The following is a 418472-nucleotide window of genomic DNA, read 5'->3' as shown; positions in this document are numbered from 1 at the left end:
TCTACGATGCAAGCTCGATGGCTTCAGGAGCGGCTCGGGCGTCCCACCCTCCCCCGATGATCGGTCGGGGACAGTGCCCCTTCATCGGGGCGCTGTCGAGATACAAGGAGCGGCTTCAGCCGCGACCAGCGTCGCCTGGGAGTGCGGCCCGGTCGCGGCTGAAGCCGCTCCTACAGAGGGAATGTCTTTGTGGGAGCGGCTTCAGCCGCGACGGAGGTTTGCATCGGCGCGGAGGCGCAGTCGGGGCTGAAGCCCCTCCCACAGGGCCTCGAAGCGCGCCCCGGCCACGGCTGAAGCCACTCCTGCACGAGGATGATTCCGGGGCGTTCACGGCGCGGACCACGTGGCGTCGCGAGACTCCGGGTGCTGCGCGCCGGCGCAGCTGTCGTCGCGAGAAGAGGTCGATGCGTGGATGAGCCGCTGATCCTGTCCCTGGGCAGCATCAATGCCGATTTTCAGGTGCGCGTGGAAGCGGCGCTGGAGCCGGGGCAGACCCTGCTCGCCTCGGACTTCCTGCGGCTGAGCGGCGGCAAGGCGGCCAACCGCGCCTTCATCGCACGCCGGCTCGGTGTCGCGGCGCAGCTGGTCGGGCGCGTCGGCGACGACGACCTGGCCGCGCAGGCGCTCGATCCGCTGCGCACGGCCGGCGTGGACGTCGACGGGGTGTCGGTGGCCGTTGGCAGCGCCACCGCGGTATCGATGATCGCGGTGCCGCCGGATGGCGAGAAGAACATCGTGCTCGCGCTCAACGCCAACGATCGCTGGGACGATGCGGCGGTGCGCGACCTGCTCGACCGGATCGCGCGGGCGCCGCGCGGCTCGGTGCTGGCGCTCGACTGCGAGATTCCGCAGGAGGTCGTGGCGCAGGCGCTCGACGCCGCGCACGAGGCCGGCCTGCGCGTGGTGCTCGACCCGTCCTCGGCGACGCGCGTCGACACGGCGCTGCTCGACCGGGTGTACGCGATCACCGCCAATCCCGGCGAAGCCGGGGTGGTCACCGGCATCGCGGTCGAGAGCGACGCGGATGCCGTGCGCGCGGCGCGCACGCTGGCCGACGCCGGCGTGCGCCTGGCCTGCGTCAAGCGCACCGACGGTGGCTGCGTGTTCGTTTGCGGCGGACGCGTGCATGCGGTCGGGTCGCCGGGGGTGGAGACGGTCGACAGCACCGGCGCCGGCGACGCCTTCGCCGGCGCCCTGGCGGTGGCCCTGCTCGAAGGGCGCGAGGATGCCGAGGCGGTCGTGTTCGCGGTGGCGGCGGCGGCGCTGGCGGCCACCGCCTACGGCTCGCAGCCCTCGTATCCCGACCGCGACCGCATCGGCGCGCTGCTTCCGCGACTCGACGTGCGCACGCATGCCGCAGATTCCTCCGCCTGAGCCCGCCGCCAGCGCGCCGCTGGAGCTGGCGTTCGACCGCTACGAGCCCGCCGACCAGCGCCGCCGCGAGTCGCTGTTCGCGCTGGGCAACGGCATGCTGCTGGTGCGCGGGAGCCCGGCCGAGGGCAGCGGCGCTGCGCACTATCCCGGCACCTATCACGCCGGCGCCTACGCACGCCTGCGGGGCGAGGCCGCGGGCGAGGCGATAGACATCGAGTCGCTCGCGCGCCTGCCCGACTGGACCCAGGTGCGCCTGCGCATCGCCGGGGCCGAGCGGCCGCTGTGCGCGGAGCACGCCCAGGTGCGCGACTACCGCCAGGCGCTCGACGTGCGCGCGGGCGTGGTGCGGCGCTCGCTGGTGCTGGTCGACGCGGAGGGTCGGCGCACCCGGCTGCAGGAGACGCGCCTGGTCAGCCTGGCGCAGGTCGAGATCGCCGCACTGTGCCTGGAGGTGACGCCGCTGGACTGGAGCGGCGAGCTCGAGGTCGAGGTCGGCATGGACGCGGGCGTGGCCAACACCCTGGTCGCGCGCGACGACGGCTACGATCCCCGCGCCTTCGAGCTGCTGGCCCTGGAGCCGCATGCCGGCGCCCAGCTCGCGCACCTGCGCACCCGCGGGATCGGGATGGAGGTGGCCATCGTCGTGCGCAGCCTGCTCGACGGCGGGGAGCTCCCGGCGGACGCCGGGCGCGACGGCGACCTGCTGCGGCAATGCCTGCGCGTGCCCGCCGGCGCCGGCCGCGGCATCACGATCGCCAGGACCGCCGCGGTCGTCGCCGCGTCGCGTGGCACGGCAACGGTGGTGGATGCGGCCTGTGCGGCACTGCGGCGCGCGCCGGACTTCGGCCGGCTGTGCAGCGCGCACGCGGCGGCCTGGACGCGGCTGTGGGACCAGGTCCGGATCGACGTCGACGGCGCGCTGCGGTGCCCGATCGCCATCGCGCAGTCGCACCTGCTGCAGACCGCGCCGCCGCGGGCGCACGGCTGCGATGCCGGCGTGCCGGCGCGCGGTTGGCAGGAGGCCTACCACGGCCAGATCTTCTGGGACGCGACGCTGTCGCTGCGCGGCCTCGGCCTACAGGCGCCGGAGGTGGTGCGCGGCGGACTGGCCTATCGCCATCGGCGCTTGGACGCCGCGCGCGACGCGGCGCGCGCGGCCGGGCATGCGGGCGCGATGTTCCCCTGGCGCAGCGCCCACGGCGGCCGCGAGGTCACCCCGCGCTTCCAGCGCAACCCCGTCAACGGACGCTGGATGCCCGACCGCACCTGCCTGCAGCGCCACGTCAACGCGGCGATCGCCTACGACGCCTGGCACGACGTGCTGGCCACCGGCGACCTCGCCTGGCTCGCCGACGAGGGCGCGGAGCTGCTGGTGGAGATCGCCCGCTTCTGGGCCTCGATCGCGGAGCACGACGCAGCCGACGACCGCTACGACATCCGCGGCGTGGTCGGGCCCGACGAGTACCACACGCTGCACCCGGTCACGCGCCGGGCGGGCGTCGACAACAACAGCTACACCAACGTCATGGCCGCCTGGACGCTGCGCCGCGCCGGCGACGCCCTCGACATGCTGGCGCCGCCGGCGCGCGCCGCGCTCGCCCGCCGCATCGGCCTCGGCGCGGACGAGCCCGCGCGCTGGGCGCGCATCGCGCGGCGGCTGCGCCTGGTGTTCCTGGACGACGGGGTGCTGGCGCCGTTCGCGGGCTTCGACCGCCTCGAACGGATGCAGATCGAGGCATTCGAGCGCGAGTGCGGTGGCCAGCGCATCGACCACGTGCTCGATGCGCGGGGTGGCGACATCAACGACTTCCAGGTGCTCAAGCAGGCCGACACGGCGATGCTGGCCTACCTGCTGCCGGAGGCCGAGCTGCTCGAACTGGTCGCCGACATGGGCTACGGCCTGACCCGCGCCCAGCTGCGGGCGACGCTGCGCCACGACTTCGAGCGCACCCTGCACGATTCCAGCCTCTCCGACCTGGTCTACGCCGGCGCCTTCACCCGCCTGGACCCGGCGCTGTCGGCGCGCCTGTTCAGGCAGGCGTTGCATCCCGACGGGAAGGCCGGCAACCACGGCACCGAGAAGGGCCTGCACCTGGGCGCCAAGGGCGCCCTGCTCGACATCCTGCAGCGGCACTACCTGGGCATCCGTGCCGAACGCGCCGGGCTGTGCGTCGAACCGGCGCCGCCACTGGACCTGGGGCGCGTGTCGGTGCCGGTGGCCTACCGCGGCTGCCGGCTGCGGATCACGTACGAGGACGGCGACCTCGAGATCGCCGCCGCGGCCGACAACCGCAGCGCCGTGCCGCTGTCCTGCCCCGGCGGGCGCGGCCCGCTGGCGCCGGGCGGGGTGCGCCGCGTGGCGTCCGCAGCGGAGCCGACGGTGCGGGCGCGCTAGGCGCGGGCCGCGCCCGCATCAGGCCCCGTCTGCGGCGTTCCCGTCGTCCGCCGGCCGCAGGTTGGTGTAGCTGGCGTTGCCGAGCCCGGTGCCGATGGTCAGCACGCCCCAGCGCCGCAGCCGCCGCATCCGCGCGCGCTCGCTCAGGCCCTGGACCACCGCGTCGTTGTGCATGACGACCTGGACGTCGCTCCCGTCGATGCGGTCGAGGCGCTCGCGCAGCGCGCGCGGCAGGTTGAAGCCGTCGGCCTCCCAGTCGCCCGGCAGGTTCTGGCCGCCGCGCGCGATGCCGCCGTCGGCGCGGATCGCGCCGGGGCAGGCGATGCCGACGAAGGGCGCGAGGCGGATGCCGGTGGTGCGCGCCTGCGCGACCAGGCCGTTGAGCATGCCGGCCAGCTCCATCACCGCCTCGTCGCGCACCGGGCGGTCCTCGGCATGGCGCCAGCCGTTGCGCCACATGACCTCGGCGTGCCGGCGGTCCGGCGTCGCATCGCGACGGTGGGCGACGATGCCGCAGCGGATGTTGGTGCCGCCGATGTCGACCGCGAGGAAGGCCTCGCCCGCCCGGAGCGTCGCCTCCGGCGCGAGCTGCGCCCAGCCGAGCAGGCCGCCGTCGTCGGGATCGTGGCGCAGCGTGCTGTAGTCGATGTCGATGCCCGCCTCGCGCGAGAGCCGCTGCGCGCGCGCGATGGCCAGGCGGCCGGCGGCGCCTTCCTGCATGCCGCCGCCGAACACGATGTGCTGCACGCCGCGCCATGGCGCGCTGTCGAGGAACTGCCGCACCACCCCGACCAGTCGCCTGGCGTAATCCTCGACCGCGCCGTGCACGAGATGGGCGGCGTGCTCGTCGCTGCTGCGCAGGACCTCGTCGATGGTCTTCTTCGACAGCTTCGCCGAGGGCGTGTCGCCGAAGGGATCGGCATCGCCGGTGCGCTGGTGGCGCCTGCGTTCCTCGAGCAGCTCGCGGAACGCGCTCTGGCTGGCGCGATCGCCGACGAACGCGTCGCCGTCGCAGAGTTCGAGGTTGTAGCTGTCGATGCTCAGCCCCGGCAGCCGGGCCGCGGCGTGGCTGCCGCGGTCGTCGGAAGGGGCGTCGGAGGAGGAGCCTGCCATGCCTGCATGCGCGTCCGGGCGGGGGCGCCACGATCCCTGCGCGCGGCGGAATGCGACGTGAGGGTTCGACGGCAACGGCGCGCGCCTGGCCCCGGTCCGTCGGTGCGCTACTCGATGTCGAGCTTCTTCAGCTTGTAGCGCAGCGCACGGAAGGTGATGCCGAGCTTGGCCGCGGCCTTGGTCTTGTTGTAGCGGCATTCCTCGAGCGCCTTGAGGATGGCCTCGCGCTCGATCTGCTCGAGCGCCAGCGGCAGCGCGCTCTCGGCGGTGACGCGGTTCGGATCGCGCAGCGCCGGGGCGGGGGCCGGGCGCGCTTCGGGCGGCAGCGGGGCCGCGTCGGACGCCTCGCGCGCGACCGGTAGCTGCAGGTCCTCGGCGGTGATGAGGTTGCCCTCGCACAGCGCCACCGCACGCTCGAGGACGTTCTCCAGCTCGCGCACGTTGCCCGGGAACGGATAGCGCTGCAGCGCGGCGACCGCGTCCGCCGCCAGCGTCGCGACCGGGGCGCCGTCGCCGGCCAGGCGCAGGAGCACGGCGTTGGCGATCTGCGGCACGTCCTCGCGGCGCGCGCGCAGCGGCGGCACCTTCAGCTCGATCACGTTGATGCGGTAGTAGAGGTCGTGGCGGAAGCGGCCGTCCTCGACCAGCTGCGCGAGGTCCTTGTGCGTGGCCGAGAGGATGCGCACGTCCACCGGCGCCTCCGCGGCGGCGCCGACCGGGCGCACGGACTTCTCCTGGATCGCGCGCAGCAGCTTGACCTGCATGTGCAGCGGCAGCTCGGCGACCTCGTCGAGGAACAGGGTGCCGCCGTGCGCGGTCTGGAACAGCCCGGCCTTGTCCGCGTGCGCGCCGGTGAAGCTGCCCTTCTTGTGGCCGAAGAACTCGCTCTCCATCAGCTCGGCCGGGATCGCGCCGCAGTTGACCGGGACGAAGGCGTTGCCGGCGCGCGGGCCCTGGTCGTGGATCAGGCGCGCGACCAGCTCCTTGCCGACGCCGGACTCGCCGCTGATGTAGACCGGCGCCTGGCTGCGCGCGAGCTTGCCGATGGTCGCGCGCAGGCGCTGCATCGCCTCGGATTCGCCGAGCAGGCGGTTGCCCGGCGGCGGTGCGGGACGGCGTTCGTCCTTGAGCTCGAGCGCGTGCTGGACCAGGCCGCGCAGCACGCCGAGGTCGACCGGCTTGCTGACGAAATCGAAGGCGCCCGCCTTGAGCGCCTGCACCGCGGCGTCGACGTTGCCGTGCGCGGTGATCATCGCCACCGGCAGGTCGGGATGGCGCTGCGCGATGTGCTCGACCAGGCCCAGGCCGTTGCCGTCGGGCAGGCGCATGTCGGTCAGGCAGAGGTCGTAGCGGTTGGCGCCGAGATGCGCGCGCGCGGCGGCCAGGTCGGCGGCGGTGTCGACGCGCAGGCCCATGCGGCTGAGGGTGAGCACCAGCAGTTCGCGGATGTCGTGTTCGTCGTCGACCACCAGTGCGCTGCGCACGCGTCCCGCTCCGTTCGTTAAGCCCCTGCGAAGGCCGCCACCTTAGTCCAAACGCCCATTTGCGGCCAGTTCCGACGCTGTGCGTCAGCGCGCGGTCCGGGCGTGGGATGGGGTGGCGGTGGTGGGGCGGGAACGGGGGAAGCAGGACCGATTGCTCTTGTAGGAGCGGCTTCAGCCGCGACCGCTGCGGTGCCGGTCTGTCGGGGCTGAAGCCCCTCCCACACGAGCCGGTCGCGGCTGAAGCCGCTCCTACGGAGGGCTTCGTCGCCTCAGGCCAGCAGCGCGCGGTGCCTGGGCAGCTGGATGCGGAAGCAGCTGCCGCCGCCGGCGACGGCCTCGTAGTCGAGCTGGCACTGGTTGGCCTCGCACAGCTCGCGCGCGAGATAGAGGCCGAGACCGGTGCCATGCTCGCTGGTGGTGTAGAAGGGTTCGAACAGGCGCTGGACCACGGCGATGGCGATGCCGGGGCCGCGGTCGATCACCTCCAGCAGGGGCGTGCCGGCGGCGTCCGCCCGCACCGCCACCGTCACCCGTGGTGCCTCGCCCGGCAGGTGGCCGTAGGTCACGGCGTTGGACACCAGCGAGGTCACCGCCTGTTCGAGCTGGCGCGGATCGGCCTGCGCATCGAGGTGGCCGACCTCGCTGCGCGCCTGCAGGAACGCCGCCTCCTGCGGATGCGCCGCGCGGTAGTCGGCGACGAAGCGCTGCACGAACGCCACCAGGTCGATCTGCTCCGGCTGCGCGCGCTCGCGGCGGGCCAGGCCGAGCACGTTGCTGACGATGCCGTTGAGGCGCTGGCACTGCTTGTAGACGATCTCCAGCAGGCGCCGGTCGGCCTCGACCATGTTCTCGGATTCCTCCAGCAGCTGCGTCGCATAGCTGATCGAGGCCAGCGGGTTGCGGATCTCGTGGGCGATGCTGGCCGAGAGCCGGCCCAGCGCGCGCAGGGTCATCTCCTCGGCCCGCCGCGACAGCAGCGAGGCGTCGTCGAGGAACACCAGGAACAGGTCCTCGCCCTCGAGCCGCAGGTGGGCGAAGCGCGGGATCACCTCGGGCGCGTCGTCGGCCAGCACCACCGCGCCGTCGCCGGTCTTCTTCTGGTTGCGCCAGTGCCACAGGCGCCGCGACAGCTCGGGGGCGATCTCGCCGAGCCCGCGCTCGCCCGCGGGCGGATGCCCCAGCGCCGACCACCCGGCCTCGTTGGCGACCCGCACCAGGTGCGCGGCGTCGACCACCAGCACGCCGGTGCGCATGCGCCGGAGGATCAGCTCGTTGATCTCGGCGAGGTTGGCGACGTCCTCGCCGCGGCGGCGCGCCAGCGCCTCGGCCTCGCGCATCTGCCCGCCGAGCAGGCGGCAGAACACCGCGATCGCCAGGTACATGACGGTGAACATCACCGTCTCGATCAGCGGGCGGTCGAATTCGGGATTGGTGGCGAAGCCGTAGACGTACTGGCCGGCCACCGCCAGCGCGGCGACGAGCGCGAACACCAGCCCCGCGCGCAGCGGCATCAGCAGCGCGCCGGCGCCGACGTTGAGCATCAGCATCAGCGCCGCGGCGCTCTCCAGGCCGCCCATGGTGTGGATCGCGGCGGCGATCGCGAGGATGTCGAAGGCCAGCCCGAGCCCGGCCTGCCGCGCCAGGTGCACGCGCTCGCCGCGGCTCGCCAGGACCAGCCAGGCCGCGACCGCGAGGTAGATGGCGGAGGCCACGTGCGCCAGCCACGGCGTACGGAGGGTGCCGACCAGGCTCCAGGCCAGCGGGCTGTAGGCGAGGAACACGAACAGGCCCGCCTCGAGCACGCGGTAGAGCGTCGAGAAGTACAGCTCCCGGCGCAGCCGGCTCTCGCCGGGTTCGATGGCCTGTCTGGAAAGGGCTGTCTCGGCCACGCCGGGCTCCATCTCGGGAGGACGAGTATAGGCAGTGCCCGCGTCGGCACCGGAGCCGTGCCCGGCGATGATGCGCCGCAGCGCTTTGCGTTGCCCCGGCCGAAGGGCGAGAATATCCGGCGCTCTACCGGGGCCGCGCGCCGCGCCCGCCCCGTGTCACGCCGCGGCCTGAGGCCGCACTCCCCATTCGCTGTCAACTGGTGACGCATGAACTTCCACGAGTATCAGGCCAAGGAACTCTTCGCCGAGTACGGCATCCCTGTCCCCGCCGGGCGCGTCGCGCGCTCGCCCGAAGAAGCCGTCGCCGCCGCCAAGGCGCTGGGCGGGAACTTCTGGGTGGTGAAGGCGCAGATCCACGCCGGCGGCCGCGGCAAGGCCGGCGGCGTCAAGCTGTGCAAGACGCTGGATGCGGTGCAGGACGCGGCCAAGGCCCTGCTCGGGACCACCATGGAGACCTACCAGTCCGCCGGCCGCAAGCTGCCGATCGACGTGGTGCTGGTGACCGAGGCCTCCGACATCGCCAAGGAGCTGTACCTGTCGATGCTGGTCGACCGCGCCACCAGGTCGGTCAGCTTCATCGCCTCGGCCGAGGGCGGCGTCGAGATCGAGGAGGTCGCGCGCACCAATCCGGACGCGATCCAGCACCTCGACGTGAACTACGTGCAGGGCCTGCAGCCCTACCAGTGCCGCAAGCTCGGCTTCGCGCTCGGCCTCAACGCCAAGCAGACCGGCCAGCTGACCAAGCTGATGCTGGGTCTGTTCAAGCTGTTCAACGAGCGCGACCTCGCCCTGGTCGAGCTCAACCCGCTGGCCATCGACACCGCCGGCAACCTGGTCGTCCTCGACGGCAAGGTCAACTCCGACGACAACGCCGACTTCCGCCAGCCCAAGCTGGTGGCGCTGCGCGACGTCCGCCAGGAGGACGAGGCCGAGGTGCTGGCCACGCAGTACAACCTCAACTACGTGACCATGGACGGCAACATCGGCTGCATGGTCAACGGCGCGGGCCTGGCCATGGCCACCATGGACGTCATCAAGCTGGAAGGCGGCGAGCCGGCCAACTTCCTCGATGTCGGCGGCGGCGCCACCAAGGAGCGCGTCACCGAGGCCTTCAAGCTCATCCTGTCGAGCGACAAGGTCAAGGCGATCTTCGTCAACATCTTCGGCGGCATCGTCCGCTGCGACATGATCGCCGAGGGCATCATCGCGGCGGTCAAGGAGGTGGGCGTCAAGATCCCGGTGATCGTGCGCCTCGAAGGCACCAACGTGGAGAAGGGCAAGGAGATCCTCGCCAGCTCCGGCCTCGCCATCCAGCCGGCCGACGACATCAACGACGGCGCCAGGAAGGCCGTCGCCGCCGCCGCCTGATCACCCATTCCCCCCGTCGCGCGCCGCCTGCACGGCGCGCGCGACGGCGCGACAAGCACGAGAGGATCCGTTCTCCATGAGCGTTCTGGTCAACAAAGACACCAAGGTCATCGTCCAGGGCTTCACCGGCCAGCAGGGCACCTTCCACGCCGAGCAGATGATCGAGTACGGCACCAAGGTCGTCGGTGGCGTCACCCCGGGCAAGGGCGGCAGCGAGCACATCGGCCTGCCGGTCTTCGACACCGTGCAGGACGCGGTCGACGAGACCGGCGCCGACGCTTCGGTCATCTACGTCCCGCCGCCGTTCGCCGCCGACGCCATCCTCGAGGCGGCCGACGCCGGCATCACCGTGATCGTCTGCATCACCGAGGGCATCCCGGTGCTCGACATGATGCGGGTCAAGCACACCCTCGACACCAGCTATCCGGACACCGTCCTGATCGGGCCGAACTGCCCCGGCGTGATCACCCCGGGCGAGTGCAAGATCGGCATCATGCCGGGCCACATCCACCAGCCCGGCAGGATCGGCATCGTGTCGCGCTCCGGCACCCTGACCTACGAGGCCGTCAAGCAGACCACCGACGCCGGCCTCGGCCAGTCGACCTGCATCGGCATCGGCGGCGACCCGATCCAGGGCATGAACTTCATCGATGCCCTGCAGCTGTTCCAGGACGACCCGCAGACCGAGGGCATCATCATGGTCGGCGAGATCGGCGGCAGCGCCGAGGAAGAGGCCGCGGAGTTCATCTCCGAGTACGTGACCAAGCCGGTGGTCGGCTTCATCGCGGGCGCCTCGGCCCCGGCCGGCAAGCGCATGGGCCACGCCGGCGCGATCGCCTCGGGCGGGCAGGGCACCGCGGCCGGCAAGTTCGCCGCGCTGGAGAAGGCGGGCGTGACCACGGTCAAGTCGCCCGGCGACCTCGGCCAGGCCATCGCCAAGCGCCTCGCCAGGTAAGCGCCGGCGTCATCGCTGCACCGGAAGGGCCGCCTCGTGCGGCCCTTTCCGCGTCTGCGGCGCAGGCAGTCCGCGCCGACCTCGTCTTCGCGTGCCTGCGCGACAATCCACCGATCGCCGCATGCGCGGCACGGCACACGAGGGTGAGGTGTGAGCGAATCGCAGGGCAAGACGCTGCGCGTGGCGCTGGCGCAGTTCGATTTTCCCGTCGGCGCGGTGGCTCGCAACGCGCAGCGCATCGGCGAGTTCATCGCGCAGGCGCGCGACACGCACGGGGCGGACGTGGTGGTGTTCCCCGAGCTCGCGCTGTCGGGCTATCCGCCGGAGGACCTGCTGACGCGGCCGCGCTTCCTCGCCGACTGCGCCGAGGCGCTGCAGGCCATCGCCGCGGGCGTGCACGGCATCGTCGCCGTGGTCGGCTGGCCGGAATCGGTCGGCAGCGCGCTCTACAACGCCGCCAGCGTGCTGCGCGACGGCCGCATCGAGGCGACCTACCGCAAGCGCGAGCTGCCGAACTACGCCGTGTTCGACGAGAAGCGCCATTTCGCCTGCGGCAGCGACACCTGTCTCTTCGACGTCGCCGGCGTGCGCGTGGGCCTGCTGGTGTGCGAGGACCTGTGGTACGGCGAGCACGCCTCCGAGACCGTCGCCGACGGCGCCCAGCTGCTGCTGGTGCCCAATGCCTCGCCCTACGAGCGGGGCAAGCACCGCCGCCGCACCGAGGTGGTCTGCAACCGCACCCGCGAGTCCGGCGTGCCGATGGCCTACCTCAACCTCGTCGGCGGGCAGGACGAGCTGATGTTCGACGGAGGCTCGATGCTGGTCGACCACGACGGCCGCCTGCACCCGGTCGCGCGCGCCTTCGAGGACCACTGGCTGGTCGCCGACCTCGACTGCGACGCGCGCCGCTTCACGCCGGTGGCGTGGCCGGAGGAGGACGACGACAGCGCCGAGAGCCTGGCCTATCGCGCCATCGTGCGCGGCACCCGCGACTACCTCGGCAAGAACGGCTTCAAGCGTGCCCTGCTGGGGCTCTCCGGCGGCATCGACTCCTCGCTGGTGCTGGCCATCGCTGCCGATGCGATCGGTGGCGGGAACGTCACCGCGGTGCGGCTGCCGTCGCGCTACACCGCCGAACTCAGCAACCAGCTCGCCGACGAGCAGGCCGCGGCGCTGGGCGTGCGCATGCTGACGATCCCGATCGAGGCGCCGCACCAGGGCTTCCTGGATGCGCTGGCCGGGGTCTTCGCCGGCACCGAGGCCGACGTCACCGAGGAGAACCTGCAGTCGCGCACGCGCGGCGCGATCCTGATGGCGCTGGCCAACAAGTTCGGCGGACTGCTGCTGACCACCGGCAACAAGAGCGAGTACGCGGTCGGCTACGCCACCATCTACGGCGACATGTGCGGCGGCTACGCGCCGATCAAGGACCTGTACAAGACCGAGGTATTCGCGCTGTGCCGCTGGCGCAACGCCAAGAGCGAGGTGGATGCGATCCCGCAGGCGGTGATCGACCGGCCGCCGACCGCGGAGCTGCGCGAGGGCCAGCTCGACCAGGACTCGCTGCCGCCCTACGCCGACCTCGACGCGATCCTCGGCGCGCACGTGGACGAGGCGCTGGCGCGCGAGGAGATCATCGCCCAGGGCTTCGATGCCGAGGTCGTCGACCGGGTGATCGCGCTGGTGCGGATCAGCGAATGGAAACGGCGGCAGTCGGCGCCGGGGCCGAAGATCTCGCGCCGCGCCTTCGGCCGCGAGCGGCGCTATCCGATCACCAACGCCTGGCGCGAGGACTGAGCGCGCCGCCGACGGGGAAAACGACGACGGCGCCCGCGGGCGCCGTCGTCGGTTCGCTGCCGGTGGCCGGACTCAGTCGTCCTCGTCCTCGAGCGCGCTGGTGCGGACCTCGCGTTCGCCGGAGAAGGGCACCAGCGAGCGCCACACGCTCTCGCCGCGCGGCCAGTCGCCACGCAGCCAGGGATGGCCGGGGTGGTTCAGCTCCAGCACCCGGCGCGCGTCGGCCGCCAGCGTCTCCTCGCCCAGCCGGACATAGGACTCGCCCATCAGCGCGATGGCGTCGCCGTCGAGTTCGCTGTTGGGATAGTCCTGGAGCAGGGCCTTGCCGCGGTTGGCGGCGGCCACGTAGGCGCCGCGGTCGAGGTAGTACAGGCCGACGTTGAGGTCGTGGCGCGCGAGCTCGTTGCGCAGGTAGACCATGCGCTGGCGCGCGTCCGCGGCGTAGCGGCTGTTCGGGTAGCGCTGGATCAGCAGCAGGAAGTCGTTGAAGCTCTGCCGCGGCGATTCCTGGTCGCGCTGGCTCATGTCCAGCCGCGCCACGCGCTCGAGGAAGGTGTTCTCGCGGTTGAAGTTGACCAGGCCGCGCAGGTAGTAGGCGTAGTCGATGTGCCGGTGCGCCGGATAGGTGCGGATGAAGCGGTCGATGGTCGAGGTCGCGTTCTCGTAGTTGCCGGCCTTGAACTGCGCGTAGGCCAGGTCGAGCTGCGCCTGCTCGGTGTACTCGCCGTAGGGGAAGCGCGCGATCAGTCGCGTGTAGTAGTTGGACGCGCGCGACCAGTTGCCGTTGCGCAGCGACTGGTTGGCTTCCTGGTAGAGCTGGTCGACCGGCAGGGTCTCGGTTTCCGGCTCCTTCTTGCCGAAGCGGCTGCAGCCGGCACCGAGGGCGAGAACGAACGCCATGACCAGGAGCAGCGCGAGGCGGGCGAATCCGGGAGTGCGGGTCATCGAGATGCGGAGACGGCGCCGAAAGACGGCAAGAGCGGGCGATAATAGCGCGCGCCGTCGAGGCCGCTCCACACGGATCCGGCAGTCGTGCCCGATCGGCCCGGCCCGCTCGCTCCGGGCCGCAGCGGGCCAGGCGGTGAGAGCCACGGCCGAAACCGCTTCCGCATCAGCGGTTTGCGACGCCGGCCGGGCGTCGGCGCCGCTTCCTTCTCCTGCAGCCAGGGCAACCCCGCATGAATACCGCCGCCACGCCGCCGACCGAAGTCCTCGAAGCCGAGGTGCCGCTGGCCCTCGCCGGGCGGCGCTTCGACCAGGTGCTGGCCGAGCTGTTCCCCGACTTCTCGCGCTCGCGCCTGAGCGAATGGATCAAGTCCGGCGACGCCACCCTCGACGGCCGCGAGGTCAGGCCGCGCGAGGCGGTGCGCGGGGGCGAGCGGGTCCGCGTGCGCGCCGAGCTGACGATCGAGACCCGCTCCGAGCCGGAGGCGATCGCGCTGGCCGTGCTGCACGAGGATCCCGAGGTCTTCGTCATCGACAAGCCGGCGGGGCTCGTCGTGCATCCCGGCGCGGGGAATCCGCAGGGCACCCTGGTCAATGCCCTGCTGCACCGCGACCCGGCGCTGGCGACGCTGCCGCGCGCCGGCATCGTCCACCGCCTGGACAAGGACACCTCGGGGCTGATGGTGGTCGCGCGCACCCTGCGCGCGCACACGGCCCTGGTCGAGCAGCTGTCGGCGCGCGCGGTGCATCGCCAGTACCTGGCGGTGGTGGTCGGGTCGATGATCGCCGGCGGCAAGGTCGACGCGCCGATCGGCCGGCACCCGACCGACCGCATCCGCCGCGCGGTGCTGGCCGAGGGCCAGGCCGACGCGCGCGAGGCGGTGACGCACTACCGCGTGCGCGAGCGCTTCCGCGCGCACACCGTGGTCGAGTGCCGGCTCGAGACCGGCCGCACCCACCAGATCCGCGTGCACATGGCCCACGTCCGCCACCCGATCGTCGGCGACCCGCTCTACGGCGGCGCCCTGCGCCTGCCCAAGGCGGCGACGCCGGAGCTGGTCGACAGCCTGCGCGGCTTCAAGCGCCAGGCCCTGCACGCCGAGACGCTGGAGTTCACCCACCCCGCCAGCGGCGAACCGCTGCGCGTGCAGGCCGCGCCCCCGGCGGATTTCGAGGCGTTGTGCGGGGCGCTGCGGCGGGATACGGCGGAGGTGGGGTGAGGCGGGCGGAATGAGGCGGTGGGAATGAAGCGGGGAGGGTGGAGCGGGAATCGGGAGTGGGGAAGGGTGAGGTCCGCGCTGATCCCGCTGGCGTAGCCTTGCGATTTCCGATTTCCGATTTCCGATTTCCGATTTCCGATTCCCGGCCCCAACCATGCACCCCGCCCTCCTTCCCGTCTCCTGGCCCGCATCGCCGCGGGTGCGCGCCGTCGCCACCCTGCGCCACGGTGCGGGCTGCAGCGCGGCGCCGTTCGATACCTTCAATCTCGGCGGGCGGCTGGGGCCGGACGGAGACTTCGCCGATGCGGTCGACGCCAACCGCGCACAGCTGGCGAGCCTGCTGGCGCTGCCGTCGGAGCCGTGCTGGCTGCGCCAGGTGCACGGCAGCGACGTGCTGCGCTTCGACGCGCCGCCCACCGCGGCGCCGGAGGCGGATGCCGCGGTGACCGACGTGCCCGGCGTGGTGCTGGCGATCCTCACCGCCGACTGCCTGCCGGTGCTGTTCTGCGCCGACGACGGCAGCGAGATCGGCGCGGCGCATGCCGGATGGCGCGGGCTGGCCGCGGGCGTGCTCGAGCGCACGCTGGCGACGCTGGGCACGCCGCCGGGGCGCGTCGTCGCCTGGCTCGGGCCGAGCGCCGGGGCGACGCACTACGAGGTCGGTGTCGAGGTCCGCGATGCGATGCTGGCGGCCGATCCCGGCGCCGGCGAGGCCTTCGCGGCGACGCGCCCGGGGCACTGGCTGTGCGACCTCGACGCGCTGGCCCGGCGCCGGCTGGCGCGCGCGGGCGTCACCCGCGTGCACGGCGGCGGGCTGTCGACCATCGGCGACCCGCAACGTTTCTTCTCGCACCGGCGCGACGGTCGCAGCGGACGCATGGCCAGCCTGGTGTGGCTCGCGCCATAGCGTCGCACCGTGGCTTGGATCGGCGCCTGGGCGCCCGCATCTGATGCTGTCCAGCCACCACCAAGGACCGCGCATGAGCAGCTTCGACCAGACCCCAGGCGTCTCCCCGCGCGAGGCGGCGACGCAGGGCTTCGTGTTCAACCACACCATGCTGCGGGTGAAGGACATCCGCGCCTCGCTCGACTTCTACACGCGCGTGCTCGGCTTCAGCCTGATCGACCGCCGCGACCACGACGAGGCGAAGTTCAGCCTCTACTTCCTCGCCTACCTCGACGACGGCGAGCGCGTGCCGGAAGAGGCCGATGCCCGTCGCGAGTGGCTGGCGCGGCGCCGGGGCGTGCTCGAACTGACCCACAACCACGGCAGCGAAACCGACGGCACCGTCTACCACGACGGCAACAGCGATCCGCGCGGCTTCGGCCACATCTGCGTCGCCGTGCCCGACATCCGCGCCGCCTGCGCCCGCTTCGAGGACCTCGGCGTCGCCTTCCAGAAGCGCCTCACCGACGGCCGCATGAAGTCGATCGCCTTCATCAAGGACCCGGACGGGTACTGGGTGGAGATCATCCAGCCGACCGGGCTGAACTGAGGGATTCGGTGGCGACGGCGCGGGCCGGGGCGGGAAGGGGGAATCGGGAAACGGGAACGGTCAGCGTGTTCCGGCCCGGGCGCTGCGCTCGGGCGGGCGCGTGAAGCGGGAAGGGACTCGGCAACAACCTTGTTGGGCCCGGCGCACTTGGCGGTCACGGTGACACGTCACGTGCCGGCTCGCCGGGAGCCTGCCGGTCCCGATTCCCGATTCCCGACTCCCGACCCTCAAGCCTTCGCCAGCGCCGCCAGGAAGCTCTTCCGCCAGTGCGTGATGTCGTAGCGGCGCAGGGTGCGCATCATGGCGTCCCATCGTTCCTGGCGTTCGTCCAGCGGCATGCTCGCGGCGGCGGCGATGGCGTCGGCGACGCCGTCGAGGTCGTAGGGGTTCACCAGCAGGGCCTCGCGCATCTCGCTGGCGGCGCCGGCGAAGCGCGAGAGGATCAGCACGCCCGGATCGTCGGGGTCCTGCGCGGCGATGAACTCCTTGGCGACCAGGTTCATGCCGTCGCGCAGCGGCGTCACCAGCGCCACCTGGGCCAGGCGGTAGAAGCCCATCAGCACCGAATGCGGGAAGTTGCGGTTGACGTAGCGCACCGGCGTCCAGTCCGGCTCGGCGTGCGCGCCGTTGATGTGGCCGGACAGGCCGTCGAGCTCGCGCCGCAGCGCCTGGTATTCGGCGACGTCGCCGCGGCTGGGCGGCGCGATCTGCAGGAAGGTGAGGCTGCCGCGCTGCTCCGGATGGCGCTCCAGATAGCGCTCGAACGCGCGGAAGCGGTCGGGCAGGCCCTTGGAATAGTCGAGCCGGTCCACGCCGATGGCCAGCTTCGAGCGGTGCAGGCTCGCGTGCAGGCGCGCCAGTGCCGGCTTGTGCACCGCCTCGCGCGCCTGCTCGGCGAGGCGTTCGGTCTCGATGCTGATCGGGAAGGCGCCGGCACGGAAGCGGTTGCCGTTCTCGGTCTCCAGCACGCCCGGCGAGACCACGCGGCCGCCGCCGAACAGGCGCACGTAGTCCTGGAAGCGTTCGAGGTCGCGATGGGTCTGGAAGCCGACCAGGTCGTAGCAGGCCAGCGCCTCGAACAGCTCCGCATGTTCGGGCAGCGCGGCCATCAGGTCCGAGGAGGGCATCGGCACGTGCAGGAAGAAGCCGATCTTGCAGCGTGCGCCGCGCGCGCGCATGAACCTGGCGAGCGGGATCAGGTGGTAGTCGTGGATCCAGACGGTGTCGTCCGGCTCGATCTCCTCCATGAGGAGCTTGGCGAACAGCTCGTTGACCCGGCGGTAGCCGGCCCAGGTCTCGCGCGAGTAGTCGACGAGGTCGAGGCGGAAATGCAGCAGCGGCCACAGCGTGCCGTTGGCGAAGCCGGTGTAGTAGGCGTCGTAGTCGGCGCGCGAGAGGTCGACGGTGAGATAGCGGATGTTGCCGTCGGACTGCTCGTGGACCTGCCCGGACTCGCCCATCGCGCGCTTGCCGCTCCAGCCGAACCACAGGCCGCCCTGCTCGCGCAGCGCGGCCAGCAGGGCGACCGCGAGCCCGCCGGGGCGCGACTCGCTGGGGAGTGCGACACGATTCGAAACGACGACCAGCCGGCCCATGCGTCAATCCTGTTGAGGTACGGCGCCGCCCCCTGGCGACGCTCCCGCGAACGGGTCCTCAACTATCTGAACGATTCCGCGATGGCGGCGTGGACGTTGCCGGCGCTCAACCCGTCCTGAGCGCGTGCGGCCGCGCCAGCAGGCGGTCGACGTAGGCATCGATGCGCGCGCCGTCGGAGTCGCCGCCGAACATCCGCTTCCAGATGAAGATCGAGCCGATGAGGATGTCGGCCGCGGTGAACTGGTCGCCGAACAGCCACGGCCCGTCGCCGAGTTCGCGCTCGATCACGCCGCGCGCGGTGGCGTAGTCGGTCCAGCCCCGGGACGACGAGGTCTCGGCGCCGAGCAGGGCATCGCCCATGGCGGGCTCGAGCTGGGCGGTGGCATAGACCACCAGCGAGAGATAGCGGCCGCGGTCGGGCGAGTCGGGCGCCGGCGCCAGGTTCGCGGCCGGATGGCGGTCGGCGATGTAGAGCGCGATCGCCGCGCTCTCGAACAGGCGCTGCCCGCCGTCGACCAGGGCCGGCAGCTTGCCCGCCGGATTGATCGCGAGGAACTCGGGCGTCTTGTGCTGGCGGGTCTCGAAATCGACCGGCACCAGGGTGTAGTCCGCTCCGGCTTCGTCGAGCAGCCACTTGCTGATCGTGGCGCGACTGCGGGGATTGAAGTAGAGCTCCATGGCTGCGGTCCAGGTCGGGTGGTGGCCGCGATTGTGGAGCGGGTTCGAGGTCTGGAACCGTCCTCGACGAGGCCTCGCTCAGGCCCCCGAGGCGAGCCAGGCGTAGACCGCCCGCGGGTCGGCCAGCGCGTGCGTGGCGACGGTGTCGGCGCGGTCGCCGACCAGGATGCTCATGCCCTCCTGTGCGTTGACCACGACGAAGCCATGCTCGTCGGTCAGGTCGTCGCCGGCGAACACCGGCCGACGGCCCGCGAACGGCGCCTCCTGCAGGAAGGCGCTGATGGCCGTGCCCTTGTCGCTGCCGCCCGGCCGCAGCTCGAGCACGTGGTCGCCAGGCTGCAGCCGATAGCCCGGCAGGCGTTCCAGCGCGGCCTCGGCGAAGCCGCGCAGCGCGTCGGCGGCCGCGGGCGCGCGGCGCCAGTGCAGGCCGATGTTGACGCCCTTGTCCTCGATCACCGCGCCGGGATAGGCCGCGGCCACGGCGCGGGCCTCGTCGAGCAGGCCGTCGAAGCCGGGTGGCGGCTCGGGCGCACGCACCTCGCCATCGTGGCCTCGGCGCTCGAGGCCGTGCAGGCCCGAGGCGGTCAGCCGCAGCGGGGCGAAGATGGTGTCCAGCGACTTCAGTCCGCGCCCGCTGACCAGGGCCAGCGCGCCGCCCAGGCGTTCGCGCAGGCGTTCGAGGATGGCGGGCAGGCCCTCGGGGACGACCACGGCGTCCGGGGTGTCGGCGAATTCCAGGAGGCAGCCGTCGACGTCGAGGAACAGCGCCCAGTCGTCGGCGGGCGCGGGCGGGAGCGGGAGGATCGGATGCGGAGACATCCGCCGAGTCTGCGCGAGGGGCGTGTCTGCGGCGAGTCGAGGCGCCGGCCGCTGCCGCAGCATGCTGCGGTGACCGCGGGGTTAAGGAAATGTTGCTTTGCAGCGACGACCTGTCACCATGCGCCCCGATGCCGGACGGATCCGGCGCGCCGGCCCCCGGGGCCGCCTCTTCCCGCCAGATCCGCCCGCCGACGCCATGCCGATCCGTGTCGCTGTGCCGTTGCTGTGCCTCGTGCTCGCCAGCCTCGCGGCGGCGACCGGATGTGCGCTGCCGCGCGACGCCGCGGCGACCCGCCCGGACGCGGCGACGGGCTGGCTGCGGACCGAGCTCTACTTCGGCCTCGGCGCCGTCGATGCGCCCGCCGATGCCGCGCGCTGGCGCCGCTTCCTCGATACGGAGGTCACGCCGCGCTTCCCGGACGACTTCACCGTCCTCGATGCCTACGGCCAGTGGCGCGAGCCCGGTGCGGCCATGCCCGAGCGACTGCGCTCCAGGCTGGTGGTGATCCTGCATCCCGACACGCCGGCGCGCCGCGCCGACATCGACGCCATCCGCGCCGCATGGACCGCCCTCACCGGCGACACCTCGGTGCTGCGCGCGACGCAGCCGGCCGAGGTCGCGTTCTGAGCCGTCTTCTCCCTCCAGCCACCGCCACCCGAGGATCAGCCATGTCCGCGCTCCGTCTCCGTCCGCGCCCGGCGCCCCTGGCCGCCGCCATCGCCCTGCTGCTGCCCGCCCTCGCCGCCGCGCAGGAGCCCGCCGCGCCGCCGGTCACCGCGACCCGGCTCGACGCCGTCACCGTCACCGCCGAGCGCCGCGAGGAGAACGCGCAGGACGTGCCGGCCTCGCTGACGACCCTCGACGGCGAGAAGCTCGACGTGCTCGCCTCCGGCGGCAACGACATCCGCTTCCTCGCCGCGCGCGTGCCCAGCCTCAACATCGAGTCGTCGTTCGGCCGCTCGTTCCCGCGCTTCTACGTCCGCGGCTACGGCAACAGCGACTTCGACCTCAACGCCTCGCAGCCGGTGTCCCTCGTCTACGACGACATCGTCCTGGAGAACCCGATGCTCAAGGGCTTCCCGGTGTTCGACCTCGACCGCATCGAGGTCCTCCGCGGTCCGCAGGGCACCCTGTTCGGGCGCAACACGCCGGCGGGCGTGGTCAAGTTCGAGTCGGTGAAGCCCAGCCAGGTCGCCGACGGCTACCTCCGCCTCGGGTACGGCAGCTACGGCACCGCGACCTTCGAGGGCGCCTTCGGCGGCGCGCTGACCGAGAGCTGGTCGGCGCGCATCTCCGGGCTCTACCAGCACCGCGACGACTACGTCGACAACACCTTCAGCGGCGAGGACGACGCCTACGAGGGCTACGACGATTCGGCCCTGCGCGCGCAGTTCCTGTTCGATCCCGGCACCGGCTTCAGCGCGCTGTTCAACGTGCACGCCCGCCACTACAACGGCACTGCGCGCCTGTTCCGCGCCAACATCATCGAGCCGGGCACCAACGACCTGGTCGACGGCTTCGAGCGCGACGAGGTCGCCTACGACGGGCGCAACGAATCCACCCTCGACACCGAGGGCGCCAGCGCGCGCCTGACCTGGGACCTCGGCCGCGTCAGCCTGTACTCGGTCACCGGCTACGAGAGCGCCGAGACCTACAACCGCGGCGACATCGACGGCGGCTACGGCGCCGTGTTCGCGCCCCCGTCGGGGCCCGGCCTGATCCCGTTCCCGTCCGAGTCCGCCGACGGCCTGCCGTTCCACCGCCAGCTGAGCCAGGAGTTCCGCCTGGCCTCCAACGAGTGGGGCCGCTTCGACTGGCAGGCCGGCGTGTTCTGGTTCGACGAGGCGATCAAGATCGACAGCTTCGACTACGCCACCCTCGCCGGCGGCGTGCAGGACGGCTACGCCCAGCAGAAGCAGGACAACACCGCCTGGGCGGTGTTCGCCTCGGCCGAGTACGACCTCACCGACCGGCTCGAACTCGCCGGCGGCCTGCGCTACACCCGCGACGAGAAGGACTTCAGCGTGGTCCGCACGCAGTCGCCGACCGGTGCCGGCCCGCTCAGCCTGTCGACCTCGCCCGACGCCACCGACACCAGCGGCGATGCCAGCCTCACCTATGCGGTGACCGACGACCTCAACGTCTACGGCCGCATCGCCCGCGGCTTCCGCGCGCCCAGCATCCAGGGCCGGGTGCTGTTCGGCGACAGCATCTCGGTGGCCGACGCGGAGACGGTCTGGTCCTACGAGCTGGGCACCAAGGCGAGCTTCTGGGACAACCGCGCCCGCGCCGGTTTCGCGGTCTACCGCTACACCGTCGACGACCAGCAGCTCACCGCGGTCGGCGGCAGCGCCAACTTCAACCAGCTGATCAACGCCGAGGAGACGGTCGGGCAGGGCGCCGAGCTCGATTTCGAGGCCTACCTCACCGACAGCCTGCTGGTGACCGTGGGCGCCAGCTACAACGACACCGAGATCCGCGACGCCGGCCTCAACATCGCGCCCTGCGGCGGCGGCTGCACGGTCACCGATCCGGCGGCGCCGGTGCCGGGCCTGGTCTCGATCGACGGCAACCCGCTGCCGCAGGCGCCGCGCTGGGTCGGCAACCTCACCGCGCGCTGGTCGCTGCCGGTCGGCGCGGACGAGTTCTTCGTCTACACCGACTGGGCCTACCGCTCCGAGGTCAACTTCTTCCTCTACGACTCGGTGGAGTTCACCGGCAAGCCGCTGCTCGAAGGTGGCCTGCGCCTGGGCTACCTGTGGGACAACGGCCGCTACGAGGCGGCGGTGTATGGCCGCAACATCACCGACCGCGAGGTCGTGGTCGGCGGCATCGACTTCAACAACCTCACCGGCTTCCTCAACGAGCCACGCACCGTGGGCGTGGAGTTCACCGCGCGCTACTGACCGCGCAGGGCGCGGACGGCGGTGGTCGCCGTCCGCGGAAGTTCGACGGGCCCGGCCGATGCGGCCGGGCGGATGGGGACGGCATGGCCAACGGCACGCGGCGCGGCTTCGGCGCCGGCGACATCAACGGATTCCTCGGCCTGGTGGTGGACAACCTGTCCATCCTGGCCTTCATGGCCGGCGCCCTGACCGGGCTGTACGGCGTGCCGGCGGAGATCGTGTTCGGGCGCATGTTCCCAGGCACCGCACTCGGCGTGCTGCTCGGCAACCTCGCCTACACCTGGATGGCGAGACGCCTGGCCGAACGCGAGGGCCGCGACGACGTCACCGCCATGCCGCTGGGCCTGGACACGCCGACCAGCTTCGGCATGACCCTGCTGGTGCTCGGCCCCGCGTTCACCGCGTGGCGCCAGTCCGGCATGGACGCGGAGGCCGCCGGCCTCCTCACCTGGCAGCTCGGCATGGCCTCGCTGGTGGTGATCGGCCTGCTCAAGCTGGCGCTGTCGTTCGCCGGCGAGTGGGTGCGCCGGACCGTGCCGCGCGCGGGCCTGCTCGGCTCGATCGGCGGCACCGCACTGGTGCTGATGGGCTTCCTGCCGCTGCTGGAGATCCTGCGCGTGCCGGTGGTCGGACTGGTGGGCCTGGGCATCGTGCTGTACGCGCTGGTCGCGAGGGGGCCGATGCCGTTCCGGTTGCCGGGGGTGCTGGTGGCCTTCCTCGCCGCCGCCGTCCTCTACTACGCACTCGGCGCGGCCGGCCTGGCCGGCCCGGGCTTCGCCTTCCCGCAGGCGCCGACGCTGCGCATCGGCCTGCCGTGGCCGAACCTCGGCTTCGTCGACGGCCTCGGGGCGAGCATGCGCTACCTGCCGCTGCTGATCCCGTTCGCGATCCTGATGATCGTGGGCGGCATCAACGTCACCGAGAGCGCGCACGCCGCCGGCGACCGCTACCGCACGCGCGACATCCTGCTGGTCGAGGCGCTGGCCACCCTGGTCGCCGGGGTCTGCGGCGGCGTCGCCCAGACCACGCCCTACATCGGCCAGCCCGGCTTCAAGGCGATGGGCGCGCGCCGCGGCTACACGCTGCTGACCGGGCTGTTCGTCGGCCTGGGCGGCGTCTTCGGCTACCTCGCCAACCTGGTGGAACTGCTGCCCCTGGCCGTGCTGGCGCCGATCCTGGTGTTCGTGGCGATCAGCATCGCCACCCAGGCCTTCGAGGCGACCGAGGCGAAGTACCACGCGGCGGTGGTGATCGCCTTCTTCCCGGCGCTGGCGCAGATGCTGCTGATCCGGCTGGGCGATCCGGCGGTGGTGCCGCCGGCGCATTTCGCGGCGCTGTTCGCGACGGTCGACCACGGCCTTCCGGCGCTGGCGGTGGTCGTGCTGCTGGGCAATGGCTTCATCATCACGTCGATGCTGTGGGCGGGGATGCTGGTGGCGCTGATCGACGCGCGCCCGCTGCGCGCCTGCCGCTGGCTTCTCGCCGCGGCGGCGCTGACCCTGTTCGGCGTCATCCATTCCGCCGTGCCCGGCGGCGGCCTCTATCTCCCGTGGACCCTCGCCGGTCTGCCGCGGACGCTGGCCTTCCAGTTCGCCGGCGCCTACTGCGCCCTGGCGGTCGTGTTCGCGCTGCTGGCGCTGCAGCGTCGCGATCCCGGGCCCGGCGCGGGCGCGGCGCACTGAACGCGCGCGCCACGGCACCCGGCCCGCGTCGCAGCGGCGCTTGAAACGCGGCGCCACAGCCGCATCTCAGGTGCCATCGCGGCGCCCGGTCGTGTCGGATGCCGCCTCTATCTCGAGGAGTCACCGATGCGGATGGACAAGCTCACCTCGCGCTTCCAGCAGGCCCTGGCCGACGCGCAGTCGCTGGCGGTCGGGCGCGACCACAACTTCATCGAACCGGCGCACGTGCTCGTCGCGCTGGTCGACCAGCAGGGCGGATCGACCCGGCCGCTGCTGGCGCAGGCCGGGGTCAACGTGCCCGCGCTGCGCGAGCGCCTGGGCGAGGTGCTCGACGGCATGCCGAAGGTCTCGGGGCAGGAGGGCAACCTCTCGATCTCCAACGACCTCTCGCGCCTGCTCAACGTCGCCGACAAGCTCGCCCAGCAGCGCGGCGACGCCTACATCGCCAGCGAGCTGTTCGTGCTCGCCGCGCTCGACGACAAGGGCGAGGCCGGCAAGGCGCTGAAGGCGGCGGGCGTCGAGCGCGCGCGCGTCGAGGCGGCGATCGAGCGGATCCGCGGCGGCGAGAAGGTGCAGTCGGAGAACGCCGAGGACCAGCGCCAGGCGCTGGAGAAGTTCACCGTCGACCTCACCGCCCGCGCCGAGGGCGGCAAGCTCGATCCGGTGATCGGCCGCGACGAGGAGATCCGCCGCACCATCCAGGTGCTGCAGCGCCGGACCAAGAACAACCCGGTGCTGATCGGCGAGCCCGGCGTGGGCAAGACCGCCATCGTCGAGGGGCTGGCCCAGCGGATCGTCAACGGCGAGGTGCCGGAGGGCCTGCGCGGCAAGCGCGTGCTCTCGCTGGACATGGGCGCGCTGATCGCCGGCGCCAAGTTCCGCGGCGAGTTCGAGGAGCGGCTCAAGGGCGTGCTCAACGACCTCGCCAAGCAGGAAGGGCAGGTGATCCTGTTCATCGACGAGCTGCACACCATGGTCGGCGCCGGCAAGGCCGAAGGGTCGATGGACGCCGGCAACATGCTCAAGCCCGCGCTCGCCCGCGGCGAGCTGCACTGCATCGGCGCGACCACGCTCGACGAGTACCGCAAGTACGTGGAGAAGGACGCCGCGCTGGAGCGCCGCTTCCAGAAGGTCTTCGTCGGCGAGCCCAGCGTCGAGGACACCATCGCCATCCTGCGCGGCCTCAAGGAGCGCTACGCGGTGCACCACGGCGTGGAGATCACCGACCCGGCCATCGTCGCCGCGGCGACGCTCTCCAACCGCTACATCGCCGACCGCCAGCTGCCCGACAAGGCCATCGACCTGATGGACGAGGCGGCCAGCCGCATCCGCATGGAGATCGACTCCAAGCCCGAGGAGATGGACCGCAAGGAGCGGCGCCTGATCCAGCTCAAGATCCAGCGCGAGGCGCTGAAGAAGGAGAAGGACGCGGAATCGCGGCAGCGCCTGGCCGACCTCGAGGCCGAGATCGGCATGCTCGAGCGCGAGTACAACGACCTCGAGGAGGTCTGGAAGGCCGAGAAGGCGACCCTGCAGGGGGCGACGAAGATCAAGGAGCGCATCGAGCAGGTCCGGCTCGAGCTCGAGGCCGCGCAGCGGCGGCAGGACTATGCGCGCATGAGCGAGCTGCAGTACGGCCAGCTGCCCGAGCTCGAGAAGCAGCTCAAGGCCGCGCAGGAGGCCGAGACGCAGGGCTTCAGGCTGCTGCAGGACCGGGTCACCGCCGAGGAGATCGCCGAGGTCGTGGCGCGCTGGACCGGCATCCCCGTGTCGAAGATGCTCGAGGGCGAACGCGAGAAGCTGCTGAAGATGGAGGACGCGCTGCACGCGCGCGTGGTCGGCCAGGACGAGGCGGTGCGCGCGGTGTCGGACGCCATCCGCCGCTCGCGCGCCGGCCTGTCGGACCCGAACCGGCCCAACGGCTCGTTCCTGTTCCTCGGCCCCACCGGCGTCGGCAAGACCGAGCTGTGCAAGGCGCTGGCGTCCTTCCTCTTCGACACCGAGGAGGCGATGGTGCGCATCGACATGTCCGAGTTCATGGAGAAGCACTCCGTGGCGCGGCTGATCGGCGCCCCTCCGGGCTACGTCGGCTACGAGGAGGGCGGCTACCTGACCGAGGCCGTGCGCCGCCGGCCCTACAGCGTGATCCTGCTCGACGAGGTCGAGAAGGCGCACCCGGACGTGTTCAACATCCTGCTGCAGGTGCTCGACGACGGCCGCCTCACCGACGGCCAGGGACGCACGGTCGACTTCCGCAACGCGGTGATCGTGATGACCTCCAACCTCGGCAGCCAGCTGATCCAGGAGCAGGCCGGCGACGATTCGCCGGAGGCCTACACCCAGATGAAGGCCTCGGTGATGGGCGTGGTGCAGGCCCACTTCCGGCCGGAGTTCATCAACCGGCTGGACGAGATCGTGGTGTTCCACCCGCTGGCCAAGAGCCAGATCCGCGAGATCGCGCGCTTCCAGACCCAGTACCTGGCCAGGCGCCTGGCCGAGCGGCAGATCCGGTTCGAGATCGACGACAGCGCCCTGCAGCTGCTGGGCAACGTCGGCTTCGACCCGGTCTACGGCGCCCGCCCGCTCAAGCGCGCCATCCAGCAGCAGCTGGAGAACCCGCTGGCGCAGAAGATCCTGGCCGGCGAGTTCGTCAGCGGCGACAGCCTACGCGTGCGTGCGGAGGGCGGCGGGCTGGTGTTCGCGAAGGCCTGATGCCCGGTGCCGCCGCGCTCCCGTGCCACGGGTTCGCGGCGGCCCGGGTCAGCCGCCGCTCGCCGGCGCCAGCGAGCCGGTGCGGTAGGGCGGGGAGGCCATGATCATCTCGGCCATGCTGTAGGCCAGCTCGCGCTCGGCCATGACCGCGCCGTCGGCGCCGTGCTCGAGCAGGTGCCTGACTTCGGCGTCGCTGTGGGCGCGGGCGAAGATGGTCAGCCCGGGATTGGCCTCGCGCAGCCGCGCGATGATCTCGCCGGCCTCGAAGGCGCGCGGGATGGCGATGATCGCCATCGCCGCCTCCGCCGGGCGCGCCTCGGCCATGACCCGTTCGGAGGCCGCGTTGCCGCGGATCGCGGGGATGCCGGCGGCGTGCGCGCGCTCGACCAGCTCGGGGTTGTCGTCGATCACCAGCAGCGGCACGCCGCGGCTCTTGAGCAGCGGCGCGAGCTGGCTGCCGACGCGGCCGTAGCCGACCACGATGGCGTGGTCGGGGCCGTCCAGCGGCGGGCCGGGCGCCGGCTCCGGTTCCGGCGTCGGCGCGCCCGCGGCGGACTCGGCCGCCTCGATCCGTGCCTGTCGCCGCTCGACCCAGGCGAACAGCAGCGGGTTGACCACGATCGACAGCAGCGCGCCGGCGAGCACCAGGTCGCGTCCGCTCGCGGGAAGGATCTCCAGCGAGACGCCGAGACCGGCGAGGATGAAGGAGAACTCGCCGATCTGCGCCAGGCTGGCGGAGATCGTCAGCGCCGTCGACGAGGGATGGCCGAAGGCGCGCACGATGGCGAAGGCCGCCAGCGACTTGCCGCCCACGATGATCGCCAGCGTGCCCAGCACCAGCAGCGGCTGTTCGATCAGGATGCGCCAGTCGAACAGCATGCCGACCGAGACGAAGAACAGCACCGCGAAGGCGTCGCGCAGCGGCAGCGAGTCGTTGGCCGCCTTGTGGCTGAGCTCGGATTCGTTGAGCAGCATCCCGGCGAAGAACGCACCGAGGGCGAAGGACACCCCGAACAGCAGCGCCGAGCCGAAGGCCACGCCCAGTGCGATGCCCAGCACCGCGAGCGTGAACAGCTCCCGCGAGCCGGTGCCCGCGACCATCTCCAGCGCCCAGGGAATCAGCCTGCGGCCGACCAGCAGCATCACCGCGACGAAGGCGCCGACCTTGACCAGGGTGACGCCGACGGTCACCAGCATCGCCTCGATCGCGCCCTTGTCCGATCCGCTTGGTTCGCCGCCGGCCTCCGCCATCCCCGCCAGCGCCGGCAGCAGGACCAGGGCGAGCACCATCACCAGGTCCTCGACGATGAGCCAGCCCACCGCGATGCGCCCGCGCGCGGTGTCGAGCAGCCGGTGCTGCTCCATCGTGCGCAGCAGGACGACCGTGGAGGCCACCGACAGCGCGAGCCCGAACACCACGCCCTGCATCACGGTCCAGCCGAGTCCCCAGGCCAGCAGCCAGCCCAGGCCCGTCGCCACCGCGATCTGCGCGATCGCGCCGGGGATGGCGATGTTCCTGACCTCGAGCAGGTCGTCGAGCGAGAAGTGCAGCCCCACGCCGAACATCAGCAGCATCACGCCGATCTCGGACAGCTGGTTGGCGAGCTCGGCGTCGGCGACGAAGCCGGGGGTGAAGGGCCCGCACACCACGCCGGCCAGCAGGTAGCCGATCAGCGGCGACAGCCTGAGCTTGTTGGCGATCGTGCCGAAGATGAAGGCGAGGAACAGCCCGACCGCGATGATGTCGATCAGGTCGGTGTCGTGGGGCATCGGCAGTCCTGCGCCAGTGGGGATCTGGCAGTTTGGGCGGCGCCGGCGGCACCGGCAAACGCCGCGGGCCGGCAGCATCCTGCCGGCCCGCGTGTGGGCGCCCGGTGTGGGAACCGGGCGCTACCAGCGATAGCCGACCTTGCCGTAGACGAAGGCGCCGTTGAAGCCGAACGGCGCGTTGTTGCTCCAGGGCAGCTGGCCGCTGTTGGAGTTGGCGAAGATCACCTCGTCGGGATAGGCATCGGTCACGTTGTCGGCGCCCAGCGTGTAGGCCCAGCCGCCGACGGTGTAGGTGCCGGAGACGTCGAGCACCCACTCCGCGCCGAAGGTCTGGTCGCGCGCGGGGTCGGCGTTGAGCACCTCGAAGCTGCCGTAGCGGGTGAGCCCGGCGCGCAGCGCCAGCGGCCCGCTGGTCCAGGTGGCGTCCAGGGTGACCTTGTCCTCGGGCGCGCCCACCGTGACCCGGCCCTGCTCGACGCGGCCGATGCGCTCGAGGTCGAGCCCGCCGGTCTCGAGTTCCGGCGGGTTGGCGGCGACGCGGGTGATGTCGGTCTCGTTGTGGTTGTAGCCGAAGGTGAGCGCGAGGTCGCCGGCGGCCAGCGTCCAGTCGTAGCTGCCGACCAGGTCGACGCCGCGGGTGCGGGTGTCGATGGCGTTGGTGAAGTAGCGGCCGCCGGTCACGCCCGGGAATCCTGCCGCGGTGAGGAAGGCGGCAACGGCCTCGCCGGTGAGGTTCTCCGACAGGATGATGCGGTCGTCGATCTCGATCTGGTAGGCGTCGACGGTGACGTAGAGCCGGTCCGCCGGCTGCAGCACCAGGCCCAGGCTGTAGCTGGTCGATTCCTCGGGCTCCAGCGGTTCGGCGCCGAGGGCGATCGCGGCCGGGTCGTCCACGGCGAAGGTCCGCACCTCGAACGGGACGCCGCCGATGAAGTTGGTCGCCGTGGACTGGAAGTACTGCTGCTGCAGGGAAGGCGCGCGGAAGCCGGTGGCGACGGTGCCGCGCAGCGCCACCGCGTCGCTGAAGGCGAAACGCGTGGACAGCTTGCCGGCCGTGGTGCTGCCGAAGTCGCTGTAGTCCTCGTAGCGTCCGGCGATCCCGGCCGACCAGCGCTCGGTGAGGTCGGCCTCGAAGTCGACGTAGGCGGAGCTGTTGTCGCGGTCGAAATGCCCGGCGTCGCCGGGCCGGAAGCCGGGGAACACCTGGGCGCCCGGGGCGCCAGGGTACGGCCCGGCGACCCAGGAGGCGGGTTCGCCCGGGGAGATGTTGAACTTCTCCTCGCGGTGCTCGAGCCCGAAGGCCAGCGTCGCCGGATAGGCCAGGCCGATGTCGAGGCTGCGGCTGAGGTCGAGGTTGACCAGGTTCTGGGTCACCTCCAGCGAGCCGGAGTAGAAGGAGGTCTGGGAGGTCGGGCCTAGGGTGCGGTTGAGGCTGTTGTCGACGCGGAAGTCGAGCTGGTTGTAGCCGTAGTTGTAGCTCAGGTCCCAGTCCCACTCGCCCGCGGCGCCGCGCAGGCCGGCGACCAGGGAGCGGTCCCTGGCGTCGTTGACGATCCGCGGCAGGAAGCCCTGCGGATAGATCTCCGGGATGTTGCGGCTGTCGCCGGCGGGCCGGAAGTAGCCGCTGGAGGTCGCCTCGCGGTTGCTGGCCATGCCGAAGGCGTAGAAGGTCGTGGCCTCGCCGAAGCCATACTCGAGGTTGGCCGACACCGCGCCCTGGTCGATCTCGGGATCGCCCTGGCGGATGGTGACCTCGCCCAGCGGCGCCGAGGTGGGCGAGGGCGTGCCCTGGAACGGCCCGGCGCGGTCGGTCCAGCCGTTGTGCAGCGCCTGCCCGGCCAGGTGCAGGACGCCGTTGTCGCCGAGTGCGATGCCGCCGTCGCCGGTGAGCTGGACCTGCTCGCCGTCGCCGGCGCTGTAGCCGCCGTAGCGGGCGTCGATGCTGCCGCTGCCGGCATCGCCCTTCAGGACCACGTTGATCACGCCGGCGATCGCGTCCGACCCGTACTGCGCCGAGGCGCCGTCGCGCAGCACCTCGACCCGTTCGATCGCCGCGATGGGGATCGCGTTGAGGTCGACCGGCGACGCGCCCCGGCCCTGGCTGCCGTTGAGGTTGACCAGGGCGGTGGTGTGGCGGCGCTTGCCGTTGACCAGGACCAGCACCTGGTCGGGCGCCAGCCCGCGCAGCTGGGCGGGGCGGACCGCATCGGTGCCGTCGGTGATCGCCGGCCGCGGGAAGTTGAGCGAGGGCAGCACGCGCGCCAGCGCGGTGGCGAGCTCGCTGGTGCCGGAGGCTTGCAACGCCTCGGGGGTGATGATGTCGATGGGCGAGATCGATTCGGCGACGGTGCGGTCGCTGACCCTCGTGCCGGTGACGATGACGCGGTCGAGCGCCGTGGGCGCGGCCGGGGCGTCCTGGGCGGGCGCGGACGTCGGCAAGGCGCCCGCCAGCGCGAGGGCGGCGACGGAGTAGGGGGCGAGTCGGGTCATGGGTCGGCTCCGGGGGGCGAGGCGAGGGCTGCTGCGACGCAGCATTAACCGTTCTGTAATACGTTCCGGCACGGACCACAAGCCGGCGGGGTCCGGCGCGGCGCGCGGAAGGAGTGAAATCGGCGTGATAGGCGCCGCCGTCTTTCTCCGGTTGAGGGGATGAGAGGCGCCCCGCTCGGGGCGGTACCGCCGGGGGACGGTCCCGATGTCGATGGTTCATCTGCTTGCCGAAGGCGCGCTGGTCGCCGCGCCCGGCCACGCGCGCGCACGACCGTTCGCCTACCGCAAGGGCTGGGCGCTGCTGGGCTACCTGGCCATGGCGCCGCAGCGGCGCCACGCCCGCGGCGAGCTCGCCTGCCTGCTGTGGCCCGACCTGGCCGAGACGTCCGCACGCACCAACCTGCGCCAGGTGCTGGCCGACCTCAACCTGTCGCTGGCGGGCGTCGGCCTCGGTGGGCTGGTCCGGGCGGACAAGCAGTGGATCGGCCTCGATGCCGACCTCGCGCACCGCGCGGTCGACGTGCTCATGCTGGATGCCGCGCACGCCGCCCAGGGCCCGGTCGACGACGCCCTGCGCCGCGCCGGCTGGGTTGCGGGCGATCTCCTGCAGGGCATGGCCCTGCCCGGCTGCGACGACTACGAGGACTGGCTGCGTGCGGCTCGCGAGCTGGTGCGGGTGCGCGCCGGCGCCTACCTCGCCTGCCTGCGCGACCGCCTCGCCCGCGAGGCGCGGCGGCCGGAGGCGATCGATGTCGCCCGCCGGCTGGCGGCCCTGGACGACTGGAACGAAAGCCACCTGCGTGCGCTGATGAGCCTGCTGGCCGAGGACGGCCGCCGGCGCGAGGCACTGCGCTGCTACGCGCGGCTGCGCGACGGGCTGCGCGACGAGCTCGGGGCGGCGCCGGAAGCCGCCACCATCGCCCTGCATGCGCGCATCGCGGCGGATCTCGATGCGGAGGCGGCGCAGGCGTCCGCACCCGTGCCGCGTCCGGCAGCCGGACCCGCCGCCGCGGTCGCGCGGGCGGACGACGGCAGCCGGCGCTTCGTCGCCCTGGTCTATTGCGACCTGCGCAATGCGAAGCCGGACGCTGTCGAGGCGCGGTGCCTGGAGCAGGCGGCCGCGGCCCTGCGCGGCGCCGGCGCGGCGGTGCTGACCGCCGGCGGCCGGACCCTGCTCGGCTGCTTCGGGCTCGGTCCCGGCGGTCACGCCGATCCGGCCGTGGCGGCGGCCGATGCCGCGCTCGCGGTGCGGCAGGCGCTGGGCGACGGCGTCGCGCAGGCCATCGAGTGCGGGCTCGTCGCCTCCGGTTTCCAGGGCGACTACGAGGCCCGCCATGGCGGGCTCGCCGCCCGCACCACCACGCTGTGCATGCGGGCCCGCGCCGGCGAGATCGTCCTCGGCCGTGTGGCGGCGGGCTGCGTCGCCGCCCGCCGCAACCTGCTGCCGCTGGGCCAGGAGGGCGACGCGGAACCGTCGCTGTGGCGACTGGTTCCCGGGGTCCCGGCGGAGGCTCCGCTGCTGCCCTTCGTGGGACGTCGCGAGGCCCTGCGCATGCTCGCCGACTGCCTGGCGCGCGCGCGCGCTGGCGCACGCATCTCGCTGCGGATCGAAGGTGGCGAGGGCAGCGGACGCCGTCGCCTGCTGCGGGAGTTCATCGACGGCATCGCCGCCGACCCCGCGCTGCGCGTGCGCGCGCCGCACCTGCCGGAGCCGGCGTCGATGCCGGACGGCCCGCTCGCCGAGGTGATCGTGGTCGACGACGGTGCGGACGCTGCCGCCGACGCGCCGGCTCCCGTCGCGGCCGCCGGCCTGCTGCAGTTGCTCGTCGAGGCGCCGTCGGCGGAGCCCGTGCCTGCGGGAACGCAGCGCCTCCGCCTCGGGCCGCTGTCGGCGGAGGAGACACGGGCCTTCGCGGGCATGCTCGTGCTGGTCCGCGGCATCGATCCGCAGCGGGTGCAGGCGGCCTGCGCGCGCGGAGGCGGCTATCCGGCGGACATCGAGGCGCTCGCGGCCGTCCCGCCCAGCGTCGGCGAGGTGCCTGCGTCGCGGATGGGCGCGCTGCAGCGCGAGATCGACCGCTGCGGGCGCGACGCCCAGGTCCTGCGCACGATCGCGCTGCTCGACGGCGACGCCACTCGCAGCCGGCTCGCCGCCCTCCTCGAGGAAGGCACCGACGTCGGCGCGGCGGTGGCGCGCCTGTGGGAGCGGGACCTGCTCGAGGACCACGACGGTCGCCTGCGCATCCAGCGGCCCCTGCTGCGTGCGGTGGCGGTGGCGACCGGCAATCCGGCCTGGCGCAAGCGCATGCACCGCGACATCGCGGCGCTGCTGTCGGTGCAGTCGGCCGACGCCGCGACGCTCGCGGTGCATACCGAGGGCGCCGGCGACGAACTGGCGGCCATGCTGTGGTGGCGCGAGGCGGCGCGCGGCGCACGCGCCCGCGGTGCGCTCGGCGACGCGGTGCAGGCGCTGCGCCAGGCCGCGCGCGTGCACGCCGCCGCGCATGGCGACGCGGCCACGGCGGTCGCCATCGCGCTCGAACTGGCGACGGCCCTCGCGCTGTTCGAGGGCGCAGGCGCGCCCGCCTGCGGCGCGGTGCTCGACGAGGCGCTCGAGCGGGCGCGCGACGCGCATCCGGAGGCCCTGCGTGCGGTGCGTGCGCTGCGCGCGCTGCTGGGCCTTCTCGCGCGCCCGCGCGGTCGTGCGGCGCGGGAGATCGAGGCGCTCGAGGCTTCCGCCGCCGGCGGACGGGACTGGGTGAGGGCGTGCGCGGAGGCCGCGCTCGCGCTGCGGCGGCGCCGTGCCGATGCGCCGCTGGATGCGGTGCCGGCGGACGCCGGCGAGGCTCCGGCCCTGGCGTTGCTGCCGGAACCGCGGGTGTGCGCGCTGCTGGTGGAGGCGTGGCGGGCATCCGCCCGCGGCGACACCACGGCCGCGCGCGCCCATGCGGAGCACGCCGCGGCCCTGGCCTGCGCGCTCGATCCCGCCGCGCGCTGCCTGACCCTGCTCGAGGCGGCGCAGGTGCTGCGGGCTGCGGGATGTCTGCAGACGGCGCTGACGCTGCTGGACCGGCTCCGGTCCGAGTCGCGTCGCAACGGCTTCGCGGCCGTGGAGCGCGCCGGCGAGCTGGTGGCGCTGTCGATCCGGATCCGCACGGGGGATGCCGCGGACGCGCATGCGCTGCTGGCCGCCTGCGCGCAGGACGGGGTCCGTCGGGATCCGCGCCTGCGGGCGCTGGCGCGGGCGGCGTTGCGGTCCTGTGGCGAAAGCGGGCCCCGGCCGTCGCGACGCCGCCTGTCGCTGCGGGGCGATACCAGCCTGCAGCGCTGATCCGCGGCAGGCGCCGACCGGCGCACCTTGCCGCGAGCGGAACGCCGCCGGCGCGGCGGCGGCCGCCGCGCCCGGCAGCTCAGCGGCTCATGCGCAGGTAGGCCTGCAGCGGCACGACCTGGGCGTCGCCGCTGTTGGCGTCGGGATCGTCGTCGTCGTCCGGCCCGTCCCAGGTCAGCGTCTCGTCGGAGCTCCACAGGCTCGCCGCAGCCGTGGGCGAGGAGGTGTCGGCGTGCGCGCCGATCTCCCGCAGTCGACCGAAGCGTGCATCCGTACGGCCGTCGATACGGACGTCAAGCATCCCGGCGAGCTCCGGCGTCAGTCCGGTCAGGCGCATCACGTTGCGCGGCCGCGCGATGTAGCTGCCGCCGGCGGCGGCGTCGGCCCAGTCGGCCACGCTCATGAAGCACACCTCGATCTCCTGCGGATTGCCGCGGCTGTCCTGATAGACGTAGCGCGTCTCCAGACCTTCGCTGCGGCCCTGGGGCAGGGCGATGCCGCGGGTGAGCATCGCGTCGCGCAGGGCGTCGCCGCACAGCGGGTCGCCGCCGTGGGCGACGCGGCCGTTGGGATCGGTGAGGCTGTCGCCCGGCACCACGCCCACCCGCTCGACGTAGTGCTCGTAGGCCAGCATCCAGCCCTGCACGAACTCGCTGGAGATGCGCTCTGCCACCGCGCCGCGGTAGACGTCGCGGCCGACGGTGACCGCGCCGATGACGATGGCGATGACCACCAGCACCACCGACATCTCGATCAGGGTGAAGCCGCGGGCGCGGCGCGCGGGGACGGAGCGGGTCATCACTGTTCCTCGTAGGTGCCGGCCGCGTAGGCGGCCTCGGCGTTGGTCCGGATCCGGGTCTCCAGCGCGCGGGCGTCGTCGACCAGGGGTTCGAGCGCGTCGACGTCCGCCTGCGCCTGGGCCGCCGCGATGGCGGCCTGGACCTGGGCCGCGACGGCGGCCGCCTCGGCTGCGGCCGCGGCGGCGACGCTGGCCGTGGCCAGTGGCACCAGCCATGCCTTGGCGCCCGTGCTCGCGGCGGCTTCGGCCTGGGCATCGACCAGGTCCGCCGCCGCCGCCGAGATCGCTGCGGCACCCGCGACGATGCCGGCGGCAGCCATGACCGCTTCGGCGTCCGCCAGGCGCTTGCGCAGCTTCATCTGCACCAGGTATTCCTCGGCGCCGTAGCGCATCACGGCCGCGGCGAGCGCCACGTTGAAGTGCGCGTGGCCCGCAGCGGCGACGACATCCCCGCAGCGCAGCCGTTGCCAGGCCTCGGCCATGCCGACGACGCGGGTGCGGTCGCTGTAGGTGTCGCTGCGCGGCCGGCGTGGCGAGTCGAAGCCGGCCGCATCCAGACCCTGGGTCCCGGTGAAGGCACCATCGTTCTCGCTGACGGCGAGCGCATAGGCGACGTTGCCGGCGACAGCCTCGGAGTCGTCGGCGCGGCGCACGTGCAGGAACGTCGGGTCGGACGGGAGCGTCATCGCGGTACGCAGGCCCTGGCAGAAGTCCAGCCCGTTGTCCGCGGCCCCGGCGCCCGGCAGCACCTCGGTGGCGCCGGCTGCACCCAGCACCAGGGCCCGGAAGCGCGGACGCGCCCGGCTGAGGTCGGCATCCGCCTCGACGTCCACCGCGCCACGGCGCAGCACGCCGTAGCGCAGCCGTCCGCCGCGCGCGTCGGGCAGCTGCAGCGTGCGCCAGGGCAGGCGCCCGACCTGGGCGCTCGTCCCGCAGTCCTCGTCGCCGGCGCTGTCGACGGCCGGGCACGGCAGGCGATCGTGCGCGGCGGCGAAGGCGATGATGGCGTCGTCGGCACGTTCCAGAAGGTCGCGACGCGCGTGTTCCTCGCGCATGCGGCCGTGGCGCGTGGCGACGTTCGCGACGAGCACCGTCAGGACGCCGAGCACCACGATCACGATGGCGATCTCGAGCAGCGACGCGCCGCGCTGGGCGCGCCCTGGGGGAAGGAGGCGGCCGTTCATGGATCGAGTCCTCCGGCGTCGAGCGCCGATGCCCGTGCATACGCCGCCTCGGCACGCGTCTCCGCCTCCAGCAGGTAGGCGTCCGCGGCCGCGAGCTGGCGCTGCGCGTCGTCGCGCTCCTCGGGCGCCTCCGCCATGTCGGCCGAGGCCGAGGCGAGGTCGTAGCTCGCCGTCGCCATCGCGCCTGCGGTGGCGATCATCGACACGATCGCCACCGGCAGCCCGACCGGGACCGGCCAGCCCTCGGCCATCGTGAAGCTGTCCGCGCTGGTCTGGTAGAGCCCGAGGGCGAAGTTCATCGAGGCCATGGTCAGCGAGAGCGCCGCCATTTCGACCGAGGTCTGGTTCGACTGGTAGGCGACCGCGCGGATGTCGCGGAAGAGTTCCGCGAACGCGACCATGTCGCTGGCGGCATAGGCGCTGCGGGCGGCCGCCGTCGTGCGCACGACCCGATCGAGGCAGCTGATGCGGACTGCGAGTTCGCCCGGCCCCACCGCGAGCGTACGCTGGCCGACGGCGTCCTCGGACCCCGGCAGTGCGGCGACGATGTCCGGAGTGAAGTCGTCGCCGGCACCGCCGGTGTCGGTCAGGGCATAGGCCACCGGGACGCCGTCCAGCTCGGCGCTGCCGGATCCGGTCTGCAGCGCCTTCAGCACCATGCAGGTGTCGAGCCCGGTCAGGGCCGCCGCATGGCCGTCGGTGTCGTCGGGCGCGTCCGGGAGCAGCGGTGAGAAGCGATCCGCGGCGGGGGCGCTGCTCAGCGATGCGGAGACGGCATAGCGCACGCGCAGGTCGGCCGGAAGGCCAAGTGTCCGCACCGGCAGCCAGCCGCTGCGGTTGCCCGGATCCTCCAGCCCGTCGCGCGCGGCGTCGTCCGCCGCAGGAAGCCTCTGGTGCGCGAGCAGGAAACCGATCAGTGCGGCGTCGGCGTCCGCCAGCTGCGCGTCGCGGTCCTGCTCGCGGGCGACGCTGCCGCCGAGGTCGCCCAGGCGCACGGCCAGGATGCCGACCAGCGCCAGCACCACCAGGACGACCGCCATCTCCACCAGCGACCAGCCCGCCTGCACGCGGCGTGTGTATCGGGGATCCACGCGCTAGTCCTCCGTCGTCTCGTGCGGGGCCGGGCCCACCGCACCCTTGTGGTCGGCCCGGCGCAGGACGCCCTCCGCGCCGCTCCAGAGCTCGATCGCGGTGCCCTCGAGCGGAATGCTGCCGCCGGTGGAGAACTGTGCGCAGTTCTCCGCGGCCTCGGTGGCCTGCTCGCGTGCGCTCGCGGCCGCGGCCTCCAGCGCCTGGGCATCGCGTTCCAGGGCGACGGTGCCGTCCGCGCCGAGCATGGTCGCGGGGTCGAAGTTCTTCTCCGGGTCGTCGCTGGGCGATGCCGGCGTCTCCGGGGCATACCCCATCACGTCGCGATAGGTGGCTCTCACCCGGAGTGCATTGACATCGCAGGCCAGCCCATCGAGCAGCTTGCCTTCTCCGTCGTAGCGCTCGCTGCAGTAGTCGCTGGTCACGAACCACTGGTTCTCGGACCCGGACAAACCGATCCCCGTGACGTCGATCGACGGACAGTCGAGGGTGTTCAGCAACGTGGGGGTGCAGACCTCCTCGACCCGCGGCAGTACCGCGGCCGCCCTCGCATGGGCCTGCTCCGCGCCGGCGATGTCCTCGAGTGCGTCCTCGCGTGCGGCGGTGGCCGTGGCGATGGCCTCCCTGGCTTCCGCGGCCATCGTCTCGATCTCGGTCACCGTGTCGCAGGCGATCTCCATCTTCAGCTCGTTCTCGATGCTCGGATCGGCGCGCCACGCCGCCGTCGCCGCCACGCAGCGCTGCGCCGCCGCGCCGTCGACGCCGGCGGGGAGTTCGCAGGCGTCCGCGGGGATGCCCTGTGCCGCGCATAGCTTCAGCTTCTCCTCGAGCCATTCGCCGGTCGGCGGATGCGATTCGTCCACGTTCAGCGCGGTGAGCTGGTCCTGTGCATTGCGCAGCGCGCCGCTCGCGTCCATCGCGTCCTGCTTGGCCGCGGCCCACTGGTCGAGGGCGGTGGTCAGCGCCGTGATCCTCTCGGCCTTGACGGCGTCGCTGTCGTCCGTGCCGCCGCCCACCAGGGCGGCGACGTCCGCCTCCAGGACCGCACGCTTCTGGTCGGCCTTGCTTCGTGCGGCTGCGGCGTCCGCCTCGTAGCCGTCGGCGTTCGCATCGAGCTGGGTCGCCGCGGTGCAGATCGCCTCTCCGTGCGTGCTCAGGTCGATCTCGCTCACCAGTTCGTCGGCGTCGACGCCTGCCTCGATGGCGACGGCGGCGAACATGGCGATGGCGGCGATCTGGCCGACCATCGCGCCGGCGGTCGCGGCCAGCGCCACGCCCTGCAGCGCGACCGCCGTGCCTTCCAGCGTCAGCGCGCCGGCGTAGACCGGGATCAGGGCGCACTGCACCCACGGCGGAAGGGCGCACGCGGCGATCGCCGCCGACAGCTGCGCGCTGATCACGCCGGTGTTGGTGCCGGCGACGACGATGTCGGCGGTGGTGGTGGCGATGCCGGTGCCCAGGAGGATCAGCTGTACGGCGCCGACGGAGGCGCCGAGCACACCGTCCTCGTAGTTGTTCTCCTGCAGCCCCGACGCTTCGTCGACGATGTTGACGCCGCGCGCCAGGGCGCCGATGGACGCCATGGCGACGTCGCACTGCATGCGCTGGGCCAGCGCATCGAAGCCCATGGTGCGCACGCGGTCGTCGTAGGCGGCCGAGGTGGTGCGGAACGGCGATTCCATCCGCGCCGCGGCGGTCGCGTTCTCGCCGTCGAACAGGCTTCCGCCGGCGCCGGGGGTGGGGCCGGGCGCCGCCAGCGCGTAGGCGACGTTGCGGGTGGCGCCGTCGGCATCGGGCACCCAGGCGCTGGCAGTGGAGGGGGCGGCCGCGGCGGCGGTAGCGAGCGCCGCGCAGAAGTCGAGGCCGTTGACCGCGCCGAAACCGTAGTCGTCGCTGCCGAAGGTGTAGCCGTCGGCGTCGCTGTTGTCTGCATCCCAGGTCGGCGGCTCGTAGTGCGAGGCGGCCACGGCGAGGTCGGAGGCCGTCGCGCGGTGCACCAGGTAGCGCATCGGACCGCCGGCGATGCCGCTGCCGTCGTGGTCGAGGCGGGTGCCGACGCTGGCCTCCAGCGTGCCGCGCGGCAGCCAGCCCTTCGCCAGCGTGCAGTCCTCCACGCCGTCGGCGGACGCGGCCGGGCAGGGCAGGCGCGCATAGGCGGCGGCATAGGCGGCGATGGCGGTGTCGGCCGACGCGAGCGCGCGCTCCTGCGCCTGCGCGGCATCGGTCGGTGCCGAGGCGCGCAGCAGCACCGCGCCGACCGAGACGGCGGCGCCGACCAGCACCAGCACCAGCATCGCCTGCAGGAGGCCGAAGCCCCGCGCCGCGCGCGGGGGCGAGTCCATGAGGTGGGGCATGACGGTTCCGGCTCCCTCCGGCGACTAGAAGCGCGACCCGCCCATCGCCTGCTTGACCAGGTCGTAGACCGGCAGCAGCAGGGCGACGATGAGCAGGATGAACATGCCGCCGGCCAGCAGCACGACGACCGGCTTGATGACTTCCGAGAGGTTCGCGATCAGCCGCTGCAGGCGCAGGCTGTACTCCTCGGACAGGCGCGAGAACTGTCCGTCGAGCGTGCCGGTGTCCTCGCCGACGCCGATCATGCGCACCATCATCGAAGGGAAGCCGCCGACCTGGCGCATCGCCGAGGACATGCGGTCGCCGCGCTCGAGCACCTGGCGGATGGCGATGATGCGGTCGCGGTAGTACTCGTCGCGCATCGCGCGTTCCATGACCTGCAGGCTGGAGACCATGTCGACGCCGGCGCGGATCAGCAGCGCCATGTACTCGGTCAGGAACGCCAGGCCCGAGGAGAACATGATGGTCCTGGCGATCGGCAGCCGGTGCAGGGTGTAGTGCGTGGTACGCCGGAACGCGCGGCTGTTGCGCCAGGTCACCCACAGCGCGAAGGCGCCGAGCACCATGCCGACCAGGATGGTGCCGATGTGCCCGGTCAGCCACTCGGAGAACGCCATCACCGCGATGGTCAGCGGCGGCAGCTTCGCGTTCATCTGGGTGAAGAGCTCGGCCAGGTTCGGGATCACGTAGTAGATCCAGAAGCCGCCGGCGGCGAAGATCGCCGAGAACACGAAGGCCGGGTAGATCAGCGCCTGGCGGGTGTCGGCGGTCATGCGCGAGACGCGCTCGACGTGGTCGGCCGACTCCGCGAGCATCCGGTCCATGGTGCCGGTCTCGTCGCCGATCATGACCAGGTTGCGCACGGTCTCGGGGAAGGCGTCGGGGTAGCGGGCGAAGGCGTCGCTCATCGACGCGCCGGCATCGAGTTCGTCGAGCAGGCGCCGCGCCAGGCGCGCCGCGTTCGAGGCGCGCCCGGTGCCGACCTCGTTGGCCACCGCGCGCAGCGCCTCCAGCACCGGGATGCCGGAGGCGGTCATCACCGCCAGGTCGCGCAGCATGCCCGACAGCTCCGCCGGGCGGATCGTCGGCCGGAACAGCTTGGCCAGCGATCGCTGGGTCTCGGCGAGCCAGCCGGGCAGGCGGTGCAGGGCCAGCACGGTGGCGTCGAAGTTCTTCTCCAGCCAGATCCGCGCCGAGCTGTCGCGTTCGACCGACAGCTGCGCGATGCCGGTCTTCACCCGGTTGCCGGACAGCAGGATGCGGTAGTAGTAGACGTTCACGGCGCCGGTCCCACGCCGGCCACGCGCAGCACCTCTTCCGGGGTGGTCTGGCCCTTGATCACGCGGGCCTTGGCGATGTCCTCGATGCCGCGGAAGCCCGCCTGCTGCGCGAGCGAGCGGATGCCTTCGCGGCCGATGTCGTCGGCGATGCCGTTGGCCAGCGCCTCGTCGACGATGAGCACATCGTAGATCGGCAGGCGGCCGTAGTAGCCGCTGCCGCGGCAGCGCTCGCAGCCCTGGCCGCGCCGGCCCGTGGCCCCGCTGGGCAGGCCGAGCCAGCGGCATTCGGGCTCGGTGAACGGCACCTCGACGCTGCAGTGCGGGCAGTTCTGCCGGGCCAGGCGCTGGTTGACCACGGCCAGCAGGTTGTCGGCGATGACCTGCGCCTGCAGGCCCAGCGGGCGCAGGCGCGGGACCACGCCGAACACGCTGGTCACGTGCAGGGTCGACAGCACCAGGTGGCCGGTCGCCGCCGCCTCGACCGCGGCCTGCGCGGTCTCGGCGTCGCGCATCTCGCCCAGCAGGATCACGTCCGGGTCGTGGCGCAGGAAGTGGCGCAGCGCCGAGCCGAACTCGTAGCCGGCGCGGCGGTTGACCTCGGTCTGGCCGGCGCCGGGCACGCGGTATTCGATCGGGTCCTCGACGGTCAGCACGTTGCGCTGGATCAGCGACTGCATGCGCAGTGCCGCGTGCAGGGAGGAGCTCTTGCCCGACCCGGTCGGGCCGGTGATCAGCACCAGGCCGGCGGGCTTGGCGAACAGGCGCTCGAGGGCGGCGACGTCTTCCGGGAAGAAGCCGAGTTCGGCGAGGCCGGCGAGCTCGGTGTGCTCGGGCAGCAGACGCATGACCGTGCGCTCGCCGGCGTCGGTGATGATGGTCGACACGCGCACCGTCACCGGCGAGTCCAGCACCACCGCGCGGAAGCTGCCGTCCTGCGGGCGGCGCTGTTCGGAGATGTCCATCTCCGCGGCGAGCTTGATGAAGCCGAGCAGGCGCGAGAGCGACGAGGGCATCGCGAACATCGGCCGCAGCACGCCGTCGACGCGGAACAGCACGTGCAGCGAGCCCTCCGACGGCGCGATGTGGATGTCGGTGGTGCGCTCGCGCACCGCCAGGTGCAGCAGGTAGTCGAGCAGCTTCTCGGGGCTGAAGGCGTGGTCGGCGTCGGCCGACAGGCGCTTCATCTCCTTGGTCAGCAGGCTCTCGACCGGGTTCTGCGCGAAGTAGTAGGTGTGCCGGATCAGCCGCGCGACCTTGCCGTACTCGCCCTGCACGAAGCGGCAGCGCAGGCCGCAGCGCTGCAGCACGAGCTGGGCGACGACCTCGCGGTCGGCATCGCCCAGGAGCACCTCGAGCGCGTCCTGGGCGCGGCGCAGCGGCAGGAACTGGCGCAGCTGGCAGAGCTCGCGGTTGAACATCGCCAGCACCTGCGGATCGGCCTCGGGCAGGGTCTCGACCTGCACGAAGTCGATGCCCTGCAGCTCGGCCTGCACCTGGACGATGTCCGACTCGCTGGCCAGGCCGTGCTTGATCAGCACGCGGCCCAGGCGCTGCTGTTCGACCTCGTTCTTCTGCAGCGCGTACTGCAGCTGGGCGTCGTCGATCAGCCCGCGCTCGCGCAGGATCTCGCCGAGGCGGTTGCCGGCGCTGGGGGCCGGCGGCGCCGGGCGGGTGGGGTCAACCGTTGCCATCTGGGATCTCCGCGACCGTGGCGCCGCGCGTGGCTGCGGCGCTCTCGATCAGGAACAGGGTCATGGGGTCGGGCCGGCCGGTCGCGGCGAGCCCGTTGTCGGCCTGGAAGCGGGCCAGCGCCTGCCGGGTGCGCGGGCCGACGATGCCGTCGACCGCGCCGGTGTCGAGGCCCAGCCCGGCCAGCGCGTCCTGCAGGATGCGCACGCCCTGGCCCTCGCCGGCGGCGACCTGCTCGAGCGGGAGCCGGGTGCGCCAGGCGACGGTGGCGTGGGCGGGATCGAAGCAGACGTCGCTGCGGCCGGCGAATGCGGCCGCCGCCGATGACGGTGCGCGCGCCAGCTGCAGGGCGGTGGCCTCGATGTCGGGCGTGCGCGCCAGTCCCGACACGCAGTGCGCCCAGTCGATGCTGCTGGGTGTGGGTGTGGGTGTGGGCGCGGGCGTCGCGGCGGCGGCGGTGAGGGCGGGAGGCGCCTGCACGGGCGGCGTCGCGGTGGGCGAGGTCGCGGCCGGCGCGGCCGGCGTCGCGCGCAGGCCGAAGGCCCCGCCGGCGGCCAGCAGCGCGACGGCGGCGGCCGCGGCGACGGGACGCAGGCGGGAGGCCAGCGGCGCCGGCGTGCGTGCCTCGAGCGCGCCGGCCTCGCGGCCGGCCGCGCGCACCAGCGCGGCGTCGACCTCGCGTGCGCCGCTGGCGACCAGGCCGTACAGGCAGCGGTCCATCAGCAGGTGGATGCGGCGGGGATTGCCGCCGCTGCGCCGGTACAGGGCGCGACCGCCGCTGCGGCTCAGGCCGATGCGCCCGGCGCCGCCGGCCACCGCCAGGCGGAAGTCGACGTAGCGCAGGGTGTCGTCGGCATCGAGCGCGTCCAGCCGCACGTGCTTGACGATGCGGCTGGTGAGCTGGCGGATCTCGGCGCGCGCCAGGCTGTCGCGCAGCTCGGGCTGGCCGGCCAGGACGATCTGCAGCAGCTTCTCCTGCCCGGTTTCCATGTTCGAAAGCAGGCGCAGCAGCTCGAGGCTTTCCAGCGACAGGTTCTGCGCGTCGTCGATGGCGAGCACGCAGGTCACGCCGGCCTTCCACTGCTTCACCAGGAAGGCGTTGAAGCGCTCGATGTTGGTGGCCGGGTCGTCGACCGGGCGCACGCCGAAGTCGCGCAGGATCGCGTTGAGCAGGTCGCCGCCCTGCAGGAAGGTGTTGAACACCAGGCAGGCCGCGGTGCCGGAGGGCTCCAGCGCCTGCAGCAGGCGGCGCAGGAAGGTGCTCTTGCCCATGCCGACCTCGCCGGTCAGCAGCACGAAGCCCTTGCGCGCCTCCAGGCAGTGCGTGGCCTCGGCCAGCTCGCGCTCGAGCCCGCCGGCGTGGAAGTAGCAGGCCGCGTCCGGCGTCGGCGGGAACGGCGGCCGGGTGAGGCCCAGGCTGCGCAGGTAGGCGCCGCTGTCGCTCATGGCCGCACGCCCTCGACCATGGCCAGCGCGCGCGCGAGTTCGCGCGAGCCGGCGTTGCGGCCCTGCAGGCGCATCAGCCGCGTGCGCGCGCGTTCGATCTCGCCGGCGCGCGCGTCGAGCAGGGCGACGTTGATGCCGGCGTTGAGGTCGTCGGGCACGCGCGCGACCACGTCGCGGTAGTAGCGGGCGGCGGCGTCGAAGTCGCCGCCCGAGTAGGCCGCCCAGGCGCGCATGCGCAGCAGGGTCAGGCTCTCGGCCGGCAGCACCTGGGCCAGTGCGTCGATGGCCGCGTGCGCCGCGGCGGCGTCGCCGGATTCGACGGCCGCGGTCGCGGCAGCGACCCGGCGCTGGATCTCGGGCTCGTCCGGATCCAGGGCCGGCTCGCGTGCCGCGGCATGGCGTACCACCCCGGTGCGGGCGGCCGCGCCGGCCGCCGGCGCGGCATCGCTGACGGAGATGCGGATGGCGTCGGCGGCGCTGTCGGGGGCGTCGGCGGCGGGTGCGGCCACCGCCGCGTCGACCTCCGCCGGCGGTGCCGGGACGGACGCCTGCGCGGTCGGCGCGAGGGCCGGCGCGGGCGCGGCGAGCGGCTGCGGTGCCGGCGTCGGGACGGGCGCCGCTGTCGCCGGCGCGCCCGCCGCCACGGAAGCGGGCTCCGCGGCCGGCTGCGCCACGGCGGGCGCAGGCTCCGTGGCCGCGTCCACGGTCGGCGTCGGCGGTGCCTGCGGCGCGGTCGCCGCGAGGCCCGCGCCGGCGGCGATTGCCGGCTCCGCCTCCGCGGCATCGGTCGTACGCGCGGGCCACAGCCAGGCTCCCCCGGCGGCCAGCAGCGCCGCGGCCACGCCGGCGGCCAGCGCCAGCGGGAGCAGGCGCCGGGACTCGATCCGCGGCCGCGGCGGCGAGCCCGCCGCCGCGGGGTCCGCGCGCTCGGCCTCGATCTGGCGCAGGGCGTCGAAGATCAGGCTCATATCACGTGCACGCGCAGGACCAGGACGAGCTCGCGGGTGAACTGGCTCTTGCTGCGCGAGCCGAACAGGCGGCCGAGGCCGGGCACGTCGGACAGCCCCGGTATGCCGCTGTCGGAGGTCGTCTGCTGCTGGTCGATCAGGCCGCCCAGCATCACCGTGTCGCCGTCGCGCAGGTTGAGCGTGGTCGAGATGCCCTTGACGTTGATCACCGGCAGGCTGACCGCGTTGCCGTTCTCGAACTGCACCAGCTCCAGGCTGCCCGGCTCGACCTCGGTCTGCATCGGATGCACGAGCAGCTCGACGTTGCCGTTGTCGTGGATGAAGGGCGCCACGCCCACCACCACGCCGGAGAACAGCGAGTCGGTCTGGATGTCGGACTGCTGGTTGAAGGCGTCCGCGCCGGCGGCCGAGAAGCTGGTCGTCGACTTGGTGATGTAGCGGATGTTGGCGCCCACGCTGAGGTAGGCGGGGCTGCCGTTGCGCACCCGCACGCTCGGGTTGGAGAGCACCTTCACGTCGCCGAAGCTGCGCAGCACGTTCAGCGCCGCGGCGAAGGTGTCGCCGACGTAGCCGATGCCGAGCCCGCGGCCGCCGGTGCTGCCCAGCGTCTGCGCCGGGAAGATCAGCTGCCGCGGCGAGAGCGTGTCGTGCTCGGTGGCGGCGGGGAAGTCGCGCTGGAAGGTCGGGATGTTGATCGGGTTGTCGCCGTAGATGCCGGCGACGCGGTTGCGCAGCAGGGTCCAGTCGACGCCGAACTGCGAGCCGTCGTTGAGGCTGACGTCGAGGATCTGCGCCTCGACCAGCACCTGCCGGCCCAGCATCCTGCGGTTGTGCTCGATCAGCGACTCGATCGCGCCCACCTGCGACGGCCGCGCGCGCACGAACAGCGAGCCGGTGGACGGGTCGAGGTTGTAGCGCGAGGCCTCGCGCGGCGGCGGCGCGTCGGGATCGTTGCCCCGCTGGGTCTCGTCCTCGGCGAGGATGGCGGCGACCGCGGCGTCGAGCTGCTTGTAGGGGTCGTTGGACTTGCCGACGCTGCCGTCGAGGGTGATGGTGCCGCGCAGCGACTGGCCGCCGCCGCCGTCGGCGCCCTGCAGGCCGGCGCCGAACACGTCGCCGCCGGTGGACAGGTTGATCGAGGAGACCGCGTTGAGCATCTCCACGTTGAAGATGCGCTCCTCCATCTGCGACACCACCAGCGCGCCGCCGCGCAGCCCGCCGTGCAGGTCGAAGGCGCCGAGGATGTGGTCGAACACCTCGCGCGCGGTCACGTTGCGCAGCTGCAGGGTGGCGCGCTGCCGCAGCGCGAGCACGTCCGGGTCGACGATCAGGTTCATGCCGAGCTGGTCGGCCAGCGCCCACAGCAGGCGGCCGACGTCGGCGTCGTACATGCTGATCGAGACGACGCGGTTCTCGAGCGGGTCGTAGACCGGGGCGACGGCGGCGATCGCCGGGCCGGCGGCGTCGTTGCGCTCGAGCTGCGCGCGGCGCGCGTCGATGTGCGCGGCGAACGCGGCCGACTCCTCGACGATGGCGTCGCCGGTCTTCTGCAGCAGGGTGTCGTCGGGGGACTTCATGTCCCAGGTGCTGCGCGGCGGCAGGCTGGAGCACGCGCCCAGCAGCAGCGTGGCGCAGGCCGAGGCGAGCAGCAGCCGGGCCTGCGCGCGGCGGTGTCGGGGCGGGGTGGCGGTTGCGGTCATGGGTGGATCCCGGATGGGTGATGCGGAAAAGGGTCAGCGGGTACTGGCGGCGATGAAGCCGAGCAGGGTGGTGGCGCCCTCGGCGACGACGACGTCGTCGTAGCCGGCGTCCGGCGCGCGCGAGGGCGGCGCCGTGCACAGCCCGGCGCCACGGGCGAAGGCGCGGTTGGGGCCGTCGAAGCCGGCGGGCGCGTCGGTACTGGCGTCGCGGTCGTCCACCGGGGCCACCAGCACGAACGCCGGGTTGGCGACCGCCGGGCCGCCGCAGGCGGTCGCGCCGGCGGTGCCGTCGTCGGCGCCGAAGTAGGGATGGCCGACGCCCGCCGCCGCGGTGCCGGCCTCGCCCAGCGCGGCGCGGAGGCCGCCGAGGCGTCCGGCGCCGGGGCCGTCGAAGGCGGTCGGCGTCGGCGCGACGAGGTCGGAGCTGCCGTCGCGGCGCACGCCGTAGCGCAGCCGCGCGGCCGGTTCGGGCAACGGCAGGTCCAGGGCGAGGTAGGGCAGCCAGCCGACCTGGACGTCGTCCGGACAGGCGCCGCCGCCGCCTTCGAGACCCGCATCGCCGGCGGCGCTGGTGTCGGGGCAGGGCAGGCGCAGCTCGCGCAGGGCGAAGGTGCGCAGGGCCTCGCGCGCGACCTCGGCATCGGCGAGCGCCCGCGCGCGGCGCGCCTGCTCGCCCGCGCCGGAGAAGGCCTGGCTCATGGCCACCGCGACCACCCCCATCACCGTCAGGCAGACGGCGAGCTCGAGGCTGCTGAAGCCGCGGGCGCGTCGCCGGATCATGCCGCCGGCTCCGCCGCGGCCGCGCGCAGCGCCGCCGCGGCGCGGGTGGCCTCCTGCAGCTCGCGCTGCAGGGCGCGCATGCGCGCGAGGCGCTCGCGGATCGCGCGGGTCCGCTCCGGGCTCGCCGGGGCCAGCGTCAGCGGCCGGAGCTCCCGCGCGAGGCGCTGCATCTCCTCGGCGAGGTCGAGGTTGCGGCGCAGCGCCTGCACGTCGATGCGCGGGTCCAGGTCCTCGCTGGCCTCGAGCCGTGCCAGCGCCTCGCGCGCCAGGCCCAGGCCGTCGGCGCCGTCCACGGCGCCCGGATCGGGCGGCAGCGGTGCGTCCGTATCCGCGGCGGCATCGTCCTGCTCCCACGGCAGCGGGTCGGCGGACGCGCCGGTGGCGGCCGCCGCAGCCGGCGGCTGCGCGGGCGGCGACGCCTGCGCGGCGGCGCGCGGCGCGGGCGGCGTCGGTGCCAGGGCGCGTTGCGCGACCAGCACCCCCAGCGCGCCGAGCAGCATCGCTGCGGCCGCCACCGCGATGACGCTGCGCAGGCCCATCGCTCAGCCCTCGTCCGCCGGAAAGGCCGGCTGCACGTGCAGGTCGCGGCGGCCGCTGGCGTCCTCGATGCGGACGCTGTCGAGGCCGATGGCGACCACGCGCGCGCCGCCGGGCAGGCGGCTGCCGACGGTGACGTCGTTGCCGTCGACCACGGCGTGGCGGCCGCTGCCGGCGGCCACGATCAGTTCGAGGCGGTGGACGAAGTCGCCCTGCGGCGCCGCGGGGTCGAGCGGCTGGCCGTCGGCATCCGTGCGCCGCTCCGGCGCGAGCGCGATCACCGGGCCGGAGCCGGCGTCGGCGCCGAGGCTGCGCATCCCGCCCAGCGCCGCCTGGGCCCGGGCGTTGCGCGCGGTGGCGTTGCGCAGCTCGGCCATCGCCGAGGTCTCGTCGGCCGACTCGTTCAGGCGCAGCACCGCGGGCTTGGCCACGACCATCGTCCCGGTCCAGGCCACGACGGCCAGCCATACGGCCACGGCGATGGCGGCAGCGAACTTGGGTTTCATCAGGCGCTCCCGTCGGCGCGGGCCTGCGGCGCGCGCTTGAGCAGGTAGGAGAAGAAGCCGCCGTTGGCGCGGGCGGCGACGCCGCTGCTGCCGGGATCCACGGCGACCGGATCGAAGCCGGCAGCGCGCAGGCGCTCGACGAAACGCGCGACCTGCATGCCGCCGTCCTGGGCATCGACGGTGCCGTCGACGCGCACGGTATGGACGTCGACGGCATCCGCCGGGCGCGGCTGGTTGCGGGCCCCGGGCGCCGTCGGCGCTTCCACGCGCACGCGGAGGATGCGCACGCCGTCGCCCGCCGCCTCGCGGATGGTGTCGAGGCTGGCGATCGGATCGACGCCCGCCTCGAGCGCGGCGGCGCGCTCGACGAAGCCCAGGGTCGCGCCGAATTCGTCCGGCAGCTGCTGTGCGGGCCGCAGCGCGGCGATGCCGGCGTCGATCGTGTCGATCTCCTGCCGCATCGCATCCGCGCGCGCCAGCGCCTCGTTGGCGGCCAGGGTCCAGCGCCCGCCGAGGGTGGCGAGTGCGAAGGCGAACAGCAGCGACGCCGCGCTCGCCCACGGCAGCACACGCTCGGCGATCCAGGCCGCGCGGCTGGCCGGCGGATTGACCGCGATCAGCGGCGAGGCGGCCTTCTCGATCCAGGCGATGCCGCTGCGGCAGGCGCGGCCCTCGGCGTCGTGGACCAGGCGGGTCGGGCACAGCTCGACCTTCAGCCCGCTGCGTTCGGAGAACAGTTCGCGCAGCGCCTCGTCCGGCCATGGCATCTCGCCGCTGGGGCGGGTGGAGAGCACCGGGCACCACTGCATCGTCAGCGCCTCGAGCGCGTCGTCGCCCTGCGCGAGGTCCTGGGCGAAGCCGTCGGCCAGCGCGCCGACGGTCATCGCCAGGTCGTCGGGGTCGTTGCTGTAGGCCAGCGCGGAGCGGTAGACGATGTCGTGCTTGAGCGCCGCGATCGCGATCACCTGGCGGCCGGACTGCAGCACCACGCCGCTGCCGGTCCGCAGCGCGCCCCACAGCAGCGAGGTGGCCGGGATCAGCAGGCAGTGGTCGGGCTGGGCCTCGGCCCAGGCGAAGGTCTGCTGCCAGCGTTCCAGCGGGACCGCGGTGAACAGCGCCTGGTAGCCGGCGCCCACGGTGCGGGTCTTGTGCAGCAGGATCTTGCTTTCGGAATCGATCAGGCCGTCGGCGCGCAGGCGCTTCTGGATCAGCGCGACCGCATGCGCGGCGCTGCCCTCGAAGGCGCTGACCGCGCTGACCGCGCCCTCGAAGTCGGCGACCACCACCGCGGCGCGGTCGAGCTTGGGACGGTTGAACTCGCGGCGCACGCGATCGCCGTCGAAGACCAGCCAGCTGGTCTCCTGCTGGATGATGTGGAGGAGGCTCACGGCAGCTCCGGGATCGAGGGCGACGCGGCACGCGCGTCCTGGGTGCGGAACAGGAGCGTCCCGCGCAGGGTCAGGTGCACCGGCACCGGCCGCGCATCCGCGGCGGGCGGATCGAACAGGCCCTCCTCCGGCTTGGTCACCGCCAGTTCGAAGGCCTCGGCGCCGAAGATGCGGGCGTCGGTGCGGGCGATGCTGGCGAGCAGGTCGGCGGCGTCGGCGCGCATGAGCTGGCTCTGGCGGACGTTGATCAGGCGCTCGCCCCAGGCCCGGGGCGCGAGCCCCAGGGCCTCGGCCTCGGCGGTCAGCGCCCGCGCCGAGCGGGCGTAGTCGACGCGCAGCCGCGCCTCCTGCTCGCGCACCCGCGCCTCGGCCAGCGCCTGGCGGGCGTTGCCGGCCGTGGCGTAGGCCTGGGCGAGGCCGGCACGGGCGCTGGTGAACCAGCCCGCGGCCACCACCAGGGCGGCCAGGGCGATGCCGAACGCCAGCAGCGCGGTGCGGCGCGACTGCCAGAGACGGGCGAGGGGGAGGACGCGGGCCATGGCGATGCCCTTACTGGTTCATCTTGTAGTGGGCGACCAGGGTCATCACCTGCTCGGTGTCGGTGTTGCCGCCGTCGGTGAGCGCCTCGCCGGTGCTGCCGGCGTTGATGTCCTGGGTGTTGTTGCCCAGCCACTCCACGCCCGGGCTGGTGGCGTCGCCGGTGGTCCGCGAGTTGAGGCCTTCCTGGCGGAAGGCGCCGTTCTGCGCGTCCGGCTTGCCGTCGACCATCTGGTCAAGCGCGCGGGCGAGGTCCGGGGTCAGGCCGGAGATCACCATGACGTTGCCCGAGCCCGACACCGTGCCCGGCGGGTTCCACTGGAAGCAGACCTGGATTTCCTGCGGGTTGCCGTTGGTGTCGAGGTAGACGTAACGGTCCTCGAAGCCGTCGCCGCGGCCCGGCGGCATGGTGATGCCGGCGCGGCGCATCATGTCGCGCAGGTCGAACTGCTCACCGCCCTGCATGTCGCGGAGCATGTTGCGGGCCTTCTGGCCGCGGCAGATCGCGCTCGGCGCGCTGGCGCCGCTCATGTCGCCGCCGGACAGGACGTTGCCGTCGCCGTCGTAGTTGGCGCCGTTGACCATCAGGCGCGGCGCGCTCTGGTCGTCGCCCACCGGCGCGCCCAGGCGCTGGTTGTAGGTGTTGTAGGCGACCACCCACTGGTCCATGAACTTCTGCTTGATGCGGGTGTATTCCGCGTTGCGCTGCACGTCGCGGCCGATCATCACCGCGCCCAGGATGACGCCGATGATCACCAGCACCACCGCCATTTCCACCAGGGTGAAACCGCCCTGGCCCCGCTTCCTAAGAACTCGCATGGTCGTCCCCGCTGTCGTTGATGTATCCGCCCGCAGGTCGGCGGGCAGGAGTCGGCGCGGACGGTAGGGGGCGACCGTAAGAGGACCGTAAGAGCGCGTGAAGACGGCCGCGGCGCGGGAGCGGCGCCGGGGGACGGGTGCGCGGCGGCGGCGCCCGCTACACTGTGCGGCTCCATGATCGCCTTCCGAAACTTCGCGCTGCGCCGCGGCGAGCGCCTGCTCCTGTCCGATGTCGACCTGGCCCTGCACGCGGGCTACCGGGTCGGCGTGGTCGGCCGCAACGGCACCGGCAAGTCCAGCCTGTTCGCCGCCCTGAAGGGCGAACTCGAGCCCGACCGCGGCAGCGTCGACCTGCCGGGACGGGTGCGCATGGCCAGCGTGGCGCAGGAGACGCCGTCGCTGCCGGACCCGGCGCTCGACTTCGTCATCTCCGGCGATGCCGAGGTGCACGCAGCCATCGTCGCCGAGCAGCGCGCGACCGCGGCCGAGGACTGGGACGCGGTCGCCGCCGCGCACCAGCGCCTGGCCGAACTCAACGGCTACGACGCCGGCGCCCGCGCCGGGCGGCTGCTGCACGGCCTCGGTTTCAAGCCGGAGACCCACGGCAAGCCGGTGTCGGACTTCTCCGGCGGCTGGCGCGTGCGGCTCAACCTCGCGCGCGCGCTGATGACGCCGTCGGACCTGCTGCTGCTCGACGAGCCGACCAACCACCTCGACCTCGATGCGGTGCTCTGGCTCGAGCAGTGGCTGCTGCGCTACCCCGGCACGCTGCTGCTGATCTCGCACGACCGCGAGTTCCTCGACGGCGTCGCCACCCACACCCTGCACCTGCACGGCGGCGGAGCGAAGCTCTACGTCGGCGGCTACACCGCCTTCGAGCGCCAGCGCGCCGAGCAGCTCCGCCAGCAGCAGATCGCGCACGAGAAGGAGCAGGCCGAGCGCGCCCACCTGCAGAGCTTCATCGACCGCTTCAAGGCCAAGGCCAGCAAGGCCAAGCAGGCGCAGAGCCGGATGAAGCGGCTGGAGAAGCTGGCCGGCACCGAGGCGGTGCGCGCCGAGCGCGAGATCCGCATCGGCTTCCCCGAACCGGCGAGGATGCCGACCACCCTCATCGGCCTGCGCGACGTGGTCGCCGGCTACGCGGGCGCGCAGCCCGACGGCGGCGACGCGCGGATCCTGGAGGCGGTCGGCTTCGGCCTCGAGTCCGGCGACCGGGTGGCCCTGCTCGGGCCCAACGGCGCCGGCAAGTCGACCCTGGTCAAGACCCTGGTCGGCGAGCTGCCGCCGCTGTCGGGCGAGCGCTCAGCGCACCCGGACCTGGTGATCGGCTACTTCGCCCAGCACACGGTGGAATCGCTGCACGAGGGGCAGTCGCCGATCGACCACCTGCGCGAGATCGCCCCGGACGCCGCGACGCAGGGTTTCCGTGACTTCCTCGGCCGCTGGAACTTCGCCGGCGACCGCGCCTTCGAGCCCATCGACGGTTTCTCCGGCGGCGAACGCGCGCGCCTGGCGCTGGCCCTGATCGCCTGGCGCCAGCCCAACGTGCTGCTGCTCGACGAGCCGACCAACCACCTCGACCTGGAGATGCGCGAGGCGCTCGCCGATGCGCTCGGCGACTTCCCCGGCGCCATCGTGATGGTGTCGCACGACCGCCACCTGATCGGCCTGACCTGCGACACCTTCTGGCGGGTGGCCGACGGCGAGGTGGCGCCCTTCGACGGCGACCTCGACGAGTACGCGGCGTGGCTGCGCTCGCGCGGCAGCGAGCCGAAGGAGAAGAAGCCGGAACCCGCGAAACCCGCACCGGCACCCACGCCCGCCCCCAGGGCCGCGGCCCGGCCGGCGAGCGACGGCGACCGGCGCCGTTTCAGGCGGGTGGAGGAACTCCTCGCGCGGCTGGACGGCGAGGCCGGCGAGATCGAGGGACGGCTCGCCGATCCCGCGCTGTACGCGGGCGACGGCAGCGCCGCCGCCGACCTCGCCCGCCGCCAGGCGGAACTGGCGCGCGAGCGCGAGACGCTCGAGGCCGAGTGGATGCAGCTCTACGAGCGCATCGGCGCCTGAGCGCCGGGTTCAGCGCGCCGGTGCGGTCTCCTCGTGCCGCGCGCTGTCCTCGTCCGGCGTGATCAGGCCCAGCGCCTCGTGCGAGGTGCGCAGCATCGGCTGGAAGTGCGGTTCGCTGGCGCGGGTGCGGGCGAAGGCGCGGTAGCGGTAGAGCGCGTACAGCGCGATCGCGCCCAGGGTCGCGGCGAACCACATGAACAGGCTCGACGGCCCGATGGCGGTCATCAGCCCGCCGGCGACCAGCGGGCCGACGATGGAGCCGGCGCCGTTGAGCAGCAGCACGCTGCTGCTGGCGCCGAGGATCTCCTCCGGCGGCAGGTGGTCGAGCAGGTGCGCGACCACGATCGGGTAGATCGAGAACGACATCCCGCCGAACAGGAAGGCGACCACGTAGGCCGCGCCGGGAATGGCCGCGGTCAGCGGTGCGACGAAGGCCACCGCACAGGCCGCCGCGCACACCAGGGCCAGGGCCAGGCGGCGGTCGCGGCGGTCGGACAGGCGCCCGAGCGGCAGCTGCAGGGCGGCGCCGCCGAGGATGGCCATGCTCATGTAGGTGGCGATCTGGCCGGTGCTCATGCCGACCTGGGTGCCCCACACCGGGCTCAGGCCCCAGAACGCGCCCATGCACAGGCCCGACAGCAGGGCGCCGGCTCCGGCGCTGGGCGCGGCCGCGAACAGCCGGCGCAGGGCCAGGCGCGGTACCGGCTGCAGGACCGGCTGCGCCATCCGCGTGGCCAGCACCGGCAGGGTCGAGGCACAGACCAGCAGCGCGGCGAGCACCATCGGCACGTAGGGCAGGTCGGCGCCCACCCGGACCAGCTGCTGCGACACCGCCAGCGCCCCGAGGTTGACCATCATGTACAGGGCGAACACGGTGCTGCGCTGGTGCTCGGGCGCCTGCGCGGTGAGCCAGCTCTCGATCACCGAGTACAGGCCGACCAGGGCCATGCCGACCAGCAGGCGCAGGACCAGCCACGCCAGCGCGCTCTCCACCAGCACGTGCAGGAGCACGCCGCAGGCGCAGCTCGCGGCGTAGAAGCCGAACGCGCGGATGTGGCCGATCCGGCGCACCAGCGCCGGCGACAGGAAGGTGCCGGCGAGGAAGCCGACGAAGTAGGCCGAGGTCAGCCCGCCCAGCAGGGTCGGCGAGTAGCCGATCTCGGCGCCGCGCAGCTGCAGCTGGATGCCGAGGACGCCGGTCCCGCACAGCAGGAAGGCGACGCCGAGGAGCAGGGAGGTGATCGGACGCAGGGTCTGGATCATCGGGGCGCGTCGATGGCGGACGAGGCCTTGGGATGCTAGCAGCCGGATGTCGCCGCGCCGTGTCCGCACGGAGGAAGATGATGTTGAAAAGGTGCGGAAGGCCCCCACAATGCGCGCCACGCGGCGCGCGTCGCCGTCCTGCAAGAGTCGCCCGAACGATGCCGATCTACGCCTTCCGCTGCTCCAGCTGCGGCCACAGCTTCGACCGCCTGCAGAAGCTGTCCGACCCCGATCCCGAGACCTGCCCCGCCTGCGGCGCCGCCAGCGTCGGCCGCCAGGTCACCGCGCCGTCCTTCCGCCTCGCCGGCTCCGGCTGGTACGAGACGGACTTCAAGAAGGACGGCGACACCCGCCGCAATCTGGCCGGGGACGGCAAGGGCGGGGCCGCGGGTGGCGAGGCCAAGCCCGCCGCGGAGGCCAAGCCCGCCGAAGCGGCGAAGCCGGCGAAGGACGCGCCCGCACCGGCACCCGCGGCGGGCAAGCCCGCCGCATCCTGAGCCCCTGCGCGCGGCGGCGGTCAGCCGTTGGCCGCGCTCCGCCCGGCGTTCTCGTCGACCGCGTCGCCGTCCTCGTTGCGCGGGACCTGCGACAGGTCGTCGCGGCGCACCGCGTCAAGGAACTCCCGGCCCCAGCGCGCGATGTCGTGGTGGCGGACGATGTCGACCAGGCCGCGGATGCGGTTGCGGCGCTCCTCGCGCGGCATGCGGATGGCCTGCAGGCAGCCGGCGACGAGGTCGGCGGTGTCGTGCGGGTTGGTCAGGACTGCGCCCTTCAGCTCGGCGGCGGCGCCGGCGAACTCCGACAGCACCAGCACGCCGTCGCCGCGGGTCAGGCCCTGGGTCGCGACGTACTCCTTGCACACCAGGTTGAGGCCGTCGCGCAGCGGCGTGATCCACATCACGTCGGCCTCGGCGTAGTAGGCCACGACCTCCTCGAACGGGAAGGCGCGGAAGAAGAACTGCACCGGCGTCCAGCCGACCCGCGAGAAACGCCCGTTGATGCGCCCGACCGCCTGCTCGATCTGGTGCTGCAGCTCGTCGTAGACGGTCATCTCGCGCGCGGCCGGCACGCAGATGGTCAGCAGCGACACCTTCCCGTGCAGCTCCGGCTCGTTGGCCAGCATGTGCTCGAAGGCCTGCAGCTTCTCCAGCGTGCCCTTGGTGTAGTCCAGGCGCTCGACCGAGAGGATCAGCTTGCGCTCGCCGAACGCGGCCTCGAGCTCGGCGCGGCGCTTGCGCACCACGTCGCTGCGCAGCGCGTTGCGTACGCGATCGAGGTCGAGGCCGACCGGATGCGCGCCCAGGCGCACGACGCGGCCGTGGGTGCGCAGCGCCGTGGTCATGCGCTCGATGCCGACCGCGCAGCCGTAGGTGAGATAGCGCGGCGCGCACGGCTCGCGCTCGAGCACGGTCACCGGCTGCACCCCGCGCACCACGTCGACGAAGTTCTCGACCTGGCGCGGGATGTGGAAGCCGACGTAGTCGCACTGCAGCAGGCTGCCGAGGATCTCGCGCCGCCACGGCACCACGTTGAAGATGTCGGCCGAGGGGAAGTAGGTGTGGTGGAAGAATGCGATCCTCACGTCCGGCCGCAGTTCGCGCAGGTAGGCCGGCACCAGCCACAGGTTGTAGTCGTGGATCCACACCGTCGCGCCCGGCGCGGCCTCGGCCGCGGTGCGCTCGGCGAAGGCGCGGTTGACGCGCTGGAACACCTTCCAGTGATCCTCGCGGAAGCGCGCGCGCTCCCAGAAGGTGTGCAGCAGCGGCCAGAACGCCTCCTTGGAGAAGCGCTTGTAGAAGATGTCGACCTCGGTCTTGGTCAGCACCACGCGCGAGGCGGTGAGGCCCGGGTAGCGCTCCGGCTCGACCGGCACGTTGGGCTCGAAGTCCTCGCTCTTGCCGTGCTGGGTCCAGGCCACCCACGACCCCTTCTGTCCCTGCGCGAAGAAGCTCAGCAGGGTCGGGATGATGCCGTTGGGCGAGGCGTGGTTGCGGCGCCGGACCTCGCCGTCCTGGATGTACTCCTCGTAGGGCAGGCGGTGGTAGACGATGACCAGCTCCGAGCTGCCGGCGTTGGCGGCGGCGCCGCGGGCGCGCTCGGGGGCGTCGTGCAGGCCGAACTGGGCCAGCGCCTCGAGGATGCCGCCGCAGCCGGCCTCGTCGGCGTGGTGGACGTGGTCGAGCGACTCGGTCGCGGTCAGCAGGCCGATCTCCGATTCGCCGACGCACACGCCGCGGAAGCCGTGCTGGTACATCGACAGGTCGTTGAGGGTGTCGCCGGCGACGACCACCAGGTCCTTGGGCACGCCCAGGTGCTCGGCCAGCGCGACCAGGCTGGCGCCCTTGCTGACCCCGCGCGGCAGCACGTCGAGATAGCGCTCGCCGGAATAGAGCATGTCCAGGCCGAGCTCCTCGACGCGGCGGCGCAGCTCGTCGCTGATCGCGCCCGGTTCGCAGAAGTAGGCGACGCGGCGGTCCTGCGGCTGGTCCTGGCGCTCCAGCCCCGGCCAGTCGCCCAGCGCCTCGATCACGGTGCGCTCGCCCGGCCAGCGCGCCTCGATCCCGGCCTGCAGCGGGTGCACCGGATGCAGGGTGCGACCGTCGACGACGGTGCCGCCGACGTCGCAGACGATGTAGTCCGGGCGCGGCAGCGACGGATCGCTCAGCAGCGGCATGACCGCCTCCAGCCCGCGGCCGGTGACGTAGACCAGGCGCAGGTCGTCGCGCCCGGCCAGCAGCTGGTACAGCTCGTGGCGGCGCTCGGGCGAGCCGGCGAGGAAGGTGCCGTCGAGATCGGTGGCCAGCAGCCAGGGGCGTGGCCGGGCGACCTCGGGACGGGCGACGGAGGGTTGCGTGTCGGACTGGGTCAAGACGGGTCCCCTTCTTGTTCGATACGGCGTGGCGATGGACCTTCCCCGGGCGCGACGGCGTGCAGCGGGGGAGGCGGGCGGCGGCGGCCGCGGAGGCGCGACCGGCACGGGGCGCGCGATCGTCGGGAGGATCGCAGGGCGACCGAAAAGGCAGCGTGGCGACGCGCGTGACGCGCTCCGGCCGCCGTTGCTGCAGCGCGCAATCCTATCACGCGCCCGCCGTCAACCCCAGCCGCGGCCTGCACCGCAGTGCGCCGTGGCGCTGTTTACCGCCCCGGCGGGCGCGGCCTACCATTGCCGGCTCGCTTCTCCTCCGGCCTTCCACCCCATGCGCACCCACTTCTGCGGCCTCGTCGACGAGAGCCTGATCGGCCAGACCGTCACCCTCTGCGGCTGGGCCGACGTCGCCCGCAACCTCGGCGGGGTCTGCTTCATCGACCTGCGCGACCACGAGGGCGTGGTGCAGGTGGTGGCCGAGCCCGACGACCGGCCGGTGTTCGATGCCGCCGCCGACGTCGGCTACGAGGACTGCCTGCGGATCACCGGCACCGTGCGCGCCCGCCACAGCGTCAACGCCAGGATCCGCACCGGGCGGGTCGAGATCGTGGCGTCGCGCATCGAGGTGCTGAACAAGGCCGAGACGCTGCCGTTCTACCTGCACGAGACCCCGGGCGAGGAGGCGCGCCTGACCTGGCGCTACCTCGACCTCCGCCGCCCCGAGATGCAGCGCATGATGCGCACCCGCATCCGCCTGGTGCAGGCGCTGCGCCGCTGGCTGGACGCGCGCGGCTTCCAGGACATCGAGACGCCGATCCTGACCAAGGCCACGCCCGAGGGCGCGCGCGACTTCCTGGTACCGGCGCGCATGCATCCGGGCGAGTTCTACGCGCTGCCGCAGTCGCCGCAGCTGTTCAAGCAGATCCTCATGGTCGCCGGCTTCGACCGCTACTACCAGATCGCGCGCTGCTTCCGCGACGAGGCCCTGCGCGCCGACCGCCAGCTCGAGTTCACCCAGCTCGACATGGAGTTCGCCTGGGTGTCCGAGCGCGACGTGCAGGACGCGACCGAGGAGATGATCCGCACGGTGTTCCGCGAGGTGGTCGAGGTCGAGCTCGATGCCGCCTTCCCGCGCATGACCTACGCCGAGGCGATGCGCCGCTACGGTTCGGACAAGCCGGACCTGCGCATCGACCTGGAGCTGGTCGACGTCGCGCCCCTGGTCGCGCACTGCGAGTTCAAGGTCTTCACCGACTGGGCCGCGAATCCCGACGGCCGCGTCGCCGCGCTGCGCGTGCCCGAGGGCGCGGCGCTGTCGCGCAAGCAGATCGACGAGCTCGGCGCGCATGCGGCGAAGTTCGGGGCCAAGGGCCTGGCCTGGATAAAAGTCGAGGACGCGGCCCGGGGCCGCGACGGCGTCAGCTCGCCGATCGCCAAGTTCCTCGACGACGCCACCCTCGCCGCGGTGCTCGGCGCGACCGGTGCGCAGTCCGGCGACCTGCTGCTGTTCGGCGCCGGTGCCTGGAAGGTGGTCTGCGACTTCATGGGCGCAGTACGGCTCAAGGTCGGCCGCGACCTGGGCCGCGTCGCCGCCGGCTGGAAGCCGCTGTGGGTCACCGACTTCCCGATGTTCGAATGGGACGAGGAGGAGGGCCGCTACGTCGCGCTCCACCATCCCTTCACCGCGCCGGCCGTGGACGACGAGGCCGACCTGCGCGCCAACGCGAAGACGGCCGTCTCGCGCGGCTACGACATGGTGCTCAACGGCAACGAGATCGGCGGCGGCTCGATCCGCATCCATCGCTCCTCGATGCAGTCGGCGGTGTTCGAGCTGCTGGGCATCGGCGCGGAGGAGGCGAAGGCCAAGTTCGGGTTCCTGCTCGACGCGCTGCGCTTCGGTGCGCCGCCGCACGGCGGCATCGCCTTCGGCATCGACCGCATCGCCGCGCTGATGGCGGGCACCGAGTCGATCCGCGACGTGATCGCCTTCCCCAAGACCACCACCGCGCAGGACCTGATGACCGACGCGCCGTCGCCGATCCCGGACGCGCAGCTGGCCGAGGTCCACGTGCAGGTGCGCGCCAGGGACTGAGGCGGCCGCGGCCGTTGCGCCGCAACATGACACTTCGATGACGGCGCACTAGCGTGCCGCGTCCGCGCACGGCCTCCGGCCGCGCGCGCCGCACCCATCGTCGTCGTCGTCGTCCGCAGCCATCGCGGGCGCGCAAGGAGTCATGCGCATGCTTCGTCCCCGTTCCCTCTCCGCCGCGATCGCCGCGGCGGTCCTGGCCGCACCCGGCCTCCACGCCCAGGAGTTCGACGCGGTGGTCAGCTTCGGCGACAGCCTCAGCGACGTCGGCAACATCGCCGCCGTGCAGGGCCTGCCGCCGGGCAGCAGCTTCACCACCAATCCCGACCCGGTGCACGCCGAGCTCCTCGCGGAGGCCTTCGGCCTCAGCCAGGCGCCGTCGCTGGCCGGCGGCAGCAACTACGCCTGGGGCGGGGCCTGCGTGACCGCGCTGTGCCTGAACCAGGTGCCGAGCGTGCCGGGCCAGATCGACGCCTACCTCGCCGCCAACGGCGGCCAGGCGCAGGCGGGCGCGCTGCACACGGTGTGGGGCGGCGCCAACGACGTGTTCGCCACCCTGGCGCTGGATCCGGCGAATGCGGTCGCCAACACCCAGGCAGCCGCCGCCGCGCTCGGTGGCCAGGTCCTGCGCCTGCAGCAGGCCGGCGCCGAGATGATCGTGGTCTACAACCTGCCCGACCTCGGCGCCACGCCGCAGTTCGCCGCGCTCAACGGCGACGGCGCGATCACCCAGGTGGCGACGTTCTACAACGCCAGCCTCGACGGCGTCCTGGCGCAGGCGGGCGAGGGTATCGTGCCGATCGACACCTTCGGCCTGATCCGCGAGCTGGCCGCCGACCCGGCGCGCTACGGCCTCAGCAACGTCACCGACGCCGCGTGCGCGCCGGCCAACGCCGTGGCCTGCGGTCCGGAGGGCTCCGGCTACCCCGCCACCTATCCCGAGGGTGCCGGCGACACCTACCTGTTCGCCGACGGCGTGCACCCGAGCGGCGCCGCGCACCGCATGCTGGCGAACGTGGTGCTGGCCACGCTCGCCGCCCCGCAGCAGGTCGCACTGGCCGGCGAGGCGCCGCTGCGGGTCTACGACGACCACAGTCGCGTGCTCGCGACGCGCTTCACCGGCGCCATGGGCGGCCTGCGCGCGCCGGGCACGGTGGAAAGCTTCGCCAGCGTCGCCGGAGGGCGCTGGGACCTGGATGCCGGGGTGGGCAATCCGGAACTCGACGGCCGCAGCACCACCCTGACCGTCGGTGCGCAGATGCAGGCCGGCGAGGCCGTCGCCGTCGGCGTCGCGGCGAGCCTGGCGCGGGTCGATGCCGACTTCGCGCACGGGGCGAGCAACGAATCCCGCGAGGCCCTGCTGTCGCTGTACGGCGTGTGGAACCGCGGCGGCCTGTGGGCGGCCGGCGCCCTGAGCGGCGGCAAGGCCGACCACGAGATCGAGCGCGCCATCGTCATGGGCCCGTCGATCCGCCACGACAGCGGCGACACCCAGGGCGCGCACCGGGCCTTCGAGGCCAGCGCCGGCTACCTGTTCGACGTCGGCGCCGCCCTGCGCACCGGCCCGTTCGTGAGCCTGACCTGGCAGCAGGTCGATGTCGACGGCTACCGCGAGGACGGCACCAGCGCCACCGCGCTGGTGTTCGACGGCTACGAGCGCGAGTCCAGCGTCGGCCGCCTGGGCTGGGAACTCACCGGCGCCGCGCGTGCCGGGTTGCAGGGCTTCCGGCCCTATGCCCGCGTCGCCTATGCCCGCGAGAACGAGGACGACGCGGCGCGCGTGGTGGCCGGCTCCAAGAGCATGAACGGCCGCTTCGGCCGCGACGGCTACCGGCCCGCCGAGGACTGGTGGAGCGCGGATGTCGGCTTCAGCTGGGGCTGGTCCGGGACCGCGAGCCTGTTCGCCGGCTACAGCGGGCGCTTCGGCGACGACAACGAGGACCGCGACGGCCTCAACCTCGGCGTGAACCTCGCGTTCTGAGGCGGCGCATGCGCGGCGGCGGTCGCTAGACTGCCCCGATGCCCGCGCCTTCCCGCGTCATCCTGGTCCACGGGCTGTGGACCTGGCCGCTGTCCATGGAGCCCCTGGCGCGACGCCTGCGCGCCGGGGGCTTCGTCGTCGGGCACTTCGGCTACCGGACCGTGCGCGAGGACGGTGCCGGCGCGGTGGCGCGCCTGGTCGAACGGATCGACCGCGACGGCCCGGTCGCCCTGGTCGGCCATTCCATGGGCGGCCTGCTGGCCCTGCGCGCGGCAGCCGAGCGCTGCGCGACGGTCCCGCGCATCGTCTGCCTGGCCTCGCCGCTGCACGGCAGCCCGACCGCGGCGGCGCTGGCCCGGCTGCCGGGCGGCGTGCGCCTGCTGGGGCATGCGGCGGAGAACCTGGCGCGCACGGCCGCCGCGCCCGGGCGCTGCGAGGTGGGCATGGTCGCCGGCTGCAGCGGACGCGGCCTGGGCCGCGTCCTGCGCCGCTTCGACGGAGTCCACGACGGCACCGTGGCGCTGGAGGAGACGCGCGCGGAGTGGCTTGCCGACCACTGCGTGGTCGCCGCCTCGCACTCGGGAATCCTGTTCTCCCGCGAGGCCGCCGCGTGCTGCGCGGCGTTCCTGCGGCACGGGCGCTTCGGCAGCGCCTGAGCCGACGCGGAACCGGCGCCACGTGCGCGGCCAGGCGCGCACCGTAGAATCGAGGGTTCCGTTTCGGCTTCGGGGACAGGCGATGAAGGACGAGGCGACCGCCCTGCTGCACGCCTGGCGGGGTGGCGACGAGGCCTCGCGCGACCAGCTCGTGGAGATGGTCTACGACACCCTGCGCGGCATCGCCGCCGCCCAGTTGCGCGGCCGCGGCGGCGAGGACCCGCTGCGCCCGACCGTGCTGGTGCACGAGGCACTGCTGCGCATGCTCGGGCGCGAGGTCGCCTTCGCCGACCGCGCGCACTTCTGCGCCGTGGCCGCGCTGAAGATGCGCGCGGTGCTGATCGACCACGCGCGCGCGCTGGCCGCGGCCAAGCGCGACGGTGGCGAGGCGCTGACCCTGACCAGCGTCGCCGGCGACGGCGGTGCCGAGGCGGCGGTCGACGTGCTGGCCCTGCACCAGGCGCTCGAGCGCCTGGCCGAGGAGGAGCCGCGCGCCGCCCGCGCGATCGAGATGAGCTACTTCGGCGGCATGGAGCGCGCCGAGATCGCCGAGGTGCTGCAGGTCTCGGTGCCGACCGTCGACCGCGACCTGCGCTTCGGCCGCGCCTGGCTCAACCGCGCGCTGCGCTGAGGCCGACCCGGCGCGCCGGGGCCGCTATAATCCGCGCCCCTGCGACGGCGGCCGTCGCCGCCGCACCGCGAACACACGAGCACAGGATCGACATGGCCGGTCATTCCAAGTGGGCCAACATCCAGCACCGCAAGGGCGCGCAGGACGCCAAGCGGGGCAAGGTCTTCACCAAGATCATCCGCGAGATCGCGGTGGCCGCGCGCTCCGGCGGCGGCGACCCGGCGGCGAACCCGCGCCTGCGCCTGGCGGTGGACAAGGCGCTCGGCGCCAACATGGCCAAGGACAACATCGAGCGCGCGATCAAGAAGGCGACCGGGGAGCTGGAAGGGGTCGACTACGAGGAGATCCGCTTCGAGGGCTACGCCCCCGGCGGCGTGGCGGTGATCGTCGACACCCTCACCGACAACCGCAACCGCACCGTGGCCGACGTGCGCCATGCCTTCAACAAGTTCGGCGGCAACCTCGGCACCGACGGCTCGGTGGCCTTCATGTTCCGCAAGCTCGGGGTGATCGCCTTCGCGCCCGGCGCCGACGAGGACCGCATCACCGAGATCGCGATCGAGGCCGGCGCCGAGGACATCCGCAGCTACGACGACGGCGCCATCGACGTGCTCGCCGCGCCGGAGGACTACGAGGCGGTGCGCCGCGCGGTGCTGGACGCGGGGCTCGAACCGGCCGAGGCCGAGGTGACCTTCCGCGCCGACAACGACACCGCGGTCGACGGCGAGACCGGGCAGCAGGTGGTCAAGCTGCTGGACTGGCTCGAGGACATGGACGACGTGCAGAACGTCTACCACAACGGCGAACTCGGCGAGGACGCCTACGCCTGAGCGGCCGCGCCGGGACCGCCGGCGCCGCCGCTCGTGCACACTGCGGTTCCGCGCCGGGCGCGGGACACGGGGGCCGATCCACGCAATGGCAGCCATCGCCACCAGCTCCAGCCGCCCCGCGGGCAGCGTGCGCGTGCTCGGGATCGACCCCGGCTCGGTCCGCACCGGCGTGGGCATCGTCGACGCCGACGCGCTCGGGCGGCCGCTGCACGTCTTCCACTGCGCGCTCGCGGTCGGCGGCGAGGACGACTTCCCCGCGCGGCTGCGCGCGATCTTCGACGGCGTCAATGCGCTGATCGACGCGCATGCCCCGGACGAGGTGGCGATCGAGCGGGTGTTCGTCTCCCGCAATCCCGATTCCGCGCTGAAGCTCGGCCAGGCGCGCGGCGCGGCGATCGTCGCCGCGGCCAGCCGCGGCCTCAAGGTGCACGAGTACGCGCCGATGCAGATCAAGAACGCCGTGGTCGGCCGCGGCGCGGCGGAGAAGGCGCAGGTGCAGCACATGGTCGGCGTGCTCCTCGGCGTCGACGGACGGCTGCAGGCCGACGCCGCCGACGCCCTGGCCGTGGCCATCACCCACGCGCACTCGCGCCTCCTCGCCGAGCGCACCGGCGTCCTCGCCTCGGCGCTGCTGCGCCGGCGCGGCCGCCGCTGACCCATCGCCTTCGCTTGTGGATACACGATGATCGGACGACTCAAGGGCATCCTCGCGCACAAGCAGCCGCCGTGGCTGGTGGTCGACGTGCACGGCGTGGGCTACGAGCTCGAGGCGCCGATGAGCACCATCTACGACCTGCCCGAGGTCGGCCGCGAGGTGGTCCTGTTCACCCACTACGCGCAGAAGGAGGACTCGGTCTCGCTGTACGGCTTCCTGCGCGAGGGCGAGCGCCGGCTGTTCCGCGACGTGCAGAAGGTCACCGGCATCGGCGCCAAGATCGCGCTGGCGATCCTGTCCGGCGTGAGCGTGGAGGAGTTCGCCAGGCTGCTGCAGGCCGGCGACGTCGCCGCGCTGACCCGCATCCCCGGCATCGGCAAGAAGACCGCCGAGCGCATGGTGGTCGAGCTGCGCGAGCGCGCCGCCGACCTGGGGCAGGGCGCGCCGTCGGCGGTACGCGCGAATACGCCTGTCGATGCGAAAAGTGAAGCGGTTGTTGCCCTGCAGCAACTCGGGTACAAGCCCGCCGAAGCGCAGCGGATGGCCGACAAGGTCGCCGAGGACGGGGACTCCGCCGAGGCCGTGATCCGCAAGGCGCTCAAGTCCGCCCTGAAGGTCTGATCCGATGTCACATCAACCCCAGGCGCAAACGCCGGCCGAGCTGCGCACGCTCGTGCTCGGCGCGATCGGCGTGGTCTTCGGCGATATCGGCACGAGCCCGCTGTATGCGCTGAAGGACGCGTTCTCGCCGCACTACGGCCTGACCCCCGACCACCCGACGGTGCTGGGCATCCTGTCGATGATCTTCTGGTCGCTGATCCTGGTGGTCAGCGTGAAGTACCTGATGATCATCATGCGCGCCGACAACAAGGGCGAGGGCGGGATCATGGCGCTGATGGCGCTCGCCCAGCGCGCGCTCAAGCCGGGCTCGCGGCAGCGCTACCTGGTCGGCCTGCTCGGCGTGTTCGGCGCGGCGCTGTTCTTCGGCGACAGCGTCTTGACCCCGGCGGTGTCGGTGCTGTCGGCGATCGAGGGCCTGGAGGTCGCGGCGCCCACGCTGCACAACCTGATCGTGCCGCTGGCGATCGTGGTGCTGCTGGGCCTGTTCATGTTCCAGAAACACGGCACCGAGCGCGTCGGCAGGGTCTTCGGCCCGGTGACCGCGCTGTGGTTCCTGTGCCTGGCCATCATCGGCATCTGGCACATCGCGCGCACGCCGGAGGTGCTGGCGGCGCTGAATCCCTACTGGGCCTACTACTTCTTCGCCCACCACGAGGCCTCGGGCTTCCTGATCCTGGGCGCGGTGGTGCTGGTGGTGACCGGCGGCGAAGCGCTGTACGCCGACATGGGCCACTTCGGGCGGCGGCCGATCCGGCTGGCGTGGTTCGGCTTCGTGCTGCCGGCGCTGGTGCTGAACTACTTCGGCCAGGGCGCGCTGGTGTTCTCCAACCCGGCGGCGGTGCAGAACCCGTTCTACCACGCGGTCCCGGGCTGGGCGCTCTACCCGATGATCGGGCTGGCCACCGCCGCGACGGTGGTCGCCTCGCAGGCGGTGATCTCCGGCGCCTTCTCCGTCTCGCGCCAGGCGATGCAGCTGGGCTACATCCCGCGCCTGGTGGTGCGCCATACCTCCGAGAGCGAGGAGGGGCAGATCTACGTGCCGGCCATCAACCGCATGCTGCTGGTGCTGGTGATCGCCCTGGTCCTGGCCTTCCGCTCGTCCGAGGGGCTCACCGCCGCCTACGGCGTGTCGGTGACCGGGACCATGCTCATCGACGTGCTGCTGCTGATGGTGGTCGCCTACAACGTGTGGACGAAGGCGCGGCGCTGGGTGCTGCCGGTCGCGGTGGTCCTGCTGCTGGTCGACCTGGCCTTCTTCGCCTCCAACGCCACCAAGTTCTTCGACGGCGCCTGGGTGCCGGTGATGATCAGCGTCGCCGCCTTCATCGCCATGCGCAGCTGGCGCCGCGGCAAGCTGCTGGTCAGCGAGAACCTCAACGCCCAGCAGATCAACCGCGAGGTGTTCCTGCAGGCGCTGGCCATCGCGCCGCCGCACCGGGTCGACGGCACCGCGGTCTTCCTCAGCGCCGGCTCGCCGGGCGTGCCGGCGGCGCTGATGCACAACCTCAAGCACAACAAGGTCCTGCACGAGCGCAACATCCTGCTGACGGTGAAGACGCTGGACGAGCCCTACGCCGAGCCGGGCGAGCGCGCAGAACTGCGCGAGCTGAGCTGCGGCTTCAAGGAGGTGACCCTGCGCTACGGCTTCGCCGAGGAACCCGACGTGCCGCGGGCGCTGGCGCGCGGGGCGGTGCCGGGACTGGCCTTCGACCTCATGGAGACCACCTTCTTCTCCAGCCGCGAGACGGTGGTCGCCGCGCCGCAGGTCGGCATGGCGCTGTGGCGCGACAAGCTGTTCGCCTTCATGGCCCGCAACGCGAGCCCGGCGACGGACTTCTTCCGCATCCCCGGCAACCGCCTGGTCGAGCTCGGCACCCAGGTCACCATCTGATCGCCGCGCCCGCGCCTGTCGCGGGCGCCGGAAATCCGTACACTGCGGCGCTGCCACCAGCCCGCGCCGCGGGCGCCCGGAGCCGCGTTCCCTCCATGACCGACCGCGTCATCGCCAGCGACGCCACCCGCGAGGACGACGCGCTGGAGAACAGCATCCGGCCGAAGCGGCTGGACGACTACCTCGGCCAGCAGGCCGTGCGCGACCAGCTCCGCATCTACATCGAGGCCGCCAAGGGCCGCGGCGAGGCGCTCGACCACGTCCTGATCTTCGGTCCGCCGGGCCTGGGCAAGACCACGCTGTCGCACGTGATCGCCAACGAGATGGGCGTCGGCCTGCGGCAGACCTCGGGCCCGGTCATCGAGCGCGCCGGCGACCTCGCCGCGCTGCTGACCAACCTGCAGCCGCACGACGTGCTGTTCATCGACGAGATCCACCGCATGCAGCCGGTGATCGAGGAGGTGCTGTACCCGGCGATGGAGGACTTCCAGATCGACATCATGATCGGCGAGGGCCCTGCCGCGCGTTCGATCAAGCTCGACCTGCCGCCCTTCACCCTGATCGGCGCGACCACCCGCGCCGGCCTGCTCACCGCGCCACTGCGCGACCGCTTCGGCATCGTCCAGCGCCTGGAGTTCTACACCCCGGAGGAGCTGACCCGCATCGTGCGCCGCTCGGCGCAGATCATGGGCATCGCCTGCGACGCCGAGGGCGCGGCCGAGATCGCGCGCCGCGCCCGCGGCACGCCCCGCATCGCCAATCGCCTGCTGCGCCGGGTGCGCGACTATGCCCAGGTCATGGCCGGCGGCGCGATCACCCGCGACGCCGCCGAGGCCGCGATGCGCATGCTCAAGGTCGACCCCGAGGGCTTCGACGACCTCGACCGCCGCCTGTTGCGCACCCTCATCGACAGCTTCGACGGCGGCCCGGTCGGCGTGGAGTCGCTCGCCGCGGCGCTGTCGGAGGAACGCGGCACCATCGAGGACGTGATCGAGCCCTACCTGATCCAGCAGGGCTTCCTGGTGCGCACCGCGCGCGGTCGCATGGCCAGCGCGCGCGCCTACCGCCACTTCGGCCTGCCGACATCGAAGGCGCCGCCCGCCGACCTGTTCGCCGGCGACGGCGACGGCGAGCCCCTCTGAGGGTCCGGAAATGTTCAGCTTTCCGACAAGGGTCTACTGGGAAGATACCGACGCCGGCGGTGTCGTCTATCACGCCAGCTACGTCCGCTTCTTCGAGCGTGCGCGCACCGAATGGCTGCGCGGGCTCGGATTCGGCCAGCGCGAGCTGGGCGAGCGCGAGGACCTGCTGCTGGTGGTGCGCGGGATGCGGCTCGAATTCCTGCGGCCGGCGCGGCTGGACGATCTTCTCGAGGTCAGCGTGCTGCCGGTGTCGCGTCGCGGTGCCAGCCTGGTGATCCGACAGGAGATCCGTCGGGGCGAGGAACGCCTCACCGAGGCCGAGGTGCGCGTGGCGAGCATCAACCGCAATTTCCGCCCGCGCGCCCTGCCGGACTGGCTGGTCGCGCAGATCGATTCCCCTGGAGCCACTGGATGAGCCTGATCCCCGTCATCGCCGCCGCCGCGGCGACGCCGATTCCCGAGAGCGCCCCCGCCACGGCCGACGCCTTCCCCGAGGTCGCCTCCGCCGCCGCCGCGGGAGGGTCGGGCGGTCTCGATTACCTGAGCCTGATCCTGCACGCCAGCATCCCCGTGCAGATCGTGATGCTGATCCTGCTGCTGGCCTCGATCGCGTCCTGGGTGATCATCTTCCGCAAGCGCCGCGTGTTCGCGAACGCCTTCGACGAGGCCGACGAGTTCGAGGACAAGTTCTGGTCGGGCGTCGACCTGGGCCAGCTCTACCGCGGCGCCACCGAGCGCAACCGCGACGTCAGCGGGATGGAGGCCATCTTCGAGGCCGGCTTCCGCGAGTTCGGGCGCCTGTCGAAGAAGCGTGCGGTCGACGCGCGGACACAGCTCGAGGGCGCACAGCGCGCGATGCGCGCGCAGCTGGCGCGCGAGATCGACGGGCTGGAGCGCAACGTGGAGCTGCTGGCCTCGATCGGCTCGGTGAGCCCCTACGTCGGCCTGTTCGGCACGGTGTGGGGCATCATGATCAGCTTCCACGGCCTGGCCAACGTACGCGAGGCGACCATCGCCACGGTCGCGCCGGGCATCTCCGAGGCGCTCATCGCCACCGCGATGGGCCTGTTCGCCGCGATTCCCGCGGTGGTGGCCTACAACCGCTTCGCGACCAAGGTCGAGCGCATCAACGTGCGCTACGAGGCCTTCGCCGAGGAATTCTCCTCGATCCTGCAGCGCCAGGCCCACCTCGACGACGAATGATCCGCGCCCCGCGCGCGGGCGACCGCGCGCGGAGGATCGACCGATCCGGAGCCTGCCATGTCCACTGCATTCTCGGGGCGCCGCGCGCGCCGCAAGCTCAAGAACGAGATCAACGTCGTGCCCTACATCGACGTGATGCTCGTGCTGCTGATCATCTTCATGGTGACCGCGCCGCTGCTGAACCTCGGCGTCGAGGTCGACCTGCCGCAGTCCAATGCCCGCGGCATCAACAGCGAAAGCGAGCCGGTCCTGCTGGAGGTGACCCAGGACGGGCGCTACTTCCTCAAGCTCGCCGACGCCGAGCGCGAGGAGCTCGACGAGGCGGCGCTGATGGCGAAGATGGGCGCCTTCGTGCGCGCGAACCCGAACGTACCGGTCTATGTGGCCGGCGACCGCCGCGTCGAGTACGGCGTGCTGATGCAGGGCATGGCGCTGATGCAGCAGGCGGGCGTCAACAAGGTGCTGCTGATGTCGACCCCGGCGGCGGAGACGCGCTGACCCGATGGAGACCCGCGCCGACCAAGTCCGCGCCTTCGTCTACGCGATCGGCCTGCACCTCCTGATCGGGGTGCTGATGGTCGTGGGCCTGTTCTGGACGCGCTCCAGCACGCCGGTGTCGGTGGCCGGGCCGCCGATCGAGGCCACGCTGGTGATCGATCCGAACGCGACGGTGGTCCCGACCGAGCGCCCGCGTGCGCCCGAACCCGCGCCGCAGCCGGAGCCCGCGCCCGCGCCGCCCCCGCCGCCCGAACCCGAGCCGCCGGCAGCCCCGCCGCCGCAGCCCGAACCCGAGCCGCGTCCGCAGGAGGCCGAGGAGCCGCCGCAGACCGCGCCGCAGGAGCAGCTTCCGGATCCGGACGTGGTCGAGCAGGAACGCATCGACGAACTCGCCGCCGAGCGCGCCGAGCAGCAGCGGATCCAGGAGGAGAAGCGCCGCCAGGAGCAGGCCGAACTCGAGCGCCAGGCCCAGCAGGAGGCCGAGGAGCGCGAGCGCCGCCGCCGCCAGCAGGAGGAACGCGAGAAACAGCTCGCCGAGATCCGGCGCCTGCGCGCCGAGGCCGAGGCCCAGCGCAAGAAGGAGGAGCAGCGCCTGGCCCAGCTCGACCGCCAGGCGCGCGAGCGCGCGACCGAGCGGGCCGACACGCCGGCGCCCAGCGCGAGCCCGCCGCCCGGCAACAACGGCACCGATTCCTCGCTGCAGGCGCAGTACTCGCTCGCCATCCAGGAGGCGATCCTGCGCCACTGGCGGCGCCCGGAGACGGTGCCGCTGGGCACGCCCTGCGAGCTGCGGATCATCCAGATCCCGGGCGGCGAGGTGATCAACGCCGACGTGGTCGGCAACTGTCCGTTCGATGCGGTCGGCAAGCGCTCGATCGAGGCCGCGGTGCTCAATGCCTCGCCGCTGCCCTACGCCGGCTTCGAGTCCGTCTTCAACCGCCAGCTCAACCTGAAGTTCACCGCGCAGGACCGATGACGCCGTTTGATCCCATGTTCATGAACCGGCTGTTATCTACCTGCGCCCATTCGCCACCGCACCCGGGAACGCCCGCCGCATGAAACGCATCGTCGTCCTCCTCGCCATGCTCTGCCTGCCCTGGATGGCGGCGTCCCGCGTCGAGGCGCAGGGTCTGGACATCGACATCGTCGGCGGCACCGCCTCCGCGCTGCCGATCGCCATCGTGCCGATGCAGTACCAGGGCGGCACCGCGGCCCCGGACACCGACATCGCCTCGGTGATCAGCGCGGACCTCAACCGCTCCGGGCAGTTCCGCACCCTGGGCGACCGCGACATGGTCGAGCGGCCCACCCGCGGTGCCGAGATCAACTTCGCGACCTGGCGCCTGCTCAAGCAGGACTACGTCGCGGTCGGACGCATCCTCGACAGTCCCGACGGCGGCTACCGGGTCGAGTACGAACTCTACGACGTGGCCCGCCAGGAGCGGCTGGAAGGCGTCGCCCTGGGCGGCCGCCCGAGCGGCATGCGCGACGTCGCCCACCAGATCGCCGACCGCATCTACGAGAAGATCCTCGGGGTGCGCGGCGCGTTCTGGACCCGGATCGCCTACATCACCGCGAGCGGCACCGGCCAGAACATCAACTACGCGCTCGTGGTCGCCGACTCCGACGGCTACAACCCGCAGACGGTCGTGCGCTCGCGCGAGCCGCTGCTGTCGCCCTCGTGGAGCCCGGACGGCAAGCGCCTGGCCTACGTCAGCTTCGAGCGCGGCAACTCCTCGATCTACATCCAGGACATCACCACCGGCGCCCGCGAGGTGCTGGCCAGCTACCGCGGCATCAACGGCGCACCGTCCTTCTCGCCGGACGGCAACCGCCTGGCGCTGACCCTGTCGCGCACCGGCAATCCCGAGATCTACGTCATGGACCTCGGCAGCCGCTCGCTGACCCAGCTCACCAACCACTGGTCGATCGACACCGAGCCGACCTGGTCGCCGGACGGCCGCGCGGTCTATTTCACCTCCGACCGGGGCGGCAAGCCGCAGATCTACCAGGTCCCGGCCGGCGGCGGCGACGCGTCCCGCGTGACCTTCGAGGGCAGCTACAACGCCGATGCCACGGTCTCGTTCGACGGCGCCAAAATCGCTGTGGCGCAGGGCTCGGGCAACGTTTATCGTATTGCGCTGATGGATCGCAGTGGCGGTGGTCAGGGGCGCTGGCAGACCCTCTCTCCGGGGAATCTGGACGAATCGCCGAGCTTCGCTCCGAACGCAAGCATGATTCTGTACGCGGCCCGGGATCAGGGTCGTGGAGTGTTGTATGCCGTATCCGCCGACGGGCGCGTGCGGCAGCGTCTGGTTCTTGCCGATGGCGATGTCCGGGAGCCCGCCTGGTCGCCGTTTAGGCAGCGCTGACGGACCGGTCACGGCCGTTGTCGCACGGTTGTTTAGGACGGGCCACCACAAAATCTAGAACTGCATCCGATCACCCGAGGAACCACAATGAACACCACCACCCGCGTTCTGCTCGCCGCAGCGGTCGTCATGTCGCTCGGCGCCTGTGCCAAGAAGGTCCGTGAGGAAGCGCCGACCGAGACCGTCGCTCCGCCGCCGACCGCCACGGCTCCCGCGACCTCCGGCGTCTACACCCCCGCCGACCTGGACACCGACGCCTGCCTGCGCCAGCGCGTGGTCTACTTCGACCTCGACCAGGACACCCTGCGTCCCGAGTTCCAGCAGATCATGAACTGCCACGCCAAGTACCTGCGTGACCGTCCGCAGTCCCGCGTCACCCTCGAGGGCAACGCCGACGAGCGCGGCAGCCGCGAGTACAACCTGGGTCTCGGCGAGCGCCGTGGCAACGCCGTCGGCTCGGCCCTGCAGGGTGCGGGCGGTTCGGCCGCGCAGCTCAACGTCGTCAGCTACGGCGAAGAGCGTCCGGTCTGCACCGAGTCGAGCGAGTCCTGCTGGCAGCAGAACCGTCGCGTCGAGATCGTCTACACCGCGCGCTGATCCGGCCGCGTCGAAGAAAGAGCGTCATGCACGTCAAACACCTGCAAGTCGCGATCGTGGCGGCGGCCTTCATGGCCGCCGCTCCGGTTTCCGCACAGCGCGCCAGCCTCGCCGACCGCGTCGCCCGTCTCGAACAGCAGCAGGCGGGAGGCCAGTCCTCGGTCGAGCAGGTCAACCGCATCATGACGCTGCAGTCGGAAGTGCAGTCGCTGCGCGGCCAGGTCGAGGAGCTGCGCAACCAGATCGAGCAGATGCAGACGCGCGGCCGCCAGCAGTATCTCGATCTGGACAGCCGCATCGGCCGCCTCGAGGGCGGTGCGGGTGCCGCGTCGGCGGATCCAGCCGCAGGGAGCGCGGGTGCATCCGGCCCGGCTGCGGCCGGCGAGTCCGAGCCGGTGGGCGAGCTGCGTCGGATCGGCGAGTCGGTCATTCCGGGTTCTGCGCTGGGCGGCGGCGACGCCGGAGCGCTGCCTGTGGATCCCGCGGCCGAGCGCGCCGATTACCAGGTCGCGTTCAACGCGCTCAAGGAGGGGCAGTACGCGGACGCGGCGACGCGCTTCCGCGAGTTCATCGAGCGCCATCCGCAGAGCGAGCTCATCGACAACGCCAACTACTGGCTCGGCGAGTCGTATTACGTCACCCAGAACTACGAGCTCGCGCTGCAGGCGTTCCAGACCCTGGTGACGAGCTATCCGGAGTCGCCCAAGGCGCCCGGCGCGCTGCTGAAGACGGGCTACTGCCAGCTCGAACTCGGTCGTTACGATGCCGGCGAGGCGACCCTGCGCGAGGTCATCCGCGAATATCCCGGCACGCCCGAATCCTCGCTCGCCGACGGACGCCTCCGCGGCCTGGTGCTGGACCGCCAGGGCGGCTGATCCGCGGCCTCGCCGCCGGCTGCCGCGCGGCTGGCCGGCCACGGGGGCGCACCGCGCGAGCCGCAGCACGGACCGATCATGAACACCATCACGGCACCCGCGACTGCCTCTTCCGCAGGCCGGTCCGCCGCGCCCGCGCCGGAAGAGCGGCTGAAGATCACCGAGATCTTCCTGTCGCTGCAGGGCGAGGCGCTCGACAGCGGCAGGCCGACGGTCTTCGTCCGCCTGACCGGCTGCCCGCTGCGCTGCCAGTACTGCGACACGGCCTACGCCTTCCACGGCGGGCAGTGGTGGTCGATCGACGCCGTCCTCGCCGAGGTGGCGCGGCACGGCGTGCGCCACGTCTGCGTCACCGGTGGCGAACCACTGGCGCAGAAGCGTTGCCTGGCGCTGCTGCGCTGCCTGTGCGACGCCGGCCACCGCGTCTCCCTGGAGACGTCGGGCGCACTGGACATCGGCGCGGTGGATCCACGCGTATCGCGGGTGGTCGACCTGAAGACGCCGCATTCCGGGGAGATGGACCGCAACCGCCTCGAGAACCTGCGCCTGCTCGCCCCGCACGACCAGGTCAAGTTCGTCCTCTGCAGCCGCGAGGACTACGAATGGGCACGCGCGATGCTGCGCAAGCATGATCTGGCCTCGCGCTGCGAGGTGCTGATGTCGGTGAGTTTCGGGCAGCTGGCGCCGGTCGACGTCGCCGACTGGATCGTCGCCGACCGCCTCGACGTGCGCTTCCAGATGCAGCTCCACAAGCTCCTGTGGAACGACGCGCAGGGCAGGTGAATGCGGTCGGCGGGCGCTAGACTGTAGGGTCCGCGTCCCGAGCTCCGCCGCAATGTCCGCTTCCCGCAACGCCGTCGTCCTCGTCTCCGGGGGCATGGATTCCGCAGTGACGCTGGCGATCGCCCGCGAGCAGGGTTTCACCTGCCACGCGCTGAGCGTCGCCTACGGCCAGCGTCATACCTCCGAACTGGCGGCCGCCGGGCGGGTGGCGCGGATGCTGGGCGCTGCCGCGCACAAGACGGTCTCCATCGACCTGCGCGCGATCGGCGGCTCGGCGCTGACCGACGACATCGAGGTGCCGGCGCACGGCGCGCCGGGCATCCCGGTGACCTACGTGCCCGCGCGCAACACGATCATGCTGTCGCTGGCGCTGGGCTGGGCCGAGGTGCTGGCCGCGGGCGACATCTACTGTGGGGTCAACGCGGTCGACTACTCCGGCTATCCCGACTGTCGCCCCGAATTCGTCGCCGCCTACGAGCGCCTGGCCAATCTGGCCACCAAGGCCGGCGTCGAGGGCAACGCGCTGCACGTGCGCGCGCCGTTGATCGCGATGACCAAGGCCGAGATCGTGCGCGAGGGCCTGCGCCTGGGCGTGGACTTCGCCGAGACGGTGTCGTGCTACCGCGCCGATGCCGAAGGCCGCGCCTGCGGCCGGTGCGACGCCTGCCACCTGCGCGCGGAGGGCTTCGCGGCCGCCGGCGTGGCCGATCCGACCCGCTACGCCTGATCCGGGCCTGCGCCGCGCGCGGCGCATGCGGTAGAATCCCCGGCCCCGCGCGCCGCGGGCGCTGCAGCACCTGGGTCGTTAGCTCAGTCGGTAGAGCATCGGACTTTTAATCCGCTGGTCCCGAGTTCGAATCTCGGACGACCCACCATAAATCAACGGGTTGCGCTGCTCTAGGTGCCTTTTCCCGAAAATTCTCCCGAAATTTCGAGGCCCTTCGGGGCGTCGTACACCTGCAGCTCGTGGTCGTAGCGCTGCCGCATGGCTTCCGTCCAATGGCCGCCGGCGCGCTTGTCGGCGCTGTCGGTGATGGCGGGATGCTTGATGCCGTGCAGGCTGAAGCGCTCGTCCGCAGCGATCACGCCTTCCTGCATTGCAAGGCGCATGAAGCGCCGGAAGGCGGTGTCGAGGCTCGACTTCGGCAACGGGTTGCCGTCCTGGCCGACCACGATCGCTCGGGCCGCCGGCTGCAGCGGCACCGGGCGCGCGTGCCGCTGCATCGTTGCGGCGCGCATAACGACGAGCGCGTCCCGCGTCTGGCGCAGCTCCTGCGTCCACTCGGTGACGTTGTCCGCGCTGCCCTTGCGGCGATTGCTGTCGATGCGATCGGCGGTCGCGTTGGCGCCTGTCAGCGTGGCCGCCTCCATGCCGCGCAGGGGCCGGCACCTTCCGGGATGACACCGGCGAGAACCACGCTTCGGCGGGGTTTTCTCGTTCAGGCGCTACGGGCGACCGGCGCGGGTTCGGCGGTCAGCTTCACTCCCAGCGCCGCCAGGACACGCTGCACGGTGTCGAAGCGTGGGTGCGCGTCGGGGCGGAGCGCCTTGTAGAGGCTCTCCCGACCGAGGCCGGACGCCTTGGCGACCTCTGTCATGCCGCGCGCGCGGGCGGCAGTCTGCAACGCGGTCTGGAACACTTCAGCGCTGCCGGATTCCAGCGCGTCCTGCAGGTACGCCGCGACCGCCTCGTCAGTGTCGAGGAACTCGGCGGCATCGAAAGGACGGGTTTCGGTCTTGGTCATGGTGGGAGCCTCACAGGTGCGCGGCGAGCGTCTTAGCCGCCGCGATGTCGCGCCGCTGCGACGACTTGTCGCCGCCGCACAGCAGGATGACGATTTCGGAGCCGCGGCGGGTGAAGTAGACGCGGAAGCCGGGGCCGTGATCGACGCGCAGTTCGCTGACGCCGTCGCCGACCGACTTCACATCCCCCAGCAGGCCGTGGCGCACGCGCTCGATCCGGCCGAGGAGATCGCGCGAGCCTTGCGGTCACGCAGGCTGCCGAGCCAGTCGGTGAAGGTGGTGGTCGTCTGCACGTCGATCATGCGGCCAGTGTATCCTAATGGATACGTTGCGCAAGCCCAGCGGATGCCGAAGGCTCCCGAAATCGCGTATGCGGGTTCTGGCGAGACAGTGACTTAGCCGGGGTCGCTCACAAATGGCCGCAGATCTGACCGTCTGAACCGTCAGCAAAGTTCGACGACCCTTTAATCCGCTGGTCCCGAGTTCGAATCTCGGACGACCCACCATCGCTCGCTGGCCGGCGCGGCCCGGCCGCACGGCTGGCCGGACGTCGCCGTCGCGTGAGGACGTCGATCACGGCGGGTGTGCGACAAGGCGCGATGGGTGCACCTCCGGCAACCGCGCAGACCGCGATCGAGACCGTCCTCGGCGCCGTCGTCGTGGTCACCGCGGTGCCGGCCGCTTCCCGGTGCTGGAAGGTGTTCTATTCGATCCATCCGCCGAGCGCAGCGGCGCACCCGCTGACGCACCCGGTCGTGCTCCGGTTCGACGATGCGCGCAGCGCCATGCACTGGGCCTTCGTCGAGGCCGCCCGCGAGCTGGCATCGGGCGGCGGGCGCCGCGCCTGATCGCATGGATCCCGTCGGTGCACGGCCGGCGGCGGATGTGCCCGTCCCGTGCGGTCGTGAGTCCGACCTTTCACGACGATTTGAGCCGGACGCCCTCAGTTTCGCCCCGCCGACGCGGACGCGTCATCCGGCTCGGTCTGCAACCCGGTCCCACGCGGAGGAGCGCCATGCATCCCAGTCCCATCCCCTACGATTCGGAATCGCACGACGGCTACACCATCGAGGTGCTGGCGGAGCCTGCGTCGAATGCCCCCAGCGCCTGGCGCGTCACCGCGCAGGTCGACTTCGCCGACACCGGGGCACGGCTGACGCATACCGAGCCCGACGTGCCGGTGGAGAGCGAGGGGCTCGCCATCGCCTACGGCATGGGCGTGGGCCGCAGGATGGCCCGCGGGCTGGTATAGCGGCTAGGAGGGGTCCGGCTCGACGAGGGCGTCGAGCACCGCCTGTCCGTAGCGCTGCAGCTTGCTGCTGCCGACGCCGTCGATGCCGGCCAGCTCGCTCAGCCGGGCCGGACGCGAGAAGGCGATGGCGCGCAAGGTGGCGTCGTGGAAGATCACGTAGGCGGGGACGTTCTGCTCCTTGGCCAGCCGTCCGCGCAGCGCCCGCAGCCGCTCGAACACCGCGGTGTCGGCGGGATCCAGTCGCGGCCCGCTGTCGACGCGTGCGGCGCGGCTGCGGTCGCGGGTACGCACGATGTCGCGCCGCAGGGACAGCGTCGTCTCGCCGCGCAGCACCGGCCGCGCCGCCTCGGTCAGGTGCAGCGCGCCATGGCCTTCGGCATCCACGCTGAGGCAGCCGGCCGCCACCAGCTGCCGGAATACGCTGCGCCACTGGTTGGCATCGAGGTCCTCGCCGATGCCGTAGGTGCTGAGCCGGTCGTGGCCGAACTGTCGGATGCGTTCGGTGTCGGCACCCCGCAGCACGTCGATGAGATGCGTGGCGCCAAAGCGCTGGCCGCTGCGGTACACGCAGGACAGCGCCTTCTGCGCGGCGACGGTGGCGTCCCAGGTCTCCGGCGGATCCAGGCAGTTGTCGCAGTTGCCGCAGGGCTGCGGGTAGGTTTCGCCGAACGCGGCCAACAGCGTCTGCCGGCGGCAGCCGGTGCTCTCGCAGTAGCCCAGCAGGGCGTCGAGCTTGCCGCGCTCCACGCGCTTGCGATCCTCGCCGGCGTCTCCGGATTCGATCATCTGCTTGAGCAGGACCACGTCGCTGAGGCCGTAGCACAGCCAGGCCTGGGCCGGCTGGCCGTCGCGGCCGGCACGCCCGGTCTCCTGGTAGTAGCCCTCCAGCGACTTGGGCAGGTCCATGTGCGCGACGAAGCGGACGTCGGGCTTGTCGATGCCCATGCCGAAGGCGATGGTCGCCACCACCACCACGCCTTCGTCCTGCAGGAAGCGGCGCTGGTTGGCGGCGCGGACGCCGGAATCGAGCCCGGCGTGGTAGGCCAGGGCGTGGTAGCCCTGCTCGCGCAGCAGCTGCGCGGTCTCCTCGACCTTGCGGCGCGACAGGCAGTAGACGATCCCGGCCTCGCCGCGGTGGTCCTCGAGGAAGCCCAGCAGCTGGCGGCGCGCGCTGGCCTTCTGCACAACGCGGTAGCGGATGTTGGGACGGTCGAAGGAGCTGACGAAGTGGCGCGCCTCGACAAGGTCCAGGCGCTCGGCGATCTCGCGCTGGGTCGGCGGGTCGGCGGTGGCGGTCAGCGCGATCCGCGGCACCTCCGGCCAGCGTTCGTGCAGGATGTTGAGGCTGCGGTACTCGGGGCGGAAGTCGTGGCCCCACTGCGAGACGCAGTGCGCTTCGTCGATCGCGAACAGCGCGATCGCGATCCGGTCGAGCAGGGCCAGGAACCGGCCGGTCAGCAGACGCTCGGGCGCCACGTACAGCAGGTCGAGCTCGCCGGCCAGGAGCCGCGCCTCGACCTCCGCGGCGCGCCCGGCCTCGAGCGAGGAGTTCAGGTAGGCCGCGGCCACGCCCACCTGCTCCAGCGCCTCGACCTGGTCCTGCATCAGCGCGATCAGCGGCGAGACGACGATGCCGGTGCCGTAGCGGGCGAGCGCGGGGATCTGGTAGCACAGCGACTTGCCGCCACCGGTCGGCATCAGCACCAGGGCGTCGTGCCCCGCGACCACGTGTTCGACCACGTCGGCCTGCTGGCCGCGGAAGGCGTCGTAGCCGAAGACGCCGCGGAGGATCTCGTGGGGGGTGTCCTGCATCCTGACTAGGGTACCAGCGGCATGTCCACGGCCGCCGCGGCCGCGCGGCGTCGCGCGCAAGAAAAAGCCCCGGCATGGCCGGGGCTTTTCGCGTGGGGATTCGCCGCTGGCTCAGTCGATGGTCGCGCGGAACGTCGCCCTGGCGAACGCGCGCTCGCCGACCACCTTGAAGTACCAGGTGCCTGCGGCCGGCGACGAGATGGTGATGATCTCGTTGTTGCCCGGGCGCATCGACGCATGGTCGTAGTCGTCCGGCGTCGGCTCCTCGCCCGCCGCCGCGTACAGCGAGAGATCGCCGCTGCCGCCGGAGGTCATGACCCGCAGCCGCGACGCGCCGGCCGGCACCTCCACCGTATAGACCAGCTCGTCCCCGGCGGCGCCGGAGAGGTCGCGGACCAGCTCGCCGTCCTCGACCGGGATCGGATCGCCGGGCTCCAGGTAGCGCGCCACCAGGCTCACGCCGCTGAACGCGGTGTAGGCGGTGACGTCGACATAGTAGGTGCCGGCTTCCGGCGCCTCGAAGCTGCAGACCTCGTTGTTGCCGCCGAGATAGGGCCGGCAGTCCCACAAGGTCGCGGTCGGCTCGTCGCCGAAGCGGACGTACAGGTCCGCATCGCCGGTGCCGCCCGACATCACGATCTCGAGGTCCGAGGCATCGACCGGCACTTCCACGTAGAAGCCCAGCGTCTCGCCGGTGGCCGCGGACAGGCCGGTGACCGGCACGTTCTTCTCGAGCTCGGTGCGGTCGGTGGGCTCCGGATCCGGATCGGGATCCGGGCCCGGATCGCCCGGGTCGGTCTGCAACTGCTCGAGCGCCGCGGGCAGGTCGATCAGGCCGTGGCCGAACTGGTCGTCGCGCCCGGGCTCGCCGAGGTCCTCGGCGGTCTGCTCCAGCGCGCGGCGGACCTGGTAGTTGGTCCACTCCGGATTGGCGCTCATCAGCACCGCGGCCGCGCCGGCGACGTGCGGCGTCGCCATCGACGTGCCCGACAGGTAGGCCAGGGCATCGTTGCTGATCTCGGGAATGGTCGAGACGGTGGCGGTCTGGCCGAGGTAGTTGGCGACCAGCGTCTGCCCGTCCTGCTGGCTCATGTCGAGCACGGGGATCGGGCTGCTGCCGTTGAGCGTCGCGCCGATGGCGCCGGGGACGTTGTTGTAGATGATCGTGGCGATGCCGCCGGCGGCGACCACGGCGTTGTTCTTCTCGGCGAAGCTGATGTCGCCGCGCTCGCACAGCACGATCATCCCGGACCAGCTGCTGTCGGAGGCGGTACAGCGCCCGCCGTCGACGAGCGTCCCGGTGGCGGTGCCTTCGAAGGTGCCGTCCACGGCCTGGGCGAAGAAGGTGTTGCCGTCGACGCTCAGCTCGGCTTCCTTGACGTAGTAGGTGCTCATCACCGACACCGCCGGCGCCGAGACGTCGACCTCGTCGTTGCGCTGCGAGCTGGTGTAGGCCGCCTTGTTGGCGTCGACACCGCCGACCGAGACCACGATCGGATAGGAGGCCGGATAGCTGTAGGCGGTGTTGGCGTCGTTGCCGGCGGCGGCGACGCTCAGGATCCCCTCGTCGGCCAGGTCCTGGAAGGCCTGCTCCTCGATCGGCTCCGGGAAATCGCCGCCCAGGCTCATGTTGACCACGTCCGCGCCGGCATCGGCGCAGCGGTAGGCGGCGTCGGCGAGGTCGGAGGCATAGCTCCACACGCAGTTGGCGATCGTCTCGTCGCCGAAGACCTTGACGATGAACAGCGACGCGTCGCCCGGGCTGACGCCGACCACGCCGGTGTCGTTGAGGGCCGCGGTGATGGTGCCGGCGACGTGGGTGCCGTGGCCGCAGACGTCGGTGTTCCAGTTGTCGGGATAGCCGCCCAGCAGCTCGACTCCCTCGAAGTCGACATGGTCGGCGACGATGCCCGAGTCGATGACGCAGACCGTGGAGCCGTCACCGGTGGGCGCGCCGGCGTCGATCTGGCCGTCGCGGTCGGCGTCCCAGACGTCGCGCGCGCCGATCAGGTCGATGCCGTAGGGAACGGTGTCGGCCAGCGGGTAGCGCTTCGGGTCGGTACGTACCGACTCGACGTCCGCGCGCTGCCGCAGGCGCTCCACGGCGGAGGCGGGGACGGTCACGGCCATGGCGTTCAGGCGGTCGAGGCTGCGGTTGACCGTCGCCCGCTCGCGGGCGAGGGCGTAGGTCACCGCCGGCTTGGCGCCGGCCTTGAACTGCACGATCACGCGCTCGGCGGGATCGGCGGCGGCAGGGCGGGCGGTCTGGGCAGCGGCTCCGCCGATGCCCGCGCCCATGGCGAGGCCGATGGCCAGCGCCTGCGCAAGTCGTGTCTGCTTCATGAGGGTCTCCGCGAGGGACGGCGGAAGGGGCCGCCGTTGCTGAGCCCTGAACTTGGCATGAAGCACCCGCTCCGGGCAGGCTTTCGCCGGCGCATCGCGGCTGCGTGGCACGGGTTGAACACCATCGACACCGGATGACAAAAAACGAAAACGCCCGGCCGGAGCCGGGCGTTTCGGGCGGCAGGAACGGGCGCCTACTGGAGCATCGAGCGCAGCATCCAGGCGGTCTTCTCATGGGCGGTCATGCGCACGGTGACCAGGTCGGCGGTCGGCTGGTCGTTGGCGTCGTCGGCGGCCGCGAACACCGCCCGGGCGCTGCGCGACGCGGCCTCGTGGCCCTCGACGAGCTGGGTGAGCATGCCCTTCCAGTCGGGAATGCCGGTCTCCTCGTCGATCGACGACAGCTCGGAGAACTGCTTGCCGGAGCCCGGCACGAACACGCCCAGCGCCCGGATGCGCTCGGCGATCTCGTCGGTGGCCGTCCACAGCTCGTTGTACTGCTCCTCGAGCATGTTGTGCAGCGAGCTGAAATGCGGCCCGGTGACGTTCCAGTGGAAGTTGTGGGTCTTCAGGTACAGCGTGTAGGTATCGGCGAGGAACCGGGTCAGCAGATCGGCGATCTGCGTGCGCGCCTGCTCGTCGATCCCGATGTGGATCTGCGGCGTCGGCTTCTCGAGCTTGGAAACGACTTTCTTCTGCGGGTTCGCCATGGGGATCTCCGGAGGTGGGGGCAACCTTAGAATTATGGGCCGGGCGCGTTCATGCCAAATGAATTCGGCCGATCGCCACCATCGGACATGTCTATCGTGAATTCCGCTAGCAGCTCCGTGCGCGCCGCCGCCGACGACCTCGACGCCACGCTCAGCCGCGACCGCGGCCGCCTGCTCAGGCTGCGCGGCGCCAGCCGCAAGGCGCGCGACGACGCGCGTGCGCGCGAACGCTTCGAGCAGGCGCTGGCCGCCTCGCGCGCCGCCTATGCCGCGCGCGCGGGCCAGGTGCCCGCGCCGACGTTCCCGGAGGATCTTCCGGTCGCCCGCGAGGCCGCGCGCATCGTCGAGCTGATCCGCCGCCACCAGGTGGTGGTGGTCGCCGGCGAGACCGGCTCCGGCAAGACCACCCAGCTGCCGAAGCTGTGCCTGGCCGCCGGGCGCGGCGTGGCCGGGATGATCGGCTGCACGCAGCCGCGCCGCATCGCCGCGCGCGCCGTGGCGCGACGCGTCGCCGAGGAGCTCCAGACCGAGATCGGCGGTGCCGTCGGCTTCCAGGTGCGCTTCACCGACAACGTGTCCGAGCGCACCCACGTCAAGTTCATGACCGACGGCATCCTGCTGGCGGAGATCGCCTCGGATCGCTGGCTGTCGGCCTACGACACGATCATCGTCGACGAGGCCCACGAGCGCAGCCTCAACATCGACTTCCTGCTGGGCTTCCTGAAGACGCTGCTCGCGCGCCGGCCCGACCTCAAGCTGATCGTGACTTCCGCCACGATCGACACCGCGCGCTTCGCGAAGCATTTCGACGACGCGCCGGTAGTCGACGTTGCCGGCCGCAGCTATCCGGTCGAGGTGCGCTGGCGCGGGCCGGAGGAGGCGGCGGGCGAGGACGAGGACGGCGGCACCGAGCCGCGCTCGATGGCCGAGGCCATCGTCCAGGCGATGGACGAGATCAGCCGCGAAGACCCGCGCGGCGACACCCTGGTGTTCCTGCCGGGCGAGCGCGAGATCCGCGAGGCACACCAGGCGCTGGAGCGGCGCAAGTACCGCGAGACCGAGGTCCTGCCGCTGTATGCACGGCTGTCGGCGCGTGACCAGGACCGCGTGTTCAACCCGGGGCCGAAGCGGCGCATCGTGCTGGCGACCAACGTCGCCGAGACCTCGCTGACGGTGCCGCGCATCCGCTACGTGATCGACCCGGGCGTGGCGCGGGTCAAGCGCTACAGCCCGCGCCAGAAGCTCGACCGCCTGCACATCGAGAAGATCAGCCAGGCCAGTGCCAACCAGCGCGCCGGACGCTGCGGACGCATCGCCGCGGGCGTGTGCTACCGGCTCTACGGCGAGGCCGATTTCCTCTCGCGCAGCGCGTTCACCGATCCGGAGATCCTGCGCGCCTCGCTCGCCGGCGTGATCCTGCGCATGCTCGAGCTGCGCCTGGGACGGATCGAGGACTTCCCCTTCCTGGAGGCGCCGGACCCGCGCGCCGTCGCCGACGGCTGGCAGCAGCTGGCGGAACTCGGTGCGGTCGACGACGGGCGCCGGCTCACCGACATCGGCCGGACCATGGCGCGGATGCCGGTCGATCCCAAGCTGGCGCGCATCCTGGTCGCCGCGCGCGCCCACGGCTGCCTGCGCGAGGCGCTGGTGATCTGCGCCTTCCTCGGCATCCAGGACCCGCGCGAGCGCCCGGCCGACGCGCGTCAGGCGGCCGATCAGGCGCACGCGCAGTTCAACGACCCCCGCAGCGAGTTCGTCGGCGTGCTCAATCTCTGGGCCGCCTACCGCGAGGCGCACGAGGAACTGACCCAGTCGCGCCTGCGCGACTGGTGCGGCAAGCGCTTCCTCGGCTTCCTGCGCATGCGCGAATGGCGCGAGCTGCATCGCCAGCTGCACCTGCTGGTGGACGAGCTGGGCTGGAGCGAGAACGCGGAGCCGGCGAAGTATCCCGAGCTGCACCGGGCGCTGATTGCCGGCCTGCCCACCCAGATCGGCCATCGCGCCGACAAGAGCCTCTACGAAGGCCCGCGCGGCCGGCGCTACCAAGTGTTTCCCGGATCGTCGCTGGCCTCGAAGCCGCCGCCGTGGATGCTCTCGGCGGTGCTGCTCGACACCCAGCGCGTCTGGGGCCTGATGAACGCGACGATCGAACCGGACTGGGCGATCGCCGAGCTCGACCATCTCCTGCAGCGCCGCCATCACGATCCGCACTGGTCGCGCGCGCAGGGGCGGGTGGTCGGCAGCGAGCAGGTCTCGCTGTTCGGCCTGGTGCTGGCGCCGAAGCGGCCGGTGCACTACGGCAGCCTGTACCCGGCCGAGGCGCGCGAGATCTTCGTGCGCGAGGCCCTGGTCAGCGGCGAGATCAATGCCCGCGCCGCCTTCCTCGAGCGCAACCTGAAGACGCTCGCGATGGCGCGCGAGGAAGAAGCCAAGCTGCGCCGCGTCGGCCTGGTCGCCGACGAGGACTGGCAGGCGCGCTGGTACCTCGACCGCATCCCCGCCGAGATGAACACGGCCGCGGCGCTCGACGCCTGGTACAAGCGCCTGGACGCCGCGCAGAAGGCGTCGCTGCAGTGGTCGCTTGCGGAACTGCTGCCCGGCGAAGGCAGCGAGGCCGATCGCTACCCGAAGTTCCTCGCGCTGGGCGACGTGCGGCTGGCGCTGCACTACGTGTTCGAGCCGGGGCGCGAGGACGACGGCGTGACCCTCGACGTGCCCCTGCACCTGCTCAACGCGCTCGACGACGCGCGCCTGACCTGGCTGGCGCCCGGCTTCGTGCCGGAGCTGGCCACCGCGCTGATCCGCGGCCTGCCGAAGGCGCAGCGGCGCAGCTTCGTGCCGGCGCCGGATTTCGCCCGCGCCTTCGCCGAGGCCTATCCGCAGCCGACCGCCGACAGCCTGCAGGGCGAGCTCGCGCGTTTCCTCGCGCGCGCCACCGGTGCCGCGATCGCGCCGAGCGACTTCGACCTCGCCGCGGTGGAGCCGCACCTGCGCATGAACATCCGCCTGCTCGACCGCAGCGGCAGGAAGAAACTCGCCGAGTCGCGTGACCTGGACGCGCTGCGCGCGCGCTTCGCCGCCGACGCCGAGCGGGCCTTCGCCGCGCACGCGGCGCAGGGCATGGCGAAGGAGGGGCTGGTGGCGTTCCCGGAGCAGCCGATCCCGGTCTCGATCCCGGGCGATGCCGGCGTGCCTGCGTTCCCGGCGCTGGTGGACACCGGCGACGCGGCGGCGCTGCGGGTGTTCGCCGACCGCGCCGTCGCCGAGGCCGCGCATCCCGGCGGCGTGCGGCGCCTGCTCGCCCTGGCCCTCGACGACCGCATCCGGCAGGCGCGCAAGCAGCTGCCGGTATCGCCCAAGACCGGGCTGCTGTACGCGACCATCGAATCGGCAGACCAGCTGCGCGCGGACATCGTCGAGGCGGCGCTGTCGGCGGTGCTGGGCGGCGACCTCGGCGGCATCCGCGATGCACAGGCCTTCGAGGCGCGGCGCGAACAGGCGGGCAAGGCCCTGTTCCCGGAGGCGATCCGGCGGCTGGAGCTGGCCGAGAGCATCCTCAGGGCGGTGGGCGAACTGCGCCCGGCCCTGGAGGCGCCGCTGATGGGCTGGGCGAAGGGCAACCTCGACGACCTGCGCGCCCAGCTCGACGCGCTGGTGCATCCCGGCTTCCTGCGCGAGACGCCGGCCGAGGCGCTGACCGAGTTCCCGCGCTACCTGCAGGCGATGCTGCTGCGTACCGAGCGGGCGAAGCGCGACCCGGCGCGCGATCAGCAGCGGATGCTCGAGATCGCGCCGTTCGTGGAGGCGCTCGACGCCGCGCGCGCGGCGGGCAAGGCCGGCAGCGCCGACTGGCAGGGGCTGCGTTGGGACATCGAGGAACTGCGGGTCTCGCTGTTCGCCCAGGAACTCGGCACCCGCGGTGCGGTGTCGGCCAAGCGCCTGGCGCGACGGGTCGAGGCGCTGCGGGCGGCCTGAGGCCGCCCGCGTGCGGTCACTCGACGCGGCGGACCTTGAAGGTGGTGCCGTAGTCCTCGACCTGCAGGTACCAGCCGCTGATCATGCCGGGCTTGATCGTGACCCTGGGGTTCTCGATCGGTCGGACCGTCAGCGTTTCGCTGCCGGTACGCTCCCACACCTGACCATTCTCCAGATGGAAGAAGCCCGGCCCGCGCACGCCGGTGAACGTACCCGGCAGGCTGCTTTCGATCGGCTCGCGGCTGTCGCGCTCGAACAGGCCGCGCCGCTCCTCCTTGTCCTGCGCCAGCGCCTCCTCGCGGACCTGCTCCTCGCGCAGTCCGAATTCCCTGCGCAGCCAGGCGTCGAGGCTGGCGCGTTCCTGCGGGGACAGCTTGTCGAGTCCGGCGGCGGCGAACTCGTCGGACGACATCTCGCCCTCGAGCGTGAACTGCTGGGCGCCGGCGGCACCGGCGGCGAACGCGAACGACAGGGCCAGGGAAACGGAAAGCAGGCGGCGCATTGGCGGCGGTTCCACTCGGTGACGGATGTTCTAGTGTAGTCGCCGCCCGAGCCCGCGAAACGTCTTCCGCCCCGATGCCACCCTCCGCGCCAGCTTCCTCGCCGTTCGCCGCCTGGCGCGCACAGGCCGCCGCGGACGCGCTGCCGCCGACGCTGGCGGCGCGTCTCGATGCGGCGCCGGCGGCCGCGCCGGATGCGGAGACGGAACTGGCGACTACGCTCGACCTGCTGCAGCAGCTCGCCGCGGATCGCGAGGTGCTGGCCGCGGCGATCCTGCACGCGCGGCCGGAGCTCCAGGACACGATCCCTGCGCTCGTCGCGGACATGCCGGCGCTGCCGGCCCTGCTCGAAGGCCAGCGCGCCGCGGGCCGGGTCTGGGACCTGCATGCCGAGCACGCCGAGTCGGGCGCGGAAGGCCTGCGCCGGCTGCTGATGGCGATCGTGCGCGACCTGCGCGTGCTGCCGATCCTGCTCGCGCGCCAGCTCGCGCGCATGCGCGCGGCCGCCGCGCTGCCCGAGGAGGCGCGCACGGCGCTCGCCCGGCTCACCGCCGACATCCACGCCCCGTTGGCCAACCGCCTCGGCATCTGGCAGCTCAAGTGGGAGCTCGAGGACCTCGCCTTCCGCTACCTGCAGCCGGAGACCTACCGCAACATCGCCCGCCTGCTCGACGAGAAGCGCGCCGCCCGCGAGACCTGGATCGAGGACGTCAAGCAGCGCCTGCGCGAGGCGCTGGCCGAGCAGGGCGTGCGTGCGGACGTCGCCGGACGGCCGAAGCACATCTTCAGCATCTGGAAGAAGATGCAGAAGAAGAACCGGCCGTTCGGCGAGCTCTACGACATCCGCGCGGTGCGCGTGCTGGTCGATGACCTCGGTGCCTGCTACACCGCGCTCGGCGTGGTGCACGCGACCTGGGTGCCGATCCCCAGCGAGTTCGACGACTACATCGCCAAGCCGAAGGGCAACGACTACCGGTCCCTGCACACCGCCGTGGTCGGGCCGGAGGGCAAGACCCTCGAGGTGCAGATCCGCACCCACGAGATGCACGCCCAGGCCGAGCTCGGCGTCGCCGCGCACTGGCGCTACAAGGAGGGCGGCGGGCGCGGCAGCCGCGCGGCGGAGTTCGAGCGCAAGGTCGCCTGGATGCGGCGGCTGCTCGACCCCAGCGACCAGGAGGCCACCGCGACCGGCGACGACGGCGCGCTCTTGGCCGGGCTGTCGACCGAGCTGGTCGAGGACCGGACCTACCTGCTCACGCCCAAGGGCGAGGTCATCGATCTGCCGCGCGGCGGCACCGTGCTCGACTTCGCCTACCACGTGCATACCGAGGTCGGGCATCGCTGCATCGGCGCCAAGGTCAACGGCCGCATCGTGCCGCTGGACTTCGCCCCGGCCAGCGGCGACCGGGTCGAGATCATGACCGGCAAGGTGTCCTCGCCGCGCCGCGACTGGCTGGTCGCCGCCAACGGCTACCTGGTCAGCGCGCGCTCGCGCGACAAGGTCCGCGCCTGGTTCCACAAGCTCGACCGCGCGCGCAACGTCGCCGCCGGGCGCGACCTCCTGGATCGCGAGCTGCGCCGCCTGGCCCTGCTGGGCGCGGACCTGGCGCCGGTGCTGCCGCGGTTCCATGCGGACTCGGTGGACGACCTGCTGGTGCTGGTCGCGCTCGGCGACGTCGGTCCGAGCCAGATCGGACGTGCCCTGCACGAGCATGCGCAGGAGCAGGCCGCGGCCGCGAAGGGCGAGGCCGCGAGGGCGGAGACGGGATTGCCCGAGCGTCGGGTGCGGCCGCCGCGGCCTTCGGACCGTTTCACCGTCGAGGGCGTCGGCAACCTCCTGACCCAGCTGGCGCGATGCTGCCAGCCGGTGGCCGGCGATCCGATCGTGGGCTACCTCACCCGCGGACGCGGAGTCAGCATCCACCGCGAGAACTGCCCGGCGCTGCTGCGGCTGGCGGCGCGCCATCCGGAGCGGGTCCTGCCTGTCGACTGGGGGCTTCGTGGCATGTCGAGCTACAGCGCCGACGTGCTGGTCCGCGCCGTCGACCGCAAATGGCTGCTCAAGGACCTGTCCAACCTGATCGCGCAGGAGGGCGCCCACGTGCTCGGCGTCAACACGCGCGTGGACGACGGCCGCGGCCGCGCCGAACTGCGCTTCACCCTGAAGGTGAGCGACTACGACCAGCTCGGCCGCCTGCTCGGCAAGCTCGCCTCCGTGCCGGGCGTCACCGAGGCGCGCCGCAGCGTCGAGACCCGCTGAGGTCGGAGCATGGTGAAGCCGTATTCATGGCGCGCGGCTATGCTCGACGGGATGCAGCCCCGCCTCCTGCCCGCAGTGCCGTGAACGAACGCCGCGAACCGCGCATCGGACGCCATCCGGCCTCCGAGGACTTCGACGATCTCCACCGCCGCCCGCGCGCCGCCGGCGGCGGGCGCCAGGTCCGCCGCCGGCAGCGCGCGGGCGGAGGGCCGTGGCTTGCGCTCGCGGCGGTCGTCCTGGTGGCCGGGGCGAGCACCCTCTATCTCTGGCGCGAGCCGATCTCGGCGCGGCTGTTTCCCGAGCCGCAGCAGAACCGGTTGCTGGGCCAGGCCGATGCGGCCCTCGCCGAGGGTCGGCTGAGCGCGCCCGATGGGCGTGGCGCGCGCGAGCTCTACACCGCCGTGCTCGCCCTGCAGCCCGACCACCGCGAGGCGCGGGACGGCCTGCGCCGGGTCGGCGAGGCGGCGCTGGTGCGCGCCCGCGAGGCCCTGGCCCGCGACGACGTAGATGCCGCGCGCGATGCGCTCGCCCTGGCACGCTCGCTGGCCCTGCCCGCCGCCGAGCTGCAGCCGCTCGACGAGGAACTGCGCCGACGCGATGCGCAGGGGCAGGATACGGCGGCGAGCCTGGAGGCGGCACGCGACGCCCAGCGCGCCGGACATCTGGCCGGTGGCGACGACAGCGCGCTGGCGCTGTACGAGGACGCGCTGCAGGACGATGGCGCCAGCGCGGTCGCGGCCGCCGGGCGCAACGAGGTCCTTGCCGGTCTGCTGCAACAGGCGGAGACCGAGATGGCGGCCGGCGACCTGCCGGCGGCCGAGGCGCTCGTGGAGCGGGTGGCGGAGGCCGACCCGGCCCATGTCGGCCTGCCGGCGGCGCGCGCGCGTCTGGCGGAGCTGCAGCAGGCCCAGAACCGCGAAGGCACGCGTTACTTCCGCAGCGCCGACCAGGCCCTGCAGGCCGGCCACCTCGATCGCGCACGCGCCGGCTACGAGAACGCCCGCGATGCCGGCGGCGATGCCCGGCGCGCCGCCCGCGGGCTGGCGCGGGTGGCGGCGGCCTATGCCGCGCGCGCCGAACGTGCGGCCGCCGACTTCCGCTTCGACCTGGCCGAGGCCGAGCTCGCCGCCGCGCGCGAACTGGCGCCGGACCTGCCGCGCCTGCGCGAGGCCGAGCAGCGGGTGCTGCGTTCCCGCGCGCGGGGCGAGGACGCGGCCGCCGTCGCCGGCGCCGATCCGCGCCGGGTCGACGACCTGCTCGAGGACGCGCGGCGGGCGATGCGCAACGGCGATCTCGTCGACCCGCCCGGCGACAGCGCGTTCGACAAGCTGCGCGCCGCGCAGGCCGCAGCGCCGGACGACCCGCGCGTGGCGCGTGCGCTGGCGGACCTGCGCCCCGCGGCGATCCGCTGCTACGAGAACGAACTCACCGCCAACAGCCTCGGCCGCGCCGCCGCCTGCCTCGATGCCCTAGTGACCCTGGATCCGGGCGATCCGCGACTGCCCGGCTGGCGCGACCGCCTCGCCGCGCGCTACCGGGCGGTGGCCGAGGAACGGCTCGGCGCGGGCGAACTCGGCGCGGCGCGGCGCGCGGCCGACGCCGCGCGCCAGCTCGATCCCGACAGCAGCGCGCTTCCCGCGCTGTACGCGCGGCTCGAACAGGCCGCGCCGCTGCCCGGGCGCTGACCGCCCGCGCGTCTCAGTCCAGCGCAGCGCCCAGCGCGCGCCGCGCGGCGTCGAACGAGAAGTGGCGCTCCACGTTCGCCAGCGCGCCCGTGGCCAGGTGCGTCCACTGTGCGGGATCGCGGTACAGCTCGACCACGGCGGCGGCGAAGGCCTCGGCGTCGTCGGCGATGCGCACGTCGACGCCGTCGGTGAGATGCATGCCCTCGGCCGCGCAGGAGGTGGCGACCACCGGCTGCCCGTGCGCCATGGCCAGGTTGACCTTGCCCTTGACCCCGGCACCGAAGCGCAGCGGGGCCAGGCCGATCCGGCAGTCGTCCATGAAGGGCACGATGTCCTCGACGAAGCCATGGACGCGGATGCCGTGGCGGCCATCCAGTGCGCGCACGGGTTCCGGCGGTTCGGCGCCGATCAGGTGCAGGCACACCCCCGGCAGCGCCGCATGCACGCGCGGCATGATCTCGTCGCCGAGCCAGAGCGCCGCGTCGATGTTCGGCGGGTGGCGGAAGCCGCCGACGAAGACCAGGTCGCGGCGTTCTCCGTACCCGGGGCCGGCGCCGGCGACCGCGTGCACGTTGGACAGGATCTCCACGCGCGCGTCCGGCAGCTCGCGCGCGAGCAGCGCGCGCTCGATGTCGCTGACCACCCAGGTCAGGTCGGCCCGGCGCACCAGCTCGAGTTCGCGCCGGCGCGTCGCCTCGGCCGCGCGCAGGGCGGCGGCGTCGCCCGCGATCTCGGCGCCGCGGCGCTCGCGCAGGTAGTGCAGGTCGACGGTGTCGAAGATGAAGCGCGCATCGGGCGCGTATCGGCGGGTGAGCGGCAGCAGGCTCTCGGCGACGTAGTGCCGGCAGGCGATCACCGCGTCCAGGTGCCGGCCGTGGCGCCGGAACCACGCAGGTACGCCCTCCAGCCATGGTTCGCTCCAGACCTGCACGCCGAGATCCTCCAGCGCGCGCGCGTAGTCGCCGCCGTTCCAGCCGTTGGCGGCGAAGAAGGTCACCGCGTCGCCGCGCTCGCGCAGCAGGCGCATCAGGTTGACCAGGCGCAGCGATCCCGAGTCGCGGTCGGGCTGCGGCGTCGCGGCGTCCACGACGAGCACGCGGCGGTGCGCGCGCCAGTCGGCGGCGACTTCGGGTTCGGTCCCGGCGGGGGCGTGCCGCGCCGCGAGCACATCGCGCCAGCGCGCGTGGAAGCGCTCCTGGTTCACGACCTGGTAGGCCTTCATCCCGTGCTCGAGCGAGGTGCCGGCGCTCGCACCCTCGAAATGCACGACGGTCGCCCGCGGCTGGTAGAGCACCCGCCGGCCCGCGGCGCGCACGCGCATGGCGAGGTCCGAATCCTCGTAGTAGGCCGGCGCATAGCGGACGTCGAAGCCGCCCAGCTCGACGAAGAGCGCGGCGGGGATCGCCAGCGCCGCGCCCGAGACGTAGTCGGTATCGCGCAGGTGCGTGTAGGGCGGAGCGTCGGGTGAATCGAAGCGCCCGAAGTTCCAGCCCTGCCCGTTGGCGAACAGGATCCCGCCCGCCTCCTGCAGGCGCCCGTCCGGATACACCAGCCGCGCGCCCGCGATGCCCGCGCCGGGGACGGTGTCGAGGGTGTCCACCAGCGCATCCAGCCAGCCCGGTTGCGGTGCGGTGTCGTTGTTGAGGAACACCAGCACGCGGCCGCGCGCCAGTGCCGCACCGGCGTTGCAGGCGCCGATGAAGCCCTGGTTCTCGGCCAGCGCGTGCAGGCGCAGGTGTGCGGTGCCGGCCAGCGTCGCCCGCGTCGCGTCCGGCGAGGCGTCGTCGACCACGATGACCTCGAACCGCGTCCGCGCCGGCGCCGACAGCGCACGCAGGCAGCGCAGGGTGTGGTCGAGCTGGCCGTGCACGGGGACGACGATGCTCGCCAGCGGCGCCGCGCCCGGGTCGGGCAGGGCGATCGGCGCATCGCTGGCGGGCAGCCACAGCGCCGCCGGCACGACCTTCGCCGGCGGCCGGAACTCGCGGACGATGCGCGCCAGGGTGCCGCGCAGGCCGCGCGCGCGCAGGCTGCCGCGGGTCCGGTGCCAGGCCGAGCGCATGCGCGCGCGCAGGTAGAGCAGGCCGCTGCCGATCCGGTTCATCGCGCGCCAATGCCCACTGAACCGCGGTCGCGGACACAGGCGCCGACGGCGCGGGGTGGGCTGCTAGACTCGCGCGGGTTCAAGACGTCTCCGGTCGTGCTGTTCGGGATCGCCGCGCGCAAGGCGGAGTTCGTGGGGGCGCCGGAGCCCGACGCCGCTTGCCGACCCCAATCGATCCGCTAGTTTCGCATCCCGTGCCCAAGAAAACCGCATCCGCGCCCGCACCGGGCGCTCCCGCCTGGAGACGGTGGGCGGTGTACGCCGTCCTCGCCGCAGCCGGCCTCGTGCTGGGCGCGCTGGTCCCCTACGTTTCGCATCTCGACGCCCAGGTGCGCGCGCGCTTCGACGCGCTGACCTGGCAGGTGCCGACCCGCGTGTACGCGCGGCCGCTGGTGCTGGCGCCGGGGCTGGCGATGGACGCGGAGACGCTGGAGCTGGAGCTCGGCGCCTCCGCCTATCGCGCCGAGGCCGGCGCCGCCTCGCGCGGCAGCTATGCGCGCGAGGGCGGACGCTTCCGCATCGCAAGCCGCGGCTACGTCGATGTCGACGGCCGCGTTCCCGCGCGCGGCATCGTGATCACGCTCGCCGACGGCCGCGTCGCCTCGCTGGAGGACGCCGACAGCGGCGAGGCGCTGCGTGCCGCGCGCCTGGATCCGGCCCGCATCGCCACGCTCTACGGGCAGAAGCAGGAGGAGCGGCGCCTGGTGCGGCTCGAGGACGTGCCGGAGCTCATGATCACCGGCCTGCAGGCGGTCGAGGACCGCGACTTCAGGACCCACCACGGCATCGACCTCGGCGGTATCGCCCGCGCCATGCTCGCCAACATCCGCTCCGGCGACGTGGTCCAGGGCGGCAGCACGATCACCCAGCTGCTGGCGCGCAGCGGCCTGCTCGGCATCGGCCGCGAGCAGACCCTGACCCGCAAGTTCAACGAGGTGCTCTACGCGATCCTGATCGAGGCGCGCTACGACAAGCGCACCATCCTCGAGGCCTTCCTCAACCAGGTCTATCTCGGCCAATCCGGCGGGCAGTCGATCCACGGCATCGCCGCGGCCTCGGAGTTCTGGTTCGGGCGCCAGCCTGATGCGCTGCGGCCGCAGGAGGTCGCCCTGCTGATCGGGATGATCAAGGGGCCGTCCTACTACGATCCGCGCCGGCATCCCGAGCGCGCGCGCGGGCGCCGCGACATCGCGCTGCGGATGATGGCCGAGACCGGCCTGCTCTCCGCCGACGAACTCGAGCGCGCGCTGGCGGCACCCCTGGGCATCACCGCGCGGCCCGGCGTGGCGGCGGCCAACCGGTATCCGGCCTTCGTCGACCTGGTCCGCCGCCAGCTCGCCGACGACTACCCGGCCGATGCGCTGCGCGGCGCCGGCCTGTCGGTCATGACCGCGCTCGCGCCGTCCGCCCAGGCCTATGCCGAGCGCGCGGTCGACGAGGTACTGCCGACGGTCGAGCGCAAGGACGGCCCGGCGCTGCAGACCGGCATGGTCGTCACCGACACCCACTCCGGCATGGTGGTCGCCGCGGTCGGCAACCGCCACGTTGACGAGCCCGGCTTCAACCGCGCCATCGACGCCAGGCGCCAGGTGGGCTCGCTGCTCAAGCCCTTCGTCTACCTGCTCGGCCTGGTGCAGCCGGGACGCTATTCGCTGGCGACCATCGTCGACGATGCGCCGATCGACCTGCGCCTGCCCAACGGCAGGCTGTGGTCGCCGGCGAATTCGGACAACCGCAGCCACGGCCGCGTCCGCCTGATCGACGCGCTCGCCCACTCCTACAACCAGGCCACGGTGCGGGTCGGCCTCGACGTCGGCGCCGAAGGACTGGCGGTCCTGCTGCAGCGCCTGGCCGGCGCCGATGCGACCGCGAACCCGTCGCTGATCCTCGGCGCGGTCGACCTGAGCCCCTACGCGATGGCCCAGCTCTACCAGTTCCTCGCCTCCGGCGGCGAGGTGCAGACGCTGAAGGTCGTGCGCGGCGTCCTCGATGCCGAAGGCCAGGCGCTGACCCGCTACGACACCGCGCCGGCGCCGGCGACCGAAGGCGACGCCATCGCCGCGCGCCTGGTGACGGTGGCGCTGCAGACCGCCGTCACCAGCGGTACCGGGCGGCGACTCGTCGCCGACGGCCTCGGCCGCCTGCAGCCCGCGGGCAAGACCGGCACCTCTAACGACGGCCGCGACAGCTGGTTCGCCGGCTGGACCGGGGACCATCTCGCGGTGATCTGGGTCGGCAACGACCAGAACCAGGCCGCCGGGCTGTACGGTTCCACCGGCGCGATGCGCCTGTGGTCGGCGCTGTTCTCGGAGCTGCCGAGTACGCCGCTGACCGTCGGCGGCGAGGGCATCGAATGGGCCTGGGTCGCCGAGGGCGAAGAGGCCACCACCGAGCAGGACTGCCCGGGCGCGCGGCGCCTGCCCTTCGTCGCCGGCTGGACCCCGGAACGCCATCACGGATGCGGCCTCGACCGCGTGCGCGACTGGTTCGGCATGGGCGAGGATGGCGACGACGGCTTCGACCCCAGCGCCTGGCAGCGGCAATGACCACGATCCTCCCGGAGCGACGCATGACCGGCTACCGCATCTCTTCCTGCTTCCTGCTCGCCGGCCTGCTGGCCGCCTGCGGCCAGACCGCGCAGGGTCCGGCCGCCCCCGCCGCCGAGCGCCCCGCGGTCGCCCCGCAGGCGCTGCTGGCGGAGGTCAGGACGGCGGGCAGCGGCGCGGTGGACGCGTTCGACGTGCAGCCGCTGCGCGATCCGCAGGTCGAGGACCTGCTGCAGTCGGCCTCGCGGCTGGAGGAGCAGGGCGATGCCGCCGGCGCCGCGGCGCGTATCGACCAGGCGCTGGCGATCGCCGGGCACGATCCCGAGATCCTGCAGCGGCGCGCCGAATATGCGCTGCTGCTCGGCGACTGGAGCCTCGCGCAGCAGTACGCCGCGCGCAGCTACGAGACCGGGCCGCGGCTCGGCCCGCTGTGCCGGCGCAACTGGACCACCATGCGCCTGGTCTACGAGCACGCGCAGGATCCGGCCGCGGCCGCGATCGCGCGCGACAAGGTGGGCGAGTGCACGGTGGAGCCGCCGGTCCGGATGTAGCCGGCGCCTTGCGTGTGCCCATGCCCGGTGCGGCTCCGGTGAACACCGGTCACGCGGCGCACCGCCGATGAACCTGGCCCGCGATGTCGATGCCGCGCTGGCGGACGGGGGCGCGCTGGCGCAGGGGATCGTGGGCTACGCGCCGCGCGCCGCCCAGCAGCGGCTGGCCGCGACCATCGCCGCCACCATGGAGGCGCGCGCCGAGCTCGTGGCGGAGGCCGGCACCGGCACCGGCAAGACCTACGCCTATCTGGTGCCGGCCCTGCTGTCGGGACGCCGCACCATCGTCTCCACCGGCACGCGTGCGCTGCAGGACCAGCTCTTCCACCGCGATCTCCCGCGCGTGCGCGCCGCCCTCGGCAGCGGGGTGCGCGCCGCGCTGCTCAAGGGCCGCGCCAACTACTACTGCCACTACCGCGCCCAGCGTGCGCGCGGCGAGCGTTCCGCGACGCGCGAGGCCGGCGCCCTGCTGGGCCGGGTGATCGCCTGGGCCGGCGGCAGTCGCAGCGGCGACCTGTCGGAGTTCGACGCCCTGCCGGAGGATTCGCCGCTGTGGGGCCAGGTCACCTCCACCGCCGAGAACTGCCTCGGCGGCGAGTGCCCGTTCTGGGCCGACTGCTTCGTGGTCAAGGCGCGCGCCGAGGCGCAGGCGGCGGACCTGGTGGTCGTCAACCACCACCTGCTGCTGGCCGACCTCGCCCTGCGCCAGGAGGGCTTCGGCGAGATCCTGCCCGGGGCCGAGGCCTTCGTCCTCGACGAGGCGCACCAGTTGCCCGAGCTGGCGGCGCAGTTCTTCGGCGAGGGCGTGAGCGCGCGCCAGCTGAGCGGCCTCGCCCGCGACGCCACGGCCGAATGCGCCGAGGTGCCGTCCGCGCTGGCCCTCGTGCAGGCGCCGGCACGCGCGCTCGAACAGCGCGTGCGTGAGCTGCGGCTCGCCCTGGATCCGCTGCCGCCGCGCGGCACCGCCGCCCGCGCGCTGGCGCAGCCCGATGCCGCGCCGGCCTTCGACGCCCTGCTCGAGGCGCTGGCCGCGCTCGAGGCGGCGCTGACCGGCCTGCGCGACGCATCCCCGGGTTTCGCGGGCTGCGCCGCGCGCGGCAAGGACCTGCGCCGCCGCCTGTTGCGCTGGACCGGCCGCGAGGAGACCGCGGACGCGGAGATGCCCAATCCGGAGGCGCCGGTCGCCGCGGCGGCGGGCCCGGTGCCCGACGTGCGCTGGTACGAGCTGTCGCGGCACGGGCTGCTGCTGCAGCGCACCCCGCTCGATGTCGCCGCGCCGCTGCGCGCGTTCCGGGCCAGGACCCATGCCGCGTGGATCTTCACCTCGGCCACGCTCTCGGTCGCCGGCGGCTTCGAGCACATCAGCCGCCGGCTCGGGCTGGATGCGCCGCGCACGCTGCTGGAGGCCAGTCCCTTCGACTGGCCGCGGCAGGCGCTGTGCTACCTGCCGCGCGGCCTGCCCGACCCCGGCCAGCGCGGCTTCACCCACGCCATGGTGGCGGCGGTGCGGCCGGTGCTCGAGGCCTCCGGCGGGCGCGCGTTCCTGCTGTTCACCTCGCACCGCGCGCTGCGCGAGGCGGCGGCGCTGCTCGAGCACGCGCCGTGGCCGCTGTTCGTGCAGGGCAGGGCGCCGCGCCACGTGCTGCTCGACGGTTTCCGCCAGTCCGGCAACGGCGTGCTGCTCGGGGCGGCGAGCTTCTGGGAGGGCGTCGACGTCGCCGGCGACGCCCTGGTGGTGGTGGCGATCGATCGCCTGCCGTTCGCGGCCCCGGACGACCCGGTGCTGGAGGCGCGCCTGGAGGCGGTCCGCCGCGAGGGCGGCAATCCCTTCTTCGACGAGCAGCTGCCGAACGCCGTGATCGCGCTCAAGCAGGGCGCCGGCCGCCTGATCCGCACGCATGCCGACGCCGGCGTGCTGGTGCTGTGCGACCCGCGGCTGAGCGCGCGCGGCTACGGCCGCACCTTCCTCGACAGCCTGCCGCCGCTGCCGCGCACGCGCGACCTCGACGCGGTGCGCGGCTTCCTCGCCGAGCGTGCGCCGCCGCCGGAGGTGGAGGACCCGGTCCTGCGCTTCTGGAGCAGCTTCGAGCCCGAGGCCTGACCGCGCCGCACGCCTGCGCGCCGGAAGACGGGGCGAGGTGCCGGTAGACTTCGCGCTCGTCCGCTGCCCCCGCGTGCCCATGAAGCTCCTCGCCATCGAGACCGCAACCGAAGCCTGCTCGGTCGCCGTGGCCGTGGACGGCGAGGTGGTCGAGCGCTTCGAAATCGCGCCGCGGCGGCATGCGGAGCTGGTGCTGCCCTGGGCCGATGCGCTGCTGGCGGAGACCGGCCTGCGCCGCCGCGACCTCGATGCCATCGCCGTCGGCCGCGGGCCCGGCGCCTTCACCGGCGTGCGTCTGGCGATCTCCCTGGCGCAGGGCATCGCGCTGGCGCTGGACCGCCCGGTGGTGGCGGTATCGACGCTCGCGACGCTGGCGATGCGCGCTCCGGCGCCGGCGGCGGGACCGGTGCTCGCGGCGATCGACGCGCGCATGGGCGAGGTCTACGTCGCCGCGTTCGCGCGCGACGGCGAAGGCCTGCCGCAGGCGCTCGGGCCGGAACGGCTCGGCGCACCCGGCAGCGTGCCGCTGGAAGACCTGCCGTGGGCCGCCGCCGTCGGCTCCGGCCTCGCCGCGGGCGAAGGCGCGCTCGCAGCGCGCCTGCGCGCGGTCGCCTTCGACCCCACGGCCATGCCGCATGCCGCGGACCTGGCGCGGCTCGCGGCCGCCGCCTGGGCGCGCGGCGAGGCGCTCGCACCCGAGCGGGTGGAGCCGGCCTACCTCCGCGACAAGGTCGCCCTGACCCAGGCCGAGCAGCGGGCGCGGCGCGGCTAGTCGGGCTTGAGGGCCGGCGTGCCGTTGAGCGGGAGCGCGCGGCCCGTGCGCGCGTTGCGGCTCAGCAGCAGCGGGTAGGTGAGCGCCTTGAGCGCGAGATCCCGCGTCGCCGGATCCACGGCGGGACCTGCCGGAACCGCAGTCGGGGCGGACGCCCCGGCGTCCGCTACGGTCAGTCGATCCAGCTGCGCCGCCCGGGACGCGGCGGGAGCCGGCGGCGTCTGGCTGGTCTGCGGCGCACTCGCGCAGCCGGTCACCGCGCCGCTGCAGATGATGGCGAGTGCGGTCGTGATGGTGAGGGCCTGCATGGCGTGCGCTCCTTGCGGTGACGGTTGCAGCCTACCGGTGGGCCGCTGCCGGTTCTACGGGACCGAAGCGTGCAGGCGCTGCGCGAACAGCCATGCCCACAGCTCCGGTGTCGCATAGGCCGGATCCCAGGCGTTGTGGTTGGCATCGGGGAACTCGGTATAGCGCACGTCTGCGCCGGCGGCGCGCAGCGCGTCGGCCATCCGCCGCGACTGCGCCGGGGGGACCACGTCGTCCTGCGCGCCATGGAAGATCCAGCTGGGAATGCCGCGCAGGCGCGACGCCGCGGCGGCGAAGGGGTCGGGCGCCCCGGCGACGGCCTCGACGGCGAGGTCGTCGCGCCCCGGCGGATTCGTGAGCCCGCCGCAGACCGGCGCCAGCGCCGCGAAGCGCTGCGGATGGTCGAGGGCGAGCGCCCAGGTGCCGTAGCCGCCGCGCGACATTCCGGTGAGATAGGTGCGCGCCGCGTCCCCGCCGAACTCGCGCGAGGCCGCGTCCAGCGCCGCCAGCGCAACGCGCGCGACGTCGCCGTCCCACGAGCGGCCCCGCGGCGACTGCGGGAACACCACCAGCGCGGGGAACGCGTCCGCGTGCGCACGCAGGTAGGGGCCGAGGCCCGCTTCGGTCTGCGCACGGTTGTCGTCGCCGCGCTCGCCGGAGCCGTGCAGGAACAGGACCACCGGCAGCGGTTCCCGGCGCTGGCCCGGCACGAAGACCTGGTAGGCGTGGTCGACGCCGTCCACCTCGACGCTCCGCGTCACGAAGCCTGCCGCGGGTTCCGGCCTCACCGCCGGAGCACAGCCGGACAGGGCGGCGGCGAGCAGCAGGAGCGGGACGAGCAGGAGGCGATGCATGGGCGGCAATCCGGTCGATCAGAGGGCAGGCGGGCGCGGTTCACTTCAGCAGCAGCACGGTGCCGAGCCCGAGGAAGGCGAAGAAGCCCAGCGCGTCGGTCACCAGGGTGACCACGATGCTGCCGGCGATGGCGGGATCGATGTTGAGGCGGCGCATGACGACCGGGATCGACACGCCGGCCGCGGCCGCGCAGGCGAGGTTGATCACCATGGCGCTGGCGATGGCCAGCGCCAGCATGCTGCTGTGGAACCACAGCCCGGCGACCACGGCCACCACCAGGGCCCACAGCACGCCGTTGAGCAGGCCGACCGTGATCTCCTTGACGAGCAGGGTGCGCACGTTGCCGCCGCCGAGCTGGCCGAGGGCGAGGCCGCGTACGGTCAGCGTCATCGCCTGCAGGCCGGCGTTGCCGCCCATGCTGGCCACGATCGGCATCAGCACCGCCAGCGCCACGACCTGCTCGAGCGTCGACTCGAACAGGCCGATGATCGAGGCCACCACGAAGGCCAGGGTCAGGTTGATGCCCAGCCACAGCGCGCGCCGGCGCATCGCGCGCAGCGGCGAGGCGAACAGGTCCTCGTCCTCGTCGAGGCCCGCGGCGCCCAGCGCGCGGTGCTCGGCCTGCTCGCGGATGATGTCGACCACGTCGTCGATGGTGATGCGGCCGAGCAGGACGTTGTTGCCGTCGACCACCGGCGCCGAGATCCAGTCGTGGTCGGAGAAGGCATTGGCGACGTCGTTGGCCGAGGTGTGCACCGCGATCGCCGGCTGGTCCTCGTCGAGCAGGGTGTTGACCGGCGTCGACGGCTCGCGCGTGAGCAGGGCCGAGAGCGCGACCTGGCCCAGGTACTGGCGGCGGCGGTTGGCCACGTACAGGCGGTCGGTGTGTTCGGGCAGCTCGCCGCGCAGGCGCAGGTAGCGCAGGACCACGTCGACGGTGGCATCGGCGCGCACGGTGACCACGTCCGGGTTCATCAGGCGGCCCGCGGTGTCCTCGGGATAGGCCAGCGCCTGCTCGAGTCGCTCCCGGTTCTCGCGGTCCATCGAGCGCAGGACCTCCTCGGTCACCGCCTCGGGCAGGTCGTCCATCAGCTCGACGAGGTCGTCGATGTCGAGGTCCTCGAGCGCGGCGACGATCTCCTCCGGATCCATCTCCGCGATGAGGCTCTCGCGCACGTCGTCGCCGACGTGCAGCAGCACCTCGCCGTCGTCCTCGGTGTCGACCAGGCCCCAGACCACGTTGCGGCGGGTCGGCGGCAGCGACTCCAGCAGGTTGCCGATCTCGGCCGGGGAGAGCGTGTTCACCAGCCGTCGGACCGGGCCGAGGCGACCGCTGTCGAGCGCATCCGAGAGCATGCGCAGCTGGTGCGCGGTGCGGGTCTGGCGGGTGGTCTCGGCCATGGGCTCTCCAGTGATGCGGGCATTATCCGGGAGCGCCGCCCGCGCGCGAAGTGACGAAGGCGGCCGCCGGCCATGCCGTATGGGCGTGGCGCGTCGTCCCGCGCCGCCCTATCCTCCGCGCCGATGACGATGCTCGCCCGGATCCGCCGCCACCGCACCGCCCTCGCTGCGGCGCTCTGCCTGCTCGGCGTCGCCGCCTGCAAGCCCGACACCACACCGCCGGACGCGGTCTTCGCCCAGCCCGGCGTGGTGTTCACCCTCTCGCCGCCGCAGGCGCCGGACTGCCGCCCGGAGTCGCTCTACCAGGGCACGATCAGCTGGTCGCTCAGCGGCCGCGGCCCCACGCGTCTGGAGATCCGCGTCGACAGCCGCGGCGGCCCGGAGTTCCTGAGTACCTCGGATCCCGAAGGCAGCCAGGACACCGGCGAGTGGATCCGCCCGGGCATGTGGTTCCTGCTGGTCGACAGCGCGAGCGACACGGTGCTGGCGACGCTGCGTGCGGGGCCGAAGCCCTGTCCGGCGGCCGGCGCGTCGGCAGACGCCGCGACCTGAAGGACGCCGAGCGGCTCAGGCGGCGTTGACCGCGGCCAGCCAGCGCAGGATGGCGCTGCGCTCGCGGCCCCGCAGCAGCGCCGGCGCGCGCCGCCGCAGTGCGGCCAGGTCGGTAGCGCGGACCACCTGGCGGACCTCGAGCAGGGTGTTCGGATGCAGGCTGAAGGCCTCCAGGCCGAGCGCCAGCAGCAGGCGCGTATAGCGGGGATCGGCGGCCATCTCACCGCAGACCGAGACCTCGACCCCGCGGCGGCGGCCGACCGCGATCACCTCGCGCAGCACGCGCAGGATCGCCGGGTGCAGCGGCGAGTACAGGTCGCCCAGCGCCTCGTTGTCGCGATCGGTGGCGAGCAGGTATTGGGTGAGGTCGTTGGTGCCGACGGAGACGAAATCGAGCAGGTCGGCGAAGCCGGGGAAGGCCAGCGCCGCCGAGGGCACCTCGATCATCGCGCCCACCGGCAGCCGCGGACGGAAGGCGTGACCTTCCTCGCGCAGGCGCTCGGCCTGCCGGCTCAGCAGCATGCGCACCGCGGCGATTTCCTCGCGCGCGGTCACCATCGGGATCAGCACGCGCACCGGGCCGTAGCCCGAAGCGCGCAGGATGGCGCGCAGCTGGGTGCCGAACACGGTCGGATGCGACAGCGACAGGCGCACGCCGCGCACGCCGAGCGCGGGGTTGGGCTCGCCGCTCATGACCAGGCCGGTCTCGTCGGCCTTGTCGGCGCCGAGGTCGAGCGTGCGGATGGTCACCGGGCGCCCGTTCATGCCGAGCACGAGGTCGCGGTAGGCGAGGAACTGCTCCTCCTCGTCCGGCAGCTCCCTGCGGCCCAGGAACAGGAATTCGGTGCGGTACAGGCCGACGCCGTCGGCGCCCAGCGCATGCGCCTCGGTCACGTCCTCGTGCGACTGCGCGTTGGCGTAGAGCAGGATGTCGGCGCCGTCGCGGGTGCGCGAGGCGGCCGTGCGCAGGCGGTCCAGCGCGCGCCGCTCGCGCGCCAGCGCCTTGCGCCGCTTGTGATAGGCGCGCAGGTCGGCGGCGTCCGGCTCGACCACCACCTCGCCGGCCTCGCCGTCGACCAGCATGGCGTCGCCTTCGTTGATCCGCAGCAGCGCCTCGTGGGCGCCGACGATCAGCGGCAGGTGCAGGCTGCGGGCGAGGATCGCGGCGTGCGAGTGTTCGCTGCCGCCGGCGGTCACCACCGCGACCACGCCGCGCGCCTGCAGCTGCGCGAGCTCGGCCGGGGCGACCAGGTTGGTCACCAGGATCTCGCCGGCCAGTCCCTGCGCCGCGTCGTCCGGCGATTCGTGGAGTGCGGCATGGACGCGGCCGATGACGTGGTCGAGGTCCTCGACGCGGCTGCGCAGGTAGTGGTCGTCCATGCGCTCGAACACCGCGGCGACGCGGTCGCGGTGCACGCGCAGCGCGTAGTCGGCGGAGCAGCGGTCGTCGCGGATCAGGGCGTCGAGATGCGGCAGCAGGTCGGGATCGTTGAGCAGCATCGCGTGGAGGTCGAGGAACTCGCCGACCTCGCTCGCGTAATCGCCGTCGAGCCGCTGGCGGACGGAGATCAGCTCGTCGCGCGCCTGCGCGACCGCCGCGTGCAGGCGCGCGGTCTCGTCCTCGACCCGGTCGGCCTCGATGCGTGCGTCGGAGATCTCGAGCGCGTGCGGCTCGCGGACGCGGGCGCGACCGAGGACCAGCCCGCGGGAGACGCCGTGGCCCGCGAACGCGCTACGCATCGGCACCCCGGGCCCGCAGCATCAGGATTCCTCGTCGAAACCGCGCGCGAACAGGTCGGCGGCGGCGTCCATGGCCGCGGCTTCGTCCTCGCCATCCAGGCGCAGGGTCACGGTGCTGCCTTGGCCGGCGGCCAGCAGCATCACGCCCATGATGCTCTTGCCGTTGACCGTGCGGCCCTTGGCGGTGATCGCGGCGTCGGCCTTGAAGCCCGACAGCAGCTGGACCAGTCGCGCGGCGGCGCGCGCGTGCAGGCCGAGCCGGTTGACGACGGCGACGTTCTTCTCGATCACGGGCGACCCCCGGCGGTGCGAGGGTGGGCGGGGACGGGATCAGGCGTCATCGAGGATCACTCCGGTGCGGGCGCCCGCCGCGGCGATGCGGGCCAGTTCGTCGAGCTCGGTCTCGGGATAGTTGAGCGTGCGCAGCAGCATCGGCAGGCCGAGCCCGGCGATGCGGTGCGCCGGGGTGCCGAGCCGCGCGAGCTGCGCCGCGAGACGGCTGGGCGTGGCGCCGTAGACGTCGTTGAGGATGAGCACGCCGTCGCCGCTGTCGACCCGGCGCAGCGCACCGCTGGCCTGCGGCAGGCTGCTGTCGGCATCGGCGTCGAAGGGCACCTCGAACGCCTCGACCCGCAGCGGAAGCTTGCCCAGCAGGCGTTCGGCGACCGCCAGCAGCGCGCCGCCGATGCCTTCGTGCGTGACCAGGAGGATGCCGACTGCCATGCCGGCAAGGGTAGCAGGTGGATCATGTCGCGACGGCGTCGAAGTCGCCGTCGCGATGCCGACGGGCGCTACTCCAGCTCGCGGTGGAAGGTCACCACGTCCTCGCGTCCCTGTTCGCGCAACCAGCGCGCCATCGCCTCGGCGAGGTAGACCGAGCGGTGCCGGCCGCCGGTGCAGCCGAAGGCGATCGTGAGGTAGCTGCGGGTCTCGTTCTCGAAGCGCGGCAGCCAGGCACCGACGAAGGCCTGGACCTGGCCGAGGTAGTCGCAGGCCGCGGTCTCCTGCTCCAGATACTCGCGCACCGCCGCGTCGCGGCCGGTGAGCGGGCGCAGGCGTGGGTCCCAGTGCGGGTTCGGCAGGCAGCGCGCGTCGAAGACGAAGTCCGCGTCCGCCGGCACGCCGTGGCGGTAGGCGAAGGATTCGAACATCAGCGACAGGCCGGGGCGGCGGCGCATGCTGACCTCGGTGAGCACGCGCCGGCGCAGCTGGTGCACGTTGAGGTCGCTGGTGTCGACGATCTCGTCGGCGATCGCGCGCAGCGGCCGCAGCAGCTCGCGCTCGGCGGCGATCGCATCGGCCAGCGCCAGGCCGCCGTGGCTCAGCGGGTGCCGGCGCCGGGTATCGGAGTAACGCTTGAGCAGGGCCTCGTCGGAGGCCTCGAAGAACACCAAGCGGTGGTCGAAGCCGGCCGCGCCGAGGGCGCTCAGGATCGCGCCGACCGCGTGCAGGTCGTCGCTGCCGCTGCGCGCGTCGATGCCGACCGCCAAGCCGTCCTGTGCGCGTTCCTCGCCGGCGACGCTGGCCACGTACTGTCCGAGCAGGGCCAGCGGCAGGTTGTCGGCGCAGTACAGGCCGACGTCCTCCAGGGTGTTGAGCGCCACCGACTTGCCGGCGCCGGACAGGCCGCTGACGACGATGAGGGTGGGGCGCGATGCCGCCTCGCTCTCGATGGGGTGGCTCACGAACCGCTCCGCTGCAGGAAATGGGTGTGGCGCGCCATGAACGCCGCCGCCGGATCGATGCCCTTGCTGCGCAGCAGGTGCACGCGCACCGCCGCCTCGGTCAGCACCGACAGGTTGCGGCCGGCCATGACCGGCAGGGTGATCAGCGGCACGTCGAGGTCGAGCACGCGGCGCGTGCTGCTGTCGCCGGTCAGGCGCTCGATGCCGTCGGCCGAGGCGTCGATGGGCTTGCCCAGGTGCACCATCAGGCGCAGGTACTTGTTCCGCTTGACCGCGGTGTCGCCGAACATCTCGCGGATGTTGAGCACGCCCAGGCCGCGGACCTCGAGCAGGTCCTGCAGCAGGTCGGGGCAGGTGCCGTCGAGCACGTCCGGCGCGATCTGGGTGAACTCGGGCGCATCGTCGGCGACCAGGCGGTGCCCGCGCGTGACCAGCTCCAGCGCGAGCTCGCTCTTGCCGGAGCCGGAGTCCCCGGTGATCAGCACGCCGATGGAATAGATCTCCATGAACACGCCATGCAGCGTGACCCGCGGCGCGAGCGTGCGCGCGAGGTGGTACTGGATGTGGTTGAGCAGTTCGTGGCCGCGTCGCGGCGACAGCCACAGCGGCGTGTCGGATTCCTCGGCGGCCACCTGCAGGTCGGAGGGACAGGCCTGGTTCTTGCTGATCACGATCGCCAGCGGACGGAACTGGAAGATCTTCTCGATCGTCTCCCAGCGCTGCCGCGCGTCGAGCGCATCCAGCCAGGTCAGCTCCTCGCTGCCGAGGATCTGGACCTTGTTCGGATAGATGACGTTGAGGTAGCCCGACAGCGACGGGCGCCGCGAGACGGTCTCCGCCGCCTCGAGCACGCGGGTCTCGCCGCGCTGGCCGGCGACCCAGCGCAGCATGAGGCGTTCGCGCAGCTGGTCGAACAGTTCGAGTGCGGTGATGCGGGCACCGGCCATCGCTCAGGCCACCGTCCCGGCGAGCGGCCGGGCGTGCAGCAGCGCGATGGTCGTGGCCGCGTCCGGCGCCTGGCGCAGGCGCGCGCGCAGGTCGGCGTCGCCCAGCCGCTCGGTCACCTCGGCCAGCAGTTCGAGGTGCTCGCGGCAGTGCCGCGGCAGGTTAAGGGCCAGGATCAGGTCCACCGGCTCGCCGTCGGGCGCGCCGAAGGGCAGCGGCTGCTGCAGGCGCAGGAAGGCGGCGGCCGGGCGGCAGTCCTCGCCCAGGTCCAGCCGCGCGTGCGGCACCGCGACGCCGTGGCCGAGCCCGGTGCTGCCGACCTCCTCGCGGGCGCGCAGGGCGTCGAGGACGAGCGGGCGGCGCCCGGGATCGTCCTCGAGCAGGTCGGCCACGCGGGCCAGCGCGGCGTCCTTGTCGGCCGCCGCGGCACATGCCACGCGGGACGGAGTGAGCAGTTCGACGAGTGGCATGCGCGTCGCCGTGGGAATGTCAGCCGAAGTCCGCCGAGCGTGCCGGCGACTCTCCGCGATGGTGGTCGGTGATCTTTTCCTTGTGCTTCATCAGCACGCGGTCGAGCTTGTCGATGAGGACGTCGATGGCGGCGTACATGTCCTGGCCCGCGGCCTCGGCGTGGAGCTGGCGCCCGGCCACCATCAGCGTCGCCTCGGCCTTCTGGTCCACACCCTCCAGCCCGAGCACGACGCGTGCCTCCAGGTGCTGGTCGTAGTGCCGGGCGAGCCGGTCGATCTTCTTCTCCACGTAGTCGCGCAGCGGCGCGCTCAGTTCGATCTGGTGGCCAGTGAGATCGATCCGCATGGCGTGTCTCCTTCTCTTCGGGAACGGGTCGGGGCGGGCGTCGAGTGGTCGCAGATCCGCGGTCGAGGCGCGATGAGCACCGCGGCGTCAGTCGAGGCGCTGGCGCTCGTTGGAGGAGGGAATGTGGATGGCCTCACGGTACTTCGCGACCGTGCGCCGCGCCACCGGCACGCCGGCGGCCTTGAGCGCGTCGGCGAGCCGCGCGTCGGAGAGCGGCTTGCGCGGGTCCTCGGCCTCGACCAGCTTGCGGATCATCGCCTGGATCGCCGTGGCCGAGGCCGCGCCGCCGGTGTCGGTGGCGATGCCCGACGAGAAGAAGTGCTTGAATTCGAAGGTCCCGCGCGGGGTCAGCAGGTACTTGCGCGAGGTCGCGCGGGAGACGGTGGATTCGTGCAGGCCGACTTCCTCGGCCACCTCGCGCAGGGTCAGCGGCCGCATCGCCTCGTCGCCATGGTCGAGGAAGGCGGCCTGCTGGTGGACGATGCAGCGCGCCACCCGCAGCAGGGTGTCGGCGCGCGTCTCCAGGCTCTTGATCAGCCAGCGCGCCTCCTGCAGCTGGCCGCGCAGGTAGCTGGCGTCCTCGCGGGTGCTCTTGGCGATGAGCTGCTCGTAGTGGCGGTTGATGCCGAGCGTCGGCTGCTGGCCCGGCGCCAGCGCCACCCGCCACAGCCCGTTCTGCCGATAGGCCATGCAGTCCGGCGCGATGTACTCGGTCGCCGCGGCGCTGACCTGCGCACCCGGGCGCGGATCGAGGCTGCGCAGCAGGGCGATGGCGGTGGCCATCTCCGCCGGGTTGGCCCTGAGCTGCACCGCCAGGCGCTCGGCGCCGAGCTTGGCCAGCGCCTCGAGGTGCTCGCGCGCGAGCGTGCGGGCGAGGGCGAGGCCCGGCGTCTCCGGCGCGAGCACGCCGAGCTGGATGCACAGGCATTCGGCGAGGTCGCGCGCGCCGACGCCGACCGGGTCCAGGTGCTGGACGACCGACAGCACCGCGCCGATCTCGTCCAGGCCGGCGTCGATAGCCGGCCGCAAGCCCTCCTGCAGCGCTTCCAGCGGTTCGCCGAGATAGCCGTCGTCGCCGATGGCCTCGATCAGCGCGGCGCCGATGGCGCGGTCGCGCGGCGACAGCGATGACAGGTGCAGCTGCCAGAGGAGGTGGTCGTGCAGGCTGTCGGGCTCGATGGTGCCGGCACCGTAGTCCTCGCCGTCCTCGCGGCTGCCGCGCGGGCCCTCGCTGGTCTCGCCCCAGTCGGGCTCGTAGTCGAGCGGCGGTTCGGCCTCGGACTCGGCTTCGGCTTCCGGGGGGGAGGCCACGGCCTCGCTGCCGTCGGTGCCGGGCACCTGCGGCTCGGGCTCGGGCTCGGGCTCGGCGTCCTCGGGACGCTCCAGCAGCGGATTGCTCTCCAGCGCGGCGGTGAGCTCGAGTTCGAGCTCGACCGCGGAGAGCTGCAGCAGGCGGATGGCCTGCCGCAGCTGGGGCGTCAGCGTGAGTTGTTGCCCCAGCCGGGTCTGGAGACTGACTTTCATCGCCGTCCAAGGATAGCCATAACCGGTGACCGGGCGGTCAGCGCGTGGCGGCCCTGGCCCTCACAGCTGGAAGGTGTCGCCGAGGTAGACCCGGCGCACGTCCGGGTTCGCGAGCACCGTCTCCGGCGGCCCTTCGGCGAGGACGCCTCCGGCGTTGAGGATGTAGGCGCGGTCGCAGATGCCCAGGGTCTCGCGCACGTTGTGGTCGGTGATCAGCACGCCGATGCCGCGCGACTTCAGGTGGCGCACGATCTTCTGGATCTCGCCGACCGAGATCGGGTCGACGCCGGCGAAGGGTTCGTCGAGCAGCATCAGCCGCGGGCGTGCCGCCAGCGCGCGCGCGATCTCCACGCGGCGACGCTCGCCGCCGGACAGGCTGGCCCCGGTCTGGTCGGCGACGTGGCCGATCTGCAGCTCGTCGAGCAGGCCCTCGAGTTCGCGCTCGCGCGCGGCGCGGGTGAGGTCGCGCAGTTCCAGCACCGCGCGGATGTTGTCGGCCACCGACAGGCGCCGGAACACCGAAGGTTCCTGCGGCAGGTAGCCCACGCCGCGGGTGGCGCGCGCGTGCATCGGCAGCGCGGTGATGTCCTCGCCGTCGAGCACGATCGCGCCGGCGTCGGCCGCGACCAGGCCGACGATCATGTAGAAGCAGGTGGTCTTGCCGGCGCCGTTGGGACCGAGCAGGCCGACCACCTCGCCGGCGTCGAGGGTCAGCCCGAACTCGCGGACGACCTCGCGCTGCCTGTAGCGCTTGCGCAGGCCCGAGGCGACGAGCATCAGCTGTCCTGGCCCGACTTCGGCTGGATCACCATGCGCACGCGGCCGCCTTCCTGGCCCGCGCGCACGCGGCCGGTGGCGATGTCGTAGACCACGCGCTCGCCGCGCAGGTTGCCGCGCGGCTGCTCGATCTCGACGTCGCCGGTGAGCACCGCGGTGTCGGTGGCCAGGTCGTAGTCGATGCGCGCGGCGCGCGCGTCCATCGGCTGGCCCTGGTCGTCCTCCTGCTGCAGGCGCGCGGGCGCGCCGGTCAGTACCACGCGCACGATCTCGCCGTCGCGCAGGGTGCCGACGGCATCGTCGGCGCGGACCCTGAGGGTGCCCTGGTCCATGCGCACGTCGCCGGAGAAGGTCACGGTGCCGTTGTCGGTCAGCTCGCCCTCGGTGCTGGCGGCGTCGATGATCATGTCCTGCTCGCGGTCGCTGGAGCGGGCCAGCGCGCTGCCGGCGGCGGCGAGGAGGACGGCGGCGGCGAGCAGGCTAGCGGCGGGGCGGGACATAGCGGGTCCGGGTCTGGGCGAGGAGGTTGACGCGGCGGGCGGCGAGGTCGGCGCGCATGCCGCGGCCGGTCATGGTAGAGCCACGGTCGGTGATGGTCACCAGCGTTTCGCTGGTGGCGAGATCGTCGCGCGGGAACACCGTCATCTGCTCCGACTCGATCCGCATGCGCGACCGGTCGGGCCGCGCCGCGCCGAGCACCTCGACGTCGCGGGTGAGCCGCACCTCGCCGCCGTCGGCGCTGATCCAGGCGTCCTCGGACCGCGCCTCCCATTCGCCGCCCGCCGACTGCGGGAAGCTGAAGAAGGGCTTGTCGAGGGTGAAGGTCTCGGTGAGCGGATCGCGGTCGAGCTGGGGTCCGGTGACCGAGAACTGCTCCTTGCCGGTCTCGTCCAGCGCCACCAGGCTGTAGTTGCCCAGGGTGTAGTCCGAGCGCATCGGGCCGATGAAGGCGTCGTCCACCGGCTGCGGGCGCAGCAGCCAGGCGGCGATGCCGGTGACTACGGCCAGCGCCATCAGCACGCCGGTGGCGATGCGGCGGGCGGTGGGATTCATGCCGGCGCGGCGTCCGCGCGCAGCGCCAGCAGCAGGTCGGAGACCTCCCGCGCCGCGCCGTTGCCGCCGCCGAGGCGGGTGACCAGGTGCGCCTGCACGAGCACGTCCGGGTGCGCGTTGGCCGGCGCCACCGCGAGCCCGGCCACGGCCATGGCCGGCAGGTCGGCGAGGTCGTCGCCCATGAACAGCATCGCCGACGGCGCCACGCCGGCCTCCGCGCACAGCGCGTCGATGACCTTCCGCTTGTCGCCGACGCCCTGGTGCACGTGGGCGATGCCGAGATCGCGCGCGCGCGCCTCGACCGCCGGCACCCGGCGCGCGCTGCACAGCGCGACGTCGATGCCGTGCTGCATCAGCCGCTTCAGGCCGAGGCCGTCGTGGACGTGGAACACCTTGAGCTCGCTGCCGTCGGGCGCGTAGTAGAGGCGGCCGTCGGTCAGGGTGCCGTCGACGTCGAACACGGCGAGGCGGATCCCCGCGGCGCGCGCGCGCAGGCTGTCGTCCAGGTCGTGGGGCTGCAGGCGGGACATGCGGGATCTCGCGTGACGGGAGAGGAGCCGAAGGCCGGCTCAGACCACGCGCGCGCGCAGCAGGTCGTGGACGTTGAGCGCGCCGTGGACGCGGCCGGCGTCGTCGAGCACCACCAGCGCGGTGATCTTGTGCTCCTCCATCAGCCGCGCGGCCTCGACCGCGAGCTGGTCGGCGCCGATCGTGCGCGGGTTGCGCGTCATCGCGCTCGCCACCGGCGTGGTGCGCAGGTCGACCGAAGCGTTCTTGAGCAGGCGGCGCAGGTCGCCGTCGGTGAAGATGCCGAGCAGGCGACGCTCCGCGTCGACCACGGCGGTCATGCCGAGGCGGCCGCGGCTCATCTCGGCGATGACGTCGCCCAGGGTGGCGTCGGCGGCGACGGTCGGCACCTCTTCGCCGGCGTGCATGACGTCGGCGATCTTGAGCAGCAGCCGGCGCCCGAGCGCGCCGGCCGGGTGCGAGCGCGCGAAGTCGTCGGCGGTGAAGCCGCGCGCTTCCAGCAGCGCGACCGCCAGCGCGTCGCCGAGCACCAGCGCCGCGGTGGTGCTGGCGGTGGGCGCGAGGTTCAGCGGGCAGGCCTCCTCGGGCACGCTGGCGTCCAGGTGCACGTCGGCCAGGCGCGCCAGGCTCGACTGCGGGCGCCCGGTCATCGCGATCAGCGCATTGCCCTGGCGCTTGATCAGCGGCACGACCATGAGCAGTTCCTCGGTCTCGCCGGAATTGGACAGGGCCAGGACCACGTCGCCGTCGGCAATCATGCCGAGATCGCCGTGGCTGGCCTCGCCCGCGTGCACGAAGAAGGCGGGCGTGCCGGTGGAGGCGAAGGTCGCCGCGATCTTGCGGCCGACGTGGCCGGACTTGCCCATGCCCATCACCACCACGCGCGCGGCCGAGCCCAGCAGCAGCCGGCAGGCGGCGGCGAAGTCGGCGTCGATCCGCGCCTCCAGCGCGTCCAGCGCCCGCGACTCCACCTCGATCACGCGCCGCGCGCTCTGCACGAAGCGCTCGTCGGACGGCATGGCGACCGGGGCGACCGGCGCGGCGAGGGGGGCGGTGATGGTGTCGGGCATTCCGGTGCCGGGGCGTTCGCGCTACTCTGTGGGGCCGCAATTCTAGCCGAGCGCGCCCGCGCGCCGCGGCGCGACGCACGCTCCCAGATGAACGCCGACACCATCCGCCAGATGATCGAAGCCGGCCTGCCCGGCGCCCGCGCCCAGGTGCAGGGCGAGGACGGCGTGCATTTCGAGGCCGTGGTGGTGTCCGAGGCCTTCGCCGGCAAGCTGCCGCTGGCCCGCCACCGGCTGGTCTACGCCACCCTGGGGACGCAGATGGGCACGGACATCCACGCCCTGGCGCTGCGTACGCTGACCCCGGAAGAGGCGTCCCGCACCGGCTGAAGGCCGGCGTCCCGTCACACCAGGCCGCGGCGCCGCACGTCCGCGCCGAAGGAACCCGATGGCCAAGATCCAGATCACCGGTGGCGTCCCGCTCGATGGCGAGGTGCAGATCTCCGGTGCGAAGAACGCCGTGCTGCCGATCCTGGCGGCGACCCTGCTCGCCGACGGCACGATGGAGATCGGCAACGTCCCGAACCTCTACGACGTCACCACCACGATCCAGCTGCTCGGCCGCATGGGCGCGCACCTGACCGTCGGCGACCAGCTGCGCATCACCGTCGATCCGCGCAAGGTCGACAGCTGCGTGGCGCCCTACGACCTGGTCAAGACCATGCGCGCCTCGATCCTGGTGCTGGGGCCGCTGGTGGCGCGCTTCGGCGAGGCGGAGGTGTCGCTGCCCGGCGGCTGCGCAATCGGGTCGCGGCCGGTCGACCAGCACATCCGCGGGCTGCAGGCGCTGGGTGCGGAGATCAGCGTGGAGAGCGGCTTCATCAAGGCGCGCGCCAGGCGCCTGCGCGGGGCACGCTTCGTGTTCGACATGGTCACCGTCACCGGTACCGAGAACGTGATGATGGCCGCCGCGCTCGCGCAGGGCACCACGGTGCTGGAGAACTGCGCGATGGAGCCGGAGGTCGTCGACCTCGCCGACTGCCTCAACGCGATGGGCGCCAAGGTCTCCGGCGCGGGCAGCAACCGCATCGTGATCGAGGGCGTCGAGCGCCTGGCCGGCGGTCGCTACGACGTGCTGCCCGACCGCATCGAGACCGGCACCTTCCTGGTCGCCGGGGCCATGACCGGCGGCCGCGTCACCGCGCGCCGGACCCGCGCCGATACGCTCGACGCGGTGCTGCTCAAGCTCGAGGAGGCCGGCGCCCACATCGACACCGGCGCCGACAGCATCACCGTGGACATGCAGGGCCGGCGGCCGAAGGCCGTCAGCCTGACCACGGCGCCGTACCCGGCGTTCCCGACCGACATGCAGGCGCAGTTCATGGCGCTCAACACGGTGGCCGAGGGCGTGGGCGTGATCACCGAGACGGTGTTCGAGAACCGCTACATGCACGTCCACGAGCTGCAGCGGCTGGGCGCGGACATCCAGGTCGAGGGCAACACCGCGATCGTGCGCGGCGTCGAGCGCATGAGCGGCGCACCGCTGATGGCCACCGACCTGCGCGCCTCCGCGTCGCTGGTGCTCGCCGGCCTCGTCGCCCAGGGCGATACGGAGGTCGACCGCGTCTACCACATCGACCGCGGCTACGAGAACATCGAGGAGAAGCTCGGCGCGCTGGGGGCGAAGGTGCGGCGATTGGTGAGGTGATGCGCTGGGTGGAGCGGGTGAAGCGGGGCGTGGGGCGGATGAGGCGGGAACAGGGAACCTGGAGCCGGGAACGGGGAACAGGGAACGGGGACCTGGAGCTCGATTCGGGTACGAGCGTTCCGCGCTGAACCAGCAGGTGGAGGCAGCGTTACGCTTCCCTGCTCCCGCTTCCCGCTTCCCGCTTCCCGCTTCCCGCTTCCCGCTTCCCGCTTCCCGCTTCCCGCTTCCCGATTCCCGATTCCCGATTCCCGATTCCCCGTTCCCCGTTCCCCGTTCCCCGTTCCCCGCCTCGCCCCGCCTCACCTCCACGGCTTCATCCCGCCGGCTCCACCCCCACCAGCCGCATCTCGATCGTCTCGCCGTCCTTTTCCCTCTGCACCGTGCGCACGGGCAGGTAGTCGCGGGCGGGGTCGAGCCAGATCGTGGTGGTGCGGCCGGAATCGCCCTCGCGGATGCGCTCCACCCTGGCCGCGTCGATGCGGCCGTCGGGAACCTGCACGCTCTCGGTCCCGGCGAGGCGGTAGCGCTGCGGCTCCACCGCCCTGCGCTCGGCGACCTGGTATTCGACCTCGCGCTTGCCCGCGGCCAGGTCCTGCGCCAGCGCCAGCGCGACGAGCTGGCGGTCGAGCACGCCGGGCGTCCACGTCAGGGTCCGGCTGTCCTTGCGGTCGCGGCTGACGATCTGGCCCTTCGCGGCATCGACCTCGAGGCTGCGCTTGCGGGTGTTGAACGCGGTCTTCTGCTCGTAACGGTAGCCGGTGGTCTCGGGCCGGCCGTCGCGCCAGCGCAGGGTCGAGCGCTCGCGGATGTCGGCGCCGGCCAGGGCGGCCAGGCCTTCGGTGCCGCGGGTGTGCGAGGTGAGGGTCCAGGCGTCGCCGTCGCGGGCGAGCTCGACCTCGGCGCGGCCGAGGACGCTGCCGTTGCGCAGCACCTCGTAGTCGGCGCGGTAGGGGCCGGGCGGGGCGGCGAGGGCGAGCATCGGCGCGAGCAGCGCGGCGAGCGCCAGGGTGAGGCGTCGGGTCATGGGCAGTCTCCGTGCGTTCGGGCGCGGCGGATGGCGCCGCGGATCAGGCTGCGGGGGTCAGGCGATCGTCGCTGTCGAGCTGCAGCGGGCGCGTGAGAGGAGCGCCGTCGAGCACGACGCGGCCGCCGTCGTAGCGCAGCCGGCCGCCGGCGATCAGGGCGACGCAGGCCGGCAGCAGCACGTGCTCGCGGGCCAGCACGCGCTCGCCGAGCGAGTCGGGCGTGTCGCCCGCACGGACGTCCACCGCCGCCTGCGCCAGCACCGGGCCGGCGTCGACCGCGGGAATGACGTAGTGCACGCTCGCGCCGTGGCGGCGCACGCCGTCCTCGAGCGCGCGCCGGTGCGTGTGCAGGCCCGGGTGCGCGGGCAGCAGCGAGGGATGGATGTTGATCATGCGGTCTGCGAAGCGGACGACGTGGCGTTCGCCGATGAGGCGCATGTATCCGGCACAGACGATGAGATCGGGCTGAACCGCGGCGACGGCGTCGAAGAATGCGTCGTCGAAGGCCGCGCGGTCGGCGAAGTCGACCGGGCGCAGCGCCTGCCGCGGAATGCCGGCGCCCGCCGCCCGTTGCAGCGCGACGGCGTCGGGGCGGTCCGAGAACACGCCGGCGAACTCGGCATCGAACACGCCCGCCGCGCGGGCGTCGATCAGTGCCTGCAGGTTGCTGCCGCGTCCGGACGCGAGCACCGCGATGCGCAGTCGGCTCATGCGCCGGCGCGCCCTTCGATGCGCGGCATCGTCAGCCGATGCGCACGCGGGCGTCGGCCCCGGCGCGCGCGATGCGCCCGATCCGGAAGGTCTCGAGCCCGGCGACGCGGACGTCGGTGGCGACGGCATCGGCCAGCTCGCGCGGCACCACCAGCACGAAGCCGACGCCGCAGTTGAAGGTGCGCCACATCTCGGCCTGGGCCACGTTGCCCTCGCGCCGCAGCCAGTCGAACACCGCGGGCGTCGGCAGCGCCGATGCGTCGATCTCGACGCCGAGCCCCTCCGGCACCACGCGGACAATGTTCTCGGTGAGGCCGCCGCCGGTGATGTGGGCCATGGCGTGGATCTCGTGGCGGCGCAGCAGGTCGAGCACCGGGCTGACGTAGATCGTGGTCGGCGCCATCAGCGCGTCGGCGAGCGAGGTGCCGCCGAGGTCGAGCTCGAGCGGGCTGCCGGCGCGCTCGAGGATGCGCCGGACCAGCGAGTAGCCGTTGGAGTGCGGGCCGCTGGAGGCGATGCCGATCAGTTCGTCGCCCTCGCGTACCGTGGCGCCGTCGAGGAGCTTCGCCTTCTCCACCGCACCGACGGTGAAGCCGGCGAGGTCGTACTCGCCCGGCGCGTACATGTCCGGCATCTCCGCGGTCTCGCCGCCGATCAGCGCGCAGCCGGCGAGCTCGCAGCCGCGGGCGATGCCGCCGACCACGCGCGCGGCGGTGTCGACGTCGAGCTTGCCGGTGGCGAAGTAGTCGAGGAAGAAAAGCGGCTCGGCGCCCTGCACCAGCACGTCGTTGACGCACATGCCGACCAGGTCGATGCCGATGGTGTCGTGGCGGCCGAGCGTCTGCGCGAGCTTGAGCTTGGTGCCGACGCCGTCGGTGCCCGACACCAGCACCGGCTCGCGGTAGCGCCCGCCGAGGTCGAAGAGGCCGCCGAAGCCGCCGAGCCCGCCCATCACCCCGGGGCGGAAGGTCTTCTTCACCATCGGCTTGATGCGTTCGACCAGGGCATTGCCCGCGTCGATGTCGACGCCGGCGTCGCGGTAGCTCAGGGAGGTCGGGGGCTGGCTCACGCGGGCGGCACCGTGGGGAAAGCCGGCGATTCTAGCAGCGCCGCCCGCGCGGCCGGAGCCTGCGCGGCTGTCACGCCGGCGCCGCCACACTCGCCGCGCTGCGGCCCGCCGGCGTCCGTTGGACGCCCGTCGAGCGCTGCGGCACCATGCGCGCCGCGCTCGCTTCCGCCCGAGAGACTCCGTCCGATGCCCCAGTCCGCGCTTCGTTCCCTGATGTTCCTGTGCCTGTGGGCGCTGGCCGTGGCGGCGCACGCGCAGGGGCTCAACGACGGCATGGGCGGGCTCTACAGCGGCGAGGTCCCGGTCAACGGCCAGGGCTCGGGCGAGCGCGAGGCCGGCATGCGGGCGGCGCTGGCGCAGGTGGTGGTCAAGCTCACCGGCGACGAGGGCGCGCCCAGGCATCCGCTGGTCGCGCGCCAGCTGCGGTCCGCCGACACCCTGGCCACCGGCTATTCCTACCGGCAGGACACCGAGCGCGGTCCGGGCGGTGCCCCGGTGTACCGGCAGACGCTGGTGGTCGAGTTCGACCGCGCCGCTATCGACGCCCTCGTCGCCGCCGCCGGCCTCCCGCTGTGGCCGGTGCCGCGGCCGCCGGTGGCCCTGCTGCTGGCGATCGACGACGGCCGCGGCGCGCGCCTGGTCAACGCCCAGCAGACCAGCGTGGTGCGCTCGCTCACCGAGCGCGCGCAGGCGCGCGGCCTCGAGCTCCGGCTGCCGGCCGCCGGCGCCGGCGACGTGGACGCGGTGTGGGCGCTGGATCCGGCCGCCGCCCGCGGCCGCGAGCAGGCGCTGCTGGGCAAGCTCTACCGCCAGGGCGGCGGCTGGGCCGCGGACTGGAGCCTGGTCATCGACGGGGTCGAGGCCGAGCGCTGGAGCAGCGGCGATGGCGACGCGCGCCGGGCCATGGCCGGCGGCGCCGACCCGGCGGCCACCGCGCTCGCCGCGCGCTTCGCCGAGGTGGTCGAGCTCGGGCCGCCGGAGATCGTCAGCGTCGGCATCGAGGGCGTGCGCAGCAGCGAGGACTACCTGCGGCTGATGGGCTACCTGCAGGGACTCGCGGTGGTGCGTGGCGTGGTTCCGGAGACCGATGGCCGCGGCGCGCTGCGCCTGCAGCTCGATCTCGCCAGCGGCTACGGCGCCTTCGAACAGCTGGTCGGCAGCGGCGACGTGCTGGCGCCGGTGCCGGGCGCGGCCGGGTTGCCGGTCCTCCTGCTGCGACCGTGACCGCAGCGGCGCGGCCGGTTCCCGCGCAGGCTGCCGCACGCGATCGACCCGGCGCGGCGCGTCCCGCACCGGTCGCCGGGCCGGGCCGGGCCGGGCGGTCGCGGCCGGCGCGGATTACGTCGTACGCTGCCGGCGCAGGGCGCTGGCCGCCTCCAGGGAAGACTGATCCATGGTGAACACCCATACGCGCGCGTGGCAGATGCTTGCCATCGGCGTCGTCATCTGCGTGCTGATCTGGCTGCTGGGCCCGGTGCTCACGCCCTTCATCGTCGCCGCGCTGCTGGCCTGGCTGGGCGATCCGCTGGTGGACCGGCTCGAGGCCGTGGGCCGCTCGCGCACGACCTCGGTGGTGATCGTCTACACGCTGATGATCCTGATCCTGGTGCTGATCGTCCTGCTGCTGGTGCCGCTGCTCGAGCGCGAGATCGTGCGCCTGGTGCAGAGCTGGCCGCGCTACCAGGCCTGGTTCGTCGACGTGGCCGTGCCGTGGGTGGAGGACCGCCTCAACCTGGAATTCAGCGACTACGTCGACCCGACCTACCTCTTCGAGCTGGTCCAGTCGCACTGGCAGCAGGCCGGCGGCGTCGCCGCGACCATCCTCGGCACCGTCTCGCGCTCCGGCATGGCGGTGGTGCTGTGGGCGGTGAACCTGGTGCTGATCCCGATCGTGACCTTCTACTTCCTGCGCGACTGGGACGTCATGGTGGCGCGGGTGCGCGAGATGCTGCCGCGCTCGATCGAGCCCACCGTGGTGCGCCTGGCCCGGGAGTCGGACGCGGTCCTCGGCGGCTTCATCCGCGGCCAGGTCGCGGTGATGTTCGCGCTCGGTGCGCTGTATGCGATCGGGCTGTGGCTGATCGGGATCGACATGGCCCTGATCATCGGCGTCGTCACCGGCCTGACCAGCTTCGTGCCCTACCTCGGCGCCACGCTGGGCCTGGTGATGGGCGCGGTGGCGGCGCTGGTCCAGCACGGGGACTGGACGCACCTGCTGCTGGTGGGCGTGGTCTACACCGTGGTGCAGCTGGCGGAGAGCTACGTCCTGACCCCGCGCCTGGTCGGCGACCGCATCGGCCTGCATCCGGTCGCGGTGATCTTCGCGGTGATGGCCTTCGGCCAGCTGTTCGGCTTCATCGGCGTGCTGGTGGCGCTGCCGGTGGCGGCGGTGACCATGGTGCTGCTGCGCTTCGGCTACGAGCGCTATACCGCCAGCGAGCTCTACGGCGGCGGCATGCTGATCCGGCGGCCGGGCGAGGTCGACGTGGTCGAGGCCGACACCGTGATCGTGGTCGACAAGGGCGACGGGAAGACGCCGGATTGAGCACGCCGCAGCTCCCGCTCTCGCTGCGGTTTCCGCCCGACCAGCGCCTCGCCGCCTTCCACGACCCGGATGCGCGCGCGCTGCCGCTGGTGGCGGCGGTGGCGGACGGCGCCGCCGCCGACTGGCTCTACCTCGACGGCGCGGCCGGCAGCGGCAAGACCCACCTGCTGCTCGCGGCCTGCGCGCAGGCCGATGCGCGCGGCCGCCGGGCCGTCTACCTGCCGCTGGCGACGCTCGGCGCGCACGCCGCCGAGGCCCTGGCGGGCAACGAGGCGGCGGACCTGGTCGCGATCGACGGGCTCGATGCGATCTGCGGCGACCGCGGAGCCGAGGTCGCGCTGTTCGACTTCCACAATGCCGCGCGCGCGGCCGGCGCGGCCGTGCTCTACGCCGCCCGCGGCGCGCCCGCCGCGCTGCCGCTGGAGCTTCCCGACCTGCGCTCGCGCCTGGCGCAATGCACGCGCATCGCATTGCAGCCGCTGGACGACGCCGGACGCCGCGCGGTGCTGCGCATGCGCGGCGCGGCGCGGGGCCTGCAGCTCGACGACGCGGTGATCGACTGGCTGCTGGTCCACGTCGAGCGCGACCTCGCCTCGCTCGGGGCCGTGCTCGACCGCCTCGATCGCGCCTCGCTCGCCGCGCGCCGGCGGCCCACCGTGCCGTTCCTGAGGCAGCTGCTCAGGGAGTGAGGGCGGGCGCTGCGGGCCCGGCGCGCAGTCGCGCGTCCAGCTCGTGCAGCCGCTCGGGGGTGCCGACGTCGGTCCAGCGCCCGCGGTGATGGACGCCGTCGACCCGGCCGGCGCGCATTGCCGCGCGCAGCAGCGGGGCGAGCCTGAAGCGCGGCGGATCCAGCCCGGCGCCGGGTTCCGCGCCGATCGTCCCGCGCCAGCCCTCGAGGAGTTGCGGACGGTAGACGCCGATGCCGGCGAAGGTCAGGCGCGGCGCGCCGGCGGCGTCGACGCGCCCGTCGGCGGCGAGCGCGAAGTCGCCGTCCGGGTGGTGCGCGGGGTTGTCGACCAGCACCAGGTGGGCGTCGCCGCGTGGCGCCCGCGGCAACCGTGCGAAGTCGAAGTCGCTCCAGATGTCGCCGTTGACCGCGATGAAGGGGCCGTCGCCCAGTAGCGGGCGCGCGTGCAGGAAGGCACCGCCGGTCTCCAGCGGCTCGGCGCCCTCGTGCGCCCAGGCGATGCGCAGCGACCAGCGCGCGCCGTCGCCGAGCGCCTCGACCAGGCGCGGCGCCAGCCAGGCGGTGTTGACGACCACCTCGCGCACGCCGAGCGCGGCGAGCCTCTCCAGGTGCCAGACGATCAGCGGCTTGCCGCCCACCTCGAGCAGGGGCTTGGGCGTGTGCGCGGTCAGCGGTCGCATGCGCTCGCCCTTGCCGGCGGCCAGGATCAGCGCCTTCATGCCGCGGCGTCCGCCGCCGCGATACGCGGCAGCACGCGGGTGTCCAGCAGGGCGCCGAGCGGAGCGAGCTCGGGATGGCGCGCGATCGCGTCGAGCAGGTAGCGCAGGAAGCGCGGCGCATCGACGAGGTACTTCGGCTTGCCGTCGCGGTGGTGCAGGCGGGCGAAGATGCCGAGGATCTTGAGGTGGCGCTGCGCGCCGGCGAGGTCGGCGTCGCGCGCGAAGCGCGGCCACGGCGGCACCGGCAGCCCGGCGGCGGCCGCCGCCTCGTGGTAGCGGCGCAGCCAGCCCTCGACCCGCGCCTGCGGCCAGCTGACGAAGGCGTCGCGGAACAGGCTGGCCGGGTCGTAGGCGATCGGGCCGACCACCGCATCCTGGAAGTCGAGGACGCCGGGATTGGGCGCGCAGTGCATGAGGTTGCGCGGCATCCAGTCGCGATGGGTCAGCACCTGCGGCTGGGCGAGGTTGCTCGCGATCAGGATGTCGCCGATGGCCTTCCACGCCTCGCGCTCCCGGGCGTCCAGCGTCACCCCGAGGTGGCGATGCAGGAACCACTCCTCGAAGATCCCGAGCTCGCGTTCGAAGAAGGCGCGGTCGTAGCGCCCGAGCGCGGGCGGCGGCGGGATCCGCTGCAGGACGACGAGGGCGGCGATGGCGTCGGCGAACAGCGCGTCGGCATTGCCGGCGTCGAGCACGTCGATGTAGCCGCGCGTGCCCAGGTCCTCGATCAGCAGGAAGCCGCGCGCCACGTCCTCGGCCAGCACCGCCGGCACGTGCAGGCCGGCCCCGGCCAGCACCCGCCCCATCGCCAGCCACGGGCGCACGTCGTCGGTGGCCGGCGGCGCATCCATCACGATCGCCTGCGCGTCGGCGCCGCGGACCCGCCAGTAGCTGCGGAAGCCGGCGTCGAAGGAGGCGCGTTCGAGGACGAGGGTCGGGCAGGCGAGGGCGCCGCGGGCCCAGGCGAGGCGCTCGCGATCGCGGGCGGAGGAAGTAGCGTCGGAGGCGTCGCGCACGGAGCGGAGGGGGCGGCGGATGGGAGCGACAGAGTAAACTCGACGGCTTTCCGCGCCCATCGGTTGATCCATGCCGCAGCCGCCCTGTCTGCTTCAAGAACGATGCCCTGGGGCGAGCGCGAGCCCGTCCTCGCGCGCCGCCCGCGGGACCACGCAGCGATGAGCGGGCCGGCCGCCATGGATCACCTCGACCAGCTCGAGGCGGAGAGCATCCACATCCTGCGCGAGGTCGCCGCCTGCTTCCGGCGTCCGCTGCTGCTTTATTCGATCGGCAAGGATTCCTCGGTCCTGCTGCACCTGCTGCTGAAGGCCTTCCATCCGGCGCCGCCGCCGATTCCCCTGCTGCACGTGGACACCGGCTGGAAGTTCCGCGAGATGATCGCCTTCCGCGACCGCCGCGCCGCCGAGGCCGGCGTGCGCCTGCACGTGCACGTGAACCCGCAGGGCGCGGCCGAAGGCATCTCGCCGCTGGTGCACGGCGCCGCGCTGCACACCGAGATCATGAAGACCGTCGGCCTCAAGCAGGCGCTGGCGGAGCTCGGGACCGATGCCGCCATCGGCGGCGCGCGGCGCGACGAGGAGGCCTCGCGCGCCAAGGAACGGGTGTTCTCCTTCCGCGATGCGCACCAGCGCTGGAATCCGCGGGCCCAGCGCCCGGAGCTGTGGCGCCTGTTCAACACCCGTCTCGGGCCCGGCGAGAGCGTGCGCGCGTTCCCGCTGTCGAACTGGACCGAGCTCGACGTGTGGCACTACATCCGCCGCGAGGCGATCCCGATCGTGCCGCTGTACTTCGCCGCCGAGCGGCCGGTGATCCGCCGCGACGGCGCCTGGCTCATGCAGGACGACGCGCGCCTGCAGCCGCGCGCCGGCGAACGGGTGGAGATGCGCCGGGTGCGCTTCCGCACCCTCGGCTGCTATCCGCTGACCGCGGCGGTGGAGTCGGAGGCCGACACGCTCGATGCGGTCATCGCCGAGCTCGAGGCCGCGAGGACCTCCGAGCGGCAGGGGCGGGTGATCGACCACGATCCCTCCGCCTCGATGGAGCGCAAGAAGCGCGAGGGCTATTTCTGATGGATGCACCCGACCAGCTGCGCGTGATCGCCTGCGGCAGCGTCGACGACGGCAAGAGCAGCCTGCTCGGCCGCCTCCTGTTCGAATCCGGCAACGTCCCCGACGACCAGCTCGAGACGCTGGCGCGGGTCAGCGCGCGCCATGGCACCACCGGCGGCGTCGACTACGCGCTGCTGCTCGACGGCCTCGAGGCCGAGCGCGAGCAGGGCATCACCATCGACGTCGCCTGGCGCTACTTCCGGACCCCGCGGCGGCGCTTCATCCTCGGCGACTGCCCGGGCCACGAGCAATACACGCGCAACATGGCCACCGCGGCCTCGACTGCCGATGCCGCCATCGTGCTGGTCGACGCGCGCAAGGGGCTGCTGCCGCAGACCCACCGCCACGCGCGCATCTGCGCGATGTTCGGCGTGCGCCGTGTGCTGCTGGCGGTGAACAAGATCGACCTGGTGACCGACGCCCGCGGCACCTTCGAGGCCATCGCCGCCGCCTTCGACGCGCTCGCCGCCGGTCTCGGCTTCGACGCGGTGACCGCGGTGCCGCTGTCGGCGTTGCGCGGCGACAACCTCACCGCGCGCGCGGCGGCCACCCCGTGGTACCCCGGCCCGACCCTGCTGGAGTGGCTGGAGGCCTGCCCGGTGCCGCCGCCGCGCCAGGGCGCGCTGCGCCTGCCGGTGCAGTGGATCAACCGGCCCGACGCGGGCTTCCGCGGCATCGTCGGCACGATCGCCGCAGGCACGCTGCGCCAGGGGGAGGAGCTGGTGGTGTTTCCGTCCGGCGCGCGCAGCCGCGTCGCGCGCCTGCTCCGCGGCTTCGACGAGGCGCAGGCGGCCGGTGTCGGCGAGGCGGTGACCGTGGTCCTGGCCGACGAGATCGACGTGGCCCGCGGCGACGTGCTCGCCGCCGCCGCGACGCCGCCGCAGGCGGCCGACCAGTTCGCCGCGCACCTGCTGTGGATGGACGCGTCCGACCTGCTGCCGGGCCGCTCCTACCTGATGCAGATCGGCACCGCGCTGGTGCCCGCGCAGGTGACCGCGCTGCGCCATCGCGTCGACATCGAGAGCGGCCAGCCGCTGTCCGCGCGCCGGCTGGGCATGAACGAGCTCGGCTTCTGCCATCTCGCGCTCGAGGCGCCGGTGGCGTTCGAGCCCTACGCGCAGGCGCCGGCGCTGGGCGGCTTCACCCTCATCGATCGCCGCAGCAACGCCACCGCCGGCGTCGGCACCATCGACCACGCGCTGCACCGCGCCGCCAACCTGCACTGGCAGGCGCTGGAGGTGGACAAGGCGGCGCGCGCCACCGCCAAGGGCCAGGCGCCGGCCTGCCTGTGGTTCACCGGCCTGTCGGGCTCGGGCAAGTCGACCATCGCCGACAGCGTCGAGCGCCAGCTGCACGCCCGCGGCTACCACACCTACCTCCTCGACGGCGACAACGTCCGCCACGGGCTCAACCGCGATCTCGGCTTCACCGACGCCGACCGCGTGGAGAACGTCCGCCGCGTGGCCGAGGTCGCGCGGCTGATGGTCGATGCCGGGCTGATCGTGCTGGTGAGCTTCATCTCGCCCTTCGCGAGCGAGCGCAGGAGCGCACGGACGCTGTTCGCGCCGGGCGAGTTCCTGGAGGTGTTCGTCGACACGCCGCTGGAGCTCTGCGAGGCGCGCGATCCCAAGGGCCTCTACGCCAAGGCCCGCGCCGGTGGCATCCCCAACTTCACCGGTATCGATTCGCCCTACGAGCGACCCGAGCAGGCCGAGCTGGTGCTCGACACGCGCCGCGCGGACCCCGACGCGCTGGCGCGCCAGGTGATCGCGCACCTGCTCGGCGAGGATGCGGCGCCGCGCTGAGGCGGCGCCGCCTGCGCGTTTTAGCGCTTCTTCTTCGAGAACATGCCCCACAGCGCGAGCAGCACGATCGCGCCGATCACCGCGCCGATGAAGCCGGCGGCCTCGTTCGGGTCGTACCAGCCGACGGCGCGGCCGATGAAGGTCGCCAGCAGCGCCCCGGCGATGCCGAGGACGATGGTGAGGATCCAGCCCATCGCGTCCTTGCCCGGCTTGAGCGCGCGCGCGACCAGGCCGGCGATGAAGCCGATCAGGATGATCCAGAGGATGCCGCCGCCACCGAAGATGCCCTGCATGGATGTGCTCCGTCGCGCCGGCCGTCCCGGCGGCGCGCATGCTGGGCGCCGCCGTGCCGCGACCGGGTGAAGGCGCCCGGCCGCGGCGACGCCGGGTCAGCAGCAGCCGTGGTCGCCGAACTGCGCGTTGTTCTCCGACGCGCCGACGCCCGTGGTCAGGCCGGCGCGGCTGGCCTCGAAGTGGCGGGCCAGCACCAGGGCGACGCTGGCGGTGACGCGCTTGCCGGTCGGGATGTGCAGGAACTCGTTCGGCCCGTGCGCATTGGAGTGGGGGCCGAGCACGCCGGTGATCATGAACTGCGCGCCGGGGAACTTCTCGCCGAGCATGCCCATGAAGGGGATGCTGCCGCCTTCCCCCATGTACATCGCCGGCCGGCCGAAGGTGGCCTCGGAGGCGGCGGCGATCGCATCGGACAGCCACGCTGACATCGCCGGCGCGTTCCAGCCGGTGGAGGCCTTCTCCAGGTCGAGCGTGACCTCGGCGCCGTAGGGCGGATTCTCGGTCAGCACCTGGCGCACGATCTCGCCGGCCCTGACCCCGTCGAGGGTCGGCGGCAGGCGCAGGCTGATCTTCACCGCGGTGTGCGGACGCAGCACGTTGCCCGCCGACGACAGCGCAGGCATGCCGTCGACGCCGGTCACCGACAGCGCGGGGCGCCAGGTGCGGTTGAGGATCAGCTCCTTGAGGTCGTCCGCCATCGGCGTCATGCCGTCGAGCAGCGGGAACTTGCCGTAGATCTCGTCGCCGAGGGTGTCGGCGGCCGCCTGCGCCTGCTCCAGGCGCTCGGCCGGGACCTCCACGTGCAGGGCATCGACGACGATGCGGCCGGTGGCTTCGTCCTCCAGTCGCGACAGCAGGCTGCGCAGGATGCGGAAGCTCGACGGCACCACGCCGGAGGCGTCGCCGGAGTGCACGCCTTCGTGCAGCACCTGCACGCGCAGGTTGCCGCCGGCCATGCCGCGCAGCGAGGTGGTGCACCAGAGCTGGTCGTAGTTGCCGCAGCCGGAGTCCAGGCAGACCACCAGCGACGGCCTGCCGATGCGCTCGGCGAGGTGGTCGACATAGTGCGGCAGGTCGTAGCTGCCGGATTCCTCGCAGGCCTCGATCAGCACCACGCAGCGGTTGTGCGGCAGGCCCTGCTCGCGCAGCGCCATGATCGCGGTCAGCGAGCCGTAGATGGCGTAGCCGTCGTCGGCACCGCCGCGGCCATAGAGCCTGTCGCCGCGCAGCACCGGGTTCCACGGGCCGAGGTCGGCGTCCCAGCCGGTCATCTCCGGCTGCTTGTCGAGGTGGCCGTAGAGCAGGACGCTGTCCTCGCCGGCCTCGCCCGACGCCGGGATCTCCATGTAGATCAGGGGCGTGCGCCCCTCCAGGCGCACCACCTCGATGGCGATGCCCTCGATCGCCTGCGCGCGCGCCCAGCCCTCCATGAGCGCCACCGCACGCTCCATGTGGCCGTTGGCGACCCAGTCCGCGTCGAACATCGGCGACTTGTTCGGGATGCGGATGTACTCGATCAGCTGCGGCACCACCTCGTCGTCCCACTTGCGGGCGACGAAGTCGTTGATGCGGGCGGTGTCCGGGGACGTGGCTGCCATGGCTGGCCCTCGTGAGGAGAAAGACTGCGATTCTAGCGCCCGCTCGGTGAGGCGCCCCTGAGCTGCCGCGGCATCGGCAGGGAGAACTCCTACCCGCGCCGCCGCGCTTGTCCGAGCGGGGCGGCGGTGCATGGCGCTGGGCCTCGGGGTCGGCCGCCGCCGAGACTGCGCGGCACCGGCAGCGGACGCCGGCCACCCAACGCATCCAAGGAGAAGGTCATGCACAAGCTCGCTCTTGCCCTGAAGGCGCTGGCGCTCGCCGCGCTGCTGTCGCTGCCGGCGTTCGCGGCCACCACGGTCGACATCAACACGGCGGATGCCGCCGCCATCGCCGAAGGCCTGGTCGGCGTGGGCGAGGCCAAGGCGAAGGCCATCGTCGCCTATCGCGAGGCCAACGGCCCGTTCAAGAGCGCCGACCAGCTCGCCAACGTCAAGGGCATCGGCCTGGCCACGATCGAGAAGAACCGCGACCGCATCGCCGTCGGCGGCACCCGCGCCCCGGCCACGGGCGCCGCCGCCGGCGACTGACGCGCCGCTTCCGCTCCTCGCCGTCCGGCGTCGCACACGGAAGTGCGGCCGGGCGGCACCTGCGGCTGCGGGTCGCGCCGCCGGCTAAACTGCGCGGCCCGCAACCGCAACCGCCGCCGCCGCGCATGATCAAGCCCCGCTACCGCATCGCCTCCTCGCGCATCGCGGGTGCCGGGCAGGGGCTCTACCTCGACGAGGCGGTCACCGCCGGCAGCGTCGTCATCGCGCCCGATGCCATCGACCGCACCTGGTCCTTCGCGGACGTGCTGGCGCGCACCGATGCCGCCGATGCGCTGGCGGCCTGCGTGCGCTGGTTCGAGGACCGCTTCACGGTCAGCCTCGACTGGCCGGACGAGTGCTACGTCAACCACTCCTTCGCGCCCAGCGGGCTGTGGCACCTGGGTTTCGTGTTCGCCGCCCGCGACCTCGCGGCCGGGACCGAGGTCACCGTGGACTACCGCCACCTGCTCGCCGAGGGCCAGGTCGAGGACTTCGCCGACGCCGAGAGCGGCCGGCCCATCGTCGGCCTTTCCTGGGCCGAGTCGCTGCGCGAGACGACGCTGGCGCTCGCCGCGCTCGTGCGATGACGCCGTGGCGCGTCGTGCGCGCGACCGGGCTCGTCGCCGCGCCCTGGCGCAACGGCGGCGGCCTGACCCGCGAGATCCTGCGCGGCGGGGGCGATCCGCCACCGTGGCGGCTGTCGCTGGCCGACATCGGGGGCGACGGCGGCTTCTCGCATTTTCCCGGCATGCACCGCTGGCAGCGCCTCGTGCGGGGTGCGGGCTTCGTCCTGCGCTGGGCGGACGGCAGCGAACACGCGCTGTCGCCGGCGGCGCCCGAGGCCAGCTACGCCGGCGCACCGGGACCGCAGTGCCGCCTGCTCGCCGGACCGGTCCAGGCGCTCAACCTGATCTGGTCGCCAGGCCAGGTGCGGCCGCGCATTGCGACCCGGCAGGTGGAGGGCGGCCTTGCCGGTGGCGAGGTGCCGTGCCTGGTCTACGTGCTCGACGGCATCGTGCGCGCCGGCGACGCACGCCTCGCCGCGGGCGACACGCTGTGGCTGCCGCCCGCCGCCGACGGCCTCGAAGCGCATGCGGAGCTGGTGTCGATCGCCCTCGAGCCCGCCTGAGCGCGGCTGCGCCTTGATCGAGATCAAGGCGTCCGGCGACCGTCGTCGCGAGACTGCGCGCCGATCCATGATCGAGGAATGCGGGATGCCGACGGTGCTGTACGAGGAAGGGGACCATCGCTGCGTCGTGTTCAGCGACCTGGTGCGCGGCGACGACGGCGTCCAGGCCAACCAGTTCCTGATCCAGCATGGCGCGGAGTCGGCGCTGCTCGATCCGGGCGGCGCGCTGCTGTACACGCCGCTGTCGCTGGCGATGACGCGCTACGTGCAACCGACCGATCTCACCTGGGTGCTGGCCTCGCACCAGGATCCGGACATCATCGGCGCGGTCGACCGCTGGCTGCTGTACACGCAGGCGCGGGTGGTGTGCTCGAAGCTGTGGGGGCGCTTCGTCCCGCACAGCGTCCCGCACTACCAGAAGAACACCGGCCGCGACCGTTACCTGCTGCTGGAGGACGAGGGCGGGACGGTTCCCTTCGGCAGCGCCGGCCTGATCGCGCTGCCCGCGCACTTCCTGCACTCGGTCGGCAACTTCAGCTTCTACGATCCGCTCAGCCGCATCCTGTTCTCGGGCGACGTCGGCGCCTCCATGGTTCCCGCCGGCACCGCCTACGAGCCGGTCGAGGACTTCGCCCCGCACGCCGCGCGCATGGAGGGCTTCCATCGCCGCTACATGGCCAGTCGCCACGTGGCCGCACTGTGGGCGGACATGGTCGCGGAGCTCGCCCCGGCGCTGATCGTGCCGCAACACGGGCTGCCGCTGGCCGGCGCGGCGATCGATGCCTTCCTCGACTGGCTGCGTGGGCTGCGCTGCGGCGTCGACCTGCTCGGGCCGCAGGACTACCGGGTGCCGCCGGAGGCGCGTCAGCGGTCGTCGCGGGTCCAGACCGCGCCGTCGGCCACCTTCACCGGGAACGTCGGCACCGGCGTATAGGCGGGCGCGCACAGGGCGCGGCCGTCGCGGAGGTCGAAGCGCGCGCCGTGCAGCATGCATTCGATGCTGCCCTCGGCCGGGTCGAGGCTGCCGGTGGACAGCTCGACGTCCTCATGGCTGCAGCGGTCCTCCAGCGCGTAGTACTCGCCGTCGAGGTTGACCACCACGATCGGCGTGGCGCCGTCCCACACCTGGCGCATCTCGCCCGGCAGCAGCTCGCCGGTGGCGCAGACCCGGATCCAGTCCGTCATCGCGCCGGCGCCGCGAGCGACTTGCGCAGGACCTCGAAGCGCAGGTCCTCGCGCCGTGGCGTGCCGAAGCGCAGGTCGCCGTAGGGGAACGGCTTGACGACACCGGTGCGCGCATAGCCGCGGCGCTCGTACCAGGCGATCAGTTCGTGGCGTACGTCGATCACGGTCATCGCCATCGCCGGCAGGCGCCAGTCCTCGCGCGCCACGCGCTCGGCCTCGGCCAGCACGCGCCGGCCGATGCCGGCGTTCTGCAGGTCGGGCCGCACCGCGAACATGCCGAAGTAGCCCATTCCGTCCTGGTCGGCGACGTGGGCGCAGGCCAGCAGTTCGGCCGGGCGTCCGGCGCGCGGGCGCTCCAGCAGCAGGATGCGGCTGCGCGCGCGGAGGATGTCGGCGCGCAGGATGTCGGCATCGATGCGCGCGCCGTCGAGGAGATCGGCCTCGGTGGTCCAGCCGGCGCGGCTGCTCTCGCCGCGATAGGCGCCGGTGACCAGGGCGACCAGTGCGGGGATGTCGTCGAGCGCCGCGTCGCGCAGCCGCGCGTCGCGCGCGGGATCGGCGGCGCCGTGCGCCGCATAGGCCTGCGCCGCGCGCGCGCCGGGATGCGTCTCCGGCGCGAGTGGTTCCTTCGCACTCACGCCAGCAGCCCGCGGACCTTGTGCACGGCGGCGGCGAAGCGCTCGATCTCCGCGTGCGTGTTGTAGAAGGCCAACGACATGCGGCAGGTCGCCGCCACGCCGAAGCGCTTCATCAGCGGGTGCGCGCAGTGGTGGCCGGAGCGCACGGCGACGCCCTCGAGGTCGAGCAGGGTCGCCAGATCGTGCGCATGCGCGCCCTCGACCAGGAAGCTGATCACCGCCGCGGCCTCCGGCGCGCGGCCGAGCACGCGCAGCCCGTCGATGCCGTCGAGCGCCTCGACCGCGTGCGCGCGCAGCTCGGCCTCGCGCGCCTCGACGTGGTCCATGCCCAGCCCGGACAGGTAGTCGACCGCGGCGCCGAGGCCGATGTGGCCGGCGATGTTCGGCGTGCCGGCTTCGAACTTGTGCGGCGGGTCGTTGAACACGGTCTGCTCGAAGGCGACCTCGCGGATCATCTCGCCGCCGCCGAAGAACGGCGGCATCGCCTCGAGGTGCTCGCGCCGGGCCCACAGCGCGCCGGTGCCGGTCGGCCCGCACATCTTGTGCCCGGTGAAGGCGTAGAAGTCGCAGCCGAGCGCGGCGATGTCGACCTGCCGGTGCGGCAGCGCCTGCGAGCCGTCGACCAGGGTCACGATGCCGCGCCTGGCCGCCTCGCGGCACAGCGCGCGCACCGGGTTGACCGTGCCGAGCACGTTGGAGACGTGGGTGAAGGCGAACAGCTTCACCTCGGGCGTCAGCGCCGCGCGTGCGGCGTCGAGGTCGAGCTCGCCGCTGTCGGTCACCTCCAGCGCGCGCACCGTGGCGCCGGTGCGCTGGGCGACGAGCTGCCACGGCACGATGTTGGCGTGGTGCTCCATGTGCGTGACCAGGACGACGTCGCCGGGCCCGAGCCGCGGCAGCGCCCACGAATAGGCCACCAGGTTGATCGCCATGGTGGTGCCGCTGGTGAGCACGAGGTCGTCCGGGCGCACATTGACGAAGCGCGCGAGCTTCGCGCGGGCGCCCTCGTAGGCCTCGGTCGCCTCGGTGCCGAGGGTGTGCACGGCGCGGCTGACGTTGGCGTTGTGGCGGCGGAAGAAGGCATCGACCGTATCGATCACCGCGCGCGGCTTCTGCCCGGTGTTGGCGGAATCGAGGTAGACCAGCGGCTTGCCGTGGACCTCGCGCTCGAGCACCGGAAAGTCGGTACGGACCGCGGCCCAGTCCGGCGCGCCCGCGGCGATGTCGGCACGCGCGCTCACGGTGCGGGCAGCCGCTCGAGGGCGGCGTCCAGGCGCGCGGTGGCGAGCTCGCGCAGCGCCTCGTTCGCGATCACCGCCAGCGTCTCGCGGCAGAACGCGGCGGTCAGGATCGCCCGCGCCTGCGCCGCGGGCACGCCGCGCGCGCGCAGGTAGAACAGCGCCTGCGGGTCGAGCTGGCCGACGGTGGTGCCGTGCGCGGCCTTGACCTCGTCGGCGTGGATCTCGAGCACCGGCTGCGAATCGACCTCGGCGCCCTCCGACAGCAGCAGGTTCTTGTTCGACAGGTTGGCGTCGGTGCGGTCGGCGCCGGCACGGATCAGGATGCCGCCGTGGAACACCGCGCGTCCGCGCTCGGCGCCGATGCCGCGCCAGGTGAGTTCGCAGCGGGTGTCCGGCACGGCGTGGTCGACGGCGAGGCGGGTGTCGTTGTGGCGACGCCCGGCCGCCAGCTGCACCCCGTTGGCGTGCACGGCGGCGTCGGCGCCGCGCAGCGCGACGTTGAACTCGTGGCGGCCGAGCCCGGCACCGAGCTCGAGGTCGAGGCGGCGCAGCACGGCGTCGCCGGCCAGCGCGGCCTCGGTGCGCTGGATCAGGCTGGCGCCGGCGCCCTCGTCCTGGATGCGGACGTGGTCCAGGCGGCTGCCGGCGGCGAGCTTCACCTGCATCACGGTGTTGGCCAGGTGCGCGTGCTCGCCGGCGGTGAGGATGTGCTCGCACAGGGTCAGGCGGGCCTGCTCGCGGAGTTCGACCATGTGCCGCAGGTTCCAGGCGCGGTCGCCGTCGGCCGGCGCGCCGACGAAGACCACGTGCACCGGCTCGGCGCCGTCGGACTCCTCGGTCGCGCGCAGCATCACGCCGTCCACGGCGAGGGCGGAGTTGACGCGCGGGAACAGCTCCTCGGTGCCGTCGAAGCGGCGCGCCATGAAGGCGCATTCGCGCGGGTCGCAGTCGTGCAGGGCCTGCGACAGGGCGATCAGGTGCACGCCGCGCGGCAGGCGCTGGATGCGCGACAGGCCGGCGTCGAAGTGGCCGTTGACGAACACCAGGCGCGGCGCGGGGATTTCGGCCAGCAGGGCCGGATCGACGGCGACGCGCTCCTGCGGCGCCGGCACGAAGCTGCGCCGCTCCAGGGCGCGCAGCGAGGTGTACTTCCAGGCTTCGCTGCGCGGCCCGGGCAGGCCGTCGCGCAGCGCCGCGGCCAGCGCGTAGCGGCGCGCGTCGCGCAGGTGCGCGCCCTCGAGATCGGCCGGCGGCGCGGCGTCGAACTCGGCGCGGAAGGAATCGAGCAGGGGCGGCAGCTGGGCGTTCATGCGGCGTCCGTCGCGTCCGGGACGCGACGCTCCCTGATCCAGGCGTAGCCGTGCTCCTCGAGCTGCTCGGCGAGCTCAGGCCCGCCGGTCTCGACGATGCGCCCGTCGGCGAGGACGTGCACGACGTCGGGGCGGATGTACTCGAGCAGGCGCTGGTAGTGGGTGATCACCAGGAAGCTGCGGCCGGCGTCGCGCAGCGTGTTGACGCCGTCGGCGACCAGGCGCAGGGCATCGATGTCGAGGCCGGAATCGGTCTCGTCCAGGATCGCCAGCGCCGGCTCCAGCACCGCGAGCTGGAAGATCTCGTTGCGCTTCTTCTCGCCGCCGGAGAAGCCCTCGTTGACCCCACGCTGCAGCAGCGTGTCGGAGAACTTCAGCTGGGCGAGCTTCTCGCGCACCCGCTTCAGGAACTGCATCGAGTCCAGCTCGGACTCGCCGCGCGCCTTGCGCTGCGCGTTGAGCGCGGCACGCAGGAAGTAGGTGTTGTTCACCCCCGGGATCTCGACCGGGTACTGGAAGGCCAGGAACACGCCGGCGGCGGCGCGTTCCTCCGGCTCCAGGGCCAGCAGGTCCTGGCCGTCGAAGCTGACCGAACCGGCGGTGATGTCGTAGCCCTCGCGGCCGGCGAGCACGTTGCCGAGCGTGGACTTGCCGGCGCCGTTCGGCCCCATGATCGCGTGGACCCGGCCCGGCTCGAGCTCGAGCGACAGGCCCTTGAGGATCTCGCGCTCACCGACGCGGACGTGGAGGTTTTCGATCTTGAGCATGGTGGTCTTGGGGTAAAGCGGGAATGGGGAAGGGGGAATCGGGAATGGAAGGCTGCAGGTGCGTGGGACGAAGCGGATCGGGCGGGGGAACGAGACGTTCAGGTCCCGACTCCCGATTCCCGATTCGCCCTTCCCGCTTCACCCGTCACCCCACCGCCCCCTCCAGCGAGACCTCGAGCAGCTTCTTGGCCTCGACCGCGAACTCCATCGGCAGCTCGCGGAAGACCTGCTTGCAGAAGCCGTCGACGATCATCGAGACCGCGTCCTCCTCGCCGATGCCGCGGGCGCGGCAGTAGAAGAGCTGGTCCTCGGAAATCTTAGAGGTCGTGGCCTCGTGCTCGACGGTGGCGTCGGGGTGGCGCACCTCGATGTAGGGGAAGGTGTGCGCGCCGCACTGCTTGCCGATCAGGAGCGAGTCGCACTGGGTATGGTTGCGCGCGCCGGACGCCGAGCGCTCCACCCGCACCTGCCCGCGATAGGTGTTCTGGCCGCGGCCGGCGGAGATGCCCTTGGAGACGATCTTCGACTTCGTGTTGCGGCCGATGTGGATCATCTTGGTGCCGGTGTCGGCCTGCTGGCGGTGGTGGGTCAGCGCGACCGAGTGGAACTCGCCCGAGGAATCGTTGCCCTTGAGCACGCAGGACGGGTACTTCCAGGTGATCGCCGAGCCGGTCTCGACCTGGGTCCAGGTGATCTTGGAGCGGTCGCCGCGGCACTCGCCGCGCTTGGTCACGAAGTTGTAGATGCCGCCGCGGCCTTCCTCGTCGCCCGGGTACCAGTTCTGCACCGTGGAGTACTTGATCTCCGCGTCCTCGAGCGCGACCAGCTCGACCACCGCGGCGTGCAGCTGGTTCTCGTCGCGCATCGGCGCGGTGCAGCCTTCGAGGTAGGACACATAGGCCTTGTCCTCGCACACGATGAGCGTGCGCTCGAACTGCCCGGTGTGGCCGGCGTTGATGCGGAAGTAGGTGCTGAGCTCCATCGGGCAGCGCACGCCCCTGGGAATGAACACGAAGCTGCCGTCGGAGAACACCGCGGTGTTGAGCGCGGCGAAGTAGTTGTCGGACGCCGGCACCACCGAGCCCAGGTACCGGCGCACCAGCTCCGGATGCTCGCGCACCGCTTCCGACATCGAGCAGAAGACGATGCCCTTCTCGGCCAGCTCCTTCTTGAAGGTGGTGCCGACCGAGACCGAGTCGAACACCGCGTCGACCGCCACGCCGGCCAGGCGCGCGCGCTCGTGCAGGGGCACGCCGAGCTTGTCGTAGGTCTCCAGCAGCTTGGGGTCGACCTCGTCCAGGCTCTTGTACTTGGCCTTGGGCGCCGAGTAGTAGCTGATCGCCTGGAAGTCGATCTCGGCGATCTGCAGCTTGGCCCAGTTCGGCGCGGTCATCTTCAGCCACTGGCGGTAGCCGCGCAGGCGCCATTCCGTCATCCACTCCGGCTCCTCCTTCTTGGCGGAGATGAAGCGGATCACGTCCTCGTTGAGGCCGGGCGGCAGCGAGTCCGCCTCGATGTCGGTGACGAAGCCGGCGCTGTAGCGACGCGACAGGGCGTCGAGGAGTTCCTGGGATTGGGTGGCCATGCTGGCTGCCTATCGAGAAGTCATGCGGTGGCGACGCGGAGCGGGATGTCGCGGCGTCGCGGCGGTACGGGGTCGAGCATGTCGGCCAGCGACATGCCGCGGAGCGTCTCGGCGAGCACGTCGTTGATCCGCCGCCAGCTCGCGCGGGCGCCGCAGCGCTCGGCGATGTCGCAGCGGCCGCCGTGCTCGGCGCATTCGGTGATCGCCAGCGGCCCTTCGACCGCCTCGACGATCTCGATCAGGCTGATCGCCGTCGCCGGGCGCGCCAGGCGGTAGCCGCCGGCGGCGCCGCGGATGCCGGTGACCAGGCCGGCCTGCGACAGCGGCCGCAGGACCTTGGCGACCGTGGTCGCCTCCAGCCCCGCGTGCTCGGCGAGTTCGCCGGCGCTGTGCACCGCGTCCGGGCGCGCGGCCAGGACGGTCAGGACGACGGTCGCGTAGTCGGTGAGCTTGGTGACGCGCAGCACGGTACGGGATCGGGACGCTGAAACAGGACGGAAATGGTACGGATTTCCGTCCTCCGCCTCAAGGAGCCGATGGTGCTTCCATGGCGCTGCGCCGGCGCCGGTTCACGTTCGGGAGCGGCTCAGGGCGCATGCGCGCCCTCCTCGGCGCGCGCGATCGCATGCAGGTGCTCCGCGAACTCGGCCACCCGGACCGCGTAGCCGCTGGCCGCGGGCAGCGCGGCGTCGCCCTCCGCCGCCAGCCGGTCGATCAGCATGCGGCCCGCGTCGATCACCGGATGCGAACCCAGCGTCTGCAGGGCGCCGACGGCGCGGTGCAGCCACTGCCGGGTGCCGTCGGCGTCGCGCGTTTCGAGGCACTGGTACAGGGCCGGCAGGTCCTGCAGGGTGACGTCGGCCATCGAGCGCAGCACCGCGACCACGTCCTCGGCCGCCAGCGCCTCGCGCAGGGTGGCGAGGTCGGGTCCATGGCGGCCGCCGGGCGGTTCCGCAGCGACGGCATCGTCGCCGCCCAGCCAGCGCGCCAGCATGTCATCGAGGCGACGCAGGCGCACCGGCTTGCCCAGGTGGTCGTCCATGCCCACCGCCAGGCAGCGGGTGATCTCGCTCGGCAGCGCGTTGGCGGTCATGGCGATCACCGGCAGGTGGCGCCCGCTGCCGGCTTCCTGTGTCCGGAGCTGGCGGGTGAGCTCGTAGCCGTCCATGCCGGGCATGTGGCAGTCGGTGATCAGCAGCGCGTAGTCGCCGTCCTGCAGGCGCTGGAGCGCTTCCCTGCCGTCGCCGACGACGTCGCAGTCGTAGCCCAGGCGGTCGAGCTGGCGCCGCACCAGCGCCTGGTTGGTCGGATGGTCCTCGGCCACCAGGATGCGCTGCGGGGCGCGCGCCGGCGGCGCCGCTTCGCCCTGGCCGGCGGCGTGTTCGGTGGAGGCCGGCAATCCGAGCGCCTCGCGGCAGGCCGGCAGCACCGCACGCCATTCGAGCGGATTGGTGCCGAGCAGGACCGCGCCGTCGTCGACGCCATAGCCGAGCGGGAACTGCCGGTCGACCAGTTGGATCCGTCGCGGCCGGTCGCCTCCGTCGCCGGTGCCGGGCCCGGTGCAGCTGAGTTCCACCGATGGCCGCGCACCGTCCGCGCTGCGCCTGAAGTCCGAGTTCACCGCGATGCCGAGCGCGCGCAGGTGCTGGCCCAGGCTCGAGACCAGGGCCGGATCGGCGTCGCGGACATGGGCGGTGCAGCCGCGCAGGAGGTCGTCGTTGGCGGCGTCGCGGCGGCGGACGTCGAGGGTCAGGGCGATGGTGATGCGAGTGCCCTCGCCCGGAGCGCTCTCGAGACGGATGCTGCCCTGCATGAGGTCGACGAGGCTGCGGCAGATCGCCAGGCCGAGGCCGGCGCCCTCGCGGCGGCGGTCGGCCGCGTCGGCGGCCTGCACGAAGGGCTCGAACAGCGTCGCCTGCTGTTCGGACGGGATCCCGCTGCCGGTGTCGGCGACCATCAGCTCGATCCGCTGCCGGCCGGCGTCGCCGTCGGACTCGCCGACCATCCGCAGGGCGACCCGGATCCGTCCGGAGTCGGTGAACTTGATCGCGTTGCCGAGCAGGTTGAGCAGGATCTGGCGCAGCCGCCAGGCGTCGCCGACGAGGATGCCCGCGATGCGGTGGTCGACCTCGGCGTAGATCCGCAGCCCCTTGCGGCGCACCCCGGGCGCGACGATGCCCACGACGTGGTCGACCAGCTCGCGCGGCGAGAACGGCGCCGGGTCGAGGACGAACTTGCCGGCTTCGATTCGCGAGAAGTCGAGCACGTCGTCCAGGATCCGCAGCAGGGCCTCGGCCGAGGCATCCACGGTGCGGACCATGTACCGCTGTTCGGGGTCGAGCGTGGTGCCGTCGAGCAGCTCGATCATGCCCATGATCGCGTTGACCGGCGTCCGGATCTCGTGGCTCATCATCGCCAGGAAGCCCGACTTCGCCGCCGCCGCCGCTTCCGCCGCCTCCTGCGCCGCCTGCATGGCGGCGTTCTGCTCATGGCGGACGGTCACGTCGGCCCAGTAGCCGGCGAGGCGGACCTTGCCGGTGAGGCTGCGATAGGGCGTGGAATGCACCTCGACCCAGCGCACGCCGTCGCGGTGGGGAATCCTGAACTCGCGGCGCAGCTCCTGCGGTTGCTCCGCCAGCATGTCTGCGGCGTCGCGGATGTCGGCGCAGGCCTCCGGCGGCAGGTGCGCGTAGACCGAATCGAGGCCGTTCCGCATCATCGTCTCGGCGTCGACGCCGAACAGCGCCGAGGTATCGCCGGCGATGTGCGGGAAGCCTCGCGCATGCGGGTCGTAGGTGAAGACCGCGATCGGCAGGTTGCCGAGGATATCGTCGAGCCGGCGCTGGCTCTCGAACTGCTCGACCCGTTCGCGCTGCTGCAGGTGGGCGGCGTAGGCGCACAGGGCGGTGTTGACCAGCAGCAGGAACCAGGCCGCCACGCCGTGCCGCTGCGATGAGGCGTCCTCGATGGAGACCATGCGGGCCAGCAGGTCGAACGCCAGGAACGCGATCACCGTCCCCAGCGTGCTGCGCAGCTTCAGGCCGAACGGCGCGAGCAGGACGCCGGTGATGAGCAGCAGTGGCGCGAATGCGAGGCGCAGCTCGTCGACATCCGCGTGATGGCGGAGCACCACGTCGATCGCCGAGGTGGAGCACAGCGCCGCCAGCAGGATGAGCGGAAGCAGGCGATCCACCAACGGCCGGCGGCTGCCGTCGCGCATCGACAGCACGCCCGCGAGCGCGAGCAGCAGCAATGCGGGGACGTGCATCGCGAGCAGCAACAGCGCCGCGAAGCCACCCGCCGCCAGCCCCGGCGGGGGCAGCAGGCTCACGTCGTAGGCAGTCAGCAGCAGCCAGCCGATCACGCAGGCCAGCAGCACCTTCCTGCGCGAGGTCAGGGCGCCGCGACTGAAGAAGTCGGAGGCGCTGTCGGAACGGCCGGCAGTGCGACCAAGGTTCATTGCGCGGCTGCGTTCTGCGGTGCCATCGTCACGCTCCGTTGTCGCGGCAGGGGATGAACGTCGCCACAATGGCGGTGCAGGTCGTATGAAGGAGAGGGGGATGGAGGGAGCGGAGCTGCGCCTGGTGCTGGCCGACGACCACCCGGTCGTGCTGATGGGATTGCGCGCGACGCTCGAGCGCGAGAGCAGCGCGTGGAGGGTGGTCGGGGAGGCCGAGCGCGGCGAGCAGCTGATGGAACTGCTGTCGACCTGCGACTGCGACGTGCTGGTGACCGACTTCGCGATGCCCTACGCCGGCCCACGCGGCGAGCGCACCGGCCTGGACCTGCTGCGCGACATCCGCGCGCGGCACCCCGGGCTGCCCGTGGTGGTGCAGACGATGATCGAGAATCCGGCGCTGCTGCGGGCGATGCTGGACACCGGCATCCTCGGTCTGCTCGACAAGGGGTCCGCCCTCGGCGAGCTGGCGAATGCGGTGCATGCGGTCAGGTCGAGGCGCCGCTATCTCTCCTGCCGGCTGCGCGAGCGGCTCGAGGAAACATCGCGACTGCCGGGCGCGCGGTTGTCGCCCAAGGAGCAGGAGGTCGTGCGCCTGTTCGCGCAGGGGCTGAGCGTGACCGAGATCGCCGAACGCCTGCACCGCAGCGTCAAGACCATCAGTCGGCAGAAGATCGATGCGATGGGCAAGCTCGGCGTGAGCAGTCCCGCCCAGCTCTACGACTGCGCCCGCGAGATCGGGCTGATTCCCTGAGGCAGGGCGACCGCGGTGCCTGCGCCGCGCGCTATGCGCGGCGCGTCCGCCCACGTCACAATGCCCGGCCAGCCACAGTCGTGACCGCCGATGCCACGCAAGATCGCCGCCCGCCGCTCGCCCATCCACGGTACGGGCGTGTTCGCCCTCGTCGACCTGCCCAAGGGCACCCGCGTCATCGAATACAAGGGCCGCCTGCTGACGCACCGGCAGGCCGACCGGCTCTATGCCGACGACGGCGAGACCGGCCACACCTTCCTGTTCACGCTCAACGACAGGTACATCGTCGACGGCAACGTCGACGGCAACGTCGCGCGCTGGATCAACCACGGCTGCGATCCGAGCTGCGAGACGGTGATCGAGGAGGACGAGGGCGGCGACCGCCGCAGGGACCGCATCTTCGTCGAGACGGTGCGCGACGTCGCCGCGGGCGAGGAGCTGACCTACGACTACCACATCACGCTCGAGGTCCCGCACACCGCGCGCCTGAAGAAGATCTGGACCTGCCGCTGCGGTGCGGCCAACTGCACCGGCACGATGCTCGCGCCGAAGCGGGGCCGGCGGAAGGCCTGACCACCGCGCCGGACGGACACGAAGAAGCCGCGCATTGCGCGGCTTCTTCGTTTTCCGCTTCTGCGTCAGAGGATGCCGAGCACCAGCAGCACGATGACGATGATCAGCAGCAGGCCGATGCCGCCGGAGGGACCGTAACCCCAGCTGCGGCTGTAGCCCCAGCTCGGCAGCGCGCCGATGAGGATCAGGAGCAGGATGATGAGCAGGATGGTGCCGAGACTCATGGGGAACTCCAGGTGGGTGGTGGGCGCGCCGGAGCGTTCGTCGCGCCACGTGGGGCCGGTGTGAAATTCAGTCCGCGCGCCCCCGCGGCGGCCAGCGCCACCAGCTCCCCACGACCACCACGGCGAACGCGCTGTAGGCGACGACGAAGGCCCAGGCCGGCGCCTCGAAGAAGATCAGGCGGCCGACCCAGTGCTCGATCAGACCGGCCTCGTGCACGGGCTGCCCTGCCTGCGCGCGCAGCTGCTGCTCGAAGGTGGTGAGCGGGCAGACCCGGCCCAGCCAGGCCTGCAGCGCGACGAAGACCACCAGGGCCAGGTGCGCGGCGCGGAAGGCGCGACTGCGGATCCAGCGCCACCCGCGCAGGCCGCCGGCGACCACCAGCAGCTGGCCGAGCACGGCGAAGGCGACGATGCCCGCGTGCAGCAGCAGGACCGCATCGGCGAGGCGCGCCGCCTGCGTCGGGGAGAGGGCGTCCATGCCGCGGCAGTGTGCGCGCGGCGCGTGCAGGCGCCGTCAGCCGCAGGACGGCTTGAGGCGCGCGCGCAGGGCGTCGAGCGCGGGGCGCAGTTCGGCGAATGTGTCGTCGCCGCATTCGGCGGCGGCGCGCTCCAGCAGGCGCAGTCCCACGCAGACGCCGGTGCGGCTGTCGGCGCACAGGCCGGGCAGGCGCTGCGCGGCTTCCAGGGTGCGCACCCAGTCCTCGTCGTCGACGTGGTCGAACTCCACGGCGGCGACATGGCGCGTCGTCGGGGTGATGGTGATGCGGTAGCGGTGTCTGGGCATGGCGGTCCTCCGGGGCGCGCCAGCATGCGCAGTGCGCGCGTCGGCTGCGCACCCATGGCGAAGACGCTACGTTGCGTCCGCGCGCGCCGCCGCGGCGTGCCTCTGGGCAGCATGGAAACCGAACCTGGTGATGCAGTCGGAACGCTCCGTCCGCCGCGCATCGATGGCGCCCCGCGACCGCCGCGACCCGCGCCGAAGGAGGAGGTGATGGAGGATCGGAGCCACATCGTCCTCGTACACGGTGCGGGAGGCGGGCCCTGGGAATGGGACATCTGGGCGCGCGTGCTCGAGGCCGCGGGCATCCGCGTGCACCGGCCCGGGCTGCAGCCGGCCGCGCCGGGGCTCGCTGCGACCCGGCTCGACGACTACCGGCAGCAGCTCGCCGCGGCGATCGCGCGGGCCGGGCCGGCGCCGGTGCTCGTCGGCGCCAGCCTCGGCGGGCGCCTTGCCGCGGAATGCGCGGAGCGTGCCGCTGCGCTGGTGCTGGTCAATCCGCTGCTGCCGGAGCGGCCTGCCGCAGGCCCCGGGGCCGCGGCGATCCGTGCCTGGCGCGGGCGTGCCGCGCTCGCCGGCACCCGGCGCGCGCTGCCCGATGCCGACGCCGCCGCCGCCCTCCACGCCTTCCGCCGCTGGCGCGACGAATCGGCCGCGGTGCTCGAGGAGGCGCGGGCGACGCCGTTCCCGCCCCGGCCGGCGTGCCCCTGCCTGCTGGTGCTGTCCGAGGCGGATCGCGACGTCGCACCTGCGGCCACGCGCGCGCTCGCGGCCGACTGGGCGGTGGAAACGATCGCGCTCGCCGGTGCGAGCCACGTCGGCCCCCTGCTCGGACGCGAGGCCGCGGCCGTCGCCGCACGGGTGCTCGCCTGGCTCGATCGGGGCTGGACGCCGGCCGTGGGCTAGGGTGCACTGCCGGCAGCCTGCCGGAACAACGCCATGCGAAGCCTTCCCGTCCTCGCTCTCTCGCTGGTTCTCGCGACGACCGCATCCGCCGCGGCCGCCGCCCGTCCTCACGACCACCGCGACCACCGCGACCGGCTCCGGCCGGTCGAGCCGGTGGTGGTCGTCGATCCCTACGCCAGCGGCTTCGACGACTGCTGGCCCGCGCCGCAGGCCGGCACGGTCGTGCGCGAACCTGCGGACCGGGAACGCGGCGGCGTGCTGGCGGTGAGCGTGGGCGGTGCCGCGGGAGCGGTCACCAGCGGCCGCGGCGTGCGCGAGGTGTCCACCGCTCCACGCGATCCCGGGGCCGCTCCGGGCGACGCCGGCGCACTGGCGCCGGTGCCGTGCGGAGCGCCGCCTGCCCCGCTGCGCTAGCGGTCAGCCGAGCGCGATGCGTCCCTCGATGCGGGTGGTCGCGCCGCCGCCGATCCAGACCCGGTCGTCGGCGTCGATCCGAACCGCGACGCGGCCGTCGCGGCCGCACTCGCGGCCCTGGCTGGATGTCCATGCGCCATCGCCGGCCGCACCGGCGGCATGCAGCCAGGCGCCGACCGCGGCGTTGCCGCTGCCGCAGACCGGATCCTCGTCGATGCCGTCGGCCGGGCAGAACGAGCGCACCGCGTAGCGGTCGGGCGCGTCGTCGGGCTCGGCGCCGAACACGGTGATGCCGACCGCGCCGGTGGCGTCGCTGAGGGCGGCCAGGGCCGCGAGATCGGGCTCGAGTGCGCGCACCCGCGCCGCGTCGCCGAGCTGCAGCACCAGCCAGACCGGACCCACGTCCACCGCCGCCGGCCGCGCGGTGACGGCGGCACCGGCGTCCGCGCCGAGCGCGGCGAGGAGGAGGCCGGCGTCGGGTTCCGGCAGCGGCGCGAGCCGGGCCGCGGGCGCGCGGACCAGGATCCGGCGCTGCGGCGCGTCCTCCTCCACGCGCACCGGCAGCAGGCCGGCGGCGCACTCCTGCACCAGCGCACCGTCGACCGCCTCGGCCAGTCCCGCCTCCAGCACGGCGTGCGCGGTGCCGACGCTGGGGTGACCGGCGAAGGGCAGCTCGCGGCGCGGGGTGAAGATGCGCACGCGGTAGCTGGCCGCGGGCGTCGTCGCCGGCAGCACGAAGGTCGTCTCCGACAGGTTGGTCCAGCGCGCGATCGCCTGCATGGCGCAGCCGTCCAGGCCGCTGCCGTCGAGGATCACCGCGACCGGATTGCCGCCGAACGCGACCTGCGGGAAGACATCGACCTGCTTGAACGCGACCTCGCGCATCGCGCGGCTCCTTCGGGCGTGACGGGCCGCGCAGGATAAACAACACCACCCTCCGCCCGCGGCCTCCGGCGCGCGGCGGCTGACTTATCATCGTCGGTCTTTGCCTTGTCCCCGCCCCGGAACCCGCCGCAGATGCCCGCAGCCGCCCCCGCACCCTGGATCGTCCTGAAGTTCGGCGGGACCAGCGTGTCGAAACGCAGCCGCTGGGACACCATCGGCCGGCTCATGCGCGAGACCGCCGGGCGCGACGGCGCCCGCGTGCTGACGGTCGTCTCGGCGCTCTCGGGGGTGACCAATGCGCTGCAGGCGCTGATCGACGGCCACGCCGACGCCGGTGCGACCGCCGCCGCCGCCGAGGCGCTGGTCGAGCGCCACGAGCGCTTCTGTGCCGACGAACTCGGCCTCGACCCGCAGGCGGTGCTCGGCGCACGCATGCAGGCGCTGCGCGCGCTGGCGGCCGATCCGCGCCGCGCCGCCGCCGCGCTCGACTGGCAGGCCGAGGTGCTGGCACAGGGCGAGCTGTGCTCGTCGACGCTCGGCGCGGCCTATCTCCGGGCGCAGGGTCTGGACATCGGCTGGACCGATGCCCGCGACTGGCTGCGCACGGTGTCGATCCCGAACCAGGGCGAGTGGGCGCGGCGGCTGTCGGTGTCCTGCTCCACGGCATCCGACGACGCGCTGCGCGCACGCTTCGCCGCGCAGCCGCACGCGCTGCTGCTGAGCCAGGGCTTCATCGCCCGCGCCGACGACGGCGGCACCGCGATCCTCGGCCGCGGTGGCTCGGACACCTCGGCCGCCTACTTCGGGGCGCTCGTCGGCGCGCGCCGGGTCGAGATCTGGACCGACGTGCCCGGCATGTTCAGCGCCAACCCGCGCCAGGTGCCGGACGCGCGCCTGCTCACCCGGCTGGACTACGAGGAGGCGCAGGAGATCGCCACCACCGGCGCCAAGGTGCTGCACCCGCGCTGCATCCAGCCCTGCCGCGACGCCGGCGTGCCGCTGTGGATCCGCGACACCGACCGTCCCGAGCTGCCGGGCACCGAGATCTGCGGCAGCGCCGCGCCGGTGCCGGGGGTCAAGGCGCTGAGTTCGCGCCGCGGCATCGTGCTGGTATCGATGGAGTCGATCGGCATGTGGCAGCAGGTCGGCTTCACCGCGGACGTGTTCGAGCGCTTCAAGCGCCACGGGCTGTCGATCGACCTGATCGGCACCTCGCAGACCAACATCACCGTGTCCCTGGATCCGTCCGAGAACCTGGTCAGTTCCAACGTGCTCGAGGCGCTGTGCGCGGATCTCGCCCACGTGTGCCGGGTCAAGGTGATCGCGCCGTGCGCGGCGATCACGCTGGTCGGCCGTGGCATCCGCGGGCTGCTGCACCGGCTCACCGAGGTGTGGAGCGAGTTCGGCCGCGAGCGCGTGCACCTGATCTCGCAGTCGTCCAACGACCTCAACCTCACCTTCGTCGTCGACGAGGAACTGGCCGACGGGATCATGCCGCGCCTGCACGGCCTGCTGATCGCCTCGGGCGCCATGCCGGTCGACGAGACCGCGGTGTTCGGCCCGAGCTGGCGCCGCCTCGGCCTGCCCGAGGGCGCGCGCCGGGAGGCCTGGTGGATGGCGCGCCGCGACGACCTCCTGGATCGCGCCGCCGCCGGCACGCCGCGCTACGTCTACGATCTCGACACCGTGCGCGCCCGCGCGCGCGGCCTGGCGGGGATCGCCGCGGTCGACCGCCGCTTCTTCGCGATCAAGGCCAATCCGCACCCCGCCATCCTGCGCGTGCTGGCGGAGGAGGGCAGCGGGCTGGAGTGCGTCTCCGCCGGGGAGCTGGCGCACGTGTTCGCGGTGCTGCCGGATCTCGACCCCGGCCGCGTCCTGTTCACCCCGAGCTTCGCCCCGCGCGCCGAGTACGCCGACGCGCTGGCGCGTGGCGTGCACGTGACCGTCGATTCGGTCGCGCCGCTGCGCGACTGGCCGGAGCTGTTCGCGGGGCGCGAGATCACGCTGCGCATCGATCCGGGCTTCGGCAGCGGTCACCACGAGAAGGTCCGCACCGGCGGCAAGGGCGCCAAGTTCGGACTCGCCGTGGACGCGGTACCCGCCGTCGTCGCCGCAGCCGCGGCCGCCGGCGCCCGCATCGTCGGCCTGCACGCGCACATCGGCAGCGGCATCCACGACACCGCGCACTGGCGCGAGGTGCACGCGGTGCTGGCGTCGACCGCCGACGAGATCGGCACCGTCGCCTTCCTCGACATCGGTGGCGGGCTGGGCATCGCCTACGACCCGGACGCCGAGGCCTTCGACCTCGCCGCCTACGCCCGCGAACTGGTCGAGATGAAGGCGGCGCGTCCGGAGTACGCGCTGTGGATCGAACCCGGGCGCTGGCTGGTGGCCGAGGCCGGCGTGCTGCTGCTGACCGCCACCCAGGTGGTCGACAAGCAGGGCGTGCGCCGGGTCGGCGCCGACGCCGGCATGAACGCGCTGCTGCGCCCGGCGCTGTACGGCGCCTTCCACGAGATCGTCAACCTGAGCCGGCTCGATGCGCCGCCGGGCACGCCGGTGGACGTGGTCGGCCCGATCTGCGAGAGCGGCGACGTGCTCGGCCGGCGTCGGCGCCTGCCGGACGCCACCCGCGAGGGCGACGTGCTGCTGGTGGCCGACGCCGGCGCCTACGGCATGGTCATGGCCAATACCTACAACCAGCGCGCACTGCCCGTGGAGGAGGCCCTGGCATGAACACCGTGTTCGACCGCGGCGCGATCCGCGCCTTCCGCTTCGTTCGCCGCGAGTTCCACGCCAAGACCGGCGAGGCGCGCCTGGTCTACGCCTTCGACGACGGCCCCGAGCTGATCGAGGTGGTGCGCATCCCCGGCGCGCCGTTCGAGCTCGACCCGGACCGCGCGGCGGCCGTGGACCGCGCCCTGCGCCTGCTGCACCTGGTCGCCGGGGTGAGCTACTACAAGGCCGCGGTGCCGCCGGCGATCGTGGTCGAGGGCGAGCCGCTGGATGCCGCCACCGCGGCGCTGGCGACGCTGGTGTACGAGAACGGCCTGGGCGAGTTCGCCTATCGCAACGGGCTCGAACTGCGCGGCCGCATCGTGTTTCCCCACGTCGGCACCGAGCCCGCGCCGGCGCCGGTGCTCGGGCTGGCGCCGCACGCGCTGACCGCGGTCGGCGGCGGCAAGGATTCGCTGGTCTCGGTGGAGGCCCTGCGCGCGGCCGGCGTGGCGCAGAGTGCGGTGTGGATCGGCGGCTCGCAGCTGATCCACGCCTGCGCCGCGCGCACCGGCCTGCCGCTGGTCAACATCACCCGTTCGCTGGCGCCGGAGCTGTTCGACTACAACCGCCACGGCGCGCTCAACGGCCACATCCCGGTGACCGCGGTGAACTCGGCGATCCTGGTGCTGGCGGCGTTGCTGCGCGGCGTCGACCAGGTGGTGTTCTCCAACGAACGCTCGGCGAGCTACGGCAGCCTGATCGAGGGCACCGGCGAGGTGAACCACCAGTGGTCGAAGGGCTGGGCGTTCGAGCAGGCCTTCGGCGCCTACGTCGCCGGCCGCATCGCCGCGGACCTGAAGTACTACTCGCTGCTGCGCCCGTTCTCCGAACTGGCGGTGGCGCGCCAGTTCGCCCGCACCGACCGCTACGACGCGCACTTTTCCAGCTGCAACCGCAACTTCCACATCCTCGGCGCGCGCCCCACCAGTCGCTGGTGCGGGCAGTGCCCGAAGTGCCACTTCGTGTTCCTGGCGCTGGCGCCGTTCATGCCCAAGCCGCGGCTGATGTCGATCTTCGGCCGCAACCTGCTGGACGAGCCGAACCAGGCGGCGGGCTTCGACGCGCTGATCGAGTACCGCGACCACAAGCCCTTCGAATGCGTCGGCGAGGCACGCGAGTCGCGCGCCGCCTTCGCCGCCCTGAGCTGGTCGCCGGCCTGGCGCGAGGACGCCCTGGTCGAGCGCTTCGCGCGCGAGATCCGGCCGCAGCTCGGCCGCGAAGAGCTGGCCGTCGAGCCGCTGCTCGAACCGGTCGACGAGCACCGCATCCCGCCGGCGCTGTGGGAGTCGCTGCGTGCATCCTTCGCGGCTTGAGGGCCGCCGCGTCGCGGTCTGGGGCTGGGGGCGCGAAGGCCGCGCGACCGCCGCCTGGCTGCGGCGACGCTTTCCGGCGCAGCCGCTGGCGGTGTTCTGCGCGGCGGCCGAAGTGGCGCAGGTGGCGGCGCTGGGCGACCCGCTGCTGAGCGCCCGTGCCGAGGTCGACCCGCAGGCGCTGGCCGACTTCGACGTGGTGGTGAAGTCGCCCGGCATCAGCCCCTACGCACCGCCGGCCGGCGAGGCGACGCTCCTCGGCGCGCGGTTCGTCGGTGCCAGCGCCCTGTGGTTCGCCACGCACCCGGACGCCCGCACCGTCTGCGTCACCGGGACCAAGGGCAAGAGCACCACCACCGCGCTCGTCGCCCACCTGCTGCGCGCCGCCGGGCAGCGCACCGCGCTGGCCGGCAACATCGGCCTGCCGCTGATCGAGCTGATGGACGTGACGCCGGCACTGGCGTTCTGGGCGATCGAGCTGTCGAGCTACCAGACCCGCGACGCCTTCCTCGACCATGCCACCCGGCCCGAGGTCGGCGTGGTGCTCAACCTGTTCCCCGAGCATCTCGACTGGCATGGCGGCGAGGCCCGCTACGTCGAGGACAAGCTCGCCCTCGTCACCCGCGGACGGCCGCGCACGCTGGTGCTCAACGCGGCCGATGCGCGGCTGGCGGCCCTCGACCCCGAGGCAACGGCCGAGGCGCACCTGGTGTGGTTCAACCGCGCCGACGGCTGGCACGTCGGCGACGGGCACGTGTGCCGCGGCGGGCGGCCGGTGTTCGACCTGCGCCGCCTGCACGCGCCCGGCCAGCACAACGGCGGCAACCTGTGCGCGGCGCTCGCGGCGGTGGAAGCGCTGGGCCTGGATGCGGTCGCCCTGGCCGCCGCCGCCGAATCGTTCCGGCCCCTGCCGCATCGCCTGCAGCCGCTCGGGGCGGTCGCCGGCGTCGAGTACGTCGACGACTCGATCAGCACCACCCCGCACGCCAGCCTCGCCGCGCTCGACTGCTTCCGCGGCCGGCGGGTGGCGATCCTGGTCGGCGGCCACGACCGCGGCCTCGACTGGGGGCACTTCGCCGAGCGCATCGCCCGCGAGCCGCCGGTGGCGGTGGTGGCGATGGGCGCCAACGGACCACGCATCCATGCCGCGTTGGCGCCGCATGCGCACGGCGGGCGCTTCCGCCTGCTGCAGGCGGCGGACATGGCCGCGGCGGTGCAGGCGGCGGCCGCGGTGCTCGACCACACCGGCGTGGTGCTGCTGTCGCCCGGCGCGCCCAGCTTCGATGCCTACCGCGACTATGCGGAACGCGGACGCCATTTCGCCGCGATCGCCGGTTTCGACACGGCCGACGTCGGCGCCATCGGCGGGCTCGGCGTGGCCTGAGGGCAGCCGCGGTGGGCGGCGGGCGCGCGGATAGACTGGGCGGATCCGCCCGCCGTCGAGGAGTCGTGCCGTGATCCGCAGCCTGTCCCTGCTCCTGTTCGCCGCCTGCATCGCCCCCGCCGCGGCGGCGATGCGCGCCGAGCCGCTCCGCTGGTCCCTGGACGGGGCCGATTTCGAGGGCGTGCTGGTCTACGACGACGCCGACCAGGGCCGCCGGCCGGGCGTGCTCATGGTGCCCAACTGGATGGGCGTGACCGAGGCTGCGGTGGAGGAGGCGCGCGAGGTCGCCGCCGGGGGCTACGTGGTGCTGGTCGCGGACGTGTACGGCAAGGAGGTGCGCCCGGCCGATGCCCAGGCCGCGCGCCGCCAGGTCGAGCGCATGTACGCCGACCGTGGCCTGCTGCGCGCACGGGCGGCGCGTGCGCTCGATGCCCTGCAGGCGCAGGCCGATGCGGCGCCGCTCGACCCGCAGCGGCTGGCCGGCATGGGCTTCTGCTTCGGTGGCAGCACGATTCTCGAACTCGCCCGCAGCGGCGAGGAGCGGCTCGCCGGCGTGGTCAGCCTGCACGGCGGCCTCGCCACCGACCGGCCCGCGCGCGGCGACCTGCCCGCGGCCGTACTCGTGCTCAACGGCGCTGCCGACACCTCGGTCAGCGATGCCGACATCGCCGCATTCCAGGCCGAGATGGACGCGGTCGACGCGGACTGGCAGCTGGTCGAGTTCGGCGGCGCGCGCCACTGCTTCGCCGAGGAAGCGGCCGGCGACGGCCCCGGCAACTGCCGCTACGACGCCCGTGCCGCGCGCCGGGCGGAGCGGCTGGTCGAAGCATTCTTCGAGGAAATCCTCTGATGTCAGCGATACGCAACAGTCAGAGATTCTGACTAACGCTGGTCCGGTTCCGCTTAGCGGATCAATCTGGGCCCGCTGACGATAGGCGATTGCGGGGATGCGTCAGCGATACTGTCTTCACCTGACCTTGCCGCGGGCGACGCCCGCGTCTAACGTCCGTTCCGTCGCCGCCCGGCGGCATGGGGATCACCAACCGGCCACAGGGAAGTGGCAGCCCCGACCTTCCGAGCCCCCCCGCACCCTCGAGGACGACCGGCACACAGGCCGGCCGCGACCATGTCCTGGTGCGCGCAACCCGGCTCGAGCGATGTCCGGAATCGGCCGGGCCAGGAGCCGCGGCCCTCACCATGGCGCAGGCGCACCCGCCGGCAGCTCAGTGCACCCGCGCCACCGCATAGCGGGCGAGGCCACGCAGCGCCGCTCCCCATTCGTTGTCCGCCAGCCCCTCGAGCGCGGCGATCGCCGCGTCCGCGTGGCGCATCGCGACCGCGCGGCTGTACTCCAGCCCGCCGCTCGCCTCGATCGCCGCGATCACCTCGGGCAGGGCGGCGCTGTCGCCGTTCTCGATGATCCTGGCCAGCCGCTCGCGCGCGGCGGGCTGCGCATGCGCCATGGCATGGATCAACGGCAGGGTTGCCTTGCCCTCGGCGAGATCGTCGCCCAGGTTCTTGCCGAGCGCGGCGGCATCGCCGGCGTAGTCGAGGACGTCGTCGGCGATCTGGAAGGCGTAACCAAGCTGCAGCCCGAAGGCGTGCATGCGCTCGGCGGTGGCGGCGTCGGCACCGGCGAGCATCGCGCCCAGTCGCGTCGCGGCGGCGAACAGGACCGCGGTCTTGCGCTCGATGACGCGCAGGTAGGCGGCCTCGTCGGTGTCGGGGTTGTGGACGTGCAGCAGTTGCAGCACCTCGCCCTCGGCGATGGCGTTGGTGGTGTCGGCGAGCACGCGCATGACCGGCATCGAGTCGAGCTCGACCATCAGCTGGAAGCTGCGCGAGTACAGGAAGTCGCCGACCAGCACGCTCGGCGCGTTGCCCCACAGCGCATTGGCGGTGCGCCGGCCGCGGCGGAGATCGGACTCGTCGACCACGTCGTCGTGCAGCAGGGTCGAGGTGTGGATGAACTCGACGATCGCCGCCAGCGTGTGCGCCGCGGTGCCGCCGCCGCCGAGGGCGCGGGCGGCGAGCACTACCAGCATCGGCCGCAGCCGCTTGCCGCCCGCGGCCACGATGTGCTCAGCGACCTGGTTGATCAGCACCACGTCGGAGGCCAGCCGCGCCCGGATCAGCGTGTCGACCGCCTGCATGTCCGCGGCCGCCAGCCGCTGGATGTCGGGGAGGTCGAGCGAATCGGGGAGCGTTGCGGACATGGCGTGGGGCACTGCGGACCGACCGCGAAGTATACGTGCCGGCGGCGTGACGCCGGGTTGTGCGGCACCTCGCGGGCGGCGATTTCCTACCGCGCAGCCCGGCGCCGCGGCAGGCGACGCCGCCGCCGGGTGCGGCGTATCATCGCCGCCCCGTCGTCCGCATCCGCGGACCGCTTTGCTAAGGAAATCCGATCTATGGCGCGCGGCATCAACAAGGTCATCCTCGTCGGCAACCTGGGTGCCGACCCCGAGACCCGCTACACCCAGAGCGGGTCGGCCATCACCAACATCCGCCTGGCGACGTCGGAACAGTGGCGCGACAAGCAGTCCGGCGAGAACCAGGAGCGCACGGAATGGCACCGCGTGGTGCTGTTCGGCAAGCTGGGCGAGATCGCGGGCGAGTACCTGAAGAAGGGACGCCAGGTCTACATCGAGGGCTCGCTGCGCACCAACAAGTACACCGACAAGGACGGCATCGAGCGCTACACCACCGACATCGTCGCCAACGAGATGCAGATGCTCGGCGGCCAGGGTGGTGGCGGTGGTGGCGGCGAGGGCGGCTACGCGCGCGGCGGCGGTGGCGGCTACGACCGCGGTGGCGGTGGCGGTGGCGGTGGCGGTGGTGGTGGTGGTGGGTACGGCGGCGGTGGCGGCGGTGGTTACGGCGGTCGCGGCGGTGGCCGCGGCAACGACGCGCCGCGGCAGGCGCCGCCGCCCCAGCGCGAGGATCCGTTCCCGGACGACGACATCCCGTTCTGATCGTTCCACCCACGAAGGCCCATCGCGAGATGGGCCTTCGCGTTTCCCGCGCCGCGGCGCGGCCGGCTCACTTCTCGCCGTGCATCCAGCGCCGCAGCAGCGGGGTCAGGATCAGGAACAGCACGCCGCTGCCGATGCCGATCCACAGCATGCTCTGGAACAGATCACCGTAGGTGCCGGCGGCCTGGGCCATGTCGATGACCCCGTCCTCCGGGATCTCGATCGCGGCCAGCTTGCCGAACTGGGCGGCCAGGACCTCGGAATAGGCGGTGCCGAGCCAGAACGCACCCATCATCAGGCCCACCACGCGGGCCACCGAAAGCTGGGTCACCGCCGCCAGGCCGATCGGCGACAGGCACATCTCGCCGAGTTCGAGCACGAAGTAGGCCAGCACCAGCCACCACACGCTCGCCAGCGCGCCGCCCGCCGCGTCGCTTGCGGCCAGCATCAGCGGCAGGAAGGCGAGGCCGGCCAGCACCAGCCCGACCGCCATCTTCGCCGGCTTGCTCGGGTTGAGCCCGCGGCGCTCCAGCCACGGCCACAGCCACGAGAAGACGGGCGCCAGCACCACGATGAAGAACGCGCCGATGAAGGTCAGCGAGCCCGCCGTCTGCGGCACCAGGATCACGTCGTGCGCCAGCGCAAGCGCCAGGCCGATCGCCATCAGCACGACGGCACCCCTGGCCAGCCCGGCGCGACCGCGATCGGCGGCCATCAGCGCCGCGACCATGAGCAGCGGGCTCGCGCCGAGCGCGAAGATCGCCCAGGGCAGGGCGGCGGTGTAGCCGCCGAGGTCCAGCCGGAACAGGTCCTTGGTCAGCAGGCGGTCGGTGAAGGCGACCCAGGAGCCGTAGGTCTGCTCGTACAGCGCGAAGAAGATCAGCACGCCGAAGATCAGCACCACCAGGGTGACCATCTGCTCGCGCTGCACGCGCGTGCAGTGGCGGGCCAGGAACCACACGAACCAGGCGGCGAACGCCGCCGCGATCACGTGCATCGCGCCGTGCACGGTCCAGGTCCGCTGAATCAGCTGCCAGACCAGCAGCACCCCGGCGAAGCTGCCGAGGTAGATCAGCCACTCGCGCGAGAGCGGGCCGACCCGTTCGCGCAGGCGCGCCGGATCCGGCGGCTCGGCCAGGCCGCGCAGGTACTTCTGGCCCCACAGGAATACCACCAGGCCGGCTCCCATGCCGATGCCGGCCGCGCCGAAGCCGTACTTCCAGCCATAGGTCTCGCCGAGGAAGGCGCAGACCAGGCTCGCGAACAGCGCGCCGACGTTGATGCCGGCGTAGAACACGGTGAAGCCGGATTCGCGGCGCGGGTCGTTCTTCGGATAGAGCTGGCCGACGATGGTCGAGATGTTGGGCTTGAGGAAGCCGACGCCCATGATGATCAGCGCCAGCGACAGGTAGAACACCTGCAGCGCGCCGTCGTCGCGCACCACCACGCCGTCGACCAGCCGCGCCTGCTCGCCCTCGACGGCCATGCCCAGGTGGCCCAGCACCAGCAGCACGCCGCCCAGCACCACCGCCTTGCGCATGCCGAGGAAGCGGTCGGCGAGCAGGCCGCCGATCACCGGCACCGCATAGACCAGGCCGCCGTAGGCGCCGAGAAGGTCGTAGCTCGGCGCATCGCCGAACAGGTGGTACTTGGTGAGGTAGAGGAACAGCAGCGCCTTCATCCCGTAGAAGGAGAAGCGCTCCCACAGCTCGGTGAAGAAGCAGACGAACAGGCCCTTGGGATGCCCGAGGAAGTCGTCGTGGACGGCGCGCTGCGGCGCGGCCGGAAGATCGGTCATGGCGGAGCCCGGCGGAAGCAGCGGCCGAGTATGCCAGCGGTGGTCCGCCGCCGTGGCCTGGCCCATTGGTCATGCTTTGCCCGCCTGCGCCGCTCGCCTACCATCGACGGTCTTTGCCGCTGCCCGGGGTGTCGCCGATGTCCGTCCGTCCGCTTCCGCTCGCACTCGCCGCCGCCTGCGCCGGCCTGTTCTCCATGTCCCAGGCCGACGCGCGCGGCTTCGAGGTGCGCGACCTGGTCGAGCTCGACCGCGTCTCCGGGCCGGCGCTGTCCCCGGATGGCGGCACCGTCGTGTTCCAGGTGCGCGAATACGACTACGAGGCGGACGAGGCCAGCACCGGGCTGCGCGTGCGCAACCTGCGGACCCGCGACCTGGCGCCGCCGCGGCCGCTGACGCCGGCCGGCATGGATGCGCACGACGCGGCGTTCGCGCCCGATGGCCGCAGCGTCTACTTTCTGTCGTCGAAGTCGGAGTCGAGTCAGGTGTGGATGCAGCCGCTCGACGGCGGCGAGCCGGTCCAGGTGACCGACTACCCGCTCGACGTCGGCACCTTCAAGGTCTCTCCGGACGGCCGCCGCCTGGCGCTGACCTTCGACGTGTTCCCCGCCTGCCAGGCCGATCTCGCCTGCACCCAGAAGAAGCTCGACGACGAGGAGGCGCGTACCGCCACCGGCGTGGTCTACGACCAGCTCTTCGTGCGGCACTGGGACACCTGGAACGACGGCCGCCGCAGCCAGCTGTTCACCGCGCCGCTTTCCGACGGCAAGGCCGGCGCGCCGGTGCTGGTGAGCCGCGGCATCGACGGCGACATCCCGTCCAAGCCCTTCGGCGGCGCCGACGACTACGCCTGGGCGCCGGACGGCGCCTCGCTCGCCTTCAGCGTGCGCATCGCCGGGCGCAGCGAGCCGTGGTCGACCAACTTCGACATCTTCACCGCGCCGGCCGACGGCTCCGTCGCGCCGCGGAACCGGACGGAGGCGAACCGGGCCTGGGACGCGGCGCCGGCCTTCTCGCCCGACGGTGGGACCCTGTACTACACCGCGATGGAGCGGCCCGGGTTCGAGGCCGACCGCATGGTGGTGATGGCGATGGACCTGGCCAACGGCCGCACGCGCGCGATCACCGCGGACTGGGACCGGTCGGCGGGCGGCGTGACCGTCGCCGACGACGGGCGCACGCTCTACACCACGGCCGACGACGTGGGCACGCACCCGCTGTTCGCGATCGACGCGGAGAGCGGTGCGGTGACTCCGGTCATCGGGGATGGCAGCGTCGGCGAGTTCGACGTTGCGGCCGGCACGCTCGCCTACACGCGCACCACCCTGGCTTCGCCGGCGCGCCTGTTCGTCGCGCAGGCCGACGGCGGCGGCGAGCGCCGGATCGACGCGACCAACGACGACAGGCTGGCCGCGGTCGACTTCGGCGGGTACGAGCAGTTCGAGTTCGCCGGCTGGAACGGCGAGACCGTGCACGGCTACGTGGTCAAGCCGTGGAACTACCGGGAGGGCGAGCGCTACCCCGTCGCCTTCCTGATCCACGGCGGCCCGCAGGGCTCCTTCGGCGACGGCTGGAGCTATCGCTGGAACCCGCAGACCTACGCCGGGCAGGGCTATGCGGTGGTGATGATCGACTTCCACGGCTCCACCGGCTACGGCCAGGCCTTCACCGACTCGATCTCGCAGGACTGGGGCGGCAAGCCGCTGGAGGACCTGCAGAAGGGCTGGGCCGCGGCGCAGGAGAAGTACGCCTTCCTCGATGGCGAGCGCGCCTGTGCGCTCGGCGCCAGTTACGGCGGCTACATGATCAACTGGATCGCCGGCAACTGGAACGCGCCCTGGCAGTGCCTGGTCAACCACGACGGCGTCTTCGACACCCGCTCGATGGGCTATGTCACCGAGGAGCTGTGGTTCACCGAATGGGAGAACGGCGGCACGCCGTACGAGGCGCCGGAGAATTACGAGCGCTTCAATCCGGTCGCCCACGTCGCCGACTGGCGCGTGCCGATGCTGGTGGTGCAGGGCGAGAAGGACTTCCGCGTGCCGGTCGACCAGGGCCTGTCGGCGTTCACGGCGCTGCAGCGCAAGGGCATCGAGTCGAAGCTGCTGTACTTCCCCGACGAGAACCATTGGGTGCTCAAGCCGCACAACAGCGTGCTCTGGCACGACACCGTCAACGCCTGGCTGAAGCAGCACATCGGGCAGTAAGCCGACGCCGCGCGCGCTTCCGGCTGGCGTGCCGGGAAGCGCATCCCGCGCCCGCGCGCGCGGCGCCCGACCACGAACCGAGACCGCCGGATGGCCGCACCCGCAAACACCGCCCTGATCACCGCCGACCCCGTCGTCCTCGGCCTGCTCGCGGTCACCCTCGGCCTGGTGTTCTGGACCTCGTCGCGCCCGCAGGGATTCTGGAAGCGCTTCTACACCTACGTGCCGGCGCTGCTGCTGTGCTACTTCATCCCGGCGCTGTTCAACTCGGTCGGCCTGATCGACGGCAACGCCTCCGGCCTGTACCCGATGGCGCGCGACTACCTGCTGCCGGCCGCGCTGGTGCTGCTGACCATCGCGATCGACTTCCAGGCCATCGTCCGCCTCGGGCCCAAGGCGGTGGTGATGTTCCTGGTCGGCACGCTCGGCGTGATGCTCGGCGGCGTGCTGTCCTTCCTCGCGATGCGCCTGCTGCTGCCGGAGTCGGTGGCCGGCGACGTCTGGCGCGGCATGACCACGGTCGCCGGCAGCTGGATCGGCGGCGGTGCCAACCAGGCGGCGATGCGCGAGGTGTTCGAGGTGCCGGGCGACCTGTTCGGGCAGTTCGTCGCGGTCGACGTGCTGGTGGCCAACGTGTGGATGGCGGTACTGCTGTTCCTCGCCGCGCGCGGGCCGATGTTCGACCGCTGGACCGGGGCGGACACCAGCGCCATCGAGGATCTCAAGCGCCGCATCGAAACCTACCAGGCGCAGCACGCGCGCATCCCCAGCCTGGCCGACCTGATGCTGGTGCTTGCCGTCGGCCTGGGTGCGATGGGCCTGTCGCATGCGCTGGCGGCCCCGCTCGCCGGCTGGATCGCCGCGCTGCCGGCGGAATGGAACCTCGACGACTACAGCCTGACCTCGAGCTTCTTCTGGCTGGTGGTGATCGCGACCACGCTCGGCCTGGCCCTGAGCTTCAGTCGTGCGCGCCTGCTCGAGGGCGCCGGCGCCTCGCGCGTCGGCTCGGCGATGATCTACGTGCTGGTCGCCACGATCGGCATGCACATGGACCTGCGCGCGCTGGCCGATCGTCCGGAGCTGTTCCTGCTCGGGCTGATCTGGATCACGGTGCACGCGCTGCTGATGCTGGGCGTGGCCAAGCTGATCCGGGCGCCGCTGTTCTTCATGGCGGTCGGCTCCCAGGCCAACGTCGGCGGCGCGGCCAGTGCGCCGGTGGTGGCGTCGGCGTTCCATCCGGCGCTGGCGCCGGTGGGCGTGCTGCTCGCGGTGCTGGGGTATGCGCTCGGCACCTACTGCGCCTACCTCACCGGCATCGCCCTGCAGGCGCTGGCGACCGGCTGAGCGGGGACGGACCGACCTCGACTTTAGTCGAACTTGCCGCGGCGCCGCGGGCATCTTCCTTCCAAATCCACGCGATCCCGATCATCCTCCGGGGGACGATGCTGTCCCGACGGGACCGGAGGGGAGACGATGAACTCCATCGTGCTGATGGTGGTGGGCCTGGTGGCGATGTCGCTGGGCTACCTGCTGTACTCGAAGTACATCGCGCAGAGGATCTACCGGCTCGACGCCGGCTTCAGGACGCCCGCGCACGAGTTCAGCGACGGCATCGACCACGTGCCGACCAACAAGTTCGTGCTCTGGGGTCACCACTTCACCTCCGTCGCCGGCGCCGCCCCCATCGTCGGGCCGGCCATCGCCGTCATCTGGGGCTGGCTGCCGGCCTTCCTCTGGGTCACCCTCGGCACCATTTTCTTCGCCGGCATTCACGATTTCGGCGCGCTGTGGGCCAGCGTGCGCAACAAGGGCAAGTCGATCGGCATCCTCACCGGCAGCGTGATCGGCGCGCGCGCGCGCAACCTGTTCCTGGTGGTGATCTTCCTGCTGCTGCTGATGGTCAACGCCGCCTTCGCGGTGGTGATCTCCAACCTGCTGGTGTCGACCCCGACCTCGGTGATCCCGACCTGGGGCGCGATCGTGGTGGCGCTGGTGATCGGCCAGCTGTTCTACCGCTTCAAGGTCGGGCTGCTGTGGCCGTCGGTCATCGGCGTGATCGTGCTCTACGCGCTGATCGTGCTCGGCAGCTGGTACCCGATCACCCTGCCCGACAGCCTGTTCGGGCTGTCGCCGCGCTCGGTTTGGATCCTGCTCCTGTTCGCCTACGCGGGCATCGCCTCGATGCTGCCGGTGTGGATGCTCCTGCAGCCGCGCGACTACATCAACGGCCTGCAGCTCTTCGTCGGCCTGGGGCTGCTCTACGTGGCGGTGCTGGTCTCGGCGCCGGACGTGGTCGCGCCGATGATGAACACCGCACTGCCGCCGGAGACGCCGGGCATCGTGCCGCTGCTGTTCGTCACCGTGGCCTGCGGCGCGATCTCGGGCTTCCACGGCCTGGTCGCCTCGGGCACCTCGTCCAAGCAGATCGACAAGGAGACCGATGAACGCTTCGTCGGCTACTTCGGCGCGGTGGGCGAGGGCATGCTGGCGCTGGCGGCGATCATCTGCTGCACGGCCGGCTTCGCCACCCTCGTCGACTGGCAGGCGGTCTACACCAAGTTCGGCGCGGGCGGGGTCAACGCCTTCGTCGCCGGCGGCGACAGCATCCTGAGCGAGGGCCTGGGCCTGCCGGGCGACCTCGGCGCGACGATCCTGGCGACGATGGCGATCCTGTTCGCGGCCACGACCATGGACACCGGCCTGCGCCTGCAGCGCTACGTGGTGCAGGAGGCCGCGGAACTGGCCGGCGTCAAGTTGAACGGGGCGGTCGGCACGCTGATCGCGCTGGCGGTGTGCCTGGCGCTGGCCTTCGGCGTCGGCGAGGGCGGCTCCGGTGGCATGATCATCTGGCCGCTGTTCGGCACCACCAACCAGCTGCTGGCCGGCCTCACCCTGTCCATCATCTCGGTGATCCTGATCAAGCTGCGGCGCCCGGTGTGGATGGTGGTGGTCCCGCTGGCCTTCCTGCTGGTCATGTCGATCTACGCGCTGATCGTGCAGCTGGGCCAGTTCTACGCCGCCGGCAACTGGCTGCTGCTGGGCATGGACATCGTGATCCTGGTTGCCGCGCTGTGGGTCGGGCTCGAGGCGGTGCTGGCGATGGCCCGCGGCCCCGGCAAGGACGGCGAGCCGCTGACGGAGCAGTCGGGCCGCTGAACCATGACCGAGGAGCGTCCGGTCATTGGCTGGCTGTCGCGGCTGTCGGAGGGGCTCGGCGAGTTCTACCGGGTGCCCTACCGACGCGCGTTCGCCCGCGCGCGCCGCGACGAGGACGACCTGTTCATGCTGCTGGTCTTCTCCGAGGCGCTGGGCGTGCCGAACCCGGCCAGTTATTACACCCTCGAACTGATGCCGCTGATGTACGAGCGCTTCCACGACTGGCATCGGCGCATGGGCATGGAGCGGTCGCCGCTGGACCACATCGGATGCTGCTGAGCCTGGCCGCGTCGCGCCGGGTGCTGTTCCTCGGCGGCAAGGGCGGCGTCGGCAAGACCACGGTCGCGACGGCGACCGCGCTGGCCGCGGCCGATGCCGGGCGCCGCGTGCTGCTGGTCTCCACCGATCCCGCGCACAACCTCGGCCACATCTGGAACCGGCCGATCGGCCCGCGGGCGGTGCGCCTGGCGGCGGATCTCGATGCGCTGGAGATCGACCCCGAGGCCAGCGTGCGCGCGCACCTCGACGAGGTCGAGGGCGCGCTGCGCCAGCTGATGCCGCGCGAGATGGGCGGCGAGATCGCCAGGCACATGCGCCTGTCGCAGGACGCGCCCGGCATGCACGAGGCGGCGCTCCTCGAACGCATCGCGGCGACGGTGGAGCAGGGGCTGCGCGACTACGACCTGATCGTCTTCGACACCGCCCCGTCGGGCCACACCGCGCGCCTGATGGCGCTGCCGGAACTGATCCAGGCATGGACCGAGGGCATGCTCCACCGGCAGGAGCGAAGCGGCCGCTTCGACACCGCGCTGGCGAACTTCGGGCGCGACGAGGGGCTTGGCGACCGCATCGTCGGCAGCGCGGAACGTGCGCCGGCGGAGGGCGAGCGCCGGGTCGAGCGGATCCGCGACATCCTGCACCGGCGCCGGCACCGCTTCGCCGGGCTGCGCGAGGTGCTGCGGGACGCGCAGCGCGCGGCCTTCGTGATCGTGCTCACGGCCGAGCGCCTGCCGGTGCTGGAGACGGTCGAGTTCGAGGCGCAGCTGCGCGGCTCCGGCGTGCAGGTCGGCGGTCTGGTGGTGAACCGGCGCTCGCCGGGCGATGCCGGGGAGTTCCTCGCCGCCCGGCGCGCGCGCGAGGAGGACCACCTGGCCGCGCTCGCCGCCGCGCTGCCGGACCTGCCGAGGATCGAGCTGCCGCTGCAGGCCGGCGAGATCGTGGGCATCGACGCGTTGCGCGGTTTCGCGACGCAGCTCGCCTGACCGTCAGACCCAGCGCGCCCGGCGCAGGACCGCGAACAACGCTGTGCACGCCGTCGCGGTGACGCCGATGACCACGGCATAGCCGTGGGACGCCTGCAGCTCCGGCATGGAGGCGAAGTTCATCCCGTACCAGCTCGCGACCAGGGTCGGCACCGCGGCCAGCGCTGCCCAGCCGGCGAGGCGCTTGACGATCTCGCCCTGCGCCACGGTGACCAGCGACAGGTTGACGCTCATCGCCGCGGTCAGCATCTCGCGCAGCACGTCGATGGTGTCGCTGACGCGGATGGCGTGGTCGTGCACGTCGCGGAAGTAGGGCGCGATCTCCCGGGGAATCATGCCGCCCTGCGAGCGCGCCAGCGCCGCGACGATGTCCATCAGCGGCGCCACCGCCATGCGCGTGCGGGTCAGCTCGCGCTTGAGCCGGTACAGGTGCTTGATGGTCTCGCTGCGGTAGCGCTCGGCGAAGATCGACTTCTCGAGCTCGTCCAGGTCCTGCTGGTAGTCCTGCACGATCGGCTGGAAGTTGTCGACGATGTAGTCGAGCACCGCGTACAGCGCGTAGGCGGGGCCCATGCCCATCAGCCGCGCGTCGCGCTCGCAGCGGCCGCGCACCGGGACGTAGGAGAGCGAGGCGCCGTGGCGCACGGTGATCAGGAAACGGGGGCCGACGAAGAGCTGGGTCTCGCCGAAGCGCACCTCGCCGTCGACCCGCTGCGCCGTGTGCACCGCGATGAAGAAGGTCTCGCCGTAGGCCTCGATCTTGGGGCGCTGGTGGGCCTTGTGCGCGTCCTCGATCGCCAGCTCGTGCAGGCCGAACTCCTCCTGCAGGCATTCCAGCAGCGCCACCTCCGGCTCGTAGAGCCCCAGCCAGACGAAGCTGCCGTCGTCGGCGGCGAGCACGTCGCTGATCGCGTCGATGCCGATGTCGGTGCGGCGGCCGTCGCGCGCGTAGACCGCGCAGGTGACGACGCCAGTGGGAAGTAAGGTCGTATCCATGCCGGCATGATCGCGCCGGCTCGGCGGCGCGCCAAGTTCAGCGCGGGCGGCGCAGGGCGACGTCGAAGGCGAGCTGCACCGGCAGCAGCAGGGCGATCCAGTCCACGTTGTCCTGCACGCCCCACGGCGTCGCCGCGAGCACCGCTGCGGCCACCGCCATGAGCGTCACCAGTGCCAGCGCGGTGGCGAACGCCGCGCCCGCCGCGCGGCCGCGGGCACGGACCAGCGCCCCCGGCACCAGCGCCAGGGCGAGCGGGCTGGCCAGCAGCAGGTTGGCGTTGGACCAGCCGGCGACGTGGTCGGTCAGGCCCCACAGCGCGGCCAGCCAGAGCCCGGCGAGGCCCGCAACCGCCCAGTAGGCCGCCGCTGCCGCGGCGATCGCGCGCGGGGCGCGTGCGCGCAGCAGCAGGATCAGCGCCGCGACGACCAGTCCCACGCCGAGGAAGCGCCACAGCCACTGCGGGGGCGCGGCGGGTTCGGGAGCGATCCGGTGCGGGACCAGTTCGACCTCCTCCAGCACCAGCGGAGTGCCGCGCGGGGTGGTCGCCTCGCGTAGCGCATCGTGCAGGCGCGAGGGCACGAAGCTCTCGTCCCAGCGAGTGAGCGGGCGGTCCGCGTACGGACCCAGGCCGAAGTGCATGCCCAGCGCCAGCCACGCGGTCGGCTGGCCCAGGCGCAGGGCTTCGCTGCGATAGGTGGTGGTGCGCGGGGCGTCGTCGAGCCGGGCCTCGAGCAGGCCGCCGAGGGCGCGGTCGATGGCGTCGCGGACCTTCGTCGAGCAGTTGTCGGTGAAGTAGTCGTAGCGGTAGCGCGCGTTCTCCGGCTGCGCGTTCCAGGCAAGGAACTGCGCCAGCCCGGCCGCCGCTTCGGGCTCGATGTCGAGCCACTGCAGGCGCACGCCGCGCCCCTCGTAGGCGTAGTTCAGCAGGTCCTCCTCGGCCGGCAGCGCGACCAGGAGGTACTCCATCTTTCCCTTGAGGAAATTGACCAGGAAACCCGGCTCCTCGAAGTCGAAGAAGCCGTAGTTGTACATGAGCGGCCCCCCGGCGGACGGGTCGTCGACCACCACCGCGTTGTGGCCGAAGCGCGACCAGTACTCCTCGCCCGGCGCCATCGTCGCCACGCCGATGCGGACCCGCGCCTGCGCCAGCGATGCGGCCAGGCAGAGCAGGACGAGGAGAACGATGCGAAGCGCCGGGCGGATCCTGGGCATCGGACAGGTCAGGCCGTGGCCTGGGGGCTCACCAGGAAGGCTTGGACCCGACGCCCGTCCGCGCGCGCGACGCGGAAGTGGAAGCGGTCCAGCACCAGCTCCTCGCCGGCCTCGGGGAGATGTCCCATGGCCGCGGTGACCAGGCCGCCGACGGTGTCGTACTCGTCGTCCGAGAAGTCGGCGCCGAACAGCCGGTTGAAGTCGGGGATCGGGGTCAGCGCATCGACGACGAACTGGCCGTCGGCCTGCGCCGCGACCAGCGCCGCGGCATCGGCGTCGTCGTGCTCGTCGTCGATCTCGCCGACGATCTGCTCGAGCACATCCTCGATCGTCACCAGGCCGGCGACGCCGCCGTACTCGTCGACCACGATGGCCATGTGGTTGCGCGACTGGCGGAACTCGTTGAGCAGCACGTTGAGTCGCTTCGACTCGGGGATCAGTACCGCCGGGCGCAGGAGCTCGCGGATCGTCGCCGGACCGGCGTCGATGGCGATGCCGCGCAGCAGGTCCTTGGCCAGCAGGATGCCGAGGATCTCGTCCTTGTCGTCGCCATGCACCGGGAAGCGCGAATGACCGGACTCCACGACCTGCTTCACCGTCTCCAGGAACGGCGCGTCCACCGCCAGCGAGACCATCTGGCCGCGCGGGATCATCACGTCGCCCACCGACAGTTCGGAGACCCCGAGGGCGCCCTCCATCATCTTCAGCGTGTCGGCGGCGAACAGGCCCTTGGCCTGGGACTCGCGCAGCTGCTCGATCAGTTCCTCGCGGCTGTGCAGCTCGCCGGAGAGGGCCTGGCTCAGGCGCTCGAACCAGGAGCGGCGCTCGGGCGCGGCGGGGGACGGTCGACTCGAAGGATCCTCGGACATGCTGCGGACAGGCTGCGGAAACGGAAGGGGAGTCTAACGGAAGCGCGTGAAGCGCCCGCGCGGGGCGCTCAGGCGTCGGGGTAGGGATCGGCGATGCCGAGCTCGGCGAGGATGCGGCGCTCCAGCGCCTCCATCGCTTCGGCCTCGCGCGGGTCCTCGTGGTCCATGCCGAGCAGGTGCAGCACGCCGTGCACGGTCAGGTGCGCGTAATGGGCATTGCGCGGCTTGCCCTGCTCCCGCGCCTCGCGCGCCACGACCGGCGCGCAGATCACGATGTCGCCCAGGATCGGCAGGTCCACGCCCTCCGGCAGCTCGGCCGGGAAGCTCAGCACGTTGGTGGCGTAGTCGCGGCCGCGGTAGTGGCGGTTCATCGCCAGCCCCTCGCGCTCGTCGACCAGGCGGATGGCGAGGTCGGCGCGCCTGACCCGGTTGCCCAGCGCCGCGTGCGCCCAGCGCCGGAAGCTCGCCGCCGCCGGCACGCCGGCGCGTGGCAGGCCGTAGCTGATGCAGACGTCGTACTCGTGTCCGGAGCGGCTCATCGCAGTGCGTCCTGCCGCGGCCGGAGCGCGGCGCTGTCGTGTCGGCGCAAGTGTAGGGCCGCGGCCATCCGCTGCGTCACTCGCGGCCGGCGTCATCGCGGGCCTCGTAGGCCCGCACGATCCGCGCCACCAGCGGGTGGCGGACCACGTCGCGCGCGTTGAACAGGGTGAAGGAGATCCCGTCCACGCCCTGCAGCACCTCGAGCGCGTCGCGCAGGCCCGACTTCACGTGGCGCGGCAGGTCGGTCTGGCTGAGGTCGCCGGTCACGACGGCCGTGGTGCCGAAGCCGATGCGGGTCAGGAACATCTTCATCTGCTCGATGGTGGTGTTCTGCGCCTCGTCGAGGATCACGTAGGCGTCGTTGAGCGTGCGTCCGCGCATGTAGGCCAGGGGCGCGATCTCGATCACCGACTTCTCGATCAGCCGCGCGACCTTCTCCACGCCGAGCATCTCGTAGAGCGCGTCGTAGAGCGGGCGCAGGTAGGGATCGACCTTCTGCGAGAGGTCGCCGGGCAGGAAACCGAGCTTCTCGCCGGCCTCGACCGCGGGGCGCACCAGCACGATGCGCTGCACGCGGGACGTGTTCAGCGCCTCGACCGCGCTGGCCACCGCCAGGAAGGTCTTGCCGGTGCCGGCCGGGCCGATGCCGAAGTTGATGTCGTGGGTGGCGATCGCGTGCAGGTACTTCGCCTGGTTGGCGCCGCGGCCCTTGACCGTGCCGCGCTTGACCTTGATCGCCACCTCCTGCGCCTGCGCCGCGGTCTCGGCGGCGAGCTGGTCGAGGTTGGCCTCACCGAGACGGGCGTCGATCTCGTGCGGGGTCAGGGTCTGCTCGCCGGCATCGACATAGAGCTGGCGCAGCAGGCGCTCCCCGGCGAGGGCGGCGTCGGGCTCGCCGATCACCCGGAACACGTTGCCGCGGTTGGCGATCTCGATGCCCATGCGCAGCTCGATCTGGCGCAGGTGCGCGTCGAAGGCGCCGGCGAGGTTGGCGAGGCGCTCGGCGTCGTCGGGCTCGAGCAGGAAATCGCGATGGCTCAGGGATGCGGTCATGGGTCCGCAGATGGGGGCGCGCGCGGCGCTTTTCTACCGATGCCTGCGCAGGACGTGGGCGGCGGCCGCGATCCCGGCGAACAGCAGCAGCTTGCCGACGACCAGCGCCGTCCAGGCCGGCGCGGACGACGCCAGCCGTGTCTCCTGCATGCTCAGCGGCCACACCGCGGCGAGGCAGCAGAGCCCGGCCAGCGCCAGCAGCGCGGCGATCGTCAGGATCCTCGCCCGACGCCATGGCGGGCGTGCCGTGTCCCTCATGCCGCGTCGGCTTCCGGATCGTCGGCAAGACCGACCAGGCGCCCGCGCAGCGAATTGCTCATCACCTCGGTCACCAGCACGTCGACGAAGCGCCCGACCAGCCGCGGATGGCCCGGGAAGTTCACATAGCGCATGTTCTCGGTGCGGCCGCTGATCTCCTCGGCGCGCTTGGGCGAGACCTTCTCCACCAGCACGCGCTGGACCGTGCCCAGCATCGCGTCCGAGATGCGCCGCGCGCTCGCGGTCACCGCCTCCTGCAGGCGGCTCAGCCGCGCGCTCTTCTCGCTCGCCGGGGTGTCGTCGGCCAGAGTGGCCGCAGGCGTGCCGGGACGGGCGGAGAAGATGAAGGAGAACGACTGGTCGAAGCCGATGTCCTCGATCAGCTTCATGGTCCGGTCGAAATCGGCGGCGCTTTCGCCGGGGAAGCCGACGATGAAGTCCGAGGAGATCGAGATGTCAGGGCGCACCGCCCGCAGCCTGCGGATCTTCTGCTTGAACTCCAGCGCCGTGTAGCCGCGCTTCATCGCCGCGAGGATGCGGTCGGAGCCGGCCTGCACCGGCAGGTGCAGGTAATTGGCCAGCTGCGGCACGTCGCGGTAGGCCTCGATCAGCGAGTCGGAGAACTCCAGCGGATGCGAGGTGGTGAAGCGGATGCGGCCGATGCCGGGGATCTGCGCGATCGCCCGGATCAGCAGGCCCAGGTCGGCCGTCTCCTCGGACTCGAACATCGGGCCGCGATAGGCATTGACGTTCTGGCCGAGCAGGTTGACCTCGCGCACGCCCTGCTCGGCGAGGCGGGCGACCTCGGCCAGCACGTCGTCGAACGGCCGGCTGATCTCCTCGCCGCGGGTGTAGGGCACCACGCAGTAGCTGCAGTACTTGCTGCAGCCCTCCATGATCGAGACGAAGGCCGTCGGTCCCTCCGCACGGGGCTCCGGCAGGCGGTCGAACTTCTCGATCTCGGGGAAGGAGATGTCGACCTGCGGCCGTCCGGTCGCGCGCCGCGCGGCGATCAGCTCGGGCAGGCGGTGCAGGGTCTGCGGGCCGAACACCAGGTCCACGAACGGCGCGCGCTTGATGATCGCCTCGCCCTCCTGGCTGGCGACGCAGCCGCCGACGCCGATCAGCACCGGCCGGCCGTCGGCCTTGTACTGCTTCCAGCGGCCGAGCTGCGAGAACACCTTCTCCTGCGCCTTCTCGCGGATCGAGCAGGTGTTGACCAGGATGACGTCGGCCTCGGCCTCGTCCTGGGTCAGTTCCAGGCCGTGGGCGTCGGCGAGGACGTCGGCCATCTTGGCCGAGTCGTACTCGTTCATCTGGCAGCCGTGGGTCTTGACGAAGAGCTTGCCGGCCATGGGGCGTCGCGGGCTCGTGAAGGCGGCCGGATAGTGTAGTGGGACCGTGATCGGCGTCCAAATCCTTCACGCCAAAGGACTTTGCAGCGCGTTGGGGTGCGGTTTACGCTTCGCCGCATGGGGATTCGCGTCGTACTCACGTTGGGCCTGCTCGCCGCGGCCGCGCCGTCCGGCGCCGGTACCCTGTACCGATGCGTCGGCGCCGACGGCGTCAACAACTACAGCAGCAGCCGCATCGCAGGTGCGCAGTGTGCGGTCGTGGCCACCTATTCGCCCGAGCGGTCCGCAGCCGCGGCGCCAGCGGCGGCGCCGGCCGCGAGCGCAAAGCGGGTCGAGTTCCGCACCGCCGACGCGGGGAGCGCCATCCCGGCCGCCCCGGCCTCGACGCCGCCGGGAACCCGGGTCAGCCGCGGCGCCGTCTACCGCTACGAGCGCGACGGCGTCACCCACTACACCAACGTCAAGCCGGCCGGCGTCAGCAGCGCGAGGATGCTGTTCTCCTACGTGGAGACCTGCTTCGCCTGTGCGGCACGGCCGAGCGTCGACTTCGGCAACGTCAGGCTCAACACCACCGCCTTCGCCAGCGAGATCGCAGCGGCCGCGCGCGCCTACGGCGTCGACGAGTCGCTGGTGCGCGCGGTCATCCACGCCGAATCGGCGTTCAATCCGAACGCGCTCTCGCACAAGGGCGCCCAGGGCCTGATGCAGCTGATGCCGCCGACCGCCTCGCGCTTCGGCGTGGTCGATGCCTTCACCCCCGGCGACAACATCCGCGGCGGCGTGCAGTACCTGGCGTGGCTGCTGAAGCGCTTCGACGGCAACATCCGCCTCGCCGCCGCCGGCTACAACGCCGGCGAGGGTGCGGTCGACCGCTACGGCGGCGTCCCGCCCTACGCCGAGACGCAGCGCTACGTCGAGCGCGTCGCCGTGCTGGAGGAGCGCTATCGCCGCAGCGGCGCACCGGCGCCGCTGGCCGCCGGCGCCGTCAGCGCCTCCCTCTGAAGACGGCGCAAGCTCGCCGGCCCGTCGGCCGCCACGCCGCGGGCGGCGACGACCCGCGCGCACCTCACGCTGCCGGCGCGTTGTCGCACGGTTCACGCTTCCGCTAAACTTGCCGGTCTTTGCGGTCGGTCCCCTGCGGAACGTCCGCGGCAGCTAACCAGCCACCTAAGAAAGTCGTTTGCGGAGAGCCGGATGGCACATCCTGGGGTCAACAACGGCCGACGCCGGTTCCTTACTGCCTCCACTGCCGTGGTCGGTGCAGTGGGGGCGGGTTTCGTCGCCACACCGTTCATCAAGTCCTGGCTGCCCAGCGCCAGAACCGAGCTGGCCGGCGCGCCGGCCGACGTGGACATCGGCAAGATCGACAACGAGCCGGGCATGCTGATCCGCGCCGAGTGGCGTGGCCAGCCGATCTTCGTGTTCAAGCGTTCGCAGCAGCAGATCGACGAACTGCCGCAACTGGACGGGCGCCTGGTCGACCCGAACTCGGACAACGCCGACCAGACGCCGGAGTTCGCCAAGAACCCCACGCGCTCGATCCGGCCCGAGATCGGCGTGCTCGTCGGCATCTGCACCCACCTGGGCTGCGTGCCGCTGCACCGTCCGGAAGTGCAGCCGCAGCCGTGGGACGCGAACTGGCAGGGCGGCTTCTTCTGCCCGTGCCACAGCTCGTTCTACGACCTCGCCGGCCGCGTCTACCAGGGCGTGCCGGCTCCGGCGAACCTGCGGGTTCCGCCGTATCGCTTCGAAGGCAACACCAGCGTCGTGATCGGCGAAGCACCTGAAGGAGCCGCGTGATGGCCAAGACCACGCTCAGCAACTACGACGTGCCCAAGGGCGCGAAGGCGCCGGCCGGCTCCGGCATCGTCAGCGCGGTCGGCGAGTGGTTCAACCAGCGCACGCCGGGCCTCGGGCCGTTCTACAAGAAGCACATGTCGGAGTACTACGCTCCGAAGAACTTCAACTTCTGGTACTACTTCGGTTCGCTGGCGCTGCTGGTGCTGGTCAACCAGATCGTGACCGGCATCTTCCTCACGATGCACTACAAGCCCAGCGCCGCCGAGGCGTTCGGTTCCGTCGAGTACATCATGCGCGACGTGCCGTGGGGCTGGCTGATCCGCTACATGCACTCGACCGGCGCGTCGATGTTCTTCGTGGTGGTGTACCTGCACATGTTCCGCGGCCTGATCTACGGCTCGGGCAAGAAGCCGCGCGAGCTGGTGTGGCTGATCGGCATGCTGATCTTCCTGGCGCTGATGGCCGAGGCGTTCTTCGGCTACATCCTGCCGTGGGGCAACATGAGCTATCACGGCGCGCAGGTGATCATCAACCTGTTCGGCTCGATCCCGTTCGGCATCGGCGAGCCGCTGACCGAGTTCATCCGCGGCGACTTCGTCGTCGGCGACGCAACCCTCAACCGCTTCTTCGCGCTGCACGTCATCGCCCTGCCGCTGGTGCTGCTGCTGCTGGTGGTGCTGCACCTGGGCGCGCTGCACGAGGTGGGTTCGAACAATCCCGACGGCATCGACATCAAGAAGGTGAAGGACGAGCAGGGCCGGCCGCGCGATGGCATCCCGTTCCACCCGTACTACACGGTCAAGGACATGTTCGGGGTGGCGTTCTTCCTCACCCTGTGCGCCTTCGTGATCTTCTACGCGCCGACGATGGGCGGGCTGTTCCTCGAGCCGCCGAACTTCAGCGCCGCCAATCCGCTGGTGACGCCGGACCACATCGCGCCGGTGTGGTACTTCACGCCCTTCTACGCGATGCTCCGCGCGGTTCCGTCCTTCTTCGGCACCGCCATCTGGGGCGTGCTGGTGATGGGTGCGGCGGTGATCATCCTGTTCTTCGTGCCGTGGCTGGACCGCAGCACCGTCCGCTCGATCCGCTACCGCGGCCTGCTGTCGAAGGTGCTGATCGGGCTGTTCGTGGTGTCCTTCGGCGTGCTCGGCTACCTCGGCATGGTCACCGGTTCGGACCTGCGCACGCTCACCGCGCGCATCCTCACCGTGTACTACTTCGCCTTTTTCCTCTCGATGCCGTTCTGGTCGGCGATCGATCGCACCAAGCCGGTTCCGGAGCGAGTCCCCGAGCATGACTAAGCCCAGCATCTTCGCCAGGCGCCTGTTCGCCGCCGCCGTCCTCCTCGTCGCCATCCCGTTCGCGCAGGCAGCGGACGAGCATGGCGTGCACTTCGAGGCGGCCGGCACCGACATCAACAACCAGGCTTCGCTGCAGCGCGGCGCCGCCCTGTTCATGAACTACTGCTCGGGCTGCCATTCGCTCAAGTACCAGCGCTACTCGCGGCTGGCCGAAGACCTCGGGCTGTCGGAGGAGCAGGTCGAGCAGAACCTGAACTTTGCCGGCGTGCAGCTGGGCGAGGTGATCAACACCGGCGTCGCCGTCGACCAGGGCAACGCCTGGTTCGGCAAGGCACCGCCGGACCTGTCGCTGAGCGCGCGCGAGCGCGGGGTCGACTGGATCTACGCCTACCTGAAGTCCTTCTACATCGACGAGACGCGGCCAGTCGGCTGGAACAACTCGGTGTTCCCGGGGGCATCGATGCCGAACCCGCTGTGGGAGCTGCAGGGCGTCCAGCGCGCGCACATGAACGAGGAAGGCCATGTCGAAGGCCTGGAGCTGGTCCAGGAAGGTCGCCTCAGCGAGCGCGAGTTCAACCAGGTTGCCCGCGACATCACCGCGTTCCTGGAGTACGTCGGCGAGCCGGCGGCGCTGAAGCGCTCCTCGCTGGGGTTGTGGGTGCTGTTCTTCCTGCTGGTCCTGACCGGGCTGACCTACCTGCTCAAGAAAGAGTTCTGGAAGGACGTGCATTGAGGCCGTCCCCGGCCGCACCGGCGGGCGCGCGTCTCGACGACGCGCCTGCAGTGCGCCGGCAGGCGGGGCGCCGATCGCGTTCCGTGCTTCATCACGCCCGGGCCGGCTTGACGTCGCCCGGGCGTTTTTTTCACCCTTGCGCGACTGTCACGACCGCAGGCACCGGGCCTGCGGCGATCTGTGTCCGGGTCGGGCCCGGCGGAGCTGATGATGATGGCCACGAGTCCGCGACTGCGTAATTCGCTCACCCTGTTCTCCGGTCGCGACTGCGTCGTCAGCCACCGCGTGCGGATGGTGCTGGCGGCCAAGGGCGTGACCTGCGACATCGTGCTGGTGGATCCGTCGCATCCGCCGGAGGACCTGGTCGAGCTCAACCCCTACCAGTCGGTGCCGACCCTGGTCGAGCGCGACCTGGTGCTGTACGCCGCATCGGTCGTGACCGAATACCTGGACGAGCGCTATCCGCATCCGCCGCTCATGCCGATCGACCCGCTGGCGCGCGCCCGCATCCGGCTGACCACGCTGCGCCAGGAGCACGACTGGGTGCCCCACGTGCAGGCGATCCAGCACGGCAACAGACAGCAGGCGGAGTTCGCCCGCAAGCGCCTGCGCGAGCTCCTGCTCGACGCGCTGCCCGTGTTCAAGATGTCCAAGTTCTTCCTCAACGCCGAGATGAGCCTGGCCGACTGCGCGGTGGCGCCGATCATCTGGCGGCTCGAGGCGCTCGGCATCGCGCTGCCGAAGGAGGCCAAGGCGATCGAGGATTACGGGCAGCGGATCTTCCGCAGCCCGGGTTTCGCGCGCAGCCTGACCGCCGAGGAACGCGCGCTGCGCGAGCTGCCGACGTGAGCGCGCCGCGGATGACGTCCAACCGTCCCTACCTGCTGCGTGCGCTGTACGAGTGGATCGTCGACAACGACATGACCCCCTACCTGCTCGTCGATGCGACGCGTGAGGGTGTGCAGGTGCCGCCGTCGGCGATCAAGGACGAGCGGGTCGTGCTCAACATCGCGCCGCGCGCGGTCGGCCACTTGGAGCTCGGCGACGCCGAGGTGTCGTTCATGGCCCGCTTCGGAGGGGTGAGCCAGCCGGTGCGGGCGCCGGTGGCGGCGGTCGTGGCCATCTACGCGCAGGAGACGGGGCAGGGCATGGTGCTGCCCGAGGATGCCAACGCCGCCGAGTCGGCGCCGGTGGCGGAGCCCGCGGACGCCGCGCTGCGCAGGCGCCCCGAGCTGGCGGTGGCATCGCGCTCGGAGGAGCCCGACGCTGCGGACGGCGACGCGGACGCAGAAGGGCGCGATGAAGACGGCGATGGCGACGACACGCCGCCGCCGCGTCGCGGCGCCCACCTCAGGATCGTGAAATAGCGCCCCAGGTCCCGGTGCGGGCGGTCGGGTGCAGTATGTTGCCGCCGCCTTCGTCGTCGCGCGGCGCGGGTCCGGCCAGTTCCTGGAGCTCGGTGCCGAGCAGCACGATGCGGCCGCGCCGGCGATCCTCGCCGTCGCGCGAATAGTCGAAGTGGTAGCGGCGCTCGACGCGGAGCCAGCCGTTGCCGCCGCGGCGCAGCCGGAGCCCGGCGAACTGGACGGTCTGGTCCAGCCACTGCACGTCGGCGGCGGCGCAGGCGTTGCGGCCGAAGCCGATCGCCGCCTCCGCGGCTGCGCGGTGCGCCGACCAGAATCCGGCGACGGCGGCGAAGATCAGCAGGACGGCGAGGGTGGTGGCCATCGCGCGAGTGTGGGGACGACGGCGCGGCCGCACAAGCGCGACGCGATCGGCTCGCCCGCCCTCAGTCGCGCACCAGCTTCAGCGACAGGTCGACCGCGCGCACGTGTTTGGTCAGCGCGCCGACCGAGATGAAATCGACGCCGGTCTCGGCGATGGCGCGGACCGTTTCCAGCGAGACGCTGCCCGAGACCTCGAGCGGGATCCGGCCCGCGGCGCGACGGACCGCCTCGCGCATGTCCGCGAGCGCGAAGTCGTCGAGCAGGATGCGCTCGCAGCCCACCGCCAGCGCCTCGTCCAGCTCGTCGAGCGTCTCCACCTCCACGATCAGCGGCAGCCCGGGTGCATGCGCGCGCGCCGCGCCCGCCGCGGCGGCGATGGAGCCGGCGGCGTGCACGTGGTTCTCCTTGAGCATGAAGGCGTCGAACAGACCGATGCGGTGGTTGTGGCCGCCGCCCGCGCGGACCGCGTACTTCTGCGCCAGGCGCAGGCCCGGCAGGGTCTTGCGGGTGTCGAGGATGCGCGCGCGGGTGCCGGCGACGGCGTCGACGTAGCGCGCCGCGGCGGTCGCGGTGCCGCTCAGGGTCTGCAGGAAATTGAGCGCGCTGCGCTCGGCGCTGAGCAGGGCGCGGGTGCGGCCGTGGACGAGTGCGACCACGGTGCCGGCCTCGATCCGGTCGCCATCCTCCTGCCGCCACTCGAACCGCGCCTCCGGGTCCAGCGCGCGGATGCAGCCCTCGAACCAGGGCCGCCCGGCGAGCACCGCCGATTCCTTGCACAGCAGGCGCGCCCTGGCGGCGACGTCGGCGACCAGGCCGGCGGTGACGTCGCCCGTGCCGATGTCCTCGGCCAAGGCGCGCTCGACATCGCGCGCCACCATGGCGGCATCGACCGTCTGCAGCACGCGCGCGACCCTAGCGCAGGCCGTCGATCTGGGTCGCGGCGATGCCCTCGTCGGCAAGCAGCACCGGGATGCCGTCGTCGACGCGGTAGAGGATCTTGCGGTCGCGGGTGATCAGGCCTTCCCGCAGCGGCGCGGCCTGCGCCTCGCCGTCGACGCGGCGCACGCCGCCGGCGGCGATCGCGCGGTTGACGGCCCCCAGATCCTCGGCGCCCAGCGGCGCCAGGGGCTGCCGGGTCTGCGGGCAGCACAGCAGGTCGAGAAGGCGGCGATCCATCGTGCGAGAAGCCTTGGGTCTGTCGAAACCCCGCTAGAATACGCTTTTGCGTCTCGGCCTCGCCAATGGGCAACAGCGATACATCCAAGCCGCTGGTCGGCGTCGTCATGGGCTCGCGCAGCGACTGGGACACCATGTCGCACGCCGTGTCCCGCCTGGAAACCCTCGGTGTCGCGCACGAAGTGCAGGTGGTTTCCGCGCACCGTACCCCCGACCTCCTGTTCGACTACGCGGCCTCCGCGCGCGACCGCGGGCTGCGCGCGATCATCGCCGGGGCCGGCGGCGCCGCGCACCTGCCGGGCATGCTCGCCGCGAAGACCCCGCTGCCGGTGCTCGGCGTCCCGGTGAAGAGCCGCGCGCTCAATGGCCTGGATTCGCTGCTGTCGATCGTGCAGATGCCGGCGGGGATCCCGGTGGCGACCTTCGCCATCGGCGACGCAGGCGCGGCGAACGCGGCGCTGTTCGCCGCGTCCCTGCTGGCGGCGGACCATCCCGCGATCGCGCAGGCGCTGGACGCGTTCCGCGCGCGCCAGACCGAGGACGTGCTGGCGCAGCCCGATCCACGCCCGGGCGCGCTGCCGTGAGCCGCATCGGCATCCTCGGCGGTGGGCAGCTTGCGCGCATGCTGGTGCTTGCCGGCGCTCCGCTGGGCCTGCGCTTCCTGGTGCTCGATGCCGCCGAGGGCGCCTGCGCGGCCGAGCTCGCACCGCAGCTGAAGGCGGATTACCGGGACGAGGAGGCGCTCGCGCGCTTCGCCGGGGAGGTCGACGTCGCCACTTTCGACTTCGAGAACGTGCCCGCGGACTCGGCCGAATGGCTGGCGACACGGGTGCCGGTGCATCCGGCGCCGCGGGCGCTCGCGGTCGCGCAGGACCGGATGGCCGAGAAGACGCTTTTCAGCGAGCTGGGCATCCCGGTGCCGCCGTTCGCGCCGGTCGATTCGCGGCGGTCGCTCGACGCGGCGCTGGCGCATGTGGGCGTTCCGGCGATCCTGAAGACGCGTCGCTTCGGCTACGACGGTAAGGGCCAGTTCCGCCTGCGTTCCGGCGCCGATGCGGACGCCGCCTGGGCGGCGCTCGGGGCGGCGCAGGGCGGATTGATCCTGGAAGGCTTCGTGCCCTTCGACCGCGAGATCTCGGTGGTGGCGGTGCGCGGTCGCGACGGCGCCTTCCGCGCCTGGCCGATCGGCGAGAACTGGCACGTCGACGGCGTCCTCTCGGCCACGCTCGCGCCCGCCGTCGTGGATGCGGCGCTGGCGCGGCGGGCGCTCGACCATGCGCGCCGGGTGGCGGAGGCGGTCGACTACGTCGGCGTCTTCGCGCTCGAGCTGTTCGTGCGCGATGGCGAAGTCCTCGCCAACGAGATGGCCCCGCGGGTCCACAACTCCGGGCACTGGACGATCGAGGGCGCGGAGACCTCGCAGTTCGAGAACCACCTGCGCGCGGTCCTCGGCCTGCCGCTGGGCGCGGTCGACGCGCGCGGCTGGAGCTGCATGCTGAACTGGATCGGTGCGATGCCGACGCGCGATGCCGTGCTGGCGGAGCCCGGCGGGCACTGGCACGACTACGGCAAGACTCCTCGCGTCGGGCGCAAGGTCGGGCACGCCACGCTGCGTGCGGAGACGCCGGAAGCCCTGGCGGCCGTGCTCGAGCGCGTAGGCCGGGCGCTGGCGCGCGAGGCGCAGGTCGCGCCGGTCCTGGCGCGGCTGCGCAGCTAGGTCGGATCCTCGAAACGGGCGCTGGCGAAGCGCCAGTTCGCCCGCGCCCAGAACGCGGCGAGCCAGCCGGCGCGGTCGCCATGATGGTCGAGGTAGTGGGCGTGCTCCCACAGGTCGCAGGCCAGCAGCGGCCAGTCGGCTCCGGTCAGCGGTGTCGCCGCGTTCGCGGTGACCAGGACGCCGAGGCGGCCGTCGGGCCGCCGCACCAGCCACAGCCAGCCGCCGCCGAACAGGGCCGCATTGCGCTGGACGAAGGTCTCGCGCAGCGCCTCGAGGCCGCCGAAGTCGCGATCGATGGCGGCGCGCAGCGCGCCCTCGGGCTCGCTGCGCTGCGGAGACAGGCACTTCCAGAAGAATTCGTGGTGCCAGACTTCCGCGGCGAGCTGCTGGATCCGTCCCTGGCGGCCGCGGACCAGGTCAATCAGCTCCTCCGGCCCGGCCTCGTCGTCCGCGGACTCCGCCGGCGTCGCCGTCAGCTGGGCATTGAGCTGCGCGACCAGGTCGCGATAGTGCTCGCCGTGGTGCGCCTCGAGCGCGGGCACCGAGATCTGCGGCTGGAGGGCGTCGGTGGCGTAGGGCAGCGGCTTGGCGGTGAAGGACATGCGGGAAGTGCCGGAGGCGACATGGGGCGTGGCGCTACAATGATGCCTTTCCGCGGCCGCCCCCGGCGATCCTGCGCGCACGCGCAGCCGGAACGGCGGCGCATCCCCCGAGTTCACATGCGGCATCGTCGCCTCGCGGCGGCCGCTCGTCGAGGAGACGAAAGCCAATGAGCGTCATCGAGCGAATCCAGGGCGAGGTGCAGTCGCACCCGATCGTGCTGTTCATGAAGGGGACGCCGCAGTTCCCGATGTGCGGGTTCTCCAGCCGTACGGTGCAGGCGCTGAAGGCAGCCGGCGCCAAGGGCTTCCACTCGGTCAACGTGCTCGAGGATCCCGAGATCCGCGCCAGCCTGCCGCGCTTCTCCAACTGGCCGACCTTTCCCCAGCTCTTCATCAACGGCGAGCTGATCGGTGGCTGCGACATCACGCTGGAGCTGCACGACAGCGGCGAGCTGGCGCGCATGGTCGCCGACGCGCAGGGCGACTGAGGATGTCGGAGGCTGCAACGGGCCGGGGCGCAGGCGTCCTCGCCGACCGCGTGGTGCTGGTCACCGGGGCGAACGGCGGGCTCGGCGAGGCGGCCGCGCGCGCCTGCGCGCAGGCAGGCGCGACCGTGGTGCTCCTCGGCCGCCGCGTCCCCAGGCTCAACAAGCTCTACGACATCCTGGCGACGCTCGGGCCCGAGCCGGCTGCCTATCCGCTCGACATGGAGGGCGCCGGGCCAGAGGACTACGCCCAGCTCGCGACCTCGCTCGAGTCGCAGCTCGGCCGGCTCGACGGCATCCTGCATGCCGCGCTGGCGTTCAAGGGGCTGACGCCTCTCGCCAACACCGATCCGCTGGAGTTCGCGCGCGAGATCCACGTCAACCTGACCGCGCCGATGCTCCTGACCCAGGCCTGCCTGCCGCTGCTCCGGCGTGCGCCGGACGCGGCCGTGGTGTTCGTGCTCGACGATCTGGAGCGGATCGGTCGCGCCTACTGGGGCGGCTATGCCGTCGCCAAGCACGGCCTGCTGGGCCTGATGCGCGTGCTCCACGACGAGACCGAGCAGGGCGGTGTGCGCGTATCGGCGCTGGAGCCGGGCCCCATGCGCAGCGGCTTCCGGGCGAAAGCCTTCATGGAGAGCGCGCTGCGCGACATCCCGGCGCCGACCGCCTACGCGGCGGCCTGCGTCGAGCTGCTGTCCCCGGCGGGGGCGAGCCATCGCGGCGCCGTGCACCGGGTGCGCGCGGACGCCTGAGCGTCCGTCGCCGGCCGGGCATGGTCGGTGTAAAGGAATTGTAACGAGCCCCCGTTACAGTGTTAAAATCTGATTAACCACACGCGCCGCAACAGCACCGCCGTGTGGCAGGGATTTCGCTGCGTCTCCGGGATGACCGCGCTGGTCATCGGTCGCCAGTGGCTGCGCATTGCCACACCGCCATCTCGTTTCACCACTCCCACGGGGCTTCACCAATGATGAATCGCAAGCAGGTACGTCTCTCGCGCCTGTCACTCGGTCTGCTCGCCGCTCTCGCGGCCGCGCCGTCCTTCGCACAGCAGACCTCCGCCGGCCTCGGCGGCGTCGTCACCGACGGCACCGGCGCGCCGGTCAGCAATGCCCAGGTCACCATCCTGCACGCGCCGTCGGGCACCACCAGCAACGCGACGACGGACGCCAGCGGCCGCTACTCCGCGCGCGGCCTGCGCGTCGGCGGTCCCTACACGGTCACCATCGTCAAGAACGGCCAGACCGAGATCCGCGAGAACGTCTACCTGAACATCGGCGACATCGCCAACGTCAGCGCCCAGATCGGCGCGGCGCAGACGCTGGACGCCATCACCGTCGTCGGCACCTCGGTCGGTTCCGAAGTGTTCTCGCCGGACAAGATGGGCACCGGCACCGACGTCAACCGCGAGACGATCGAGACGCTGCCTTCGGCGAACGCCAACATCCAGGACTACATGCGCCTCGACCCGCGCGTGGCCTTCATCGACCGCGCCTCGGGCAGCATCAGCGCCGGCGGCCAGAACCCGCGTTACAACGCGATCCGCATCGACGGCGTCTCCGCCAGCGACACCTTCGGCCTGGAAGGCAACAACATGCCGACCCGCCGCCAGCCGGTCGCCATGGAAGCCATCGAGGCGATCAACGTCGACCTCGCCAACTACGACGTTACCATCACCGGCGCCACCGGCGCGGTCGTCGACGCCGTCACCAAGTCGGGCACCAACGAGTTCCACGGCTCGGTCTACGGGACCTATCGCGATGGCGACTGGTTCGGCAGCGACCCGGACGGCGATGAGTTCAACGGCTTCACCGAGGAAGAGAACTACGGCGTGACCCTCGGCGGCCCGCTGGTCAAGGACCGCCTGTTCTTCTTCGCCAACTATGACAAGTTCACCCAGTCGGCGCCGGGCGTCGACCTCAACGGCACCGCGCTGGGCCAGTCCGACTCCGACTTCACCCTGGATGACGTCGCCGAGGCGCAGCAGATCGCCCAGGAGTACGGCTTCGACGCCGGTACGCTCGAGAGCGACAGCGACACCGACCTCGAGGAATACGCGCTGAAGCTGGACTGGAACATCAGCGACAACCATCGCGCCAGCCTGCGCTACAGCAACCTCGAGCAGAGCAAGCTGCGCATCAACGGCACCGGCACCAGCACGGCCTCGCTGAGCTCCTACTGGTACCAGCACGACAAGACCGTCGAGAGCTACGTCGGCCAGCTCTTCAGCGACTGGACCGACACCTTCTCGACCGAGTTCAAGGCGTCCTACCGCGACTACTCGGCAGTCCGCGTCATCCCGACCAATGCGCCGAGCGTGCGCATCTACTTCGGCGGCACCGAGGACGCGCCGAGCGGCGACTCGCTGTACCTCGGCACCGAGACGAATTCGCAGGCCAACGTGCTGCAGACCGAGACCTGGGACTTCTTCGGCGCCGGCACGCTCACGCTGGGCGACCACGACGTCAAGTTCGGTGCGGACTACAGCAGCAACGACATCTACAACCTGTACGGGCCGCAGGTGTTCGGCGTGTACACGTTCTACGGCCTGGACAACTTCCGCAACGGCATCTGGGACACCTACAACCTGCGCACCCCGCAGGCCGGCGAGTCGCTGGATTCCATCGCGGCGGTCTACAAGTACGAGAAGCTCGGCCTGTTCGTGCAGGACCAGTGGTACGTCAACAACAACCTGACCCTGACCTTCGGCCTGCGCGCCGACCGTCCGGAGGTCGCCGACGACCCGCAGTACAACGACGAGGCCTACGAGGCCTTCGGCTACGACAACAGCGAGATCCTTTCGGGCGATTTCCTGATCCAGCCGCGCTTCGGCTTCAACTACATGTTCGACACCGAGCGCCCGACCCAGCTGCGCGGCGGTTTCGGTCTGTTCCAGGGTGAGTCGCCGCAGGTGTGGCTGAGCAACAGCTTCAGCACCACCGGCTACAACTACATCCAGTACCAGGAGTTCGACTACGACCCGAGCCTGGCGTTCGATCCCGACGGCGGCAGCCAGCCCGTCCCGGCGGACCCGGCCTCGCAGCTGATGAACGTCAACTTCACCACGACCGACCTCGACCTGCCGTCGGTGTGGAAGGCGAATCTCGCGTTCGATCACGAGCTGCCGTGGAACGGTGTTGTCGCGTCGGCGGAGCTGCTCGTCACCGAGGTGAAGGACGGCCTGTACTACCGCAGCCTCAACCTGGGCGACAGCACGATCACCGGCCAGGACGGGCGCGACCTGTTCTGGAACCCGGAAACCGCGGGTCGCTACGGCTCGGGCGATGCCCGCTACCTCCGCAACCGCGAGTTCGGCGATGTCTACCTCCTCGACAACACCGACGAGGGCAGCACCCGCCAGATGACGGTGTCGCTGAGCAAGCCGGCGTCGGCGGAGAGCGACTGGTCGTGGACGCTGGGCTACACCTACACCGATGCGGAAGAGGTCGGCACCCTGACCAGCTCCACCGCGGGCTCGGGCTGGGGCTACCAGTACGCCTTCAACGCCAACGATCCGACCGTCAACACGGCCCGCTACGAGATCAAGGATCGTCTCAGCGGTTCGCTGAGCTGGAAGCACGCCTTCTTCGGTGACTACGAGACCAGCGTCGGCCTGTTCTACGAAGGCCGCAGCGGGCGCCCCTACAGCTTCGTGTACGGCAACGACATGAACGGCGACGGCCGCAGCGGCAACGACCTGTTCTACGTCCCCGCCGGCCCGGGCGACGTGCTGTTCGGCAGCTTCGACACCAGCGGCGCGTTCGTGGCGGACCCGGAGATGGAGGCGGAGTTCTTCGAGTGGCTCAACAACAATCCTGATCTGGCGCGCTATGCTGGCCGGGCCGCACCCGCCAACTCGGCCCGCGCCGACTGGGTGAACCTGTTCGACGTGCGCATCAGCCAGGAGCTGCCGGGCTTCTTCGCCGGGCACAAGTCGGAGATCTGGCTCGACATCCAGAACGTCGGCAACCTGATCAACTCCGACTGGGGCCACGTCTACGACTACGGCTTCTACGCCAACAACCGCGTCGCCGACATGATCGGCATCGTCGACGGCAAGTACGTCTACGACTTCGACGGCGCGGACGATCCGAGCGTCGCCAACAGCGATGCGGACGGCTTCGACACCGGCGTGTCGCAGTGGTCGGCCCAGATCGGTTTCCGCTACCGCTTCTGATCGACAGCCTCGGCAGTACCCGAAGGGCCGGCGTTTGCCGGCCCTTCGTCTTTCCGGCGCACGATGTGGCGCCTCGTCGTGCGGTGCTAAAGTTGCCGGCTCGCTCGACTCCGGCTCCATCGATGACCGTCAACGCCTCCGGCCTTCCCACCGTCAGCACCCGCGTCTACCCGCGCGGAGGACTTGACGTGCTCTCCCGCCACGAGGTCGCGCGCCTGCGCGACGTCTCCAGCGGCGGCCTGCACGAACTGCTGCGGCGCTGCGCGCTGGCGGTGCTGACCAGCGGCAGCCAGTCCGACGACCCGCGCGCCGCGCAGGAGCTGTATCCGGACTTCGACATCGAGGTGCAGCAGCAGGAGCGCGGCATCAAGTTGATGCTGGAGAACGCGCCGGCGATGGCCTTCGTCGACGGCCGCGTGATCGAGGGTGTCGCCGAGCTGCTGTTCGCGGTGGTGCGCGACATCGCCTATACCTCGAGCGAGGTCGAGGACAGCGGCCGCTTCGACCTCAGCGATTCCGAGGGCATCACCAGCGCCGTGTTCGAGATCCTGCGCAACGCGCGCATCCTCGTCGCCCACCAGGACCCGAACCTCGTGGTGTGCTGGGGCGGCCACTCGATCAACCGCGAGGAGTACGAGTACACCAAGTCGGTCGGCTACCAGCTCGGCCTGCGCGGGCTCGACATCGCCACCGGCTGCGGCCCCGGCGCCATGAAGGGGCCGATGAAGGGCGCCAACATCGCCCATGCCAAGCAGCGCCGGGTCAACAACCGCTACATCGGCATCACCGAGCCCGGGATCATCGCCGCCGAGTCGCCGAACCCGATCGTCAACGAGCTGGTGATCCTGCCGGACATCGAGAAGCGCCTGGAGACCTTCGTGCGCGTCGGGCACGGGATCATCGTGTTCCCGGGCGGCGTCGGCACCGCCGAAGAGATCCTGTACCTGCTCGGCATCCTGCTGCACCCGAACAACGCGGAGCTGCCGTTCCCGCTGGTGTTCACCGGGCCGCGCTCGGCGGCGCCGTACTTCGAGCAGATCGACCGCTTCCTCAGGCTCACGCTGGGCGATGCGGCCACCTCGCGCTACCGGATCATCATCGCCGACCCGGCCGAGGTCGCCCGCGAGATGGTGCAGGGCGTGCGTCGGGTGCGCCAGCACCGGCTGGAGACGCGCGACGCGTTCTTCTTCAACTGGACGCTGCACATCCCGTTCGAGTTCCAGCAGCCGTTCGCCCCGACCCACGAGGCCATGCGTGCGCTGGACCTGCACCGCGAACGCCCGGTGCACCTCCTTGCCGCCGATCTGCGCCGCGCGTTCTCGGGCATCGTCGCCGGCAACGTCAAGGAGGACGGCATGCGCCGGATCGAGCAGTACGGCCCGTTCGAGATCCACGGCGACCACGAATTCATGCAGCACCTCGACGCGCTCCTGCGGGCCTTCGTCGAGCAGCGGCGCATGAAGATCGCCGGCGACTACCGACCCTGCTACCGGGTCGTGGCCTGAGCGACCGGCGGCGGCCGCGCGCTCGTCGCTCCGCGGCCACCGCCTGTCGCGCTCCGATGGGCGTCGGCGGTCCGCTCCCCTAGCATCGCGCGGCGTCTGTCAGGGGAGTCGGGCTGATGCCCAAGGCACGGGGTTTCACGTTGGTGGAGCTGATGATCACTGTCGCCGTGCTGGCGGTGGTGGCGGCGATCGCATTGCCGAATTTCAAGGGCACGATGCAGCGCAACCAGTTGGCGACGGCAGCGAACGAGGTGCTCGCGGCCGTCGCCCTCGCACGGACGGAGGCGCTTCGCAGCCCCCGTACGGTGTCGGTCTGCGCCAGCGACGACGGCGCCTCCTGTGGGGGTGAGTGGAGCAACGGCTGGCTGGTCTGGATCGACGAGGATGCCAGCGGCGGCGCCTGCGACGTCGGCAGCGGAGACCGGGTGCTGCGTTACGTCGAGACGAACCGCAACCTGTCGATCGCGGCCGAGTCCGAGAGCGGCGGCTCCGCCGAGTGCTTCCAGTTCGACCGCCAGGGGCGCGTGCAGGACCGGGGGAGGCGCGCGCTGACGATCACGGTCGACGACGCGCCCGACGATGCGAGTCTCGTGCGCGAGATCAGGATCTCCGCGACCGGACAGACGCGGATCTGCCAGGGAGCCTGCGCATGAATCGGGGACGCGGCAGGCAGTCACGGCGGCTCGGGGCCGGCGGCTTCTCGCTCATCGAGGTACTGATCGCGCTGCTGGTGCTGGCGTTCGGTCTGCTCGGGTTCGCCCTGCTGCAGACGACCGGCCTGCGGTTCACGCAGAGCGCGAACTACCGGACGCAGGCGACCAACCTCGCCTACGACCTTCTCGACCAGATGCGGTCGAACCGGTTCCAGGCGGCCTGGTACGCGGGAAGCGCGGGCGCCGGCTTCAACGCTGGAGAAGTGACCGACACGGCGTGCTCCAGGGACACCGGCACGGTGAGCCTCGCGCAGAACGTGGCCCGATGGCAGTGCCAGGTCGCCCGTGCGCTGGGCGAGGACGCCAGCGCCGAGGTCAACTACGTCAACGGGCTGGTGACGGTGACGCTGAGCTGGAGCGAGCGCATCGCGGATGACCCGCAGTCGGAGGTGACGGTGAGGACGCAGCTATGACGGGCGGTCGGACCAAGGTGCGCGGCGTGTCGCTGATCGAGCTGATGATCGCGCTCCTCATCGGCAGCCTGCTGCTGCTGGGCCTGGTGCAGATCTTCTCCGCATCCCGGACCTCCTACCAGATGTCGGAAGGCGTCGCGCGCGTGCAGGAGAATGCGCGCTTCGCCATCGATTTCCTGCAGCGCGACATCCGCATGGCCGGCCACTTCGGCTGCGTCAACGACCAGGCGCACTGGGTGAAGGGGGAGGGCGATCCGGCGCTGCATCTGGGTGCATCGCTCCCGCTCGCGCATCCGCTCAATTTCGCCGTCTCCGTCCAGGGCTACGAGGCGAGCGGCACGGCGCCCGGCAACAGCGTCCAGATCGGCGCGGCGGCCGGAGGCTGGTCGCCCGGGCTCCCGACCACCATCAGCGGGCTGTCGCCGGCCGCAGGCAGCGACATCATCGTGCTGCGCTTCCTCGGCAGCCGCGCGGTGCCGGTGACGGCGATCGCGGGTTCGGCGGGGGCCGAGACGCTGACGATCCCGACGTCGACGGGAATCGAGTCGCTGCGGGAAGAGGGCGTGGGCGAACCGGACCTCTTCGGAGTCGCCGACTGCTCGCATGCCGACGTGTTCCCGGGAGCCGCCGCCGATGGCGCGGTCACCGTCGGGGCAGCGGTGCCGGACACCGAGCTGACGGGGCGGTATACGGCGCATCCCGCAGGCCAGACGGCGGTCTATCGCGCGCACTCGATCGTGTACTACGTCGCGCCCGGCGCTTCCGGCGAACCGGCGCTGTGGCGGGCATGGGCGAATGCCGCAGGAGCGTATCCGCCGGGCAACCGCGAGGAGCTGGTGGAAGGCGTCGAGAGCCTGCAGCTCCTGTTCGGCCGGGACGAGGAGCCGGTGCTCGATTCCAGTTCTCCGCCGCGGGGCAACATCACCGTGCAGGGCACGGCAGCGGCCGTGGTCGCGGGCGCGTCCACCGATGCCGAGGTCGCCAACGAGTGGCGGCGCGTCGGCCAGGTCCAGATCGGCCTGCTCGCCCGCAGTCCCGCGCGTGCCGCGGCGATGGCGGCGACCGAGGGTGCCAGTCCGCGGGTGCTGGGCGTCGTCTACACGCCGGCCGAAAACAACGATGCCAGGGTGCGGATCGCGTACGAGACCACGGTCGCGCTCCGCAACCGGCTGTTCGGGAACTGAGCAACGATGCGCAACGACCTTCACCCATCGGTCTTCATCCCGCCCCGTGCGCAGCGCGGCGCGGTGCTGTACGTCGCGCTGATCATGTTGATCCTGCTCGCGCTCATCGGTATCACCGCGATGCAGGTCGCGGGCCTGCAGGAGCGGATGTCCTCGAACTACAGGGCCGTGAACCTCGCATTCCAGAATGCCGAGGCGCTGGCGCGGACCGCGGAATGCAACATCGAGGACATGGAAAACCGGGTGGCGATGCGCTGCGAACAGGTCGTGACCGCGGCCGACATCTCCGAGACCTGCGGAGTGGACGCCGGAGCCTGGGTCGATCAGCAGGATTTCCCGGCCGTGCCGACTCCCAACGTCCGCAAGATCGACCAGTGCATCGCCGGTGAATCGAACATCGCGATGGGAGTGGGGCCGGTCGGCGAGGTCTCGCCGATCAGCATCTACCAGATCACCGCATACCAGACCGACATGCCCGGAGACGGCGAGACGCCGACCTCGGCAGCCGCGATCGACTCCGTCTTCAAGCTCTAGAGGAACATCCATGGCATCGCACAAGAGCGGCCCGATCGTGGCCTCGGTGGCGGCCTGCCTCGGCGTGCTGGCCGCAGGCTATGCCGGCTATGCCGCGTATGCGGCACAGGCCAGGCCGGGCGCCGTACTCGCGCAGGCGCCGTTGAATGTCGAGGTGCAGGTTCCTCCCGCCTTCATCATGGCGCTCGACGATTCGGGGTCGATGAACTGGGAAACGATGAACAACACGCGCGACGGCGCCTTTACCTGGGCCCGCGCGACGAACAACTCCAGCGTCATCCGTAGCTTCTTCGATACGAACGGCGTTCCCTTCGGCTATTCCGGCGGCTACTCCAGGACCACCAACTACCTTTTCGTCTTCCCGTATCCGGGAAGGAACAACGACCAGAACGCGATTCCGCCGACCACGAACTTCGGTTTTGCCCGGAGCCATGAGTTCAATCCCGCCTACTTCAACCCTGGCACGACGTACGAGCCGTGGAAGAACGCGGACGGGTCCGTCTATGCGAATGTCGACCCTGCCAACGCTCCGGTTGACCCTCGGCCTGCAGGAGTCAACAACAAGATCAACTATCGGGTCGATCTGACAGCGCCGCTGGAAGAAACCGATGGTGGTTGGCTGTTCCAGATGCGCACGGACATGGTGCTGCCTGCGGGTACCCGTCACTGGTTGAACGGCTGCGGAGGCTCGCGGCCGGGCCCGAACAGGACCTGGTACACGCATGGCTCGGATGTGAGGTTTTCCAGCGACTGCGACATCGCCATTTCCTTCTATCCGGCGACCTATTACCTGACCGTGCCGAACTCGCCTGACGGCTATAGCGGTACGCCGCTGCCTGTCGTGAATCCGGTCGGCGGTCCCCCTGATACCACCCTGTACCGGTATGAGATCAGGCGGTCCAACTATCCGAGCCAGGAGCTTTATGCGCGGGCGATCCAGAACTTCGCCAACTGGTTCACCTACTACCGGACGCGGCGCGAGGCGCTCATCTCCGGCCTGACCAATTCGCTGCTCGACGTACAGAACATGCGGGTCGGCTGGTTCCTCATGAACGTGCGCGACAACGTGACCATGTACGACCTGACCGATCCGGACGAGAAGGAGGATCTGTTCGAGGGACTGTACAAGATCCCTGCGAGCGGCAATACACCGAGCCGTCGCGCGGTGGATCATCTGGGGAAGCAGTTCCAGCGCTCCGGCAACAACGCCCCGGTGCAGCTGACCTGCCAGCGCAACGCCGGCATGCTCTTCACCGACGGCTACATCAACGACACCAGCAGCCCCTCCTCGACGCTTCAGGACGACGGCCTCGGCGCGCCTTTCGAGGATAAGGTCCCCAACACGATGGCAGACATCGTGCTGCCCTATTATCTGGAAAGCCTGCGTCCGGGAGGATTCGACACGAACAACGTGCCGGTTCCGAGCGGATGCTCCGCCGACAATCCGGACCCTCGCCTGGATTGCCAGACCAACCTGCACATGAACTTCTACGGGATCACCCTGGGAACCCTCGGCAACCTCTACGGCGACGAATATCAGCAGGATCCCGAGCAGCCATGGGTGGTGAACCCCAGTCCGTTCGACCAACCGCCGAGCTGGCACACCTCGCGTGTCGACCTCAGCCCGCATGCCGTCGACGAGATGTGGCACGCGACGATCAACGCGCGCGGCGAGATGATCAACGCGAGCACGCCGGAAGCGATCACCCTGGCCATGCGCCGCATCCTCGCATCCGTGCCGGGAGCCGCGACGCCGTCGGGCACCCTGGCCATGAGCGGCGCGCGCGTCGGAGCCGGCTCGCTCTCCGTCAGCCCGACCTATGAGGCCCGCGACGAGGGCACCGACTGGTTCAGCACCCTGACGGCGCAGCGCGTCCGCACCAATACGGCCGGGACGGCGACCGAGTTCCAGTACCTCTGGGAAGCGGCTGCAGCGATGCCTGCGGCCGCTAGCCGCGACGTTTACGCCACCAAGGGCGGCACCGTCGTCCGCTTCAATGCCGCCAACATCAGCCTCGATGACGTCTGCACGAAGCCGGACGGCCTCTATCCCGGCATGGTGCGCTGCACGTCGGGCGAAATCGCCGCACTCGGCGTGGATAGGACGCAGGCCGTCAACTATCTCCTCGGCGACCGCACGCTGGAGCGCTCGGGCGACACCGGCAAGCTGCGCAAGCGCTCGTCGCGCCTGGGCGACATCGTCAACTCCACTCCCGTGATCAGCTCGCCCGACGACGACTACGGCTACGGTTCGCTGCCGGCCCCGTATGGGACGAGCTACCGTACCTATCTCAACACCACCAAGCAGTCGCGCCGCTACATGGTCTACGCCGGCGCCAACGACGGCATGCTGCACGCGTTCGACGGCGGGATGGACGCGGACAACCAGGTGGGCGGAAGCGGGGGGCGCGAGGAGTTCGCCTATGTTCCCGCAACCGCGCTGGGGCACATGGGCAACCTGCTGTTTCCCTACGAGCCCGATAACCGCAGCGACCAGAAGTTCAGCCACCGGTACTACGTCGACGGCCCCGTCACCGTGTCCGACGCCTACGTAGGCAACGCGTGGGAAACGGTGCTCGTCGGCACGGCTGGCGCTGGCGGGCGTGGGGTCTTCGCCCTCAACGTGTCGGACCCCGCCAACTTCGATCCCGCGGACCGGCTGTGGGAGATCAGCGACCTCGACGCTTCGCTCAGCGACGCCGTGCGCGCGAACATCGGCCATGTGCTCGGTCGCCCGGTCATCGTCCCGGTGAAGAGCGACGGGGTGGTGCGCTGGAAGGCGATCTTCGGCAATGGCTACAACAGCGCCAGCGGCAAGGCGGTGCTGTTCGTCGTGGACATCGCCTCGGGCGCGCCGTCGATCACGATGATCGAAGCGGTGGAGGCAGGTGCCGGCGTGCCTGCCGGCAGCAATGGCCTGGGCAACATCGTGGTGGTCGATCGCTGGGGACCGGACGGCGCCAATCAGCTCAACGGCATCGTCCGCGACGGCTTCGCCGATACCGTGTACGCAGCCGACCAGAAGGGCGCGCTGTGGAAGTTCGATCTGCGCAGTTCCGCTCCGGCGACGGTGACGACGCCTGTCTTCACCACGCGGTCCTTTGTCGAAGGCGGGCAGACCTACCGGCAGCCCATCATCGGTGGCATGACCGCGGCGGCAGGCCCCAATGCCGGCGTGATGCTGTACTTCGGAAGCGGAAGCTTCTCCTTCCAGGGCGATCCGGACGATCGTTCGGTGCAGTCGCTGTATGCCGTGAACGACACCGTGCGGGGCAGCGTCACCAGCTCGTTGAGCCGCGGCAACCTCCAGGGTTATTCCGTGGGCGGCGGCGCCACCGAGCGCAGCATCTCGATGACGGGCAGCGGTCCGAGCTTCGCCTCTGGCTGGTACGTGGACCTGCCTGCTGGAGAGCGCTTCGTCGGCTATCCGCGCATCGCATCGGGCATCGTGTTCATGCCGACCTATGCGCCGCAGGACGGCAGTGCCGGGTGCAGCACGAACGGATCGAACTGGCTGTTCGGATTGAACGCGAGCTCCGGCGCCGCGGCGCTGTCGAACGCGCGCTACGGATCGCCGAGCGGCAACAATCCGAGCGAGGGAACCGCGAGCGTGATCCTCAATACCGGCGGTACCGCACCGGTCAAGGACGTCGGCGTCAACGTGCTGCCGCGGCTGCAGCCGGGCGCTCCGGACGACCTCAGTGCCCCCGGGGCGCCGCCGTCGACGCCCGAGCAGGGCTGTTGGATGACGGTCACGACTGCAGGGCTCGTCGAGCCGCTCTATCTTCCCTACCCGTGTGGACGCCAATCGTGGAGGCAGGTCGAATGACGAGGAGCAGCCTGAGGGGTGCGATGCATGCATGGCACAGGGCGGCGCGCGAGGGTCGCGCCGGGGGCTTCACGCTGATCGAGTTGATGATCGTCGTCGCGATCGTCGCCATTCTCGCGGCGATCGCCTATCCCTCCTACCAGGAGCACGTGCGCAAGTCGCGCCGCGGGCAGGCGAAGGCCGACCTGGTCGAGTTCGCGCAGCTGGCGGAGCGCTACCACACCGTCAACAACACCTACGCCGGCTTCACTCTTCCGGCGACGCAGTCCCCGCGCGACGGGACCGGGTTCTATGACCTCGCGTTCGTGGGGACCCCCAGCCAGTCCACCTTCACCGTGCGCGCTGCCCCCAGGAGCGGTACGCCGCAGGCGCAGGATCGCTGCGGCACGCTGACGATCAACCACGCAGGCGTGAAGACCCACTCGGCCGGAACCGACGCGGAGTGCCAGTTCGGCCGTACCCCCTGATCCGTCAGCGGCCTCTACGCCTTCGGGAGGCCGCGGGCTACCGGTGAGGCCGTGGCCGGCCATCGCTGGTGCCCCGGGCGCAGGCGGGTCGACAGGGTCTCGCGACACGCGTGGGAATGCGGATCGAGGAGATGCCGAGGCGGCTCGCACCTGATGGCGGTGGATAGGACCGACGCTCGTACCGCCGAGCGTCGGGTCGCCGCCGGGAGCAAGCGCGGCAGGCAGACGGCGGGAGCCGCGGTGGATGTCGTCCCGCGAGAGCGGTGCCGCGATCCGCGGCCATCGTCCTGTCGCTGCCGCCCGTCCCCACCAACAAGAAAGGCCCTGCTTGCGCAGGGCCTCTTCTACGATCTGGCGCCCGAAGTTGGACTCGAACCAACGACCCCCTGATTAACAGTCAAGTGCTCTAACCGGCTGAGCTATTCGGGCGGGGTCGACAATTGTAGCCGACCGGGACAGGCGGTCAAGCGGCCGTCCGCTCATCAGACGGTCGCCGCTCAGCCGGCGCCGCCGGGCGCGAACGGACAGGGGGTGGGGGCGGTCGGGCGCTCGCTGCGGGTGCGGCCGCTGATGTTCAGGATGACCCTGCCCAGCAGGCGCGGCTCGGCGTCCTCGGAGCACAGGCTGAGGCTGAGGTTGCTGCCGCCGCTGCGGCCGTCGCGCTGGACGCGGATGCGCGTGCGCCCGGCGCTGGAGCGGATCGCGATGCGTCCGGAGGTCTGGACGTGGCGGACGAGGTCGGCGTCGGTGTCGGGCCGGTCGTTGCCGTCCGCATCCACGAACACCAGCCAGCCCGCGCTCCAGTCGGGCTCGTCCACGCAGGCGCCTGCGGCGTCCGCCGGGCACAGCGCCAACGGGCGTCGATGCTGGATTGCGGCCAAGCGTGCGCTGGCGATGCTGGCGGTCAGCTGGTGCATCGCCGTCTGCGCGCGCGTGCGTTGCAGCACGTCGCCGAAGGCCGGCAGCCCGACGGTGGTGACGATCGCGAGGATCGCCACCACGACGAGGAGTTCCAGCAGCGTGAGTCCGTTCCTGCGGCTGCGCATCGGCCTGCCTTTCTGGTGGGTGGACGCACAGCATCCGCGGCGAAGACTTCCCGCGCCGCCGCCGTCGGGCGCGCGGCGCCCTCGGAAATCTCCTCGTCCGGGCCTCCCACCATTCAGGCTTCCGCTTTAGGTTCACGTGCCGCGACCCCACACTGGCGGTCATGAGCGATCGTTTCGAGCTGGTTTCTCCCTACACCCCCTCCGGCGACCAGCCGCAGGCGATCAGGCGCCTCATCGAGGGCTTCGACGCGGGCCTCGCGCACCAGACCCTGCTCGGCGTCACCGGATCGGGCAAGACCTTCACCATCGCCAACATGATCCAGGCGGTCCAGCGGCCGACCCTGGTCATGGCGCCGAACAAGACCCTCGCGGCCCAGCTCTACGGCGAGTTCAAGTCGTTCTTCCCGAAGAACGCGGTGGAGTACTTCGTCAGCTACTACGACTACTACCAGCCGGAGGCCTACGTGCCGGCCTCGGACACCTTCATCGAGAAGGACAGCTCGATCAACGACCACATCGAGCAGATGCGCCTGGCTGCGACCAAGGCGCTGCTGTCGCGACCGGACGCGCTGATCGTCGCCACGGTGTCGGCGATCTACGGCCTCGGCGACCCCGAGGACTACCTGTCGCTGCGCCTGATCCTGGCCAAGGGCGAGCACATCGACCAGCGCCAGCTGATCCGCCAGCTGACCGAACTGCAGTACACGCGCAACGACGTCGAGCTGCGCCGCGGTACCTATCGCGTGAGGGGCGAGGTGGTGGACGTGTTCCCGGCCGAATCCGACGCGGAGGCCGTGCGCATCGAGCTGTTCGACGGCGAGATCGAGGGCATGAGCCTGTTCGATCCGCTCACCGGCGAAGTGCTGCGCAGGATCCCGCGCTACACGATCTATCCCAAGACCCACTACGCCAGCACGCGCCAGAGCGTCCTCAACGCGGTCGAGACGATCAAGGTCGAGCTGCGCGAGCGGCTCGACTGGCTCTACAGGAACAACAAGTTGCTGGAGGCCCAGCGTCTCGAGCAGCGGACCAAGTTCGACCTGGAGATGATGGCCGAGGTCGGCTTCTGCCAGGGCATCGAGAACTACTCGCGGCACATGACCCGGCGCGAGGCGGGCGAGCCGCCACCGACCCTGTTCGACTACCTGCCGCCGGATGCGCTGCTGGTGCTCGACGAATCCCACGTCACCGTGCCGCAGATCGGCGGCATGTACCGCGGCGACCGGGCGCGCAAGGAGACGCTGGTGGAGTTCGGCTTCCGCCTGCCCTCGGCGATGGACAACCGCCCGCTGCGCTTCGAGGAGTGGGAGCTGCGCGCGCCGCGGATGGTCTTCGTGTCCGCGACGCCGGGCAAGTATGAGCTGGAGAAGTCCGACAACAATGTCATCGAGCTGGTGGTGCGGCCGACCGGGTTGATCGACCCGGAGGTCGAGATCCGGCCGGTGGCGACCCAGGTCGACGACGTGCTGGGCGAGATCCACCAGCGCGTGGCGATGGGCGACCGCGTGCTGATCACCACCCTGACCAAGCGCATGGCGGAGAACCTCACCGAATACCTCGCCGAGCACGAGATCAAGGTCCGCTACCTGCACTCCGACATCGATACCGTCGAGCGCGTGGAGATCATCCGCGACCTGCGCCTGGGCAAGTTCGACGTGCTGGTCGGCATCAACCTTCTGCGCGAGGGCCTGGACATGCCCGAGGTCTCGCTGGTCGCCATCCTCGACGCCGACAAGGAGGGCTTCCTGCGCTCGTCGGGCTCGCTGATCCAGACCATCGGCCGCGCCGCGCGCAACGTGCGCGGCAAGGCGATCCTGTACGCCGACTCGGTGACGCGCTCGATGCAGGCCGCGCTCGACGAGACCGACCGGCGCCGCAACCGCCAGATCGAATACAACGCCGAGCACGGCATCACCCCGCAGTCGGTGCGCCGCGCGATCATGGACGTCATGGAAGGCGCGCGCGCCGAACCGGAGATGGAGAAGGTCGGCGGCAAGGGGCGCGGGCGCAAGAAGGGCGCGGCGGTGGCCGAGGAGCGCGAGGATTACGCCGCGCTCTCGCCGGCCCAGCTCGCCGGGCGCATCAAGCAGCTCGAGCAGCGCATGTACAAGCACGCCCAGGACCTCGAGTTCGAGGACGCCGCCCGCGTCCGCGACCAGATCCAGAAGATCAAGGCGGCGACGCTGAAGGCCTGACTGCGTACGCGTCGATCCCTACGCTTCGTTCATGCACTCGAAGCGGTAGTCGTGCGTGCGGATCAGGTCCGCATCGCGTTCGGCGACCAGATCCCGCAGGTCAGCATCGTAGTACCTGCTGTAGTGGGCGTGTCGGCTCGTGTTTGCCGGCGGAGCGGCTTCGAGTCGCTCGCGCTGAAGCTCGGTGAGCGGAATGCCGTTCGCGACGAGGAACCGCGCCAGCCCGGCACGCAGGTCGTCGGTCCCGAGGAGGCTGAGGTTCGTGCATCCTGCATACATGCGGCGATAGAGGAAGCTGTAGAAGCCAACACCGGTGTCCTGCCAGCTTGTGACGCATTCCCTCGTGAGATTGAGCCCGCGCCCGGGGAAGCGCTCTGGCAGGACAGCGCGGAGCCGACGGATGCCTTCGCTGCTTTCCAAGGCAAGCAGGTCGCGGAGCGTCTGAGCGAAATCGCGGCGCCCCTCGTCGCTGACCAAACGGAACAGGGGATTCGGCGTCGGCATCGCCGACTGGAAGGCGTACCAGGAGACGTAGTAGGCCCACGGATTGCGCACCGTCCCCAGAACCGGAAGGGCATGCGCTGCGGCGGGGGCATGGCTGTAGGGCAGGTGGTAGCCCACCTGCCGGATGCCAGGAATGGTTGCGGCGAGGAACCTGTTGACGAAGGTGCCGCGGACTTGTGCAGGTGCAGGAAGACGAAGGTCGGCGCGACGAGCAGGTCAGGCCTGGTGCGGCGCACGGACGCGATCGTCCAGCTCGTGCGCGGTCCTGCCGAGGTCGCGTTCACCGCGCCCGAGTAGATCCAGTAGCGCCGGATCCGGCAGGAAATCGCAGATCAGATGCGTGCGCGGCTGGTCCCAATCGTTGAGAACGGCATGTAGGTTCGAATTGTTCAGCGCCCAGACTTCCCCCGGACGCATCGTGTAGGCGTGGCCGCGGGCGTACATGATCACGCTCGGGTCTGTCTGAACCGGGAAGTGCACCCGGATCGTGGCGCGGAAGTAGTTGCCCCGATCCATATGCAGCGGGATCCGGGCACCTGCGTGAAGCTTTGCCAGCAGGCAGCGCTGCGCACGAGCTGGCACGACTTCCTTGATCAGATGGCGGATGTACGGCGTGTGCTCGAGAGCAGGGCGGTCCTCGATCGGCTTGTCGCCTTCGGCGGGCGCGTAGCCGCGTAGGAACACCGCCTCGGCAGCGCGATGGACCCCGACGCGGCCGCCCCGGCTCCCCCAGAAGTCCGTGGGGAGCGCTTGCACCTCGGCGATCAATCGCAAGTAATCGATCAGGATCGGAAGGCGATTGCAGCCGCCGATCAGGATGTCCTTGTCGAGGGAGGGTGTGGATAGTGACATCGATCGTGGATGGTGGCGGGCGTATGCGGGAGCTTGCGGGCGACGCGGAAGCATATCGCGCTGGCGAAGCGCCGCACGGCTGCATTCGGGTGATTGTCGGCTGCTGCAGCGTGGTGCTAGACTGCGCGGCCCGCATGGCACTGCGGGACAAGCGGGCGGTTAGCTCAGCGGTAGAGCACTACCTTGACATGGTAGGGGTCACAGGTTCGAACCCTGTACCGCCCACCACCTCCGGCCGAGGGCCGAAGGTGATCGCGAACAGCCCGGCCGCGCGCCGGGTTTTTCGTTTCCGCCGTGGCGTTGACACTGCGCCGGGCGGCCCATAGGTTTTCGCGACCTGCGCGGCATGCCGCCGCGCGCGAAGGAGAGGTGGCCCGAGGGCGATCCCGGGTCGAGCGTGCGACATGAGCACTACCGCCATCCAGCGCTGAATCCTCCCGCGCCGCCGCACGGTCGGCGCGTCCTCGCTCGCCCCATCCGCTCCCCGATGCGCGCCACGCTGCGGCGCGTCGTCCACGCAAGGTCCCCATGATCACGATCACGCTTCCCGACGGCAGCCGCCGCGAGTTCGACCATCCTGTCTCGGTGCTGGATGTCGCCCAGTCCATCGGCCCCGGCCTGGCCAAGGCCACGGTCGCCGGCCGCGTCGACGGGCGCCTGGTCGACGCCGTCGACCGCATCGACCACGACGCCAGCCTGCAGATCATCACGCCCAAGGACGAGGCCGGGCTCGAGATCATCCGCCACTCCTGCGCGCACCTAGTCGGCCACGCCGTCAAGCAGCTGTATCCGACGGCGAAGATGGTCATCGGCCCGGTGATCGAGGAGGGCTTCTACTACGACATCTGGTACGAGCGTCCGTTCACGCCCGAGGACCTGGCCGCGATCGAGGCGCGCATGGCGGAGCTGATCGAGAAGGACTACGACGTCATCAAGAAGATGACGCCGCGGGCCGAGGTCATCGAGGTGTTCCGGGCGCGCGGCGAGGACTACAAGCTGCGCCTGATCGAGGACATGCCCGACGAGACGCAGATGGGCCTGTACTACCACGAGGAATACGTGGACATGTGCCGCGGCCCGCACGTGCCGAACACGCGCTTCCTGAAGTCGTTCAAGCTCACCCGCATCTCCGGCGCCTACTGGCGCGGCGACGCCAAGAACGAGCAGCTGCAGCGCATCTACGGCACGGCCTGGGCGGACAAGAAGCAGCTCGCCGCCTACATCCAGCGGATCGAGGAGGCCGAGAAGCGCGACCACCGCCGCATCGGCAAGCAGCAGGACCTGTTCCACCTGCAGGAGGAAGGCCCGGGCCTGATCTTCTGGCATCCCAGGGGCTGGGCGATCTGGCAGGTGGTCGAGCAGTACATGCGCGGCGTCTACCGTGACTCCGGCTACCAGGAGGTGCGCTGCCCGCAGGTGCTCGACGTCTCGCTGTGGAAGCAGTCCGGGCACTGGGACAACTACAAGGAGAACATGTTCTTCACCGAGTCGGAGAAGCGCACCTATGCGCTGAAGCCGATGAACTGCCCGGGCCACGTGCAGGTGTTCAATGCCGGCCTGCACAGCTACCGCGACCTGCCGATCCGCTACGGCGAGTTCGGCGCCTGCCATCGCAACGAGCCCTCCGGCGCGCTGCACGGCATCCTGCGCGTGCGCGGCTTCACCCAGGACGACGGGCATGTGTTCTGCACCGAGGAGCAGATCGAGGCCGAGGTGACCGCCTTCCATCGGCAGGCGCTCAAGGTCTACTCGGACTTCGGCTTCTCCGACATCCAGGTCAAGATCGCGCTGCGCCCGGACTCGCGCCTCGGCGACGACGCGACCTGGGACAAGGCCGAGTCCGCGCTGCGTTCGGCGCTGGGCACCTGCGGCGTCGAGTGGCAGGAACTGCCGGGCGAGGGCGCGTTCTACGGCCCGAAGATCGAGTACCACCTGCGCGACGCCATCGGCCGCACCTGGCAGCTCGGCACGATGCAGGTGGACTTCATGATGCCGGGCCGACTCGGCGCGGAGTACGTCGACGAGCATTCGCAGCGCCGGCATCCAGTCATGCTGCACCGGGCGATCGTGGGCTCGATGGAGCGCTTCATCGGCATCCTGATCGAGCATCACGCCGGGCAGTTCCCGGCCTGGCTCGCGCCGGTGCAGGCGGTGGTCCTCAACATCACCGACGCCCAGGCGGAGGCGGTCGAGGCGGCTCGGAAAAGCCTTGCAAATCAAGGATTCCGGGTTGAGGCCGATTTGCGGAACGAGAAGATCGGCTATAAGATCCGCGCCCATACGCTGCAGCGCGTCCCCTATCTGCTGGTGATCGGGGACCGTGAGCGCGAGAACGGCACCGTCGCGGTGCGCACGCGGGCGGGAGAGGATCTGGGCAGCATGCCCATTGACGCATTCTCCGCACGCCTGCGCGCAGAGTCGGCGCCGCAGCCGGTCCCCTGATGATGTAGATGCCGGGCGCCTCGGGGGCGCCCGTCCTGACACCCCAAGAGGATTCACGAATCAGTACCGAGAAGCAGAACCGCAAGAACCTGGAGATCCGCGTGCCGCGCGTGCGCGTGATCGGGGCGGACGGCGAGATGGTCGGCGTGCTTTCGCGCGACGATGCGCTGCGCCTGGCCGAGGAGGACGGGCTCGACCTCGTCGAGATCCAGCCCAACGCCGATCCGCCGGTCTGCCGGATCATGGACTACGGCAAGTTCAAGTTCGAGGCGCAGAAGAAGGCGTCCGCGGCCAAGAAGAAGCAGAAGCAGGTCGAGCTCAAGGAGCTCAAGTTCCGGCCGACGACCGACTCCGGCGACTACGACATCAAGCTGCGCAACCTGCGCCGCTTCATCGAGGAAGGCGACAAGGTCAAGGTCAACATCCGCTTCCGCGGCCGCGAGATGGCGCACCAGGAGCTGGGTCTGGCCATGGCGCAGAAGATCGAGGCCGACCTCGGCGAAGAGGTGGTCATCGAGCAGCGCCCGCGCCTGGAAGGGCGGCAGATGGTGATGATGATCGCGCCGAAGAAGAAGACCTGAGGCGCCGCCGGCCCGACGGCCGGCCCCCTCGCGAATTGCGCCGGGCCATGCTGCCCGGCATAATGCGCGGCCCGGTCTCGACCGGGTCGTTCGTTTATGGACCCGCCGTGCGCGTCGCGCATGGCCTACAAGCCGGCATGGGCAGGACGGAAAGCGTGGCCCCGCGCCACCGCCCCTCGCCAGTCACGAAGAACACGTCAGGACACGACAATGCCCAAGATCAAGACCAACCGGGCGGCGGCCAAGCGTTTCCGGAAGACCGCTTCCGGGAAGTACAAGGCCGGCCACGCCTTCAAGAGCCACATCCTCACCAAGAAGAGCACCAAGCGGAAGCGCAACCTGCGCGGGACGAACCACGTCCGCGCCGAGGACGCCGGCCGTCTGGACCGCATGCTTCCGTATCTCTGAGTCGAGGATCTAAGTCATGGCACGAGTCAAGCGTGGCGTCACCGCACGTCGCCGCCACAAGAAGGTCATCAAGTCCGCGCGCGGCTACTACAACGCCCGTCGCAAGGTCTTCCGCGTCGCCAAGCAGGCGGTCACCAAGGCGCTGCAGTACGCCTACATCGGCCGCAAGCAGAAGAAGCGCAACTTTCGCAGCCTGTGGATCACCCGCATCAATGCGGCGGCCCGCCTGCACGGCCTGAGCTACAGCCGCTTCATGAACGGCCTGTCCAAGGCCGGCATCGGCCTCGACCGCAAGGTGCTGGCCGACATCGCGGTGCACGACGCGGCCGGCTTCGGCCAGCTCGCGGAGAAGGCGAAGAGCGCACTCGCGGCGTAATGCGGAGGTCCCCGTGGCGGCAGGCCCTCGAGCCTTCCGTGCGGCGACATCCGGGACGCGCAGGCGTCCGACGCATGGGGAAGGGCGCAAGCTCTTCCCCATGTTCGTTTCCGGCACCCCATCGCGCACGAGGCGCGACACGAAGGCGGCTTGCATGAGCGACATCGACACCCTGACCCGCGGCGCCCTGGACGACATCGCCACGGCCAAGGACCTCCAGGCCCTCGACGCGCTGCGCGTCGGCCTGCTCGGCAAGCAGGGCACGATCACCGCCCAGCTCAAGACCCTCGGCGGCCTTCCGCCCGAGGCGCGCAAGGCCGCCGGCGAGGCGGTCAACCGCGCGCGCGACGCGGTCGGTGCCGCGATCGCTGAGCGCCGCACCGCGCTCGAGCAGGCGGCGCTGGATGCGCGCCTGGCGGCCGAGCGCATCGACGTGACCCTGCCCGGGCGCGACGCCGGCACCGGCGGCATCCATCCGGTATCGCGCACGATCGAGCGCATGGCCGACATCTTCGCCAGGCTCGGCTACGAGCGCGCCGACGGCCCGGAGATCGAGGACGACTGGCACAACTTCGAGGCGCTGAACTTCCCGCCGCACCACCCGGCGCGGGCGATGCACGATACCTTCTACTTTCCCGACGGGCGCCTGCTGCGCACCCACACCTCGCCGGTGCAGGTGCGCTACCTGCAGCGGCACGCGCCGCCGGTGCGCATGATCGCGATCGGCAAGGTCTACCGCTCCGACTCCGACCAGACCCACACGCCGATGTTCCACCAGTGCGAGGGCCTGCTGGTCGACGAGACCTCGAGCATGGCCGACCTCAAGGGCACGCTGGCGGAGTTCGTGCGCGCCTTCTTCGAGCGCGATTTCGAGATGCGCTTCCGGCCGAGCTACTTCCCCTTCACCGAGCCTTCGGCCGAGGTCGACATCGCCTGGCAGCAGCCGGACGGCTCCACCCGCTGGCTGGAGGTGCTCGGCTGCGGCATGGTGCACCCCAACGTGCTGCGCGCCTGCGGCGTCGACCCCGAGCGCTACACCGGCTTCGCCTTCGGCATGGGCGTCGAGCGCTTCGCGATGCTGCGCTACGGCGTCAACGACCTCCGCGCGTTCTTCGAGAACGACACGCGGTTCCTGCGGCAGTTCGCCTGAGCGCGAAACTGCGGGAAGAGGGAATGGGGAATCGGGACCTCGAGGTTGTGACGAGGCGCGGCGCCCCAAGCGGGGCCTGCCAGCGTGAGCGGCCTCCAATTCCCGATTCCCGATTCCCGCTCCTCCTTTCCCGCTTTCCCGGCCTCCCACCATGAAATTCCCCGAATCCTGGCTCCGCGAACACATCCCCACCGACGCGCCGCGCGAGCGCCTGCTCGAGGCGCTGACCGCGATCGGGCTGGAGGTGGAGGAGGCGACCGAGCTGGGCGCCGGGCTGGAGGGCGTGGTCGTGGCCGAGCTGGTCGAGTGCCGGCCGCACCCGGAGGCCGACCGCCTGCAGGTCTGCAGCGTGGCCGCCGGCGACGAGACGCTCACCATCGTCTGCGGCGCGCCCAACGCACGGCCCGGGCTGAAGGCGCCGCTGGCCAGGATCGGCGCGGTGCTGCCGGGCGGCGTGGAGATCCGCGCGGCGAAACTGCGCGGCGTCGAGTCCAGCGGCATGCTCTGCTCGGCGCGTGAGCTCGGCCTCGACCAGGACGCCGCCGGGCTGATGGAACTGCCGGCCGACGCGCCGGTCGGCACGGCCCTGGCCGACTATCTCGGCCTGCCCGACTGCGTGGTCGAGCTCAAGCTGACGCCGAACCGCGCCGACTGCTTCTCGCTGCGCGGCATCGCCCACGACGCGGCCGCCGCGCTCGGCGGCCAGGTGCGTGCGCTCGACATCGAGCCGGTGCCGGCGACGATCGACGCCGCGCCCGAGGTGCGGCTGGAGGCCGGCGCCGACTGCCCGCGCTACGTCGGCCGCATCGTCCACGGCATCGACCCCGCCGCGCGCACACCGCTGTGGATGGCCGAGCGCCTGCGCCGCTCCGGCATCCGTCCGGTGTCGCTGCTGGTCGACGTCACCCAGTACGTCATGCTCGAACTCGGCCAGCCGATGCACGCCTTCGACGCCGACGCCATCGACGGCCCGGTGGGCGCGCGCCACGCGCGCGAGGGCGAGACGGTCAAGCTGCTCGACGAGCGCACGGTGGCGCCGCAGCCGCAGGACCTCCTGATCGCCGACGCGCGCGGGCCGCTCGCCCTGGCCGGCGTCATGGGCGGCTGGGACTCGCGCGTCACCGGCGCCAGCCGCAACGTGCTGCTGGAGGCCGCGCATTTCGCACCGGCCGCGATCATCGGCCGCGCCCGCCGCTTCGGCATGCACACCGACGCGGCGCACCGCTTCGAGCGCGGCGTCGATCCGGCGCTGCCGCGGCTGGCGATCGAGCGCGCCACGCGCCTGGTCCTGGAGCTGGCCGGCGGCGAGGCCGGGCCGGTGGTCGAGGCCGAGCGCGCGCAGGACCTGCCGCGTCCGGTGCCGGTGACCCTGCGCCGCGCGCGCCTGGCGCGCGTGCTCGGGCTCGGGGTGGCGGATGCCGAGGTCGAGCGCATCCTGCGCGCCCTCGGCATGCGGGTCGAGGCGAGCGACGCCGGCTGGGCCGTGCTGGCGCCGAGCAGCCGCTTCGACATCGCCATCGAGGAGGACTTCATCGAGGAGATCGCCCGCATCCACGGCTACGGCGCGATCCCGACCCGGATCCCCGCCGGCGAGATCCGGCTGGCCGCGCCCAGCGAGGCGCGCCTGCCGGAGTCCGACCTGCGCCGCCAGCTCGTGGCCCGCGACTACCTCGAGGCGATCGACTACGCCTTCCTCGACGCCGCGGTGCTGGCGACGTGGGGCATGGACCGCGACACCGTCGCCCTCGCCAACCCGCTCACCGCCGAGCTGGGCGTGATGCGCCCGGCGCTGCTGCCGGGCCTGGTCGAATCGCTGCGTGCCAACCGCGCGCGGCAGCAGGCGCGCGTGCGCCTGTTCGAGATCGGCCGCGTGTTCGCGCCGGGCGCCGAGTCCGGTGCCGCGCCGGTCGAGACCCCGCGCCTGGCGGCGGTGGCGACGGGATCCGCCCGCCGCGAACAGTGGGCCGGGCAGGCGCGCGAGGTCGACTTCTACGATGTCCGCGGCGACCTGGAGACGCTGCTGGCGCTGGGCGCGGCGCGGCCGGTCGAGTTCCGCCCGGCACAGGTCGAATGGCTGCATCCCGGCCGGTCGGCGGAGATCCTGCGCGACGGCACGCCGATCGGCTGGATCGGCCACCTGCATCCGCGGCTGCTGCATGCGCTCGACCTGGATGGCGAGGTCGTGGCCTTCGAGATCGACCTGGACGCCGTCGCGCCGCGTCGCCTGCCGGCTGCGCAGGCGCTGTCGCGTTTCCCCTCGGTCCGTCGCGACCTGGCCGTGGTGGCGCCGGACGACCTGCCCTGGGCGGCGGTCGAGGCCACCCTGCGCGAGGCGGTGGGACCGGTCCTGCGCGAGGTCGTCCTGTTCGACCGCTACGTCGGCAAGGGCGTCGAGACCGGTTGCAAGAGCCTCGCTATGGGCTTGATTCTGCAAGACGTTTCGCGCACTCTGACCGATCGCGAGATCGACTCGGCGGTGGCGTCGGCGGTGGCTGCACTGGCCGACCGCCACGGCGCGACGATCCGCGGCTGAGCAACAGGGGGCGCGGCATGGCACTGACCAAGGCGGAGATGGCCGAACGACTCTTCGAGGAAGTCGGCCTCAACAAGCGCGAGGCGAAGGAATTCGTCGACGCATTCTTCAACGCGCTGCGCGAGTCGCTCGAGCGCGGGCAGCAGATCAAGCTGTCGGGCTTCGGCAACTTCGACCTGCGCCGCAAGAACGAACGCCCGGGCCGCAACCCCAAGACCGGCGAGGAGATCCCGATCTCCGCGCGCACCGTGGTGACGTTCCGGCCGGGACAGAAACTGAAGGAGCGGGTGGAAGCCTATGCTGGATCCGGGCAGTAATCGCGAGCTTCCGCCGATCCCGGCCAAGCGCTACTTCACCATCGGTGAGGTCAGCGAGCTATGCGACGTCAAGCCGCACGTGCTGCGCTACTGGGAGACCGAGTTCCCCAGCCTCAAGCCGGCCAAGCGCCGCGGCAACCGGCGCTACTACCAGCGCCACGACGTGCTGATGATCCGCCAGATCCGCGGCCTGCTCTACGAGGAGGGCTACACCATCGGCGGCGCCCGCCAGCGCCTCGAGGGCGAGGCCGGGCGCAGCGAGTCGGCGATGTCGGCGCAGATCGTCCACCAGGTCCGCCTGGAACTCGAGGAAGTGCTGCACCTGCTGCGGCGCTGAGCGGCGCAGCAGCGCCGAAGGTGCGGAACGACGGCGCTTCGCCCCCACAGGCGCGCTTCGCCCCGCACACAGCGCGAAGAACGGCTCCGCGACGCCGCATCGGCGGGAATGGGCGATTCCTCCTCCTCATGCCGCGCTCGGGCCTGTATACTCCCGCCTCCGCGTTCCCCACGCGGGAAGCGAGTCTTGCGATCGGGGCGTAGCGCAGTCTGGTAGCGCATCTGCCTGGGGGGCAGAGGGTCGTCGGTTCGAATCCGGCCGTCCCGACCATCTTCGAGACTCGACGATCCCATGGATCGACAGGAAGCCCGCCTCGGCGGGCTTTTTGCGTTGTGTGGCCGGCGTCCCGGTCGACCGCAAGCGATGCGCTCGCGCCGGATCGGCGAATGGGCGACACTCGGCGCCACGGCGGACGGCGCGGCGCGATGCCGCGCAACGACAGGGAGTCGGTATGGCGCACGGAAGGCGAGCCGATGCAGCAGCTGCGGAGGCGCACACGGGCCTCGCCGCGGAATCGGCGGCCGCCAGCGACGTGGGGATCGCCGGGTGCCGGATGGGCAGATGGCGGTGCGGGTGCGCACGGCGGACACCGCGGCCAGCAGAGCTGCGTCTTCGGGAAAGCCCTGCGCTGGCAGCGGCGGTGCGGGGCGGACGAGTTCATCCGAGGCCACCGGGGATCGCTGTCGAGCCGGCCTGCCGCGGCAGGCATGGGAGCGGTGCGCAGGCCAGCCGGTTCCCCCTTTGTCCGGTCGCGCTCCTCGGCGCGCGCAGCGCCCGCGGCGCGTGCGGATGCGCCCAATCGCATTATCGTCATTGCCATTCCCTCGTGCACCCGTGTGGCGTCGGGAAGGCGTCCCGGGATGTCGACCCGCTGCGACCGACGTCTCCCGTCCACGTGATCATGGAGGTCACCTTGAAGATCATGCTTGCTGCGGCCCCGCCGCTCATCCTGCTGCTGGCAGGCGCCTGTTCGGGATCCGTAGGTGCGACATCTGCCGGCACCGAGCCGGTGTCGATGGCGTCGCCAGGCGCCGAACATCCCGCTCGGGAAGGCCTGCAGATCGAGTGTGGAGGCGTGCACTACAGGCTGGACACCCGAGGCGCGGACGTGCGTGCGATGCGAGGCGACGGCGCGGTTCCCGCTGTGCTGCCGAGGCCCGAGGGAATGGATCTGTACGTGCCGGTCGGTATGGGATGTGCCGCTGCCGACAATGGTGACCAGTACCTGGTCGTGGAGTACGGCGAATCTCCCATTGGCTGCAAGGTGTGCGAATGGATGTTCGTCTATGGCTCCTCGGGAGCGCCGTTGAACAAGAGCGTGCCTCCGCACCTTGGAACCGGGGCGGAGTTGCGTCCGAATAATGAGGAGTACGATCGGCTGCTCGGCGAACGCGGATTGGAGCACCCGAGGATCGACTATCCAGGTGCGCCAGGACGCCTGCTTCATCGAAATACCCGAAAGGACGAGGTCGAATCCGAGCTCTAGATGCAGCCGGTCCGGTCCGATCGCCGGGGTGCCATGGATGAGGTTCCGCTTCAAGTGTCGAAGGGAGTGCAGGGATGCAAGATGAGATCTACGCGGACTTGATCCAGCGGAAGGGGGGCGCCTATCGGGCGGAGCAGGTCGCGCAGGACAGCCACTATCTGGATCCGATCGAGCGCCGGGAAGGCCGCCTCGCAGGCAACTCGCGCATCTGGGGCGATGCCAGCGCAGAGGTACAGTCGCGAGTGATCGATCATCTGCTCGATGCATCGCGCGACGCGGGTCTGGGTGCCAGGGATACGGCCCATGTACTCGCCATCGCTCGGATCGAGTCGGGGTTCAACCCCGACGCAGCTGCCGGTACAACCTCAGCGTCTGGTCTCGGGCAGTTCGTGCGTGACACCGGGATTGCCTATGGCCTGACCGATCAGAATCGCTTCGATGTCCAGAGCCAGGCGCGGGCGCTCGTTGCCCACTACCTCGACAATCGCGAGCTGGCGACGCGGCGCGGCCAGGACGAGGCCTACATCTACAAGTATCACCATGACGGTCCGAGCCTGGACTTCGGCGGCCTCGCCCTGTCCGAGGACAAGGTCATGCCGTTGCTCGACGGCTACACGCGCTTCGTCGAAGCGCGCTTCGTCCTGGAACAAGGCGGAGATCGCGCGCCGGATCACGGCGGTGGCGTACCAGGCGCGGTTGCCGAAACCTTCGACGACGTGATCCAGGCCGAGCTGCCGCGGCAGTCGGACGTCGTGCGCCATGCCGACGGCGAGCACGGCGAACAGCGCCGCATGGGCACGCACGATCTGGCGCCCGCGCAGTCGACCGCCGCGCATGGGCACCTCCGTGAGAACGACCGGGGCGAAGATGTCCGCGCGCTGCAGTCGACGCTGATCGAACTCGGCTTCGGCGACGCACACGGCGTGCCCTTGCAGAGCGACGGCGTGTTCGGGCCCCGCACCGGAGAGGCCGTCCGCGCCCTCCAGCGTGCGCACGGGCTGGAGGCGGACGGCATCGTCGGCCCCGACACCCGCGCTGCCATGGATCGCGCCCTCCCGCTCGAGCGCGCGGCATCGCTCGCCGGCGAGGGTGTCGACGGCTCCCCGGCCGCTCCGCTCGAAGCACTGCTCGCCGCTGCCCGGACCGGGGACCAGGCGGCGCTTCGCGAGGCATTGAGCGACCTCTCGAAGAGCGCGATCGGCCAGGTTTTCCACGCTGCGGCCAGCGCCCCGCCGACGCGGGAAGAGCGGGCCCTGGCGGCGCCGCTCCAGCAGGACGGAATGCAGCGCTGAGCAGCAGGCCCTGTCTGGGCCGGAGGATGCCTCGGAGCCCAAGCCACCAGCCCCCTCACCACCGGCGGCGACGCCATCCTCGGCGCCGGGCGCGACCTCAGCCTCGCCGTCGGCAAGGTGGATGTCGGCACGGTCCGTAAGCTCTCCCGTAAGCTCTCCCACCTGGCAGACACCTCGGAAGTAGAACTCTCTGGCATGTGACGTCTCCCTGCATTGGGCCCGGGCAGGTTGACGATCCTCCGCCCTCCGTCGCCATGGCCGCACACGGCGGCCATGGCTCGGGCTCGCTATCGGATCAGCTGCTGCAGCACGTGAGCCGGGCTTGGTAGACGGCGCGCTCTTCGCGCACCCGGCCCTGTGGGGGTGTGGCCGGGGCGGCGCGCTGCGCTTCGATCCGGTCGAGGATGTCGCGCACCGCCTGCGCGCTGTCGAAGATCGTCTCGCCCAGTGCCGGAAGCGTCGCGTCGGCCAGCTCGGTGCTGCCGCTGGCTGCCACGGCGTCGCCGAGGGCGGAGATCGTCTGGATCAGGCGGTTCAGTTCGTCGATCTGGTCCAGGGTGATGCCGGGGGGCGGGCCTGCGGGGGCATCCGTCGCGGCTGCGGCTTCATCTGCCGCCTCCTGGCTCGGGCCGGATCCGGATCCGGGGGCGTCCCCGTCCTCGCCCCGGAACGCCGGCCACGTCACCTCGGCCAGTACCAGTTCGGCCTGTTCGGCCAGCAGTTCCAGGCAGACGGCCAGTTCATCCAGCCGGATCCCGGGCGCGTATTCGCTGTCCTCGTCGAAGGTGCGCGGTTGCGCCAGATGCGAGAGGAACACCATGTGGTCGCGCAGTTTCTTCAGCCGGAACTGGCCGGCCTCCGGAAGGAAGTAGCCCGGCATCTGCAGATCGTTCGGTTCGCGGTTCGCCATCGTCCCATCCTCATTCCATGAAGTGGCCGCCCGCCGGGCACGGCGGACGGGAAGTCGGGAGGTTCGAAACCGCACAGAGCCGGCGGGCGTATTTCCCCGGAGGGTGTTGTATTAGCCGCCCTCCCGACGCAGGCATCGCGTCGGTCTGCGCCCGCAGGAAAACCACGGGCACAAAAAACCCACCGGTTTGACGGAGGTGGGGACCGCTCTGTGAGGAGTTTCGACGCTCCTTGCCACCGAGTCTCCACCCGGCGCGGCGGATGCGTCAAGCGCGATCCGTGGACGTTTCCGCCTCCCGCAGGGGCATGCCGGCCAGCGCCGGCTGCAGCCTGCGGACAGGCAAGTGCCGGCGTCGGACGCGGCGGCCCCGGCCTGGCGTCAGTACAGGATCCGCGTCCGCAGCGTGCCCTCGATCGCGGCCAGGTCCGCGCGCAGGGCCTGGGCGCGTTCGGCGTCGGCGGAGACGTCGATGACCACGTAGCCGACCTCGCCGCGGGTCTGCAGGTACTGGCCGTCGATGTTGACGCCGTTCGCCGAGAAGGCCTCGTTGATGCGGGTCAGCATGCCGGGCACGTTGCGGTGGATGTGCAGCAGGCGGCGGCTGCCGGCGTGCTCGGGCAGGGAGACCTCGGGGAAGTTCACCGCCGACAGGGTCGAGCCGTTGTCGCTGTAGCGCAGCAGCTTGGCCGCGACCTCCAGGCCGATGTTCTCCTGCGCCTCGCCGGTGCTGCCGCCGACGTGCGGGGTGAGGATCACGTTGTCCATCCCGATCAGCGGCGAGACGAAGGGCTCGTTGTTGGCGGTGGGCTCGACCGGGAACACGTCGATCGCCGCGCCGGCCAGGTGCTCCGCGCGCAGCGCCGCGGCGAGCGCGTCGATGTCGACCACGGTGCCGCGCGAAGCGTTGACGAGGCGCGCGCCGGGCTTCATCAGGCGCAGCTGCTCCGCGCCGATCATGCCGTGGGTGGCCGCGGTCTCGGGCACGTGCAGGGTGACGATGTCGGCGCGGGCGAGGAGGTCGTCGAGCCCGGCCGCCGCGCGCGCGTTGCCGAGCGCGAGCTTGGTCTCGATGTCGTGGAAGATCACGCGCATGCCGAGGCTCTCGGCGAGCACGCCGACCTGGGTGCCGATGTGGCCATAGCCGACGATGCCCAGCACCTTGTCGCGCACCTCGTAGCTGCCGGCGGCGGACTTGGACCAGCCGCCGCGGTGGCACTGCGCGTTCTTCTCCGGGATCCGGCGCATCAGCATGATCGCCTCGGCGATCACCAGCTCGGCCACGCTGCGGGTGTTGGAGTAGGGCGCGTTGAATACCGGGATGCCGGCGCGCTGGGCGTGGCCGAGGTCCACCTGGTTGGTGCCGATGCAGAAGCAGCCGATCGCCATCAGCCGCGGCGCGGCGTCGAGCACCGCGGCGGTGAGGTGGGTGCGCGAGCGGATGCCGACGATGTGCGCGTCGGCCAGCGCCGCGGTCAGCGCGTCCTCGGCCAGCGCCTTGGGGTGGTGCTCCACACGCGTGTAGCCGGCCTGCCGGAACGCCTCGACCGCGCTGGCGCTGACGCCCTCCAGCAGCAGGACCTTGATCTCGGACTTCGGAAACGACGTACGCAGCATGGCGGAGGGCGGGAAACGAGGGGCCGGCCACTATGCCAGAGGCGGTCTGCCGCTCCGTGGAGGCGGCGCTAGACTGGGCGGATGCCGAACACCGACCTCGCCCCCGCCGCGCTGGACGCGCTCCGCGCCTGCACCGACGCCGCCCGCGTCCTCACCGACCCCGCAGACCTCGAACACTACGGCCGCGACTGGACCCGGCAGGTGGCGCCGGCGCCGTCGGCCATCGTGCTGCCGGCGAGCGTGGCCGAGGTGCAGGCCGTGGTGCGCTGGGCGATCGAGCACCGCGTGGCGCTGGTGCCCTCCGGCGGGCGCACCGGCCTGTCGGGCGGCGCGGTGGCGCCGGGCGGCGAGGTCGTGGTCGCGCTGGACCGCATGAACCGCCTGCTCGCCTTCGACCCCATCGACCGCACGCTCACCGTGCAGGCCGGCATGGTCACCGAGGCGGTGCAGAACGCGGCGCGCGAGCGCGGCCTGTTCTATCCGGTCGATTTCGCCAGCAAGGGCTCGAGCCAGATCGGCGGCAACGTCGGCACCAACGCCGGCGGCATCAAGGTGCTGCGCTACGGCATGACCCGCGACTGGGTCGCCGGGCTCAAGGTCGTGACCGGCACCGGCGAGGTGCTCGAGCTCAACCGCGGCCTGGTCAAGAACGCCACCGGCTACGACCTGCGCCACCTGTTCATCGGCGCCGAGGGCACGCTCGGCATCGTCGTCGAGGCGACGCTGGTGCTGACCGAGCCGCCGGCCGATCCCAAGGTGATGGTGCTGGCGCTGCCGGACGCCGCGGCGATCATGCGCGTGTTCGCCGCGTTCCGCGCGCAGGTGGCGCTGAGCGCGTTCGAGTTCTTCACCGACCGCGCGCTGGCGCACGTGCTCGCGCACGGCGCGCAGCGGCCGTTCGAGACCGAGGCGCCGTTCTACGTGGTGTGCGAGTTCGATGCCGTCGGCGCGGCCGAGACCGACGCGCTGGCCGCGTTCGAGGCCTGCGCGGAGGAGGGCCTGCTGCTGGATGGCGTGATCGGCCAGAGCCAGGCGCAGAACGCCGACCTTTGGAAACTGCGGGAGGGCATCTCCGAGAGCCTGGCGCCGCACCTGCCGTACAAGAACGACGTCTCGGTGCGGATCTCGGCGGTGCCGGCCTTCATGGCCGAGGCGCAGGCGCTGATCGCGCGCGAATACCCGGACTTCGAGGTGGTGTGGTTCGGCCATATCGGCGACGGCAACCTGCACATCAACATCCTCAAGCCCGAGGGGCTGGCGCACCCGGCCTTCGTCGAGGAATGTGGCCGGGTGACCGCGCTGCTCGGCGAGGTGATCGAGCGCCACGGCGGCAGCATCTCGGCCGAGCACGGCGTCGGCCTGCTCAAGAAGCCCTACCTCCACCACACCCGCGGCGCGGCGGAGATCGCGCTGATGCAGGGCATCCGCGCGGTGTTCGACCCGCACCGCATCCTCAACCCCGGGAAGCTGGTCGACTGACGCGCGTCGGCGCCGACGTTTCCCGACACCAGGAGCTCCGATGAGCGACGTGCTGTACCCCGAGATCGAACCCTTCGACAGCGGCCGCCTGCAGGTCGATGCGCGGAACACGCTGGCCTACGAGCAGTGCGGCAACCCGGACGGCAAGCCGGTGGTGATCCTGCACGGCGGGCCGGGCGGCGGCTGCAGCCCGAAGATGCGCCGCTTCCACGACCCGAAGGTCTACCGCATCGTGCTGTTCGACCAGCGCGGCGCCGGCGCCTCCACGCCGCACGCCGACCTCGTCGACAACACCACCTGGGACCTGGTCGCCGACATCGAGCGCCTGCGCGCGCACCTGGGCATCGAGCGCTGGCAGGTGTTCGGCGGCAGCTGGGGCTCGACCCTGTCGCTGGCCTACGCCGAGACGCATCCGGAGCGGGTCACCGAGCTCGTCGTGCGCGGCATCTTCATGCTGCGGCGCTGGGAGCTGGAGTGGTTCTACCAGGAAGGCGCCTCGCGCCTGTTCCCGGACGCCTGGGACGAGTACCTCAAGCCGATCCCGTCGGTGGAGCGCCACGACCTCATCTCCGCCTACCACCGCCGGCTGACCTCGGACGACGAGGCCACGCGCCTGGCCGCGGCGCGGAGCTGGTCGGTGTGGGAGGCGGCGACCAGCCATCTGCACCAGGACCCGGACTTCATGGCCTCGCACGAGGACGCGCGGTTCGCGCTGGCGTTCGCGCGGATCGAGTGCCACTACTTCGTCAACGGCGGCTTCTTCGAAGTCGAGGACCAGCTCCTGCGCGACGCGCACCGGCTCGCCGACATTCCCGGCACCATCGTCCACGGCCGCTACGACGTGGTCTGCCCCGTCGCCAACGCCTGGGACCTGCACAAGGCCTGGCCGCAGGCGAGGCTCGAGATCTGCCCGGCCTCGGGGCATTCGGCCTTCGAGCCGGAGATCACCGCGGCGCTGGTGCGGGCGACGGATTCGTACCGCTGAGCGGAATGTCCGGGCGCACGGACTGCTGATATCGCTGCCGCGTGCTGCGACCGGCTCCTTCCCCCCTTGCGGGGGAGGGCTGGGTGAGGGGCGCGGCGCAGCCGCGGCTGTTGCTTGATCGGCGGCGCCGTGGCGCTGCGCGCTTCCCCCCATCCCAACCTTCCCCCGCAAGGGGGGAAGGGGCTGAAAGCGAAGCGAGCGGCTGCTTCCGACACCGCGAGCAGCCCGGCGCGACCGGCTCCCTCCCCCCTTGCGGGGGAGGGCCGGGGTGAGGGGTGCGGCGCAGCCGCGGCTGTTGCTTGATCGGCGTCGCCGTGGCGCTGCGCGCCTCCCCCCATCCCAGCCTTCCCCCGCAAGGGGGGAAGGGGCGGAAAGCAAGCGCGTGGGTACTTCCGACACCGCGATCAGCCCGGCGCGACCGGCTCCCTCCCCCCTTGCGGGGGAGGGCTGGGGTGAGGGGGGCGGCGCAGCCGCGGCTGTTGCTCGTTGGAGTGGGCGGTGGCGCCTGCGTCAGCCGCCCAGGCCGTGCTCGATCAGCCAGAGTCCGCTCCACACCTTGACGTCGAGCGAGTACCCCTCCGCCAGCTTGGACGCGAGCCAGGCGCCGGCCTCGGCGCGGGGGATGGCGTGGACGGTGATGTCCTCGCTGGCGTCGCCGCCGCCGGCGTGGATGCGGGTGAGGCCGGTGGCGCGGACGAAGGCGACGCGTTCGCTCGAGAGGCCGGCGGTGCTCGGGGCGACCAGCAGCACCTCGCAGTGCGCGGGGCGCCAGCCGGTCTCTTCCTCGAGCTCGCGCTCGGCGGCGAGTTCCAGCGACTCGTCGCCGTGGATGTCGCCGACCAGACCGGCCGGCAGCTCGATCGTCCGGCCGTCGATCGGCACCCGGTACTGTTCGACGAAGAGCACCTCGTCGTCGGGGGTCACCGCCAGCAGCACCACCGCCATGCCGTTGGGCGTGGTGCGTTCGACGTATTCCCAGGTGCCGCGGCGCTTGATCCGCAGGTAGTCGCCCTGCCAGAGGGTCTTGGTCTCGCTCATCGCTCGCCCGTGGTGGTGGGGGAAGGTCAGCCGGCGGCGGCCTCGCGCAGCCGGCGCCGGCTCATCGGGCCGAAGCGCAGGCCCTCGCAGAGGCCCTCGAGTGCATCCATGTTGGCCGCGCGACGCTCGGCGCGGCCGAAGTCGGCCGGCAGCGGCGCGTCCAGGGCCAGTGTCGCCAGCGCGCGTGACAGCAGCGCGCTCTCGCGGTGCTCGCGCAGCCGCTGCGCGCAGGTCGCCGCGCCGCGCAGGCGGAGGTAGGGCACCTCGTCCACGCGCGCGAGCAGGGCGTCGAGGCTGCCGAAGTGGGCGAGGAGCACGGCCGCGGTCTTGGCGCCGATGCCGGGCACGCCGGGGATGTTGTCGATGGCGTCGCCGCAGAGGCCCAGGAAATCGGCGATCTGGTGCGCGTGCACGCCGTAGCGTGCCTTCACCTCGTGGGCGCGCCAGCGCAGGTTGCGGCCGTAGTCCCACTGCTCGTCGTCGCCGAGCAGGAGCTGGGAGAGGTCCTTGTCGGCGGAGACGATGATCCCGTGCGGGATGTCGGTGCGCAGGCGGGTGAGCGCGCTGGCGATGAGGTCGTCGCCCTCGTAGCGCGCATCGGCCAGCACCGTCAGCCCGAGCGCGTGGCCGAGCGCCTGGCAGTGTGCGAACTGGCGGCGCAGGTCCTCCGGCGCCGGCGGCCGGTTCGCCTTGTAGGCCGGGTACAGGGTGTGGCGGAAGCCGGTGCGCAGCGCCTCGTCGAAGGCCAGCAGGATGCGCTGCGGACGCTGCCGTTCCAGGAACTCGAGGAGGAAACGCGCGAAGCCGTGCACGGCGCCGGCGGGGCGGCCGTCGGTGTCGACGGCGTCGAGGTCGCCCGCGTGCCAGGCGCGGAACACGTAGAGGCTGGCGTCGACCAGGTACAGCGGTTGGGTCATGCCGCTCAGTCCGGGGTCCAGGCGCGGGTCAGCGCGGCGGCGTCGGGACGCTCGCGCTCGTCAGGTGTGTCCGTGGGCGTGCCGATGTGGATGAAGCCGGCCAGTTCCTCGTGCTCGCCCAGGCCCAGGCGGGCGAGGAAGGGGCGGTCGTAGGCCGACCAGCCGGTCAGCCACTGCGCACCGTAGCCGGCGCCCCGTGCGGCCTGCAGCAGGGCGAAGCAGACGCAGCCGGCGGTCATCCGCTGTTCGCACTCCGGCACCTTGTGGTCCGGCGTCAGCCGGGCGACGACCGCGACCACCAGCGGCGCGAAGCTGAAGCGCCGCCGCGCCTTGTCGACGACCGCCTCGGCGGCCTGCGGATCGCGCTCGCGCGCCCGCGCCGCGAGTGCCTCGCCGAGGGCAAGGCGGGCGTCGCCGCGGAGGGTGACGAAACGCCAGGGCACCAGCGCACCGTGGTCGGGCACCCGCGAGGCGAGCTGCAGCAGCTCGGCGAGGTGGGCCTCGTCGGGCGCCGGCTCGGCCAGCAGACGGGACGGTACGGAGCGGCGCTCGGCCAGCGCGCGGAGGGTCGGTTGATCGGGTCCGGGCATCCGGGCACTCTAGCAGCGCGGTGCCCGACGCAGGGACTGTGATCCTCTTCTCATGGCCGGTTAAGAGCAGCCGGCTATCTTGTCCTACACGCGCGTCTCCCCCCAGACCGCTTCTGGCTCATCCTCCTATGGAACACGCACCGCGCAACGAGAACGTGGTGGATTTCGCCGGCCGCCGTGCCGGCGGTCCGGTGGTGCGTGCGGCCCTGAACCAGGTCGCCGAGATCGCGCAGTCGCGGCTGGTCGCGCTGCTGGGCGAGGCGCTGGGCCAGGTCGACGACACCCTGTTCGACTTCCTGCAGGCCGGCAACGCCGGCGGCCACGGCCGCCACCAGCAGTACTTCGACGCGATGCGCGAGCTGCGCCTGAAGCGCGAGCACGTGCTGGGCGCCTACGGCGACCACTTCCGCGCCGGCTTCACCGCGCTCGAGCGCGGCGAGCCGCGGGCGGCACCGCGCCTGGCCGACGGGCAGACCGCGGGCCAGGGCGAGCTGCGCCTGGTGGCGGAGGACGATCTCGAGGAACAGCTCGCGGTCGACATGCTCGCGCAGACCCTGCAGCGCCGGCTCGGCCGCAGCCTGCAGGCGCTGGACAGGCGCATCGGCGTCGCCGCCGGCGTGGGCGAGATCGATCCCGCCCAGAATCCCGCCGGCGCGCCCTATGTCGCCGCCGGCCTGAGCGTCGCCCTGCGCGGGCTGGAGATCGGCATCCCGGTCAAGCTGGTGCTGTTCAAGCTGTACGAGCGCGCGCTCGGCGGCCGCATCGACGCGCTGTGCCTGGACCTCAACCAGCGCCTCACCGAGGCCGGCGTGCTGCCGACCCTGCCGGATCCGGCGGTGCCGGCGCGGCCCAACGAGCCGGTGCAGCGGGGCTCGACCGCCGCCGAGGTCGTGGCCAACGTGCGCGACGCGCTGCGCGAGACCCAGCGCCGCGGGCCGCGTCCGGCGGCGGCAGGCGAGGCGACCCCCGAGGCCGGCGGGCGCAGCGACGCCCAGGACGAACTGCTGTACGAAGCCGTGTCCGAGCTCCTCCAGGCGTATCGCGAGCAGCGCGCCACGGGCGCCGGCCCGGCGGGCGCCGCGGCGGACCCGGAGGCGCCGGCGGCGGGCGGCGGTGCCGCGACCACCATCGGCGGCGGCGCCGCGCGCGCGCTGAGTTCGCGCGAGATGCTGTCGATCCTGTCGCTGCTGCAGGCGCATCCGCCGCTCAACGTGCAGGCGGCGATCGAGGATCCCGAGCAGTCGGTCACCGGCCTGCTCAAGAACGAACTGCTCAAGAACGCCGAGCGCCTCGGCCTCAACCCGAGCGAGACGCGGGTCGATCCGACCGACGAGGACGCGATCGACCTGGTCGGCATGCTGTTCGACGTCCTGCTCGACGAGCGCGACCTGCCGACCGGCGCGCGTCCCTTGCTCGGGCGCCTGCTGGTGCCCTACGTCAAGGTCGCCCTGCTCGACCGCCGCATGTTCCTGCGCAAGACGCATCCCGCGCGGCGGCTGCTGAACTCGCTGTCGGAGGCGCTGGCGGTGCTCGGCGGCGAGCCCGACCGCGACCGCGAGCTGCTCGACCACGTCGAGCACGCGGTGGACCGGCTGACCCACGAGTTCAACGAGGACATCGCGATCTTCGAGGCGGTCGAGCAGGACTTCAACGAGTTCGTCGAACGCTACCGCCGCCGCGTCAGCCTGGCCGAGAAGCGCGCCGCCGAGGCGCAGCAGGGGCGCGAGCGCCTCGACCGCGCCCGTGCCCGCGCGCTCGGCGACCTCGATGCCGCGCTCGACGGGCGCGACCCGCCGACCTCGGTGCGCCTGCTGCTGGGCAACGCCTGGCTGCACCACCTGACCATGATCATCCTGCGCGGCGGCATCGGCGCCTCCGCCTATCGCGAGGCGCTGGCGCTGGGCGACCAGGTGCTGACGCTGGCGGCGAACTGGCCGGCGGCTCCGGCGGCGCGAGAACAGGCGCGCGAAGTGCTGCAGGCCGCCATCGGCACCATGCTGTCCACCGCCGGCGGCGACGCCGTGGCGGCAGCGGCGCAGGCCGATGCGATCGCGGCGGAACTTTCCGGCACCACGGCGCAGCCGGCGGTCGAGGCGCTCGTGGTGCCGATGCCGCTGGTCGACACGCCCCCGGTCGCCGAGGAGGAGCCGGCTCCGTCCGCGGAAAGCCATCCGGAGGAGATGGAGCGGCTGCGCGCGCTGAAGGTCGGCACCTGGATCGAGCTGCGCGACGCCGACGGCGAGATGAAGCCGGCCAAGCTGTCCTGGATCAGCCCGATCTCCAGCAAGCGCCTGTTCGTCAACCGGCGCGGCCTGCGCGTGTGCGTGGCCTCGCTGGAGGAACTGGCGGCGCAGCTGCACGACGGCTCGCTGGTGATCCGCGAGGGCGACTCCGCCTTCGAGCAGGCGATGCACCAGGTCCTGGGCAAGCTCGGCGCCGCGGTCGGGCGCGCACCCGCAGACGGCACCGACTGATCCTTCCGCGCTCCGCCGCGGCGGAGCGTTTCCCGGCCCTGGATCGGCGCGCGGAGGTGCGTGCTAGCATCGCTCCGCCATCTCTGGGAGGGGACGCATGGCGGTCGAGATCCTGGTGCTGCGGGAAACCGCTGCCGGCGAGCGGCGGGTCGCCGCGACGCCGGAGACGTGCAGGAAGATGAGCGCTGCCGGTGCCCGGGTCGGGCTGCAGCAGGATGCCGGCGCGCGCGCCTTCCTTCCCGATGCCGCCTATGTCGAAGCCGTCATCGTCGACGACGCGGCGCTGGCCGATGCCGCGGCCACGGCCGACGTGGTGTTGTGCGTGCAGCCGCCCGCGGCGGGCGTCCTGCAGCGCCTGAAGCCCGGCGCGATCGTCATCGGCCTGCTTGCGCCGCACGCGGATCCGGAGCGCGCGGCGCTGTATGTGTCGCGTTCGCTCACCGCCTTCCCGCTGGAGCGCCTGCCGCGCACGACGCGGGCGCAGGCGATGGATGTGCTCAGCTCGCAGGCCGGCATGGCCGGCTACAAGGCGGCGCTGATCGCCGCCGAGCGCGCGCCGCGCTTCTTCCCGATGCTGACCACCGCCGCCGGCACGATCCGCCCCTCGAAGGTGCTGGTGATCGGCGCCGGCGTCGCCGGCCTGCAGGCGATCGCCACCGCACGGCGCCTGGGCGCGCAGGTGGAGGGCTTCGACGTACGCCCCGAGACGCGCGAGCAGATCGAGTCGCTGGGCGCCAGGTTCCTCGACCTCGGCGTCAGCGCGGCGGGCGAGGGCGGCTACGCGCGCGAGTTGAGCGCCGAGGAGCGCGCCGAGCAGCAGCGGCGGCTGGCCGAGCACCTGAAGGGCGTCGACGCGGTGATCTGTACCGCCGCGGTACCCGGGCGGCCGGCGCCGCGGATCGTCAGCCGCGCGATGGTCGAGGGCATGAGGCCCGGCAGCCTGATCGTCGACCTCGCCGCCGAGACCGGCGGCAACTGCGAGGCCACGCGGCCCGGCGAGACCGTGGAGATCGGCGGTGTCAGCGTCATCGGCCCGCTGGGCCTCGCCAGCTCCGGCGCCCTGCACGCCAGCGAGATGTATGCGCGCAACGTCTGGAACTTCCTCGCGCTGATGCTCGGCGAGGGCGCGCTGAGGGCAGACTTCGACGACGAACTGATCGCCCGCACCGCCTTCTCGCATCAGGGCCAGCAGCGCGGCTGACGACACCGACTCACGCGGCACCGCGCCGCAGCCGAACGGGGAGGCAAGCGATGATCGATGGATTCGTGGCGCTCTACATCTTCATGCTCGCGGCGATCGCCGGACACGTGATCATCTCGCGCGTGCCGGTGATCCTGCATACGCCGCTGATGTCGGGCTCGAACTTCATCCACGGCATCGTCCTGGTCGGCGCGATGATCGTGCTCGGCCACGCCGACACCACGCTGGAGAAGGCGATCGGCTTCTTCGCAGTGGCGCTGGGCGCCGGCAACGCCGCCGGCGGCTACGTCGTCACCGAGCGCATGCTGGAGATGTTCCGCACCTCGAAGAAGCCGGAGCGCGACGCATGAGCGCGGCGCTCGCGTTCCTGGTCAAGGCCAGCTACTTCGTCGCGGCGACCCTGTTCCTGCTCGGCCTGCAGCGCATGGCCTCGCCGCGCACCGCGCGCAGCGGCATCCACTGGGCCGGCGTCGGCATGCTGCTGGCGGTGGTGGCCACCTTCCTCCTGCCCGGCCTGCACAACCTCGGCCTGATCCTCGTCGCCCTGCTGCTGGGCGCCACGCTGGCCTGGGTGTCGGGCAGGAAGGTCGCGATCACCGACATGCCGCAGATGGTCGCGCTCTACAACGGCATGGGCGGTGGCGCGGCGGCGGCGATCGGCGCGGTCGAGCTGCTGCGCATGCTCGCGCCGGTGGCGGACCCCGCCAGCGTCGGCGGCATGACGCTGCTGCAGATCCCGCATCCGCAGGTCGACCTCGCCCTGCTGGGCGGCCTGATCGGCGCCATCGCGCTGTCGGGTTCGGTGGTGGCCTGGGCCAAGCTGGACGGGCGCCTCGAGCGACGCCTCGCGCTGCCCGGGCACAACCTCGTCAACGTCGTCCTGCTGCTGGTGGCGGTGGCGATCGCGCTGCTGTTCGCGGGTTACGGCTTCGCGTTCGGCATCGGGACGGCGCCGGCGGTATGGATGGTGGTCGCCTTCTTCCTGATCGCGCTGGCGCTCGGCGTGCTGGCGACGCTGCCGATCGGCGGCGCCGACATGCCGGTCGTGATCTCGCTCTACAACGCGCTGACCGGCCTCGCCGTCGCCTTCGAGGGCTACGTGCTGCAGAACGAGGCGCTGATCATCGCCGGGACCATGGTCGGGGCGGCCGGCCTGCTGCTGACGCGGCTGATGGCAAAGGCGATGAACCGCAAGGTGTCGAAGGTGCTGTTCGCCAGCTTCGGCGCGAGCGGCCAGGCGCAGGCGATCGAGGGTGCGCAGAAGCCGATCGAGGCCGGCGACGTCGCCGCGATGATGGCCTTCGCCGAGCGGGTGGTGATCGTGCCCGGCTATGGACTCGCGGTCGCCCAGGCGCAGCACAAGATCTGGGAGCTCTCGCAGAAGCTGATCGAGCGCGGGGTCAAGGTGCGCTTCGCGATCCATCCGGTCGCCGGGCGCATGCCGGGGCACATGAACGTGCTGCTCGCCGAGGCGGGCGTGCCCTACGACCTCATCGCCGACATGGACGAGATCAACCCCGAGTTCCCCGCCACCGACGTCGCCCTGGTGATCGGCGCGAACGACGTGGTCAATCCGGTGGCCAAGACCGATCCCGCCTCGCCGATCTACGGCATGCCGGTCCTGGACGTGGCGGCCGCGCGCAACGTGGTGGTGATCAAGCGCGGCCGCGGCACCGGCTTCGCCGGCATCGAGAACGCGCTGTTCTACGCCGACAACGCGCGCATGCTGTACGGCGACGGCGCCGACATGGCCGCGCAACTGGTGGCCGAGGTCAAGGCGCTGGACGGCGGCCACTGAGCCGCCGGCGCTCCGGCTTCAGCGCGCCAGCCATGCCGCGAGGGGCAGCGACAGGCCCATCCACAGCCAGTCCAGCGCGCCGTTGCCGTGCACGGCGAAGACCCATGCAGTGTCGGCACCGAGGCGGCTGACGGCTTCGAGGGGGCGCAGGCCCAGGGCCCGGCCGAGGTCGACCGCGACGATGAACCAGTTCGCCAGCAGCAGCGTGGCGGCGGTGCCGGCGACCGCCGCCCACGCCCGCGCACCGTGGCCGCGCACGCCGGCCAGGCGCAGCAGGATCGCGGCGTCGACGGCAGCGACGAGCGCCATCCAGCCCGACATGCCGCCGAGCGCCAGCGCCAGCACCGTCCACAGGGCAGCCACGCCGAGCGCGCCGGCGACCAGTCCGAAGCAGGCGAGGATCCAGGTCCAGGGGCTTGTCGCAGGCACGCGCCGGCACCACGTTGGTGGGGCGCCGTACCATAGCGGCATTTCCCGAAGGCGGACATCTTCCGTGAGCTATTCCCGCACCAGTGAACCGGTGAAGTTCGAGCGCGACTGCGAGGTCGTGCTGGTCCCGCAGGGCGACCGCGTGACCATGCCGGCCGGCACCGTCGGCTACGTGACCCAGGCGCTGGGCGGAAGCTTCACCGTGTTCGTCGAGGGCAACCTGGTGCGGGTGGCGGGCGTCGACGCCGACGCCATCGGCAAGGAGCCGACGCTTCCGCCGGAGCTGCCCCCGGAAGCCACCGACGACGACGTCGAGCGCCTGGTGTGGACGCAGCTGCGCACCTGCTTCGACCCCGAGATCCCGGTGAACATCGTCGACCTCGGGCTGATCTACGAGTGCGAGCTGATGCCGGCCGGCGATGGCCAGCGCCGCGTCGACGTGCGCATGACCCTGACCGCGCCGGGCTGCGGGATGGGCGACATCCTGGTCGACGACGTGCGCAGCAAGCTCGAGCTGGTGCCCACCATCGTCGAGGCCGACGTCGAGCTGGTGTTCGACCCGCCATGGAACCAGATGATGATGTCCGAGGCGGCCCGGCTCGAGACCGGCATGCTCTGAAGGGGGCGCGAAGGCCGGCGCCGCCGGACGCGCGTCGCGAGCGCGACCCGTCCTCATTTTTCAGAAAAATCTCATGCCTTAATTGCAGATGAACTGTGATCGAGGTCGAGGTTTCACCTGTCATCTTTTCCGCAGGATCGATCCAGGCCACCCGCAGACGGTGGCGACCACGCCCGGTACGGCGTGGACAGGGGGCAGTACCGCGACCGCCGCAACCCGGCCCGCAGCGCGCGGCCGGAAGCAGGGCGAAACGCCACCCAATCCGAGGGAACCCTCCGTGATGTCCATCCATTCCGCAGTTCGCGCCGGCCTCCTGGCCGCCGCGGTGTCGTCCGCTTTCGCCTACTCCGCCGCGCAGGCAGCGGACGTCGACCTCACCGCCCTGACCGAGCAGGGCCGCTACGACCGCTTCATCGTCAAGTTCAGCGACGGCACGGCCGAGGCGGCCGCACCGGATCGAGTCGCCGCGACGCTCCGCGGCGCCGCCGAGCGGGCCGCGCCGCTGCTGGCCTCGCGCGCCGGACTCCGCCTCGACCACATGCGCCGGCTGTCGGTCGGCGCCGATCTCGTCCGCGTCGATCGGCGCCTGGACCGCGCCGGTGCCGAGGCGCTGATGCGCGAGCTGGCCGAGGTGCCGGGGGTCGAGTACGTCGAGGTCGACCAGATCATGGTCCCGCTGCTGACCCCGAACGACAGCCGCTACTCGGAACAGTGGGGCTACTTCGACAACGCCGCCGGCATCAGCATGCCGCCGGCCTGGGACATCACCAACGGCAGCGGCACCGTGGTCGCGGTGATCGACACCGGCATCACCAGTCACGGCGACCTCAACGCCAACATCATCGGCGGCTACGACTTCATCAGCGACTCCGCCACCGCACGCGACGGCAACGGTCGCGATTCCAACGCAGCGGACGAGGGCGACTGGTACGGCGCCAACGAGTGCGGGGCCGGCTATCCCGCCGCATCGTCCAGCTGGCACGGCACCCACGTCGCCGGCACCGTCGCCGCCGTCACCAACAACGGCAACGGCGTGGCGGGCGTGGCCTACGGCGCCAAGGTGGTGCCGGCGCGCGTGCTCGGCAAGTGCGGCGGCTATACCTCGGACATCGTCGACGCCATTACCTGGGCATCGGGCGGCAGCGTCTCCGGCGTGCCGTCGAACCCGAACCCGGCCGAGGTCATCAACATGAGTCTCGGCGGCGGCGGCAGCTGCTCGTCGAGCTACCAGACCGCGATCAACGGCGCGGTGGGTCGCGGCACCACGGTCGTGGTCGCCGCCGGCAACAGCAACACCAACGTGTCCTCGGCGGTGCCGGCCAACTGCGGCAACGTCGTCGCCGTGGCCGCGACCACCTCGACCGGCTCGCGGGCCAGCTTCTCGAACTACGGCGCCGGCATCGACGTGTCCGCGCCCGGCCAGGGCATCCTGTCGACCCTCAACACCGGCAGCACCACCCCGGGCAGCGCCAGCTACGCGTCCTACAACGGCACCTCGATGGCGGCGCCGCACGTGGCCGGCGTGGTCGCGCTGATGCAGGCGGTGGCGCCGACGCCGCTCACTCCGGCGCAGGTCGAAAGCATCCTCAAGAGCACCGCCAAGCCGCTGCCGGGCTCGTGCTCGGGCGGCTGCGGCGCCGGCATCGTCGACGCCCACGCCGCGGTGCTGGCGGCCTCGGGCGGCGGCGGCGGGGATCCGGAGCCGCCGGTGGGCGGCACGCTCGCCAACGGCACGCCGGTGACCGGCCTGTCCGGCAGTGCCGGCACCGAGCTGCGCTTCACCATGACCGTCCCGGCCGGGGCCAGCGGGCTGAAGTTCGTGCAGTCCGGCGGCAGCGGCGACGCCGACCTCTACGTGCGGTTCGGTTCGGCGCCGACCACCTCCAGCTACGACTGCCGGCCCTACCAGAGCGGCAACAACGAGACCTGCACCATCGCCACCGCGCAGGCGGGCACCTACCACGTGCTGGTGCGCGGCTACTCCTCGTTCTCCGGGGTGAGCCTGACCGGCTCCTACACCGCGAGCAGCGGCGGCGGTGGCGACGTGCTGCAGGACGGCGTGCCGGTGACCGGCATCTCCGGGGCGTCGGGCAGCACCCGCACCTGGACCGTGCAGGTGCCGGCGGGGACCAGCAGCCTGAGCATCGCGGCTTCAGGTGGTTCCGGCGACGCCGACCTGTATGTGCGTCGCGGCAGCGCGCCGACGACCTCGGCCTACGACTGCCGTCCCTACCGCACCGGCAACAACGAGACCTGCACGTTCTCGTCGCCCGGTTCGGGCACCTGGTACGTCACCCTGCGCGGCTACAGCACCTATTCGGGGGTGAGCCTGGTCGCGAACTACTGACGCATCGCGCGTCGGTGATGGCGGGGGCGCGCCGCGGCGCGCCCCCGTCGCATCCGCCTCAATCCACCGCCTCGAAGCGGTTGGCGGCGACGTTCTTGCGCACCTGCTCGGGTTTCCAGATGCGGCCGTTCATGGCGATGTAGACCCCGGGCGGCAGGCTCTGCACCGCGCCGACCGCGCAGCCGATGTTGAACTCGGCATCCGAGCCGCGGAAGCGCGCCGGGTTCAGCGCGCCGGTCAGCACCATCGTCTTGTCCGGGATCGAGGCCAGCACCTTGGCGGTGTCGACCATGGTGTCGGTGCCGTGGGTGATCAGCACGTGGCGCGCGGTGTCGGCGGCGACCGCCGCGCGGATCGTCTCGCGGTCACCGGCGGTGATGTGCAGGCTGTCCTTGCGCACCAGCGGCAGCACCCGGAACGGGAATGCCACGCCCAGCTCCTGCAGGATGCGGCCGATCTGCGGCTCGCCGACCTGGTAGTCCGACTTGTCGTCGAAGTAGATCTTGTCGATGGTGCCGCCGGTGGTGACGACGCACAGCTCTTCCATCTCGGGTTTCCGGGTCGTTGGCAAGCGGGCGCGCATTCTAGCGAATGCCGGCGCAGTGCCGGCGCGGATCCCGCGGCGTCTCAGGCCCTGTCGCGCCGCTTCGCGAAGCGCGCGCGCATGCCGTCCCAGCTCGCCGCGACGATCAGGAGCACCGACAGCGCGATCTCGACCGCCGCCAGCACGCGGGCTTCCGGGCCGCCCCATGCCTCGGTGATGCCGTGGCAGAAGTAGAGCAGCGCGGCGACCGCGCCCCAGAACGCCGTGCGCCGGTGGCCGACCACTCCCAGCGCCAGCGCCGGCAGGATCGGCAGCGAGAACAGCAGCGCGGCCAGCACCGGATCGGCCGTGCGCGGCGGCGAAAGCCAGGCGTGCCAGACCGGCTGCAGCACGGCGAGCGCGAGGATGCAGGCGAGGGCGAGCCGCTGCGCGCTCACGCGCCGAGCCTCCGCGCGACCTCGGCCACGCGGCGCCCGAGCGCGCGCGCCAGGCGCTGCTCCTCCTCGGTCGGGGCGGGGTCGTCGTCCGGCCCGGCGACGTGGCTGGCGCCGTAGGGCGTGCCGCCGGAACGGGTGCGGTTGAGGTCGGGTTCGGCGTAGGGCAGGCCCACCACCAGCATCCCGTGGTGCAGCAGCGGCAGCAGCATGCTCAGCAGGGTCGCCTCCTGGCCGCCGTGCATCGAGGCGGTGGAGGTGAAGGCCGCGGCGGGCCTGCCGACCAGGGTGCCGGAGGCCCACTGCGTGCCGAGGCCGTCGATGAAGTGCTTCAGCGGCGCGGCCATGTTGCCGAAGCGCGTGGGGCTGCCGAGGATCAGGCCGGCGCATTCCTCGACGTCGCGATGCTCGACGTAGGGCGCGCCGTCCTCGGGCACCGGTGGCCGCGCCGTCTCCGTCACCGGGGCCACCGGCGGCACGCTGCGCAGGCGCGCGCGCATGCCCTCGACCTCCTCCACGCCGCGCGCGACCAGCCGCGCCAGGCGCGCCACGGCGCCGGTGCGGCTGTAGTAGACGACGAGGATCTCGCTCATGGCAGGGGCCGGCGGAAAGGGCGGGACAGCCTACCGGACGATACGCACGTACGGCAGGCACCGGCCGCCTCGACACGGCTCGACGCCGCCGTTCGGGTATCTTCGCCGCCATGCGGGTGATCGAGATCGCGAAGGACTGGGCCGGGCGCATCGAACGCGAGCGTGCGCAGGCCTTCCTGGTGTTCCTGTGGCGGCACTTCCGCGACGACCGCTGCCTCGACGTCGCCGGCGCGCTGTCCTACACGACGGTGTTCGCGCTGGTGCCGCTGGCCACCGCGGTGTTCGGCATCCTGTCGGCGTTCCCCGTGTTCGACGAACTCAGCGACTCGCTGATGCACTTCGTGTTCGAGAACTTCGTGCCCGGTTCGGCGCGGGCGGTGGAGAACTACCTGCTGGAGTTCGCCGAGGCCGCCAGCCGGCTGACCATGCTCGGCGTGATCACCCTGCTGGTCATCGCGCTGTGGACCATGGCCAGCATCGAGTCGACCTTCAACCAGATCTGGCGGGTGCGCACCGCGCGTCCGGCGGTGATGCGCTTCCTCGTCTACTGGACGGTGCTGACCCTGGGCGCGCTGATGGCGGTGGCGGTGCTGGCGGCGACCTCCTACGTGTTCGGCCTGGCCACCGGCGAGCAGGGGCTGGCCGACTGGTTCCTGCGTGCGGTGCCCTGGGGCGTGGAACTGGTCGCCTTCTCGCTCGCCTACATCGTCATCCCCAACCGCACCGTGGCCAAGCGCCATGCGCTGGCCGGCGGGGCGCTGGCGACGCTGCTGTTCGAGGCGGCGAAGTGGGGTTTCGCGCTGTACCTGCGCAACGCCACCTACCAGCAGATCTACGGCGCCCTGGCGGTGCTGCCGATCTTCCTGTTCTGGCTCTACCTGAGCTGGCTGGTGGTGCTGCTGGGCGCCACCTTCGCCGCCGCGCTGTCGGCGTTCCGCTACCAGCCGGCCTCGATGCGGCTGCCGGCCGGCTACGAGCTGTTCGGCATGCTGCGCCTGCTCGGCCGCCTGCAGCAGGCGCGCCGGCGCGGACGTGGCCTGCACACCGACATGCTGCACCTGCTCGAGCCCTGCCTCACCGACGACATGCTCCAGCGCATGCTCGGCGAGCTGGTCGCGATCGGGGTCGTCTCGCGCAGCGAGCACGGCGAATGGCTGCTCGCCCGCGACCTCGAGGCGCTGACCCTCGGCGAGCTCTACGAGGCCGGCAACCTGCGCATCCCCGTCGCCGAGGCGCGCCTGCCGTGCCGCAGCGACGCCCTCGGCCGCGCCGCCGCGGGTGCCCTCGACCAGCTGCGCCTGCCGTTGCGCGACCAGTTGCGCCGCAGCGTGGCCAGCATGCTCCCCGATCACGAGGATCCATCGCCACATGTCCCGAGCTGAGCGCATCGCGCCCTTCCTCCTCGCCGCGCTGGCGCTTGCGGCCTGCGGCGACGAGACGCCGCCCGCGGCCTCCGCACCGGAGTCGGCGGCCGTCGCGCCGGCGCCCGCCGGCGACGTGCCGGCCCCGGCACCGCTGGCGCTGTCGGTGGAGACGCTCGACCACGGCCGCTTCGACCTCGCCTCCGAGCGTGGGCGGTGGGTGGTGCTGAACTACTGGGCGACCTGGTGCGCGCCCTGCCTGAAGGAGATGCCGGACCTGGACGCCTTCGCCAGCGCGCGCGAGGACGTGCGCGTGCTCGGCCTGGCCTACGAGGAGATCGCGGCCGACGACATGCGCGGCTTCCTGCAGGAGCACCCGGTCGGCTATCCGATCGCCATCGTCGACGTCTACGCGCCGCCGCCGCCGGGCCTGGAGGCGCCGCGCGGGCTGCCGATGACCCACCTGGTGGGCCCCGACGGCGCGATCGTGCGCAGCTTCCTGGGCCCGGTCACCGGTGCGGACCTGGAGGCCGAGATCGCCGCGGCCGCCAGCGAGGCCGGTACATGAACGCCGCGCGCTTCTTCGTCTCCGGCTACGTGCAGGGCGTGTTCTTCCGCGCCAGCACGCGCGACGAGGCCGAGCGCCTCGAGCTGCGCGGCTATGCGCGCAACCTCGAGGATGGCCGCGTCGAGGTGCTGGCGATCGGCGAGGCGGCGGCGCTGGCCGCGCTCGAGCGCTGGCTGTGGCAGGGCCCGACGCAGGCGCGGGTCGACGCGGTGCGGCGCGAGGACGTCGAGCTCGACGTCGCCGCCGGCGGCGGCTTCCAGACCTACTGAAGGCGGCCGCGGCGCGCGCCGCTCACCACTTGAACAGCACCAGGCTGATCGCCAGCGCGCCCATCCCGGTGACCAGGCCGTAGACCGTCTCGTGGCCCTTGCCGTAGCGCTTGGCGGTGGGCAGCAGTTCGTCCAGCGCCAGGAACACCATCACTCCCGCGATCACCCCGAACACGCCGCCGAACACCGCCTGCGACAGCACCGGCGAGAGCACCAGGTAGCCCAGCGCCGCGCCGACCGGCTCGGCCAGGCCCGACAGCATGCACGCCACCATGGCATAGGCCTTGTTGTTGGTCGCGTAGTAGACCGGGATGGCGATGGCGATGCCTTCGGGCACGTTGTGGATCGCGATCGCGAAGGCCAGCGGCAGGCCCACGCTCGGGCTCTCCAGCATGGCGAAGAAGGTGGCGAGACCTTCCGGGAAGTTGTGCGCGGTGATCGCCACCGCGGTCAGCAGCCCCACGCGCTTGAGGTATTCCCGGTTGTGCTCGCGGAAGTAGGGATCGTCCGCCTCGAGCCGCTCGTGCGGGTTCGGGATCAGGTGGTCGATGGCCACGATCAGCAGCACGCCGGCGAGGAAGGCGAGGGTGCCGTAGGTGAAGCCGAGGCGGTCGCCGAAGGCCTGGCCGAAGGCCAGCACCGACTTGCCGAAGATCTCGGTCAGCGACACGTACACCATGGCGCCGCCGGCGAAGGCCAGGCCGAAGGACAGCAGGCGCGGATTCGGCGTCTTCGAGGCGAACACCAGGAGGCCACCGAAGCTGGTGGCGAGGCCGGCGGCGGTGGTGACCGCGAGCGCGATCAGGAGCGTCGTGGTCGGAACGTCGGGCATCAAGGCGGGTGGTCCTCGAAGGCGGCCGCGCGCCCAGCGGCGCGCGTCGGTGGAAGGATGGGAAGGAGTCTCCGCCGAAGTGTCATTCGCGCAGGCGTGGACGCAGCGTGGCGAGGTTGCAGGGGCGCGTGCGGGCGTCCAGCTGCGCGGAGATCAGCTTCTCCCAGGCGGTGCGGCAGGCCGAGGTCGAGCCCGGCACGCAGAACACGAAGGTTCCGTTGGCGAGGCCGGCGAAGGCGCGCGACTGCAGCGAACTGGTGCCGATCTCCTCGAAGCTCACGGCGCGGAACAGCTCGCCGAAGCCGTCCATGACCTTGTCCAGGAGCGGCATCAGCGCCTCGGGCGTTGAGTCGCGGCCGGTGAAGCCGGTGCCGCCGGTGACCAGGATGCCGTCGACGCGCTCGTCGGCGATCCATGCCGAGACCGTCGCGCGCAGGCGGTAGCGGTCGTCCGGCAGCAGGGCGCGCTCGACGATGCGGTGGCCGGCGCCGGTCGCCGCCTCGACCAGATAGTCGCCCGAACTGTCGTTGTCGGCGCTGCGTGTGTCGGAGACGGTGAGCACGCACAGGGCGAGCGGGATGAAGTCGCGTTCGGCGCTCATGCGATGGTTCCTGGCGGAGGCGGCGAGGAGGGTGGCAGGTCGAGGTCGGTCTGCGCCAGCCCGGCGCGGCTGCGCGCGACCATGCCGCGTACCGCGGCTGCGAAGTCCCGCGCGAAGGCGGCCATGTCGAACAGCGGCGTCGCGGCCCGCGCCTGCGCGAGCCGGTCGCGCAGCGCGGCGCGTGCGGCGGCGTCGCCGGCCAGCGCCGTCGCGCGCGCGACATAGTCGTCCGCATCGCGGGCGACCAGCGCCGCGTCGAGGCCCAGCGTCGCCAGCAGCGAGGCGCCGACGCGCGAGGCGAACGACCGGCCGGGCAGGGTCAGCAGCGGGCAGCCGGCCCACAGCGCGTCGCTGGCGGTGGTGTGCGCGCCGTAGGGCCAGGTGTCGAGGAACAGGTCGGCGTGGCGGTAGAGCGCCAGGTACTCCGGATGCGGGCGCCGGTGCGCGAACACCAGCCGGGCCGGATCGATCCCGGCGGCCTGCGCCGCCGCGCGCAGGTTGGCGTCGGTGCGCGCGTGCTTGCCGGCGAGCAGCCACAGCACCGTGTCCGGCGCGACGGCGAGCACGCGCATCCAGCAGGCGAAGACGGCGGGCGTGATCTTGTAGGGATTGTTGAAGCTCGCCAGCACCACCGCGCGCTCCGGCAGGCCCAGCGCGGCGCGCGGCGGCGGCGTGCCCACCGCGCGGCTGGTATCGGAGGGCTGGAAGCAGTGCGGCAGGCGCACGACGGGCTCGCTGAAGCCGTCGCGGTTGCCGGCATCGACGGTGGTGCGGTCGGCGAGCAGCACGTCGATGAAGCCGGCGCCGGAGGTCCCCGGATACGCCAGCCAGTTCACCTGCACCGGCGCCACGCGCAGGGCGAAGACTTCGCTCACCGCGCCGTCGCCGTAGCCGCGCAGGTCGAAGCAGGCGTCCAGGCGCGCATCGCGCAGGCGCGCGGCCATGGCCGTGGGTGCCAGTCCGGACACGTCCGCGAAGGCATGGCAGGCGGCTGCCAGTCGCCGCCGCAGCGGGCGCCCGTCGTCCGCCCGCGTGGCGAAGCCATGGACCTCGATGCCGGTGCCGCGCAGACGCTCGACCAGGTCGACCACCAGCAGTGCGGTCGGGTGGTCGTTGAAGCCGGAGGACACCAGGCCGATGCGCAGCGGACCTTCGCCATCGGCCGGTCGCGGAGGCGCAGGCGGCGGCAGCCGCGCGCGCAGCGGCGCGACGGCCGCCTCGATCCCGCGCGCCCAGGTCGTGGCGCAGCGGCGCTGGCGCCGCGGGTCGTCCGTCTCGGCGAGGAAGGAGAAGGGCGTGACGCCTTCCGCACCGGCGTCGACCGCCTCCTGCAGCGCGCGCGCCATCGCCTCGAGGCCGCGCCAGTCGCACAGCTCGCGCCTGACCCACAGCGCCTGCGCCAGGCTCGCCGCCTGGGCCGGCGCCAGCGCGTGCGCGTGCTCGAACGCGGCCAGCGCGCCGGGCTTGTCGCCGGCGGCGTCGCGGGCCAGGCCGAGGTTGTGCCAGGCCTGCGCGTGGCGCGGCGCCAGCGCCGTGCAGCGGAGGTAGGCGGCGGTGGCCTCGCCGGCGTCGCCCGCGGCCAGCGCCGCCTCGGCCAGCAGGAACCAGGCGTCCGGGCTGGCCGGCGCCAGCGCGGTCGCCGCGTGCGCCGCCGCGCGCGCGGATGCGACCTCGCCGCGCTGCAGGCGCAGGTGCGAAAGATGCAGCCGCGCCGGCAGGTCCTCGCCGCAGGCCAGGGCGCGTTCGAGCAGGGGCAGGGCGTCGTCGGCCTGGCCGAGCGCGAGGTAGAACAGCGCGAGTTCGCGCCAGGCGGCGGGATCGCCCGGCTGCGCCCGGGTGGCGGCGACGAGGCGCTCGAAGCGGCGGCGCGGCTCCTGCGCGCTCATGCGCGCGGCTCCGCGTGCGGGATCACCCGGCCTCCGTCAGCAGGCGCAGTTCGTCCGCCTGGTGCTCGCGGGTCAGCCGCTCCACCAGCTCGTCGAGGTCGCCCTGGACGATCTCGGGCAGCTTGTAGAGCGTCAGGCCCTCGACGCGGTGGTCGGTGATGCGGCCCTGGGGGAAGTTGTAGGTGCGGATGCGCTGGCTGCGGTCGCCGGAGCCGACCTGCAGGCGCCGCGACTCGGCCTGCACGGCGTTCTGCCTGGCGCGTTCCTCGTCGAGCAGGCGCGCCTTGAGCAGGCCGAGCGCGCGGGCGCGGTTCTTGTGCTGGCTGCGCTCGTCCTGGCACTCGACCACGATGCCGGTCGGGATGTGGGTGATGCGGATCGCCGAGTCGGTCTTGTTGACGTGCTGGCCGCCGGCGCCCGAGGCGCGGAAGGTGTCGGTGCGCAGGTCGGCCGGGTTGAGCTCGATCTCGTCGACCTCGTCGAGCTCCGGCAGGATCGCCACCGTCGCCGCCGACGTGTGGATGCGGCCCTGCGACTCGGTCGCCGGCACCCGCTGCACGCGGTGCGTGCCGGACTCGAACTTCAGCCGCGAATAGGCGCCGCGGCCCTCGATGCGGGCGACGATCTCCTTGTAGCCGCCGTGCTCGCCCGGGCTCTCCGACAGGATCTCGACGTTCCAGCGCCGCGCCTCGGCGTAGCGCGCGTACATGCGGAACAGGTCGCCGGCGAACAGTGCCGCCTCGTCGCCGCCGGTGCCGGCGCGGATCTCCAGGAACAGGTTGGCCTCGTCGCGCGGGTCGGCCGGGACCAGCAGGCGGCCGAGTTCGTCCTCGAGCGCGGCGATGCGCGCCTGCGCCGCCGGGATCTCCTCCTCGGCCAGGTCGCGCAGCTCCGGATCCGCGCGCATGGCCTCGGCCTCGGCGAGATCGTGCAGCGCGCGCGCGCGCGCGGCCATCGCCTCGGCCAGCGGTTCGAGCTGGGCGTATTCGCGCGCGAGCTCGCGGAAGCGCGCGGCGTCGGCCATGACCTCCGGCTCGGCCAGCAGGCGACCGACTTCCTCGCGGCGTTCGCCCAGGGCCTCGAGCTTACGCAGCAGGCCGGGCGTCATCGTCGTCCTTGTCGTCCAGGTCGTAGAGGCGCTCGGCCGCGCGCAGCAGGTCGGTGTCGCCGCGCAGCGCGGCATCGCGCAGCGCCGCGCTCGGCGCGTGCAGCAGGCGGGAGGTCAGGCGGTGGGCCAGCCATTCCATCACCGCCTGCGGGTCCTGGCCCTGGGCCATGCGATCGCGGGCGACGGCCAGCGCCTCGACGCGCTGCGCCTCGCCCTGCGCGCGCAGGCGCTTGAGCGCGTCGTTGCGGTCGCGCGCCTGCCACCACGCCATGTAGTGGCCGACCTGCAGCTCGATGATGGCTTCGGCCTGGTCGGCGGCCTCGCGCCGCGAGCGGCGGTTGTCCTCGATGACCCGGTCGAGGTCGTCGACCGTGTACAGGTAGACGTCGTCGAGTGCGGCGACGCCGGTCTCGATGTCGCGCGGGACGGCGAGGTCGAGCAGGAACATCGGCCGCCGCCGGCGGGCCGCCAGCGCCTGCCCGACCTGGGCCGAGGTGAGCACCGGATCGCGGCTGGCGGTGGCGGAAATGACGATGTCCGCCTCGGCCAGGTGGCGGTCGAGATCCGCCAGCGGCAGCGCATAGCCGCCGAAGCGCTGGGCGAGAGTCTGCGCGTGCTCGAGGGTGCGGTTGGCGACCAGCAGGCGCCTGACCCGGGCATCGACCAGGTGCCGGGCGGCGAGTTCGATGGTGTCGCCGGCGCCGACCAGCAGCACCGTCGCCTGGTCCAGGCGCGCGAACACCTGCTGCGCCAGGCGCACCGCGGCATAGGCCACCGACACCGGGTGCGCGCCGATGCGGGTGTCGGTCCGCACCCGCTTGGACACGGTGAAGCACTGCTGGAACAGGCGGTCGAGCGGGGTCTTGAGCGCGTGCGCATCGCGCGCGGCGGCCCAGGCCTGCTTCACCTGGCCCAGGATCTGCGGCTCGCCCAGCACCAGCGAATCCAGCCCGGTCGCGACCCGGAACAGGTGGCGTACCGCGGCGGCATCGTGGTGGCGATAGAGGTAGGGCTCGAGCCGGTGCGCGTCGACGCCATGGTGCTCGGCCAGCCAGCGGCCGACGGTGTCGTCGGCGACGTCCGCCACCCGCGCATAGATCTCGGTGCGGTTGCAGGTCGACAGCACCGCGGCTTCCTCGACGCCGGGCATCGCCCGCAGCGCGGCCAGCGCGCGGCCGAGGTCGGCGTCGGCGACGGCCACGCGCTCGCGCAGCGCCACCGGCGCGGTCTGGTGGTTGAGCCCGAGGGCGAGCAACGGCATGGAGGCGGCTTGCGATAAGCTGGCGGGAAACCGCGGAATTGTACCGCCACACCGCACGCGTCGCCCTCCATGTCCCCACGCCCCCTCCTGTGCGCCCTGCTGTCGGCGCTCCTCGCCGTCGCCGCCGCCCGGGCGCAGACCGTGCCGGAGCTGCCGCCCCTCGACGCCGCGGGATTGCCCCCGGCGGCGCTGGAGGCGGCGCTGGCCGGCGAGTTCGCGCTGCAGGAGGGCGATCTCGGCGGCGCCGCCGCCTACTACATCGACGCCGCCAAGGCGGTCGAGGACGCCGGCCTGGCGGAGCGTGCGACGCGGATCGCGCTGCTGGCCCAGGACGAGCCGAACGCCCGCGCCGCCCTGGCGCGCTGGCGCACGCTGGCCCCCGACGCTCCGGGCGTGCTGGCCGCGGCCGCGGCGCTGGCGCTGCGCGGGGGCGACCTCGATGCCTCGCGCGAGGACCTGCTGAAGCTCATGGCGCAGCCGGGCGAGGACGGCTGGCGGCGCGTGCTGGGCACCCTGGCCGGGCACCAGGACCGCGAGCAGGTCGCCGCGCTGCTGGCCGACATCGTCGACCGCGACGCGCTGCCGGACGACGACTTCCAGGCCTGGCTGGCGTTCGGCGGCCTGGCCCAGCAGCTCGGCCGCGCCGACCTCGCCGGGCGCATCGTGGAGGGCGCGATCGCGCACTTCCCCGACGAGCCGCGCGCCTGGCTGCTGCAGGCCGGCCGCTTCCGCATGCAGGGCGATCCGGAGCGGGCGCGCGAGGCGATCGAGCGCGCCCTGGCTGGGGCCGCCGACGACCCGGCGCTGCGCCTGGCGGCGGCCGGCGAGTACGACGCGCTCGGCGACGGCCGCGCCGCCGCCGCCACGCTCGCCCGCGGCGCGCAGGACGACGCCAGCTACGCCGCGCGCGCCAGCCTGCTGGCCCGCGCGCAGGACGACGTCGGCCTGGTCGAGCTCTACCACGAGATCAAGGCCGACAGCGCCGCCGGCGCGGCCATGGATCCGGAGCGGCGCCTGCTGCTCGGGCAGCTCGCCGAGGTGCTGGACCTGCCGAACGAGGCGCTGACCTGGTACCAGGGCATGCCCGGCGGTCCCGAACGCGGCCAGGCGCAGCTGCGCTCGGCGGTGGTGCTGGAGGACATGGACCGCCTCGACGAGGCGCGCGGCGTCCTGCACGCGCTGCAGGAGGACGAGGACCTGGACGGCGAGCTGCGCCGCGCCGCCTGGCTGCTGGAGGCCGAACTGCTGGCGGAGCGCGGCCTCGGCACCGAGGCCATCGCGGTCTACGGGCGTGCGCTGGCGGTGTTCGAGGACGATCCCGAGCTGCTCTACGCGCGCGCCCTGGCCTACGAGCGCGCCGACCGCATCGACCTGGCCGAGTCCGACTTCCGCCGGATCCTCGCCCTCGACCCGGACAACGCCGACGTGCTCAACGCGCTCGGCTACACCCTCGCCGACCGCACCGAACGCTACCGCGAGGCCCTGCGCTACATCCGCCGTGCCGACGCCCTCAGGCCCGGGCAGCCGGCGATCATCGACAGCCTCGGCTGGGTCCTGCACCGCATGGGCCGCAACGAAGAGGCGGTGACCCACCTGCGGCGGGCCTTCGAGCTGCAGCCCGACGCCGAGATCGCCGCGCACCTCGGCCAGGTGCTGTGGGCGCTGGGCGATCACGACGCCGCGCGCCTGGTGTGGGAGAAGGGCATGGCGATCGATCCCGACAACCGCGCGCTGCAGCGCGCGATGGAGACGCACCTGCCATGAGGCCGCCGTTCCGCCTGGCCACTGCGGCCCTGCTGCTGGGCCTGGCCGCCTGCGCCACCGCGCCCAGGCAGATCGACACCCGCCCGGCCGATGCCGCGCTCCTGGCGGCGCAAAGCGCGCGCGAGGCGGCGCTGGCGGCGCAGCCGGACTGGAGCTTCGTCGGCCGCATCGCGGTCAGCGCCGGCGACGACGGCGGCAGCGGCCGGATCGAGTGGCGCCAGCACGGCGACGACGTGGCCATCCGCCTGGCGGCGCCGGTGACCCGGCGCAGCTGGAGCCTCATCCGCGAGGGCGGCGAGGTGCGGCTCGAGGGCCTCGACGGCGGCACCCGCTACGGCCGCGATCCGCAGGTGCTGCTGTACGAGGCGACCGGCTGGCTGATCCCGTTCGACGCGCTCGGCGCCTGGGTCCGCGGCGCGCGCGCCGGCGCGGACGCGCGCATCGAGTTCGGCCCGCAGGGACGGCCCGCCACGCTGCACGAGGGCGGCTGGACCGTGGACTACCGCGAGTGGGACGCGGCCACCCCGGCGCGGCCGCTGCGGGTATTCGCCGAACGCGACGATGCGCGCGTGCGGCTCGCGATCGAGCGCTGGGACGCCGCCACGCCCACGCCCTGATGCCGACGTTCCCGCCCGCCGACGGCTGGAGCGCCTGGCCGGCCCCGGCCAAGCTCAACCTGTTCCTGCGCATCGTCGGCCGCCGCGGCGACGGCTACCACCTGCTGCAGACGGTGTTCCGCATCCTGGAGTGGGGCGACCGCGTTCACCTGCGCGTGCGCGACGACGGCCGCATCGAGCGCCACGCCGGCCTGCCCGGGCTCGCCGCCGAGGACGACCTCGTGGTGCGCGCCGCGCGCCTGCTGCAGGCCGAGAGCGGATGCGTCCTCGGTGCCGACGTCGCCGTCGACAAGCGCATTCCCGCCGGCGGCGGCTTCGGCGGCGGCTCGTCGGATGCGGCCACCGTCCTCGTCGTGCTCGACCGGCTCTGGGGCACGCGGCTCGGCATCGAGCGGCTGGCCGCGCTCGGACTGCGCCTGGGCGCCGACGTGCCGGCGTTCGTGCGCGGCGGGGACGCCTGGGCCGAGGGCGTCGGCGAGCGCCTGGTGCAGGTGGCGCTGGCGCCGCGCTGGTACCTGGTCGCCGATCCCGGGGTCGGCGCGCCGACCGCGGCGCTGTTCGCGGATCCCGAATTGACCCGTAACGCCCCCCCGGCGACACTATCCGACTTCGTGTCCGGCACCGTCCTCGACAATGCGTTCGAGCCGGTGCTGCGTCGCCGCGAACCGGCCGTGGATGCCGCCCTGACCGCGCTGTCGCGCTTCGGGACGGCGCGCCTGACCGGGACCGGCGCGGGCTGCTTCGTCGAGTTCGACACGGAGGCCGCCGCGACCGCGGCACAGCGCGCCCTCGCCGGCACGCTGCGCACCGTGGTCACGCGCGCGGCCGAGGGTTCTCCGCTGCATCGCCGCCTGGCGATGCACACGGGCCTGGAGGCGAGAGGCGAGACGCAAGCGATCCGGCACCCCGAGGGCACCTGAGCGTTTGCTTCTGGCTTCTTGCCGCTTCATCGCTGGGGCGTCGCCAAGTGGTAAGGCACCGGGTTTTGATCCCGGCATTCGCAGGTTCGAATCCTGCCGCCCCAGCCAGTTTCGGTGATCCAGGTTCTCCTTCAGGCTCTAGCGGACCCCAAGGCACATGGCGATCGACAGCAATCTTCTGGTCTTCACCGGCAACGCGAACCGCCCCCTGGCGCACGCGGTCTGCCGCGAACTGGGCGTGCGCCCCGGCAAGGCGGTGGTCAGCCGCTTCTCCGACGGCGAGGTCCAGGTCGAGATCGAGGAGAGCGTCCGCCGGCAGGAGGTCTACGTGATCCAGCCGACCTGCGCGCCGACCGCCGAGAACTTCATGGAACTGCTGGTGCTGATCGACGCGCTCAAGCGCGCCTCGGTCGCCAGCGTCACCGCGGTGGTGCCCTACTTCGGCTACGCCCGCCAGGACCGCCGTCCGCGCTCCTCGCGGGTGGCCATCACCGCCAAGGTCGCGGCCAAGATGTTCGGCGCGGTCGGCACCGACCGCGTGCTCACCGTCGACCTGCATGCCGACCAGATCCAGGGCTTCTTCGACCTTCCGGTCGACAACGTCTACGCCTCGCCGCTGCTGCTGGCCGACATCTGGCACGCCCAGGGCACCGACAACATCATCGTGGTCTCGCCCGACGTCGGCGGCGTGGTCCGCGCCCGCGCGCTGGCCAAGCGCCTGGACGATGCGGACCTGGCGATCATCGACAAGCGCCGCCCGCGCGCCAACGTCGCCACGGTGATGAACATCATCGGCGACGTCGCCGGCAAGTGCTGCGTGCTGGTCGACGACATCGTCGACACCGCCGGCACGCTCTGCGCGGCCGCGGCGGCGCTCAAGGAGCAGGGCGCGCGCAAGGTCGTGGCCTACTGCACCCACGCCGTGCTCTCCGGCCCGGCGGTGAAGAACATCGAGGGCTCGCAGCTCGACGAGCTGGTGGTCACCGACACCATCCCCCTCTCCGAAGCCGCCCGCGCCTGCGGCCGCATCCGTCAGCTGAGCGTCGCCGAACTCCTGGCCGAGACCATCCGCCGCATCGCGTACGGGGAGTCGGTGAGTTCGCTGTACGTGGATTGAGGGGGTGGGGCGGGAACAGGGAACAGGGAACAGGGAACAGGGAACAGGGAACAGGGAACAGGGAACAGGGAACAGGGAACAGGGAACGGATGCCGCGGTGGATTCCTGGAGTCGGCGCCCCTGCGGGGGAGGCGACTCAGTGGCGGGCGGCCGCGATCGGGACCGGCTCCACTCCGGGCATCCCGCCCCGTTCTCCGTTCCCCGTTCCCTGTTCCCTGTTCCCGCTCCACCCTTCCCGCCTCGCCAAACCCGCTATACTCCCCGGTTTGCCATCCCGGCTCCCCTGGTCGCGGGGGAGTCACATCGCCGCCGCGAGGCGGTTCTTCACTAGCGAGCAATACGTCATGTCCGAACACACCATCACCGCGGTCGGCCGCGTGGACGCAGGGAAGGGTGCGAGCCGCCGCCTGCGCCGCGCTGGCCAGATCCCGGCCGTCGTCTACGGCGGCAGCGCCGAGCCGGTCAGCATCCAGCTGGCCCACGAGAAGACCTGGGTCGCCAGCCAGAACGAGTGGTTCTACTCCTCGATCCTGAACCTCGAGATCGACGGCAAGGCCGAGAAGGTCCTGCTGCGCGACATGCAGCGCCACCCGTACAAGCAGGTGATCATGCACCTGGACTTCATGCGCGTGGACGAGAACGCCGCCATCCGTGTCAACGTGCCGCTGCACTTCCTCAACCAGGACACCTCGCCGGCCGGCAAGGCCTCGGGCGTGGTGGTCAGCCACAACCTCAACGAGATCGGCGTGTCCTGCCTGCCGAAGGACCTGCCGGAGTTCATCGAGGTCGACCTGGCCGGCCTGAACCCGGGCGACATCGTCCACCTGTCGGAGCTGAAGCTGCCGGCCGGCGTCGAGATCCCCGAGCTGAAGCTCGGCAAGGAGCACGACGTCGCGGTGGTCACGGCCTCCTACGTCCAGGCCGAGCCGGAGCCGGAAGGCGAGGGCGCCGAGGGCGAGGGCGCCTGATGCCCGGCACCCGTCGTCGTGCCGTGCGCGGCGCACGGCGGGTGCATGCCTGCGGTATCGCGCGAACGGGCGCCGCCGCCGCATGAAGGCCGGCGTGCGCCTGATCGTGGGCCTGGGCAATCCCGGGCCCGAATACGCCATGACCCGGCACAACGCCGGGTTCTGGTTCGCCGACATCCTGGCCGACCGCCTGGGTGCGCGCTTCTCCCTCGACGGCAAGCTGCACGGCGAGTCGACGCGGGTCGACATCGGCGGCGAGCCGGTGCGGCTGCTCAAGCCGGCGACGTTCATGAACCTCAGCGGCCGCGCGGTCAACGCCGCGCTGAAGTTCTGGAAGTTCGAGCCGGAATCGGCGCTGCTGGTGCACGACGAGCTGGACCTGCCCGCCGGCACGGTGCGGCTGAAGTTCGATGGCGGCCACGGCGGCCAGAACGGCCTGCGCGACACCATGCAGCACCTCGGCCACGGCCGCTTCTGGCGCCTGCGCATCGGCATCGGCCATCCCGGCCAGCGCGACAAGGTCACCCCCTGGGTGCTGAGCCGCCCCGGCAAGGACGACGAGGCGGCGATGCTGCGCGGCATCGACGAGGCCATCGACGTGCTGCCGCAGCTGGTCGCCGGCGACGGCGAGGCGGCGATGAAGCGGCTGCATACGGTGGGGTGAAGCGGGAAGCGGTGGTGGTGGAGCGGGAACGGGGAAGCGGAGGTCGTCTTTTCCCGGTCCGTCGGTATCCTTCCGCGCATCGTGCTTGGTCCGCTGCGTCGGTCCGGTGCGGTTCTCGTCGGCTTCGTCTCGGCGTTGTCGGAACCTGAAGACGCACCAGCCGAAGCGCCGCGCTGCCCGCATTCCGCAACCTCCAGTTCCCGGTTCCCGCTTCATCCTTCCCCTTTCCCGCTTCTCCAAGAACAGCCATGGCCATCAAATGCGGCATCGTCGGCCTGCCCAACGTGGGCAAGTCGACCCTCTTCAACGCGCTGACCAAGGCGGGCATCGCCGCGGCGAACTTCCCCTTCTGCACGATCGAGCCGAACGTCGGCGTGGTGCCGGTGCCGGATCCGCGGCTCAACGCGCTGGCCGCGATCGTCAAGCCGCAGAAGGTGGTGCCGACCTCGGTCGAGTTCGTCGACATCGCCGGTCTGGTCGCAGGCGCATCCAAGGGCGAGGGCCTGGGCAACAAGTTCCTCGCGCACATCCGCGAGGTCGACGCGGTCGCGCACGTGGTGCGCTGCTTCGAGCACGGCGACATCGTCCACGTCGCCGGCAAGGTCGACCCGATCGCCGACATCGAGACCATCGACACCGAGCTGGCGCTGGCCGATCTCGATTCCGTCGAGAAGGCGCTGGTGCGCGCCGAGAAGGCGTCCAAGGCGGGCGACAAGGAGGCGATCGCGCGCAGGGAGCTCCTGGCCCGCGTGCGCGCCGGCCTCGACGAGGGCCGGCCGGTCCGGGCGCTGGGGCTCGACGAGGACGAGCGCGCGGCGATCCGCGACCTGTTCCTGCTGACCATGAAGCCGGTGATGTACGTCGCCAACGTCCGCGAGGACGGCTTCGAGAACAACCCGCACCTCGACCGCGTGCGCGAGCGCGCGGCCGGCGAGGGCGCCGAGGTCGTGCCGGTGTGCGCGTCGATCGAGGAGGAGATGAGCCAGCTCGAGGACGCCGACCGCGACGAGTTCCTGAAGGACCTCGGCCTCGACGAGCCGGGCCTCAACCGCGTGATCCGCGCCGGCTACAGGCTGCTCGGCCTGCAGACCTACTTCACCGCGGGCGAGAAGGAAGTCCGTGCGTGGCAGGTGCGCAGGGGCGCCACCGCGCCGAAGGCGGCGGCGGTGATCCACAACGATTTCGAGAAGGGCTTCATCCGCGCCGAGACGATCGCCTTCGACGACTACGTCCGCCTCGGCGGCGAGGCTGGCGCCAAGGAAGCCGGGCGCCTGCGCCTGGAGGGCAAGGAGTACGTGGTGCAGGACGGCGACGTGCTGCACTTCCGCTTCAACGTCTGAGGCGGGGCTGCCTGCAGGCAGGCGCAGGCAGCGCTCAGAGCGTGATCAGCCCGTTGCGCAGCGCGATCAGGGTCAGTTCCGCCTGGTTGGATGCGCCCAGCTTCTGCTTGATGTTGTAGAGGTGGGTGCCGACGGTGTTCGGCGAGAGCTTCAGGGTCTCGGCGATGGCGGCCACCGAGGCGCCGTGGGCGAGCTTGAGGAACACCGCGAACTCGCGCTCCGAGAGCGCCTCGACGGTGCCCGCGCCGCCGTGCTCGGCCAGCGCCAGACGGCGCGCGGTGGCGGCCTCCAGATAGCTGCCGCCGGCGGCGACGGTGCGCACCGCGTCGAGCAGTTCCTCCGGCGCGCTGCGCTTGCACAGGTAGCCGGCCGCGCCGGCGCGCAGGGCGCGTCGCGGGTGGACCACGTCCTCGTGCGCGGAGAGGACCAGCACCCGCACCGCCGGATCGCGCGCGCGCATCCGCGCCAGCGCCTCGATGCCGCCGATGCCGGCCATGGCGATGTCCATCACCACCACGTCCGCGCCGAGTTCGCCCTGCATCCGGTAGCCGGCCTCGCCGCTGTCGGCTTCGCCGACGATGACGATCTCCTCGGCCGCCTCGAGCAGCATGCGGAAGCCCATCCGCACCATCGCGTGGTCGTCGACCAGCAGCAGGCGCACCGACGCGCTCACGGCCGCGCCTGCAGCGGCAGCCGCGCACGCACGCGGACGCCTCGGTGGCCGGATTCGATCTCGACGCCGCCGCCCAGCGCCTCGGCGCGTTCGCGCATGCCGCGGATGCCGTAGTGGCCGGGGCGGTGCCAGTCCGCGGGGAGGCCGCGGCCGTCGTCGACGATCTCCACCAGCAGCGCCGCGTCCTCCACCGTCACCCGAAGCGCGATGCGCCGCGCGCCGGCATGGCGCAGCGCGTTGATCGCGGCCTCCTGGACGATGCGGTGCGCGGCCAGGGCGCGCTCCGCGGGCAGGTCCGCGGCGGAACCCTCCTCGACGCACAGCTCGAACACCGTCTCCGGGTACTGCTGCCGCCAGAGGGCGACCTGCTCGTCGAGCGCGTCGGCCAGGCTGGTGCCGTCGAAGTCGGTCGACTGCAGGCGCGGGATCAGCGCATGCACCGCGGCATGCAGGCCGGCGGCGCTGTCGGCGATCAGCTGCGCCCGGCGCGCCTGCTCCGGGTCGCCGCCGCGCCGGGCGAGGGCCAGCGACATGCTGCGGATCGCGGTGAGGCCCTGGCTGGTCTCGTCGTGCAGCTCGCGCGCGATCTGCCGGCGTTCGTCCTCCAGCCGCGCCTGCACGACCGTCGCCGTCTCGCGGCTCTGGCGCAGGCGCAGGGTGGCGGCGATGGCCTCCTCGCGCGCACCGAGGTTCTCCTGCACGGCCGCGCCCATGCGGTTGAAGGCGCGCGCGATCAGGTCGGCTTCCGCATTGCCGAACATCGGCAGGCGCGTTTCCCAGGCGCCGCGCTCGAATTGCTCCAGGCCCCCCACGATCTGTCGCAGCGGCGCGGTCGCGCGGCGCAGCAGCAGGACCATCAGCGCGATGCCGAGGGCGAGGAAGCCGGCGCCGACCGTGGCCAGCTCCACGGCCTGGTCCCAGCCGTCGAGGATGGAGCGGCTGGCGTCGGCGCTGACCTCGAGCACGCCGTCGGGCAGCAGGAAGCGCTCGTGCATCGCCTCGGGCATGACCAGGCGCGCGTACCAGGCCGGCGCGTCGCGGCCGGCCTTGTAGGGCGAGGGCGGCGAGGCGTAGAGGACTCCGCCGGAGGCGTCGAGCACGCGCGCCTCGGTCGAGCGGATGCGGCCTGCGGCTTCGAGGAAGCGCACCAGGTCGTCGATGTCGCGGCCCACCCGGGTGGCCGCCACCACGGTCTCCAGCAGCTGGGTGGCGATGCGGTTGCTGGCGCGGATCTCCTCGCCGACCGCGCGGCGGGTCTCGGCGACGTGCATCCACAGCACCACCATGATGAGCGCCGCGATCCACGCCGCGAACAGCAGGTTGACCTTGAGGTGCAGGCTCATGCGCCCGCGCCCCGGCGGCGCAGGTCGGGCGGGATCGGAAGCGGGGCGCGCGGCGGTGGGCATGCCGCAGCGATGCTAGCCGAGGCTCCGCGTGCGGCGTCGGTGCCGGCGCCGAATACAGAAAATCGTGAGCCCAGGTTGGTGATCCGGGCGAGGCGTGGGCGCAGGCGACGGGCGCAGAGTCGGGCGGCGCACCCCGTGCGCCGTCGCGGCCGCCCGGTCGCGCAACGCCGACAGCCAGGAGACAGCTCATGAAGTGGGAAACCCCGAAGGCCATCGATCGCCGCTTCGGCTTCGAGATCACGATGTACATCGCCAACCGCTGAGGCAGCGATGGGACGCCTCGACGACACCGCCCGCGGCGCGTCGACGCGTCCGCAGCCGGACCCGCAGCGTGCCACCACGCTGCGGGTCCGCGTCCTCGGCTCGGCCGCCGGCGGCGGCTTTCCGCAGTGGAACTGCAACTGCCGCACCTGCCGCGGCGTGCGCGACGGCAGCCTCCGCGCGACCGCGCGCACCCAGTCGTCGATCGCGCTCACCGGCGACGACGCGAACTGGCTCCTGTGCAACGCCTCGCCCGACATCCTCGCCCAGCTGCAGGCCAACCCGGTGCTGCAGCCGGCGCGTGCGCTGCGCGACACGGCGATCGCCGCGATCTGCCTCCTCGACGCCCAGGTCGACCACACCACCGGGCTGTACATGCTGCGCGAGCACCGCGCCCGCCACCGGGTCTGGACCACCGCGCCGGTGCGCGAGGACCTCACCCGCGGCAATCCGATCCTGCCGCTGCTCGAGCACTACTGCGGCGTGGACTGGCAGGAGATCGGCCTCGACGGCGCGACGTTCGCGATGCCGGAGATCCCCGGCCTGCGCTTCACCGCGCTGCCGCTGACCAGCAACGCGCCGCCGTACTCGCCGCACCGCGACGCGCCCGTGCCCGGCGACACCATCGGGCTGCTGGTCGAGGCCGAACGCAGCGGTCGGCGCCTGTTCTACGCACCAGGCCTGGGCGAGATGGAGCCTCACGTGTGGGCGGCGATGCGCGCCGCCGACTGCGTGCTGGTCGACGGCACCTGCTGGACCGACGACGAGATGGAGCGCCAGGGCGTCGGCCGCAAGCGCGCCCGCGCCATGGGCCACCTGCCGCAGTCGGGCCCCGGCGGCATGCTGGAGTGGCTGGCGAAGCTGCCGGCGTCGACCCGCAAGGTGCTGATCCACATCAACAACACCAACCCGATCCTGGACGAGGACGGTCCCGAGCGCGCCGCGCTCGCGGCGGCCGGCATCGAGGTCGCCCACGACGGCATGGAGATCGCGCTGTGAATGCAGCCCTCGCATCCACCACTGTCGCCGCCGGCTTCGAGGCGCGCCTGCGCGACGCCGGCCGCGCCTACCACATCCACCATCCGTTCAACCGCATGTTGAACGAGGGCCGCGCCAGCCGGGAGCAGATCCGCGGCTGGGTCGCGAACCGCTACTACTACCAGATCACCATCCCGCGGAAGGACGCGGCGATCCTCGCCAACTGTCCGGACCGCGAGCTCCGCCGGCAGTGGATGCAGCGCATCCTCGACCACGACGGTCACGGCGAGGACGCCGGCGGGATCGAGGCCTGGCTGCGGCTGGGCGAGGCGGTGGGGCTGGCGCGCGCGGAGATCGTCGACCTGCGCCACGTCATCCCCGGCCTGCGCTTCGCGGTCGACGCCTACCTCGACTTCGCCCGCCGCGCGCCCTGGCAGGAAGGCATGTGCTCCTCGCTGACCGAGCTGTTCGCGCCGAAGATTCACAAGGAGCGGCTGGCGACCTGGCCGCAGCACTACCCGTGGATCGAGAGCGACGGCCTGCAGTACTTCCGCAACCGCGTGTCGCAGGCGCGCATCGACGTCGACCTCGCCCTCGCCGTCACCCTCGGGCACTTCGTCACCGCCGAGCAGCAGGAGCGGGCGCTGTCGATCCTGCGCTTCAAGCTCGACATCCTGTGGACGATGAACGATGCGATGGCGCTGAAGTACGGCGTCGCGGAGGCGGCGTGAGCACGGCCGCCGCCAGCGTCTCCGCAGCCAGCGTGCCGAGCATCGGCCGCGGGTTCCGGCTGCAGTTCGAGCCGGTGCAGGACGCCCACGTGCTGCTGTATCCGGAGGGCATGGTCACGCTCAACCGCAGCGCCGGCGAGATCCTCGCCCGTTGCGACGGCAGCGCCACCGTCGCCGACATCGTCGCCGACCTCGAACGCAGCTTCGACGCGCAGGGGCTCGACGACGAGGTGCGGGCGTTCCTGGAGATCGCGCTGGCGCAGCGCTGGGTGGCGCTGGCATGAACGCGCAGCGCGCGCCGGCGCCGCACCCGGAGACCGGGCCGCCGTTCTGGCTGCTCGCGGAGCTGACCTACCAGTGCCCGCTGCACTGCGCCTTCTGCTACAACCCGGTCGACTTCGCCCGGGTCGAGGACGAACTGTCCACCGAGGACTGGCTGCGCGTGCTGCGCCAGGGCCGCGAGCTCGGCGCGGTGCAGTGCGGCTTCTCCGGCGGCGAGCCGCTGCAGCGCAGGGACCTGGAGACCCTGGTCGCCGAGGCCCACCGGCTGGGCTACTACACCAACCTCATCACCTCCGGCATCGGCCTCAACGAACGCCGCATCGCCGACCTCAAGGCCGCCGGGCTCGACCACATCCAGCTGTCGTTCCAGGACTCGACCCGCGAGGTCAACGACTTCCTGTCCTCGACCCGCACCTTCGACCTCAAGCGCAAGGCCGCCGCGCTGATCAAGCAGCACGGCTACGAGATGGTGCTCAACTGCGTCATCCACCGGCTCAACATCGACCACGTCGAGGCCATCATCGAGATGGCGGTGGCGATGGAGGCCGACTACCTCGAGCTCGCCAACACCCAGTACTACGCCTGGGCGCACGTCAACCGTGAGCACCTGCTGCCGACCCGCGAGCAGCTGGCGCGCGCCGAGGCGGTCACCGTGCGCTGGCGCGAGCGCCTGGAAGGCCGCACCAGGCTGATCTTCGTCGTCCCCGACTACTACGAGACGCGCCCCAAGAAGTGCATGAACGGCTGGGGCAACGTGTTCCTGACCATCGCCCCCGACGGCGCGGCACTGCCCTGCCACACCGCGCGCATGCTGCCCGGGCTCGCCTTCCCCAACGTGCGCGACCTGGACCTGCGTGCGATCTGGTACGACTCGGAAGGCTTCAACCGCTTCCGCGGCACCGACTGGATGCAGGAGCCCTGTCGCAGCTGCCCCGAGAAGGAGAAGGACCTCGGCGGCTGCCGCTGCCAGGCCTGGATGCTGGCGCAGGATCCGGCCGCGGCCGACCCGGTCTGCGCGAAGTCGCCGCGCCACGGCGAGCTGCGCGCGGTGGTCGAGCGCGCGCAGGCGCCGCAGGCGGGCGTGCCCGCCCAGCCGCTGGTGTTCCGTGGCCGCCGCGAATCGAAGGCGCTCGGCCGTCCGTTCTGAGGCGGACGCCGCGACCGCCTCCGGCCCGGCGCCGTTCGGGACGCCGGTGGCGCCGGTGCGGCTCGATCCCGCCGAGCTCGACCCAGGGCGCGACCCGGCCCGCGATCTCGACGCCCATGTCAACGCGCGCTGGCGCGAGGCGACCGTGCGCCCGGCCGACCGCGCCGCCTGGGACAGCTTCTCGATCCTGCAGGCGCACACCGAGCAGGTGCTGGCCGGGCTGGCGCAGGCGGCGTCGGAGGACCGGGACGCCGTCGGCGCGGCGCGGGCGGTCGGCAGGGTCTGGCGCGCCGGCCTCGACCTGGACGCGCGCGAACGCGCAGGCCTCGCGCCGCTGCGGCCGCGGCTCGAGGCGATTGCCGCGCTGCGCACGCCGGACGAGGTCGCGGCCTTCATCGACGACGCCCACGCGGCCGGCGAGGACCTGCTGTGGCGGCCCGCGGTGGCGCCCGACCCCGAGGCGCCGGCGCGGCCGCTGCTGGGCCTGCATCCGGCGCGGCTGACGCTGCCGGACCGCGACGACCTGCTCGATCCCGCTCGCCGCGGCCAGCGCCGGCGCCGCCTGGCACGGGCCCACCTGCGCGGACTGCTCCTGCGCGCCGGCCTCTGCCGCGACCAGGCCCGCGCGCAGGCGGCTGCGGCGCTGGACCTGGATGTCGCGCTCGCCGCGGCGCTGCCGTCGCCGCGTGAGCGCGACGTCGCCGCCTTCCATCAGCCGCTGTCGTGGACGGACGCCGCACGCCGCCTGGCGCCCTGGCGGCTCGCACCCTGCCTCGCCGCGGCCGGTGTCGCCCCGCCCGCGCGGCTGTCGCTGGCGGTGCCGGGCTTCCACGCGCGCGCCGCCGGCCTGCTGCGGGAGCGGCCGGTCGAGGCCTGGCGCGCATGGCTGCGCGCGCGGCTGCTGGACCTGCACGCCCGCCACCTCGACGCCGACCTGCGTGCGCGCTACCAGCGGTTCCACGGCCGCGCCCTGCGCGGGCGGGCGCGGCCGCCGGAGTGGCGGCAGGTTCTGGAGGATCTGGACCTCGACCTGGGCGACGCGCTGTCCGAGCTGTACGTGGCGCGCGCCGTGGACGGCGGCCTGCGGCCGCGGATGCAGGCCGTGTTCGACGGGTTGCGGACGGCCTTCCTGGCCCGCATCGACGCCGCCCGCTGGCTCGGCGAGCGCGGCCGTCGGCACGCCCGGGCGAAGATCGCCGGCATGCGCGCGGCGCTGGTGGCGCCGGAGTGCTGGCCCGACTGGCACGGGTTCGACACGGGGAACGACGGCTATGCCGGACTCCTCGCCGAGGCGCGGCGGCGCGCACGCACGCGCCTGCTGCAGCGCCTCGCGGCGGGTGTCGGCGCGGCCTGGGACATGCCCGCGCACCGGGTCAACGCACGCTACGACCCGGCGCGCAACCGCATCGTCGTCCCTGCGGCGCTGCTGCAGCCGCCCTTCCTCGACGGCGTCGATCCGGCCGCGCTGTACGGCGGCATCGGTGCGGTGATGGCGCACGAGATGACCCATGCGCTCGACGACCAGGGGCGCCGCTTCGATGCCGCCGGCCGGCTCGCCGAAGACGCCTGGGACGCCTCCGACCGCGCGGCGTTCGATGCGCGGCTCGCGGCGCTGCGGGCGGCGTTCGAGGGCCGCGGGCTCGGCGACGGGCTGCGCCTGGATGGCGCCCTGATCGCTGGCGAACTCGTCGCCGATTTCGGCGGCCTCGCCATCGCCCACGACGCCCTCCGCGCCGTCCTGCGCGCAGGCGGCGCCGGCGATGCGGAGCGCGCCGCCGCCGACCGCCGCTTCTTCATCGCCTGGGCCGTGCTCTGGCGGCAGTGCCTCAGCGTCGAGGAGCGGCGCCTGCGTGCGAGCGTGGACCCGCATCCCCCGGCCGCGCTGCGCGCCGACGCGCCTGCGCGCGCGCTGCCTGCGTTCGCCGCCGCCTTCGGTGGCGATGCGGGAACCGGCGCCGGCCTCGGCGTGTGGTGAGGCAGCGCCCGGCGCGCCGCCGTGCTCAGTGCAGCAGGAAGGCGCCGTCGGGGCGCGCGGCGGCGTGCCAGCGGCGCAGTTCGTCCAGGCCGACGCAGGGCGCGCCCGCGCCGTCGCCGAGCGCATCGACGACCGCCAGCGCGCCTTCGAAGACGTGGTCGTGCGTGTAGGGATTGCGGGTGACGACCGTCGGCACGCCCGCCGCGCGCGCCGCGGCCAGGCCCGGCCCGGAATCCTCCAGCGCCAGGCACTGCCCGGCCGCCAGGCCGAGCGCGCGCAGCACGCAGGCATAGACGCCCGGATCGGGCTTCTTCGCCGGCGCGTCCTCGCCGCAGGCGATCGCCGCGAACCAGTCCACGGCCTGCGGCCCGAGGGTGTGCGCCAGCAGCGCCTCGACATTGGCGCGCGAGGTGGTGGTGGCGATCGCCAGCCGCAGGCCGGCGGTCCGCGCCTCCTCGACCAGGCGCGCGATGCCCGGCCGCAGGGCCACGCATCCGCGCGCGACCAGCTCGACGTAGTGCCGGGTCTTGGCCGCGTGCAGCTGGCGCGCGACGTCCTCGCGCGCGGCGCCATCCAGGAGGTCGTCCGGCAGGATCCGCCGCATCCAGTGCAGCAGGCGCTCGCGCCCGCCCGCCACCCGCAGCAGCTCGCCGTACAGCACCTCGTCCCAGCGCCAGTCGAGCCCCGCCTCGCGGAAGGCCAGGTTGAAGGCCACGCGATGGCCGTCGCGCTCGGTGTCGGCGAAGGTGCCGTCGATGTCGAAGATGAGGGCGTGCATGGGTGGGGTGGGGCGGGAATCGGGAAGCGGGAATCGGGAAGTGGACCTGGGACCTGGCTCGACTTCGGGGCTCTGGGCGGGGGCGTGGCCTCGGGTTGGGTGGCCTGCGTCCCGTGCCCGCCTGGGGCGTCCACGTCGCAGGCCCTCGCACCGCACCCGTTTTCGCTTCCCGATCCCCCTCCCCGTCCGTCCGCCCACTACCCATACCTGCCCGCCATCGCCTCCATCGGCACCGGCCGGATCGAGGCGGCGCGGCCGGCGCTGCCGAAGGCCTCGAACCGCGCTTCGCACACCGAGCGGGCCGCGGCGGTGGCGGCCTTCAGCGCCTTGCGCGGGTCGAAGTCGGCGCGGTCGGTGGCGAGGCTGCGGCGCATGGCGGCGGTCATCGCCAGGCGGATGTCGGTGTCGATGTTGACCTTGCGCACGCCGTTGGCGATGCCGCGCCGGATCTCCTCGACCGGCACCCCATAGGTCTCGGGGATCTCGCCGCCGTACTCGCGGATCACCGCCAGCCATTCCTGCGGCACCGAGCTGGAGCCGTGCATGACCAGGTGGGTGTCGGGGATGACGGCGTGGATCGCACGGATGCGGTCGATGTCGAGGATGTCGCCGGTCGGCTCGCGGCTGAACTTGTAGGCGCCGTGCGAGGTGCCGATGGCGATGGCCAGGGCGTCGACGCCGGTGCGCTCGACGAAGTCCTTCGCCTGCCGCGGGTCGGTCAGCAGCATCTCGTGCGACAGCGCGCCGGCAGCGCCCACGCCGTCCTCCTCGCCCGCCTGCCCGGTCTCCAGCGAGCCCAGGCAGCCCAGCTCGCCCTCGACCGAGACGCCGACCGCATGCGCCATGTCGACCACGCGGCGGGTGACCCAGACGTTGTAGTCGTAGCTCGCCGGGGTCTTCTGGTCGGGCTCCAGCGAGCCGTCCATCATCACCGAACTGAAGCCGGAGCGGATCGACTGCTGGCAGACGGCGGGCGAGGCGCCGTGGTCCTGGTGCAGCACCACCGGAATCTGCGGGTGCGACTCGACCGCCGCCAGCACCATGTGCCGCAGGTAGGGCTCGCCGGCGTACTTCCGCGCGCCGGCGGAGGCCTGCAGGATCACCGGGCTGTCGAGCGCCTCGGCACCCTGCATGATCGCGTGGATCTGCTCGAGGTTGTTGACGTTGAAGGCGGGTACGCCGTAGCCGTGCTCGGCGGCGTGGTCGAGGAGCTGGCGGAGCGAGATCAGGGCCACGATGCGGGGTCTCCAGGTGGGTGCCTCGGGTCGCGCCGCGGGGTGCGGGTCGGCGCTCAGGTGGGCATGGCCGCGGCCACCGGCCGCGCATCGATCCACGCGGGCAGGGCGGCGAGGGTGTCGATCAGGGGCGTGCCGAGCGTCTCGGGCGCGCGGCCCTCGTTGTAGCCGTGGGTGACGCAGACGATGTCGCAGCCGGCGGCGCGCGCGGCCTCGGCGTCGTTGACCGAATCGCCCACCATCAGCGTGCGCGCCGGCGTGGTGCCCAGCTCGCGGCAGGCGAACTGCAGCGGCTCCGGACGCGGCTTGCGCTGCGGCAGGCGGTCGCCGCCGACCACGACATCGGCGTAGTCCGCGATCCGGTGCTGCGCGAGCGCGGTCTCCACGAAGCGCTGGTACTTGTTGGTGACGATGCCGATCGCGTAGCCGCGCGCGGCCAGCGTCGCCAGGCAGTCGCGGGCGCCCTCGAACAGCACGCCGCGTTCGCCGATGTGCGCGGCGTAGGCCTGCATGTAGCCGGCGAGCACGCGCTCGGCCAGCGCCGGGTCGCCGCCGCGCCCCTGCGCCGCGAGCGCGCGCTCGACCAGCACCGGCGTGCCCTTGCCGATGAAGCTCACGATGCGGTCGCTGGCGAGGGCGTCGAGGCCGTTGGCGACGAGGCTGGCGTTGATCGCGTTCACGATGTCGGGGGCGCTGTGCAGGAGGGTGCCGTCGAGGTCGAAGAGGACGGCGTCGTAGGGGCGGGTCATGGGTGCGCGGGAGCGGCCTCGGGGCGGGTGAGTCTGCGCGCCGCGGCGGCAACGTCGCGTGCGGTCAGGCCGAAGGCCTCGAACAGCGCCTCGGCCGGTCCCGAGGCGCCGAAGCGGTCGATGCCGAGCACCTGTCCGCCCGCGCCCGCCAGCCGCCACCAGCCGCCGGTCGCACCGGCCTCGACCACCAGCCGCGGCACGCCCGGCGGCAGCACCGCGGCGCGCCAGGCCTGCGGCTGCGCGTCGAACAGCTCCACGCAGGGCATCGAGACCACGCGCACGGCCAGGCCCTCGGCAGCCAGGGCATCGCGCGCCGCCATGGCCAGGGCCACTTCGGAGCCGGTGGCGACGATCGCCACCTCCGGCCGGTCGCCCGCGGCCTCGGCCAGCACGTAGCCGCCGCGCGCGATCGCGGCCAGCTGGCCGGCGTCGCGCGCCTGCGCCGGCAGGGTCTGCCGCGACAGCACCAGGCAGCTCGGGCCGTCGGCGCGGCGCACCGCGGCGCCCCAGGCGGCGAGCGTCTCCACCGCGTCGCAGGGGCGGTGCACGTGCACGCCGGGGACGAGGCGCAGGCTGGCCAGGTGTTCCACCGGCTGGTGCGTCGGCCCGTCCTCGCCCAGGCCGATCGAATCGTGGGTGAGCACGAACACGCTGCGCACGCCCATCAGCGCGGCCATGCGGATGGCGTTGCGGCTGTAGTCGGAGAAGGTCAGGAAGGTGCCGCCGTAGGGCAGGTGGCCGCCGTGCAGGGCGAGGCCGTTCAGCACCGCGCCCATGCCGAACTCGCGCACGCCGTAGTTCACGTGGCGTCCGGCCTCGGCGAAGCCGCGGCGCACCGGGCGCACGCCGCTGAACGCGGTGAGGTTGGAGCCGGTGAGGTCGGCCGAGCCGCCGAGCAGTTCCGGCAGGCGCGGCGCGATCAGGTCCAGCGCCTGCTGCGAGGCCTTGCGCGAGGCGACCGCCGGCGCCTCGGCCTGCAGCGCCGTCAGCGCCGCGGCGAACCAGGTGTCGAACCCGGCCGGCAGTGCGCCGCGGCTGCGGCGGGCGAACTCGGCGGCGGCCTCCGGATACGCCGCGGCGTAGGCGTCCATCCGCGCCTGCCAGGCGGCGCGGCGGGCGGCGCCGAGGTCGCCCGCGTTCCAGTCGCGGTAGCTCGACTCCGGCACCTCGAACGGCGCCGCGGTCCAGCCCAGCGCGCTGCGCATCGCCTGCAGCGTCTCCGCGCCCAGCGGCGCGCCGTGCACGTCGTGGCCGCCGGCCTTGCCCGGGGCGCCGTGGCCGATCTCGGTGCGGCAGCAGATGAGGCTCGGCGCGTCGCCGCGCGCCTTCGCCGCGGCGATCGCGCGGTCGACCGCATCCACGTCGTGGCCGTCGACGTCGGCGACCACGTGCCAGCCGTAGGCGGCGAAGCGTCGCGGCGTGTCGTCGGCGAACCAGGGGCCGACCTCGCCATCGATGGAGATGCCGTTGTCGTCGTACAGGCAGATCAGCTTGCCGAGGCCGAGCGCGCCGGCCAGCGAGCAGGCCTCGTGGCTGATGCCCTCCATGAGGCAGCCGTCGCCGAGGAACACGTAGGTGTGGTGGTCCACGATCACGTGGCCGTCGCGGTTGAACTCGCGCGCCAGCAGCGCCTCGCCCAGCGCCATGCCCACCGCATTGCCCAGGCCCTGGCCGAGCGGCCCGGTGGTGGTCTCCACCCCCGGGGTATGGCCGACCTCGGGATGGCCGGGCGTGCGGCTGCCGAGCTGGCGGAAGCGGCGCAGTTCGTCCAGCGGCAGGTCGTAGCCGCTCAGGTGCAGCAGGGCGTAGAGCAGCATCGAGGCGTGCCCGTTGGAGAGCACGAAGCGGTCGCGGTCCGGCCAGTCCGGCGCGGCGGGGTCGTGGCGCAGGTGGCGGTGCCACAGCGCCACCGCCATCTCGGCCATGCCCAGCGGCGCGCCGGGATGACCGGAATTGGCCGCCTGCACCGCGTCGGCGGCGAGGAAGCGCAGGACGTCGGCGCGGCGGTCGCGCGCGGGAACGGTGCGCGGGGCGGCGGGCAGGGGCGTGGTCGCGTTCACTTGGAGCTCCGGCGGCGGGCGGATCAGGCGGCGGTGGCGGCGACCGGGGACAGCCCGGTGACGCGCGGCGTGGCGCGCCGCTTGCGGTCCATGAGCTGCAGGATCATCGGCGTGAAGATCAGCTCCATCGCCAGGCCCATCTTTCCGCCCGGCGCGACGATGGTGTTGGGGCGGCTCATGAAGCTGTCGCGCAGCATCGCCAGCAGGTAGGGGAAGTCGATGCCGCTGGCGCGCGCGAAGCGGATCACCACGAAGCTCTCGTCCGCGGTCGGGATGTCGCGGGCGATGAAGGGATTGGACGTATCCACCGTCGGCACCCGCTGGAAGTTGACGTGGGTGCGCGAGAACTGCGGGACGATGTGGGTCACGTAGTCCGGCATCCGGCGCAGGATGGTGTCGACCACCGCCTCCTGCGAATAGCCGCGCATGCGCTGGTCGCGGTGCAGCTTCTGGATCCATTCGAGGTTGATGATCGGGACCACGCCCACGCGCAGGTCGGCGTGGCGGGCGACGTCGATCTCGCCGTCGGTGACCGCGCCGTGCAGGCCCTCGTAGAACAGCAGGTCGGAGCCCGGCCGCAGATCCGTCCATGCGGTGAAGGTGCCCGGCGGCTGTGCGAACGGCGCGGCCTCGGCCTCGTCGTGCAGGTACCTGCGCACGCGTCCGCCGCCGGTCTCGCCGTAGTCGCGGAACAGCGCCTCCAGCTCGGCGAAGAGGTTGTTCTCCGGGCCGAAGTGGCTGAAGGTGCGGTCGCCGTCGGCCTCGGCCTGGCGCAGCTTCTCGCGCATGGCGGCGCGGTCGAACCGGTGGAAGGCGTCGCCTTCCACCAGGGCGGCGTCGATGCCCTCGCGGCGGAAGATGTGCTGGAAGCTCTGCATCACCGTGGTGGTGCCGGCGCCGGAGGAGCCGGTGACGGCGATGACCGGATGCTGGACGGACATGACGCTCTCCCGGAGCGGGTGGGGCGCGGCGCTCAGGCCTGGGCTTCGGGCCGGAACAGCGAGCGCGCGTTGAACAGCGGGGAGACGAAGGGCAGGTCGGCGCCCTCGTCGTGGTCGCGGTGGTAGTCCTCGATGCGGGCGACCTCCTCGCGCGAACCGAGGATCACCGGGATGCGCTGGTGCAGCGTTCCGGGAACGACCTCGAGCAGGCGCTCGCGTCCGGTGGAGGCCATGCCGCCGGCCTGCTCGACCACCATCGCCATGGGGCTGGCCTCGTAGAGCAGGCGCAGGCGGCCGGGGCGCGCCGGGTCCCTGCTGTCGCGCGGATACATGAAGACGCCGCCGCGCATCAGGATGCGGTGCACCTCGGCGACCATCGAGGCGATCCAGCGCATGTTGAAGTCGCGCCCGCGCACGCCGCTGGCCCCGGCCTTGCATTCGGCCACGTAGCGCAGCACCGGCGGTTCCCAGAAGCGCTCGTTGGAGGTGTTGATGGCGAACTCGGAGGTCTGCTCCGGGATCCGCAGGTGCGGGTGGGTGAGGATGAAGTTGCCGATCTCGCGGTCGAGGGTGAAGCCGTGGGTGCCGGCGCCCACGGTCAGCACCAGCACGGTGGACGGTCCGTAGATCGCGTAGCCGGCGGCCACCTGGCGCACGCCCGGCTGCAGGAAGTCGGCCTCCTCCGGTGGCGCGTCGCGTCCGTGGCGCAGCACCGAGAAGATGGTGCCCACCGCCACGTTGAGGTCGATGTTGCCGGAGCCGTCGAGCGGGTCGAACGCCAGCAGGTGGCGGCCGCGGCGCATCGGCCCGGGAACCGCGCGCACGCGTTCCATCTCCTCCGAGGCGGTGCCGGCGAGATGCCCGCCCCATTCGCAGTACTGCAGCACGGTGTCGTTGGTGACCACGTCCAGCGCCTTCTGCGTCTCGCCCTGCACGTTGCGGCTGTCGAGTTCGCCGAGCTGGCCGCCGAGCTCGCCCTTGCGCAGCAGCGCGGAGATCGCCTTGATGCTGGCGCCGACGTCGATGAGCAGGGCGGCGAGGTCGCTGCCCCCGGGCGTCGCGTGGAGCTGCTCGATGACGAACTTCGACAGCGTGGTGCGTCCGTAGAGCATGGCGGTGCCTCCGGTGGGAGCGCTGCGGGGTCAGTCGGCTGCGGCGCCGGGCGCCGCGTCGCCGGCGGCGTCGGCCAGGACGCGGCTGGCGCGGATGTCGTCGGCGGCGATGCGGGTGAGGGCGTCGCGGTCGGGATCGGGCGCGCCCGCGAGCGCGTCTTCGAACAGGCGCGTCGCCTGGCGCAGGCGCGCCCGGTCGAGCGCGTTGCGGATCGAGCGGGCGTTGGCGAAGTGCGGCTGGCGCCTGCGGCGCGCGACGTACTCGCGCATCGCCGCCTCGGCGTCGGCGTCGAGGCGGTAGTCCATGCGCCGGGCGAGCAGGCGCGCGATCGCCAGCAGCTCGTCCTCGCCGTAGTCGGGGAAGTCGATGTGGTGGGCGACGCGCGAGGCCATTCCGGGATTGCTGCGGAAGAAGGTGTCCATGCGTCCGGCGTAGCCGGCGAGGATCACCACCAGGTCGTCGCGCTGGTTCTCCATCACCTGCAGCAGGATCTCGATCGCCTCCTGGCCGTAGTCGCGCTCGTTCTCCGGCCGGTACAGGTAGTAGGCCTCGTCGATGAACAGCACGCCGCCCATCGCCTTGCGCAGTACTTCGCGGGTCTTCGGCGCGGTGTGGCCGATGTACTGGCCGACGAGGTCGTCGCGGGTCACCGAGACCAGCTGGTCGCGGCGCACGTAGCCGAGCCGGTGCAGGATCTCGGCCATGCGCAGCGCCACCGTCGTCTTGCCGGTGCCCGGGTTGCCGGTGAAGCACATGTGCAGGCTCGGCGCGGTGGTGCCGAGCCCGTGCGCGCGGCGCGCGGTGTCGACCAGCAGCAGGGCGGCGATGTCGCGGATGCGCTGCTTGACCGGCGCAAGCCCGACCAGCTCGCGGTCGAGGGTGTCGAGCACCGCCCCGATTCCGCTTTCGCGGAACAGGTGGGCGAGGTCCGCGACCGCCGGCTGCGCGTCCGCGGACGCCGCCGGCGGCGCCGGTTCGGGGGCGAGGGAGGCGTTCATGGCCGGGGTCAGTAGCGCTCGCCTTCGGGGCGGTCGGCGGCGTAGGCGGTGATCGCGTAGCGCTGGGCGCGGCCGTCGGCGTCCTGGCGGGTCAGCCGGAAACCCGGCTCCTCCGCAGGGCGGTTGACGATGTAGGACATCCGCGGCGACTCCACGCCGCGGGTGCTGTCGAACGCGGTGACGCGGATGTAGTGGCGGGGGAAGGTTGCCCGCGCCTGGTTGATCTCGGCGAGGATGCCGGTGGCATCGTCGAGGTCGAACAGCGGATTGCCGTACATCTCCCAGTAGGTGTTCCGCGGATGCGGGTCGTCGGTGTACTCGATGCCGACCGCCCAGCCCTTGCCCAGCGCGTAGTCGATCTGGCGGGTGATCTGCGCGTCGGTGAGGTCGGGCAGGAACGAGAACTGGCCCTGGGTCAGGCGGTTGCCGTAGTTGCTCAGCATGGTCGTGCTCCGGGTCGCGAGGTTCAGGCCGTCTCGGTGGCGGCGGCGACGAAGTCGGCGGTGTCGGTGGAGGCGTAGTCGAAGGTGACGTCCTTCCAGGTGTCGAGCGCCTGGCGCAGCGGCATGCAATCGCGGGCGGCGGCGTCGAGGATCTCCGGCCCCTCGTTCCAGATGTCGCGGCCCTCGTTGCGCGCCAGGACCATCGCCTCCAGCGCGACCCGGTTGGCGGTGGCGCCGGCCTGGATGCCCTGCGGGTGGCCGATCGTGCCGCCGCCGAACTGCAGCACCACGTCCTCGCCCAGGTAGGTCAGGAGCTGGTGCATCTGCCCGGCGTGGATGCCGCCGGAAGCCACCGGCATGACCTTGTTGAGCGAGGCCCAGTCCTGGTCGAAGAACAGGCCGTGCTCCAGGTTCGCCGGCGTGCGCGTCTCGCGCAGGGTGTCGTAGAACCCGCGGATCATCAGCGGGTCGCCCTCCAGCTTGCCGACCACGGTGCCGGCGTGGATGTGGTCGACCCCGGCCATCCGCATCCACTTGCAGATGACACGGAAGTTCATGCCGTGGTTCTTCTGCCGCGAGTAGGTCGAGTTGCCCGCCCGGTGCAGGTGCAGGATGGTGTCGTTGCGCCGCGCCCACTTCGCCATCGACTGGATCGCGGAGTAGCCCACGACCAGGTCGATCATCACGATGACGCTGCCGAGCGACCTGGCGAACTCCGCCCGCTCGATCATCTCCTCGACGGTGCCGGCGGTGACGTTGAGGTAGTGGCCCTTGACCTCGCCGGTGGCGGCGGAGGCGCGGGCGACCGCCTCCATGCAGTAGAGGAAGCGGTCGCGCCAGTGCATGAAGGGCTGCGAGTTGATGTTCTCGTCGTCCTTCATGAAGTCCAGCCCGCCCTTGAGGCCCTCGTAGACCACGCGCCCGTAGTTGCGGCCGGACAGGCCGAGCTTGGGCTTGGTGGTGGCGCCGAGCAGCGGGCGGCCGAACTTGTCCAGGCGCTCGCGCTCCACGACGATCCCGGTCGCCGGCCCCTGGAAGGTCTTCAGGTAGGCGACCGGCAGGCGCATGTCCTCCAGCCGCAGCGCCCGGAGCGCCTTGAAGCCGAACACGTTGCCGATGATCGAAGCGGTCAGGTTGGCGATCGAGCCGGGCTCGAACAGGTCCAGGTCGTAGGCGATCCAGGCGAAGTACTGCTGCTCGGTGCGGGTGCCGGGCCCGGTGCCCGGCACCGGATCGACCCGGTAGGCCTTCGCCCGGTAGAGCTCGCAGGCGGTCAGGCGGTCGGTCCACACCACGGTCCAGGTGGCGGTCGAGGACTCGCCGGCGACCGCGGCGGCGGCTTCCTCGGCGTCCACGCCCTCCTGCGGCGTGATCCGGAACAGGGCGACGACGTCGGTGTCCAGCGGCCGGTAGTCGGGCTGCCAGTAGCCCATCTGCCGGTACTTCAGCACCCCGGCGGCGTAGCGCTTGCGGGCATCGGTGACCGGGGCGTCGGCGGGGGCTGAGGCGTCGGTGCGGGGCGCGGGGGCAACGGCGTTCATCGCAGGTCCTCGGAGGGGCCGCCCGACGACGTCGGGCCTTGGCAAGCGACGCTAGATGGCGTGTCCGATCAGGTAAAATCACGATTACTTCGTGGCAGATCATGAATACCTGATGCTTCTGCGCGTGACCCTCCGCCAGCTGCAGATCTTCCAGGCGGTCGCGCACGCCCGCAGTTTCGTCCGCGCCGGCGAGCTGCTGCACCTGAGCCAGCCCGGCGTCTCCATGCAGATCAGACAGTTGGAGGAGGCCGTGGGGTTGCCGCTGCTCGACCGCATCGGCCGTCGGGTGGTGCTGACCGAGGCCGGGCAGCGCTTCCTCGACCATGCCGCGCGCATCCTCGGCGAGGTCCAGGACGCCGCCGCCGACCTGGACGGCCTCAAGGGGCTGCAGCGCGGGCGCGTCGTGATCGGCATGGTCAGCACCGCCAAGTACTTCCTGCCGCGGCTGCTGGCGCGCTTCACCGCCGCCCACCCGGAGCTGGACCTGCGGATCTACTCCGGCAACCGCGACGAGCTGATCGGCACCCTCGGCCGCAACGAGATCGACCTCGCGGTGATGGGGCGCCCGCCGGCGCGGCTGGAGCTGGAATCCGAGCTGTTCGCGCCGCATCCGTTCGTGGTGATCGCCCCGGGCGGGCACCGGCTCGCCGCGGCGCCGTCCCTGGACCTGTTCGACCTGCGCGACGACACGGTGCTGCTGCGCGAGCGCGGCTCGGGAACCCGCCTGCTGATGGACGACTGGTTCCGCAAGGCGCTGTTCGCGCCGCGGCGGCAGATCGAGATGGGCGGCAACGAGACGGTGAAGCAGGGCGTGCTGGCCGGGCTCGGCGTCTCCATCCTGTCGCGGCACACGCTGACCCTGGAGCTCGCCCACGGCGCGATCGCGATCCTGCCGGTCGACGGGACGCCGGTCATGCGCGGCTGGTACGTCGCGCACCGCGCCGGCAAGCGCCTGTCGCCCGCCGCGCTGGCCCTGCGGCGCTTCGTGCTGGAGGAGGGCGGCGGATTCCTCGGCGAGGCGTTCGGCGCAGGCCCGGCGGATGCAGCGACCGCCCGGCAGGGCGCGCGCCCGCGGCGGTCGTCCGTCGGGCAGTCAACGGAGCGTTGACAGCGGTCCCGGGTGCAGCGAGAATGAGCGGCTCCTTGCAGCATCCAGGATCCGGAGGGATACCCAAGCGGCCAACGGGGGCAGACTGTAAATCTGCTGGCTTACGCCTTCGGTGGTTCGAATCCACCTCCCTCCACCAGTTCGGCGCGTTGCGGGAGTAGTTCAACGGTAGAACCTCAGCCTTCCAAGCTGATGGTGCGGGTTCGATTCCCGTCTCCCGCTCCACCGTTGGACTGGCCCGTACGTCACAACTTCGCTCACGTAGCTCAGTCGGTAGAGCACCTCCTTGGTAAGGAGGAGGTCGCTGGTTCGATTCCAGTCGTGAGCACCATATCCGACGCCGCCCCGTACGCCGGGGCGGCGTTCGCTTCGAAGATCGTTTTCCAACCAGCACACCAACGGATCACTACGAGCCATGGCCAAGGGAAAGTTCGAGCGCACCAAGCCCCACGTGAACGTGGGCACGATCGGTCACGTTGACCACGGCAAGACGACGCTGACGGCGGCGCTGACGAAGATCGGCGCAGAGCGTTTCGGCGGCGAGTTCAAGGACTACTCCGCGATCGACGCGGCGCCGGAAGAGAAGGCGCGCGGCATCACGATCTCGACGGCGCACGTGGAGTACGAGTCGCAGACCCGTCACTACGCGCACGTGGACTGCCCGGGTCACGCCGACTACGTGAAGAACATGATCACCGGCGCGGCGCAGATGGACGGCGCGATCCTGGTGTGCTCGGCCGCGGACGGCCCGATGCCGCAGACGCGCGAGCACATCCTGCTGTCGCGCCAGGTCGGCGTGCCGTACATCGTCGTGTTCCTGAACAAGGCCGACATGGTCGACGACGCCGAGCTGCTCGAGCTGGTCGAGATGGAAGTGCGCGAGCTGCTGTCGAAGTACGACTTCCCGGGCGACGACACCCCGATCATCAAGGGCTCGGCGCTGAAGGCGCTGGAAGGCGACCAGTCCGAGATCGGCGTGCCGGCGATCATCCAGCTGGTGGACGCGCTCGACAGCTACATCCCGGAGCCGCAGCGCGACGTCGACAAGACGTTCCTGATGCCGGTCGAGGACGTGTTCTCGATCTCGGGCCGCGGCACGGTGGTGACCGGTCGTATCGAGCGCGGCGTCATCAAGGTCGGCGACGAGATCGAGATCGTGGGTATCCGCCCGACGGTCAAGACCACGGTCACCGGCGTGGAGATGTTCCGCAAGCTGCTCGACCAGGGCCAGGCGGGCGACAACGCGGGCCTGCTGCTGCGCGGCACCAAGCGTGACGACGTGGAGCGCGGCCAGGTGCTGGCGAAGCCGGGCACGATCAAGCCGCACACCAAGTTCGAGGCCGAGGTGTACGTGCTGTCGAAGGACGAGGGCGGCCGCCACACGCCGTTCTTCAAGGGCTACCGCCCGCAGTTCTACTTCCGCACCACCGACGTGACCGGCGCCTGCGAGCTGCCGGAGGGTGTGGAGATGGTGATGCCGGGCGACAACGTGAAGATGGCGGTGACCCTGATCGCGCCGATCGCGATGGACGAGGGCCTGCGCTTCGCGATCCGCGAGGGTGGCCGCACCGTCGGCGCCGGCGTCGTCGCCAAGGTCACCGAGTAACGGTCTTCCGCACGTCGTCCGTGCTCCGGCCCGGATGACGGATGGAGGAAGGGCGAAAGGCGAGCGGGGTCCCGCTCGCTTCTCGCGTTTGGAAGCAAGGTTCGTACGCCAGTAGCTCAATTGGCAGAGCAGCGGTCTCCAAAACCGCAGGTTGGGGGTTCGAGTCCCTCCTGGCGTGCCATAAATCGAAGGGCGCAGCGCCGGCGCGCCGGAGCGGGACCAGTCCCGTCCGTCGCAGGCGACCAGTCATGAACAGCAAAGCCGAACAATCCGCGGGCGCGACCACGGGCGCAGACATCGCGAAGTACGCCGTCTCGGCACTGCTGATCATCGCGGCCATCGTCATCGGTACCTTCGATCCCTTCGGCCTGGCGGCCCCGCTGCCGACGGTGATCGGGCTGGTCGGCGCGATCGCCGGCGTGGCGCTGCTGCTGCCGACGACGCTCGGTCGCCGCGCGAGCGGCTACCTCGGCGAGGCGCGCTTCGAGCTGCGCAAGGTGGTCTGGCCGACGCGCCAGGAGACCACGCGCATGACGCTGGTCGTCGCGGTGGTGGTCGTGATCCTGACCATCCTGGTCGGAATCATCGACTTCCTGATCTCGGGCGGAATGCGCCTGCTGCTCGGCAACTGAAGGAGCCTCCGACTGTGAGCAAACGCTGGTACGTGGTCCACGCCTACTCCGGGTTCGAGAACCAGGTGTCGCGCACGCTCAAGGAGCGGATCGCGCGCGCCGAGATGGAGGAGCGGTTCGGCGAGATCCTCGTGCCGACCGAGGAAGTGGTGGAGATGCGCGGCGGGCAGAAGCGCAAGTCCGAGCGCAAGTTCTTCCCCGGCTACGTGCTGGTGCAGATCCAGACCAGCGACGACGGCGGCATCCCGCGCATCGACGACGAGAGCTGGCACCTCATCAAGGAGACGCCGAAGGTTCTCGGCTTCATCGGCGGCACCGCCGACCGGCCGCTGCCGATCCGCGACGAGGAGGCCGACGTCATCCTGCAGCGCGTGCAGGCCGGCGCGGAGAAGCCGCGGCCGAAGATCCTGTTCGAGCCGGGCGAGATGGTCCGCGTGGTCGATGGTCCGTTCAACGACTTCAACGGCACCGTCGAGCAGGTCAATTACGAGAAGAGCACCGTCCGCGTCGCGGTCCTGGTGTTCGGACGCTCCACCCCGGTGGAGTTCGATTTCGGTCAGGTCGAGAAGGCCTGACCGCGAGGACGGGGCCGGCGAGGGTCGGTTCCGAGTACACCTGAGACGGGGAGTCCCGCAGCGCCTCGCGCGCGTGCAGACGCTGGAACCCGAGGAGAATCCACATGGCAAAGAAAGTCATCGGCTACATCAAGCTGCAGGTCAAGGCCGGTCAGGCCAACCCCAGCCCGCCGGTCGGTCCCGCGCTGGGTCAGCGCGGCCTGAACATCATGGAGTTCTGCAAGGCGTTCAACGCCGCGACGCAGAAGATGGAGCCGGGTCTGCCGATCCCGGTGGTCATCACCGCCTACTCCGATCGCACCTTCACCTTCGTCACCAAGTCCCCGCCGGCGTCGATCCTTCTGAAGAAGGCCGCGAACATCAAGTCCGGTTCCAAGCGTCCGAACACCGACAAGGTCGGCAAGGTCACCCGGGCGCAGCTCGAGGAGATCGTGAAGACCAAGGAGCCGGATCTGACCGCGGCGGATCTGGATGCGGCCGTGCGCACCATCGCCGGCAGCGCGCGCAGCATGGGCCTGGTGGTGGAGGGTTGATCGATGGCTAAGATGACGAAGCGTTTCAAGGCGATGCAGGCCCTGGTCCAGCCGGGCAAGGCCTACGGCATCGACGAGGCCCTGGAGATCGTACAGGGCAACAGCAAGCTGAAGTTCGTCGAGTCCGTCGACGTCGCCGTGCGCCTGGGCGTTGATGCGCGCAAGTCGGACCAGCAGGTCCGCGGCTCGACCGTGCTGCCGAAGGGCACCGGCAAGTCGGTGCGCGTGGCGGTGTTCGTTCCGGCCGGCGCCAAGGCCGACGAGGCGCTGGCGGCCGGTGCCGACGTGGTCGGCATGGACGACCTCGCCGAGAAGATGCAGGGCGGCGACCTCAACTACGACGTCGTGATCGCGACGCCGGACGCGATGCGCGTGGTCGGCAAGCTCGGCCAGGTGCTCGGCCCGCGCGGCCTGATGCCGAACCCCAAGGTCGGCACCGTGAGCCCGAACCCGGCCGAAGCCGTGCGCAACGCCAAGGCGGGCCAGGTGCGCTACCGCACCGACAAGGCCGGCATCATCCACTGCACGATCGGCAAGGCCAACTTCGACGCGGACGCGCTCAAGACCAACCTGACCGCGCTGCTGGCCGACCTGATCAAGGCCAAGCCGGCCGCGGCCAAGGGCCAGTACCTGCAGAAGATCTCGCTCAGCTCGACCATGGGCGTGGGCGTCACCGTCGACCAGTCGACCCTGGCGCTGAAGTAATCACGATGCCGCGCGGCGGGCGCAGCCCGTCGCGACGGCCATCGATTTTGGGGGCGAAGGCGCGGTCACGACCACGCCGGAGCCGTCAAAGACCGCAGGTGTGCTGCGGGACGTGTCGGCGTCGGGCATGGACGCACGAGAGGCAGGGAATCGCCGCCGCCACGCGACGCAGCGCTTAAATCCACCGGTTCGCCGGTCGGGCCTGCGCAGATGGTGTCGCCCTTCCAGATTCGAGTTGTTCTGGAAACGGCCACCGAAACGGACGCATGCGCGTCCCGATGCCGAAGGATCGGCATCGAACCGGACCGCCGCCGGGATGGATCCGGCGTCGGAAGCAACAGCAGTTCGGAGAAGTGCAATGGCTCTCAATCTGTCCCAGAAGCAGGAAGTCGTTGCCGAACTGGCGGACGTGGCCTCCTCGGCGCACTCCCTGGTCGTCTCGGAATACGCGGGTCTCACCGTCGGTCAGCTGACCGACATGCGCAAGAAGGCGCGCAGCGAAGGTGTCTACCTCAAGGTAGCCAAGAACACCCTCGTGTCGCGCGCGGTGCAGGGCACCGACTACCAGTGCGTCGCCGACGCGCTGACCGGTCCGCTCGTGTACGCCTTCTCGAAGGAAGACCCGGGTGCCGCAGGCCGACTCATCAAGGAGTTCGTCAAGGGCAACGACAAGCTCAAGCCCAAGCTGGTCTCGATCGGCGGTCAGATGTACCCGGCGTCCCACGTGGACGTGCTGGCGTCGCTGCCGACCCGCGAGCAGGCCCTGGGCATGCTCGTCAATGTCCTGGCCCAGCCGGCCACCATGCTGGCCCGCGTCCTGGCCGAGCCCGCTTCGCAGGTCGCCCGCGTGGTCGCCCGCGTCGGCGAGCAGAAGGAAGCGGCGTAAGCCCGTCCCAGTTCGGTTGCGTCACCGCAATCAACCGTATCCAGATCAACATCCAAAGGTAGAACCATCATGTCCCTGACCAACGATCAGATCATCGAAGCGATCGCCAGCAAGTCCCTCGTCGAGGTGATGGAGCTGGTCCGCGCCCTTGAAGACAAGTTCGGCGTCTCCGCCGCCGCCCCGGTCGCCATGGCCGCCGGCCCGGCCGCCGCCGCCGCCGCTCCGGCCGAGGAGCAGACCGAGTTCACCGTCGTGCTGAAGGCCGCCGGCGACAAGAAGGTCGAGGTCATCAAGGTCGTCCGCGCCATCACCGGTCTGGGCCTCAAGGAAGCCAAGGACCTCGTCGAGGGCGCCCCGAAGGACGTCAAGGAAGGCGTGTCCAAGGACGACGCCGCCAAGCTCAAGAAGGACCTCGAGGCCGCCGGCGCCACGGTCGAAGTCAAGTAAGCGACGCATTGCGTCGACTTGCCGCTTCGGCACTCCGAGGCCGGGGGCGAAAGCCTCCGGCCTTTGGGCGTTCCGGAATCCCGGCGGGATCCGCGGCGCCCGTCATGCAGGACCCGATGTAGCAGTGCAGTGCGAGTTGGTAGTTGGAAGTAGCGGGAGAGGGCGTGCTGGTGCCGGCAATACCAGCGACTTCCAACTGACGGCTTGATGTTTCCCTTGGACCGCGCCGGGCGCGGTCCTCCAGCGAAGGTGAAAACCCCCATGACCTCCTATTCGTTCACCGAAAAGAAGCGCATCCGCAAGGACTTCGGCAAGCGCGGCGCGATCCTCGACGTGCCGTTCCTGCTTGCCATCCAGGTCGACTCCTACCGGCAGTTCCTGCAGGAGAACACGCCCGCGGCCAAGCGCGAGGACCGCGGCCTGCATGCCGCGCTGAAGTCGGTGTTCCCGATCACCAGCTACAACGGCTACGCCTCGCTGGAGTACGTCGGCTACAAGCTCGGCGAGCCGGCGTTCGACGAGCGCGAGTGCCGCAACCGCGGCCTGTCGTTCGGCGCGCCGCTGCGCACGACCGTGCGCCTGGTGATCTACGACCGCGAGTCGTCCTCGAAGGCCGTGAAGTACGTGAAGGAGCAGGAGGTCTACATGGGCGAGATCCCGCTCATGACCGACAACGGCACCTTCATCATCAACGGCACCGAGCGCGTCATCGTCTCCCAGCTGCACCGCTCGCCGGGCGTGTTCTTCGACCACGACCGCGGCAAGACCCACAGCTCGGGCAAGCTGCTGTACTCCGCGCGCATCATTCCCTACCGCGGCTCGTGGCTCGACTTCGAGTTCGACCCGAAGGACGCGCTGTTCACCCGTATCGACCGCCGCCGCAAGCTGCCGGTGTCGGTGCTGCTGCGCGCGCTGGGCTACTCCAACGAGGAGATGCTCCAGATGTTCTTCGAGATCAACACGTTCCACCTCCTGAAGGAGGGCGTGGAACTGGATCTCGTGCCCGAGCGCCTGCGCGGCGAGACCCTGGGCTTCGACCTCACCGTCGGCGGCAACGTCATCGTCGAGGCCGGCAAGCGCATCACCGCGCGCAACGTCAAGCAGCTCGAGAAGGAGGGCGTCTCCAGCCTCGAGGTGCCGGACGACTACCTGACCGGCCGCATCCTGGCCCACGACGTGGTCGACCCGTCGACCGGCGAGCTGCTGGCCGCCGCCAACGACGAGCTCAACGACGAGCAGCTCGCCGCCTTCCGCAAGGCCGGCATCGAGCAGCTCGGCACCCTGTGGGTGAACGACCTCGACCGCGGTCCCTACCTGTCCAACACCCTGCGCATCGACTCGACCAAGACCCAGCTCGAGGCGCTGGTCGAGATCTACCGGATGATGCGTCCGGGCGAGCCGCCGACCAAGGACGCCGCGCAGAACCTGTTCCACAACCTGTTCTTCACCTTCGAGCGCTACGACCTCTCGGGCGTGGGCCGGATGAAGTTCAATCGCCGCGTGGGCCGCAAGGAGACCACCGGCGCCTCGGTCCTGTACGACTACAAGTACCTGTCCTCGCGCAACGACGAGGAGTCCAAGCGCCTGGTGTCCGAGATGGGCGCCGAGTCGCCGTCGGACATCATCGAGGTCATCAAGACCCTGACCGAGATCCGCAACGGCCGCGGCACCGTGGACGACATCGACCACCTCGGCAACCGTCGCGTGCGTTCGGTTGGCGAGATGGCGGAGAACACCTTCCGCGTGGGCCTGGTCCGCGTCGAGCGCGCCGTGCGCGAGCGCCTGACCCTGGCCGAGGCCGAGGGCCTGACCCCGCAGGAGCTGATCAACGCCAAGCCCGTCGCCGCGGCGATCAAGGAGTTCTTCGGCTCCTCGCAGCTGTCGCAGTTCATGGACCAGAACAACCCGCTGTCGGAGGTCACGCACAAGCGCCGCGTGTCCGCCCTCGGCCCGGGCGGCCTGACCCGCGAGCGCGCCGGCTTCGAGGTGCGCGACGTGCACCCGACCCACTACGGCCGCGTGTGCACCATCGAGACGCCGGAAGGCCCGAACATCGGCCTGATCAACTCGCTGGCGGTCTACGCCCGCACCAACCGCTACGGCTTCCTTGAGACGCCGTACCGCAAGGTCGTGGACGGCGTGGTCACCGACCAGGTCGACTACCTGTCGGCGATCGAGGAGAACGACTACGTCATCGCCCAGGCCAACGCCGAGCTCGACAAGAAGGGGGCGTTCAGCGCTGACTTCGTGACCTGCCGCTTCCAGGGCGAGACCCTGCTCAAGCCGCCGGCCGAGATCCACTACATGGACGTCTCGCCGATGCAGTCGGTGTCGGTGGCGGCCGCGCTGGTGCCGTTCCTCGAGCACGACGACGCCAACCGCGCGCTGATGGGCGCCAACATGCAGCGCCAGGCGGTGCCGACGCTGCGCGCCGAGAAGCCGCTGGTGGGTACCGGCATCGAGCGTGCGGTGGCGCGCGACTCGGGCGTGACCGTCAACGCGCTGCGCGGCGGCGTGATCGACCAGGTCGACGCGGCGCGCATCGTGGTCCGCGCGCACGAGGAGGAGATCGGCGAGAACGACGCCGGCGTCGACATCTACAACCTGGTGAAGTACACCCGTTCCAACCAGAACACCTGCATCAACCAGCGTCCGCTGGTCTCGGTCGGTGACGTGGTGGCGCGCGGCGACGTGCTGGCCGACGGTCCCTCGACCGACATCGGCGAGCTGGCCCTGGGCCAGAACATGCTGGTCGCCTTCATGCCCTGGAACGGCTACAACTTCGAGGACTCGATCCTGCTCTCCGAGCGGGTCGTGCAGGAGGACCGGTACACCACGATCCACATCGAGGAGCTGACCTGCGTCGCCCGCGACACCAAGCTCGGGCCGGAGGAGATCACCGCCGACATCCCGAACGTGTCCGAGCAGGCGCTCGGCCGCCTCGACGAGTCCGGCGTGGTCTACATCGGCGCCGAGGTCCGCGCCGGCGACATCATGGTCGGCAAGGTCACGCCGAAGGGCGAGAGCCAGCTGACGCCGGAAGAGAAGCTGCTGCGCGCGATCTTCGGCGAGAAGGCGTCCGACGTGAAGGACAGCTCGCTGCGCGTGCCGCCGGGCATGGACGGCACCGTGGTCGACGTCCACGTGTTCACCCGCGACGGCATCGAGAAGGACAAGCGCGCCCGCCAGATCGAGGAGTCCGAGATCCGCCGGGTCAAGAAGGACTTCGACGACCAGTTCCGCATCCTGGAGGGCGCGATCTACGCCCGCCTGCGGCAGCAGATCGTCGGCCGCGTCGCCAATGGTGGCCCGAACGGCCTGAAGAAGGGCGCGGAGATCTCCGACGCCTACCTCGACGGGCTGAAGAAGGACGACTGGTTCTCGATCCGGATGAAGGACGAGGACGCGGCCGAGGCCGTGGAGCGCGCCAGCAAGCAGATCGAGTCGCACAAGGCCGAGTTCGACAAGCGTTTCGTCGACAAGCGCGCCAAGATCACCCAGGGCGACGACCTCGCCCCGGGCGTGCTGAAGATGGTCAAGGTCTACCTGGCGGTGAAGCGTCGCATCCAGCCGGGCGACAAGATGGCCGGCCGCCACGGCAACAAGGGTGTGGTCTCCACGATCGTTCCGGTCGAGGACATGCCGCATACCGCCGAGGGCGAGACCGTCGACATCGTGCTGAACCCGCTGGGCGTGCCCTCGCGCATGAACATCGGCCAGATCCTGGAGGTGCACCTGGGCTGGGCCGCCAAGGGCCTGGGTCGCAAGATCCAGCGCATGCTGGAGGCACAGCAGGCGGTGGCCGACCTGCGCAAGTTCCTCGGCGAGATCTACAACCACGACACCCGTCCCACGGGTGACCGGGTCGATCTCTCGCAGTTCTCCGACGAGGAGCTGATCGGGCTGGCAAAAAACCTGACCGGCGGCGTGCCGATGGCGACGCCGGTGTTCGACGGCGCCGAGGAGGCCGAGATCAAGGCCATGCTCAAGCTCGCCGACCTGCCGACCTCCGGCCAGACCACGCTCTACGACGGTCGCACCGGCGAGGCGTTCGACCGCGAGGTGACGATCGGCTACATGCACATGCTGAAGCTGAACCACCTGGTCGACGACAAGATGCACGCACGTTCGACGGGTCCGTACTCGCTCGTCACCCAGCAGCCGCTGGGCGGCAAGGCGCAGTTCGGCGGCCAGCGCTTCGGCGAGATGGAAGTCTGGGCACTGGAAGCCTACGGCGCGGCCTACACCCTGCAGGAAATGCTGACGGTGAAGTCCGACGACGTGCAGGGCCGCAACCAGATGTACAAGAACATCGTCGACGGCGAACACGAGATGGTTGCGGGCATGCCCGAGTCCTTCAACGTGCTGGTCAAGGAAATCCGCTCGCTGGGCATCAACATCGAGCTCGAGGAGCACTGATGCGCTGAAGAGGCGGGAACAGGGAACAGGGAAGGGGAATGGCAGCGCGTCGCGCCCTCTCCCCTCCCGGATTCCGGGCCCGCCTCTTCTTCCCGCTCCAGCTGCCCCCTTCGACGACTTACTCCTCCCCGGAGAATCCAAATGAAAGACCTGCTCAATCTCTTCAACCAGCAGCGCCAGACCCTCGATTTCGACGGCATCAAGATCGCGCTGGCGTCGCCGGACCTGATCCGCTCGTGGTCGTTCGGCGAGGTGAAGAAGCCCGAGACCATCAACTACCGCACCTTCAAGCCGGAGCGTGACGGCCTGTTCTGCGCGGCCATCTTCGGGCCGATCAAGGACTACGAGTGCCTGTGCGGCAAGTACAAGCGCATGAAGCACCGCGGCGTGGTCTGCGAGAAGTGCGGTACCGAGGTCACCCTGGCCAAGGTGCGTCGCGAGCGCATGGGCCACATCGAGCTCGCCAGCCCGACCGCGCACATCTGGTTCCTGAAGTCGCTGCCCTCGCGCATCGGCCTGATGCTCGACATGACGCTGCGCGACATCGAGCGCATCCTCTACTTCGAGGCCTACGTGGTCACCGAGCCGGGCCTGACCGCGCTCGAGCGCGGCCAGCTGCTCTCCGAGGAGCAGATGATGCAGGCGCGCCAGGAGCACGGCGACGACTTCGAGGCCGCGATGGGCGCCGAGGCCGTGTACGACCTGCTCAAGACGATCGACCTGCAGTCGGAGACGATCCGCCTGAAGGAGGAGATCGCCGCGACCAACTCCGAGACCAAGCTCAAGCGTCTGTCCAAGCGCATCAAGCTCATGGAGGCCTTCCTCGAGTCCGGCAACAAGCCGGAGTGGATGGTCCTGACCGTGCTGCCGGTGCTGCCGCCCGACCTGCGTCCGCTGGTCCCGCTGGACGGCGGCCGCTTCGCGACCTCCGACCTCAACGACCTGTACCGCCGCGTCATCAACCGCAACAACCGTCTCAAGCGCCTGCTCGAGCTCAACGCGCCCGACATCATCGTGCGCAACGAGAAGCGCATGCTGCAGGAGTCGGTTGATGCGCTGCTCGACAACGGCCGCCGCGGCCGCGCGATCACCGGCACCAACAAGCGCCCGCTGAAGTCGCTGGCCGACATGATCAAGGGCAAGCAGGGCCGCTTCCGCCAGAACCTGCTCGGCAAGCGCGTCGACTACTCGGGCCGTTCGGTCATCGTGGTCGGCCCGTACCTGAAGCTGCACCAGTGCGGCCTGCCGAAGAAGATGGCGCTCGAGCTGTTCAAGCCCTTCATCTTCTCCAAGCTGCAGCGCCGCGGCCTGGCGACCACGATCAAGGCCGCCAAGAAGCTGGTCGAGCGCGAGTCGGCCGAGGTCTGGGACATCCTCGAGGAGGTCATCCGCGAGCACCCGGTCCTGCTCAACCGCGCGCCGACCCTGCACCGCCTGGGCATCCAGGCGTTCGAGCCGGTGCTGGTCGAGGGCAAGGCGATCCAGCTGCATCCGCTGGTCTGCACCGCGTTCAACGCCGACTTCGACGGCGACCAGATGGCCGTGCACGTCCCGCTGAGCCTCGAGGCCCAGCTGGAGGCGCGCGCGCTGATGATGGCGTCGAACAACATCCTGTCGCCGGCCAACGGCGAGCCGATCATCGTGCCGTCGCAGGACGTCGTGCTCGGCCTGTACTACATGACCCGCGCGCTGGAGAACAAGGCGGGCGAGGGCATGGTGTTCGCCAACGTCGCCGAGGTGAAGCGCGCCTACGACAACCGCATCGTGCAGCTGCACGCCAAGGTCAGGGTGCGCATCCGCCAGATCGAGATCGACGAGCAGAAGAACCGCACCGAGTCGACCTCCATCGTCGACACCACGGTCGGCCGTGCGCTGCTGGCCGAGATCCTGCCGGAAGGCCTGCCGTTCGAGCTGGTCAACACGGAGCTGACCAAGAAGAACATCAGCCGCCTGATCAACTCGTCGTACCGCCAGCTGGGCCTGAAGGAGACCGTGGTCTTCGCCGACCAGCTGATGTACACCGGCTTCGCCTACGCCACCCGCGCCGGCGTGTCGATCGGCATCGACGACATGACCATCCCGGACGAGAAGAAGCCGATCCTGGGCGAGGCCGAGGCCGAGGTCCTGGAGATCCAGGAGCAGTACCAGTCGGGCCTGGTCACCGCCGGCGAGCGCTACAACAAGGTGGTCGACATCTGGTCGCGCACCAACGAGCGCGTGGCCAAGGCGATGATGGATGCGATCGGCACCGACACCGTGACCAACGCCAAGGGCGAGCAGGTCGCGCAGAAGTCGATGAACTCGATCTACATCATGGCCGACTCCGGCGCGCGTGGTTCGCAGGCGCAGATCCGCCAGCTGGCGGGCATGCGCGGCCTGATGGCGCGTCCGGACGGCTCGATCATCGAGACCCCGATCACCGCGAACTTCCGCGAGGGCCTCAACGTCCTGCAGTACTTCATCTCGACCCACGGCGCCCGCAAGGGCCTCGCGGACACCGCGCTGAAGACCGCGAACTCCGGCTACCTGACCCGTCGCCTGGTCGACGTGGCGCAGGACGTGGTGATCACCGAGGTCGACTGCGGCACCAAGAACGGCCTGACCATGACCCCGATCGTGGAAGGCGGCGACGTGGTCGAGCCGCTGCGCGACCGCGTGCTCGGCCGCATGGTGGCCGAGGATGTGTTCCTGCCGGGCAACGACGAGGACCCGATCGTCACCCGCAACACCCTGCTCGACGAGCAGTGGGTGCAGCGGCTCGAGGAGGCCGGCGTGCAGGCGATCAAGGTCCGCTCGACCATCACCTGCGAATCGACCTTCGGCGTCTGCGGCAACTGCTACGGCCGCGACCTGGCGCGTGGCCACATGGTCAACATCGGCGAGGCCGTGGGCGTCATCGCGGCGCAGTCGATCGGCGAGCCGGGCACGCAGCTGACCATGCGTACCTTCCACATCGGCGGCGCGGCTTCGCGTGCGGCGGCGGTGGACAAGGTCTCGGTCCGCACCAACGGCACGATCAAGTTCAACAACATCAAGACGGTCAAGCAGGACAACGGCAACCTGGTCGCGGTCTCGCGCTCGGGCGAGCTGTCGGTGCTCGACAACGCCGGCCGCGTGCGCGAGAGCTACAAGGTGCCCTACGGCGCCGTGATCTCGGCCAAGGACGGCGATGCGGTCAAGGCCGGCGAGACCATCGCCAACTGGGATCCGCACAACCATCCGGTCGTGGCGGAGGCCTTCGGCCGCGTCGAGTTCGTCGACTTCTACGAGGGCATCACCTTCCAGAAGAAGCGCGACGAGCTGACCGGCCTGGAGTCGACGGAGATCATCGATCCCAAGCGCATCGCCGGCGACAAGGAGCGCGAGGTCGAACTGCGCACCCCCACGGGCGAGAAGCTCGGCCGGCGCAAGCTCAAGGACGTGCAGGGCGCGCGTCCGGCGGTCCGCCTGGTCGACGCCGACGGCAACGAGGTCCTGCTGCCGGGCAACAAGCAGCCGGCGATCTACTACGTGCCGCCGCGCGCGATCGTCTCGCTGGAGGCGGGCGCAGAGGTCGGCATCGGTGACGCGGTCGCCAAGATCCCGCAGGAAGCGTCCAAGACCCGCGACATCACCGGCGGTCTGCCGCGCGTGGTGGACCTGGTCGAGGCGCGCGTGCCGAAGGATGCGGCGATCCTGGCGGAGCAGTCGGGCGTCATCTCGTTCGGCAAGGAGACGAAGGGCAAGCAGCGCCTGATCATCACCGACGCCGACGCGGGCACCGAGTTCGAGGTCCTGATCCCGAAGCATCGCCAGATCAACGTGTTCGAGGGCGAGCACGTCGAGAAGGGCGAGACCATCGTGGACGGCGAGCCGAATCCGCAGGACATCCTGCGCCTGCTCGGCGTCGAGCCGCTGGCCGCCTACTTGGTCAAGGAGATCCAGGACGTGTACCGGCTGCAGGGCGTGAAGATCAACGACAAGCACATCGAGACGATCATTCGCCAGATGCTGCGCAAGGTCGAGATCACCGACCCGGGCGACAGCCGCTACCTGGCGGGCGAGCAGGTCGAGCGCGTGCGCCTGGTCGAGGAGAACGCCCGCGCCGACTCGCGCGGCGAGATCGTGGCCGGCTACCACCCGGTGCTGCTGGGCATCACCAAGGCCTCGCTGGCGACCGAGTCGTTCATCTCGGCGGCCTCCTTCCAGGAGACCACCCGCGTCCTTACCGAGGCGGCGGTCCGAGGGACCCGCGATACCTTGCGGGGCCTGAAGGAGAATGTTATCGTTGGCCGCTTGATTCCGGCCGGTACCGGTCTCGCCTACCACAGCGACCGCCGCCGTACCGCCGAAGATCTCGCGGACTCGGAGTTCGATGCCCTGCGTACCGCCGCCGTGACGGCGGACGCGGCACCCGACGAGGCCGGCCCGCAGGAGTAATGCGGGCCGGTGCCACCGCCGGATCCAACGACATATCGAAATGAGGCGCAGGATGCGCCTCGTGTTCGGCCCAGGAAGGGCGGGTCTGCCTGTCGCGACGCCGTTGACGCTGCGGGCGGGATGGAAGTACACTTCCGCTTCTCGGCAGGTCGGGTTTCCCGGCCTGCCTTTGTTTTCGCAAAAGGTTCTCAGGAATGGCGACGATCAATCAGCTGGTCCGCAAGCCGCGGCAGGCGCCCACCTACAAGAGCCAGTCGCCTGCGCTGGCCGACTGCCCGCAGCGCCGTGGCGTGTGCACCCGCGTCTACACCACCACCCCGAAGAAGCCGAACTCGGCGCTTCGCAAGGTGGCCAAGGTGCGCCTCACCAACGGGTTCGAGGTCATCTCGTACATCGGCGGCGAAGGCCACAACCTGCAGGAGCACTCGGTGGTCCTGATCCGCGGCGGTCGCGTGAAGGACCTGCCGGGCGTGCGCTACCACACCGTGCGTGGTTCGCTGGATGCCTCGGGCGTGGCCAAGCGCAAGCAGGCGCGTTCGAAGTACGGCGCGAAGAAGCCCAAGGCCTGACGTTCCAAAGTAAAGGCGCGCCCGGCTGGCTCCGGGTGTCGAAGCTCTTTTTCCAATCTAGGCACGCAACATGTCCCGTAAAGGTTCTCCCGGTACCCGCTCGGTCCTGCCCGACCCGAAGCACAGCAGCGAGCTCGTCGCCCGCTTCATCAACATGGTGATGTTCAGCGGCAAGAAGTCCGTCGCCGAGAAGATCGTCTATGGCGCGATGGACGTCATCGGCGAGAAGAACGCGAACTCCCTGGAGCTGGTCGAGAAGGCGCTGAACAACGTCGCGCCGGCCGTCGAGGTCAAGTCCCGCCGCGTCGGCGGTGCGACCTACCAGGTCCCGGTCGAGGTGCGTGCCTCCCGTCGTACCGCCCTGGCCATGCGCTGGGTGATCGACTCCGCGCGCAAGCGCGGCGAGAACTCCATGCCGCGCAAGCTGGCTGCCGAACTGCTCGACGCGTCCGAGAATCGCGGCGGTGCCGTGAAGAAGCGCGAAGAAACCCATCGCATGGCGGAGGCGAACAAGGCGTTCGCCCACTACCGCTGGTAATCCGAGGTATTTGATCGTGGCCCGTACCACACCCATCGAGCGCTACCGCAACTTCGGCATCATGGCCCACATCGATGCCGGCAAGACGACCACGTCCGAGCGCATCCTGTTCTACACCGGCGTCAGCCACAAGATCGGCGAAGTGCACGAAGGTGCCGCGACGATGGACTGGATGGAGCAGGAGCAGGAGCGCGGCATCACCATCACGTCCGCGGCGACCACCGCGTTCTGGAGCGGCATGGACCGCTCGATGCCGCAGCACCGCCTGAACATCATCGATACCCCGGGCCACGTCGACTTCACCATCGAGGTCGAGCGTTCGCTGCGCGTGCTCGACGGCGCGGTGTTCGTGCTGTGCGCGGTCGGCGGCGTGCAGCCGCAGTCCGAGACGGTGTGGCGCCAGGCCAACAAGTACGCCGTGCCGCGCCTCGCGTTCGTCAACAAGATGGACCGCACCGGCGCCAACTTCGACAAGGTCGTCGAGCAGCTGAAGTCGCGCCTGGGTGCCTACCCGGTGCCGCTGCAGGTGCCGATCGGCGCCGAGGACGGGTTCGAAGGCGTGGTCGACCTCATCAAGATGAAGGCGATCTACTGGGACGTGGCCTCGCAGGGCACCACCTTCGAGTACCGCGACATCCCGGCCGAGCTCGCCGACCGCTGCGCCGAGGCGCGCAACTTCCTGGTCGAGGCCGCGGCCGAGACCAGCGAAGAGCTGATGAACAAGTACCTCGAGGAGGGCGACCTCGCCGAGGCCGACATTCTCGCCGGCCTGCGCGCGGGCACGCTCGCCACGTCGCTGATCCCGGTGATGTGCGGTACCGCGTTCAAGAACAAGGGCGTCCAGGCGATGCTCGACAAGGTCGTCGAGCTGCTGCCGTCGCCGGCCGACCGTCCGCCGGTCAAGGGCATCGACGAGAACGAGCAGGAAGATTCGCGCCGGGCCTCCGACAGCGAGCCGTTCTCGGCGCTGGCGTTCAAGATCATGACGGATCCGTACGTGGGTTCGCTGACGTTCTTCCGCGTCTACTCGGGCACGCTCAACTCCGGCGACCAGGTCTACAACCCGGTCAAGTCGAAGAAGGAGCGCATCGGCCGCATCCTGCAGATGCACGCCAACAACCGCGAGGAGATCAAGGAAGTCCGCGCCGGCGACATCGCCGCGGCGGTCGGCCTGAAGGACGTCACCACCGGTGACACCCTGTGCGCGGGCGACAAGATCATCACCCTGGAGCGCATGGTGTTCCCGGAGCCGGTGATCGCGATGGCGGTGGAGCCGAAGACCAAGTCCGACCAGGAGAAGATGGGCCTGGCGCTGGGCCGCCTGGCGCAGGAGGATCCGTCCTTCCGCGTCAATACCGACGAAGAGTCCGGCCAGACCATCATCCGCGGCATGGGCGAGCTGCACCTCGAGATCCTCGTCGACCGCATGAAGCGCGAGTTCAACGTCGAGGCCAACGTCGGCAAGCCGCAGGTCGCCTACCGCGAGACCATCCGCAAGCCGGTCCGCGTCGAAGGCAAGTTCGTGCGCCAGTCGGGCGGCAAGGGCCAGTACGGCCACGTCTGGCTCGAGCTCGAGCCGCAGGAGCGCGGCAAGGGCTACGAGTTCGAGAACCTGATCGTCGGTGGTGTGGTTCCGAAGGAATACATCCCGGCCGTCGACAAGGGCATCCAGGAAGCCGTCGCCAATGGCGTGATGGCCGGGTTCCCGATCGTCGACGTCAAGGTCAAGCTGGTCGACGGCTCCTACCACGACGTCGACTCCTCGGAAATGGCGTTCAAGATCGCCGGCTCCATGGGCTTCAAGGAAGGCTTCAACAAGGCCAACCCGGTCCTGCTCGAGCCGATGATGAAGGTCGAGATCGTCACTCCCGAGGATTACCTCGGCGACGTGATGGGCGACGTGAGCCGCCGCCGCGGCATCCTCTCGGGCCAGGACGACACGCCCTCGGGCAAGGTCATCAACGCGATGGTTCCGCTGGGCGAGATGTTCGGCTATGCGACCACGCTGCGCTCGATGACCCAGGGTCGCGCGACGTTCTCGATGGAGTTCGACCACTACGCGGAAGCGCCGGCGAATGTCGCCGAGGCCGTGGTCAAGAAGTCCTGATTTCCAAGTTCAAAGATTCCAGAGGTGATTTGAGATGGCCAAGGGTAAGTTCGAGCGCACCAAGCCCCACGTGAACGTGGGCACGATCGGTCACGTTGACCACGGCAAGACGACGCTGACGGCGGCGCTGACGAAGATCGGCGCAGAGCGTTTTGGCGGCGAGTTCAAGGACTACTCCGCGATCGACGCGGCGCCGGAAGAGAAGGCGCGCGGCATCACGATCTCGACGGCGCACGTGGAGTACGAGTCGCAGACCCGTCACTACGCGCACGTGGACTGCCCGGGTCACGCCGACTACGTCAAGAACATGATCACCGGCGCGGCGCAGATGGACGGCGCGATCCTGGTGTGCTCGGCCGCGGACGGCCCGATGCCGCAGACGCGCGAGCACATCCTGCTGTCGCGCCAGGTCGGCGTGCCGTACATCGTCGTGTTCCTGAACAAGGCCGACATGGTCGACGACGCCGAGCTGCTCGAGCTGGTCGAGATGGAGGTGCGCGAGCTGCTGTCGAAGTACGACTTCCCGGGCGACGACACCCCGATCATCAAGGGTTCGGCGCTGAAGGCGCTGGAAGGCGATCAGTCCGAGATCGGCGTGCCGGCGATCATCCAGCTGGTGGACGCGCTCGACAGCTACATCCCGGAGCCGCAGCGCGACGTCGACAAGACGTTCCTGATGCCGGTCGAGGACGTGTTCTCGATCTCGGGCCGCGGCACGGTGGTGACCGGTCGTATCGAGCGCGGCGTCATCAAGGTCGGCGACGAGATCGAGATCGTGGGTATCCGCCCGACGGTCAAGACCACGGTCACCGGCGTGGAGATGTTCCGCAAGCTGCTCGACCAGGGCCAGGCGGGCGACAACGCGGGCCTGCTGCTGCGCGGCACCAAGCGTGATGACGTGGAGCGCGGCCAGGTGCTGGCGAAGCCGGGCACGATCAAGCCGCACACCAAGTTCGAGGCCGAGGTGTACGTGCTGTCGAAGGACGAGGGCGGCCGCCACACGCCGTTCTTCAAGGGCTACCGCCCGCAGTTCTACTTCCGCACCACCGACGTGACCGGCGCCTGCGAGCTGCCGGAGGGCGTGGAGATGGTGATGCCGGGCGACAACGTGAAGATGGCGGTGACCCTGATCGCGCCGATCGCGATGGACGAGGGCCTGCGCTTCGCGATCCGCGAGGGCGGCCGCACCGTCGGTGCCGGCGTCGTCGCCAAGGTCACCGAGTAACACCGCAGCATCGAAGTACGGCGCGCCGGAACGCGGCGCGCCGATTCACACCGCTCTTTAGGAAAACACGGCAATGGCGGACCAGAAGATTCGGATTCGGCTCAAGGCGTTCGATCATCGTTTGATCGACCGTTCGGCGAGCGAGATCGTGGAGACGGCGAAGCGGACCGGCGCGCAGGTGCGCGGCCCGATCCCGCTGCCCACCAAGATCGAGCGCTACACCATCCTGGTGTCCCCGCACGTCGACAAGGACGCGCGCGACCAGTACGAGACCCGTACCCACAAGCGCGTGCTCGACATCGTCGACCCGAACGACAAGACCGTCGACGCGCTGATGAAGCTCGAGCTCGCTGCGGGCGTCGACGTCCAGATCAAGCTGACCTGAGGCGACGACCATGAGCAAGAAAGTAATCGGAATCGTGGGCCGCAAGGCCGGCATGAGCCGCCTGTTCACCGACGAGGGCGTGTCCATCCCGGTCACCCTCATCGAGGCGAGCCCGAACCGCATCACCCAGATCAAGACCGTCGAGAGCGACGGCTACTCCGCCATCCAGGTCACGGCCGGCAGCAAGCGCAGCGCGCTGGTGAACAAGCCGCAGACCGGGCACTTCGCCAAGGCGAAGGTCGAGGCGGGCCGTGGTCTGTGGGAGTTCCGCGTCGCCGACGACGCCGTCTCCGGCTTCGAGGTCGGTGGCGAGATCAAGGCGGACATCTTCGCCGAGGGCCAGGTGGTCGACGTCTCCGGCGTCACCAAGGGCAAGGGCTTCCAGGGCACCATCAAGCGCCACAACTTCCGCATGGGCGACGCGACGCACGGTAACTCGCTGTCGCACCGCTCCCCCGGTTCGATCGGCCAGCGCCAGACGCCGGGCCGTGTGTTCCCGGGCAAGAAGATGTCGGGGCACATGGGTGCGGAGAATCAGACCGCCGTCAACGTGACCGTGGTCAAGGTGGACATCGAGCGCGGCCTGATCGCGGTCAAGGGTTCGGTGCCGGGCGCTCCGGGTGGCGACGTGATCGTGCGTCCCGCGAGCAAGGCGTAAGGAGTAGATAATGGATCTCGCCGTCATCGGTAGTGGCCAGACGCTGTCGGTTTCCGACGCCGTCTTCGGTCGCGAATTCAGCGAGGACCTGGTGCACCAGGTGGTGGTTGCGTATCGCAACGCCGGCCGTGCGGGCACCAAGGCGCAGAAGTCGCGGTCGGACATGTCCGGCACCACCAAGAAGTTCAAGAAGCAGAAGGGCGGCGGTGCCCGTCACGGTGACTATCGCGCGCCGATCTTCGTCGGCGGTGGCGTCACGTTCGCCGCGCGGCCGCGCAGCTTCGCGCAGAAGGTCAACCGCAAGATGTACCGCGCCGCCATCTCCGCGATCCTGTCGGAACTGGCGCGCCAGGACCGCCTCAAGATCGTCGACGCGTTCGTGGTCGACGAGCCCAGGACCAAGGCGTTCGTCGCGAAGCTGGCGGATCTCGGCGTGAGCCGTCCGCTGATCGTCACCGAGGACGCGAGCGAGTCGCTGTACCTGGCGGCGCGCAACGTGCCCTACGCCGAGGTGCGCGACGTGCAGGGTCTCGACCCGGTCGCCCTGGTCGGCGCCGAGTACGTGGTGATCACCACGGACGCCGTCAAGAAGATCGAGGAGTGGCTGGCATGAGCAACATCAAGCTTCTCAGCGTGATCCGTGCGCCGCGCGTGTCCGAGAAGACCGCCCGCCTGCAGGAGCTGAGCAATCAGTACGCCTTCGAGGTCGCGACCACCGCGACCAAGGGCGACATCAAGCAGGCGATCGAGTCGCTGTTCAACGTGAAGGTCGAGGCCGTCAACGTGGTGAACGTCAAGGGCAAGAGCAAGTCCTTCCGTTTCCGCGAAGGCCGCCGCGCCGACACCCGCAAGGCTTACGTGCGCCTGGCCGAAGGCCAGAGCATCGACGTGATGGCCAAGGCCTGAGGTAGAGACCCATGCCACTGATGACATTCAAGCCGACCTCGGCAGGGCGCCGCTCCGCAGTGCGCGTCGTCACCCCGGGGCTGCACAAGGGGCGGCCGCACGAAGCGCTGGTCGAGAAGCAGAGCCGTTCGGGTGGTCGCAACCACCACGGCCGGATCACCACCCGCCACGTCGGCGGCGGCCACAAGCAGCACTACCGCCTGATCGACTTCAAGCGCGACAAGGAAGGCATTCCGGCGCGCGTCGAGCGGATCGAGTACGACCCGAACCGCACCGCGCACATCGCGCTGCTGTGCTACGTCGACGGCGAGCGCCGCTACATCATCGCGCCGCGCGGCCTGTCGCAGGGCGACCAGGTGATCGCGGGGCAGGGCGCGCCGATCAAGGTCGGCAATGCGCTGCCGCTGCGCAACATCCCGGTCGGTTCCACGGTGCACTGCATCGAGATGAAGCCGGGCAAGGGCGCGCAGCTCGCACGTGCGGCCGGCGCCTCGGTGCAGCTGGTCGCCCGCGACCAGGGCTACGCCACGCTGCGCCTGCGTTCGGGCGAGATGCGTCGCGTCCCGGTCGAGTGCACCGCCACCATCGGCGAGGTCAGCAACTCCGAGCACAGCCTGGAGAAGCTCGGCAAGGCCGGTGCCAAGCGCTGGCGCGGCGTGCGTCCGACCGTCCGCGGTGCGGCCATGAACCCGGTCGACCATCCGCACGGCGGTGGTGAGGCCAAGGCCGGCCAGGGCAACCCGCATCCGGTCACCCCCTGGGGTGTCCCGACCAAGGGTTACAAGACGCGCAAGAACAAGCGCACCGACAAGTTCATCGTGCGCGACCGTAGGGGCTGATAGACCATGGCACGTTCTCTCAAGAAGGGTCCCTTCGTGGACCACCACCTCCAGAAGAAGGTGGAGGCGGCCATGTCCGCCAACAGCAAGAAGCCGATCAAGACCTGGTCGCGCCGCTCGATGATCCTGCCGGAGATGGTCGGCCTCACGATCGCCATCCACAACGGCCGGGCCCACGTGCCGGTGCTGGTCAACGAGAACATGGTCGGCCACAAGCTCGGCGAGTTCGCGGTGACCCGTACGTTCAAGGGTCATGGCGGCGACCGGAAGAGCAGGTAAGGAGCCGATCATGACGATTGCAGCCAAAGAAAGGGCCGACGCCCGCAAGGCGGCGCGCGAGCAGCGCAAGGCGGACCGCAAGGAAATCACCAAGCGGATGAGCTCGCTGCGCACCGCGCGCATCTCGCCGCAGAAGGCGCGTCTGGTCGCCGACCAGGTCCGCGGCCTGCCGGTGGCGCGTGCGCTCGACCTGCTGAAGTTCAGCGACAAGAAGGCCGCCCACCTGATCTACAAGGTCGTGTGGTCGGCGGTCTCCAATGCCGAGGCGAATGCCGGCGACGATGCCGACGAGCTGAAGGTCGCGACCATCACCGTCGACGAGGGCCCGGTCCTCAAGCGGTTCATGGCGCGTGCCAAGGGCCGCGGTACCCGGATCCTGAAGCGCACCAGCCACATCACCGTGGTCGTGGGCGCGGGTCGCTAAGCCGAGGAAGGAAGACACATGGGTCACAAAGTCAATCCTGTTGGAATCCGCCTCGGCATCGCCAGGGACTGGAATTCCAAGTGGTACGCCAACAAGCGGGAGTTCTCGAACTTCCTCGCCGCCGACCTGAAGGTCCGCGAGATGCTGCGCAAGAAGCTGGCCCAGGCCGGTATCTCGCGCATCATGATCGAGCGCCCCGCCAACAACGCCCGCGTCACGATCCACACCGCCCGTCCGGGCGTGGTGATCGGCAAGCGCGGCGAGGACATCGAGAAGCTGCGCAAGGAAGTCTCGGCGCTGATGGGGGTCCCGGCCCACATCAACGTCGCCGAGGTCCGCAAGCCTGAACTGGACGCGCAGCTCGTGGCCGAATCGATCGCACAGCAGCTCGAGCGGCGTATCATGTTCCGCCGCGCGATGAAGCGCGCGGTCGGCAACGCGATGCGTCTCGGCGCGCTGGGCATCAAGATCAACGTGTCCGGCCGCCTCAACGGCGCCGAGATCGCGCGGTCGGAGTGGTACCGCGAGGGTCGCGTTCCGCTGCACACGCTGCGCGCGGACATCGACTACGGCTTCGCCGAGGCGTCGACGACCTACGGAATCATCGGCATCAAGACCTGGATCTACAAGGGCGAGATCTTCGACTACGCCCAGGTCGGCCAGGAGAAGGCGGAAGAGCGCAGCGAGCGTGCGCCGCGTGGACCGCGCGCGCCGCGCGAGGCGAGGGACTAAGTCATGCTGCAACCCAAGCGAACCAAGTACCGCAAGGTCTTCAAGGGCCGTAACGAGGGCCTAAGCTGGAACGGCGCTGCCGTCAGCTTCGGCGAGTTCGGCCTGAAGGCGACCGAGCACGGCGCGCTGACCGCGCGCCAGATCGAGGCGGCGCGCCGCACGATCAGCCGCCACGTCAAGCGCGGCGGCAAGCTGTGGATCCGGGTGTTCCCGGACAAGCCGATCACCAAGAAGCCGATCGAAGTCCGCATGGGCTCGGGTAAGGGCAACGTCGAGTACTGGGTCGCGCCGATCCAGCCCGGCCGCGTCATCTACGAGATGGAAGGCGTTTCCGAGGACGTGGCGCGCGAAGCGTTCCGCCTGGCCGCCGCCAAGCTCTCGGTCAAGACCACGTTTGTGACCCGCACGGTGCGCTGATGGAACTCAACGAACTCCGCAAGAAGTCGCAGAGCGAACTCGAAGGCCACCTGCTGGACCTGCACCGGGAGCAGTTCTCCCTGCGCATGCAGAAGGCCACCGGCCAGCTCGCGAAGACCCACGACATCCGCCGGGTGCGCCGCGAGATCGCGCGCGTCAACACCCTGCTGGGCGAGAAGAAGTAAGGACCCGCCATGACCGACAACAATACAGAGAAGGCGTTGCGCACGGTCGAAGGACGCGTGGTCAGCAACAAGATGGACAAGACCGTGACCGTCCTGGTGGAGCGCCAGGTCAAGCACGCGCTGTACGGCAAGTACATCCGTCGCTCGACCAAGCTGCACGCCCACGATGCCGACAACAGCTGCAACGAGGGCGATGTGGTCCGCGTGACCGAGATCGCCCCGATGTCCAAGACCAAGAACTGGCGGGTGGTGGAAGTCGTCACCCGCGCGGCGGAATAAGGAGGACTGACCCATGATCCAGATGCAGTCCTACCTGCAGGCCGCCGACAACTCCGGTGCGCGCGAGCTGATGTGCATCAAGGTGCTGGGCGGCTCCAAGCGCCGCTACGCCCACATCGGCGACATCATCAAGGTGACCGTCAAGGACGCGATCCCGCGCGGCAAGGTCAAGAAGGGCGAGGTCTACGACGCCGTCGTGGTGCGCACCCGCAAGGGCGTGCGTCGCGCCGACGGCTCGCTGATCCGTTTCGACGGCAATGCGGCGGTGATCCTGAACAACAAGCACGAGCCGATCGGCACGCGCATCTTCGGACCGGTGACGCGCGAGCTGCGTTCCGAGAAGTTCATGAAGATCGTGTCGCTCGCTCCCGAAGTGCTCTGAGCGGAGGAAGCAAGCAATGAATCGTATCCGCAAGGGTGATCAGGTCATCGTCATCGCCGGCGCCGACAAGGGCAAGACCGGCGAGGTCGTGCGCGTCATCGGCGACCGCGTGGTCGTCCAGAACGTGCGCGTGGTCAAGCGCCACACGCGGGCGAACCCCCAGCTCAACCAGCCGGGTGGCATCGTCGAGCGCGAGGCACCGATCCACGCATCCAACGTGATGCTGCTCAACCCGGCCACCGGCAAGGGCGAGCGCGTCGGCTACAAGGTGCTCGAGGATGGACGCAAAGTGCGTGTGTTCCGCTCGAGCGGTGAGGCCATCGAGGGCTGATCCCAGCCCTCCTGAGGAAATGTCGCAATGACACGGTTTGAAAAGATCTACCGGGAAGAAGTGGTACCGAAGCTCACCGAGAAGTTCGGCTACGCCAACCCGATGCAGGTGCCGCGCCTGACCAAGATCACGCTCAACATGGGCGTGGGCGAGGCGGTGGGCAACAAGAAGGTGCTGGAGAACGCGGTGGCCGACATGGCCAAGATCGCGGGCCAGAAGCCGATCGTGACCCACGCCCGGGTGTCGGTCGCGAGCTTCAAGATCCGCGACGGCTGGCCGATCGGCTGCAAGGTCACGCTGCGTCGTGCCCACATGTACGAGTTCCTGGATCGCCTGATCAGCGTGGCGCTGCCGCGCGTGCGCGACTTCCGCGGCATCTCGGCGCGCTCGTTCGACGGACGCGGCAACTTCAACATGGGCGTCAAGGAACAGATCATCTTCCCGGAGATCGATTTCGACCAGATCGACGCCGTCCGCGGCATGGACATCGCCATCGGCACCACGGCCAAGACCGATGCCGAGGGGCGCGCCCTGCTGGAAGCCTTCCGCTTCCCCTTCCGCAACTGATACGCGAGGACGATCATGGCCAAGACTTCGATGGTGAATCGCGAGAAGAAGCGCGAGAAGCTCGTCAAGCAGCACGCCGACAAGCGCGTTGCCCTGAAGAAGATCATCTCCAGCGAGACCGCCTCGTACGAGGAGAAGATGGATGCGTCGGTGAAGCTGCAGAAGCTGCCCCGCGACTCCAGCCCCTCGCGCCAGCGCAACCGCTGCGAGCTGTCCGGTCGCCCGCGCGGCGTCTACCGCAAGTTCGGCCTCGGCCGCAACATGCTGCGCAAGGCGACGATGAACGGCGACGTGCCTGGCCTTCGCAAGGCCAGCTGGTAACTGCTATAGTGCGCGGCTGCCCGTGAGAGCGGGCGCCGTGCTGCAACACCCACAACTTAGAGTTCGCGGAATTTTCTGCGGATATCGGTGCTACGAGGACGTTCCATGAGCATGACTGATCCCATCGCCGACATGCTGGTCCGCATCAAGAATGCGGCCGCGGTCGGCAAGCCCAGCGTCAAGATGCCTGCCTCCAAGGTCAAGGCCGCGATCGCCGACGTGCTGAAGGCCGAAGGCTACATCGCCGACGCCCGCACCACCCAGGTCGACGGCAAGCCCGAGCTTCAGATCGTGCTGAAGTACTACGAGGGCAAGCCCGTCATCGAGCGCCTGCAGCGCTTCTCCCGTTCCGGCCTGCGCCAGTACCGCGGCAAGGCGGAGCTGCCGCGCGTGCTCAACGGCCTCGGCGTGGCCATCATCTCGACCTCCAAGGGCATCATGACCGATGCCCAGGCTCGCGCCGCCGGCGTGGGTGGCGAAGTTCTCTGCCTCGTGGCGTAAGGAGTCCATCAATGTCTCGAGTCGCAAAGAAGCCGATCACCCTGCCCAAGGGCGTCGACGTCACGATCAATGCCGCTGACGTGGTGGCGAAGGGCTCCAAGGGCACGCTGTCCATCAAGCGCCCCTCCGGCGTCGAGTTCAACCTCGACAACGGCGTGGTCACGCTGCAGCCGAAGTCCGACGAGCATGTGGCCATCACCGGCACCATGCGCGCCGTGCTGGCCAACATGGTCACCGGCGTGTCCGAGGGCTTCACCCGCAAGCTCGAACTCGTGGGCGTCGGCTATCGCGCCGCCATGCAGGGTTCGGACCTGAACCTGTCGCTGGGCTTCTCGCACCCGGTCGTGTTCAAGGCGCCGGAGGGCATCACGCTCACCACGCCGAGCCAGACCGAGGTGCTGGTGTCCGGCGCCGACAAGCAGCGCGTCGGCGAGGTCGCTGCGAAGATCCGCGGGTTCCGTCCGCCGGAGCCCTACAAGGGCAAGGGCGTGCGCTACAGCGGCGAGAACATCATCCGTAAGGAAGCCAAGAAGGCGTAAGGCGGTTCTCCGCCGGAGCCCCGTCCGCCACGGCCGCGGTTCCGACCGGTTCCAACCCACCTTCAGCTTCCGGAGCACAAGACATGCAGAAGAAGATTGCCCGCCTGCGCCGCGCCAAGTCGACGCGCTCGCACATCCGTGTCCTCGGCGTGCCGCGCCTGTCGGTGCTGCGCACCGGTCAGCATCTGTACGCGCAGCTGTTCACCGCCGACGGTTCCAAGGTCCTGGCGTCCGCGTCCACCGTCCAGAAGGACGTGGCCGATGGGCTCAAGAGCCGCAAGAACGTCGAGGCGGCGGCCAAGATCGGTCGCACCATCGCCGAGAAGGCCAAGGCCGCGGGTATCGAGCGCATCGCGTTCGACCGCTCCGGCTACCGCTACCACGGCCGCATCAAGGCGCTCGCCGATGCGGCGCGCGAAGGCGGTCTGCAGTTCTGATCCCCGGTGCGCGGCGGATGCGCCGCGCCCGGTCATTCGATGCACCCACAACGATAAGCGGCGCCACGCCGTAAATTTCCAGGAACGATGCAAATGGCAAACGAACGCGAATCGCGCGGCCGTGACCGCGATCGCAACAACGAAGTCGACGACGGCTTCGTCGAGAAGCTGGTCGCCGTCAACCGCGTCTCCAAGACGGTCAAGGGTGGCCGCCAGTTCACCTTCACCGCGCTGACGGTGGTCGGCGATGGCGCCGGCAAGGTCGGCTTCGGCTACGGCAAGGCCCGCGAAGTGCCGGTCGCCATCCAGAAGTCGATGGAGATCGCCCGCCGCAACATGGGTGCGGTCGAGCTCAACAACGGCACCCTCTGGCACCCGGTCAAGGCCGGCCACGGCGCGGCGCGCGTGTACATGCAGCCGGCGTCGGAAGGTACCGGCGTCATCGCCGGTGGCGCGATGCGCGCGGTGCTCGAGGCGGTCGGCGTGAAGAACGTGCTGGCCAAGGCGGTCGGCTCGCGCAACCCGATCAACCTGGTCCGTGCCACGGTGAAGGGCCTCCAGGCGATGCATTCGCCGGAGAAGATCGCAGCCAAGCGCGGCAAGAGCGTCGGGGAGATCCTCCATGGCTAAGTCCAAGACCGAGTCGGCCGGCACTGTCAAGGTGCGCCTGGTCAAGGGCCTGCGCGGCACGCAGGCGCGTCACCGCCTCTCGGTGAAGGCGCTGGGCCTGAACAAGCTCAACGACGTCCGCGAGATCAAGGATTCCCCGCAGGTGCGCGGCCTGATCAACAAGGTGTACTACCTTGTCCAGGTCGAGCAGTAAGGGCAGGAGAGAAATCATGCGTCTCAACACTCTGAAGCCCGCCGAGGGCGCCCGCGAGGACGCCCGCCGCGTCGGTCGCGGCATCGGTTCCGGGCTGGGCAAGACCTGCGGCCGCGGCCACAAGGGTTCGTTCGCGCGCGCCGGCAAGGGCAAGATCAAGCCGGGCTTCGAGGGCGGCCAGATGCCGCTGCAGCGTCGCCTGCCTAAGGTCGGCTTCCGCTCCAAGCTGAAGGCGGATACGGCCGAGGTGCTGCTGTACAAGCTCGCGCTGATCGAGGGCGACACCATCGACTTCGCGGCGCTGCGTGCCGCCAAGCTGGTGCCGTCGACCGCCAAGCGCGCCAAGGTCGTGAACAAGGGCGAGCTGTCGCGCAAGATCACGCTGAAGGGCATCGCCGCCACGGCCGGCGCCAAGGCCGCGATCGAGGCCGCCGGCGGAAGCGTGGAGTAACCGTGGCGAACGCACCCTCCGCCGCCGGCATGATGGGCGGGCTCGGCAAGTTCACCGAGCTCCGCCAGCGCCTGATGTTCGTCCTCGGGGCGCTCATCGTGTACCGCCTGGGCACCTATATCCCGGTGCCCGGCGTGGACCCGGCGGCGATGGTCGCCCTGATGCAGCAGCAGCAGGGCATCGTGCAGATGTTCAACATGTTCTCGGGCGGCGCGCTGTCGCGCCTGAGCGTGTTCGCGCTGAACGTGATGCCCTACATCTCGGCATCCATCATCGTGCAGCTGTGCTCGCACATCTTCCCGAGCCTGCAGGCGCTGAGGAAGGAAGGCGAGAGCGGACGGCGCAAGATCACCCAGTACACCCGCTACGGCACGGTGCTGCTCGCGGTGTTCCAGGCGATCGGCATCTCGACCGCGCTGCAGGGCCAGCAGGGCCCGGCGGGTCCGGTGGTCTACAGCCCCGGCATGGGTTTCGTGCTGACCGCGGTGGTCGCGCTGACGGCGGGCACGCTGTTCCTGATGTGGCTGGGCGAGCAGGTGACCGAGCGCGGCGTCGGCAACGGCATCTCGCTGATCATCTTCGCCGGCATCGTCGCGGGCCTCCCGGGTGCGGTGGTCGGCACGCTGCAGCAGGTCCAGAACGGCGAGATCGGCGGCTTCGCCGTCATCGTGATCGTGGCGCTGATCGCGGCGGTGACCTATTTCGTGGTGTTCGTCGAGCGCGGGCAGCGTCGGATCACGGTGAACTATGCCCGGCGCCAGGGCGGCCGCCAGGCCTACATGAACCAGTCCTCGCACCTGCCGCTCAAGCTCAACATGGCAGGCGTGATCCCGGCGATCTTCGCCTCGAGCCTGATCATGTTCCCGGCGACGGTCGCGACCTGGTTCGGCCAGGGCACCCAGGCCGGCTGGCTGCAGGACCTGGCGCTGACGCTGGGCCCGGGGCAGCCGCTGCACATGATCCTGTACGGCGCGCTGATCATCGGCTTCGCGTTCTTCTACACGGCGCTGGTGTTCAACTCGCAGGAAACCGCGGACAACCTGAAGAAGTCCGGTGCACTGATTCCGGGCATCCGACCGGGCCGCGCGACCGCCGACTACATCGACGGCGTGCTCACCCGGCTCACGGCCTGGGGCGCGCTCTACCTGGTGGCGGTCTGCCTGCTGCCGGAGTTCATGCGGCTGTGGTGGAACGTCCCGTTCTACTTCGGCGGTACCTCGCTGCTGATCTGCGTCGTGGTGGTGATGGACTTCATCGCCCAGATCCAGGCGCACCTGATGTCGCACCAGTACGACAGCCTTCTGAAGAAGGCCAACCTGAAGGGCGGTTCGCGCGGCGGCTTCGCGCGCGGATAGATCCGGAGTAGTTCCTGCGCTGGAGTAGCGCGGGCCGGCGGGGCAGGGCATCGCTCCGACCGGTAGTCCGGATTGTCGCCGGAGCACGGGCACACTCCCCGTGCCGGAGTCCCGCGGGCCCGCTCGGCCGCGGGGCTTCTAAATAACACGAAGCCTTGCTATCATTTCGAGTTCACTGCGCCGGCGCGACCGGCGAATCAGCGTTGGAGATCGCGTAATGGCGCGTATTGCGGGTGTCAATCTCCCCGTCCAGAAGCATGTCTGGGTGGGGCTTCAGAGCATTTACGGCATTGGCCGTACCCGGTCCAAGAAGGTCTGCGAAGCCGCCGAGGTCAACACCTCGACCAAGATCCGCGACCTGACCGAGGCGGAAGTCGAGCGCCTGCGCGCCGAGATCGCCAAGTTCATCGTCGAGGGCGACCTGCGACGCGAGGTCGGCATGTCGATCAAGCGCCTGATGGACCTGAGCTGCTATCGCGGCCTGCGCCATCGTCGCGGCCTGCCGCTGCGTGGCCAGCGGACCCGCACCAACGCCCGTACCCGCAAGGGTCCGCGTCGCCCGATCAAGAAATAAGGGTTTGATCCATGGCTAAGCCGACTGCTGGCAAGACCAAGAAGAAGATCAAGCGCGTCGTCACCGACGGTATCGCGCACGTCCAGGCTTCTTTCAACAACACCATCGTCACCATCACCGACCGCCAGGGCAATGCGCTGTCGTGGGCGACCTCGGGCGGCGCGGGTTTCCGCGGCTCGCGCAAGTCGACCCCGTTCGCTGCCCAGGTGGCGGCCGAGCGTGCGGGGCGCGCGGCGCTCGACTACGGGCTGAAGACGCTCGAAGTGCGGATCAAGGGCCCCGGCCCGGGCCGCGAATCGGCGGTCCGCTCGCTGAACAACGTCGGTTACAAGGTGATCAACATCATCGACGTGACCCCGATCCCGCACAACGGCTGCCGGCCGCCCAAGAAGCGCCGCGTCTGAGGAGCTGACAAAACATGGCTCGTTATATTGGTCCCACCTGTAAGCTCGCCCGCCGCGAGGGCTACGACCTCGGTCTGAAGAACCCGGCGCGCGCGATCGACTCGAAGTGCAAGCTCGAGCAGAAGCCCGGCCAGCACGGCCCGAACGTGCGCCGCGGCAAGCTGTCCGACTACGCCACCCAGCTGCGCGAGAAGCAGAAGGTCAAGCGTATCTACGGTCTGCTGGAGCGTCAGTTCCGCAACTACTACAAGAAGGCGTCGTCCAAGAAGGGCAACACCGGCGAGTCGCTGCTGCAGCTGCTCGAGACCCGCCTCGACAACGTCATCTACCGCATGGGCTTCGCCGTAACCCGGCCGCAGGCGCGCCAGCTGGTCTCGCACCGCGGCGTCCAGGTGAACGGCAAGGCCGTGAACCTGCCGTCCTACCAGGTCAAGGCCGGCGACCAGATCGCGCTCACCGAGCGTGCGCAGCGCCAGCTGCGGGTCAAGGAATCCCTGACCGTCGCCCAGCAGATGGACCTGGTCCCGAGCTGGATCGAGGTCGACGGCGGCAAGTTCAGCGGCGTGTTCAAGTCGGTCCCGGAGCGTTCGGATCTGCCGGCGGACATCAACGAGGCGCTCATCGTCGAGCTGTACTCGAAGTAATCCGGTTGTTCGAGCTCGGCCTCCCGGGCTCCCCGGGTCGATTCATTCAGGAGATACGCTGACCATGTCGGTATCCGCTAATCAGGTCCTGCGTCCGCGCGGACCCCAGATCGAACGCACCGCGCCGAACCGCGCCAAGGTCGTGATCGAGCCGCTGGAGCGCGGCTACGGTCACACCCTGGGCAACGCGCTGCGCCGCGTTCTGCTGTCGTCGATCCCCGGCTTCGCGATCACCGAGGTCGAGATCGACGGCGTGCTGCACGAGTACACCACGGTCGAAGGCCTGCAGGAAGACGTCATCGAGGTGCTGCTGAACCTCAAGGACGTGGCGATCCGCATGCACAACGTCGAGCAGTCGACGCTGACCCTGACCAAGCAGGGCCCGGGCACCGTCACCGCCGGCGACATCAAGACCGACCACAACGTCGAGATCCTCAATCCCGACCACGTGATCTGCCACCTCACCAAGGACACGGCGCTGAACATGCGCCTGAAGATCGAGCGCGGCTTCGGCTATCAGCCGGCCACCGTGCGCCGCGTCCCGGACGAGGAGACCCGTGCGATCGGCCGCCTGATGCTGGACGCCAGCTTCTCGCCGGTGCGCCGCGTGGCCTACGCGGTGGAAGCCGCGCGCGTCGAGCAGCGTACCGACCTCGACAAGCTGGTCATCGACATCGAGACCAACGGCACGATCGACGCCGAGGAAGCCGTGCGCACCGCCGCCGACATCCTCACCGACCAGCTCTCGGTGTTCGGCGACTTCACCCAGCGCGACCGTGGCGCGGCCAAGCCGCAGACCGCGGGCGTGGATCCGGTGCTGCTGCGCCCGATCGACGATCTCGAGCTGACGGTGCGTTCGGCCAACTGCCTCAAGGCCGAGAACATCTACTACATCGGCGACCTGATCCAGAAGACCGAGGTCGAGCTGCTCAAGACCCCGAATCTCGGCAAGAAGTCGCTCACCGAGATCAAGGAAGTGCTTGCCCAGCGCGGTCTGTCGCTCGGAATGCGCCTGGAGAACTGGCCGCCGGCCGGTCTGCAGCAGGGCATGCTGGGTTAAGCCGGAACACGAAACCTTAGGGATCCAAGACCATGCGTCACCAGAAAGCCGGCCGTAAGTTCAGCCGCACCAGCGCGCACCGCGAGGCGATGTTCCGCAACATGGCGGCATCGCTGTTCAAGCACGAACTGATCAAGACCACCCTGCCCAAGGCGAAGGAACTGCGCCGCGTGGCGGAGCCGCTGATCACCATCTCCAAGGTGGACGGCGTTGCCAATCGCCGCCTCGCCTTCGCGCGCCTGCGCGACAAGGAAGCGGTGGGCAAGCTCTTCGTCGAGCTGGGCCCGCGCTACCAGGGCCGCCCGGGCGGTTACCTGCGCGTGCTGAAGTGCGGTTTCCGCAACGGCGACAACGCACCGATGGCCTACGTCGAGCTCGTCGACCGGCCGCAGGTCGCCGAGGCGGTCGAGGCCGAGTAAGCCTCGCCGCAGGTGTGGGATGTATCGAAGCGCCCCGGTCCGCCGGGGCGTTTTCGTATATGAGCGCCGGCGTTTCCGGAACCAATGGCATGCGCCGCCGGTCGCAGTCGGCCGATGTTCCACGCGCCGGCCCGGCGCGGCATCGTTGGGGAGGTGGTGAATGAAGGCGAACCCGCTGGCCTGGCCGTTCCGGCTGCAGTGCGCGCTCGGCGCGCTGGTGTGCGTGGCGCTGCTGGCCTACGCGCTCTACCTGCAGTACGTCGAGTACCTGGATCCGTGCCCGCTGTGCATCTTCCAGCGGGTCGCGTTCATCGGCATGGCGGCGGTGTTCGCGCTCGGCGCGCTGCACGGTCCGCGCTCGCGTGGCGGGCGGATGGCCTATGGCGCGCTCGCCGCGCTCTGCGCCGCGGTGGGCATCGCGGTCGCCGGACGGCATGTCTGGCTGCAGTCGCTTCCCGCCGACGAGGTGCCGAGCTGCTCGAGCATGGGGCTGGATTACATGCTCGACACCTTTCCGGTCGGCGAGGTGGTGGCCAAGGTCTTCACCGGCTCCGGCGAATGCGCGGCCGTGGACTGGAGCTTCCTCGGCCTCGGCATGCCGGCGTGGACGCTGCTGTGGTACGTGCTGCTCGCCGGCTGGGCGCTGTGGATCGCCGCTCGTCGTCGCTGACGCACGACACGGCGTCGCCGCGGGAGGCTGTGGCATGATCGGATGATGCGACGCACGATGATCCTTCCCACGCAGCAGGCGGAGCGCCCGGTGGGCGCGGTGGCCCTTCCCGAGAACTGGATGCCGGATTCCTGGCGCGGGCGCGAGGCCCTGCAGCAGCCGAGCTATCCGGATCTCACCGCGTTGCAGGCGGCCCTGGACGAGCTGCAAAGGTTGCCGCCGCTGGTCACCTCCTGGGAGATCCTCGCGCTGCGCCGCCAGATCGCGGATGCGCAGGAGGGACGCGCGTTCCTGCTGCAGGGCGGCGACTGCGCCGAGAGCTTCGCCGACTGCGAGTCGGGCACCATTTCCAGCCGCCTCAAGGTGCTGCTGCAGATGAGCGTGGTGCTCGTGCACGGCCTGCGGCGCCCTGTCGTGCGCGTCGGCCGGTTCGCGGGGCAGTACGCCAAGCCGCGTTCCGCCGATACCGAGACGCGCGACGGCGTGACCCTGCCGACCTACCGCGGCGACTTCATCAACGCGCCCGAGTTCGAGGCGGCCGCACGCATTCCCGATCCGCGGCGCATGGTCCGCGGCCACGCGCGCTCGGCGATGACGATGAACTTCATCCGCGCGCTGATCGACGGCGGCTTCGCCGACCTGCATCACCCCGAGTACTGGGACCTGGGCTGGGTCGGCCATTCGCCGCTGGCCGAGGAGTACCAGCGCGTGGTGACCGGGATCGGCGACGCGCTGCGCTTCATGGAGACGCTGTCCGGCACCGATGTCCACAACATCGACCGCGTGGACTTCTACACCTCGCACGAAGCCCTGCTGCTGCCCTACGAGGAGGCGCTGACGCGCCAGGTGCCGCGGCACTGGGGCTGGTTCAACCTGTCCACGCACTTCCCGTGGATCGGGGTGCGCACGGCGGCGCTCGACGGCGCGCACGTCGAGTACATGCGCGGGCTGCGCAACCCGATCGGGGTCAAGGTCGGCCCGACGACGAAGCCGGACGAGCTGCTGCGCCTGATCGACATCCTCGATCCGAACCAGGAGCCGGGACGGCTCACCCTGATCCACCGCATGGGCGCGGCGCAGATCGCCGACAGGCTTCCGCCGCTGCTGCAGGCGGTCGCCCGCGAGGGCCGCCGCGTGCTGTGGGTCTGCGACCCCATGCACGGCAACACCGAGAGCACCGCGTCCGGCCTCAAGACCCGCCGCTTTGGCAACATCCGCAGCGAGCTCGAGCAGGCCTTCGACGCGCACCAGGCCGCCGGCACCCGGCTGGGTGGCGTGCACCTGGAGCTGACCGGCGACGACGTCACCGAATGCACCGGCGGCGCCCGCGACCTCACCGACGCCGACCTCGCGCGCGCCTACCGGTCGCAGGTCGATCCGCGGCTGAACTACGAGCAGTCGCTCGAGATCGCGATGCTGATCGTGCGCAAGCACCAGCAGCTGAGCTCGCAACACAGCCTGTAGGGACGCAGCGCGTCCGCCCGGGGCGGTCGACCGCATCTCGACATGACGCTGCGCACCATGCGCGCATTCCGGTAGGAGGTGCCCGAATGCCCGAGCGATGGTCGTCGCTGGACTGGTCCGCGATCGCGGCGAATGGCTGGCCGCTGCTCGCGGCCGTGATCATGGGCCTGCTGGTACGACGGCTCCTGCTGGCCGTCGAGCGCCGCGCGCGCCGCGGCGAGCACCTGCGCGCGCGCATCGCGCGGGTCATCGCCGTCCCCGCCGCCGTCGCCCTGCCGTTGCTGTTCCTGAGCATGGCGGTGGAGGCCACGCCGCTGCCGGAGGCCTGGGTGGATCGCATCCAGCACCTGCTCGGCATCGGCGGCGGCCTGTGCCTGATATGGCTCGCCGTGCGCGTGATCAGCGCGATCGAGCAGCGGATCCGCCGGCGCAATCCGCTGGAATCCGACGACAACCTGCATGCGCGCGCGGTCCAGACCCAGGCGCGCGTGCTCAGCCGCGTCGCCCAGGGCGGGGTGATCATCATCGGCGTCGCGATCGTGCTGATGACCTTTCCCTCGATCCGCCAGATCGGGGCCACGCTGCTGGCGTCGGCGGGCATCGTCGGGCTGGTCGCCGGCATCGCCGCCAAGCCCGTCTTCGGCAATCTCATCGCCGGCCTGCAGATCGCGCTGACCCAGCCGATCCGGCTCGACGACGTGGTGATCGTCGAGGGCGAGTGGGGCCGCATCGACGAGATCACCAGCGCCTACGTCGTGGTCCGGATCTGGGACGAACGACGGCTGGTGGTGCCGCTGCAGTGGTTCATCGAGAACCCGTTCCAGAACTGGACACGCAACAGCGCGCAGCTCCTCGGCACCGCATTCCTGTGGCTCGACTACCGCACGCCGATGGGCGAGGTGCGCGACGAGCTGCAGCGCATCTGCGAGAGCGACGAGCGCTGGGACGGGCGCGTCTGCGTGGCCCAGGTCACCGAGACCGACCGCCACGTCATCCAGGTCCGCCTGCTGGTCAGCGCGCGCAACTCCGGCGACGCCTTCGACCTGCGCTGCGCCGTCCGCGAGCGGATGATCGACTTCCTCAACCGCGAGCATCCGCAGGCGCTGCCGCGCATGCGCGCCGACCTGGTGACGTTCGAGGACCAGCGGCATCCGGACGAGGCGCGGCGCCAGGCCGCCGCCGCAACGCCGCGTGCGCCTACGCCCGACGAGACGAGCTCGCCGCACGCCGAGGACATGGATCCGGCGCACGCCGGTCAGGACGCCCCCGGGCGCGTCCCTGCGGATCTGCATCCCGGCCGCTGACCCGCGCGCACCACGGCTGCCGGAAACGAAACGGGCCGGCATCGCTGCCGGCCCGTCGCGTGCTTCGCCGCGGCTCGCGGATCAGGCCGCGCGCGCGGCCCGCTTGCGGTCGTTCTCGGTGCGGAACTTCTTGCGCAGGCGGATCTGCAGCGGGGTGATCTCGACCAGCTCGTCGTCGTCGATGAACTCCAGCGCCTGCTCCAGCGACATCTTGATCGGCGGGATCAGGCCCTCGTCCGCGTCCTTGCCGGCGGCGCGGAAGTTGGTGAGCTGCTTGGCGCGCAGGGCGTTGACGGTGAGGTCGTTGTCCTTGGAGTGGATGCCGACGATCTGGCCCTCGTAGATCTCCTCGCCCGGATCGATCATCAGGCGGCCGCGCTCCTGCATGGCCATCTGCGCATAGGCGGGGGAGGGGCCGGTTCCGTTGGAGATCAGCACGCCGTTCTGGCGCTGGCCGATCGCGCCCTCGGTCTTCGGACCGTAGTGGTCGAAGACGTGGAACAGCAGGCCCGTGCCGGCGGTGAGCGTACGGAACTCGGTCTGGAAGCCGATCAGGCCGCGCGCCGGGATGATGAAGTCCAGGCGCACGCGGCCCTTGCCGTCGGGCTCCATGTTCTGCAGCAGCGCGCGGCGCTCGCCCAGGCGCTGCATCACGCCGCCCTGGAACTGCTCCTCGAGGTCGACCACCAGCGATTCGAACGGCTCCATCTGCTGGCCGTCGATCTCCTTGATGATGACCTCCGGACGCGACACCGCCAGCTCATAGCCCTCGCGGCGCATGGTCTCGATCAGGATCGACAGGTGCAGCTCGCCGCGGCCGGAGACCTTGAACTTGTCGGCGTCGTCGGTGTCCTCGACCTTCAGCGCGACGTTGTGCTGGGTCTCGCGGACCAGGCGGTCGCGCAGCTGGCGCGAGGTCAGGAACTTGCCGCCCGAGCGGTCCTTGACCCCGGCGAACGGCGAGTCGTTGACCTGGAAGGTCATCGAGATCGTCGGCTCGTCGACCGTGAGCACCGGCAGCTGCTCGACCGCGGACGGATCGCACAGCGTCTCGGAGATGCCCAGCTTCTCCACGCCGGAGATGGCGATGATGTCGCCGGCCTGGGCCTCGGCCACCTCGTGGCGCTCCAGGCCGTGGAAGCCCAGCACCTGCAGCACCTTGCCGTTGCGGGTCTTGCCGTCGCGGTCGATGACCGTGACCTGCTGGTTCGGCTTGATGCGCCCGCGCTGCACGCGGCCCACGCCGATGATGCCGACGTAGTTGTTGTAGTCCAGCGAGGTCACGCGCATCTGGAACGGGCCGTCCAGGTCGACCGGCGGCGGCGCCACCTTGTCGACGATGGTCTGGAACAGCGGGGTCATGTCGCCCTCGCGCACGCTGGAGTCGAGGCCGGCGTAGCCGTGCAGGGCGGAGGCGTAGACGACGTCGAAGTCGAGCTGCTCGTCGGTGGCGCCGAGGCGGTCGAACAGGTCGAAGGTCTGGTCCAGGACCCAGTCGGGACGGGCGCCGGGACGGTCGACCTTGTTGACCACCACGATCGGCTTGAAGCCCATCGCGAAGGCCTTCTGCGTCACGAAGCGGGTCTGCGGCATCGGGCCGTCCATGGCGTCGACCAGGATCAGCACCGAGTCGACCATCGACAGCACGCGCTCGACCTCGCCGCCGAAGTCGGCGTGGCCCGGGGTGTCGACGATGTTGATGCGGTATTCCTGGCCGTCGGGCGCGGTCCAGCGGATCGCGGTGTTCTTGGACAGGATCGTGATGCCACGCTCCTTTTCCAGGTCGTTCGAATCCATGACGCGGTCGGACACGACGGCGCGCTCGGCGAAGGTGCCCGACTGCTTCAGCAGCTGGTCGACGAGGGTGGTCTTGCCGTGGTCGACGTGGGCGACGATGGCGATGTTGCGAAGGTTCTGGACGGACATGACGGCCATGCTCAAGGCGCACCGGGCTTGATGCGGCGCGCGGACTGGGAAGGGAACCGCAGAATTATAAAGGAAATACGGCCGCGGGGCGCGGCAGTGGCGTGGCGGCGACGGCCGGCGCGCCGGGCGGACGTTGTGAGCCCCGCCGATCGTCCCCATGTGCCCCCGACCCACACCCCATCCATCGCGAGACCACCCATGACCGACCTGATCGCCACCTTCGCCACCGAGCGCGGCCCCATCCGCGTCCGCCTCTTTCCGGAGCAGGCGCCGCTGACCGTCGCCAACTTCGTCAATCTCGTGCGCCGCGGCTTCTACGACGGCCTGAAGTTCCACCGCGTCATCCCCGACTTCATGATCCAGGGCGGCTGCCCGGAGGGCTCGGGCCGCGGCGGTCCCGGCTACCGCTTCGAGGACGAGGCCAACAACGGCCTGAAGCACGACGGCAGCGGCGTGCTGTCGATGGCCAACGCCGGCCCCAACACCAACGGCAGCCAGTTCTTCATCACCCACGTGGCCACGCCGTGGCTGGACGGCAAGCACACCGTGTTCGGCAAGGTGATCGACGCGTCCGACCAGAAGGTCGTCGACGCGATCAGGGGCGACGACCTGATCGACAAGGTCACGATCGAGGGCGATGCCGACGCCGTGCTCGCCGCCAAGGCCGACCGCGTCGCCGACTGGAACAAGACGCTCGACGCCTGATCGCGTCGGTGCAGTCCCGGCGCCTGGCTCCGGGACTGCGCCAGCAGCCGTGCCCCCCGGAGGTGGCGCACGGCGCGTGCTACCATTCCGCGGCTTTTCGCCGCGTTCTTCCCTTCAGCCGCACGAGGTCTTCGATGCCGCAGCTCGCCCAGCGTATGGGTCGCGCCAAGCCCAGCGCGATCATGATGGTTGCCGAAAAGGCGAAGCAGCTCAAAGCCGAAGGCCGCGACATCATCAGCTTCTCGATCGGCGTGCCGAACTTCCTGCCCGGCGACCACGTCTACGCCGCGGTGCGCGAGGCGCTGGCGACCGATTCCGGCCAGTACGGCAGCAACCGCGGCGATCCGGCGGTGCTCGATGCCTTCCTCAGGCACGTCGAGCCGCTCGGCCTCACCGGCTACGGCCGCGAGAACGTGGTGGTCAACGTCGGTGCCAAGCACTCGCTCTACAGCCTGGCGGAGGCGCTGCTGGACGAGGGCGACGAGATCGTCTTTCCGACGCCCTACTGGACCAGCTACCTCGACATCGCCGACATCGTCGGCGCCAAGGTCACGACCCTGCCGTGTCCGCCCGAGCAGGACTACAAGCTCACCCCGGCCCAGCTCGACGCCGCGCTGCAGTCCAAGCCGCGCGTGTTCCTGTTCAACAACCCGTCGAATCCGACCGGCATGGTCTATTCGCGCGAGGAGATCGAGGCGCTCGCCGACGTGCTGGTGAAGTACCCGGACACCTGGGTGATCACCGACGACATCTACAACCGCATGGTCTTCGACGGCCTCGGCTACCACAACTTCGTGCACGCGCGCCCCGAGCTCCGCGAGCGGGTGGTCTTCGCCGACTCGCTGTCCAAGACCTACGGCATGCCGGGCTGGCGCGTCGGCTTCCTGCTCGGTCCGGCCGAGGTGATCAAGGCGGTGGTGACGTTGAATTCCAACGCCATCACCAGCGTGCCGGAGATCGTCAACGCGGCCGCCGTGGCCGCGCTCAGCGGGCCGCAGGACGTGCCCAACGCCAAGTGCGTCGAGTTCCAGGACAAGCGCGACCAGGTGATGGCGGTGCTGGAATCGATCCCGGGCGTCGTGTGTCCGCGGCCGCAGGGCGCGTTCTACGTCTTCCCGGACATCTCCTGCGCCTTCGGCAAGTCCCACGGCGCGATGCGGATCGAGAACGACATCGACTTCTGCAACGCGCTGCTCGAGGCCAAGGGCGTGGCCTGCGTCCCCGGTTCCGCCTTCGGCGAGCCGCGCGCGCTGCGCATCAGCTACACCTGCCCGACGGCGCAGCTGGCGCCGGGCATGGAGCGCATCCGCGAGTTCTTCGCGGAGCTGACCTGACGCCGATGCCGATCCTGCGCATCCTCGCCGCCGCCCTCGTCGCCGCCGCGCTCGCCTGGGGCGGCTGCGGCGCCGCGTCCGCGCACGTCGAGGACGCCGCAGGCCTGGACGCGGACGATCCCCGCGTCGGCCTGCACGACGACGAGATCGTGCTGATCGCCGCCGACTGGTGCGGCTTCTGCCAGCGCCAGGTGCAGGACTTCGAGCGTGGCGGCGTGCGCTACCGGCTGCTCGACTACGACACCGCGGCGGGGCGCAACGCGGCCCGCGCGCTGGGACTGCGCGGCGTGCCGATCACGGTGATCGGCCGCGACGTGGTCCAGGGTTACCGCCCCGACCAGCTCGGGCCACGGCTCGCGCCGCTCGGCTACGACATCTACTGATCCGCCAGACGAGGACCCCCACATGAAGACCCCCGTTCGTGTTGCCGTGACCGGCGCTGCCGGCCAGATCGGCTATTCGCTGCTGTTCCGGATCGCCTCCGGCGAGATGCTGGGCAAGGACCAGCCGGTCATCCTGCAGCTGCTCGAGCTGCCGATGGAGAAGGCCCAGGCCGCGCTGAAGGGCGTGATCATGGAGCTGGAGGACTGCGCGTTCCCGCTGCTGGCCGGCGTCGTCGGCACCGACGATGCCGAGGTCGCGTTCAAGGACGCCGACATCGCGCTGCTGGTCGGCGCGCGTCCGCGCGGCCCGGGCATGGAGCGCAAGGACCTGCTGCTGGAGAACGCCAAGATCTTCACCGCGCAGGGCGCGGCGCTGAACAAGGTCGCCTCGCGCGAGGTCAAGGTGCTGGTGGTCGGCAATCCGGCCAACACCAACGCCTACATCGCGATGAAGTCGGCGCCGGACCTGCCGTCGAAGAACTTCACCGCGATGCTGCGCCTCGACCACAACCGCGCGCTCAGCCAGCTCGCCGAGAAGGCCGGCGTGGCGGTCGGCGACATCGAGGGCCTGGTCGTGTGGGGCAACCACAGCCCGACGATGTATCCCGACTACCGCTTCGCCACCGCCGGCGGCAAGAAGCTCAAGGACCTGGTCAACGACGAGAGCTGGAACCGCGAGACCTTCATCCCGAAGGTGGGCAAGCGCGGCGCCGCGATCATCGAGGCGCGTGGCCTCTCGTCGGCGGCCTCCGCCGCGAACGCCGCGATCGACCACATCCGCGACTGGGCGCTCGGCTCGAACGGCAAGTGGGTCACCATGGGCGTGCCCTCCGACGGCAGCTACGGCGTGCCGGAAGGCGTGATCTGCGGCGTGCCGGTGACCACGCAGAACGGCGAGTACACGGTGGTCAAGGACGTCGAGATCGACGACTACAGCCGCCAGATGATGGACAAGACCCTGGCCGAGCTCGAGGAAGAGCGCAGCGGCGTGGCGCATCTGCTGGGCTGAACGGCGGCAACGCCTGCGTACGTGGAAGGGCGGCCTCGGCCGCCCTTTTTCGTGCACGGTCGGGGACGGTGCTGGACGCCGGCGGTCGCGCCGGCTTCACCTCGCGTGCGCGTTTCGACCAAGGTCGAAAATCCTTCGCCGGCGCGGCGTCCTAGCCTAGGCGCATCGCAGGAGCAGGGCGTTGCGCATGAGCCAGCACGGCAGCAGCTACGAGGAGGTTTACCGCTGGTCGATCGAACAGCCGGAGGCGTTCTGGGCCGAGCAGGCGAAGGCGATCGACTGGCAGCGGGCGCCGGAGCGGATCCTCGACGACTCGCACCCGCCGTTCCGGCGCTGGTTCGTCGGCGGCACCACCAACCTCTGCCACAACGCGGTCGACCGGCACCTGGAGGCGCGCGGCGACCAGCTCGCGCTCGTGGCGGTCTCGACCGAGACCGACCTGACCCGCGAGCTGACCTACCGGCAGCTGCACCGCGAGGTCTCCGCCGCCGCGGCGGTCCTGCAGTCGCTGGATGTCGGCGTCGGCGACCGGGTGGTGATCTACATGCCCAACATCGCCGAGGCGGTGGTGGCGATGCTCGCCTGCGCGCGGATCGGTGCGATCCATTCCGTCGTCTTCGGCGGCTTCGCCGCGCACAACCTGGCGCTGCGCATCGACGATGCCCGGCCCAAGCTCCTGATCTGCGCCGACGCCGGCATGCGCGGCGGCAAGCTGGTGCGCTACAAGCCGCTGGTCGACGCGGCGCTCGCCGAGGCCGCGCACGCGCCGCCGAAGGTGCTGATCGTCGACCGCGGCCTGGATCCCGGGCTGGAGCGGGTGGCGGGGCGCGACCTCGACTACGCGGAACTCGTCGCGCGCCATGCCGATGCCGAGGTGCCGGTCGCCTGGCTGGAATCGAATGCACCGAGCTACCTGCTCTATACCTCCGGCACCACCGGCCGACCCAAGGGCGTGCAGCGCGACGTCGGCGGGCACGCGGTCGCGATGGCGCTGTCGATGCGCACGGTGTACGACGTGGGGCCCGGGCAGGTGATGTTCTCGACGTCCGACGTCGGCTGGGCGGTCGGACACAGCTACAACGTCTACGGCCCGCTGATCGTCGGTGCGACCTCGCTGCTCTACGAGGGGCTGCCGACGAGCCCCGATGCCGGCATCTGGTGGTCGCTGTGCGCGAAGTACCGCGTGCGCACCATGTTCTCCTCGCCGACCGGCATCCGCGTGCTGAAGAAGCACGACGCCGCGTGGCTCCGGAAGTACGACCTGTCGGCGCTGCGCTGGCTGTTCCTGGCCGGCGAGCCGCTCGACGAGCCGACCGCGCGCTGGATCAACGACGGCCTCGGCAAGCCGGTGATCGACAACTACTGGCAGACCGAGACCGGCTGGCCGGTGCTGTGCCTGCTGCCGGGCCTGGACCTCAAGCCGGCGAAGTTCGGATCGCCGGGCCTGCCCAACCTCGGCTTCAACCTGCGCGTCATCGACGAGGCGACCGGCCGCGACGCCGGACCCAACGAGAAGGGCGTGCTGGTGATCCAGCCGCCGCTGCCGCCGGGCTGCCTGTCGACGGTGTGGAACGACGACAAGCGTTTCCTCTCCAGCTACTTCAGCCACTTCAAGGAGCTGCTCTACAGCTCGCTGGACTGGGCGGTGCGCGATGGCGACGGCTACACCTACATCCTCGGCCGCACCGACGACGTCATCAACGTCGCCGGGCATCGCCTGGGCACGCGCGAGATCGAGGAGATCGTCTCCGGCCATGCGGCCGTCGCCGAGGCGGCCGTGGTCGGCACCACCGACGAACTCAAGGGCCAGGTGCCGGTGGTGTTCGCGACGCTGCGCGCGGCGGGCGACGAGGCCGCGCGCGACGCCGCCGCCCGCGGCATGGCCGAGCGCGTCACCGCGCAGCTCGGTGCGGTCGCGCGACCGGCCCGCATCTACATCGTCGACGCGCTGCCGAAGACCCGCTCCGGCAAGCTGCTGCGGCGTTCGCTGGCGGCGATCAGCGAGCATCGTGATCCGGGCGACCTGTCGACCCTGGACGATCCGAATGCGCTGGAGGAGATCAAGCGCGCGCTCGCGCGCGGACCGGACTACGGCGGCTGACGCCGTCGCTCCCGTCGCGCTTCGCCGCCGCGTAACGCGCTGCGGCGCAAGATGGGACGTTCCCGCCGCGCGGCTAGAATGGCGGGCTTTCCATCACGGAGGTGGCATGAGCCAGACGCTCTCCGCCGGCGCGCGTTTCCGCGCCGCGCTGCAAGAAGAATCGCCGCTGCAGGTCATCGGCGCGATCAACGCCAACCACGCCCTGCTGGCCAGGCGCGCCGGCTACCGGGCGATCTACCTGTCCGGGGGCGGCGTCGCCGCCGGTTCGCTCGGGCTGCCCGACCTCGGCATCAACACGATGGAGGACGTGCTGATCGACGTCCGCCGCATCACCGATGTCTGCGACCTGCCGCTGCTGGTCGACGTCGACACCGGCTTCGGCCCGAGCGCGTTCAACATCGCGCGCACGATCAAGTCGCTGATCAAGGCCGGCGCCGGCGCCTGCCACATCGAGGACCAGGTCGGCGCCAAGCGCTGCGGCCATCGTCCCGGCAAGGAGATCGTGAGCGCGGACGAGATGGTGGACCGGGTCAGGGCCGCGGTCGATGCGCGCACCGATCCGGACTTCTTCGTCATCGCCCGCACCGACGCCATCGCGGTCGACGGCGTGGACGCCGCGCTCGAGCGCGCGCAGAAGTGCGTGGAGGCCGGCGCCGACGGCATCTTCGCCGAGGCCGCCTACGACCTCGAGACCTACAGGCGCTTCGTCGACGCGCTCGATGTGCCGGTGCTGGCCAACATCACCGAGTTCGGCAAGACCCCGCTGTTCACCCGCGACGAGCTGGCTTCGGTCGGCGTCGGCATCCAGCTGTACCCGCTGTCGGCGTTCCGCGCGATGAACAAGGCCGCCGAGGACGTCTACACCGCCATCCGCCGCGATGGCCACCAGAAGAACGTCGTCGACCGGATGCAGACGCGCGAGGAGCTGTACGAGCGCATCGGCTACCACGCCTTCGAGCAGCATCTCGACGCGCTCTACGCGAAGAAGCACGGCTGAGTCGCCGCCATGACGCCGCGGCCGACGCGCCGCGGCCGCCCCGCATCATTCCAGGAGACAGTCCATGTCCGAGACTCCGAACCCGACCTTCAAGCCGAAGAAGTCGGTCGCGCTCAGCGGCACCGCCGCCGGCAATACCGCGCTGTGCACCGTCGGGCGCAGCGGCAACGACCTGCACTACCGCGGCTACGACATCCTCGACCTCGCCACCACCAGCGAGTTCGAGGAGATCGCCTACCTGCTGGTGCACGGCAAGCTGCCGACCGCGGCCGAGCTGCGCGGCTACAAGGCCAAGCTGAAGTCGCTGCGCGGCGTGCCCGCGGCGGTGCGCGTCGCCCTCGAACAGCTGCCGCCCTCGGCGCATCCGATGGACGTGATGCGCACGGGCGTGTCGGTGCTGGGCTGCATCGCGCCGGAGAAGGACGACCACAACCATCCGGGCGCGCGCGACATCGCCGACAGGCTGATGGCCTCGCTGGGCTCGATGCTGCTGTACTGGTACCACTACAGCCACAACGGCGTGCGCATCGAGATCGACACCGACGACGACTCGATCGGCGGCCATTTCCTGCACCTGCTGCACGGCAGCGCGCCGCGCGAGTCGTGGGTGCGGGCGATGCACACCAGCCTGATCCTCTACGCCGAGCACGAGTTCAACGCCTCGACCTTCGCCTCGCGCGTGGTCGCCGGTACCGGCAGCGACATGTACTCGGCCGTCGCCGCCGGCATCGGCGCGCTGCGCGGCCCGAAGCACGGTGGCGCCAACGAGGTCGCCTTCGAGGTGCAGAAGCGCTACGACACGCCGGACGAGGCGGAGGCCGACATTCGCGCGCGCGTGGAGCGCAAGGAAGTGGTCATCGGCTTCGGCCACCCCGTGTACACGGTGAGCGACCCGCGCAACAAGGTGATCAAGCAGGTCGCGCAGGAGCTCTCGCAGGAGCAGGGCAGCATGAAGATGTACGACATCGCCGAGCGGCTGGAGTCGGTGATGTGGGACATCAAGAAGATGTTCCCCAACCTCGACTGGTTCAGTGCCGTCAGCTACCACATGATGGGTGTGCCCACGGCGATGTTCACGCCGCTGTTCGTCATCGCCCGCACCGCCGGCTGGAGCGCGCACATCATCGAGCAGCGGATCGACGGCAAGATCATCCGCCCGAGCGCCAACTACACCGGGCCCGAGGACCGTCAGTTCGTGCCGATCGCCGAGCGCACGGTCTGAGAGGCTTCCGACGCAAGGCAGCGAAAAGGCCCCGCGATGCGGGGCCTTTTAGGTGCTGCCGGTGGCGTGCGGCCGCCGGCCGCCGCTGCTGCGGTCAGAGGCGCAGCACCCGATAGAAGGCGTGGTCGCCGATGGTCGCGACCTTGTGCGAGGAGCGCCAGGAGGGAGTCGCATAGAGCGCGGCGAAGTGGCTCGCGCCCGGGACGACTTCCTTGCGCTGCTCCGGCGGGAGCGACCACTGGTGCTCGGCATCGAGCGCGATCGCGGCCGAAGCGGTCCAGGCCTCCAGGTTCTTGAGGCGGTGCCCGGGATGCACGAGCGAGGGCGCAAACTGGCCGCGCGCTGTGACCACCTCGCAGACGCTGTCGCCCCAGAGGCCGCTCTCCAGGCGCCGCATGGCGACTTCGGCCACGGCACGCTGGCCGACCACCGACTGGTTGCGCGCTTCAAGGTAGACCGTGGTGGTCAGGCACAGCGGGTCGGCGACCGGCTGCGGAAGCAACTGCGCGAGCCACAGGATCAGGCTCAACTTCATGGCGTTCTCCTTGCTCCGTTGCGCGGCCTTCCGCGCCCGTGCAGCGAGCTGCAAGGACGCGACAACGGAAGGACCTGCCTGGCGTGATGGGGACGCACGGCTTGAAGCCGTTTCGCTGCCCGGTGAAGCCAACGCATCGCGTCACCGGCTCACAAAAAACCCGCGGGGCCACAGGCCGCGGGTCTGCAATGGCGCGCACGGTATCCACGCAAATCACAACGAAGGGTGAACCCGCTCTTCACGGTTCGACGACGCGTTGTGGTAGTGCGCGGGAGCCGACGTGACCTTCGGAGGTGCCCGCGCAATGCAACCTGGGGCCCGTGCACGCGCGCTGCGCGGGTCGGCTGCCTGTGACTGTCGACCCGCTCTGGCAGAATGCGCGACCTCGTCCGAACCAGCAGGAAAGCCATGAGTCACCACGACATCCGTTCCGCCGTGCGTCCGGAGTTCGATGCGCCGATCGCCGCGGTCGCCGACTACGTCGCCGACTACCGCGTCGAGTCGCAGGAGGTCATCGACACGGCGCGCTACATGCTCCTCGACTCGCTGGCGTGCGCGATGCTGGCGATGAAGTTCCCGGACTGCACCAAGCATCTCGGCCCGCTGGTGCCGGGCGCCACGCTCGCCGGCGGCGCGCGCGTGCCCGGAACGGACTACGAGCTCGACCCGGTGCAGGCCGCCTTCAACATCGGCACCCAGGTCCGCTGGCTCGACTTCAACGACACCTGGCTGGCGGCCGAATGGGGCCATCCTTCCGACAACCTCGGCGCCATCCTCGCCGTCGCCGACTGGCAGGGGCGGCAGGCGGAGAAGGAGGGCAGGGCGGCACCGACCGTCGGCGACGTCCTCGGCTGGGCGGTCAAGGCCCACGAGATCCAGGGTGTGTACGCGCTGCAGAACAGCTTCAACCGCGTCGGCCTGGACCACGTCATCCTGGTGCGGCTGGCGTCGACGGCGGTAAGCGCCGCCATGCTCGGCGGCAGCAAGGAGCAGATCCGCAACGCCGTCTCGCACAGCTGGATCGACAACGGCGTGCTGCGCACCTACCGCCATGCTCCGAACACCGGTCCGCGCAAGAGCTGGGCTGCCGGCGATGCCTGCCGTCGCGCCGTCACCCATGCGCTCAACGCCGTGCACAAGAACGTCGTCGGCTACCCGAGCGCCCTGTCGGCCAAGACCTGGGGCTTCTACGACATCGCCTTCAACGGCAAGCCGTTCGAGTTCGAGCGTCCCTTCGGCAGCTACGTGATGGAGAACGTGCTGTTCAAGATCAGCTATCCGGCCGAGTTCCACGCGCAGACCGCGGTCGAGTGCGCGATGACGCTGCACGGCGAAGTGGGTTCCAGGATCGATGAGATCGAGAAGATCGTCATCGAGACGCAGGAAGCGGGCGTGCGCATCATCGACAAGACCGGCCCGCTCGCCAACTACGCCGACCGCGACCACTGCATCCAGTACATGGTCGCCGTGCCGCTGATCTTCGGCCGCCTCACCGCCGACGACTACGGCGATGCCGTCGCCGCCGATCCGCGCATCGACGCGCTGCGCGCGAAGATGGAGGTGGTCGAGAACCCGCAGTTCACCAAGGACTATTTCGACCCCGAGAAGCGCTACATCGGCAATTCGGTGCAGGTGTTCTTCAAGGACGGCTCGTCGACGGAGAAGGTCTCGATCGACTATCCGATCGGTCACCGGCGCCGTCGCGAAGAAGGCATCCCGGTGCTGATGCGCAAGTTCGAGGCCGCCATCCGGGCGCAGTTTCCGGCTGACCGCGCCGAGGCGATCATCGCCGCGGCGGGCGACGCGCAGGGGTTCGTGAACATGCCCGTCACGAAGCTGATGGAACTGTTCGCGGCCTGAGCGCCGGGTGGGTACGTGAGGATCGTTACGACGGTGTTAACCTCCTCTTCACGGCGTGCCGATAAGCTGCACCAGATGGCGCGCCGAACGGGCCGTCACCACCCTTACGTTTCAGACGGTATTTCTCCAAGGAGCGTGTAATGAAGAAGAAACTCCTGTGCTGTGCCCTGCTCGGCGCGATGGGCGTGGCCTCCACCGCGATGGCGCAAGACTACGACGACCGCTGGTACGTCGGCGCCGCCGCCGGCTTCAACTTCCAGGATTCGGATCGTGGGACGGAAGACACGCCGTTCGGCGAGATCAGCTTCGGTCGCTTCATCGACCCGAACTGGTCGCTGGACTTCACCCTGAACTACCAGAACCCGGAGATGGATTCCAACCAGGATCTCTGGTGGAGCCAGTACGGTGCGTCGGTCGACGCCCGCTACCACTTCCGCGACGCGACCAGCGACCAGACCTGGTGGCCCTACGTGCGCTTCGGCCTCGGCCTGCAGCGCTCGGAGGAGGAGTTCGACATCTCGCCGGACGCGCGTTCGCCGGGCCAGCGTCGTGACAACTACCTCGCCGCCAATGTCGGCGTCGGTCTGCAGGCCGACTACGGCCGCGCCGCGCTGCGTACCGAGGTCGGTGCGCGCGTGAACTTCGACGACAGCAGCTTCAACGCTCCGGGCGAGGACGAGTTCGTCGACGCGCTGGCTTCGATCGGCGTCATCGTCAAGCTCGGGCCGGAGCCGGCTGCGCCGGTCGCCCCGGCTCCGCCGCCGCCGCCGCCGCCGCCGGCCCCGCCGGCTGGTCCTTGCGACAACATGGACATCCCGCCGGGTACCCCGGTCGGTCCGGATGGCTGCCCGGTTCCGGTCACCATCGACCTGCGTGGCGTGAACTTCGACTTCGACAAGGCCACCCTGCGTCCGGACGCGGTTTCGGTCCTGAACGAGGCGGTCCAGGTCCTGCAGAACTACCCGGACCTGCGTGTCGAGGTTGCCGGCCACACCGACTCGATCGGTACCGAGCAGTACAACCAGGGCCTGTCCGAGCGCCGCGCCCGTGCCGTGTACGACTACCTGCAGCAGCAGGGCATCGCCGCGTCGCGTCTGGTGGGTCCGGTCGGCTACGGCGAGAGCCGCCCGATCGCTCCGAACACCAACCCGGACGGCACCGACAATCCGGAAGGCCGCGCGGAGAACCGCCGCACGGAGCTCAACGTCCAGAACTGATTACCGTTCGGGATTGCTGTACCCTTCGAAGCCCGGCCTCGTGCCGGGCTTCTTTTTTGTCCGTTCGTCGGCTTTGGCTCGTTGCCATTGAAGGACTTACGGCGACTTCCTAGACTTCGATATCAAGTCACTCCGGTCCTCTCTGCCATGTCGCGCATCCTGTTGTCGGCCACCGTTCTCGGAGCCCTCGCTCTCGCCCCCTTCGCTGCCCATGCCGACCCGGCCTGCGCCGGCGCGGTGGTGCCCGAGCCGCGGCCGGTCCGGCCCACCGGGATCCCGGCGGTGGCGATGGAACTCCCGGCAGGCGGCAGCCGCCTGGGCGCGCCGAGCGGGCTGATGGCGAGGACCGCGGACGAGATGCAGTCGGTGGACCGCGTGCTGCTCCGGCTGCGCCTGGAGGGTTGCCAGAACGTCTCCGCCGCCGCGGGCTACCAGAAGCGCACCGAATGGGACAACAAGCCCTGGCGCTTCAATGCCGGTACCAAGTTCACCGCGGCGGACTTCGACGCGTGGATGAAGGAGCGCGGCATCACCATCTCCAAGGCCGCCCCGGCCGCGGCGCCGGCAGCGGCGGTGCCCGCCGCCGAACAGGTCGAGACGCAGGACTGAAAGCCGCCCGGCGGGCGCGTGCGGCGGCCATGCGCCGGCATTGCGGCGGATGCATGAGGCGCCCGCCAGGGGTCGACCTCTGCTCGCCCACGGGGGTGCGGCGATGACGCCGCCGACGCGCCGCGACACCGGCGTGCGCTACGGCATCGCCCGGGTCATGTCCAAGCGTGGCCTGTGCTCGCGCAGCGAAGCCGAGCGGCTGGTGCGCGCGGGCCGCGTGCGGCTCGACGGCAGGCCGGTGCTGGACCCGGAGCGGCCCGCCGACCCGCAGCGCGCACGCATCGAGATCGACGGCGCCGCGACCGGCGCCGCCGTGCCGCTGTTCCTCGCGCTCAACAAGCCGCGCGGCCTGGTCTGCACCGCGCGCGACGAGCGCGGACGCGACACCGTCTTCCGCTGCTTCGAGGGCGCAGGGCTCCCGCACGTCGCCCCGGTGGGCCGGCTCGACCAGGCCAGCGAAGGCCTGCTGCTCTTCAGCAACGATCCGGTCTGGGCGGCCGGCATCACCGCGCCGCAGACGGGACCGGTCAAGACTTACCGGGTGCAGGTGGACCGGCCCGTCGATGACGAGCGCCTGTGCGCCATCGGCGCCGGTGCCGTCGATGCCGGCGAGGTTCTCGGCGTGCACGCGGTGCGCCTGCTGCGCGACAACCCGCGCACCGCCTGGCTCGAGATCGAACTGCACGAGGGCCGCAACCGGCACATCCGGCGCCTGCTCGCCGCGCACGGCCTGGGCGTGCTGCGGCTGGTGCGGGTGGCGATCGGGCCGGTGGCGCTCGGCGACCTCGCCAAGGGACAGTGGCGGGCGCTCGATCCCGCCGAGGTGGATGCGCTGCGGAGCCCCGGCTCAGCCTGAGCCGGATGGCTCGCGCCAGCGACGCAGGCGCGTGTCGAGCAGGGCGGCGACGACCGCGTGCGCGCGTGCATCCTGCGGCCCGCGCGCGTCGGGACCCGTGCCCTTGCCCTGGTTGCAGCGCGCGCAGGCCAGGGCGAGGTTGCGCGCGTCGTCGGGATCCCCGCCGACCCGTGCGACCAGGTCCGCCGCCGCGCGCTTGCCGAATCACGCGCGCGGCACCACGTGTTCGAGCGAGGCCGCGCCGAGCGGGGTGCCGTCGGCTCCGACCTCAAGCCGCGTCCGGCAATGGAGACAGCGCGTGGTCCAGCCGTCGCCGGAGGGCATGGCGTCGGCATCCGTGGCCACCGCCTTCAGGAAGCGGTGGCGCAGGGATGCCCGCACGGACGCCGCCTCAGTCCTTGATCGCGCCCAGTTCGCGGCCGACGCGGACGAAGGCGTCGATCGCGCGATCGAGCTGCTCGCGCGTGTGCGCCGCCGACATCTGCGTGCGGATGCGCGCCTGGTTGCGGGGCACGACCGGGAAGAAGAAGCCGATCGCGTAGATCCCTTCCTCCAGCAGGCGCTCGGCGAAGCGCTGCGCGAGCGGCGCGTCGTAGAGCATCACCGGCACGATCGGATGCTCGCCGGGCTTGAGGTCGAAGCCCGCCGCGGTCATGCGCTCGCGGAAATGCGCGGTGTTCGCCTTGAGCGTCTCGCGCAGGTCGCCCGCCTCCTCGAGCATGTCGAAGACCTCGATGCCGGCGGCGACCACGTGCGGCGGCAGCGAGTTGGAGAACAGGTAGGGCCGCGAGCGCTGGCGCAGCATCTCGATCACCTCGCGCCTGGCGGTGGTGAAGCCGCCGACCGCGCCGCCCAGGGCCTTGCCCAGGGTGCCGGTGACGATGTCGATGCGATCCAGCACGCCACGCACCTCCGCCGAGCCGCGGCCGGTCGCGCCGAGGAAGCCGGTGGCGTGGCATTCGTCGATATGGACCAGGGCGTCGTACTTCCTCGCCAGCGCGGTGATCTGGTCGAGCGGCGCGATGAAGCCGTCCATCGAGAACACGCCGTCGGTGGTGATCAGGATCGTGCCTGCGCCGTCGGCCCGCGCCTGCCTGAGCTGGGCCTCGAGGTCGGCCATGTCGCAGTTGGCGTAGCGGTAGCGCCTGGCCTTGCACAGGCGCACGCCGTCGATGATCGAGGCGTGGTTGAGGGCGTCGGAGACGATGGCGTCGTTCTCGCCCAGCAGCGGCTCGAACAGGCCGCCGTTGGCGTCGAAGCAGGCGGCGTAGAGAATGGTGTCCTCCTGGCCGAAGAAGGCGGCGATCTTCGCCTCGAGCTGCTTGTGCAGGTCCTGGGTACCGCAGATGAAGCGGACCGAGGCCATGCCGAAGCCGTGGGTGTCCAGCGCCTTCTTGGCCGCGTCGATGATGCGCGGATGGTCGGCGAGGCCGAGGTAGTTGTTGGCGCAGAAGTTGAGGACGCGGCGGCCGTCCTCGAGCTCGATCTCGGCCGACTGCGGCGAGACGATGATGCGCTCGCGCTTGAACAGGCCCTGCTCGCGGATGGCGTCGAGTTCGGTGGTGTAGCGTGCGGTGAGCGACATGGCGGTCCGTTGATGCGGCGAAAGTGCGCAGTCTAGCCGGGCGCGGCAGGGCGTCACGTGAGGCGCGCGGTCACTGCAGGGCGGTCGTCGCCGGCGCGGACGGGGCGAGCACGGCGGTCGCGTAGGGCGGCGCGTCCGGGTACGGCGCGCGGCTGACGATGCTCCAGCCGCGCACGGTCAGTTCGCGCTCGGCGAGGTCGCTGACCCGGCCGCCGACCAGCACGGTGCGATAGGGGTGGTCGCCGATGCCGGGACTGTCGAACCACTCCTGCATCTGCGGCGTCCAGCTCAGGTAGTCCACTGGCAGCGGGAGGACGAACTCGTTGCCCGGAGTCAGGTACGCCAGGATCGCGCCCTGCGGCACGAACCGCCCGCCGCGGCCGGCGTCGCCGAAATGGCGCTCGATCTGGCCCAGGGCGTCGAGCACGAAGCGCGTCTCGATCCCGCTGCGCGCCATCAGCGCGGTCTCCAGCAGCGCCTCGCAGCCTTCGGCGGGTGCCAGCCGCAGCAGGCGGTCGACCAGGAGGGTCTGCTGCGTCGAGGAGAAGCGCCCGCGCCAGAGGAAGTCGTAGCGCAGCTCCGGGTCCGCGCAGACGTAGCCCAGGCGCTCGTCGTTGCGCGCGCGCGCGTCCTCGTCGGGCAGCGACAGCACGTTGCTGTCGATCGTGCCCGCGGTGCCGAGGACGTCCGAGGCCCCCGCGGTCAGCACCGTGTAGATGCGGTCCACGCCGATGCGGCCGATGGTCGCCATCCATGCCAGGCGATCCAGGCGCGGGCGGATCAGCGGATTGTCCGTGCCCGCATCGACGCCCAGCCGCGCGGCGATCTCGCGGCGCAGGCGGTTGAAGCGCAGCTCGCCCTTGACCAGGCGCACGGACTCCTTGCTGACGTCGTTGTCGGCCCACCAGGCCTCCTCGTCCTCCCCTTCGGCGTCCGGCAGGGGCGCGCGCCATGCGCTCATCGGCGCGTCCGCATCGCGGTAGGGCGAGCCGTTGCCGAAGATGTGGTCGCCGGCGCGGTCGCCGAGCTTGGTCGCGCGGTCGCGGATCCTGCGCAGGCGCTCGCCGAAATAGCGCAAGACGCCCTCCGGCAGGCCGACCACGGCGTCCACGGGGTTGCTCACCACGTTCCACAGCGCCCGCGCCGGGCCCGAGACCTGGTCCAGGCCGGCCTCGCCGAGGACGCCGGTGACGGTGGCGTCCTGCACCACGGGAATGGCCGGCATCTCGGCCACGCGCTGGGCCAGCACGCCGACGCTCTCGGCCTCGAGCGTGCCCCAGTCGGTATCGATCACGAACCGCGCCTGGTAGCCGTGGATGCGCGCCATGGCACGCACGTTCCAGCCCGGGCCGGCGAGCAGTTCCGGCGCGACCAGGTCGACGGCGGGCAGCAGGGGTTCGGATTCGGTCTCGGCCTGCGCGGCGCCGGCGGTGCAGACGAGGACGAGGATCAGCCAGCACGGGCTGCGGCGATGCGCGCGCAGCGGCGGAACGGGGGAGGGGGGCACGGAGGGTGCGGTCGTGGGCCGCGGGTTCGGGTGGGGAGGACCGTCGCCGGCGCCGCGCATCCGCGCGCCGGCGACCGGCGCGTCAGGTCCAGCTGCAGACCACCTTGCCGCAGTGGCCGGAGGCCATCAGGTCGAAGCCCTTCTGGAAATCGTCGACGTGGATCTGGTGGGTGAGCACCTTGCCCAGGGGGAAGCCGGACAGCACCAGCTGGGTCATCTTGTACCAGGTCTCGTACATCCGGCGGCCGTAGATGCCGTGCATCACCAGGCCCTTGAAGATGACCTTGTCCCAGTCGATCCCGGCGCCGTTGGGCAGGATCCCGAGCAGGGCCACGCGGCCGCCGTGGTACATGCAGTCGAGCATGTCGTTGAAGGCGCGCGGGTTGCCGCTCATCTCCAGGGCGACGTCGAAGCCCTCCATGTGGAGATCCTTCATCACCTCCTTGAGCGAGGTGTTGGCGACGTTGACCACGCGGGTCGCGCCCATGTCGGCGGCGAGCTTGAGCCGGTAGTCGTTGACGTCGGTGACCACCACGTTGCGCGCGCCGATGTGCTTGCAGATGCCGGCGGCGATGACGCCGATCGGGCCGGCGCCGGTGATCAGCACGTCCTCGCCGACCACGTCGAACTCCAGCGCGCAGTGCGCGGCGTTGCCGTAGGGGTCGAAGAAGGCGGCGAGTTCAGACGGGATGGCGTCGGGAATCGGCCACAGGTTGCTGGCCGGCATCACCACGTACTCGGCGAAGGCCCCGTCGCGGTTGACGCCGATGCCGACCGTGTTCGGGCACAGGTGCTGGCGCCCGGCGCGGCAGTTGCGGCAGTGCCCGCAGACGATGTGGCCCTCGGCGGAGACGCGGTCGCCGACCGCATAGCCGGTGACGCCGGGGCCGAGCAAGGCCACGCGGCCGACGAACTCGTGGCCGATGACCAGGCCCGGCCTGATCGTGCGCTGCGCCCACTCGTCCCATTTGTAGATGTGCAGGTCGGTGCCGCAGATGGCGGTCTTCTCCACCCGCACCAGGACCTCGTTCGGGCCGGGTGCCGGCACCGGCACCTCCTCCATCCAGATGCCCTCGGTCGCGTTGCGCTTGACCAGCGCCTTCATCGTCTGCGCCATCGTCGAAAGTCCCTTCCGGGGCCGGTGCGACGCGCACCAGCCAAAGACCGTCGATTATACCGGCGCACGGTGAACGCACCGCCGACCATGACCGTCGGCACATCCGCACCCGGCCCAGGCATGACTATGGTCATGGATTCGCCTGCGAAACCCCGGAGCCCGTCTTGCGCCTGCGCGTCCTTGTCCTGACCCTCGCCGCGGCGCTCGCCGCGCCTGCCGCCCATGCCGACGAAGGCATGTGGCAGCCGCACCAGATGGCCGACCTCGCCGACGTGCTGCGCGAGCGCGGGCTGGAGATGGATCCCGCCGACCTCAGCGACCTCACCAGCCATCCGCTCGACGCGGTGATCGGGCTGGGCTTCTGCACCGCGAGCTTCGTCTCGCCGCAGGGCCTGATCGTCACCAACCACCACTGCGCCTACGGCGCGATCCAGTACAACTCGACGCCCGAACGCGACCTCATCAGCGACGGCTTCCTCGCCCGCAGCCTCGACGAGGAGCTGCCGGCCGACCCCAGCCTGCGCGTCTACGTGACGCAGGCCATCGACGAGGTCACCGACCGGGTCACCGGTTCGCTGCCGGCCGGGCTCGACGACCGCGCGCGCTTCGATGCCATCGACGCGGCGACCAAGGCGCTGGTCGCCGACTGCGAGGCGCCGGGCGGCCTGCGCTGCGGCGTCTACAGTTTCTTCGGCGGCCTGCGCTTCTACCTGGTCCGGCAGATGGAGATCCGTGACGTGCGCCTGGTGCATGCGCCGCCGGACGCCATCGGCAAGTTCGGTGGCGACGTCGACAACTTCGAGTGGCCGCGCCACACCGGCGACTACAGCTTCATGCGCGCCTACGTGGGCCCGGACGGGAAGCCCGCCGACTACGCCAAGGAGAACGTGCCCTACCGCCCGGACAGCTGGCTCAGGGTGGCCGAGCAGGGTCCGGAGGCGGGCGACTTCGTCATGGTCGCGGGCTACCCCGGCAGCACCAACCGCTACCGCCGCGCCAGCGAGGTCGCCGCGGCCATCGACTGGCGCCTGCCGACGATGATCGACTACCTCGAGCGCTCGCTCGACATCATCGGGCGGCAGACCGAGGGCCGCGACGAGGCCGCGATCAAGTACGCGGCGACGGTCGCCAGCCTCAACAACGCGCTCAAGCTCTACCGCGGCCAGCGCGACGGCTTCGCCCGCATCGATGCAGTGGCCGACAAGCAGGCGGCCGAGGCCGCGCTGCTGGCCTGGCTCGGCGACCAGGGTGCATCGCGGCGCGCGCAGCGCGAGGCGGTCGCCGCGCTCGAGGCCGAGATCGCGGCGGAGCGCGCGACGCGGGAGCGCGACCTGTGGGTCGGCCTGCTCGGCCGCAGCGGCCTGGTCGGCAGCGCCAACCTGCTGTACCGCCAGGCCCGCGAGAGCGCCCGCCCCGACGCCGAGCGCGAGGCCGGCTACCAGGCGCGCGACCGGCCGCGGCAGGAGGCGCGCCTGCGCCAGCTCGAGCGCCGCTACGACCCGCAGGTCGACCGTGCGCTGCTGGCCTTCGTGCTCCAGCGCTATGCGGCGCTGCCGGCGGACCAGCGCGTGGCCGAGCTCGACCGCTGGCTCGGCCTGGCGCCGGGCGGAACCTCCGTCGACGACCTCGACGCGCGCCTCGACGCGCTCTACGCCGGCACCGCCCTCGGCGACACCGAGGCGCGGCTGCGCTGGTTCGGCGCCGATGCCGCGGCGATCGAGGCGTCCGACGACAGCGCGCTCGCGCTGGCGGTGGCGATCGCGCCGGCCCTGCGGCGCATCGAGGACGCGGAGAAGGCGCGCGAGGGCCGCTTCTCGGTGCTGCGTCCGCAGGTCATGCAGGCGACCATCGACTTCAATGCCGCGCAGGGCCGACCGGTCTATCCCGACGCCAACAACTCGCTGCGCCTGACCTTCGGCACCGTGCAGGGCTATGCCCCGCGCGACGCCGTGCGCTACGAGCCGTTCACCACGCTCGCCGGGATCGCCGAGAAGCACACCGGCGCGGAGCCGTTCGATGCGCCGGCCGCCGAGCTCGAGGCGATCGCCGCCGGCGCCGGCGCGCGCTACCGGGGCGAGGCGCTGGACGCGGTTCCGGTGAACTTCCTGAGCGACGTCGACACCACCGGCGGCAACTCCGGCTCGCCGACGCTCAACGCCCGCGGCGAGCTCGTCGGCCTGCTGTTCGACGGCAACTACGAGAGCCTCGCCTCCGACTACGTCTTCAACCCGGACGTGACCCGCTCCATCCACGTCGACGCGCGCTACATGCGCTGGGTCATGGACACCGTCTCCGGCGCGGACAACCTGCTCGAGGAGATGGGCCTGCCGCATGGGGAGGAGGCGCGATGATCCGGCGCACGCTGCTGGCGGTGGGACTCGCCGCGGGCCTGCCGGCGCAGGCGAACGAGGGCATGTGGCTGCCGTCGCAGTTGCCGGACATCGCCGACGCGCTGCGCGAGGCCGGCTTCCGCGGCGACGCGCGCGACCTCGCCGACCTCACCCGCGCCCCGCTCGACGCGGTGGTGCGGGTGGGTGGCGGCACCGGCAGCTTCGTCTCCGCCGATGGCCTGCTGCTGACCAACCACCACGTCGCGCTCGGCGTGATCCAGTACAACTCGAAGCCGGGCCGCGACCTGATCGCCGACGGCTACGTCGCCGCCGACCGCGGCGCCGAGCTGCCGGCCAATCCGGACTACCGGGTGCTGGTCACCACCGGCTTCGAGGACGTGACCGAGCGCGTGCTGGGGCAGGCGCGTGGCAAGCGCGGCCGCGCCTACCACGATGCGGTCGACGCCGCCTCCAAGGCGCTGGTGGCCGAGTGCGAGGCGCAGGGCGACGTGCGCTGCAGCGTGGCCGACATGTTCTACGGCACCTCGTTCCACCTGGTGACCCAGCTCGAGCTGCGCGACATCCGGCTGGTCTATGCGCCGCCGCGCGCGATCGGCAACTACGGCGACGAGGTCGACAACTTCATGTGGCCGCGCCACAGCGGCGACTTCACCCTGCTGCGCGCCTACGTCGGCCGCGACGGCAGGCCGGCCGACCATGCCGCCGACAACGTGCCCTATGCGCCGCCCTCGCACCTGCGGATGGCCGCCACCGGGCCGGCCGAGGGCGACTTCGCCATGCTCGCCGGCTACCCCGGCATCACCTACCGCCACCGCACCGCGGCGGAGTTCGACCAGCAGGTCAACTGGCGGCTGCCGGCGCAGGTCGAGGTGCTCTCCGCGCTGGTCGACACGATCGAGCGCGTCGGCGCGACCGACGCCGATGCGCGCACCCGCTACGCCTCGCAGCTGGCCTCGCTCAAGAACGGCGAGAAGCGCTATCGTGGCGAACTCGAGGGTTTGCGCCGCAGCGACGCGGTGCGCGAGCGCGCCGCGGACGAGCGCGCGATGCTCGCGGCCACGCCGGCGCAACTCGCCGCGCCGATCGCCGACCTGCAGGCGCTCGTCGCCGACGCGGCCGCCACCCGCGAGCGCGATCTGCTGGTCGGCCTCGTCGCCGGCCAGGCCCAGCTGCTGCGCGCGGCGCTGACCCTGGAGCGCCTGCGCATCGAGTCGTCCAGGCCCGATGCCGGGCGCGAAAGCGGCTACCAGGTGCGCGACCACGGCCTGATCGAAGGCCAGCTGCGCCAGGTCCAGCGCCGCTACGCACCGGCGATGGAGAAGGCGCTGCTGGCGACCCTGCTCGAGCGCTACCAGGCGTTGCCCGAGGCGCAGCGCCTGCCCGAGTTCGACGCCGCCTTCGGCCGCACCCCGGAGGCGCTGGACGCGGCCCTGGACACGCTGTACGCGGACACGGCGCTGGGCGAGGAGGACGCGCGGCTGTCGCGTTTCGCCGCCGCCCGGGAGGGGCGCGCGCTCGCCGCCGATCCTCTGGTGACGCTCGCCGCGGCGCTGATGCCGGCGCTGCTGCGCATCGAGGACGCGCGCAAGGCGCGCGAGGGCGAGGACCTGCGCCTGCGTCCGGCCTACATGCAGGCGCTGGTGGCCTGGCGCGAAGGGCAGGGCATGGCGGTGTATCCCGACGCCAACCGCACGCTGCGCGTCAGCTACGGCCGCGTCGAGCCCCTGCAGCCGCGCGATGCGGTGCGCCATGCGCCGGTGACCACCGTCGCCGGCATCGTCGAGAAGCACACCGGCGAGGTGCCGTTCGACGCGCCCGCGCCGCTGCTGGAGGCGATCGCCCAGCGCCGTTTCGGCGAGCATGTCGATCCGCGCCTGGACAGCGTGCCGGTCAACTTCCTCACCAACCTCGACACCACCGGCGGCAACTCCGGCTCGCCGGTGCTCAACGCCGACGGCGAGCTGATCGGCCTCAACTTCGACAGCAACTGGGAGGCGGTCAGCGCCAGCTGGAAGTTCGATCCCCGCTACAAGCGCGCCATCCACGTCGACATGCGCTACCTGCGCTGGCTGCTGGACGAGGTCTATCCGGCCCCGCACCTGCTCGAGGAGCTCGGCGTGCCGGCCTCCGGCTGACGCCCCGCCGTCGATGCGCGCCCCGACCCGAACCGCCGGCGCCCCGCCGCCGGCCTGCCCCATCCGAAGGAGTGACCGCATGACCCTGCGTCCGAATCCCCTCCACCTCGCGCTCGGCGCGGCCCTCGCCCTCGCCGCCGGCGGCGGCGCGCATGCCGTCGAGGGCATGTGGGTCCCGCAGCAGCTGCCCGAGATCGCCGGCCCGCTGGAGGAGGCGGGGCTGGAGCTCGATCCGCAGCAGCTCGCCGACCTCACCGGCGACCCGATGGGCGCGATCGTGAGCCTCGGCGGCTGCACCGCGAGCTTCGTCTCGCCGCAGGGCCTGGTGGTGACCAACCACCATTGCGCCTACGGCGGCCTGCAGCTCAACTCGACCGCGGAGAAGGACCTCACCGTCACCGGCTTCAATGCTGCCACCCTCGGCGACGAGATCAGCGCCGGGCCGAACGCGCGCATCTACGTCACCGAGCAGATCACCGACGTCACCGAGCGCATCCGCGCCGCGCAGGCGCAGGCTGCCGACGGCGCCGCGCGCCAGGCCGCCACCGAGGCGCTGGAGAAGCGCCTGGTGGCCGAATGCGAACAGGGCGGCGGCTACCGCTGCACGGTCTATTCGTTCTTCGGCGGCCTGCAGTACCGGCTGTTCCGCCAGCTCGAGATCAAGGACGTGCGCATCGTCTACGCCCCGCACGGCGGCATCGGCGTGTTCGGCGGCGACATCGACAACTGGATGTGGCCGCGCCACACCGGCGACTTCACCTTCATCCGCGGCTACGTGGCCCCCGACGGCCGCCCCGTCGCCTACGCCAAGGACAACGTTCCCTACCGGCCCAAGCACTGGCTGGAGGTGTCGGAGGAGGGCGTGGACGTGGGCGACTTCGCCATGGTCGCCGGCTATCCCGGGCGCACCTACCGCTACGCGCTGGCGGAGGAGTTCGCAGACACCCGCGACTGGGCGTACCCGCAGGCGATCGAGGCCTACGAGGCGCAGCTGGCGATCATCGACGCCGCCGGCAAGGCCGATCCCGAGGCCGGCGTGAAGTACGCCGCGCAGGCCAAGGGGCTCAACAACTACCTCAAGAACATGACCGGGCAGCTCGAGGGCTTCGAGCGCGCCGACGCCGGCGACACCAAGCGCAAGGAAGAGCGCGCGGTGCTGGCCTGGCTGCGGAAGCAGGGCGAGGCTGGCAGGCCCGCGCTCGACGCCTACGCCCGCCTGCAGGCGGCGAACGCCGAGGAGCGCGCGACCCGCGAGCGCGACTTCATCGTGCGTGGCCTGCTCAACACCGGCCTGGTTTCGACCGCCAACCGCCTGGTGCGCGCCGCGGAGGAGCGGGCGAAGTCGGACGCCGAGCGTGCACCCGGTTACCAGGAGCGCGACCAGGCCGCGATCAAGGGCGCGCTGGAGCAGATGGAGCGCCGCTACGACGCCAGCGTCGACCGCCAGCTCCTCGCCTACTGGCTCGGGCGCTACATCGACCTGCCGGAGAAGCAGCGCGTGCCCGCGATCGACGCCTGGCTGGGCGGCGACGACGAGGCCGACGTGGAGAAGGCGCTCGACGCGCTCTATGCCGGCACCCGCCTCGGCGAGACCGAGGCGCGGCTGCGCTGGTTCGCCGCCGACCGCGCCGCGCTGGCCGCGAGCGAGGACAGCGCCATCGTCCTGGCCAACGCGCTGCTGCCCTACGTGCTCGAACGCGAGGCCGCGGCCGAGGCGCGCGAGGGCGAGGACATGCGCGACCGCCCGCTGTTCCTGCAGGCGGTGATCGACACCAACCGCGCCAACGGCCGCGCCGTCTACCCGGACGCCAACTCGAGCCTGCGCATCACCTTCGGCAACGTGAAGGGCTATTCGCCGAAGCGCGGCACCACCTACGAGCCCTTCACCCGGCTGGAGGAGATCGCGGAGAAGGCGACCGGCGAGGCGCCGTTCGACGCGCCGCAGGCCGAGCTGGACGCGATCGCGGCCCGGCGCTACGGCGGGCGCGAGCTGGAGTCGCTGGGCACGGTTCCGGTGAACTTCCTCACCGACCTCGACGTCACCGGCGGCAACTCCGGCTCGCCGACGCTCGACGCGCAGGGCCGCCTGGTCGGCCTGGTGTTCGACATGAACTGGGAAAGCGTGGCCTCGAACTGGGTGTTCAACCCGGAACTGACCCGCACCATCCACGCCGACATCCGCTACATCCTGTGGGTGATGGAGCAGGTCGACCCGGCGCCGCGGGTGCTGGAGGAGATGGGCGTCGAACCGCGGGACTGATCTTCCCGCTCCGGAACACACGCGACGCCGCGCCTCCGGGTGCGGCGTCTGCGTTTCCGCACCGGGCGCCGGCGCGGACGGAATCGCTCGTCGCGGTGCCGGGCCTTGCCCGACAATACCGGCCCCACCCGCACAGGTTCTCCCCCGTGACGCAGTCGCTCGACGCCTGGCTCGACCGCATCGGCCGCCAGCACCCGAACGCCATCGAGCTCGGCCTGGAGCGCGTGCGCACCGTCGCCGGGCGCCTGGGCATTCGGCGCCCGGCGCGGCACGTGCTGACGGTGGCGGGCACCAACGGCAAGGGCTCGACGGTGGCGTTCGCCGAGGCGATCGCGCGCGCGGCGGGCCTGCGCGTGGGCGCCTACACCTCGCCGCACCTGCTGCGCTACAACGAGCGCGTGCGCATCGACGGCGCGGAGGCGTCCGACGCGGCGCTGGTCGAGGCCTTCGAGGCGGTGGAAGGGGCGCGCGGGACGACGTCGCTGACCTACTTCGAGTACGGCACCCTGGCCGCGCTGTGGCTGTTCGAACGCGCCGCGCTGGACCTGGCGGTGCTGGAGGTCGGCCTGGGCGGGCGGCTCGACGCGGTCAACATCGTCGATCCCGACGTCGCCGTGATCACCACCGTCGACCTCGACCATGCCGACTGGCTCGGCAGCGACCGCGAGTCCATCGGCGCGGAGAAGGCGGGGATCATGCGTGGCTGGCGGCCGGTGGTCCTGGGCGAGCGCGATCCGCCGTCGAGCGTGCTGCGCCGGGCCTACGCGGTCGGCGCCTCGGCCATCCGCCTGGGCTGCGACTTCTTCGTCGACGCGCCCCCGCTGGCGGGCGAATGGACCTGGCGCGAGCCCGGCTTCGAGATGGCGCTGCCCGCGCCGGCGCTGCCGGCACCGGCGCAGCGCGACAACGCCGCGACGGCGATCGCCGCCCTGCGCGCGCTCGACCTCGACCTGCCGCAGGCCGCCTTCGCCCGCGGCGTCGCCACGGCGGCGCTGCCGGGGCGCCTGCAGCGGATCGTGCGCGACGGCGTCGACATCGTGCTCGACATCGGCCACAACCCGCAGGCCGCGCGCGAGCTCGGGCGCTGGCTCGACGCGCAGCGCCCGGTGACCACGCACGCGGTGTTCGCCGCGCTGGGCGACAAGGACCTGCCGGGACTGGTCGCGCCGCTGGTTCCGCGGATCGGCGCCTGGTTCCTCGCCGGCCTGGAGCCGGAGACGCCGCGCGGTCTCGCCGTGGACAGGCTCGCCGCCCGCCTCGGCGAGGCCCTGCCGCGGGCGGAGCGCCATGCGACGGTCGCGACGGCGCTGGATGCCGCCTGCGGCGCCGCGCTGCCGGGCGAGCGCGTGCTGGTGTTCGGCTCCTTCTTCACCGTCGCCGCCGCGCTGCGCCGCCTGCAGCCGGCCGCCGTCGGCTGAAGCGCGGCGCCTCCGCTCACGGGGGCGCAGGGACGGACGCGTATACTCCGCGCCACACCCGCTCCGCTTCCTTCCTGCGATGGATTCAGCCCTGAAACAGCGCCTCATCGGCGCCGCGGTGCTCGTGGCGCTGGCCGTGATCTTCGTGCCCATGCTGCTGGAAGGGCCAACGCCCGAGGACGAGGCGCAGGACGTCCCGCTGACCCTGCCGGACGCGCCGCAGCAGGGTTACGAGACGCGCGAGCTGCCGCTGGCGCCGATCACTCCGGCGGGCGACGCGGCCGCGGAGCCCGGTGCGGCGCCCGGCACGGCGACCGACGACGGTCGCCTGGCCACGGTGGAGGCCGGTGGCGAACCGGCGCCGCGGATGGACGGCGCGAGCGCTGCGCTGCCTGCGCCGCAGCCCGTCGCGCCCGCCGCCGATGCCGATGCCGATGCCGGCGCCCAGGCGGCGAACGAACCCGACCCCGAACCCACACCTGCGACCGCACCGGCAGCGCAGCCCCCCGCGGCGCCCGCGCCGGCAGCGGCGGCGACCCCGACGGCCGCGCCCGACGGCCGCTATGCGGTCAACGCCGGCGTCTACGGCAACGCCGGCAACGCGCGGACGCTGGTGGCCGCGTTCCGGCAGGCCGGCCTGCCGGCCTATGCCGAGGACACGCAGTGGCAGGGCCGGGCGGCGCAGCGCGTGCGCATCGGTCCCTACGCCAGCCGCGCCGAGGCCGAGAGCGTGCGCCTGAAGGTGCGTGGTGTGCGCAGCGACGTACCGACCAGCGTGATCGCGCTCGAGAGCGCGCCGAGGCCGTCCGGTGCCGTCGCCGCGGCACCGGCACGCACCGGCGCCTCCGCTCCGGCGACCGCGGCTCCGGCGCCAGCCCCGCGCGCGGCGCCGGAGACCGGGTTCGCGGTGCAGGTCGCCGCCTTCAGCTCGCAGGGCGACGCGAATGCGATGCGCGACCGCGTCCGCGGCGCCGGCTTTAGCGCCCTGGTCGAGGACGTGCGCACCGAGCGCGGCACCCTCTACCGCGTGCGCGTCGGGCCGACCGCCGCGCGGGCGGAGGCCGAGCGCCTGCGTTCGCAGCTGAGCCAGCGGCTCGGGCTGAACGGCAACGTCGTCTCCTATCCCTGATCCGGACCGTTCCCCATCGTGGCGTTGAACTGGGCCGACTACGTCCTCATCGGGATCGTCGCGGCGTCGGTGCTGATCGGCCTGGTCCGCGGGTTCCTGGTCGAGGCGCTGTCGCTGGCGATCTGGGCGGGGGCGTTCTGGCTGGCCTTCACCTACGGCGACGCGGTTGCGGCGCTGTTCTCGGGCGTGGACGTACCGTCGGTGCGGCTGCTGCTCGGCTACGCGACGGTGTTCGTCGCGGCGATCCTGGTGGGCGGCCTGCTGACCTGGCTGCTGTCGCGGCTGATCCGGGTGAGCGGCCTGTCCGGCACCGACCGCCTGCTCGGGATGCTCTTCGGCGTCGCCCGCGGCCTGGCGCTGTGCTGCCTGCTGGTGCTGCTGGTCGGGTTCACGCCGATGCCGCAGGACCCATGGTGGTCGCAGTCGCGGCTGCTGCCGGAGTTCGAGCGCGGCGCGCGCTGGATGCGCACCTGGCTGCCGGAGGCGGTGGCGGCCTACATCGATTTCGACCCGGCCCCCGCGGCTGGACCTGCTTCCACCGGACCATCACCGGCCGAGCCGCTTCCCGGCTCGACCCTCTAGAGGCCTCAAGATCATGTGCGGGATCATCGGTATCGCCGGAACCTCGGAAGTCGCCGGCGCGCTCTACGACGGGCTGACCGTGCTGCAGCACCGCGGCCAGGACGCGGCCGGCATCGCCACCGCCGAGGGCGCGCGCCTGCACATCCAGAAGGGCAACGGCCTGGTGCGCGAGGTGTTCGGCGAGGCGCAGATGGCCCTGCTGCCGGGCCGCGCCGGCATCGGCCACTGCCGCTACCCCACCGCGGGCTCCGAGGGCTCGGCCGAGGCGCAGCCGTTCTACGTCAATTCGCCCTACGGCATCGCGCTCGCGCACAACGGCAACCTGATCAACACCGAGGCGCTGCGCCAGGAGGTGTTCGAGCAGGACCGCCGCAACGTCAACACCGAGAGCGATTCCGAGGTGCTGCTCAACGTGTTCGCGCACGAGCTGGAGGCGCAGAAGGCGCTGACTCCGCAGGCGGCGATCAATGCCGTGGCCGGCGTGCACCGGCGCTGCAAGGGCGGCTACGCGGTGGTGTCGCTGGTGCTGGGGCTGGGAATCGTGGCGTTCCGCGATCCCAACGGCATCCGTCCGCTGGTGCTGGGCCGGCGCGACACCGGCGACGGGCTGGAATGGGCGGTGGCGTCCGAGAGCGTGGCCCTGGACCTGGCCGGCTTCCGCCGCGAGCGCGACGTGCGCCCGGGCGAGTGCGTGGTCATTTCGCCGCGCGGCGAGCTGACGGCCGAGGTCTGTGCGCCGGAGACCCGCCATGCCCCGTGCATGTTCGAGTACGTCTACTTCGCGCGGCCGGACTCGATGATCGAGGACATCTCGGTGCACAAGGCGCGCATGCGCATGGGCGTCAAGCTCGGCGAGAAGATCCTGCGCCTGCGCCCGGACCACGACATCGACACTGTGATCCCGATTCCCGACTCCTCGCGCGACGCCGCGCTGGAGGTCGCCAACGTGCTCGGGGTGAAGTACCGCGAGGGCTTCATCAAGAACCGCTACGTCGGGCGCACCTTCATCATGCCGGGGCAGGGCGAGCGGGTGAAGTCGGTGCGGCGCAAGCTCAACCCGATCCAGCTCGAGTTCCGCAACCGCGTGGTGCTGCTGGTCGACGACTCCATCGTGCGCGGCACCACCAGCCAGCAGATCGTGCAGATGGCGCGCGACGCCGGCGCCAAGAAGGTCTACCTGGCATCGGCCGCGCCGCCGGTCCGCTACCCCAACATCTACGGCATCGACATGCCGGCGGCCAGCGAGCTGATCGCGCACGGCCGCACCGAGGAGGAGATCCAGCGCCTGCTCGGCTGCGACTGGCTGATCTACCAGGACATCGCCGATCTCGAGGAGGCGGTCGCCGGCAAGAAGCAGCTGGTGTCGACCTTCGATTCCTCCTGCTTCACCGGCGAATACGTCACCGGCATCGAGCCCGGCTACTTCGAGCGCATCCAGCAACTGCGCTCCGACAGCGCCAAGCAGCAGCGCCGCACCGGGACCTGATGGGCGACGTGTTCGCCGCCGCGCGCGCCTGCCTCGACGCCGGCACGGTCGCGGCCAAGCTCGAGCTCACCCATGCCGCCGCGGCCGCCTGGGCGCGCGGCGGGCTGGCGGTGCCCGCCGACGCCGCGCCCCCCGCGCCGATCCGCATGCCGGGCCGGCCGCCGCGGCCGCGCCTGGTCCCGCCGCGCGGGCTCGCCCAGCGCGGCCTCGGCACGCCCGAGGGCAAGGCCGCGTTCCTGCACGCCATCGCGCACATCGAGTTCAACGCGGTCGACCTCGCCTGGGACGCGGTCTACCGCTTCCGCGGCCTGCCCGAGGCCTACTACGCCGACTGGATCGGCATCGCCGCCGACGAGGCCCGCCACTTCGCCCTGCTGCAGGCGCGGATGGCCGACCTCGGCGCCGCCTACGGCGACTTCGACGCGCACAACGGGCTGTGGGAGATGGCCGAGCGCACCGCCGCCTCCTGCCTGGCGCGCATGGCCCTGGTGCCGCGCGTGCTGGAGGCCCGCGGCCTCGACGTCACCCCCGGCATGATCGCGCGGCTGCGGCACATGGGCGACGAGGCCACGGTGGCGGCGCTGGAGGTGATCCTGCGCGAGGAGGTTCCGCACGTGGCCGCCGGCAGCCGCTGGTTCCGCTGGTGCTGCGAGCGCGAGGGCGTGGTGCCGGACGCGACCTTCCGCCAGCTCCTGCGCGACTACGCGCATGGCTACCTGCGCGGGCCGTTCAACGTCGAGGCGCGGCTCGAGGCCGGCTTCGACGCCGAGGAGCTCGCCGCCCTGGAGGCGCTGGCGCCACCGCGCTGACCGCGCGTATCCGGGCCGCCGCAGGAGCGGCTTCAGCCTCACTCCGCGTTTGTGTGGGAGGGGCTTCAGCCCCGACTGGAACGGCCCGGCAGGGCAGTGGGCGAACGGGCGCAGCCGCTCCGGTCGCAGGCCGCGAAGCGCCTCAGCCGAGCGCCGACAGCTCCAGGCGGTCGGCATCGACCCGCAGCACCGAACCCTGCTCGAACCAGTCGCCGAGCACGATGCGGGTGCAGGTGCGGCCGTCGACCTCGAGCGTGTGCACGGCCGGGCGATGGGTGTGCCCGTGGATGACGCGGTCCACGCCGTAGCGCGAGAACAGCGCGGCGACCGTGTCCGGGGTGACGTCGGTGATGTCGGCGGCGCCGCCACCGACGGTCGCCTGGTGCTGGCGGCTGGCCTCGCGGGCCTGCCGCGCGAAGGCCTGGCGCGCGGCGAGCGGCTGCGCCAGGAAGCGCTCGCGCCAGGCCGGGTCGCGGGTCTGCGCGCGGAAGGCCTGGTAGGCGTGGTCGTCGCTGCAGAGCGCGTCGCCGTGGGTGAGCAGGGTCGGATGGCCGTAGAGCATGACCACCGCCGGATCCGGCAGCAGGCGCATGCCCGCGCGCGCGGCGTAGTCGCGGCCGAGCAGGAAGTCGCGGTTGCCGTGCATGAAGTACACCGGCACCCCGGCATCGGCGACGGCGCCGAGTCCGGACGCCACCTCGGCGCCCAGCGGCGCCGGATCGTCGTCGCCGATCCAGGCCTCGAACAGGTCGCCGAGCAGATAGAGCGCGTCGGCGCCGGCCGCCTCCTCCTGCAGGAAGCGCAGGAACAGCGCCGTGATCTCCGGCCGCGCGGGATCCAGGTGCAGGTCGGAGACGAACAGCGTGGTCATCGGCCGTTCCGGCGGCTCACTCGGCGTCCAGCAGCTCGACGCGCTCGATGGTCACCGGCTCCACCGGCACGTCGCGCTGCAGCGGCTCGCGCGCGGTGGTCGGCACCTCGCGGATGGCGTCGACCACGTCCATGCCGTCGACGACCCGTGCGAACACCGCGTAGCCGCGGGTGTAGTCGCTCTCGTCGGAGGTGAAGTCGAAGCGCGGGTTGTCGACCACGTTGATGAAGAACTGCGAGGTCGCCGATTCCGGCGCCGCCGCACGCGCGGCGGCGACCGTGCCGCGCAGGTTGGACAGGCCGTTCTGCGTCTCCAGCGGGATCGGCGCGCGCGTCGGCTTGGGCTGCATGTCCGGCGTGTAGGCGCCGGCCTGGACCAGCATGTCCGGGATCACGCGATGGAAGATGGTGCCGTTGTAGAAGCCCGCGCGCGCGTACTCGACGAAGTTCTGCACCGTCCGCGGCGCCTGCTGCGGATACAGCTCCAGGGTGATGTCGCCCATCGAGGTGTGCAGGACCGCCTGTGGCCCGGTCACCGCCGGCGCCTCCTCGGCGCTCGGCACGCGGTCGACCGGCGCGTCCTGCGCGCGCGGCGCGGCAGGCAGCAGGCCTGCGCAGGCGAAGGCGAGGGCGGCGAGGAAGGATCCGGATCGGGTCATGACGGGTTCCGCGGACGAGCGAGTGCGACAGTCTAAGGCGTCGCGCCGGCGAGCGGGACGACGCGCCGGCTGTCGCACTGCGGCGGCGGGACGGGCCGCGCGCGCGGCCGCTAGACTAGGCGGCTGTCCCCACGCCCGCACCGCCATGACCTGCCGCACCCGCTTCGCCCCGAGTCCCACCGGCTTCCTGCACATCGGCGGCGCCCGCACCGCGCTGTACTGCTGGCTGCAGGCGCGCCACAGCGGCGGCGAGTTCGTGCTGCGGATCGAGGACACTGACCGCGAGCGCAGCACCGACGCGGCGGTGCAGGCCATCCTCGACGGCATGCGCTGGCTCGGCCTCGACGCCGACGAGGGCCCGATCTACCAGACCCAGCGCTTCGACCGCTACCGCGAGGTCGCCGAGCAGCTGGTCGCCGCCGGCAAGGCCTACTACGCCTACGAGACCCGCGAGGAGCTCGATGCGATGCGCGCCGCGGCCATGGAGGCCGGCACCAAGCCGCGCTACAACGGCCACTACCGCGATCTCGGCGCGCCGCTGCGCGACGATCCCAACCGCGTCATCCGCTTCAGGAACCCGCAGGGCGGCAGCGTGGTGTTCGAGGACAAGGTCAAGGGCCGCATCGAGTGGGCCAACGCCGAGCTCGACGACCTGGTGCTGATCCGCTCCGACGGCTTCCCGACCTACAACTTCGCGGTGGTCGTCGACGACCTCGACATGCGCATCACCGACGTCATCCGCGGCGACGACCACGTCAACAACACCCCGCGCCAGATCAACATCTACGAGGCGCTGGGCGCGGCCGTGCCGGCGTTCTCGCACCTGCCGATGATCCTCGGCCCCGACGGCGCCAAGCTCTCCAAGCGCCACGGTGCGGTGGGCGTGATGCAGTACCGCGCCGACGGCTTCCTGCCGCAGGCGCTGCTGAACTACCTCGTCCGCCTGGGCTGGTCGCACGGCGACCAGGAGATCTTCTCGCGCGAGGAGATGGTCCGCCTGTTCGACATCGCCGACGTCAACCACTCCGCCTCGCGCTTCGACCTGGACAAGCTGTCCTGGCTCAACCAGCACTACTTTAAGGCCTCCGACCCGGCCGAGGTCGCGCCGGAGCTCGAATGGCACCTGCGCGAGCAGGGCATCGATCCCGCGACCGGGCCGGCGCCGGCCGACGTGGTGGTGGCGCTGGCCGACCGGGTCAAGACGCTCAAGGACATGGCCGAGCGCGCCGCGGTCTGGTACCGCCCGCTGGCCGACTACGACGACAAGGCGGTGGCCAAGCACCTGGGGGCGTCCGCGCGCGCGCCGCTGGAGGCGATGCAGCGCCGCCTGGAGGCGCTGCCGGCGGCGGACTGGTCGCCGGCGGCGATCGACGCCGCGGTCAGCGCCACCGGCGTGGAGCTGGAGCTGGGCCTGGGCAAGATCGCGCAGCCGCTGCGGGTGGCGATGACCGGCACCCAGGTCAGCCCCTCCATCGACCACACCGTCTACCTCGCCGGGCGCGACGAGGCGCTGCGCCGCATCGCCGCCGCGCTCGCCAGAGTGCCCGCCGCGGACTGAGGCCCGGGCTCCCGGACACCGCCGCCCGCGACGCGGCGGTTCACCCGCACGGTGCTAGCATGCCGGCCATGTCTCCCGCCCATGCCAGCCGCGTGCACGCCTGCACGGACCCGCACGCGCACGTCGATGCGCCGGACGATTTCGTGCGGGCGGTGGAAGCCGCCTGCGCCGAACGCGGCCTGCGCCTCACGCCGATCCGCGCGCAGGTGCTGCGCCTGATCGCCGAGGCGCAGCGCCCGGTCAAGGCCTACGACCTGCTCGACCGGATGAAGGTGACCCGCGAGGGTGCCGCGCCGCCGACGGTCTACCGCGCGCTCGACTTCCTGATGGAGCAGGGCTTCATCCACAAGCTGGAATCGGTCAACGCCTATCTCGGCTGCCACCATCCCAGCGCCGAGCATCATTCGGCGCCCTTCCTGATCTGCGACCGCTGCCTGGCGACGGTCGAGCTGGAGGACCCACGCATCGCCGAGCAGCTGACCGCGCAGGCGAAGGCGCTGGGTTTCCAGCCGCAGGCGCAGACCCTGGAAGTGCATGGCCTGTGCGCGCGCTGCAGCGCGGCCTGAGGCGGTGGAGAAGGGACGCGGCCGCAGGGCGCGGCTGACCGCGCTGGCGGCGATCCTGCTGGGCCTCGCGCTTCCGGCCACGGCGCAGGATTTCCCGGTCGCGCCGCCGGGACGGCCGCAGCCCCTGCCGCCGCTCACCCCGATCGCCGGCGGCGACGTCGACGCCTCCGCGATGGGGCCGCCGCGGGTCGCGCCGCTGCACATCCTCGACCGCTTCGTCCTTCCGGGCACCCGCGTGCGCCTGGAGTGGCAGGCGAGCCAGGGCCTGGCCGGCGAGGCCGCGGCGCCGGTGGTGATCGTCCACGGCGCGGAGCCGGGCCCGGTGCTGTGCCTGGCCGCGGCGGTGCACGGCGACGAGATCAACGGCGTGGAGATCGTGCGCCGCGCGGTCTACTCGCTGCAGCCGGAGACCCTGGCCGGCAGCGTGGTCGCGGTGCCGATCGTCAACGTGTTCGGCTACAGCCGCGGCAGCCGCTACCTGCCGGACCGGCGCGACCTCAACCGCTTCTTCCCCGGCAGCCGCTACGGCAGCATCGCCTCGCGCATCGCCTGGAACTTCTTCGATGGCATCGTGCGCGGCTGCGACGCGCTGGTGGACTTCCACACCGGCTCGTTCGACCGCAGCAACCTGCCGCAGATCCGCGCCGACCTCACCCGGCCGCAGGTGCTGGAGATGACCCGTAGCTTCGGCAACACCCTGGTGCTGCACAGCCCGGGCAGCCGCGGCATGCTGCGGGTCGCCGCCAACAGCATCGGCATCCCGGCGGTGACCTTCGAGGTCGGCGCGCCGCTGCGGCTGGAGAAGCACGAGATCGAGGCCGGCCTCGACGGGCTGCGCCACCTGATGCAGCGCATGGGCATGCTCGCCGGCGAGGCGCAGATCCTGGAGGATCCGGCCGAGGCGCAGCCGGTGTTCTACGAGTCGCAGTGGGTGCGCGGCGACGTCGGCGGCCTGCTGATCAGCGACGTCGAGCTCGGCCAGCGCGTGCAGCGCGGCCAGGTGCTGGGCCGCATCCACGACCCCATCCTCAACCGCGAGCGCGAGATCGTCTCGCCGATCCACGGCCGCGTGCTCGGCATGGCGCTCAACCAGCAGGTCCTGCCCGGCTATGCCGTCTACCACCTGGGCGAGGAGACCAGCGAGCAACGCGCGGTGGCGGAGGCGGCGACGGTGGGCGAGGCCGTGCCGGAGGACGGCGAGGGCGGACCGCGGCCGCTGCGCCGCATCGGCGAGGAGACCGGTGCCGGCGCGGACGACGGCGCGGTCGACGAGGACGATCCCGACATCGAATGAGGGCGGCGCCGCTGCATGCGGCGCCGCGAGCCCGTGTCCCCGTCAGAAGAAGGCGCGGACGCCGAAGGCCACGCCGCGGCCCGGCAGCGGGGCGTAGTCGCGCAGCAGCGAGGTGTGCTGGCGCGCCTCGCGGTCGGTGAGGTTGGTGCCGTCCAGGAACACCTCGTAGGACAGCGCCGGCATGTCCCAGTGGTAGGACAGGTGCGCGTTCACCAGGGTGTAGGCCTCGCTCGGCTCCTCGTTGTCGGCGACGCGGTCCTGCTCGCCGTAGCGGACGCCGCCGACCGAGGCACGCCAGCCGCCCATGCCCCAGCCAAGGTCGGCGCCGATGCGCGACGGCGCGATCCGCGGCAGGTCGCCGGTCTGGTCCAGCACCACGCTGTAGTCGTGGGTGTGGTCGTCGTGCGGCACCGAGAACTCGCGGGTCTGCGTGGGCTCGCCGTCGAAGGTGGCATGCACGTAGTCGCCGAACACGCGCAGGTCCCAGAGGCCCGAGGTGTTGTCGGCGAGGTGGAAGATCGCTTCGGCCTCGGCGCCGCGGAACTTCGCGTCCGTCTGCGCCCACAGGCGCACCGGAAGGCCGAACTCCTCGATGCCCGTGTCGGCAAGGTAGACGAAGTCGTCGAAGTCGGTCTGGTACAGCGCGAACTTGAAGTCGGCCGGGTCGGTGTGGACGTGCATGCCCAGCTCCAGCCGGCGCGCGCGCTCCACGTCCATGCCGGCGTCGCCGACTTCCCAGCTCGCGGTGGCGATGTGGGCGCCGTTGGCGTAGAGCTCTTCCTGCGTCGGCGCGCGCTCGGAGCGGTCCGCACCCAGGGTCAGGTGCAGCGCGTCGCTGACCCGCCACAGCGCCGAAGCCGAGATGCTGTTGGTGTCGAAGCTGCGGTCGGCGCCGGTGCCGGGTTCGAGCTCGACGCGGTCGTGGCGGAGTCCGCCCTCCAGCTTCAGCGGCCCGAAGTCCTTTTCCTGGATGACGAAGGCGCCGAGGGTGTCGGTGACGGTCGGCGGCACGAAGGCCTCCTCGCCGATCGCCTCGAAGTCGCTGCGCGAGATCTGCACGCCGAACGCGCCGCGCCAGCCGTCGACCTCCTTCTGCAGCGCCTCGATGCGGGTGTCGTAGCCGGTGTTCTCGAAGCGCGTGCCGACCTCGCCGCTCTCCAGCTCGACGTGCTCGTAGTCGTTGTAGGCGCCGTTGAAGGTCAGCTCCTCGAGGAAGGGCAGGGGATCGTAGAGGCCGGCCTTGACCTGGTAGCGGGTCTGGTCGAGGTCGATGCGCACGACGTGCTCCTCGTGCTCTTCCTCCTCCTCGTCCTCGTGGTCGTGGTCGTGGTCGTGTCCGTCCTCCTCGACGTGGAGGTGCGCGCCCTCGGGGATGCCGTAGTTGGTCTGGTAGGTGCTGACCGCGGCGCCGATATAGCCGCGCTCGCCGAAGAAGGTGCCGCCGACGGCGCCGCCCTTGGTCAGGAACGAGCTGTTGGCGAGCGTTCCCTCGACCTGCTCCTCGTGCTCCTCGTGTTCCTCCTCCTCGTGGTCATGATCGTCGTGATCGTGATCATCATGCTCGACCTGGGCGACGCCGGGGATGTCGAAGTCGTCCCCGTCGCGGTAGAAGGCATCGGCATGCCAGGTGAAGCGCTCGCTGCCGCCGTCGACACGGAACATGCCGGTCGTCTCGTCGTTGACGGTGTTGCCGCGCACCTCGGCGCGACCGCTGAAGGCCTCGGTCGCCGGCGCCAGCGGCACGCGGCCATCGACCACGTTGACCGCGCCGCCGATGGCGCCGCTGCCGTAGATCAGCGTCGCCGGCCCCTTCAGCACCTCGATCTGGTCGGCGAGGAAGGGCTCGATGCTGACCGCGTGGTCCTGGCTGACGGTGGAGACGTCCATCGCACTGGTGCCGTTGGACAGCACCTGCACGCGCGGGCCTTCCTGGCCGCGGATGATCGGACGGCCGACGCCGGTGCCGAAGTAGGTGCTCTGCACGCCCGGCAGCAGCGAGACGGTCTCGCCCAGCGTCGCCGCCTTCCTGCGGTCGAGCTCCTCGCCGGACAGCACCTCGACCGGCTGCGCCAGCGACTCGGTGTCGTTGCGCAGCGGCGAGGCGGTGACGGTGATGGCGTCCAGGTGCTGCGCCTGGTCGTGGCGCGTGTCCGAGCGGGTGGCGGTCTGGGCATGGATCGGCAGGGCGAGCGCGAGGCCGATGGCCAGGGCGAGCGGACGGTGGACGGAAGGCATGAAACGGAATCTCCAGGATCTTCAGGTGATGCGGCGCCGCGCGATGACGTCCGGCGGCGAACGTTATAGAGTAACCGGCAGCAGATGTTATAGTGTTTCGTATGCTCGCCAACAGGACGAAAGTCATGGGCTTCACTTCCAGCGCAGCGCGCGTGCAGCACGTCGGCGACCGCGTCGGTTTCGCCGGTTCCCTGCTTTGCGCCGTGCACTGCGCTGTGCTGCCGGTCCTGCTGGCGGTGGCGCCGGCGCTGGGGCTGAAGCTGGTCGCCGGCGTCGACCTCGACCAGGCCATCGTGGTGTTCACCGCGCTGCTGGGCGTCGCCATGCTGGCCATCGGCTACCGTCGCCACCGCGCGCTGCGCCCGGCGCTGCTGCTGCTGGCAGGACTGGCGCTGCTCCTGGGTGGCGCCTTCGGCGGCGCGCATGAGCACTCGCTGGCGCACGCCGCAGTGATGACCGTCGGCGGCGTGCTGGTCGCTGCGGGCCATCTGCTCAACCTGCGCCTGGGCCACGCCGCGCGGCGCTGAAGCTCAGCATTCCCGTCGGATTGCCGCGTGCGGCGGGAATGCTTAGGCTTGCCCACCGCAACGACGAGCAGGAGAGACCATGGGCAAGGGCGACAAGAGGACGGCCAAGGGCAAGCGCTTCGCGAGCAGCCACGGCAATGCACGTCCGCAGACGACGGTGAAGGCGACGGCGAAGATCGCGACGCCGAAGGCCGCCGTGGCCAAGAAGGCGCCCGCCAAGAAGGCCGCTGCCAAGAAGGCCTGAGCGCGCCGCCGCCTGATGGAGAAAGGCCCCGCTCGCGGGGCCTTTTTCATGGCGCCGGAGGCGTCGCGGCGGGCGGCGCCGCGGGTCTCAGCGCAGCCGCCGGCCGCCGGCGTAGACGGCGCGTGCGCACGGTCCGCCGAGCCAGTAGCTCAGCTCCGCCGGCTGCGCCGCGTCCCACACCGCCAGGTCGGCGCGCAGCCCGGGCGCGAGGCGGCCGCGGTCGTCCAGGCCCAGCGCGCGTGCCGCATTGACGGTCGCGCCGCGCAGCGCCTCCTCCGGCGTGAGCCGGAACTGGGCGCAGGCCAGCGCCATCGCCAGCCGCAGCGAAAGCAGCGGCGAGGTGCCGGGATTGCAGTCGGTGGCGACCGCCATCGCCACGCCTTCGCGTCGGAACAGGTCCACCGGCGGCCGCCGCTCCTCGCGCAGGCAGACGAAGGCGCCGGGCAGGAGCACCGCCACCGTGCCGGCGGCGGCCATCGCCCGCGCGCCGTCCGCGCCGGTGTATTCGACATGGTCGGCCGAGAGGCCGCCGAAGCCGGCGCTGAGCGCCGCGCCGCCGAGGTCCGAAAGCTGGTCGGCGTGCAGCTTGACCGGCAGGCCCAGCGCGCGCGCGCGCTCGAACACCCGCCGGGTCTGCGCCGGATCGAAGCCGATGCCCTCGCAGAAGGCGTCCACCGCATCGGCCAGTCCCGCGTCCGCCACCGCCGGCAGCATCTCGTCGCAGACCAGGTCGATGTAGGCGTCGGCGCGGCCGGCGTAGTCCGGCGGCAGCGCGTGCGCGCCGAGGAAGGTGGTGCGCACGCCGACGCCCAGCGTGGCGCCGAGGCGGCGTGCCGCGCGCAGCATGCGCAGTTCGCTGGCGGTGTCGAGGCCGTAGCCGGACTTGATCTCGAGCGTGGTGACGCCGTCGGCGACGAGCGCCCTCGCGCGCGGCAGCGCGGCCGCCACCAGCGCGTCCTCGCCCGCCGCGCGCGTGGCGCGCACCGTCGCCGCAATGCCGCCGCCGTTGCGGGCGATGGTCTGGTAGTCGACGCCGGTGAGCCGCTGCTCGAACTCGCCGATGCGTTCGCCGGCGAACACCAGGTGCGTGTGGCAGTCGATCAGCCCCGGGGTCAGCAGCGCGCCGCCGAGATCCTCGACGTCCTCGCTGCGCCCGCGCAGCGTCTCCGGCAGGTCGGCGGCGCGGCCGACCCAGGCGATGCGCCCCTCGCGCACGTGCAGCACGCCATCCTCGATCAGGCCGTAGCCCGCGGCGTCGGCGAGGGTGACGAGGCGGGCGTTGCGGAACAGGCGGTCGGTCGGGTCGCGGCTCATGCGCCGGGATGGTAGCCGCAGGCGCCGCCCGCGTTCACCGCAGCGCCTCGCGCAGGTGCGCGGCGTCGCCGTCGTTGGGTGCCGGCTCCACGCCCAGGAGCGCCGCCAGCAGCGGGTAGACGTCGACGTTGTCGAAGGGCTCGAGCACCACGCCGCGGGCGAACGCGGGGCCGTGGGCGATGAAGATCGCGCCCATGCTCGGTTCGGCGGGGTCGAAGCCATGCTCGCCGGCGCTGGTGCGGCCGCCCATGCGCAGCAGGTCGGCGCGCGCCAGCGCCTTCCAGCCCAGCGCCGCCTGGCACAGCACCGGCGGCACGCGCGGATGCGTGCCGTAGTGCCAGCGCGCGGGGAGCTCCTGCTTGCGCCAGCAGGTCAGGTGCGGGTCCTGCTTCGGGAAGGCGGCGTCGGCGCTGCGCGGCGCCAGCCCCACCACCGTGCCCTGGGTCACCACCGTCCAGTCGTCGAGGTCGACCAGGTCGTCGAGGAACACCAGGCGCCGCAGCGAGGTCGCCGCCATGCCGTGGTCGGAGACGACGACGATGTTGGTGTCCTCGTACAGGCCGCGCTCGCGCAGGCCGTCGACGAGCAGGCCTATCGCCGCGTCGAGACGCTCGGTGGCGGCGATCCGCGCCTGCGAGTCCGGGCCGGAATAGTGGCCGGCGGTGTCGACGTGTTCGAAGTAGAGGGTGATGAAGTCGGGGCGCGATGCGGGCGGCCGGTCCAGCCAGCCGAGCACGCGCTCGACCCGCGCCTCCGGCGTCAGCTCCGGGTCGAAGGGCGTCCAGGTGTCCGGCCGTACGCCGTCGATGGCGGCCTCGGTACCCGGCCAGAACATCGCCGCGGTGCGCAGCCCCGCGCGCTGCGCGCCGACCCACAGCGGCGTGCCGTCCCACCAGTGGGCGTTGCCGACCGCCTCCGGATCGTGGATGGTGAAGCGGCCGAGCGCGGGGTCGCGCATGGTGTTGTTGACGATGCCGTGGTGGTCCGGGCGCAGGCCCGTGACCAGCGTGTAGTGGTTGGGGAAGGTCAGCGACGGATAGGACGGGTTCATCCAGCGGGCGCGGGCGCCGTCGGCGGCGAGCGCGTCGAGCACCGGCGTATGCCCGGCGCCGAGATAGCGGGCGGCGGTGCCGTCGAGCGAGACCAGGATCAGCCGCGCCGGCCGCGGTGACGCTTCGGGCAGGCTGGCACAGGCCGACGACAGGCACAGCAGGATCAGGATCAGGAGCGCGGGAAGAGCGGGCGAAGCGGAACGTCGGGACATCGATCTGCCGGCTGTGGAACGGCGCGGGAGGGTAACAGGGGTGGATGACCCGCCGATGGCATTCATGTCCGCGCCACGCCTGCAGGTGTATCGCTCGGGTTCCCTGATCGTCGGTTCGCGTTCCGTGTCCGGTACCCGGCGCCTGCTTCTTCTCGTCGTCCTGCTGCTGGCGGTCGCTCCGCTGGCTGCGCAGGTTCCTCGGCCCTACCCACCGCCGCCGGGGACCGCGACGGTGCCGGGCCGCGGCGTCATGCCCTCGCCGCTGCAGCGCCACGAGACGTTCCTGCGCGACGCCGAGGTCGAGCGTCAGCGTGCGCAGGTCGAGCGCCTGCGCCAGCAGCGCAGGCTGGATGCGCTGGACGCGCGGAGCGCGCGGCGCAGCCTCGACCTGCGCCAGGCCACCACCCGCGATCCCCTGGTGGCCGAGCGGATGCAACGCCAGGTGGACGCGGCGGAGGCAGAGCGCCGCCTGCAGCGGGCCCGGCGCGCGCAGGCGCTGCAGGGCGAGATCGAGGCCGCACGGCCCGCCGCCGCCGATCTCGACTACCGGGCGCGCCTCGCACCTCGCCAGCGCGCGATCGAGGAGCCATGACGGCGGTGGCGACACGCGCCGCTGCGGCTTGCGAGCGGTCGCACCATGTCCTCCCACGGAGACGCACCATGACACGTGCTTGCAGCCTTGTTCTCCTCGCGGCCCTGGCCGCGCCCCTGCACGCGCAGACGCCGGAGCGCCCTGTCCGGTCCGACGAGGCGGGCGCGGCCGAGCGGCAGCGCACGGCGGAGCGCTGCGCGCGGTTATCCCGACTGCAGAGCGTGCAGGCCCGGCGTCCGGTCCCTGCCGAATGCTTGGACGGCAACGTGCGCAGCTACGACCGCGAGGACCTGCGCCGTACCGGCGAGACCGACCTGGGGCGGTCGCTCGAGCGCCTGGATCCGTCGATCACCACGCGCCGCCACTGAATCGGCGCCGTCCGCGGCGCATGCATCCTCGCCGCACGTCCACGCGGAGCTGCGGCAGAATCGGTCGCACCGAATCACGAGGAGAGCCGATGCTCCGCTGGATTCCGATGCTCGCCGCGCTGCTGCTGGTCACCGCTGCACGTGCAGCGCCGGTGCCGCTCGAGGTGGGCGGCGAGACCATCCCCTTCCCCGCCGATGCCGGTTACGTACGTGCGAGCGAGGCCGCGCCGGAACTGTTCGAGTTCTCGCAGGCGGCGCTGCCGGAGGGCAACCGCCTGGTCGAGGCCTTCTACCTGCCCGAGGACATCGAGCGGCTGAAGCGCGGCGAGGCGGTCCAGGACGTCTACTTCCAGGTGCAGACCTCGCGCAGCGCCGAGAACGCCGCGATCACGCTCGACGAATGGCAGGACGCGCGGCCCGAGCTCGTCGCCGGCATGCAGCGCATGGATCGCGAGCAGTTCGACGAGACCTACGGCAACGCCAACGCAAGGCTGAGCAGGTTCGCAGGCAACGAGGTCGAGGTGCGCTTCGGCGAGCTCGGCATGCCGAGCATCTACGAGGAAGACGAGCGCAGCCTGCGCTTCCAGATGGTGATGCCGGTCGAGATGCGGGTCGGCGACAGCGCGATGAACATGGAGATCGCGGCGGCCGGCGCGGTCGCGCTGGTGCGCAACCGCATGCTCTACATCTACGCGTTCGTGCCGGCGGAGCGCATCGACAGCACCGAGCGGATCCGGCAGCGGCTGGACCGGGTCGTCGACGGCCTCACCGGCGTCGCGCCGGCTGCCGACGTGGACACCGCCGGCGACGGCATTGCCGCCCTGCCGGATGCGCAGGGGCCGCAGTTGCGCACGGTCTACCTGCTGATCGGCGTGGTGGTGCTGGTGGTCGTGGCGCTCCTGGTCTGGGCGGCGCACCGCCGCCGTGACCCGGGCAGCAGGCCGCCGCCGGGCTGAAGCCCGGGCACACGGCGTGGGTCAGGGCGCAGGTGCGGCGGCGTCGCCGCAGCCTTCCGGACCCATGTCGGGCAGCCCGCCGTAGGCGATGGCGCGCACCGGCAGGCTGGACGCCGGCTGCGGCGGCGTCCACGCCCGTCGGCGCTCCGCCAGCCGACGTTCGGCGTCGGCGCGCATGTCCGGCGTGGCGTCTTCGTCCAGTCGCGCGAGCGCATCGTCGATCAGGCTCGCAAGCGCGGGATCGCTGTCCCGGTCCTGCTGCACGAGGCGTTCGGCGGCGAGACGGTAGAGCGCCAGCGCCTCGATCCGGTCCGGCCGGACCACCTGCGCCAGATAGCTGCGGCTGCCGGTGTCGAGGAGGCCGGAATACGCATTCGCCAGCACGAGCAGCGCCTCGGCGCTGCCGGCCTGGGCGGCGCGGCGGGCGATCGCCTCGGCCTCGCCGCGGTAGCGGACCAGCGCCTGCAGGGTGTCGAGCGTCTCCCGATGGCGGAAGGCGTTGCCGTTGGCGTACTGCACCATCGCCGCCACGTTGCCGCCGAGCGCCGCCTGCCTCCAATAGTCGATCTTGCGCGCGGGTTCGATGGCCGGCACGCCGTCGCAGTGGGCGGCCTCGCGCAGGAGGTTGTCGCCGGCGATCTCGCCGAACGCGGCAAGCTCGCGCATCGCGCGCTCGCGCTGGTCGGCGTCGGCGATGCTGGCGATGGCGTCGCCCTGCGAGCGTATGCGTTCGTCCACCGCCGACATCCGGTAGCGCAGGTTCTCGCAGGCCTGATACTCGGTCGCGAGCCGGCACGCCGCGGCGGCATCGCCTCGCGCCGCGCGCCGTTCGAGCTGCGCGCGGACCGCATCGAAGGGCGCATCCAGCGGCGGCAGCGGCGCCATCGACTCCGCCGTGGGTATCGCGCCCGCCTCCGGGCGCAGCTCCGCACGGGACACGGGCCGATCCGGCGCCGTGCCGGCCTGCGCGCCGGGCTCGCCCGGGGCGACGGGTGCGGGCGACGGCGGCGGATCGTCGATCCACCACCACGCGGTGCCTGCGACCGTGCCGGCCGCCAGCAACGCAGGCAGCACGAGGCGGCGACGGGGCGGCGACGACGGCGGATCGGCAGGCATCGCCGCGATCAATACCGCGTCGCCGGGCACGGTTCCAGTGAGCCGACCTGCATGCGCCGGCAGAGGTGGCTCCGTCCGCTCGGGTCGGAGCAATGCCGAGGAAGCCGGCCGCGCGCTCAGCCGGCGCGTGGAACTGGTGTTGCGGCAGCCGCGGCGGTGTCGAAGAACGCGCGCTTCATCGCCGGGCGCAGGCGCTTGACCGCGTATTCCAGGCGCAGCGCCTCGCCGCGGTCGGCGCAGGCGCGCACGCCGACGATCCGCTGCGGAGGATGCGCGCGCGTGTAGCGCGCGCCGGTGCCGGCGCGATGCGCAGCGAGACGCTTCTCCACGTCGACCGCGATGCCCGTGTACAGCGAGCCGTCGCGGCATTCGAGCAGGTACACGAACCAGCGGTCGTCCGCGGCCGCCACCGTCGTCATACCGGCGCCACGTCCGCCTGCACGCCGGCCTTGGCGAGCACGTCCTGAGCCTCCTCGCGGGCGTCGGCATCGCGCTCGAGGCCTGCGTCCGGGTCGTTCTCGCCCGGATCGAGCGCCAGCGTCACCACGATCGGGAAATGATCGGAGCCGATGCCCGGCAGCCTGCGGATGTCGACCAGGGTGAAATGACTGCTGTGGAAGAGGTGGTCCAGCGGCCAGCGCAGCACCGGGATCCTGGCGTGGAAGGTGTTGAACATGCCGCGGCCGACGCGCGGATCGAGCAGGCCGCTCACCTTGCGGAACAGCCGCGTCGTGCGCGACCACGCCACGTCGTTGAGGTCGCCGGCGACGATGACCGGCAGCTCGCTCCTGGCGCAGGCCCGGCCCACGACGACGAGCTCGGCATCGCGCTCGGTGGAGTCGTCGGCCTCGGTCGGACTCGGCGGACGCGGATGCACGCAGTGCAGGGCGAAGCGCTGGCCGTTGCGCATGCGCACGTGCGCGTGCGCCGAGGGGATGTCGTCCTCGACCAGGAAACGGATCTCGCCGTCGTCGAGCGGCAGCCGCGAGTACACGTTCATGCCGTAGAGGTTGTCGAGCGGGCAGCGCAGCGTGTGCGGGTACTCGTCGACGAGCACGTCGAGCCGCTCCTGCCACCAGCTGTCGGTCTCCACCGCGATGAGGATGTCCGGATCCTCGCGCCGGACCAGGTCGAGCAAGGCATCCGAGTTCCGATTGGTCATCAACACGTTGGAGGCGAGGAAGGTGATCCGGCCGAGGTCGCGGTCGTCGGCGTCGGCGACCTCGCGCCGCTTCAGGCGCGTGTAGGGCCAGATCCACCAGGCCTGGTAGGCCAGGCACAGCCCGTTGGCCACGGTCACGCCGATCGTCCAGGCCCGCTCCGGGCTGCCGCCCACGAGGAGATGCGCCGCCAGCAGGGCGAGCGAGGCGAAGACCAGGAGCAGGCGGGGAAAGTCCAGCGCGCGCACCCACCACACCTCGGTGCGCAGGAGGGGCAGGGCGGTCAGCGCCACGAGCACCGCGGTCAGGGCCGCGAACACCCATTCGGTCATTGGTCGTCTCTGGTCGGTGGTCGCGCGATTGTGCCGGAGCCCCCGGCGAAGCGTTCGTGGACGACCCCGGCGACGCAGTGTGCCGCCACGTGCCCGCCGCAGTTCCGGGACCGTTCGCGCCGCCTTGTCGCCGCAGCGGCGAGGGTCGGGGGTTTCCGTTTCCGTCCGATCGCCGACCTTGGACTGCGTCGACCGACCCCATACGCACACCGACACGTCCCGTGCGCTGACCTCCGGCGAACGCGCGATCGTGCGGCGGATGTTCGGCGGCGCCGTGGACGCCGATCGGGTGAGGGTGTTCGCGCGCTGCTACCTGCCCTTCGGCCTGCAGCCGCGCGGCACCGCGATGGCTCCGGACGGCGCGATCTACTTCCATCCCACGCGCTTCCGCGGCGATTTCGCCGACCCGGCGCGGCCGGGTGCGCAGCGCTGGTTCGTGCACGAGATGACCCACGTCTGGCAGCACCAGCTCGGCTTCCCGGTGAAGTGGCGCGGCGCGGTCCGGCTGGGGCTGTCCTACGACTACGCGCTGCGCGACGGTGCCCGGCTCGGCGACTTCGACATGGAGGCGCAGGGCGAGATCCTGGCCGATGCCTTCGTCCTCGGCGTGCTGGGGCGGCCCGAGTTCGTGGCCCAGGCCGAGCATCGCCGCGATCCGCTGCACGCGGTCAGGCTCGACGCGCTGATGCGCGATTTCCTGCGCGATCCCGGCGACCGCCGGCACCTGCCGGCGCTGTCGCGCGGTTGGCAGGCGCTGGCGCGCGTGATTCCGGCGCTCGGGTGCGCGCCTAGCGGGGAGCTTCTACGCGGATCGCGGCGCCGCCCAGGGTGACCATCTGTCCCGCGCGGATCTTGCAGGTCTTGCGCAGCTCGACGCTGCCGTCGACGCGAACCTCGCCCGAGGCGACCAGGGCCTTGCCCTGGCCGCCGCTGCCGGCGAGGCCGGTGAGCTTGAGCAGCTGGTTGAGCTCGACGAAGTCGTGGCCGGGGTCGAGGGCGAAGGTCTGGACGGTCATGGCGGCGCGGCTGCGGGCGGCCGCCGATGGTCGCATGCGCGCGGGTGGCGCGGGGTTTCAGCGCCTGCGCGCCAGCAGCCGGTCGAGCGCGTTGGCGAAGGCCTGCCGGTCGCGCGGATGCAGCGCCGCCGGCCCCCCGGTATCGACGCCGGCGCCGCGGAGTTCGTCCATGAAGTTCCGCATCGACAGGCGCTGGGCGATGGTGTCGCGGGTGTAGAGCTCGCCGCGTGGATTGAGCGCATGCCCGCCCTTCTCGATGGCGCGGGCGGCGAGCGGGATGTCGGCGGTGACCACGAGATCGCCCGCCGCCATGCGTTCGACGATCGCGTCGTCGGCCACGTCGGGGCCGCCGGCCACCTGGATGCTGCGCACGAAGCGCGACGGCGGCGTCCGCACCCACTGGTTGGCGACCAGAGTCATCTCCACCTGCGCGCGCTCGGCGGCACGGAACAGGATGTCCTTGATGACGTTGGGGCAGGCGTCGGCGTCGATCCAGAGGTGCATGGGGTGGGGTGAAGCGGGAATGGGAAATCGGGAATCGGGAATCGGGAGGTGGTAGGGCCGCGAAGCCGGCAGAGGCGGTGTCCGATCTGCCGGCCCTGCGTTGGCGAGGGATTCGGAGATGCCGGAACGGCGGAACCGTGTCCTCAGCCTACCTGGATCAGTGGCCAGCGACTCCGGCCGCAAGCAGCCTGACCCTTCCCAATCCCCGATTCCCGATTCCCGATTCCCGATTCCCAATCCCCGATTCCCAATCCCCGATTCCCAATCCCCGATTCCCAATTCCCGATGCGCCGCTCTTCGTCCCCATTTCCGCTCCCCCAGCCCGATGCCACACTCCCCGGTCCCTCCGAGCCCGGCCCCACCATGACCGACTGGCGCACCCGCCTGCTGCATCCGACCGCGTCCGCGCCCGGCGGATTCCGTTCGCTGGCGGTACCGACCTACCGCGGCTCGACCACGCTGTTCGAGCGCGCGGCCGACCTGGAGGACAACTGGCGGCGGCTGGACCACTACACCTACGGCCTGTTCGGCACCCCGACCTCGCGCGAGCTGGCGCTGCGCGTGGCCGAGCTCGAGGGCGGCGGGCAGACGCTGCTGGCGCCGAGCGGGCTGGGGGCGATCGCCCTGGTGTGGTTCGCCTTCGCCCGCAGCGGCGCGCATGCGCTGGTGCCCGACAACGTCTACGTCCCCAACCGCGCCCTCGGCGCCGACCTGGCCCGGCGCTTCGGCATGCGCGTGGACAGCTACGACCCGATGCGGCCCGCCTCGCTCGCGGAGCGGCTGTGCGACGAGACCGTGCTGGTCTGGGTGGAGACGCCCGGTTCGGTGACGATGGAAGTTCCCGACGTGGGCGCGCTGGCCGAGGCCGCGCACGCGCGCGGCGCGGTGGTGGCGGTCGACAACACCTACGCCGCCGGCGTGCTGTTCGACGCCTTCGCGCACGGCGCCGACGTCAGCATGCAGGCGCTGACCAAGTACGTCGGCGGCCACAGCGACCTGCTGCTCGGCGCGGTGACCGCGCGCGAGGACGCATACGTGCAGGCGCTGCGCCATGCGCGCGACATCCTCGGCATGGCGGTGTCGCCGGACGAGTGCGCGCTGGCCCTGCGCGGCCTGCAGACCCTCGGCGTGCGCCTGGCGCACCTGGAGACGGCGGCGCTGGCGGTCGCGCACTGGCTGGCCGCGCGGCCGGAGATCGACATCGTGCTGCACCCGGCGCTGGCCTCGTGCCCGGGCCACGCGAACTGGGTGCGCGACTTCCAGGGCTCGGCCAGCATCTTCTCGGTCGTGTTCGATGCGCGCTTCGGCCGCGAAGAGGTCGAGCGCTTCGTCGACGCGCTGGGGCTGTTCGGCATCGGCTACAGCTGGGGCGGGACGCGGAGCCTGGCGTTGCCGCAGTTCCAGCTCGGGGCGCGCACCCGCGACTACGGCGAGCGCCTGGTGCGCTTCAACATCGGCCTGGAGGCGGTGGACGACCTGATCGCCGACCTCGAACAGGCCCTGGCGAGCCTGGGCTGACGCCGCGCCGGACGACAGCCGCGGCGGCAGCCGCTATCATGCTGCGCCGCAACGCCCGCGCCGCCGTCCGGTCGCGCCCACGAGCAGCGATGACGCCACCCTGATCCCCGTTCGACGCCGTTGAACCGTGCAGTGCGCGCCGTGCGTGTGCCTGCGCGATCCCTCCTGTCCGAACGATGCGCGGGCGCCGCAGGCGTACCGCGCGAGGTGGCCATATGCTCCAGACACTCCGCCGCGAGTGGTTCTCAAACGTCCGCGGCGACCTGCTCGCGGGTCTCGTCGTCGCGCTCGCCCTGATCCCCGAGGCGATCGCGTTCTCGCTGATCGCCGGCGTCGACCCCGCCGTCGGCCTCTATGCCTCCTTCTGCATCGCAGTGGTGATCGCCTTCGCCGGAGGGCGGCCCGGCATGATCTCGGCGGCGACCGGCGCCATGGCGCTGGTGATGGTCGGCCTCGTCCGCGACCACGGGCTGCAGTACCTGTTCGCCGCGACGGTGCTCACCGGCATCCTCCAGTTCCTCGCCGGCATGCTGCGGCTGGCGGACCTGATGCGGTTCGTGTCGCGCTCGGTGGTGACCGGCTTCGTCAACGCGCTGGCGATCCTGATCTTCATGGCCCAGCTGCCCGAGCTGATCGCGGTGCCGTGGGCGGTGTATCCCATGGTCGCCGCGGGGCTGGGCATCATCTACCTGTTCCCGCTGCTGACGCGCGTCGTGCCGTCGCCGCTGGTCGCGATCGTCGTGCTGACGGCGGTGGCGATCGGCTTCGGCATCGAGATCCCGACGGTGGGCGACAAGGGCGAGCTGCCGTCGTCGCTGCCGGCATTCCTGCTGCCCGACGTGCCGCTGAACCTCGAGACGCTGACGATCATCCTGCCGGTGTCGCTCACCCTGATGGTGGTCGGCCTGCTGGAGTCGATGATGACCGCGCAGATCGTGGACGACCTCACCGACACCTCGAGCGACCGCCACCGCGAGGCGCGGGGACAGGGCATCGCCAACTTCATCACCGGCTTCTTCGGCGGCATGGCTGGCTGCGCCATGATCGGGCAGTCGGTGATCAACGTGAAATCGGGCGGACGCGGCCGGCTGTCGACCCTGGTCGCCGGTGTGGTCCTGCTGATCCTGGTGGTGTTCCTGGGCGACTGGGTGGCGCGGATCCCGATGGCGGCGCTGGTCGCGGTGATGATCATGGTCTCCATTGGCACCTTCAGCTGGGCCTCGCTCAAGGCGCTGAAGACCATGCCCAGGAGCTCGAGCGTGGTGATGATCGCGACCGTCGCGGTCACCGTCGCCACCCACGACCTGGCCAAGGGCGTATTGACCGGCGTGCTGCTGTCGGCGCTGTTCTTCGCCCGCAAGGTGTCGGCGTTGATGCAGGTGAACTCGACGGCATCGGCCGATGGCCACGAGCGCGAGTACGTGGTGACGGGCCAGGTGTTCTTCGCCGCGGCCGAGCGCTTCGGCGCCGCGTTCGAGTTCCGCGAGGCCCTCAGGCGGGTGCGCATCGACGTGACACGCGCGCACTTCTGGGACCTGAGCGCGGTCGGCGCGCTGGACCGGGTCGTGCTCAAATTCCGGCGCGAGGGCACGGAGGTCGAGGTCGTCGGCCTGAACGAGGCCAGCCGGACCCTGGTCGAGCGCCTCGGCGTCCACGACAAGCCGGATGCGTCGCCCGACGCGTCGGCCCACTGAGGAGGAACGCGACATGTCCATGGCAACGGAAACCGTCCCCACCGGCGCCGGCTGCGTGCTCGCCGCGATCGACCGCTCCGCCTACACCGAGAGCGTCTGCGCCCATGCCGCCTGGGCCGCCTCGCGGCTGGGCGCGCCGCTGGAATTCCTGCACCTGCCGGACCGCCGCCAGCCGGCGGCGCCCAGCGTGGACTGGAGCGGCAGCATCGGTGTCGACGCGCAGATGGAACTCCTGCGCGAGCTGGCCGAACTCGACGAACGCCGCAACGCCATCTCGCAGCAGCAGGGCGAGCAGTTGCTGGCGGAGGCCGCCGCGCTCGCGCAGGGCCGCTACGGCATCGCTGCGGCGACGCGCCAGCGCCACGGCAGCCTGACCGAGAACCTCGATGCGCTGCAGCCGGACGTGCGCCTGTTCGTGATGGGCAAGCGCGGCGAGCATGCCGACTTCGACCGCGGCCATCTCGGCGGCAATCTCGAGCGCGTGGCGCGCGCGGTGCAGCGGCCGCTGCTGGTCGCCGCACGGGCGTTCCAGGAGATCGCCCGCTTCGCGATCGCCTACGACGGCAGTCCGGCGGCGCGCCGCGCGGTGGAGATGGTGGCCGCCAGTCCGCTGCTGCGGGGCCTTCCGGGCGACGTCGTCACCGTCGGCGAGGCCCGCGGCGAGGGCGGCCAGGACTGGGCGCGGGAGACGCTCGCCGCGCGCGGCTTCGAAATCGCCTGCCATCGGCTCGAGGGCGCGCGCGAGGAGGCGCTGGCGGCGCACGTCGAACGCGCCGGCATCGGCCTGCTGGTGATGGGCGCCTGGGGCCACGGCCGCGTGCGCAACCTGTTCGTCGGCAGCACCACCACCGAGGTGCTGCGGGCCTGCCGGATCCCGGTCCTGCTGCTGCGCTGAAGGGACGCCGGCCGCGGCCGGCCTCATGTCCCCAGCGTGGCGGCGGCGCGCTGCAGCCAGTCCGCCAGCCGCGCCGCCCAGTCGGCCTGGCCAGGCGCGTCGGCGATCAGGTCCTGGCGCACCTCGATCTCGACGTAGGGCAGGCCGCGCGCCTGGCCGTGGGTCGGGATCGAGTATTCCGCGGTGTCGCTGATCGCGTAGGGCTCGTTGTCGCCCGCGACCCAGCGCCCGTCGGCGCGGATCAGCGCCAGCATCGCATCGCTCATGCGCGTGTCCTGCTGGTGCAGCATGCCCAGGTGCCAAGGCCTGGGGACGCCGTCGTAGACCTCGGTGAAGCTGTGCATCGACACCAGGATCGTGGGCAGGCCGGCGGCCTGGCGGCGGTCCAGCTCGGCCGCGATCGCGGCGTGGTAGGGCTCGAAGATCCCGCGCACCCGCGCCGCGCGCTGCGCGTCGTCGAGCCCGAGGTTGCCGGGGACAGGCGTGTTCTCGCTGCGCTCGGGAATGCGCGTCGGCGAGCCCGCCGGGCGGTTGCAGTCGATCACCAGGCGCGAATAGGTCTGCGTGATCAGGAAGGCGTCCAGCGCCTGCGCCAGGTGCCGGGCGACGCCGGCGGCGCCGATGTCCCAGGCGATGTGGCGCTCCCATTCCGGCGCCGGCACGCCGAGGTCCCCGAGCGCGCGCGGCACCGCGCGACCGGCGTGGTCGCAGATCAGCACGAACGGCGAGGCGCCGTCGCTGCGTTCGATGGCGAAGGGGGCGGGGTCGTCGGCGGCGAGAAGCGGGGCGGGTCGGGTCATGCGCATCAGGCTAGCGCATGCGCGCCGCTCAGCAGGCCGGGATGCGGCCGATCACGTAGCCGTTGGCCCGCTCCGGACCGGCGATCACCGCCACCGAGTCGACCGCGCCGCCCTGCGCGCAGATCGCGCCCTCGCCCGGCTGCGCGGTCACCACGTGGGCCGGACGCATGTAGACCTCGCCCTCGTCGGTGCCGGTGCGGGTGAAGCCGGCGAGCGCGGCCTCGACCGCGGCCGGCGGCATCGCCAGCGCCAGTCCGTGCGGCAGCAGGCTCGCCGTGTCGACGCTGGCCACCGCGCAGCCGGCGGCCAGCGCCGCGGTCGCCGGCATCACCCGCGCCTGGGTCACCACCGGCTCGCCGCCCGGCTGCGGCCGCGTCGCCGCGAAGCGCAGCTCGAGTTCGCCGCCGGCGCCGTCGGAGACGCGGTAGCAGGTCTCGGTGGCCGTGTCCTCGGGCTGGTTGCCGCGCGCGATCCGCTGCGAGGCTCCGAAGCGTTCGGCGACGTCGGCGAGGCTGTCGAAGCCGAGCGCGATGCCGGCCACCCGCGGTGCGTCGGCAGGCGGCTGCGGATCCTGCGGCGGCGTGGTCGCGCAGGCGGCGACGGCGAGGGTGAGGAGGCAGGCGGACGGCAGCGGGAATGGCTTCATGCAGCGACGGTTCCGGGGATCGGGCGCCGGAGTATCGGCGGCGCCCGGTCAACCGGATGTCGCCGCGCTCAGTCGGCGCCCGCCGCCGCCGCGACCGGTTCGAGGGCCTGGGCGTGGCGCGCGAGGCGCAGGAACTCCGCGCGCTCGCCCGCGGCATCGTCGCCGCGCGCGCCCTGCGCGAGCGCGATCGTCTCGTCCCAGCCGAACCCGCCCACGTGCGCGCCGCCGCGCAGCAGGTCGGCGTAGGCGGCGACGGCGGCGGCGAAGCGGAAATCCGTGCCCGGCACCGCGCGCATGTCGGCCTGCCGGATCGGCGTCTCGACGAGGCGGCTGGCATCGGCGCGGGGCTCCTTGTAGCGCAGCCTGAGCCAGGCCAGCTCGTCGCCATGCGCCGGCGCCGCGGCGGGCGCCGCGTAGCGCAGCGGGGCGATCCGCTCGCCGCCGGAGCCCGCCAGCGCGATCTCGTAGAGCGCGGTGACGGTATGGCCGGCCCCGATGTCGCCGGCGTCCACGCGGTCGTTGTCGAAATCCTCCCGGCGCAGGAGGCGGTTCTCGTAGCCGATCAGCCGGTACTCGGCCACCTGCGCGGGATTGAACTCGACCTGCACCTTCACGTCGCGGGCGATGGTCATCAGCGTCGAGCCCATCTGTTCGACCAGCACCCGGCGCGCCTCCAGCGCGCTGTCGATGTAGGCATGGTTGCCGTCGCCGAGATCGGCGAGGCGTTCGGCCATGGCGTCGTTGTAGTTGCCGGTGCCAAAACCCAGGGTCGACAGCGCCACGCCGGTCGCGCGCTGGCGCGCCACCATGGTCTCCAGCGCGCCCTGGTCGACGGTGCCGACGTTGAAGTCGCCGTCGGTCGCCAGCAGCACCCGGTTGATGCCGCCCTCGACGAAGCCCTGCCGGGCCAGCGCGTAGGCGAGCTCGAGGCCGGCGCCGCCGTTGGTGGAGCCGCCCGCCTCGAGCCGGCCGAGCGCGGCGAGGATCTCGCCGTGCTGGTCGCCGGGCGTCGGCGCCAGCACCATGCCTGCCGAGCCGGCGTAGGCCACGATCGCCACGCGGTCCTGCGCGCGCAGCTGGCCCACGAACTGGCCGAACGCCTGCTTCAGCAGCGGCAGCTTGGCCGGCGAGTGCATCGAGCCGGAGGTGTCGATCAGCAGCACCAGGTTGGCCGGCGGCAGCGCGCTGCGGTCGATGTCGTAGCCGCGGATGCCGATCCGGAGCAGGTGGCGGCGCGGGTCCCAGGGTGCCGGCGCGACCTCGGTCGACACCGAGAACGGCACCTCCGGCGACGCCGGCAACGGGTAGTCGTAGCGGAAGTAGTTGATCAGCTCCTCGGCGCGCACCGCGTCCGCCGGCGGCAGCCGGCCATCGACCAGCATGCGCCGCACGTTGCTGTAGCTGCCGGTGTCGACGTCGACGGAGAAGGTCGACACCGGCTGTTCCGCGACACGCTGCACCGGGTTGGGCGCGATCTCCGCGTACCGGTCGGTATCGACCTGCGGCCCCGGCTGCGGCGGAAGGGCGACCCGCGCCTGCGGCGCGTACATCGCGGCTGGAGCGGGTGGCGCGGGTGGAGAGGGAGGCGGGGGCGACGCGGGCGCGGCGACCGGAGAGGGGTCTTCGAACACCACCGGTGGCACCTCGGCCGCGCGGCGGGCGCAGCCGGCGGCGAGGAGGGCGACGACGAGCAGGGCGAGCGACGGGAAACGCGGCATGGTGTCCTCCAGTGACAGTGGTGCAGTCCTGGAACGGATGGTACGTGCGCTTCGGGTCAGGGCGAATCCGACCCGGCGGTGCCTCCTGCGCCGGCGATCAGGGCGGCGAGCGCGTCGATGTCCTCGCGCGCAGAGGGCCCGACCGGCCTGCCCTGCGCGTCGCGCGGCGGCTCGTAGCGGTCCAGCAGCAGCGAGAAGGCGAGCGGGCGCCCGCCGGCGAAGGTCACGACCCCCGACAGCGCATTGCTGTAGCGCACGGTGCCGGTCTTGGCGCGCAGCCGGCCCTGCAACGGCGTGCCGCGGAAGCGGTTGCGCAGGGTGCCGTCGACGCCGGCGACCGGCAGCGCGTCGAGATAGGCCGCGGCCCACGGCTGCCGCTGCGTCCATGCGATCAGCGCGGTAGTCGCCCGCGGCGTGACCAGGTCGCGCCGCGACAGGCCGCTGCCTTCCTCGAGCAGGACCTCGTCGCGAGGGATGCCCGCGTCGGCCAGCAGCGCATCCAGCGCGCAGCGTCCCCATGCCTCGGCGGTGCGCGGGATCGCGCCGGGCGTGGCGCAGGATCCCGCCGCCTGTGCCGCGCGTCCGGCCTGCAGCCACAGGTGCTGGGCGATCAGGTTGTCGGAATCCTTGAGCGCGCGGCGGACGATCTCGGCAAGCGGCGGCGACGCCACCTCGGCGAGCGGCTGCGGCGCTGGCACCGGCGTGTCCGGCCAGCGCCGCACCCGGATACCGCCGTCGACGACGATGCCGGCATGCGCCAGCGCCTCGCGCAGCAGGGCCGCCGCCATGCGCGCGGGATCGGGCGCGGCGAGGCGGAAGCCGCGCACCGACGGCGCCGCGGACACGCGGCCGTGGACGACGAGCCCGGAGCTTCCGAGCGGTCGGTAGAGGCCGAGCTCGTCGGTCGCGCCGACGCCGCTGTGGTCGAGCCGGTCCAGCACCTCCACGCCGGCGGCCTGCGGGTCCACGCCGAAGCGGCAGCAGGCCTGGCCGTCGCGGGCGATCGTGAGGCCGAAGGCGTTGCCCTGCACGCTCAGCGCCGGGACCGGCGGGGCATAGGCGGTGAGCAGGTCGGCGGCTTCCCAGCCCGAGGGCGTGGGCGGGCCTGCGTAGAGCGTCTCGTCGGCGAGGAGGTCGCCGCGCACGCGGCGCAGCCCGCGCGCGGCCAGGGCCGAGGCGAGCGCGTCGGCCCAGCCGGTGTCGGCGCGTCCCTCGGCGTCGAGCCCCAGGACCGGATCGCCCCCGCCGACGAGGACGAGATCGCCGGCGAGGGTGCCGTCGGCCGCGGGCGTCGCGGTGGCCGCCAGGCGGGTGACGAAGCGGTGGTCGGGGCCGAGCGCGTGCAGCGCCATCGCCGCGCTGTAGAGCTTGGCGTTGGAGGCGGGAATGGCGAGTTTCCCGGCTTGACGCGCGGCCAGCGTCGTGCCGCTGTCCAGCGCCACGACTTGGACGCCCCAGTCCGCGGCGGCGAAGCGCGGCTGCGCGACGAAGGCGGCGATGCGCGCCTGCAGCGGGGCATCGCTCGCGGGCGGTGGCGGTAGCGGCGCGGAGGGACGCGGTGGGGCGGGACGCGCGGCCGGTTCCACGGCCGGGGCGGCCGGTGGCGCGACCGGCGCGCTGGCGCAGGCGGCGAGCAGCAGGGCGAGACAGGCGGCGCTGGCGCGACGGCCGGCGGACGGGGCGGTGCGGTGGAGTCGGAGCATGCGTGGCGGGACGGTCACAGGCGCTCGATCAGCGCCATGGCGGCGGCGGGATTGCGGGCCTTGGCGGCGCCGATGAAGAACACGAACACCTCGCGGGCGGCAGCCGGCGGATCGTCCGGTGGCGCGACGCGGGGCAGGTCGTCGGGTGCGGCGCCGCCGGCCCAGGCGCGGGCGCGTGCCGCCCAGGCGTCGAGCTCCGGCGCCGGATAGCCGCAGGCCTCGCCGGCACGGCTGCGCATCAGGCGCAGGTAGGCGAACCCGGCGGTGAGGTCGGCGAGGTTCGGATAGTCGGGGGCGTCGGTGATCACCGTCGCCACCCCGTGCGTGCGCGCCAGCGCGAGGTAGTCGGCGCAGAGGAAGCTCGGATCGCGCACCTCGACCACGTGGCGCAGGGGTCGCCCAGCGAGCGTGCGTGGCAGCGCGTCGAGGAATGCGGCGAGATCGTCGCGGTCGAAGCGGTGGCCGAGCGGCGCCTGCCACAGCACCGGCCCGAGGTGCTCCCCGAGCTCCTCCAGGCCGCCCTCCAGAAAGCGCCGCGCGGCCGCGGTCTGGGCGCGCCAGCGCGGGCTGGTCACGATCCATTTCGGCGCCTTGGCGGCGAAGACGAAGCCCGCCGGTACCTCGGCGGCCCAGCGGGCGAAGGTCGCCGGCTTCTGCGGCCCGTGGTAGGTGCCGTTGATCTCGATCGCGCTCAGGTGCCGGCTGGCGTATTCGAGTTCGCGTCGCTGCACCAGCCCGCGCGGGTAGAAGTTGTCGCGCCAGGGCGCGAACACCCAGCCGCCGATGCCGACGCGGATGCCGTGCGGTGCGGCGACGGCATCGTCCCTGGCGGCGTCGGGGGTGAAGAGGTCGGCGGGCATCGGGTCGCGGGCGTCGGGGAATCGGGGAGTCGGGGCAGGGTAACGGCCGCGGGTGCGCGCGGAGTCAATCCGCGTCAGTCGATCAGCTGCTTGTCCTCGGCCGTCGCCAGGGTGCCGCGGGCGCCTGCGCGGCGGCGCACCGGCCGTGCGAGGAGTGGATGCACCAGCACCGCCGCGAGGATCACCGCGACGCCGAGGTAGAACAGGCCGGTCAGCTCGCGCTGCTCGTCCAGCAGCAGTGCGGCCAGCACGATGGCGTAGACCGGTTCCAGGTTCACCGCGAGCTGGGCGGCGAAGGCGCTCATGTGCCGCAGCGCGACGAGCGACAGCGCGAACGGCAGCAGGGTGCAGACCATCGACAGCAGCACGATGAGCAGCGCGTCGCGCACGCCGGGCAGCACGAAGGGATCGCCGCCCAGCGCAGGCAGCAGGAACGGCATCGCCGGCGCGAGTGCGGTCAGCGCCAGCGTGCCCGCGCCCAGCTCGAGGGCGGTGACGGTGAGCGGATCGGCGTGGTCGACCAGGCGCTTGTTGAGCGAGCCGAACAGCGCCACGAGCAGGGCCGAGAGCGCGCCCACAGCGATGCCTAGGCGCATGTCGGCGGACACGCCGCCCACCACCAGGCCGACGCCGGGCAGCACGGCGATGCCCAGCGCCAGCTCGCGGCGCGAGAAGCGCCGGCGCGCCAGCAGCGGTTCGACCACCGCGGTGAAGGCCGTCGCCAGCGCGATGCAGGTCGCGGCGACCGAGGCGTTGGCGAGCTTGATCGCGCCGTAGAAGGTCAGCCAGTGCAGCGCGACCAGCACACCGACGCCGGCGTAGGCGCCGCGCAGCCGCCACGGCATCGCCCGCAGGCCGCGCCAGACCCGCGGCAGCAGGGCCAGGGCCGCGACCACCAGCAGCATGCGCCACCACACCAGCGGCAGCGCCGGCAGGCTGATCAGCTTGCCGATGATCGCGGTGAAGCCCCAGAGGAGCACGCACAGGTGGATCTGCGCCTGGGCGCGCAGGGTGGGGGAGACGCTCATCCGCCCATCGTCCTGCCGGACGGGGCGGAGCGTGGAAGCGGGCGGCGGCCGGGCATGCGGGCAGGAGCTCTGGCGGGAATCGTCCATTCTGGGGCAAGCCGCGCCAGGATCCGCCCCCGATTCGCCGGGGATGCCGCTTCGGCTCAAGTTCCGGCGCGGCCGGCCGAAACAGAAGCGAGCGTTCCTTCCTTCCCGGGAGCGCGCCTGACGGACGACGAGCAACGATGGGTATCGAAGAGCGCAGGGTCGAACTCGGCGACCTCGCGATCGGCATGTACGTGTGCCGGCTCGACCGCGACTGGACCGACACCCCGTATCCGCTGCAGGGCTTCCTGCTGAACTCGCAGGAGGACATCCGGGAGCTGCGCCGGCACTGCGCGTACGTCTACGTCGACGCGGAGCGCAGCGGCATGGAGCCGCTGAAGCCGCCGCCGGTGGCCAGGCCGCGGCGGGTCGTAGATACCCGTCCGCGCGACTATGACGAGCTCAAGGGCCGCGTGCGCTATGCCGATACGGCCAGCGTCGAGGAGGAGGCGCCGCGCGCGCGGCAAGCCTATGACGCTGCCGCGACCGCCACCGCCCGGATCATCGACGACGTCCGCAGCGGCCAGGCGCTCTCGCTCGACGACGTGGACGACGCCGTCGAACCGGTGATGCGCAGCATCCTGCGCAGCGCCGATGCCTTCATGTGGATCGAGAGCCTGCGCCAGCGCAGCAGCTACGCCTACAGCCATGCGATCAACTGCAGCGCCCTGGCGGCAATGTACGGCCGGCACATGGGCTTCCCCGAGGACGTGCTGCTCGACATGGCCGCCGGCGCGCTCCTGCTCGACATCGGCACGACCCAGCTGCCGGAGTCGCTGCTGGCGCATGCCGGTCCGCTGTCGCGCGACGGACTCGACGCCGTGCGCGCCCATGTGGAGGCCGGTCTGCGGATCGTGGAGCAAGGCGAGGGGCGCAACCCGCATATCGTGGAGATGGTCCGCGGGCATCACGAACGCGACAACGGCAGCGGCTATCCCGATGCCCTGTTCGGCGCGCAGATCCCGCTGCTGGCGCGCATCGCGGGAGTGATCGACAGCTTCGACGCGATGACCAGCGACCGGCCGTACCGCAAGGCGCTCGGTCGCCACGAGGCGCTGCAGGAGCTGTACCGCCAGCGCGACCAGCTCTACCAGGGGGAGGTCGTCGAGCAGTTCATGCAGTGCCTGAGCATCTATCCGACTGGCTCCCTGGTGGAGCTCAATACCGGCGAGGTGGCGATCGTGATGGCGCAGAATCCGGCGCGGCGCCTGCGCCCCCGGGTGATGCTGCTCACCACGCCCGACAAGGCCATCGACGAGAGCTTCCGCGTCGTCGACCTCCTCGTGCAGCCGGCCGAGGGCGACGAGGCCGTGCGCGTGGTGCGCGCCCTCGAGCCCGGCGCCTACGGCATCGATCCGGCCGAGCTCTATCTCTGAGATGCACGTCATGGCCGATGCCGGCTCGCCTCCGTCCGCGCGGACCGAAACCTTCGAGGCCGTGGCAGCAGCGCTGGCGGCGGCGCCGGACGCGACCGTCGGGCTGGTCGTGCTGCGCGTCGGCAGGCTCGGCGCCCTCGGGGCGATGATCGGCTATGCGTCGATCGACGAGGCCGAGGCCAAGATCCTGACGCAGATGCAGTTGGTGCTCAGGGTCGGAGACCGCGTGTTCCGCATCCGCGAGGGCGAGTACGCCGCGGTGCTGGCGAACTTGCGCAGCCGCAACCACGTCCTGCTGGCGGCCAACCGCCTCGTCCGCGACTTCCAGCAGCCGCTGCTGCTCGCCTCGGGTCCGGTCACCCTGAACGCCGTCGCCGGCGCCGCCGCCGCGCCCGTGGATGCGACCGCGCCCGAGCCGCTCTACCGCTGCGCGGACCTGGCCTGCCTGGCCGCCGAGCGCGAGGAAACCCGCACCGCGCTGTACCGCCCGGAAGAGGGGGCCGTCCGCATCGAGCATGCCGAGCTGCACGAGGCGGTCGCTGGCAACCAGCTGCAGGTGCACCTGCAGCCGTTCGTGGAGGTCGCGTCGCGGCGGATCATCGGCGCGGAGTCGCTGGCGCGGTGGACCTCGGCGCGGCTCGGGCCGGTCCGGCCGGACCAGTTCATCACCTTCGCCGAGCGGACCGGCCTCATCGGCGAGCTGACCCGCTGGAGCATCAACGCCACGCTGCGGCTGTGCGCCGAGGTCCTGCGTTCGCCGGAGGCGCCGCTGGTGTCGATCAACCTCTCTCCGCGCGTGCTGATCGCGCCCGGCTTCGAGCAGCTGATCACCGGCGCGCTCACGTTCTGGAACGTGCCGGCGACCTCGGTGCTGCTAGAAGTGACGGAAACCGCGCTGATGGAGGATCCCGAGCGTTGCGTGGCGGTGATGACGCGCCTGCGCGACCGGGGCCTGCGGATCGCGATCGACGACTTCGGCGTCGGCCAGGCCTCGCTGTCGTACCTGAAGCGCCTGCCTGCGAGCAAGCTCAAGATCGACCGCACCTTCATCATGGATGTCGTCGGCGACGATCGCGGCGCTAGGCTGGTGCACTCGATCATCGACCTGGCCCACCGTCTCGGCCTGCAGGTGGTGGCCGAGGGCGTCGAGGACGAGGCGACCCTGCTGCGCCTGGCCGAAATGGGCTGCGACCTCGTTCAGGGCTACCATACCGGCCGTCCGGCACCGGCCGCCGAGGTGCTGCCCCTGCTGGTGCAGGCGGCGCCGGCGCCTGCGCGTTAAGCCGCGCTCCGGCATCATTGCCGGTCCGATCCTTTTCACAGCGCGCCGGTTCCGGCGCGGAGTCCGCGATGTCCCCCTCCGATCCCGTCCCCGCCGGCACGCCCGCGGCGGAACTGCGTTTCTCCGACCTGGCCCTGTCCGCGCCGCTGCTCGCCGCGCTCGCGGACGTCGGCTACGAGTCGCCCTCGCCGATCCAGGCGGCCACCATCCCGCCGCTGCTGGCCGGCCGCGACGTCCTGGGCCAGGCGCAGACCGGCACCGGCAAGACCGCCGCGTTCGCGCTGCCGGTGCTGTCGCGCCTGGAGCCTGGCGCCGGGGCGCCGCAGGCGCTGGTGCTGGCGCCGACCCGCGAACTCGCGATCCAGGTCGCCGAGGCCTTCCAGCGCTACGCCACCCACATTCCCGGCTTCCACGTGCTGCCGATCTACGGCGGCCAGAGCTACGGCCCGCAGCTGGCGGCGCTCAAGCGCGGGGTGCACGTCGTGGTCGGCACGCCGGGGCGGGTGATCGACCACCTCGAGCGCGGCTCGCTCGACCTTTCGAAGCTGGCCACGCTGGTCCTCGACGAGGCCGACGAGATGCTGCGGATGGGCTTCATCGACGACGTCGAGACGGTGCTCAAGAAGACCCCGCCGGAGCGCCAGGTCGCGCTGTTCTCGGCCACCATGCCGCCGCAGATCCGGCGCATCGCGCAGACCTACCTGCGCGAGCCCGAGCAGGTCACGATCCAGGCCAGGACCACCACCGCGGCCAACATCCGCCAGCGCTACTGGCTGGTCTCGGGCGTGCAGAAGCTCGATGCGGTGACCCGCATCCTGGAGGCCGAGCCGTTCGACGCGATGATCGTGTTCGCGCGCACCAAGACCGGCTGCGAGGAACTCGCGCAGAAGCTGATGGCGCGCGGCTTCGCGGCCGCGGCCATCCACGGCGACGTGCAGCAGGCGCAGCGCGAGAAGACCGTGGCCCAGCTCAAGGCTGGCGTGCTCGACATCCTGGTCGCCACCGACGTCGCCGCGCGCGGCCTGGACGTGGAGCGCATCAGCCACGTCCTCAACTACGACATCCCCTACGACACCGAGAGCTACGTGCACCGGATCGGCCGCACCGGCCGCGCCGGGCGCAGCGGCGAGGCGATCCTGTTCGTGACCCCGCGCGAGCGCGGCATGCTGCGCGCGATCGAGCGTGCGACGCGGCAGCCGATCGAGGCGATGGAGCTGCCGACGATCGAACGGGTCAACGACCAGCGCGTGACGCGCTTCCTCGGCCGCATCAGCGACGCGCTGGCCGAGGGCGGGCTGGAGCTGTTCCGCGAGCTGGTCGAGCGCTACGAGCGCGAGCACGACGTGCCGGCCGCCGACATCGCCGCCGCGCTGGCCAAGCTCGCGCAGGGCAGGACCCCGCTGCTGCTGGCGCCGCCGCCGGCGGCCGAGCGCGGCCGTGGCGTCTATCCCGGGCAGGTCGAGGCCGCGCCGCGCGCGCACGATCGTGCGCCGCGCCCGGAGCGGGACGCGCAGGCGGCGCCGCGGTCCGACCGCAGGCCCGCGGCGGTCGCGGACGCGGGCGTCGATCCTGCCGCCGGCGCGCGTGCGCCGGAGCGCCGCGAGCGGCCCGAGCGGGCTCCGTCGGAGTTCGCGATGGAGCGCTTCCGCATCGAGGTCGGCCACGTGCACGGTGTGAAGCCGGGCAATATCGTCGGCGCGATCGCCAACGAGGCGGGGCTCGACGCCAAGCACATCGGCCGCATCGACATCCGCGACGACCACAGCCTGCTCGACCTGCCCGAGGGCATGCCGAAGGAGCTGATGGCACATCTGAAGAAGGTCTGGATCGTCGGTCAGCAGTTGCGCATCTCGCGTGCCGACGACGACGCCACGCAGGGTCCGGCGCGCGCGCCGCGTCCGCGCCCGCCGCGCCGCGGCCCGCGGCCGCGCTGAGGCTCGCCGGCGCCGCATGCGTCGCGGCACGGGACTTGCTACAGCCCCTGGGGGCTCCGTCGCCCGCCGGGTCGAGCCCGGCGCGGTCGATGCGGGCAGCAGGAACCGGGGGTGGTGTGCGGGGCATCGATGAGCTGCTGAGGTGGAGCTGGCGCTGCGGCCTGGTGCTGCTGGCGCTGGCATGCCTGCTGCCGGCGGCCGCGGCGGAAGGCGCGGCCGGGGCCATGGTGCTGGGTTCGCCGTCGGTGAACGAGGGCCACGCCACCCGCTGCCGGAGCGGCGACGCCTCCCTGGCGCGCACGATCGAGATCCCGGCGCCGCGCGGCGGCTGGTCCGGGCATCCGCAGGCGGTCAACGTGATCAACGCCGTCAGCGGCGAAGTGGTGATCGAGCACGGCACGCGGCGGGTCTGCGGCACGATGCTGGACGCGCGCACGCTGGACTCGCGCTTCCGGGCCGGCGTCGGCACCGTGCTGGTCCCGCCGGCGGGCGACACGCGGCCGATCCGGGTGCGCCTGGAGGCGCAGGTCGCGCCGTGGAGACCGGTGGTGCGGATCGGCGCGCCGGCGGACGTGCAGCGCGAGGACACCGGCCGTTTCGTGGTCCGCGTCGCCGCCCTGGCGGTGATCTCGGCGCTGGCGCTGGCCGCCCTGCTGAGCTTCATCGGCACGCGCGAGACCTCGTTCCTGAGCTACGTCGCCTACGCGTTGCTGTTCGCGTTCTGGATGGCCCTGGTCTGCGGACTCGCCGGCTACCCCGAACCCTGGATCGAGATGGCCGGCAACAGCCGCCGCGCCATCGTGGGCCTGGGCATGCTGGTGGTCGGCGGCGTGTTCTACGTGCTCTGCAAGTTCAGCGGCGTGGAGCGGCGGCTGCCGCGCATGCGCGCGCCGCTCCGCGCGGCGCCGTCGCTGGCCGGCGTGGGCGCGGCCGGCGCCTTCCTGCTGCCCGACGCCGCGCTCGGCCCGGCCGCCGGAGCGCTGCTGTGCGTGTTCGTCGCCAGCGCCGGGCTCGCCGTGCTGGCGGGCGCGGTGTCGATGGCGCGTGGCGAGAGCCGTGCGGTGCGCGCCGTCGTCGGCGGGCTGCCGTTCCTGGCGATCTTCGGGAGCGTGGCCGCCGGCAGCGCCACCGCGCGCGCCTACGAGCTCGAGCTGCTGGTCACCGCCGGCACCTTCATGCTGCTGATCGCGATCCTGGGCCTGCAGCTGCGCCTGGGCAGCCTGCGCCGGCAGCGCGACGCGATGCGCGTGCTCGCCGATACCGATCCGCTGACCGGCGTGGAGAACCGCCGGGCGGCGCTGGCACGCCTGGAGGACCTGATCGCGGGCTGCAGGGCCGGTGGCGCGGGCGGCTCGATCGCCTTCGTCGACATCGACCACTTCAAGACGATCAACGACCGCCACGGGCACCACATGGGCGACAGGGTCCTGGTCGAGGTCGCCTCGGTGCTGCGTGCGCACGTGCGCGTCGACGACCACGTCGCCCGGATGGGCGGAGAGGAGTTCCTGGTGGTGCTGCCGGGCGTCGCGCCCGAGGTGGCGCGCGCCCGCATCGCGGCGCTGTGTCCCGCGATCGGCGCCGCCGGGCAGCGGCTGGATCCGCCGGTCGCGGTCACCGCCAGCGTCGGCGTGGCGCACGTGGCCCCCGGCGTCGAGTCGGTCGAGGCGCTGCTGCGACTGGCCGACGACGCGATGTACGCCGCCAAGCGCGCCGGCCGCAACCGCATCGTCGAGGCGCTGCCGGCGGAAGCCGCTGCCGGTTGAGGATCCTCACGCCGCGTGGCCGCGCCGGGTCGGAGGCTCGCGCCTCCCCGGTACGGGAACGGCCATGGCTGCGGAACTCGTCATCCTCGCCTGGGCGGTGGTCCTGGGCTTCGCGCACGTGCTGCTGGCGGCAGCCGCGGCCACCGCGCAGCGCGGCATCGCCTGGAACGCCTCGGCGCGCGACGCGGAGGTTCCTCCGCTCGCCGGCGTCGCCGCGCGGCTGGCGCGGGCGAGCGGGAACTTCCGCGAGACCTTTCCCTTCTTCGCGGCGCTGGTGCTGATCGTCGTCGTGGCAGGGCGGCAGGACGCGACCAGCACGCTCGGTGCCCAGCTCTACCTCGGCGCGCGGCTGGTCTATCTGCCGCTGTACGCCCTGGGCGTGCCGTGGGTGCGCAGCCTGGTCTGGGTGGCGTCGGTGCTGGGCATCGCGCTGGTCGGCGCGGCGTTGCCGTGAGCCGCGCTCAGCGGCGGGCGCGGCCGCGGCGCGCCGGTGCCGGCGTTCCCGCCAGTTCGCCGCGGATGAAGGCGCGCACCTTCGGGTAGACCTGCTCGCGCCAGCGGCGGCCGCTGAAGATGCCGTAGTGACCGGCTCCCTCCGCCTCGTAGTGGGCGTGGCCGGCGGCGGGAATGCCGGTGCACAGGTCGTGCGCGGCGCGGGTCTGGCCGACGCCGGAGATGTCGTCGAGCTCGCCCTCGATGGTCAGCAGCCGGGTCGCGGTGATCGTCTCCGGGCGCACGCGCTCGCCGCCGATGACCCATTCGCCCTTCGGCAGCAGGTGCTGCTGGAACACGATCTCGATGGTGTCCAGGTAGTACTCGGCGGCCATGTCGAGCACCGCGTTGTATTCGTCGTAGAAGCGCCGGTGCGCGTCGGCGTCGTCGAGGTCGCCGCGTACCAGGTCCATGTAGAAGTCCCAGTGCGACTGGAAGTGGCGGTCCGGGTTCATCGCCATGAAGCCCGCGTGCTGCAGGAATCCCGGGTACACCGCGCGGCCGCTCCCGGGGTAGCCCTGCGGTACCTCGTGGATGACGTTGTTCTCGAACCACGACAGCGGCTTGGTGGTGGCCAGGGTGTTGACCTGGGTCGGGCTGCGGCGTGGATCGACCGGGCCACCCATCAGGGTCAGGCTCAGCGGGGTGGCCTCGCCGGCCGCGGCCATGAGCGAGACCGCGGCGAGCACCGGGACCGTCGGCTGGCACACCGCGATGACGTGCAGGCGGTCGGCGCCGCGGTGGCGCATGAACTCGCGCACGTAGTCGACGTAGTCTTCCAGCCGGAAGGCCCCTTCCTCCAGCGGGACCATGCGCGCGTCGGTCCAGTCGGTGACGAAGACCTTGTGGTCGGCCAGCAGGGTGCGCACGGTGTCGCGCAGCAGGGTGGCATGGTGGCCGGAGAGCGGCGCCACCACCAGCACCGCGGGGTCCTGCTTCATCGCCTCGATGCAGTCCGGCTCGTCGCTGTAGCGCTTGAAGCGCAGCAGCTTGCAGAACGGCTTCTCCATCACCGTGTGCTGCAGCACCGCGACCGGATGGCCGTGCGCCTCGACCTCGTGGATGCCGAACTCCGGCTTCTCGTAGTCCTTGCCGATCCGGTACATCAGCTCGCAGCCGGCGGCCACGCGCGAGGCGCCGGGCAGCTGCGCCAGCCAGCTCGACTGCTCCGAGAACATCCGCGCGCAGGCCTCGGACCAGTAGGTGACCGGGCTCAGGAGCGCGCGCTGGGCTTCGTGCAGGGTGTAGAGCATGAGGGCGGCGGCTGCGGGGGGCGACCCCCGATTCTACGCCGCCGGCGCCAAGGGTTCGTTCAGGTTCGTGCCGGCTCCGCCTCCGGATCGCGACCGTGCCGGTGCCGCAGCTCGAGGACCAGGTAGGCCAGGGCGGCCAGGCACAGCGGCGCGAGATAGTAGACGCCGCGGTAGGCGAACAGCGCCGCGAGCAGCTCGTGCGAGGGCACCTGCCCGCCCAGGAGGGCGATGAAGACCGCCTCCAGCACGCCCAGCCCGGCCGGGACGTGGACGGCGGTGCCGGCGATCGCCGCGATCAGGAGCACGCCCAGCACCGGCAGGTACTGCGGCTCGCGCCCGAGCAGCAGCCATACGATGAAGCCCATCAGCATCCAGTTCGCGGTGGACAGGCCGAGCTGCAGCAGCGCCATGCGCGTGCCCGGCCACTCGACCGCATGCCCGCGGACGTGCCAGGTGCGGCGCCTGGCGAATGCGCAGACGCCGAGGTAGGCCAGGGCGGTGGCGACCATCGCCGCGCCGATCACGCGCAGCCCGATGTCGCCGATGAACCAGCCCTCGGGCGTCGGCACCAGGCCGGCCGCGAACAGCGCGCCGCCGAGCAGCAGGTAGCCGCTCCAGTTGGTGAACACCGCCAGCATCATGATCCGGGACACCGTCGCCGGCTTCAGCCCGGCGCGGCCATAGAGGCGATAGCGCAGGCCCACGCCGCCGACCAGGGCGCCGAGGTTGATGGTGAAGGCGTAGCAGACCAGCGAGGTCATGCAGGTGCGCCAGACCGGCACGTGGTGGCCGGTATAGTGGCGTCCCATCAGGTCGAACATGCAGTAGACGCCGTAGCTCAGCAGCGACAGCCCTGCCGTCGCCGCCAGCAGCAGGGGATCGGTCTCGCGCAGCGCCTTGCCGACCTCTTCCCAGTCGACCGTGCTGGCATGGCGCACCAGCAGGAACACGACCAGCGCGAGGAACGCCGCGACCAGCACGCGCTTGGCGATGGCCCAGCGACGCTGGCGGGCCGAGGGGGCGGGGGCGTCTGACGTGCTCATGGGCGTTCCTTGGGGGCGCCCGCCAGCTCGATGCGCTGCCGGTGCGCCGGCACCAGCCCGGACCAGCCGGGGAAGATGCGCAGCAGGTGGAAGACGATCACTCCGAACACCATCCGCCAATCGCTGCGCAGCGGCACCTCCTCGGCGGCGATCGCGCGGCAGTGCGTGTCGCGCAGCCGGTCGAGGTTGCCGCGCAGCTCCGCGTTGAAGGCGCGGTCGCGGATCATGAGATTGGCTTCCAGGTTGAGCGCGAGGCTCAGCGGGTCGAGGTTGGAGGAACCGACCGTTGCCCACTCGTCGTCCACCAGGGCCACCTTCGCATGGAGGGGGCGGCGGCAGTACTCGTGGATGACCACGCCGGCGCGCATCAGGTAGCGGTACAGGGTGCGCGCGGCGAGCTGGGCGATCGGCATGTCCGGCTCGCCCTGCAGGATCAGGGTCACCGCGACGCCGCGGCGCGCCGCGTTGCGCAGGTCCCGCACCAGCCGGTAGCCGGGAAAGAAGTAGGCGTTGCACAGCACCAGCTCGCGCCGCGCCAGCCGTGCGGCCAGCCGGTAGTGGCGCTCGATGTCGGTGTGGCGCGTGTCGTTGTCGCGGGTGACCAGCGCGACCTCGGCCGCGCCGCGCTCCGCATGCGTCTCCTCCTGCGTCCGCCAGGCGGGCGGTTCGAGCGGCAGGTCGGCCTGCTCGAGGAGGAAGTCGCGCAGCGTCTGCACCACCGGCCCCTCGACCTCGACGGCGTAGTCCTGCTTCGCCTCCGGACCGAAGTCGGCGAGGTGGTTGGCGCTGAAGTTGATGCCGCCGACGAAGCCGATCTCGGCGTCGACCACCACGATCTTGCGGTGCAGGCGGCGGAACCAGTTGGTGCGCCGGCCGAAGTGCAGCGGCTGCGGGTCGAAGATGCGCAGGGTGATGCCGGCGTCGCACAGACTGGCGATGAATTCCGCCGACAGCTCCGCGGAGCCGAAGCCGTCGAGCGTCACCGTGACCCGCGCGCCACGGCGCGCCGCCGCCAGCAGCGCATCGCGGATGGCGAGGCCGACCTTGTCCTCGCGCAGGATGAAGGTCTCCAGCAGGACCTCATGGCGGGCCTGCGAGAGCACGTCGACCACGCGCGGGAAGAACGCCTCGCCGTTCTCCAGCAGGCTCACCCGGTTGCCGGCGCGCCAGCCCGCGCTCACAGGGCGATGTCCGTGGCCAGTGGCGCGTGGTCGGACAGATGCGACCACGGCCGCGTCGTCAGCACCTGCGGCCGGTGAGCGCGCACGTTGCGGAAATAGATGCGGTCCAGCGGCAGCACCGGGAAGCGCGCCGGGAAGGTCCGCGCGCAGCGGCCGTAGGCCTGGTCGAAGGCCTCGGTCATGCCGCAGCCCAGGAGCCGCGGGTGGCCGCGGCGGCGCCAGTCGTTGAAGTCGCCGGCGACCACCACCGGGGCGGCCTCAGGAACCTCCTCGGCCAGCACCCCGCACAGCAGCGCGAGCTGGGCCTCGCGCTCGGCCTCGCGCAGGCCGAGGTGGACGCAGATCGCATGCACGCCGTCGCGCTGCCCGGGCACGTCGAGCACGCAGTGCAGCAGGCCGCGCGTCTCGTGCCCGGCCACGGAGATGTCGCGGTTGTCGTAGCGCAGGATCGGGTACTTCGACAGCACCGCGTTGCCGTGGTCGCCCTCGGGATACACGGCGTTGCGGCCGTAGGCGAAGTCGCTCCACATGCTGTCGGCCAGATACTCGTACTGCGGCGCATCCGGCCATCCGCTGTGGCGCGAGGCGTGGCGGCTGTGCATGCCGAGCACCTCCTGCAGGAACACCACGTCCGCCGACACCGCGCGCACCGCCTCGCGCAGCTCCTGCAGGATGAAGCGGCGGTTGAGCGCGGTGAACCCCTTGTGGGTGTTGATCGTCAGCACCGTCAGCGAGGAGGGTGCGGGCGCATCACGGACGTCCAGGTGCGGCGGCGGGTTCGGCATCGATCGGAAGCGGCCTCGGAGCGGAGGGATCGCCGGCGGCGAGCGCGCGCAGCCGGTGTGCGATCCATCGTCGGTAGAGCGTGGTGTGCACGTTGTGCAGAGTCAGCTCGATCGCGTAGGGCGTGCGCGGGTTGCGGTCGAGCAGGCGGGCGACGTGGAAGCCGACCGGGCGTACGCCCATCGGGTGCACGTAGATGCGGAAGCCGCGGTAGAAGGGGTCGTCCAGCAGGCGCGCCATGCGGGTGGCGGTCGCGCGTGCGGCCGGATCGAGCCCGGCCCAGAGTTCGGGATCGCGCTGCACGAGCAGCCGCTCCCAGCCGCGCCAGCCGGGATCGGGCAGGGTCCGCGACAGGCGCCAGATCTCGCGGTTGACGCGGTCGTAGTGGCGGAAGCCGCCGTGGGTGCGCAGCGCCCGCGCGGCGGCGGCGTCGACGTCGGTCACCACGAAGTTCTCGGCCTGGTTGTTGATGTCGTCGAGCGTCTGCCTGCCGAAGACGTGCACCACGATCCCCGGCAGGCCGATGAAGCCCTGCCGACCCATCCGCGCCGCCCGTACCGCCTTGCCGTCGGCCACCAGCTCTCCGGCATGCGCCCCGAGCAGGATGCTGTCGGTGCCGTGGAGGGTGACGAACGTGCCGATGCTGAGCTCGTCCGCGTCGAACGCCCGGTCGAAGGCCGCGGCGCCGTACAGTTCCGCCTGGCCCGCCAGCTGGGCGACCTGGCGGCCGACGCCGCACTCGGAGCGAACGCGGCCGGAGTAGAACGCCGCGATCGCCGCGCTGTTGGCGCCGGCAGGGCGATAGCCGCGGCCGAAGCTGCGGAACCGCTCCCAGCCCTGGCGCCGCGCGCCGCCGATGCCGAAGCCGATCCAGCCGAGCTGCAGCCCCGAGAAGCGGTAGCCGCCGTTGGACTCCAGCCGCGCCGCGGCCCGTCGCGTCGCTTGCCCGAGCCGGAAGGTCCACGCGCACAGCGTCGCCTCTGCATCGAGTGCGATGCGCAGCGCATGTGCGCGCTGCTCCGGAGTCGCTGCACGAGCCAGGTACAGGACAAGGTCGCCAGCCGCCTGCGCCTCGCCCAGACTCCCACGCGTGCACGGGCGGCCACCCGCGACGCGGCTGAACCGGCCCGGCGCATCCTCGATCCGCCAGCCGAGCTCGGCCAGCAGCGCCTGCTCCGGCGCGACCGCCGCGGCGGGGGCGGCCGCCAGGATCGCGGCGAGGAAAGCCAGGATCCGCCCGGAGGCCATGGCCCGTTGCACCGCCCTCGCGTCGGTGAACGGCCACCACCGCGTTTCACCCCGGCGTGCCGCGCGGTTCACCGGTATCGGACGTGCGACCGGGAGACTGGCGGGCAAGCCGGGACCGCACCGGTCCGACCCACATCCGGAGTCCATCGCCATGATCAGCCCCCTCATCCGTAGCGCCCTCGCCACCGCCATTTTCCTCGCCGCAGGCGCGGGCAGCGCATTCGCGCAGAGCAGCGCACCTCCCAGCACCTCGACCGGCTCCCAGAGCACCGGCTCGGCGAGCCCGCAGACGGGTACCACGCCGCCGCCGGTGACCTCGCCGACCACCCCGCGCGGCGCGATCGACCGCACCGGCGCGCCCGCCGACGTCATCGATCCGACCACGCAGGGCACCACCACGCAGGGTGGCAATCCGATGCGCGACGACAGCGTCGACGGCGGTCGCTATGGTGCCCAGGACCGCCGCGACCAGATCAGCACCCAGGATGGCCAGCGCCGCGGGACCGGCGTCGGCACCACGCCGCCCCGCGACGGCACCAGCACCGGCAGCGACCGCATGGGCACCACGACCGGCGCCGAACGCACGGGCACCACCGGCAGCGACCGCACCCGCATGGGAACCGATGCCGAGCGCGACGGCATGGAAGTGGGCAGCGACGACACCCGCTGGGACGAACGCGACGCCATGGGCGACGACCCGACGCGGGATCGTCCGCGCACCGACAGCGAGCGCCGCGATCCGCTGACTCCGACCGACGACGACCAGCGCTGACACGCCGCAGCCGCAGGCACGGCCTGCCGGCAGCGTCCACGCGAGGCGGCACTCCGGTGCCGCCTCGTTTCGTTTCCGCCATCCTGGTCGTGGGCGCCGCCGCGACAGAGGCATTCGCGGGCCGGGCACCTTCCCGACGACGACATGAACCGGGGTGCGCGCGTTCACTCCATCCATGCGTCCGGTTCACCGGCGCGGGACGCGACGCCGTCCACAGTGGGTCCAACGTTCGATGCGCAGCGCGCGTCGATCCACATCCGAACAGGAGGGACCTATCCATGGCCAAGCACACCCTGACCCGCACCGCACTCGCCACCGCTCTCTCGCTGGGCCTCGCGCTCGGAGGTGCGACGGCGATGGCCGCCGACGCCGCGGCGCAGTCCGAGCGCCCGGCGCAGGCGCCGACGCGCGACTCGGCGCAGCCGGTCACCGATACCTGGATCACCACCAAGGTGAAGTCGGCGCTGCTGGCCGACGACAGCGTCTCCGGGCTCGACATCGAGGTCGAGACCGCCAACGGCGTGGTGATGCTCGATGGCGACGTCGACAACCAGCGCCAGCTGACGCAGGCCCGCGAGGTCGTGCAGGGCATCGAGGGCGTGCGCCGCGTCGAGACCAGCGGCCTGCGCGTCGGCGCGGCGACCGTGGCCGACGCCGACGACCGGAGTGCCGGCGACGGCGCGCTGGCGGACCGCGAGGGACGCGACTCGACCCAGCCGATCACCGATACCTGGATCACCACCAAGGTCAAGTCGGCGCTGCTCGCCGACGACGACGTGGCCGGCCTCGACATCGACGTGGAGACCGCCAACGGCGTGGTCGTGCTGACCGGGGACATCGACGACCAGAACCAGCTCGCCGAGGCCCGTCGCATCGCGCAGGGCATCGAGGGCGTGACCCGCGTCGAGACGAACCGGCTGCAGATGAACCCGGCCCGCGACCGCACCAGGGCGACGACGATGCGCGACGGAGTCGATGCGGACATGGAGCGCGACGGCGCCGACCGCCGCGATTCCGCGCAGCCGGTGACCGACACCTGGATCACCACCAAGGTGAAGTCGGCGCTGTTGGCCGACGACGACGTGGCCGGCCTGCAGATCGACGTCGACACCGCCAACGGCGTGGTCACGCTCGAGGGCGACGTCGAGAGCCAGAACCAGATCGCCGAGGCGCGCCGGGTGGCGCAGGGCATCGAGGGGGTGACCCGCGTCGAGACCGCCGGCCTGCGCGTCGACGCCGATGCGCGCGCCGTCGCGACGGGTGGCGCGGCCGCCGCCGCGCGCACCGATCGCGATGTCGACATGTCCCGCGACCGCGACATGGATCGCACGACGGCGCGGGCGGACGACGACATGGACGTGGCCGGTGCCGATGCGTCGGCACAGCCGGTCACCGACACCTGGATCACCACCAAGGTGAAGTCGGCCCTGCTGGCGAGCGGCGACGTCTCCGGCCTCGACATCAGCGTCGAGACGAACGATGGCGTGGTGATGCTCACCGGTGCGGCGGAGACCGAGGCGCAGGTGCGTCGCGCCACGGCCCTGGCCCGCGCGATCGAGGGCGTGACCCGCGTCGATGCCAGCGGTCTCGAGGCAGGCACCCGCAAGACCGCGGCCGCCAACGCCGATCGCGATGCCGATGCCGAGAGCCTGTCGCTGGGCGCGTCCGACCAGCCCGTGGACGACACCTGGATCACGACCAAGGTGAAGTCGAGCCTGCTGGCCGACGACGTGGTCTCGGGGCTTGCCCTGAGCGTGCAGACCATCAACGGCGTGGTGTCGCTGCAGGGCGACGTCGAGTCGCAGGCGCAGATCGACCGCGCCACGCGCATCGTCGAGACCATCGACGGCGTGCGCGACGTCAACGCCGAGGGCCTGCGCCTGGAGAGCGGCCAGGCGCAGCGCTGACGCGGTCGCTTCGTCGCGAAGGAGGAACGGCGCGCCGCGAGGCGCGCCGTTCCTCCATGGAGCAGGGGAGCAGGAAGCGAAGCCTGCTTCTGTAGGAGCGGCTTCAGCCGCGACCGGGGCGCCGCTCGATCGCGGGCATCAGGGAATGGGCTGGTCGAACATCAGCGCGCGCACGTAGCGCACCGGCGGGGAGCCGAACGAGAGCACGCGGTCGTGGTAGCGCTTGAGGTCGAAGGCCTCGCCCTCGCGGCGCTCGGCCTCGGCGCGCAGGTCGAAGTGCTCCTGCGCGCCGACGAAGTAGGTCGGCAGCTGCGCCGAAGTCAGCTGCGCGCGCACCCATTTGCCGGCGGCCTCGCGCTCCTGCTGGAACGCCTTGTCGACCATCAGGGTCATCGCCTCCTCGCGGGTCATGCCCTCGACGTGCACGCCGATGTCCAGGATCGCGTTGGCGATGCTGCGCAGGTAGAACTTCTGTTGCACGAGGCGGAACAGCGGGTCGCGGTCGAGGTAGCCGGCTTCGGTCATCATCCGCTCGGTGTAGACCGCCCAGCCCTCGACGAACGGCCCGGAATACAGCACCGCGCGCAGCGGCGAGGCGTAGGCGTTGGCGTGCGCGAGCTGCAGGTAGTGCCCCGGCATCGCCTCGTGGATGCTGAGCAGGTGGATCATCCGCGTGTTGTATTCGCGCAGGAAGGAGTTGGCCTGGTCCTCGCTCCAGTCGTCGGGGATCGGCGACACCGCGAAGAAGGTGTCGAGGTTGCTGTCCAGCGGGCCCGGCGGATCGCAGTAGGCGACGGCCACGCCGCGCTGGAACTCGGGCATCAGGATGATCCGGACCGGCGCGTCCGGCAGGGTCACCAGGTCGTGCCGGCGGACGAATTCGGTGGCCTGGGCGAGCGTCCCGCGTGCGGTCTCGACCACCGCCTCGCGCGCCGGCCGCTCCGCGTAGGCGAGCTCGAGCGCGGCCTCGATCGCCGCCTGCTGCTGCGCGGGCGTCGGCGCATCGGGGGTCGCCGGCGCGTCGACGCGGCCGGCGAGCACCTCGCGTGCGGTCGCGTACATCGCGGTGCGCACGCGCTCGAGTTCGGCCTCGGCGCGCTGCCTGATCTCCGCGCGCCCGAGGCCCGAATCCAGCGCCAGCGCCAGCTTGGCGTCGTACTGCTCCGCGCCGATGCGGAACTCGCCGCGGGCGTTCGGCACCAGCGTCCCGTCGAGCCAGACCTGGTGCTCGGCCACCGCCGCCCTCAGGCCTTCGATCGCGGCGTCCAGCCGTCGGCGATCCTCGCCCGACAGTGCGTCGCGATGCGGCACCACCAGTGCATCGACCAGGCTCAGGACGCCGGCGTTCTGCCTGGCCACGGTCTGTGCGTGGATCTCGGGCACGCGCGCCGGGTCGAGGTTCTCCCGCGCCTGCGCGAACAGGCCGGGGATCTTCTCCATGCGCGCGGTCGCGCTGCGCAGGCGCTCGGGCAGCGGTGCGAACTCGCGCGCCATCAGCGAATAGATCGCCCCGCCGGCGAGCTGCGAATAGACCTGCGGGTCCCAGGCCCAGGACTGCGCCGTCTCGACCTCCCACAGCGTCGCGCGCACGCGGTTGGCGAGGATCTTGGCGTCGACCTGGTTGGCCCGCGACAGCGAGCCCGGATCCAGCGCCTCCAGGCGCGCGAGCAGGTCGCGCGAGGTGTCCACCAGGTGGCGCCGCGCAGCAGCGCTGTAGTCGTCGAGCTCGGCATCGTGCGCGTGGTTGCCGGCCTGGGTGGCGGTGACCGGCGACAGCACGAACAGCGCCTCCAGCACCTCGGCGCCGAGCGCCTCGAATCGCGCGTCGGCGGTTGCCTGCGCCGTCGCGGCGGACGCGGCGGTCGACGCCGGGCCGGCGGTATCGGCGGGCGCATCCGCCATGCAGCCTCCGAGCAGGACGGCGAGGGCGGTGGCGAGGGCGGTGCGCTGCATGGCGGCTCGGCCTGGGCAGTGAGGAAGCGGGCGACGATACCCACTGCCGCGGATGCGGCCAAGCCGGCGCCGCGTGCTCAGCCGCGCCGCGGGGCGTCGCCTTCGTCCAGCGGCGGGGCGTCGTCGGCCGGCGTGGCCGCCGCTTCGCGCAGGCGTTCGACGTCGGCCTCCTCCCGCGCCAGCCAGCGCTCGATCGCGTGCCGGAAGTTGCGGGCGCGCCGTTCCTGGTGCAGTTCCTCGTCCGACATCACCTTGTAGAGCGAGAACGCCACCGCGGCGAGCAGGATCACGAACGGCAGGGCGACCACGGTGACCATGGCCTGCAGCGCGTCGAGGCCCGACTTCGCGGCCTCGCCGTCGGCTCCGGCGGCGTCGGAGCCCGCGCGCAGCAGGGCCACCGCGATCAGGGCCTGGACCACGCCCCAGGTGACGCGGCGCTTCAACGGCGGGTCCGGGTCGCCGGCGGAGGACATGCTGGCCAGGATCATGGTGGCGGAGTCGGCCGAGGTGACGAAGAACACCATCAGCAGCACGATCGCCGCGCCGGCGAGGAGCTGCGAGGCCGGCATCGACTCGAACAGTGCGAACAGGACCTGTTCGTGCCCCTGCGCCAGGGCGGCGCCAAGGTCGGTGCCCTCGAAGATCTCGGCGTGCAGCGCGGCGCCCCCGAAGACCGCGAACCACATGAAGCCGACCAGGCTCGGCAGCAGCACCACGCCGACCACGAACTCGCGCACGGTGCGGCCGTAGGACACGCGGGCGATGAAGGCGCCCACGAACGGCGCCCAGGCGATCCACCACGCCCAGAAGAACACGGTCCAGTCGCCCACCCAGCTCGCACCGGAGTAGGGCGCCATGCGCAGGCTCATGTCCGGCAGCGAATTGATGTAGCCGCCGAGCGTGGTGGTGAAGGTGTCGAGGATGAAGCGCGTGGGGCCGATCACGAACACCGCCAGCGCCAGCAGCGTGGCGATGACCAGGTTGGTGCTGGAGAGCCATTTGATGCCGCGGTGCAGGCCGCTCACCGACGACGCCATGTAGAGCACGAAGGCGATGGCGATCACCGTCAGCTGCAGGCCGAAGCCCTGCGGCAGGCCGAAGCTGCGGCTCAGGCCGGCGGAGATCTGCGCCGCACCGAAACCCAGGGTGGTGGCGACGCCGACGGCGGTGGCGAGCACGGCGATGATGTCGATGGCCGCGGCCAGCCACCCGCTTGCGAAGCGCCCGATCAGCGGCTGCAGGAGTTCGCTGATCTGCCCGTTCTTGCCGAGGTTGTAGCGGAACCACGCGATCGCCAGCCCGACCAGGGCGTAGATCGCCCAGGGGTGCAGGCCCCAGTGGAAGAAGACGTAGCGCATCGAGGCGCGTGCGGCGTCGATGGAGCCGGGCGCCAGCGCCTCGGGCGGCGCGGCCAGGTGGCTGACCGGCTCGGCCGCGCCCCAGAACACCAGGCCGATGCCCATGCCGGCGGCGAAGAGCATCGCCAGCCAGGTCGCCGAGGAGAACTCGGGTTCCGCGTCCTCGCCGCCGATGCGCAGGGCGCCGTAGCGGGCGAACGCCAGGTACAGCAGGAAGGCGACGATGAGCGCGACGATCAGCAGGAACAGCCATCCGCCGTAGGCGATGACGCCCGCGAGCGCGGCCGCGCTGACGTCGTAGAAGGTCTCGGGCAGCAGGACCCCGAGCACGACGAGGACGACGAGGAGCGCGATGGAGATGCGGAAGACCATTGGGATCCGGGCAACGGCGAAGGAAGGCGCCGCGACGGAGGCGACGCGTCGGCCGATCCTGCGCAACGGAGCGTGAAGTGCATGCGGTGACGCTGGAGCGGGCGCCTCAGCGGGAGGAAGCGAGCGGGTCCGAGGCAGGCAGGCGCATCCGCACGCTGGTGCCTCCACCGGGCCGCGGTTCGATCAGCAGCCTGCCGCCGGACTGCTCGACGAAGCCCTGCGCCATCGAAAGGCCGAGTCCGCTGCCGGTGCCGGGCGCCTTGGTCGTATAGAAGGGCTCGATCGCGCGCTGGGCGGTTTCGGGCGACATGCCGCTGCCCTCGTCGTGGATCGCGATCTCGATCATCGTGCCGCGCTCCTCGTCCTGGACCTCGGCGCGCAGCTCGACCGCGATGCCGCAGCCGTCGGGGCTGGCCTCGGCCGCATTGCGCACGAGGGCGAGCAGGGCCATCTCCAGCTGCCCGGGGTCCAGGTGCGCCCAGGCCGGCAAGGCCTCGGTGGTCACCGTGACCGGGTGCTCGCGTCCGGCCATCTGCGCCAGCACCGTGTCGAAACCGGTGACCAGGGCATCGAGCTCCACCCGCCGGTTGTCGTGGAACTGCCGGCGCGCGAAGGAGAGCATCTGCTGGGTGAGCCGGCCGGCCTGGGTCGCCGCCCACTCCACGTTGCGCAGGCGCTCGCGGGTGGCCGGCTCGCCGGACTGGCGCATGACCTGCTGCACGTTGTTGAGCACGATCATCATCAGGTTGTTGAACTCGTGCGCGGCGCCCGAGGCGAGCCCGCCCAGCGCCTCCATGCGCTGCGACTGGCGCAGCGATTCCTCTGCCTGGCGACGCCTGGTCACGTCGATCTGGCTGGCGAAGTGGTAGAGCAGGTGCCCGCGCGGGTCGTACACCGGGCTGACGAAGAGCGCGTTCCAGAACGGCTGCCCGTCGCGCCGGTAGTTGAGGACTTCCTCGTGCACGTCCTCGCCCGCGGCGAGCGCGTCGCGGATCCGGCGCACGGTGGCGCGGTCGGTGTCCGGGCCCTGGAGGAACCGGCAGTTGCGACCGAGGATCTGCTCGCGCGGATAGCCGCACAGCCGCTCGAAGGCGGAATTGGCGAAGATCACCGGGTCGTCGTCCTGGTGCGGATCGGTGAGGATCATCGGCATCCGGCTCATCTGCACCGCGGCGAAGAAGATGTCGCCGCCGGCGTGGCCGGGTGCGGTGACGATGTTGCGGCCCTCTCCCGAGTGGTGGCCGTCACGGTCGCCCGCGGTATCGATCCTGCCCTGCATGTACTCTCCAGGCGGCGCGCCTTCGCGCCATCTTCTGATCCTGCCCCTAGCATTCTCGACATCCCGTCAATCCGGCGCATCCGCCGACCCCGCATGGCCAGACAGATCCTCCTCGTCGACGACGAAGCCATGATCCGCATGATCCTGGCGGACGTGCTCGGTTCCATGGACTACGCAGTGGTGGAGGCCGCCTCGGGCGACGCTGCACTGCGTCACCTCGATGCGCTCGACGACTACGCCCTGGTGATCACCGACATCCACATGCCCGGCGGCATCGACGGCCTGGAGCTCGCCGACAGGCTCGAGTCGCGCAGCCCTGGCAAGCCGCTGATCTTCATGACCGGTCGGCCCGATGTGATGCAGCGCGAGCTGCGGCGCAACGAGGCCTTTCTGCGCAAGCCGTTCGGGGCCGAGCAGCTCCTGCGCGCGGTCGACGACCTGCTCGGGCGACCGGCGGCCGCCGCCGCCGGCTGAGGCCACTCACGGCAGGCGCAGCGGCGCCTCGCCCGTCGCGGTCACCAGTTCGGCCAGTTGCCTGAGGAAGTCCTCGCGGCGCGGCGGCGCGTCGATGCCGGCGAAGGCCAGCGGGAACGCAGGATCGTCCCAGCGCCGCGCGATCCAGGCATGATGGTGCAGCAGGCGTTCGGCCCGCAGCACCGCGACCAGGTGCAGTTCGGCAGGGTCGAAAGCTCGGAAGACCTCGTAGCCCTCGAGCAGCCAGCCGAGCTGGGTGCGCTGCTCCTCGCGCGGGCCGGACAGGAGCATCCACAGGTCCTGCACCGCCGGCCCGGCCAGCGCATCGTCGAGATCGACGAAATGCGCCACGCCGTCGCGCCACAGCACGTTGCCGGGATGGCAGTCGCCGTGCAGACACAGCGTCGCCAGCGTGCCCGCGCGGCGCGTCGCCACATCGATCGCATCGAGCAGATCGTCGCAGAGGTCGGTGAAGCGGTCCTCGTGGTGCGCCGGGATCCAGCCGGCATCCAGAAGCGTATGCGCCGCCTGCTCGGCGCGCGCCGCCGGGTCCATCCGCGTGCGGTGCAGGAAGCGGTGCTCCGCGCCGATCGCGTGCAGGCGTCCGAGGGTGCGGCCGATCGCGGTCATCGTCGCCTGCGCGCCGATTTCCGGCGCGTGCCCGCCCAGCAGCGGGAACAGGGCGAAGCGGTAGCCGGCGTGCCGGTGCAGGCTGCGGCCGCCGAAGCGCAGCGGCGCCACGACCGACAGCTCCGCGGCGCGCAGCGCGTCGGCGAAGGCGTGCTCCTCCTCGATCGCCGCGTCGCTCCAGCGCCCCGGGCGGTAGAACTTGGCCACCACCGGCGCGGCATCCTCGAGTCCCACCCGGTAGACGCGGTTCTCGTAGCTGTTGAGGGCCAGGATGCGGCCGTCGCTGCGCAGGCCGAGCGCGTCGACGGCGTCGAGGATGGTGTCGGGGTCGAGACCGGCGTAGGGCGGTGCGGGCATCGGAGGCCTGCGCGGCGTGGCGCACCATGCTAGCGCCGATGCGCTGCCCGGTTGCGCCATCCGGCGGCGGAAACGCGGCCATCCGCTGCCGCGGCGCCCTACAATGGCCGATCGGCCAGGGGAGCAACGGCGCGGCGCATGGCTGCGGATCACGTCATCGACTACATCGGGGGCAGCGACGAGGACGTCGCGCACCTGCGCCTGATGCTGCGCAAGCTGCGCGGCCGTCTCAGGCGCACGTGGGAGATGGGCGCGGAGATCCACGCCGACCTGGTGCTGGTCGACCGCGCCAGCGTCGCCGGCGAGGCCGCGCACCAGCGCACCCTCGAGCGCGGCGTCGCCTGCGCGGAGATCTGGCGCGAGGGCGATCCGCTGCCGGCCGACCGCTATCTCCCGCTGCCCCTGCGCGAGGACGACCTGGTCGCGCTGCTCGACGGCTTCGACCCGGGCAGCATCATCGCGCCGGTGCCGCTGATCTCGCACGGTGCCGACTTCTTCGTCATGGACATCGGCGACGATGCCGGCCTCCAGGTCGATCCGAACCTGCTGTCCGCGGTACCGGACGGCGACCTCGGCGCAGGGGCCTGGCAGCGCGGCGCGGCGGCGCAGGACCTCGACCACGACGCATTGTTCCGGCGCGACCCGATGGCCGACGACGTGCGCATGCTGGTGCCCGACTCGCTCGGCAACGCCGCACTCGAGGAACGCGAGGGCCGGCCGACCGCCCGCAGCCGGGCGCGCAGCGAGACCCGGCGCGAGACCACGTTCGAGGCCGAGGAGCCCGGCGGCGCGGGTATCGCCGATCCCGTGGCGGTGCCGCAGGCCTTCCAGGGCGGGGGGCCGTGGCCGCTGCGCGACTACCTGCGGCATCCCATCCTCGCCGCGCCGGCACGCCTGGAGCTGATGGGGCTGCCGCCGCTGGTGCTCGATCCCAAACAGGAGAGCTACGACAGCCCGGCGCCGCTGCCGGAGCTCGAGCTCTACTGCCTGCAGTCGCTGAAGCGCTCCGACTGGCAGCCGCTGTCCAGCGCGGAGATCGCCGACCTGCATGCCGCCGGCACGCTGCGCCCGTGGCGGCGCCTGCTGTGGATGGACCGGCTGCTGACCTCGGATGGCCGCCTCGAGCCGCAATTCGACCGCGCCGGCACGTTCTGGATCACCCGCTGGCTCGACATCATCCATGACTACCCGCACCACGCGCGCATCGCCTCGGCGATGATGCAGCCGAGGCGGCTGCACGAGATCGCCGAAGCCGCGAAGGCGACGATGACCGAGGTGTTCGATTCGGTGAACGCCTTCCACGCCATCGGCGACCTGCGTTGGGAAGCCAAGCCGCGCGGCGAGCCCCGGTCCGCCTGAACCGCGGTGCCGTCAGTCGCCCGGCGTGCGCACCGGGATCGGCACGTTGCACAGCTCGACGTGGCCGACCGGGTCGATGAACCAGGACTCGCGCCGGTTGCGGCGCGCCTCGACCAGGCGCTCGAAGGTCGGGGTGTCGGTGCGCAGCACCTCGAGCGGCTCGCGCTCGGCCGGCGGCACGTCGGCCGCCAGCCGCAGCGACCGGATCGGCACGCGCTGCGACGGATCGGTGTAGAAACCGAGGTCGCCGGTGCCGCGCGGCAACGCGGACAGGTGCTCGATCCCGCGCAGGACGCGACCGACCACGGTGATGTTGCGGTCGAGGTGGCGCGGCGCGTGGCCGATCACCGTGTAGAGCTCGGCGCCGTTGCTGCTGTCGGCCGCCATGTCGCGGCCGGCGCCGACCATGCCGTAGCAGTGCGCGAGCCAGGCGCGGCCGGTGGCCGGATCGCGTGCGGCGGGGAAGCCGCCGGACCAGCCTACCTCGGGCGCGTAGATGTCGCCGTCGGCGAGCCGGGTGAAGGCGAGGCCGTCGGAGGCGCGGTCGAACTCGGCCGGCAGCGCCGTCCGCGCCGCGCCCAGGGCGCGCGCCTTGCCGGGCTCGCCGGCATCGGCATCGCCCCACTGCACGACGTAGTTGTCCTGCACCCGATAGATGTGGAGCCCGTCCCAGAAGCGGCCGCGCGCCAGGGCGCGGATGTTCTCCGCGTGGCGCGGTGCGAAGGCGGGCGCGAGTTCGATGACCGCGCGGCCGTCCGCGGTGTCGAGGTAGAGCAGGTTCTCCGGCTCCGGCGTGCGCCAGTCCGAGGCGGCACTCGCGGCCAGCACCTCGGCGGTCGTCGGTGGCGCCGGCGGGTCCGCGGCGCGTGCGGAGGCGGCGAGGGCGCCGGCCAGGGCGAGGGCGCACGCCAGCCGCGTGCGGAGGATCGAGGTCATGCGCGAGGCTCCCCAGGCGCGGCGGGCGCCGCACGATGGCGGGAAGCCTAGCGCAGGGCGGTCAGAACTCGTCGACGAATTCGACCGCACCCTCCATGTCGAAGGCGACCGCCTCGGCCAGCTCGTGGATGCGGCGCACGGCTTCCGCGTTCGGCGCCTCGATCTCGATGTCGTGGGTCTCGGTGCCGCCGCCGTCGGAACGCAGGCCGGCGGAGCTGGAGTCGTCGTCCTCGAGGTCGAGCATGAGGTCGTCGACCTCCTCGACGTGCTCCACGCCCGGCACCGCCAGCAGCGTGCTCATGAGGGCGTTGGCGGCGTCCTCGTTGCCCGTGAAACGGATGCGGACGGTGTGCATGGCGGACGTGCTCCAGCGGTTGTCGTGGCGGGCGAGAGTGGGCGAGGAGGCGTCAACGCCGCGCATCCGCCCGGAAGCATGACCAACGGCCCGGGAACTAGTGCGGACTCCACACTAGGATGAGGTGCGTAGATCGTCCGGGGCCGACCATGCACGACATCGATGCACACCGCCGCAAGTTCGAGAAGGAGCTGGCCGCCGGCACCACTTCGCTGGTGCTGCTGGCGGTGCTCGCGGCGGCGCGGCAGCCGATGTACGGCTACGAGATCGCCCGTCGCCTGGAAACCGCCGCCGGGGTGGTCGCCGGCAAGCAGAGCGCGCTGTATCCGGTGCTGCGCAACCTGGCCGCCGCCGGCCTGCTCGACAGCCACGTGGAGCCGTCGGCGAGCGGGCCGCCGCGACGCTACTACGCCATCACCGCCACCGGCCGCGGGGTCCTGCGCGACTGGACCGCCAGCTGGTCGGCCACGCGCCGCGCGGTCGATTTCGTCCTGAAGGGAGTGCCATCGTGAACGCCGTCCTGCCGAGCACCATCGACGACTACCTGGCCCAGCTGCGCCGGGCCCTGCGCGCGGCCGACCCCGCGCTGGTCCAGGACGCGCTGTACGACGCCGAGGAATACCTGCGCGGCGCGCTGGCCGAACAGCCCGGTCGTCCGCAGCGCGAGGTGATCGCCGAGATCGCCGCGAGCTACGGCGCGCCCGAGGAGGTCGCCGGGATCTACCTGGATCAGGAGGTCACGGTGCAGCGCGCCCTGCGTCCGCCGCCTGCACCGCCCGCCCGCGGCATCCTCGCGCGCTTCTTCGCGGTCGCCGTCGAGCCGCGCACCTACGGCGCGCTGTTCTACCTCGCGCTGTCGCTGGCGACCGGCACCTTCTACTTCAGCTGGGTGGTCACCGGCATCGCGCTGTCGGCCGGGCTGTCGATCCTGATCGTCGGCATCCCCGTGGTGGTGCTGTTCTTCGCCACGGTGCGTGTGCTGTCCCTGGTCGAGGGGCGGATCGTGGAGGCGATGCTGGGCGAACGCATGCCGCGGCGCCCGGTGTATGCACACCGCGACCAGCCCTGGCTGGCGCGGATCGGGGCGATGTTCACCGACCCGCGCACCTGGAGCACGCTGCTCTACTTGCTGCTGATGCTGCCGCTGGGCTTCGTCTACTTCACGCTCGTGACCGTGCTGCTGGCGACCTCGCTCGCGATCGCCGTCGCCCCGCTGCTGTCGGTCTTCGACGACGTGGTGGTGATGCTGGGCGAGTTCGACCTCACCGCGCTGTCGCCATGGGCGCTGCCGCTGACCTGTGCGGCGGGTGTGCTGCTGGTCGTGGCCACCCTGCACGTGGCGCGCGGGCTGGGCTGGATGCACGCGCAGTTCGCCAGGCACCTGCTGGTGCGCAGGCCGACCGACTGAGCAGGCTCAGGCGGTCTCCAGCCGTGCGGCGTCCTCGCGCCGCGCCGGCGACAGCCAGCAGTGCGGGCCGCAGAAGGCGAAGCCGGCGCGCTCGAACGCGCGCCGATAGAAGCGGGCGGGGCGGCGGATGAAGCCGTCCATGTCGCCGTCGATGGCGTCGTCCTCGCCGTAGACCTCGAGGAAGGCGACGCCGTGGCAGAGCTCGCCGAAGCCGGACAGGCCGCGGCGCAGCTCGGCGTCCGCCACGTAGTGCATGACGTCGCTGCACACCAGCAGGTCGACCGGCGGGCCGGGTCGCAGCGCCGCCATGTCGCCGAAGCGCGCCGGCCGCAGGTTGCGGCTGCGGCCATAGCGGGCGACCGCGTACTCGCTCGGATCCAGGCCCAGGTACGCGACCCGGGGGCGCAGCCTGCGCAGCGGCGCCAGCCACGCGCCCTCGCCGCAGCCGACATCGAGCACCGAGCGGAGCGGCCGCCCGAGGTGGTACTCGGCCACCGCCACCGCCGCCGCCACCTTGTGCGCAAGCGCGCCGGCACCGATGCCGCGCTGGCGGTACCAGCGGTCGAAGTAGGCCTGGTCGTAGATCTTGGTCATCGGCGCCGCCGCGGGAAAGGAAGGCGGATTGTCGCAAGCGGCGCCGGCGCCCCGCCGCTTCCCGGCGCAAAAAAAGGGCGGATCGGGCGATCCGCCTGGGGAGAGAGATGTAATGCTTGCGCGTCGCCGCGCTGGCCACCGGTCGCCGGAGCCGTGGCGCGGGAGGATGCGCGCTCCGGTCGTCGATGACCGGCGGCATTGTCGCCGCCGGCGCCTGAGCCCTGCCCAACGCGCCGGCGCGCGGCTTCGCAGGAACGTCATTGGAGTGTGCGCAATGGATCTCGCGAGAGGCGAAACCGCCCTGACGCTGGCGCAGGCGCGCGTCCTGCACCTGCATGCCCAGGGCCTGGCGGGACCGCCGCGGCGACGCGCCCGCCCGGAGGACGTGGTCGCGGCGATCGCGCGCATGCGCCTGCTGCAGATCGACACCATCCACGTCGTCGCCCGCAGTCCCTACCTCGTGCTGTTCTCGCGGCTGGGCGCCTACGATCCGGCGTGGCTGGATGCGGCGCTCGCCGACGGCGCGATCTTCGAGACCTGGGCGCACGAGGCCTGCTTCGCGCCGATCGACGCGCTGGCGCTGCACGCGGCCGATGCGGATGCCCCGGCGCGACACTGGGCGTTGCGTAATGCGCACCGCATGCGCGATGCGCATCCGCAGGCGATGGCGGCGCTGCTTGCGCATGTGCGCGCGCACGGGGAGGTGCGCTCCAGCGATTTCGCGCGCGAGACCAGCGCCGCCGGCTGGTGGGACTGGAAGCTGGAGAAGCGCTGCATGGAGGCCTGGTTCGCGCTCGGCGCACTGATGGTGGCGCGGCGCGAGCGCTTCCAGCGCGTCTACGACCTGCGTGAACGGGTGCTCGCGCATGCCGGCGTGACGGTTCCGCCGGCGCTGGACCCGGCCGCGCGGCGCCGGCGCATGATCGTCGATGCGGTACGGGCGCTGGGGATCGCGCCGGCGCGCTGGATCGCGGACTACTTCCGGATCGCGCCGCGCATCGGCGATGCCGAGCTCGAACCGCTGTGCGGGGCGGGGCTGCTGCGGCCGGTCGAGGTGGAGGGCTGGCGCCATCCGGGCTACGTCCACCGCGACCACGCCGATGGGCTGGCCGATGCGGCGGCGGGCCGGCTGCGGGCCCGGCATACGACCCTGCTGTCGCCCTTCGACCCGGTCGTCTGGGACCGCGCCCGCGCCGCCGCGCTGTTCGGCTTCGACTACCGGATCGAGTGCTACGTGCCGGCGCCCAAGCGGCGCTACGGCTACTTCGTGCTGCCGATCCTGCGCCGCGGGGCGCTGGTCGGACGGCTCGACGCCAAGGCCCACCGCGCGGAGGGCGTGTTCGAGGTCAAGGGCCTGTGGCTGGAGCCGGGCGTGCGGGTGTCGGCGGCGCTGGCGGCGGATCTCGCCGCGGCGCTGCGGCGCTGCGCCGACTGGCACGGCACCCCGGCCGTGCGCGTGCGGCGGAGCGAACCGGCAGCGCTGCTGCCGGCGCTGCGCGCTGCGCTCGCCGCGCGCACCGGTGCCGGGTCCGATCCATGAGTGCGGAGCGCGCGACGCGCGGGCGGCGCCGCGGCGACGCGCTCAGCGCAGCCCGCGCGCCTGGGCCAGGCGATCGCGCTCCAGGCGCATGACGTAGCGCTGCAGCGCGCGCTGGAACATGCCGCTGGGCCGCAGGAACTCGCAGCCGGCGTGGCGCATCCCGATGCCGCGTACGGTGACCGGCTCGAGGTGGCGCACGGCCAGCGCGAAGCGCAGCTCGCCCTCGTCGGGGAGCCGCATGCGGCAGGTCTGCAGCTGGGTGCCGATCACGAAGCGCTCGTCGTCGGCCGGCAGGCGCAGGCCGACGCCGCCGGCGCAGATGTCGGCAACGTCCGCGCGCAGCGACGCGTTGTCGGCGAGGCCGTCGATGTGGCAGGTCAGTGGCGCGACCGGCGAAACCTCGAGGCGGTGGTATTCCCGGCGCTGGACCTCGACCAGCTCCTCCGGCAGCGGGACGGCGAAGGCGTCGCGTCCCTCGTGGCGGGCCGGCCGCACCGGCCCGCAGCCGAAGTGGATCTGCACGCCGTCCAGCCGGCTCCGGCACAGCAGGGTGCCGCCGTCGGCGACCAGGCGGTTGAGCGCAGGGTCGGGCGCCACGTCGAGCAGCAGGCGCGCGTCCTCGATCCCCAGCACCGCGGTCAGGAAGGTGCGCGGCGTGCCGCCCAGCTGGGCGTCCAGCAGGCAGTTGCGCGCCTGCATCGCGCGCAGCAGGGCGTCGATGCGTGCCGCATCGCGGATGCTGGAACCGTCGGCGTCGGCCGCGATGGCGTTCAGGGCTGGGCTCGCGAGGCGCGGGAAGGGACGTGAAGCTTATCGGCCGCCGCCGGCAGGACTGAAGGGCGGATCGCGGCCGGGCCGCACTGGAACACTGTCGAGCGCCCGGTCGCGTCGCGCGGGCGCGGCGGCTTGGGTAAGGTGCCGCGTCCCGCCAAGGATGCCGTGCGGCACCCCGCGCCCCGGAACGCCCATGTCCACCGCCCTCTCAACCTGGTTCCGCATCCCGTTCTGGCAGCGCGTGCTCGGCGGCTTCATGCTCGGCGCCGTGGTCGGCTGGGCGGTGGGGCCGGCGGCGGAGACCTGGTTCCAGCCGCTGGGCACGATCTACGTCACCCTGATCAAGATGATCGCCACGCCGCTGGTGTTCTTCGCGGTGATCAATGCGGTCGCCGCGCTGCAGGGGCAGAAGTCGATCGCCGCGCTGGGCGGGCGCACCTTCGCCTGGTTCGCGGCGACGGCGGCGCTGGCGGTCGGCGTCGGGCTGGCGGTCGCGCACGTGGTCAATCCCGGACTCGGCGTCAGCGGCCTGCAGATCGCGGCGGACTACGTCCCGCGCGAGGTGCCGACGCCGGTGCAGGTGCTGCTCGACGTGGTGCCGGCCAATCCGTTCCGGGCGCTGGCCGAGGGCCGGATCCTGCAGGTGATCTTCTTCGCCGGCCTGCTCGGCTTCGCCCTGGTCAGGCTCGGCGAGCGCACCGCCGCGCTGCGCGCCCTGGTCGGCCAGGCCAGCGATGCGATGATCCAGGTCACCCGCTTCGTGCTCGAGTTCACCCCGTTCGGCACCTTCGGTCTGATCGCCGCTCTGGTCGGCGCCTATGGGTTCGAGCGCCTGCTGCCGCTGGGCAGCTTCGTCGTCGCGCTGTACGTGGCCTGCGCGCTGCACATCGTGATCGTCTACGGAGGGCTGCTTCTCGCGCACGGGCTCAACCCGCTGAAGTTCTTCCGCGGCGCGGCGCCGGGGATGCAGGTCGCCTTCGTCAGTTCCTCCAGCTTCGCCTCGATGCCGGTGGCGCTGCGTGCGGTCACCCACAACCTGGGCGTCGACCGCGACTACGCCGCGTTCGCGGTGCCGCTGGGCGCCAGCATCAAGATGGACGGCTGCGGCGCGATCTATCCGGCGCTCGCCTCGATCTTCATCGCCCAGTACTTCCACCTCGACCTGAGCCTGGCGCAGTACGTGGCGATCCTGCTGGCCTCGGTGCTCGGCAGCTTCGGCACCGCGGGCGTGCCCGGCACCGCGGTGGTGATGGCGACGGTCGTGCTGTCGGCCGCCGGGCTGCCGCTGGAGGGCCTCGGCCTGCTGCTGGCGATCGACCGCGTGCTCGACATGATGCGGACCATGACCAACGTGACCGGGCAGATGCTGGTGCCGGTCCTGGTCGCGCGCGAGCAGGGGCTGCTCGACACCGCGGTCTACGACGCCGCGTCGAGCAACGTCGGCATCGAGCATGCCCAGGATCCGCGCGAGGCCCGCGCCGGCGAGTGATGGCCCGGCGCCGGGTGCGGCGCGCGCGTCCCTGCGCACGCCGCGTTGCGCGCATCAGCGCATGCGGCGCCCGGCAGCCTGCGCCAGCGCGCGCAGCTCCTCGCGGGTGAGGAGGCCGTCGCCGTCGGTATCGGCCTGGTCGAAGTGCTCTGCCATCCGCGGGAAGCCGGCCTCCACCTCGGCGCGGCTGTAGGCGCCGTCGCCGTCGGTGTCGGCGGCGGCCATGCGCTCCTGCAGGGCCTGCAGGCGTTGCTGGCGCGCATCTCCGGACTGGGCGGCGGCGGCGCTCGTGGCGAGGAGGGCGGCGACGCCGAGGGCGGCGAGGCCGATGGCGACGGGGGTGATGTGGATCCGGATGGTCATCATGGGCTTCCTCAGTGGCAGTCGATGGTGGCGCCGTCGGCGTCGGTGCAGCGCACGGTCCGGCTGCGGGTGCCGCCGTCGGCGTCGGCCTCCCAGGCGCGGGTGGAGGTGATCGTGTTCCCGTCGCGTCCGGTGACCGTGGCGGTGCGGCCGCCTTCGGCGCTGCCGTCGCCGTGTGTACGGCTCGCGCTGGTGCTTCCGCTTGCGCCTTCCGGGCCGGTGAATTCGCCGCCGCGCTCGACCGAGCCGGTGTCGCCGTCGCGGTCTGCGCTGCGCCAGCGCGAGGCGCTGCCGCCATCGACGCCGGCGATGCTGGCGCTGCGTGCGGAGGCATAGCGGTCATCGTCGAGGCTGCGTTCACGCTGCCGCATCGCGTCGCCGCGCGGGCCGCTGGCGGCGGCGCCGACGCTGGCGTTGCCGGGTGCGGTGCGCGAGGCGCTGCGTTCGCGCGTCCGCTGCGCGGCGGCGTCGGGGATCGAGGCGCACAGGCCGGCGCCAAGCAGGGTGATCGACATCAGCAGGGGGGCTGCTTTCATGGGGGCATCCTTGGGTTGGGGAAGCCGTCGCTGCGGCGGGCATGCGGGCCGCGCCGGCAGCGGCGACAGCGACAGGCTAGGGCGCACGGTGGCGCCGTCTGTGTCGCCGGCGACGCCGGATGCAAACGGATGTGTTGGCCTGGCGAGCGCGGACACATCCGCTTGCATCCGGCGTAGTCCGCGCTCCTTGCCGCCGACACGCGGCGCCCGCGATAGTGGCCGCGATGGACTCCCTCCCCCGGTTGCTGCTGGTCGACGACGACGTGCGCCTGCGCGACCTGCTGGCGCGCTATCTCGAGCAGAACGGCTTCGCGGTGCGTGGCGTGGGCGACGGGACGGCGATGCGGCAGGCGCTCGCGCGCGGGCACTACGACCTGATCGTGCTCGACCTGATGCTGCCGGGCGAGGACGGCCTGGAGATCTGCCGGCGCCTGCGCGGCAGCGAGGACGCCACGCCGGTGGTGATGCTCACCGCCAAGGGCGACGAGATCGACCGCATCCTCGGGCTCGAACTCGGCGCCGACGACTATCTGCCCAAGCCGGTCAACCCGCGCGAGCTGCTCGCCCGCATCCGTGCGGTGCTGCGCCGCGCGCGGCAGCCCGGGCCGGGCGCGCCGCGTCCCGATGGCGGCCCCAGGCATTTCGGTTCCTTCACCCTCGACACCGCGCGCCGCGAGCTGTGCCGCGACGGGCGCCCCCTGCCGTTGACCACCGGCGAATTCGCGGTGCTGGCGGTGCTGGTCGCGCATCCGCACCAGCCGCTCACCCGCGACCGCCTGATGAGCCTGTCGCGCGGCCGCGAGCACGAGGCCTTCGAGCGCAGCATGGACGTGATGATCGCGCGCCTGCGCAAGCTGCTCGAGGACGATCCGCGCCATCCGCGGCTGATCCAGACCGTGTGGGGCGTGGGCTACGTCTTCGTGCCGCCGGCGGCGGGGGAGTGAGGATGCCGCCGCGTTCGGTGTTCGGGCAGCTCGCGTGGGTGATCCTGCTGGTCCTTGCCGGCGCAGCGCTGCTGGGCATGCTGCTGGTGCGCGAACTCGCCGTGCGGCCGGGCGCCGAACAGGCGCTGCGCGTGCTCGACCAGCACGGCGCGGCGCTGTCGGCCCTGGTCGCGGGCGCGGAGCGCGACGCGGCAGCGGCGCGGCTGCGCCATCTCGGCTTTGTGGTACGGACGCAGGCGCCGCCGGCGGCGGCCCGGCCGCCGCGCGCCGGCCGCCCCGCCGCGCGTGCATTGCTGGCGCGGGCGCCGGAGGTGCTCGACCCGGGGCGTGCGCTGGTGGCCGGCGAGGTCGACGGCGAGCCCGGGCTGTGGCTGCGCCTGGACGCGCCGGGCCTGTGGGTCGCGGTGCCTTCGACTGCGGGGCGGCGCCTGCCGCTCGGCATCCCGGTCCTGCTGATGCTCGGCTGCGCGCTGCTGGTGTGGCTGGTCGCCGGCTGGTACGCCGGCCGCCTGGTCCGGTCGCTGCGCCGCCTGGCCATGGCGGCGCCCGGGATCGCCCGCGGCGAGACGCTGGCGCCACTGCCGGCTGACGCGCCGCACGAGCTGCACCGGCTCGCCGACGCGCTGGCCGCGGCGAGCACGGACGTGCGCGTCGCCGCCAGCGAGCGCGCGCTGATGCTCGCCGGCATCTCGCACGACCTGCGCACGCCGCTGACGCGCATGCAGTTCGCGATCGCGCTGATGCCGGACACCGACCGCGGGCTCAGCGAAGGGGTGCAGCGCGACGTCGCCGAGATGGACGCGATCCTGGCCCAGTTCATCGCCTATGCGCGCGACGGCCGCGACGAGGCCAGCGAGCCGCTCGACCTCGCCGCCGTCTGCCGCGGCGCGACCGATGCCGCGCGCGGCGCCTGGGCCCTGGAGCTCCCGCCCGCCGCGCCGCTGCGCGGCAAGCCGATGGCGCTGACGCGCGCGGTGGAGAATCTGGTGGTCAACGCGGAACGCCATGGGCGCGCGCCGTTCGCCCTGCGCCTGCGCCCGGCTGGGCACGGCTGGCGGCTGGAGGTCGCGGACGGCGGCGCCGGCCTCGACGCGGAAACCTTCGCGCGACTGCTGCAGCCCTTCGCGCGCGGCGAGGGCGGCGGCAGCGGACTGGGGCTGGCGATCGTGGAGCGCGTCGCGCGGCTGCACGGCGGCAGCCTCGAGGCCGTGCGCGAAGCCGGGGGCTTCGCGATGGTGCTGCGCCTGCGCGATGCCTGAGCCCGCTCAGATCCGGCTGTAGTGCCAGGACTGCATGCGGCCCTGCGCGTAGGGCATGACGCCGTGGAAGGCGCGCGGGTCGTCGTCGAAGACCAGGGGCAGGAACTCGCGGTCGCCCTCCCACATCGGCAGCTCCATGATGCGGTCGAGCGGCTTCCACTCCAGCGTGCCCTCGGCATTGCTGGTGTAGGCCTCGCCCTCGAAGGCGGTGATCACGAACACGAAGCCGAGCCAGTCCTCGCCGTTGCGGCCGAAGCCGGGCCAGCTGATGGTCCCGCGCAGGGTCATCTCGGTGCAGGCGATGCCGGCCTCCTCCATGATCTCGCGGCGCATGCCCGCGACCACGTCCTCGTCGCGCTCCAGCTTGCCGCCGAGGCCGTTGTACTTGCCGAGGTGCTCGTCCTCGGGGCGCGCGTTGCGGTGGATCATCAGGACCTGGCGGCGGTCGCGCGAGAGCACGTAACCGAGCGTGCCGACGATGGGCGTGTAGGGCATGGGCGGGCGTGGCGGAACGGGACGGGCCGCGCATGATACGGGGCTGCGGCCCCAGCTTCCCGCACGTGGTCCCGACCCGGCCGGCGCGCAGCACCTACACTGCCCGGTCCGCTGTCCGTTCATGAGGAAACGCCATGCAAGTCCGCGCCGCCGTCGCCCACAGGGCCGGAGCCCCGCTCACCATCGAGACCGTCGACCTGGAAGGCCCGCGCGCCGGCGAGGTGCTGGTCGAGCTCAAGGCCACCGGCGTGTGCCACACCGACGCCTTCACCCTGTCGGGCGACGACCCGGAGGGCCTGTTCCCGGCCATCCTCGGACACGAGGGCGCCGGCGTGGTGGTGGACGTCGGCCCGGGGGTGACCTCGCTGAAGAAGGGCGACCACGTCATCCCGCTGTACACGCCCGAGTGCCGGCAGTGCGAGTACTGCCTCAATCCCAAGACCAACCTCTGCCAGTCCATCCGCGAGACGCAGGGGCGCGGCCTGATGCCCGACGGCAGCAGCCGCTTCTCCATCGGCGGCGAGAAGATCCACCACTACATGGGCACCTCGACCTTCGCCCAGTTCACCGTGCTGCCGGAGATCGCGCTGGCGAAGATCCGCCAGGACGCGCCGTTCGACAAGGTCTGCTACATCGGCTGCGGCGTGACCACCGGCATCGGCGCGGTGGTGTACACGGCCAAGGTCGAGGTGGGGTCCAAGGTGGTGGTGTTCGGCCTCGGCGGCATCGGCCTCAACGTGATCCAGGGCGCGCGCCTGGCCGGTGCGTCGATGATCGTGGGCGTCGACCTCAACCCCGGCAAGAAGGCCATGGCCGAGCGTTTCGGCATGACCCACTTCGTCAACCCGGCCGAGGTCGAGGGCGACCTGGTGCCCTACCTGGTGTCGCTGACCAAGGGCGGTGCCGACTACACCTTCGAGTGCATCGGCAGCACGAAGGTGATGCGCCAGGCGCTGGAGTGCGCGCACAAGGGCTGGGGCACCTCGGTGATCATCGGCGTGGCCGGCGCGGGTCAGGAGATCTCGACCCGGCCGTTCCAGCTGGTCACCGGCCGCAACTGGCGCGGCTCGGCGTTCGGCGGCGCGCGCGGGCGCACCGACGTGCCGCAGATCGTCGACTGGTACATGGACGGCAGGATCGAGATCGACCCGATGATCACCCACACCATGCCTCTGGACGACATCAACCGTGCCTTCGACCTGATGCACTCGGGCGAGTCGATCCGCTCGGTGGTGCTGTACTGACCGCGGCGGGCGCGGCGCCATGAAGACCTTCCTGCTGTTCGTGGCGACCGCGCTGGCCGAGATCGTCGGCTGCTATCTGCCCTGGCTGTGGCTGCGCCAGGGGCGAAGCGCGTGGCTGCTCGTCCCTGCGGCGGCCGCGCTGGCGCTGTTCGTGTGGCTGCTGAGCCTGCATCCCACCGCGACCGGCCGGGTCTACGCGGCCTACGGTGGGGTATACGTCGCCGTCGCCCTGCTGTGGCTGTGGCGGGTCGACGGCGTGCGCCCGGGAACCTGGGACCTGGTGGGCGCCGCCTTCGCGCTCACCGGAATGGGCATCATCATGTTCGCGCCGCGCGGCAGCTGAAGCCCGCCGGCGGGCCGATCACCACGACACCACGGGAGGATCCACGATGAGCATCGAGACCATCTCCGAGCAGCGCTGCTTCGGCGGCGTGCAGGGCACCTACCGGCATATCTCGCGCGAGACCGGAGGCGCGATGCGCTTCTCCGTGTACCGGCCGCCGGCGGCGGAGGACGGTCCGGTCCCGGTGCTGTACTACCTCGCCGGCCTGACCTGTACCGAGGAGACCTTCCCGATCAAGGCCGGCGCACAGCGGGTGGCGTCCGAACTCGGACTGATGCTGGTCGCGCCCGACACCAGCCCGCGCGACACCGGCATCGAGGGCATCACCACCGACTGGGACTTCGGCGAGGGCGCCGGCTTCTACCTCGATGCGACGCAGGCGCCGTATGCCGAGCGCTTCCGCATGTACTCCTACGTGGTCGAGGAGCTGCCGGCGCTGATCGCCGGGCAGCAGCCGGTCGACGTCGCGCGCACCGGGATCTTCGGGCACTCGATGGGCGGCCACGGCGCACTGACCATCGCGCTGAAGAACCCGGGCCGCTACCGCTCCGTGTCGGCGTTCGCGCCGATCGTCGCGCCGGCGCAGGTGCCGTGGGGCGAGAAGGCGCTGCCGCGCTACCTCGGCGACGACCGCGCCGCCTGGGGCGCGTACGACGCCACGGCGCTGGTGCGCGAGGGCCGCCGCTTCGACGGCACCATCCTCATCGACCAGGGCGATGCCGACCAGTTCCTCGCCGGCCAGCTGCGTCCCGAGGTGTTCGAGGAAGCCTGCCGCGAGGCCGGCCAGCCGCTCGAGCTGCGCATGCAGGCCGGCTACGACCACAGCTACTGGTTCATCCAGAGCTTCGTCGAGGACCACCTGCGGCATCACGCAAGGGCGCTGAGGGGCTGAGGACGGTCTCGACGTCGGGGCGGCGCCCCTGTGGGAGGGGCTTCAGCCCCGAGGGGCATGCATCGGCGGGTGGTGCAGGGGGGGGCGCGGCTGAAGCCGCTCCTACAGGGGCGTGGGCTCGGGGCGGCTGGCATCATGCTCGGCGTTCCCACCGCCTGGACCGCACGATGGCCTATCTCTGGACCAAGACCTTCCACCTCGTCTTCGTGATCGCCTGGATGGCGACGGTGTTCTACCTGCCGCGCATCCTGGTGAACCTGGCGGAGGTCGCCGGCGAGGCCGCGGTGCGGGAGCGCCTGGTGCTGATGGGGCGGCGCCTGTACCGCTTCGGCCACGTCATGTTCGGCATCGCCTTCGTGCTGGGGCTCGCGCTGTGGCTGCACTTCGGCATCGCCGGCGGCTGGCTGCACGCCAAGCTGGGCCTGGTCGTGCTGCTGCTCGTGTACTACACGATCAGCGGGCGCTGGCTGAAGAAGGCCGGCCGCGGCGGTGCACTGCCCGCGGCGAAGACCCTGCGCTGGTTCAACGAGCTCCCGGTCCTGCTGCTGGTGGCGATCGTGTTCCTGGTGCTGGCCAAGCCGTTCTGATTGGAGTCGGCGGGAAGAGGGAAGCGGGAACCGGGCCCCGAGGCTCCGGACACCGGTCCGCCCGCATTCCCTGTAGGAGCGGCTTCAGCCGCGACCCACGCGGCGGGCGCAGGCTCCGATCCGGCCGCGCCCGATCATTGCCGTAGCCGGTCCGTCACCGCGCCGATCCACTGTACGAGGCTGCAGGCCGCAGGGAATCGAGGTCCCCATTCCCGCTTCCTGCCGTTCCCCTCCCGCTTCCCCTGTCCAGCCATGCCCACCCTCCGCCGTACCCATCCCGCCGACCTCCCGCCCGTCCAGCGCCGCGAGCTGTGGGCGTGGGCGGGATACGACTTCGCCAACTCCGGCTACACCACCGTGGTCATCACCGCGGTGTTCAACGCCTACTTCGTGCGGGTGGTGGCCGACGGCGCGGACTGGGCGACGTTCGCCTGGACCCTGGCGCTGTCGCTGAGCTACCTGCTGGTCGCCGTCACCGCGCCGGCGCTGGGGGCGTGGGCGGACCTGCGCGCGCGCAAGAAGTTCCTGCTGGCGATCACCACCGCGGTGTGCGTCGCCGGCACCGCGGCGCTGGCCGCCTGCGGGCCGGGCTCGGTGGCGCTGGCGATCGCGCTGGTGGTGGTGACCAATGCCGCGTTCGGCACCGGCGAGAACGTGATCGCCGCCTTCCTGCCCGAGCTCGCCAGCGAGGACGGCATGGGCCGGCTGTCGGGCTACGGCTGGGGCTTCGGCTACGTCGGCGGGCTGCTGATTCTGGGCGTATGCCTGTGGTGGATCATGGCCGGCGCCGCCGCCTTCGGCGTGGATGCGTCCGCGGTGGTGCCGCAGACCATGCTGATCACCGCCGCGGCCTTCCTGCTCGCCGCGCTGCCGACCCTGCTGGTGCTGCGCGAGCGCGCGCGTCCGCAGCCGGCGCGCAGCGGGCTGTGGCGGACCTCGTTCGCGCGCCTGCGCCAGGCGCTGCTCGAGAGCGAAGGCCTGATCGACCTGCGCCGCTTCCTGCTGTGCATCGTGTGCTACCAGGCCGGGGTCATGACCGTGATCACGATCGCCGCGATCTTCACCGAGCAGGCGCTGGGCTTCAGCACCACCGAGAGCATCGTGCTGATCATGGTGGTGAACGTCACCGCCGCGGTCGGCGCCCTGGTGTTCGGGCTGGTCCAGGACCGCCTGGGGCACCGGCCGACGCTGGCGATCACCCTGGTGGCCTGGCTCGCGGCGATCGGGCTGTTCTGGTTCGCCGAGGACCGGCGCCTGGTCTGGGTGGCGGCCAACGTCGCCGGGCTCGCGCTGGGCGCATCGCAGTCGGCAGGGCGCGCGCTGGTGGGCTATCTGTGCCCGGCGCGGCGCGAGGCCGAGGTGTTCGGGCTGTGGGGGCTGGCGGTCAAGCTGTCCTCGGTGATCGGGCCGCTGGCCTTCGGTGCGGTGAGCTGGGCCAGCGGCGGCGACTACCGCATCGCCATGCTGGCGACTTCACTGTTCTTCGTCGCCGGCCTCGCGATCCTGGCGACCGTCGACGTGCCGCGCGGCCGTGCTGCGGCGAGGGTGGCCGACGCCGCCATCGGCTGACCCGCGCACGGCGACGCCATCCCGTCCGCTGGAGTCGCGCATGCCGTCCAAGCCCCCCGAGGTTCCCGTCGTCTCCGCCGCACCGCTCGCCGGCCGCGTGGTGCTGGTCACCGGCTCCGCGCACGGCATCGGCCGCGCGATCTGCGAAGGCGTGCTCGCCGCCGGCGGCAGCGTGGTGGCGCTCGACCAGGACGGCGAGGCCGGCCGGCGCACCGCGCAGGACTGGAGCGCCGGCGAGCGCGTGCTGTTCCGGAGGACCGACGTGGCCAGGGAGGCGCAGGTCGCCGCCGCGGTGGCCGCGGCGCTGAAGCGTTTCGGGCGCCTCGACGGCGTGGTCAACAACGCCAACATCGCCGACCCCGTGACCGGGCCGGTGGCGAAGCTCGACCTCGCCGACTGGAACCGCAGGCTCGCGATCAACCTCACCGCCGCGATGCTCTTCGCCAGGCACGCGGCCGAGGCGCTCGGCCGGGATCGCGGCGCGATCGTCAACATCGCCTCCACCCGCGCGCACCAGTCGGAGCCGGAGACCGAGGCCTATGCCGCCTGCAAGGGCGGGCTGCTGGCCCTGACCCATGCGCTCGCGATCAGCCTGGGGCCGACGGTGCGGGTCAATGCGATCAGTCCGGGCTGGATCGACACCGGCGACTATGCGGCGCTGCGCCGCGCCGACCACGCCCACCACCCGGTCGGGCGCGTGGGCGTGCCGGCGGACATCGCCGCGCTGTGCGTGTTCCTGCTGTCGGACGCGGCCGGATTCGTGACCGGCCAGGAGTTCGTCGCCGACGGCGGCATGACGCGGAAGATGATCTACGCGGGCTGACGCATGCGCGTCAGATCTGCGACTGCGACGGGTACTTGTAGCGCTCGATCGCCATCGGCAGGTAGCGCCGCGCGTAGACGTGGTCGACGCCGTCCAGCACCTGCCTGGCGCGCTCCGCGCTGGCGTCGTCCGGGGTGTAGACGAAGGCGAACGCGCCGCCGCGGCGGGCGAGCTTGATGTCGTCGTCGACGTAGCCGTGCTCGGTGCCGCCGTGCATCTCGGCGATGGCGACCTTGAGCTTCTGCAGGGTGGTGTCGGGCTCGGCCTCGAGCGTCTGGGTCATGAAGGTGCCGCTGACCGCGGCGACGTCGTCCTCGGCGAATCCTGCCTCGCGGAACCGGTCCACGGCGGTCGTGGCGCGCTCCTGGTTCTCGAATCCGACGACGACGTAGTGCTTGGGGAAGAACATGCCGAAGGAGGAGTCCTTCTCCTTCAGGAAGTCCCAGTGGTAGACCATGGTGGCTGCCCTCGTGCGGAAAGTCCGCATGCTCGCGCCGACACCGTCAATGGCCCGCGAACCGGGCGCCGCAACGGCAGAGGGCGGCCCGTGGGCCGCCCTCGTCGTCTCCATGCGGCTGGCGTGCCCGGTCAGCGTGCCGGTGCCTGGCTGCGCTGGCCGCCCCGGCGCCCGCGCTGCTCGCCGGGGCTCTTCTGCCGCGGACCGGCATGCGCGTGTCCCTGCGGCTGCGGATGCGGACGGCGCCCCTGCTTGCGCGGCGGGCGCTGGCCCGCGGGCGTGCCCGGCGCACGCCGGCGGCTGTCCCCCGAATCCAGGCGCAGCGGCGCCTGCGGCGCGTAACCCTCGACCTCGGACAGCTCGATGTCGCAGCGGATCAGGCGCTGGATCGCGCGCAGCAGCTTGGCCTCGTCGGCGGCGACCAGGCTCAGCGCCTCGCCCTTCGCGCCGTTGCGGCCGGTGCGGCCGATGCGGTGCACGTAGTCCTCGGCGACCATCGGCAGGTCGAAGTTGATGACCCGCGGCAGCGAGTGGATGTCGAGGCCGCGCGCGGCGATGTCGGTGGCGACCAGCACCCGCGTCCGCCCGGACTTGAAGTCCTTCAGCGCCCGCGTGCGCGCGCCCTGGCTCTTGTTGCCGTGGATCGCGTCGACGGTGATGCCGGAGGCGGCGAGGAAGCGCGCCAGCTTGTCGCTGCCGTGCTTGGTCCGCGCGAACACCAGGGTCTGGTCCTGGTTGGCGCCGAGCAGGTGCAGCAGCAGGTCGCGCTTGCGCGGCGCATCGACCGGATGCACGCGGTGGGTGACGGTGTCGGCCACGGCGTTGTTCGCGGCGATCTGCACCTCGCGCGGGTCCGGGCGCATGAAATCCTTGGCCAGCGCCTTGATCGGCGCGTCGAAGGTGGCCGAGAACAGCAGGGTCTGCCGGTTCGAGGGCAGGCGGCCGAGGATGCGCCGGATCGCGGGCAGGAAGCCCATGTCGAGCATGCGGTCGGCCTCGTCGAGCACCAGCACCTGGATGTGCGAGAGGTCGACGCTGCGGCGGTCGATGTGGTCGATCAGGCGGCCGGGGGTGGCCACCAGCACGTCCACGCCGCGGCGCAGCGCGTCGAGCTGTGGGGTCATGCCGGCCCCGCCGAAGATCGCCAGCGTCGACAGGCGCAGGTGGCGGCCGTAGGCGCGCAGGTTGTCGTGGACCTGCAGGGCGAGCTCGCGGGTCGGGGTCAGCACCAGCGCACGCGGGCGCTTCGGGCCCGCGGCGCGGACCTCGCCGTGGGCGAGCATGTCGAGCATGGGCAGGCCGAAGGCGGCGGTCTTGCCGGTGCCGGTCTGGGCGCCGGCGAGCAGGTCGTGGCCGGCCAGCACGTGCGGGATCGCCTGTGCCTGGATTGGAGTGGGGTTGGTGAAGTTCTGGTCCGCGAGTGCACGCAGCACCGCGGGCGACAGCCCGAGTGTATCGAAGGACATGGATGCTCCTGTTGTCCGCGCCCGTAGGCGCGGGGTCACGCCCGCAACCGGACGTGCAAGGTCTCGCAAGCGTTCCCTGGAACCGCGCTCGGAGCTTGGGATGCGGACGCGCCGACAGCGGCGGATCCGGCGTTCGCGCAGCGCGGCGTGCGGCGTGGTGCGGCGCGGATCGGCGGGCGATCCGGTGGCGGCGACCGGAGGGGACGGCTCTGCCGCTGCGGCGAACGAACGCTGAGTCTACTGCATCGCAGCAGGCGCGGCCATCGCCCGGCGCCCGCCGGGGCGAGGGCCACCTGATTCCGTTCAGGCCCGCGGCATGACGAATGCAACTGTGCAGGTCCTTCCCGCGGCGTTAAGGTCGCGTTCCGGATCCACCGGAGGGACGCCTGCAATGCGCATCACGTTCGAACTCGACCCGGTCGACCTCGCGCGGTTCGACGAGGCGCTGCGGCGCGCCGAGCGTCGCGTCGCCTGCGCCGATGCCTGCGAGATCGTCGACGCGGCGCGGCATGCGCTGGCGGCGATGCCGCACTGTACGCCGGGCTTCGTGCGCCGCCGGCTCGACCAGGTGGGCGACCTCATCGCGATGCTCGAGGACGAGGCCTGGGCGCTGCCGCAGGACGAGCGCGCCCAGGTGCTCCGCGTGCTGGCCTACATGGGCGACCCCGAGGACATGATCCCCGACCACGTCGAGATCATCGGCCTGCTCGACGACGCGATCATGCTGGAACTGCTGCTGCGCCGGCTCGACCGGGTCATCGTCGCGTGGCGCGACTTCTGCGGCCAGCGCGAGGCGCTGGGTGCACCGCCGTCCGAATGCGCCGCGCGCGGCGACTGGGTGCGCCTGCTCGCGCGGCAGCGCGAGGCGCTGCACGGGCGCATGCGCGGCAGCGTCGCCGGGCCCGGCTCGGCCTGAGCCGGGCGGCGGGGCACTCGCGCCTCGCCAGGGTGGGCTCCGCTGACGCACTCTATGCGGCGACCCCGCAAGGAGCCGCCGCATGCGCACCGACCTTCCCGTTCCCGGCACCGCCCCGAGCCATGCGGAGGCCGCGGCATGAGCGGCCAGCAGGATTCGCTGACCTTCCGTTTCCTGGCCGAGCCGACCGACGTCAACTACGGCGGAAAGGTCCACGGCGGCGTGGTGATGAAGTGGATCGACCAGGTCGGCTACGCCGCGGCGGTCGGCTGGAGCGGCAAGTACAGCGTCACCGTCGCGGTCGGCGGCATCCGCTTCGTCTCGCCGATCCGCACCAGCGACCTGGTCAGCGTCACCGCCAAGCTGGTGCACACCGGCACCACCAGCATGCACTTCGCCATCGACGTGCGCGCCCGCGATCCCGGGCTGGACAGCAGCGATCCGCAGGAGCGGCTGTGCACCCACTGCGTGATCGTCTTCGTCGCGCTGGACGGCGTCGAGGGCCGGCCGACGCCGGTGCCTGCATGGGAGCCGAAGACCGACGAGGACCGGCGCCTGGCCGAGTACGCGATCCAGGTCATGGACCTCAGCAAGGGCATCGAGGCGGTCGTCGAGCGCTACCACGGCGACGCCGGCTAACGCCATGCCCCGGGTGCTGTGGCTGGTCGCGGCCTACCTGTTCCTGGTTCTGGGGCTGATCGGTGCGGTGCTGCCCGGAATGCCCACGACGGTGTTCGTGCTGCTCGCGGCCTGGGCCGCGACCAACGGCTCGCCGCGCCTGCGCGCCTGGCTGATGCGCCACCGCGTGTTCGGCCCGACCATCCGCGACTGGGAGGCGCATGGCGCCGTCGGCCGCCGCGCCAAGTGGATGGCGACGCTGGCGATGGTGGCGTGCGCCGCCATCGCCTTCGTCTTCGCACCGCGCTGGGCGGCCTGGCTGTCGGTCGCGGTGATGGGCGTGGTCGATACCTGGCTGTGGTTGCGGCCGGAGCCGCCGGCGGCGGAGACCGGCGCCGGCCCGGTCGCGGAGCGGGCGCACCGCGACGACGAGCCGTGATCGGCCGCCGGGCGGAGCGGGTGGCGACCGATGCCTGCCTGCCGTCGCTCAGCGCAGCACGCGCCGCGCGCCGAGGTAGTTCTCCTTCCACCAGTAGCCGTCGAGGCTGTCCATGCGCACCGTGCCGCCGCTGTTGGGGGCGTGCACGAAGCGGCCCTCGCCGACGTAGATGCCGACGTGGCTGGCGCTGCGGCCGCTGCCGAAGAACACCAGGTCGCCCGGCGCGATCTGGCCGAGGCGGATGCGCGGCGCGTCGAGTTCGTTCATCGCCCGCGAGGTGCGCGGCAGGGCGAGATCGGCGACGTCGCGGTAGACGTAGACCACCAGGCCACTGCAGTCGAAGCCGGAGTCGGGCGTGTTGCCGCCGTAGCGGTAGGGCGTGCCGACCAGGCCGAGCGCGCGCATCAGCACGTCGTTGGCGCGCGGGGAGACCGGCGTGGGCGCGTCGTAGCCCTCGCTGCGCCAGTCGCGGATGCGCGACTCGGGCAGCGACGTCGGCCGCGTCGCCTGGTGGCCGCCGCACGCGGCCAGGCCGAGACAGAGGGCGATGCCGAGGAGGGCGGAGGGCCGCGGCCGCGGCGCTGGCGCCTGCCGGTGACGGTCGGGATAATGCGCGGCCTTCTTCACGGCCGCGGATGATGCCGCACGCGCGCGCATCCTGCATCCGCCGCCCCACCCGAGAGACCGAATGAAGATCGAGAAAGACAGCGTCGTGCGCTTCCACTACCGCGTCAGCGAGGGCGGCACCGAGATCGAGAGTTCGCACGAGCGCGAGCCGATGACGATCCTGGTCGGCCACGGCGCGATCATCCCGGGCCTGGAGAAGGCGCTGGTCGGCGCCGAGGCCGGCGAGACGGTGGCGGTGGACGTCGAGAGCGCCGAGGCCTACGGCGCGCGCAACGAGGGCATGACCCAGCGCGTGCCGAAGAAGGTGTTCGGCAAGCAGAAGCTGGTGCCGGGCGCGCAGGTCGTGGTGCAGACCAACCAGGGCCCGCGCGCGGTCACCGTGCAGAAGGTCGGCATGACCGTGGTCGACGTCGACCTCAACCACCCGATGGCGGGCAAGGACCTGCACTTCGACGTGGAGATCGTCGAGGTGCGCGCCGCCACCGAGGAAGAGATCGCCCACGGCCACGCGCATGGCGACGGCGGCCACCAGCACTGACCGATGGCGGAGGTGCGGGGAGCTCCGGTGACCGCCCCGGCGCCCCTGCCGCCCGCGGCTGCCGGCGCGCTCGACGGCGCGCCGCGGGGCCGCGTCGAGGGCCTCGACGCGATCCGCGGCGTGGCCCTGCTCGGCATCTTCCTGATGAACGTCGAGTGGTTCTCGCGGCCGATGCAGGAGCTGGGTCTCGGCCCCGCCGCCGGCCTGGCACCGCTCGACGCGCTGGCGGCGTGGCTGGTGTACGCCCTGGTCCAGGGCAAGTTCTGGATCCTGTTCTCGCTGCTGTTCGGGATGGGATTCGCGGTGATGCAGGGCCGCGCGCAGGCGTCGCCGCGTCCGTTCGCGCCGGCCTACGCGCGCCGCCTGGGCATGCTGCTGGGGCTGGGCGTCGCCCACGCCGTCCTGCTGTGGCCGGGCGACATCCTGCACAACTACGCGATCGCCGGCGCCGTGCTGCTCGCCTTCCACGGGCTCGAGCAGCGCCTGCTGTGGGTGCTCGGCGCGACCCTCTATCTGTTGCTGGCCCTGCTGTCGCTCCTCGGCGGGGCGCTGATGGCGGCGGCACCGGCGCTGGCGCCCGATACGGCCGTGGACGCCGCCGCGGCCGCGCAGGCCTATGTCCAGGGCGACTTCGCCACCGTCACCGCGCAGCGCCTGTCGTACTTCGGCGGCCAGCTCGCCAACGAGATCGCGATCCTGCCGTCGATCCTGGGCGTGTTCCTGATCGGCATGTGGTGCGTGCGGTCGGGCGTCGTCGTCGACCCGGCGGCGCATCGCCGCGTGCTGATGCGGATGCTCGGATGGGGCGCGCCGCTCGGGGCGGCGCTGACCGCGCTCGCGCTGTGGATCGCGCTGGGCGCCGAGGCCGGTTCCGGCGGCCGCTACCTCGCGCTCGGGGTGATGCTGTTCGCCAACCTGCCGCTGGCGCTGGCATATCTCGCAGTGCTGGCGCTGGCCTTCGCGCGCATGCCGCGGCTGCGGGCCTGGTTGGCGCCGGCAGGACGCATGGCGCTGACCAACTACATCCTGCAGTCGCTGGTCGCCTCGCTCGTGTTCTACGGCTACGGCGCCGGGCTGTACGGCCAGATCGGCCGGGCCGGGCAGTGCGGCCTGGTGTTGGCGGTGTTCGCGGCGCAGCTGGTGATCAGTCGCTGGTGGATGGGGCGCTTCGCCTACGGGCCACTGGAATGGCTGTGGCGCGCGGCGACCTGGCTGCGCTGGCCGCCGCTGCGACGCGCGGCCGCCGACGTCTGAGCCCGGGGGGCGGTCGCTACACTCGCGGCATGACCGACAGCCACGACGACATCCTCATCCTCGGCGGCGGCGTCGCCGGCCTCGCCTGTGCGCTGTACCTGCTGCGCGAAGGGCGCGGCGTGCGCATCCTCGAGCAGGGACGGGTCGGCAGCGGCGCCTCGCACGGCAACTGCGGCACGATCACGCCCAGCCATGCGCCGCCGCTGGCGGGGCCGGGCGTGATCGCGCGCGCGCTGAAGTGGATGACCAGGCCCGATGCGCCGCTCTACATCCGCCCGCGCGTCGATCCGGCGCTCGCCGACTGGCTGCTGCGCTTCGCCCTGCGCTGCAACCGCGACGACTGGTGGGCGAGCGCCCGCGCGCGCGCGGCGCTGCTGGACGCCTCGCGCGGCCTGATCGGGACCCTGGTGGAGGAGGAGGGCCTCGACTGCCGGTTCGAGGCCAACCCGCTGTGGTACGTGGCGCGCGACCGGCGCCAGTTCGAGCACGAGGTGCGGGAGGCGGCGCTGCTGCGCACGCTCGGGATCGAGTCGCGGGTGCTGGATGCGGCCGAGGTCGCACGCTGCGAGCCGGCGCTGCGGCCGGGCGTCGCCGGAGCGATCGAATTCGCCGGCGACGCCAGCCTGCGCCCGGACCGCTACGTCGCCGAGCTGGCGCGGGTGGTGCGCGCCAACGGCGGCCTGATCGAGGAGGACTGCCGCGTGCTCGGCATCGACCACGAGCGCGGTCGCGTGGCGTCGGTGCGGACCGCGCTCGGCGCGCGCCGCGGCGGCGAGGTGGTCCTGGCCGCCGGCGCGTGGTCGCCGACACTGTCGCGCGGTCTCGGCCTGAACGTGCCGGTGCAGCCCGGCAAGGGCTACTCGATCACCTATTCGCGGCCGGCGCTGGCGCCGTCGCGACCGCTGGTGCTGAAGGGCCCGCAGGTGTGCGTGACCACGTGGTCCGACGGCTTCCGCCTGGGCAGCACGATGGAGTTCTCCGGCTACGACGCCAGCCTCAACCGCACCCGCCTGGACGCGCTCGTGCGCGCCGCGCGCGAACACCTGCACGAACCGGTCGGGCCCGAGCTGCGCGAGGAGTGGTACGGCTGGCGGCCGATGACCTACGACGACCTGCCGCTGCTCGGCCGCGCGCCGCGCTGGGACAACCTGTGGCTGGCGACGGGGCACGGCATGCTCGGCATGAGCATGTCGGCGGCGACCGGTCGGCTTCTTGCCGACCTCGTGACGCGGCGCGCGCCTATCCTCGACCCTTCCCCCTACGATCCCGCCCGCTTCGCATGAGCCAGGCCCAGTACGACCTCGTGGTGATCGGCGCCGGTTCCGGCGGCATGGCCACCGCGCAGCGCGCCGCCGCCCACGGCGCGCGCGTGGCGATGGTCGAATCCGGCCCGGTCGGCGGCACCTGCATCCATTCCGGCTGCGTGCCGAAGAAGGCGACGTGGCTCGCCGCGCAGCTCGCCTACGCGCAGGACATCGGCCGCGAATACGGCTTCCCGGTGAAGCCGACGAAGATCGACTGGGGCGCCTTCGTCGAGCGACGCGACGCCTTCATCGCCGGCATCGAGCGGCGCTACCGCGAGCGCTTCGCCAGCGCGGGCGTGGAGATCATCGCCGCCGAAGGCCGCATCGTCGGGCCGGGGCGGGTCCGGGCCGGCGAACGCGAACTCGGCGCGCGCCACATCCTCGTCGCCACCGGCTCCAGGCCCGTCGTGCCGGACATCGACGGCGCCGACCTCGGCGAGACCTCCGACGACTTCTTCGGCTGGCAGGCGCAGCCGCGCCGGGTCGCGCTGATCGGCGGCGGCTACATTTCGGTCGAGCTGGCCGGCATGCTCTGCGCCCTCGGCACCGAGGTGACGCTGTTCGCACGCGAGCAGCAGCTGCTCGAGAAGTTCGACGCGGAGTCGGCCGACTTCCTCGCCTCGCGCATGCGCGGCGAGCGCATCGACGTGCGCTGCGGGGTCGACGTCACCAGCCTCGTCCGCGACGGCGCGAAACTCACCGTCGAATGCCGCGAGGGCGGCACCAAGGCGGGCTTCGACCGGGTGCTGTGGGCGGTGGGGCGTGCGCCGCGCACGCGCGGGATCGGCCTGGAGAGCGTCGGCGTGAAGACCGACGGGCGCGGGCGGATCGAGGTCGACGACGAGTTCGACACCTCCGCCGCCCACGTCCACGCCCTCGGCGACTGCAGCACGCTGCGGCCGCTCACGCCGGTGGCGGTGGCCTGCGGGCGCAGGCTGGCCGACCGCCTGTTCGCGACCGGCGAGCCGGTGCCGGTGGATCTCGGCCTGATCCCGAGCGTGGTGTTCGGCCATCCGCCGCTGGCGAGTGTCGGCCTGTCCGAGGCCCAGGCGCGCGCGCGCCACGGCGACGGCATCACCATCCATCGCGGCCGCTTCCGCGCACTGCGCACCGCGCTCGGCGGCCGCGACTGCGAGAGCTTCGTCAAGCTGATCTGCACCGGCGACGACGAGCGCGTGATCGGCCTGCACATGGTCGGCGAGAACACCGACGAGGTGCTGCAGGGCTTCGCCGTGGCGATGCGCTGCGGCGCGACCAAGCGCGACTTCGACGCCACCATCGCCGTGCATCCGAGCACCGGCGAGGAAGTCGTCACCCTGGTCTGAGCCGTGCCGGCTGCCGGCGCGCATGGCCTACCATGCCGCGATGGACCTGCAGACCGACACCGACACCTACACGCTGCATCGCGGCACCGCGCCGCTGCTGGTGAGCCTGCCGCACGACGGCACCCACGTGCCCGACGCCATCGCCGCGCGCCTCACCGATGCAGCGCGGCGGGTGCCGGACACCGACTGGCACGTCGCGCGGCTGTACGCCTTCGCGCGGGATCTCGGCGCTTCGGTGCTGGTGCCGCGCCATTCGCGCTACGTGATCGACCTCAACCGCGGCGAGGACGACGTCTCGCTGTATCCCGGCCAGAACACCACCGGCCTGTGCCCGCTGGTGCGGTTCTCCGGCGAGCCGGTCTACCGCAAGGGCCGCGTGCCGGACGAAGCCGAGGTGCGTTCGCGCGTGCAGCGCTACTGGCGGCCCTACCACGCCGCCCTGGCCGGCGAGCTGGCGCGCATCCGCAGCGCGCACGGGCGCGCGGTGCTGTGGGAAGGCCACAGCATCCGCGGCGAGGTGCCGTTCCTGTTCGACGGGCCGTTGCCCGACTTCAATCTCGGCACCGCGGCCGGGACGAGCTGCTCGCCGGCGCTGCAGAAGGCGCTGGAGGGCGTGCTCGCGGCCCAGGCCGACTACCGCTGGGTCGCCAACGGCCGTTTCAAGGGCGGCCACATCACCCGGCACTACGGACGCCCGGGCGAGGGCGTCGACGCGGTGCAGCTCGAACTCGCCCAGCGCACCTACATGGACGAGGACAGTTTCGCCTGGGACGCGGAGCGCGCCGCGCGGGTGCAGCCGCTGCTCCGCCGCCTGCTGGAGACGACGCTGGGCTGAAGGCGCTTCAGCCGCGCAGCAGGGTCAGGAACACCGGCGTGGTGAGCGCGGCGCCGGCGGTCGACAGCACCAGGCTGCTGGCAGTCGCGCCCTCGAGGGTGCCGAAGCGGCGCGACATCAGGTAGACGTTGGCGCCGCTGGCCATCGAGCCGAGCAGCACCACGACCCGGGTCTCGAGCGGCGGCAGCGCGATCGCCCACGCCAGTCCCCACACCACCAGCGGCAGGACCACGAGCTTGAGCGCGGCGATCGCCCCGCTGAGGCGCCACTGCGCGCCGATGCCGTACTCGGCCAGGCCCATGCCGAGCGCGACCAGCGCCATCGGCGTGGCGGTCTGGGCGAGGCGCGCGAGCGGGTCGTCGACCAGGTGCGGCAGCTCGAGTCCGGTCAGGCCGAAGACGGTGCCGGCGAGGATGGCCGCGATCAGGGGATTGCGCAGCACGCCGGCGAGGGTCCGGCGCAGGCCGGACCAGTCGGGACGGCCGCTGCGCGCCCACTCGATGGACACGGTCGCCAGCGTCCACAGGATCAGCGAGTTGAACACGATCACCAGCGCGACCGGGGTCAGCGCGCGTTCGCCCAGCGTGGCCTGCGCCACCGGCACGCCCAGCAGCAGGTTGTTGGAGAAGATCGCGCCCATCGCGAACACGGTCTGCGCGCTGCCGTCGAGCCCGAACACGCGCCAGGCGACGAGCCGCGCGAGGGCGAAGACCAGCAGGCAGCCGCCGAAGAAGGCCAGCAGCAGGCGCGCGTCGACCGGCGGGTGCCCGGCGAACCCGGCCATCAGCCGGAACAGCATCGCCGGCAGCGCGATCGAGAACACGAAGCGGGTCAGCGCCTCGCCGAGCGTGCGCGGCCAGCCGGCCCAGCGGATCAGCCCGTAGCCGAGCAGGATCAGTCCGAACAGCGGGACCGACAGCGCGAACTGCTGGACGAACAGGCTCACGGGACGGAGGCGCGTACCGACGGCATGGGGTGGCGCGACAGCATGCGCGCCCGCGACGGCACGATCACCCGCCGCTGCGCGCCAGCGGCAGCACGTGGCGCGCGCTCAGCGGCGCGATGGCCAGATCCCCCGTCGCGTCCGGGTCGACCCAGCGCAGCTCGGCGATCTCGGCCCGCGCGACCGGCGTCCCGACGAACTCGACCGCGTACACCTCGGCCTGCACCCGGCGCCCGCGCTCGTGCACGGCAGCGTCCTCGAACAGGCCGAGCCGGCGTGTGCTGCCGGGGCGGATCGCCACGCCCAGCTCCTCGTCGAGCTCGCGCGCCAGCGTCGCCAGCGCGTCCTCACCCGGTTCGCGCTTGCCGCCGGGCTGGATGAAGGTGCCGCTGCCGGCCTTGCGCACCAGCAGCACGCGGCCCTGCGCGTCGCGCACCAGGGCGGCGACGATGCGCACCGGCTCCGGCGCGGCCGTCACCGCTCAGACCTCCAGGGTCGCCATGTCGCCCTTGGCCTCGAGCCAGCCCTTGCGGTCGGAGGCGCGTTTCTTCGACAGCAGCATGTCCATCAGGCCGCGCGTCTCGATGTCGTCGTCGACGGTCAGCTGCACCAGGCGGCGGGTGTCGGGGTGCACGGTCGATTCGCGCAGCTGCGCCGGGTTCATCTCGCCCAGGCCCTTGAAGCGGGTGACCGCGACCTGGCCCTTCATCTTCTCGCGCTCGATGCGCTCCAGGATGACGCGCTTCTCTTCCTCGTCGAGCGCATAGAACACCTGCTTGCCCACGTCGACGCGGAACAGCGGCGGCATCGCCACGAACACGTGGCCGGCGGCGACCAGCGCCGGGAAGTGCTTCAGGAACAGCGCCGAGAGCAGGGTGGCGATGTGCAGGCCGTCGGAGTCGGCGTCGGCCAGCACGATGACCTTGCCGTAGCGCAGGCCGGTGATGTCGTCCCTGCCGGGATCGCAGCCGATCGCGACCGCGAGGTCGTGCACTTCCTGCGAGGCGAGCACGCTGCCGGACTCGACCTCCCAGGTGTTGAGGATCTTGCCGCGCAGCGGAAGGATCGCCTGGAAGTCCTTGTCGCGCGCCTGCCGCGCGCTGCCGCCGGCGGAGTCGCCCTCGACCAGGAACAGCTCGGTGCGCGAGAGGTCCTGGCTGATGCAGTCGGCGAGCTTGCCGGGCAGGGCGGGGCCCTGGGTGATCTTCTTGCGGACGACCTGCTTCTCGGTCTTGAGCCGCACCTGCGCGCGCTCGATCGCGAGCTGGGCGATGCGCGTGCCGAGTTCGACGTTCTGGTTCAGCCACAGCGAGAAGGCGTCGTGGGCGGCGCCCTCGACCACGCCGGCGGCCTGGCGCGAGGACAGGCGCTCCTTGGTCTGGCCCGAGAACTGCGGGTCGGTCATCTTCAGCGACAGCACGAAGGAGACCCGGTCCCACACGTCCTCCGGCGCCAGCTTGACCCCGCGCGGCAGCATGTTGCGGAAGTCGCAGAACTCGCGCAGCGCGTCGGTCACGCCCGAGCGCAGGCCGTTGACGTGGGTGCCGTGCTGCGCCGTGGGGATCAGGTTGACGTAGCTCTCCTGCACCAGCTCGCCGTCGGGAATCCACGCCAGCGCCCAGTCGACCACCTCGGTCTCGCGGGTCAGGTGGCCGAGGAACAGCTCCGGCGGCAGCAGTTCGCGGTCGGCGAGCTCGCCCAGGAGGTAGTCGCGCAGGCCGTTCTCGTAGTGCCACTCGCTGCGGTCGCCGGTGGCCTCGTCGAACAGGCGCACGGTCAGGCCCGGGCAGAGCACGGCCTTGGCGCGCAGCAGGTGGCGCAGCGGGCGCAGGGCGAACTTGGAGGTGTCGAAGTACTTCGGGTCCGGCCAGAAGCGCAGCCGGGTGCCGGTGTTCTTCCTGCCGACCGTGCCGACGACCGCCAGCGGCTCGGCCGGGTCGCCGTCGCGGAACAGCATGCGGTGCTCGCTGCCGCCGCGCTTGATGAACAGCTCGACCTTGCTCGACAGGGCGTTGACCACCGAAACGCCGACGCCGTGCAGGCCGCCGGAGAAGGTGTAGTTGCGGTTGGAGAACTTTCCGCCGGCGTGCAGGCGGGTCAGGATCAGCTCGACACCGGGGATCTTCTCCTCGGGGTGGATGTCGACCGGCATGCCGCGGCCGTCGTCGGCGACCTCGCAGGAGCCGTCGGCGAACAGGGTCACCTCGACCGTCCTGGCGTGGCCCGCGAGCGCCTCGTCGACCGAGTTGTCGATCACTTCCTGCGCCAGGTGGTTGGGGCGCGCGGTGTCGGTGTACATGCCCGGGCGCCGCTTGACCGGGTCGAGACCCGAGAGGACTTCGATGTCGGCGGCGTCGTAGCGGCTGGTCATGGGCGGTGCGGTGCGGATCGGGGGCGGCAGGATGGGGGCTCGGCGCGCGCCGGGCAAGCGGCCGGGGCCCCCGGGGGGGCGGCGGGACGGGCCCGCGGGGCGAATGTCGCGCGGCGGTCGCCGCGGCTGCCGGCAACCGGTAGAATGCCGCTTTCCGGCAACGCTGATTCCATGACTCCCCTGATCTTCGTCACCGGCGGCGTCGTGTCCTCCCTCGGGAAGGGCATCGCCGCGGCCTCGCTTGCGGCCATCCTCGAGTCGCGCGGGCTCAAGGTCACCCTCATGAAGCTCGATCCCTACATCAACGTGGATCCGGGCACCATGAGTCCCTTCCAGCACGGCGAGGTCTACGTCACCGACGACGGTGCCGAGACCGACCTCGACCTCGGCCACTACGAGCGCTTCGTGCGCACGCGGCTGACCCGCCGGCATTCGGTCACCACCGGTCGCATCTACGCCAACGTGATCCGCAAGGAGCGTCGCGGCGACTACCTCGGCGCGACGGTGCAGGTCATCCCGCACATCACCGACGAGATCAAGCGCCGCATCGACGTGGCCACCGCCGGCGCCGACATCGGCCTGGTCGAGATCGGCGGCACGGTCGGCGACATCGAGTCGCTGCCGTTCCTGGAGGCGATCCGCCAGATCCGCAGCGAGCGCGGTCCCGAGGCCTGCCTGTTCATGCACCTGACCCTGGTGCCCTACATCCAGGCCGCTGGCGAGCTGAAGACCAAGCCGACCCAGCACTCGGTCAAGGAACTGCGCTCGATCGGCATCCAGGCCGACATCCTGGTCTGCCGCAGCGAGCAGCCGCTGCCGGCCAGCGAGAAGCGCAAGATCGCGCTGTTCACCAACGTGCCCGAGAAGGCGGTGATCAATGCGGTCGACGTCGACACCATCTACAAGATCCCGGCCGGCCTGCACCAGCAGGGCCTGGACGACATCGTGCTCGAGCGCCTGCGCCTGACCGCGCCGAAGCCGGCCGACCTGGCGGACTGGGCCGAGGTCATCGATGCCGTCGAGCATCCCGTCGACGAGGTCACCATCGCCGTGGTCGGCAAGTACGTCGACCACGCCGACGCCTACAAGTCGATCGGCGAGGCGCTCAAGCACGGTGGCCTGCGCCAGCGCACGCGCGTGCGCCTGAAGTGGATCGAGTCCGAACAGGTGCAGCGCGACGGCACCGGCATCCTCGAGGGCGTGGACGCCATCCTGGTGCCGGGCGGGTTCGGCGACCGCGGCTTCGAGGGCAAGGTGCTGACCTCGCGCTTCGCGCGCGAGCGCAAGGTCCCGTACTTCGGCATCTGCTACGGCATGCAGGCGGCGGTGGTCGACGTGGCCCGCCACGCGGCGGGGCTGGAGGATGCCAACAGCACCGAGAACGACCGCCGCAGCCCGCATCCGGTGATCGGCCTGATCACCGAATGGCGCACCGCCAGCGGCGGCATCGAGCGCCGCGACGAGGCCTCCGACCTCGGCGGCACCATGCGCCTGGGCGCGCAGGAATGCCGCCTCGCCACCGGGACCCGCTCGCGCGAACTCTACGGCGCCGACATCGTCACCGAGCGCCACCGTCACCGCTACGAGTTCAACAACCACTACCTCGAGCGCCTCGAGGCCGCCGGCCTCACCATCGCCGGGCGCTCGGCCGACGAGTCGCTGGTGGAGATCGTGGAGATCGCCGACCACCCGTGGTTCGTGGCCTGCCAGTTCCATCCGGAGTTCACCTCGACCCCGCGCGACGGCCACCCGCTGTTCGTCGGCTTCGTGCGCGCCGCGCGCGAGCACAAGGCGGGCGGCGCGCTGCACGAGTCGGCGGCCTGAGGCCGCCGCCAGCACAGGAGCACAGCATGAAACTCTGCGGATTCGACATCGGCCTCGACCAGCCGCTGTTCCTCATCGCCGGTCCCTGCGTCATCGAGTCGATGCAGCTGCAGCTCGACGTCGCCGGCCGGCTCAGGGAGATCACCTCGGCGCTCAGGGTGAACTTCATCTTCAAGTCGTCCTTCGACAAGGCCAACCGCACCTCGGTGTCGGGCTTCCGCGGTCCGGGCATCGAGGAGGGGCTCAAGGTGCTGGCCGAGGTCAAGCGCCAGATCGGCGTGCCGGTGATCACCGACGTCCACGAGTACACGCCGATGGACGAGGTGGCGGCGGTCGTCGACGTGCTGCAGACCCCGGCCTTCCTGTGCCGCCAGACCGACTTCATCCAGAACGTGGCGAAGGCCGGCAAGCCGGTGAACATCAAGAAGGGCCAGTTCCTCTCGCCCTGGGAGATGAAGCACGTGGCCGAGAAGGCCAAGGCCACCGGCAACGCCGCCATCATGGTCTGCGAGCGCGGCGCGAGCTTCGGCTACAACAACCTGGTCTCCGACATGCGCAGCCTCGCGGTGATGCGCGACACCGGCTGCCCGGTGGTGTTCGACGCCACCCATTCGGTGCAGCTGCCCGGCGGCGCCGGCGGCAAGTCCGGCGGCCAGCGCGAGTTCGTGCCGGTGCTCTCGCGCGCGGCGGTCGCCGTCGGTGTGGCGGGGCTGTTCGCCGAGACCCACCCGGATCCGGCCAAGGCGCTCTCCGACGGCCCGAACGCATGGCCGCTCGACCGCATGCAGGCGCTGCTCGAGAACCTGATGGCGATCGACGCGATCACCAAGAAGAACGGCTTCCTCGAAGCCGACGTCTGACCCGGCGCCGGCGCGTCAGCCGCTCCGCAACGATCTTCCTTCCGTCTTTCCGCACAGGACCGCAGATCCATGACCACCATCACCGCCATCCTCGCCCGCGAGATCCTCGATTCCCGCGGCAATCCGACGCTCGAGGCCGAGGTCACGCTCGCCGATGGTTCCGTCGGCCGCGCCGCGGTGCCGTCCGGCGCCTCGACCGGCAGCAAGGAGGCGGTGGAGCTGCGCGACGGCGACAGGACCCGCTACCTCGGCAAGGGCGTGACCCGCGCGGTCGGCAACGTCAACGACGCCATCGCCACGGCGCTGAAGGGCTTCGACGCCCGGGACCAGGCCGGGCTCGACCGCAAGCTGATCGACCTCGACGGCACCGAGAACAAGGGCCGGCTGGGCGCCAATGCGCTGCTCGGCGTGTCGCTCGCCAACGCGCATGCGGTGGCGGCCTCGCGGAAGCTCCCGCTGTGGAATCACCTGGCCGGCGAGCGCGCGCCGGTGCTGCCGGTGCCGATGATGAACATCATCAACGGCGGCGCGCATGCCGACAACAACGTCGACCTGCAGGAGTTCATGGTGCTGCCGGTCGGCTTCGACCGCTTCGCCGAGGCGCTGCGCGCCGGCGCCGAGATCTTCCATGCGTTGAAGAGCGTGCTGAAGGCGCGCGGCCTGTCGACCGCCGTCGGCGACGAGGGTGGCTTCGCCCCCGACCTGCGCTCCAACGTCGAGGCGCTGGACACGATCATGGAGGCCATCGGCAAGGCCGGCTACAAGGCCGGCGACGACGTGCTGCTCGGCCTCGACGTGGCCAGCACCGAGTTCCATGAGAACGGCAAGTACCACCTGACCGGCGAGGGCAAGCGCCTGGGGTCCGACCAGTTCGTCGAGTTCCTGGCCGGCTGGTGCGCGGAGTACCCGATCGTCACCATCGAGGACGGCATGTCCGAGGACGACTGGGACGGCTGGAAGGCGCTCACCGACCGCCTCGGCGGCAAGGTGCAGCTGGTCGGCGACGACCTGTTCGTGACCAACCCGAAGATCTTCGCCCAGGGGATCGAGCGCGGCGTGGCCAACTCGATCCTGATCAAGGTCAACCAGATCGGCACGCTGACCGAGACCCTGGAGGCCATCGCCATGGCCGAGCGTGCGAAGTACTCGGCGGTGGTCTCGCACCGCTCCGGCGAGACCGAGGACACCACCATCGCCGACATCGCCGTGGCGACCACCGCCACCCAGATCAAAACCGGATCGCTGTGCCGTTCGGATCGCGTGGCCAAGTACAACCAGCTGCTGCGCATCGAGTCGGCGCTCGGCAGCGCGGCGCGCTACGCCGGCCGCAACGCCTTCCCGAACCTGGCACGCTGACCGGACTCCAGCGCTGCAACCGCCGGCCGCCCGCCCATGTTCCGCCTCATCGCGCTGTTGCTGGTCGCGCTTCTGGTGCTGCTCCAGGTCAAGTTCTGGGCGGGCGAGGGCGGCTGGCGGGAGGTGGAGGCGCTGGAGCAGTCGGTCGCCCGGCAGCGCGCGGAGAACGCCAGGCTCAAGCTGCGCAACGACGCGCTGTCGGCCGAGGTCGAGGATCTCAAGACCGGCGATGCCGCGATCGAGGAGCGTGCCCGTTCCGAGCTCGGCATGATCCGCCCGGGCGAGACCTTCTACCGCGTGGTCGAGGACGCGCCCGCGGCGCAGCCCGCCGACGGGGACGGCCGGCAGTGACCTGGGTGGTGGTGCCGGCCGCCGGGCGCGGCGCGCGCTTCGGCGGCGCCCTGCCCAAGCAGTACGTCGACCTCGGCGGCGCGCCGCTGATCCAGCGCACGCTCGAGCGGGTGCTGTCGCACCCGCGCATCGATGCGGCGATGGTGGCGCTGGCGCCGGACGATCCGCACTGGCCGCGCCTGCGCGAGGTCGTCGGCAAGCCCGTCTTCACCTGCTGGGGCGGCGACGAGCGCGCCGATTCGGTGCTGGCCGCGCTGCAGGCGCTGCCGGCGACGGTGATCGAGGACGATCCGGTGCTGGTGCACGATGCGGCGCGGCCCTGCGTGCGCCTGGCCGACCTCGACGCGCTGCTCGAGCGCGGCGCCGTGCATGCCGTCGGCGCGCTGCTCGCGGCGCCGGTGCGCGACACGCTCAAGCGCGCCACCGCGGCGACCACCGTGGCCGCGACCCAGCCGCGCGAGGACCTGTGGCGTGCGCTCACCCCGCAGCTGTTCCGCCGCGGCGGCCTCACCCGCGCCCTCGAGGCCGCGGCCCGTGCCGGCGTCGCCGTCACCGACGAGGCCATGGCGATGGAGCGCCTCGGCCTGGCCCCGCTGCTGGTCGAGGGCGCCGAGGACAACATCAAGGTCACCACGCCGGCGGACCTCGCCTTCGCCGAGTTCCTGTTGGCGCGCCACTGACGCGCGACCCTGCCCGCACCGGGTAGGTCCCCCTCCCGCCAGCACCTACCCGTCGGCCGGGCCTACCCGCCGGCGAGCGCCCGTCGGCGGCGCTTCTGGCTAAGGTCGTCATCGAACGGTCACACGCCTGCCAGGGACGCGGCGGCTTCCAGCGCCGCGCGGCGGTGACCGCAACCGATCGCCCCACATTGCGCGCCCACCGCGGCGACGCGCAGCGGACCGCTGCGGCCGTTCGCCCGTCGCTGCGGGCGTCGCCGCGACGGAGTGGGCAACCCCGCGCGTCCCGCCGGGACGCGTCCATGCGCCAGTGCTGAAACCGAGGAGAGCGACGATGCGGTTGAGGAAGCCCGATGCACGGATCCGGTTCTGCCTGATGGGAACGGTGCTGCCGGCACTGGTGGCGATCCCACCGGCGCTGGCCGAGGAGCCGCAGGCGATCGACAGCGGTTCCGCTGCGGAAGCGGGCGCGAACGGCGCTGCGGCGCGCCTGGACACGATCAGCGTGGTCGGGAGCGGCTCGACCCGCGCCACCGCGTCGATCTCGCAGGCGGAGATCCTCGCCGAGGCGCCGGGCATCTCGCCGCAGAACCTGCTCGGCGAGCTGCCCGGCGTGAACGTGCAGAGCACCGATCCCTATGGCCTCTACGAGTTCGGCGATGCCCTGCGCATCCGCGGCTTCAGCTCGGAACAGGTCGGCGTCACCCTCGACGGGATTCCGCTGGAGACCTCCGACGTGCGCGAGGGCGGACCGATCTCGCGCTACGTGCTGACCGAGAACCTGCTCGACGCCACCGTGTCCGCGGGCTCGGGCGACGTGACCCAGCCCTCCTACCACGCGCTCGGCGGCGCGATCCGCTACACCAGCGACGACCCGACCGGCGTGTGGGGCGGATCGGTTTCGCAGACGCTGGGCTCCGACGAATTCGTGCGCACCTTCGCGCGCATCGATACGCCGGAATGGTGGAGCGGTGGGCCGAGCGCCTATTTCTCGGCCGCGCGCACCCGCGGCACGCAGTGGGACAACAACGACGCCACGCTCGAGGCGGACCACTTCGAGATGAAGGTGCAGCAGGCGTGGGGCATGAACAGCCTCGCGCTTGCCTGGCGCTACAACAAGCGCGACGACCACGACTACCAGAGCTACAACCTCGACGGCTCGCTGTCCTGGGACCTCAACCCGACCGCCAGCGGCGATCCCGTGGCCGATGCCAGCTACGCCGGCAACTGGACCAACGGCCGCATCGATTCGCTGGTGAGCCTGCACGGGGACTTCCTGCTCGCCGACCGGATCAGGCTGCGCTTCGTGCCCTACGTCGAGAACAAGCGCGGCTACGGCTACGGCACCGCGACGCCCGATGGCGCGCTGACGCAGTACGAGAATGCGCTGGCCGGCGACCCCGACCGCACCGACATCGCCCTGCTCTCGCCGGGGCGCATGGCGAAGCGGCTGGAGGAGATCGATGGCGACCGCAAGGGCATCACCGGCAGCGTCGCCTGGGAAAGCGACCTCAACACGCTGGAGGTCGGCGGCTGGTACGAGAGCTACGAGTTCTCGCAGTACCGCCCGCTGTACAACCTCGACGAGGGCGGCGACATCCTCAAGGACCAGCCGTTCATCATCAACTACTACGACCGCAACTTCGACACCGAGGTCACCCAGGTGTTCGTCAAGGACACCCTGCGCCTGCTGGACGGGCGCATGCGCCTGGAGTTCGGTGCGAAGGGCCTGCAGGTCGAGCGCGATTTCGAGGGCATCGCCAACCTCGACGACTTCTATGCCAACACCACCCGCTCGACCCGGCGCGAGGACAGCGACTGGTTCCAGCCGCAGGCGGGCGTGAGCTTCGACCTCGGCGACGCCAGCCAGCTGTTCGCCAACTACGCCGAGAACTTCAGCGCCGCGCCGCGGCAGTCGCTGACCGCGGGCGGCGACACCCTGGCCACGCTCGCGCCGGAGGATTCCGAGAACGTCGACCTCGGCGTGCGCGTGGAGAACGGCGACTGGAGCGGCTACATCGCCGGTTACTGGATCGCCTACAACAACCGCATCATCGCGCTCAGCGATCCCGATCCCTACGTGGTCGACTCGACCGTGTACCAGAACGTCGGCGACGTCGAGACCTACGGCGTGGAGATCTCCGGCATGTGGCGGCCGGCCCCCGGCTGGCGCACCGGCGCGTCGCTGACGCTCAACCGCTCGGAGTTCCAGGACGACTACTACAACTCCGACGGCAGCCTGCGCGAGGTGGCGGGCAACGACGTGCCCGACCAGCCGGAGCTGATGTTCAACCTCAACGGCGGCTACAGCGGCGAGCACTTCTTCGCCAACCTCGAAGCCAAGTACACCGGCGACCGCTACGGCGACACCTTCAACACCGAGGAGGTGCCTTCGTCGGTCGTGGTCAACGGCAGCCTGGGCTACCAGGGCGGTCGCGATGGCCCGCTCGCCGGCGCGCGCCTGCAGCTGTCGGTCTACAACCTGACCGACACCGATCGCATCGGCTCGGTGTTCCCGAACGAGGACTACGGCTCCTACAACCTGCTGAGCCCCCGGTCCTGCTACGTGAGCCTGTCGTATGACTTCTGAGGCGACGGCTGCGGTGCGGTGCGACGTGTCCTTCCGGAGTCGGTGAACCCATGCACGAACCGTCCAGCGGCGTGACCCGTCGCCAGCTTCTGCAGCGCATCGGCCTGGCCGCCGGCGGCGCGATGATGTACCAGGCGATGGCCAGCCTCGGCTTCGCCGCCGAATCGAGCTACCGCGGGCCGGTCCGGCTCGAGGGCGATCCCCGCGGCGCCTCGGTGCTGGTGCTGGGCGCGGGCCTCGCCGGCATGACCGCCGCCTTCGAGCTGCGCAATGCCGGCTACCGGGTCCGGGTGCTCGAGTACAACGACCGGCCCGGCGGGCGCAACTGGAGCCTCCGCGGCGGCGACCGCTTCGTCGAGCTGGGCGGCGCCGAGCAGGTCTGCGGCTTCGACGACGGCCTCTACCTGAACCCGGGGCCGTGGCGCATCCCGCACCACCACCAGGGCGTGCTGTCCTACTGCAAGCGCTTCGGCATCGAGCTCGAGTCCTTCGTGCAGGTCAACTACAACGCCTACCTGCACAGCGCCGCGGCCTGGGACGGCGCGCCGCGGCGCTACCGCGAGGTCAACGCCGACTACCGCGGCGGCATCGCCGAGCTGCTGGCCAAGGCGACCCGGCAGGGCGGCCTGGACCAGCTGGTCAGCCGCGAGGACCAGGAGATCCTGCTGGAATCGTTGCGCAGCTGGGGCGCGCTCGACCGCAACTTCGCCTACGTCGAGGGCGAGGAGAGCAGCACCCGGCGCGGCTTCGCCCGCTATCCCGGAGGTGGCCTCTCCGGCCGGCCCGAGTTCTCCCGTCCCATCGCGCCGCCGGACCTGCTGCGGTCCAGGCTGTGGGCAGGCCTGGCCGCAGGCGAGAACTACGAGATGCAGACGACCATGTTCCAGCCCAAGGGCGGCATGGACCGGATCGGCAGGGCATTCGCGCAGCGCCTGGGCGAGACGATCCGCTACCGCGCGCAGGTAAGCGGGATCCACCAGGACGCCGATGGCGTCAGCGTGACCTGGGAGGACCTCGCCCACGGCGGCGAAGCACGCACCGAGCGCGCGGACTGGTGCATCTGCACCATTCCGCTGTCGGTGCTCAACCGCATCCCGATGAACGTCGGGACGGAGATGGCCACCGCCATCGGCATGGTGCCGTATGCCTCGTCGGTCAAGGTCGGCCTGCAGTTCAGGCGCCGGTTCTGGGAGGAGGACGAGCAGATCTATGGCGGCATCACCTACACCGACCTGCCGATCGGCGTGATCGGCTATCCCAGCACCGGCTACCACAGTCCCGGCAAGGGCGTGCTCCTCGGTGCCTACATGTGGGGGCTGGAAAGCTTCGAGATGACCTCGATGGATCCCGCACAGCGCGTACGCCAGGCGCTGGAGGACGGCGCGCGCATCCACCCGCAGTATCCGCGGGAATTCGACAACGGCATCGCGGTCGGCTGGCACCGGGTGCCGTTCACCCACGGCTGCTTCGGCATGTGGACCGAGGAGCGCCGCGCGGAGCACTACGAGAACCTGTGCCGGATCGACGGTCGCATCGCCCTGGCCGGCGAACACGTCTCCTACATCCCGGCGTGGCAGGAGGGTGCGGTCCTGTCGGCGCACGACGTGATCGGCCGCCTGCACCGCCGGGTGATAAGCGGGGGGACGGCATGAACGTGCGCCTACATCCGGGTCGCCTGCTGCTGGCGCTCGCCGTGGCGCTGCCTGCGGGTCTGGCGCACGCGCAGTCGTCCGACGCGACGCCGACCTTCATCCGCCAGGACGCTTTCGCCGGAGCGTCCGGTGAAACCGTCTACGGCGTGATCTGCCGGGGCTGCCACATGGCCGACGGCGGCGGAGCCACCGGCGCCGGCAGCTACCCGGCGCTGCGCGGCAATCCCGCCCTCACCGGAAGCGCCTACGTCGCGATCACCGTGCTCCAGGGGCGTGGCGGCATGCCCGGGTTCGGCGAAATGCTGAGCGACGAGCAGGTCGCCGGCGTGGTGGAGTACGTCCGCCACCACCTGGGCAACGACTTCCCCGGCGCCATCACCGCCGAGGAGGTCGCCCGGCTGCGGTGAACCGTCACCGCGGCTTCCTCGTCCTTCCGTTCCACCACCAGGGTCTCCCCGCCATGCATATCTCCCATCGCATCCTCTCCGGCCTCGTCTTCGCCGCGGCGTCCGCGTCGGCGCAGGCCGAGGACGTCGTCCGCCACGGCATCCCCGGCAGCGACTTCCCGATCGCCGCCGCCGTCGAGGTGCCCGCCGGCAGGACGACCGTCTACCTCAGCGGCAAGGTGCCGTCGGTGGTGAACCCGGAGGCGCCGAGGGACAGCCTGGAGGCGTACGGCGACACCGAGCGCCAGACCGTCAGCGTGCTCACCTCGATCAGGGAGCAGCTCGAGGGCCTCGGACTGGGCATGGGCGACGTGGTCAAGATGCAGGTGTTCCTGGTCGGCGGTCCCGAGAACGACGGCCGGCTCGACTTCGCCGGCTTCATGAAGGGCTACACGCAGTTCTTCGGCAAGGAGGCGGAGCAGCCCCGGCTGCCGGCGCGTTCGGCATTCCAGATCGCCGGGTTGGCGAACCCCGGCTATCGCGTGGAGATCGAGGTGATCGCGGTCCGGCCCTGACCTCCGCGCGTTAGTCGCGGCACGGCAGGCCGTGCCGCGGCGCGTTCGCCTGGCCGCGGCCGGCGTCTGCGGCGGCGGGAGCCGGCTGCGTCAGCCCGAGTTCGCGGCCGCGCTCGACCGCTTCGGCGCGGGTGCCGGCGCCGAGCTTGCGGAAGAGGTTCTTGAGGTGGAACTTCACCGTGTTCTCGGACAGGTTGAGCCGCCGCGCGATCGCCTTGTTCGACCGGCAGGGCGCGAGCAGGGCCAGCACGTCCAGTTCGCGCTCGCTGAAGTCGGCGTCCTGGCGGCCCGCCCACCAGGGATGCGCGAGCAGCTGGCGGATCGCGGCGGCGCGCGCCGCGCCCTCGCCGCCGCCATGCTGCCGGACCAGGCGCAGCAGGCTCTTGGCCGGCGCGCCCAGCCCCAAAACCACCTGCAGCGCGCCGTCGACGGCCACCCGGTCGAGCAGCGAGCCTGCCAGCGCGAGCGCCGCGTGCTGCTCGCCGCGCTGCTGCAGGAGCAGCGCGCGCGCCGCGGCCGTCGCCTGCTCCGCCAGGGTCTCCGGCGGACGCCCCGCCGGCGCCAGTGCATCCAGGATCTCCAGCGCACGCGCACCGCGGCCGCTGGACTGGTGCCAGCGCGCCAGGGCACGCCCCAGCGCATGCGCCTGCCGCCAGGCCTGCGGCTGCGCACGGATGTGCGCGAACTCGGACTCCACGTCGGCCTGCACGATCAGCCGGTGCGCCGACGCCGCCGCATGGTCGAGAAGGATGTCGATCCGCCACGCCATCGCCAGGCCGGCGAGCCGCGCCAGACGGCGGCTCCCGGCGAGGGCCGCGGCCCGCTCCGCCAGCGCCAGCGCCGCTGCCGGATCGCCGCGGTGACGGGCCATCGCGATCGCCGCCTCGAAGCCGTCCGCATAGATGTCCACCCATCCCGCCGCCGCCTCGAGCCGGAGCAGCGCAGCCTCCAGCCGCAGTGCGCCCGCCGCCGACGGCGGCTCGCCGCGCAGCAGTTCAAGGCGCGCCTCGATGCACGCGAGCGCCGCCGGCAGGGAGGTCTCCGACGCCGGCAGCCCGGCGAGCCCATGTCGCGCCTGCGCCAGCGCAAGTCGCGCATGCTCGGTCTGCCCGCGATGCAAGCGGCTCAGCGCCTGCTGCACGAGCGCGTGGGCGACGCCGACCGCGTGGCCGCGACGCTCCAGCGCCTCCTGCGCGTCGCGCGCACGGTCGCCGGCCTCGGCGAACGCGCCGCGCGCAGTGCAGGCGGCGGCGCAGGCGGCGAGCAGGAGCCCGCGGCCGACGTCGTCGTCGGCATCCATGGCCGCCGCCTGCGAGCGCAGGCCGGCGACGGCGCCGGGATTGTCGGCCACCTCGTCCATCAGTACCCGCAACAGCGCCACGACCAGGGCGTAGCCGCGCTGCAGGCGCGCAGGCAGGTGGTCCGCAGCATCGCGCACGCTCTCCAGCAGCGCCTGCGCCGGCGGGAACTGGCCGAGGCTGCTGTGCACGCAGGCCTGGGCCAGCGCGAGGTCGGGCAGCACGCGGACGCGGCGCCGGTCGAAGGGGCGCAGCAGCGCCTGCAGGCTGGCGACCCCGCGGACCAGGGCCACCTCCCAGCCGCCGGCATCCACGAACAGCGCGAGGGCGAGCGACTCGTCCCCCGCCGCGAGCGCATGCGCCAATGCCGACGCGGCGTCGCCCTCGGCGCCCAGACAGGTGGCCGCCGCCCGGTGCAGGCGGCCGCGCATGGCGGCGGGCAGCGCGTCGAAGCGCCGGCGCAGGTGGACGGCGAACAGGGGGTGGTGGCGGTAGCCGTGTGCAGCGCCATCGTCGACCAGGAGCAGGCCGCGCAGCGGCGCGAGGCGCTCGAGCAGGGCGACGCTGTCGTCGCGGCCACGTATCTGGTCGGCGAGGCGGCCGTCGATGCGCGCGAGCATCGCGGTCTCCACCAGGAGGTCGCGCAGCGCCGGCTCGAGCGACGCCAGGACCTCCTCGTCCAGGTAGGCAGCGAGCGCCTCCGACCGCGCCGCGAATCCCATGACGGCGGGGGCGCCGTCCGCCCGCTCCGCGTCGAGCCATGCCCGCGCCAGCCGCACCGCGACCGGCCAGCCCAGGGTGAGCTGGTGCACCGCCGCGGCGGTTTCCGCATCGTACGCAGGACCGAGCGCGCGACGCGTCTCGTCCGCATCGAACGCGAGCGCGGCGGCGTCGATGCGCTCGGCCAGCCCGCGGACCCAGAGGTGGGCCAGGGGCAGCGCGGGCGCGCCGGCGGACGCGACCACCGTGCGCAGCCGTCGTCCACAGTGGCGGACCAGGCGCATGAGCAGCGCATGCACGTCGCCATGCGCGACGCGGTCGTAATCGTCCAGCACCAGCGCCACCGTCCCCTGCGTGGCGGCGATCGCCAGCGCGGCGGCATCGACGAGCGCCTCGCCGTGGGCGTCGGCGGGAAGCGCAGGCACATCGAGGCCGGCGTGCGCCAGCGCGGCCAGAAGCATGCGGGCGAACCGCTCCGGGTCGGCATCGACGCGGTCCAGCGACAGCCATGCGAACGGTGTGCGCCGTTCCCGCGACTGCTCCTGCCATTGCCGCAGCACCGCAGTCTTGCCGTATCCGGGCGGGGCGACCAGCAGCGTCAGCAGCGCGGTCGATGCGTCGAGCTCGGCGAGCAGGCAGCGACGCGGCAGCGTGGCGGCGGCATCCGGCGGTGGGTGCAGGCGGACCCCGGCCAGCGCCATCGGTGCGCATCGCGTGCAGGAAACAACCGGCAGCGGGCTCGGGCGCATGGCCTGGCGATGCGGTCCTGGGGGGCGTCGCAGCACGATAGCGCGGTCGTGCTGCGCTGCAACAGCCCTGTCCGTATGCGTTGGGCGGCGCCGCCGCGCTCCCGTATCCTTGCGCGCCCTTCAGCAGGAGCAATGTCGCCATGCGTATCGGCCAGGGCTACGACGTCCACGCCTTCGGCGAGGGCGATCACCTGATGCTCGGCGGCGTGCGCGTGCCGCACAGCCAGGGCGTGGTCGCGCATTCGGATGGCGACGTCGTCCTGCATGCGCTCTGCGACGCCCTGCTCGGGGCGCTGGCGCTGGGCGACATCGGCGTGCACTTCCCCCCGTCGGACATGCGCTGGAAGGACGCCGACAGCCGCATGCTGCTGCGCCACTGCCGCGGGCTGGTCGCCGAGCGCGGCTGGCGGGTCGGCAACTGCGACATCACCGTGGTCTGCGAACGGCCGAAGGTCGGGCCGCATGCGCCGGCGATGCGCGCGCACGTCGCCGCGGACCTGGGCATCGACATCGACGCGGTGAGCGTCAAGGCCACCACCAGCGAACGCCTCGGGTTCACCGGCCGCGGCGAAGGCATCGCGGCGATGGCGGTCGCCCTGCTGGAGCGCGCATGAGCGCGGTGCCGCGCGCGTTCGGGGCAGACGTCCTGGGCGCGCGGATCCGCTGTACGCCGGAGGACTTCCGGGTCGACGAGGTCGACGCCTTCGCCGCCACGGGCGAGGGCGAGCACCTGCTGCTGACGATCGAGAAGCGCGGCATGACCACCGCCTTCGCTGCGAAGCGGATCGCGCAGTGGGCGGGCGTGGGCGAGGTCGCGATCGGCTACGCCGGCCTCAAGGACCGCCACGCGGTGACCCGCCAGCGCATCAGCGTGCACCTGCCGAAGCGCGTGGCGCCGGAGCTGGCCGCGCTCGAGGCGGAGGACCTGCGCGTGGTCGAGGCCACGTGGCACAACCGCAAGCTGCCGCGCGGCGCGCTCGCCGGCAACCGCTTCTCGCTGCTGCTGCGCGAGGTGCGCGGCGAGCGCGCCACCGTCGACGCGCGCCTCGCCGAGATCGCGCGCCGCGGTGCGCCCAACGCCTTCGGCGAGCAGCGTTTCGGCCGCGAGGCCGGCAACCTCGCGCAGGCGCTGCGGATGTTCGCCGGCGCGCGGGTCAAGCGCGAGCAGCGCGGCATCCTGCTGTCGGCGGCGCGCTCGGCGCTGTTCAACCGCGTGCTCGCGGCGCGGGTGGCCGACGGCAGCTGGGACCGCGGCCTGGCGGGCGAGGTGTGGATGCTCGACGGCAGCCACAGCGTGTTCGGCCCCGAGGACCCGGATGCGGCGCTCGCCGCGCGCGCCGCCGCGCTCGACATCCATCCGACCGGCGTGCTCTGGGGCCGCGGCGAGCCGCGCCCGGTCGCCGCCGCGCGCGCGCTCGAGGAGGCGGTGCTCGCCGACGAGGAGGCCCTCGCGCTGCGCGCCGGGCTCGAGGCCGCCGGCCTGCGCCAGGAACGGCGCGCGCTGCGCATGCGGGTGACCGATCTGTGCGGGGAGTGGGTGGAGGAGGGGCTGCGGATCGGCTTCGCGCTGCCCCCGGGAGCCTATGCCACCACGGTCCTGGCCCAGCTGGGCGCCGTCGAGGATGCGGCGCGGGCCTGACCCGACCGCCGCTCGTCGGAACCGACCGACGGCAGGGGGCGGGCCGCTGCGGCGGGCGTAGATTCGGAGCGTGGCGGTGCGACCGTCGCGCCGCCGTGCCGAGGAGAAGCCGTCATGTCCGTCCTGCGTGTGTCGTGCGCCGTCGCTGTCGTGGTTCTCGCTCTTCCCCTCCTGTCCGCCTGTGCCGGCGGTCCGCAGACGCGCCCGGTGGCGCAGTCGAACTTCTCCAACGACCAGGCCTATATCGCCCGCGTCGAACAGATCGCCACGCGGCGCGGCATCCGCGTCGAGTGGGTCAATCCCCCGGCGCAGAAGACCGCGACGCTCGCCTCGGTCGACTGAGCCGCTTGCCCGCCCTCAGCCCGCCCCGGCCCCCTCCGGCGGCGGGCTGAACTGGTACAGCCAGGTCTCGCTGAGCGGCTGCCCGCCCGCGCGCAGGAACATGCGCACGGTGATCTGCTCGCGACGCCCCGGGTCCGGCACGAGATCGAACATCACCCGGTAGCCGTCGATCGCATCGAGCGGGCGCGCCGAGACGGTCTCCACCCGGCCGCCGTCCAGCGTGATCACCGGCTCCACCGGCGTGTCGCGGGTGAGCAGGGCCAGGTCGCCGCCCGCCAGGTCGACGGCGAAGCGCCTGGAGTAGTAGGTGCGCTCAACGCCGATCACTCCGCCGATGCCGGTGCGCGTCGCCACCGCCTGCGCCAGCGGTGGCTCGGCCGGAGTGCGGCCGCCCCAGTGCATCCGATAGGCGTAGAGCAGCTCCTCGCCGCCGGTCACCGGGGCGGCCGGGTTCCAGAACGCGACGATGTTGTCGAGCGTCTCGTCGGGCGTCGGGATCTCCACGAGCTGCACCGAGCCCGCGCCCCAGTCGCCGCGCGGCTCGATCCAGAGGCTGGGCCGGCGGTCGTAGAAGACCCCGTCGTCCTGGTAATGGTCGAAGTCGCGATCGCGCTGCAGCAGCCCGAAGCCGCGCGGGCCGGTATCGGCGAAGGCGTTGAAGCGCAGCTCGCGCGGGTTGACCAGCGGTCGCCAGATCCACTCGCCGGCGCCGGTGTGCATGGCCAGCCCGTCGCTGTCGTGGATCTCGGGTCGCCAGTCGTTGGCCATGCGCCGATCGTTCTCGCCGGCCTGGTACATGCTCGTCAGCGGCGCGATGCCCAGGCGCTCGATCGACCGTCGCGGGTAGAGCGCGGCGTCGACGTCCATCGTCAGCGTGGCCCCGGGGGTGATCGCGAACCGGTAGGCGCCGGCGATGCTCGGCGAGTCGAGCAGGGCGTGGACGACCAGGGTGCGGGAGCCGGGCGCGGGCCGCTCCAGGTAGAACTCGGTGAACTCCGGAAATTCCTCGTCGCGCGGCAGCCCGGTGTCCACCGCCAGCCCGCGCGCCGACAGACCGTATTGCCACTCGCCGCCCACTGCGCGGAAGTAGCTGGCGCCGAGGAAGGCGACGACGTCGCGGACGGGATCGGTGTGCAGGTTGACGCGGAAGCCGGCGAAGCCGAGGTCGTCGGGCAGGGCGGTGCGGTCGAGGCCGCTGCTGCCGTAGTCGAACATGCCGGGTCCGTAGGCGAGCTCGCGCGCGCGGCCGGCGGCGACCTCGAAGATCCGCACCGGGCGGGTGAAGCCGCGGCCGAGGTGGAAGAACTGCGCGCGCACGTGCAGCCCCGCGTCGGCCCACAACGCATGCGCGCGGTCGTAGTGGATCGACTGGTAGGCGTCCCAGCTCATGTCGCGCATGGCCTGGGTGATCCGGGTGGGGCGCTGCCGGAAGGGCGCCTGCGCCAGGGCGCGGGCGCGGCCCTTGAGCGCGGCGTGGTCGAAGGCGACGCCGTCGTCGCGGAAACGCAGGCTGGCGTCCGCCTCCTGCGCATGCGCGGGAAGCTGCAGGAAGGCGAGCAGGGCGGCGGAGGCTTGCAGGAAGTCGCGACGTCGCATCGGCATCGGGCGGGGGTCCAGGGGAAGTGCGCCGCATCATCGGTGCGGGCGGGCGGGGGGGGCGGGCGAAGTGGGGATGCGGCGGCAGCGCCCGCGCCGCAGC

Annotated in this window: 393 protein-coding genes, 9 tRNA genes and 2 pseudogenes; 246 read left to right on the top strand and 158 right to left on the bottom strand. The window is 71.8% G+C overall.

Annotated features, from left to right (window positions below; all coding sequences use genetic code 11):
* Positions 1-408 precede the first annotated feature (408 nt).
* Positions 409-1374, top strand: coding sequence for a PfkB family carbohydrate kinase (locus tag KB893_RS06725; protein WP_211927729.1), 966 nt, complete (start codon positions 409-411; stop codon positions 1372-1374).
* Positions 1352-3769, top strand: a complete 2418-nt coding sequence (locus KB893_RS06720) for a glycoside hydrolase family 65 protein (protein ID WP_211927730.1) — start codon at positions 1352-1354, stop codon at positions 3767-3769. The genes KB893_RS06725 and KB893_RS06720 overlap by 23 nt, the downstream gene beginning before the upstream one ends.
* A gap of 18 nt (positions 3770-3787) precedes the next feature.
* On the opposite strand, the gene KB893_RS06715 is transcribed toward KB893_RS06720, so the two are convergent.
* The 3 genes from KB893_RS06715 to KB893_RS06705 form a co-directional block, all read right to left on the bottom strand.
* Complete coding sequence (locus KB893_RS06715; RefSeq protein WP_211927731.1) at positions 3788-4882, bottom strand: ROK family protein; 1095 nt, start codon at positions 4880-4882, stop codon at positions 3788-3790.
* A gap of 107 nt (positions 4883-4989) precedes the next feature.
* Positions 4990-6366: a sigma-54-dependent transcriptional regulator gene (locus KB893_RS06710; protein ID WP_338026882.1), complete on the bottom strand. Its 1377-nt coding sequence runs from the start codon at positions 6364-6366 to the stop codon at positions 4990-4992.
* Positions 6367-6635: 269 nt separating this feature from the next.
* Positions 6636-8255 (bottom strand): sensor histidine kinase, encoded by a 1620-nt coding sequence (locus KB893_RS06705; RefSeq protein ID WP_338026881.1) that lies wholly within the window; start codon positions 8253-8255, stop codon positions 6636-6638.
* Between the two features lie 207 nt (positions 8256-8462).
* On the opposite strand from KB893_RS06705, the gene sucC reads away from it, so the two are divergent.
* From sucC to KB893_RS06690, 3 genes are all read left to right on the top strand, one after another.
* Positions 8463-9623, top strand: a complete 1161-nt coding sequence (gene sucC, locus KB893_RS06700) for an ADP-forming succinate--CoA ligase subunit beta (protein WP_213173573.1) — start codon at positions 8463-8465, stop codon at positions 9621-9623.
* Positions 9624-9699: 76 nt separating this feature from the next.
* Positions 9700-10578 (top strand): succinate--CoA ligase subunit alpha, encoded by an 879-nt coding sequence (gene sucD / locus KB893_RS06695; protein ID WP_213173572.1) that lies wholly within the window; start codon positions 9700-9702, stop codon positions 10576-10578.
* A 150-nt stretch (positions 10579-10728) separates the two neighbouring features.
* The gene (locus tag KB893_RS06690) at positions 10729-12375 is read left to right on the top strand and encodes an NAD+ synthase (RefSeq protein WP_211926519.1); all 1647 of its coding nucleotides are present in this window, start codon (positions 10729-10731) and stop codon (positions 12373-12375) included.
* Between the two features lie 72 nt (positions 12376-12447).
* Here the strand turns inward: KB893_RS06690 and KB893_RS06685 are convergent, their stop codons facing one another.
* A complete protein-coding gene (locus tag KB893_RS06685) occupies positions 12448-13320 on the bottom strand; it encodes an outer membrane protein assembly factor BamD (protein WP_213173571.1) in 873 nt (290 codons plus the stop codon).
* 233 nt (positions 13321-13553) lie between these two features.
* On the opposite strand from KB893_RS06685, the gene rluD reads away from it, so the two are divergent.
* The 3 genes from rluD to gloA all read left to right on the top strand — a co-directional run bounded on the left by rluD (position 13554) and on the right by gloA (position 16036).
* Positions 13554-14540: a 23S rRNA pseudouridine(1911/1915/1917) synthase RluD gene (gene rluD, locus KB893_RS06680; protein WP_211926521.1), complete on the top strand. Its 987-nt coding sequence runs from the start codon at positions 13554-13556 to the stop codon at positions 14538-14540.
* Positions 14541-14694: 154 nt separating this feature from the next.
* Positions 14695-15447 carry a peptidoglycan editing factor PgeF gene (pgeF, locus tag KB893_RS06675; RefSeq protein WP_211926522.1) on the top strand — a complete coding sequence of 251 codons (753 nt, stop codon included), beginning with the start codon at positions 14695-14697 and terminating at the stop codon, positions 15445-15447.
* Between the two features lie 73 nt (positions 15448-15520).
* Positions 15521-16036, top strand: a complete 516-nt coding sequence (gene gloA, locus KB893_RS06670) for a lactoylglutathione lyase (protein ID WP_211926523.1) — start codon at positions 15521-15523, stop codon at positions 16034-16036.
* Between the two features lie 227 nt (positions 16037-16263).
* On the opposite strand, the gene otsA is transcribed toward gloA, so the two are convergent.
* The 3 genes from otsA to otsB all read right to left on the bottom strand — a co-directional run bounded on the left by otsA (position 16264) and on the right by otsB (position 19129).
* Complete coding sequence (otsA, locus tag KB893_RS06665) at positions 16264-17631, bottom strand: alpha,alpha-trehalose-phosphate synthase (UDP-forming) (RefSeq protein ID WP_211926524.1); 1368 nt, start codon at positions 17629-17631, stop codon at positions 16264-16266.
* Positions 17632-17737: 106 nt separating this feature from the next.
* On the bottom strand, positions 17738-18310 hold the full coding sequence (locus KB893_RS06660) for a glutathione S-transferase family protein (RefSeq protein WP_211926525.1): 573 nt from the start codon (positions 18308-18310) through the stop codon (positions 17738-17740).
* 78 nt (positions 18311-18388) lie between these two features.
* Complete coding sequence (gene otsB / locus KB893_RS06655; RefSeq protein WP_211926526.1) at positions 18389-19129, bottom strand: trehalose-phosphatase; 741 nt, start codon at positions 19127-19129, stop codon at positions 18389-18391.
* Positions 19130-19325: 196 nt separating this feature from the next.
* On the opposite strand from otsB, the gene KB893_RS06650 reads away from it, so the two are divergent.
* The 4 genes from KB893_RS06650 (at position 19326) to clpB (ending at position 26430) form a co-directional block, all read left to right on the top strand.
* Positions 19326-19757 carry a DUF3574 domain-containing protein gene (locus KB893_RS06650; RefSeq protein WP_246505446.1) on the top strand — a complete coding sequence of 144 codons (432 nt, stop codon included), beginning with the start codon at positions 19326-19328 and terminating at the stop codon, positions 19755-19757.
* A 41-nt stretch (positions 19758-19798) separates the two neighbouring features.
* Entirely contained in the window at positions 19799-22036 is a 2238-nt protein-coding gene (locus KB893_RS06645; protein ID WP_213173570.1) for a TonB-dependent receptor, read from the top strand.
* 83 nt (positions 22037-22119) lie between these two features.
* Positions 22120-23718 (top strand): SulP family inorganic anion transporter, encoded by a 1599-nt coding sequence (locus tag KB893_RS06640; RefSeq protein ID WP_211926528.1) that lies wholly within the window; start codon positions 22120-22122, stop codon positions 23716-23718.
* A 126-nt stretch (positions 23719-23844) separates the two neighbouring features.
* On the top strand, positions 23845-26430 hold the full coding sequence (gene clpB, locus KB893_RS06635) for an ATP-dependent chaperone ClpB (protein ID WP_213173569.1): 2586 nt from the start codon (positions 23845-23847) through the stop codon (positions 26428-26430).
* Between the two features lie 48 nt (positions 26431-26478).
* Here clpB and ybaL read toward each other — a convergent pair whose 3' ends face one another.
* Both ybaL and KB893_RS06625 read right to left on the bottom strand, forming a co-directional pair.
* Positions 26479-28200, bottom strand: a complete 1722-nt coding sequence (ybaL, locus tag KB893_RS06630) for a YbaL family putative K(+) efflux transporter (RefSeq protein WP_213173568.1) — start codon at positions 28198-28200, stop codon at positions 26479-26481.
* A 120-nt stretch (positions 28201-28320) separates the two neighbouring features.
* Positions 28321-30690, bottom strand: coding sequence for a TonB-dependent receptor plug domain-containing protein (locus KB893_RS06625; protein WP_211927458.1), 2370 nt, complete (start codon positions 30688-30690; stop codon positions 28321-28323).
* A 205-nt stretch (positions 30691-30895) separates the two neighbouring features.
* On the opposite strand from KB893_RS06625, the gene KB893_RS06620 reads away from it, so the two are divergent.
* Complete coding sequence (locus tag KB893_RS06620) at positions 30896-34021, top strand: ATP-binding protein (protein ID WP_211927457.1); 3126 nt, start codon at positions 30896-30898, stop codon at positions 34019-34021.
* A 79-nt stretch (positions 34022-34100) separates the two neighbouring features.
* Here the strand turns inward: KB893_RS06620 and KB893_RS06615 are convergent, their stop codons facing one another.
* The 15 genes from KB893_RS06615 to KB893_RS06545 are packed head-to-tail and all read right to left on the bottom strand — an operon-like array spanning position 34101 to position 51098.
* Complete coding sequence (locus tag KB893_RS06615) at positions 34101-34820, bottom strand: prepilin-type N-terminal cleavage/methylation domain-containing protein (protein ID WP_213173567.1); 720 nt, start codon at positions 34818-34820, stop codon at positions 34101-34103.
* Positions 34820-36004 (bottom strand): hypothetical protein, encoded by a 1185-nt coding sequence (locus KB893_RS06610; RefSeq protein WP_213173566.1) that lies wholly within the window; start codon positions 36002-36004, stop codon positions 34820-34822. Before KB893_RS06610 ends, KB893_RS06615 begins: the two co-directional genes overlap by 1 nt.
* Positions 36001-37095 carry a hypothetical protein gene (locus KB893_RS06605; protein WP_213173565.1) on the bottom strand — a complete coding sequence of 365 codons (1095 nt, stop codon included), beginning with the start codon at positions 37093-37095 and terminating at the stop codon, positions 36001-36003. Before KB893_RS06605 ends, KB893_RS06610 begins: the two co-directional genes overlap by 4 nt.
* A gap of 3 nt (positions 37096-37098) precedes the next feature.
* Positions 37099-39447 (bottom strand): hypothetical protein, encoded by a 2349-nt coding sequence (locus tag KB893_RS06600; protein WP_211927998.1) that lies wholly within the window; start codon positions 39445-39447, stop codon positions 37099-37101.
* A gap of 24 nt (positions 39448-39471) precedes the next feature.
* Positions 39472-40728 (bottom strand): type II secretion system F family protein, encoded by a 1257-nt coding sequence (locus KB893_RS06595; RefSeq protein ID WP_213173564.1) that lies wholly within the window; start codon positions 40726-40728, stop codon positions 39472-39474.
* Positions 40725-42419, bottom strand: coding sequence for a GspE/PulE family protein (locus KB893_RS06590; RefSeq protein WP_211926504.1), 1695 nt, complete (start codon positions 42417-42419; stop codon positions 40725-40727). Before KB893_RS06590 ends, KB893_RS06595 begins: the two co-directional genes overlap by 4 nt.
* Positions 42406-43863 carry an ExeA family protein gene (locus KB893_RS06585; protein WP_211926505.1) on the bottom strand — a complete coding sequence of 486 codons (1458 nt, stop codon included), beginning with the start codon at positions 43861-43863 and terminating at the stop codon, positions 42406-42408. Before KB893_RS06585 ends, KB893_RS06590 begins: the two co-directional genes overlap by 14 nt.
* The gene (locus KB893_RS06580) at positions 43860-44831 is read right to left on the bottom strand and encodes a tetratricopeptide repeat protein (RefSeq protein ID WP_211926506.1); all 972 of its coding nucleotides are present in this window, start codon (positions 44829-44831) and stop codon (positions 43860-43862) included. The genes KB893_RS06585 and KB893_RS06580 overlap by 4 nt, the downstream gene beginning before the upstream one ends.
* Positions 44828-46531, bottom strand: a complete 1704-nt coding sequence (mshL, locus tag KB893_RS06575) for a pilus (MSHA type) biogenesis protein MshL (RefSeq protein WP_211926507.1) — start codon at positions 46529-46531, stop codon at positions 44828-44830. Before mshL ends, KB893_RS06580 begins: the two co-directional genes overlap by 4 nt.
* A gap of 33 nt (positions 46532-46564) precedes the next feature.
* Positions 46565-47311, bottom strand: a complete 747-nt coding sequence (locus tag KB893_RS06570) for a type II secretion system protein (protein ID WP_211926508.1) — start codon at positions 47309-47311, stop codon at positions 46565-46567.
* A complete protein-coding gene (locus KB893_RS06565) occupies positions 47308-47850 on the bottom strand; it encodes a hypothetical protein (RefSeq protein ID WP_211926509.1) in 543 nt (180 codons plus the stop codon). Before KB893_RS06565 ends, KB893_RS06570 begins: the two co-directional genes overlap by 4 nt.
* A 3-nt stretch (positions 47851-47853) precedes the next feature.
* A complete protein-coding gene (locus KB893_RS06560; protein ID WP_211926510.1) occupies positions 47854-48354 on the bottom strand; it encodes a hypothetical protein in 501 nt (166 codons plus the stop codon).
* Positions 48354-49742, bottom strand: coding sequence for a hypothetical protein (locus tag KB893_RS06555; protein WP_211926511.1), 1389 nt, complete (start codon positions 49740-49742; stop codon positions 48354-48356). The genes KB893_RS06560 and KB893_RS06555 overlap by 1 nt, the downstream gene beginning before the upstream one ends.
* Positions 49739-50281 carry a hypothetical protein gene (locus tag KB893_RS06550; RefSeq protein WP_211926512.1) on the bottom strand — a complete coding sequence of 181 codons (543 nt, stop codon included), beginning with the start codon at positions 50279-50281 and terminating at the stop codon, positions 49739-49741. Before KB893_RS06550 ends, KB893_RS06555 begins: the two co-directional genes overlap by 4 nt.
* A gap of 10 nt (positions 50282-50291) precedes the next feature.
* Positions 50292-51098: a type II secretion system protein gene (locus tag KB893_RS06545; protein WP_211926513.1), complete on the bottom strand. Its 807-nt coding sequence runs from the start codon at positions 51096-51098 to the stop codon at positions 50292-50294.
* A gap of 174 nt (positions 51099-51272) precedes the next feature.
* Here KB893_RS06545 and KB893_RS06540 point away from each other — a divergent pair, with 174 nt between their 5' ends.
* A complete protein-coding gene (locus tag KB893_RS06540; protein WP_211926514.1) occupies positions 51273-53165 on the top strand; it encodes an ABC-F family ATP-binding cassette domain-containing protein in 1893 nt (630 codons plus the stop codon).
* 9 nt (positions 53166-53174) lie between these two features.
* On the opposite strand, the gene KB893_RS06535 is transcribed toward KB893_RS06540, so the two are convergent.
* Positions 53175-54428 (bottom strand): MFS transporter, encoded by a 1254-nt coding sequence (locus KB893_RS06535; protein WP_211926515.1) that lies wholly within the window; start codon positions 54426-54428, stop codon positions 53175-53177.
* Positions 54429-54586: 158 nt separating this feature from the next.
* Between KB893_RS06535 and KB893_RS06530 the strand changes: the two genes are divergently transcribed.
* Positions 54587-54925, top strand: coding sequence for an FmdB family zinc ribbon protein (locus KB893_RS06530; protein WP_211926516.1), 339 nt, complete (start codon positions 54587-54589; stop codon positions 54923-54925).
* A gap of 20 nt (positions 54926-54945) precedes the next feature.
* On the opposite strand, the gene ggpS is transcribed toward KB893_RS06530, so the two are convergent.
* A complete protein-coding gene (gene ggpS / locus KB893_RS06525; RefSeq protein ID WP_246505444.1) occupies positions 54946-57297 on the bottom strand; it encodes a glucosylglycerol-phosphate synthase in 2352 nt (783 codons plus the stop codon).
* 328 nt (positions 57298-57625) lie between these two features.
* On the opposite strand from ggpS, the gene aspS reads away from it, so the two are divergent.
* From aspS to KB893_RS06430, 19 genes are all read left to right on the top strand, one after another.
* Entirely contained in the window at positions 57626-59386 is a 1761-nt protein-coding gene (aspS, locus tag KB893_RS06520) for an aspartate--tRNA ligase (protein ID WP_211927270.1), read from the top strand.
* A gap of 148 nt (positions 59387-59534) precedes the next feature.
* Positions 59535-61364 carry an autotransporter domain-containing protein gene (locus tag KB893_RS06515; protein ID WP_211927269.1) on the top strand — a complete coding sequence of 610 codons (1830 nt, stop codon included), beginning with the start codon at positions 59535-59537 and terminating at the stop codon, positions 61362-61364.
* Positions 61365-61402: 38 nt separating this feature from the next.
* Positions 61403-62020, top strand: a complete 618-nt coding sequence (locus KB893_RS06510) for an esterase/lipase family protein (protein WP_211927268.1) — start codon at positions 61403-61405, stop codon at positions 62018-62020.
* An 82-nt stretch (positions 62021-62102) separates the two neighbouring features.
* Positions 62103-62651: an ECF-type sigma factor gene (locus KB893_RS06505; protein WP_213173563.1), complete on the top strand. Its 549-nt coding sequence runs from the start codon at positions 62103-62105 to the stop codon at positions 62649-62651.
* Positions 62652-62743: 92 nt separating this feature from the next.
* Entirely contained in the window at positions 62744-63481 is a 738-nt protein-coding gene (locus KB893_RS06500) for a YebC/PmpR family DNA-binding transcriptional regulator (RefSeq protein WP_213173562.1), read from the top strand.
* Positions 63482-63566: 85 nt separating this feature from the next.
* Complete coding sequence (gene ruvC, locus KB893_RS06495) at positions 63567-64136, top strand: crossover junction endodeoxyribonuclease RuvC (protein WP_211927265.1); 570 nt, start codon at positions 63567-63569, stop codon at positions 64134-64136.
* 27 nt (positions 64137-64163) lie between these two features.
* Entirely contained in the window at positions 64164-64757 is a 594-nt protein-coding gene (ruvA, locus tag KB893_RS06490; RefSeq protein WP_211927264.1) for a Holliday junction branch migration protein RuvA, read from the top strand.
* Positions 64758-64761: 4 nt separating this feature from the next.
* Positions 64762-66648 (top strand): potassium transporter Kup, encoded by a 1887-nt coding sequence (locus KB893_RS06485; protein ID WP_211927263.1) that lies wholly within the window; start codon positions 64762-64764, stop codon positions 66646-66648.
* A gap of 95 nt (positions 66649-66743) precedes the next feature.
* Positions 66744-67790 carry a Holliday junction branch migration DNA helicase RuvB gene (gene ruvB, locus KB893_RS06480; protein ID WP_213173561.1) on the top strand — a complete coding sequence of 349 codons (1047 nt, stop codon included), beginning with the start codon at positions 66744-66746 and terminating at the stop codon, positions 67788-67790.
* Positions 67791-67800: 10 nt separating this feature from the next.
* Positions 67801-68205 carry a tol-pal system-associated acyl-CoA thioesterase gene (gene ybgC / locus KB893_RS06475; RefSeq protein WP_213173560.1) on the top strand — a complete coding sequence of 135 codons (405 nt, stop codon included), beginning with the start codon at positions 67801-67803 and terminating at the stop codon, positions 68203-68205.
* Positions 68206-68207: 2 nt separating this feature from the next.
* The gene (gene tolQ / locus KB893_RS06470; protein WP_377731184.1) at positions 68208-68993 is read left to right on the top strand and encodes a protein TolQ; all 786 of its coding nucleotides are present in this window, start codon (positions 68208-68210) and stop codon (positions 68991-68993) included.
* A 57-nt stretch (positions 68994-69050) separates the two neighbouring features.
* Complete coding sequence (gene tolR, locus KB893_RS06465) at positions 69051-69491, top strand: protein TolR (protein WP_211926300.1); 441 nt, start codon at positions 69051-69053, stop codon at positions 69489-69491.
* 4 nt (positions 69492-69495) lie between these two features.
* The gene (gene tolA, locus KB893_RS06460; RefSeq protein WP_211926299.1) at positions 69496-70467 is read left to right on the top strand and encodes a cell envelope integrity protein TolA; all 972 of its coding nucleotides are present in this window, start codon (positions 69496-69498) and stop codon (positions 70465-70467) included.
* Between the two features lie 79 nt (positions 70468-70546).
* Positions 70547-71863, top strand: a complete 1317-nt coding sequence (gene tolB, locus KB893_RS06455; RefSeq protein WP_211926298.1) for a Tol-Pal system beta propeller repeat protein TolB — start codon at positions 70547-70549, stop codon at positions 71861-71863.
* Positions 71864-71950: 87 nt separating this feature from the next.
* Positions 71951-72460, top strand: coding sequence for a peptidoglycan-associated lipoprotein Pal (pal, locus tag KB893_RS06450; protein ID WP_211926297.1), 510 nt, complete (start codon positions 71951-71953; stop codon positions 72458-72460).
* 26 nt (positions 72461-72486) lie between these two features.
* Entirely contained in the window at positions 72487-73335 is an 849-nt protein-coding gene (ybgF, locus tag KB893_RS06445; RefSeq protein ID WP_211926296.1) for a tol-pal system protein YbgF, read from the top strand.
* Positions 73336-73413: 78 nt separating this feature from the next.
* Positions 73414-74118: a 7-carboxy-7-deazaguanine synthase QueE gene (queE, locus tag KB893_RS06440; protein ID WP_211926295.1), complete on the top strand. Its 705-nt coding sequence runs from the start codon at positions 73414-73416 to the stop codon at positions 74116-74118.
* 52 nt (positions 74119-74170) lie between these two features.
* Positions 74171-74845 (top strand): 7-cyano-7-deazaguanine synthase QueC, encoded by a 675-nt coding sequence (gene queC / locus KB893_RS06435; RefSeq protein WP_211926294.1) that lies wholly within the window; start codon positions 74171-74173, stop codon positions 74843-74845.
* A gap of 72 nt (positions 74846-74917) precedes the next feature.
* Positions 74918-74993, top strand: a tRNA-Lys gene (locus KB893_RS06430).
* 22 nt (positions 74994-75015) lie between these two features.
* Here the strand turns inward: KB893_RS06430 and KB893_RS06425 are convergent.
* The 4 genes from KB893_RS06425 to KB893_RS18795 all read right to left on the bottom strand — a co-directional run bounded on the left by KB893_RS06425 (position 75016) and on the right by KB893_RS18795 (position 76163).
* Positions 75016-75489 carry a site-specific integrase gene (locus KB893_RS06425; protein WP_211926293.1) on the bottom strand — a complete coding sequence of 158 codons (474 nt, stop codon included), beginning with the start codon at positions 75487-75489 and terminating at the stop codon, positions 75016-75018.
* A gap of 68 nt (positions 75490-75557) precedes the next feature.
* Positions 75558-75863 carry an addiction module antidote protein gene (locus KB893_RS06420; protein ID WP_211926292.1) on the bottom strand — a complete coding sequence of 102 codons (306 nt, stop codon included), beginning with the start codon at positions 75861-75863 and terminating at the stop codon, positions 75558-75560.
* A gap of 10 nt (positions 75864-75873) precedes the next feature.
* Positions 75874-76068, bottom strand: coding sequence for a type II toxin-antitoxin system RelE/ParE family toxin (locus tag KB893_RS06415; RefSeq protein WP_377731154.1), 195 nt, complete (start codon positions 76066-76068; stop codon positions 75874-75876).
* Positions 76041-76163 carry a hypothetical protein gene (locus tag KB893_RS18795; RefSeq protein ID WP_377731152.1) on the bottom strand — a complete coding sequence of 41 codons (123 nt, stop codon included), beginning with the start codon at positions 76161-76163 and terminating at the stop codon, positions 76041-76043. Before KB893_RS18795 ends, KB893_RS06415 begins: the two co-directional genes overlap by 28 nt.
* Positions 76164-76460: 297 nt before the next feature.
* Between KB893_RS18795 and KB893_RS06410 the strand changes: the two genes are divergently transcribed.
* Positions 76461-76709 (top strand): hypothetical protein, encoded by a 249-nt coding sequence (locus tag KB893_RS06410; RefSeq protein ID WP_211926291.1) that lies wholly within the window; start codon positions 76461-76463, stop codon positions 76707-76709.
* A gap of 167 nt (positions 76710-76876) precedes the next feature.
* Positions 76877-77113, top strand: a complete 237-nt coding sequence (locus KB893_RS06405) for a hypothetical protein (protein ID WP_211926290.1) — start codon at positions 76877-76879, stop codon at positions 77111-77113.
* A 3-nt stretch (positions 77114-77116) separates the two neighbouring features.
* On the opposite strand, the gene recQ is transcribed toward KB893_RS06405, so the two are convergent.
* From recQ to KB893_RS06390, 3 genes are all read right to left on the bottom strand, one after another.
* A complete protein-coding gene (gene recQ / locus KB893_RS06400; RefSeq protein WP_211926289.1) occupies positions 77117-78925 on the bottom strand; it encodes a DNA helicase RecQ in 1809 nt (602 codons plus the stop codon).
* Between the two features lie 111 nt (positions 78926-79036).
* Positions 79037-81268 carry a S8 family serine peptidase gene (locus KB893_RS06395; RefSeq protein WP_211926288.1) on the bottom strand — a complete coding sequence of 744 codons (2232 nt, stop codon included), beginning with the start codon at positions 81266-81268 and terminating at the stop codon, positions 79037-79039.
* Between the two features lie 194 nt (positions 81269-81462).
* Positions 81463-81978 (bottom strand): Dps family protein, encoded by a 516-nt coding sequence (locus tag KB893_RS06390; RefSeq protein ID WP_211926287.1) that lies wholly within the window; start codon positions 81976-81978, stop codon positions 81463-81465.
* 87 nt (positions 81979-82065) lie between these two features.
* On the opposite strand from KB893_RS06390, the gene hrpA reads away from it, so the two are divergent.
* Entirely contained in the window at positions 82066-85953 is a 3888-nt protein-coding gene (gene hrpA / locus KB893_RS06385) for an ATP-dependent RNA helicase HrpA (protein WP_211926286.1), read from the top strand.
* 16 nt (positions 85954-85969) lie between these two features.
* Here the strand turns inward: hrpA and KB893_RS06380 are convergent, their stop codons facing one another.
* Positions 85970-86455, bottom strand: a complete 486-nt coding sequence (locus KB893_RS06380) for a hypothetical protein (RefSeq protein ID WP_211926285.1) — start codon at positions 86453-86455, stop codon at positions 85970-85972.
* A gap of 74 nt (positions 86456-86529) precedes the next feature.
* On the opposite strand from KB893_RS06380, the gene KB893_RS06375 reads away from it, so the two are divergent.
* Together KB893_RS06375 and KB893_RS06370 are read left to right on the top strand one after the other, a co-directional pair.
* The gene (locus KB893_RS06375) at positions 86530-88713 is read left to right on the top strand and encodes a RelA/SpoT family protein (protein ID WP_211926284.1); all 2184 of its coding nucleotides are present in this window, start codon (positions 86530-86532) and stop codon (positions 88711-88713) included.
* A gap of 80 nt (positions 88714-88793) precedes the next feature.
* Positions 88794-90398, top strand: coding sequence for a hypothetical protein (locus tag KB893_RS06370; RefSeq protein ID WP_213173558.1), 1605 nt, complete (start codon positions 88794-88796; stop codon positions 90396-90398).
* Positions 90399-90411: 13 nt separating this feature from the next.
* Here the strand turns inward: KB893_RS06370 and KB893_RS06365 are convergent, their stop codons facing one another.
* Entirely contained in the window at positions 90412-92502 is a 2091-nt protein-coding gene (locus KB893_RS06365) for a glycosyltransferase (protein WP_211927563.1), read from the bottom strand.
* A gap of 194 nt (positions 92503-92696) precedes the next feature.
* On the opposite strand from KB893_RS06365, the gene mrcB reads away from it, so the two are divergent.
* The 4 genes from mrcB to tsaB all read left to right on the top strand — a co-directional run bounded on the left by mrcB (position 92697) and on the right by tsaB (position 98472).
* Complete coding sequence (gene mrcB / locus KB893_RS06360; RefSeq protein WP_211927564.1) at positions 92697-95048, top strand: penicillin-binding protein 1B; 2352 nt, start codon at positions 92697-92699, stop codon at positions 95046-95048.
* The gene (locus tag KB893_RS06355; RefSeq protein ID WP_211927565.1) at positions 95045-95599 is read left to right on the top strand and encodes a tetratricopeptide repeat protein; all 555 of its coding nucleotides are present in this window, start codon (positions 95045-95047) and stop codon (positions 95597-95599) included. The genes mrcB and KB893_RS06355 overlap by 4 nt, the downstream gene beginning before the upstream one ends.
* Before the next feature lie 67 nt (positions 95600-95666).
* Complete coding sequence (gene yoaA, locus KB893_RS06350) at positions 95667-97700, top strand: DNA repair helicase YoaA (protein WP_213173557.1); 2034 nt, start codon at positions 95667-95669, stop codon at positions 97698-97700.
* A 79-nt stretch (positions 97701-97779) separates the two neighbouring features.
* Positions 97780-98472: a tRNA (adenosine(37)-N6)-threonylcarbamoyltransferase complex dimerization subunit type 1 TsaB gene (gene tsaB, locus KB893_RS06345; RefSeq protein ID WP_211927641.1), complete on the top strand. Its 693-nt coding sequence runs from the start codon at positions 97780-97782 to the stop codon at positions 98470-98472.
* Here tsaB and KB893_RS06340 read toward each other — a convergent pair.
* Genes KB893_RS06340 through mgtE form a run of 3 tightly spaced genes read right to left on the bottom strand, consistent with a single transcriptional unit; the run spans position 98469 to position 101034 of the window.
* Positions 98469-98780, bottom strand: coding sequence for a hypothetical protein (locus tag KB893_RS06340; protein WP_211927642.1), 312 nt, complete (start codon positions 98778-98780; stop codon positions 98469-98471). The genes tsaB and KB893_RS06340 overlap by 4 nt on opposite strands.
* Before the next feature lie 54 nt (positions 98781-98834).
* Positions 98835-99632: a carboxylesterase family protein gene (locus tag KB893_RS06335; protein ID WP_211927643.1), complete on the bottom strand. Its 798-nt coding sequence runs from the start codon at positions 99630-99632 to the stop codon at positions 98835-98837.
* 40 nt (positions 99633-99672) lie between these two features.
* Complete coding sequence (gene mgtE / locus KB893_RS06330; protein ID WP_211927644.1) at positions 99673-101034, bottom strand: magnesium transporter; 1362 nt, start codon at positions 101032-101034, stop codon at positions 99673-99675.
* A gap of 129 nt (positions 101035-101163) precedes the next feature.
* Here mgtE and KB893_RS06325 point away from each other — a divergent pair, with 129 nt between their 5' ends.
* The gene (locus KB893_RS06325; protein ID WP_211927645.1) at positions 101164-101586 is read left to right on the top strand and encodes a hypothetical protein; all 423 of its coding nucleotides are present in this window, start codon (positions 101164-101166) and stop codon (positions 101584-101586) included.
* Positions 101587-101601: 15 nt separating this feature from the next.
* Here KB893_RS06325 and ptsP read toward each other — a convergent pair whose 3' ends face one another.
* The 13 genes from ptsP to KB893_RS06260 all read right to left on the bottom strand — a co-directional run bounded on the left by ptsP (position 101602) and on the right by KB893_RS06260 (position 111724).
* On the bottom strand, positions 101602-103326 hold the full coding sequence (gene ptsP, locus KB893_RS06320) for a phosphoenolpyruvate--protein phosphotransferase (RefSeq protein ID WP_211927646.1): 1725 nt from the start codon (positions 103324-103326) through the stop codon (positions 101602-101604).
* 21 nt (positions 103327-103347) lie between these two features.
* Positions 103348-103617 (bottom strand): HPr family phosphocarrier protein, encoded by a 270-nt coding sequence (locus tag KB893_RS06315; RefSeq protein ID WP_211927647.1) that lies wholly within the window; start codon positions 103615-103617, stop codon positions 103348-103350.
* Positions 103618-103656: 39 nt separating this feature from the next.
* Positions 103657-104049, bottom strand: a complete 393-nt coding sequence (locus KB893_RS06310) for a PTS sugar transporter subunit IIA (protein WP_213173556.1) — start codon at positions 104047-104049, stop codon at positions 103657-103659.
* A 68-nt stretch (positions 104050-104117) separates the two neighbouring features.
* Complete coding sequence (gene rapZ, locus KB893_RS06305) at positions 104118-104966, bottom strand: RNase adapter RapZ (protein WP_213173582.1); 849 nt, start codon at positions 104964-104966, stop codon at positions 104118-104120.
* 41 nt (positions 104967-105007) lie between these two features.
* Positions 105008-105958 carry an HPr(Ser) kinase/phosphatase gene (gene hprK, locus KB893_RS06300; protein ID WP_211927879.1) on the bottom strand — a complete coding sequence of 317 codons (951 nt, stop codon included), beginning with the start codon at positions 105956-105958 and terminating at the stop codon, positions 105008-105010.
* 3 nt (positions 105959-105961) lie between these two features.
* Positions 105962-106426, bottom strand: a complete 465-nt coding sequence (locus KB893_RS06295) for a PTS sugar transporter subunit IIA (protein WP_211927878.1) — start codon at positions 106424-106426, stop codon at positions 105962-105964.
* 19 nt (positions 106427-106445) lie between these two features.
* The gene (gene hpf, locus KB893_RS06290; protein ID WP_211927877.1) at positions 106446-106772 is read right to left on the bottom strand and encodes a ribosome hibernation-promoting factor, HPF/YfiA family; all 327 of its coding nucleotides are present in this window, start codon (positions 106770-106772) and stop codon (positions 106446-106448) included.
* Between the two features lie 87 nt (positions 106773-106859).
* On the bottom strand, positions 106860-108296 hold the full coding sequence (locus KB893_RS06285; RefSeq protein ID WP_211927876.1) for an RNA polymerase factor sigma-54: 1437 nt from the start codon (positions 108294-108296) through the stop codon (positions 106860-106862).
* 60 nt (positions 108297-108356) lie between these two features.
* Complete coding sequence (gene lptB / locus KB893_RS06280; RefSeq protein ID WP_211927875.1) at positions 108357-109073, bottom strand: LPS export ABC transporter ATP-binding protein; 717 nt, start codon at positions 109071-109073, stop codon at positions 108357-108359.
* Positions 109073-109573 carry a lipopolysaccharide transport periplasmic protein LptA gene (lptA, locus tag KB893_RS06275; protein WP_211927874.1) on the bottom strand — a complete coding sequence of 167 codons (501 nt, stop codon included), beginning with the start codon at positions 109571-109573 and terminating at the stop codon, positions 109073-109075. The genes lptB and lptA overlap by 1 nt, the downstream gene beginning before the upstream one ends.
* Positions 109554-110126 (bottom strand): LPS export ABC transporter periplasmic protein LptC, encoded by a 573-nt coding sequence (gene lptC, locus KB893_RS06270; RefSeq protein WP_213173555.1) that lies wholly within the window; start codon positions 110124-110126, stop codon positions 109554-109556. Before lptC ends, lptA begins: the two co-directional genes overlap by 20 nt.
* A complete protein-coding gene (locus tag KB893_RS06265) occupies positions 110123-110656 on the bottom strand; it encodes a KdsC family phosphatase (RefSeq protein WP_211927399.1) in 534 nt (177 codons plus the stop codon). The genes lptC and KB893_RS06265 overlap by 4 nt, the downstream gene beginning before the upstream one ends.
* A 39-nt stretch (positions 110657-110695) precedes the next feature.
* Positions 110696-111724, bottom strand: a complete 1029-nt coding sequence (locus KB893_RS06260; protein WP_377731141.1) for a KpsF/GutQ family sugar-phosphate isomerase — start codon at positions 111722-111724, stop codon at positions 110696-110698.
* A gap of 87 nt (positions 111725-111811) precedes the next feature.
* On the opposite strand from KB893_RS06260, the gene KB893_RS06255 reads away from it, so the two are divergent.
* Together KB893_RS06255 and murA are read left to right on the top strand one after the other, a co-directional pair.
* Positions 111812-112051: a BolA family protein gene (locus KB893_RS06255; RefSeq protein ID WP_211927400.1), complete on the top strand. Its 240-nt coding sequence runs from the start codon at positions 111812-111814 to the stop codon at positions 112049-112051.
* 58 nt (positions 112052-112109) lie between these two features.
* The gene (gene murA / locus KB893_RS06250; protein WP_211927401.1) at positions 112110-113369 is read left to right on the top strand and encodes a UDP-N-acetylglucosamine 1-carboxyvinyltransferase; all 1260 of its coding nucleotides are present in this window, start codon (positions 112110-112112) and stop codon (positions 113367-113369) included.
* Between the two features lie 313 nt (positions 113370-113682).
* On the opposite strand, the gene KB893_RS06245 is transcribed toward murA, so the two are convergent.
* From KB893_RS06245 to purM, 3 genes are read right to left on the bottom strand one after another with little or no spacing between them, the layout of a single operon-like run.
* Positions 113683-114393 carry a DUF3108 domain-containing protein gene (locus KB893_RS06245; RefSeq protein WP_211927402.1) on the bottom strand — a complete coding sequence of 237 codons (711 nt, stop codon included), beginning with the start codon at positions 114391-114393 and terminating at the stop codon, positions 113683-113685.
* Between the two features lie 43 nt (positions 114394-114436).
* Positions 114437-115105 carry a phosphoribosylglycinamide formyltransferase gene (gene purN / locus KB893_RS06240; protein WP_211927403.1) on the bottom strand — a complete coding sequence of 223 codons (669 nt, stop codon included), beginning with the start codon at positions 115103-115105 and terminating at the stop codon, positions 114437-114439.
* Positions 115106-115136: 31 nt separating this feature from the next.
* Positions 115137-116174 carry a phosphoribosylformylglycinamidine cyclo-ligase gene (gene purM / locus KB893_RS06235; protein WP_211927404.1) on the bottom strand — a complete coding sequence of 346 codons (1038 nt, stop codon included), beginning with the start codon at positions 116172-116174 and terminating at the stop codon, positions 115137-115139.
* A 186-nt stretch (positions 116175-116360) separates the two neighbouring features.
* Here purM and KB893_RS06230 point away from each other — a divergent pair, with 186 nt between their 5' ends.
* The 3 genes from KB893_RS06230 (at position 116361) to hda (ending at position 119408) form a co-directional block, all read left to right on the top strand.
* Positions 116361-117398 carry a DUF2066 domain-containing protein gene (locus tag KB893_RS06230; protein ID WP_211927405.1) on the top strand — a complete coding sequence of 346 codons (1038 nt, stop codon included), beginning with the start codon at positions 116361-116363 and terminating at the stop codon, positions 117396-117398.
* Positions 117399-117567: 169 nt separating this feature from the next.
* A complete protein-coding gene (locus KB893_RS06225) occupies positions 117568-118719 on the top strand; it encodes an AI-2E family transporter (RefSeq protein ID WP_211927406.1) in 1152 nt (383 codons plus the stop codon).
* A complete protein-coding gene (gene hda, locus KB893_RS06220; RefSeq protein ID WP_213173554.1) occupies positions 118716-119408 on the top strand; it encodes a DnaA regulatory inactivator Hda in 693 nt (230 codons plus the stop codon). Before KB893_RS06225 ends, hda begins: the two co-directional genes overlap by 4 nt.
* On the opposite strand, the gene murU is transcribed toward hda, so the two are convergent.
* Together murU and KB893_RS06210 are read right to left on the bottom strand one after the other, a co-directional pair.
* Positions 119398-120126 (bottom strand): N-acetylmuramate alpha-1-phosphate uridylyltransferase MurU, encoded by a 729-nt coding sequence (gene murU, locus KB893_RS06215; protein WP_211927860.1) that lies wholly within the window; start codon positions 120124-120126, stop codon positions 119398-119400. The two genes, hda and murU, sit on opposite strands and share 11 nt — an antisense overlap.
* Positions 120123-121142 (bottom strand): aminoglycoside phosphotransferase family protein, encoded by a 1020-nt coding sequence (locus KB893_RS06210; protein ID WP_338026869.1) that lies wholly within the window; start codon positions 121140-121142, stop codon positions 120123-120125. The genes murU and KB893_RS06210 overlap by 4 nt, the downstream gene beginning before the upstream one ends.
* 159 nt (positions 121143-121301) lie before the next feature.
* On the opposite strand from KB893_RS06210, the gene cysD reads away from it, so the two are divergent.
* Together cysD and cysC are read left to right on the top strand one after the other, a co-directional pair.
* Positions 121302-122213 (top strand): sulfate adenylyltransferase subunit CysD, encoded by a 912-nt coding sequence (gene cysD, locus KB893_RS06205; protein ID WP_211927862.1) that lies wholly within the window; start codon positions 121302-121304, stop codon positions 122211-122213.
* On the top strand, positions 122213-124057 hold the full coding sequence (gene cysC / locus KB893_RS06200) for an adenylyl-sulfate kinase (RefSeq protein WP_213173553.1): 1845 nt from the start codon (positions 122213-122215) through the stop codon (positions 124055-124057). Before cysD ends, cysC begins: the two co-directional genes overlap by 1 nt.
* Positions 124058-124077: 20 nt before the next feature.
* Here cysC and KB893_RS06195 read toward each other — a convergent pair whose 3' ends face one another.
* Positions 124078-124350, bottom strand: a complete 273-nt coding sequence (locus KB893_RS06195) for a GlsB/YeaQ/YmgE family stress response membrane protein (protein ID WP_213173552.1) — start codon at positions 124348-124350, stop codon at positions 124078-124080.
* 96 nt (positions 124351-124446) lie between these two features.
* Positions 124447-125949, bottom strand: a complete 1503-nt coding sequence (locus KB893_RS06190) for a M20 family metallopeptidase (RefSeq protein WP_211925924.1) — start codon at positions 125947-125949, stop codon at positions 124447-124449.
* 219 nt (positions 125950-126168) lie between these two features.
* Here KB893_RS06190 and KB893_RS06185 point away from each other — a divergent pair, with 219 nt between their 5' ends.
* From KB893_RS06185 to KB893_RS06170, 4 genes are all read left to right on the top strand, one after another.
* Positions 126169-126477, top strand: coding sequence for a ComEA family DNA-binding protein (locus tag KB893_RS06185; protein WP_211925925.1), 309 nt, complete (start codon positions 126169-126171; stop codon positions 126475-126477).
* A gap of 125 nt (positions 126478-126602) precedes the next feature.
* Complete coding sequence (locus KB893_RS06180) at positions 126603-127064, top strand: SET domain-containing protein (RefSeq protein ID WP_211925926.1); 462 nt, start codon at positions 126603-126605, stop codon at positions 127062-127064.
* Complete coding sequence (locus KB893_RS06175) at positions 127061-127606, top strand: HutD/Ves family protein (protein ID WP_211925927.1); 546 nt, start codon at positions 127061-127063, stop codon at positions 127604-127606. The genes KB893_RS06180 and KB893_RS06175 overlap by 4 nt, the downstream gene beginning before the upstream one ends.
* A gap of 85 nt (positions 127607-127691) precedes the next feature.
* Entirely contained in the window at positions 127692-128540 is an 849-nt protein-coding gene (locus KB893_RS06170) for an oxygen-binding di-iron domain-containing protein (RefSeq protein WP_211925928.1), read from the top strand.
* Here KB893_RS06170 and KB893_RS06165 read toward each other — a convergent pair.
* The 8 genes from KB893_RS06165 to KB893_RS06130 form a co-directional block, all read right to left on the bottom strand.
* A complete protein-coding gene (locus KB893_RS06165; RefSeq protein WP_211925929.1) occupies positions 128471-128791 on the bottom strand; it encodes a non-heme iron oxygenase ferredoxin subunit in 321 nt (106 codons plus the stop codon). The two genes, KB893_RS06170 and KB893_RS06165, sit on opposite strands and share 70 nt — an antisense overlap.
* The gene (locus KB893_RS06160) at positions 128788-129327 is read right to left on the bottom strand and encodes a GNAT family N-acetyltransferase (RefSeq protein ID WP_211925949.1); all 540 of its coding nucleotides are present in this window, start codon (positions 129325-129327) and stop codon (positions 128788-128790) included. Before KB893_RS06160 ends, KB893_RS06165 begins: the two co-directional genes overlap by 4 nt.
* Positions 129328-129425: 98 nt before the next feature.
* Complete coding sequence (locus KB893_RS06155) at positions 129426-130670, bottom strand: cysteine desulfurase (protein ID WP_211925930.1); 1245 nt, start codon at positions 130668-130670, stop codon at positions 129426-129428.
* A complete protein-coding gene (gene sufD / locus KB893_RS06150; RefSeq protein WP_377731182.1) occupies positions 130667-131968 on the bottom strand; it encodes a Fe-S cluster assembly protein SufD in 1302 nt (433 codons plus the stop codon). Before sufD ends, KB893_RS06155 begins: the two co-directional genes overlap by 4 nt.
* Positions 131969-131976: 8 nt before the next feature.
* Complete coding sequence (gene sufC, locus KB893_RS06145) at positions 131977-132747, bottom strand: Fe-S cluster assembly ATPase SufC (RefSeq protein ID WP_211925932.1); 771 nt, start codon at positions 132745-132747, stop codon at positions 131977-131979.
* 145 nt (positions 132748-132892) lie between these two features.
* Positions 132893-134332 (bottom strand): Fe-S cluster assembly protein SufB, encoded by a 1440-nt coding sequence (sufB, locus tag KB893_RS06140; RefSeq protein WP_211925933.1) that lies wholly within the window; start codon positions 134330-134332, stop codon positions 132893-132895.
* Positions 134333-134352: 20 nt separating this feature from the next.
* Complete coding sequence (locus KB893_RS06135) at positions 134353-134799, bottom strand: SUF system Fe-S cluster assembly regulator (protein ID WP_211925934.1); 447 nt, start codon at positions 134797-134799, stop codon at positions 134353-134355.
* 119 nt (positions 134800-134918) lie between these two features.
* Positions 134919-137792: an ATP-binding protein gene (locus tag KB893_RS06130; protein ID WP_211925935.1), complete on the bottom strand. Its 2874-nt coding sequence runs from the start codon at positions 137790-137792 to the stop codon at positions 134919-134921.
* Positions 137793-137892: 100 nt separating this feature from the next.
* On the opposite strand from KB893_RS06130, the gene KB893_RS06125 reads away from it, so the two are divergent.
* Positions 137893-138543 carry a response regulator gene (locus KB893_RS06125; protein WP_211925936.1) on the top strand — a complete coding sequence of 217 codons (651 nt, stop codon included), beginning with the start codon at positions 137893-137895 and terminating at the stop codon, positions 138541-138543.
* A 90-nt stretch (positions 138544-138633) separates the two neighbouring features.
* Positions 138634-139116: an SET domain-containing protein gene (locus KB893_RS06120; protein WP_211925937.1), complete on the top strand. Its 483-nt coding sequence runs from the start codon at positions 138634-138636 to the stop codon at positions 139114-139116.
* 65 nt (positions 139117-139181) lie between these two features.
* On the opposite strand, the gene KB893_RS06115 is transcribed toward KB893_RS06120, so the two are convergent.
* The 3 genes from KB893_RS06115 to KB893_RS06105 form a co-directional block, all read right to left on the bottom strand.
* Positions 139182-139340 (bottom strand): DUF3309 family protein, encoded by a 159-nt coding sequence (locus tag KB893_RS06115; protein ID WP_211925938.1) that lies wholly within the window; start codon positions 139338-139340, stop codon positions 139182-139184.
* A 67-nt stretch (positions 139341-139407) separates the two neighbouring features.
* Positions 139408-139818: a DUF2784 domain-containing protein gene (locus KB893_RS06110; protein WP_211925939.1), complete on the bottom strand. Its 411-nt coding sequence runs from the start codon at positions 139816-139818 to the stop codon at positions 139408-139410.
* 36 nt (positions 139819-139854) lie between these two features.
* Positions 139855-140124: a DUF3861 family protein gene (locus tag KB893_RS06105; protein WP_211925940.1), complete on the bottom strand. Its 270-nt coding sequence runs from the start codon at positions 140122-140124 to the stop codon at positions 139855-139857.
* A 207-nt stretch (positions 140125-140331) separates the two neighbouring features.
* On the opposite strand from KB893_RS06105, the gene KB893_RS06100 reads away from it, so the two are divergent.
* Together KB893_RS06100 and KB893_RS06095 are read left to right on the top strand one after the other, a co-directional pair.
* Positions 140332-141024 (top strand): alpha/beta hydrolase, encoded by a 693-nt coding sequence (locus KB893_RS06100; RefSeq protein WP_211925941.1) that lies wholly within the window; start codon positions 140332-140334, stop codon positions 141022-141024.
* A gap of 33 nt (positions 141025-141057) precedes the next feature.
* Positions 141058-141438 carry a hypothetical protein gene (locus tag KB893_RS06095; protein ID WP_211925942.1) on the top strand — a complete coding sequence of 127 codons (381 nt, stop codon included), beginning with the start codon at positions 141058-141060 and terminating at the stop codon, positions 141436-141438.
* Positions 141439-141441: 3 nt separating this feature from the next.
* On the opposite strand, the gene KB893_RS06090 is transcribed toward KB893_RS06095, so the two are convergent.
* On the bottom strand, positions 141442-142323 hold the full coding sequence (locus KB893_RS06090) for a PhzF family phenazine biosynthesis protein (RefSeq protein WP_211925943.1): 882 nt from the start codon (positions 142321-142323) through the stop codon (positions 141442-141444).
* Between the two features lie 132 nt (positions 142324-142455).
* Here KB893_RS06090 and KB893_RS06085 point away from each other — a divergent pair, with 132 nt between their 5' ends.
* The 4 genes from KB893_RS06085 (at position 142456) to KB893_RS06070 (ending at position 148645) form a co-directional block, all read left to right on the top strand.
* Positions 142456-145059, top strand: coding sequence for a bifunctional aspartate kinase/diaminopimelate decarboxylase (locus KB893_RS06085; RefSeq protein ID WP_211925944.1), 2604 nt, complete (start codon positions 142456-142458; stop codon positions 145057-145059).
* Positions 145056-146414 (top strand): UDP-N-acetyl-alpha-D-muramoyl-L-alanyl-L-glutamate epimerase, encoded by a 1359-nt coding sequence (murL, locus tag KB893_RS06080; RefSeq protein ID WP_211925945.1) that lies wholly within the window; start codon positions 145056-145058, stop codon positions 146412-146414. The genes KB893_RS06085 and murL overlap by 4 nt, the downstream gene beginning before the upstream one ends.
* Positions 146395-147795: a UDP-N-acetylmuramoyl-L-alanine--D-glutamate ligase gene (gene murD / locus KB893_RS06075; protein WP_211925946.1), complete on the top strand. Its 1401-nt coding sequence runs from the start codon at positions 146395-146397 to the stop codon at positions 147793-147795. Before murL ends, murD begins: the two co-directional genes overlap by 20 nt.
* Before the next feature lie 130 nt (positions 147796-147925).
* Positions 147926-148645: a dienelactone hydrolase family protein gene (locus KB893_RS06070; RefSeq protein ID WP_211925950.1), complete on the top strand. Its 720-nt coding sequence runs from the start codon at positions 147926-147928 to the stop codon at positions 148643-148645.
* A 373-nt stretch (positions 148646-149018) separates the two neighbouring features.
* Here the strand turns inward: KB893_RS06070 and KB893_RS06065 are convergent, their stop codons facing one another.
* Complete coding sequence (locus tag KB893_RS06065) at positions 149019-150011, bottom strand: polyprenyl synthetase family protein (RefSeq protein WP_211925947.1); 993 nt, start codon at positions 150009-150011, stop codon at positions 149019-149021.
* A gap of 195 nt (positions 150012-150206) precedes the next feature.
* On the opposite strand from KB893_RS06065, the gene ssb reads away from it, so the two are divergent.
* Positions 150207-150770, top strand: coding sequence for a single-stranded DNA-binding protein (gene ssb / locus KB893_RS06060; protein WP_211925948.1), 564 nt, complete (start codon positions 150207-150209; stop codon positions 150768-150770).
* A gap of 67 nt (positions 150771-150837) precedes the next feature.
* Here ssb and KB893_RS06055 read toward each other — a convergent pair whose 3' ends face one another.
* Positions 150838-152568 (bottom strand): peptide MFS transporter, encoded by a 1731-nt coding sequence (locus KB893_RS06055; RefSeq protein WP_213173551.1) that lies wholly within the window; start codon positions 152566-152568, stop codon positions 150838-150840.
* 137 nt (positions 152569-152705) lie between these two features.
* Between KB893_RS06055 and KB893_RS06050 the strand changes: the two genes are divergently transcribed.
* The 5 genes from KB893_RS06050 to KB893_RS06030 all read left to right on the top strand — a co-directional run bounded on the left by KB893_RS06050 (position 152706) and on the right by KB893_RS06030 (position 159190).
* Complete coding sequence (locus tag KB893_RS06050) at positions 152706-154772, top strand: dipeptidyl-peptidase 5 (protein ID WP_211927495.1); 2067 nt, start codon at positions 152706-152708, stop codon at positions 154770-154772.
* A gap of 90 nt (positions 154773-154862) precedes the next feature.
* Positions 154863-156116 carry a DUF819 family protein gene (locus tag KB893_RS06045; protein WP_211927494.1) on the top strand — a complete coding sequence of 418 codons (1254 nt, stop codon included), beginning with the start codon at positions 154863-154865 and terminating at the stop codon, positions 156114-156116.
* Between the two features lie 129 nt (positions 156117-156245).
* Positions 156246-157928, top strand: a complete 1683-nt coding sequence (locus tag KB893_RS06040; protein WP_211927493.1) for a carbon starvation CstA family protein — start codon at positions 156246-156248, stop codon at positions 157926-157928.
* A 3-nt stretch (positions 157929-157931) separates the two neighbouring features.
* Positions 157932-158207, top strand: coding sequence for a cory-CC-star protein (locus tag KB893_RS06035; protein ID WP_211927492.1), 276 nt, complete (start codon positions 157932-157934; stop codon positions 158205-158207).
* A complete protein-coding gene (locus KB893_RS06030) occupies positions 158198-159190 on the top strand; it encodes an ArsA family ATPase (protein WP_211927491.1) in 993 nt (330 codons plus the stop codon). Before KB893_RS06035 ends, KB893_RS06030 begins: the two co-directional genes overlap by 10 nt.
* 3 nt (positions 159191-159193) lie before the next feature.
* Here KB893_RS06030 and KB893_RS06025 read toward each other — a convergent pair whose 3' ends face one another.
* The 7 genes from KB893_RS06025 to miaB all read right to left on the bottom strand — a co-directional run bounded on the left by KB893_RS06025 (position 159194) and on the right by miaB (position 165474).
* Positions 159194-160186, bottom strand: coding sequence for a magnesium and cobalt transport protein CorA (locus tag KB893_RS06025; protein WP_213173550.1), 993 nt, complete (start codon positions 160184-160186; stop codon positions 159194-159196).
* Positions 160187-160223: 37 nt separating this feature from the next.
* Entirely contained in the window at positions 160224-161399 is a 1176-nt protein-coding gene (locus tag KB893_RS06020; protein ID WP_211927532.1) for an Lnb N-terminal periplasmic domain-containing protein, read from the bottom strand.
* 8 nt (positions 161400-161407) lie between these two features.
* Positions 161408-162268, bottom strand: coding sequence for a CorC family transporter (locus KB893_RS06015; RefSeq protein WP_211927533.1), 861 nt, complete (start codon positions 162266-162268; stop codon positions 161408-161410).
* 68 nt (positions 162269-162336) lie between these two features.
* Positions 162337-162807, bottom strand: a complete 471-nt coding sequence (ybeY, locus tag KB893_RS06010; protein WP_211927534.1) for an rRNA maturation RNase YbeY — start codon at positions 162805-162807, stop codon at positions 162337-162339.
* Positions 162808-162883: 76 nt separating this feature from the next.
* Positions 162884-163861 (bottom strand): PhoH family protein, encoded by a 978-nt coding sequence (locus tag KB893_RS06005; protein WP_211927535.1) that lies wholly within the window; start codon positions 163859-163861, stop codon positions 162884-162886.
* A 33-nt stretch (positions 163862-163894) separates the two neighbouring features.
* A complete protein-coding gene (locus KB893_RS06000; RefSeq protein ID WP_211927536.1) occupies positions 163895-164119 on the bottom strand; it encodes a hypothetical protein in 225 nt (74 codons plus the stop codon).
* On the bottom strand, positions 164116-165474 hold the full coding sequence (gene miaB, locus KB893_RS05995; RefSeq protein WP_211927537.1) for a tRNA (N6-isopentenyl adenosine(37)-C2)-methylthiotransferase MiaB: 1359 nt from the start codon (positions 165472-165474) through the stop codon (positions 164116-164118). The genes KB893_RS06000 and miaB overlap by 4 nt, the downstream gene beginning before the upstream one ends.
* Before the next feature lie 117 nt (positions 165475-165591).
* On the opposite strand from miaB, the gene KB893_RS05990 reads away from it, so the two are divergent.
* The 6 genes from KB893_RS05990 (at position 165592) to KB893_RS05965 (ending at position 170678) form a co-directional block, all read left to right on the top strand.
* Positions 165592-166476 carry a lytic transglycosylase domain-containing protein gene (locus KB893_RS05990; RefSeq protein WP_213173549.1) on the top strand — a complete coding sequence of 295 codons (885 nt, stop codon included), beginning with the start codon at positions 165592-165594 and terminating at the stop codon, positions 166474-166476.
* 192 nt (positions 166477-166668) lie between these two features.
* Positions 166669-167274, top strand: coding sequence for a ubiquinol-cytochrome c reductase iron-sulfur subunit (gene petA / locus KB893_RS05985; protein ID WP_211927539.1), 606 nt, complete (start codon positions 166669-166671; stop codon positions 167272-167274).
* Complete coding sequence (locus KB893_RS05980) at positions 167274-168578, top strand: cytochrome b (protein ID WP_213173548.1); 1305 nt, start codon at positions 167274-167276, stop codon at positions 168576-168578. The genes petA and KB893_RS05980 overlap by 1 nt, the downstream gene beginning before the upstream one ends.
* The gene (locus KB893_RS05975; protein ID WP_211927545.1) at positions 168571-169311 is read left to right on the top strand and encodes a cytochrome c1; all 741 of its coding nucleotides are present in this window, start codon (positions 168571-168573) and stop codon (positions 169309-169311) included. Before KB893_RS05980 ends, KB893_RS05975 begins: the two co-directional genes overlap by 8 nt.
* A 213-nt stretch (positions 169312-169524) precedes the next feature.
* Complete coding sequence (locus KB893_RS05970) at positions 169525-170160, top strand: glutathione S-transferase N-terminal domain-containing protein (RefSeq protein ID WP_211927546.1); 636 nt, start codon at positions 169525-169527, stop codon at positions 170158-170160.
* An 11-nt stretch (positions 170161-170171) separates the two neighbouring features.
* The gene (locus tag KB893_RS05965; protein WP_211927555.1) at positions 170172-170678 is read left to right on the top strand and encodes a ClpXP protease specificity-enhancing factor; all 507 of its coding nucleotides are present in this window, start codon (positions 170172-170174) and stop codon (positions 170676-170678) included.
* Here KB893_RS05965 and KB893_RS05960 read toward each other — a convergent pair.
* The 3 genes from KB893_RS05960 to KB893_RS05950 form a co-directional block, all read right to left on the bottom strand.
* On the bottom strand, positions 170662-171039 hold the full coding sequence (locus KB893_RS05960) for a DUF3301 domain-containing protein (RefSeq protein ID WP_211927547.1): 378 nt from the start codon (positions 171037-171039) through the stop codon (positions 170662-170664). The genes KB893_RS05965 and KB893_RS05960 overlap by 17 nt on opposite strands.
* A gap of 61 nt (positions 171040-171100) precedes the next feature.
* Positions 171101-171916 (bottom strand): carboxylating nicotinate-nucleotide diphosphorylase, encoded by an 816-nt coding sequence (nadC, locus tag KB893_RS05955; RefSeq protein WP_211927556.1) that lies wholly within the window; start codon positions 171914-171916, stop codon positions 171101-171103.
* 34 nt (positions 171917-171950) lie between these two features.
* Positions 171951-172214, bottom strand: coding sequence for a Trm112 family protein (locus KB893_RS05950; RefSeq protein ID WP_211927548.1), 264 nt, complete (start codon positions 172212-172214; stop codon positions 171951-171953).
* A 65-nt stretch (positions 172215-172279) separates the two neighbouring features.
* On the opposite strand from KB893_RS05950, the gene purE reads away from it, so the two are divergent.
* Together purE and KB893_RS05940 are read left to right on the top strand one after the other, a co-directional pair.
* A complete protein-coding gene (gene purE / locus KB893_RS05945; RefSeq protein WP_211927549.1) occupies positions 172280-172798 on the top strand; it encodes a 5-(carboxyamino)imidazole ribonucleotide mutase in 519 nt (172 codons plus the stop codon).
* Positions 172795-173931 carry a 5-(carboxyamino)imidazole ribonucleotide synthase gene (locus KB893_RS05940; RefSeq protein ID WP_211927550.1) on the top strand — a complete coding sequence of 379 codons (1137 nt, stop codon included), beginning with the start codon at positions 172795-172797 and terminating at the stop codon, positions 173929-173931. The genes purE and KB893_RS05940 overlap by 4 nt, the downstream gene beginning before the upstream one ends.
* Here the strand turns inward: KB893_RS05940 and KB893_RS05935 are convergent.
* A complete protein-coding gene (locus KB893_RS05935) occupies positions 173928-174533 on the bottom strand; it encodes a superoxide dismutase (RefSeq protein WP_211927551.1) in 606 nt (201 codons plus the stop codon). The two genes, KB893_RS05940 and KB893_RS05935, sit on opposite strands and share 4 nt — an antisense overlap.
* 167 nt (positions 174534-174700) lie before the next feature.
* Between KB893_RS05935 and grxD the strand changes: the two genes are divergently transcribed.
* From grxD to KB893_RS05885, 10 genes are all read left to right on the top strand, one after another.
* Positions 174701-175021 carry a Grx4 family monothiol glutaredoxin gene (gene grxD / locus KB893_RS05930; RefSeq protein WP_211927552.1) on the top strand — a complete coding sequence of 107 codons (321 nt, stop codon included), beginning with the start codon at positions 174701-174703 and terminating at the stop codon, positions 175019-175021.
* Positions 175022-175023: 2 nt separating this feature from the next.
* Entirely contained in the window at positions 175024-175773 is a 750-nt protein-coding gene (locus KB893_RS05925) for an SDR family NAD(P)-dependent oxidoreductase (protein ID WP_211927553.1), read from the top strand.
* Positions 175774-175988: 215 nt separating this feature from the next.
* Positions 175989-179198, top strand: a complete 3210-nt coding sequence (locus KB893_RS05920) for a TonB-dependent receptor (protein ID WP_213173547.1) — start codon at positions 175989-175991, stop codon at positions 179196-179198.
* Positions 179199-179320: 122 nt separating this feature from the next.
* Positions 179321-180703 carry a nucleotide 5'-monophosphate nucleosidase PpnN gene (ppnN, locus tag KB893_RS05915; protein WP_211928024.1) on the top strand — a complete coding sequence of 461 codons (1383 nt, stop codon included), beginning with the start codon at positions 179321-179323 and terminating at the stop codon, positions 180701-180703.
* A gap of 116 nt (positions 180704-180819) precedes the next feature.
* On the top strand, positions 180820-181356 hold the full coding sequence (locus KB893_RS18290) for a GspH/FimT family pseudopilin (RefSeq protein WP_211928025.1): 537 nt from the start codon (positions 180820-180822) through the stop codon (positions 181354-181356).
* Entirely contained in the window at positions 181353-181829 is a 477-nt protein-coding gene (gene pilV / locus KB893_RS05905; protein WP_211928026.1) for a type IV pilus modification protein PilV, read from the top strand. The genes KB893_RS18290 and pilV overlap by 4 nt, the downstream gene beginning before the upstream one ends.
* On the top strand, positions 181826-183013 hold the full coding sequence (locus KB893_RS05900) for a PilW family protein (protein WP_211928027.1): 1188 nt from the start codon (positions 181826-181828) through the stop codon (positions 183011-183013). The genes pilV and KB893_RS05900 overlap by 4 nt, the downstream gene beginning before the upstream one ends.
* 6 nt (positions 183014-183019) lie before the next feature.
* Positions 183020-183547 carry a pilus assembly PilX family protein gene (locus KB893_RS05895; RefSeq protein WP_213173546.1) on the top strand — a complete coding sequence of 176 codons (528 nt, stop codon included), beginning with the start codon at positions 183020-183022 and terminating at the stop codon, positions 183545-183547.
* A gap of 10 nt (positions 183548-183557) precedes the next feature.
* The gene (locus KB893_RS05890) at positions 183558-187376 is read left to right on the top strand and encodes a pilus assembly protein (protein WP_211925628.1); all 3819 of its coding nucleotides are present in this window, start codon (positions 183558-183560) and stop codon (positions 187374-187376) included.
* 23 nt (positions 187377-187399) lie between these two features.
* Positions 187400-187843, top strand: coding sequence for a type IV pilin protein (locus tag KB893_RS05885; RefSeq protein ID WP_211925629.1), 444 nt, complete (start codon positions 187400-187402; stop codon positions 187841-187843).
* A 352-nt stretch (positions 187844-188195) separates the two neighbouring features.
* Here the strand turns inward: KB893_RS05885 and KB893_RS05880 are convergent.
* Positions 188196-188272, bottom strand: a tRNA-Asn gene (locus tag KB893_RS05880).
* Positions 188273-188340: 68 nt separating this feature from the next.
* Positions 188341-188889 (bottom strand): GspH/FimT family protein, encoded by a 549-nt coding sequence (locus KB893_RS05875; protein ID WP_211925655.1) that lies wholly within the window; start codon positions 188887-188889, stop codon positions 188341-188343.
* 161 nt (positions 188890-189050) lie between these two features.
* Between KB893_RS05875 and uvrB the strand changes: the two genes are divergently transcribed.
* Complete coding sequence (gene uvrB, locus KB893_RS05870; RefSeq protein WP_211925630.1) at positions 189051-191084, top strand: excinuclease ABC subunit UvrB; 2034 nt, start codon at positions 189051-189053, stop codon at positions 191082-191084.
* Between the two features lie 18 nt (positions 191085-191102).
* Here the strand turns inward: uvrB and KB893_RS05865 are convergent, their stop codons facing one another.
* Positions 191103-191705 carry a hypothetical protein gene (locus KB893_RS05865; protein ID WP_211925631.1) on the bottom strand — a complete coding sequence of 201 codons (603 nt, stop codon included), beginning with the start codon at positions 191703-191705 and terminating at the stop codon, positions 191103-191105.
* Between the two features lie 99 nt (positions 191706-191804).
* On the bottom strand, positions 191805-192440 hold the full coding sequence (locus KB893_RS05860) for an aspartyl/asparaginyl beta-hydroxylase domain-containing protein (protein ID WP_211925632.1): 636 nt from the start codon (positions 192438-192440) through the stop codon (positions 191805-191807).
* 153 nt (positions 192441-192593) lie between these two features.
* Here KB893_RS05860 and KB893_RS05855 point away from each other — a divergent pair.
* The 12 genes from KB893_RS05855 to KB893_RS05800 all read left to right on the top strand — a co-directional run bounded on the left by KB893_RS05855 (position 192594) and on the right by KB893_RS05800 (position 203362).
* Positions 192594-192668, top strand: a tRNA-Val gene (locus KB893_RS05855).
* A gap of 300 nt (positions 192669-192968) precedes the next feature.
* The gene (gene thrS, locus KB893_RS05850; RefSeq protein WP_211925633.1) at positions 192969-194882 is read left to right on the top strand and encodes a threonine--tRNA ligase; all 1914 of its coding nucleotides are present in this window, start codon (positions 192969-192971) and stop codon (positions 194880-194882) included.
* A gap of 8 nt (positions 194883-194890) precedes the next feature.
* Positions 194891-195463 (top strand): translation initiation factor IF-3, encoded by a 573-nt coding sequence (infC, locus tag KB893_RS05845; protein ID WP_211925634.1) that lies wholly within the window; start codon positions 194891-194893, stop codon positions 195461-195463.
* Between the two features lie 210 nt (positions 195464-195673).
* Complete coding sequence (gene rpmI / locus KB893_RS05840) at positions 195674-195871, top strand: 50S ribosomal protein L35 (protein WP_211925635.1); 198 nt, start codon at positions 195674-195676, stop codon at positions 195869-195871.
* Between the two features lie 16 nt (positions 195872-195887).
* A complete protein-coding gene (gene rplT, locus KB893_RS05835; RefSeq protein WP_211925636.1) occupies positions 195888-196247 on the top strand; it encodes a 50S ribosomal protein L20 in 360 nt (119 codons plus the stop codon).
* A gap of 154 nt (positions 196248-196401) precedes the next feature.
* On the top strand, positions 196402-197397 hold the full coding sequence (gene pheS / locus KB893_RS05830; RefSeq protein WP_211925637.1) for a phenylalanine--tRNA ligase subunit alpha: 996 nt from the start codon (positions 196402-196404) through the stop codon (positions 197395-197397).
* A gap of 151 nt (positions 197398-197548) precedes the next feature.
* Positions 197549-199930 (top strand): phenylalanine--tRNA ligase subunit beta, encoded by a 2382-nt coding sequence (gene pheT / locus KB893_RS05825; RefSeq protein ID WP_213173545.1) that lies wholly within the window; start codon positions 197549-197551, stop codon positions 199928-199930.
* A 17-nt stretch (positions 199931-199947) separates the two neighbouring features.
* On the top strand, positions 199948-200247 hold the full coding sequence (locus tag KB893_RS05820) for an integration host factor subunit alpha (protein ID WP_211925639.1): 300 nt from the start codon (positions 199948-199950) through the stop codon (positions 200245-200247).
* Positions 200228-200584 carry a MerR family transcriptional regulator gene (locus KB893_RS05815; protein WP_211925640.1) on the top strand — a complete coding sequence of 119 codons (357 nt, stop codon included), beginning with the start codon at positions 200228-200230 and terminating at the stop codon, positions 200582-200584. The genes KB893_RS05820 and KB893_RS05815 overlap by 20 nt, the downstream gene beginning before the upstream one ends.
* 193 nt (positions 200585-200777) lie before the next feature.
* Positions 200778-200854: transfer RNA gene (locus KB893_RS05810), tRNA-Pro, on the top strand.
* A gap of 643 nt (positions 200855-201497) precedes the next feature.
* On the top strand, positions 201498-202070 hold the full coding sequence (locus KB893_RS05805) for a hypothetical protein (protein ID WP_211925641.1): 573 nt from the start codon (positions 201498-201500) through the stop codon (positions 202068-202070).
* 74 nt (positions 202071-202144) lie between these two features.
* Positions 202145-203362, top strand: a complete 1218-nt coding sequence (locus KB893_RS05800) for a peptidoglycan-binding protein (RefSeq protein WP_213173544.1) — start codon at positions 202145-202147, stop codon at positions 203360-203362.
* Between the two features lie 295 nt (positions 203363-203657).
* Here the strand turns inward: KB893_RS05800 and KB893_RS05795 are convergent, their stop codons facing one another.
* Both KB893_RS05795 and serA read right to left on the bottom strand, forming a co-directional pair.
* Positions 203658-204272, bottom strand: coding sequence for an XAC0095 family protein (locus tag KB893_RS05795; protein ID WP_211925643.1), 615 nt, complete (start codon positions 204270-204272; stop codon positions 203658-203660).
* A 378-nt stretch (positions 204273-204650) separates the two neighbouring features.
* Positions 204651-205886, bottom strand: a complete 1236-nt coding sequence (gene serA / locus KB893_RS05790; protein ID WP_211925644.1) for a phosphoglycerate dehydrogenase — start codon at positions 205884-205886, stop codon at positions 204651-204653.
* 81 nt (positions 205887-205967) lie between these two features.
* Here serA and KB893_RS05785 point away from each other — a divergent pair, with 81 nt between their 5' ends.
* On the top strand, positions 205968-207365 hold the full coding sequence (locus tag KB893_RS05785; RefSeq protein WP_211925645.1) for an FAD-binding oxidoreductase: 1398 nt from the start codon (positions 205968-205970) through the stop codon (positions 207363-207365).
* Between the two features lie 40 nt (positions 207366-207405).
* Positions 207406-208350 (top strand): prolyl aminopeptidase, encoded by a 945-nt coding sequence (gene pip, locus KB893_RS05780; RefSeq protein WP_211925646.1) that lies wholly within the window; start codon positions 207406-207408, stop codon positions 208348-208350.
* Positions 208351-208860: 510 nt separating this feature from the next.
* On the opposite strand, the gene KB893_RS05775 is transcribed toward pip, so the two are convergent.
* From KB893_RS05775 to KB893_RS05765, 3 genes are read right to left on the bottom strand one after another with little or no spacing between them, the layout of a single operon-like run.
* Positions 208861-209388, bottom strand: a complete 528-nt coding sequence (locus KB893_RS05775) for an NUDIX hydrolase (RefSeq protein WP_211925647.1) — start codon at positions 209386-209388, stop codon at positions 208861-208863.
* A 26-nt stretch (positions 209389-209414) separates the two neighbouring features.
* Positions 209415-210305 (bottom strand): 5'-3' exonuclease, encoded by an 891-nt coding sequence (locus KB893_RS05770; RefSeq protein ID WP_211925648.1) that lies wholly within the window; start codon positions 210303-210305, stop codon positions 209415-209417.
* A 5-nt stretch (positions 210306-210310) separates the two neighbouring features.
* A complete protein-coding gene (locus KB893_RS05765; protein WP_213173543.1) occupies positions 210311-210895 on the bottom strand; it encodes a nitroreductase family protein in 585 nt (194 codons plus the stop codon).
* A 128-nt stretch (positions 210896-211023) separates the two neighbouring features.
* Between KB893_RS05765 and KB893_RS05760 the strand changes: the two genes are divergently transcribed.
* The 4 genes from KB893_RS05760 to KB893_RS05745 all read left to right on the top strand — a co-directional run bounded on the left by KB893_RS05760 (position 211024) and on the right by KB893_RS05745 (position 216368).
* Entirely contained in the window at positions 211024-213369 is a 2346-nt protein-coding gene (locus tag KB893_RS05760; RefSeq protein ID WP_211925650.1) for a DUF1631 family protein, read from the top strand.
* A 97-nt stretch (positions 213370-213466) separates the two neighbouring features.
* Positions 213467-214570, top strand: coding sequence for an NAD(P) transhydrogenase subunit alpha (locus KB893_RS05755; protein ID WP_211925651.1), 1104 nt, complete (start codon positions 213467-213469; stop codon positions 214568-214570).
* A 50-nt stretch (positions 214571-214620) separates the two neighbouring features.
* Positions 214621-214920: an NAD(P) transhydrogenase subunit alpha part 2 gene (locus KB893_RS05750; RefSeq protein WP_211925652.1), complete on the top strand. Its 300-nt coding sequence runs from the start codon at positions 214621-214623 to the stop codon at positions 214918-214920.
* Positions 214917-216368 (top strand): NAD(P)(+) transhydrogenase (Re/Si-specific) subunit beta, encoded by a 1452-nt coding sequence (locus KB893_RS05745; RefSeq protein ID WP_211925653.1) that lies wholly within the window; start codon positions 214917-214919, stop codon positions 216366-216368. The genes KB893_RS05750 and KB893_RS05745 overlap by 4 nt, the downstream gene beginning before the upstream one ends.
* Positions 216369-216386: 18 nt before the next feature.
* On the opposite strand, the gene KB893_RS05740 is transcribed toward KB893_RS05745, so the two are convergent.
* The gene (locus KB893_RS05740; protein WP_211925656.1) at positions 216387-216797 is read right to left on the bottom strand and encodes a hypothetical protein; all 411 of its coding nucleotides are present in this window, start codon (positions 216795-216797) and stop codon (positions 216387-216389) included.
* Between the two features lie 64 nt (positions 216798-216861).
* On the opposite strand from KB893_RS05740, the gene sufT reads away from it, so the two are divergent.
* Both sufT and KB893_RS05730 read left to right on the top strand, forming a co-directional pair.
* A complete protein-coding gene (gene sufT, locus KB893_RS05735) occupies positions 216862-217416 on the top strand; it encodes a putative Fe-S cluster assembly protein SufT (protein ID WP_338026862.1) in 555 nt (184 codons plus the stop codon).
* Between the two features lie 280 nt (positions 217417-217696).
* Positions 217697-219763 carry a S8 family peptidase gene (locus tag KB893_RS05730; protein ID WP_246505441.1) on the top strand — a complete coding sequence of 689 codons (2067 nt, stop codon included), beginning with the start codon at positions 217697-217699 and terminating at the stop codon, positions 219761-219763.
* A gap of 58 nt (positions 219764-219821) precedes the next feature.
* Here KB893_RS05730 and KB893_RS05725 read toward each other — a convergent pair whose 3' ends face one another.
* From KB893_RS05725 to wrbA, 3 genes are all read right to left on the bottom strand, one after another.
* Positions 219822-220310, bottom strand: coding sequence for an asparaginase domain-containing protein (locus KB893_RS05725; RefSeq protein ID WP_211927956.1), 489 nt, complete (start codon positions 220308-220310; stop codon positions 219822-219824).
* A gap of 80 nt (positions 220311-220390) precedes the next feature.
* Positions 220391-220744 (bottom strand): DUF2069 domain-containing protein, encoded by a 354-nt coding sequence (locus tag KB893_RS05720; RefSeq protein ID WP_211927957.1) that lies wholly within the window; start codon positions 220742-220744, stop codon positions 220391-220393.
* Positions 220741-221334: an NAD(P)H:quinone oxidoreductase gene (gene wrbA / locus KB893_RS05715; RefSeq protein WP_211927958.1), complete on the bottom strand. Its 594-nt coding sequence runs from the start codon at positions 221332-221334 to the stop codon at positions 220741-220743. The genes KB893_RS05720 and wrbA overlap by 4 nt, the downstream gene beginning before the upstream one ends.
* 110 nt (positions 221335-221444) lie before the next feature.
* Between wrbA and KB893_RS05710 the strand changes: the two genes are divergently transcribed.
* The 3 genes from KB893_RS05710 to KB893_RS05700 are packed head-to-tail and all read left to right on the top strand — an operon-like array spanning position 221445 to position 223532.
* Positions 221445-222716, top strand: a complete 1272-nt coding sequence (locus KB893_RS05710; RefSeq protein WP_213173542.1) for a YihY family inner membrane protein — start codon at positions 221445-221447, stop codon at positions 222714-222716.
* Entirely contained in the window at positions 222703-223263 is a 561-nt protein-coding gene (locus tag KB893_RS05705) for a TlpA disulfide reductase family protein (protein WP_213173541.1), read from the top strand. The genes KB893_RS05710 and KB893_RS05705 overlap by 14 nt, the downstream gene beginning before the upstream one ends.
* Positions 223260-223532, top strand: coding sequence for an acylphosphatase (locus KB893_RS05700; protein ID WP_213173540.1), 273 nt, complete (start codon positions 223260-223262; stop codon positions 223530-223532). Before KB893_RS05705 ends, KB893_RS05700 begins: the two co-directional genes overlap by 4 nt.
* A 22-nt stretch (positions 223533-223554) precedes the next feature.
* Here the strand turns inward: KB893_RS05700 and zupT are convergent, their stop codons facing one another.
* The 5 genes from zupT to hemA form a co-directional block, all read right to left on the bottom strand.
* A complete protein-coding gene (gene zupT / locus KB893_RS05695; protein WP_213173539.1) occupies positions 223555-224364 on the bottom strand; it encodes a zinc transporter ZupT in 810 nt (269 codons plus the stop codon).
* Positions 224365-224446: 82 nt separating this feature from the next.
* On the bottom strand, positions 224447-224965 hold the full coding sequence (gene moaB, locus KB893_RS05690) for a molybdenum cofactor biosynthesis protein B (RefSeq protein WP_211927473.1): 519 nt from the start codon (positions 224963-224965) through the stop codon (positions 224447-224449).
* Positions 224962-226851 (bottom strand): O-linked N-acetylglucosamine transferase, SPINDLY family protein, encoded by a 1890-nt coding sequence (locus tag KB893_RS05685; protein ID WP_211927472.1) that lies wholly within the window; start codon positions 226849-226851, stop codon positions 224962-224964. The genes moaB and KB893_RS05685 overlap by 4 nt, the downstream gene beginning before the upstream one ends.
* A 22-nt stretch (positions 226852-226873) precedes the next feature.
* Positions 226874-227959: a peptide chain release factor 1 gene (gene prfA / locus KB893_RS05680; RefSeq protein ID WP_211927471.1), complete on the bottom strand. Its 1086-nt coding sequence runs from the start codon at positions 227957-227959 to the stop codon at positions 226874-226876.
* The gene (gene hemA, locus KB893_RS05675; RefSeq protein ID WP_211927470.1) at positions 227937-229220 is read right to left on the bottom strand and encodes a glutamyl-tRNA reductase; all 1284 of its coding nucleotides are present in this window, start codon (positions 229218-229220) and stop codon (positions 227937-227939) included. The genes prfA and hemA overlap by 23 nt, the downstream gene beginning before the upstream one ends.
* Positions 229221-229289: 69 nt before the next feature.
* On the opposite strand from hemA, the gene KB893_RS05670 reads away from it, so the two are divergent.
* From KB893_RS05670 to ychF, 8 genes are all read left to right on the top strand, one after another.
* Entirely contained in the window at positions 229290-230984 is a 1695-nt protein-coding gene (locus KB893_RS05670; protein ID WP_211927469.1) for a tetratricopeptide repeat protein, read from the top strand.
* Positions 230981-231601, top strand: a complete 621-nt coding sequence (gene lolB / locus KB893_RS05665) for a lipoprotein insertase outer membrane protein LolB (protein WP_213173538.1) — start codon at positions 230981-230983, stop codon at positions 231599-231601. The genes KB893_RS05670 and lolB overlap by 4 nt, the downstream gene beginning before the upstream one ends.
* Entirely contained in the window at positions 231601-232521 is a 921-nt protein-coding gene (ispE, locus tag KB893_RS05660) for a 4-(cytidine 5'-diphospho)-2-C-methyl-D-erythritol kinase (RefSeq protein WP_213173537.1), read from the top strand. Before lolB ends, ispE begins: the two co-directional genes overlap by 1 nt.
* Before the next feature lie 33 nt (positions 232522-232554).
* Positions 232555-232629 (top strand) — tRNA-Gln (locus tag KB893_RS05655).
* 49 nt (positions 232630-232678) lie between these two features.
* The gene (locus tag KB893_RS05650; RefSeq protein ID WP_211927830.1) at positions 232679-233638 is read left to right on the top strand and encodes a ribose-phosphate diphosphokinase; all 960 of its coding nucleotides are present in this window, start codon (positions 232679-232681) and stop codon (positions 233636-233638) included.
* A gap of 344 nt (positions 233639-233982) precedes the next feature.
* Positions 233983-234606, top strand: coding sequence for a 50S ribosomal protein L25/general stress protein Ctc (locus tag KB893_RS05645; RefSeq protein ID WP_211927831.1), 624 nt, complete (start codon positions 233983-233985; stop codon positions 234604-234606).
* A gap of 82 nt (positions 234607-234688) precedes the next feature.
* Positions 234689-235270, top strand: coding sequence for an aminoacyl-tRNA hydrolase (gene pth / locus KB893_RS05640; RefSeq protein ID WP_211927832.1), 582 nt, complete (start codon positions 234689-234691; stop codon positions 235268-235270).
* A gap of 248 nt (positions 235271-235518) precedes the next feature.
* Positions 235519-236610, top strand: coding sequence for a redox-regulated ATPase YchF (gene ychF, locus KB893_RS05635; protein WP_211927833.1), 1092 nt, complete (start codon positions 235519-235521; stop codon positions 236608-236610).
* A gap of 34 nt (positions 236611-236644) precedes the next feature.
* Here the strand turns inward: ychF and KB893_RS05630 are convergent, their stop codons facing one another.
* Positions 236645-237283, bottom strand: coding sequence for a response regulator (locus tag KB893_RS05630; protein ID WP_338026861.1), 639 nt, complete (start codon positions 237281-237283; stop codon positions 236645-236647).
* A complete protein-coding gene (locus tag KB893_RS05625; RefSeq protein ID WP_213173536.1) occupies positions 237280-238626 on the bottom strand; it encodes an ATP-binding protein in 1347 nt (448 codons plus the stop codon). The genes KB893_RS05630 and KB893_RS05625 overlap by 4 nt, the downstream gene beginning before the upstream one ends.
* A 251-nt stretch (positions 238627-238877) precedes the next feature.
* On the opposite strand from KB893_RS05625, the gene pqqA reads away from it, so the two are divergent.
* From pqqA to KB893_RS18685, 6 genes are read left to right on the top strand one after another with little or no spacing between them, the layout of a single operon-like run.
* Positions 238878-238952, top strand: coding sequence for a pyrroloquinoline quinone precursor peptide PqqA (pqqA, locus tag KB893_RS18540; protein ID WP_213173581.1), 75 nt, complete (start codon positions 238878-238880; stop codon positions 238950-238952).
* A gap of 7 nt (positions 238953-238959) precedes the next feature.
* A complete protein-coding gene (gene pqqB / locus KB893_RS05615) occupies positions 238960-239949 on the top strand; it encodes a pyrroloquinoline quinone biosynthesis protein PqqB (protein ID WP_246505437.1) in 990 nt (329 codons plus the stop codon).
* Positions 239946-240659 (top strand): pyrroloquinoline-quinone synthase PqqC, encoded by a 714-nt coding sequence (gene pqqC, locus KB893_RS05610; RefSeq protein WP_211927602.1) that lies wholly within the window; start codon positions 239946-239948, stop codon positions 240657-240659. The genes pqqB and pqqC overlap by 4 nt, the downstream gene beginning before the upstream one ends.
* The gene (pqqD, locus tag KB893_RS05605) at positions 240656-240943 is read left to right on the top strand and encodes a pyrroloquinoline quinone biosynthesis peptide chaperone PqqD (protein ID WP_211927601.1); all 288 of its coding nucleotides are present in this window, start codon (positions 240656-240658) and stop codon (positions 240941-240943) included. The genes pqqC and pqqD overlap by 4 nt, the downstream gene beginning before the upstream one ends.
* Positions 240940-242088, top strand: coding sequence for a pyrroloquinoline quinone biosynthesis protein PqqE (pqqE, locus tag KB893_RS05600; RefSeq protein ID WP_211927600.1), 1149 nt, complete (start codon positions 240940-240942; stop codon positions 242086-242088). Before pqqD ends, pqqE begins: the two co-directional genes overlap by 4 nt.
* Before the next feature lie 55 nt (positions 242089-242143).
* Positions 242144-244063 (top strand): M13-type metalloendopeptidase, encoded by a 1920-nt coding sequence (locus KB893_RS18685; RefSeq protein ID WP_213173535.1) that lies wholly within the window; start codon positions 242144-242146, stop codon positions 244061-244063.
* 25 nt (positions 244064-244088) lie between these two features.
* Here KB893_RS18685 and KB893_RS05590 read toward each other — a convergent pair whose 3' ends face one another.
* From KB893_RS05590 to KB893_RS05550, 9 genes are all read right to left on the bottom strand, one after another.
* Positions 244089-244841, bottom strand: coding sequence for an HAD-IA family hydrolase (locus KB893_RS05590; RefSeq protein WP_211927597.1), 753 nt, complete (start codon positions 244839-244841; stop codon positions 244089-244091).
* Between the two features lie 197 nt (positions 244842-245038).
* Positions 245039-246076, bottom strand: a complete 1038-nt coding sequence (gene fba, locus KB893_RS05585) for a class II fructose-bisphosphate aldolase (protein ID WP_211927596.1) — start codon at positions 246074-246076, stop codon at positions 245039-245041.
* Positions 246077-246132: 56 nt separating this feature from the next.
* Positions 246133-246825, bottom strand: coding sequence for a phosphoglycolate phosphatase (gph, locus tag KB893_RS05580; RefSeq protein WP_213173534.1), 693 nt, complete (start codon positions 246823-246825; stop codon positions 246133-246135).
* Positions 246822-248885: a transketolase gene (gene tkt / locus KB893_RS05575; protein ID WP_343215993.1), complete on the bottom strand. Its 2064-nt coding sequence runs from the start codon at positions 248883-248885 to the stop codon at positions 246822-246824. Before tkt ends, gph begins: the two co-directional genes overlap by 4 nt.
* A 23-nt stretch (positions 248886-248908) precedes the next feature.
* Positions 248909-249826, bottom strand: a complete 918-nt coding sequence (locus tag KB893_RS05570; protein ID WP_211927038.1) for a phosphoribulokinase — start codon at positions 249824-249826, stop codon at positions 248909-248911.
* Positions 249827-249858: 32 nt separating this feature from the next.
* Positions 249859-250938: a class 1 fructose-bisphosphatase gene (locus tag KB893_RS05565; RefSeq protein WP_211927039.1), complete on the bottom strand. Its 1080-nt coding sequence runs from the start codon at positions 250936-250938 to the stop codon at positions 249859-249861.
* A gap of 30 nt (positions 250939-250968) precedes the next feature.
* Positions 250969-251937 (bottom strand): CbbX protein, encoded by a 969-nt coding sequence (gene cbbX / locus KB893_RS05560; RefSeq protein ID WP_211927040.1) that lies wholly within the window; start codon positions 251935-251937, stop codon positions 250969-250971.
* An 8-nt stretch (positions 251938-251945) separates the two neighbouring features.
* A complete protein-coding gene (locus KB893_RS05555) occupies positions 251946-252380 on the bottom strand; it encodes a ribulose bisphosphate carboxylase small subunit (RefSeq protein ID WP_211927041.1) in 435 nt (144 codons plus the stop codon).
* Between the two features lie 23 nt (positions 252381-252403).
* Positions 252404-253921, bottom strand: coding sequence for a ribulose-bisphosphate carboxylase large subunit (locus tag KB893_RS05550; RefSeq protein ID WP_211927042.1), 1518 nt, complete (start codon positions 253919-253921; stop codon positions 252404-252406).
* A gap of 91 nt (positions 253922-254012) precedes the next feature.
* Here KB893_RS05550 and KB893_RS05545 point away from each other — a divergent pair, with 91 nt between their 5' ends.
* From KB893_RS05545 to KB893_RS05310, 48 genes are all read left to right on the top strand, one after another.
* On the top strand, positions 254013-255029 hold the full coding sequence (locus tag KB893_RS05545) for a LysR substrate-binding domain-containing protein (RefSeq protein WP_211927043.1): 1017 nt from the start codon (positions 254013-254015) through the stop codon (positions 255027-255029).
* A 53-nt stretch (positions 255030-255082) separates the two neighbouring features.
* Positions 255083-255168, top strand: a tRNA-Tyr gene (locus KB893_RS05540).
* 12 nt (positions 255169-255180) lie between these two features.
* Positions 255181-255254 (top strand) — tRNA-Gly (locus tag KB893_RS05535).
* A gap of 30 nt (positions 255255-255284) precedes the next feature.
* Positions 255285-255360, top strand: a tRNA-Thr gene (locus tag KB893_RS05530).
* Positions 255361-255444: 84 nt separating this feature from the next.
* Entirely contained in the window at positions 255445-256635 is a 1191-nt protein-coding gene (gene tuf / locus KB893_RS05525; protein WP_211927044.1) for an elongation factor Tu, read from the top strand.
* Between the two features lie 105 nt (positions 256636-256740).
* A tRNA-Trp gene (locus tag KB893_RS05520) sits at positions 256741-256816 on the top strand.
* A 67-nt stretch (positions 256817-256883) separates the two neighbouring features.
* Positions 256884-257267 carry a preprotein translocase subunit SecE gene (secE, locus tag KB893_RS05515; RefSeq protein WP_213173533.1) on the top strand — a complete coding sequence of 128 codons (384 nt, stop codon included), beginning with the start codon at positions 256884-256886 and terminating at the stop codon, positions 257265-257267.
* Positions 257268-257281: 14 nt separating this feature from the next.
* A complete protein-coding gene (nusG, locus tag KB893_RS05510; protein WP_211927046.1) occupies positions 257282-257842 on the top strand; it encodes a transcription termination/antitermination protein NusG in 561 nt (186 codons plus the stop codon).
* 104 nt (positions 257843-257946) lie between these two features.
* Positions 257947-258375, top strand: a complete 429-nt coding sequence (gene rplK / locus KB893_RS05505; protein ID WP_211927047.1) for a 50S ribosomal protein L11 — start codon at positions 257947-257949, stop codon at positions 258373-258375.
* Between the two features lie 3 nt (positions 258376-258378).
* Positions 258379-259080 carry a 50S ribosomal protein L1 gene (gene rplA, locus KB893_RS05500; protein WP_211927048.1) on the top strand — a complete coding sequence of 234 codons (702 nt, stop codon included), beginning with the start codon at positions 258379-258381 and terminating at the stop codon, positions 259078-259080.
* A gap of 358 nt (positions 259081-259438) precedes the next feature.
* On the top strand, positions 259439-259966 hold the full coding sequence (gene rplJ, locus KB893_RS05495; protein ID WP_213173532.1) for a 50S ribosomal protein L10: 528 nt from the start codon (positions 259439-259441) through the stop codon (positions 259964-259966).
* A 69-nt stretch (positions 259967-260035) separates the two neighbouring features.
* Positions 260036-260413: a 50S ribosomal protein L7/L12 gene (gene rplL, locus KB893_RS05490; protein ID WP_213173531.1), complete on the top strand. Its 378-nt coding sequence runs from the start codon at positions 260036-260038 to the stop codon at positions 260411-260413.
* A 261-nt stretch (positions 260414-260674) separates the two neighbouring features.
* Positions 260675-264832 carry a DNA-directed RNA polymerase subunit beta gene (gene rpoB, locus KB893_RS05485; RefSeq protein ID WP_213173530.1) on the top strand — a complete coding sequence of 1386 codons (4158 nt, stop codon included), beginning with the start codon at positions 260675-260677 and terminating at the stop codon, positions 264830-264832.
* A gap of 141 nt (positions 264833-264973) precedes the next feature.
* The gene (gene rpoC / locus KB893_RS05480; RefSeq protein ID WP_213173529.1) at positions 264974-269251 is read left to right on the top strand and encodes a DNA-directed RNA polymerase subunit beta'; all 4278 of its coding nucleotides are present in this window, start codon (positions 264974-264976) and stop codon (positions 269249-269251) included.
* A 194-nt stretch (positions 269252-269445) separates the two neighbouring features.
* Positions 269446-269820: a 30S ribosomal protein S12 gene (gene rpsL, locus KB893_RS05475; protein WP_211927926.1), complete on the top strand. Its 375-nt coding sequence runs from the start codon at positions 269446-269448 to the stop codon at positions 269818-269820.
* A gap of 70 nt (positions 269821-269890) precedes the next feature.
* On the top strand, positions 269891-270358 hold the full coding sequence (rpsG, locus tag KB893_RS05470) for a 30S ribosomal protein S7 (protein WP_211927927.1): 468 nt from the start codon (positions 269891-269893) through the stop codon (positions 270356-270358).
* 16 nt (positions 270359-270374) lie between these two features.
* The gene (fusA, locus tag KB893_RS05465; RefSeq protein ID WP_211927928.1) at positions 270375-272465 is read left to right on the top strand and encodes an elongation factor G; all 2091 of its coding nucleotides are present in this window, start codon (positions 270375-270377) and stop codon (positions 272463-272465) included.
* Positions 272466-272499: 34 nt separating this feature from the next.
* Complete coding sequence (gene tuf / locus KB893_RS05460; RefSeq protein WP_211927044.1) at positions 272500-273690, top strand: elongation factor Tu; 1191 nt, start codon at positions 272500-272502, stop codon at positions 273688-273690.
* Between the two features lie 73 nt (positions 273691-273763).
* Entirely contained in the window at positions 273764-274075 is a 312-nt protein-coding gene (rpsJ, locus tag KB893_RS05455) for a 30S ribosomal protein S10 (RefSeq protein ID WP_010341589.1), read from the top strand.
* Positions 274076-274085: 10 nt separating this feature from the next.
* Complete coding sequence (rplC, locus tag KB893_RS05450) at positions 274086-274733, top strand: 50S ribosomal protein L3 (RefSeq protein WP_213173528.1); 648 nt, start codon at positions 274086-274088, stop codon at positions 274731-274733.
* Positions 274734-274743: 10 nt separating this feature from the next.
* Positions 274744-275346 carry a 50S ribosomal protein L4 gene (gene rplD / locus KB893_RS05445; RefSeq protein WP_213173527.1) on the top strand — a complete coding sequence of 201 codons (603 nt, stop codon included), beginning with the start codon at positions 274744-274746 and terminating at the stop codon, positions 275344-275346.
* Positions 275343-275639 (top strand): 50S ribosomal protein L23, encoded by a 297-nt coding sequence (rplW, locus tag KB893_RS05440; protein ID WP_213173526.1) that lies wholly within the window; start codon positions 275343-275345, stop codon positions 275637-275639. The genes rplD and rplW overlap by 4 nt, the downstream gene beginning before the upstream one ends.
* Before the next feature lie 11 nt (positions 275640-275650).
* Positions 275651-276478 carry a 50S ribosomal protein L2 gene (gene rplB / locus KB893_RS05435; RefSeq protein ID WP_213173525.1) on the top strand — a complete coding sequence of 276 codons (828 nt, stop codon included), beginning with the start codon at positions 275651-275653 and terminating at the stop codon, positions 276476-276478.
* Between the two features lie 6 nt (positions 276479-276484).
* Positions 276485-276757 carry a 30S ribosomal protein S19 gene (rpsS, locus tag KB893_RS05430; protein WP_211928267.1) on the top strand — a complete coding sequence of 91 codons (273 nt, stop codon included), beginning with the start codon at positions 276485-276487 and terminating at the stop codon, positions 276755-276757.
* Between the two features lie 97 nt (positions 276758-276854).
* A complete protein-coding gene (gene rplV, locus KB893_RS05425) occupies positions 276855-277181 on the top strand; it encodes a 50S ribosomal protein L22 (RefSeq protein WP_213173578.1) in 327 nt (108 codons plus the stop codon).
* A gap of 18 nt (positions 277182-277199) precedes the next feature.
* Positions 277200-277913: a 30S ribosomal protein S3 gene (rpsC, locus tag KB893_RS05420; protein WP_213173524.1), complete on the top strand. Its 714-nt coding sequence runs from the start codon at positions 277200-277202 to the stop codon at positions 277911-277913.
* Positions 277914-277916: 3 nt separating this feature from the next.
* Positions 277917-278330 (top strand): 50S ribosomal protein L16, encoded by a 414-nt coding sequence (gene rplP, locus KB893_RS05415; protein WP_213173523.1) that lies wholly within the window; start codon positions 277917-277919, stop codon positions 278328-278330.
* Positions 278330-278515 (top strand): 50S ribosomal protein L29, encoded by a 186-nt coding sequence (gene rpmC / locus KB893_RS05410; protein WP_211928145.1) that lies wholly within the window; start codon positions 278330-278332, stop codon positions 278513-278515. Before rplP ends, rpmC begins: the two co-directional genes overlap by 1 nt.
* 9 nt (positions 278516-278524) lie before the next feature.
* Positions 278525-278794 (top strand): 30S ribosomal protein S17, encoded by a 270-nt coding sequence (gene rpsQ / locus KB893_RS05405; protein WP_211928146.1) that lies wholly within the window; start codon positions 278525-278527, stop codon positions 278792-278794.
* Between the two features lie 13 nt (positions 278795-278807).
* Positions 278808-279176 carry a 50S ribosomal protein L14 gene (gene rplN, locus KB893_RS05400; RefSeq protein ID WP_211928147.1) on the top strand — a complete coding sequence of 123 codons (369 nt, stop codon included), beginning with the start codon at positions 278808-278810 and terminating at the stop codon, positions 279174-279176.
* A 16-nt stretch (positions 279177-279192) separates the two neighbouring features.
* Positions 279193-279507 (top strand): 50S ribosomal protein L24, encoded by a 315-nt coding sequence (rplX, locus tag KB893_RS05395; protein WP_211928148.1) that lies wholly within the window; start codon positions 279193-279195, stop codon positions 279505-279507.
* 27 nt (positions 279508-279534) lie between these two features.
* A complete protein-coding gene (rplE, locus tag KB893_RS05390; protein WP_211928149.1) occupies positions 279535-280074 on the top strand; it encodes a 50S ribosomal protein L5 in 540 nt (179 codons plus the stop codon).
* Between the two features lie 15 nt (positions 280075-280089).
* Positions 280090-280395, top strand: coding sequence for a 30S ribosomal protein S14 (gene rpsN / locus KB893_RS05385; RefSeq protein ID WP_211928150.1), 306 nt, complete (start codon positions 280090-280092; stop codon positions 280393-280395).
* A gap of 105 nt (positions 280396-280500) precedes the next feature.
* Entirely contained in the window at positions 280501-280896 is a 396-nt protein-coding gene (rpsH, locus tag KB893_RS05380; RefSeq protein ID WP_211928151.1) for a 30S ribosomal protein S8, read from the top strand.
* An 11-nt stretch (positions 280897-280907) separates the two neighbouring features.
* Positions 280908-281435: a 50S ribosomal protein L6 gene (gene rplF, locus KB893_RS05375; protein ID WP_213173522.1), complete on the top strand. Its 528-nt coding sequence runs from the start codon at positions 280908-280910 to the stop codon at positions 281433-281435.
* An 83-nt stretch (positions 281436-281518) separates the two neighbouring features.
* Positions 281519-281872, top strand: a complete 354-nt coding sequence (gene rplR, locus KB893_RS05370; RefSeq protein ID WP_213173521.1) for a 50S ribosomal protein L18 — start codon at positions 281519-281521, stop codon at positions 281870-281872.
* 93 nt (positions 281873-281965) lie between these two features.
* Complete coding sequence (rpsE, locus tag KB893_RS05365) at positions 281966-282502, top strand: 30S ribosomal protein S5 (protein WP_213173520.1); 537 nt, start codon at positions 281966-281968, stop codon at positions 282500-282502.
* Complete coding sequence (rpmD, locus tag KB893_RS05360; RefSeq protein ID WP_211928237.1) at positions 282495-282695, top strand: 50S ribosomal protein L30; 201 nt, start codon at positions 282495-282497, stop codon at positions 282693-282695. Before rpsE ends, rpmD begins: the two co-directional genes overlap by 8 nt.
* A 16-nt stretch (positions 282696-282711) precedes the next feature.
* Positions 282712-283146: a 50S ribosomal protein L15 gene (gene rplO / locus KB893_RS05355; RefSeq protein WP_211928238.1), complete on the top strand. Its 435-nt coding sequence runs from the start codon at positions 282712-282714 to the stop codon at positions 283144-283146.
* Positions 283147-283175: 29 nt separating this feature from the next.
* Positions 283176-284501 carry a preprotein translocase subunit SecY gene (gene secY / locus KB893_RS05350; RefSeq protein ID WP_213173577.1) on the top strand — a complete coding sequence of 442 codons (1326 nt, stop codon included), beginning with the start codon at positions 283176-283178 and terminating at the stop codon, positions 284499-284501.
* A gap of 217 nt (positions 284502-284718) precedes the next feature.
* Positions 284719-285075 carry a 30S ribosomal protein S13 gene (gene rpsM, locus KB893_RS05345; protein ID WP_211928283.1) on the top strand — a complete coding sequence of 119 codons (357 nt, stop codon included), beginning with the start codon at positions 284719-284721 and terminating at the stop codon, positions 285073-285075.
* An 11-nt stretch (positions 285076-285086) separates the two neighbouring features.
* Positions 285087-285479, top strand: coding sequence for a 30S ribosomal protein S11 (gene rpsK / locus KB893_RS05340; protein ID WP_213173519.1), 393 nt, complete (start codon positions 285087-285089; stop codon positions 285477-285479).
* Positions 285480-285493: 14 nt separating this feature from the next.
* Positions 285494-286123: a 30S ribosomal protein S4 gene (gene rpsD / locus KB893_RS05335; protein WP_213173518.1), complete on the top strand. Its 630-nt coding sequence runs from the start codon at positions 285494-285496 to the stop codon at positions 286121-286123.
* Between the two features lie 64 nt (positions 286124-286187).
* A complete protein-coding gene (locus KB893_RS05330; RefSeq protein WP_213173517.1) occupies positions 286188-287183 on the top strand; it encodes a DNA-directed RNA polymerase subunit alpha in 996 nt (331 codons plus the stop codon).
* A gap of 32 nt (positions 287184-287215) precedes the next feature.
* Positions 287216-287602, top strand: a complete 387-nt coding sequence (gene rplQ / locus KB893_RS05325) for a 50S ribosomal protein L17 (protein ID WP_211927712.1) — start codon at positions 287216-287218, stop codon at positions 287600-287602.
* 160 nt (positions 287603-287762) lie between these two features.
* A complete protein-coding gene (locus KB893_RS05320) occupies positions 287763-288272 on the top strand; it encodes a disulfide bond formation protein B (RefSeq protein WP_211927708.1) in 510 nt (169 codons plus the stop codon).
* A 57-nt stretch (positions 288273-288329) separates the two neighbouring features.
* Complete coding sequence (locus KB893_RS05315; protein ID WP_211927709.1) at positions 288330-289736, top strand: class II 3-deoxy-7-phosphoheptulonate synthase; 1407 nt, start codon at positions 288330-288332, stop codon at positions 289734-289736.
* Between the two features lie 86 nt (positions 289737-289822).
* Positions 289823-291040 (top strand): mechanosensitive ion channel family protein, encoded by a 1218-nt coding sequence (locus KB893_RS05310; protein ID WP_213173516.1) that lies wholly within the window; start codon positions 289823-289825, stop codon positions 291038-291040.
* Positions 291041-291121: 81 nt separating this feature from the next.
* On the opposite strand, the gene typA is transcribed toward KB893_RS05310, so the two are convergent.
* Complete coding sequence (gene typA, locus KB893_RS05305; protein WP_211927711.1) at positions 291122-292966, bottom strand: translational GTPase TypA; 1845 nt, start codon at positions 292964-292966, stop codon at positions 291122-291124.
* Positions 292967-293164: 198 nt separating this feature from the next.
* Here typA and KB893_RS05300 point away from each other — a divergent pair, with 198 nt between their 5' ends.
* From KB893_RS05300 to prpC, 7 genes are all read left to right on the top strand, one after another.
* Positions 293165-293671, top strand: coding sequence for a peptidylprolyl isomerase (locus KB893_RS05300; RefSeq protein WP_211928157.1), 507 nt, complete (start codon positions 293165-293167; stop codon positions 293669-293671).
* 134 nt (positions 293672-293805) lie between these two features.
* A complete protein-coding gene (locus KB893_RS05295) occupies positions 293806-295005 on the top strand; it encodes a pyridoxal phosphate-dependent aminotransferase (protein ID WP_211928158.1) in 1200 nt (399 codons plus the stop codon).
* 5 nt (positions 295006-295010) lie between these two features.
* The gene (locus KB893_RS05290; protein WP_211928159.1) at positions 295011-295388 is read left to right on the top strand and encodes a glutaredoxin family protein; all 378 of its coding nucleotides are present in this window, start codon (positions 295011-295013) and stop codon (positions 295386-295388) included.
* 22 nt (positions 295389-295410) lie between these two features.
* A complete protein-coding gene (locus KB893_RS05285; protein WP_213173515.1) occupies positions 295411-296397 on the top strand; it encodes a malate dehydrogenase in 987 nt (328 codons plus the stop codon).
* A gap of 187 nt (positions 296398-296584) precedes the next feature.
* Positions 296585-298498 carry a propionate--CoA ligase gene (prpE, locus tag KB893_RS05280; protein ID WP_211928083.1) on the top strand — a complete coding sequence of 638 codons (1914 nt, stop codon included), beginning with the start codon at positions 296585-296587 and terminating at the stop codon, positions 298496-298498.
* Between the two features lie 106 nt (positions 298499-298604).
* Complete coding sequence (gene prpB, locus KB893_RS05275) at positions 298605-299495, top strand: methylisocitrate lyase (protein WP_213173514.1); 891 nt, start codon at positions 298605-298607, stop codon at positions 299493-299495.
* 64 nt (positions 299496-299559) lie between these two features.
* Positions 299560-300717 (top strand): bifunctional 2-methylcitrate synthase/citrate synthase, encoded by a 1158-nt coding sequence (prpC, locus tag KB893_RS05270; RefSeq protein ID WP_213173513.1) that lies wholly within the window; start codon positions 299560-299562, stop codon positions 300715-300717.
* Between the two features lie 94 nt (positions 300718-300811).
* Here prpC and KB893_RS05265 read toward each other — a convergent pair whose 3' ends face one another.
* Positions 300812-301252 carry a cell wall hydrolase gene (locus KB893_RS05265; RefSeq protein ID WP_211927903.1) on the bottom strand — a complete coding sequence of 147 codons (441 nt, stop codon included), beginning with the start codon at positions 301250-301252 and terminating at the stop codon, positions 300812-300814.
* Positions 301253-301660: 408 nt separating this feature from the next.
* On the opposite strand from KB893_RS05265, the gene KB893_RS05260 reads away from it, so the two are divergent.
* The 4 genes from KB893_RS05260 to KB893_RS05245 all read left to right on the top strand — a co-directional run bounded on the left by KB893_RS05260 (position 301661) and on the right by KB893_RS05245 (position 305794).
* Positions 301661-303112 carry a bifunctional 2-methylcitrate dehydratase/aconitate hydratase gene (locus KB893_RS05260; RefSeq protein ID WP_211927904.1) on the top strand — a complete coding sequence of 484 codons (1452 nt, stop codon included), beginning with the start codon at positions 301661-301663 and terminating at the stop codon, positions 303110-303112.
* A 140-nt stretch (positions 303113-303252) separates the two neighbouring features.
* A complete protein-coding gene (locus KB893_RS05255) occupies positions 303253-304329 on the top strand; it encodes an OmpA family protein (RefSeq protein ID WP_211927905.1) in 1077 nt (358 codons plus the stop codon).
* Positions 304330-304485: 156 nt separating this feature from the next.
* Positions 304486-304938 (top strand): hypothetical protein, encoded by a 453-nt coding sequence (locus KB893_RS05250; protein WP_211927906.1) that lies wholly within the window; start codon positions 304486-304488, stop codon positions 304936-304938.
* A gap of 103 nt (positions 304939-305041) precedes the next feature.
* Positions 305042-305794: a pseudouridine synthase gene (locus tag KB893_RS05245; protein WP_246505432.1), complete on the top strand. Its 753-nt coding sequence runs from the start codon at positions 305042-305044 to the stop codon at positions 305792-305794.
* On the opposite strand, the pseudogene KB893_RS05240 reads toward KB893_RS05245, so the two are convergent.
* From KB893_RS05240 to tdh, 4 genes and pseudogenes are all read right to left on the bottom strand, one after another.
* A pseudogene (locus tag KB893_RS05240) lies at positions 305786-306175 on the bottom strand (HNH endonuclease). The gene KB893_RS05245 and the pseudogene KB893_RS05240 overlap by 9 nt on opposite strands.
* Positions 306176-306185: 10 nt before the next feature.
* Entirely contained in the window at positions 306186-307379 is a 1194-nt protein-coding gene (gene kbl, locus KB893_RS05235; protein WP_211928065.1) for a glycine C-acetyltransferase, read from the bottom strand.
* A 70-nt stretch (positions 307380-307449) separates the two neighbouring features.
* Positions 307450-308886, bottom strand: coding sequence for a hypothetical protein (locus tag KB893_RS05230; protein ID WP_211928066.1), 1437 nt, complete (start codon positions 308884-308886; stop codon positions 307450-307452).
* An 82-nt stretch (positions 308887-308968) separates the two neighbouring features.
* Entirely contained in the window at positions 308969-310003 is a 1035-nt protein-coding gene (tdh, locus tag KB893_RS05225) for an L-threonine 3-dehydrogenase (protein ID WP_213173511.1), read from the bottom strand.
* 164 nt (positions 310004-310167) lie between these two features.
* Between tdh and KB893_RS05220 the strand changes: the two genes are divergently transcribed.
* The 8 genes from KB893_RS05220 (at position 310168) to KB893_RS05185 (ending at position 322173) form a co-directional block, all read left to right on the top strand.
* Complete coding sequence (locus tag KB893_RS05220) at positions 310168-312354, top strand: S46 family peptidase (protein WP_246505431.1); 2187 nt, start codon at positions 310168-310170, stop codon at positions 312352-312354.
* Entirely contained in the window at positions 312351-314489 is a 2139-nt protein-coding gene (locus KB893_RS05215) for a S46 family peptidase (RefSeq protein WP_246505429.1), read from the top strand. The genes KB893_RS05220 and KB893_RS05215 overlap by 4 nt, the downstream gene beginning before the upstream one ends.
* A gap of 79 nt (positions 314490-314568) precedes the next feature.
* The gene (locus KB893_RS05210; protein WP_377731435.1) at positions 314569-316749 is read left to right on the top strand and encodes a S46 family peptidase; all 2181 of its coding nucleotides are present in this window, start codon (positions 314569-314571) and stop codon (positions 316747-316749) included.
* A 146-nt stretch (positions 316750-316895) separates the two neighbouring features.
* Positions 316896-318167: a bifunctional tetrahydrofolate synthase/dihydrofolate synthase gene (gene folC / locus KB893_RS05205; RefSeq protein ID WP_211926490.1), complete on the top strand. Its 1272-nt coding sequence runs from the start codon at positions 316896-316898 to the stop codon at positions 318165-318167.
* A gap of 79 nt (positions 318168-318246) precedes the next feature.
* On the top strand, positions 318247-319296 hold the full coding sequence (locus KB893_RS05200) for an SPOR domain-containing protein (protein WP_211926491.1): 1050 nt from the start codon (positions 318247-318249) through the stop codon (positions 319294-319296).
* Between the two features lie 18 nt (positions 319297-319314).
* Complete coding sequence (locus KB893_RS05195; protein ID WP_211926492.1) at positions 319315-319878, top strand: CvpA family protein; 564 nt, start codon at positions 319315-319317, stop codon at positions 319876-319878.
* A 13-nt stretch (positions 319879-319891) separates the two neighbouring features.
* Positions 319892-321364, top strand: coding sequence for an amidophosphoribosyltransferase (purF, locus tag KB893_RS05190; protein WP_211926493.1), 1473 nt, complete (start codon positions 319892-319894; stop codon positions 321362-321364).
* Entirely contained in the window at positions 321364-322173 is an 810-nt protein-coding gene (locus KB893_RS05185; RefSeq protein WP_211926494.1) for a ferritin-like domain-containing protein, read from the top strand. The genes purF and KB893_RS05185 overlap by 1 nt, the downstream gene beginning before the upstream one ends.
* Positions 322174-322315: 142 nt before the next feature.
* On the opposite strand, the gene lpxH is transcribed toward KB893_RS05185, so the two are convergent.
* Together lpxH and KB893_RS05175 are read right to left on the bottom strand one after the other, a co-directional pair.
* Complete coding sequence (gene lpxH, locus KB893_RS05180) at positions 322316-323044, bottom strand: UDP-2,3-diacylglucosamine diphosphatase (RefSeq protein ID WP_211926495.1); 729 nt, start codon at positions 323042-323044, stop codon at positions 322316-322318.
* A gap of 16 nt (positions 323045-323060) precedes the next feature.
* Positions 323061-323702, bottom strand: coding sequence for a peptidylprolyl isomerase (locus tag KB893_RS05175; protein WP_211926496.1), 642 nt, complete (start codon positions 323700-323702; stop codon positions 323061-323063).
* A gap of 145 nt (positions 323703-323847) precedes the next feature.
* On the opposite strand from KB893_RS05175, the gene gltX reads away from it, so the two are divergent.
* The 3 genes from gltX (at position 323848) to KB893_RS05160 (ending at position 327120) form a co-directional block, all read left to right on the top strand.
* Entirely contained in the window at positions 323848-325260 is a 1413-nt protein-coding gene (gene gltX / locus KB893_RS05170; RefSeq protein ID WP_211926497.1) for a glutamate--tRNA ligase, read from the top strand.
* 68 nt (positions 325261-325328) lie between these two features.
* On the top strand, positions 325329-325826 hold the full coding sequence (locus KB893_RS05165) for a transcriptional repressor (RefSeq protein ID WP_211926498.1): 498 nt from the start codon (positions 325329-325331) through the stop codon (positions 325824-325826).
* Positions 325827-325830: 4 nt separating this feature from the next.
* On the top strand, positions 325831-327120 hold the full coding sequence (locus tag KB893_RS05160) for a succinylglutamate desuccinylase/aspartoacylase family protein (RefSeq protein WP_213173510.1): 1290 nt from the start codon (positions 325831-325833) through the stop codon (positions 327118-327120).
* A gap of 42 nt (positions 327121-327162) precedes the next feature.
* Here the strand turns inward: KB893_RS05160 and KB893_RS05155 are convergent, their stop codons facing one another.
* A complete protein-coding gene (locus tag KB893_RS05155; RefSeq protein WP_211927625.1) occupies positions 327163-329355 on the bottom strand; it encodes a TonB-dependent receptor in 2193 nt (730 codons plus the stop codon).
* A gap of 125 nt (positions 329356-329480) precedes the next feature.
* On the opposite strand from KB893_RS05155, the gene KB893_RS05150 reads away from it, so the two are divergent.
* Together KB893_RS05150 and KB893_RS05145 are read left to right on the top strand one after the other, a co-directional pair.
* A complete protein-coding gene (locus KB893_RS05150) occupies positions 329481-329882 on the top strand; it encodes a MerC domain-containing protein (protein WP_211927624.1) in 402 nt (133 codons plus the stop codon).
* 79 nt (positions 329883-329961) lie between these two features.
* Positions 329962-330126, top strand: coding sequence for a 30S ribosomal protein THX (locus KB893_RS05145; RefSeq protein WP_211927623.1), 165 nt, complete (start codon positions 329962-329964; stop codon positions 330124-330126).
* Positions 330127-330213: 87 nt separating this feature from the next.
* Here KB893_RS05145 and hutI read toward each other — a convergent pair whose 3' ends face one another.
* On the bottom strand, positions 330214-331440 hold the full coding sequence (gene hutI / locus KB893_RS05140) for an imidazolonepropionase (RefSeq protein WP_213173509.1): 1227 nt from the start codon (positions 331438-331440) through the stop codon (positions 330214-330216).
* Positions 331441-331474: 34 nt separating this feature from the next.
* Positions 331475-332704, bottom strand: a complete 1230-nt coding sequence (locus KB893_RS05135; protein ID WP_211927621.1) for an alkaline phosphatase family protein — start codon at positions 332702-332704, stop codon at positions 331475-331477.
* Positions 332705-332768: 64 nt separating this feature from the next.
* Between KB893_RS05135 and KB893_RS05130 the strand changes: the two genes are divergently transcribed.
* The 3 genes from KB893_RS05130 to KB893_RS05120 all read left to right on the top strand — a co-directional run bounded on the left by KB893_RS05130 (position 332769) and on the right by KB893_RS05120 (position 334620).
* The gene (locus KB893_RS05130) at positions 332769-333296 is read left to right on the top strand and encodes a hypothetical protein (RefSeq protein ID WP_211927620.1); all 528 of its coding nucleotides are present in this window, start codon (positions 332769-332771) and stop codon (positions 333294-333296) included.
* Between the two features lie 68 nt (positions 333297-333364).
* Positions 333365-333664 carry a hypothetical protein gene (locus KB893_RS05125; RefSeq protein ID WP_211927619.1) on the top strand — a complete coding sequence of 100 codons (300 nt, stop codon included), beginning with the start codon at positions 333365-333367 and terminating at the stop codon, positions 333662-333664.
* A gap of 89 nt (positions 333665-333753) precedes the next feature.
* Positions 333754-334620, top strand: coding sequence for a hypothetical protein (locus KB893_RS05120; RefSeq protein WP_211927618.1), 867 nt, complete (start codon positions 333754-333756; stop codon positions 334618-334620).
* Positions 334621-334641: 21 nt separating this feature from the next.
* Here the strand turns inward: KB893_RS05120 and KB893_RS05115 are convergent, their stop codons facing one another.
* From KB893_RS05115 to KB893_RS05105, 3 genes are all read right to left on the bottom strand, one after another.
* On the bottom strand, positions 334642-335736 hold the full coding sequence (locus KB893_RS05115; protein WP_213173508.1) for a hypothetical protein: 1095 nt from the start codon (positions 335734-335736) through the stop codon (positions 334642-334644).
* Positions 335737-335852: 116 nt separating this feature from the next.
* Complete coding sequence (locus KB893_RS05110) at positions 335853-336155, bottom strand: GIY-YIG nuclease family protein (protein ID WP_211927913.1); 303 nt, start codon at positions 336153-336155, stop codon at positions 335853-335855.
* Positions 336152-337228: an endonuclease/exonuclease/phosphatase family protein gene (locus tag KB893_RS05105; RefSeq protein WP_211927914.1), complete on the bottom strand. Its 1077-nt coding sequence runs from the start codon at positions 337226-337228 to the stop codon at positions 336152-336154. The genes KB893_RS05110 and KB893_RS05105 overlap by 4 nt, the downstream gene beginning before the upstream one ends.
* 178 nt (positions 337229-337406) lie before the next feature.
* On the opposite strand from KB893_RS05105, the gene KB893_RS05100 reads away from it, so the two are divergent.
* A complete protein-coding gene (locus KB893_RS05100; RefSeq protein ID WP_211927915.1) occupies positions 337407-338060 on the top strand; it encodes a hypothetical protein in 654 nt (217 codons plus the stop codon).
* Here KB893_RS05100 and KB893_RS05095 read toward each other — a convergent pair.
* The gene (locus KB893_RS05095) at positions 338017-338244 is read right to left on the bottom strand and encodes an RNA-binding S4 domain-containing protein (protein WP_211927916.1); all 228 of its coding nucleotides are present in this window, start codon (positions 338242-338244) and stop codon (positions 338017-338019) included. The genes KB893_RS05100 and KB893_RS05095 overlap by 44 nt on opposite strands.
* A gap of 57 nt (positions 338245-338301) precedes the next feature.
* Positions 338302-338748, bottom strand: a complete 447-nt coding sequence (locus KB893_RS05090; RefSeq protein WP_211928155.1) for a YaiI/YqxD family protein — start codon at positions 338746-338748, stop codon at positions 338302-338304.
* Between the two features lie 363 nt (positions 338749-339111).
* On the opposite strand from KB893_RS05090, the gene KB893_RS05085 reads away from it, so the two are divergent.
* The 3 genes from KB893_RS05085 to KB893_RS05075 all read left to right on the top strand — a co-directional run bounded on the left by KB893_RS05085 (position 339112) and on the right by KB893_RS05075 (position 342855).
* Positions 339112-340266: a cystathionine beta-lyase gene (locus tag KB893_RS05085; protein WP_211928156.1), complete on the top strand. Its 1155-nt coding sequence runs from the start codon at positions 339112-339114 to the stop codon at positions 340264-340266.
* Between the two features lie 215 nt (positions 340267-340481).
* Positions 340482-341960 (top strand): SulP family inorganic anion transporter, encoded by a 1479-nt coding sequence (locus tag KB893_RS05080; protein WP_213173507.1) that lies wholly within the window; start codon positions 340482-340484, stop codon positions 341958-341960.
* Between the two features lie 13 nt (positions 341961-341973).
* Entirely contained in the window at positions 341974-342855 is an 882-nt protein-coding gene (locus KB893_RS05075) for a universal stress protein (RefSeq protein WP_246505427.1), read from the top strand.
* Between the two features lie 23 nt (positions 342856-342878).
* Here KB893_RS05075 and KB893_RS05070 read toward each other — a convergent pair whose 3' ends face one another.
* The 6 genes from KB893_RS05070 to KB893_RS05045 form a co-directional block, all read right to left on the bottom strand.
* Entirely contained in the window at positions 342879-343661 is a 783-nt protein-coding gene (locus KB893_RS05070; RefSeq protein WP_211927028.1) for an N-formylglutamate amidohydrolase, read from the bottom strand.
* 22 nt (positions 343662-343683) lie between these two features.
* Complete coding sequence (locus KB893_RS05065; protein ID WP_211927029.1) at positions 343684-344301, bottom strand: hypothetical protein; 618 nt, start codon at positions 344299-344301, stop codon at positions 343684-343686.
* A 68-nt stretch (positions 344302-344369) separates the two neighbouring features.
* Entirely contained in the window at positions 344370-346019 is a 1650-nt protein-coding gene (locus KB893_RS05060) for a vWA domain-containing protein (protein WP_246505425.1), read from the bottom strand.
* 56 nt (positions 346020-346075) lie between these two features.
* Positions 346076-347722, bottom strand: coding sequence for a D-alanyl-D-alanine carboxypeptidase/D-alanyl-D-alanine endopeptidase (gene dacB / locus KB893_RS05055; RefSeq protein WP_213173506.1), 1647 nt, complete (start codon positions 347720-347722; stop codon positions 346076-346078).
* A 14-nt stretch (positions 347723-347736) separates the two neighbouring features.
* Complete coding sequence (locus KB893_RS05050; protein WP_211927031.1) at positions 347737-348582, bottom strand: DUF72 domain-containing protein; 846 nt, start codon at positions 348580-348582, stop codon at positions 347737-347739.
* Positions 348583-348656: 74 nt separating this feature from the next.
* Positions 348657-349610, bottom strand: coding sequence for a DMT family transporter (locus tag KB893_RS05045; RefSeq protein WP_211927032.1), 954 nt, complete (start codon positions 349608-349610; stop codon positions 348657-348659).
* A gap of 224 nt (positions 349611-349834) precedes the next feature.
* On the opposite strand from KB893_RS05045, the gene KB893_RS05040 reads away from it, so the two are divergent.
* The 5 genes from KB893_RS05040 (at position 349835) to KB893_RS05020 (ending at position 356503) form a co-directional block, all read left to right on the top strand.
* Positions 349835-351070, top strand: a complete 1236-nt coding sequence (locus KB893_RS05040) for an HD-GYP domain-containing protein (protein WP_211927033.1) — start codon at positions 349835-349837, stop codon at positions 351068-351070.
* Positions 351071-351080: 10 nt separating this feature from the next.
* Positions 351081-352352: an EAL domain-containing protein gene (locus tag KB893_RS05035; protein WP_213173505.1), complete on the top strand. Its 1272-nt coding sequence runs from the start codon at positions 351081-351083 to the stop codon at positions 352350-352352.
* 68 nt (positions 352353-352420) lie between these two features.
* Positions 352421-354286, top strand: a complete 1866-nt coding sequence (locus KB893_RS05030) for a DEAD/DEAH box helicase (protein ID WP_213173504.1) — start codon at positions 352421-352423, stop codon at positions 354284-354286.
* Between the two features lie 116 nt (positions 354287-354402).
* Complete coding sequence (locus KB893_RS18680) at positions 354403-356049, top strand: GGDEF domain-containing protein (RefSeq protein ID WP_213173503.1); 1647 nt, start codon at positions 354403-354405, stop codon at positions 356047-356049.
* Between the two features lie 64 nt (positions 356050-356113).
* Entirely contained in the window at positions 356114-356503 is a 390-nt protein-coding gene (locus tag KB893_RS05020; RefSeq protein ID WP_211927348.1) for an MAPEG family protein, read from the top strand.
* A 7-nt stretch (positions 356504-356510) separates the two neighbouring features.
* Here the strand turns inward: KB893_RS05020 and KB893_RS05015 are convergent, their stop codons facing one another.
* Genes KB893_RS05015 through KB893_RS04995 form a run of 5 tightly spaced genes read right to left on the bottom strand, consistent with a single transcriptional unit; the run spans position 356511 to position 362049 of the window.
* Complete coding sequence (locus tag KB893_RS05015; RefSeq protein ID WP_211927347.1) at positions 356511-357794, bottom strand: polyhydroxyalkanoate depolymerase; 1284 nt, start codon at positions 357792-357794, stop codon at positions 356511-356513.
* 59 nt (positions 357795-357853) lie between these two features.
* Positions 357854-358837 (bottom strand): lysylphosphatidylglycerol synthase domain-containing protein, encoded by a 984-nt coding sequence (locus tag KB893_RS05010; RefSeq protein WP_211927346.1) that lies wholly within the window; start codon positions 358835-358837, stop codon positions 357854-357856.
* A complete protein-coding gene (clsB, locus tag KB893_RS05005; RefSeq protein WP_211927345.1) occupies positions 358834-360018 on the bottom strand; it encodes a cardiolipin synthase ClsB in 1185 nt (394 codons plus the stop codon). The genes KB893_RS05010 and clsB overlap by 4 nt, the downstream gene beginning before the upstream one ends.
* Complete coding sequence (locus tag KB893_RS05000) at positions 360015-360803, bottom strand: endonuclease/exonuclease/phosphatase family protein (protein WP_211927344.1); 789 nt, start codon at positions 360801-360803, stop codon at positions 360015-360017. The genes clsB and KB893_RS05000 overlap by 4 nt, the downstream gene beginning before the upstream one ends.
* Complete coding sequence (locus KB893_RS04995; protein WP_211927343.1) at positions 360769-362049, bottom strand: hypothetical protein; 1281 nt, start codon at positions 362047-362049, stop codon at positions 360769-360771. Before KB893_RS04995 ends, KB893_RS05000 begins: the two co-directional genes overlap by 35 nt.
* Before the next feature lie 151 nt (positions 362050-362200).
* On the opposite strand from KB893_RS04995, the gene KB893_RS04990 reads away from it, so the two are divergent.
* From KB893_RS04990 to KB893_RS18270, 3 genes and pseudogenes are all read left to right on the top strand, one after another.
* A complete protein-coding gene (locus tag KB893_RS04990) occupies positions 362201-362821 on the top strand; it encodes a hypothetical protein (protein WP_211927342.1) in 621 nt (206 codons plus the stop codon).
* Between the two features lie 278 nt (positions 362822-363099).
* Positions 363100-363462, top strand: a pseudogene (locus KB893_RS04985) (BON domain-containing protein); the annotation flags it as partial.
* A 3-nt stretch (positions 363463-363465) separates the two neighbouring features.
* Positions 363466-364728, top strand: coding sequence for a BON domain-containing protein (locus KB893_RS18270; protein ID WP_338026884.1), 1263 nt, complete (start codon positions 363466-363468; stop codon positions 364726-364728).
* A gap of 138 nt (positions 364729-364866) precedes the next feature.
* Here the strand turns inward: KB893_RS18270 and KB893_RS04970 are convergent, their stop codons facing one another.
* The 3 genes from KB893_RS04970 to KB893_RS18535 all read right to left on the bottom strand — a co-directional run bounded on the left by KB893_RS04970 (position 364867) and on the right by KB893_RS18535 (position 369690).
* Positions 364867-366681 (bottom strand): DUF885 domain-containing protein, encoded by a 1815-nt coding sequence (locus tag KB893_RS04970; RefSeq protein ID WP_213173502.1) that lies wholly within the window; start codon positions 366679-366681, stop codon positions 364867-364869.
* Between the two features lie 77 nt (positions 366682-366758).
* On the bottom strand, positions 366759-368411 hold the full coding sequence (locus tag KB893_RS04965) for a BCCT family transporter (RefSeq protein ID WP_213173501.1): 1653 nt from the start codon (positions 368409-368411) through the stop codon (positions 366759-366761).
* Positions 368412-368517: 106 nt separating this feature from the next.
* Entirely contained in the window at positions 368518-369690 is a 1173-nt protein-coding gene (locus KB893_RS18535) for a PAS domain-containing protein (RefSeq protein WP_211926792.1), read from the bottom strand.
* 93 nt (positions 369691-369783) lie between these two features.
* Between KB893_RS18535 and KB893_RS04955 the strand changes: the two genes are divergently transcribed.
* Positions 369784-370164: a response regulator gene (locus tag KB893_RS04955; RefSeq protein ID WP_211926791.1), complete on the top strand. Its 381-nt coding sequence runs from the start codon at positions 369784-369786 to the stop codon at positions 370162-370164.
* 6 nt (positions 370165-370170) lie between these two features.
* Here the strand turns inward: KB893_RS04955 and KB893_RS04950 are convergent, their stop codons facing one another.
* Complete coding sequence (locus KB893_RS04950) at positions 370171-371151, bottom strand: serine/threonine protein kinase (protein ID WP_211926790.1); 981 nt, start codon at positions 371149-371151, stop codon at positions 370171-370173.
* Positions 371152-371289: 138 nt separating this feature from the next.
* Here KB893_RS04950 and KB893_RS04945 point away from each other — a divergent pair, with 138 nt between their 5' ends.
* Positions 371290-372510 (top strand): hypothetical protein, encoded by a 1221-nt coding sequence (locus KB893_RS04945; RefSeq protein WP_213173500.1) that lies wholly within the window; start codon positions 371290-371292, stop codon positions 372508-372510.
* A 12-nt stretch (positions 372511-372522) separates the two neighbouring features.
* Here KB893_RS04945 and KB893_RS04940 read toward each other — a convergent pair whose 3' ends face one another.
* Together KB893_RS04940 and KB893_RS04935 are read right to left on the bottom strand one after the other, a co-directional pair.
* Positions 372523-373446, bottom strand: a complete 924-nt coding sequence (locus KB893_RS04940; RefSeq protein WP_211926788.1) for a peptidylprolyl isomerase — start codon at positions 373444-373446, stop codon at positions 372523-372525.
* Positions 373447-373507: 61 nt separating this feature from the next.
* Positions 373508-373801 (bottom strand): hypothetical protein, encoded by a 294-nt coding sequence (locus KB893_RS04935; RefSeq protein WP_211926787.1) that lies wholly within the window; start codon positions 373799-373801, stop codon positions 373508-373510.
* A 149-nt stretch (positions 373802-373950) separates the two neighbouring features.
* On the opposite strand from KB893_RS04935, the gene KB893_RS04930 reads away from it, so the two are divergent.
* Positions 373951-374313 (top strand): PadR family transcriptional regulator, encoded by a 363-nt coding sequence (locus KB893_RS04930; RefSeq protein ID WP_211926795.1) that lies wholly within the window; start codon positions 373951-373953, stop codon positions 374311-374313.
* Entirely contained in the window at positions 374307-375209 is a 903-nt protein-coding gene (locus KB893_RS04925; protein WP_211926794.1) for a sensor domain-containing protein, read from the top strand. The genes KB893_RS04930 and KB893_RS04925 overlap by 7 nt, the downstream gene beginning before the upstream one ends.
* 6 nt (positions 375210-375215) lie before the next feature.
* Here KB893_RS04925 and KB893_RS04920 read toward each other — a convergent pair whose 3' ends face one another.
* Positions 375216-375803, bottom strand: a complete 588-nt coding sequence (locus KB893_RS04920) for a class I SAM-dependent methyltransferase (RefSeq protein WP_211926786.1) — start codon at positions 375801-375803, stop codon at positions 375216-375218.
* Positions 375804-376077: 274 nt separating this feature from the next.
* Between KB893_RS04920 and KB893_RS04915 the strand changes: the two genes are divergently transcribed.
* Complete coding sequence (locus KB893_RS04915; RefSeq protein WP_211926785.1) at positions 376078-377343, top strand: winged helix-turn-helix domain-containing protein; 1266 nt, start codon at positions 376078-376080, stop codon at positions 377341-377343.
* Between the two features lie 42 nt (positions 377344-377385).
* On the opposite strand, the gene KB893_RS04910 is transcribed toward KB893_RS04915, so the two are convergent.
* A complete protein-coding gene (locus KB893_RS04910) occupies positions 377386-378081 on the bottom strand; it encodes a flagellar brake protein (protein ID WP_338026883.1) in 696 nt (231 codons plus the stop codon).
* Between the two features lie 229 nt (positions 378082-378310).
* On the opposite strand from KB893_RS04910, the gene KB893_RS04905 reads away from it, so the two are divergent.
* Positions 378311-379606 carry a dicarboxylate/amino acid:cation symporter gene (locus KB893_RS04905; protein ID WP_211926783.1) on the top strand — a complete coding sequence of 432 codons (1296 nt, stop codon included), beginning with the start codon at positions 378311-378313 and terminating at the stop codon, positions 379604-379606.
* Positions 379607-379660: 54 nt separating this feature from the next.
* Here KB893_RS04905 and KB893_RS04900 read toward each other — a convergent pair whose 3' ends face one another.
* Together KB893_RS04900 and KB893_RS04895 are read right to left on the bottom strand one after the other, a co-directional pair.
* A complete protein-coding gene (locus tag KB893_RS04900) occupies positions 379661-379969 on the bottom strand; it encodes an EF-hand domain-containing protein (protein ID WP_211926782.1) in 309 nt (102 codons plus the stop codon).
* 11 nt (positions 379970-379980) lie between these two features.
* On the bottom strand, positions 379981-380505 hold the full coding sequence (locus tag KB893_RS04895; protein ID WP_213173499.1) for a hypothetical protein: 525 nt from the start codon (positions 380503-380505) through the stop codon (positions 379981-379983).
* 224 nt (positions 380506-380729) lie between these two features.
* Here KB893_RS04895 and ompR point away from each other — a divergent pair, with 224 nt between their 5' ends.
* Both ompR and KB893_RS04885 read left to right on the top strand, forming a co-directional pair.
* Positions 380730-381449 carry an osmolarity response regulator transcription factor OmpR gene (gene ompR, locus KB893_RS04890; RefSeq protein WP_211926780.1) on the top strand — a complete coding sequence of 240 codons (720 nt, stop codon included), beginning with the start codon at positions 380730-380732 and terminating at the stop codon, positions 381447-381449.
* Positions 381450-381451: 2 nt separating this feature from the next.
* A complete protein-coding gene (locus KB893_RS04885) occupies positions 381452-382708 on the top strand; it encodes an ATP-binding protein (RefSeq protein WP_213173498.1) in 1257 nt (418 codons plus the stop codon).
* Positions 382709-382714: 6 nt separating this feature from the next.
* Here the strand turns inward: KB893_RS04885 and KB893_RS04880 are convergent, their stop codons facing one another.
* A complete protein-coding gene (locus KB893_RS04880) occupies positions 382715-383203 on the bottom strand; it encodes an NUDIX hydrolase (protein WP_211927434.1) in 489 nt (162 codons plus the stop codon).
* Between the two features lie 134 nt (positions 383204-383337).
* On the opposite strand from KB893_RS04880, the gene KB893_RS04875 reads away from it, so the two are divergent.
* The 6 genes from KB893_RS04875 (at position 383338) to KB893_RS04850 (ending at position 388661) form a co-directional block, all read left to right on the top strand.
* Entirely contained in the window at positions 383338-384447 is a 1110-nt protein-coding gene (locus KB893_RS04875; RefSeq protein ID WP_211927435.1) for an S-(hydroxymethyl)glutathione dehydrogenase/class III alcohol dehydrogenase, read from the top strand.
* A 19-nt stretch (positions 384448-384466) separates the two neighbouring features.
* Complete coding sequence (locus KB893_RS04870; RefSeq protein ID WP_211927436.1) at positions 384467-384790, top strand: YnfA family protein; 324 nt, start codon at positions 384467-384469, stop codon at positions 384788-384790.
* Between the two features lie 52 nt (positions 384791-384842).
* A complete protein-coding gene (gene fghA, locus KB893_RS04865) occupies positions 384843-385682 on the top strand; it encodes an S-formylglutathione hydrolase (RefSeq protein ID WP_377731439.1) in 840 nt (279 codons plus the stop codon).
* 167 nt (positions 385683-385849) lie between these two features.
* Entirely contained in the window at positions 385850-386269 is a 420-nt protein-coding gene (locus tag KB893_RS04860; protein ID WP_211927438.1) for a CopD family protein, read from the top strand.
* A gap of 252 nt (positions 386270-386521) precedes the next feature.
* Entirely contained in the window at positions 386522-387838 is a 1317-nt protein-coding gene (locus KB893_RS04855; RefSeq protein WP_211927439.1) for an MFS transporter, read from the top strand.
* Positions 387839-387878: 40 nt separating this feature from the next.
* Positions 387879-388661, top strand: coding sequence for an SDR family oxidoreductase (locus tag KB893_RS04850; protein ID WP_211927440.1), 783 nt, complete (start codon positions 387879-387881; stop codon positions 388659-388661).
* A 10-nt stretch (positions 388662-388671) separates the two neighbouring features.
* On the opposite strand, the gene KB893_RS04845 is transcribed toward KB893_RS04850, so the two are convergent.
* Complete coding sequence (locus KB893_RS04845) at positions 388672-389118, bottom strand: hypothetical protein (protein WP_211927441.1); 447 nt, start codon at positions 389116-389118, stop codon at positions 388672-388674.
* A 131-nt stretch (positions 389119-389249) separates the two neighbouring features.
* Positions 389250-390584 carry a DEAD/DEAH box helicase gene (locus tag KB893_RS04840; RefSeq protein ID WP_211927442.1) on the bottom strand — a complete coding sequence of 445 codons (1335 nt, stop codon included), beginning with the start codon at positions 390582-390584 and terminating at the stop codon, positions 389250-389252.
* 391 nt (positions 390585-390975) lie between these two features.
* Here KB893_RS04840 and KB893_RS04835 point away from each other — a divergent pair, with 391 nt between their 5' ends.
* The 3 genes from KB893_RS04835 to KB893_RS04825 all read left to right on the top strand — a co-directional run bounded on the left by KB893_RS04835 (position 390976) and on the right by KB893_RS04825 (position 392557).
* Complete coding sequence (locus tag KB893_RS04835; RefSeq protein WP_213173497.1) at positions 390976-391500, top strand: DUF1232 domain-containing protein; 525 nt, start codon at positions 390976-390978, stop codon at positions 391498-391500.
* A gap of 138 nt (positions 391501-391638) precedes the next feature.
* Entirely contained in the window at positions 391639-392139 is a 501-nt protein-coding gene (locus tag KB893_RS04830) for an acyl-CoA thioesterase (protein ID WP_211928253.1), read from the top strand.
* 4 nt (positions 392140-392143) lie between these two features.
* A complete protein-coding gene (locus KB893_RS04825; protein ID WP_213173496.1) occupies positions 392144-392557 on the top strand; it encodes a YbaN family protein in 414 nt (137 codons plus the stop codon).
* 48 nt (positions 392558-392605) lie between these two features.
* Here the strand turns inward: KB893_RS04825 and KB893_RS04820 are convergent, their stop codons facing one another.
* Positions 392606-393214: a C40 family peptidase gene (locus KB893_RS04820; protein WP_213173495.1), complete on the bottom strand. Its 609-nt coding sequence runs from the start codon at positions 393212-393214 to the stop codon at positions 392606-392608.
* 31 nt (positions 393215-393245) lie between these two features.
* On the opposite strand from KB893_RS04820, the gene KB893_RS04815 reads away from it, so the two are divergent.
* From KB893_RS04815 to hutG, 5 genes are read left to right on the top strand one after another with little or no spacing between them, the layout of a single operon-like run.
* The gene (locus tag KB893_RS04815; RefSeq protein WP_211927689.1) at positions 393246-393722 is read left to right on the top strand and encodes an FKBP-type peptidyl-prolyl cis-trans isomerase; all 477 of its coding nucleotides are present in this window, start codon (positions 393246-393248) and stop codon (positions 393720-393722) included.
* Between the two features lie 27 nt (positions 393723-393749).
* The gene (locus KB893_RS18675) at positions 393750-394976 is read left to right on the top strand and encodes a DUF418 domain-containing protein (protein WP_211927690.1); all 1227 of its coding nucleotides are present in this window, start codon (positions 393750-393752) and stop codon (positions 394974-394976) included.
* Positions 394973-396259 carry an NAD(P)/FAD-dependent oxidoreductase gene (locus KB893_RS04805; RefSeq protein ID WP_377731440.1) on the top strand — a complete coding sequence of 429 codons (1287 nt, stop codon included), beginning with the start codon at positions 394973-394975 and terminating at the stop codon, positions 396257-396259. The genes KB893_RS18675 and KB893_RS04805 overlap by 4 nt, the downstream gene beginning before the upstream one ends.
* Positions 396256-397605 (top strand): glutathione-disulfide reductase, encoded by a 1350-nt coding sequence (gene gorA, locus KB893_RS04800; protein ID WP_211927692.1) that lies wholly within the window; start codon positions 396256-396258, stop codon positions 397603-397605. The genes KB893_RS04805 and gorA overlap by 4 nt, the downstream gene beginning before the upstream one ends.
* A gap of 22 nt (positions 397606-397627) precedes the next feature.
* Positions 397628-398440 (top strand): N-formylglutamate deformylase, encoded by an 813-nt coding sequence (gene hutG / locus KB893_RS04795; RefSeq protein WP_246505423.1) that lies wholly within the window; start codon positions 397628-397630, stop codon positions 398438-398440.
* A 7-nt stretch (positions 398441-398447) separates the two neighbouring features.
* Here hutG and KB893_RS04790 read toward each other — a convergent pair whose 3' ends face one another.
* The 3 genes from KB893_RS04790 to parE all read right to left on the bottom strand — a co-directional run bounded on the left by KB893_RS04790 (position 398448) and on the right by parE (position 401754).
* Positions 398448-399386: an AEC family transporter gene (locus KB893_RS04790; protein ID WP_211927693.1), complete on the bottom strand. Its 939-nt coding sequence runs from the start codon at positions 399384-399386 to the stop codon at positions 398448-398450.
* Between the two features lie 64 nt (positions 399387-399450).
* Entirely contained in the window at positions 399451-399861 is a 411-nt protein-coding gene (locus KB893_RS04785) for an NUDIX hydrolase (RefSeq protein ID WP_213173494.1), read from the bottom strand.
* A gap of 3 nt (positions 399862-399864) precedes the next feature.
* Positions 399865-401754 carry a DNA topoisomerase IV subunit B gene (parE, locus tag KB893_RS04780; protein WP_213173493.1) on the bottom strand — a complete coding sequence of 630 codons (1890 nt, stop codon included), beginning with the start codon at positions 401752-401754 and terminating at the stop codon, positions 399865-399867.
* Between the two features lie 171 nt (positions 401755-401925).
* Here parE and pyrG point away from each other — a divergent pair, with 171 nt between their 5' ends.
* From pyrG to KB893_RS04735, 9 genes are all read left to right on the top strand, one after another.
* Entirely contained in the window at positions 401926-403578 is a 1653-nt protein-coding gene (pyrG, locus tag KB893_RS04775; RefSeq protein ID WP_213173492.1) for a CTP synthase, read from the top strand.
* Between the two features lie 26 nt (positions 403579-403604).
* Positions 403605-404438, top strand: coding sequence for a 3-deoxy-8-phosphooctulonate synthase (kdsA, locus tag KB893_RS04770; RefSeq protein ID WP_211926552.1), 834 nt, complete (start codon positions 403605-403607; stop codon positions 404436-404438).
* Between the two features lie 69 nt (positions 404439-404507).
* Positions 404508-405794 (top strand): phosphopyruvate hydratase, encoded by a 1287-nt coding sequence (gene eno, locus KB893_RS04765; RefSeq protein ID WP_213173491.1) that lies wholly within the window; start codon positions 404508-404510, stop codon positions 405792-405794.
* 36 nt (positions 405795-405830) lie between these two features.
* Positions 405831-406145: a cell division protein FtsB gene (gene ftsB / locus KB893_RS04760; RefSeq protein WP_211926550.1), complete on the top strand. Its 315-nt coding sequence runs from the start codon at positions 405831-405833 to the stop codon at positions 406143-406145.
* Entirely contained in the window at positions 406142-406825 is a 684-nt protein-coding gene (gene ispD / locus KB893_RS04755) for a 2-C-methyl-D-erythritol 4-phosphate cytidylyltransferase (RefSeq protein WP_338026857.1), read from the top strand. Before ftsB ends, ispD begins: the two co-directional genes overlap by 4 nt.
* 331 nt (positions 406826-407156) lie before the next feature.
* Positions 407157-409412: a TonB-dependent receptor gene (locus tag KB893_RS04750; protein ID WP_246505421.1), complete on the top strand. Its 2256-nt coding sequence runs from the start codon at positions 407157-407159 to the stop codon at positions 409410-409412.
* A 50-nt stretch (positions 409413-409462) separates the two neighbouring features.
* The gene (locus KB893_RS04745) at positions 409463-411064 is read left to right on the top strand and encodes a flavin monoamine oxidase family protein (RefSeq protein ID WP_211926549.1); all 1602 of its coding nucleotides are present in this window, start codon (positions 409463-409465) and stop codon (positions 411062-411064) included.
* The gene (locus KB893_RS04740; RefSeq protein ID WP_211926548.1) at positions 411061-411471 is read left to right on the top strand and encodes a c-type cytochrome; all 411 of its coding nucleotides are present in this window, start codon (positions 411061-411063) and stop codon (positions 411469-411471) included. Before KB893_RS04745 ends, KB893_RS04740 begins: the two co-directional genes overlap by 4 nt.
* A 53-nt stretch (positions 411472-411524) precedes the next feature.
* On the top strand, positions 411525-412025 hold the full coding sequence (locus tag KB893_RS04735; RefSeq protein ID WP_211926547.1) for a RidA family protein: 501 nt from the start codon (positions 411525-411527) through the stop codon (positions 412023-412025).
* A gap of 10 nt (positions 412026-412035) precedes the next feature.
* On the opposite strand, the gene KB893_RS04730 is transcribed toward KB893_RS04735, so the two are convergent.
* The gene (locus tag KB893_RS04730; RefSeq protein WP_211926546.1) at positions 412036-414744 is read right to left on the bottom strand and encodes a winged helix-turn-helix domain-containing protein; all 2709 of its coding nucleotides are present in this window, start codon (positions 414742-414744) and stop codon (positions 412036-412038) included.
* A 188-nt stretch (positions 414745-414932) separates the two neighbouring features.
* On the opposite strand from KB893_RS04730, the gene ispF reads away from it, so the two are divergent.
* The 3 genes from ispF to KB893_RS04715 all read left to right on the top strand — a co-directional run bounded on the left by ispF (position 414933) and on the right by KB893_RS04715 (position 416773).
* Positions 414933-415406 carry a 2-C-methyl-D-erythritol 2,4-cyclodiphosphate synthase gene (ispF, locus tag KB893_RS04725; protein ID WP_211926545.1) on the top strand — a complete coding sequence of 158 codons (474 nt, stop codon included), beginning with the start codon at positions 414933-414935 and terminating at the stop codon, positions 415404-415406.
* The gene (truD, locus tag KB893_RS04720) at positions 415403-416431 is read left to right on the top strand and encodes a tRNA pseudouridine(13) synthase TruD (RefSeq protein ID WP_211926544.1); all 1029 of its coding nucleotides are present in this window, start codon (positions 415403-415405) and stop codon (positions 416429-416431) included. The genes ispF and truD overlap by 4 nt, the downstream gene beginning before the upstream one ends.
* Before the next feature lie 114 nt (positions 416432-416545).
* On the top strand, positions 416546-416773 hold the full coding sequence (locus tag KB893_RS04715) for a hypothetical protein (protein WP_211926543.1): 228 nt from the start codon (positions 416546-416548) through the stop codon (positions 416771-416773).
* A gap of 15 nt (positions 416774-416788) precedes the next feature.
* On the opposite strand, the gene KB893_RS04710 is transcribed toward KB893_RS04715, so the two are convergent.
* On the bottom strand, positions 416789-418369 hold the full coding sequence (locus KB893_RS04710) for an OpgD/OpgG family glucan biosynthesis protein (RefSeq protein ID WP_211926554.1): 1581 nt from the start codon (positions 418367-418369) through the stop codon (positions 416789-416791).
* Between the last annotated feature and the right edge of the window lie 103 nt (positions 418370-418472).

Source organism: Coralloluteibacterium stylophorae (assembly GCF_018122625.2).
Taxonomy (GTDB): Bacteria; Pseudomonadota; Gammaproteobacteria; order Xanthomonadales; family Xanthomonadaceae; genus Coralloluteibacterium; species Coralloluteibacterium stylophorae.
This window is presented reverse-complemented; position numbering and strand designations above follow the sequence as displayed.

Coding starts and splice junctions, on each gene's coding strand:
- KB893_RS06720 (WP_211927730.1), top strand. CDS start 1,352: ATGCCGCAGATTCCTCCGCCTGAGCCCGCCGCCAGCGCGCCGCTGGAG.
- KB893_RS06715 (WP_211927731.1), bottom strand. CDS start 4,882: ATGGCAGGCTCCTCCTCCGACGCCCCTTCCGACGACCGCGGCAGCCAC.
- sucC (WP_213173573.1), top strand. CDS start 8,463: ATGAACTTCCACGAGTATCAGGCCAAGGAACTCTTCGCCGAGTACGGC.
- sucD (WP_213173572.1), top strand. CDS start 9,700: ATGAGCGTTCTGGTCAACAAAGACACCAAGGTCATCGTCCAGGGCTTC.
- KB893_RS06685 (WP_213173571.1), bottom strand. CDS start 13,320: ATGACCCGCACTCCCGGATTCGCCCGCCTCGCGCTGCTCCTGGTCATG.
- rluD (WP_211926521.1), top strand. CDS start 13,554: ATGAATACCGCCGCCACGCCGCCGACCGAAGTCCTCGAAGCCGAGGTG.
- pgeF (WP_211926522.1), top strand. CDS start 14,695: ATGCACCCCGCCCTCCTTCCCGTCTCCTGGCCCGCATCGCCGCGGGTG.
- gloA (WP_211926523.1), top strand. CDS start 15,521: ATGAGCAGCTTCGACCAGACCCCAGGCGTCTCCCCGCGCGAGGCGGCG.
- otsA (WP_211926524.1), bottom strand. CDS start 17,631: ATGGGCCGGCTGGTCGTCGTTTCGAATCGTGTCGCACTCCCCAGCGAG.
- KB893_RS06660 (WP_211926525.1), bottom strand. CDS start 18,310: ATGGAGCTCTACTTCAATCCCCGCAGTCGCGCCACGATCAGCAAGTGG.
- otsB (WP_211926526.1), bottom strand. CDS start 19,129: ATGTCTCCGCATCCGATCCTCCCGCTCCCGCCCGCGCCCGCCGACGAC.
- KB893_RS06650 (WP_246505446.1), top strand. CDS start 19,326: ATGCCGATCCGTGTCGCTGTGCCGTTGCTGTGCCTCGTGCTCGCCAGC.
- KB893_RS06645 (WP_213173570.1), top strand. CDS start 19,799: ATGTCCGCGCTCCGTCTCCGTCCGCGCCCGGCGCCCCTGGCCGCCGCC.
- KB893_RS06640 (WP_211926528.1), top strand. CDS start 22,120: ATGGCCAACGGCACGCGGCGCGGCTTCGGCGCCGGCGACATCAACGGA.
- clpB (WP_213173569.1), top strand. CDS start 23,845: ATGCGGATGGACAAGCTCACCTCGCGCTTCCAGCAGGCCCTGGCCGAC.
- ybaL (WP_213173568.1), bottom strand. CDS start 28,200: ATGCCCCACGACACCGACCTGATCGACATCATCGCGGTCGGGCTGTTC.
- KB893_RS06625 (WP_211927458.1), bottom strand. CDS start 30,690: ATGACCCGACTCGCCCCCTACTCCGTCGCCGCCCTCGCGCTGGCGGGC.
- KB893_RS06620 (WP_211927457.1), top strand. CDS start 30,896: ATGTCGATGGTTCATCTGCTTGCCGAAGGCGCGCTGGTCGCCGCGCCC.
- KB893_RS06615 (WP_213173567.1), bottom strand. CDS start 34,820: ATGACCCGCTCCGTCCCCGCGCGCCGCGCCCGCGGCTTCACCCTGATC.
- KB893_RS06610 (WP_213173566.1), bottom strand. CDS start 36,004: ATGAACGGCCGCCTCCTTCCCCCAGGGCGCGCCCAGCGCGGCGCGTCG.
- KB893_RS06600 (WP_211927998.1), bottom strand. CDS start 39,447: ATGCCCCACCTCATGGACTCGCCCCCGCGCGCGGCGCGGGGCTTCGGC.
- KB893_RS06590 (WP_211926504.1), bottom strand. CDS start 42,419: ATGGCAACGGTTGACCCCACCCGCCCGGCGCCGCCGGCCCCCAGCGCC.
- KB893_RS06585 (WP_211926505.1), bottom strand. CDS start 43,863: ATGAGCGACAGCGGCGCCTACCTGCGCAGCCTGGGCCTCACCCGGCCG.
- KB893_RS06580 (WP_211926506.1), bottom strand. CDS start 44,831: ATGAGCCTGATCTTCGACGCCCTGCGCCAGATCGAGGCCGAGCGCGCG.
- mshL (WP_211926507.1), bottom strand. CDS start 46,531: ATGACCGCAACCGCCACCCCGCCCCGACACCGCCGCGCGCAGGCCCGG.
- KB893_RS06570 (WP_211926508.1), bottom strand. CDS start 47,311: ATGATCCGGCGACGCGCCCGCGGCTTCAGCAGCCTCGAGCTCGCCGTC.
- KB893_RS06565 (WP_211926509.1), bottom strand. CDS start 47,850: ATGGGCCTGCGCAGCGTCATCGCGGTGGCGGCCGCAGCGATGCTGCTC.
- KB893_RS06560 (WP_211926510.1), bottom strand. CDS start 48,354: ATGAAACCCAAGTTCGCTGCCGCCATCGCCGTGGCCGTATGGCTGGCC.
- KB893_RS06550 (WP_211926512.1), bottom strand. CDS start 50,281: ATGGCCCGCGTCCTCCCCCTCGCCCGTCTCTGGCAGTCGCGCCGCACC.
- KB893_RS06545 (WP_211926513.1), bottom strand. CDS start 51,098: ATGCGAGTTCTTAGGAAGCGGGGCCAGGGCGGTTTCACCCTGGTGGAA.
- KB893_RS06540 (WP_211926514.1), top strand. CDS start 51,273: ATGATCGCCTTCCGAAACTTCGCGCTGCGCCGCGGCGAGCGCCTGCTC.
- KB893_RS06535 (WP_211926515.1), bottom strand. CDS start 54,428: ATGATCCAGACCCTGCGTCCGATCACCTCCCTGCTCCTCGGCGTCGCC.
- KB893_RS06530 (WP_211926516.1), top strand. CDS start 54,587: ATGCCGATCTACGCCTTCCGCTGCTCCAGCTGCGGCCACAGCTTCGAC.
- aspS (WP_211927270.1), top strand. CDS start 57,626: ATGCGCACCCACTTCTGCGGCCTCGTCGACGAGAGCCTGATCGGCCAG.
- KB893_RS06515 (WP_211927269.1), top strand. CDS start 59,535: ATGCTTCGTCCCCGTTCCCTCTCCGCCGCGATCGCCGCGGCGGTCCTG.
- KB893_RS06510 (WP_211927268.1), top strand. CDS start 61,403: ATGCCCGCGCCTTCCCGCGTCATCCTGGTCCACGGGCTGTGGACCTGG.
- KB893_RS06505 (WP_213173563.1), top strand. CDS start 62,103: ATGAAGGACGAGGCGACCGCCCTGCTGCACGCCTGGCGGGGTGGCGAC.
- KB893_RS06500 (WP_213173562.1), top strand. CDS start 62,744: ATGGCCGGTCATTCCAAGTGGGCCAACATCCAGCACCGCAAGGGCGCG.
- ruvC (WP_211927265.1), top strand. CDS start 63,567: ATGGCAGCCATCGCCACCAGCTCCAGCCGCCCCGCGGGCAGCGTGCGC.
- ruvA (WP_211927264.1), top strand. CDS start 64,164: ATGATCGGACGACTCAAGGGCATCCTCGCGCACAAGCAGCCGCCGTGG.
- KB893_RS06485 (WP_211927263.1), top strand. CDS start 64,762: ATGTCACATCAACCCCAGGCGCAAACGCCGGCCGAGCTGCGCACGCTC.
- ruvB (WP_213173561.1), top strand. CDS start 66,744: ATGACCGACCGCGTCATCGCCAGCGACGCCACCCGCGAGGACGACGCG.
- ybgC (WP_213173560.1), top strand. CDS start 67,801: ATGTTCAGCTTTCCGACAAGGGTCTACTGGGAAGATACCGACGCCGGC.
- tolR (WP_211926300.1), top strand. CDS start 69,051: ATGTCCACTGCATTCTCGGGGCGCCGCGCGCGCCGCAAGCTCAAGAAC.
- tolA (WP_211926299.1), top strand. CDS start 69,496: ATGGAGACCCGCGCCGACCAAGTCCGCGCCTTCGTCTACGCGATCGGC.
- tolB (WP_211926298.1), top strand. CDS start 70,547: ATGAAACGCATCGTCGTCCTCCTCGCCATGCTCTGCCTGCCCTGGATG.
- pal (WP_211926297.1), top strand. CDS start 71,951: ATGAACACCACCACCCGCGTTCTGCTCGCCGCAGCGGTCGTCATGTCG.
- ybgF (WP_211926296.1), top strand. CDS start 72,487: ATGCACGTCAAACACCTGCAAGTCGCGATCGTGGCGGCGGCCTTCATG.
- queE (WP_211926295.1), top strand. CDS start 73,414: ATGAACACCATCACGGCACCCGCGACTGCCTCTTCCGCAGGCCGGTCC.
- queC (WP_211926294.1), top strand. CDS start 74,171: ATGTCCGCTTCCCGCAACGCCGTCGTCCTCGTCTCCGGGGGCATGGAT.
- KB893_RS06425 (WP_211926293.1), bottom strand. CDS start 75,489: ATGGAGGCGGCCACGCTGACAGGCGCCAACGCGACCGCCGATCGCATC.
- KB893_RS06420 (WP_211926292.1), bottom strand. CDS start 75,863: ATGACCAAGACCGAAACCCGTCCTTTCGATGCCGCCGAGTTCCTCGAC.
- KB893_RS18795 (WP_377731152.1), bottom strand. CDS start 76,163: ATGATCGACGTGCAGACGACCACCACCTTCACCGACTGGCTCGGCAGC.
- KB893_RS06410 (WP_211926291.1), top strand. CDS start 76,461: ATGGGTGCACCTCCGGCAACCGCGCAGACCGCGATCGAGACCGTCCTC.
- KB893_RS06405 (WP_211926290.1), top strand. CDS start 76,877: ATGCATCCCAGTCCCATCCCCTACGATTCGGAATCGCACGACGGCTAC.
- recQ (WP_211926289.1), bottom strand. CDS start 78,925: ATGCAGGACACCCCCCACGAGATCCTCCGCGGCGTCTTCGGCTACGAC.
- KB893_RS06395 (WP_211926288.1), bottom strand. CDS start 81,268: ATGAAGCAGACACGACTTGCGCAGGCGCTGGCCATCGGCCTCGCCATG.
- KB893_RS06390 (WP_211926287.1), bottom strand. CDS start 81,978: ATGGCGAACCCGCAGAAGAAAGTCGTTTCCAAGCTCGAGAAGCCGACG.
- hrpA (WP_211926286.1), top strand. CDS start 82,066: ATGTCTATCGTGAATTCCGCTAGCAGCTCCGTGCGCGCCGCCGCCGAC.
- KB893_RS06380 (WP_211926285.1), bottom strand. CDS start 86,455: ATGCGCCGCCTGCTTTCCGTTTCCCTGGCCCTGTCGTTCGCGTTCGCC.
- KB893_RS06375 (WP_211926284.1), top strand. CDS start 86,530: ATGCCACCCTCCGCGCCAGCTTCCTCGCCGTTCGCCGCCTGGCGCGCA.
- KB893_RS06365 (WP_211927563.1), bottom strand. CDS start 92,502: ATGAACCGGATCGGCAGCGGCCTGCTCTACCTGCGCGCGCGCATGCGC.
- KB893_RS06355 (WP_211927565.1), top strand. CDS start 95,045: ATGACCACGATCCTCCCGGAGCGACGCATGACCGGCTACCGCATCTCT.
- yoaA (WP_213173557.1), top strand. CDS start 95,667: ATGAACCTGGCCCGCGATGTCGATGCCGCGCTGGCGGACGGGGGCGCG.
- tsaB (WP_211927641.1), top strand. CDS start 97,780: ATGAAGCTCCTCGCCATCGAGACCGCAACCGAAGCCTGCTCGGTCGCC.
- KB893_RS06340 (WP_211927642.1), bottom strand. CDS start 98,780: ATGCAGGCCCTCACCATCACGACCGCACTCGCCATCATCTGCAGCGGC.
- KB893_RS06335 (WP_211927643.1), bottom strand. CDS start 99,632: ATGCATCGCCTCCTGCTCGTCCCGCTCCTGCTGCTCGCCGCCGCCCTG.
- mgtE (WP_211927644.1), bottom strand. CDS start 101,034: ATGGCCGAGACCACCCGCCAGACCCGCACCGCGCACCAGCTGCGCATG.
- KB893_RS06325 (WP_211927645.1), top strand. CDS start 101,164: ATGCTCGCCCGGATCCGCCGCCACCGCACCGCCCTCGCTGCGGCGCTC.
- ptsP (WP_211927646.1), bottom strand. CDS start 103,326: ATGCGTAGCGCGTTCGCGGGCCACGGCGTCTCCCGCGGGCTGGTCCTC.
- KB893_RS06310 (WP_213173556.1), bottom strand. CDS start 104,049: ATGGCAGTCGGCATCCTCCTGGTCACGCACGAAGGCATCGGCGGCGCG.
- hprK (WP_211927879.1), bottom strand. CDS start 105,958: ATGGCCGGTGCCCGCATCACCGCACTCGAACTGTTCGACCAGCTGCGC.
- KB893_RS06295 (WP_211927878.1), bottom strand. CDS start 106,426: ATGCCACTCGTCGAACTGCTCACTCCGTCCCGCGTGGCATGTGCCGCG.
- hpf (WP_211927877.1), bottom strand. CDS start 106,772: ATGCGGATCGATCTCACTGGCCACCAGATCGAACTGAGCGCGCCGCTG.
- KB893_RS06285 (WP_211927876.1), bottom strand. CDS start 108,296: ATGAAAGTCAGTCTCCAGACCCGGCTGGGGCAACAACTCACGCTGACG.
- lptB (WP_211927875.1), bottom strand. CDS start 109,073: ATGCTCGTCGCCTCGGGCCTGCGCAAGCGCTACAGGCAGCGCGAGGTC.
- lptA (WP_211927874.1), bottom strand. CDS start 109,573: ATGTCCCGCCCCGCCGCTAGCCTGCTCGCCGCCGCCGTCCTCCTCGCC.
- lptC (WP_213173555.1), bottom strand. CDS start 110,126: ATGAATCCCACCGCCCGCCGCATCGCCACCGGCGTGCTGATGGCGCTG.
- KB893_RS06265 (WP_211927399.1), bottom strand. CDS start 110,656: ATGTCCCGCCTGCAGCCCCACGACCTGGACGACAGCCTGCGCGCGCGC.
- KB893_RS06260 (WP_377731141.1), bottom strand. CDS start 111,724: ATGCCCGACACCATCACCGCCCCCCTCGCCGCGCCGGTCGCCCCGGTC.
- KB893_RS06255 (WP_211927400.1), top strand. CDS start 111,812: ATGAACGCCGACACCATCCGCCAGATGATCGAAGCCGGCCTGCCCGGC.
- murA (WP_211927401.1), top strand. CDS start 112,110: ATGGCCAAGATCCAGATCACCGGTGGCGTCCCGCTCGATGGCGAGGTG.
- KB893_RS06245 (WP_211927402.1), bottom strand. CDS start 114,393: ATGACCCGACGCCTCACCCTGGCGCTCGCCGCGCTGCTCGCGCCGATG.
- purN (WP_211927403.1), bottom strand. CDS start 115,105: ATGAGCCGACTGCGCATCGCGGTGCTCGCGTCCGGACGCGGCAGCAAC.
- KB893_RS06230 (WP_211927405.1), top strand. CDS start 116,361: ATGCCCCAGTCCGCGCTTCGTTCCCTGATGTTCCTGTGCCTGTGGGCG.
- KB893_RS06225 (WP_211927406.1), top strand. CDS start 117,568: ATGGTGAACACCCATACGCGCGCGTGGCAGATGCTTGCCATCGGCGTC.
- murU (WP_211927860.1), bottom strand. CDS start 120,126: ATGAAGGCGCTGATCCTGGCCGCCGGCAAGGGCGAGCGCATGCGACCG.
- cysD (WP_211927862.1), top strand. CDS start 121,302: ATGAGCGGGCCGGCCGCCATGGATCACCTCGACCAGCTCGAGGCGGAG.
- cysC (WP_213173553.1), top strand. CDS start 122,213: ATGGATGCACCCGACCAGCTGCGCGTGATCGCCTGCGGCAGCGTCGAC.
- KB893_RS06195 (WP_213173552.1), bottom strand. CDS start 124,350: ATGCAGGGCATCTTCGGTGGCGGCGGCATCCTCTGGATCATCCTGATC.
- KB893_RS06190 (WP_211925924.1), bottom strand. CDS start 125,949: ATGGCAGCCACGTCCCCGGACACCGCCCGCATCAACGACTTCGTCGCC.
- KB893_RS06185 (WP_211925925.1), top strand. CDS start 126,169: ATGCACAAGCTCGCTCTTGCCCTGAAGGCGCTGGCGCTCGCCGCGCTG.
- KB893_RS06180 (WP_211925926.1), top strand. CDS start 126,603: ATGATCAAGCCCCGCTACCGCATCGCCTCCTCGCGCATCGCGGGTGCC.
- KB893_RS06175 (WP_211925927.1), top strand. CDS start 127,061: ATGACGCCGTGGCGCGTCGTGCGCGCGACCGGGCTCGTCGCCGCGCCC.
- KB893_RS06170 (WP_211925928.1), top strand. CDS start 127,692: ATGCCGACGGTGCTGTACGAGGAAGGGGACCATCGCTGCGTCGTGTTC.
- KB893_RS06165 (WP_211925929.1), bottom strand. CDS start 128,791: ATGACGGACTGGATCCGGGTCTGCGCCACCGGCGAGCTGCTGCCGGGC.
- sufC (WP_211925932.1), bottom strand. CDS start 132,747: ATGCTCAAGATCGAAAACCTCCACGTCCGCGTCGGTGAGCGCGAGATC.
- sufB (WP_211925933.1), bottom strand. CDS start 134,332: ATGGCCACCCAATCCCAGGAACTCCTCGACGCCCTGTCGCGTCGCTAC.
- KB893_RS06130 (WP_211925935.1), bottom strand. CDS start 137,792: ATGAACCTTGGTCGCACTGCCGGCCGTTCCGACAGCGCCTCCGACTTC.
- KB893_RS06125 (WP_211925936.1), top strand. CDS start 137,893: ATGGAGGGAGCGGAGCTGCGCCTGGTGCTGGCCGACGACCACCCGGTC.
- KB893_RS06120 (WP_211925937.1), top strand. CDS start 138,634: ATGCCACGCAAGATCGCCGCCCGCCGCTCGCCCATCCACGGTACGGGC.
- KB893_RS06115 (WP_211925938.1), bottom strand. CDS start 139,340: ATGAGTCTCGGCACCATCCTGCTCATCATCCTGCTCCTGATCCTCATC.
- KB893_RS06110 (WP_211925939.1), bottom strand. CDS start 139,818: ATGGACGCCCTCTCCCCGACGCAGGCGGCGCGCCTCGCCGATGCGGTC.
- KB893_RS06105 (WP_211925940.1), bottom strand. CDS start 140,124: ATGCCCAGACACCGCTACCGCATCACCATCACCCCGACGACGCGCCAT.
- KB893_RS06100 (WP_211925941.1), top strand. CDS start 140,332: ATGGAGGATCGGAGCCACATCGTCCTCGTACACGGTGCGGGAGGCGGG.
- KB893_RS06095 (WP_211925942.1), top strand. CDS start 141,058: ATGCGAAGCCTTCCCGTCCTCGCTCTCTCGCTGGTTCTCGCGACGACC.
- KB893_RS06090 (WP_211925943.1), bottom strand. CDS start 142,323: ATGCGCGAGGTCGCGTTCAAGCAGGTCGATGTCTTCCCGCAGGTCGCG.
- KB893_RS06085 (WP_211925944.1), top strand. CDS start 142,456: ATGCCCGCAGCCGCCCCCGCACCCTGGATCGTCCTGAAGTTCGGCGGG.
- murL (WP_211925945.1), top strand. CDS start 145,056: ATGAACACCGTGTTCGACCGCGGCGCGATCCGCGCCTTCCGCTTCGTT.
- KB893_RS06070 (WP_211925950.1), top strand. CDS start 147,926: ATGCGCGCCGAGCCGCTCCGCTGGTCCCTGGACGGGGCCGATTTCGAG.
- KB893_RS06065 (WP_211925947.1), bottom strand. CDS start 150,011: ATGTCCGCAACGCTCCCCGATTCGCTCGACCTCCCCGACATCCAGCGG.
- ssb (WP_211925948.1), top strand. CDS start 150,207: ATGGCGCGCGGCATCAACAAGGTCATCCTCGTCGGCAACCTGGGTGCC.
- KB893_RS06055 (WP_213173551.1), bottom strand. CDS start 152,568: ATGACCGATCTTCCGGCCGCGCCGCAGCGCGCCGTCCACGACGACTTC.
- KB893_RS06050 (WP_211927495.1), top strand. CDS start 152,706: ATGTCCGTCCGTCCGCTTCCGCTCGCACTCGCCGCCGCCTGCGCCGGC.
- KB893_RS06045 (WP_211927494.1), top strand. CDS start 154,863: ATGGCCGCACCCGCAAACACCGCCCTGATCACCGCCGACCCCGTCGTC.
- KB893_RS06040 (WP_211927493.1), top strand. CDS start 156,246: ATGAACTCCATCGTGCTGATGGTGGTGGGCCTGGTGGCGATGTCGCTG.
- KB893_RS06035 (WP_211927492.1), top strand. CDS start 157,932: ATGACCGAGGAGCGTCCGGTCATTGGCTGGCTGTCGCGGCTGTCGGAG.
- KB893_RS06030 (WP_211927491.1), top strand. CDS start 158,198: ATGCTGCTGAGCCTGGCCGCGTCGCGCCGGGTGCTGTTCCTCGGCGGC.
- KB893_RS06025 (WP_213173550.1), bottom strand. CDS start 160,186: ATGGATACGACCTTACTTCCCACTGGCGTCGTCACCTGCGCGGTCTAC.
- KB893_RS06020 (WP_211927532.1), bottom strand. CDS start 161,399: ATGCCCAGGATCCGCCCGGCGCTTCGCATCGTTCTCCTCGTCCTGCTC.
- KB893_RS06015 (WP_211927533.1), bottom strand. CDS start 162,268: ATGTCCGAGGATCCTTCGAGTCGACCGTCCCCCGCCGCGCCCGAGCGC.
- ybeY (WP_211927534.1), bottom strand. CDS start 162,807: ATGAGCCGCTCCGGACACGAGTACGACGTCTGCATCAGCTACGGCCTG.
- KB893_RS06005 (WP_211927535.1), bottom strand. CDS start 163,861: ATGACCGCATCCCTGAGCCATCGCGATTTCCTGCTCGAGCCCGACGAC.
- KB893_RS06000 (WP_211927536.1), bottom strand. CDS start 164,119: ATGAGGGACACGGCACGCCCGCCATGGCGTCGGGCGAGGATCCTGACG.
- miaB (WP_211927537.1), bottom strand. CDS start 165,474: ATGGCCGGCAAGCTCTTCGTCAAGACCCACGGCTGCCAGATGAACGAG.
- KB893_RS05990 (WP_213173549.1), top strand. CDS start 165,592: ATGGGGATTCGCGTCGTACTCACGTTGGGCCTGCTCGCCGCGGCCGCG.
- petA (WP_211927539.1), top strand. CDS start 166,669: ATGGCACATCCTGGGGTCAACAACGGCCGACGCCGGTTCCTTACTGCC.
- KB893_RS05980 (WP_213173548.1), top strand. CDS start 167,274: ATGGCCAAGACCACGCTCAGCAACTACGACGTGCCCAAGGGCGCGAAG.
- KB893_RS05975 (WP_211927545.1), top strand. CDS start 168,571: ATGACTAAGCCCAGCATCTTCGCCAGGCGCCTGTTCGCCGCCGCCGTC.
- KB893_RS05970 (WP_211927546.1), top strand. CDS start 169,525: ATGGCCACGAGTCCGCGACTGCGTAATTCGCTCACCCTGTTCTCCGGT.
- KB893_RS05965 (WP_211927555.1), top strand. CDS start 170,172: ATGACGTCCAACCGTCCCTACCTGCTGCGTGCGCTGTACGAGTGGATC.
- KB893_RS05960 (WP_211927547.1), bottom strand. CDS start 171,039: ATGGCCACCACCCTCGCCGTCCTGCTGATCTTCGCCGCCGTCGCCGGA.
- nadC (WP_211927556.1), bottom strand. CDS start 171,916: ATGGTGGCGCGCGATGTCGAGCGCGCCTTGGCCGAGGACATCGGCACG.
- KB893_RS05950 (WP_211927548.1), bottom strand. CDS start 172,214: ATGGATCGCCGCCTTCTCGACCTGCTGTGCTGCCCGCAGACCCGGCAG.
- purE (WP_211927549.1), top strand. CDS start 172,280: ATGGGCAACAGCGATACATCCAAGCCGCTGGTCGGCGTCGTCATGGGC.
- KB893_RS05935 (WP_211927551.1), bottom strand. CDS start 174,533: ATGTCCTTCACCGCCAAGCCGCTGCCCTACGCCACCGACGCCCTCCAG.
- grxD (WP_211927552.1), top strand. CDS start 174,701: ATGAGCGTCATCGAGCGAATCCAGGGCGAGGTGCAGTCGCACCCGATC.
- KB893_RS05925 (WP_211927553.1), top strand. CDS start 175,024: ATGTCGGAGGCTGCAACGGGCCGGGGCGCAGGCGTCCTCGCCGACCGC.
- KB893_RS05920 (WP_213173547.1), top strand. CDS start 175,989: ATGATGAATCGCAAGCAGGTACGTCTCTCGCGCCTGTCACTCGGTCTG.
- ppnN (WP_211928024.1), top strand. CDS start 179,321: ATGACCGTCAACGCCTCCGGCCTTCCCACCGTCAGCACCCGCGTCTAC.
- KB893_RS18290 (WP_211928025.1), top strand. CDS start 180,820: ATGCCCAAGGCACGGGGTTTCACGTTGGTGGAGCTGATGATCACTGTC.
- pilV (WP_211928026.1), top strand. CDS start 181,353: ATGAATCGGGGACGCGGCAGGCAGTCACGGCGGCTCGGGGCCGGCGGC.
- KB893_RS05900 (WP_211928027.1), top strand. CDS start 181,826: ATGACGGGCGGTCGGACCAAGGTGCGCGGCGTGTCGCTGATCGAGCTG.
- KB893_RS05895 (WP_213173546.1), top strand. CDS start 183,020: ATGCGCAACGACCTTCACCCATCGGTCTTCATCCCGCCCCGTGCGCAG.
- KB893_RS05890 (WP_211925628.1), top strand. CDS start 183,558: ATGGCATCGCACAAGAGCGGCCCGATCGTGGCCTCGGTGGCGGCCTGC.
- KB893_RS05885 (WP_211925629.1), top strand. CDS start 187,400: ATGCATGCATGGCACAGGGCGGCGCGCGAGGGTCGCGCCGGGGGCTTC.
- KB893_RS05875 (WP_211925655.1), bottom strand. CDS start 188,889: ATGCGCAGCCGCAGGAACGGACTCACGCTGCTGGAACTCCTCGTCGTG.
- uvrB (WP_211925630.1), top strand. CDS start 189,051: ATGAGCGATCGTTTCGAGCTGGTTTCTCCCTACACCCCCTCCGGCGAC.
- KB893_RS05860 (WP_211925632.1), bottom strand. CDS start 192,440: ATGTCACTATCCACACCCTCCCTCGACAAGGACATCCTGATCGGCGGC.
- thrS (WP_211925633.1), top strand. CDS start 192,969: ATGATCACGATCACGCTTCCCGACGGCAGCCGCCGCGAGTTCGACCAT.
- infC (WP_211925634.1), top strand. CDS start 194,891: ATGCCGGGCGCCTCGGGGGCGCCCGTCCTGACACCCCAAGAGGATTCA.
- rpmI (WP_211925635.1), top strand. CDS start 195,674: ATGCCCAAGATCAAGACCAACCGGGCGGCGGCCAAGCGTTTCCGGAAG.
- rplT (WP_211925636.1), top strand. CDS start 195,888: ATGGCACGAGTCAAGCGTGGCGTCACCGCACGTCGCCGCCACAAGAAG.
- pheS (WP_211925637.1), top strand. CDS start 196,402: ATGAGCGACATCGACACCCTGACCCGCGGCGCCCTGGACGACATCGCC.
- pheT (WP_213173545.1), top strand. CDS start 197,549: ATGAAATTCCCCGAATCCTGGCTCCGCGAACACATCCCCACCGACGCG.
- KB893_RS05820 (WP_211925639.1), top strand. CDS start 199,948: ATGGCACTGACCAAGGCGGAGATGGCCGAACGACTCTTCGAGGAAGTC.
- KB893_RS05815 (WP_211925640.1), top strand. CDS start 200,228: ATGCTGGATCCGGGCAGTAATCGCGAGCTTCCGCCGATCCCGGCCAAG.
- KB893_RS05800 (WP_213173544.1), top strand. CDS start 202,145: ATGCAAGATGAGATCTACGCGGACTTGATCCAGCGGAAGGGGGGCGCC.
- KB893_RS05795 (WP_211925643.1), bottom strand. CDS start 204,272: ATGGCGAACCGCGAACCGAACGATCTGCAGATGCCGGGCTACTTCCTT.
- serA (WP_211925644.1), bottom strand. CDS start 205,886: ATGCTGCGTACGTCGTTTCCGAAGTCCGAGATCAAGGTCCTGCTGCTG.
- KB893_RS05785 (WP_211925645.1), top strand. CDS start 205,968: ATGCCGAACACCGACCTCGCCCCCGCCGCGCTGGACGCGCTCCGCGCC.
- pip (WP_211925646.1), top strand. CDS start 207,406: ATGAGCGACGTGCTGTACCCCGAGATCGAACCCTTCGACAGCGGCCGC.
- KB893_RS05775 (WP_211925647.1), bottom strand. CDS start 209,388: ATGAGCGAGACCAAGACCCTCTGGCAGGGCGACTACCTGCGGATCAAG.
- KB893_RS05770 (WP_211925648.1), bottom strand. CDS start 210,305: ATGACCCAACCGCTGTACCTGGTCGACGCCAGCCTCTACGTGTTCCGC.
- KB893_RS05765 (WP_213173543.1), bottom strand. CDS start 210,895: ATGCCCGGACCCGATCAACCGACCCTCCGCGCGCTGGCCGAGCGCCGC.
- KB893_RS05760 (WP_211925650.1), top strand. CDS start 211,024: ATGGAACACGCACCGCGCAACGAGAACGTGGTGGATTTCGCCGGCCGC.
- KB893_RS05755 (WP_211925651.1), top strand. CDS start 213,467: ATGGCGGTCGAGATCCTGGTGCTGCGGGAAACCGCTGCCGGCGAGCGG.
- KB893_RS05750 (WP_211925652.1), top strand. CDS start 214,621: ATGATCGATGGATTCGTGGCGCTCTACATCTTCATGCTCGCGGCGATC.
- KB893_RS05745 (WP_211925653.1), top strand. CDS start 214,917: ATGAGCGCGGCGCTCGCGTTCCTGGTCAAGGCCAGCTACTTCGTCGCG.
- KB893_RS05730 (WP_246505441.1), top strand. CDS start 217,697: ATGTCCATCCATTCCGCAGTTCGCGCCGGCCTCCTGGCCGCCGCGGTG.
- KB893_RS05725 (WP_211927956.1), bottom strand. CDS start 220,310: ATGGAAGAGCTGTGCGTCGTCACCACCGGCGGCACCATCGACAAGATC.
- wrbA (WP_211927958.1), bottom strand. CDS start 221,334: ATGAGCGAGATCCTCGTCGTCTACTACAGCCGCACCGGCGCCGTGGCG.
- KB893_RS05710 (WP_213173542.1), top strand. CDS start 221,445: ATGCGGGTGATCGAGATCGCGAAGGACTGGGCCGGGCGCATCGAACGC.
- KB893_RS05705 (WP_213173541.1), top strand. CDS start 222,703: ATGTCCCGAGCTGAGCGCATCGCGCCCTTCCTCCTCGCCGCGCTGGCG.
- KB893_RS05700 (WP_213173540.1), top strand. CDS start 223,260: ATGAACGCCGCGCGCTTCTTCGTCTCCGGCTACGTGCAGGGCGTGTTC.
- zupT (WP_213173539.1), bottom strand. CDS start 224,364: ATGCCCGACGTTCCGACCACGACGCTCCTGATCGCGCTCGCGGTCACC.
- moaB (WP_211927473.1), bottom strand. CDS start 224,965: ATGAGCGCCGAACGCGACTTCATCCCGCTCGCCCTGTGCGTGCTCACC.
- KB893_RS05685 (WP_211927472.1), bottom strand. CDS start 226,851: ATGAGCGCGCAGGAGCCGCGCCGCCGCTTCGAGCGCCTCGTCGCCGCC.
- prfA (WP_211927471.1), bottom strand. CDS start 227,959: ATGACGCCCGGCCTGCTGCGTAAGCTCGAGGCCCTGGGCGAACGCCGC.
- hemA (WP_211927470.1), bottom strand. CDS start 229,220: ATGCCGTTGCTCGCCCTCGGGCTCAACCACCAGACCGCGCCGGTGGCG.
- KB893_RS05670 (WP_211927469.1), top strand. CDS start 229,290: ATGTCCCCACGCCCCCTCCTGTGCGCCCTGCTGTCGGCGCTCCTCGCC.
- lolB (WP_213173538.1), top strand. CDS start 230,981: ATGAGGCCGCCGTTCCGCCTGGCCACTGCGGCCCTGCTGCTGGGCCTG.
- ispE (WP_213173537.1), top strand. CDS start 231,601: ATGCCGACGTTCCCGCCCGCCGACGGCTGGAGCGCCTGGCCGGCCCCG.
- KB893_RS05650 (WP_211927830.1), top strand. CDS start 232,679: ATGGCGATCGACAGCAATCTTCTGGTCTTCACCGGCAACGCGAACCGC.
- KB893_RS05645 (WP_211927831.1), top strand. CDS start 233,983: ATGTCCGAACACACCATCACCGCGGTCGGCCGCGTGGACGCAGGGAAG.
- pth (WP_211927832.1), top strand. CDS start 234,689: ATGAAGGCCGGCGTGCGCCTGATCGTGGGCCTGGGCAATCCCGGGCCC.
- ychF (WP_211927833.1), top strand. CDS start 235,519: ATGGCCATCAAATGCGGCATCGTCGGCCTGCCCAACGTGGGCAAGTCG.
- KB893_RS05625 (WP_213173536.1), bottom strand. CDS start 238,626: ATGAGCCTGCACCTCAAGGTCAACCTGCTGTTCGCGGCGTGGATCGCG.
- pqqB (WP_246505437.1), top strand. CDS start 238,960: ATGGGACGCCTCGACGACACCGCCCGCGGCGCGTCGACGCGTCCGCAG.
- pqqE (WP_211927600.1), top strand. CDS start 240,940: ATGAACGCGCAGCGCGCGCCGGCGCCGCACCCGGAGACCGGGCCGCCG.
- KB893_RS05590 (WP_211927597.1), bottom strand. CDS start 244,841: ATGCACGCCCTCATCTTCGACATCGACGGCACCTTCGCCGACACCGAG.
- gph (WP_213173534.1), bottom strand. CDS start 246,825: ATGACCCGCCCCTACGACGCCGTCCTCTTCGACCTCGACGGCACCCTC.
- KB893_RS05570 (WP_211927038.1), bottom strand. CDS start 249,826: ATGTCCGTCCAGCATCCGGTCATCGCCGTCACCGGCTCCTCCGGCGCC.
- KB893_RS05565 (WP_211927039.1), bottom strand. CDS start 250,938: ATGCTCTACGGACGCACCACGCTGTCGAAGTTCGTCATCGAGCAGCTC.
- cbbX (WP_211927040.1), bottom strand. CDS start 251,937: ATGAACGCCTCCCTCGCCCCCGAACCGGCGCCGCCGGCGGCGTCCGCG.
- KB893_RS05555 (WP_211927041.1), bottom strand. CDS start 252,380: ATGCTGAGCAACTACGGCAACCGCCTGACCCAGGGCCAGTTCTCGTTC.
- KB893_RS05550 (WP_211927042.1), bottom strand. CDS start 253,921: ATGAACGCCGTTGCCCCCGCGCCCCGCACCGACGCCTCAGCCCCCGCC.
- tuf (WP_211927044.1), top strand. CDS start 255,445: ATGGCCAAGGGAAAGTTCGAGCGCACCAAGCCCCACGTGAACGTGGGC.
- secE (WP_213173533.1), top strand. CDS start 256,884: ATGAACAGCAAAGCCGAACAATCCGCGGGCGCGACCACGGGCGCAGAC.
- rplK (WP_211927047.1), top strand. CDS start 257,947: ATGGCAAAGAAAGTCATCGGCTACATCAAGCTGCAGGTCAAGGCCGGT.
- rplA (WP_211927048.1), top strand. CDS start 258,379: ATGGCTAAGATGACGAAGCGTTTCAAGGCGATGCAGGCCCTGGTCCAG.
- rplJ (WP_213173532.1), top strand. CDS start 259,439: ATGGCTCTCAATCTGTCCCAGAAGCAGGAAGTCGTTGCCGAACTGGCG.
- rplL (WP_213173531.1), top strand. CDS start 260,036: ATGTCCCTGACCAACGATCAGATCATCGAAGCGATCGCCAGCAAGTCC.
- rpoB (WP_213173530.1), top strand. CDS start 260,675: ATGACCTCCTATTCGTTCACCGAAAAGAAGCGCATCCGCAAGGACTTC.
- rpoC (WP_213173529.1), top strand. CDS start 264,974: ATGAAAGACCTGCTCAATCTCTTCAACCAGCAGCGCCAGACCCTCGAT.
- rpsL (WP_211927926.1), top strand. CDS start 269,446: ATGGCGACGATCAATCAGCTGGTCCGCAAGCCGCGGCAGGCGCCCACC.
- rpsG (WP_211927927.1), top strand. CDS start 269,891: ATGTCCCGTAAAGGTTCTCCCGGTACCCGCTCGGTCCTGCCCGACCCG.
- tuf (WP_211927044.1), top strand. CDS start 272,500: ATGGCCAAGGGTAAGTTCGAGCGCACCAAGCCCCACGTGAACGTGGGC.
- rpsJ (WP_010341589.1), top strand. CDS start 273,764: ATGGCGGACCAGAAGATTCGGATTCGGCTCAAGGCGTTCGATCATCGT.
- rplC (WP_213173528.1), top strand. CDS start 274,086: ATGAGCAAGAAAGTAATCGGAATCGTGGGCCGCAAGGCCGGCATGAGC.
- rplD (WP_213173527.1), top strand. CDS start 274,744: ATGGATCTCGCCGTCATCGGTAGTGGCCAGACGCTGTCGGTTTCCGAC.
- rplW (WP_213173526.1), top strand. CDS start 275,343: ATGAGCAACATCAAGCTTCTCAGCGTGATCCGTGCGCCGCGCGTGTCC.
- rplB (WP_213173525.1), top strand. CDS start 275,651: ATGCCACTGATGACATTCAAGCCGACCTCGGCAGGGCGCCGCTCCGCA.
- rpsS (WP_211928267.1), top strand. CDS start 276,485: ATGGCACGTTCTCTCAAGAAGGGTCCCTTCGTGGACCACCACCTCCAG.
- rplV (WP_213173578.1), top strand. CDS start 276,855: ATGAGCTCGCTGCGCACCGCGCGCATCTCGCCGCAGAAGGCGCGTCTG.
- rpsC (WP_213173524.1), top strand. CDS start 277,200: ATGGGTCACAAAGTCAATCCTGTTGGAATCCGCCTCGGCATCGCCAGG.
- rplP (WP_213173523.1), top strand. CDS start 277,917: ATGCTGCAACCCAAGCGAACCAAGTACCGCAAGGTCTTCAAGGGCCGT.
- rpmC (WP_211928145.1), top strand. CDS start 278,330: ATGGAACTCAACGAACTCCGCAAGAAGTCGCAGAGCGAACTCGAAGGC.
- rpsQ (WP_211928146.1), top strand. CDS start 278,525: ATGACCGACAACAATACAGAGAAGGCGTTGCGCACGGTCGAAGGACGC.
- rplN (WP_211928147.1), top strand. CDS start 278,808: ATGATCCAGATGCAGTCCTACCTGCAGGCCGCCGACAACTCCGGTGCG.
- rplX (WP_211928148.1), top strand. CDS start 279,193: ATGAATCGTATCCGCAAGGGTGATCAGGTCATCGTCATCGCCGGCGCC.
- rplE (WP_211928149.1), top strand. CDS start 279,535: ATGACACGGTTTGAAAAGATCTACCGGGAAGAAGTGGTACCGAAGCTC.
- rpsN (WP_211928150.1), top strand. CDS start 280,090: ATGGCCAAGACTTCGATGGTGAATCGCGAGAAGAAGCGCGAGAAGCTC.
- rpsH (WP_211928151.1), top strand. CDS start 280,501: ATGAGCATGACTGATCCCATCGCCGACATGCTGGTCCGCATCAAGAAT.
- rplF (WP_213173522.1), top strand. CDS start 280,908: ATGTCTCGAGTCGCAAAGAAGCCGATCACCCTGCCCAAGGGCGTCGAC.
- rplR (WP_213173521.1), top strand. CDS start 281,519: ATGCAGAAGAAGATTGCCCGCCTGCGCCGCGCCAAGTCGACGCGCTCG.
- rpsE (WP_213173520.1), top strand. CDS start 281,966: ATGGCAAACGAACGCGAATCGCGCGGCCGTGACCGCGATCGCAACAAC.
- rpmD (WP_211928237.1), top strand. CDS start 282,495: ATGGCTAAGTCCAAGACCGAGTCGGCCGGCACTGTCAAGGTGCGCCTG.
- rplO (WP_211928238.1), top strand. CDS start 282,712: ATGCGTCTCAACACTCTGAAGCCCGCCGAGGGCGCCCGCGAGGACGCC.
- secY (WP_213173577.1), top strand. CDS start 283,176: ATGATGGGCGGGCTCGGCAAGTTCACCGAGCTCCGCCAGCGCCTGATG.
- rpsM (WP_211928283.1), top strand. CDS start 284,719: ATGGCGCGTATTGCGGGTGTCAATCTCCCCGTCCAGAAGCATGTCTGG.
- rpsK (WP_213173519.1), top strand. CDS start 285,087: ATGGCTAAGCCGACTGCTGGCAAGACCAAGAAGAAGATCAAGCGCGTC.
- rpsD (WP_213173518.1), top strand. CDS start 285,494: ATGGCTCGTTATATTGGTCCCACCTGTAAGCTCGCCCGCCGCGAGGGC.
- KB893_RS05330 (WP_213173517.1), top strand. CDS start 286,188: ATGTCGGTATCCGCTAATCAGGTCCTGCGTCCGCGCGGACCCCAGATC.
- rplQ (WP_211927712.1), top strand. CDS start 287,216: ATGCGTCACCAGAAAGCCGGCCGTAAGTTCAGCCGCACCAGCGCGCAC.
- KB893_RS05320 (WP_211927708.1), top strand. CDS start 287,763: ATGAAGGCGAACCCGCTGGCCTGGCCGTTCCGGCTGCAGTGCGCGCTC.
- KB893_RS05315 (WP_211927709.1), top strand. CDS start 288,330: ATGATCCTTCCCACGCAGCAGGCGGAGCGCCCGGTGGGCGCGGTGGCC.
- KB893_RS05310 (WP_213173516.1), top strand. CDS start 289,823: ATGCCCGAGCGATGGTCGTCGCTGGACTGGTCCGCGATCGCGGCGAAT.
- typA (WP_211927711.1), bottom strand. CDS start 292,966: ATGTCCGTCCAGAACCTTCGCAACATCGCCATCGTCGCCCACGTCGAC.
- KB893_RS05300 (WP_211928157.1), top strand. CDS start 293,165: ATGACCGACCTGATCGCCACCTTCGCCACCGAGCGCGGCCCCATCCGC.
- KB893_RS05295 (WP_211928158.1), top strand. CDS start 293,806: ATGCCGCAGCTCGCCCAGCGTATGGGTCGCGCCAAGCCCAGCGCGATC.
- KB893_RS05290 (WP_211928159.1), top strand. CDS start 295,011: ATGCCGATCCTGCGCATCCTCGCCGCCGCCCTCGTCGCCGCCGCGCTC.
- KB893_RS05285 (WP_213173515.1), top strand. CDS start 295,411: ATGAAGACCCCCGTTCGTGTTGCCGTGACCGGCGCTGCCGGCCAGATC.
- prpE (WP_211928083.1), top strand. CDS start 296,585: ATGAGCCAGCACGGCAGCAGCTACGAGGAGGTTTACCGCTGGTCGATC.
- prpB (WP_213173514.1), top strand. CDS start 298,605: ATGAGCCAGACGCTCTCCGCCGGCGCGCGTTTCCGCGCCGCGCTGCAA.
- prpC (WP_213173513.1), top strand. CDS start 299,560: ATGTCCGAGACTCCGAACCCGACCTTCAAGCCGAAGAAGTCGGTCGCG.
- KB893_RS05265 (WP_211927903.1), bottom strand. CDS start 301,252: ATGAAGTTGAGCCTGATCCTGTGGCTCGCGCAGTTGCTTCCGCAGCCG.
- KB893_RS05260 (WP_211927904.1), top strand. CDS start 301,661: ATGAGTCACCACGACATCCGTTCCGCCGTGCGTCCGGAGTTCGATGCG.
- KB893_RS05255 (WP_211927905.1), top strand. CDS start 303,253: ATGAAGAAGAAACTCCTGTGCTGTGCCCTGCTCGGCGCGATGGGCGTG.
- KB893_RS05245 (WP_246505432.1), top strand. CDS start 305,042: ATGACGCCGCCGACGCGCCGCGACACCGGCGTGCGCTACGGCATCGCC.
- kbl (WP_211928065.1), bottom strand. CDS start 307,379: ATGTCGCTCACCGCACGCTACACCACCGAACTCGACGCCATCCGCGAG.
- tdh (WP_213173511.1), bottom strand. CDS start 310,003: ATGGCGCAGACGATGAAGGCGCTGGTCAAGCGCAACGCGACCGAGGGC.
- KB893_RS05215 (WP_246505429.1), top strand. CDS start 312,351: ATGATCCGGCGCACGCTGCTGGCGGTGGGACTCGCCGCGGGCCTGCCG.
- KB893_RS05210 (WP_377731435.1), top strand. CDS start 314,569: ATGACCCTGCGTCCGAATCCCCTCCACCTCGCGCTCGGCGCGGCCCTC.
- KB893_RS05200 (WP_211926491.1), top strand. CDS start 318,247: ATGGATTCAGCCCTGAAACAGCGCCTCATCGGCGCCGCGGTGCTCGTG.
- purF (WP_211926493.1), top strand. CDS start 319,892: ATGTGCGGGATCATCGGTATCGCCGGAACCTCGGAAGTCGCCGGCGCG.
- KB893_RS05185 (WP_211926494.1), top strand. CDS start 321,364: ATGGGCGACGTGTTCGCCGCCGCGCGCGCCTGCCTCGACGCCGGCACG.
- lpxH (WP_211926495.1), bottom strand. CDS start 323,044: ATGACCACGCTGTTCGTCTCCGACCTGCACCTGGATCCCGCGCGGCCG.
- KB893_RS05175 (WP_211926496.1), bottom strand. CDS start 323,702: ATGACCCGATCCGGATCCTTCCTCGCCGCCCTCGCCTTCGCCTGCGCA.
- gltX (WP_211926497.1), top strand. CDS start 323,848: ATGACCTGCCGCACCCGCTTCGCCCCGAGTCCCACCGGCTTCCTGCAC.
- KB893_RS05165 (WP_211926498.1), top strand. CDS start 325,329: ATGTCTCCCGCCCATGCCAGCCGCGTGCACGCCTGCACGGACCCGCAC.
- KB893_RS05155 (WP_211927625.1), bottom strand. CDS start 329,355: ATGCCTTCCGTCCACCGTCCGCTCGCCCTGGCCATCGGCCTCGCGCTC.
- KB893_RS05150 (WP_211927624.1), top strand. CDS start 329,481: ATGGGCTTCACTTCCAGCGCAGCGCGCGTGCAGCACGTCGGCGACCGC.
- KB893_RS05145 (WP_211927623.1), top strand. CDS start 329,962: ATGGGCAAGGGCGACAAGAGGACGGCCAAGGGCAAGCGCTTCGCGAGC.
- hutI (WP_213173509.1), bottom strand. CDS start 331,440: ATGAGCCGCGACCCGACCGACCGCCTGTTCCGCAACGCCCGCCTCGTC.
- KB893_RS05135 (WP_211927621.1), bottom strand. CDS start 332,704: ATGTCCCGACGTTCCGCTTCGCCCGCTCTTCCCGCGCTCCTGATCCTG.
- KB893_RS05130 (WP_211927620.1), top strand. CDS start 332,769: ATGTCCGCGCCACGCCTGCAGGTGTATCGCTCGGGTTCCCTGATCGTC.
- KB893_RS05125 (WP_211927619.1), top strand. CDS start 333,365: ATGACACGTGCTTGCAGCCTTGTTCTCCTCGCGGCCCTGGCCGCGCCC.
- KB893_RS05120 (WP_211927618.1), top strand. CDS start 333,754: ATGCTCCGCTGGATTCCGATGCTCGCCGCGCTGCTGCTGGTCACCGCT.
- KB893_RS05115 (WP_213173508.1), bottom strand. CDS start 335,736: ATGCCTGCCGATCCGCCGTCGTCGCCGCCCCGTCGCCGCCTCGTGCTG.
- KB893_RS05110 (WP_211927913.1), bottom strand. CDS start 336,155: ATGACGACGGTGGCGGCCGCGGACGACCGCTGGTTCGTGTACCTGCTC.
- KB893_RS05105 (WP_211927914.1), bottom strand. CDS start 337,228: ATGACCGAATGGGTGTTCGCGGCCCTGACCGCGGTGCTCGTGGCGCTG.
- KB893_RS05095 (WP_211927916.1), bottom strand. CDS start 338,244: ATGACCGTCCAGACCTTCGCCCTCGACCCCGGCCACGACTTCGTCGAG.
- KB893_RS05090 (WP_211928155.1), bottom strand. CDS start 338,748: ATGCACCTCTGGATCGACGCCGACGCCTGCCCCAACGTCATCAAGGAC.
- KB893_RS05085 (WP_211928156.1), top strand. CDS start 339,112: ATGACCGACTGGCGCACCCGCCTGCTGCATCCGACCGCGTCCGCGCCC.
- KB893_RS05080 (WP_213173507.1), top strand. CDS start 340,482: ATGCTCCAGACACTCCGCCGCGAGTGGTTCTCAAACGTCCGCGGCGAC.
- KB893_RS05075 (WP_246505427.1), top strand. CDS start 341,974: ATGTCCATGGCAACGGAAACCGTCCCCACCGGCGCCGGCTGCGTGCTC.
- KB893_RS05070 (WP_211927028.1), bottom strand. CDS start 343,661: ATGCGCATGACCCGACCCGCCCCGCTTCTCGCCGCCGACGACCCCGCC.
- KB893_RS05065 (WP_211927029.1), bottom strand. CDS start 344,301: ATGAAGCCATTCCCGCTGCCGTCCGCCTGCCTCCTCACCCTCGCCGTC.
- KB893_RS05060 (WP_246505425.1), bottom strand. CDS start 346,019: ATGCCGCGTTTCCCGTCGCTCGCCCTGCTCGTCGTCGCCCTCCTCGCC.
- dacB (WP_213173506.1), bottom strand. CDS start 347,722: ATGCTCCGACTCCACCGCACCGCCCCGTCCGCCGGCCGTCGCGCCAGC.
- KB893_RS05050 (WP_211927031.1), bottom strand. CDS start 348,582: ATGCCCGCCGACCTCTTCACCCCCGACGCCGCCAGGGACGATGCCGTC.
- KB893_RS05045 (WP_211927032.1), bottom strand. CDS start 349,610: ATGAGCGTCTCCCCCACCCTGCGCGCCCAGGCGCAGATCCACCTGTGC.
- KB893_RS05040 (WP_211927033.1), top strand. CDS start 349,835: ATGGGTATCGAAGAGCGCAGGGTCGAACTCGGCGACCTCGCGATCGGC.
- KB893_RS05035 (WP_213173505.1), top strand. CDS start 351,081: ATGGCCGATGCCGGCTCGCCTCCGTCCGCGCGGACCGAAACCTTCGAG.
- KB893_RS05030 (WP_213173504.1), top strand. CDS start 352,421: ATGTCCCCCTCCGATCCCGTCCCCGCCGGCACGCCCGCGGCGGAACTG.
- KB893_RS05020 (WP_211927348.1), top strand. CDS start 356,114: ATGGCTGCGGAACTCGTCATCCTCGCCTGGGCGGTGGTCCTGGGCTTC.
- KB893_RS05015 (WP_211927347.1), bottom strand. CDS start 357,794: ATGCTCTACACCCTGCACGAAGCCCAGCGCGCGCTCCTGAGCCCGGTC.
- KB893_RS05010 (WP_211927346.1), bottom strand. CDS start 358,837: ATGAGCACGTCAGACGCCCCCGCCCCCTCGGCCCGCCAGCGTCGCTGG.
- KB893_RS05000 (WP_211927344.1), bottom strand. CDS start 360,803: ATGCCGAACCCGCCGCCGCACCTGGACGTCCGTGATGCGCCCGCACCC.
- KB893_RS04995 (WP_211927343.1), bottom strand. CDS start 362,049: ATGGCCTCCGGGCGGATCCTGGCTTTCCTCGCCGCGATCCTGGCGGCC.
- KB893_RS04990 (WP_211927342.1), top strand. CDS start 362,201: ATGATCAGCCCCCTCATCCGTAGCGCCCTCGCCACCGCCATTTTCCTC.
- KB893_RS04970 (WP_213173502.1), bottom strand. CDS start 366,681: ATGCAGCGCACCGCCCTCGCCACCGCCCTCGCCGTCCTGCTCGGAGGC.
- KB893_RS04965 (WP_213173501.1), bottom strand. CDS start 368,411: ATGGTCTTCCGCATCTCCATCGCGCTCCTCGTCGTCCTCGTCGTGCTC.
- KB893_RS18535 (WP_211926792.1), bottom strand. CDS start 369,690: ATGCAGGGCAGGATCGATACCGCGGGCGACCGTGACGGCCACCACTCG.
- KB893_RS04955 (WP_211926791.1), top strand. CDS start 369,784: ATGGCCAGACAGATCCTCCTCGTCGACGACGAAGCCATGATCCGCATG.
- KB893_RS04950 (WP_211926790.1), bottom strand. CDS start 371,151: ATGCCCGCACCGCCCTACGCCGGTCTCGACCCCGACACCATCCTCGAC.
- KB893_RS04945 (WP_213173500.1), top strand. CDS start 371,290: ATGGCTGCGGATCACGTCATCGACTACATCGGGGGCAGCGACGAGGAC.
- KB893_RS04940 (WP_211926788.1), bottom strand. CDS start 373,446: ATGACCTCGATCCTCCGCACGCGGCTGGCGTGCGCCCTCGCCCTGGCC.
- KB893_RS04935 (WP_211926787.1), bottom strand. CDS start 373,801: ATGCACACCGTCCGCATCCGTTTCACGGGCAACGAGGACGCCGCCAAC.
- KB893_RS04930 (WP_211926795.1), top strand. CDS start 373,951: ATGCACGACATCGATGCACACCGCCGCAAGTTCGAGAAGGAGCTGGCC.
- KB893_RS04920 (WP_211926786.1), bottom strand. CDS start 375,803: ATGACCAAGATCTACGACCAGGCCTACTTCGACCGCTGGTACCGCCAG.
- KB893_RS04915 (WP_211926785.1), top strand. CDS start 376,078: ATGGATCTCGCGAGAGGCGAAACCGCCCTGACGCTGGCGCAGGCGCGC.
- KB893_RS04905 (WP_211926783.1), top strand. CDS start 378,311: ATGTCCACCGCCCTCTCAACCTGGTTCCGCATCCCGTTCTGGCAGCGC.
- KB893_RS04900 (WP_211926782.1), bottom strand. CDS start 379,969: ATGACCATCCGGATCCACATCACCCCCGTCGCCATCGGCCTCGCCGCC.
- KB893_RS04895 (WP_213173499.1), bottom strand. CDS start 380,505: ATGAAAGCAGCCCCCCTGCTGATGTCGATCACCCTGCTTGGCGCCGGC.
- ompR (WP_211926780.1), top strand. CDS start 380,730: ATGGACTCCCTCCCCCGGTTGCTGCTGGTCGACGACGACGTGCGCCTG.
- KB893_RS04885 (WP_213173498.1), top strand. CDS start 381,452: ATGCCGCCGCGTTCGGTGTTCGGGCAGCTCGCGTGGGTGATCCTGCTG.
- KB893_RS04880 (WP_211927434.1), bottom strand. CDS start 383,203: ATGCCCTACACGCCCATCGTCGGCACGCTCGGTTACGTGCTCTCGCGC.
- KB893_RS04875 (WP_211927435.1), top strand. CDS start 383,338: ATGCAAGTCCGCGCCGCCGTCGCCCACAGGGCCGGAGCCCCGCTCACC.
- KB893_RS04870 (WP_211927436.1), top strand. CDS start 384,467: ATGAAGACCTTCCTGCTGTTCGTGGCGACCGCGCTGGCCGAGATCGTC.
- KB893_RS04860 (WP_211927438.1), top strand. CDS start 385,850: ATGGCCTATCTCTGGACCAAGACCTTCCACCTCGTCTTCGTGATCGCC.
- KB893_RS04855 (WP_211927439.1), top strand. CDS start 386,522: ATGCCCACCCTCCGCCGTACCCATCCCGCCGACCTCCCGCCCGTCCAG.
- KB893_RS04850 (WP_211927440.1), top strand. CDS start 387,879: ATGCCGTCCAAGCCCCCCGAGGTTCCCGTCGTCTCCGCCGCACCGCTC.
- KB893_RS04845 (WP_211927441.1), bottom strand. CDS start 389,118: ATGGTCTACCACTGGGACTTCCTGAAGGAGAAGGACTCCTCCTTCGGC.
- KB893_RS04840 (WP_211927442.1), bottom strand. CDS start 390,584: ATGTCCTTCGATACACTCGGGCTGTCGCCCGCGGTGCTGCGTGCACTC.
- KB893_RS04835 (WP_213173497.1), top strand. CDS start 390,976: ATGCGCATCACGTTCGAACTCGACCCGGTCGACCTCGCGCGGTTCGAC.
- KB893_RS04830 (WP_211928253.1), top strand. CDS start 391,639: ATGAGCGGCCAGCAGGATTCGCTGACCTTCCGTTTCCTGGCCGAGCCG.
- KB893_RS04825 (WP_213173496.1), top strand. CDS start 392,144: ATGCCCCGGGTGCTGTGGCTGGTCGCGGCCTACCTGTTCCTGGTTCTG.
- KB893_RS04820 (WP_213173495.1), bottom strand. CDS start 393,214: ATGCGCGCGCGTGCGGCATCATCCGCGGCCGTGAAGAAGGCCGCGCAT.
- KB893_RS04815 (WP_211927689.1), top strand. CDS start 393,246: ATGAAGATCGAGAAAGACAGCGTCGTGCGCTTCCACTACCGCGTCAGC.
- gorA (WP_211927692.1), top strand. CDS start 396,256: ATGAGCCAGGCCCAGTACGACCTCGTGGTGATCGGCGCCGGTTCCGGC.
- hutG (WP_246505423.1), top strand. CDS start 397,628: ATGGCCTACCATGCCGCGATGGACCTGCAGACCGACACCGACACCTAC.
- parE (WP_213173493.1), bottom strand. CDS start 401,754: ATGACCAGCCGCTACGACGCCGCCGACATCGAAGTCCTCTCGGGTCTC.
- pyrG (WP_213173492.1), top strand. CDS start 401,926: ATGACTCCCCTGATCTTCGTCACCGGCGGCGTCGTGTCCTCCCTCGGG.
- kdsA (WP_211926552.1), top strand. CDS start 403,605: ATGAAACTCTGCGGATTCGACATCGGCCTCGACCAGCCGCTGTTCCTC.
- eno (WP_213173491.1), top strand. CDS start 404,508: ATGACCACCATCACCGCCATCCTCGCCCGCGAGATCCTCGATTCCCGC.
- ftsB (WP_211926550.1), top strand. CDS start 405,831: ATGTTCCGCCTCATCGCGCTGTTGCTGGTCGCGCTTCTGGTGCTGCTC.
- KB893_RS04750 (WP_246505421.1), top strand. CDS start 407,157: ATGCGGTTGAGGAAGCCCGATGCACGGATCCGGTTCTGCCTGATGGGA.
- KB893_RS04745 (WP_211926549.1), top strand. CDS start 409,463: ATGCACGAACCGTCCAGCGGCGTGACCCGTCGCCAGCTTCTGCAGCGC.
- KB893_RS04740 (WP_211926548.1), top strand. CDS start 411,061: ATGAACGTGCGCCTACATCCGGGTCGCCTGCTGCTGGCGCTCGCCGTG.
- KB893_RS04735 (WP_211926547.1), top strand. CDS start 411,525: ATGCATATCTCCCATCGCATCCTCTCCGGCCTCGTCTTCGCCGCGGCG.
- KB893_RS04730 (WP_211926546.1), bottom strand. CDS start 414,744: ATGGCGCTGGCCGGGGTCCGCCTGCACCCACCGCCGGATGCCGCCGCC.
- ispF (WP_211926545.1), top strand. CDS start 414,933: ATGCGTATCGGCCAGGGCTACGACGTCCACGCCTTCGGCGAGGGCGAT.
- truD (WP_211926544.1), top strand. CDS start 415,403: ATGAGCGCGGTGCCGCGCGCGTTCGGGGCAGACGTCCTGGGCGCGCGG.
- KB893_RS04715 (WP_211926543.1), top strand. CDS start 416,546: ATGTCCGTCCTGCGTGTGTCGTGCGCCGTCGCTGTCGTGGTTCTCGCT.
- KB893_RS04710 (WP_211926554.1), bottom strand. CDS start 418,369: ATGCGACGTCGCGACTTCCTGCAAGCCTCCGCCGCCCTGCTCGCCTTC.